The organism is Curtobacterium sp. L3-7, from assembly GCF_048756585.1.
Classification (GTDB): Bacteria; Actinomycetota; Actinomycetes; order Actinomycetales; family Microbacteriaceae; genus Curtobacterium.
Genome location: NZ_CP151474.1, coordinates 3,396,092 through 3,855,906, shown reverse-complemented (window position 1 = coordinate 3,855,906; position 459,815 = coordinate 3,396,092). Strand labels below are relative to the sequence as shown.

The 459,815-nt window shown below is 71.0% G+C and carries 416 protein-coding genes and 3 tRNA genes (2 of these 419 running past the window's edge); 219 read left to right on the top strand and 200 right to left on the bottom strand.

The genetic code is table 11. The features are described 5' to 3' along the window. The 4 genes in view from uca to AAEP80_RS18410 are tightly spaced (at most 45 nt apart) and all read right to left on the bottom strand, a layout consistent with a single transcriptional unit that may run on beyond the window. A protein-coding gene (uca, locus tag AAEP80_RS18425) for an urea carboxylase (RefSeq protein ID WP_420365464.1) crosses the window boundary here: on the bottom strand, positions 1-3,101 show its 5' portion. 568 nt of this gene lie to the left of the window's left edge; only the first 3,101 of its 3,669 coding nucleotides appear in the window; it begins with the start codon at positions 3,099-3,101; its stop codon lies beyond the left edge, outside the window. Next, on the bottom strand, positions 3,098-3,790 hold the full coding sequence (locus AAEP80_RS18420; protein WP_420365463.1) for an urea amidolyase associated protein UAAP2: 693 nt from the start codon (positions 3,788-3,790) through the stop codon (positions 3,098-3,100). Before AAEP80_RS18420 ends, uca begins: the two co-directional genes overlap by 4 nt. After that, positions 3,790-4,629 (bottom strand): urea amidolyase associated protein UAAP1, encoded by an 840-nt coding sequence (locus tag AAEP80_RS18415; protein WP_420365462.1) that lies wholly within the window; start codon positions 4,627-4,629, stop codon positions 3,790-3,792. The genes AAEP80_RS18420 and AAEP80_RS18415 overlap by 1 nt, the downstream gene beginning before the upstream one ends. A 45-nt stretch (positions 4,630-4,674) precedes the next feature. Then, a complete protein-coding gene (locus AAEP80_RS18410; protein WP_420365461.1) occupies positions 4,675-6,261 on the bottom strand; it encodes an amino acid permease in 1,587 nt (528 codons plus the stop codon). Between the two features lie 223 nt (positions 6,262-6,484). On the opposite strand from AAEP80_RS18410, the gene AAEP80_RS18405 reads away from it, so the two are divergent. After that, positions 6,485-7,504, top strand: a complete 1,020-nt coding sequence (locus AAEP80_RS18405; RefSeq protein ID WP_420365460.1) for a hypothetical protein — start codon at positions 6,485-6,487, stop codon at positions 7,502-7,504. Positions 7,505-7,533: 29 nt separating this feature from the next. Next, positions 7,534-8,988: an aldehyde dehydrogenase family protein gene (locus tag AAEP80_RS18400; RefSeq protein WP_420365459.1), complete on the top strand. Its 1,455-nt coding sequence runs from the start codon at positions 7,534-7,536 to the stop codon at positions 8,986-8,988. Here AAEP80_RS18400 and AAEP80_RS18395 read toward each other — a convergent pair. After that, complete coding sequence (locus AAEP80_RS18395) at positions 8,975-10,180, bottom strand: MFS transporter (protein WP_420365458.1); 1,206 nt, start codon at positions 10,178-10,180, stop codon at positions 8,975-8,977. The two genes, AAEP80_RS18400 and AAEP80_RS18395, sit on opposite strands and share 14 nt — an antisense overlap. After that, the gene (locus tag AAEP80_RS18390) at positions 10,177-10,683 is read right to left on the bottom strand and encodes a RidA family protein (protein WP_420365457.1); all 507 of its coding nucleotides are present in this window, start codon (positions 10,681-10,683) and stop codon (positions 10,177-10,179) included. The genes AAEP80_RS18395 and AAEP80_RS18390 overlap by 4 nt, the downstream gene beginning before the upstream one ends. A gap of 99 nt (positions 10,684-10,782) precedes the next feature. Here AAEP80_RS18390 and AAEP80_RS18385 point away from each other — a divergent pair, with 99 nt between their 5' ends. From AAEP80_RS18385 to AAEP80_RS18365, 5 genes are all read left to right on the top strand, one after another. Further along, entirely contained in the window at positions 10,783-12,024 is a 1,242-nt protein-coding gene (locus AAEP80_RS18385) for an aminotransferase class V-fold PLP-dependent enzyme (protein WP_420365456.1), read from the top strand. Next, positions 12,021-13,115, top strand: a complete 1,095-nt coding sequence (locus tag AAEP80_RS18380) for an FAD-dependent oxidoreductase (RefSeq protein WP_420365455.1) — start codon at positions 12,021-12,023, stop codon at positions 13,113-13,115. The genes AAEP80_RS18385 and AAEP80_RS18380 overlap by 4 nt, the downstream gene beginning before the upstream one ends. Beyond that, positions 13,112-14,653, top strand: coding sequence for a gamma-glutamyltransferase (locus AAEP80_RS18375; protein ID WP_420365454.1), 1,542 nt, complete (start codon positions 13,112-13,114; stop codon positions 14,651-14,653). Before AAEP80_RS18380 ends, AAEP80_RS18375 begins: the two co-directional genes overlap by 4 nt. Before the next feature lie 90 nt (positions 14,654-14,743). Beyond that, positions 14,744-16,738, top strand: a complete 1,995-nt coding sequence (locus AAEP80_RS18370; protein WP_420365453.1) for a primary-amine oxidase — start codon at positions 14,744-14,746, stop codon at positions 16,736-16,738. Next, positions 16,738-18,174 (top strand): amidase, encoded by a 1,437-nt coding sequence (locus AAEP80_RS18365; RefSeq protein ID WP_420365452.1) that lies wholly within the window; start codon positions 16,738-16,740, stop codon positions 18,172-18,174. Before AAEP80_RS18370 ends, AAEP80_RS18365 begins: the two co-directional genes overlap by 1 nt. Positions 18,175-18,204: 30 nt before the next feature. Here AAEP80_RS18365 and AAEP80_RS18360 read toward each other — a convergent pair whose 3' ends face one another. Next, positions 18,205-18,936 (bottom strand): GntR family transcriptional regulator, encoded by a 732-nt coding sequence (locus tag AAEP80_RS18360; RefSeq protein ID WP_420365451.1) that lies wholly within the window; start codon positions 18,934-18,936, stop codon positions 18,205-18,207. A gap of 157 nt (positions 18,937-19,093) precedes the next feature. On the opposite strand from AAEP80_RS18360, the gene AAEP80_RS18355 reads away from it, so the two are divergent. The 10 genes from AAEP80_RS18355 (at position 19,094) to AAEP80_RS18310 (ending at position 29,682) form a co-directional block, all read left to right on the top strand. Next, complete coding sequence (locus tag AAEP80_RS18355) at positions 19,094-19,618, top strand: hypothetical protein (protein WP_420365450.1); 525 nt, start codon at positions 19,094-19,096, stop codon at positions 19,616-19,618. A 102-nt stretch (positions 19,619-19,720) separates the two neighbouring features. After that, entirely contained in the window at positions 19,721-20,482 is a 762-nt protein-coding gene (locus tag AAEP80_RS18350; protein ID WP_420365449.1) for an amidohydrolase family protein, read from the top strand. Further along, the gene (locus tag AAEP80_RS18345) at positions 20,479-20,967 is read left to right on the top strand and encodes a hypothetical protein (RefSeq protein WP_420365448.1); all 489 of its coding nucleotides are present in this window, start codon (positions 20,479-20,481) and stop codon (positions 20,965-20,967) included. The genes AAEP80_RS18350 and AAEP80_RS18345 overlap by 4 nt, the downstream gene beginning before the upstream one ends. A gap of 110 nt (positions 20,968-21,077) precedes the next feature. Further along, a complete protein-coding gene (locus AAEP80_RS18340) occupies positions 21,078-21,683 on the top strand; it encodes a cysteine hydrolase family protein (protein WP_413601048.1) in 606 nt (201 codons plus the stop codon). Beyond that, positions 21,676-23,046, top strand: coding sequence for an amidohydrolase (locus tag AAEP80_RS18335; protein ID WP_420365447.1), 1,371 nt, complete (start codon positions 21,676-21,678; stop codon positions 23,044-23,046). The genes AAEP80_RS18340 and AAEP80_RS18335 overlap by 8 nt, the downstream gene beginning before the upstream one ends. Before the next feature lie 111 nt (positions 23,047-23,157). Beyond that, positions 23,158-24,735, top strand: coding sequence for an ABC transporter substrate-binding protein (locus tag AAEP80_RS18330; RefSeq protein WP_420365446.1), 1,578 nt, complete (start codon positions 23,158-23,160; stop codon positions 24,733-24,735). A gap of 68 nt (positions 24,736-24,803) precedes the next feature. Further along, positions 24,804-25,847: an ABC transporter permease gene (locus tag AAEP80_RS18325; protein WP_420365445.1), complete on the top strand. Its 1,044-nt coding sequence runs from the start codon at positions 24,804-24,806 to the stop codon at positions 25,845-25,847. After that, positions 25,840-27,567 carry a dipeptide/oligopeptide/nickel ABC transporter permease/ATP-binding protein gene (locus AAEP80_RS18320; RefSeq protein ID WP_420365444.1) on the top strand — a complete coding sequence of 576 codons (1,728 nt, stop codon included), beginning with the start codon at positions 25,840-25,842 and terminating at the stop codon, positions 27,565-27,567. Before AAEP80_RS18325 ends, AAEP80_RS18320 begins: the two co-directional genes overlap by 8 nt. Further along, positions 27,564-28,382 carry an ABC transporter ATP-binding protein gene (locus AAEP80_RS18315; RefSeq protein ID WP_420365443.1) on the top strand — a complete coding sequence of 273 codons (819 nt, stop codon included), beginning with the start codon at positions 27,564-27,566 and terminating at the stop codon, positions 28,380-28,382. Before AAEP80_RS18320 ends, AAEP80_RS18315 begins: the two co-directional genes overlap by 4 nt. Before the next feature lie 22 nt (positions 28,383-28,404). Beyond that, complete coding sequence (locus tag AAEP80_RS18310) at positions 28,405-29,682, top strand: amidohydrolase family protein (protein WP_420365442.1); 1,278 nt, start codon at positions 28,405-28,407, stop codon at positions 29,680-29,682. A gap of 23 nt (positions 29,683-29,705) precedes the next feature. Here the strand turns inward: AAEP80_RS18310 and AAEP80_RS18305 are convergent, their stop codons facing one another. Further along, the gene (locus tag AAEP80_RS18305) at positions 29,706-30,401 is read right to left on the bottom strand and encodes an alpha/beta fold hydrolase (protein WP_413601055.1); all 696 of its coding nucleotides are present in this window, start codon (positions 30,399-30,401) and stop codon (positions 29,706-29,708) included. Beyond that, positions 30,398-31,048: a cyclase family protein gene (locus AAEP80_RS18300; RefSeq protein WP_420365441.1), complete on the bottom strand. Its 651-nt coding sequence runs from the start codon at positions 31,046-31,048 to the stop codon at positions 30,398-30,400. Before AAEP80_RS18300 ends, AAEP80_RS18305 begins: the two co-directional genes overlap by 4 nt. Positions 31,049-31,124: 76 nt before the next feature. On the opposite strand from AAEP80_RS18300, the gene AAEP80_RS18295 reads away from it, so the two are divergent. Next, complete coding sequence (locus AAEP80_RS18295; RefSeq protein WP_420365440.1) at positions 31,125-31,946, top strand: N-acyl homoserine lactonase family protein; 822 nt, start codon at positions 31,125-31,127, stop codon at positions 31,944-31,946. Between the two features lie 46 nt (positions 31,947-31,992). Here the strand turns inward: AAEP80_RS18295 and AAEP80_RS18290 are convergent, their stop codons facing one another. Both AAEP80_RS18290 and AAEP80_RS18285 read right to left on the bottom strand, forming a co-directional pair. Then, complete coding sequence (locus AAEP80_RS18290; RefSeq protein ID WP_420365439.1) at positions 31,993-33,042, bottom strand: methionine synthase; 1,050 nt, start codon at positions 33,040-33,042, stop codon at positions 31,993-31,995. A 21-nt stretch (positions 33,043-33,063) separates the two neighbouring features. After that, positions 33,064-34,044 carry a putative oxygenase MesX gene (locus tag AAEP80_RS18285; RefSeq protein WP_420365438.1) on the bottom strand — a complete coding sequence of 327 codons (981 nt, stop codon included), beginning with the start codon at positions 34,042-34,044 and terminating at the stop codon, positions 33,064-33,066. A 119-nt stretch (positions 34,045-34,163) separates the two neighbouring features. Between AAEP80_RS18285 and AAEP80_RS18280 the strand changes: the two genes are divergently transcribed. Both AAEP80_RS18280 and AAEP80_RS18275 read left to right on the top strand, forming a co-directional pair. Continuing rightward, positions 34,164-35,105 carry a LysR family transcriptional regulator gene (locus AAEP80_RS18280; protein ID WP_420365437.1) on the top strand — a complete coding sequence of 314 codons (942 nt, stop codon included), beginning with the start codon at positions 34,164-34,166 and terminating at the stop codon, positions 35,103-35,105. 26 nt (positions 35,106-35,131) lie between these two features. Continuing rightward, a complete protein-coding gene (locus tag AAEP80_RS18275; RefSeq protein ID WP_420365436.1) occupies positions 35,132-35,566 on the top strand; it encodes a hypothetical protein in 435 nt (144 codons plus the stop codon). 71 nt (positions 35,567-35,637) lie between these two features. On the opposite strand, the gene AAEP80_RS18270 is transcribed toward AAEP80_RS18275, so the two are convergent. Then, positions 35,638-35,892, bottom strand: coding sequence for a hypothetical protein (locus AAEP80_RS18270; RefSeq protein WP_420365435.1), 255 nt, complete (start codon positions 35,890-35,892; stop codon positions 35,638-35,640). A gap of 143 nt (positions 35,893-36,035) precedes the next feature. Between AAEP80_RS18270 and AAEP80_RS18265 the strand changes: the two genes are divergently transcribed. After that, on the top strand, positions 36,036-37,928 hold the full coding sequence (locus tag AAEP80_RS18265; protein ID WP_420365434.1) for an ABC transporter ATP-binding protein: 1,893 nt from the start codon (positions 36,036-36,038) through the stop codon (positions 37,926-37,928). 62 nt (positions 37,929-37,990) lie between these two features. Here the strand turns inward: AAEP80_RS18265 and AAEP80_RS18260 are convergent, their stop codons facing one another. The 3 genes from AAEP80_RS18260 to AAEP80_RS18250 all read right to left on the bottom strand — a co-directional run bounded on the left by AAEP80_RS18260 (position 37,991) and on the right by AAEP80_RS18250 (position 42,221). Beyond that, positions 37,991-40,051, bottom strand: a complete 2,061-nt coding sequence (locus AAEP80_RS18260; protein ID WP_420365433.1) for an ArnT family glycosyltransferase — start codon at positions 40,049-40,051, stop codon at positions 37,991-37,993. Between the two features lie 131 nt (positions 40,052-40,182). Next, positions 40,183-41,649 (bottom strand): SDR family NAD(P)-dependent oxidoreductase, encoded by a 1,467-nt coding sequence (locus tag AAEP80_RS18255; RefSeq protein ID WP_420365432.1) that lies wholly within the window; start codon positions 41,647-41,649, stop codon positions 40,183-40,185. 8 nt (positions 41,650-41,657) lie between these two features. Further along, on the bottom strand, positions 41,658-42,221 hold the full coding sequence (locus AAEP80_RS18250; RefSeq protein ID WP_420365431.1) for a TetR/AcrR family transcriptional regulator: 564 nt from the start codon (positions 42,219-42,221) through the stop codon (positions 41,658-41,660). A 64-nt stretch (positions 42,222-42,285) separates the two neighbouring features. On the opposite strand from AAEP80_RS18250, the gene AAEP80_RS18245 reads away from it, so the two are divergent. Further along, positions 42,286-43,023 (top strand): SDR family oxidoreductase, encoded by a 738-nt coding sequence (locus AAEP80_RS18245; RefSeq protein WP_420365430.1) that lies wholly within the window; start codon positions 42,286-42,288, stop codon positions 43,021-43,023. Between the two features lie 12 nt (positions 43,024-43,035). On the opposite strand, the gene AAEP80_RS18240 is transcribed toward AAEP80_RS18245, so the two are convergent. Genes AAEP80_RS18240 through AAEP80_RS18230 form a run of 3 tightly spaced genes read right to left on the bottom strand, consistent with a single transcriptional unit; the run spans position 43,036 to position 46,261 of the window. Then, the gene (locus tag AAEP80_RS18240; RefSeq protein ID WP_420365429.1) at positions 43,036-44,103 is read right to left on the bottom strand and encodes a threonine aldolase family protein; all 1,068 of its coding nucleotides are present in this window, start codon (positions 44,101-44,103) and stop codon (positions 43,036-43,038) included. Further along, positions 44,100-44,786: an SDR family NAD(P)-dependent oxidoreductase gene (locus tag AAEP80_RS18235; protein WP_420366892.1), complete on the bottom strand. Its 687-nt coding sequence runs from the start codon at positions 44,784-44,786 to the stop codon at positions 44,100-44,102. The genes AAEP80_RS18240 and AAEP80_RS18235 overlap by 4 nt, the downstream gene beginning before the upstream one ends. An 11-nt stretch (positions 44,787-44,797) precedes the next feature. Continuing rightward, complete coding sequence (locus AAEP80_RS18230) at positions 44,798-46,261, bottom strand: DUF6421 family protein (protein ID WP_420365428.1); 1,464 nt, start codon at positions 46,259-46,261, stop codon at positions 44,798-44,800. A gap of 185 nt (positions 46,262-46,446) precedes the next feature. On the opposite strand from AAEP80_RS18230, the gene AAEP80_RS18225 reads away from it, so the two are divergent. After that, positions 46,447-47,187, top strand: a complete 741-nt coding sequence (locus AAEP80_RS18225) for an HAD family hydrolase (RefSeq protein WP_420365427.1) — start codon at positions 46,447-46,449, stop codon at positions 47,185-47,187. On the opposite strand, the gene AAEP80_RS18220 is transcribed toward AAEP80_RS18225, so the two are convergent. Together AAEP80_RS18220 and AAEP80_RS18215 are read right to left on the bottom strand one after the other, a co-directional pair. Further along, entirely contained in the window at positions 47,092-47,505 is a 414-nt protein-coding gene (locus tag AAEP80_RS18220; protein WP_420365426.1) for a hypothetical protein, read from the bottom strand. The genes AAEP80_RS18225 and AAEP80_RS18220 overlap by 96 nt on opposite strands. A 28-nt stretch (positions 47,506-47,533) precedes the next feature. Next, positions 47,534-48,511: an SDR family NAD(P)-dependent oxidoreductase gene (locus AAEP80_RS18215; RefSeq protein WP_420365425.1), complete on the bottom strand. Its 978-nt coding sequence runs from the start codon at positions 48,509-48,511 to the stop codon at positions 47,534-47,536. Positions 48,512-48,643: 132 nt separating this feature from the next. Between AAEP80_RS18215 and AAEP80_RS18210 the strand changes: the two genes are divergently transcribed. Both AAEP80_RS18210 and AAEP80_RS18205 read left to right on the top strand, forming a co-directional pair. Then, positions 48,644-49,240 carry a TetR/AcrR family transcriptional regulator gene (locus AAEP80_RS18210; protein ID WP_420365424.1) on the top strand — a complete coding sequence of 199 codons (597 nt, stop codon included), beginning with the start codon at positions 48,644-48,646 and terminating at the stop codon, positions 49,238-49,240. An 87-nt stretch (positions 49,241-49,327) separates the two neighbouring features. Further along, entirely contained in the window at positions 49,328-50,890 is a 1,563-nt protein-coding gene (locus AAEP80_RS18205; RefSeq protein WP_420365423.1) for an MFS transporter, read from the top strand. 16 nt (positions 50,891-50,906) lie between these two features. On the opposite strand, the gene AAEP80_RS18200 is transcribed toward AAEP80_RS18205, so the two are convergent. Beyond that, complete coding sequence (locus tag AAEP80_RS18200) at positions 50,907-52,967, bottom strand: glycosyltransferase family 39 protein (protein WP_420365422.1); 2,061 nt, start codon at positions 52,965-52,967, stop codon at positions 50,907-50,909. A gap of 176 nt (positions 52,968-53,143) precedes the next feature. On the opposite strand from AAEP80_RS18200, the gene AAEP80_RS18195 reads away from it, so the two are divergent. Further along, positions 53,144-53,533 carry a hypothetical protein gene (locus tag AAEP80_RS18195; protein WP_420365421.1) on the top strand — a complete coding sequence of 130 codons (390 nt, stop codon included), beginning with the start codon at positions 53,144-53,146 and terminating at the stop codon, positions 53,531-53,533. A gap of 9 nt (positions 53,534-53,542) precedes the next feature. Here the strand turns inward: AAEP80_RS18195 and AAEP80_RS18190 are convergent, their stop codons facing one another. The 9 genes from AAEP80_RS18190 to AAEP80_RS18150 all read right to left on the bottom strand — a co-directional run bounded on the left by AAEP80_RS18190 (position 53,543) and on the right by AAEP80_RS18150 (position 66,490). Next, positions 53,543-54,391 carry a DUF3761 domain-containing protein gene (locus AAEP80_RS18190; protein ID WP_420365420.1) on the bottom strand — a complete coding sequence of 283 codons (849 nt, stop codon included), beginning with the start codon at positions 54,389-54,391 and terminating at the stop codon, positions 53,543-53,545. A gap of 83 nt (positions 54,392-54,474) precedes the next feature. Continuing rightward, positions 54,475-56,052 (bottom strand): phospholipase D family protein, encoded by a 1,578-nt coding sequence (locus AAEP80_RS18185; protein WP_420365419.1) that lies wholly within the window; start codon positions 56,050-56,052, stop codon positions 54,475-54,477. A gap of 169 nt (positions 56,053-56,221) precedes the next feature. Beyond that, a complete protein-coding gene (locus AAEP80_RS18180; RefSeq protein WP_281265669.1) occupies positions 56,222-57,514 on the bottom strand; it encodes a hypothetical protein in 1,293 nt (430 codons plus the stop codon). 3 nt (positions 57,515-57,517) lie between these two features. Continuing rightward, a complete protein-coding gene (locus AAEP80_RS18175; protein WP_420365418.1) occupies positions 57,518-58,174 on the bottom strand; it encodes a hypothetical protein in 657 nt (218 codons plus the stop codon). Beyond that, positions 58,171-60,312, bottom strand: coding sequence for a hydantoinase/oxoprolinase family protein (locus tag AAEP80_RS18170; RefSeq protein WP_420365417.1), 2,142 nt, complete (start codon positions 60,310-60,312; stop codon positions 58,171-58,173). Before AAEP80_RS18170 ends, AAEP80_RS18175 begins: the two co-directional genes overlap by 4 nt. Before the next feature lie 31 nt (positions 60,313-60,343). Beyond that, the gene (locus AAEP80_RS18165) at positions 60,344-62,017 is read right to left on the bottom strand and encodes an FAD-dependent oxidoreductase (RefSeq protein WP_420365416.1); all 1,674 of its coding nucleotides are present in this window, start codon (positions 62,015-62,017) and stop codon (positions 60,344-60,346) included. A gap of 107 nt (positions 62,018-62,124) precedes the next feature. Next, entirely contained in the window at positions 62,125-63,177 is a 1,053-nt protein-coding gene (locus AAEP80_RS18160) for a LacI family DNA-binding transcriptional regulator (RefSeq protein WP_420365415.1), read from the bottom strand. A 117-nt stretch (positions 63,178-63,294) separates the two neighbouring features. After that, positions 63,295-65,772 (bottom strand): polysaccharide lyase 8 family protein, encoded by a 2,478-nt coding sequence (locus tag AAEP80_RS18155; RefSeq protein ID WP_420365414.1) that lies wholly within the window; start codon positions 65,770-65,772, stop codon positions 63,295-63,297. Positions 65,773-65,911: 139 nt separating this feature from the next. Then, the gene (locus AAEP80_RS18150; protein WP_413601091.1) at positions 65,912-66,490 is read right to left on the bottom strand and encodes a TetR/AcrR family transcriptional regulator; all 579 of its coding nucleotides are present in this window, start codon (positions 66,488-66,490) and stop codon (positions 65,912-65,914) included. Positions 66,491-66,627: 137 nt separating this feature from the next. On the opposite strand from AAEP80_RS18150, the gene AAEP80_RS18145 reads away from it, so the two are divergent. Further along, a complete protein-coding gene (locus tag AAEP80_RS18145; protein WP_420365413.1) occupies positions 66,628-67,287 on the top strand; it encodes an SDR family oxidoreductase in 660 nt (219 codons plus the stop codon). Here the strand turns inward: AAEP80_RS18145 and AAEP80_RS18140 are convergent. Then, on the bottom strand, positions 67,259-67,927 hold the full coding sequence (locus tag AAEP80_RS18140) for a GntR family transcriptional regulator (protein WP_420365412.1): 669 nt from the start codon (positions 67,925-67,927) through the stop codon (positions 67,259-67,261). The two genes, AAEP80_RS18145 and AAEP80_RS18140, sit on opposite strands and share 29 nt — an antisense overlap. Before the next feature lie 108 nt (positions 67,928-68,035). Here AAEP80_RS18140 and AAEP80_RS18135 point away from each other — a divergent pair, with 108 nt between their 5' ends. Genes AAEP80_RS18135 through AAEP80_RS18125 form a run of 3 tightly spaced genes read left to right on the top strand, consistent with a single transcriptional unit; the run spans position 68,036 to position 70,849 of the window. Continuing rightward, positions 68,036-68,749 carry a DUF969 domain-containing protein gene (locus AAEP80_RS18135; protein WP_281265660.1) on the top strand — a complete coding sequence of 238 codons (714 nt, stop codon included), beginning with the start codon at positions 68,036-68,038 and terminating at the stop codon, positions 68,747-68,749. Next, positions 68,746-69,834, top strand: coding sequence for a DUF979 domain-containing protein (locus AAEP80_RS18130; protein WP_420365411.1), 1,089 nt, complete (start codon positions 68,746-68,748; stop codon positions 69,832-69,834). The genes AAEP80_RS18135 and AAEP80_RS18130 overlap by 4 nt, the downstream gene beginning before the upstream one ends. Beyond that, the gene (locus tag AAEP80_RS18125) at positions 69,821-70,849 is read left to right on the top strand and encodes a DUF2891 family protein (protein WP_420365410.1); all 1,029 of its coding nucleotides are present in this window, start codon (positions 69,821-69,823) and stop codon (positions 70,847-70,849) included. Before AAEP80_RS18130 ends, AAEP80_RS18125 begins: the two co-directional genes overlap by 14 nt. Before the next feature lie 29 nt (positions 70,850-70,878). Here the strand turns inward: AAEP80_RS18125 and AAEP80_RS18120 are convergent, their stop codons facing one another. The 5 genes from AAEP80_RS18120 to AAEP80_RS18100 form a co-directional block, all read right to left on the bottom strand. Further along, the gene (locus AAEP80_RS18120) at positions 70,879-71,502 is read right to left on the bottom strand and encodes an LppP/LprE family lipoprotein (protein WP_420365409.1); all 624 of its coding nucleotides are present in this window, start codon (positions 71,500-71,502) and stop codon (positions 70,879-70,881) included. A gap of 66 nt (positions 71,503-71,568) precedes the next feature. Further along, entirely contained in the window at positions 71,569-72,258 is a 690-nt protein-coding gene (locus AAEP80_RS18115; protein WP_420365408.1) for a response regulator, read from the bottom strand. Further along, positions 72,255-73,523: a sensor histidine kinase gene (locus tag AAEP80_RS18110; RefSeq protein ID WP_420365407.1), complete on the bottom strand. Its 1,269-nt coding sequence runs from the start codon at positions 73,521-73,523 to the stop codon at positions 72,255-72,257. Before AAEP80_RS18110 ends, AAEP80_RS18115 begins: the two co-directional genes overlap by 4 nt. A gap of 5 nt (positions 73,524-73,528) precedes the next feature. Beyond that, positions 73,529-74,686: an amidoligase family protein gene (locus tag AAEP80_RS18105; protein WP_420365406.1), complete on the bottom strand. Its 1,158-nt coding sequence runs from the start codon at positions 74,684-74,686 to the stop codon at positions 73,529-73,531. A gap of 2 nt (positions 74,687-74,688) precedes the next feature. Beyond that, a complete protein-coding gene (locus AAEP80_RS18100; protein WP_402729839.1) occupies positions 74,689-75,375 on the bottom strand; it encodes a hypothetical protein in 687 nt (228 codons plus the stop codon). A 198-nt stretch (positions 75,376-75,573) separates the two neighbouring features. On the opposite strand from AAEP80_RS18100, the gene AAEP80_RS18095 reads away from it, so the two are divergent. Continuing rightward, complete coding sequence (locus AAEP80_RS18095) at positions 75,574-76,872, top strand: LCP family protein (protein WP_420365405.1); 1,299 nt, start codon at positions 75,574-75,576, stop codon at positions 76,870-76,872. A gap of 23 nt (positions 76,873-76,895) precedes the next feature. Next, positions 76,896-77,468, top strand: a complete 573-nt coding sequence (locus tag AAEP80_RS18090; RefSeq protein WP_420365404.1) for a TetR family transcriptional regulator — start codon at positions 76,896-76,898, stop codon at positions 77,466-77,468. Here the strand turns inward: AAEP80_RS18090 and AAEP80_RS18085 are convergent. Genes AAEP80_RS18085 through AAEP80_RS18075 form a run of 3 tightly spaced genes read right to left on the bottom strand, consistent with a single transcriptional unit; the run spans position 77,458 to position 79,741 of the window. After that, entirely contained in the window at positions 77,458-78,342 is an 885-nt protein-coding gene (locus tag AAEP80_RS18085; RefSeq protein WP_420365403.1) for a biotin-dependent carboxyltransferase family protein, read from the bottom strand. The two genes, AAEP80_RS18090 and AAEP80_RS18085, sit on opposite strands and share 11 nt — an antisense overlap. Further along, positions 78,339-78,977 (bottom strand): 5-oxoprolinase subunit B family protein, encoded by a 639-nt coding sequence (locus AAEP80_RS18080; protein ID WP_420365402.1) that lies wholly within the window; start codon positions 78,975-78,977, stop codon positions 78,339-78,341. Before AAEP80_RS18080 ends, AAEP80_RS18085 begins: the two co-directional genes overlap by 4 nt. Beyond that, positions 78,974-79,741 (bottom strand): LamB/YcsF family protein, encoded by a 768-nt coding sequence (locus AAEP80_RS18075; protein WP_420365401.1) that lies wholly within the window; start codon positions 79,739-79,741, stop codon positions 78,974-78,976. Before AAEP80_RS18075 ends, AAEP80_RS18080 begins: the two co-directional genes overlap by 4 nt. A 149-nt stretch (positions 79,742-79,890) precedes the next feature. On the opposite strand from AAEP80_RS18075, the gene AAEP80_RS18070 reads away from it, so the two are divergent. The 3 genes from AAEP80_RS18070 to AAEP80_RS18060 are packed head-to-tail and all read left to right on the top strand — an operon-like array spanning position 79,891 to position 82,383. Continuing rightward, positions 79,891-81,603 (top strand): MDR family MFS transporter, encoded by a 1,713-nt coding sequence (locus AAEP80_RS18070; RefSeq protein WP_420365400.1) that lies wholly within the window; start codon positions 79,891-79,893, stop codon positions 81,601-81,603. 1 nt (position 81,604) lies between these two features. Further along, positions 81,605-82,063: a MarR family winged helix-turn-helix transcriptional regulator gene (locus AAEP80_RS18065; protein WP_281265646.1), complete on the top strand. Its 459-nt coding sequence runs from the start codon at positions 81,605-81,607 to the stop codon at positions 82,061-82,063. Positions 82,064-82,083: 20 nt separating this feature from the next. After that, a complete protein-coding gene (locus tag AAEP80_RS18060) occupies positions 82,084-82,383 on the top strand; it encodes a hypothetical protein (RefSeq protein ID WP_413601107.1) in 300 nt (99 codons plus the stop codon). A gap of 49 nt (positions 82,384-82,432) precedes the next feature. Here AAEP80_RS18060 and AAEP80_RS18055 read toward each other — a convergent pair whose 3' ends face one another. Next, on the bottom strand, positions 82,433-82,882 hold the full coding sequence (locus AAEP80_RS18055) for a MarR family winged helix-turn-helix transcriptional regulator (RefSeq protein ID WP_420365399.1): 450 nt from the start codon (positions 82,880-82,882) through the stop codon (positions 82,433-82,435). Between the two features lie 36 nt (positions 82,883-82,918). Here AAEP80_RS18055 and AAEP80_RS18050 point away from each other — a divergent pair, with 36 nt between their 5' ends. Then, positions 82,919-83,554: an MBL fold metallo-hydrolase gene (locus AAEP80_RS18050; protein ID WP_420365398.1), complete on the top strand. Its 636-nt coding sequence runs from the start codon at positions 82,919-82,921 to the stop codon at positions 83,552-83,554. 120 nt (positions 83,555-83,674) lie between these two features. Here AAEP80_RS18050 and AAEP80_RS18045 read toward each other — a convergent pair whose 3' ends face one another. Continuing rightward, positions 83,675-84,259 (bottom strand): TetR/AcrR family transcriptional regulator, encoded by a 585-nt coding sequence (locus tag AAEP80_RS18045; protein WP_420365397.1) that lies wholly within the window; start codon positions 84,257-84,259, stop codon positions 83,675-83,677. 178 nt (positions 84,260-84,437) lie between these two features. On the opposite strand from AAEP80_RS18045, the gene AAEP80_RS18040 reads away from it, so the two are divergent. The 3 genes from AAEP80_RS18040 to AAEP80_RS18030 are packed head-to-tail and all read left to right on the top strand — an operon-like array spanning position 84,438 to position 87,799. After that, positions 84,438-85,805 (top strand): MFS transporter, encoded by a 1,368-nt coding sequence (locus tag AAEP80_RS18040; RefSeq protein ID WP_420365396.1) that lies wholly within the window; start codon positions 84,438-84,440, stop codon positions 85,803-85,805. A 30-nt stretch (positions 85,806-85,835) separates the two neighbouring features. Continuing rightward, on the top strand, positions 85,836-86,651 hold the full coding sequence (locus AAEP80_RS18035; RefSeq protein ID WP_420365395.1) for a sugar phosphate isomerase/epimerase family protein: 816 nt from the start codon (positions 85,836-85,838) through the stop codon (positions 86,649-86,651). Further along, positions 86,648-87,799, top strand: a complete 1,152-nt coding sequence (locus tag AAEP80_RS18030; protein ID WP_420365394.1) for a Gfo/Idh/MocA family protein — start codon at positions 86,648-86,650, stop codon at positions 87,797-87,799. The genes AAEP80_RS18035 and AAEP80_RS18030 overlap by 4 nt, the downstream gene beginning before the upstream one ends. Positions 87,800-87,804: 5 nt before the next feature. Here the strand turns inward: AAEP80_RS18030 and hutI are convergent, their stop codons facing one another. Genes hutI through hutU form a run of 4 tightly spaced genes read right to left on the bottom strand, consistent with a single transcriptional unit; the run spans position 87,805 to position 93,345 of the window. After that, positions 87,805-89,022 carry an imidazolonepropionase gene (hutI, locus tag AAEP80_RS18025; RefSeq protein ID WP_420365393.1) on the bottom strand — a complete coding sequence of 406 codons (1,218 nt, stop codon included), beginning with the start codon at positions 89,020-89,022 and terminating at the stop codon, positions 87,805-87,807. Next, positions 89,019-90,446 carry a formimidoylglutamate deiminase gene (locus AAEP80_RS18020; RefSeq protein WP_420365392.1) on the bottom strand — a complete coding sequence of 476 codons (1,428 nt, stop codon included), beginning with the start codon at positions 90,444-90,446 and terminating at the stop codon, positions 89,019-89,021. The genes hutI and AAEP80_RS18020 overlap by 4 nt, the downstream gene beginning before the upstream one ends. Then, positions 90,443-91,657 (bottom strand): allantoate amidohydrolase, encoded by a 1,215-nt coding sequence (locus tag AAEP80_RS18015; protein WP_420365391.1) that lies wholly within the window; start codon positions 91,655-91,657, stop codon positions 90,443-90,445. Before AAEP80_RS18015 ends, AAEP80_RS18020 begins: the two co-directional genes overlap by 4 nt. Before the next feature lie 2 nt (positions 91,658-91,659). Further along, a complete protein-coding gene (gene hutU / locus AAEP80_RS18010) occupies positions 91,660-93,345 on the bottom strand; it encodes a urocanate hydratase (protein WP_420365390.1) in 1,686 nt (561 codons plus the stop codon). Positions 93,346-93,517: 172 nt separating this feature from the next. Between hutU and AAEP80_RS18005 the strand changes: the two genes are divergently transcribed. From AAEP80_RS18005 to AAEP80_RS17960, 10 genes are all read left to right on the top strand, one after another. After that, positions 93,518-94,291: an IclR family transcriptional regulator gene (locus AAEP80_RS18005; protein WP_420365389.1), complete on the top strand. Its 774-nt coding sequence runs from the start codon at positions 93,518-93,520 to the stop codon at positions 94,289-94,291. A 70-nt stretch (positions 94,292-94,361) separates the two neighbouring features. After that, positions 94,362-95,024: an IclR family transcriptional regulator gene (locus AAEP80_RS18000; RefSeq protein WP_420365388.1), complete on the top strand. Its 663-nt coding sequence runs from the start codon at positions 94,362-94,364 to the stop codon at positions 95,022-95,024. A 33-nt stretch (positions 95,025-95,057) separates the two neighbouring features. Further along, complete coding sequence (locus AAEP80_RS17995; protein WP_420365387.1) at positions 95,058-96,593, top strand: HAL/PAL/TAL family ammonia-lyase; 1,536 nt, start codon at positions 95,058-95,060, stop codon at positions 96,591-96,593. Next, on the top strand, positions 96,590-97,933 hold the full coding sequence (locus AAEP80_RS17990) for an MFS transporter (RefSeq protein ID WP_420365386.1): 1,344 nt from the start codon (positions 96,590-96,592) through the stop codon (positions 97,931-97,933). The genes AAEP80_RS17995 and AAEP80_RS17990 overlap by 4 nt, the downstream gene beginning before the upstream one ends. Then, positions 97,930-98,448 carry a HutD family protein gene (locus AAEP80_RS17985; protein ID WP_420365385.1) on the top strand — a complete coding sequence of 173 codons (519 nt, stop codon included), beginning with the start codon at positions 97,930-97,932 and terminating at the stop codon, positions 98,446-98,448. The genes AAEP80_RS17990 and AAEP80_RS17985 overlap by 4 nt, the downstream gene beginning before the upstream one ends. Positions 98,449-98,541: 93 nt before the next feature. Continuing rightward, the gene (locus AAEP80_RS17980; protein ID WP_420365384.1) at positions 98,542-98,877 is read left to right on the top strand and encodes a hypothetical protein; all 336 of its coding nucleotides are present in this window, start codon (positions 98,542-98,544) and stop codon (positions 98,875-98,877) included. 263 nt (positions 98,878-99,140) lie between these two features. Continuing rightward, positions 99,141-99,479 carry a PadR family transcriptional regulator gene (locus AAEP80_RS17975; protein ID WP_413601121.1) on the top strand — a complete coding sequence of 113 codons (339 nt, stop codon included), beginning with the start codon at positions 99,141-99,143 and terminating at the stop codon, positions 99,477-99,479. A gap of 1 nt (position 99,480) precedes the next feature. Then, on the top strand, positions 99,481-99,837 hold the full coding sequence (locus AAEP80_RS17970; RefSeq protein WP_420365383.1) for a DUF1048 domain-containing protein: 357 nt from the start codon (positions 99,481-99,483) through the stop codon (positions 99,835-99,837). After that, positions 99,834-100,619, top strand: coding sequence for an ABC transporter ATP-binding protein (locus AAEP80_RS17965; RefSeq protein WP_420365382.1), 786 nt, complete (start codon positions 99,834-99,836; stop codon positions 100,617-100,619). The genes AAEP80_RS17970 and AAEP80_RS17965 overlap by 4 nt, the downstream gene beginning before the upstream one ends. Continuing rightward, positions 100,616-101,377: an ABC transporter permease gene (locus tag AAEP80_RS17960; RefSeq protein ID WP_420365381.1), complete on the top strand. Its 762-nt coding sequence runs from the start codon at positions 100,616-100,618 to the stop codon at positions 101,375-101,377. Before AAEP80_RS17965 ends, AAEP80_RS17960 begins: the two co-directional genes overlap by 4 nt. Positions 101,378-101,602: 225 nt before the next feature. Here the strand turns inward: AAEP80_RS17960 and AAEP80_RS17955 are convergent, their stop codons facing one another. From AAEP80_RS17955 to AAEP80_RS17945, 3 genes are all read right to left on the bottom strand, one after another. Beyond that, positions 101,603-102,343 carry a hypothetical protein gene (locus AAEP80_RS17955; protein ID WP_420365380.1) on the bottom strand — a complete coding sequence of 247 codons (741 nt, stop codon included), beginning with the start codon at positions 102,341-102,343 and terminating at the stop codon, positions 101,603-101,605. Next, on the bottom strand, positions 102,333-102,872 hold the full coding sequence (locus tag AAEP80_RS17950) for an RNA polymerase sigma factor (protein WP_420365379.1): 540 nt from the start codon (positions 102,870-102,872) through the stop codon (positions 102,333-102,335). The genes AAEP80_RS17955 and AAEP80_RS17950 overlap by 11 nt, the downstream gene beginning before the upstream one ends. An 87-nt stretch (positions 102,873-102,959) precedes the next feature. Beyond that, positions 102,960-103,442 carry an ATP-dependent zinc protease gene (locus AAEP80_RS17945; RefSeq protein WP_420365378.1) on the bottom strand — a complete coding sequence of 161 codons (483 nt, stop codon included), beginning with the start codon at positions 103,440-103,442 and terminating at the stop codon, positions 102,960-102,962. A gap of 95 nt (positions 103,443-103,537) precedes the next feature. Here AAEP80_RS17945 and rimK point away from each other — a divergent pair, with 95 nt between their 5' ends. Then, a complete protein-coding gene (gene rimK, locus AAEP80_RS17940; protein ID WP_281265616.1) occupies positions 103,538-104,728 on the top strand; it encodes a 30S ribosomal protein S6--L-glutamate ligase in 1,191 nt (396 codons plus the stop codon). Positions 104,729-104,781: 53 nt separating this feature from the next. Here the strand turns inward: rimK and AAEP80_RS17935 are convergent, their stop codons facing one another. Continuing rightward, on the bottom strand, positions 104,782-105,594 hold the full coding sequence (locus AAEP80_RS17935) for a hypothetical protein (protein ID WP_420365377.1): 813 nt from the start codon (positions 105,592-105,594) through the stop codon (positions 104,782-104,784). Beyond that, complete coding sequence (locus AAEP80_RS17930) at positions 105,584-106,123, bottom strand: RNA polymerase sigma factor (RefSeq protein WP_413601129.1); 540 nt, start codon at positions 106,121-106,123, stop codon at positions 105,584-105,586. Before AAEP80_RS17930 ends, AAEP80_RS17935 begins: the two co-directional genes overlap by 11 nt. A 103-nt stretch (positions 106,124-106,226) precedes the next feature. Between AAEP80_RS17930 and AAEP80_RS17925 the strand changes: the two genes are divergently transcribed. Together AAEP80_RS17925 and pgi are read left to right on the top strand one after the other, a co-directional pair. Next, on the top strand, positions 106,227-107,219 hold the full coding sequence (locus AAEP80_RS17925; protein ID WP_420365376.1) for a nitronate monooxygenase: 993 nt from the start codon (positions 106,227-106,229) through the stop codon (positions 107,217-107,219). Positions 107,220-107,378: 159 nt separating this feature from the next. Next, positions 107,379-109,097, top strand: coding sequence for a glucose-6-phosphate isomerase (gene pgi, locus AAEP80_RS17920; RefSeq protein ID WP_420365375.1), 1,719 nt, complete (start codon positions 107,379-107,381; stop codon positions 109,095-109,097). A gap of 273 nt (positions 109,098-109,370) precedes the next feature. Here the strand turns inward: pgi and AAEP80_RS17915 are convergent, their stop codons facing one another. Next, positions 109,371-110,288 (bottom strand): LysM peptidoglycan-binding domain-containing protein, encoded by a 918-nt coding sequence (locus tag AAEP80_RS17915; RefSeq protein WP_420365374.1) that lies wholly within the window; start codon positions 110,286-110,288, stop codon positions 109,371-109,373. A 160-nt stretch (positions 110,289-110,448) separates the two neighbouring features. On the opposite strand from AAEP80_RS17915, the gene AAEP80_RS17910 reads away from it, so the two are divergent. The 4 genes from AAEP80_RS17910 to AAEP80_RS17895 are packed head-to-tail and all read left to right on the top strand — an operon-like array spanning position 110,449 to position 116,230. Next, positions 110,449-111,522, top strand: coding sequence for a 3-oxoacyl-ACP synthase III (locus AAEP80_RS17910; RefSeq protein WP_413603074.1), 1,074 nt, complete (start codon positions 110,449-110,451; stop codon positions 111,520-111,522). Then, positions 111,519-114,290 (top strand): alpha/beta fold hydrolase, encoded by a 2,772-nt coding sequence (locus AAEP80_RS17905; protein WP_420365373.1) that lies wholly within the window; start codon positions 111,519-111,521, stop codon positions 114,288-114,290. The genes AAEP80_RS17910 and AAEP80_RS17905 overlap by 4 nt, the downstream gene beginning before the upstream one ends. After that, positions 114,287-115,267, top strand: coding sequence for an NAD-dependent epimerase/dehydratase family protein (locus tag AAEP80_RS17900; RefSeq protein ID WP_420365372.1), 981 nt, complete (start codon positions 114,287-114,289; stop codon positions 115,265-115,267). Before AAEP80_RS17905 ends, AAEP80_RS17900 begins: the two co-directional genes overlap by 4 nt. A gap of 57 nt (positions 115,268-115,324) precedes the next feature. After that, positions 115,325-116,230 carry an NmrA family NAD(P)-binding protein gene (locus tag AAEP80_RS17895; protein ID WP_420365371.1) on the top strand — a complete coding sequence of 302 codons (906 nt, stop codon included), beginning with the start codon at positions 115,325-115,327 and terminating at the stop codon, positions 116,228-116,230. On the opposite strand, the gene AAEP80_RS17890 is transcribed toward AAEP80_RS17895, so the two are convergent. Beyond that, positions 116,216-116,350 carry a hypothetical protein gene (locus AAEP80_RS17890; protein ID WP_402729806.1) on the bottom strand — a complete coding sequence of 45 codons (135 nt, stop codon included), beginning with the start codon at positions 116,348-116,350 and terminating at the stop codon, positions 116,216-116,218. The two genes, AAEP80_RS17895 and AAEP80_RS17890, sit on opposite strands and share 15 nt — an antisense overlap. 106 nt (positions 116,351-116,456) lie before the next feature. Between AAEP80_RS17890 and AAEP80_RS17885 the strand changes: the two genes are divergently transcribed. The 4 genes from AAEP80_RS17885 to AAEP80_RS17870 all read left to right on the top strand — a co-directional run bounded on the left by AAEP80_RS17885 (position 116,457) and on the right by AAEP80_RS17870 (position 120,963). Beyond that, complete coding sequence (locus tag AAEP80_RS17885; RefSeq protein ID WP_402729805.1) at positions 116,457-116,954, top strand: hypothetical protein; 498 nt, start codon at positions 116,457-116,459, stop codon at positions 116,952-116,954. 121 nt (positions 116,955-117,075) lie between these two features. Continuing rightward, entirely contained in the window at positions 117,076-118,530 is a 1,455-nt protein-coding gene (locus AAEP80_RS17880) for a sugar porter family MFS transporter (protein ID WP_420365370.1), read from the top strand. Between the two features lie 99 nt (positions 118,531-118,629). After that, entirely contained in the window at positions 118,630-119,094 is a 465-nt protein-coding gene (locus tag AAEP80_RS17875; protein ID WP_420365369.1) for a MarR family winged helix-turn-helix transcriptional regulator, read from the top strand. An 84-nt stretch (positions 119,095-119,178) separates the two neighbouring features. Further along, positions 119,179-120,963 (top strand): chloride channel protein, encoded by a 1,785-nt coding sequence (locus AAEP80_RS17870; protein ID WP_420365368.1) that lies wholly within the window; start codon positions 119,179-119,181, stop codon positions 120,961-120,963. Between the two features lie 139 nt (positions 120,964-121,102). Here AAEP80_RS17870 and AAEP80_RS17865 read toward each other — a convergent pair whose 3' ends face one another. The 4 genes from AAEP80_RS17865 to AAEP80_RS17850 all read right to left on the bottom strand — a co-directional run bounded on the left by AAEP80_RS17865 (position 121,103) and on the right by AAEP80_RS17850 (position 123,827). Beyond that, a complete protein-coding gene (locus AAEP80_RS17865; RefSeq protein ID WP_420366891.1) occupies positions 121,103-122,077 on the bottom strand; it encodes a zinc-binding dehydrogenase in 975 nt (324 codons plus the stop codon). A gap of 18 nt (positions 122,078-122,095) precedes the next feature. Continuing rightward, positions 122,096-122,518: an organic hydroperoxide resistance protein gene (locus AAEP80_RS17860; protein WP_065962896.1), complete on the bottom strand. Its 423-nt coding sequence runs from the start codon at positions 122,516-122,518 to the stop codon at positions 122,096-122,098. A gap of 22 nt (positions 122,519-122,540) precedes the next feature. After that, positions 122,541-122,999: a MarR family winged helix-turn-helix transcriptional regulator gene (locus tag AAEP80_RS17855; RefSeq protein WP_420365367.1), complete on the bottom strand. Its 459-nt coding sequence runs from the start codon at positions 122,997-122,999 to the stop codon at positions 122,541-122,543. Between the two features lie 75 nt (positions 123,000-123,074). After that, positions 123,075-123,827 (bottom strand): alpha/beta fold hydrolase, encoded by a 753-nt coding sequence (locus AAEP80_RS17850; RefSeq protein ID WP_420365366.1) that lies wholly within the window; start codon positions 123,825-123,827, stop codon positions 123,075-123,077. Between the two features lie 30 nt (positions 123,828-123,857). Here AAEP80_RS17850 and mvk point away from each other — a divergent pair, with 30 nt between their 5' ends. From mvk to AAEP80_RS17820, 6 genes are read left to right on the top strand one after another with little or no spacing between them, the layout of a single operon-like run. Next, a complete protein-coding gene (mvk, locus tag AAEP80_RS17845; protein WP_420366890.1) occupies positions 123,858-124,871 on the top strand; it encodes a mevalonate kinase in 1,014 nt (337 codons plus the stop codon). Then, positions 124,868-125,869, top strand: a complete 1,002-nt coding sequence (gene mvaD, locus AAEP80_RS17840) for a diphosphomevalonate decarboxylase (protein ID WP_281265599.1) — start codon at positions 124,868-124,870, stop codon at positions 125,867-125,869. Before mvk ends, mvaD begins: the two co-directional genes overlap by 4 nt. Then, positions 125,866-126,960 (top strand): phosphomevalonate kinase, encoded by a 1,095-nt coding sequence (locus AAEP80_RS17835; RefSeq protein WP_413601142.1) that lies wholly within the window; start codon positions 125,866-125,868, stop codon positions 126,958-126,960. Before mvaD ends, AAEP80_RS17835 begins: the two co-directional genes overlap by 4 nt. A 10-nt stretch (positions 126,961-126,970) precedes the next feature. Continuing rightward, positions 126,971-128,041 (top strand): hydroxymethylglutaryl-CoA reductase, encoded by a 1,071-nt coding sequence (locus tag AAEP80_RS17830; RefSeq protein WP_420365365.1) that lies wholly within the window; start codon positions 126,971-126,973, stop codon positions 128,039-128,041. Beyond that, entirely contained in the window at positions 128,038-129,192 is a 1,155-nt protein-coding gene (locus tag AAEP80_RS17825; protein WP_420365364.1) for a hydroxymethylglutaryl-CoA synthase, read from the top strand. Before AAEP80_RS17830 ends, AAEP80_RS17825 begins: the two co-directional genes overlap by 4 nt. A 35-nt stretch (positions 129,193-129,227) precedes the next feature. Then, complete coding sequence (locus AAEP80_RS17820; protein WP_281265595.1) at positions 129,228-129,584, top strand: ATP-dependent DNA ligase; 357 nt, start codon at positions 129,228-129,230, stop codon at positions 129,582-129,584. Between the two features lie 208 nt (positions 129,585-129,792). Here AAEP80_RS17820 and AAEP80_RS17815 read toward each other — a convergent pair whose 3' ends face one another. From AAEP80_RS17815 to AAEP80_RS17780, 8 genes are all read right to left on the bottom strand, one after another. Beyond that, positions 129,793-131,553, bottom strand: a complete 1,761-nt coding sequence (locus AAEP80_RS17815; RefSeq protein ID WP_420365363.1) for a sulfite reductase subunit alpha — start codon at positions 131,551-131,553, stop codon at positions 129,793-129,795. Then, positions 131,550-137,099 carry a glutamate synthase-related protein gene (locus tag AAEP80_RS17810; RefSeq protein WP_420365362.1) on the bottom strand — a complete coding sequence of 1,850 codons (5,550 nt, stop codon included), beginning with the start codon at positions 137,097-137,099 and terminating at the stop codon, positions 131,550-131,552. The genes AAEP80_RS17815 and AAEP80_RS17810 overlap by 4 nt, the downstream gene beginning before the upstream one ends. A 171-nt stretch (positions 137,100-137,270) precedes the next feature. Further along, positions 137,271-138,554 carry a glycosyltransferase gene (locus tag AAEP80_RS17805; RefSeq protein ID WP_420365361.1) on the bottom strand — a complete coding sequence of 428 codons (1,284 nt, stop codon included), beginning with the start codon at positions 138,552-138,554 and terminating at the stop codon, positions 137,271-137,273. A gap of 92 nt (positions 138,555-138,646) precedes the next feature. After that, positions 138,647-140,125 carry a sensor histidine kinase gene (locus AAEP80_RS17800; RefSeq protein WP_420365360.1) on the bottom strand — a complete coding sequence of 493 codons (1,479 nt, stop codon included), beginning with the start codon at positions 140,123-140,125 and terminating at the stop codon, positions 138,647-138,649. After that, a complete protein-coding gene (locus AAEP80_RS17795) occupies positions 140,122-140,832 on the bottom strand; it encodes a response regulator transcription factor (protein ID WP_420365359.1) in 711 nt (236 codons plus the stop codon). The genes AAEP80_RS17800 and AAEP80_RS17795 overlap by 4 nt, the downstream gene beginning before the upstream one ends. A 10-nt stretch (positions 140,833-140,842) precedes the next feature. Continuing rightward, positions 140,843-142,987 (bottom strand): glycosyltransferase family 39 protein, encoded by a 2,145-nt coding sequence (locus tag AAEP80_RS17790; RefSeq protein WP_420365358.1) that lies wholly within the window; start codon positions 142,985-142,987, stop codon positions 140,843-140,845. Positions 142,988-143,054: 67 nt separating this feature from the next. Next, positions 143,055-143,867: a fructosamine kinase family protein gene (locus AAEP80_RS17785; RefSeq protein ID WP_420365357.1), complete on the bottom strand. Its 813-nt coding sequence runs from the start codon at positions 143,865-143,867 to the stop codon at positions 143,055-143,057. 34 nt (positions 143,868-143,901) lie between these two features. Then, positions 143,902-144,750, bottom strand: a complete 849-nt coding sequence (locus AAEP80_RS17780) for a LysR family transcriptional regulator (protein WP_420365356.1) — start codon at positions 144,748-144,750, stop codon at positions 143,902-143,904. 70 nt (positions 144,751-144,820) lie between these two features. Here AAEP80_RS17780 and AAEP80_RS17775 point away from each other — a divergent pair, with 70 nt between their 5' ends. Genes AAEP80_RS17775 through AAEP80_RS17765 form a run of 3 tightly spaced genes read left to right on the top strand, consistent with a single transcriptional unit; the run spans position 144,821 to position 147,274 of the window. Further along, the gene (locus tag AAEP80_RS17775; protein ID WP_420365355.1) at positions 144,821-145,729 is read left to right on the top strand and encodes a DMT family transporter; all 909 of its coding nucleotides are present in this window, start codon (positions 144,821-144,823) and stop codon (positions 145,727-145,729) included. Positions 145,730-145,738: 9 nt separating this feature from the next. Further along, positions 145,739-146,410: an NUDIX hydrolase gene (locus AAEP80_RS17770; RefSeq protein WP_420365354.1), complete on the top strand. Its 672-nt coding sequence runs from the start codon at positions 145,739-145,741 to the stop codon at positions 146,408-146,410. 9 nt (positions 146,411-146,419) lie between these two features. Then, positions 146,420-147,274 (top strand): UbiA family prenyltransferase, encoded by an 855-nt coding sequence (locus tag AAEP80_RS17765; RefSeq protein ID WP_420365353.1) that lies wholly within the window; start codon positions 146,420-146,422, stop codon positions 147,272-147,274. A 5-nt stretch (positions 147,275-147,279) separates the two neighbouring features. Here the strand turns inward: AAEP80_RS17765 and AAEP80_RS17760 are convergent, their stop codons facing one another. The 3 genes from AAEP80_RS17760 to AAEP80_RS17750 all read right to left on the bottom strand — a co-directional run bounded on the left by AAEP80_RS17760 (position 147,280) and on the right by AAEP80_RS17750 (position 150,351). Continuing rightward, a complete protein-coding gene (locus AAEP80_RS17760) occupies positions 147,280-148,485 on the bottom strand; it encodes an FAD-dependent oxidoreductase (protein WP_420365352.1) in 1,206 nt (401 codons plus the stop codon). A 35-nt stretch (positions 148,486-148,520) separates the two neighbouring features. Beyond that, complete coding sequence (locus AAEP80_RS17755; protein WP_420365351.1) at positions 148,521-149,708, bottom strand: acyltransferase family protein; 1,188 nt, start codon at positions 149,706-149,708, stop codon at positions 148,521-148,523. Positions 149,709-149,775: 67 nt separating this feature from the next. Beyond that, complete coding sequence (locus AAEP80_RS17750; protein ID WP_420365350.1) at positions 149,776-150,351, bottom strand: TetR/AcrR family transcriptional regulator; 576 nt, start codon at positions 150,349-150,351, stop codon at positions 149,776-149,778. 90 nt (positions 150,352-150,441) lie between these two features. Here AAEP80_RS17750 and AAEP80_RS17745 point away from each other — a divergent pair, with 90 nt between their 5' ends. Further along, on the top strand, positions 150,442-151,347 hold the full coding sequence (locus AAEP80_RS17745) for an SDR family oxidoreductase (protein WP_420365349.1): 906 nt from the start codon (positions 150,442-150,444) through the stop codon (positions 151,345-151,347). 177 nt (positions 151,348-151,524) lie between these two features. On the opposite strand, the gene AAEP80_RS17740 is transcribed toward AAEP80_RS17745, so the two are convergent. From AAEP80_RS17740 to AAEP80_RS17730, 3 genes are all read right to left on the bottom strand, one after another. Further along, positions 151,525-152,823, bottom strand: coding sequence for an NAD(P)/FAD-dependent oxidoreductase (locus AAEP80_RS17740; RefSeq protein ID WP_420365348.1), 1,299 nt, complete (start codon positions 152,821-152,823; stop codon positions 151,525-151,527). Positions 152,824-152,918: 95 nt separating this feature from the next. Then, entirely contained in the window at positions 152,919-153,467 is a 549-nt protein-coding gene (locus AAEP80_RS17735; RefSeq protein ID WP_281265577.1) for a dihydrofolate reductase family protein, read from the bottom strand. A 16-nt stretch (positions 153,468-153,483) separates the two neighbouring features. Further along, entirely contained in the window at positions 153,484-153,888 is a 405-nt protein-coding gene (locus AAEP80_RS17730) for a hypothetical protein (protein ID WP_420365347.1), read from the bottom strand. Positions 153,889-153,975: 87 nt separating this feature from the next. Between AAEP80_RS17730 and AAEP80_RS17725 the strand changes: the two genes are divergently transcribed. Then, a complete protein-coding gene (locus tag AAEP80_RS17725; RefSeq protein WP_420365346.1) occupies positions 153,976-154,707 on the top strand; it encodes an esterase/lipase family protein in 732 nt (243 codons plus the stop codon). A gap of 28 nt (positions 154,708-154,735) precedes the next feature. Here AAEP80_RS17725 and AAEP80_RS17720 read toward each other — a convergent pair whose 3' ends face one another. Genes AAEP80_RS17720 through AAEP80_RS17710 form a run of 3 tightly spaced genes read right to left on the bottom strand, consistent with a single transcriptional unit; the run spans position 154,736 to position 156,909 of the window. Then, positions 154,736-155,122, bottom strand: a complete 387-nt coding sequence (locus AAEP80_RS17720) for a VOC family protein (RefSeq protein ID WP_281265574.1) — start codon at positions 155,120-155,122, stop codon at positions 154,736-154,738. Then, complete coding sequence (locus tag AAEP80_RS17715; RefSeq protein ID WP_420365345.1) at positions 155,119-156,141, bottom strand: LacI family DNA-binding transcriptional regulator; 1,023 nt, start codon at positions 156,139-156,141, stop codon at positions 155,119-155,121. The genes AAEP80_RS17720 and AAEP80_RS17715 overlap by 4 nt, the downstream gene beginning before the upstream one ends. A gap of 36 nt (positions 156,142-156,177) precedes the next feature. Next, positions 156,178-156,909, bottom strand: a complete 732-nt coding sequence (locus AAEP80_RS17710; protein ID WP_420365344.1) for a class I SAM-dependent methyltransferase — start codon at positions 156,907-156,909, stop codon at positions 156,178-156,180. Between the two features lie 135 nt (positions 156,910-157,044). Between AAEP80_RS17710 and AAEP80_RS17705 the strand changes: the two genes are divergently transcribed. From AAEP80_RS17705 to AAEP80_RS17695, 3 genes are all read left to right on the top strand, one after another. After that, positions 157,045-158,043, top strand: a complete 999-nt coding sequence (locus tag AAEP80_RS17705; protein WP_420365343.1) for an ABC transporter permease — start codon at positions 157,045-157,047, stop codon at positions 158,041-158,043. Positions 158,044-158,117: 74 nt separating this feature from the next. Further along, complete coding sequence (locus AAEP80_RS17700) at positions 158,118-158,960, top strand: carbohydrate ABC transporter permease (RefSeq protein WP_402729961.1); 843 nt, start codon at positions 158,118-158,120, stop codon at positions 158,958-158,960. 5 nt (positions 158,961-158,965) lie between these two features. Further along, positions 158,966-160,591, top strand: a complete 1,626-nt coding sequence (locus AAEP80_RS17695; protein WP_420365342.1) for a hypothetical protein — start codon at positions 158,966-158,968, stop codon at positions 160,589-160,591. A gap of 99 nt (positions 160,592-160,690) precedes the next feature. Here the strand turns inward: AAEP80_RS17695 and AAEP80_RS17690 are convergent, their stop codons facing one another. After that, entirely contained in the window at positions 160,691-161,359 is a 669-nt protein-coding gene (locus tag AAEP80_RS17690; protein ID WP_420365341.1) for a CatA-like O-acetyltransferase, read from the bottom strand. A 35-nt stretch (positions 161,360-161,394) separates the two neighbouring features. Between AAEP80_RS17690 and AAEP80_RS17685 the strand changes: the two genes are divergently transcribed. Together AAEP80_RS17685 and AAEP80_RS17680 are read left to right on the top strand one after the other, a co-directional pair. Further along, complete coding sequence (locus tag AAEP80_RS17685; RefSeq protein ID WP_420365340.1) at positions 161,395-161,940, top strand: YbaK/EbsC family protein; 546 nt, start codon at positions 161,395-161,397, stop codon at positions 161,938-161,940. Positions 161,941-161,942: 2 nt separating this feature from the next. Beyond that, positions 161,943-162,452, top strand: a complete 510-nt coding sequence (locus tag AAEP80_RS17680) for an AAA family ATPase (protein WP_420365339.1) — start codon at positions 161,943-161,945, stop codon at positions 162,450-162,452. On the opposite strand, the gene AAEP80_RS17675 is transcribed toward AAEP80_RS17680, so the two are convergent. The 10 genes from AAEP80_RS17675 to AAEP80_RS17630 all read right to left on the bottom strand — a co-directional run bounded on the left by AAEP80_RS17675 (position 162,421) and on the right by AAEP80_RS17630 (position 175,169). Continuing rightward, positions 162,421-163,017, bottom strand: coding sequence for an HAD family hydrolase (locus tag AAEP80_RS17675; RefSeq protein ID WP_420365338.1), 597 nt, complete (start codon positions 163,015-163,017; stop codon positions 162,421-162,423). The two genes, AAEP80_RS17680 and AAEP80_RS17675, sit on opposite strands and share 32 nt — an antisense overlap. Before the next feature lie 10 nt (positions 163,018-163,027). Continuing rightward, the gene (locus tag AAEP80_RS17670; protein ID WP_420365337.1) at positions 163,028-163,879 is read right to left on the bottom strand and encodes a phosphotransferase; all 852 of its coding nucleotides are present in this window, start codon (positions 163,877-163,879) and stop codon (positions 163,028-163,030) included. Then, on the bottom strand, positions 163,880-164,230 hold the full coding sequence (locus tag AAEP80_RS17665) for a VOC family protein (protein ID WP_420365336.1): 351 nt from the start codon (positions 164,228-164,230) through the stop codon (positions 163,880-163,882). A 14-nt stretch (positions 164,231-164,244) separates the two neighbouring features. Continuing rightward, positions 164,245-164,997, bottom strand: coding sequence for a type II CAAX prenyl endopeptidase Rce1 family protein (locus AAEP80_RS17660; protein WP_420365335.1), 753 nt, complete (start codon positions 164,995-164,997; stop codon positions 164,245-164,247). Between the two features lie 33 nt (positions 164,998-165,030). Beyond that, the gene (hrpA, locus tag AAEP80_RS17655) at positions 165,031-168,879 is read right to left on the bottom strand and encodes an ATP-dependent RNA helicase HrpA (protein ID WP_420365334.1); all 3,849 of its coding nucleotides are present in this window, start codon (positions 168,877-168,879) and stop codon (positions 165,031-165,033) included. A 25-nt stretch (positions 168,880-168,904) separates the two neighbouring features. Beyond that, positions 168,905-170,761, bottom strand: a complete 1,857-nt coding sequence (locus AAEP80_RS17650; RefSeq protein WP_420365333.1) for a thioredoxin domain-containing protein — start codon at positions 170,759-170,761, stop codon at positions 168,905-168,907. 79 nt (positions 170,762-170,840) lie between these two features. Beyond that, the gene (locus AAEP80_RS17645) at positions 170,841-171,371 is read right to left on the bottom strand and encodes an AAA family ATPase (protein ID WP_413601176.1); all 531 of its coding nucleotides are present in this window, start codon (positions 171,369-171,371) and stop codon (positions 170,841-170,843) included. 3 nt (positions 171,372-171,374) lie between these two features. After that, positions 171,375-172,439, bottom strand: a complete 1,065-nt coding sequence (locus AAEP80_RS17640; protein ID WP_420365332.1) for an NAD-dependent epimerase/dehydratase family protein — start codon at positions 172,437-172,439, stop codon at positions 171,375-171,377. 63 nt (positions 172,440-172,502) lie between these two features. Continuing rightward, on the bottom strand, positions 172,503-173,363 hold the full coding sequence (locus AAEP80_RS17635) for a sulfurtransferase (protein ID WP_420365331.1): 861 nt from the start codon (positions 173,361-173,363) through the stop codon (positions 172,503-172,505). Positions 173,364-173,630: 267 nt separating this feature from the next. Then, the gene (locus AAEP80_RS17630; protein ID WP_420365330.1) at positions 173,631-175,169 is read right to left on the bottom strand and encodes an MFS transporter; all 1,539 of its coding nucleotides are present in this window, start codon (positions 175,167-175,169) and stop codon (positions 173,631-173,633) included. A 166-nt stretch (positions 175,170-175,335) separates the two neighbouring features. Here AAEP80_RS17630 and AAEP80_RS17625 point away from each other — a divergent pair, with 166 nt between their 5' ends. Then, positions 175,336-175,998, top strand: coding sequence for a TetR/AcrR family transcriptional regulator (locus AAEP80_RS17625; RefSeq protein WP_420365329.1), 663 nt, complete (start codon positions 175,336-175,338; stop codon positions 175,996-175,998). A 206-nt stretch (positions 175,999-176,204) separates the two neighbouring features. On the opposite strand, the gene AAEP80_RS17620 is transcribed toward AAEP80_RS17625, so the two are convergent. After that, positions 176,205-177,836, bottom strand: a complete 1,632-nt coding sequence (locus AAEP80_RS17620; protein WP_420365328.1) for a dolichyl-phosphate-mannose--protein mannosyltransferase — start codon at positions 177,834-177,836, stop codon at positions 176,205-176,207. Between the two features lie 54 nt (positions 177,837-177,890). Between AAEP80_RS17620 and rsmI the strand changes: the two genes are divergently transcribed. From rsmI to rsmA, 4 genes are all read left to right on the top strand, one after another. Then, positions 177,891-178,712 carry a 16S rRNA (cytidine(1402)-2'-O)-methyltransferase gene (rsmI, locus tag AAEP80_RS17615; RefSeq protein ID WP_420365327.1) on the top strand — a complete coding sequence of 274 codons (822 nt, stop codon included), beginning with the start codon at positions 177,891-177,893 and terminating at the stop codon, positions 178,710-178,712. Between the two features lie 120 nt (positions 178,713-178,832). Beyond that, complete coding sequence (metG, locus tag AAEP80_RS17610; RefSeq protein ID WP_420365326.1) at positions 178,833-180,410, top strand: methionine--tRNA ligase; 1,578 nt, start codon at positions 178,833-178,835, stop codon at positions 180,408-180,410. Further along, on the top strand, positions 180,407-181,321 hold the full coding sequence (locus AAEP80_RS17605; protein ID WP_420365325.1) for a TatD family hydrolase: 915 nt from the start codon (positions 180,407-180,409) through the stop codon (positions 181,319-181,321). Before metG ends, AAEP80_RS17605 begins: the two co-directional genes overlap by 4 nt. After that, complete coding sequence (gene rsmA, locus AAEP80_RS17600) at positions 181,318-182,169, top strand: 16S rRNA (adenine(1518)-N(6)/adenine(1519)-N(6))-dimethyltransferase RsmA (RefSeq protein WP_420365324.1); 852 nt, start codon at positions 181,318-181,320, stop codon at positions 182,167-182,169. The genes AAEP80_RS17605 and rsmA overlap by 4 nt, the downstream gene beginning before the upstream one ends. A 25-nt stretch (positions 182,170-182,194) precedes the next feature. Here the strand turns inward: rsmA and AAEP80_RS17595 are convergent, their stop codons facing one another. Together AAEP80_RS17595 and AAEP80_RS17590 are read right to left on the bottom strand one after the other, a co-directional pair. Further along, positions 182,195-182,665: a YbaK/EbsC family protein gene (locus tag AAEP80_RS17595; RefSeq protein WP_420365323.1), complete on the bottom strand. Its 471-nt coding sequence runs from the start codon at positions 182,663-182,665 to the stop codon at positions 182,195-182,197. Further along, complete coding sequence (locus AAEP80_RS17590) at positions 182,662-183,189, bottom strand: hypothetical protein (RefSeq protein WP_420365322.1); 528 nt, start codon at positions 183,187-183,189, stop codon at positions 182,662-182,664. The genes AAEP80_RS17595 and AAEP80_RS17590 overlap by 4 nt, the downstream gene beginning before the upstream one ends. Before the next feature lie 120 nt (positions 183,190-183,309). Between AAEP80_RS17590 and AAEP80_RS17585 the strand changes: the two genes are divergently transcribed. Then, on the top strand, positions 183,310-183,507 hold the full coding sequence (locus AAEP80_RS17585; protein WP_420365321.1) for a hypothetical protein: 198 nt from the start codon (positions 183,310-183,312) through the stop codon (positions 183,505-183,507). Between the two features lie 82 nt (positions 183,508-183,589). After that, a complete protein-coding gene (locus AAEP80_RS17580) occupies positions 183,590-184,111 on the top strand; it encodes a hypothetical protein (RefSeq protein ID WP_420365320.1) in 522 nt (173 codons plus the stop codon). Positions 184,112-184,211: 100 nt separating this feature from the next. On the opposite strand, the gene AAEP80_RS17575 is transcribed toward AAEP80_RS17580, so the two are convergent. Then, positions 184,212-184,955 (bottom strand): SDR family oxidoreductase, encoded by a 744-nt coding sequence (locus AAEP80_RS17575; RefSeq protein ID WP_420366889.1) that lies wholly within the window; start codon positions 184,953-184,955, stop codon positions 184,212-184,214. Positions 184,956-185,058: 103 nt separating this feature from the next. Between AAEP80_RS17575 and AAEP80_RS17570 the strand changes: the two genes are divergently transcribed. Continuing rightward, positions 185,059-185,901: a helix-turn-helix transcriptional regulator gene (locus tag AAEP80_RS17570; protein WP_420365319.1), complete on the top strand. Its 843-nt coding sequence runs from the start codon at positions 185,059-185,061 to the stop codon at positions 185,899-185,901. A 96-nt stretch (positions 185,902-185,997) separates the two neighbouring features. Here AAEP80_RS17570 and AAEP80_RS17565 read toward each other — a convergent pair whose 3' ends face one another. Continuing rightward, positions 185,998-186,144 carry a hypothetical protein gene (locus AAEP80_RS17565; RefSeq protein WP_420365318.1) on the bottom strand — a complete coding sequence of 49 codons (147 nt, stop codon included), beginning with the start codon at positions 186,142-186,144 and terminating at the stop codon, positions 185,998-186,000. A gap of 189 nt (positions 186,145-186,333) precedes the next feature. Here AAEP80_RS17565 and AAEP80_RS17560 point away from each other — a divergent pair, with 189 nt between their 5' ends. From AAEP80_RS17560 to AAEP80_RS17545, 4 genes are all read left to right on the top strand, one after another. Beyond that, a complete protein-coding gene (locus AAEP80_RS17560) occupies positions 186,334-187,344 on the top strand; it encodes an ATP-grasp domain-containing protein (RefSeq protein WP_420365317.1) in 1,011 nt (336 codons plus the stop codon). Positions 187,345-187,433: 89 nt separating this feature from the next. Next, positions 187,434-188,468: an LLM class flavin-dependent oxidoreductase gene (locus AAEP80_RS17555; protein ID WP_420365316.1), complete on the top strand. Its 1,035-nt coding sequence runs from the start codon at positions 187,434-187,436 to the stop codon at positions 188,466-188,468. After that, the gene (locus tag AAEP80_RS17550) at positions 188,468-189,772 is read left to right on the top strand and encodes an O-acetylhomoserine aminocarboxypropyltransferase/cysteine synthase family protein (protein ID WP_420365315.1); all 1,305 of its coding nucleotides are present in this window, start codon (positions 188,468-188,470) and stop codon (positions 189,770-189,772) included. The genes AAEP80_RS17555 and AAEP80_RS17550 overlap by 1 nt, the downstream gene beginning before the upstream one ends. 9 nt (positions 189,773-189,781) lie before the next feature. Continuing rightward, positions 189,782-190,714, top strand: a complete 933-nt coding sequence (locus AAEP80_RS17545) for a 4-(cytidine 5'-diphospho)-2-C-methyl-D-erythritol kinase (protein ID WP_281265541.1) — start codon at positions 189,782-189,784, stop codon at positions 190,712-190,714. 45 nt (positions 190,715-190,759) lie between these two features. Here AAEP80_RS17545 and AAEP80_RS17540 read toward each other — a convergent pair whose 3' ends face one another. Further along, positions 190,760-191,275: a GNAT family N-acetyltransferase gene (locus AAEP80_RS17540; RefSeq protein WP_413601197.1), complete on the bottom strand. Its 516-nt coding sequence runs from the start codon at positions 191,273-191,275 to the stop codon at positions 190,760-190,762. Positions 191,276-191,315: 40 nt separating this feature from the next. Further along, positions 191,316-192,977: a glycosyltransferase family 39 protein gene (locus tag AAEP80_RS17535; protein ID WP_420365314.1), complete on the bottom strand. Its 1,662-nt coding sequence runs from the start codon at positions 192,975-192,977 to the stop codon at positions 191,316-191,318. 129 nt (positions 192,978-193,106) lie between these two features. Here AAEP80_RS17535 and AAEP80_RS17530 point away from each other — a divergent pair, with 129 nt between their 5' ends. The 6 genes from AAEP80_RS17530 to AAEP80_RS17505 all read left to right on the top strand — a co-directional run bounded on the left by AAEP80_RS17530 (position 193,107) and on the right by AAEP80_RS17505 (position 198,342). Further along, positions 193,107-193,514, top strand: a complete 408-nt coding sequence (locus AAEP80_RS17530) for a TOBE domain-containing protein (protein WP_420365313.1) — start codon at positions 193,107-193,109, stop codon at positions 193,512-193,514. Then, positions 193,501-194,538: a ThiF family adenylyltransferase gene (locus AAEP80_RS17525; protein WP_420365312.1), complete on the top strand. Its 1,038-nt coding sequence runs from the start codon at positions 193,501-193,503 to the stop codon at positions 194,536-194,538. Before AAEP80_RS17530 ends, AAEP80_RS17525 begins: the two co-directional genes overlap by 14 nt. A gap of 62 nt (positions 194,539-194,600) precedes the next feature. Next, positions 194,601-195,413: a molybdate ABC transporter substrate-binding protein gene (gene modA, locus AAEP80_RS17520; RefSeq protein WP_420365311.1), complete on the top strand. Its 813-nt coding sequence runs from the start codon at positions 194,601-194,603 to the stop codon at positions 195,411-195,413. Continuing rightward, positions 195,410-196,210, top strand: a complete 801-nt coding sequence (locus tag AAEP80_RS17515) for an ABC transporter permease (RefSeq protein WP_281265535.1) — start codon at positions 195,410-195,412, stop codon at positions 196,208-196,210. The genes modA and AAEP80_RS17515 overlap by 4 nt, the downstream gene beginning before the upstream one ends. Then, positions 196,207-197,232 carry an ABC transporter ATP-binding protein gene (locus AAEP80_RS17510; RefSeq protein WP_420365310.1) on the top strand — a complete coding sequence of 342 codons (1,026 nt, stop codon included), beginning with the start codon at positions 196,207-196,209 and terminating at the stop codon, positions 197,230-197,232. Before AAEP80_RS17515 ends, AAEP80_RS17510 begins: the two co-directional genes overlap by 4 nt. Before the next feature lie 12 nt (positions 197,233-197,244). Beyond that, positions 197,245-198,342, top strand: a complete 1,098-nt coding sequence (locus AAEP80_RS17505) for a calcium:proton antiporter (protein ID WP_281265533.1) — start codon at positions 197,245-197,247, stop codon at positions 198,340-198,342. 51 nt (positions 198,343-198,393) lie between these two features. Here the strand turns inward: AAEP80_RS17505 and AAEP80_RS17500 are convergent, their stop codons facing one another. Genes AAEP80_RS17500 through AAEP80_RS17490 form a run of 3 tightly spaced genes read right to left on the bottom strand, consistent with a single transcriptional unit; the run spans position 198,394 to position 201,156 of the window. Further along, entirely contained in the window at positions 198,394-198,633 is a 240-nt protein-coding gene (locus AAEP80_RS17500; protein ID WP_281265532.1) for a MoaD/ThiS family protein, read from the bottom strand. Position 198,634: 1 nt separating this feature from the next. Further along, positions 198,635-199,714 (bottom strand): GTP 3',8-cyclase MoaA, encoded by a 1,080-nt coding sequence (moaA, locus tag AAEP80_RS17495; protein WP_420365309.1) that lies wholly within the window; start codon positions 199,712-199,714, stop codon positions 198,635-198,637. Next, positions 199,711-201,156 carry a glycosyltransferase 87 family protein gene (locus AAEP80_RS17490; protein ID WP_420365308.1) on the bottom strand — a complete coding sequence of 482 codons (1,446 nt, stop codon included), beginning with the start codon at positions 201,154-201,156 and terminating at the stop codon, positions 199,711-199,713. Before AAEP80_RS17490 ends, moaA begins: the two co-directional genes overlap by 4 nt. 57 nt (positions 201,157-201,213) lie before the next feature. On the opposite strand from AAEP80_RS17490, the gene AAEP80_RS17485 reads away from it, so the two are divergent. Genes AAEP80_RS17485 through pheA form a run of 4 tightly spaced genes read left to right on the top strand, consistent with a single transcriptional unit; the run spans position 201,214 to position 204,470 of the window. Then, entirely contained in the window at positions 201,214-202,467 is a 1,254-nt protein-coding gene (locus AAEP80_RS17485; RefSeq protein ID WP_420365307.1) for a molybdopterin-dependent oxidoreductase, read from the top strand. Beyond that, the gene (locus tag AAEP80_RS17480) at positions 202,464-202,916 is read left to right on the top strand and encodes a hypothetical protein (protein WP_281265528.1); all 453 of its coding nucleotides are present in this window, start codon (positions 202,464-202,466) and stop codon (positions 202,914-202,916) included. Before AAEP80_RS17485 ends, AAEP80_RS17480 begins: the two co-directional genes overlap by 4 nt. A gap of 9 nt (positions 202,917-202,925) precedes the next feature. Continuing rightward, the gene (locus AAEP80_RS17475) at positions 202,926-203,471 is read left to right on the top strand and encodes a MarR family winged helix-turn-helix transcriptional regulator (protein ID WP_420365306.1); all 546 of its coding nucleotides are present in this window, start codon (positions 202,926-202,928) and stop codon (positions 203,469-203,471) included. Positions 203,472-203,513: 42 nt separating this feature from the next. Next, positions 203,514-204,470, top strand: a complete 957-nt coding sequence (gene pheA, locus AAEP80_RS17470) for a prephenate dehydratase (protein WP_281265526.1) — start codon at positions 203,514-203,516, stop codon at positions 204,468-204,470. Here pheA and AAEP80_RS17465 read toward each other — a convergent pair. Further along, positions 204,467-205,540 (bottom strand): diacylglycerol/lipid kinase family protein, encoded by a 1,074-nt coding sequence (locus tag AAEP80_RS17465; RefSeq protein WP_420365305.1) that lies wholly within the window; start codon positions 205,538-205,540, stop codon positions 204,467-204,469. The two genes, pheA and AAEP80_RS17465, sit on opposite strands and share 4 nt — an antisense overlap. 200 nt (positions 205,541-205,740) lie before the next feature. Here AAEP80_RS17465 and serS point away from each other — a divergent pair, with 200 nt between their 5' ends. From serS to AAEP80_RS17415, 10 genes are all read left to right on the top strand, one after another. Continuing rightward, positions 205,741-207,009 carry a serine--tRNA ligase gene (gene serS, locus AAEP80_RS17460; protein ID WP_420365304.1) on the top strand — a complete coding sequence of 423 codons (1,269 nt, stop codon included), beginning with the start codon at positions 205,741-205,743 and terminating at the stop codon, positions 207,007-207,009. Beyond that, entirely contained in the window at positions 207,006-207,848 is an 843-nt protein-coding gene (locus tag AAEP80_RS17455; RefSeq protein WP_420365303.1) for an HAD family hydrolase, read from the top strand. Before serS ends, AAEP80_RS17455 begins: the two co-directional genes overlap by 4 nt. A 239-nt stretch (positions 207,849-208,087) precedes the next feature. Next, the gene (locus AAEP80_RS17450; protein WP_420365302.1) at positions 208,088-208,846 is read left to right on the top strand and encodes a DUF5819 family protein; all 759 of its coding nucleotides are present in this window, start codon (positions 208,088-208,090) and stop codon (positions 208,844-208,846) included. 2 nt (positions 208,847-208,848) lie between these two features. After that, the gene (locus AAEP80_RS17445; RefSeq protein ID WP_420365301.1) at positions 208,849-210,198 is read left to right on the top strand and encodes an HTTM domain-containing protein; all 1,350 of its coding nucleotides are present in this window, start codon (positions 208,849-208,851) and stop codon (positions 210,196-210,198) included. Positions 210,199-210,200: 2 nt separating this feature from the next. Continuing rightward, positions 210,201-211,607, top strand: a complete 1,407-nt coding sequence (locus tag AAEP80_RS17440) for a phytoene desaturase family protein (RefSeq protein WP_420365300.1) — start codon at positions 210,201-210,203, stop codon at positions 211,605-211,607. Between the two features lie 154 nt (positions 211,608-211,761). Beyond that, a complete protein-coding gene (locus tag AAEP80_RS17435; protein ID WP_420365299.1) occupies positions 211,762-217,440 on the top strand; it encodes a beta strand repeat-containing protein in 5,679 nt (1,892 codons plus the stop codon). Between the two features lie 291 nt (positions 217,441-217,731). Then, the gene (locus tag AAEP80_RS17430) at positions 217,732-222,180 is read left to right on the top strand and encodes a DUF7507 domain-containing protein (RefSeq protein ID WP_420365298.1); all 4,449 of its coding nucleotides are present in this window, start codon (positions 217,732-217,734) and stop codon (positions 222,178-222,180) included. Positions 222,181-222,317: 137 nt separating this feature from the next. Next, positions 222,318-222,402, top strand: a tRNA-Ser gene (locus AAEP80_RS17425). Positions 222,403-222,463: 61 nt separating this feature from the next. Then, entirely contained in the window at positions 222,464-223,114 is a 651-nt protein-coding gene (locus AAEP80_RS17420; RefSeq protein ID WP_420365297.1) for an SDR family oxidoreductase, read from the top strand. A 38-nt stretch (positions 223,115-223,152) separates the two neighbouring features. Next, complete coding sequence (locus AAEP80_RS17415) at positions 223,153-223,773, top strand: TetR family transcriptional regulator (RefSeq protein ID WP_420365296.1); 621 nt, start codon at positions 223,153-223,155, stop codon at positions 223,771-223,773. A 4-nt stretch (positions 223,774-223,777) separates the two neighbouring features. Here AAEP80_RS17415 and AAEP80_RS17410 read toward each other — a convergent pair whose 3' ends face one another. Both AAEP80_RS17410 and AAEP80_RS17405 read right to left on the bottom strand, forming a co-directional pair. Next, entirely contained in the window at positions 223,778-224,206 is a 429-nt protein-coding gene (locus tag AAEP80_RS17410) for a BLUF domain-containing protein (RefSeq protein ID WP_281265512.1), read from the bottom strand. A 17-nt stretch (positions 224,207-224,223) separates the two neighbouring features. After that, positions 224,224-224,655 carry a bleomycin resistance protein gene (locus AAEP80_RS17405; protein ID WP_402730063.1) on the bottom strand — a complete coding sequence of 144 codons (432 nt, stop codon included), beginning with the start codon at positions 224,653-224,655 and terminating at the stop codon, positions 224,224-224,226. 23 nt (positions 224,656-224,678) lie between these two features. Here AAEP80_RS17405 and AAEP80_RS17400 point away from each other — a divergent pair, with 23 nt between their 5' ends. The 3 genes from AAEP80_RS17400 to AAEP80_RS17390 are packed head-to-tail and all read left to right on the top strand — an operon-like array spanning position 224,679 to position 226,720. Next, entirely contained in the window at positions 224,679-225,395 is a 717-nt protein-coding gene (locus AAEP80_RS17400) for a histidine phosphatase family protein (RefSeq protein WP_402730064.1), read from the top strand. Positions 225,396-225,428: 33 nt separating this feature from the next. After that, positions 225,429-225,956 carry a DUF3090 domain-containing protein gene (locus AAEP80_RS17395; RefSeq protein WP_402730065.1) on the top strand — a complete coding sequence of 176 codons (528 nt, stop codon included), beginning with the start codon at positions 225,429-225,431 and terminating at the stop codon, positions 225,954-225,956. Continuing rightward, positions 225,953-226,720, top strand: coding sequence for an SCO1664 family protein (locus AAEP80_RS17390; protein ID WP_420365295.1), 768 nt, complete (start codon positions 225,953-225,955; stop codon positions 226,718-226,720). Before AAEP80_RS17395 ends, AAEP80_RS17390 begins: the two co-directional genes overlap by 4 nt. Positions 226,721-226,850: 130 nt before the next feature. Here the strand turns inward: AAEP80_RS17390 and AAEP80_RS17385 are convergent, their stop codons facing one another. Beyond that, entirely contained in the window at positions 226,851-228,884 is a 2,034-nt protein-coding gene (locus tag AAEP80_RS17385) for a vWA domain-containing protein (RefSeq protein ID WP_420365294.1), read from the bottom strand. Between the two features lie 5 nt (positions 228,885-228,889). Then, the gene (locus AAEP80_RS17380; RefSeq protein ID WP_420365293.1) at positions 228,890-230,278 is read right to left on the bottom strand and encodes a sigma 54-interacting transcriptional regulator; all 1,389 of its coding nucleotides are present in this window, start codon (positions 230,276-230,278) and stop codon (positions 228,890-228,892) included. Between the two features lie 226 nt (positions 230,279-230,504). Between AAEP80_RS17380 and AAEP80_RS17375 the strand changes: the two genes are divergently transcribed. From AAEP80_RS17375 to AAEP80_RS17355, 5 genes are all read left to right on the top strand, one after another. After that, positions 230,505-231,968: an MFS transporter gene (locus AAEP80_RS17375; RefSeq protein ID WP_420365292.1), complete on the top strand. Its 1,464-nt coding sequence runs from the start codon at positions 230,505-230,507 to the stop codon at positions 231,966-231,968. A gap of 212 nt (positions 231,969-232,180) precedes the next feature. After that, positions 232,181-232,870 (top strand): GntR family transcriptional regulator, encoded by a 690-nt coding sequence (locus AAEP80_RS17370; protein WP_413601225.1) that lies wholly within the window; start codon positions 232,181-232,183, stop codon positions 232,868-232,870. 193 nt (positions 232,871-233,063) lie between these two features. Further along, entirely contained in the window at positions 233,064-234,323 is a 1,260-nt protein-coding gene (locus tag AAEP80_RS17365; RefSeq protein WP_420365291.1) for an LCP family protein, read from the top strand. A gap of 187 nt (positions 234,324-234,510) precedes the next feature. Continuing rightward, positions 234,511-235,830 carry an LCP family protein gene (locus AAEP80_RS17360; protein WP_420365290.1) on the top strand — a complete coding sequence of 440 codons (1,320 nt, stop codon included), beginning with the start codon at positions 234,511-234,513 and terminating at the stop codon, positions 235,828-235,830. 441 nt (positions 235,831-236,271) lie between these two features. Then, positions 236,272-236,361 (top strand) — tRNA-Ser (locus AAEP80_RS17355). Positions 236,362-236,415: 54 nt separating this feature from the next. Here AAEP80_RS17355 and AAEP80_RS17350 read toward each other — a convergent pair. After that, positions 236,416-236,631 carry a hypothetical protein gene (locus tag AAEP80_RS17350; RefSeq protein ID WP_413601228.1) on the bottom strand — a complete coding sequence of 72 codons (216 nt, stop codon included), beginning with the start codon at positions 236,629-236,631 and terminating at the stop codon, positions 236,416-236,418. A 236-nt stretch (positions 236,632-236,867) separates the two neighbouring features. Then, positions 236,868-238,058 (bottom strand): MFS transporter, encoded by a 1,191-nt coding sequence (locus AAEP80_RS17345; protein WP_420365289.1) that lies wholly within the window; start codon positions 238,056-238,058, stop codon positions 236,868-236,870. A gap of 133 nt (positions 238,059-238,191) precedes the next feature. Here AAEP80_RS17345 and AAEP80_RS17340 point away from each other — a divergent pair, with 133 nt between their 5' ends. Continuing rightward, a complete protein-coding gene (locus AAEP80_RS17340; RefSeq protein WP_420365288.1) occupies positions 238,192-238,641 on the top strand; it encodes a MarR family winged helix-turn-helix transcriptional regulator in 450 nt (149 codons plus the stop codon). A 17-nt stretch (positions 238,642-238,658) separates the two neighbouring features. Continuing rightward, positions 238,659-239,639 (top strand): glycosyl hydrolase family 18 protein, encoded by a 981-nt coding sequence (locus AAEP80_RS17335; RefSeq protein WP_420365287.1) that lies wholly within the window; start codon positions 238,659-238,661, stop codon positions 239,637-239,639. A gap of 103 nt (positions 239,640-239,742) precedes the next feature. Here AAEP80_RS17335 and AAEP80_RS17330 read toward each other — a convergent pair whose 3' ends face one another. Continuing rightward, positions 239,743-240,744 (bottom strand): LacI family DNA-binding transcriptional regulator, encoded by a 1,002-nt coding sequence (locus AAEP80_RS17330; RefSeq protein ID WP_420365286.1) that lies wholly within the window; start codon positions 240,742-240,744, stop codon positions 239,743-239,745. A 127-nt stretch (positions 240,745-240,871) separates the two neighbouring features. Between AAEP80_RS17330 and AAEP80_RS17325 the strand changes: the two genes are divergently transcribed. The 5 genes from AAEP80_RS17325 (at position 240,872) to AAEP80_RS17305 (ending at position 247,902) form a co-directional block, all read left to right on the top strand. After that, complete coding sequence (locus tag AAEP80_RS17325; protein ID WP_420365285.1) at positions 240,872-242,077, top strand: Gfo/Idh/MocA family protein; 1,206 nt, start codon at positions 240,872-240,874, stop codon at positions 242,075-242,077. Beyond that, positions 242,074-243,081 carry a sugar phosphate isomerase/epimerase family protein gene (locus AAEP80_RS17320; protein ID WP_420365284.1) on the top strand — a complete coding sequence of 336 codons (1,008 nt, stop codon included), beginning with the start codon at positions 242,074-242,076 and terminating at the stop codon, positions 243,079-243,081. Before AAEP80_RS17325 ends, AAEP80_RS17320 begins: the two co-directional genes overlap by 4 nt. Before the next feature lie 125 nt (positions 243,082-243,206). Then, on the top strand, positions 243,207-244,238 hold the full coding sequence (locus AAEP80_RS17315) for an AAA family ATPase (RefSeq protein ID WP_420365283.1): 1,032 nt from the start codon (positions 243,207-243,209) through the stop codon (positions 244,236-244,238). Beyond that, entirely contained in the window at positions 244,238-245,560 is a 1,323-nt protein-coding gene (locus AAEP80_RS17310) for a DUF58 domain-containing protein (RefSeq protein ID WP_420365282.1), read from the top strand. The genes AAEP80_RS17315 and AAEP80_RS17310 overlap by 1 nt, the downstream gene beginning before the upstream one ends. After that, entirely contained in the window at positions 245,557-247,902 is a 2,346-nt protein-coding gene (locus AAEP80_RS17305; RefSeq protein WP_420365281.1) for a transglutaminaseTgpA domain-containing protein, read from the top strand. Before AAEP80_RS17310 ends, AAEP80_RS17305 begins: the two co-directional genes overlap by 4 nt. 124 nt (positions 247,903-248,026) lie before the next feature. Here AAEP80_RS17305 and AAEP80_RS17300 read toward each other — a convergent pair whose 3' ends face one another. Together AAEP80_RS17300 and AAEP80_RS17295 are read right to left on the bottom strand one after the other, a co-directional pair. Then, positions 248,027-248,644, bottom strand: a complete 618-nt coding sequence (locus AAEP80_RS17300) for a TetR/AcrR family transcriptional regulator (protein WP_402730083.1) — start codon at positions 248,642-248,644, stop codon at positions 248,027-248,029. A 263-nt stretch (positions 248,645-248,907) separates the two neighbouring features. Then, the gene (locus AAEP80_RS17295) at positions 248,908-249,675 is read right to left on the bottom strand and encodes a trimeric intracellular cation channel family protein (protein WP_281265492.1); all 768 of its coding nucleotides are present in this window, start codon (positions 249,673-249,675) and stop codon (positions 248,908-248,910) included. A gap of 69 nt (positions 249,676-249,744) precedes the next feature. Here AAEP80_RS17295 and efeU point away from each other — a divergent pair, with 69 nt between their 5' ends. From efeU to AAEP80_RS17280, 3 genes are read left to right on the top strand one after another with little or no spacing between them, the layout of a single operon-like run. Next, on the top strand, positions 249,745-251,346 hold the full coding sequence (gene efeU / locus AAEP80_RS17290) for an iron uptake transporter permease EfeU (RefSeq protein WP_420365280.1): 1,602 nt from the start codon (positions 249,745-249,747) through the stop codon (positions 251,344-251,346). Next, positions 251,333-252,559, top strand: a complete 1,227-nt coding sequence (gene efeO / locus AAEP80_RS17285; protein ID WP_420365279.1) for an iron uptake system protein EfeO — start codon at positions 251,333-251,335, stop codon at positions 252,557-252,559. Before efeU ends, efeO begins: the two co-directional genes overlap by 14 nt. Beyond that, positions 252,556-253,857: a Dyp-type peroxidase gene (locus AAEP80_RS17280; protein WP_420365278.1), complete on the top strand. Its 1,302-nt coding sequence runs from the start codon at positions 252,556-252,558 to the stop codon at positions 253,855-253,857. Before efeO ends, AAEP80_RS17280 begins: the two co-directional genes overlap by 4 nt. 249 nt (positions 253,858-254,106) lie before the next feature. Here AAEP80_RS17280 and AAEP80_RS17275 read toward each other — a convergent pair whose 3' ends face one another. The 3 genes from AAEP80_RS17275 to AAEP80_RS17265 all read right to left on the bottom strand — a co-directional run bounded on the left by AAEP80_RS17275 (position 254,107) and on the right by AAEP80_RS17265 (position 258,644). Next, entirely contained in the window at positions 254,107-256,437 is a 2,331-nt protein-coding gene (locus tag AAEP80_RS17275) for a bifunctional metallophosphatase/5'-nucleotidase (protein ID WP_420365277.1), read from the bottom strand. Positions 256,438-256,563: 126 nt separating this feature from the next. Beyond that, positions 256,564-257,490 (bottom strand): sugar phosphate isomerase/epimerase family protein, encoded by a 927-nt coding sequence (locus tag AAEP80_RS17270; RefSeq protein ID WP_420365276.1) that lies wholly within the window; start codon positions 257,488-257,490, stop codon positions 256,564-256,566. Further along, the gene (locus AAEP80_RS17265) at positions 257,487-258,644 is read right to left on the bottom strand and encodes a Gfo/Idh/MocA family protein (RefSeq protein ID WP_420365275.1); all 1,158 of its coding nucleotides are present in this window, start codon (positions 258,642-258,644) and stop codon (positions 257,487-257,489) included. The genes AAEP80_RS17270 and AAEP80_RS17265 overlap by 4 nt, the downstream gene beginning before the upstream one ends. Positions 258,645-258,723: 79 nt before the next feature. Here AAEP80_RS17265 and AAEP80_RS17260 point away from each other — a divergent pair, with 79 nt between their 5' ends. The 3 genes from AAEP80_RS17260 to AAEP80_RS17250 all read left to right on the top strand — a co-directional run bounded on the left by AAEP80_RS17260 (position 258,724) and on the right by AAEP80_RS17250 (position 261,106). Then, positions 258,724-260,142: a glucose-6-phosphate dehydrogenase gene (locus tag AAEP80_RS17260; protein ID WP_420365274.1), complete on the top strand. Its 1,419-nt coding sequence runs from the start codon at positions 258,724-258,726 to the stop codon at positions 260,140-260,142. Positions 260,143-260,153: 11 nt separating this feature from the next. After that, a complete protein-coding gene (locus AAEP80_RS17255; RefSeq protein WP_402730091.1) occupies positions 260,154-260,939 on the top strand; it encodes a dienelactone hydrolase family protein in 786 nt (261 codons plus the stop codon). A gap of 94 nt (positions 260,940-261,033) precedes the next feature. Beyond that, positions 261,034-261,106 (top strand) — tRNA-Arg (locus tag AAEP80_RS17250). Positions 261,107-261,201: 95 nt separating this feature from the next. On the opposite strand, the gene AAEP80_RS17245 is transcribed toward AAEP80_RS17250, so the two are convergent. From AAEP80_RS17245 to AAEP80_RS17230, 4 genes are read right to left on the bottom strand one after another with little or no spacing between them, the layout of a single operon-like run. Next, positions 261,202-262,599: an amidohydrolase family protein gene (locus AAEP80_RS17245; protein WP_413601245.1), complete on the bottom strand. Its 1,398-nt coding sequence runs from the start codon at positions 262,597-262,599 to the stop codon at positions 261,202-261,204. 23 nt (positions 262,600-262,622) lie between these two features. Next, a complete protein-coding gene (locus tag AAEP80_RS17240; protein WP_420365273.1) occupies positions 262,623-263,633 on the bottom strand; it encodes an XdhC family protein in 1,011 nt (336 codons plus the stop codon). Next, positions 263,633-266,419 carry a molybdopterin-dependent oxidoreductase gene (locus tag AAEP80_RS17235; RefSeq protein ID WP_420365272.1) on the bottom strand — a complete coding sequence of 929 codons (2,787 nt, stop codon included), beginning with the start codon at positions 266,417-266,419 and terminating at the stop codon, positions 263,633-263,635. Before AAEP80_RS17235 ends, AAEP80_RS17240 begins: the two co-directional genes overlap by 1 nt. Next, the gene (locus AAEP80_RS17230; RefSeq protein ID WP_420365271.1) at positions 266,416-267,231 is read right to left on the bottom strand and encodes an FAD binding domain-containing protein; all 816 of its coding nucleotides are present in this window, start codon (positions 267,229-267,231) and stop codon (positions 266,416-266,418) included. Before AAEP80_RS17230 ends, AAEP80_RS17235 begins: the two co-directional genes overlap by 4 nt. Before the next feature lie 232 nt (positions 267,232-267,463). Between AAEP80_RS17230 and AAEP80_RS17225 the strand changes: the two genes are divergently transcribed. Then, on the top strand, positions 267,464-268,039 hold the full coding sequence (locus AAEP80_RS17225; protein ID WP_420365270.1) for a nucleotidyltransferase family protein: 576 nt from the start codon (positions 267,464-267,466) through the stop codon (positions 268,037-268,039). 60 nt (positions 268,040-268,099) lie between these two features. Here AAEP80_RS17225 and AAEP80_RS17220 read toward each other — a convergent pair whose 3' ends face one another. The 5 genes from AAEP80_RS17220 to AAEP80_RS17200 form a co-directional block, all read right to left on the bottom strand. Next, entirely contained in the window at positions 268,100-269,197 is a 1,098-nt protein-coding gene (locus AAEP80_RS17220; protein ID WP_420365269.1) for an alkene reductase, read from the bottom strand. Positions 269,198-269,295: 98 nt separating this feature from the next. Next, the gene (locus AAEP80_RS17215; RefSeq protein WP_402730100.1) at positions 269,296-269,508 is read right to left on the bottom strand and encodes a hypothetical protein; all 213 of its coding nucleotides are present in this window, start codon (positions 269,506-269,508) and stop codon (positions 269,296-269,298) included. A gap of 50 nt (positions 269,509-269,558) precedes the next feature. Next, positions 269,559-270,002, bottom strand: coding sequence for a MarR family winged helix-turn-helix transcriptional regulator (locus AAEP80_RS17210; protein WP_420365268.1), 444 nt, complete (start codon positions 270,000-270,002; stop codon positions 269,559-269,561). Positions 270,003-270,225: 223 nt separating this feature from the next. After that, positions 270,226-272,862, bottom strand: coding sequence for an MMPL family transporter (locus AAEP80_RS17205; protein ID WP_420365267.1), 2,637 nt, complete (start codon positions 272,860-272,862; stop codon positions 270,226-270,228). Positions 272,863-272,936: 74 nt separating this feature from the next. Continuing rightward, complete coding sequence (locus AAEP80_RS17200) at positions 272,937-273,575, bottom strand: TetR/AcrR family transcriptional regulator (protein ID WP_281265412.1); 639 nt, start codon at positions 273,573-273,575, stop codon at positions 272,937-272,939. Between the two features lie 146 nt (positions 273,576-273,721). Between AAEP80_RS17200 and AAEP80_RS17195 the strand changes: the two genes are divergently transcribed. The 5 genes from AAEP80_RS17195 (at position 273,722) to AAEP80_RS17175 (ending at position 279,056) form a co-directional block, all read left to right on the top strand. Then, positions 273,722-275,203, top strand: a complete 1,482-nt coding sequence (locus AAEP80_RS17195) for a mannitol dehydrogenase family protein (protein ID WP_420365266.1) — start codon at positions 273,722-273,724, stop codon at positions 275,201-275,203. 163 nt (positions 275,204-275,366) lie between these two features. Further along, positions 275,367-276,278: an ABC transporter ATP-binding protein gene (locus tag AAEP80_RS17190; RefSeq protein ID WP_420365265.1), complete on the top strand. Its 912-nt coding sequence runs from the start codon at positions 275,367-275,369 to the stop codon at positions 276,276-276,278. Continuing rightward, on the top strand, positions 276,275-277,138 hold the full coding sequence (locus AAEP80_RS17185) for an ABC transporter permease subunit (RefSeq protein ID WP_420365264.1): 864 nt from the start codon (positions 276,275-276,277) through the stop codon (positions 277,136-277,138). The genes AAEP80_RS17190 and AAEP80_RS17185 overlap by 4 nt, the downstream gene beginning before the upstream one ends. Next, a complete protein-coding gene (locus AAEP80_RS17180) occupies positions 277,135-278,400 on the top strand; it encodes a histidine kinase (RefSeq protein ID WP_420365263.1) in 1,266 nt (421 codons plus the stop codon). Before AAEP80_RS17185 ends, AAEP80_RS17180 begins: the two co-directional genes overlap by 4 nt. Next, entirely contained in the window at positions 278,397-279,056 is a 660-nt protein-coding gene (locus AAEP80_RS17175) for a response regulator (RefSeq protein ID WP_420365262.1), read from the top strand. Before AAEP80_RS17180 ends, AAEP80_RS17175 begins: the two co-directional genes overlap by 4 nt. A 93-nt stretch (positions 279,057-279,149) precedes the next feature. On the opposite strand, the gene AAEP80_RS17170 is transcribed toward AAEP80_RS17175, so the two are convergent. After that, the gene (locus AAEP80_RS17170; RefSeq protein ID WP_413601254.1) at positions 279,150-279,731 is read right to left on the bottom strand and encodes a hypothetical protein; all 582 of its coding nucleotides are present in this window, start codon (positions 279,729-279,731) and stop codon (positions 279,150-279,152) included. Positions 279,732-279,770: 39 nt separating this feature from the next. On the opposite strand from AAEP80_RS17170, the gene AAEP80_RS17165 reads away from it, so the two are divergent. Then, on the top strand, positions 279,771-280,475 hold the full coding sequence (locus AAEP80_RS17165; RefSeq protein ID WP_420365261.1) for a helix-turn-helix transcriptional regulator: 705 nt from the start codon (positions 279,771-279,773) through the stop codon (positions 280,473-280,475). A gap of 90 nt (positions 280,476-280,565) precedes the next feature. After that, positions 280,566-281,438, top strand: a complete 873-nt coding sequence (locus AAEP80_RS17160) for a hypothetical protein (protein ID WP_420365260.1) — start codon at positions 280,566-280,568, stop codon at positions 281,436-281,438. Positions 281,439-281,634: 196 nt separating this feature from the next. Here AAEP80_RS17160 and AAEP80_RS17155 read toward each other — a convergent pair whose 3' ends face one another. Then, a complete protein-coding gene (locus tag AAEP80_RS17155; RefSeq protein WP_420365259.1) occupies positions 281,635-281,856 on the bottom strand; it encodes a hypothetical protein in 222 nt (73 codons plus the stop codon). Between the two features lie 22 nt (positions 281,857-281,878). Here AAEP80_RS17155 and AAEP80_RS17150 point away from each other — a divergent pair, with 22 nt between their 5' ends. Then, positions 281,879-282,253, top strand: coding sequence for a VOC family protein (locus tag AAEP80_RS17150; RefSeq protein ID WP_420365258.1), 375 nt, complete (start codon positions 281,879-281,881; stop codon positions 282,251-282,253). Positions 282,254-282,282: 29 nt separating this feature from the next. On the opposite strand, the gene AAEP80_RS17145 is transcribed toward AAEP80_RS17150, so the two are convergent. Both AAEP80_RS17145 and AAEP80_RS17140 read right to left on the bottom strand, forming a co-directional pair. Further along, positions 282,283-283,185 (bottom strand): serine hydrolase, encoded by a 903-nt coding sequence (locus tag AAEP80_RS17145; RefSeq protein ID WP_420365257.1) that lies wholly within the window; start codon positions 283,183-283,185, stop codon positions 282,283-282,285. After that, a complete protein-coding gene (locus AAEP80_RS17140) occupies positions 283,175-284,062 on the bottom strand; it encodes a LysR family transcriptional regulator (RefSeq protein ID WP_420365256.1) in 888 nt (295 codons plus the stop codon). The genes AAEP80_RS17145 and AAEP80_RS17140 overlap by 11 nt, the downstream gene beginning before the upstream one ends. Positions 284,063-284,149: 87 nt before the next feature. On the opposite strand from AAEP80_RS17140, the gene bla reads away from it, so the two are divergent. Further along, complete coding sequence (gene bla / locus AAEP80_RS17135) at positions 284,150-285,049, top strand: class A beta-lactamase (protein WP_420365255.1); 900 nt, start codon at positions 284,150-284,152, stop codon at positions 285,047-285,049. Between the two features lie 31 nt (positions 285,050-285,080). Here the strand turns inward: bla and AAEP80_RS17130 are convergent, their stop codons facing one another. From AAEP80_RS17130 to AAEP80_RS17120, 3 genes are all read right to left on the bottom strand, one after another. Next, positions 285,081-286,061 carry an alpha/beta hydrolase gene (locus AAEP80_RS17130; protein ID WP_413601259.1) on the bottom strand — a complete coding sequence of 327 codons (981 nt, stop codon included), beginning with the start codon at positions 286,059-286,061 and terminating at the stop codon, positions 285,081-285,083. Positions 286,062-286,120: 59 nt separating this feature from the next. Then, positions 286,121-286,924 (bottom strand): DNA-formamidopyrimidine glycosylase family protein, encoded by an 804-nt coding sequence (locus AAEP80_RS17125; protein WP_420365254.1) that lies wholly within the window; start codon positions 286,922-286,924, stop codon positions 286,121-286,123. A gap of 99 nt (positions 286,925-287,023) precedes the next feature. Next, positions 287,024-287,197 carry a CsbD family protein gene (locus AAEP80_RS17120; RefSeq protein WP_281265403.1) on the bottom strand — a complete coding sequence of 58 codons (174 nt, stop codon included), beginning with the start codon at positions 287,195-287,197 and terminating at the stop codon, positions 287,024-287,026. 146 nt (positions 287,198-287,343) lie between these two features. Here AAEP80_RS17120 and AAEP80_RS17115 point away from each other — a divergent pair, with 146 nt between their 5' ends. Then, positions 287,344-287,607 (top strand): hypothetical protein, encoded by a 264-nt coding sequence (locus AAEP80_RS17115; protein ID WP_413601261.1) that lies wholly within the window; start codon positions 287,344-287,346, stop codon positions 287,605-287,607. Positions 287,608-287,686: 79 nt separating this feature from the next. Here the strand turns inward: AAEP80_RS17115 and AAEP80_RS17110 are convergent, their stop codons facing one another. From AAEP80_RS17110 to AAEP80_RS17095, 4 genes are read right to left on the bottom strand one after another with little or no spacing between them, the layout of a single operon-like run. Continuing rightward, positions 287,687-288,691, bottom strand: a complete 1,005-nt coding sequence (locus AAEP80_RS17110; protein ID WP_420365253.1) for an ABC transporter substrate-binding protein — start codon at positions 288,689-288,691, stop codon at positions 287,687-287,689. Positions 288,692-288,702: 11 nt separating this feature from the next. After that, a complete protein-coding gene (locus AAEP80_RS17105) occupies positions 288,703-289,581 on the bottom strand; it encodes an ABC transporter ATP-binding protein (RefSeq protein ID WP_420365252.1) in 879 nt (292 codons plus the stop codon). Continuing rightward, on the bottom strand, positions 289,578-290,699 hold the full coding sequence (locus AAEP80_RS17100) for a FecCD family ABC transporter permease (RefSeq protein ID WP_420365251.1): 1,122 nt from the start codon (positions 290,697-290,699) through the stop codon (positions 289,578-289,580). The genes AAEP80_RS17105 and AAEP80_RS17100 overlap by 4 nt, the downstream gene beginning before the upstream one ends. Next, the gene (locus AAEP80_RS17095; protein ID WP_420365250.1) at positions 290,696-291,775 is read right to left on the bottom strand and encodes a FecCD family ABC transporter permease; all 1,080 of its coding nucleotides are present in this window, start codon (positions 291,773-291,775) and stop codon (positions 290,696-290,698) included. Before AAEP80_RS17095 ends, AAEP80_RS17100 begins: the two co-directional genes overlap by 4 nt. 28 nt (positions 291,776-291,803) lie before the next feature. Here AAEP80_RS17095 and AAEP80_RS17090 point away from each other — a divergent pair, with 28 nt between their 5' ends. Together AAEP80_RS17090 and AAEP80_RS17085 are read left to right on the top strand one after the other, a co-directional pair. Further along, a complete protein-coding gene (locus tag AAEP80_RS17090) occupies positions 291,804-292,640 on the top strand; it encodes a siderophore-interacting protein (RefSeq protein WP_413601266.1) in 837 nt (278 codons plus the stop codon). A 28-nt stretch (positions 292,641-292,668) separates the two neighbouring features. Then, complete coding sequence (locus AAEP80_RS17085; RefSeq protein ID WP_420365249.1) at positions 292,669-293,418, top strand: hypothetical protein; 750 nt, start codon at positions 292,669-292,671, stop codon at positions 293,416-293,418. Positions 293,419-293,540: 122 nt separating this feature from the next. On the opposite strand, the gene AAEP80_RS17080 is transcribed toward AAEP80_RS17085, so the two are convergent. From AAEP80_RS17080 to AAEP80_RS17070, 3 genes are read right to left on the bottom strand one after another with little or no spacing between them, the layout of a single operon-like run. Next, positions 293,541-294,455: a carbohydrate ABC transporter permease gene (locus AAEP80_RS17080; protein WP_281265395.1), complete on the bottom strand. Its 915-nt coding sequence runs from the start codon at positions 294,453-294,455 to the stop codon at positions 293,541-293,543. 1 nt (position 294,456) lies between these two features. After that, positions 294,457-295,422, bottom strand: coding sequence for a carbohydrate ABC transporter permease (locus AAEP80_RS17075; protein ID WP_281265394.1), 966 nt, complete (start codon positions 295,420-295,422; stop codon positions 294,457-294,459). A gap of 36 nt (positions 295,423-295,458) precedes the next feature. Then, positions 295,459-296,826 (bottom strand): extracellular solute-binding protein, encoded by a 1,368-nt coding sequence (locus AAEP80_RS17070; RefSeq protein WP_281265393.1) that lies wholly within the window; start codon positions 296,824-296,826, stop codon positions 295,459-295,461. A 199-nt stretch (positions 296,827-297,025) separates the two neighbouring features. On the opposite strand from AAEP80_RS17070, the gene AAEP80_RS17065 reads away from it, so the two are divergent. After that, positions 297,026-298,528: an alpha-N-arabinofuranosidase gene (locus AAEP80_RS17065; RefSeq protein WP_420365248.1), complete on the top strand. Its 1,503-nt coding sequence runs from the start codon at positions 297,026-297,028 to the stop codon at positions 298,526-298,528. Positions 298,529-298,755: 227 nt separating this feature from the next. Further along, positions 298,756-299,283: a hypothetical protein gene (locus AAEP80_RS17060; RefSeq protein ID WP_402730120.1), complete on the top strand. Its 528-nt coding sequence runs from the start codon at positions 298,756-298,758 to the stop codon at positions 299,281-299,283. A gap of 15 nt (positions 299,284-299,298) precedes the next feature. Here AAEP80_RS17060 and AAEP80_RS17055 read toward each other — a convergent pair whose 3' ends face one another. Further along, the gene (locus AAEP80_RS17055) at positions 299,299-300,285 is read right to left on the bottom strand and encodes a LacI family DNA-binding transcriptional regulator (RefSeq protein ID WP_413603077.1); all 987 of its coding nucleotides are present in this window, start codon (positions 300,283-300,285) and stop codon (positions 299,299-299,301) included. 183 nt (positions 300,286-300,468) lie between these two features. On the opposite strand from AAEP80_RS17055, the gene AAEP80_RS17050 reads away from it, so the two are divergent. From AAEP80_RS17050 to AAEP80_RS17035, 4 genes are all read left to right on the top strand, one after another. Then, positions 300,469-301,404 (top strand): carbohydrate ABC transporter permease, encoded by a 936-nt coding sequence (locus AAEP80_RS17050; protein WP_420365247.1) that lies wholly within the window; start codon positions 300,469-300,471, stop codon positions 301,402-301,404. Continuing rightward, complete coding sequence (locus tag AAEP80_RS17045; protein WP_420365246.1) at positions 301,401-302,378, top strand: carbohydrate ABC transporter permease; 978 nt, start codon at positions 301,401-301,403, stop codon at positions 302,376-302,378. Before AAEP80_RS17050 ends, AAEP80_RS17045 begins: the two co-directional genes overlap by 4 nt. Positions 302,379-302,433: 55 nt before the next feature. Further along, a complete protein-coding gene (locus tag AAEP80_RS17040) occupies positions 302,434-303,768 on the top strand; it encodes an ABC transporter substrate-binding protein (RefSeq protein WP_413601273.1) in 1,335 nt (444 codons plus the stop codon). A 71-nt stretch (positions 303,769-303,839) separates the two neighbouring features. Beyond that, positions 303,840-305,651: a glycoside hydrolase family 35 protein gene (locus tag AAEP80_RS17035; RefSeq protein WP_420365245.1), complete on the top strand. Its 1,812-nt coding sequence runs from the start codon at positions 303,840-303,842 to the stop codon at positions 305,649-305,651. Between the two features lie 50 nt (positions 305,652-305,701). On the opposite strand, the gene AAEP80_RS17030 is transcribed toward AAEP80_RS17035, so the two are convergent. Both AAEP80_RS17030 and AAEP80_RS17025 read right to left on the bottom strand, forming a co-directional pair. Then, positions 305,702-306,154: a hypothetical protein gene (locus tag AAEP80_RS17030; protein ID WP_281265386.1), complete on the bottom strand. Its 453-nt coding sequence runs from the start codon at positions 306,152-306,154 to the stop codon at positions 305,702-305,704. Then, on the bottom strand, positions 306,151-306,450 hold the full coding sequence (locus tag AAEP80_RS17025; RefSeq protein WP_420365244.1) for a biopolymer transporter Tol: 300 nt from the start codon (positions 306,448-306,450) through the stop codon (positions 306,151-306,153). The genes AAEP80_RS17030 and AAEP80_RS17025 overlap by 4 nt, the downstream gene beginning before the upstream one ends. Before the next feature lie 44 nt (positions 306,451-306,494). Between AAEP80_RS17025 and AAEP80_RS17020 the strand changes: the two genes are divergently transcribed. Continuing rightward, the gene (locus AAEP80_RS17020; RefSeq protein WP_420365243.1) at positions 306,495-307,568 is read left to right on the top strand and encodes a spore photoproduct lyase family protein; all 1,074 of its coding nucleotides are present in this window, start codon (positions 306,495-306,497) and stop codon (positions 307,566-307,568) included. A 25-nt stretch (positions 307,569-307,593) separates the two neighbouring features. On the opposite strand, the gene AAEP80_RS17015 is transcribed toward AAEP80_RS17020, so the two are convergent. Further along, complete coding sequence (locus tag AAEP80_RS17015; RefSeq protein ID WP_420365242.1) at positions 307,594-308,691, bottom strand: SDR family oxidoreductase; 1,098 nt, start codon at positions 308,689-308,691, stop codon at positions 307,594-307,596. Positions 308,692-308,728: 37 nt separating this feature from the next. Beyond that, positions 308,729-309,127: a DUF3253 domain-containing protein gene (locus tag AAEP80_RS17010; RefSeq protein WP_281265382.1), complete on the bottom strand. Its 399-nt coding sequence runs from the start codon at positions 309,125-309,127 to the stop codon at positions 308,729-308,731. A 67-nt stretch (positions 309,128-309,194) separates the two neighbouring features. On the opposite strand from AAEP80_RS17010, the gene AAEP80_RS17005 reads away from it, so the two are divergent. After that, positions 309,195-310,532, top strand: coding sequence for an alpha-amylase family glycosyl hydrolase (locus AAEP80_RS17005; RefSeq protein ID WP_420365241.1), 1,338 nt, complete (start codon positions 309,195-309,197; stop codon positions 310,530-310,532). A 92-nt stretch (positions 310,533-310,624) separates the two neighbouring features. Here AAEP80_RS17005 and mmsB read toward each other — a convergent pair whose 3' ends face one another. The 3 genes from mmsB to chvE all read right to left on the bottom strand — a co-directional run bounded on the left by mmsB (position 310,625) and on the right by chvE (position 314,576). Beyond that, positions 310,625-311,806 (bottom strand): multiple monosaccharide ABC transporter permease, encoded by a 1,182-nt coding sequence (gene mmsB / locus AAEP80_RS17000; RefSeq protein ID WP_402729358.1) that lies wholly within the window; start codon positions 311,804-311,806, stop codon positions 310,625-310,627. Then, entirely contained in the window at positions 311,793-313,322 is a 1,530-nt protein-coding gene (gene mmsA / locus AAEP80_RS16995; RefSeq protein WP_420366888.1) for a multiple monosaccharide ABC transporter ATP-binding protein, read from the bottom strand. Before mmsA ends, mmsB begins: the two co-directional genes overlap by 14 nt. Before the next feature lie 123 nt (positions 313,323-313,445). Beyond that, entirely contained in the window at positions 313,446-314,576 is a 1,131-nt protein-coding gene (chvE, locus tag AAEP80_RS16990) for a multiple monosaccharide ABC transporter substrate-binding protein (RefSeq protein ID WP_413601280.1), read from the bottom strand. Positions 314,577-314,757: 181 nt separating this feature from the next. Here chvE and AAEP80_RS16985 point away from each other — a divergent pair, with 181 nt between their 5' ends. Continuing rightward, positions 314,758-315,801, top strand: a complete 1,044-nt coding sequence (locus tag AAEP80_RS16985) for a substrate-binding domain-containing protein (protein WP_420365240.1) — start codon at positions 314,758-314,760, stop codon at positions 315,799-315,801. A gap of 31 nt (positions 315,802-315,832) precedes the next feature. Here AAEP80_RS16985 and AAEP80_RS16980 read toward each other — a convergent pair whose 3' ends face one another. The 4 genes from AAEP80_RS16980 to AAEP80_RS16965 form a co-directional block, all read right to left on the bottom strand. Continuing rightward, complete coding sequence (locus AAEP80_RS16980; RefSeq protein ID WP_402729360.1) at positions 315,833-316,783, bottom strand: carbohydrate ABC transporter permease; 951 nt, start codon at positions 316,781-316,783, stop codon at positions 315,833-315,835. A 4-nt stretch (positions 316,784-316,787) separates the two neighbouring features. Beyond that, positions 316,788-317,729 carry a carbohydrate ABC transporter permease gene (locus AAEP80_RS16975; RefSeq protein ID WP_413601282.1) on the bottom strand — a complete coding sequence of 314 codons (942 nt, stop codon included), beginning with the start codon at positions 317,727-317,729 and terminating at the stop codon, positions 316,788-316,790. Between the two features lie 62 nt (positions 317,730-317,791). Further along, entirely contained in the window at positions 317,792-319,099 is a 1,308-nt protein-coding gene (locus AAEP80_RS16970; RefSeq protein ID WP_420365239.1) for an ABC transporter substrate-binding protein, read from the bottom strand. 4 nt (positions 319,100-319,103) lie between these two features. After that, a complete protein-coding gene (locus AAEP80_RS16965) occupies positions 319,104-321,128 on the bottom strand; it encodes a glycoside hydrolase family 127 protein (RefSeq protein ID WP_420365238.1) in 2,025 nt (674 codons plus the stop codon). Positions 321,129-321,275: 147 nt separating this feature from the next. On the opposite strand from AAEP80_RS16965, the gene AAEP80_RS16960 reads away from it, so the two are divergent. The 5 genes from AAEP80_RS16960 (at position 321,276) to AAEP80_RS16940 (ending at position 328,029) form a co-directional block, all read left to right on the top strand. Next, on the top strand, positions 321,276-322,265 hold the full coding sequence (locus AAEP80_RS16960; protein WP_420365237.1) for a LacI family DNA-binding transcriptional regulator: 990 nt from the start codon (positions 321,276-321,278) through the stop codon (positions 322,263-322,265). Between the two features lie 586 nt (positions 322,266-322,851). Continuing rightward, a complete protein-coding gene (locus tag AAEP80_RS16955) occupies positions 322,852-324,525 on the top strand; it encodes a xylulokinase (protein ID WP_420365236.1) in 1,674 nt (557 codons plus the stop codon). Then, a complete protein-coding gene (locus tag AAEP80_RS16950) occupies positions 324,522-325,238 on the top strand; it encodes an L-ribulose-5-phosphate 4-epimerase (RefSeq protein ID WP_281265370.1) in 717 nt (238 codons plus the stop codon). The genes AAEP80_RS16955 and AAEP80_RS16950 overlap by 4 nt, the downstream gene beginning before the upstream one ends. Beyond that, positions 325,235-326,752 carry an L-arabinose isomerase gene (gene araA, locus AAEP80_RS16945; protein ID WP_420365235.1) on the top strand — a complete coding sequence of 506 codons (1,518 nt, stop codon included), beginning with the start codon at positions 325,235-325,237 and terminating at the stop codon, positions 326,750-326,752. The genes AAEP80_RS16950 and araA overlap by 4 nt, the downstream gene beginning before the upstream one ends. A gap of 17 nt (positions 326,753-326,769) precedes the next feature. Beyond that, positions 326,770-328,029, top strand: coding sequence for a D-arabinono-1,4-lactone oxidase (locus AAEP80_RS16940; protein WP_420365234.1), 1,260 nt, complete (start codon positions 326,770-326,772; stop codon positions 328,027-328,029). 63 nt (positions 328,030-328,092) lie between these two features. On the opposite strand, the gene AAEP80_RS16935 is transcribed toward AAEP80_RS16940, so the two are convergent. Continuing rightward, positions 328,093-329,025, bottom strand: a complete 933-nt coding sequence (locus AAEP80_RS16935; protein ID WP_420365233.1) for a LysR family transcriptional regulator — start codon at positions 329,023-329,025, stop codon at positions 328,093-328,095. Between the two features lie 150 nt (positions 329,026-329,175). On the opposite strand from AAEP80_RS16935, the gene AAEP80_RS16930 reads away from it, so the two are divergent. The 8 genes from AAEP80_RS16930 (at position 329,176) to AAEP80_RS16895 (ending at position 336,491) form a co-directional block, all read left to right on the top strand. Next, the gene (locus AAEP80_RS16930) at positions 329,176-330,006 is read left to right on the top strand and encodes an ABC transporter substrate-binding protein (protein ID WP_420365232.1); all 831 of its coding nucleotides are present in this window, start codon (positions 329,176-329,178) and stop codon (positions 330,004-330,006) included. A gap of 9 nt (positions 330,007-330,015) precedes the next feature. Further along, positions 330,016-330,816, top strand: coding sequence for an amino acid ABC transporter permease (locus AAEP80_RS16925; RefSeq protein WP_420365231.1), 801 nt, complete (start codon positions 330,016-330,018; stop codon positions 330,814-330,816). Then, positions 330,813-331,616, top strand: a complete 804-nt coding sequence (locus AAEP80_RS16920; protein ID WP_420365230.1) for an amino acid ABC transporter ATP-binding protein — start codon at positions 330,813-330,815, stop codon at positions 331,614-331,616. Before AAEP80_RS16925 ends, AAEP80_RS16920 begins: the two co-directional genes overlap by 4 nt. Further along, on the top strand, positions 331,616-332,761 hold the full coding sequence (solA, locus tag AAEP80_RS16915) for an N-methyl-L-tryptophan oxidase (protein ID WP_420365229.1): 1,146 nt from the start codon (positions 331,616-331,618) through the stop codon (positions 332,759-332,761). Before AAEP80_RS16920 ends, solA (AAEP80_RS16915) begins: the two co-directional genes overlap by 1 nt. Continuing rightward, positions 332,758-333,942: an N-methyl-L-tryptophan oxidase gene (solA, locus tag AAEP80_RS16910; RefSeq protein ID WP_420365228.1), complete on the top strand. Its 1,185-nt coding sequence runs from the start codon at positions 332,758-332,760 to the stop codon at positions 333,940-333,942. Before solA (AAEP80_RS16915) ends, solA (AAEP80_RS16910) begins: the two co-directional genes overlap by 4 nt. Positions 333,943-333,968: 26 nt before the next feature. Then, complete coding sequence (solA, locus tag AAEP80_RS16905) at positions 333,969-335,177, top strand: N-methyl-L-tryptophan oxidase (RefSeq protein WP_420365227.1); 1,209 nt, start codon at positions 333,969-333,971, stop codon at positions 335,175-335,177. Then, on the top strand, positions 335,174-335,869 hold the full coding sequence (locus tag AAEP80_RS16900) for an SDR family oxidoreductase (protein WP_420365226.1): 696 nt from the start codon (positions 335,174-335,176) through the stop codon (positions 335,867-335,869). Before solA (AAEP80_RS16905) ends, AAEP80_RS16900 begins: the two co-directional genes overlap by 4 nt. A 145-nt stretch (positions 335,870-336,014) precedes the next feature. After that, positions 336,015-336,491 (top strand): DUF2510 domain-containing protein, encoded by a 477-nt coding sequence (locus tag AAEP80_RS16895; protein ID WP_413601296.1) that lies wholly within the window; start codon positions 336,015-336,017, stop codon positions 336,489-336,491. Positions 336,492-336,512: 21 nt separating this feature from the next. On the opposite strand, the gene AAEP80_RS16890 is transcribed toward AAEP80_RS16895, so the two are convergent. Continuing rightward, positions 336,513-337,469 (bottom strand): helix-turn-helix domain-containing protein, encoded by a 957-nt coding sequence (locus AAEP80_RS16890; protein WP_420365225.1) that lies wholly within the window; start codon positions 337,467-337,469, stop codon positions 336,513-336,515. Positions 337,470-337,524: 55 nt separating this feature from the next. On the opposite strand from AAEP80_RS16890, the gene AAEP80_RS16885 reads away from it, so the two are divergent. The 6 genes from AAEP80_RS16885 to AAEP80_RS16860 all read left to right on the top strand — a co-directional run bounded on the left by AAEP80_RS16885 (position 337,525) and on the right by AAEP80_RS16860 (position 346,330). Continuing rightward, positions 337,525-338,805, top strand: a complete 1,281-nt coding sequence (locus AAEP80_RS16885) for an MFS transporter (protein WP_420365224.1) — start codon at positions 337,525-337,527, stop codon at positions 338,803-338,805. A 593-nt stretch (positions 338,806-339,398) separates the two neighbouring features. Beyond that, positions 339,399-341,066 carry an ABC transporter substrate-binding protein gene (locus tag AAEP80_RS16880; RefSeq protein WP_420365223.1) on the top strand — a complete coding sequence of 556 codons (1,668 nt, stop codon included), beginning with the start codon at positions 339,399-339,401 and terminating at the stop codon, positions 341,064-341,066. Further along, entirely contained in the window at positions 341,063-342,724 is a 1,662-nt protein-coding gene (locus AAEP80_RS16875; protein ID WP_420365222.1) for a dipeptide ABC transporter ATP-binding protein, read from the top strand. The genes AAEP80_RS16880 and AAEP80_RS16875 overlap by 4 nt, the downstream gene beginning before the upstream one ends. Continuing rightward, entirely contained in the window at positions 342,721-343,659 is a 939-nt protein-coding gene (locus tag AAEP80_RS16870; RefSeq protein WP_420365221.1) for an ABC transporter permease, read from the top strand. The genes AAEP80_RS16875 and AAEP80_RS16870 overlap by 4 nt, the downstream gene beginning before the upstream one ends. Then, positions 343,656-344,654 (top strand): ABC transporter permease, encoded by a 999-nt coding sequence (locus tag AAEP80_RS16865; RefSeq protein WP_413601302.1) that lies wholly within the window; start codon positions 343,656-343,658, stop codon positions 344,652-344,654. Before AAEP80_RS16870 ends, AAEP80_RS16865 begins: the two co-directional genes overlap by 4 nt. 143 nt (positions 344,655-344,797) lie before the next feature. Beyond that, the gene (locus tag AAEP80_RS16860; protein WP_420365220.1) at positions 344,798-346,330 is read left to right on the top strand and encodes a C40 family peptidase; all 1,533 of its coding nucleotides are present in this window, start codon (positions 344,798-344,800) and stop codon (positions 346,328-346,330) included. Positions 346,331-346,463: 133 nt separating this feature from the next. Here AAEP80_RS16860 and AAEP80_RS16855 read toward each other — a convergent pair whose 3' ends face one another. The 6 genes from AAEP80_RS16855 to AAEP80_RS16830 all read right to left on the bottom strand — a co-directional run bounded on the left by AAEP80_RS16855 (position 346,464) and on the right by AAEP80_RS16830 (position 351,046). Then, entirely contained in the window at positions 346,464-347,780 is a 1,317-nt protein-coding gene (locus tag AAEP80_RS16855) for a GNAT family N-acetyltransferase (protein WP_420365219.1), read from the bottom strand. Between the two features lie 36 nt (positions 347,781-347,816). Next, positions 347,817-348,344 (bottom strand): hypothetical protein, encoded by a 528-nt coding sequence (locus AAEP80_RS16850; protein WP_420365218.1) that lies wholly within the window; start codon positions 348,342-348,344, stop codon positions 347,817-347,819. An 11-nt stretch (positions 348,345-348,355) separates the two neighbouring features. Then, entirely contained in the window at positions 348,356-348,928 is a 573-nt protein-coding gene (locus AAEP80_RS16845; RefSeq protein WP_402729382.1) for a signal peptidase I, read from the bottom strand. A 5-nt stretch (positions 348,929-348,933) separates the two neighbouring features. Further along, positions 348,934-349,827, bottom strand: coding sequence for a hypothetical protein (locus tag AAEP80_RS16840; RefSeq protein ID WP_420365217.1), 894 nt, complete (start codon positions 349,825-349,827; stop codon positions 348,934-348,936). Beyond that, entirely contained in the window at positions 349,824-350,423 is a 600-nt protein-coding gene (locus AAEP80_RS16835) for a TasA family protein (protein ID WP_420365216.1), read from the bottom strand. Before AAEP80_RS16835 ends, AAEP80_RS16840 begins: the two co-directional genes overlap by 4 nt. 68 nt (positions 350,424-350,491) lie before the next feature. Further along, positions 350,492-351,046, bottom strand: a complete 555-nt coding sequence (locus AAEP80_RS16830; protein ID WP_281265346.1) for an alternate-type signal peptide domain-containing protein — start codon at positions 351,044-351,046, stop codon at positions 350,492-350,494. A 373-nt stretch (positions 351,047-351,419) separates the two neighbouring features. Here AAEP80_RS16830 and pnuC point away from each other — a divergent pair, with 373 nt between their 5' ends. The 3 genes from pnuC to AAEP80_RS16815 all read left to right on the top strand — a co-directional run bounded on the left by pnuC (position 351,420) and on the right by AAEP80_RS16815 (position 353,531). Next, a complete protein-coding gene (gene pnuC, locus AAEP80_RS16825; RefSeq protein WP_420365215.1) occupies positions 351,420-352,085 on the top strand; it encodes a nicotinamide riboside transporter PnuC in 666 nt (221 codons plus the stop codon). Positions 352,086-352,118: 33 nt separating this feature from the next. Beyond that, a complete protein-coding gene (locus tag AAEP80_RS16820; RefSeq protein ID WP_420365214.1) occupies positions 352,119-352,808 on the top strand; it encodes a hypothetical protein in 690 nt (229 codons plus the stop codon). 75 nt (positions 352,809-352,883) lie between these two features. Further along, positions 352,884-353,531 carry a TetR/AcrR family transcriptional regulator gene (locus tag AAEP80_RS16815; protein WP_420365213.1) on the top strand — a complete coding sequence of 216 codons (648 nt, stop codon included), beginning with the start codon at positions 352,884-352,886 and terminating at the stop codon, positions 353,529-353,531. A gap of 78 nt (positions 353,532-353,609) precedes the next feature. Here the strand turns inward: AAEP80_RS16815 and AAEP80_RS16810 are convergent, their stop codons facing one another. Genes AAEP80_RS16810 through AAEP80_RS16795 form a run of 4 tightly spaced genes read right to left on the bottom strand, consistent with a single transcriptional unit; the run spans position 353,610 to position 358,517 of the window. Next, a complete protein-coding gene (locus tag AAEP80_RS16810) occupies positions 353,610-355,268 on the bottom strand; it encodes a glycoside hydrolase family 13 protein (RefSeq protein ID WP_420365212.1) in 1,659 nt (552 codons plus the stop codon). A gap of 35 nt (positions 355,269-355,303) precedes the next feature. Beyond that, positions 355,304-356,164, bottom strand: a complete 861-nt coding sequence (locus AAEP80_RS16805) for a carbohydrate ABC transporter permease (protein ID WP_402729711.1) — start codon at positions 356,162-356,164, stop codon at positions 355,304-355,306. Between the two features lie 44 nt (positions 356,165-356,208). After that, complete coding sequence (locus tag AAEP80_RS16800) at positions 356,209-357,192, bottom strand: carbohydrate ABC transporter permease (RefSeq protein WP_281265341.1); 984 nt, start codon at positions 357,190-357,192, stop codon at positions 356,209-356,211. A gap of 29 nt (positions 357,193-357,221) precedes the next feature. Next, positions 357,222-358,517 carry an extracellular solute-binding protein gene (locus AAEP80_RS16795; protein ID WP_420365211.1) on the bottom strand — a complete coding sequence of 432 codons (1,296 nt, stop codon included), beginning with the start codon at positions 358,515-358,517 and terminating at the stop codon, positions 357,222-357,224. A 137-nt stretch (positions 358,518-358,654) separates the two neighbouring features. On the opposite strand from AAEP80_RS16795, the gene AAEP80_RS16790 reads away from it, so the two are divergent. Further along, on the top strand, positions 358,655-359,866 hold the full coding sequence (locus AAEP80_RS16790; RefSeq protein WP_420366887.1) for an ROK family protein: 1,212 nt from the start codon (positions 358,655-358,657) through the stop codon (positions 359,864-359,866). Here AAEP80_RS16790 and AAEP80_RS16785 read toward each other — a convergent pair. From AAEP80_RS16785 to AAEP80_RS16775, 3 genes are read right to left on the bottom strand one after another with little or no spacing between them, the layout of a single operon-like run. Continuing rightward, positions 359,853-360,284, bottom strand: coding sequence for a hypothetical protein (locus AAEP80_RS16785; protein WP_420365210.1), 432 nt, complete (start codon positions 360,282-360,284; stop codon positions 359,853-359,855). The two genes, AAEP80_RS16790 and AAEP80_RS16785, sit on opposite strands and share 14 nt — an antisense overlap. A 52-nt stretch (positions 360,285-360,336) precedes the next feature. After that, positions 360,337-361,551 carry an ABC transporter permease gene (locus tag AAEP80_RS16780; RefSeq protein WP_420365209.1) on the bottom strand — a complete coding sequence of 405 codons (1,215 nt, stop codon included), beginning with the start codon at positions 361,549-361,551 and terminating at the stop codon, positions 360,337-360,339. Further along, complete coding sequence (locus AAEP80_RS16775; protein WP_402729393.1) at positions 361,548-362,483, bottom strand: ABC transporter ATP-binding protein; 936 nt, start codon at positions 362,481-362,483, stop codon at positions 361,548-361,550. The genes AAEP80_RS16780 and AAEP80_RS16775 overlap by 4 nt, the downstream gene beginning before the upstream one ends. A 106-nt stretch (positions 362,484-362,589) precedes the next feature. On the opposite strand from AAEP80_RS16775, the gene AAEP80_RS16770 reads away from it, so the two are divergent. After that, positions 362,590-363,168, top strand: a complete 579-nt coding sequence (locus AAEP80_RS16770) for a hypothetical protein (RefSeq protein ID WP_420365208.1) — start codon at positions 362,590-362,592, stop codon at positions 363,166-363,168. On the opposite strand, the gene AAEP80_RS16765 is transcribed toward AAEP80_RS16770, so the two are convergent. The 10 genes from AAEP80_RS16765 to AAEP80_RS16720 form a co-directional block, all read right to left on the bottom strand. Further along, the gene (locus tag AAEP80_RS16765; protein ID WP_420366886.1) at positions 363,165-364,400 is read right to left on the bottom strand and encodes an alpha-hydroxy acid oxidase; all 1,236 of its coding nucleotides are present in this window, start codon (positions 364,398-364,400) and stop codon (positions 363,165-363,167) included. The two genes, AAEP80_RS16770 and AAEP80_RS16765, sit on opposite strands and share 4 nt — an antisense overlap. Before the next feature lie 86 nt (positions 364,401-364,486). After that, positions 364,487-365,962, bottom strand: coding sequence for a rhamnulokinase (locus tag AAEP80_RS16760; protein ID WP_420365207.1), 1,476 nt, complete (start codon positions 365,960-365,962; stop codon positions 364,487-364,489). Positions 365,963-365,978: 16 nt separating this feature from the next. Continuing rightward, positions 365,979-368,063 carry a bifunctional aldolase/short-chain dehydrogenase gene (locus tag AAEP80_RS16755; protein WP_420365206.1) on the bottom strand — a complete coding sequence of 695 codons (2,085 nt, stop codon included), beginning with the start codon at positions 368,061-368,063 and terminating at the stop codon, positions 365,979-365,981. A 4-nt stretch (positions 368,064-368,067) separates the two neighbouring features. Further along, positions 368,068-369,237, bottom strand: a complete 1,170-nt coding sequence (rhaI, locus tag AAEP80_RS16750) for an L-rhamnose isomerase (RefSeq protein ID WP_420365205.1) — start codon at positions 369,235-369,237, stop codon at positions 368,068-368,070. Positions 369,238-369,418: 181 nt separating this feature from the next. After that, positions 369,419-371,728: a family 78 glycoside hydrolase catalytic domain gene (locus AAEP80_RS16745; RefSeq protein ID WP_420365204.1), complete on the bottom strand. Its 2,310-nt coding sequence runs from the start codon at positions 371,726-371,728 to the stop codon at positions 369,419-369,421. 111 nt (positions 371,729-371,839) lie between these two features. Next, positions 371,840-372,703 carry a carbohydrate ABC transporter permease gene (locus AAEP80_RS16740; RefSeq protein ID WP_413601321.1) on the bottom strand — a complete coding sequence of 288 codons (864 nt, stop codon included), beginning with the start codon at positions 372,701-372,703 and terminating at the stop codon, positions 371,840-371,842. Then, complete coding sequence (locus tag AAEP80_RS16735; RefSeq protein WP_413603080.1) at positions 372,700-373,554, bottom strand: carbohydrate ABC transporter permease; 855 nt, start codon at positions 373,552-373,554, stop codon at positions 372,700-372,702. Before AAEP80_RS16735 ends, AAEP80_RS16740 begins: the two co-directional genes overlap by 4 nt. Positions 373,555-373,633: 79 nt before the next feature. Beyond that, positions 373,634-374,959: an ABC transporter substrate-binding protein gene (locus AAEP80_RS16730; protein WP_402729399.1), complete on the bottom strand. Its 1,326-nt coding sequence runs from the start codon at positions 374,957-374,959 to the stop codon at positions 373,634-373,636. A 339-nt stretch (positions 374,960-375,298) separates the two neighbouring features. Next, positions 375,299-376,390 carry a LacI family DNA-binding transcriptional regulator gene (locus AAEP80_RS16725; RefSeq protein ID WP_420365203.1) on the bottom strand — a complete coding sequence of 364 codons (1,092 nt, stop codon included), beginning with the start codon at positions 376,388-376,390 and terminating at the stop codon, positions 375,299-375,301. Between the two features lie 25 nt (positions 376,391-376,415). Beyond that, positions 376,416-377,426 carry a LacI family DNA-binding transcriptional regulator gene (locus AAEP80_RS16720; protein WP_420365202.1) on the bottom strand — a complete coding sequence of 337 codons (1,011 nt, stop codon included), beginning with the start codon at positions 377,424-377,426 and terminating at the stop codon, positions 376,416-376,418. A gap of 315 nt (positions 377,427-377,741) precedes the next feature. Here AAEP80_RS16720 and AAEP80_RS16715 point away from each other — a divergent pair, with 315 nt between their 5' ends. Together AAEP80_RS16715 and AAEP80_RS16710 are read left to right on the top strand one after the other, a co-directional pair. Further along, a complete protein-coding gene (locus tag AAEP80_RS16715; protein ID WP_420365201.1) occupies positions 377,742-379,115 on the top strand; it encodes an MFS transporter in 1,374 nt (457 codons plus the stop codon). Beyond that, entirely contained in the window at positions 379,112-379,525 is a 414-nt protein-coding gene (locus AAEP80_RS16710) for an L-rhamnose mutarotase (protein ID WP_420365200.1), read from the top strand. Before AAEP80_RS16715 ends, AAEP80_RS16710 begins: the two co-directional genes overlap by 4 nt. A 6-nt stretch (positions 379,526-379,531) precedes the next feature. Here the strand turns inward: AAEP80_RS16710 and AAEP80_RS16705 are convergent, their stop codons facing one another. Further along, entirely contained in the window at positions 379,532-380,020 is a 489-nt protein-coding gene (locus tag AAEP80_RS16705; protein WP_420365199.1) for a hypothetical protein, read from the bottom strand. Between the two features lie 117 nt (positions 380,021-380,137). On the opposite strand from AAEP80_RS16705, the gene AAEP80_RS16700 reads away from it, so the two are divergent. Next, positions 380,138-380,569, top strand: a complete 432-nt coding sequence (locus AAEP80_RS16700) for a hypothetical protein (protein ID WP_420365198.1) — start codon at positions 380,138-380,140, stop codon at positions 380,567-380,569. A gap of 186 nt (positions 380,570-380,755) precedes the next feature. Here AAEP80_RS16700 and AAEP80_RS16695 read toward each other — a convergent pair whose 3' ends face one another. From AAEP80_RS16695 to AAEP80_RS16665, 7 genes are all read right to left on the bottom strand, one after another. Further along, on the bottom strand, positions 380,756-383,422 hold the full coding sequence (locus AAEP80_RS16695; RefSeq protein ID WP_420365197.1) for a family 78 glycoside hydrolase catalytic domain: 2,667 nt from the start codon (positions 383,420-383,422) through the stop codon (positions 380,756-380,758). A gap of 14 nt (positions 383,423-383,436) precedes the next feature. After that, a complete protein-coding gene (locus AAEP80_RS16690) occupies positions 383,437-384,366 on the bottom strand; it encodes a carbohydrate ABC transporter permease (RefSeq protein WP_420365196.1) in 930 nt (309 codons plus the stop codon). After that, complete coding sequence (locus tag AAEP80_RS16685) at positions 384,363-385,334, bottom strand: carbohydrate ABC transporter permease (RefSeq protein WP_281265322.1); 972 nt, start codon at positions 385,332-385,334, stop codon at positions 384,363-384,365. The genes AAEP80_RS16690 and AAEP80_RS16685 overlap by 4 nt, the downstream gene beginning before the upstream one ends. Beyond that, positions 385,331-386,746: an extracellular solute-binding protein gene (locus AAEP80_RS16680; RefSeq protein ID WP_420365195.1), complete on the bottom strand. Its 1,416-nt coding sequence runs from the start codon at positions 386,744-386,746 to the stop codon at positions 385,331-385,333. The genes AAEP80_RS16685 and AAEP80_RS16680 overlap by 4 nt, the downstream gene beginning before the upstream one ends. Before the next feature lie 115 nt (positions 386,747-386,861). Then, positions 386,862-388,121 (bottom strand): cytochrome P450, encoded by a 1,260-nt coding sequence (locus tag AAEP80_RS16675; protein WP_420365194.1) that lies wholly within the window; start codon positions 388,119-388,121, stop codon positions 386,862-386,864. A 15-nt stretch (positions 388,122-388,136) separates the two neighbouring features. Beyond that, entirely contained in the window at positions 388,137-389,276 is a 1,140-nt protein-coding gene (locus AAEP80_RS16670) for an NAD(P)/FAD-dependent oxidoreductase (RefSeq protein WP_420365193.1), read from the bottom strand. Further along, on the bottom strand, positions 389,273-389,464 hold the full coding sequence (locus AAEP80_RS16665) for a ferredoxin (protein ID WP_281265318.1): 192 nt from the start codon (positions 389,462-389,464) through the stop codon (positions 389,273-389,275). The genes AAEP80_RS16670 and AAEP80_RS16665 overlap by 4 nt, the downstream gene beginning before the upstream one ends. Before the next feature lie 135 nt (positions 389,465-389,599). On the opposite strand from AAEP80_RS16665, the gene AAEP80_RS16660 reads away from it, so the two are divergent. The 5 genes from AAEP80_RS16660 to AAEP80_RS16640 all read left to right on the top strand — a co-directional run bounded on the left by AAEP80_RS16660 (position 389,600) and on the right by AAEP80_RS16640 (position 395,715). After that, positions 389,600-390,445 carry a helix-turn-helix transcriptional regulator gene (locus tag AAEP80_RS16660; RefSeq protein ID WP_420365192.1) on the top strand — a complete coding sequence of 282 codons (846 nt, stop codon included), beginning with the start codon at positions 389,600-389,602 and terminating at the stop codon, positions 390,443-390,445. A gap of 76 nt (positions 390,446-390,521) precedes the next feature. Continuing rightward, on the top strand, positions 390,522-393,032 hold the full coding sequence (locus tag AAEP80_RS16655; RefSeq protein WP_420365191.1) for a family 78 glycoside hydrolase catalytic domain: 2,511 nt from the start codon (positions 390,522-390,524) through the stop codon (positions 393,030-393,032). Positions 393,033-393,115: 83 nt separating this feature from the next. Further along, entirely contained in the window at positions 393,116-393,520 is a 405-nt protein-coding gene (locus tag AAEP80_RS16650) for a hypothetical protein (RefSeq protein ID WP_420365190.1), read from the top strand. A 30-nt stretch (positions 393,521-393,550) separates the two neighbouring features. Further along, positions 393,551-394,468, top strand: coding sequence for a metallophosphoesterase (locus AAEP80_RS16645; protein WP_420365189.1), 918 nt, complete (start codon positions 393,551-393,553; stop codon positions 394,466-394,468). Positions 394,469-394,695: 227 nt separating this feature from the next. Beyond that, complete coding sequence (locus AAEP80_RS16640) at positions 394,696-395,715, top strand: NADP-dependent oxidoreductase (RefSeq protein ID WP_420365188.1); 1,020 nt, start codon at positions 394,696-394,698, stop codon at positions 395,713-395,715. Here the strand turns inward: AAEP80_RS16640 and AAEP80_RS16635 are convergent, their stop codons facing one another. The 3 genes from AAEP80_RS16635 to AAEP80_RS16625 are packed head-to-tail and all read right to left on the bottom strand — an operon-like array spanning position 395,716 to position 398,610. After that, positions 395,716-396,570: an ABC transporter permease gene (locus tag AAEP80_RS16635; protein WP_420365187.1), complete on the bottom strand. Its 855-nt coding sequence runs from the start codon at positions 396,568-396,570 to the stop codon at positions 395,716-395,718. After that, positions 396,557-397,543: an ABC transporter ATP-binding protein gene (locus AAEP80_RS16630; RefSeq protein WP_420365186.1), complete on the bottom strand. Its 987-nt coding sequence runs from the start codon at positions 397,541-397,543 to the stop codon at positions 396,557-396,559. Before AAEP80_RS16630 ends, AAEP80_RS16635 begins: the two co-directional genes overlap by 14 nt. Then, complete coding sequence (locus tag AAEP80_RS16625; protein WP_420365185.1) at positions 397,540-398,610, bottom strand: LolA family protein; 1,071 nt, start codon at positions 398,608-398,610, stop codon at positions 397,540-397,542. The genes AAEP80_RS16630 and AAEP80_RS16625 overlap by 4 nt, the downstream gene beginning before the upstream one ends. 148 nt (positions 398,611-398,758) lie before the next feature. Between AAEP80_RS16625 and AAEP80_RS16620 the strand changes: the two genes are divergently transcribed. Then, positions 398,759-400,228, top strand: coding sequence for an FGGY-family carbohydrate kinase (locus tag AAEP80_RS16620; RefSeq protein ID WP_420365184.1), 1,470 nt, complete (start codon positions 398,759-398,761; stop codon positions 400,226-400,228). A 98-nt stretch (positions 400,229-400,326) separates the two neighbouring features. Here AAEP80_RS16620 and AAEP80_RS16615 read toward each other — a convergent pair whose 3' ends face one another. The 4 genes from AAEP80_RS16615 to AAEP80_RS16600 all read right to left on the bottom strand — a co-directional run bounded on the left by AAEP80_RS16615 (position 400,327) and on the right by AAEP80_RS16600 (position 405,132). After that, positions 400,327-400,809 carry a ribose-5-phosphate isomerase gene (locus AAEP80_RS16615; protein ID WP_420365183.1) on the bottom strand — a complete coding sequence of 161 codons (483 nt, stop codon included), beginning with the start codon at positions 400,807-400,809 and terminating at the stop codon, positions 400,327-400,329. Next, positions 400,806-402,548 (bottom strand): dihydroxyacetone kinase family protein, encoded by a 1,743-nt coding sequence (locus AAEP80_RS16610; RefSeq protein ID WP_420365182.1) that lies wholly within the window; start codon positions 402,546-402,548, stop codon positions 400,806-400,808. Before AAEP80_RS16610 ends, AAEP80_RS16615 begins: the two co-directional genes overlap by 4 nt. A 71-nt stretch (positions 402,549-402,619) precedes the next feature. Further along, complete coding sequence (locus tag AAEP80_RS16605) at positions 402,620-403,969, bottom strand: MFS transporter (protein ID WP_281265306.1); 1,350 nt, start codon at positions 403,967-403,969, stop codon at positions 402,620-402,622. Between the two features lie 29 nt (positions 403,970-403,998). Next, positions 403,999-405,132: a zinc-binding dehydrogenase gene (locus AAEP80_RS16600; RefSeq protein ID WP_413601342.1), complete on the bottom strand. Its 1,134-nt coding sequence runs from the start codon at positions 405,130-405,132 to the stop codon at positions 403,999-404,001. Positions 405,133-405,261: 129 nt separating this feature from the next. Here AAEP80_RS16600 and AAEP80_RS16595 point away from each other — a divergent pair, with 129 nt between their 5' ends. Beyond that, positions 405,262-406,059 (top strand): GolD/DthD family dehydrogenase, encoded by a 798-nt coding sequence (locus AAEP80_RS16595; protein WP_420365181.1) that lies wholly within the window; start codon positions 405,262-405,264, stop codon positions 406,057-406,059. 83 nt (positions 406,060-406,142) lie between these two features. Continuing rightward, positions 406,143-407,105 (top strand): sugar-binding transcriptional regulator, encoded by a 963-nt coding sequence (locus tag AAEP80_RS16590; protein WP_402729426.1) that lies wholly within the window; start codon positions 406,143-406,145, stop codon positions 407,103-407,105. 150 nt (positions 407,106-407,255) lie between these two features. Here AAEP80_RS16590 and AAEP80_RS16585 read toward each other — a convergent pair whose 3' ends face one another. Beyond that, positions 407,256-407,783 (bottom strand): DinB family protein, encoded by a 528-nt coding sequence (locus AAEP80_RS16585; RefSeq protein WP_420365180.1) that lies wholly within the window; start codon positions 407,781-407,783, stop codon positions 407,256-407,258. Between the two features lie 211 nt (positions 407,784-407,994). Here AAEP80_RS16585 and AAEP80_RS16580 point away from each other — a divergent pair, with 211 nt between their 5' ends. Then, complete coding sequence (locus AAEP80_RS16580) at positions 407,995-409,500, top strand: MFS transporter (protein WP_420365179.1); 1,506 nt, start codon at positions 407,995-407,997, stop codon at positions 409,498-409,500. 378 nt (positions 409,501-409,878) lie between these two features. On the opposite strand, the gene AAEP80_RS16575 is transcribed toward AAEP80_RS16580, so the two are convergent. Next, positions 409,879-410,928, bottom strand: coding sequence for a GTP-binding protein (locus AAEP80_RS16575; protein ID WP_420365178.1), 1,050 nt, complete (start codon positions 410,926-410,928; stop codon positions 409,879-409,881). A 44-nt stretch (positions 410,929-410,972) separates the two neighbouring features. Between AAEP80_RS16575 and ykgO the strand changes: the two genes are divergently transcribed. Together ykgO and AAEP80_RS16565 are read left to right on the top strand one after the other, a co-directional pair. Beyond that, positions 410,973-411,095, top strand: a complete 123-nt coding sequence (ykgO, locus tag AAEP80_RS16570; RefSeq protein WP_420366885.1) for a type B 50S ribosomal protein L36 — start codon at positions 410,973-410,975, stop codon at positions 411,093-411,095. 26 nt (positions 411,096-411,121) lie between these two features. Then, positions 411,122-411,778: a histidine phosphatase family protein gene (locus AAEP80_RS16565; RefSeq protein ID WP_420365177.1), complete on the top strand. Its 657-nt coding sequence runs from the start codon at positions 411,122-411,124 to the stop codon at positions 411,776-411,778. Between the two features lie 141 nt (positions 411,779-411,919). Here AAEP80_RS16565 and AAEP80_RS16560 read toward each other — a convergent pair whose 3' ends face one another. Beyond that, positions 411,920-413,662, bottom strand: a complete 1,743-nt coding sequence (locus tag AAEP80_RS16560) for an FAD-dependent oxidoreductase (protein ID WP_420365176.1) — start codon at positions 413,660-413,662, stop codon at positions 411,920-411,922. Positions 413,663-413,844: 182 nt separating this feature from the next. Here AAEP80_RS16560 and AAEP80_RS16555 point away from each other — a divergent pair, with 182 nt between their 5' ends. The 4 genes from AAEP80_RS16555 (at position 413,845) to ald (ending at position 418,447) form a co-directional block, all read left to right on the top strand. Next, positions 413,845-414,807, top strand: a complete 963-nt coding sequence (locus tag AAEP80_RS16555; RefSeq protein ID WP_413601350.1) for a sugar-binding transcriptional regulator — start codon at positions 413,845-413,847, stop codon at positions 414,805-414,807. 40 nt (positions 414,808-414,847) lie between these two features. After that, on the top strand, positions 414,848-415,801 hold the full coding sequence (locus AAEP80_RS16550; protein ID WP_420365175.1) for a helix-turn-helix domain-containing protein: 954 nt from the start codon (positions 414,848-414,850) through the stop codon (positions 415,799-415,801). Between the two features lie 34 nt (positions 415,802-415,835). Further along, on the top strand, positions 415,836-417,224 hold the full coding sequence (locus tag AAEP80_RS16545; protein ID WP_420365174.1) for an FAD-binding oxidoreductase: 1,389 nt from the start codon (positions 415,836-415,838) through the stop codon (positions 417,222-417,224). A gap of 122 nt (positions 417,225-417,346) precedes the next feature. Continuing rightward, positions 417,347-418,447 carry an alanine dehydrogenase gene (gene ald / locus AAEP80_RS16540; RefSeq protein ID WP_281265294.1) on the top strand — a complete coding sequence of 367 codons (1,101 nt, stop codon included), beginning with the start codon at positions 417,347-417,349 and terminating at the stop codon, positions 418,445-418,447. A 161-nt stretch (positions 418,448-418,608) separates the two neighbouring features. Here the strand turns inward: ald and AAEP80_RS16535 are convergent, their stop codons facing one another. Continuing rightward, on the bottom strand, positions 418,609-419,403 hold the full coding sequence (locus AAEP80_RS16535) for a TspO/MBR family protein (protein WP_420365173.1): 795 nt from the start codon (positions 419,401-419,403) through the stop codon (positions 418,609-418,611). A 106-nt stretch (positions 419,404-419,509) separates the two neighbouring features. On the opposite strand from AAEP80_RS16535, the gene AAEP80_RS16530 reads away from it, so the two are divergent. The 5 genes from AAEP80_RS16530 (at position 419,510) to AAEP80_RS16510 (ending at position 426,259) form a co-directional block, all read left to right on the top strand. Then, positions 419,510-420,493: a magnesium and cobalt transport protein CorA gene (locus tag AAEP80_RS16530; RefSeq protein ID WP_413601355.1), complete on the top strand. Its 984-nt coding sequence runs from the start codon at positions 419,510-419,512 to the stop codon at positions 420,491-420,493. 53 nt (positions 420,494-420,546) lie between these two features. Then, positions 420,547-422,760 (top strand): alpha-galactosidase, encoded by a 2,214-nt coding sequence (locus tag AAEP80_RS16525; RefSeq protein WP_420365172.1) that lies wholly within the window; start codon positions 420,547-420,549, stop codon positions 422,758-422,760. A gap of 161 nt (positions 422,761-422,921) precedes the next feature. Continuing rightward, positions 422,922-423,893, top strand: a complete 972-nt coding sequence (locus tag AAEP80_RS16520) for a carbohydrate ABC transporter permease (RefSeq protein ID WP_420365171.1) — start codon at positions 422,922-422,924, stop codon at positions 423,891-423,893. 23 nt (positions 423,894-423,916) lie between these two features. Then, complete coding sequence (locus AAEP80_RS16515) at positions 423,917-424,870, top strand: carbohydrate ABC transporter permease (RefSeq protein ID WP_281265289.1); 954 nt, start codon at positions 423,917-423,919, stop codon at positions 424,868-424,870. A gap of 9 nt (positions 424,871-424,879) precedes the next feature. After that, the gene (locus tag AAEP80_RS16510; RefSeq protein WP_420365170.1) at positions 424,880-426,259 is read left to right on the top strand and encodes an ABC transporter substrate-binding protein; all 1,380 of its coding nucleotides are present in this window, start codon (positions 424,880-424,882) and stop codon (positions 426,257-426,259) included. 94 nt (positions 426,260-426,353) lie between these two features. Here the strand turns inward: AAEP80_RS16510 and AAEP80_RS16505 are convergent, their stop codons facing one another. Beyond that, positions 426,354-427,520: an ROK family protein gene (locus tag AAEP80_RS16505; RefSeq protein ID WP_420365169.1), complete on the bottom strand. Its 1,167-nt coding sequence runs from the start codon at positions 427,518-427,520 to the stop codon at positions 426,354-426,356. A gap of 151 nt (positions 427,521-427,671) precedes the next feature. Here AAEP80_RS16505 and AAEP80_RS16500 point away from each other — a divergent pair, with 151 nt between their 5' ends. After that, the gene (locus AAEP80_RS16500) at positions 427,672-428,079 is read left to right on the top strand and encodes a zf-TFIIB domain-containing protein (protein ID WP_420365168.1); all 408 of its coding nucleotides are present in this window, start codon (positions 427,672-427,674) and stop codon (positions 428,077-428,079) included. A gap of 3 nt (positions 428,080-428,082) precedes the next feature. Here the strand turns inward: AAEP80_RS16500 and AAEP80_RS16495 are convergent, their stop codons facing one another. Continuing rightward, positions 428,083-428,493, bottom strand: a complete 411-nt coding sequence (locus AAEP80_RS16495; RefSeq protein ID WP_420365167.1) for an ASCH domain-containing protein — start codon at positions 428,491-428,493, stop codon at positions 428,083-428,085. A 55-nt stretch (positions 428,494-428,548) separates the two neighbouring features. On the opposite strand from AAEP80_RS16495, the gene AAEP80_RS16490 reads away from it, so the two are divergent. The 4 genes from AAEP80_RS16490 to sufU all read left to right on the top strand — a co-directional run bounded on the left by AAEP80_RS16490 (position 428,549) and on the right by sufU (position 432,164). Beyond that, positions 428,549-429,832: a chloride channel protein gene (locus tag AAEP80_RS16490; protein ID WP_420365166.1), complete on the top strand. Its 1,284-nt coding sequence runs from the start codon at positions 428,549-428,551 to the stop codon at positions 429,830-429,832. Positions 429,833-430,074: 242 nt separating this feature from the next. Continuing rightward, positions 430,075-430,287, top strand: coding sequence for an antitoxin (locus tag AAEP80_RS16485; RefSeq protein WP_413601362.1), 213 nt, complete (start codon positions 430,075-430,077; stop codon positions 430,285-430,287). Positions 430,288-430,383: 96 nt separating this feature from the next. Continuing rightward, on the top strand, positions 430,384-431,718 hold the full coding sequence (locus tag AAEP80_RS16480) for an aminotransferase class V-fold PLP-dependent enzyme (RefSeq protein ID WP_420365165.1): 1,335 nt from the start codon (positions 430,384-430,386) through the stop codon (positions 431,716-431,718). Beyond that, positions 431,715-432,164, top strand: a complete 450-nt coding sequence (sufU, locus tag AAEP80_RS16475) for a Fe-S cluster assembly sulfur transfer protein SufU (RefSeq protein WP_420365164.1) — start codon at positions 431,715-431,717, stop codon at positions 432,162-432,164. Before AAEP80_RS16480 ends, sufU begins: the two co-directional genes overlap by 4 nt. 70 nt (positions 432,165-432,234) lie before the next feature. Here the strand turns inward: sufU and AAEP80_RS16470 are convergent, their stop codons facing one another. Continuing rightward, the gene (locus AAEP80_RS16470) at positions 432,235-433,164 is read right to left on the bottom strand and encodes an NADP-dependent oxidoreductase (protein ID WP_420366884.1); all 930 of its coding nucleotides are present in this window, start codon (positions 433,162-433,164) and stop codon (positions 432,235-432,237) included. 88 nt (positions 433,165-433,252) lie between these two features. On the opposite strand from AAEP80_RS16470, the gene AAEP80_RS16465 reads away from it, so the two are divergent. From AAEP80_RS16465 to AAEP80_RS16455, 3 genes are all read left to right on the top strand, one after another. Next, complete coding sequence (locus AAEP80_RS16465) at positions 433,253-433,747, top strand: MarR family winged helix-turn-helix transcriptional regulator (RefSeq protein ID WP_420365163.1); 495 nt, start codon at positions 433,253-433,255, stop codon at positions 433,745-433,747. 150 nt (positions 433,748-433,897) lie between these two features. Beyond that, entirely contained in the window at positions 433,898-435,664 is a 1,767-nt protein-coding gene (locus AAEP80_RS16460) for a hypothetical protein (protein ID WP_420365162.1), read from the top strand. A 14-nt stretch (positions 435,665-435,678) separates the two neighbouring features. Next, the gene (locus AAEP80_RS16455; RefSeq protein ID WP_420365161.1) at positions 435,679-436,512 is read left to right on the top strand and encodes a glycoside hydrolase family 16 protein; all 834 of its coding nucleotides are present in this window, start codon (positions 435,679-435,681) and stop codon (positions 436,510-436,512) included. A gap of 51 nt (positions 436,513-436,563) precedes the next feature. Here AAEP80_RS16455 and AAEP80_RS16450 read toward each other — a convergent pair whose 3' ends face one another. From AAEP80_RS16450 to AAEP80_RS16430, 5 genes are all read right to left on the bottom strand, one after another. Continuing rightward, a complete protein-coding gene (locus tag AAEP80_RS16450; RefSeq protein ID WP_420365160.1) occupies positions 436,564-437,034 on the bottom strand; it encodes a BLUF domain-containing protein in 471 nt (156 codons plus the stop codon). Between the two features lie 93 nt (positions 437,035-437,127). Then, the gene (gene glgX, locus AAEP80_RS16445; RefSeq protein WP_420365159.1) at positions 437,128-439,146 is read right to left on the bottom strand and encodes a glycogen debranching protein GlgX; all 2,019 of its coding nucleotides are present in this window, start codon (positions 439,144-439,146) and stop codon (positions 437,128-437,130) included. A 137-nt stretch (positions 439,147-439,283) separates the two neighbouring features. Next, on the bottom strand, positions 439,284-439,670 hold the full coding sequence (locus AAEP80_RS16440) for a DUF6578 domain-containing protein (RefSeq protein WP_420365158.1): 387 nt from the start codon (positions 439,668-439,670) through the stop codon (positions 439,284-439,286). Further along, positions 439,657-439,956, bottom strand: a complete 300-nt coding sequence (locus AAEP80_RS16435) for a hypothetical protein (RefSeq protein WP_420365157.1) — start codon at positions 439,954-439,956, stop codon at positions 439,657-439,659. The genes AAEP80_RS16440 and AAEP80_RS16435 overlap by 14 nt, the downstream gene beginning before the upstream one ends. A 9-nt stretch (positions 439,957-439,965) precedes the next feature. After that, the gene (locus AAEP80_RS16430; RefSeq protein WP_420365156.1) at positions 439,966-440,379 is read right to left on the bottom strand and encodes a MarR family winged helix-turn-helix transcriptional regulator; all 414 of its coding nucleotides are present in this window, start codon (positions 440,377-440,379) and stop codon (positions 439,966-439,968) included. A 53-nt stretch (positions 440,380-440,432) separates the two neighbouring features. On the opposite strand from AAEP80_RS16430, the gene AAEP80_RS16425 reads away from it, so the two are divergent. From AAEP80_RS16425 to AAEP80_RS16410, 4 genes are all read left to right on the top strand, one after another. Next, positions 440,433-441,176: an alpha/beta fold hydrolase gene (locus AAEP80_RS16425; protein WP_420365155.1), complete on the top strand. Its 744-nt coding sequence runs from the start codon at positions 440,433-440,435 to the stop codon at positions 441,174-441,176. A 41-nt stretch (positions 441,177-441,217) separates the two neighbouring features. Then, the gene (locus AAEP80_RS16420; protein ID WP_420365154.1) at positions 441,218-442,036 is read left to right on the top strand and encodes an alpha/beta hydrolase; all 819 of its coding nucleotides are present in this window, start codon (positions 441,218-441,220) and stop codon (positions 442,034-442,036) included. Positions 442,037-442,105: 69 nt separating this feature from the next. Then, positions 442,106-443,512, top strand: coding sequence for an LLM class flavin-dependent oxidoreductase (locus AAEP80_RS16415; protein WP_420365153.1), 1,407 nt, complete (start codon positions 442,106-442,108; stop codon positions 443,510-443,512). 4 nt (positions 443,513-443,516) lie between these two features. Beyond that, the gene (locus AAEP80_RS16410) at positions 443,517-444,041 is read left to right on the top strand and encodes a GNAT family N-acetyltransferase (protein ID WP_420365152.1); all 525 of its coding nucleotides are present in this window, start codon (positions 443,517-443,519) and stop codon (positions 444,039-444,041) included. 138 nt (positions 444,042-444,179) lie between these two features. On the opposite strand, the gene AAEP80_RS16405 is transcribed toward AAEP80_RS16410, so the two are convergent. The 5 genes from AAEP80_RS16405 to AAEP80_RS16385 all read right to left on the bottom strand — a co-directional run bounded on the left by AAEP80_RS16405 (position 444,180) and on the right by AAEP80_RS16385 (position 448,668). Continuing rightward, the gene (locus AAEP80_RS16405; protein ID WP_420365151.1) at positions 444,180-444,764 is read right to left on the bottom strand and encodes a VOC family protein; all 585 of its coding nucleotides are present in this window, start codon (positions 444,762-444,764) and stop codon (positions 444,180-444,182) included. 185 nt (positions 444,765-444,949) lie between these two features. Further along, entirely contained in the window at positions 444,950-445,633 is a 684-nt protein-coding gene (locus AAEP80_RS16400; protein WP_420366883.1) for a response regulator, read from the bottom strand. Between the two features lie 5 nt (positions 445,634-445,638). Then, positions 445,639-446,895: a histidine kinase gene (locus AAEP80_RS16395; protein ID WP_420365150.1), complete on the bottom strand. Its 1,257-nt coding sequence runs from the start codon at positions 446,893-446,895 to the stop codon at positions 445,639-445,641. Next, complete coding sequence (locus AAEP80_RS16390) at positions 446,882-447,820, bottom strand: type II CAAX prenyl endopeptidase Rce1 family protein (RefSeq protein WP_413601377.1); 939 nt, start codon at positions 447,818-447,820, stop codon at positions 446,882-446,884. Before AAEP80_RS16390 ends, AAEP80_RS16395 begins: the two co-directional genes overlap by 14 nt. A 92-nt stretch (positions 447,821-447,912) precedes the next feature. Further along, positions 447,913-448,668, bottom strand: a complete 756-nt coding sequence (locus AAEP80_RS16385; RefSeq protein WP_420365149.1) for an SGNH/GDSL hydrolase family protein — start codon at positions 448,666-448,668, stop codon at positions 447,913-447,915. 174 nt (positions 448,669-448,842) lie between these two features. Here AAEP80_RS16385 and AAEP80_RS16380 point away from each other — a divergent pair, with 174 nt between their 5' ends. The 8 genes from AAEP80_RS16380 to AAEP80_RS16345 all read left to right on the top strand — a co-directional run bounded on the left by AAEP80_RS16380 (position 448,843) and on the right by AAEP80_RS16345 (position 458,410). Continuing rightward, positions 448,843-450,402, top strand: a complete 1,560-nt coding sequence (locus tag AAEP80_RS16380; RefSeq protein ID WP_281265262.1) for an NCS1 family nucleobase:cation symporter-1 — start codon at positions 448,843-448,845, stop codon at positions 450,400-450,402. A gap of 67 nt (positions 450,403-450,469) precedes the next feature. Beyond that, complete coding sequence (locus tag AAEP80_RS16375) at positions 450,470-451,204, top strand: aspartate/glutamate racemase family protein (protein ID WP_420365148.1); 735 nt, start codon at positions 450,470-450,472, stop codon at positions 451,202-451,204. Then, positions 451,201-452,517 carry an allantoinase AllB gene (allB, locus tag AAEP80_RS16370; protein WP_420365147.1) on the top strand — a complete coding sequence of 439 codons (1,317 nt, stop codon included), beginning with the start codon at positions 451,201-451,203 and terminating at the stop codon, positions 452,515-452,517. The genes AAEP80_RS16375 and allB overlap by 4 nt, the downstream gene beginning before the upstream one ends. Further along, on the top strand, positions 452,510-453,556 hold the full coding sequence (locus AAEP80_RS16365) for an acetamidase/formamidase family protein (protein WP_420365146.1): 1,047 nt from the start codon (positions 452,510-452,512) through the stop codon (positions 453,554-453,556). Before allB ends, AAEP80_RS16365 begins: the two co-directional genes overlap by 8 nt. After that, the gene (locus tag AAEP80_RS16360; protein WP_420365145.1) at positions 453,553-455,064 is read left to right on the top strand and encodes an AtzH-like domain-containing protein; all 1,512 of its coding nucleotides are present in this window, start codon (positions 453,553-453,555) and stop codon (positions 455,062-455,064) included. Before AAEP80_RS16365 ends, AAEP80_RS16360 begins: the two co-directional genes overlap by 4 nt. A 66-nt stretch (positions 455,065-455,130) precedes the next feature. Next, entirely contained in the window at positions 455,131-456,351 is a 1,221-nt protein-coding gene (locus AAEP80_RS16355) for a pyridoxal-phosphate-dependent aminotransferase family protein (protein WP_281265257.1), read from the top strand. Continuing rightward, entirely contained in the window at positions 456,348-457,580 is a 1,233-nt protein-coding gene (locus tag AAEP80_RS16350) for an allantoate amidohydrolase (RefSeq protein ID WP_420365144.1), read from the top strand. The genes AAEP80_RS16355 and AAEP80_RS16350 overlap by 4 nt, the downstream gene beginning before the upstream one ends. After that, positions 457,577-458,410 (top strand): MurR/RpiR family transcriptional regulator, encoded by an 834-nt coding sequence (locus AAEP80_RS16345; protein ID WP_281265255.1) that lies wholly within the window; start codon positions 457,577-457,579, stop codon positions 458,408-458,410. Before AAEP80_RS16350 ends, AAEP80_RS16345 begins: the two co-directional genes overlap by 4 nt. 127 nt (positions 458,411-458,537) lie before the next feature. On the opposite strand, the gene AAEP80_RS16340 is transcribed toward AAEP80_RS16345, so the two are convergent. Then, positions 458,538-459,011: an SRPBCC family protein gene (locus tag AAEP80_RS16340; RefSeq protein ID WP_420365143.1), complete on the bottom strand. Its 474-nt coding sequence runs from the start codon at positions 459,009-459,011 to the stop codon at positions 458,538-458,540. 32 nt (positions 459,012-459,043) lie between these two features. On the opposite strand from AAEP80_RS16340, the gene AAEP80_RS16335 reads away from it, so the two are divergent. Then, a protein-coding gene (locus AAEP80_RS16335) for a YeiH family protein (RefSeq protein WP_420365142.1) crosses the window boundary here: on the top strand, positions 459,044-459,815 show its 5' portion. It continues 284 nt past the right edge of the window; the window shows 772 of its 1,056 coding nt (coding positions 1-772); it begins with the start codon at positions 459,044-459,046; its stop codon lies beyond the right edge, outside the window.

Below are 459,815 nucleotides of genomic sequence, written 5' to 3'. Positions count from 1 at the left end.
ACGGTGCGGCCGACGAACTGGTAGCCGCCCGGTCCTTCCATGCCGTAGATGCAGAGGTAGGCGCCGCCGATGCCGACCGAGTTCTCGGCCGTCCAGGTACGAGCCGGGTTGTACTTCGTCGTGACGAGGCGGTGCCGCGGGTCGAGTGGTGTGGCGACCGGTGCGCCGAGGTACACGTCGCCCAGGCCGAGCACGAGGTAGCTCGCATCGAACACGGTGCGGAAGACGTCGTCCACGCTGTCGAGGCCGTTGACCCGACGGATGAACTCGATGTTCCACGGCGTCCACGGGGCGTCGTCCCGGACACCGGCCATGTACCGCTCGATCGCGAGCCGGGTGGCCGGGTCGTCCCAGGACAGCGGCAGCTTGACGGTGCGCGACGGCACGACGAGCTGGTCGGTCGGCGGGATCTCGTCCTCGAGCTCGCGGAGGAGTCCGGCCATCGTGCTCGCCTTCAGCACCGAGGCGTCGGTGTGCACCTGCAGCGAGCGGATGCCGGGGGTGACGTCGAGGATCCCCGCCGGCGCCTCCTCCTGCAGCTTCGTCATGAGGGCGTGGACACGCATCCGCAGCGCGATGTCGAGGGTCATGTCGCCGTACTCGACGAGCACGTTGTCGTCGCCGTCACGCCGGTACGCGACGCCCGGTCGGGCGGGTGTCGCGTCCAGGCGCGCGATCACCCCGTCGTCGCCGTCACCTCCGGTGCGCGGCACCGACCTGGAGGCTCGGTTCGCCTCGAGCGCGGCGGCGTCGGCTTCGCGGACGGGGACGAACCGGACCGTGTCGCCCGGCCGGAGCTGGCCGAGCTTCCACAGGTCGCCGCTGGCGACCACCGCCGGACAGACGAAGCCGCCGAGCGAGGGCCCGTCCGGGCCGAGGATGATCGGGGTGTCGCCCGTGAAGTCGATCGCGCCGACCGCGTACGGGGTGTCGTGGATGTTCGAGGGGTGCAGGCCCGCCTCGCCGCCGTCGGTCCGCGCCCAGCCAGGCCGGGGCCCGATGAGCCGGATCCCGGTGCGGGCGGAGTTGTGGTGCACGGCGTAGTCGGTGGCGTAGAAGACGTCGAGGTCGGCGCGGGTGAAGAAGTCCGGCGCCGCGTGCGGCCCCTCGGTGACGGCGATCTCCCACGTGTCGGTGAGTGCGGTGCGTCGTTCGGCGGGAGTCGGGCCGCTGACCAGCCCGAGCCTCGTGCCGGCGGGGAAGGCGGGGTGCGGCGCGTCCGAGTCCGGTGACCCCGGTCGCAGGACGTCGCCGGCGAGCAGCGCCCGACCGGCGTGGCCGCCGAAGCCGCCGAGCGTGAACGTCGCGGCCGAGCCGAGGTACGTCGGGACGTCGAAGCCGCCGCGGACCGCCAGGTAGCTGCGGAGCCCGGGCCCCGTGGCCGTGCCGACCGTGAGGGTCTGCCCTGCGCCGACCTCGACCGGCTCCCAGAGCGACAGCGGCTCGCCGTCGAGGGCGGCTGGCACCGGAGCGCCGGTGAGGGCGATCACACCGGCGGTCGAGAAGCGCAGGGTCGGGCCGGTCGCCGTGATCTCCAGGGCTGGAGCGCCGTCCGGGTTGCCCACGGCACGGTTCGCCTCCGCGAACGACGCGGCGTCGAAGGGTCCGCTCGGTGGGACACCGACCTGCCAGTACCCGACCCGACCCGGGAGGTCCTGGATCGTCGTCATGGTGCCGGCCACCACGACGTCGATGCGCGGATCCGGATCGTCGGTCGCGTCGAGCGTCGAGGTGGAGTGCGTGGCGGTCCGCAGCTCGAGGTCGTCGGTCAGGGAGCGCAGGAGCCCGGCGTTCGTGACGATGCCGTCGACGCGGGTGTCGGCGAGGGCGTCCCGGAGGAGGTCGAGGGCGTCGTCCCTGGTCTCCCCGGTGGCGATCACCTTGGCGAGCATCGGGTCGTAGAACGCGGACACCTCGGAGCCCGTCTCGACCCAGCCGTCGACGCGGACGCCGGCGCGCTCGGGGAACATCGCCTGGGTGACGAGGCCGCTCGAGGGGAGTGATCCCTTCGCCGGGTCCTCGGCGTAGAGCCGGGCCTCGACGGCGTGCCCGATCGGGGTCCAGCTGCGCGTGAAGACATCGGGTTCGATGCCGGTGGCGCCGTCGCGGGCCAGGCGGAGCATGAGCTCGACGAGGTCGACGCCGAAGACCTCCTCGGTCACCGGGTGCTCGACCTGCAGCCGGGTGTTCACCTCGAGGAAGGACGCTTCTTCGCGGACCGGGTCGTAGACGAACTCGACGGTGCCGGCGCTGCGGTATCCGACGCTCTCGGCGAGCCGACGGGCGGACGTGTGCAGGGCCTCCCGGACGTGTCGGGGGAGTGCCGGGGCCGGGGCCTCCTCGATCACCTTCTGGTTGCGGCGCTGGAGCGAGCAGTCGCGGTCGCCGATCACGGCGACGCGGCCCTCGCCGTCGCCGAAGAGCTGGACCTCGACGTGGCGCGCCGGTCGGACGAGCCGCTCGAGGAAGATGCCGGCGGACCCGAACGCGGCGGAGGCGGTGCGCTCGACGCTCGCGTACGCCTGTCGGACCTCGTCGAGCGTCGCGCATGCCTGCATGCCGATGCCGCCGCCGCCCCCTGTGGCCTTGAGCATGACGGGCAGGCCGATGCGCTCGGCCTGGGCGACCGCTTCGTCGACGTCCGCGAGGAGGCCGGTCCCCGCGAGCATCGGCACCCCGGCCGCTGCGGCGAGCTCGCGGGCGGTGTGCTTCGCGCCGAACTGCACGATCTGGTCGGCCGTCGGGCCGACGAACCGGATGCCGGCGTCCTCGCACGCGCGGGCGAACGCGGTGTTCTCGGACAGGAAGCCGTACCCGGGGTGCACGAGACCGGCGCCGGTGTCCGTCGCGGCGCGCACCACGGCGTCGATGTCCAGGTACGAGTCGCGTGCGGGCGCCGGACCGAGGCGGACGGCGACGTCGGCCTCGCGGACGTGCGGTGCTGCACGGTCGGCGTCCGAGAAGACGGCGACGGTGCGCATGCCGAGTGCCTTCGCGGAGCGGATCACGCGACGGGCGATCTCACCACGGTTGGCGACGAGCACGGTGTTCGGATCACGTTCCACGGTGTCGCTCCCGGTGGGGTCGAGCGCGGCGGTCACGGCTGGACCACGATCATGCGGAGCGGGGTGCAGGAGAAGTCGTTGCACGGGTTGTTCATCTGCGGGCAGTTCGACACGATCACCAGGACGTCCCGCTCGGCGCGGACGGCGACCCGCTTGCCCGGGGCGCTCATGCCGTTGACGATGCCGAGTGCGCCGTCGGCCTCGACCGGCACGTTCATGAACCAGTTGAGGTTCGACACGATGTCCCGGACGCCGAGTCCGTGCCGCCCGGCCTCGGCGAGGAAGTTCTCGCGGCAGCCGTGCTGGTACTGGGTGTGGTGACCGTAGCGGAGCGTGTTCGACTCCTTCGAGCACGCGCCGCCGATGGTGTCCTGGCGGTCGATCTCGTTCGCGACGACGGTCATCAACGGACGGCCCTCGTTCGACATGAGCACGGTGCCGGTCCGGACGTAGGCGTTGCCCTGGGCCGCCAGCGTGTCGGGCACGCTGTAGCGCTCTTCGGGGTCGTGCGCGTCGTAGACCAGGCAGTCGGCGCTCTGGTTGCCGCCGACGTCGACGATGGTGAGCACCTCGCCCGCCCGCACCACGGCGGACCACGGCGCGAGCGGGGCGACCCGGTCGTCGCGGACCACGACCCCTGGTACGAGCGACTCGCCCCAGTCGAGCGGGACGTCGGGTGCGTGGACGGCCCCGACGGGGACCGTGGACGTGAGCGTGTCGGTCATCAGCAGCCTCGTGCTTCCGCGTGGTCGATCGAGTTCAGGTAGGCGCGGGTGAGTTCCGGCGACGCGCTGAAGCGGTCGTCGTCGGCCGTGGTCGGGGCGCCGCGCCAGGCGTGCACACGCAGGGGACCGACCGCGTACTCGGGGCTGGGGTCGATCGGGTGGGCGACGTTCGCGACGAGGACGAGCAGCGGCAGCTCGGCGACCAACGTGACGTGGTGCCCGGGGCCGGCCGACCCGGTGAACTCCATTGCGCCGTCCGGGTCGATGTGCACGCCCTGGAAGAACGAGACGCTCGGCGGCAGGTCCCGCTTCGTGAGCCCGTGCTTCGCCGCGGCCTTCGCGAAGAGCGATCGTCCGCTCGGCGTCGGTCCCTCTGGTGCAGCGCCGCCGTACTTGCGCTCGTTCCACGCGTCGGTGGATGTGCCGCAGAACGCGTCGTGGTGGCCGGACGTGTCCTCGACCACCGTCGCGAGTGCCCGGCCGTCGCCGCTGAGCAGGGGCGAACCCTGGCCGAGGTACGCCTGCCACGGGATCTTCTGGGTGTCGGCGACGTTCAACCGCTCCCACGGTTCGAGGGCGTTGAACACCAGCAGGTGGGCGCAGGCCGCACCGGTCGGGTCGTCGAACCGGATCCGGGACCCCCGGGTGAGCACCTTGTGGGTGTACCCGCCCGGGGCGACCGTCTCGGCCCAGACCAGGTCGGCCGGATCAACACCCTCTGGGGCGAACGGGGACGACGACGCGGGGAGGTACGGCATCCAGTCGGACGTGGCGCCGCCCTGGGCGCGGGCGTCCGAGCGCGAGGCGGTCACGCTGTCGGTCTGGTGCAGGTCACGCACGGTGGTTCCTTCCGGTGGTCCTGGCGGTCGAGGAGGACGACGGGGTCATGCCTCGACGGGGGTGGGGGCGGTGTGTGGGACCTCGGCGAGGGTGATCGGACCGTGCGCGCGGTGCCGCCACGACGACCATGCCCAGCCGACGAGCAGCACGGCGCCGATGAACAGCAGCGCGCTGTACTGCAGCCACCAGGAGTGGCCGGTCAGGTCGTAGATCTCCGGACGGGGCCAGATGAGGTTCACGGCCATGCCGATCTGGAACGCGACGGCCAGGGCGTTGAGCGGGATCCCCCAGCGGCCGAGGGTGAAGAGCGGCCTGCCGTCCTCGTCGACGCCCGTCGTCAGCCCCGTCCGGCGACGGCGGACGCGCTCGACGAGCAGAGGGCCGGTGACGCCGAGGTACGCCAGGTAGAGCATCGCGATGCACAGGCTGGAGAGCGCCGTGAAGATGGCCGACTGACCGATGTTCACGGCGAGGGCCAGGCCGGCGCCGACCCCCACGACGACCGAGGCGGCGATCGGGGTGCCGGTGCGGGGTGAGACGCGGGCGAGGGTGCGGTGGAAGGGCAGTGCCTTCTCGCGGGCCATCGAGTAGACCATCCGCGCCCCGGCGGTCTGCACCGCGAGCGTGCAGGCGAACACCGCGACCGCGACGGTGCAGAGCAGCAGGCGTCCTGGGACCTCGCCGAGCGCGGACGTGATCACCCACGCCAGGCCCTCGGTCGCGAGCCTGCCGTCGGTCAGGCTCGGGGCGGCGACGAGGGCGCCGATGATGAGCAGCCCGCCGCCGAGGCCGGAGACGGTGAGCGCGCGGACGATCGTCTTCGGGGTGGTCCGCCGCGGGTTGTGCGTCTCCTCGGCGAGCTCACCCGCGGAGTCGAATCCGACCATCACGTACGCGGCCATCAGGGACGACGCCAGGAACGCCCAGACGTACGGCTCGGTGCTCGTCGACCCCGTGGTCGAGAACACCACCGCGGCCGAACGGTGCGGCAGCAGGAACAGGGCGGCGATCAGGACGACGACGCCGACGATCTCGACGAGGACGCCGAAGCTGGTCACGCGGGCCATGAACCGGACGCTCACGATGTTGACCACCGTCGTCACGGCGAGCATCACCAGTCCGAGGACCACCGCGTTCGCGGCGCCCGTCGGTGAGGCGACGGAGGGATCTGCACCGGGCCCGCCGACGAGCTGGAAGCCGGCCCAGATCGTCGGCAGGACCGCCTGGACGGCGATCGCCGCGACCGCGACGGTGAGGATCTGCCCGATGATCATCGTCCAGCCGGTGAACCAGCCGAACCGGGGCCCGGCGAGCCGGCTCGACCACTGGAAGATCGCACCGGAGATCGGCCAGCGCGCGGCGAGCTGCGCGAAGTTCAGCGCCACGAGGAGCTGGCCCCCGAAGACCAGCGGCCACGCCCAGAAGAACGCCGCGCCGCCGAGTCCGAAGCCGAGACCGAAGAGCTGGAACACGGTGGTGAGGATGGAGACGAAGGAGAAGCCGGCAGCGAACGACGAGAAGGACCCGACCCCGCGGTGGAGTTCCTGCTCGTAGCCGAGACGGGCGAGCCCCTGGGCGTCGACCTCGGATGTGGCGCGGGGTGCGTGGAGCGGTGCTTCGGGAGAGCGCATGGCTGCAGACCTTTCGCGGAGTACCTGTCGGGTGACAGGTAGTGCGACCAGTGTCGTGCGGGGCTGTGTCGCCGTCGTTGCCCGCCTGTTTCGTGCTCGTGTCGGGAGGTGTCCGCGTGTAAACGTTCGGGGTCGGCATCACTGATCGGTGACACCGTCGGACAAGAAGGATCCAAACCGATGTAGATTGGATCCGTCAAGTCCACCGCGACGAAAGGTCTCCGTGATCCAGACCGTCCTCGGCGCCGTCGCCGCGTCCGGGATCGGCACCGTCTCGATGCACGAGCACCTCCTCACCGACGCGAGCGCCCTCCAGCGCCCTGGAGTCGAGGCCCTCGAGCCGAGCCTGGCCGTGACCGCCGACCTCGCCTCGGCCCTGCGCTGGAGCCAGCTCGCCCTCGCCGACAACCTCCGGCTCGACGACCTCGACCTGCTCGCCGACGAACTCCGCATCGCCGGAGCCGCTGGCCTCGGGCTCGCGGTCGACCTGAGTTCGCTCGGCTTCGGTCCGGACCACCCCAGGCTCCCCGAGCTCGCCAGGTCCGCCGGTGTGGGCATCGTCGCCGGCTACGGTGCCTACCTGCCGCGGCTGCTGCCCAGCTGGTACCTCGAGCTGGACACGGACGGTCGACAACGACTCTTCGAACGGGCACTGACCGAAGCGGTACCCGGTGCGGCCTACCGCGCGGGCATCCTCGGACTGATGGGCACGACCACCGCGTTCGGCACGCCCGACGGAGTCGAGGAGCGGACGAGCCTGACGGCAGCGGCCCGGGCGGCGGTGACCACCGGCGCGTCCGTGGTGGTCCGGCTCGCCGCCGACGCTCGGAACGGCCTCGAGGTACTGGAGCACGTCGTCGCCGAGGGCGTCGACCCGACGCGCGTGGTGTTCTCCACCGTCGACGAGTTCCTCGACCTGCCCTACCTGCGCGACCTCGGGCAGGCCGGAGCCGTCCTCGAACTCTGCTTCGGCAACGAGGGCTCGCACGTCGGCCGGATCCGGAACGCGAGCGACCCGCAGCGCCTCGACGCCTTCCTCGCCCTGCGCGAGAGCGCGCCGGACACCCGATGGGTGTTCGGTCACGCGACGTGGACCAAGGGACAACTCCGCCGCCACGGTGGGCACGGCCTCGACCACCTGACCGCCCGCGTCGTGCCGGGGCTCCGCGCCCTCGGCGTCCCCGACGACGTCCTCACCCGCATCACGGTCGACGAGCCCGCACGCCTGCTCGACCGCCCATGACCCCGCACCGCCCACACGGAGGATCCGCCTTGAGAGACACGCTCGCACCCCTCGCCCCGCTCGAGCCGTTCCTGGTCGACGGCAGCTGGACCGCCCCCGACGGTGCCGAACTCCTCGACGTGTTCGACCCGGCGACCGAGGTCCTGCTCACCCGTGTGCCGCAGGCCGGTCCTGCCGAGATCGACGCGGCCGTCGCCGCCGCTCGCCGAGCGCACGAGGACCGCAGGTGGAGTGGGATGAGCCCGCACGACCGCAGCCGGATCCTGGGCCGCGTCGCCGACCTCATCGAGGAGCGGCTCGAGGAGCTCGCGGTGCTCGAGACGCGCGACAACGGCAAGCCGATCGAGCGCTCCCGTGCCGACACCGCGACCTCGGCTCGGGTCTTCCGCTACTACGCCGGTGCCCCGTCCCGCCTGACCGGCACCGTGGTGCCGGTCGACGGCGGCCAGCACCACGTCTACACCACGCTCGAGCCGGTCGGCGTCGCGGCGCTCATCCTGCCCTGGAACTTCCCGATCATGACCGGCGCGTTCAAGCTCGCGCCGGCGCTCGCCGCCGGCTGCACGGTCGTCGTGAAGCCCGCCGAGCAGACGCCGCTCACGATGCTCCGCATCGCGGCGATCTGCGAGGAGGCCGGTGTCCCTGCCGGCGTCGTCAACGTGCTGACGGGTGACGGCCGGGTCGGCGCTGCGCTCACCGCGCATCCCGGGGTCGACAAGGTGTCGTTCACCGGCAGCACCGAGGTCGGTCGGAAGGTGATGACCGCCGCGAGTGCCGACTTCAAGCGCCTGACGCTCGAGCTCGGTGGCAAGAGCCCGAACATCGTCTTCGAGGACGCCGACCTCGACGCGGTCGTGGTCACCGCGATGCGTGCGTCGTTCGGCCACTCGGGTCAGATGTGCACCGCCGGCAGTCGCCTGCTCGTCCAGCGGTCGGTCCTCGACGAGGTCACCGAGCGCCTCGTCGCCGCGGTCCGGAAGGTACCGGTCGGCGACGGTCTCGACGGGGGGATCACCGTCGGACCGCTCGTGTCCGAGGAGCAGCGGCAGCAGGTCCTCGGGTACATCGAGCAGGGGAAGGCCGAGGGTGCCACGGTCGCGGTCGGCGGCGGCGTCCCGGAGCGCCCCGGGTACTACGTCGAGCCCACGCTCTTCACCGGTGTCTCGAACACGATGACCATCGCGCGCGAGGAGATCTTCGGACCCGTCGTCGGGGTCATCCCGTTCGACGACGAGGACGAGGCGATCGCCATCGCGAACGACCAGACCTACGGCCTCGCGGCCGGTGTCTGGACGAAGGACCTCGCGCGGGCGCACCGGATGGGACAGCGACTGCACGCGGGGACGGTGTGGGTGAACACCTACAACCTGTTCGACCCGGCGCTGTCGTTCGGTGGCGTCGGCGAGTCCGGTCTCGGCCGGGACCTCGGCGAGGAGGCGCTCCGGGCGTTCTGCGAGTCGAAGAGCGTCGTCATCGCCCTCTGAGATCGCGGGCGGCTCGGCGGTCGCCGTCGTGCCGCCCCAGCGCCGGCACCGCCGCGAGCTGCAGCGCCGCGAGTGCGACGAGCGCCCATCCGGACCCGATCGCCGAGACGAGCACGCCGCCGAGCAGTGACCCGACGGCGTAGCCCGCGCTCGTGACCGCGGAGAAGACGCCGACGCCCGTGGCCCTGGTGTGCTCGTCGAGCGTCGTCGTGGCGAGGACGGTCAGCGTCGGGAACAGCGGCGAGTACCCGACGCCGACGAGCACGGCACCCGCTGCGGCGGTCGGGAAATCGTGCGCGACAGCGAGCACGACGAGGCCGGTGGCGAGGACGATCATCGCGACGCGGGCGGTCCGGACGGGCCCCACTCGGTCGGGCAGGCCGCCGAGGAGCAGACGCACGCCGACGACGCTCGCGGCGAAGACCGTGAAGACGTTCGCGGCGCCGGTCAGTCCCTGCGCGCCGACGCCCTGTCCGACGAGGTGCTGGATGAGGAACGCGATCATGAACCCCTCGGCGGCCCACGCGGCCAACCCGGCTGGTCCCGGGCGCACCACTGCGCGGAGCGCGACGGCGAGACCGGCGCCGACCGGGCGCGGTGACCTTCGGCGTGCGGGTACGGAGCCGCCGCGTGCGACGAGCGCCACGACGAGACCCGCCAACTGGATGCCGACGGCGACGATCCAGACCGTACGGTGTCCGGCCGTCTGGTAGAGGTTCTCGCCGAGCACGGGGCCGAGGGCCAGTCCGACCCACACCGCGAGGCCGAACAGCCCGAGGGCACGCCCACGCTGGGCCACCGGGATCTCTGCGACGACCCAGGCGGTGAGGGCGGTCGCGGTGGCGGCGTTGCCGGCACCGAACACGACGCGGCTGACGGCGAGCCCGGGGATGCTGAGCGCCGCGAGGGCGACGGCGAGGCCGGCGGCGGCGAGCAGCCCGGCGACGACCAGCACGCGCCGCGGGCCGACCCGGTCGCTCAGGACCCCGGCCACCGGCATCGCGCCGATCGCGACGAAGCCGGCGAGCGAGACGAGCAGGCCACCGACCGCTGGGTCCGTCCCGAGCTGGTCGGCGGCGATCCGCGGCACGACCGGGGCGCTCGCGCCGTTCACGACGTACCCGGCCGTCGAGGCCAGGACGAGCAGCCAGAACGCGGTGCCGCGGGTCCCCGCCTCGGCGAGCGACCTCACGCGGTGGTGCTGCCCGGACGGCACTCCAGGCTCAGCCACAGCTCGAAGCACGCGCTCCGGGACAGGGCGGTGGCGCCGATGGACGCGCGGCCCATCCTGCCGACGTCCGGACCGAAGACCTCGAAGAGCAGGTCGCTCGCCGCGTTCGACACCTGGTTGAGCTGTTCGAATCCGGGCGGGCAGAGCACGAAGCACAGCCCACGGGAGAGCGCGGCGACCTCGTCGAGCGACCCGAGTGCGTACCGGATCATCCCGAGGGCGTTCACCGCCGTGTACCGCGCGGCCTCCTGCGCTTGTCCGAGGGTGATGTCGACGCCGACGGCACCGGGGTGCAGCATCGTGCCGTCCCGCGACTCGGGCGTCATGCCGCTGAGCTCCAGCAGGTCGCCGGTCCGGTGGAACGCGCGGAGCGAACTGCCGTACCGCCCGCCGTACGGCGGGTTCGCGTAGTCCGGGATGGCGAGACCGAGTTCCTGTGCGCGCGCTTCAGCAGAGTGCTCCATACCGCCACAGTATCCGGCGGTGGTGGTAATGGATACAACCTGTTTATGATGGGATACATTCAGCGTCCGGGGGTGACGCCAAGAGGGAGGACCCGCCACATGACGATCGGTCTGCAGGACGGCACGCGCGCCGACCCGGCAACGAGGGTGATCGACGTGGCCGCCGAGCGGTCACGCACCGCCGGCACCGCGGGTCGCCACTACTTCAACGCGGCAGGTGCCGGCCTGGTCAGCGACGGCGTCCTGGAGGCAGTGGTCGCCCACCTGCGTCGCGAACAGCGGGTGGGCGGCTACGAAGCGGCGAACGAGGCCGCCGACGACGTCGCCGCGGTGTACACGTCGGCCGCGGCGTTGCTCGGAGCGCGAGCGGACGAGATCGCGCTCTTCGACAGCGCGACGAGCGGACTCCGCGGCGTCTTCGACGCGCTCCGGCTCGGGGCCGGCGACACCGTCATCGCACCACGGTCGAGCTACGTGAGCCAAGCGCTCCGGCTGCTCGCCATGCAACGGCACGACGACGTCCGACTCGTGGTCGTCCCGAACGACGCCAGCGGTGCGATGGACCTCGAGGTGCTCGAACGCGCCGTCGCCGGGGCGTCCGGCCGGGTCGTGGTGAGTGCCGTGCACGTGCCCACGTCCTCCGGTCTCGTCGAGCCCATCGCCGAGGTGTCCGCCATCGCCCGCCGTCACGGTGCCTGGACGGTCGTCGACGCCACGCAGTCTGTCGGGCAGATCGACATCGACGTCACGGCCGTCGACTGCGACGCCCTCGTCACCACCGGCCGCAAGTTCCTGCGCGGGCCGCGGGGGACCGGACTGGCCTACCTGCGCCGCGGAACGCTCGAGGGGCTCGGCGCATGGGCCCCCGATGTCCGCGGCGCGGTCTGGACCGGCGAAGATGAGTGGACGATGGACGGCACCGCGCGACAGCTCGAGACCTGGGAGTGCTCCGTCGCGTCGCGGCTCGGGCTGGGTGTGGCGCTCCGGGAAGCGCTCGACAGGGGCCCCGCGGCCACCGAGGCCCATCTCGTCGCGCTCGGCTCCCGGATCCGGGCGGCGCTCGCCGAGATCGACGGCGTCACCGTCGCGGACCCGCCGGCGTCCCCGTCCGCGATCGTCACCTTCACGGTGGACGGCCTCGTGGGCAAGGAGGTGTCCACCAGGCTCCGGACGCGGCGCATCGACTCGATCGCGGTCCCGGCGAGCCACGCCCAGTGGGACCTCGGCACGCGCGGGCTGCCGAGCGTCGTGCGGGTCTCCCCGCACGTCTACAACGACGACGAGGACGTCAGGGTGCTGCTCGACGGCGTGGCCGAGGTCGCCACGGAGGCCCGTTCGTGACCCCGGTGCGCGACGTCGTCGTCCTCGGACTCGGCATCCACGGGTCCGCCACCACGTACGAGCTCGCGCGCCGCGGCCTCGACGTCGTCGCCGTCGACCGGTTCGCGCCCGGGCACGCGCGCGGCTCCTCGCACGGCGCGACCCGCATGGTCCGCCGCGCCTACCCGAGCCCGGTGTGGAACACCCTCGTGGACCGCGCGTACCGCGGCTGGGACCGCTGGGCGGCCGCAGCCGGCGCACCCTTCCTGCACACGACGGGCGGACTGTACGCCCACCGGGGCGAGCCGACGCTGCAGGGTGGGTCGAGCCTCCCGGTCGACCGTGCCGACTGGTCGACGCTGGCGCCCTCGCTGCGCCCGCCCGAGGCGTACGGCGCCGTCCACGACCCGGGCGCCGGCGTGCTCGAAGCCGCACGGGCCCTCGCCTTCGCGCAGTCGGCCGCGTCGGCGGCCGGCGCCGAGCTCCGCCACGGTGAGACCGTGCAGGACTGGCGTGTCGACGACGGCGTCGTGACGGTCCGGACCGACGCGGGAGAGCTCCGCGCCCGCCGTCTCGTGCTCGCGGGCGGTGCCTGGGCGTCACGGCTGATCCCCGCCGCCGCCGGGTTCTTCGAGGTCTGGCGCATCCTGACCCTCACCGTGCCGACCGGACAGGTGCTCGCGCAGCCACCTGCCCTCGGCTGCTTCTCCGTCGACCTGCCGGAGGGCCTCGTCTTCGGCCTGCCCGAGGCCGCCGGATCCGGCGCGAAGATCGGCATCGACGCCGGCCCCGTCTGGGACCCGGAGGTCCCGGTCGCCCCGCCGACCCGTGACGAGATCGCACACCTCGCCGACTTGTTCCAGCGCTTCGTCCCAGGGATCACGACCGACGGTGGCGACGCCGTCGCCTGCCTGTACACGATGACGCCGGACAAGCGCTTCGTCGTCGGTGCGCTCCCGGACCACCCCGAGGTGCTCGTCGCGGCCGCGTGCTCGGGGCACGGCTTCAAGTTCGGCCCGGCCGTCGGCGAGGCGCTCGCCGACCTCGTCCAGGGCGTCGCACGCCCCGACCTCGAGTTCCTCAGCCCGGCCCGGATGGTGACCACAGCATGACCGACCCCGCCACAACGTCCGCTCGACGGATCGCCGTCGCCGCGCCGCACCCCGCCGCGCTCGACGCGGCTGCCGAGGCCGTCGCAGCCGGCGGTGACGCCGTCGACGCAGCCCTCGCGGCAGCGGCGGCACTGACCGTCGTCTACCCGCACCAGTGCAGCATCGGCGGCGACCTCGTCGCACTCGTCCGGCGTCCGGGGCAACCCGTCACCGCCGTCGTCTCGGCGGGCGCGGCACCCGCCGGGATCGACGTCGCGGCGCTGGCGCGCGAGGAGCGCATGCCGCGGCAGGGTGCGCAGACCGTGACGGTGCCCGGTGTGGTGGCCGGTTGGCGTGCCATCGACGCGCTCGGCGGCCGGCTCGGGCTCGCCGCACCGTTGACCCACGCCGCGCGACTCGCGTCGGACGGCGTCCCCGTGTCCGCCGGGCTCGCCAGGACCATCGACGTCCGGAGCGCAGAGCTGCACGCCGACCCCGGGATGGTGGGGGTGTTCGGCGACGGCGACGGCGGACTGCTGGGCGAGGGCGACCCGCTCGTGCAACCCGCACTCGCAGCGACCCTGACCGAGCTCGCCGAGGACCCCGGCGCGATGTACTCCGGCCGGATCCCCGCATCGATCGCCGCGCGCCTCCGGGAACTCGGCGGCGCCCACACCGCGGACGACTTCACCGCGCACCGTGCCGAGACCGTCGCCCCGCAGGAGTCCACGGTCGGCGGGGTGCGGTGGTGGGTCGCCCCGCCGCCGACGCAGGGCGTCGTGCTGCTCGGCATCCTGCCCGAGGCACTCGCTGCCGACGCGCCGGACCGCACCGCGGAGCTCGTCGACGCGGTGCACCGCGCCGCGCTCGTCCGGCAGGCCGAGCTCGGCGACCCGCGCGGGGGTGCCGTCGATGTCGGCGCGATGCTGGCCCCCCGCGGTCCCGGTCGTGTGGGAGCGCTGCCCCGGGCCGGACGGGCGCTCGGCGACACCGTGGCCGTCACCGCCGCGGACGACGACGGCACGGTCGTCACGCTGATCCAGAGCGTCTACCAGCTGTTCGGCTCCGGGATCCTGGACCCGGGCACGGGGATCGTGCTGCACAACCGCGGGTCGGCGTTCAGCACGGACCCCGCGCACCCTGGTCACATCGGCCCGGGACTCCGGCCGCCGCACACGCTGCTGCCCGTCATCGCCGAGACCGACGACCTCGTGCTCGGTCTCGGTTGCCAGGGCGGGAGCGCCCAGCCGTGGATCCTGGCGCAGGTCGCCCGTGACCTCATCGGCCCGGACGCCGACCCCGCCGAGGTGCTCGGTCGACCGCGCTTCGTCGTCGGTGCCCGCGACCTCGGGCACGAGGCGATGACGCTCGTCGCCGAACCGGGGTCCGACGACGCCGTGGCCGCGGCGAGCCTGCTCGGACTGCCCGTGGCCCGGACCGACGGGCCCGTCGACGAAGCCGGGCACGTCCAGACCGTGCGCCTGCACGCCGACGGTCGGCTCGACGCCGCGAGTGACCCCCGCGCCGATGGTCGCGCCGTCGTCCTCGACGCCCCCTGACCGTCACCCGCCCCCGATCTCCCACGCCCCCTGACCGTCACCCGCCCCCGATCTCCCACGCCCCACGCCTCACCCGTCAGAAGGAACGCCATGAGCAGCACCGTCCACGTCCTCGACCCGCTGACCTCCGCCGAGATCGCCTCCTTCGTCCAGGCCGTCCGCGACTCCGGCCGGATCGGCGCCCGTCCGCGGTTCTGGGGGATCGCCCTCGACGAGGAGAAGGCGCGCGGCTCGGTGGCCGGCGGTGCGCGTCCGGTCCGGCTCGTCGTGATGGACCCGGACGCGCACGCCGCGTGGGAGGTCAGGGGGTGGACCGCCGGCCCGGACTCGCCCGCCATCGTGGAGCTGTGGACGGACGTCGACCACCGTCGCCCCGGCGTCTCGAGCGACGAGGCGCGGCTCATCGCGCAGGCCGCCCGGAACTCCCCGCTCATCGTCGAGGCGCTCGCGAAGCGCGGCATCACGGACACCTCGCTCGTCTGGGTCGACCCGGAGTCGATCACGGGCTTCGTCCCGGAGGACCTCGCCGACCGCCGGCTCAGCTGGGGCACCGTCTGGTACCGCGAGTTCCCCGAGGACAACGGCTACGCCCGGCCGGTCGCCGGGCTCGTGCCGATCCTCGACCTGGACACGCTCGAGGTCGTCCGCATCGAGGACCACGGTGTCGTCCCGATGGCGAGTGAGACCGGCGTCTACACGTCGGGCACGTGGGGCCCCGACCGCGAGGTCTCCGCGCTCGACATCGTGCAGCCGGGCGGCCCCGGCTTCGCCATCGAGGGCCACGAGGTCCGCTGGCAGAACTGGACCTTCCGCGTCGGGTTCTCGCATCGCGAGGGTCTCGTCCTGCACGACCTGACCTACCGCGACGGCGAGGCCGAGCGCTCGGTACTGCGTCGCGCCGCCGTGAACGAGATGTACGTGCCGTACCTCGACAGCGACCCGACGGCGTACCGCAAGAACTTCTTCGACTGGGGCGAGTACGGCGCAGGTCCCCTCACCGCGAGCCTCGAGCTCGGGTGCGACTGCCTCGGCGAGATCCGCTACTTCGACGTCGACTTCCTGGACGGCCACGGTGAACCGCAGACCATCGTGAACGGGATCTGCCTGCACGAGGAGGACGACTCGATCCTCTGGAAGCACGTCAACACCCGGACCGGCAGCGCCGAGGTCCGCCGCAGTCGGCGGCTCGTCATCTCGAGCTTCGCGACCGTGGCGAACTACGACTACGGCTTCTACTGGTCGCTGTACCAGGACGGCTCGATCGAGCTCGAGGTCAAGCTCACCGGCATCATGTCCGTGTCCGGGATCGCCGACGGGGAGCAGCCGCGGTCCGGCCGGATGGTCGCCCCGAACGTGCAGGCCCCGACCCACCAGCACTACTTCGCCGTGCGGCTGGACACCGCCGTGGACGGCCCGCTGAACCGGCTCGTCGAGGTGCACGCCGAGCCGGAGCCGGACGAGGCACTGAACCCCTACGGCAACGCCTGCATCGCCGTCGAGACGCCCATCGCGTCCGAGTCCTCCGCCGCCCGCACCACAGACCCCGCACGTGCCCTGCACTGGCGGATCGAGAGCGAGTCGGCGCAGAACCGCTTCGGCGAGGCGACCGCGTACCGCCTGGCGATCAAGGACACCGCGCAGCTGCACGCCCGGCCGGGCAGCATCGTCGAGCGGAAGGCGCCGTTCGTCGCCAAGCACCTGTGGGCGAGCGCGTTCGACGCCGAGGAACGCTTCATCGCCGGTGAGTACCCCAACCAGGGCGAACTCGGGGACGACGGCGTGCACGTCTGGCAGCGGGCGGACCGCTCGTTGGAGGACGAGCGTCTGGTGCTCTGGCCGGTCCTCGGTGTGCACCACTTCCCGCGCCCGGAGCAGTGGCCGATCATGCCGGTCGACCGGATCGGGTTCCGGCTCGAACCGGACGGCTTCTTCGACCGGAACCCCTCGCTCGACGTCCCGCCGTCCGCGACCGACCACTGCGCCCCGGGCGCAGGCCACGGCCACGGCCACGGCCACGACACCCACGCCGCGCACGACGGGCACGTCCCCGCCGAGCAGCAGCACGACCACGAGGGTGGCCGCTGATGACGCACCGCGACGACGCCCCCGACCACCTCGCCGACTGGTCCGCCGTCCGCCTGGCCGACGCCGTCGCGGCCAGGGAGGTGTCGGCGGTGGAGGTGATGCGCGCCCACCTGGACCGGATCGAGGAACGCAACCCGCGCCTCCAGGCCGTCGTCTCCCAGCAGCCGGACTCGGTCTCGCTCGCCGCGGCCGAGGCAGCCGACCGCCGCACCGCCGAAGCCCGCGCCGCCGGCGAGCCGCTCCCGCCGCTGCACGGCCTGCCCACTGCGGTGAAGGACCTGATGGACGTCGCCGGGTTCCCGACCACGAACGGGTCGGCCGCGTTCGCGGGCGCGCGCCCCGCACAGCACGACAGCGTGCTCGCGACCCTGCTCCGTGACGCCGGTGCGATCATCGTCGGCAAGACGAACACCCCGGAGATGGGGCAGGGCGTCCTGACGTTCAACCCCGTCTTCGGCACGACGGTCAACCCGTGGGATCCGTCGCGGCACGCGGGCGGGTCGAGCGGTGGCGCCGGCGCTGCGCTCGCCGCGCGCATGCTGCCGATCGCCGACGGCTCGGACAGTGGCGGGAGCCTGCGCTACCCGGCCGCGTTCTGCAACGTCGTCGGCGTCCGTCCGAGCCCCGGCCGGGTACCGAGCGGCCGGACCGGCAACGCGTGGACGCCGCACGGTGTGACCGGGCCGATGGCCCGCGACTCCGCCGACGCGGCGCGCTTCCTCCAGGCACTCGCGGTCGAGAAGACCGTCTGGCCGATGTCCGCGATGCCCGTGCACCCCGTTCGGCCCGTCCAGGTCGACGGCCTGCGGATCGCGTGGAGCGACGATGCCGGCGGCCTGCCCATCGATCCCGCCGTGCGGGCCGTGCACCGCGCGTTCGCCGAACAGCTCGCCGGGCTCGGTGCCGTCGTCGAGGCGGACGAGCCCGACTTCACGGGCGCGGACGAAGCGTGGGAGACCATCGAGACGTTCGAGTTCTTCCTCGGCGGTCGGCACGCGGTCGACGCCGGTGCGCATGGATTCCGGCCCGACTACGTCCGGAACGTCGAACAGGGTCGGGCGATGACGGCGACCCAGCTCGCGGACGCGTACGAGCGACGGACACGCATGTACCGGGACACTGCGGCGGTCCTCGACCGGCACGACGTCCTGGTGCTGCCGGCCACGCCGGTCGCTGCGCCGCCGGCCGACGTCGAGTGGGTCGACGAGGTCGACGGGCACCGGTTCGAGCGGTACTTCACCTGGCAGATGCTCGCCAACCGGCTGACGCTCGCGGCGCACCCGGTGGTGGTCACGTCGGCGGGCTTCACGGCCGAGGGATTGCCCGTGGGCGTGCAGGTGGTCGGCCGGTACGGGCGCGAGGAGCAGCTGCTCGCGGTCACGCGCGCCATCGAGGAGGCGACCGGCTGGATCCGGCGGGTGCCGACCTTCCGGTAGACCGGAGGCTGCGTCAGCCCGGAGGCTGCGTCAGCCCGTGAAGACCGTGGAGGAGCGGCGCTCGTACCAGTGCGCCAGGTGCTCACCCGCGCGCAGGACGTGCTCGCGCATGAGGCCGGCGGCGCGGTCGTGGTCCCCGGCGACGAACGCCTCGACGATCTCCTCGTGCTCCCGGAAGTTCTCCTCGCGGTGGCGGGAGTTCTCACGGAGCACGAGTCCGGAGACGTTGCGAGGGAACGCGTCGTTGATCTCGACGAGCATGCGCGTCAGCCGGGTGTTCCCCGACGCGCCGTAGATCAGCCCGTGGAACTGGTCGTTGTCGACGCCTTCGCGCTGCTTCGGCTGCTCGCCCGCGGCCGCGCCCGCGGTCGCGCCTTCGGTCGCGCCTTCGGCGGCGGCGAGCGATCGCTCGTACATCGCCTGGTTCACCGAGCGGAGCTGGCCGATGGTGGCGTCGTCGAGCCGGTCGACGGCGCGACGGGCCGCGAGCGACTCGAGCTCGGCGCGGACCTCGTAGGCCTCGCGGACCTCCCACGGCACGGGGACGCGGACGACGGCACCACGATTCGGGACGACCTCGATGAGCCCGCCGGTCTGCAGCTGCCGGAGCGCCTCGCGCACCGGAGTCCGGCTGATGCCGAACTGGGCGGCGAGATCAGCCTGTCGGAGCGGTGCGCCGATCGGGATCTCGCCGGACATGATCTTGGCGCGGATGCGAGCAGCGAGGTCGTCGACGAGTGCGTTGCCGTCGGTTGTTGTCACGTCGTGGTCTCCCTCGGTGCGTCGTCGCGGCGGGCGCCGCTGGCGGCGGGCGCCGCTGGCGGCGGGCGCCGCTCGCGGTCTGCGCCGCTGCGGGTCCAATCCTGCCAGGTGGTGTACCCCATTGCCGTATCCGACTCGCCCATGATTGGATCCAATCATGCTCGCCCTGCTCACCATCACCATCGGGGCGGCCGTGGTCGCGCTCGTGCTCGGTGTCGTCGGGATGCGCCGGGTGGGACGGTTCACCCTCGTGGCCGAGGTCGCCATGCTCGTGGCGATGGTCGACGTCCACGTGCCGGGGCTCGGCGTGGTGCCTGCCCCCTTCTGGGCGCTCGCGCTCGGGGGATGCGCCCTCGGCACCGCGCTGGTCGACCGCCTGCGCCGTGCGTCCAGGCCGGACGCGGACCACCTGCACGCGCTCGGCATGCTGCTCGGAGCGGGGTTCGTCCTGCTCGACGGCACGGCGTCGCACGGGGTGGTTGCGTCCGGCGCAACGCACGTCCACGGCGTCGTCGCCCACGGTGCCGTGGTGCTGCTGCCGCTGGCGGTCGCCGTCGTGGTGCACGCCGGGATCGTCGCGCACGGACTGCTCGGCCGTCGACTGCCGTGCGTCGAGGCTGCTCGCCGCGCGGCGTCGCTCGCGAGCCTCCTCACGATGGGGGCGATGGTCGTGGTGCACTGAGCGCCTCTCGACCGATCGCTCGCAAATTGGATCCAATTCTGGCAGTATCGGATGTCATGTGGGCGATCACGGCCCACCGCCGCCGACGAGGAGACGCCCACGATGATCATCGACGCCTACAACACCACGCAGGACCGCCGCGGTCGCAGCGACTACCTCAGCGGTGTGCGACCCGGCGAGGAGCCCCCGGCGTACACACCCTTCGACGCGACGCGCATCATCGACCGCATGGACGCGGCCGGCGTCGACCGGGCCATGGTCTGCTCGCTCGCCCAGGGCATCGAGAACGACTTCCTGATGGACCTCGTGGCCGCGCACCCCGACCGCCTGTTCGGCTTCGGTCAGGTCATGCCGCAGTGGGAGAACGCCACGGACGAGATCCGCCGCTTCGCGGAGGGCGGGCTGGTCGGCCTGAAGCTGCACCCGAGCCTGCACGGCTACCACGTCGCCGACCACGGCCTGCTCGACCCGCTCTTCGAGGTCTGCGCCGAGCTCGGCCTCCCCGTGCTGATCAACGCCCTCGACGACGCGTTCTGTGCACCGTTCGCCATCGAGGAGATCGCCAAGGGGCACCCGACCGTGCCGACGATCATCGCCCACATGGGGGCGGTGTGGAACGTGCCGGAGGCGATCATCGTCGCGGAGCGGAACCCGCACGTGTACCTCGAGACCTCGGCCACCCTGATGTCCGACGTGAAGCGGGCCTACGCCAGGCTCGGCGCGGAGAAGATCCTGCTCGGCTCGGAGTGGCCGGGCAGTGACTTCGACCTCGAGCGCATGAAGATCGCCAAGGCCATCCCGGACGAGGCCGACCGGGCCCTCGTCGAGGGCGGGAACATGGCGCGCATCATGGGCTGGTCGTGACCGACGGCTCCGCGTCGTCCGTGTCGTCCGTGTCGGACCGGCCGGTGCTGCACGGGCCGCCGACCGGGATGGACGACGGCGACCGCGAGCTCCTCGAGGCCGCGACGACCGTGCTGTCCGACCGGTACCGCGTCGGCGTGCACGAGGTCGCGGCGGCGCTCCGGTTGGCCGACGGGAGCGTCGTGACCGGCCTGCACGTCGAGGCGTCCGCCGGCCGGGCGTCGGTCTGCGCCGAGTCCGCAGCCCTCAGCGCGGCGATCATCGTCGGCCAGCCCGTCGTGTCGGTCGTCGGTGTGCTCCGGCGACCCGCTGGGAGCCTGCACCTGATCGAGCCGTGCGGCGTGTGCGCGGAACTCCTCGCCGACCATGCGCCCGATGCCCGCGTGTGGGTGGCGGTCGAGGACGGCTTCGGGCCGGTCGCCGTCGCCGACCTGCTGCCGTTCCGCCGTCGCCGTTCGGCCCGCTCGGCGACACCCGAGGTTTAACACTCCTGAAACGCCCCTGACCCGTGCGGTGTCCGAGCGCATCGGAGGATGACGACGACGGCGAGCACCGGTCCCCACCCGAGCGCCACCCGTCACGGAAGGAACCACCCATGCTCGCCGTCTCCGGCAACCCCGTCCTCGTCGTCGTGGACATCCAGGGAGGCGCCGCCTCGACGATGCCGACACCAGGCATCCCGGTCATGAGCGGCCGCGCCGAGCGCGCCCCACGCGTGCGCGAACTCATCGAACACTGCCGCACCGTCGGCGTCCCGGTCGTGTTCATCCAGGAGGTGCACAAGCCGGACCTCGTGGACATCGGCCGCGAGCTCGACGGCGCCGAGGGTCCGCACTGCATCGAGGGGGACGAGCAGACCGACCTCGCCTCCTGGCTGGATCCCCGCCCCGAGGAGTTCGTGATCCGCAAGCGCCGGTACTCGGCGTTCTTCGGCACCGAACTCGAGATCGTCCTGAAGGCCTACCGTGCAGGCACGCTCCTGCTGGTCGGCGGCCTCACCGACGTGTGCATCCACTACACCGCGGCCGACGCCCACCAGCACGACTACGCGGTCCGGGTCCTGACCGACTGCGTCGCGGGGTCGAGCGAGCGGGCGCACGATGCCACCCTCGAGGCGATCCGGTACCTGCAGCGCGACGCCCTCGTGACCGCGGCCGACGTGCACACCTGGCTCGACGAACGGGAGCCCGTCGGTGTCTGACACCGCGGCGGCCCGGATCGTGGTGGGGACCGTCCGGACGATGGACCCCGAACGTCCCACGGCCGAGGCGATGCTCGTCGTGGCCGGCCGGATCGCGGCGGTCGGCTCCGTCGCCGAGGTACGTTCCGCCGCACCGGTCGACGTGGTCGAGGACCATGTCGACGGGACCGTCCTCCCGGGCTTCACGGACGCCCACTCCCATGCACAGCGCGCCGGCCTGAAGGCCATCCAGCTCATCGATGCCGGCGCGGACGCGGAGGCCTTCTCCGCCGCCATGCTCGCCGACGGGGACGCTGATCCCGATGCCCCCGACTGGCTCGGCGAGACGCCCCCGACCATCGACGACCGGCTCGCAGCGATCGTCAGGGTCCAGCCGCTCCTGCACGCGATGGGCTTCACCGGCGTCGTGGACCCGGCCGTCACGCTCCCGGAGCTCGAGGGGTACCGCGAGGCGCACCGCCGTGGACTCCTGACGATGCGGGTGGTCGCGATGCCCTACCCGGAGCTGGGCAGCCCTGACGTCCCCGACGTCGACGCGGCCCTCGCGCTGCTCGCCACCATCGACGGCGTGACCGGCGACGGTGACGATCGGCTGCGGCTCGGACCGATCAAGGTCTACTACGACGGTGAGGGCATGAAGGGGCAGGCGTTGCTGGAGACGCCCTGGTCCGGCGACGACCACGGCGTCCAACGCATCTCGGCCGACGACTTCGCATCGCTCGCCGAGGGGTGCGTCGCGTCCGGATGGGGACTCGGCGTGCACGCGGTCGGCAGTCGCGCGGTCGCCGAGGTGCTCGACGGCCTCGAGAGGGCCGAGCAGCGCACCGGTCGCCCGGTCGGACCCCTCCGGTGCCAGCTCATCCACGCCTACCTCGAGCCGAGTCCGGAGAGCACGGCTCGCGCCGCCCGTCTCGGTGTCGTCGCGTCGCTGCAGCCCTCCATCGCGTGGAAGAACGCGGCGGGGCTGCGTCGACGGCTCGGCGACCGGGTGGACACGGTGAACCCGGTGCGGTCCTGGCTCGACGCGGGTGCGGTCGTGGCGATGGGGTCCGACGCGCCGTACTTCCCGTTCGACCCACGGGAAGTCGTCCCGATGGCGTCGGCTCGACGCATGCGGGGCTCCGACGAGCCGGTCGGACCAGAGCAGGCGATCTCGGTCCTGGAGGCGGTCGCGGCGTACACCCGTGGATCCGCTCATGCCGCCTTCGCCGAGGACCGGCGAGGGACCCTTCGGCCAGGTGCGCTCGCCGACTGGGTGCTGCTCGACGTCGATCCGGCCTCGTGCTCGCCCGAGGCCTTCGCCGAGGCCCGTGTCCTCCGGACGGAGGTCGGTGGCGAGACCGTTCATCGCGCGCAGATGTAATCCACACGAAACATAGTTGGATGCGTATTGTCCTAGATTGGATCCAAGTTGGACCCGACCCCTGGGACTGACCCCCTGGCATCACCCCGAATCCCATTGGAGGACAGCACCATGGTGAGGAAGCGCATCCTCGTCGGCGTCGCAGTGGCGACCGCCGTCGGCCTCTCCCTGAGCGCGTGCACCGCGTCCGGCAACGCCGGCACCGGCGGCTCGTCGACCACCGACACGATCAACGCCGAGCTCTGGTACGCACCGGCGACCTTCGACCCCGCGAAGGCCTCTGCCAGCTCGGACGTCACCGTCGCGCGGCTCGGCTTCGACACCCTGCTCCGCCAGGGCGAAGGAGACGACGGTGGGTACATCGGCGGTCTCGCGACCAAGTGGGACGCCGAGTCGGCGTCGAAGTACGAGTTCACCATCCGCAAGGGCGCGACCTGCTCCGACGGCACGGCGATCACGCCGTCCGTCGTCGCGAAGTCCTTCGAGTACCTCGTGGGTCTCGACGACTCCGGCGCCCAGACGTGGAAGAACCAGGCGTTCGGCTCGGGCGAACCGACCTTCACGCCCGACGATTCAGCAGGCACCCTCTCGATCTCGCTGAGCGCGCCGTACTCGCAGCTGCTCGGCGGCATGACGCGCCCCGGCACCGGCATCATCTGCCCGGCCGGCCTCGCCGACCCGAAGGGGCTCGCCGCCGGCACCGTGAAGGGCGCCTGGTCGGGCCCGTACACGCTCGCGAAGTCGTCGGCGGGCAAGAGCGTGCAGTACTCGCTCCGCAGCGACTACGACGCGTGGCCGGCATGGAAGGACGTCTCGGGCAAGCCCGCCAAGACGATCAACATGACGGTCCAGGCCGACTCGAACACGAGCGCCAACCTGCTGCAGTCCGGCGGTGTCGACGTCGCGCGCTTCTACGACTCGAACGCCGAACGGTTCGAGAAGGGCGACTACTCGACGGTCAAGTTCGCCAGCTCCGCCTACAACCTCGTCTTCAACGAGGCCGAGGGCTCCGGATCGGTGTTCGCGGACAACCAGCCACTGCGCGCGGCCGTCGCCCAGGCGATCGACACCAAGGGCTTCAACGACGCCGGGCTCGACGGTCTCGGCGTCAAGCAGACGACCGTGAACGCCGCGAGCTACCGCTGCGCCGTGGACGGCTCGTCCCTCGTGCAGTCGTACGACCCGAAGGCCGCCGCCAAGGAGCTGAAGGGCAAGACCATCCGTCTCCTCATGATGTCGAACTGGGACCCGGCTGCCGACTTCCTCGCGGAGTCGCTGCGGAACGCCGGTGCGACCGTGACGGTGTCCGCCCCCGACCCGGCCGACTGGACGAAGCAGATGCGGACCGAACCCAAGACGTGGGACGTCGCGATCGCAGCCGAGGACGCGCAGGTCGGCCTGATCAACCTGTCGATCGCCCGGTACCTCGGCGCGACCTACCCCGACGGTGGCACGAACGTCTCGTCGAGCGACAACCCCGATGGCGTGAAGGCGTACCAGGCAGCCATGGCGACCACCGATGCCGACCAGCAGTGCACCGACTTCGAGACCGCCCAGAAGTCGATCCTCGAGCGCGTCGACATGACCCCGCTCATCACGGACACGCACCGCTACGTCGCCCGGAAGGGCTTCGCGACGCACGTCTTCTCGGGCTACTGGGACCCGTCGGCGATGCGGATCGTCGGCTGACCCACTGACCGCACGCTTCACCAGCACCACCCATCACAGCCCGGACCGGAGCACCTGGAGGACCCACGATGAGCACCACCACCGTCGACCATCCCCCCGTGCCCGGTCCGGGCGACCCCGTTGCAGCGGCTCCCCGAGCGGCCGGCCTCGGGAGCGCCTGGCGGCGGTTCCTGCTCCGTCGCGCCGTCGGCCTCGTCGTCAACCTCGCGCTGCTCGTCCTCGTGACCTTCCTGATCGTGCAGCTCATCCCCGGCGACCCGGCCACGGCCATCGCCGGTGACACCGCGACGCTCGCGCAGGTCGAGCTCGTCCGGCACCAGCTCGGCCTCGACCAGCCGATCCCGGTCCAGCTCTGGCACTACGTCGCCGGTGTGGTGCATGGCGACTTCGGCGACTCGTACAAGTACCGGATCCCGGCGATGGACGTCGTGATGACGGCGGTGCCCTACACGCTCACCATCACGATCTCGGCCGTCCTGCTCCTCCTGGTGCTCGGACTGGCGCTCGGGATGACGGTCGGGGTGCTGACCCGCGGTGACCGCCACCGCTGGCTCGACGTGTCGTTCACGGCCGTGACGGGGCTCATCTCCTCGATCCCGGTCTACGTCCTCGCCACCGGGTTCGTGGTCGTGTTCGCGGTCCTGCTCCACGTCCTGCCGCCGGCGTACTCACCGGCCTACGACTTCGGGGCGGCCGCCGTCCTGCCGATCGCCTCGCTGACCATCGGCGGCACCTGTTCCGTCGCGCGCATCGTGCGGCGCGAGACCGCGGTCATCCTCGAGCAGGACTACATGCGGACCGCGCGCGGCTGGCGACTGCCCGCACTGTCGATCTACGCGAAGCACATGCTGCCGAACCTGCTCACCACCGCGCTGACGCTCTCCGGCATCATCCTGACCGCGCTGCTCGGCTCCGCACTCATCACCGAGGCGGTGTTCGCCTGGCCCGGCCTCGGCGGCGTGATCGTCCAGGCGATCGCCGTCGACAAGGACTACCCGGTGATCCGTGCGGCGGTCTTCGTGATCGGTCTGATCTCCCTCGTGATCACACTCGTGATCGACATCATCCTGGGTCTCATCGACCCGCGCACCCTCGGAGGGAAGCGTGGCTGACACCATCACCACCGTCCGTGCCGCGACCGTCGACCAGCCGGCACGACCCAGGGCGTTCAACTGGAACGCCGGTCTCGTCGTCGGTCTCGTCATGTTCGGACTGATCCTGCTCATCGCGGTCGTCGCACCCTTCGTGTTCGGGTCCCAGGCGAGGGGCATCGGCGGCACGGCCGGCCTCGGCTCGACCGCGGAGCACCCCCTCGGCACCGACACCCTCGGTCGCGACATGCTCGCCCGCACCCTCGTGGCCACTCGCGCGACGGTCGTCATGGCGCTCGCAGCCACGGCGCTCTCCGCGATCGTCGGCATCGCGCTCGGCATCGGCGTCTGGCTCGCGCCGACGCGGCTCCGCGAGTTCGGGCTCCGCGCGATCGAGTTCGCCGTCAGCTACCCGACGATGCTGGTCGCCATCATCGTCGCCGCGATCCTCGGTCAGGGGATGGTGCAGGTGGTGGTCGCGATCGCCGTCGCCAACATCGCCGGGTTCGCCCGGCTCACGGCGAACCTCGCGGCGAAGATCTCCGTCAGCGAGTACGTCACGACCGCTCGTCTGATGGGCGTGCCTGCGCACCGGGTGGCGGCCCGCCACGTGCTCCCGAACATGGCTGAGCCCACCCTGATCCTGATCGCCGGCGCGTTCTCCGGATCGCTCGTGGAGATCTCCGGGCTGTCCTTCATCGGCCTCGGTGCACAGACCCCCGCGTTCGACTGGGGCACCCTGCTCAACGACGGTCTCGATCGCATCGCGGTGAACCCGGTCGTCATCGTCGGCCCGGCGGTCGCCCTGACCTTCGCGTCACTCGCCGCCCTGCTCGTCGGGGACGGCCTCGCCGCAGCGGCGAACCCGCGTTCGAACACGACGCGTGCCCGGACCACGCGTGCTCCTGAGGCGTCCACACTCGCGGTGGAGGACGACGCCGTGCTCGTCGCCGACGGCATCACCGTGCTGCACGGCGCGAGCGGTCGTCCGCTCGTGGACGACGTGTCGTTCACGATCCGACGCGGCGAGGTGCTCGGGATCGTCGGCGAGTCCGGTTCCGGCAAGTCGCTCACCGCGTCCGTCGTCGCCAAGCTCCTCAGCGAGGGGCTCGAGGCGTCGGCGCGCCGGCTCGAACTGGGCGGGGTCGACCTGCTCGGCCGCGTGCCCGACCGCGTGCTCGCCTCGCGGATCGGCCTGGTCTACCAGGACCCGGGCACCGCCCTGAACCCGGCGATGGTGCTCGGCATCCAGCTCTCCGACGTGCTGCGGATGCGGTTGCGCCACAGCCGGCGCGATGCCATGCGCCTGCTGTCCCAGGGGTTCCGAGCCGTCAAGCTCACCGACCCCGACGGGCGACTCCGGCAGTACCCCCACCAGCTCTCCGGCGGGATGAAGCAGCGCGCGATGATCGCCTCGGCGATGAGCACGAAGCCGGACCTGCTCATCGCCGACGAGCCGACCACCGCGCTCGACGTGACCGTCCAGCGCGAGGTCCTCACCGTGCTGAAGCGCATGAACGAGGAGTCCGGGACCGCCGTGCTCTTCATCTCGCACGACCTCGGGGTCGTCCGCGCGCTGTGCGACCGGGTCCTCGTGATGCGGAACGGCAGCATCGTCGAGCGCATCGACGACGTCGCCGGCCTGTCGCCGGAGACGGTCGACCACCCCTACACGAAGCAGCTGCTCGCGGCCACGCCGGTCGTGACGGTCCCCTCGGAGCAGACGGAGGCGCACGCGTGACCGACACCACCACCACGACGACCCGCCGACCGGCCGCGACCGATGCCGACCTGATGATCGACGTCCGCGGCCTCGACGTCGCGTTCGGGTCGACGACCGTCCTGCACGGCGTCGACCTGCGCCTCGACCGCGGCCGCACCGTCGGCATCGTCGGCGAGTCCGGCTCCGGCAAGTCCACGCTCGCCAAGGTCCTCGTGGGCACGGTGAAGCCCGCCGCCGGGAGTGTGACGGTCGACGGCGTCGACCTCGGCTCGGCGCACCGATCCGCCCTGCACGCCGCCAGGCGCCGCATCCAGATGGTCCCGCAGGACCCCTACTCGTCGCTCTCCCCGCGGCGCACCGTGGCGCAGACCCTGGCCGAGGCGATCGACCCGATCCGTCCGCGCGTGGCGACCCACGAGGAGCGCATCGGCGGCTGGCTCGAGCGCGTCGGGCTCTCGCCGGACATGATGCACCGCTACCCCCACGAGTTCTCCGGCGGCCAACGGCAGCGCATCGCGATCGCCCGCGGGCTGATCATCGATCCGCACCTCGTGATCGCCGACGAGATCACCTCAGCACTCGACGTCTCGGTGCAGGCGCAGATCCTCGACCTGCTCGCCGACATCAAGGAGTCCCTCGGGTTGACGATGGTGTTCATCTCGCACAACCTCGCCGTCGTGCAGCGCGTGAGTGACGAGGTCGTGGTGCTGTACCAGGGCGAGGTCGTCGAGTCCGGGCCCGTGGAGCAGATCTACGCCGACCCGCAGCACTGGTACACGCGCCGGCTGCTCGACGCCGACCCCGGCTCCGCCCGCTTCAGCCTGACCGGCTGACCGATCACGGAAGGTCGCGACAGTGGCGGCACGACTCCCGACGACCCCGCACGCCCTCGGTGCGCTCCGACTGGTCGGCGCGACCCTCGTCGACGGCACCGGTGCGCCGCCGCGCGCCGACACCGAGGTCGAGCTTCGGGACGGCGTCATCACCTACGCCGGTCCGCGACGCGCTCCGGTCCCGGGCGTCCCGGTCGCGGACCTCACCGGCACCTGGCTGCTCCCCGGCTTCATCGATGCGCACGTGCACCTCAGCATGGTGCCGACCGCCCCGGAGGAGCAGCGTGCGCGGTTCCCCGAGGAGGACGTGCTCGAGGTCGCCGTGATGCTGCGTTCCACGCTGCACGCCGGCGTCACCACCGCACGGGACCTCGACGGCCTCACCCCCGGGTACCGGAACGCCGTCGCCCGCGGCACGGTGCTCGGCCCGCGACTCCACCTCGCCATCGCGATGCTCTCGCCCACCGGCGGGCACGCCGACCCCGTCCGGCCGAACGGCTCGCTGCCGGCATGGGCGGTGCGGTCCGGGATGCCCGAACCCGGCGTCGTCGACACCGACGAGGACGTCGTCCGCACCGTTCGCACCCTGCTCCGCACGGGCGCCGACGCGATCAAGGTCTCGACGTCCGGCGGGGTCGGGTCGCCGACGGACGACCCGGACGACGTCGGGATCACCGAGGAACAGGTCCGCCTGGTCGTCCGCCTCGTGGGCGAACGCGGTGGGCGGCCCGTCACCGCGCACGCCCTGACCGACGCCGCCGCACGAGCCGCCGTGCTCGGTGGCGCGTCGAGCATCGAGCACGGGTACGACCTCAGCGACGAGACCATCGCGCTCATGGTCGAGCGCGGGACCGCGCTGGTCCCCACCCTCAGCACGCTGCTCCGCGAGCTCGACCCGGCCACCGCCTCCGAGGCGCGCCTGCGCCAGCGCGCCGCCCTGCACGAGCGCGGGCTCGACAGCGTCCGCCGCGCCGTCGCCGCCGGGGTCCCCGTCGCACTCGGCACCGACGCCGGCGTCCACCCGCACGGCCGCAACCTGGCGGAGCTCGCACGGCTGGTGCAGGTCGGTCTGACGCCGCTCGCCGCCGTCACGGCCGGCACCCTGCAAGGGGCGCGGCTCCTCGGACTGGAGGACCGGCTCGGCTCCGTCGAGCCCGGCAAGGTGGGCGATCTGGTCGTCTCCCGCGTCGACCCGCTCATCGACGTCCGCGCGCTCGCCGACGCTGCCAGCGTGCGCGCGGTCCTGCAGTCCGGACGCGTGGTCAAGGACCTCGACGGTCTGGTGACCACGGCCTCCTGACCGTGGCCACCGCCGGATCGTGCTCAGGCGACCGCGGCGATCGCGCGTTCGATGACTGCGACGACCCGCTCGGGCGCCGCGTGGGCCACCGCGTGGCTGGTGTCGACCTCCTCGGCGTCCGCGCCCATGCGCGCGACGAACTCGCGCTGGATCGCCGGCAGCAGGTGGCGGTCACTCGACGCGACCAGGTACCAGCTCGGCCGCGTCGCCCACGCGGGCTCGCCCGTCGGCTGCTGGAACGCGGCGTCCGCGGTCACGCGACGCTCGTAGCGTGCTGCGCGCAGGACGTCGTCGGGGACGTCCCACGCGAGCGCCGCCCGGGACTCCTCGTCGTCGCGGGTGACCCACTCGCCGTCCGGGCCGCGGTCCGTGTACCGCGAGACGAGGGCGGGTTCGCTGCGTTCGACGATCGCGGAGACGGACTCGCCGGCGTCCGGTGCGAACGCCGCGACGTAGACCAGACCGACCACGCGCTCGTGCGTACCGGCGTTCGTGATCACGGCGCCGCCGTACGAGTGCCCGACGAGCAGGACCGGACCGTCGACCGCGTCGACGAGTGCGCGCACCGATGCCTCGTCGTCCCGCAGTGACGTCAGGGCGTTGTCGGCGAGCGTGTAGGCGATGCCGCGAGCACGCAGGAGCGGCGTGACGGAGGACCACGCCGACGGTGACCCACCGGCACCGTGGACCAGGACGACGTGCACCCTCGAGGTGCTCACGCGCCGACCGCCGCGACGAGGGGGAGCAGGACGGTCGGGGCCGGCGCGGCCTCGCGTCCGGCGAACGGCACCGGCTGGCAGACCATGAGGTAGTCGCCCGGCTCGACATCGGACAGGTCCGCGTTCTCGAGGATCACGATGCCCGCCCCGCAGAGCGCGACGTGTGTCGGCCAGGCCTCGGTGCGGGCCGGGGCCTCCATCGTCATGTAGTCGATGCCGGCGAACCGCACCCCGTGCTCGACGAGCCACGCGGCGCCGCTCGGCCCGAGGCCGACCCACGTGTCGGAGCGCACGTTCCGCGTCAGCGCGTCGGTCGAGTTGCGGGTGCGGAAGAGCACACGTTCGGCCCCGACCGCTCCGGCGTCGGCCAGGTCCTCGCCCGTGATCTCCTCGGCGACGTGGCGGAGGTCCAGGACCCGGGCCGGTCCGACGACGCTGTCCAACGCGATCTCGTCGACCGTCGTCGCCCCGGGGACGAAGTGCGACGGGGCGTCGACGTGGGTGCCGGTGTGGGCACCGATCAGCCACCGCGAGACGTCCGACGGGAACCCGTCGGCGATCTGCTCCACCATCTCGTAGGTCGGACGGCGACCCCAGTGCAGCATCTCGGTGTGGATCGGGATGTTGATGTCGATCGCGTCGGTCATGAGGTCCCTCCGGGAACTGCGGCACAATGGATTCGGTTCTGTATAGATTGTATCCAATCTGAGTCGAGGAGCAAGCATGGTCCGAACGGTCCGCGACCTGGGTGTGGATGAGCTCGCGCTCGCGGGGCGACCGCGTCGGCTCGTTCCGCTCGTACTCGGATGGGAGCCCATCCCGGAGTCGGTCTCGCTCCGCGGCGGAGACCCGGCCCGGTTCCTCCTCGAACCGGTGACCGCCGCCGCGGTCGTGTTCGACGAGGGTTGGGTGCTCGTCGACGGCGGCTTCGACCTCGACCGCGTCCGGGACCCGGATCAGCGGGCGGCCCACTACGACCATGCGAACTACACGGCCGTCGTGCCGCCGGGTGATGCCCTCGCGGAGGGGATCGCCATCGCGGGCCTGGCGTGGCGGGCGCTGGCGGCGTGCGTGCTCTCCCACGTGCACCTCGACCACACCGGTGGCCTCCGCCTCGTGCCGCCAGGCACGCCCGTCGTGCTGCAGCGTCGCGAGTGGGAGTGGCTCCGGAGCGGGATCGGACGCCGGGAGACCGTCGTGGCCGACGACGTCCTCGGCGCCGACGTCGAGGTGCTGCTGGTCGACGGGGACACCGACCTCGCGCCCGGGCTCGGCGTGCTCGACACCCGTGGGCACACGCCCGGTCATCAGTCGGTGCGGGTCGACATGCCGGGCCGCGCGGTGGTGCTCGCGTGCGACGCCGCCGACCTCGAACGGAACCTCACCGAGCGGACGCCGTGTGGATGGGTCGGGATCAGGGGCGACGAGCCCGACGCCCAGCGGTCCGTCGACCGGCTGGCCGACCTGGCCGGACTGCCGGGCGTCGAGGTGTGGCCGGGACACGACCCCGCGTGGGGGCCGTGGATGCGACCTCTGGACGATTGACGGCTCGCCTCCGTTCGGAGGCGAGCCGTCGTGCAGTTCGCAGTGGTCAGTGCGCCACAGGTGCGGCGACGGTCGCGAGCTCGGCCCGGACGATGTCCGCTCCAGCAGAGAGCGCGCCCAGCTTGTCCAGCGCTGCCCCTCGCGCGAGCGGCGCCATCCCGCAGTTGGAGCTCGGGATGAGCTTGTCGGCGTCGACGAAGTCGAGTGCGCGACGGAGTACCTCCGCGACCTCCTCCGGCGTCTCGACGGTCTCGGTCGCGACGTCGATCGCGCCGAGCATGACCTTCTTCCCGCGGATGAGCTCGACGAGGTCGAGCGGGACGTGGGAGTGGATGCACTCGAGCGACACGATGTCGATCGAGGACTGTTGCAGCAGCGGGAAGGACTGCTCGTACTGGCGCCACTCCGCGCCGAGCGTCTCCTTCCACTTGTTGTTCGCCTCGATGCCGTACCCGTAACAGATGTGCACGGCGGTCTCGGCACGGAGGCCCTCGGCTGCGCGCTCGAGCGCGGCGACACCCCAGTCCTGCACCGCGTCGTGGAAGACGGTGAACGCGGGCTCGTCGAACTGGATGATGTCGACGCCGGCCGCTTCGAGCTCCCGGGCCTCCTGGTTGAGGATCGTGGCGAACTCCCACGCCAGCTTCTCGCGGCTCTTGTAGTGCTGGTCGGAGAGCGTGTCGATCATGGTCATCGGGCCGGGGAGGGCCCACTTGATCGGGCGGTCGGTCTGGGCGCGCAGGAACTTCGCGTCCTCGACGAAGACCGGCTTCCGGCGGCTGACGGCACCGACGACGGTCGGGACGGCGGCGTCGTACCGGTCGCGGATGCGGACGGTCTCCTTGCGGTCGAGGTCGACGCCGTCGAGGTGCTCGATGAACGTCGTGACGAAGTGCTGGCGGGTCTGCTCGCCGTCGCTGACGATGTCGATGCCGGCGCGCTCCTGCTCGTGGACGGCGGCCCGGAGTGCGTCCTGCTTGCCCTCGGTCAGCGCTGCCCCTTCGAGCTGCCAGGGGGACCAGAGCTTCTCGGGCTCGGCGAGCCAGGACGGCTTCGGCAGGCTGCCGACGATGGCGGTGGGCAGAAGGGTGCTCATGCTCGTGGAGTTCCTCACGGTTCAGTGGGTCAGGGCGGCGGGGTTCGTTGCCCACCGCTCGAGGAGTGTTCGGTGCGGCTTCACGAGGTGCTCCTCGGTGTAGCGGCCCTGCGTGACGCCGAGGCGGCTGCGTTCCTCGCGGTCGTAGGCGACTCCGGTCGAGGAGAAGTCCGTGTGCTCGAGGGTCGGACGGTAGGTGCTCGGCGCGGGCGTGTTCGCGTTGTAGATCTCCGGCCGGTAGATCTTCTGGAACGTCTCCATGGTGCTGATCGTGCCGATGAGCTGCAGGTCCGTGTAGTCGCCCAGCAGGTCACCACGCGTGTAGAACGCGAGCGGAGCCTTCCCGCCGGCGGGCATGAAGTAGCGCACCTGCATCCCCATGCGGCCGAAGTAGTCGTCGGTGAGCGACGAGTGCTCGTGCAGGTACTCGGCACCGAGGACCGGGTGCACGGTGCCCGACTGCTGGTAGGTCTGGCTCGTCGAGACGCTGATGCAGACGACGGGCTCGGCGTCGAAGTGGTCCTGGAACGCAGGAGACTCCAGGAAGCGCTGGAAGAGCTGGCCGTGCAGGTACCCGAAGTGCTCGGGGATGCCGGCGCTCTTGTCGAGGGTGGGCAGCAGCACGGAGAAGTCGTAGTCGCGGAGGTACGAGGAGAAGTTGTTGCCGAGGATCCCCTGGTGGCGCTCGCCGGTGTGCTGGTCCACGATCGTGACGTCGAGCATCTCGAGCAGGGGGAACTGCTCGTCCGAACCCCCGTCGACGAAGTGTGCGGCGACCGAGACGATGTCGAGCTCGACCCGGTACCGGTCGCTCGAGGGGTCGCCCGCAGCGAGGTCGTTGCAGCGGCGATCGATCATGGCGATCGCGCGGCGGAGGTTCTGCTGGCGCTGCTCCCCGCGCGCGAGGTTGGCGAAGTTCGTGGTCAGGCGCGAACTGTCGGCGGGGGAGTAGTCCTCGTCGAAGCGGGTCCTGGTGATGCTGAAGGTGAGGTCGTTCGCCATGGTCGGCAGTCCGTACGTCGAGCGCCCGGAGGCGCTGGGGAAGGGGTACCTCGATGATGTCGCGATTAGGAGGCCATCGGGTAATCCCCAAACGCTATGCGCTGGTATAGCCTCCGCCTATGGCTCGTGTCTCGAACGACATCACCCTGCAGCAGCTCCGCTACTTCATCGAGGTCGCGACGGAGGGCTCGATCAGCGCGGCGGCCGACCTGCTCTACGTCGCGCAGCCGACCCTGTCGGCCGCCATGAAGGACCTGGAGGCTCGGATCGGCCGGGCGCTCTTCGTGCGTTCGGCGCGTGGTGTCGTCCTCACCGTCGACGGCGTCGAGTTCCTGGGGTACGCCCGCCAGGTGGTCGAGCAGGTCTCCCTGCTCGAGCAGCGCTACGTCGGCGGGCAGCCGTCGCGTCGGCTGCTCGGGGTCTCCGCCCAGCACTACTCGTTCGCGGTGGAGGCGTTCGTCCGGATGGTGGAGGGTGCCGCCGCGGACGAGTACGAGTTCTCGCTCCGGGAGACGCGCACGTGGGACATCATCGAGGACGTCCGCACGCTGCGGAGCGAGGTGGGCATCCTCTACCGCAACGACTTCAACCGGCAGGTCCTCGGGAAGCTGCTCCGGGACGCCGGAGTCGTGTTCACGCCGCTGTTCGTCGCGGAGCCGCACATCTTCGTGTCCCGGCGGAACCCGATCGCGTCCCAGGCGCGTGCGACGCTCGCCGACCTCGCCGACCTCCCTCGGCTGACGTTCGACCAGGGTGCGAACAACTCCTTCTACCTGGCGGAGGAGATCCTGTCGACGATGTCCAGCAAGCGGGAGATCCGGGTGTCCGACCGGGCGACGATCTTCAACCTGATGATCGGCCTCGGCGGGTACACGATCTCGACCGGGCTCATCAGTGACGACCTCGACCCCGAGATCGTCGCCATCCCGCTCGACGTCGACGAACGCATCGAGATCGGCTGGATCGCGCACGCGTCGGTTCCGCTCACGGTGCAGGCGCAGACGTACCTGGACGAGTTGCGGGCGGTGGTGACCGATTACGGGGTGGAGCCGCTCGGGTGAGCGCTACCGCGATGTAGGTTCCGAGCATGGAACCAGCTCCGGACGACCGCACGGAACGCGCGGACGGGGCCCGTTGGTGGGTCCCGTGGCTCGTGGGCTTCGTCGCGAGCATGGCGGCACTCATCGCCCTCAGCGAGGTGTTCCCCGTCGCCATGGCAGTGCTCGCCGGCTACGGATCGAGCGTCGGCGCCGCGTGGAGGGGCCGCGGGCAAACGGCCGGTCGGGCGACCCGCGGGCACTGGGTCGCGGCCGGATGCTCCGTCGCCCTGTTCGTGGGAATCGGGCTGCTCCTCGGGGCTGCCGGGCTGTCCTTCAGTGACGACCAACGGGGGAACGCGGCCGCCGGTGCCGTGGTCGGCGGGGTCCTGCTCGCCGTCAGCGGTGGTGCGCTGCTCGCGATGATCCTTGCCGTCCGACGACGACGGCCCCGGCGCGGCGCCTTGAACCGACGGCGGTCTTGACGCGGCGTGGACTCGAGTGTCTGTCTCGCCTCAACGCGGACACCACGACCGCGTCGCCGGTTCTTCTTCGCTCAGTTACCGACCCGCCATCGGGACGCTGCTCGTTGGGTCGCTTCAGCTGCTGAGGAGCTCGTCCGAGACGGTCCAGAGCCGCCCCGGTCTTCCGGATGGACGAAGTCGGCGGGGTCAAGGCCGATGAACCGCTGGAACCGCTTCTCTGGCGGGTAGTCGAGCGCCTTCATGATCGCGCCGTGGATCGCGTCCGAGAGAGCGGCACGGTGTGCGTCGAGGGACGCGCGGAGGGCGAAGACGACGACTTGTGCCACGACGGAATGCTATCGAGCGCGCGGAACGCCGGGCCCCGTCCGCTGCGGGGCCCGGTCGCAGGATTGTCGCTGGCCGCCCGTATCCTTGCCACTCGGGCGCCGAGCCGACTCCCCTCGGTCCGGAGCCCACGGAAGGAACAGCCATGAGCATGGAAGGCGCGGCCTGGAGCTCGCTGTACAAGATCTCGACCGCCAGGGACGGCAAGCACGGCATCTCCCGTGAGTCCGTCCCGCGGATCATGACGTTCGCCGTGCCGTACCGGGCCAAGTTGGTGGTCTTCATCCTGCTGTCCGTCGTCGGGGCGTTCCTGGCAGTCGCGACGCCGGTGCTCGCAGGCCAGGTCGTCGACGTCATCGCTGCCAAAGGGGCGGTCGGCACGATCATCTGGCTCGCCGTCGTCATCGCCCTGGTCGCCGTCGCCGACGCCGCCGCGTCGCTCGTGACCCGCTGGTACTCGGCACGGATCGGCGAGGGTGTGATCCTCGACCTCCGCACCGCCGTCTTCAACCACGTGCAGAAGATGCCGATCGCCTTCTTCACCCGGACACGGACGGGTGCGCTCGTCAGCCGTCTCAACAACGACGTGATCGGCGCGCAGCAGGCCTTCAGCGGCACGCTGTCCGGCGTGGTCACGAACATCGTGGCGCTGATCCTCACCCTCGCCGTCATGCTCAGCACGTCGTGGCTCGTGACCGTGCTCGCGGTGGTCATGCTCCCGATCTTCCTCATCCCAGCACGCCGGATGGGCAGCCGGCTCGCTGCGCTCCGCCGCGAGGCCGCTGATCACAACGCAGCGATGAGCACGCAGATGACCGAGCGGTTCTCGGCGCCAGGCGCCACGCTCGTCAAGCTGTTCGGTCGCCCCGACGAAGAGGCCGAGGAGTTCCGGGTGCGCGCCGCCCGCGTCCGCGACATCGGTGTCCGGAGCGCCCTGCTGCAGTTCGTCTTCGTCACCGCGCTCACGCTCGTCTCCGCGCTCGCGCTCGCGCTCGTCTACGGGGTCGGCGGTTCCCTTGCACTCGGTGGGCAGCTGAACACCGGTGACGTGGTGACGCTCGCCCTGCTGCTCACCCGGCTCTACGCCCCGCTGACCAGCCTGGCGAACGCGCGGGTGGAGATCATGAGCGCTGTGGTCAGCTTCGAGCGGGTCTTCGAAGTGCTGGACCTCGAACCGCTCATCCAGGAGAAGCCCGACGCGGGCACCGTCCCGGACGGCCCGGTGTCGGTGGAGTTCGACGACGTCCGCTTCGCGTACCCGTCGGCGGACAAGGTGTCGCTCGCCTCACTCGAAGAGGTGTCGACGCTCGACACCCGCGGTGGCGAAGAGGTCCTGCACGGTGTCTCCTTCCGCATCGAGCCAGGGCAGACCGTCGCGCTCGTCGGGACCTCCGGCGCCGGCAAGTCCACGATCGCGCAGCTCCTGTCGCGGCTGTACGACGTCGACAGCGGCGCGGTACGGCTGGCCGGGAAGGACGTCCGCGACGTCACCTTCGCGTCGATGCGGCACTCCCTCGGCATGGTGACGCAGGACGGCCACCTGTTCCACGAGACCATCCGCTCCAACCTGCGCCTCGCCCGCCCGGAGGCATCCGACGACGAGGTCTGGGACGCCGTCCGCCGTGCTCGGCTCGAGCCGCTCATCCGGTCCCTGCCCGATCAGCTGGACACGATGGTGGGGGAGCGCGGCTACCGGCTGTCCGGTGGTGAACGCCAGCGGATGACCATCGCGCGGCTGCTGCTCGCGCAGCCGCGTGTCGTCATCCTCGACGAGGCGACGGCGGCGCTCGACTCGACGTCCGAGGCCGCGGTGCAGGCAGCACTGAGCGAGGCGCTGGAGGGACGGACCGCGATGGTCATCGCACACCGTCTGTCGACCATCCGCAGCGCTGACTTGATCCTCGTGGTCGAGGACGGGTCGATCGTGGAGCGCGGCACGCACGAGGAACTGTTGGCTGCCGGCGGCCGGTACGAGGAACTGCACCGCACGCAGTTCGCGGTGCAGAAGAACCTGGCTGTCGAGGAGAACCTGCGCTGACGACCCCGGACAGGAGGCGCGGTGCGGGCTGCCACCGTGCCTCCTGTCCGGCCGTTGCCGGGTCAAGCACCGCTGGTCAGGTCGTACATCGTGACGCCACCGACGGTCTGCGCGTCGAAGTTCGCGGCGACCCACGCCGCGATCTTCGTGGCGGCATCGCTCCCGCTACTGCCGCTCGTGTTCGTGGAGCTGCCGATGAACCAGTGCACTCTCCCTTCAGCGACCAAGGTCGTGAACTCCGACAGCGTCGGCGACGGATCGGTGCCGTTGTAGCCGCCGATCGCCATGACCGGGTCGCCCGTCGCGAGCTGGTAGGTGGCGGCGCTGTTCGAGCCGACGGTCGCTGCCGCCCAGGTGTAGTCGTCGGCGTCGGCGGAGAGCGCCGCCACGACCTTCTCCGACACCTCCGTCGAACCACCGAGCAGGTTCGTGCCACCACCGGCACCCCCAGCGGTGCCATCACCCTGGAGCTGGCCGGGAGCCTGACCGCCGGGTGCCTGACCACCGGGTGCCTGACCACCGGGTGCCTGCTGCTGCCCGGGTTGCCCGCCGCCGGCACCCCCGGGCCTACCAATGCCGCCGCCTGGACCCGCCGACGTCACGCTCGGGCCGGCGGAGGGAAGTGCGCCGGTATGCCCCACCGTGGTGGTCTGTACCGAGAACGCCGTCGGCCCGAGCAGTGCCGCGACGAGCACCACCGCGATCGTGGCCGACGCCACACGCCGGCCTCGCGGGGGCACCAGAACCAGCACCGCCCCGACCACCGTCGCGGCCAACACCACCCAGCGGATCCACGGCTGCCACGACGACGCCTGGGTCAGCAGCGCGAAGGACCAGGCCCCGGAGACGGCCACGATCACGGACGTCGCGATCCGCCAGGCGAGCACCGCCCGGCGCTGCCACAAGAGTCCTGCACCGATGCCCACCAGGCCGGCGATGTAGGGGGCGAGAGCGACGGTGTAGTACGGGTGGAAGATCCCGCCCATGAAGCTGAAGACCGCTCCGGTGACGAGCAGCGAACTGCCGAGCACCAGCACGGTCGCCTGGCGTGGGTCGCTGCGGCGCCGGGCGCCGACGGCGACGAGCGACACGACGAGCAACAGCAGCGCGGTCGGTAGGAGCCACGTGACCTGGGTGCCGAACTCCGAGCCGAACAGCCGCGTCAGGCCGGTCGAGCCCCAGGAGCCCGCGCCGGTGGTCCCTCCGGGGACGACGCTGCCGGTCTCGTCGCCGGTGACCCGACCGAGGCCGTTGTAGCCGAAGGTCAGCTCCAGGAAGCTGTTCGTCTGTGACCCGCCGATGTACGGGCGGGCCGACGCCGGGACGAGCTCGACGATCGCGACCCACCATCCGGCGGACACGACGATCGCGGCGGCAGCGGCCGCCAGGTGGCCGAGCCGGCGGAGCACCGGACGGGGCGACGCGACGAGGTAGACGCCGACCAGGGGTGGCAGCACGAGGAACGCCTGCAGCTGCTTCGTCAGGAAGCCGAGTCCGACGAGCACGCCGGCCCACACGACCCAGCGCATCCGCCCGGACTCGATGCCGCGCAGGGTCAGGGCGATCGCTCCGACCGTGAGCAGGACGAGCAGCGCGTCCGGGTTGTCGTAGCGGAACATCAGTGTCGCGACCGGTGTGGTGGCGAGCACCGCGCCGGCGACGAGTGCCGCACCGGCCGAGAACCGGCGACGCACGATCCGGTACAGGATGGCCACCGACGCGACCCCCATCAGCGCCTGGGGAAGCAGGATCGCCCACGAGTTCAGCCCGAACAGTCGGACCGAGATCCCGATCACCCAGAGGAAGGCGGGCGGCTTGTCCACGGTGATGGCGTTCGCGGCGTCGGACGATCCGTAGAAGAACGCCTCCCAGCTCTGGCTTCCGGCCTGCACCGCCGCGGAGTAGAAGGCGTTCGCCCAGCCGTTCACGTCGAGGTTCACGACGTAGAGCACACCCGTCGCCAGCAGCAGGCCGAGCAACGCCGGACGCTCCCACCGGGCGGCATCACCCCGGCCGCGGACCAGTCGTCGCAGTCGATCGCTGACCGTGGGTCGGGCAGCGCTGGCTGCGGCCCTCGCCGACGGTGGGGGCGGCGCGGTGACGTCGGGTGCGTGGGTGGTCATGACGACGATCGTCAGCGACCGTCATCGGCCGCCCATGAGCCACGGCTGCGGTCTTGGTAAGTCGTGTGCAGTCGAGCGGCGTCGACGTCACGACCGAGGGCAGGCGGCCGTGCGCGCCGTGTGCCAGCGCCTCACCAAGAGCTGGGTGCGTAGTCCTTCAAGAAGACGCCGAACACGTCGTCGCCCGCCTCGCCGCGGACGATCGGGTCGTAGACACGGGCAGCCCCGTCGACCAGGTCGAGCGGAGCATGGAAGCCCTCTTCCGCCAGACGGACCTTCGTGGGGTGCGGCCGCTCGTCGGTGATCCACCCGGTGTCGACGCTCGTCATCAGGATGCCGTCGGTCTCGAACATCTCCTGGGCACTCGTGCGCGTCAGCATGTTGACCGCGGCCTTCGCCATGTTCGTGTGCGGGTGCCCTGGCCCCTTGTAGGCGCGGCCGAACACGCCTTCCATGGCGCTGACGTTCACCACGTAGGTGCGCTTCGACTCGCTCGCCGCCATGGACGGGCGGAGCTTCGAGATCAGGATGAACGGCGCGGTGGTGTTGGCCAGCTGCACCTCGAGCATCTCCAGCGGGTCGACCTCGTCGACGTGCTGCGTCCACGAGTTCACGTCGTGCAGGTCCGGGACGAGACCACCGGCGTCGATCGCGGTCCCCATCGCGAGCCGTTCGAGCGAGCTCGAGCCAGGGGCCATGGCCTGCTCGGTGAGTTCATCGGCGCGGGCAGCAGCGGCCGCGAGGATCGGGTGCGCCGTGACGGAGCGGGCGAGTGCCTGCGGGTGCTGGTCGTTCGTGTGCCCGAACGTCACGAGCTCGGGCAGCGGCCCGTCGGGGAGTGGCGCGAGTTCGGCGTCGACGAGGGGCTGGTACGCACCGGTCGACCGGCGCACGGTCTGCGTGGCGTTGTTGATCAGGATGTCGAGGGGCCCAGCGGCGGCGACGTCCTCGGCGAGGCCGATCACCTGGGCGGGGTCGCGCAGGTCGATGCCGACGACCTTGAGGCGCGAGATCCACTCGGCGGAGTCGGGGAGGCTCGAGAACCGGCGCACCGCATCGCGGGGGAATCGCGTCGTGATGGTGGTGTGGGCCCCGTCGCGGAGGAGTCGGAGTGCGATGTACATGCCGATCTTCGCGCGTCCGCCCGTGAGCAGTGCCCGCTTGCCCGTCAGGTCGGTCCGGGCGTCGCGTTTGGCGTGGCTCATCGCGGCGCACGAGGGGCAGAGCTGGTGGTAGAACGCGTCGACCACCGTGTAGTGCTGCTTGCACATGTAGCACGGGCGGGACTTCAGGAGGGTGCCGGCGGTCGAGGCACTGGTCGAGGCGCCGATCGGGATGCCGCGGGTCTCGTCGTCGATGCGGTCGGCGGCGCCGGTCGCGGTCGCGGCGATCACCAAGCGGTCGGCCTCCGCGATGACCGCGCGCTTCTCGAGCCGGTGGGCCCGCTTCACGGCCTTGAACATCTTTGCCGTGGCCTGACGAACCCGCACGAAGTCGGGGTGCCGCTCGTCGATCGACGGTAGCTGCTCGAGGACCCGGAGGGTGGCGTGGAGGTCCTCGGGGAGGATGCCGCTGGGCTCGGGATGCTCGGAGATCACACGGGATTCTACGTTGCGGTGCGGCCGGCGCGCAGTCCGTCCACGACGAGGTCGAGCAGGTGCGGTGCCCGGTCGGCGGCCGACGGCCCGAGCTGCCAGAGGAACGCGACGAGCGCGAGCAGGTCGGGTGGTGACACGTCCGGACGGAGGACGTCGGCGCGCACTCCGGCGTCGAGCAGCGTGGCGATCGCGTCGACGATCTCGTCGTACTGCTCGTCGTGCAGCTGCTGACGGGTGGCCGCGTCCAGGACGTCGGCCAGTGCGTGCTTCTGGTACCCGAAGGCGGCGAGCTCGTCGAGCCAGGACCGGAGTGCCGTCCGCTGGTCGGGCGATCCTGCCGAGGCGCGTGCGGACGCGACCAGTCCCTGGAAGTCCTCGCGGTAGACCTCGGCGAGCAGGGCCTCCCGGCTGGGGAAATGGCGGTAGATGGTTCCCTGACCGACGCCGGCGAGTCGCGCCACGGACTGCATGGTCGTCGCTGGTTCGACGCGCAGCGCCTCCCGCGCGACGTCGACGAGTCGCGCGCGGTTGCGTTCCGCATCGGCGCGGCGGACCGATTGCGAAGCGGACATGTGTCCGGTAGCCTCCCTCGATGAAGCGGACGAGCGTCCGCTTTACTCTAGCGAAAGGAAGACCATGGAGGGGATCCAGGGCAAGGTCGTCGCCGTCACCGGAGCGTCGAGCGGCATCGGCGAGGCGACAGCGCTCCGCCTCGCCGCATCTGGCGCGAAGGTCGTGCTCGGCGCCCGCCGGGTCGACCGGCTCGCGTCCGTCGTCGAACGGATCACCGCTGCCGGCGGCGAAGCCGTCGCGGTCGAGACCGACGTCCGCAGCCGGGAGGCGCTGCACGCGTTGGTCGCGTCGGCTCGGTCCCGATTCGGTCGCCTCGACGTGCTCCACCAGAACGCCGGCAGCATGGCGGTCTCCCCGTTCGACGCCCTCGACGTCGACGGCTGGCAGCAGATGGTCGACGTCAACCTGGTCGGGGTCCTCAACGGGATCGCCGCAGCGCTGCCGGTGTTCCGCGAGCAGGGGTTCGGGCACTTCGTGCACACGGCCTCGACATCGGCGCACCGCATCGTGCCGGCGCAGGGTGTGTACGCGGCGACCAAGACCGCGGTGCGGGTCCTCAGTGAAGCGCTGCGACAAGAGGCCGGCCCCGGCCTCCGGGTCACGGTCGTCTCGCCCGGCTTCACCGCCACCGAGGGCGTCACGAAGACGGACGACCCCGAGCAGCGCGCCGCGCTCGAGGCCCGGATGGCCGCGATCGCCATGCCCGCCGATGCGGTGGCGGCTGCCGTCGCCTACGCGATCGCCCAGCCGGCGGGTGTCGACGTCGGCGAGGTGATCATCCGACCCACGGCGCAGGACTGATCGGCGACGCTGTCAGCCGAGCTCCCGCGTGAGGGCCGCCACGAAGGCGTCGATGTCCTGCTCCGAGGTGTCGAACGAGCACATCCACCGCACCTCGTTCCGGCTGGCGTCCCAGTCGTAGAACCGGAAGTGCTCGCGGAGCCGATCGGCCACGCCTGCCGGCAGCGTCGCGAACACCCCGTTCGACTGCGTCTCCTGGCTGAACCCGACGCCCTGGATGCTGCCGTCGGCGATCCCGGCCTCGAGTGCGCCACGGAGCCGCTGCGCCATGGCGTTCGCGTGCGAGGCCGAGCGGAGGTAGAGGTCGTCGGTGAGGAGCGCGATGAGCTGCGCCGACACGAACCGCATCTTCGACGAGAGCTGCATGTTCATCTTGCGGAGGTACTGCAGCCCCTCGGACGCGGCGGGGTTCAGCACGACGATCGCCTCGCCGTAGAGCATCCCGTTCTTGGTGCCGCCGAAGCTCAGCACGTCGACGCCGGCGTCGGTGGTGAAGTCGCGGAGGGGGAGCCCGAGGGTCGCGGCGGCGTTGGAGATGCGGGCGCCGTCCATGTGCAGCGTCATGCCGAGCGGGTGGACGTGGTCTGCGATCGCCCGGATCTCCTCGACGGTGTACGCGGTGCCGAGTTCGGTGGTCTGGGTGATCGACACGACGAGCGGCTGGGCACGGTGTTCGTCGCCCCAGCCCCATGCCTCGCGGTCGATCAGCTCGGGCGTGAGCTTGCCGTCCGGGGCGTCGACGGTGAGGAGCTTCATGCCGCCGACCCGTTCCGGCGCGCCTGCCTCGTCGGTGTGGATGTGGGCGGTCGACGTGCACACGACGGCGCCCCACCGCGGCAGCATCGACTGCAGTCCGACGACGTTCGCACCGGTGCCGTTGAACACCGGGAACGCCTCTGCCTGCGCCCCGAAGTGCTGCCGGATCACGTCGTTGAGCCGCGCCGTGTAGACGTCCTCGCCGTAGGCGATCTGGTGGCCCTGGTTGGCCGCGGCGATCGCGTCGAGGATCTCGGGGTGGACGCCGGCGTAGTTGTCGGAGGCGAAGCCCCGCAGGTCCAGGTCGTGGAGTTGGAGGGTCACTGGTTCATCCTAGGGAGCGGGGCGGCAGGAGGCTGGGCCGACGGGGAGATGGGGAGTCGAGCGCCGTTCACGTCGGCGGGCGCGGCAGACCAGAGCCGGACGACCTCGTCGCCGAGCCGTTCCTCGAGTCCGTCGAGCGCACGGACGACGAAGATCGCGGCTGCGGCCTGCGGCGCGCGCTTCCGGAAGCCCTGGGCCACGGCACGCACCCAGGCGTCGGCCGCGGCCTTGGCGGCGGCGTAGTTCGCGCCGCCGGCGGTGGGGGAGTCGACCGCGGTGGACGACACGATCGCGAGCCGACCGGCCGGCGACGCGACGAGGTCGTCGTCGAACACCCTGGTCGTGTTCCGCAGGGTCCGGAAGCCCCGGTCGAAGAAGTCCCAGTCCTCGTCGGACTGGCCCGCGAGGCCACCGCTACCGCGCCAGCCGCCGACGAGGTGGACCAGGCCGTCGACCGGACCGACGGAGTCGTGGATCGCGGCGGCCAACGAGATGACCGCACCGTGGTCCGAGAGGTCGCACGTGTGGGTGGTGACGCCCGGGACGGACGTGCGCAGTGCCTCCAGTGCGTCGGATCGGGTGCCGACGGCGACGACGCCCGCACCGGCGGAGGTGAGTGCGCGCGCGACGGCCGCGCCGCTGGCGCTGGTCGCTCCTGCGATCAGCACCACGCGGCCGGCCATGGGCCCAGCGCTCACGCGGCGTCCGCGACGTCGGCGGGTGCGACGGACGAAGCGCCGGTGATGCCGGCCGTCGACGCGATGACCGCGGCCATCTTCTTGTTGAGCGCCTCGTAGAACATGGACAGCGGGAACTCGTCGTCGAGCACCGCGTCGGTGTAGCCCTTCGGCGGTCCGGCGAGCGTCTCGGCGGGCAGCCCCTGCGCCCAGCGGGAGGCCGGGTGCGGCGTGAGCGTCCGGGTCAGCATCTCGTAGGCGGCGAGCCAGTGCGCCGACTTCGGCCGATCGATGGAGCGCCAGTACAGCTCGTTGATCTGGTCGCTGAGCGCGATGATGACGTCCGGCACCTCGTCCCAGTCGATCGTGAGCTGCGTGTCCGTCCAGTGCAGGACGTCGTGCTGGTGCATCCACGCGAAGAGCAGCTGGCCGCCGAGTCCGTCGTAGTTCCGGACGCGGCTGCCGGTGATCGCGAACCGGAAGATGCGGTCGAAGACCACGGCGTACTGCACGAGCCGCGCATGGTCGCGGATTGCGAGTTCTGCGCTGCTGAGTTCTGGGCGCGCGGAGAGTTCCCGATCCAGCCGCACCGATTCACGGAATGCGGTCAGATCGCACCGGAGTTCTTCGAGCGAGTAGAGGAAGAACGGCATCCGCTGCTTGATCATGAACGGGTCGAACGGCAGATCGCCGCGCATGTGGGAACGGTCGTGGATGATGTCCCACATCACGAAGACGCGCTCCGTGAGTTCTTGGTCGTCGAGCATCGCGGCTGCTTCGGCGGGCAGCTCGAGTTTGGTGATGTCCGCTGCGGCGCGGACGACCCGCCGGTAGCGCGCGGCTTCGCGGTCCTGGAAGATCGCGCCCCACGTGAACGCCGGGATCTCCCGCATCGCCACGGTCTCCGGGAACAGCACCGCGGAGTTCGTGTCGTAGCCGGGGGTGAAGTCGACGAAGCGGAGTGCGACGAAGAGTGCGTTGTCGTAGTCGCCGGCTTCCAGCTCCGCGATGAACTCGGGCCAGATGACCTCGACCAGGACGGCTTCGACGAGCCGCGAGGAACTGCCGTTCTGCGTCACCATCGGGAACACGACGAGGTGGCCGAGTCCGTCCACCCGGTGCTGTTGCGGCTGGAACGCGTTCAGGGAGTCCAGGAAGTCCGGGACGCCGAATCCCTCCTGTTCCCACCGCGAGAAGTCGCGCTGCAATGCAGCGAGGTACGCCGCATCGTGCGGAAAGTGCGGTGCCAGTTCGGCGACGGCCGGGAGGATCGTGGCCAGGTACCCGGACGCGGTCCGGTGATCCGACGGGTCGGGTATCGAGCCGTCCTGCGTCTGCAGGGATCGGAACGACACGACGGCGTCCTTGAGGCGGTGCCACGCGGGAAGTGCTGCGACCTCGCGCACGTCCAGGCGGTCCTCGACGACCTCGGGCTCACCGACGATGGCGTCCTGCGTGAACCTCTGGACGAATTGCGACATGTCGAACCTCCCGTCATCGGGTCGGCCGCTGCGGTGCGGCGTGGAACGTGCTTTTTCTGAGCCTAGGGAAAAGCGGCGGACGGAAAGTTGCCCATCTCCGGCGGATTCGTGCGCATTCCGCGGCGTCGCGCGCGGTATCGCGGCTCCCGCGCAACGTTCTGCCATCGGGGTCCTACTCTGTGGGGGTGGGGACGCTGCGAGCGGTCGGGTTCGACCTGGACGGGACGCTCTTCGACCACCGCGGTTCGGCACGTGCCGGCGCGTCTGCATTCCTCGGAGGGCTCGGGCTGGACGTCACCGAGGCGGTACTCGACGCGTGGTGCGCTGCCGAGGACGAGCAGTTCGAGCGGTGGCGTTCGGGGGAGATCAGCTTCCAGGAGCAGCGTCGGGAGCGTCTCCGGAGCGTGCTGCCACCGCTCGGCATCGACGTTCCGGACGATGACGTCGGGCTGGACGCGCTGTTCGAGGACTACGTGCGCGCGTACCGGGCCTCCTGGCGGGCGTTCCCTGATGCACTGCCGCTGCTGCACCGACTGCGGTCCCGCGGGTTCCGGCTCGGCGTCCTGACCAACGGGACGGAGGAGCAGCAGCGCGACAAGCTGGCACGCACCGGCTTGGACGGCGCGTTCGACGTCGTCTGCACCTCGGAGCGCATCGGGTTCCAGAAGCCGGACGAGCGGGCGTTCCTGACGCTGGCCGGCGAGTTGGGGGTGGCCCCTGCCGACTGCCTCTTCGTCGGGGACGACCCCGCGCACGACATCGCCGGCGCGCGTGCTGCCGGGATGTGGGCGGTGCTGGTCGACCCTGCTGCGGGTCTGCGCGACGTCGTCCTAGAAGAGGTGGCCCGCACTCGCGGTGTGCGTCACGACCTCGGCCGCGAGGAACGTGACGACCACGCCGGCGAGTGTGCCCAGCCCGACGAGTGACGTCGCTCGTCCGCGGACCCGGCGGGCGACGGCCCAGCAGGTCCCGAGGACGAGGACGAGCACGGTCACGGTCGGGTGCCAGACGAGCACGGCGCTGCCCGCGCGGTAGTCACACCCCGGGGACGGCATCGCGCAGGCGTCGAAGGCCATCTGGCTGATGACCACGGCGAACCACGCTGCCGGCGCGGCGAGGTAGCTCACCGCGAGGGCAGCGATCGTCACGGTGAGGTCGACCGCGCCCGGCTTCCGCTGTGCTCGTGCGGGACGGAGCGCCAGGTCATCGCCGGGGTCGTCAAACGCGCTCAGTCGTTCCCCCATCCGCCCACGATAGGGCCTCACGAGCCAGTCAGGCGAGGAGCTGCTCCGTGAGCGTCCACAGCCGCCGGGCGTCGTCGGGGTCGAGCATCGCCGAGTTGGCGTCCGCTGGGATGCTGTCGGCGGTGAGTGGTCGGACCTCGTCGTCGATCACGGCGACGTCGCCGTCCTTCAGGTAGACCCCGCCGATGCCGTCGAGCAACGGGCTCGCGGCGCCGAGCACGAGCGTCGCCGCGCCCTGCTCGATCGTCTTCTTGCCGTTCGACGGGTCGACGATCGTCGCGCCGTGCTCGTCGACGAGCCCCTGCTGGCGGTAGGACGCGATGCGGCTCGGGTCGTGCGGGCCCGGTCCGATGATCACGCCGGGGTGCGCGGCGAGGGCCCTGATGCCCTGGCCGGCGTACCGCCGGTCGAGTTCGACCGTGAAGAGCACGTTCGCCCGCTTCGCCTGCCCGTAGGCGGCGCCTGCGTCGTACCCGCTGGCGAACGCCAGGTCGTCCCAGCGGATCTGCCCGTTCCGAGCCGCGCCGGACGTGACGGTGAGGACCCGCGCACCACGAGCCTCCAGGAGGGCGGGGAGGAGTGCCCGCGTGAGCTGGAAGTGCCCCAGGTGCGCCGTCGAGAACGAGCGCTCGTTCCCGCGCGCGTCGAGCTGGCGGTCCGGGGTGAAGAGTGTCGAGGCGTTGTTCACCAGCGCGTGGAGCGGGCGGCCGGAGGCCGACCACCGTGTGGCGAAGGCGTCGATCGACGCCGGGTCGGTGAGGTCGAGCTGTTCCACTCTGACGCCGGGGATGTCGGCGACCGCTGCGGAAGCGCGATCGGTGTCCCGTGCGGCGACGGTCACGGACGCTCCCGCCGCGGCGAGTGCGCGGCTGGTCTCGTGACCGAGTCGGCCGTGGCCGCCCGTGACGACGACGTTGCGGCCGGCGAGGTCGATGCCCGCGAGGACCTCGTCCGCGGTGGTCGCGGCCGTGAAGCCGGTGCCGATGGGGTGCTGATCGGTGATCATGACGGTCCTTCCCGGAGGCTGTGGTCGCCGAAACGGAGCGACGTTCCGGAACAATACGGAACGTTGATCCGGATTGCAAGCGGAAACGGAGCGATGTTCCGTTCTCCGGCGCGGGCATGCGATGATCGAGTGGTGAGCACGACGCCGACCGGGGATGACGCGCCTCGGCGTCGGCGCGATGTCGAGCGGAACGAGCGGGCGATCCTGGACGCCGCTGGCGGGGTGTTCGCTGCATCAGGCGTCGGCGCTCCCGTGCGCGAGGTCGCTGCGGCGGCCGGCGTCGGCGTGGGGACGCTCTACCGGCACTTCCCGACCCGTTCCGACCTGGTCGTCGCGGTCTACCGGCACCAGATCGTCGCCTGCGCCGAAGCCGGGCCGGCGCTGCTCGCGTCAGAGCCGACGCCGTTCGTGGCGGTCCTCCGCTGGGTGCACCAGTTCGTCGACTTCCTCGGGACGAAGCACGGGCTGGCGCGGGTGTGGGAGGGCGACACCGACGGGTTCACCGCGCTGCACTCGCTGTTCATCGACGAGCTCGTACCGGTGCTCGGCCGGCTGCTCGACGCCGCTCGGGACTCGGGGGAGGTGGTCGCGTCGATCGCGCCGTACCAGCTGCTCCGTGCCGTGGGCGATCTCGTCGCGTGGAGCCCGCGGGACCCGGACTACGACGTCCGGACGAGCGTGACGCTCCTGGTGACGGGGTTGCGGCAGCCGCAGCCCGAGGCCCCGTAGCGCAACTGCATCGCGTGGCGATCGGGGTACGCGTCATCCCGTTCGGCTGACGACGGGTGGGGCGGACGGGCCTACCGTGGGGTCGTCATGGCAGCCGAACACCGCAAACCCGTCGAGCCCGATGCGGCTCCCAGCGTCGAACACCACGGCGCGCACCACGTAGCGACCTCCGATGCGCCGTCGAGCGGGTCGCCCGATCCGCGCGCCACGCCGGCGGACTCCGGCGACCAGCCGGACCCGAACCGCTGGAAGGCGCTCGTCATCTGCCTCCTCGGCGGCGGCATCGTCCTGCTCGACGTGTCGATCGTCAACGTCGCGCTGCAGTCCATCTCGACCGGTCTCCCGGGAGCGACCCCAGAGGCCGTCCAGTGGATCCTGTCCGGGTACGCGCTGTCGTTCGGCCTGTTGCTCGTCCCCGGTGGGCGTCTCGGGGACGCGACCGGACGCCGTCGCATGTTCGTCATCGGCGTCGGGCTGTTCACGCTCGCGAGCGCCCTCTGCGGCTTCGCCCCGAACGGCATCGTCCTGGTGATCGCACGCCTGGTGCAGGGTCTCGCGGGCGGCCTCCTCACGCCACAGGTCACCGCCCTCATCCAGCAGCTGTTCCGCGGCAAGGAGCGCGGCACCGCGTTCGGGCTGTTCGGTGCGACCGTGGGCATCGCCACCGCGATCGGCCCGCTCGTCGGTGGCCTGCTCATCACCGCGTTCGGCACCGAGAACGGCTGGCGGTTCGTCTTCTTCGTGAACCTGCCGTTCGGGCTCGTCACGATCCTGCTGGCGATGCGGTACCTCCCCGCGGCCAGTGCGCACGAGCGTGGGAAGAAGCACGACTTCGACCCGGTCGGCATCGCACTGCTCGGTGCCGCGGTGGTCGCCCTGCTGCTGCCGTTCGTGCAGTCGCAGGAGTGGAAGGGCAACGCGAAGTGGTGGCTCGTGGTGGTCGCCGTCGTGCTCGCCGTGCTGTTCGTCCTCTGGGAGCGGCACTACGGCCGGACGAAGGAACCGGTGGTCGACCTCGCGCTCTTCCGGCGCCGGTCGTTCTCGCTCGGTGTGGGGCTCGCGACGCTCTACTTCGCCGGGTTCACCCCGCTGTTCTTCGTCCTCACGCTCGCACTGCAGTCGGGACTGCAATACTCGGCGCTGCTGGCGGGGCTGTCATCGGTGCCGTTCGCGATCGGCTCCGGCATCGCGTCGACGATCGGCGGACGGATCGTGCACCGGTTCGGCCGTCAGCTCATCGTGATCGGGACGATCCTCGTGCTCATCGGCCTCGGTGCGGTGATCTGGGTCGTCGCGAACCACTACCGGTCGGACCTCGGCTGGTGGCTGGTCCTGCCGCTGCTGATCGCGGGCATCGGCTCCGGGCTCACGATCTCCCCGAACCAGACCCTGACGCTGTCCGAGGTCCCGGTCGAGCAGGGCGGCTCCGCCGGCGGGCTCATCCAGGTCGGCGCCCGGGTGGGGTCGGCGATCGGCATCGCGGCGGTCGGCAGCGTGTTCTACTCGGCGCTCGCGAGCTCGCGCGGTGACTACGCGAACGGGCTGCCGCTCGGACTCGGCGTGGCGCTCGGGTTCGTCGGCGCGGCGCTCCTCGCCGGCATCGTCGACGTCGTGATCGGGAGGGTGCGGGGCACGGAGGCGACGGTCTGAGCCGGACGGCCGCGGCTCAGGAGCACTGTTCCAACGCGAACGACGCGTCCGCCTGCGACAGCCACGGTGACCCGGACGACGAGGCGAACGTCGACCCCCAGCGTTGGACGACCCGACATCCGAGTGCCGCGGTCGCCTGACGCACCGGGTCGGTGGACGCCGTCCCGTTCGCGACGACGAAGAGCCGCTCCTTCCCCGAGTGGATCATCGACTCGATCTGCGCCGTCGTGAACACCGGGACCCGGCCGGAGAACCCGCCGTCGGTCAGCACTTCGTCGCCGGTGTCCCCGATGACGTCGGCGGCGATCCGCCACGAGTCCGTCAGGAACAGCGGGGCACCGTCCTTCCCGCCACCGTGCCGTTCGGCGTCCGCGACGAGCGCGGCTTCCGAGGCGTCGAGACGGGTGTGGCCACCGATGACGTCGGGCGCCGAGATCCGGAAGGCCGTCGAGGTGTCGCCGGTCCTGTCGCGCGACGGTGACCTGCCGAACGCGAACGCACGGGTGGGGAGGTGCCCGGCACCCGCGAAGGCGCCGGTGGCGATCCCCACCGAGGCGTCGCCGCCGCTGCCGTCTCGTGCCGCGTCGAGCGCCTGCAGGGAGAAGCACGCGGGGCCGAGCACCACTGCAGCGACCAGCAGTCCTGCAGCCGTCCGGCGTCCTCGACCCGGATCGACCCGGAACGTCGATCGACGGCGCGCGAGCAGCGCGACCAGGGCCGCGACGGTCACACCGACCGCGATGGTCGAGAGCACCGCCGGTTCGGCGGAGGACCGTGCGAGCCAGATCCACCACCCGCCCTGCACGACGAGCAGTCCCGTCGGGACGAGTCGGAGCCGGCGGTCGGGAGCGTCGACCAGTGCGGCTGCGCCCCACCACCCGAGCGCGCCGAGGGCCGCGAGCTGGACGCCGATGCCGGCGACGTACGCGGTGTGCGGGAGCCGCAGGACGGACAGGACCGCGACCGCCGTCGCCAGCCAGACGACCAGGGTGAGGAAGACGGCGGAGGCGGGGCGAGCCTCCCGGCCGGACCGGCCCGGCCACCAACGGACCGCGCCGATCCCGATGCCGGTGAGCGCAGCGGGCCAGGTCCACCCGACCTGCGACGCGTAGCGCGGCGAGAAGAGCTGGAGGACGGAGTGGCCGCCGCGACCCGCTCCGCCGGCCGAGTGGAAGAGGTCGGCGACGTGTGTGCCGGCGTGTCCGACGGCTGCGCCGATCGCGCCGACCGCTCCCGGCCACAGGCCGGGCAGGAACCGGTCGACGCCGTTGTAGCCGAGGACCATCGCGAAGACGCTGTCGTCGGTGGACCCGTCGATGTAGGGGTGGTCGGACGAGGGGAGCAGGGAGACGACCACGGACCAGCCGAGGCTCGCCACCAGCGTCGCGCCGACGAGCGCCGCCGAGTGCGCGACGGCCCGACGCCACCGGCCCCCACCACCGCTGCTCGCTGCGACGACCGTTCCGACGACGAGCGCCGGCAGGATCAGCCAGGCCTGCAGCATCTTCGCCTGGAACCCGACCCCGACGAAGGCGCCGGCGACGAGCAGCGGCCACCACGCACCGGTGAGCGCGGCCCGCTGCCACCAGACGAGCGCGACGGCGAGGGCCATGGTGAGGAGCCCGTCCTCCATCGGGTGCCCGAACATCGACACGAAGATCGGCGTTCCGGCGGCGAGGGCCGCGGCGACGAGCCCGGCTCGGGCACCGAGCCACCGCAGCGCCACCACGGCGACCGCGACGGTCGTGACGGCACCCTCGATGACCTGCGGCAGCGCGAGCGAGGCGGTGGACATGCCGAACAGGTGGACGCTGATCGCCTGGGGTGCGGCGAAGCCGGCGAGCTTGTCGAGCGTCACGGTCGCGCCGGGATCGAACGACCCGGACAGGAACGCCGGCAGGGACTCGGACATCGAGCGGGCCGCCGCGGCGTAGAACTCGGAGTCGCCGCCACGGGCGAGGTTCCAACTGGTCAGCACCGCTCCGAGCAGCACGATCCCGGCGAGGGTGGCCTGCTGTCCGCGGGACTGGTGGAGCCAGCGAGCGGGGCGGCGCTCGACACGGTCGTTCGTGGTCATGTCGGGAATGTCCCGCTGCCGTCGATGAGGAAGCCGTGGAGCGCGGGGGCGCGGGCCTCCGGTTCGCTCAGGAGCGGGTCCAGGAACGTCGGCGCGACGTGTACGGCTGGTTGCGCTCCTGGTGTCGCCCGTTCGGCTGTGGGAGGCTCGGATCGACGAGTCGGGAGGGGACCGTGGTGGACGAGGCACTGGTGTACGACCTCTGCAGCCGAGCGAGGCTCCTGCAGGTCCGCTTCGGCGGGTCCGACGCGGGACTCCGCGGGCTGACGGACTTCATCGCTGCCGTCGGAGAGACCGGTGACCGGTACTCCCACGAGCAGCTGCTCCAGCTCGTGCAGGCAGCGCCACGACCCATCGGGTTCCGGTACGGCTTCCGTCGGCTGGAGCGCATCGCGACGATCAGGACCACGGCACCCGACGACCTCTCCGGTGAGGAACGCACCGAGTACGAGGCTGCGCAGGACGCCATGCGCCGGGCCGTCGGCCGCGACTCCGGCGAACCGACGACCGGGGTCGTCGGCGTCGTCCGGAACGTCGTCGAGCAGTTCGCTCTCCGCTGGTTCTGATTCCCGAGGTCAGAGCCAGGCCGCGACGCCCCCGTGTGACGAGCAGGTTCCTCGCCGGGACTGGCTGAAGCTGTACGTTCCGTCGCCGCATTTCGCGGTCGCGCCGCTCGGGGCGGTCGTCGACACCTCCGGTCGGCAGACCGTGTTGCCCGCGGTGTTGACGTACGTGCCGTTCGTGCAGGTCGGCGCCGCGGGTGGTGGCGGCGCGACGTAGGTCCCGACGGTCGTGACCTGCGTGACCGGCTGCGTCGTGGTGACGTCGCTCGCGAGCGTCCGCCCCGTCTCGACGCCGTCGGTGAAGGACACCGTCCACGTCTTGGTCTCGACGCCGTCCACGCCGGCTGTCGTGACCGACGACGTTCCGCTCGCAAGGGTCGCGCTCTCGACCGTGCTCGTCGTGAACGGGATCGGCAGTGTCTCGGTGACGGTCTTCGTGGTGAGTACCGGCGTTGGCGTGGGCGTCGGCGTCGGCGTCGCAGTCCGGTGCGGTGTCGCGGTCGTATGTGCCGCTGCGGGTGCTGATGCGAACGAGATCGGTCGGGTTTGCGTCGTCACCTCGGGGTGCGTTGCACCGTACGCCGACGTCGAGCCGATCAGGACTGCGAACGCGACCGCTGCACCGATCCCGGCGGCGGCGCGCTTCCGGGGGAGGCGGAGCCACGTCGTCCGGCGGAAGAGCGCGCCGTAGACCGCGGTGAGCAGGACCACGATCGACGCCATGAGCACCATCGTCCAGACGCCGCCGGAGGCGAGTCCGATGAGCGCCACGAGCGCGGTTCCGATGATGCCCACCCAGGTCGAAACGGGCAGGCGGTGGCCCTTGCGGGACTGTGGGCGCTCGGACTGGGGGCGGGGCATGCGACTCCTTGGAACTTGAGAACCGCACAAGTCTGGCGAAGCTCGCGCTCGAGGCACAGCCCCCACTTCGAGTGGAGCGGCTGTCAGAAGCGGGTCGAGCCGCGGAGCCGACGCGGACGCCCGTCCGGGTCGACCGCGAGCCGCGCCGCCGGCCGCGCCCACAGACGTTGCAGCGCCGACACCGGCTCGGGCTCGTGCCGACGGATCCGGCCAGGAGGTCGTTCGCCGGGACGGCCGTCCTCCTGCCAGTGGTCGAGCGCGCGGGCTCGGGCTCGCCACAGCGCCAGGAGTTCGGCACCGGAGCCGACGAGGCGCGGGTCGTCCGGTGTCGTCGCGAGGTGTTCGGCCCAGAGCTGCAGCCGGAGGTCCCGGGCGAGGGAGCCGTCGCCAGTCGAGGCGTCAACGACGGCACAGGTGAGTTCGCTGTCGGACGTCCACGACCGGCGGTTGAAGTTGTCCGAACCGATCGTGAACCACTGGTCGTCGACGACGCAGATCTTCGCGTGGATGTAGATCGGTCGGCCGTCCTCGTGCTCGAGGTCGAACACGCCGACCCGGTCCGGTGCGCTCCGGCGGAGGGAGCGCAACGCCTCGATCTGCCCGAGCCGGCTGGGCGGGCCACCGAGCGGGCCGTCGGAGTTCGGGTACCGCGGCACGAGGATGATCACCCGGAGGTCCCGGTTCCGCTCGAGGGCCTCGGCGATCCCCGACGCGACCTCGCGGGACCAGAGGTACTGGTCCTCGATGTACAGCAGGGACTCCGCCTTCGAGAACGCCTTCGCGTAGGCGCGGGCGATGCTGCGCTCACCCTCCGGCGCGAAGGGGAAGGGCGGGCGCTTCACCCCGTAGGTGCGCAGCAGCTGTACGGCGTGGTCACCGGCACGGGGTGGCGGGGGCGTGCGCTCGGGCAGCGGCTCCGGCCGACGGGGCATGTGCGTGAGGCGCTGCAGCAGCATCCGGTACGGCAGGCTGCGGTCGAGCGGGTGCGGGTCGTCCCACCGCTCCGCGAACACCGCGAGCACGTCGGCGACGACCGGCCCGCGGAGCTCCATCGAGGCGTCGTGCCACGCCGGGCGCTCGCCGTACCGGCCGTCGATCGACACGGGCTGCGGGTCGCCCTGGTGTGCGGCGTCGTCGCGGCGGCTGTGGCAGAGGTCGATCCCGCCGACGAACGCCACGTCCCGCGAGGGGTCGCCCCGGTGCTGGATCACGAAGAACTTCTGGTGGTGCGACCCGAAGACGCGGACACGCTGGTCGAGGAGGACCTCGCCGCCTGCGTCGTTGATCTTCCGGCCGAGCAGCTCGTTCGAGCGCGCGCTGATCGATGCCGAGACGCGTTCGCCGTGGGAGCGCCAGATCAGGCCGCGGACCTCGATGCCGTCCCGTGCGCGTTCGGCGAGCAGGTCGCCGATGGTCGGGCCGTCCGGCAGGAGCCGCTCGTCCGCGTCGCCGCGCCAGTCCGTGAACCACACCCGGTCTCCCGGTTGCAGCGCGCACAGCTCCGCGTGGATGCGCTCGAAGTACGGGGCGCCGTGGACGAGCGGTCGCACCGCGTTGCCCTCGGACCACGGTGCGGCGTCGTCCCCGCCGGCGTGCACGTCGGTGGCGAGGTTGCCGCGTTCGTCGCGAGCGAGGAACCAGTGACGTGGGTCGGTGGGCACACCCGAACACTACGGGCGGCGGCACGTCGTCGGTACATCGAGTGCGCAGACGTGGGGGAGTGCTCGCGTCGCACGTCCCCATTTCTGCGCACTCGATCTCCTCGCGCGGGGCCAGCCGAGGCCGGGGCCGGGGCCGGGGCCGGGGCCGCCCGCCGCCCGCGGGCCGCCGTCAGAGGTACTTGACCGCCGACAGGATGATGCCGGCGATGGCGACGACCCACACGTACGGCAGCACACGGAGCATCACTGCCTGCGGTGAGACGCCCGCGTACTGCGACGCCCACACCGTCTGGGTGCTCGTCGGGTCCGCGACACCGAACACCTGGTTGTACGAGGTCATCAGCCCGAGGACGGCCATCGGCGAGTAGAAGCCGATGGCGGTCATCGCGCCGGCGATCCCGGCACCGAGGCCGAAGATGTTGAGCGGGCCGCGGTACAGGCACAGCGGGACGAGCACCGAGAACACGATCACGTACAGCCAGATGTTCGTCGGCGCGACGGCCTCGACGATCGGACGCAGGGCGGCGACCGACCCCGGCAGGCCCACGGCGGCGAGGAGCATGCCGATCGCGATGAACAGCGTGATCGGCGGAGCGGCGACCTTGAACCCGTCGTAGAGCGACCGCAGCATCGTGGTGCCCCAGAGCGCCGGTCGGGTCGTCGTGACGACGGCGAACAGCACGCCCGCGAGGAGCGACGGGATGATCGGCACCTGCAGCACGAGCGCCAGGACGATCGGTACGAGCGGGGTCAGCAGCGCGAACCACGGCGCATCACCGAGTCGTCGACGCCGGCTCGTGACGACGCGGGTTCCGTCGGCCGGGGCCGCGAGGGACCAGGCGTGCACGGTGCCGCGTCGCCGGGTCTCGACGATGACGTAGGCGACGGCGGCTGCGGCGGCGAACGGGAACAGCAGGATCATGAACGAGCGCACCTGCGGGATGGGGAGGTGCAGCGCGGTCGAGAAGAACTGCCAGACCGGCAGCTCGAACGGCACCCCGGCACCGATGCCCATCAGGATGGTGCCGGCAGCGGTGACCTTCGGGACACCCACGGCGATCATGGCGGGGATGCCGATCACGCCGGCGAGCAGGGCAGCGGGAGCCGAGCCGGTCACCGCGCCGCACAGTGCCGAGATGACCAGCACACCGAGCGCGATCACGACGGGACGGTCACCGCCGAACTCGACGGTCTTGCGGACCAGGGTCGAGGCGATCGCGGTGTCCCGCATCAGCGAGCCGAGCCACGAGCCCAGCAGGATGGCCACCATCGTGGACGCGAGCGTGATCGCCCCGTTCTGGACCACGGTGGTCAGCACACTGTTCTCGGCGCCGACGAACGAGGCACCACCCGCGAGCGCGATCGCCACCGCGAGCAGCACGAGGGCGAACGCCGTGGGGAGTTTGCCGGTGAGGATCAGGGCGACCCCGATCGCCATGATGACGATGATTGCGATGCCCATTGGTCAGTTCTCCTTCGGGTTCGAAGCGGAGCGCGCATCGTTGCGCGTCCGGATCGCGGCCGTCGCCGCTCGGGTGAGGAGGAGCGGGGACCGGGTGAGTCCGAGGCTCCTGGCGGCGAACGCGTGTGCGGCCACCTCGTCGGTGCCGGCGATGTAGGCGAGCCGGTGGAAGCGTCCGAGGCGGAAGACCTGGTGGTCGAGCGCCGCACGGAGGCCACGGGAGCGGTCGGCCGTGACGAGGTGGTGCGCGCGCTCGTGCTCGACGGCCGCTGCACGCACCGAGCCGACCGGGAACAGGTGTCGCCACCCGAGCTCGTCGACGAGCCGCTCGCAGAACGCGATCGTGTCGGTGAACAGGTCGATCCGGTGGTGCCTGGAGTCGTACTGCGCGAGCAGCGCGGCGTCGAGCCCGCCGTCGTGCTCGACGATCGCCGGCGTCGAGCCGGCCGTCGAGCCGGCCGGCGGACCGGACGGTGTCGAACCAGCCGTCGAACCGGCCAGCTCCGCGCCGAACGCCGTCGCCCTGGCCGCGTGCCGCAGCAGTTCCTCGTCGCTGCGGAGCTCGTTCGTCGGCACGCCACGGAGCAGCTGCGCGCCGAGCTCGGCGTCGTCCAGGTCCTCGAGCGCGCGCATCGCCGCCGCCTCGGCCACGACGGTCACGACCGGACCTCGAGCACGGCCACGAGCGACTCCGCCCGGTCGTGCCCCTCGACCTCGGTGCGCGCGAGCGACACGAGCTGCGACTCGTCGAGCACCCCGGACAGGTCGGCGATCCGTGGCCCGACGAGCAGCTGGAGCGCCGGCGCACGGGATCCACCGTCACCGTAGGAGGTGTGCTCGGTGATGAGCCGGGGGATCGCCTCGGCACCGGCACCCGCCGTGGTCTGGTCCACCAGCGCGTCACCCGACGCGAAGCGGATGACGCCGTCGCGGTCGAGCACGCGCACCGGGTGCTTCGGCTTCCGGAGGAACCGGCGCTCCTCCGGCGACCCGAACACGACGTGGCTGTCGGTCGCCGCGAGGACGGTCAGCGCTCGTGCATCGACGCCCAGGCTCCCAGCGGCGACCGCGCGGAGGTCGTCCTCGGTGAGCCGTGCCGTGCGGTCCTGCGTGCGGAGCTCGGTGGCGCCCGTCGCGACGGCACGGACGGTGTTCGACTGCGGGTCGACCGTGACGTCGACGGAGACCTCGGCCGGGGCGGCTCCCTGCTTGATGACGGCCTGCTCGGCCTCGCGACGGACCGCGAGGATCTGCTCGTCGGTCGCACCGGGGATCACCCGCTCGACCTGCTCGCGGATGAGGGCGAGCGCGACGCCGATTGGGCTGATCACCTCGCTGTGGTCGGCGATCCGCCACGGCTTGCCCGCTCGTTCCCCGGTGTGCGGCGTGACCGAGGCAGCCCCACCGCCACCGCCGACGAGCTGCACCGTCTCCTCGGGGATCCGGTAGTCCTCGACCATGCGCTCGACGACGGCACGGACCGGTGCGACACCGGCATCGAGGACGGCACGTGCGGCACCGTCGACGTCGGTGCCGAGCGCGCTCGCGAGCGGTGCGAGGGCGGCGCGAGCGACCGCCTGGTCGGCGTGCGCGTAGTCGGTGTCCGGCACCAGACCGAGGGCGTTCGCGGCGCACGTCATCGTGATCGCGAAGCGGCCACCGGCCGCGTCGACCACGGCGTGGTCGGCCGGGTCGCCGTCGACCGGCGCGACCGTGGACAGCGTGGCGCCGTCGAGGTCGGCGAGCGTCGCGAAGCACGCGTAGGGGAGTCCCGCGATGTGCGCGCTGCGTGGGCCGACGTGCGTGACCTGCGCCGAGCCTCCTGTCCGGATCCGGACCATGGACCCGCCACCGACGCCGACGGTGCGGACGTCGAGCGCCGACAGGTAGGTGGAGCTGCCGCCGAACTCGGTGTACTGCACCGCGACCTTGCCGCGGCGGATGACCGAGATGTCGGTCGAGGTCCCGCCGGTCTCCAGGAAGACGCCGTCGGAGAGCTTCTCCTGCATGAGTGCCCCGGCGACGCCGGCGGCCGGGCCGGACAGCACCGTGAGCAGCGGCCGCCGCCGCATCTCGTCGAGCGACATCACGCCGCCGTCGCACCGCATCACCATCAGCGGGGCGGTGATCCCCGCCGCGTCGATGCTCGATTGCACCAGGTCGGCGGTCGCGAACATCCGCGGCAGGATGACCGCGTTGAGCACCGCCGTCCGCGTCCGCTTGCTCAGGCCGTAGAGCGAGCTGATGTCGTGCGTCGCGGTGACGAGGAAGCCGCGGGCGCGCGCTCGTGCGGTGATGTGTTCCTCGCCGATGGGGTCGTCGACGGAGAACGGCTCGGTGACGACGATCGAGCGGATCCCGGCCTGCTCGAAGCGGTCGAGGACACCGTCGACGTGCCGGTCGTCGTCGGCGCGCGGGACGTGCTCGTACGCGACGGGGAGCTTCTTGCCGTCCGCGATCTCGATCTTCGCGAGCCGTCGGAGCCGCTTCGCGAAGAAGCCGGCAGGACCGGTCCCGACGCCGATGAGGCCGACCGGGTCGACGTCGCCCTCGAGCAGGGCGTTCGTCGCCTGGGTGGTGCCGTGCGCCAGGAACACGACGTCCTCGGCGGAACGGCCGATCCGTTCGAGCAGCTGGTGGAGCGCCTCGACGATGCCGTGTGCGACGCCGTCGGGGTGGTCGTGGCTGGTCGGGACCTTGGCCTGCCCGATGAGCTGCAGGGTGGGGGCGTCGATGGCGACCGCGTCGGTGAACGTGCCACCGACGTCGATGCCGATGCGCAGTGCGTTGGGTTTCACGTCGTTGTGACCTTTCGGGTGAGGTGGAGCGTCAGTAGCCCTGGACCGCTGGCCAGCGCCGCTCGACGCCGTCGCGGTCGAGACCGGCGGCGAAGGCGGCGAAGCGGTCGTCGTCGGCCTGGACGGACTGGGGGGTGGAGCCGGTCGCGATGCAGTGGGCCGCGAGTGCGCCGGCGACCTCGCCGACGTTCCACTCGACGGGGTGCAGCCGGTAGCAGCCGTTGGTGATGTGGGTGGTGCCGATGTCCTTGCCGGCAGGCAGCAGGTTCGTCACACGCTGCGGGACGAGCGCGCCGAGCGGGATCTCGAACGGGACGCTCGCGATGTCGACGTAGTTGTCGCCACCGGTGGACGGGTGCAGGTCGAGCCGGTAGCTGCCGACGCCGACCGAGTCGCGGTAGCGCGTCCGGCCGGTCACGCCGACGACCTCGGCGGAGACGTCTTGCTCGACGATCGTGGTCACCGCACGGATCCGGCGGGACTCGCGGATGTAGGCGGCCTTGGCGAGACCGTCCTCGCTGCCGGTGACGTCGCCGCGCAGTCGGAGACCGGGGAAGCCTGCTCCGCCATCGGGCCGGGGTGCCTCGGTCTGCAACCAGTACAGGACCGAGAGCGAGAGCTGCCGTGCTTCGTACAGCGCCTGCCTGGTGGTCTCCGCGTCGGCTCCGGCGTCCCCGGAGGTCCCGATCACGGGCTTCAGCCAGTAGTCGTTGAGCGGCCAGTTGACGAGGCAGATGTCGGACTCGAACGCCCCGTCCGCGAACAGCTTCCGCGCGACGATCCGCCGGAAGCCCCACAGCTCCTTGTCGCCGGCGTCGGCACTCTGGTCGGCGCTGACGGCGAGGGGGTCGGTGTCGGGGTTCGGCTCGAAGGTGCGCGGGTGTGCCTCGAGCGTGCGCGGGTCCGGTGCGAGGAACCCGATGAGCGGCGCCGGCCAGAAGTCCGGCTGGTACGAGCGCCAGAAGTCGTACATCTCGGGGCGCTCGATGGTGTGGTCCTCGCCCTCGTGGTGCGACACGGCGAAGCAGAACGTGATGCCCTGCTGGTTCGCGGGGTCGGCGACCTCCGGTGCGTGCGGCTCGCCGTGCTCGTCGCGCGACTCGGCGCCGACGACGTGCTCGACGCCGGCGAGCGGCAGGACGTCGCCGGTCTCGGTCGCGTCGAGGACGAACGCGCCACGGAGCTCGGTCCGGCGGCCGTCGGTCCGTTCGACGGTGACGCTCGTGACCCGGGCCCCGTCGGTCGTCGCGGCGACGGGTCGGTGCTCGAGCAGGACCGTCAGGAGTCCGGCGGTGCGGTACGGCTGGAGCATCTCCTCGATCACCGCGAGTGCGACGCGCGGTTCGTGGCAGAGCTTGCTCACGCGGCCGGCACCGGGGTTCAGGTCGGTGAGCGCGGCTGCCTCGGCGCGGAGCGGGTACGCCCGGCGGTAGTGGTCGCGGATGCCGTCGCGCAGGGCGCGGTAGCTCCGGGTGACGCCGAACTGCTCGACCCACGGGTGCTCGTCCGGCGGCACGGCCTGGCTGGTCAGCTGTCCGCCGAGCCAGTCCGTCTCCTCGGTGAGGACGGCGCGTCGACCCGCCCGGCAGACGGCGAGTGCGGCAGCGACGCCGCCGAGGCCGCCGCCGATGACGACGACGTCGGTCGTGACGGCGTCCGTGGTGGCACCGACGGTCGGGGCCGGTGTTGGGGTGGTTCCGGGCATGGTGGAGCGACTCCTGACGGATCGGGGCGGTTCGGGGAGTGAGCGGGGTCGGACGGGATCGGGTGCGCGCGGGCGGCCGCGTCGGCGTGCGGTCGGGCGCGTTCGGCTCAGCGCGGCGGCGGGCCGAGTGTGGTGCCGGCGACGAGTGTGCAGGCGAGGAGCTCCTGCACCGGATCCGGGGCATCGCCGCGTTGGACGGCGGCGATGCGCTCGGTGAGCGCGGCGACGGCGCGGGCACCGAGTTCGGTCCGTGGCGCGCTGAGCCGCGTGACGTCCGTCCCGCGGTCGCGGTGACGGGTGTGCTCACCGAGCACGACGACCGACACCCTGGCAGGGACGTCGTCGGCGAGCAGTTCGAGCAGCTCCTCGCCGTCATCCGGGTCCTCGACGAGGACGACGGTCGGACGGGAGGCTCGGATCGCCTCCCACGCGTCGGCCACCGTCCGGTGATCGGTCACGGCGGTCTCCACAAGTGCGTCCGCCGTGTCGAGCCCGGCTCCGGAGAGGGCGTCGACGATGCCGGCACGCCGGTCGCGGGACGACTCGGCGCCGAGTGGCAGGCGCAGCAGGCCGAACCGGGCGTGCCCGAGGTCGAGCGCACGCCGGACGAGCGCCTGCGTCGCGGCCGCGTAGTCGACACCGATGTAGGGCACCCGGCCACCGGCGGCGTCGCGACGGCCGATGGCCACGAACGGGTAGTCCGTGTCCAGCAGCCGTTCGAGCTCGTCGGCGTCCATCTCGCGGCCGAGCAGGATGCAGCCGTCCGCGAGCCGCAGGCGGTTCGACTCGTGGAACAGCCGCCGCCTGCCGTTCACGACGGGGGTGCTCGTGAACACGAGCAGGTCGGCCCTGACGTGTTCGGCGGCGCTCTCGATGCCGGTGAGCAACGGCGTGTAGAAGTCCGACGAGCGGTTCGGGAACGCCGGCTCGTACGTGAAGACGCCGATGAGGTCGTTCGTCGCGCCGACGAGGCTCCGTGCGACCGGGTTCGCGACGTAGGTGGTCTCGCGGATGACGTCGAGCACGCGGTCCCGGGTCGCCGCCGGGATCCGACGGGTCTCGTCCGCCTTGCCGTTCAGCACGAGCGACACGGTGGACTGACTCACGCCGGCGATGTCGGCGATCATGCGCTGTGTGACGCGTGCGTGGGGTGCTGGCATGGGGTCTGCTCCGGGGCTGTCGACCTCGTCGATGAGGTAATACGGATGACCGTACGCGATATCACCCGTTCATACGTATGAGCAGCGAAATATCTTGAAAATGATCTCCCCGCCGGTTCAGGAGGTCCGGAACCGGGCCACGAACGACCTCCCCGCTGCGCCGCCGACCGGGATCGCGATCTGCAGCCGCGGGCTCGTCGAGACCACGCGGACCTCGGTGTCGCCCGGATCCGCCGGGTCGCGCTCGAGCACGGCGCTGTCGAGTGTGACGACGACCTCGCCGGTGACGCGCTGGGTCGGGTCACTGACGGCGACGGACAGCTGGTCGCCCTGTCGGCTGAGCACCACGGACGCCCGCTGGTCGACCTGGATGCCGGCGGCCTTCGGTGGCGTGGCGGCCTTCCAGAAGTTCGCCATCGTGACGTGGTCGGTGCTCGTGGCCGCGCCGGTCTTCCTGGTGACGGCCTGCACGTCGTCGGTGTTCGCGGCGATGGTCACGTCGGCCATCGTGGCTGCGGCCCCGGCGACCTGCGCCTGGGTCGCGCCGGGGAGCTGGATGTACGCGTACTGGGCGTCCGTCGGGTCGGTGCCGTGGTCGATCCAGAACCCGATGAACCGCCGCGAGTACGTCGTGCCGTCCTCGTACGTGCCACGGTCGTCCATGTCCGTCCACTTGCCGGTGCGGTCCTCACGCACGACCTGCACCGTGGTGCCGTCCTGCGGGAAGAGGTACCCGCAGGTGCTCGGGATGTACGCCCACTTCGGTGTGAACGCGGTCGGGGCGCTCCGGACGGTGTCGAAGGTCGCGCCGTCGATGATCGGCGCGGTGCGCCCGGACGGTCCGACGTTGCGCTGTTCGACGATCGTCTGGACGACGTTGCCGTCGCTGCTCGTGATCCCCGCGCCGAGGCAGACGACCGCGTCGCCGATGCAGAACCACGACTTCCGCGCACGGAGCGGCTGCGTCTTGAACGACAGGCCCATGCCGATCGCCGCGTCGCCGTCGAGCACCGCGCCGCCGGCCCAGGTGTTCGCGACGGTGGAGCGGACGCCGACGCCGACGGTCGGGGTCTTCTGGACGACCGTCGTCCCGGGGATGCGGGTCTTGTCCGCGGTGGGCCACCACTCGTTCGCCCAGTGCCCGAGCTGGTTCGGCAGGTACAGGTAGACCGCGCCCTCGCCCTGGTACCAGCCCATCCGGTTCTCGCCGTTCGCGCACTCGTACGGCTTGATCGCGGTGGTCTCCATCGCGAACCCCATCGCGAACCCCGGTCGGCGGTGCACCGCTCGTGCCATCGAGGTCGCGACGACGGTCCTGGTCGACTCGTCGCCGACCGGCACAGCCGTGTCGGCCATCAGCGCGCGCCCGAGGACCACCGACGTGAGCAGGACCTGCTGGATCGGTACGGGGTCGTACGTGAAGAACCCCGGCTGGCGTTCCCCCGGCGTGCTCCCGGCGAACGTGTACGAGTCGTAGGCCGTGAGCCACCCCTTGACCTGGGACCGGAGCTGCTGTGCTCCCGTCGTGGGGAACACGGCGGCGAGCTGGAGCAGGACGCCGAGAACGAGCCTGCCCTGCCGGCGGTCGGTCTCGTAGAACCGGGAGATCCCGCGACCGTGGTTCATGTCCATGAAGCCGCCGCCGTAGACCCACGGGGCGAAGTTGTCCTGCGTCCAGTCGAACACCTCGGCGACCTGTGCGGTCGAGAACGTCCACGGGGTGCCGAGCGACGCGACCATCATCGAACTGAGGACCTGCAGCAGGGACAGGCCGTACCCCGCGGTGTACGCGTACGTCACGTGCTGGACGAAGCCGCCGTCCGTGTACATCCCGTCGCCCGACGTCGCGTACGGGAAGATCGTCTCGAGGTCCTGTCGTGCACCGTCGATGACCGCCTGGTCGCCGCTGATCGCGCCGCGCAGCATCGTCACCGCGCAGGCCCAGTTGCGGTTCGCGCCGGTCGAGGTCGCGCCGCCGGTGACCTTCGGGTCGGGTTCGTAGTGCTCGATCGCGGCCATCGCCGTGCTGATCTGCGCGGCGGACAGGTCGTCGTACATGAGCACGACGAAGTCGTTCAGCGCCAGTGGGGTCCCGATCTGCCAGTCCCACCAGTTGTCGTAGTACGACGTCGCGTCGTACTTGTGTGCGAGGAACCAGTCGAGCGCCGAGACGAGGTCGGCGCGCAGGGCGGTGTTGCCGGAAAGGCTCGAGCCGGGGGAGCGCAGCGCCAGTGCCAGCTGCCGCAGTCGGTTGGCGGTGCTCGTCACGGTCGACGAGGTGGTGGGGCTCGCCAGATCGGCCCAGAGCGTCGTGCGGTTCGCCGAGGTGTCGAGCGGCGTCGCGCCGTGCCAGAACACGTTCGCTGCCGTGGCGGTGTCCTGCACGTAGGCGACGAGGACGGGGTCGGATGCGTCGTAGTCCGCGATCAGCGTGCCCAGCCACTGCGACCGGTACCGCGCGAAGTCCGTGGGAGCTGCGGCCGCTGCTCGCCAGGGGCCCACGACGGTGTCGGCGGTCGCGAGTGCGGCGACGGCAGAGGCACCGACGATCAGGGACCGGCGGGAGAGACCGAACGAGGTGGATCGTGCAGGCATTGCGTCCTCCGGGGATCGTTCCGTGGCGGGCGGCGTTGCCCGTCACGGACCCGATGATCGACGCCTCGATGTGCTCCGGTCAAGGTGCTCATACCTATTACTCCTGCTCATCAAGATGACCGCGTCGTCGGCGCGGCGATCAGTGCGTCCGGTGTCCTCGTGCCGCACGTCGCGGGAGCCCGGCGACGTACGCTCGGAGGATCGACCCCTCGTCCACGGGGGCCACGGCGGCCGTGCGGTACAGCAGGAGTGCGTCGACGAGCCCGACGAGATCGATGGCGCACCGCTCCGGTGCGACGACGTCGATCCGCTCCAGCAGGGTTCGCGCCGTGTCGATGAGCGCTGCCCGGACCGGGTCGGCCCCGGTGAGGGGTGCGCGGAGTTCCTCGTCGTCCCGGAGTTCGAGGAGCAACGCCAGCCGGACGGACTGTGCGACATGACGGGCAGTGAGGTGCTCGAGGAACCCCACCGCGATCGAGACCACCGCGTCCTCGTCGACCTGCTCGGGGATCTGCAGGGCGACGACGTCCTCGGCGAGTTGCGACGTGATCCGGGCGACCACGAGCGCGGTGAGTTCGCGTCGTGTCGACGCGTAGTAGGACGTCGATCCCGACGGCACGCCGGCTTCTGCGTCCACCGCCCGGTGGGTGAGTGCCCTGGTTCCCCCTCGTGCCGTCAGCCGCACCCCGGCGTCGGCGAGGTCCTCGCGTCGTCCCATCACTTCCCTCCCCGTCTCTACCATCGTAGTGTTCTCTACATGTGTAGAGAACGGACGGCGTCATGCGTGCGGTAGTGGTCGGAGGAGGCGTCTCCGGGAAGGCGATCGCTGATGCGGTGGCGGCCCGGGGGTGCACGGTGACGCAGCTGTCCCGGTCGACGGGGTTCGACGTCGTGCGCGACGACGTCGACGCTGCCCTGGGGGATGCGGAGGTGGTCGTCGAGGCCACCGGGCTGTTCACGACGAGCCGGAGGCGTGCGACGGACTTCTTCACCCGGTCGACGCGAGCCATCGGTGCCGCGACCGCCCGACGCGGCGCGCGGCACGTGCTGCTCTCGATCGTCAACTGCACGCGACCCGAGGTGCAGGGGTACGGGTACTTCGCGGGCAAGACGGCGCAGGAGCAGGCGGCAGCCGCGGTCAGCCCCCTGCTCACCGTGCTCCGGTCGACGCAGTGGTTCGAGTTCGCGCGGCAGAACACCGAGCGGATGCGGTTCGGGCCGTTCGTGCTCGTCCCGGGCATGACGATCGCTCCCGTCTCCCTCGACGCGGTCGCCGGGGTGATCGCGGACGTCGTGGTCGGCGCGCGGACGGCCCCGGTCGTGGAGGTCGCGGGTCCCGAGACCACGACGCTGTGGGAGATGACGCGAGCCATGCGCCTTCCCGGGCTCGTGCCGGTACCACTCCGGATCCCCGGACGGACCGGTCGGGCGTTCCGTGCGGGCGCCCTGGTGCCGGAGCGTCACATCGAGGTGGTCGGCCCCCGGTTCAGCGAGTGGCTCCCGTCCGCACGGTGACGTCCGTACCCGCGGCCGTCCGGAGCGTCCGCTCCGCGTCGTCGAGGTAGTCGGTCAGCAGCGCTGCCGCAGCCGAGGCGTCCCCGGCACGGAGCGCCGCGACGATCGCGGCGTTGCGTTCCACGAACCCGGCGTGGAACGACGCGGGGTCGTCGGTCGTCAGGAACGCGAGCCGCATCTCTGCGAGCAACGAGTCCATCAGCGCGTGGACCCGGGTGCTCGGCACGGCCCGGACGAGCGCCGAGTGGAACGCGATGTCCGCGGTGCCGACGGCGCGCCAGTCTCCGGTTGATGCTGCTGCGTGCGCGGCGTCGACGGCGTCAGCGGCCGATACCAGCGCGGGGGAGTCCGGCAGGATCGCGCGGACCGCCGCGTCCTCGAGCACCCGTCGGGCGGCGTAGAGGTCGGAGACGTCGTCCGCGGAGAGTCGGCGGACGAACACCCCGCGGTTGAACACGTGCTCCACGAGACGATCCCTCGCGAGGAGCCGGAACGCCTCGCGCAGGGTGTTCCGCGAGACCCCGAGCTGCTCGCTCAGCCGTTCCTCGGACAGCTGCGCGCCGGGGGAGAACTCCCCGGCGGCGATGGCGGAACGGAGCCGGCCGGCGACGGACTCGGCGCTGCCGACGGTTCGGGTCATGCCGACGATCCTGGCACGATCCCTCCACAGGTCAGGCGTGTGACCGTGGTGTTACAGATCTCGACAGGGTCTTGCGATTGTTGAACAATTCCGTCCAGACTGTCCCGCATGTTCGTCCTCATCGGCGTCGCCGTCGTCATCGTCGGGTTCGCGTTGCGTGTCAACGCGCTGCTCGTCGTGACCGTCGCGGGCATCGTCACCGCGGCCATCGGCGGGATCGGTCCCGTCGGCATCCTCGACGCGTTCGGCAACGGGTTCGCCTCCAGCCGGTCCGTCACCACCTTCGCGTTGGTCCTGCCGGTGATCGGCCTGATCGAGCGCTACGGCCTGCAGGACCAGGCCAAGCGCCTCATCGCGAAGCTCGACAAGCTCACGACCGGCCGGATCCTGGCGGGCTACCTGGCGGTCCGGCAGATCACCGCGGCCGTCGGCCTGACGAGCATCGGCGGTCCGGCACAGACCGTCCGTCCGCTCGTGCACCCGATGGCAGAAGGCGCGGCGACGAAGAAGTACGGCCGGATCGACGAGCGGATGCGCGAGAAGATCAAGGGCTACTCGGCGTCCTCGGACACCGTCGGGGTGTTCTTCGGCGAGGACGTCTTCGTCGCGGTCGGTTCCATCCTGCTCATCACGACCTTCGTCGACGCGACGTACGGGCTGTCGCTCGAGCCGATCGACCTGGCGCTGTGGGCGATCCCGACGGGCATCGCCGCGCTCCTGGTGCACGGCACACGGCTGCTGCTGTTCGACCGGAAGCTCGACCGGATGGCCGCGGACATGCGGAACTCGGACACCTCGGCGAGCATCGGAGCGACCGCGTGATCACCAGCGAATGGCTCTACTGGCTCATCGGGGCCTTCTTCATCGCCGTCGCGGTCCTGATCGTGACGGACACCACGCACGCCAAGCGTCTCGGCAACGCCGGCTTCTGGGGCGTCCTCGGCCTGTCGTTCTTCTACGGCACGTTCGTCACGGCGAAGACGGCGCCGGCGTGGGTGCTGGGGATCGCGGTCCTCGTGATGGTCGCGCTCGCCGGCCTCGGCTTCACCGGCACCACGGCGCGAGGCGGCCGGCCGAGCCGCACCCGGGTCGCGACCGTTCCCGGAGCGGGTGCGGGGGCGGAGACGGGACCCGCGGAACCCACCGGCGTGACCGTTCGCCCGAGCAGCGCGACGGGCGTGCTCGCCACCACCAGCTCGGCGGAACGCGCGACCCTCGCCGCGCGGTACGGCAACCGGCTCTTCGTGCCGGCGCTGGTCGTGCCGGTCGTGGCGGTGCTCGTCGCGACGCTCGGCCCCCTCGTGTCGATCGGGGGAAAGCCGCTCCTCGCCGAGGGCAGCGCGACCCTGACCGGACTCGGCATCGGGTCGGTGCTGGCGGTCGTCGTCGCGGTGTTCATCCTGCGACCGCCGAAGGTCGCGACGCCGTTGCGCGAGGGCGGCCGCCTGCTGCAGGCCATCGGCTGGGCAGCGCTCCTGCCGCAGATGCTCTCCACGCTCGGCATCGTCTTCACCCAGGCCGGGGTCGGCGACGCCGTCGGGACGATCATCAAGACGATCCTGCCCGGCGGCTCGCTGATCGCCGCGGTGGTGGTCTACTGCCTCGGCATGGCGCTGTTCACGATCATCATGGGCAACGCGTTCGCCGCGTTCCCGATCATGACCGCCGCCATCGGTTGGCCGGTGCTCGTGCAGGGCTTCGACGGCAACCCGGCCGCGATCTTCGCGATCGGCATGCTCGCCGGCTTCTGCGGCACCCTCGTCACCCCGATGGCCGCGAACTTCAACCTCGTCCCCGCTGCCCTGCTCGAGATGCGGGACAAGTACGGGCCGATCAAGGCACAGATCCCGACCGCCGCCATCCTGCTCATCGTCAACATGGGAGTCATGTACCTTGTCGCATTCTGATCTGGTCCGCGCCGCCTGGGCCGACCGCTTCGCGGCCGTCGCCGTGGAGAACACCACCCGTGAGTACCCCTACGCGGCGCACCACACGACGTCCGGTCCGGACGACCGGGCACTGCCCGTCGAGCTGCACCCCGCCTTCGCCACGTCGTACGACTGGCACTCGTCCGTGCACATGCACTGGCTCGCCGCGCGCCTGGTCGCGTTCGGCCTGCCGGCCGGACTGGAGGCACGGCTCACCTCCGTCCTGCAGGCCCACCTCGGCGCGGATCACCTCGCGACGGAAGCGGCGTACCTCCGCGGGACGCCACACTACGAGCGCCCGTACGGATGGGCCTGGCTGATGCGGCTCGCCGCAGAGATCGGCGCATCAGAGGTCCCAGCGATCCGGTCCCTCGCGCCCGGGTTCGTCCCGCTGGTCGACGTCGTCGAGGAGCTCGTCACGAACTGGGTCGACGGTGCTGCCCACCCGGTGCGCCACGGCGTGCACGCGAACTCCGCGTTCGGGCTGCTGCTCGTGCTGGAGGCGGCACGGTCCCTCGGGCGCGACGAACTCGCGGCGACGTGCGAGCGCGCTGCGCGGGAGTGGTTCGGCGACGACGCCGGGTGGCCGTTCGCCTGGGAGCGCAGCGGGCACGACTTCCTGTCCGCGGGAATGGCCGAGGCGGACCTCATGCGTGCGGTGCTGCCGGCGGCGGAGTTCGCGCCGTGGGCCCGTGCGTTCCTGTCCGAGGTGCAGCCGGGCGACGCGATCCTCACCCCGACGACCGTCCGCGACGAGAACGACCCGCAGCAGGTGCACCTGTTCGGGCTCGACCTGTCGCGTGCCGGATCGGCCCGTCGCATCGCAGACACGTTGGGTGACGGCGAGCCGCTCGCTGCGGTGCTCGACGACGCGGCGGATCGGCTCCTCGCGTCGGGGTTGGCCGCAAGCGTCGGCGAGGAGTACTACTCCACCCACTGGCTCGCGAGCTTCGCCTGGGACGCCATGGAAGCGCGGGAGCACGCGGCCCGCTGACGACCCGGGCGGCGTGCGTCCCGACGGGGTCACGACGACGCCGGAGGAACCGCACCCGCCATCTCGACCTTGCCGGCTGCGGTGTCCCACGTGAAGGTGGCGTCCGCGGTGCCCGACGGGTTCGCGTTCGCGTCCGTCTGCTTCGCATACCGGTAGGTGACCGCGATCGAGGTCTCGGACTTCCGGGTGACCGTCGGCTCGAACGGGTACTGCACCTTGGTGGCGGTGCCGAGGTACTTGCCGTCGTGGAACAGCAGGATGGCGTTCGGGGAGCTCGGCGTCCCGTCGGCCACCGAGACGACGGACCACGCGAGCGCGGCGCACGGGTCGTACCCGGAGGTGTCCGCGTGCGATGCGTCCCACGTCGCGTCCGGCAGGTTCGGGACCGGGCGGGGCAGGGTCGCGACCGCCTGCTGCACGGCCGTCGCAGCGGACTCTGTCCCGCACGACCCCTGTGCCGTTCCCGTTGCCGACGGCGACGGCGACGGGGACGTCGGGGGAGTCGCGTGCTGCGTGGCGGTCGTGGTCGTGGCGTCGGCGGTCGACGTGGCGGTCGGGGACGCTGTCGGGGTGCCGGTGCCCGAGCAGGCGGAGAGTGCCGCCAGGGTTGCGGTGGCGGCGAGGAGACTGAGACCGATCCGGATGGTGCGCATGTGTCCACGGTGCGCGTCCCGGCGGCCTCGCGTTCCTCCCTTCGTCGGAATCACCGCGGTTCGCGGTCAGCCCGATGGTGGAACCGGCTCGCCGGTGCTCGGATCCGTGAAGCCCGTCGCGAATGCGAACACCACCGCCTGCACGCGGGTCTTCGTGCCCGTCTTCGCGAAGACGCTCGAGATGTGGCTCTTCACGGTCGCGGTGCTGAGGAACATCTCGCTGGCGATCTCCCCGTTGCTCAGGCCGCGGGCGACGGCGCTGAGGACGTCACGTTCGCGGTCACTGAGCGACGCCAGAGCGGCTTGCTGGACCGCGTCGGCCCGCCGAGCCGGAGCGGGGGCGATCGACTGAGCGATCAGCGCACGCGTCATCGCCGGGTCGATGAGGGAGTCCCCGCGGGCGGCGGCGCGGACGGCGGCGCCGATGAGGTCCGGTCCGGAGTCCTTCAGCAGGAACCCGGACGCTCCGGCTGCGATGCCGTCGAACAGGTACTGGTCGTCGTCGAAGGTCGTGATGAGGACGACCGCGCAGGCCTGTGCGCCGAGGATCTGCCGTGTCGCACCGATGCCGTCGAGGCCGGGCATCCTGATGTCCATCACGATGACGTCCGGTTCGGTCGCGCGAGCCGTCCGCACCGCGCTCTCGCCGTCGTGCGCCTGGCCGACGACGTCGATGTCGTCCTCGGCGTCGAGCATCGTCGCGAGGCCTGCCCGTGCGATCGCCTGGTCGTCCACGACGAGTACCCGCAGCGTCATCTGGTCGTCTCCTTCTTCGAGGGGGTGAGCATGGGGATCGTGGCGGACACCGACCACCCGGAACCGTCCTCGGTCGGGCCGGCGACCAAGGTGCCGCCGAAGGTGCCGACGCGTTCCCGCATCGATGGGATCCCCGAGCCACCGCGGGGCACGGTCGGGAACCGCTCCTGCTTCGGACCCGGGTCGGTCACGTCGATGGTCCACGACCACTGCTGCTCCTGCACCGTGATGCAGATGGTCCGCGCGGACGAGTGCAGCATCACGTTGGTCAGACTCTCCTGGACGATGCCGAGGACGGCGGTGCGTTCGCGTTCGGGGACCTCTCCGCGGACGGTCACGGTGCTGTCCACGTCGTACCCGATGGCGCGGATGCGCTCGGCGAGGGCGAGGAGCTCGTCGGCGAGGCTGCCGAGGACCGGTGCCGTCTCCGGGGGCACCCGCAGGACCCGGACGACCGAGCGGATGCGGGCGAGGACGTCCTGACCCCCCTCGGCGACGACCCGCATGGCGTCGACGAGCTGCCCGGGGTCGCGGTCGGCGATCCGCAGGGAGGACTGGGCGTGGATGACGAGTGCCGCGACGTGGTGCGCCACCTCGTCGTGCACCTCCCGGGCGACGCGGGTGCGTTCGCGTTCGGCGGCGTGCGCGATCGTGGCGGCCTGCAGCCGAGTCAGCTCGCGGTTCTGCTCGGCGAGCTGCGCGGTGACCCGCCGCTGCCGTCGGAGCATCACGGCGACCAGCACCACGAGTGCGCAGCCGATCAGTTCGCCCAGCAGCACCGACCGGTCCGTCCCGGAGTCGATGAGGGCGGCTTCGGACCACGGACGGCGTTCTGCGACCAGCTGCACGACGTCCTTCCAGGGGACGATCGTCAGGACCGACAGCGTGCCGAACGTGGCAGCGGGCGCAAACACCGGGCCACCGTTCGAGATCATCAGGAACGTGACGAGCGCGAGCGGGACGAGCGCCTCCGGCGGGCGGACGTACAACCCGTACATCTCCTCGGGCAGCGGAGCGAGGCAGACGTACGCCGTGAACGCCGTGAGGTTCGTCAACGTCTCCAACGGCCACCGCACACAGGTCGCGGCGGCGACGGCGGCGGCGACCCCGAAGAACACGTACCCGGGGAGCCCCTGCGGGTACCAGGCCAGGTGCAGCGCCACGGCGAGTCCGACGAAGTACGCAGCGGCGCCCGCCGCGATGACGACCAACCGTCGCCGCGAGGGCCCTCGGAGCCAGGCCATCGGTTCGCGTCGCCGTTGCACGGGTCTCACGCTAGTGCCGGGTGCGAGCGTCCCCGCAGTCGGGAGCGCGCGTCGGCGAGGAGGTGGTGCAGCGCCTCGTCGGACGGGACGCCGGAGGGTGGCTCCGGGATCGGGGTCGGATCGAGGCACCGTTCGAGGAGGGACGCCACGACGGCCGCTCGTCGCGTGATGTCCGCCCCGTCCAGCATGCCGGGCAGGATCCGGATCTCGATGGTGTCACGGGGCGGGGTGTCGGTCAGGAGCGCGGTGAGGTTCACGTCGAGGTACTTCGTGAGGCCGAGCTCCCGGACCGCTTCCTGCAGACGCGGCCACTCCGCGCCGGACCGCGACTCGGTGTCGACCACCGTCGTGAGGGCTTCGGGGAGCGCGCCGGTCCGGACACAGTGCGGGTTCGTCCCGAGGACGGCGTGCAGCCCGCTGCGGTACGCGGTGAACAACCGGACGACGTTCGCGAACGCCGGGGAGTTCCGGAACGGACCGGCATCGAGGTGCAGGTGCACGGCTGCTTCGACCGGCACCCGGAAGCCGAGCGCCCGCGCCGGTCCGAGCAGCGCTTCGAGCGCCTCGGTGTGCCCGGAACGGATCGGCGGCGTCACGATCTCGCACGGTCGTTCGCGCCCCGGTGCGAGGGCGGCCGCCATGGCGATGCTCGCCCCGGTGTGGTCGCGGACCCGTCGAACGGCGCCGATCGTCTCGACCTCGACGCCGAACACGTTCGCGATGCCGTCCAACGCGTGCCGGAACGAGGTCTGCTCGCCGGTGGTGTCCCCGGCGAGCCGGAGGAGTCGGAGGTCGTCGGACAGGATCCGGAAGGCGTCGGGGTCCGGGTCCGGTCGGCAGAGCCGACACCCTCGGTGTTCGGGGCCCCCGCACCGCGCGGCGAGCTGGTCGCGTCGGATGTCCTCGACGATGGTGATGTCGTCGACCAGGGTGGCCAGCTCGTTGCCCGCGGCGTCGTCGATCCGGTACCCGGGGGTCAGGTGCCAGAACTGGCCCATTCCCGGCACGAGCGACGGCTCCGAGTCGACGTGGAGCACCCGGTGGACGCTGCCGCCGTGCTCGAGGGCGATCCGCTCGGCCAACGCGCGGCGACTGCTGCCGGCGGGGGCGAGCAGCTCGACCTCGAAACCGACCCGCGCGGTGAGGGGCTCCGTGGTCGGCACGATCAGAGCGGCAGCGTGGCGCCGGCGAGGAGCGCCTTCCCCGCCGTGACCTCGGCGCTGTAGGTCGAAGGACTCTGCCAGAGGGCGGCGAGTCGGGCGCCGTCGCCGTCGTCGTACCCGCTCGCGGTGAACGCCCGCGCGTACTCGGCATCGGTGTACGTCGTCGGCGGTGCCGGCATGGGTCGGTGGGCGATCACCCCAGCTCCGAGTTTCGTCTTCACGGTGTCGACGTCGGGCACGCCCCAGGCGACGGCGAGCCCCAGAGCCTGCTGGAAGTCCCCGTACCCGAGGAAGAAGGCGTTGCGCTGCTGCTCCTGCGTGAACGGGTAGCTGGCGGCGTCCCCGGCGGCGAACGGCAGCGCGGTCCCGGCTCGCAGATCGGCGCCCGCTCGACCCTTCGCCGTCGTGACGTCGGTGTTCCACGCCGCGGCCAGTGCGACCGCGTCGTCCGCGTACGGCGATGCCTGGAACCGCGCGATGTCCGCATCGCCGTACTGCACCTTCGGCACGGGCGTCGGCTGGGCGGTCGGAGTCGAGCCGTGCGCCGAGGTGCGTTCCGGTGCGGCGAGGGCGCCGACGGAACCGAGACCGACGAGCGATCCGGCCACGGCGCAGGCGACCGCCACGGTGGCGGCAGAGCGACGGAACGCGGCTCCGGTGGTCCGGGGGTCGGTCTCGCGGTTCGACATGCAACGCTCCTCGTCCGCTCGACGGCTCGTCCGCCAGCGACACGTCGACACTACGAGCGCCGTCGCGGGCCGGCAACGCGGACGGACCGATTCAGACCATCGGTGCCCGATCGTCGACCAAAGGATGATCCGGCGTCCGCGGGCACTGGTCGAGACTGACGACATGCACGATGAGGGGTTCGCAACGGGGACGGTCCGGTGACGCGCGGTGGGGTACCCGCTGCGCGACACGGTCGGCAGCGTCGACACGGCACGCTCGGTCCGGCGGTCAAGGCCGTCGCCGCGGTCGCCGCGATCGGGTTGGTGAGCGTCGGTTCCGTCGCCGCGATCGCGTCGTGGCAGGTGGTGCGTGATGCGAAGCCGACGGTCTCGCTCGCGATGCCGGGCAGTCACTCGAGCGCCGCACCGCAGCTGACGGCCGCGACCGGCGAGGTGAACATGCTGCTCGTCGCGACGGACACCCGCGAGGGGCAGGGTGCCGGCTTCGACGACGCGGCGAACCTCCGTGCGAGCTCCGGCGTCGGGCACAACGACTCGAACCTGCTGGTGCACATCTCCGCGGACCACACCAACATGGCGGTCGTCAGCTTCCCGCGCGACCTCGTCGTCCCGATCCCCGCGTGCGAGAACGACCAGGGCACGGTCGTGCCCGCGGTGCCGGCAGCGATGCTCAACACCGCGCTCGGCCGAGGGGGCGAGCAACACGGGCTCGCCTGTGTCGCGAAGACGATCGACCAACTCACCGGACTCCAGATCGGCTACGCCGGCATGATCACCTTCGACGGCGTCGTGGCGATGGCGGACGCCGTCGGTGGGGTCGAGGTGTGTCTCGCGACCCCGATCCACGACACCGACGTCACCCCGGCGCTCGACCTGCAGGCGGGCGACCGGAAGCTGTCCGGAGCGGAGGCGGCCGCGTTCCTCCGGTCTCGGTACGGCGTCGGGGACTCCAGCGACCTCGCCCGGATCAGCAACCAGCAGACCTTCATGGCGGCGCTCGCGCGGCAGACGGTGTCCGCCCGCACGCTCACCGACCCGGGGAAGGTGCTGCGGCTGGCCACGACGGCGTCGAAGCACATGACCCTCTCGGACACGCTCGCGGACCCGACCACCCTCGCTCGGCTGGCGCTCGCGGTGAACTCCGTCGGGCTGGCGAACATGACCTTCGTCCAGTACCCGGTCGTCGACGACCCGACGGACCCCGCGCGGGTCCTGGTCGCCGAGGGTCCGGCGAGCGCCCTGAACGCCGTGCTGCAGCAGGACCAGCCGGTGGTGCTCGGAGCGGAGAGCCTCGGTCGCTCCGCAGTCCGCGACCCGTCGGCCCCGCCGTCAGGAGCACCAGACGGGTCGGCCGCACCGGGGGGAGCAACCGCACCGGGGGGATCGGCACAAGGGGGATCGGCACAAGGGGGATCGGCTCCGCCCACGTCGTCGCCGCTCCCGGCCGACGTCTCCGGCCAGAGCGCGGCCACCGTCACCTGTGCGGCGAAGCGCTGACGCGAGTCGGTAGCGTGGTGGCCATGGCCGCCTTCACGCCCCCGCCCGCCGACGCCGTCCGGGCACGACTCCTGCTCGCCGGGCGCGACGAGTTCGCGGCCGTCGGGCTCGCGGCGTCCCGGATCGAGCGCATCTCGGCGGCGTCGTCGAGCAACAAGGCGCAGATCTTCCACTACTTCGGGAGCAAGGAGGGGTTGTTCGACGCGGTCGTCGCGCAGTCCGTCGCGGAGACGCTCCAGGACGTGCCGCTCGACACGGACGACCTCCCGGAGTACGCCGGGCGACTGCACGAAAGCTACGCCCGTCGCCCCTGGGCACTGCGGCTGGCGACCTGGTACCGCCTGGAACGCCAGGACGCCAGTCCCGTCGAGGACGTCGTCGTCGCCAACGAGGCCGTCGTGTCGGCGATCGAGCACGCGCAGCGCGCCGGCGTCGTCCCGCGGAGCTACCGGCCGGCCGTCCTCCTCGCGCTCGTCCTCACCACGGCGGCGATGTGGAGCACGACACCGGCAGGGTTCGAGCCACTCGTCCGAGCGGTCACCCCGGCACGGCGGCGGCAGATCGTCGTCGACGCCGTCGCCGCGCTCATCCGCTGACGCGGAAGCGGACCGTGTCGCCCGGTCGGAGCTGTGCCGCACGGTCGACGGACCCCGGCGTGAGGACCGCGACGACCGGGTAGCCGCCGGTCAGCGGGTGGTCGGCGAGGAACAGCACGGGGAAGCCCGCCGGTGGGACCTGCAGCGAGCCGGTCTCGACGCCTTCGCTCGGGAGCTCGTGCGTGACCGCCCGGACCAACGGTTCGGCGGCGGTCGTCCGGACCCCCACACGGTCGCTGTCCTGCGTGACGTGGTGGTCCTGGCCGGTCAGCGTCGTCCGCCACCCGGGCGTGAACCAGTCGTCGCGCGGACCCGGCACGACGTCGAGCACGACGGACTCCCACGGCCACGGCCCGAGCGGCGGGGCGACGGCGTCGACGACGGGCCACGCGTCCGCGGCGTTCCCGATGTCGAGCACGTCGCCGGCAACCAGGGGCGCCGGACCGAGCTGCGCGAGCGAATCCCACGACCGGCTCCCGAGGACCGGTGCGACCGCGAACCCGCCACGGACCGCGACGTACGTGCGCAGCCCGGTGTCCGGCACGCCGATGTCGAGCGTGTCGCCGGGGTCGAGCGTGACGATCTCGTACGCGGCCGCGCCGCGGACCGAGCCGTCCGCCCGCGTGACGTGGACAGGGGGAGCCGCTCCGGTGACGGCGGCGACCACGTGCGAATCGGCGCGGAGCGTGACGGAGCCGAGCAGGGCCTCCAGGACGGCCGCGTCCGGACGGTTGCCGACCACGCGGTTGGCCAGCGCAGCAGACCCGCGATCGGCGGCGCCGGCAGCGCCGAGGCCCATGTCGCTGAGACCGGGACGGCCGAGGTCCTGGGTCGTGACGCCGAAGCCGACGCGCAGGACGGTGAGCGTGCTCACGAGTCGGCCCGCACGAAGCGGATCCGGGTGCCCGCGGGGGCGAGCGCCGGTGGGTCGCGGTCGACCGACCACATCGGGACGTCGGTGCGGCCGATGAGCTGCCAGCCCCCGGGCGAGACCCGCGGGTAGACCGCGCTGAACTCGCCCGCGAGGGCGACGGCCCCGCTCGGGACGGCGGTGCGCGCGGTGTCGCGACGCGGGAGGTCCAACGCGGGCGACGTGCCGGTGAGGTAGCTGAAACCCGGGGCGAAGCCGCAGAACGCGCTCGTCCAGACCTGATCCGTGTGCCACGCGACGAGCTCGTCGCGCGTCATGCCCGTGATGGCGCCGACCGCGTCGAGATCGTCGCCGTCGTAGGTGACGGGGATGACGAGCGGGTCGGTGTCGCCGGCCCGCTCCGCGTCCGCGGGCTCGACGCGCGCGAGGTCGGCGCGGAGCCGTCCGGCATCCGTCCTGGCCGGGTCGAACCGGACGAGGAGCGTGCGGGCGCCGGACACGACCTCGGTCACGCCGGGCAGCACCGCGGCGGTGATCCCCGCGCGGAACGCCACGACCTCGGCCAGGGACCCGAACGTGACGAGCAGGGCGGTGCCACCCGCTGGTCGGACGTCCGGTGTGACGGCGTCGGGCGTCACGGCGCCGGGGTGAACGGCGCGATCGTGATGCCCTGCTCGGTGAGCAGCGCACGGATCGCGCGGGCCATCGCGACGGCGTCCGGTGAGTCACCGTGGACGCAGACCGAGTCGGCGCGCACCGGGATGTCCGAGCCGTCGACGGCGGTGGCGACGCCCTCGGTGACCATCCGGAGCACGCGGGCCGCCACGACGTCCGGGTCGTGCAGCACCGCGCCCGCCGTGCTCCTCGACACCAGCGACCCGTCCGGTTCGTACGCGCGGTCCGCGAAGGACTCGGTGACCGCGCGCAGGCCGTGGCGTTCGGCGGCACGGAGGAGTTCGGACCCCGGCAGCGCGAGCACGGCCAGGGACGGGTCGACGTCGGTGACTGCCCTGGTCACCGCGTCGGCCTGCACCGGGTCTGCGCACGCGGTGTTGTACAGCGCGCCGTGCGGCTTCACGTAGGTCACGGTCGTGCCGGCGACCCGCGCGGTGGCCGCCATCGCGCCGAGCTGGTGGACGACGTCGGCGTGCAGTTCGTCCGGCGTGACCTGGACCGGACGACGACCGAAGCCCACGAGGTCGCGGTAGGCCACGTGCGCCCCGACCGCGACCCCGCGCGATGCCGCGGCGCGGGCCGTGGCGAGCATGATCGTCGGGTCGCCGGCATGGAAGCCGCAGGCGACGTTCGCGCTCGAGACGACGTCGAGCATCGCGGTGTCGTCACCCATCGTCCAGGCGCCGTAGCCCTCGCCGAGGTCGCTGTTCAGGTCGATCGTCGTCACGCGTACCCCTGTCGTCGCCGAAGTTGTTCAACAATCTAGCGGCCAACCACGTCGACCGCACTCGTTGACATCGGTCAACGATGTGTGATGATTGACGTCTGTCAACTTTTCGGATGCAGCGTGGCATCCCGTTCCACCGAGGGAGCCCGATGTCACACACCCCACCAGCAGCCGTGCACGACCAGGAGTCTGCAGCACCCGCGATGTCGCACCGTCAGGTGCTCGAGGCGCTGTCCGGTCTGCTGCTCGGCATGTTCGTCGCGATCCTCGCGTCGACGGTCGTCAGCACGTCGCTCCCGCGCATCATCGGTGACCTCGGCGGTGGGGAGAGTGCCTACACGTGGGTCGTGACCTCGACGCTGCTCGCGACGACCGTGTCCACCCCGGTCTGGGGCAAGCTCGCCGACCTCTTCAACCGCAAGCTCCTCATCCAGCTGTCGCTCGTGATCTTCGTGCTCGGCTCGGCGCTGGCCGGCTTCTCGGAGAACCCCGGCACGCTCATCACCTTCCGAGTGGTGCAGGGCCTCGGGGCCGGTGGACTCACCGCCCTCAGCCAGATCATCCTGGCGGACATCATCAGTCCCCGTGAGCGCGGGCGCTACGGCGGCTACTTCGGCGCCGTCATGGCGGTCGGCACCGTCGGTGGCCCGCTGTTCGGCGGCCTGCTGACGGACAGCCTCGGATGGCGCTGGAACTTCTTCGTCGGCGTCCCGTTCGCGATCGCCGCGATCATCCTGCTCCAGCTCACCCTGAAGCTGCGTGCCCTGCCGAAGCGCAAGGTCTCGATCGACTACCTCGGCATCGCGTTCATCGCGGGCGGCGTCTCGCTGCTGCTGATCTGGGTCACGCTCGCCGGCAAGAACTTCGACTGGGTGTCGCCCACGTCCTTCGTCATGGTGATCGGCGCGGTCGTCCTGCTCGTCGCCACGGTGTTCGTCGAGCTCCGCGCCAAGGAGCCGGTCATCCCGATGACCCTCTTCCGGAACCGCACCTTCACGATGGCCGTGATCGGCTCGATCGCCGTCGGCATCGCCATGTTCGGCGCGACGGTCTACCTGGCGCAGTACATGCAGCTGGCCCGCGGAGCGACCCCGACGCAGTCCGGCCTGCTGACCATCCCGATGATCGGCGGTCTGCTCATCGCCTCGACCGTCGGCGGCATGCTCGTCACGAAGACGGGCAAGTGGAAGCCGATCATGACGATCGGGTCGATCGCACTCGTGGTCGGTCTCGCACTGATGGGCACGATCCAGTACGACACCCCGTACGTCGTCGTCGCGGTCTACATGTTCGTCATGGGCGCCGGTGTCGGGTCGGTCATGCAGAACCTCGTCCTCGTCGTGCAGAACACCACTGAGCCGAAGAACATCGGTGCGGCGTCCGCCGGTGTCGCGTTCTTCCGGTCCCTCGGTGGTGCGCTCGGCGTCTCCGTCCTCGGGACCGTCCTCGGCACCCGGGTCTCGGACCTGATCGGTGACAAGCAGGCGGAGCTCGGCAAGGCGATCGCGGCACTCGGCGAGAAGGGCGCGGCCGTCGCCAAGGAGCTCGCCTCCGGCAGCATCCCGGCCGTCAGCCAGCTGCCGCACGGCGTCCGCGAGATCATCGAGTCCGCCTACGGCCAGGCGGTCGCGAACATCTTCCTCATCGCCGCGCCGATCGCGATCCTCCTCGTCCTGGCGATCGTCTTCATGCCGAACAAGCCGCTCACCACGAAGACCGTCGCCGAGCGCTCCACCGACCAGGGGCCGCTCGCGGGATCCGCCGAGGACTTCGCCGGTGTCGGGACCGTCACGGGTTCGAACCCGGTGATCGAGACCAGCGGTTCGCAGGGCGGTGGCAGGGCGCATGGTCGACACTCGTGAGGTGACCAAGCCCACGGAATCGGCCGGGCCCGGGGTCCCCGACGGGATCGCGACCCGCATCGACACGCTCGAACGGCAGTTCGCCGCGCTGTACAACGCGTACCGCCAGCAGATGCGACAGCGCTCAGACGACATCGATCCGGCCCTGCAGCCGTCTGGGTACCGGACACTGGTGGAGCTCGTCGTCGGTGGTCCGACGGGTGCGCGCGACCTCGCCGAGGCCCTCGGGTTCGACAAGAGCGTGCTCAGCCGGCAGCTCCACCAGCTCGAGGAGCTCGGGCTCGTGTCCCGGTCGACCGATCCGACGGATCGGCGGGCGATCATCGTCGCGGCCACCGCGGACGCGATCGAGCGGATGGAACGCACGCGGAGCACGGCTCGGGACGAGTTCCGGGGCGCGCTCTCGCGGTGGTCCGAGCACGACCTCGACGAGCTCGCACGGTTGCTCCGGCAGCTCTGATCGTCCCGTAGTCTTCGGCGGTGGATGCAGTGCTGCCCTCGGGGACGACCAGGCGTCGCGTCGAGCTCCGGATCGTGAAGCCCGCGGTCGCGTGGTTCGCCCGGCCGACCGTGACGATCGACGGCGTCGGACACCCGGCGCAGTGGGGGACGGGCACGTGGGCGGTCCCCGACGAGGGCACGACGGTCCTCGGTGTCTACCTGTTCAACCGGGCGTGGCGGTTCGGTGCTGCGTCGATGACCGTCACCGCGTCCGTCGGCGTCCTCGAGTACCGCGGCGGGCTGCTCCCGGTCGGGCCCGGCCGTCTCCGCAGCGTCTGAGGGGTCGTCGACCAGTCGCGGTGCCGGGCCACCGCCGCAGCGCCCCGGGTCACTGCCCGTCGGCGTGCAGCGCCGCCGTCAGCTTGTCGAGCGCGGCGGCGGCCTGCGCGAGGACCGCTCGCTCGGACGGTGTCAGCGAACGTTCGGCGGCCGCGAGGATCCGCGTCGACCGGCGGATGCGCGAGGACGCGATCACCTCCCGCCCCGTGTCGGTCAGCGCGACGAGCACGCCCCTGGCATCGGCCGGGTCCGGGGTCCGCGCCACGAGTCCCTGCTCCTCGAGGTCCGCCACCGTCACCCGCATCGTCTGGTGGCGCACCCGTCGCAGCCGTGCGAGCGCCGCGATGCTGTACGCGCCGTCCCGGGCGAGGAACCCGAGTACCTCGATCTGCCCCTCCGGCGTGGTCTCCGTCCGGCGGATCGCGCGCACGCTCTCGCCGATCGCCCGTCGGAGTTCGTTCGCGTCGTCGAGCGTGAACGTCTGCTCATCGATGCCCATGCGAAAACTGTACAGGCAGCCTGTACAGTTACGGACATGGAACTCACGAAGTACACCCACGCCACCGTCGTGCTCACCAAGGGCGAGCACACCCTCGTGATCGATCCGGGCGCCTACACGCCGAACTCCGCGGAACTCGTCGCGCACACCACCGCGGTGCTCGTCACCCACGACCACCCCGACCACTTCGACGCCGCGATCCTGGGTGCGGCGCTCGACGCCCAGCCCGACCTCCGCGTCTGGGCTCCGGCGAACGTCGCTGCCGAGCTCGGCGACCGGGACGGCCGCGTGACGACGGTCACCGCAGGCGACGCGTTCGAGGCCGCCGGCTTCGCCGTGCAGGTCGTCGGTGGTGACCACGCCGTCATCCACGCGGACATCCCGCTCATGCGCAACGTCGGCTACGTCGTCGACGGCAACGTGTACCACCCGGGCGACGCGTACTTCGTGCCCGAGGAATCGGTCCAGACGCTCCTCGTCCCGACCTCCGGTCCGTGGGCGAAGCTCGGCGAGCTGGTCGACTTCGTGCGCGCCGTGCACCCCGCCCGTGCCGTGCAGATCCACGACCTCATGCTCAGCGACGCCGGCAAGGGCTCCTTCGCGCAGTTCACGGGGCAGCTGACGGGTGTCGAGCTGGTCACCGTCCCGGACGGCGAGACCATCACGGTCTGACGCGGGTGCGCGCAGACAGGAGGCTCGGTGCCAGCTGGCACCGAGCCTCCTGTCCGTCTGTCCTGACGACGCCGACGAGCGTCGCGAGGAGAGCAGGACCGAGACGGCGGCGGGGGTTCGTCAGAGCACGCGCTCCAGCAGCCGCAGTGTCCCTGCGATGTCGACGCTGCGGTCCAGCAGCCACTGGACCTGGAGGCCGTCGAACGCGGCGATGATGAGCGACGCGACCTGGTCGAGATCGGCATCGGAGTGTCGACCGGACGCCTGCAGCTCGTCGCGCAGCTGCGCGGCGAGGTCCGCGCGGGCGATCTCGAACCGCTCCGCGAAGAAGGCGCGGGAGGTCTCGTTGCCCGGTTCCACCGACGTCGCGAGGAGCGTCGTGTACATCGTCACGAGCCCGGGCACGCTGACGTTGTGGTCCGCCGCGCCGGCCATCCGGTTCAGGACGCCGTCGACACCGTCGAGCCGACGGGTCGACTCGGCGTCGCGCTCCCGCAGGACCTCGAGGAGCAGTGCCTCACGCGAGTCGAAGTAGTGCCGCAGTGCCGCGTGGGAGACGCCGATCGCCTCGCCGATCGCCCGCAACGAGGTGCCGTCGATGCCCTTCGACGCCACGACGTCGAGCGTCCGGTCGAGGATCTCCTTCCGACGCTGCACGCCCTTGGCGTAGGGGCCTCGCGTGCCGGATCCGTCGCTGGAGCTCACCGTCGAAGGCTACCGCGGACGGCCGCGCCGTCTCGGTGACACCTGTTGCTCGGAGCAACTGCTATGGAATCGTCGCGCAATACTTCCGCGCGGATGTTTTCGGTGCTACTGTCCCTCAAAACCTAGCGCGGCTAGGAATCCAGGAGGGCATCTGCCCCTGATGGCTCGAGGAGGAGTCATGTCGACACCGACGTCGAAGGAAGAACCGCAGTCCGGCCTCGCCGGGACCGCAACCCCGCCGGTCACCGCCGCCGCAGGCGCGACGAGCACGGATCCGGCAGCGGCATCCCGTGCGTTCTCGGTCGAGGGCCTCACGCAGTCCGTCAGCACCGTGCGTGTCGGGCGGAAGTACATGTGGGCGCTCAGCCTCGCGCAGTTCGGGCTCTTCGCCGCACTGCTCACCCCGGTGTTCGTCGGGATGACCATCAAGGCGACCGAGCTGAACCCCGCGAGCCCCGAGACGATCGTCGGCTCCGTGCTGCCGTTCGGTGCCCTCGGTGCACTCTTCGCGAACCCGCTCGTCGGCGCGTTCTCGGACCGCACCCGCACCCGATGGGGTCGTCGGCGCCCGTGGATGGTCGGCGGCATCGTGGTCTTCGTCGTCGCGCTCGCCTGGATCGCCTTCGCGCCGAACGTGCCCCAGCTGACGGTGGCCTGGGTCCTGGCGCAGGTGTCCGCGAACGCCGTGCTGGCTGCGCTGACCGCGAGCTTCGCCGACAACGTGCCCGAGTTCCAGCGCGGCAAGGCGTCGAGTGTCATCGCCCTCGCGCAGAACCTCGCGATCCTCGCCGGCCTGTACCTCGCCGTCTACCTGGTGGGCAACCTCCCGCTGCTCTTCATCGCACCGGGCGTCCTGGCGATCGCCCTGATCCTCGTCTACTCGTTCGTCGCCCGTGACGACCTGCCGACGAGCACGATCAAGCCGTTCAGCTGGATCAACCTGATCTCGTCGTTCTGGACCAACCCGATCAAGCACCCCGACTTCGGGCTCGCCTGGTGGGGCCGCTTCCTGATCACCTTCGGCACGTTCATGTTCACGACCTACCGGCTGCTGTACATGGAGGACCGCGTCGGGCTCCCGCAGGCCGAGGCGGTCGGGGTCGTCGCGTTCGGTGTGCTCCTCTACACGGTGGCACTGCTCGTCAGCGCATCGGTCTCCGGCTGGGTGTCCGACCGCGTCCGCCGCCGCAAGGTGTTCGTGTGGAGCTCCACCGCGCTCACCGCGGTCGGTCTCGTCATCCTCGCGCACGTCGACAGCGTCGGCGGGTTCTACTTCGCCGAGATCGTGATGGGCTTCGCCTACGGCATCTACGCCGCCATCGACACCGCACTGGTCGTCGACGTGCTGCCGGACCCGGAGCGCCCCGGCAAGGACCTCGGCGTCATCAACATCGCCAACGCGCTGCCGCAGTCGCTCGCCCCGGCGGTCGGCCTGTTCCTCCTCGGCATCGGCGGCGGACAGAACTACACGCTCATGCTCTGGGGCGCCGGTGTCGCCGTGCTCCTCGGTGCGCTCGTCATCCTCCCGATCAAGTCGGTCCGCTAGCCGGTCCTGGCGCCAACGAAAGGACTCCCCATGGCACCCGCCATCTCGCTGCAGCTCTACACGGTGAACGCCGCGCTGGAGCCGGACCTCGACGCCGGGGTCGCACGGCTCGCCGCGATCGGCTTCGACACCGTCGAGGCATTCGCCTTCGTCGGTCGTTCCACGGAGCTGAAGTCGGCGTTCGACGCCCACGGCATCACCGCCACGACCGGCCACGCGTTCCTCGTCCAGCAGGAGATCCCCCTGCCGGACGGCACGACGATGACCGCACCGTCGCACGCCGACACGTTCGCCGCGGCGAAGGAGCTCGGCCTCCAGATCGTCATCGACCCGTTCGTCGGACCCGACGAGTGGACCACCCGCGAGGGCGTCGAGCGCGTCGCAGCGCGTCTCAACGCCGCAGCGGACGAGGCGGCCGAGCACGGCCTGCGCGTCGGCTACCACAACCACGACCACGAGCTCCGGCCGCACATCGACGGCAAGCCCGCACTGCAGGTGCTCGCCGAACTCCTCGACCCCCGCGTCGTGCTCGAGCTCGACCTGTACTGGGCGTCGGCCGCCGGCGTCGACGTCGTCGCCTTCGTCCAGGAGCTCGGTGACCGCATCGTCGCCGTGCACGTCAAGGACGGCCCGATGCGTTCCGGCATCTCCACCGCCGAGATCCCGCAGGACCAGACCCCGGCCGGACAGGGCGACGTGCCGATCGCCGAGGTCCTCGCCGCGGCACCAGCCCTCGAGTACGCCGTGATCGAGTTCGACCACTCGGAGCTGGACGTCTTCGACGCAGTCGAGCAGTCCTACCGGTGGCTCGCCGCGACGCTGGACAAGGAAGCGGTGTCGGCATGACGCGCACGGGCAGGGTCGGCATCGGGTTCATCGGTGCCGGCATGATCAGCGAGCAGTACCTGACGAACCTCACGACGTTCCCGGACGTCGAGGTCGTCCGGCTCGGCGACATCGACACCGAGCGCGCCGCAGCGTCGGCAGCGAAGTGGGGCGTCCCCGCGTGGGGCACCGGTGACGAGGTCCTCGCCGACCCCGACGTCGAGATCGTCATCAACCTGACACTCCCCGCCACCCACGTCGAGGTCTCGACCGCGGCGCTCCGCGCGGGCAAGCACGTCTGGAGCGAGAAGCCGATCGGGGTCGACCGGGCATCAGCCGCGGGCCTCGTCGCCCTGGCGGACGAACTCGGGCTGCAGCTCGGCATCGCGCCGGACACCGTGCTCGGCCCCGGATGGCAGACCGCCAAGCGCGCGATCGAGTCCGGCGCGATCGGCACCCCGCTGACCGCCGTGACGAGCATGCAGTGGCAGGGACCCGACGTGTTCCACCCGAACGCGTCGTTCCTCTACGCCAAGGGTGCAGGCCCGCTGTTCGACATCGGTCCGTACTACTTCACGGCGCTCGTGCACCTGCTCGGCCCGGTGGCGTCCGTCGTCGCGACCGGTTCGAAGTCCCGGGAGACCAGGGACCTGGTGGTCGGGCCGAACGCCGGGCAGTCCTTCCCGGTCGAGGTCCCGACGCACGTGTCCGTGCTGACGGCCTTCGAGCAGGGCGGTCAGGCGCAGTCGCTGCTGTCCTTCGACACCCCGCTGTTCAGGCACGGCGTGTTCGAGGTGAACGGCACCGAGGGCACGATCGTGCTGCCGGATCCGAACACGTTCGGCGGTGGGCACCCGATCCGCATCGCGCGGCCGCTGACGAAGGACGCGACGTTCCCGTTCGAGCAGTCCTTCGAGACGCTCCTCGACGAGGAGCCGACGGTCGGTCGAGGTCTCGGCGTCCTCGACATGGCGCGGGCGATCCGCGGTGGTGGCTCGCACATCGCCACCGGCGAGGTCGGGTACCACGTGCTCGACACGATGGTGGCTGTGGAGGAGTCGATCGCCGCGCGGTCCTTCGTCGAGGTCGAGTCGACGGTGGAGCCGATCGCCTCGCTCCCCGAGGACTTCGACCCGTTCGCCGCGACGCTCGCGACCGTCGCGGTCTGACCGGACTACCGGGGCCCGCCCACGGCGGTGACCCCGGTGGTCCGTCGGCCGCGTCGCCAGACGGCGGCCGTCAGCGGCGTGCCGATCCGGTACGGGATGTGCGCGGCCGTCGGCGCGTCGATCACCTGGAGGTCGGCCGGCCCGCCGACGTGGATGCGGCCGACGGCGTCCGTGCCGGTGTCGAGGCCGAGCGCGGCCGCACCGCCGAGGGTCGCCGCACCGAGCGCCTCCTCGAGCGTGAGCCGCTGCTGGAGCACCGCGGTGGCGACCTGGAACTGCATCGACGACGTGAAGGACGTGCCCGGGTTGCAGTTCGACGCGAGCGCGATCCGGGCTCCGGCGTCGACCAGTGTTCGGGCCGGCGCGAACGGCGCCCTGGTCGACAGGTCGCACGCCGGCAGCAGCGTGGCGATCGTGTCGGACCCCGCGAGCGCGGCGACGTCGGCGGCCGACAGGTGGTTGCAGTGGTCGACGCTCGCTGCGCCGAGCTCGACGGCCAGTGCGACGCCGCCGGTCTCGCCGAGCTGGTTGCCGTGCACCCGGAGCCCGAGCCCCGCTGCGCGGCCGGCGAGGAGCACGGCGCGCGACTCGTCGGGGGAGAACGCCCCCGATTCGCAGAAGACGTCGATGAACCCGACGTGGGGGCGGACGGCGTCGAGCATCGGGCCGGTGACGAGGTCGAGGTACGTCCGTCGATCGACTCCCGTCGGCACCACGTGCGCGCCGAGGAAGGTCACGACGTCCGCGACCTGCGCGGCGATCCTGGCGAGCCGGAGTTCGGTGTCGACGTCCAGGCCGTAGCCCGTCTTCGCCTCGATCGTCGTCGTGCCCTGTGCGACGGCCTCGTCGACGAGGGCCGCGGCCCTCCGGCTGAGCTCCTGGTCCGTCGCGTCCCGGGTCGCCGCGACCGTGGTCATGATCCCGCCCGCTTCGTAGGGGCGCCCGGCCATCCGGTCCACGAACTCGGTCGCGCGGTCACCGGCGAAGACGAGGTGCGTGTGCGAGTCGACCCAGCCGGGCAGGCAGGCGCGGCCACCGACGCTCGTGCGGTGGTCGGCGGCGGGCGCGTCGGCGGCCGGGCCGATCCACGCGACGCGGCCGTCCTCGACGACGACGGCCTGGTCGTGACGGACGACGGACGCGGCGGCCGCGTCGGAGCCGTCGGCGTCCGCGGGGTCCATCGTGCGGAGTTCGCCGATGTCCGTGATGAGTTCGCTCGTCATGCGCGCGGTCCGTTCGTCGAGGCGGATTCGGTCGGTCCGGCAGCGCCGATCACGTGGATCACGTCGATCGCATCGTGGAGCAGCGCGGCGGGGGAGCGGCCGTCGACGAGCACGCCGCGGTCGGCGACGACCCGGCCAGCGACGACCACCCGGAGCACGTCGGACGCCGTCGCCGTGAGGAGGAGCTGCTCCGGCCGGGCGCCGATGGTGCGGACGGTCGCGGAGTCGATCTCGACGAGGTCGCACACGGCGCCGACGCCGATGCCCCCGGTGACGCCCAGGGCTCGGTAGCCGGCGGTGGACCGTGCGGCATCGAGCTCCCGCGGGGAGAAGACCCCGCGCTGTCGGGCGTGGAGGCGTTCGCCCGCCTCGAGTCCGCGGACCTCGAGGAACGGGTCGACGACGGCGTTCTGGTCGGACCCGAGCGCGATGGTCGCACCGGCGTCGGCGAGTCGCCCGGCCGGACCGATGCCGTCGCCGAGGTCCGCCTCGGTCGTGGGGCAGATCACCGCGGAGACCCCGGCGTTCCCCAGCTGGACGATCTCGTCGTCGGTCAGGTGCGTGGCGTGCACGACGCTCAGCCGAGGACCGAGCGCCCCGGCGTCGGCGAGCACCCGCGTCGGCCGGACGCCGTACGCGGCGAGGCTCTGCTCGTTCTCGGCGGGCTGCTCGGACAGGTGCACGTGGAGCGGGACGTCGTCGGCGAGCCCGCTCGCGATCACCGCGACGTCGGAGGGCGCGACCGCACGGACGGAGTGCACCGCGGCGCCGACCGTCACGAGCGGGTCGTCGCCGAGCGCGGCTCGGAGGGCGTGCCAGCGCTCGAGCCATGCCGCTGCCGACCCGTCGCCGAACCGGCGTTGCTCCGCCGCGAGGGGCTGCCCCGGCGCTCCGGTGAGGTAGCAGGTGTCGAGCAGGGTCAGGCGGATGCCGACCTCGCGCGCGGCGTCGGCGATGGCGAGGCCGACGGCGTTCGGGTCGTCGTACCGGGACCCGTCCGGGCGGTGGTGCACGTAGTGGAACTCCCCGACGGCGGTCCAGCCGGCGGCGAGCATCTCCCCGAAGACGCCGACCGCGAGCTGGCGGTACGTGTCCGGGTCGAGGGCTGCGGCGGCTCGGTACATCGCGGTGCGCCACTGCCAGAAGTCGCCGCCGTCCGCGTGGGTCCGCCCACGGAGCACCCGGTGGAACGCGTGCGAGTGGGCGTTGCCCGATCCGGCGAGGACGGTGCCGAGCCGCAGGTCCCCGGCGCGCGGCGAGACGCCGACCGTCACGGCGGTGATCCGACCGGCTCCGTCGAGGTCGAGGCGAACGTCGGACCGTGCGACGCCGTCGACGACCGCGGTCGCGCAGTGCACCGCGGTCGCGCAGTGCACCGCGGTCGCGCAGTGCACCGCGGTCGCACCGGCAGCGCCGCCGGTCACGTCGACGCCCGCATCACGGTCGTGAGCGCCTCGACCCCGGCGGCGCAGTCGTCGGCGTCCGACCACTCTTCCGGCGCGTGCGAGACGCCGGTGGGGTTCCGGACGAAGAGCATCGCGGACGGGACGTTCGTGGAGAGGACCCCGGCGTCGTGCCCCGCGCCCGTCGGCAGCACGGGCACGTCGCCCTCGAGCACGCGGTCGATCGCCGCCCGCGGTCCCTCCGGGAAGTCGACACGGCTCGACCAGGACTCCTCGGTCACCTCGAGCGCGCAGCCGTTCGCGGCGGCGGCGTCCTCGGCCGCGGCGACGATCGCCCCGACGACGTTGCGGGTCACGGCGTCCTCGCCGGCCCGGGCGTCGAGCCAGAACTCCGCGGTCGACGCGATCACGTTCGTCCCGCCGGGGACCGCTCGGAGCCGTCCGACCGTCGCCCGGGCGTCCGCTGCCGAACGAGCGATCCCGGGCACGGCGGCGATGGCTGCAGCGGCCGCGACGACCGGGTCGCGCCGGTCGGTCATGCGTGTCGCGCCGGCGTGGTTGCCCTGCCCGGAGAACCGGAAGCGCCAGCGGCCGTGCCCGAGGATGCTCGACGCGAGCGCGACGGGCGACCCGAGGTCGACGAGTCCGCGCCCCTGCTCGACGTGCAGTTCGACGAACGTGCCGATGCCGGCCAGGCGATCCGGATCCGGGCCGACGGCGGACGGGTCGATGCCGGCGGAGGTGAGCACTGCCTCCAGGCTGGTGCCGCCCGCGTCGGTCAACGCGAGCGCTCGTTCCGGGCTGATGGCGCCGCTCAGCAGGCGCGACCCGAGGCAGGCGACGCCGAAGCGCGAGCCCTCCTCCTCGGCGAAGACGGCGATCGCCGTCGGTCGCGACGGGCGGTGCCCCTCCTGCTGCAGACGTGCGACGGCGTCGAGTGCCGAGACGACGCCGAGCGGGCCGTCGAAGGCGCCGCCGCCGGGGACCGAGTCGAGGTGGGATCCCGTGACGAACGCATCGGGCCCCGGTGCGCCCCACCATGCCCAGGTGTTGCCGTTCCGGTCGCGCTCGACGTCGAGACCGAGGCGCTCCGCACGCTCGACGAACCAGTCGCGGAGGTCGCGCTCGGCGTCGTCCAGCAGGTGCCTGGAGTACCCGCCGCGGACGGTGTCCCGCCCGACCTCGGCGATCTCGGCCAGCCCCGGGAGGACCGTCGCGCCCGAGTCGGTCATGCTCAGACCTCCCACATGGGGACGCGGAGGCCACGTTCGCGGGCGACCTCCTCGGCACGCTCGTAGCCCGCGTCCACGTGGCGCATGACACCGGTGCCCGGGTCGTTCACGAGCACGCGGGCGATCTTCTCGGCGGCGAGGTCCGTGCCGTCGGCGACGACGACCTGGCCGGCGTGGATGGAGCGGCCGATACCGACGCCGCCGCCGTGGTGGATGGACACCCAGGTCGCGCCGGACGCGGTGTTGAGCAGGGCGTTCAGGAGCGGCCAGTCGGCGATCGCGTCCGAGCCGTCCTGCATGGACTCGGTCTCGCGGTACGGGGACGCGACCGACCCGGAGTCCAGGTGGTCGCGGCCGATCACGATCGGCGCGGAGATCGTGCCGTCCGCGACGAGCTCGTTGAACCGCAGGCCGGCGAGGTGGCGCTCCTGGTACCCGAGCCAGCAGATGCGCGCCGGGAGCCCCTCGAACTGCACCTTCTCGGACGCCGAGGTGATCCAGCGGCGGAGCTTCTCGTCCTCGGGGAAGAGCTCGAGGATCGCCCGGTCCGTCGCCGCGATGTCGGCGGGGTCGCCGGACAGGGCGGCCCAGCGGAACGGGCCCTTGCCCTCGGCGAAGAGCGGGCGGATGTACGCGGGCACGAAGCCGGGGAACGCGAACGCCCGGTCGTAGCCGGCGAGCTCGGCCTCGCGGCGGATGGAGTTGCCGTAGTCGAACACCTCGGCGCCCGCGTCCATGAACCCGACCATCGCCTCGACCTGCTTGGCCATGGACCGGCGCGAGTCGTCGATGAACGTGTCGCGCTCCTGCTCGGCGCGGTCGTGCCACGTCTGGACGTCGTAGCCCTCCGGCAGGTAGCTCAGCGGGTCGTGCGCGCTGGTCTGGTCGGTGACGACGTCGATCGCGACGCCGCGCCGGAGGAGCTCGGGGAACACCGTGGCCGCGTTGCCGACGAGCCCGACCGAGAGCGCCCGTCGCTCCGCCTTCGCGCGGGTGACCCGCTCGATCGCGTCGTCGATGTCGTCCGTCATCTCGTCGAGGTACCGGTGCTCGACACGGCGCTGCAGACGGCTCGCGTCCACGTCGACGACCAGGGCGACACCGCCGTTGAGCGTCACCGCGAGCGGCTGCGCGCCGCCCATGCCCCCGCAGCCGCCGGTGAGCGTGATCGTGCCGGCGAGGGTACCCCCGAACCGCTTGTCGGCGACGGCGGCGAAGGTCTCGTAGGTGCCCTGCAGGATGCCCTGCGTGCCGATGTAGATCCACGACCCGGCGGTCATCTGCCCGTACATCGTCAGGCCCTCCGCCTCGAGCTTGCGGAACTCGGGCCACGTCGCCCAGTCGCCGACGAGGTTCGAGTTCGCGATGAGCACCCGCGGCGCCCACTCGTGCGTGCGGAAGATCCCGACGGGCTTGCCGGACTGCACCAGGAGCGTCTCGTCCGACTCCAGGTCGCGGAGTGCGTGCACGATCGCGTCGAACGCCTCCCAGCTGCGGGCGGCGCGGCCGGTGCCGCCGTAGACGACGAGGTCGTCCGGGCGCTCGGCGACCTCCGGGTCGAGGTTGTTCATCAGCATCCGCAGCGGCGCCTCGGTCTGCCAGCTCTTCGCGCTGATCTCCGTGCCGCGCGCCGCTCGGACGGGGCGTGCGCCCACCGTGCTCGGGGTGGACTGTCCGGTGCGGGTCATGGTGCTCCTTCTCGGGCCGTGCGTCGTCGCGTCGTGGCTGGGGGCCGCGGCCGGGGCGTGTGGTGGCCGGGCTGCCACGTCCATCCGACACGAACGCCGCGGTCCGCAGGGTGCTCCACGGCAGGTAGTGTCCGGGATACCGGACACGAAACACGGCGGCGACAGGAGGACCGTGCCCAAGGCCCCTGCAGCGGACTCGACGCTGCGCATCCTGACCGTGCTGGGCTCCCAGCGTGGTCCGATGGCGGCGGCCGCCATCGCGACGCGGCTCGGACTCCCGCGCTCCACCGTCTACCAACTCCTGTCCACGCTGGTCGACCACGGGTTCGTGATCCACCTCCCCGAGAGCCGGCGGTACGCGCTCGGGCTCGCGTCGTTCGAGCTCGGGTCCGGGTTCACGCGCCAGCAGCCGCTGTCGTTGCTCGGCGCACCGCTGCTCGCGACCCTGGTGGACCGGACCGGGGAGAGTGCGCACCTGGCGGTCATGCACGGCGCTGAGGTCGTGTACGTCGTCGAGGAGCGTGCGCGGCACCGGCCGACGCTCGTCACCGAGGTCGGGGTCCGGCTGCCGGCGCACCTCACCGCGAGCGGTAAGGCGATGCTCGCCGCGCTGCCGCCGGCGCAGCTCCGTGCGCTGTACCCGTCCGACTCGGCGTTCGTGTCGCGGACCGGCACCGGGCCGTCCGACGGTCGCGCGCTCCGGGCCGAGCTGGCCGTGATCCGGGAGGCAGGGGTCGCCACCGAGGTCGGCGCCGTCACGCAGGGACTCGCCTCCGTCGGCGTCGCGGTGCTCGACGGGAGCGGGTGGCCGGTGGCGAGCGTGGCGTGCACGTACCGGTCCGATGACGACGGCGCGGCCCCGGATGGTCTTGTGCAGGAGGTCACGCGCGTCGCGGGGGAGCTGTCACGGCGGATCGGCGGCGCCGACGCTCCGCCGCAGAAGTGAGCGATCCGATTTAATCCGCTCGAAACGACAACTGCTACCCAGTGGCAGCGCGTTTGCATAGGGTGACAGCATGGAGCAAGAACCCACCGGCGGGCCCGGCATGCGGACGATCGACCGAGCGCTCCGGCTGCTCGGGCTGGTGTGCGACGCCGACGGACTCACCCTCACCGAGGTCGCACGGCGCGCCGACCTGTCCGCGAGCACGGCGCTCCGACTGCTCCGTTCGCTCGAGTCGCACGAGTTCGTCCGCCGCGACGAGGACGGGCTGTTCACCGCAGGCCCCCACCTGGTGCAGCTCGGCGCCGCAGCACTCTCGAACACGGCCCTGGTCGTCCAGGCCCGCGATGCGATGCGACGCGTCGCGGACGGCACGACCGAGTCCTGCTACCTCAGCGTCTTCGGGACGGGGAACACCGCGGTGCACCTCGCGATCGCGGAGGGCACGCAGTCCATCCGCCACGTCGGCTGGGTCGGACGCGCCATCCCCGTGGAGGACACGGCGGTCGGCAGGGTCCTGCTCGGTGACGTCGGGCCCGACGGGTACGTCGTGGTCGTCGAGGGCGCCGAGAAGGACGTCACCGCGGTCTCCGTGCCGATCTCCGCCGGCAGCCGCGTCGTCGCCGCGATGTCCTGCCTGGTCCCGAGCTACCGACTGACCACCACCGACGACGTCGCCCGGATCGGCGGCTGGCTCGTCCGTGAAGCGGCGTCGGTGTACGAACCCCCCCGCTGAACCCCTCCGTCCAGCAGGAAGGAACGACGTCCGATGCAGCCCACCGACGTGCACCTCGACGACGCGCAACTGTCGATCGAGCAGGTCGTCGCCGTCGCCAGGCACGGCGCCGCGGTCTCGTTCTCGGCCGCGTACGAAGCCCGGGTCCACGCCGCGGCGGCACTCGTGACGAAGTTCGTCGCCGACCGGCGCGTGGTCTACGGCGTCACGACCGGGTTCGGCGACAACTACACCGAGACGATCTCCCCCGAGGACACCCGGCGGCTCCAGGAGAACATCATCGTGTCCCACGCCGTGTCCGTCGGCGCGCCGATCCCCGACGAACAGGTCAGGGCGATCCTCGTCACGATGCTCGGACACCTCGGTCGCGGGTACTCCGGCACACGCCTGCAGACCCTCGAACTCGTCCGCGAGCTGCTGAACCGCGGCGTCACGCCGGTCGTGCCCGGTTCCGGTTCCCTCGGCTACCTCGCGCTCGAGGCGCACATCGCCCTCGTCCTGATCGGTCGCGGGCGCGCCCGGGTCGCCGGCGTGGTGCTCCCGGGGGCGGACGCGCTGCACGCCGCGGGGCTGTCGCCCATCCGGCTCGAGGCCAAGGAGGGGCTGACGCTCCTCAACGGCATCATGAGCGTCACCGGCATCGCCGCCCTGGCCGTGCACGACGCCACGAGCGCACTGCGGCACGCTGACGTGATCGGCGCGCTGTCGTTCGAGGCGCTCCGCGGCACGACCAGGGCCCTCGACCCGCGCCTGCACGCGCTCCGCCGCGCCCCCGAGCAGCAGCGGTCGGCCAGCACCATCGCGCGGCTGCTCGACGGCAGTGCCCTCGCCGAGCGGCACCGGGACCACCGCGTGCAGGATCCGTACCTGATCCGCGCGATGCCCCAGCTGCACGGGTCCGTCGCACGAGCCTTCGGCGATGCCGCGACGATCGTCGACGAGGCCCTCGGATCCCTCGGCGACAACCCGGTGCTGTTCGGCGACGGCAGTGGTGACGGTGACGCGGTGATGGGCGGGAACTTCGACGCGACGTCGATCGGCCTCGCGATGGACTCGCTCAAGGCCGCGGCGGCGGTCCTCGCCCACCACAGCGAACGTCGGGTCGACCGCATGGTGAACAGCACGGTCAGCGAACTGCCACCGTTCCTGGCCAGGACCCCCGGGCTCGACAACGGCCTGATGATCCCGCAGTACACCGCCGCCGCCCTCGTGATGGAGATCCGCGGCGAGGCATCCCCGGCGACGATCGACTCGATCCCCACCTCGGCCGGGCAGGAGGACCCGATCAGCAACGCGTACCTCGCCACCCAGCAGGCGACCCGTACCGTGGAGCGGCTCCGGTACGTGCTCGCGATCGAGTTGCTCACCGCCGCACAGGCCACCGACCTGCTCGACTCGATCGACGCGAGCTCCCCGGCGCTCGCCGCCGTCCGGACCCGCGTCCGCCGTGACGTCCCCTTCGCCGGACACGACCGTGCCTTCGGCGAGGACATCGAGACCCTCTACACCCTGGTCTGCTCGGACGAGCTCCTCGAGATCACGGGAACACCGACCATCGGAGCACCATGACATCGTCCTCGACCGGCACCCCCGCGGTGCACCAGGACCGTCCCGAGAAGCTCAGCCGCTTCCACCTCCGCATCACCGCGCTCACCTTCGGTGCGAACTTCTCGGACGGCTACGCCCTCGGCAGCATCGGGATCGCACTGACCCTCATCGGCTCCGGCATGCACGTCGACGCCCTGTGGTCGGGCCTCATCGCGAGCTCGGTGCTCATCGGCATCTTCGTCGGCAGCATCACGTGCGGGTGGCTCGGCGACCTGTTCGGCCGTCGGCTCATCTACATGCTCGACTTCGTGCTCATCGTCGTCGCGTCGGCAGCGCAGTTCTTCGTGCACGAACCCGTGTCGCTGTTCGTGCTTCGCCTGCTCATCGGCTTCGGCGTCGGCGCGGACTACGCGCTCGGGCCGACCCTCGTCGCCGAGTTCGTGCCGGCTCGCTTCCGCGGCGGCCTCCTCGCCTCGCTCACGGTCGCGTGGACGGTCGGGTACACGGCGGCCTACTTCATCGGTACCTGGATCAGCACGATCCCGTCCGACCTCGGCTGGCGCTTCCTGCTCGCGAGCGGCGCGATCCCGGCCATCGTCGTGCTGATCCTGCGGGTCGGCACGCCGGAGTCGCCGCGGTGGTTGATCACGAAGGGCCGCATCGAGGAAGCCCGCGCGATCGTCGCGGAGTACCTGCCGGGACAGCTCGACGTCGACACGGTGGCGGCGACGCACTCGACCGCACGTCCCGGTCGCTACCGGGACCTCTTCACCGGTCGGAACCTGCGGCGGACCGTCTTCGGCACGGTGTTCTACAACGCGCAGGTGATCCCGTACTTCGCGATCTACACGTTCCTGCCCGTCATCCTGCTGAGCCTCGGGATGGACGCCGACGGGTTCTCGTCGGGCCTGCTGCTCAACGTGTTCCTGCTGCTCGGTGGGATCGCGGGACTCTGGGCGGTCGCCAAGATCGGCCGCCGTCCGCTCGTCATCTGGACGTTCGGCATCATGGCCGTCGCGCTCGCCGCCGTCGCACTCGGCAGTCACGCACCCGTCTGGGTGGTGCTGCCGCCGTTCCTGATCTTCACGTTCGTGATGTCGGGCAGCTCGAACCTCGACCAGGTGTACCCGCCGGAGCTCTTCCCGACGAACGTCCGCGCCGCCGGCGTCGGCCTCCTCAACGGGGTGAGCCGCATCGGATCGGCGATCGGCACGTTCCTGTTGCCCATCACGCTCGCCGGGTGGGGGATCAGCGCGACGCTGCTCGCCCTGGCCGCCGTGCTCGTCGTCGGCATGGTCGTGTCCATCCTCCTCGCGCCGGAGACCGCGCACGTGTCGCTCGACGACGAGGGGGTCGCGTGAGGCTCGTCCGGTTCGACGAGACGCCGCCCACCCGGTGGGCGAACGGGCTCGGGGAGACCGTGGAGCTCTGGCGAACGCCGTCGGCGGGGGACTTCGACGTGCGGCTCAGCATCGCGACGGTGGGCTCGTCGGCGCCGTTCTCCCCGCTCCCAGGCGTGGACCGCGTGCTCCTGGCGCTCGGCGTGCACGGGATCGAGCTCGACGTGGACGAGGTGCGCGCGGTGCTCGGGCAGTACGACGGCATCGCCTTCGCGGGGGAGTCGGCGGTCGCCGCAGTCGGGGTGTCCGAGTCCTCCCACGATCTCAACCTCATGGTCCGCCGCGGGGTGGGCAGACCCGACCTGCGCGTCGAGCGCGTCGCCGGGTCGTCCGTGCCGGGCGCCGACGCGCTCGCCGTGGTCCTGCTCGACGGCGACGTCCGGTGCGACGGGCGACCGCTCGCGTTCGGGGACACGTGCATCGGTCCGGGAACGCTGACGGGCTCCGGCCGGGTCGCGGTGGCCCGGACGTCCTGAGCAGGCGCTACCGCTTGTCGGTGCGTGGACGTATCCTGGGCACAGGAAGCAACGGCGGTTCCCATCCCTGCACGCCGACCCGAAGCCCCTTCTGTGACCGAACACATCATCGAGTACGTCGCCCGCGACCGAACGGGCATCACCGCCGTCGTCACCACGACGAGCGTCATCGACGTGGACACGGTGATCCGCAACATCCGCTCCGGGCACTCCGGGTACGTCGTCCGCGCGGGCGAGTGGCACCGGGCACGGGTCCGCAGCCTGTCGATGATCGGCGGCTCGTACCTCTTCGCCAACTGGGACGGCTCCAAGCGCAACAACCTGCACGACGTCGCCTTCCAGGCACCGCAGCGCGTCGCCCGTCCGGCGAAGCCGTCCGGTGGCCTCCGCGCGGTCGTGCGGTCCCTCTTCCGCCGCACCGCGCGCTGATCGCGACCTCCTGACGGACAGGAGGCACGGTGCCAGCTGGCACCGGGCCTCCCGTCCATGCGCGCCCGGGTCGCTGACCGGGATCGCGCCCCGCTGCGGACATCGCGCCTGCATGCGACGGGGCGCGATGTCCGCACGGGGGCGCGACCTGGGACGGCAGCCCAGGACCGGTCGGGAAACAATCAGTACTCGGTGTTGCTATGTACTGGTAGTCAGTGATACTTTCTACCGGTAGTCATCATCACTGAGTAGCAGGAGGGGTCATGGGCAAGCCGGACACCGAGATGCTCAAGGGCGTCCTCGAGGGCATCGTCCTCGCCGTCGTCGCATCCACACCGTCGCACGGAGCCGACATCACCGCGTGGTTGCGGGACCAGGGCTTCAGCGACATCGCCGAGGGCACCGTCTACGCGCTCCTCGTCCGCGTCGAACAGCGCGGCCTGGTCGACGTCGAGAAGGTGCCGTCGGAGAAGGGCCCGCCGCGGAAGGTGTACTCCATCACCGACCAGGGACGGGACCGTCTCACCGAGTTCTGGAGGACCTGGAGCTTCCTCGCAGAACGACTCGAACAGCTCCGCACACAGACCACGCAGGGGAACTGACATGTCCATCATCACCAAGCTCATCGGCGACAAGCGCGAGTGGCGCGAGTACAAGGCCCGCGTCAAGGCACTCCCGGCCGGCTACGGCACCGCGGTCGAGGGCATCGAGCGCTACCTCATGCACACCGGCCCGAGCGACGCAGAGCGCCTCATGCGGATGCTCGACGACCTCGCGGACCTCTTCGAGCGCGCGGCCGCGGACCGTACCCCCGTCGCGAGCGTCGTCGGGGACGACCCGATCGAGTTCGCCGAGGAGTTCAAGCGCAACTACGGCCTCGGTTCATGGCTCAGCAAGGAGCAGCGGCGGCTGCAGGACGCCATCGCCCAGGCGACCGAGGAACAGGCGGCGGAGTCGTGACCGCCCGGGACACCGCCGTCGCGGCGATCGCCGTCCGGGGCCTCGAGAAGTCCTTCGGCAGCCTCCACGTCCTCCGTGGCGTCGACCTCGAGGTGCAGCGGGGCAGCATCACCGCCCTGCTCGGGTCGAACGGCGCAGGCAAGACGACGGTGGTGCGGATCCTCGCCACGTTGGCCAAGCCGGACGGCGGCACCGCGAGCGTGCAGGGGCACGACGTCGTGACCCGTGCGTCGGACGTCCGCCAGGCGATCAGCCTCACGGGGCAGTTCACCGCGGTGGACGGCGTCCTGTCCGGCCGCGAGAACCTCGTCCTGATGGCGCGGCTCCGGCACCTCGCCGATCCCGGCGAGGTCGCGGACCGCCTGCTCGCCCGGTTCGACCTCGTCGATGCCGGACCACGGCGTGCGGGCACGTACTCCGGCGGGATGCGGCGTCGACTCGACATCGCGATGAGCCTGATCGGGGAACCCGCGGTCGTGTTCCTCGACGAGCCGACCACCGGCCTCGACCCCCAGGCCCGCATCGAGGTCTGGGCGGCGGTCCGTGAGCTCGCCGCCGGCGGCACGACGGTGCTCCTCACGACGCAGTACCTCGACGAGGCCGAACAGCTCGCCGACCACATCGCGGTCCTGCACGAGGGCCGGATCATCGCCGACGGCACCCTCGCCGACCTGCGGCGACTGCTGCCGCCGGCGCGTGTGGAGTACGTCGAGAAGCAGCCCACCCTCGAGGAGGTCTTCCTGGCGATCACGACCGGGACGAATACCAGGAGCGCAGCATGAGCACCCATGTCATCGCCGACACCACAGCACTGACCGGCCGGTCGCTGCGGCACGTGCTCAGGAGCCCGGACACGATCATCACGACCGCGGTGATGCCGATCGCGTTCCTGCTGTTGTTCACGTACGTGTTCGGCGGCGCGATCGACGCCGGCACGAGGTCCTACGTCGACTACCTGCTGCCGGGGATCCTCCTGATCACGGTGGCATCGGGCATCGCGTACACGTCCTACCGCCTGTTCCTCGACATGCAGAAGGGCATCGTCGAGCGGTTCCAGTCGATGCCGATCGCCCGGTCGAGTGCGCTGTGGGGGCACGTCCTGACGTCGATGGTCGCGAACACGGTCTCGCTCGTCGTGGTCGTCGGCGTCGCGTTCGCCATGGGCTTCCGCACCGGTGCGGGTGTCGGAGCATGGCTCGCGATCGCTGGGATCCTGTTGCTCTTCACGCTCGCGCTGACCTGGGTCGCGGTGATCGCCGGCCTGTCCGCCAAGACGGTCGACGGCGCGAGCGCCTTCAGCTACCCGCTGGTCTTCCTGCCGTTCATCAGCTCGGCGTTCGTCCCGACGGACACCATGCCGGGGCCGGTCCGATGGTTCGCCGAGCACCAGCCCGTGACGTCGATCGTCGACACGATCCGCGCCCTCTTCGCGGAGCAGTCGGTCGGATCCGACATCTGGGTGGCGCTCGCCTGGCTCGTCGGGATCCTCGTGGTCGCGACGGTCGTCGCGACCCTGCAGTACCGACGCAAGGTCGGCTGAGCGCCGGCACCCACCGGACCGGAGGCTCGGTGCCAGCTGGCACCGAGCCTCCCGTCCGTCAGCCCCACCGGAGGGCGGCGCGGTCGGCGCGCGCTGCCGGTCGGCGAGTCGGGCAGTCTCGTACGCGGCATCCGATCGCGCCGCGTCCCATCCGCGTGCCCGATGCTCGAACGCTCCCGCGTGCACTGGCCGCCCCCCACGACCGGTCAGTGCACGCGAGGCGGGTCATCCCCAGACCTGTTCCTGCACGGCCTGCAGGAGGCCGTTCGTCGCCACGTTCGTCTGGTTGATCTCGACCCAGGTGGTGCCCTTGATGAAGAAGGTCGTCGTGGTGTCGACGGGATAGGGGACCGCCTGCTGCGTCCGCTGGCAGAACCTGCCGCCGTCATGCGTGGAGCAGACCCAGCCGTCCTGCTCGAGCAGGGTGGTGTCGGCGTGGACGTTCTCGGCGGTCGACTTGCCGACCTTGATGTCCAGACCGGTGACGTCGGCCCTGGGGTCCTTCCAGATGCACCACAGGTCCGGCGCGGGGAATCCCGTGTCGTCCCCCCACTCGCTGCCGGCCGGATCCTGGAGGGGGATCGTCCCGAAGAACCGGTCGTAGTCGTCCGCCGGGACGAGCGCGCGGCAGTCCGACGGGATCACGCCGTCGGCCTGCGCCGGTGTGGGTGTGGTGGTGGGTTCGTTGACGACGGGTGCGGAGGACTTCGTCGGGGTCTGGGTCGGTTCGGTGACGGTCGGGCTGGGTGCTGGTGCTGCGGTGAAGGGTTGGGGGACCATGCCGAGTGCGACGGCGCCACTGCCGACGCCGATGCCGAGGACGGCGATGATGCCGATCACGATGCCGGCGCGGTGTCCGCGGCGTCCGGGTGCTGGTCGGTCGAGTTCGGCGCGGGCGAGCACGTTGTGCTTCATCGTGACGAGCATCTGCTGGAGGTCGTCTCCCTGGGGAGGTTCAGTGTTCATCGTGCGTCACCGCCTTCCTGAGTCGTGCGCGTGAGCGTGAGACGCGTTGGGTGACCGCGCCGACGCTCAGGCCGAGCATCGTGGCGGCTTCGGAGTAGGTGTGCCCCTGGAGGAGGCAGAGTTCGCAGATCTTCCGGTCGACTTCGGGGAGCGCGGCGATCTCGTCGCGGACCCAGCGGAGGCGTTCGCGGGCGTCGTCGGCGTCGGCGGGTGCTGCGAGTTCCGGCGGGAGTTCGTCGCCGGCGTTCTTCGCGATGCGGCGGGCCTGGTTCTTGGCGTGGTTGCGGCAGACGACGAGCAGCCAGGGCAGGAGTGTGCCGGTGGGCAGGTCGATCGATGCGGCTTTCTGCCAGAGCGTGAGCATCGTGTCCTGGACGAGTTCTTCGACGTCCTGCTTGCTTCCCGCCAGGGCCCATGCGTAGCGGGTCAGTGTCGGTGCGAAGCGGTCGAACGCCTCGGCCAGTGCGGCGGTGTCGCCGAGTGCCATGCGCCGCGCGAGTGCGGCGTCGGCGTCGGTGGGTTGGTCCACGGTGCCCCCTCTCACCCCAGAAGTGTCGAGCAATCCGCGAACCTGACGCGTCGTGACCGATCCGTGACCATCCGGGTCGGGAACGCGTCAGATCCGTCCGCGGTTGCGTCGGCGGATCTCCTTGGGAGCCCGGCCCGCGAGGAACGACCGAGCGGGATCGACGACGAACCCCTGTCGTAGTGCCTCCCTGCCGATGAGCATCCGGAAGCCCATCTGGTCGCGGTTGCTCAACGTGACCTCGGCGTCCACGGAGCGACCGGCGAGCTCGATCGCCATGCGCACGACGATGCGCTCCTGCGTGTGTCCGGAGGAACTGCGGATCACGCGGCGGTCGTGGACGTCGCACTCGACGGTCTGCGGGTCGGCGTCGGAGTCCTGCCACGGGTGCACCGAGAAGCGGACCCGATCGCCCGGGAGCTCTTCGAGGTCGAACGCGTGCAGGGCCGAGGTCCGCGCGCCGGTGTCGAGCTTGACCTTGATCCACGGGATGTCGAGGTCCGGCAGTGCCGCCCACTCACGCCACCCGGAGACGATCGGCCCGCGACGGGCGGGCTTCGGGTCGTCGGCCATGTCCCCATCCTGGCAGGACGGCGCGCGGAGCGTGTGCTCCGTCTGACAGCATGGAGCGTCGCCGTCGCCACCCCAGAACCCGCGGAGCCTCCTCGATGAAACTCGCCATCCTCTCGCGCGCCCCGCAGGCGTACTCGACGCAGCGGCTCCGGGCGGCAGCGCTCGACCGAGGGCACGAGGTGAAGGTCCTCAACACCCTGCGCTTCGCGATCGACCTGACCGGGGACGCCCCGGACCTGCAGTACCGCGGCAAGCTGCTCTCGGACTACGACGCGATCCTGCCCCGCATCGGGAACTCGATCACCTACTACGGCACCGCGGTCGTCCGGCAGTTCGAGCAGATGGACGTGTACACGCCGAACACCGCGAACGGCATCACGAACTCCCGCGACAAGCTCCGCGCGAACCAGATCCTGTCCCGCCACGACATCGGTATGCCGGCCACCACGTTCGTCGCCGGTCGGGCCGACGTCCGCGGGGCGATCGAGCGCGTCGGTGGAGCGCCCGTCGTGATCAAGCTCCTCGAGGGCACGCAGGGCATCGGCGTCATCCTGGCGCCGGAGGCGAAGGTCGCCGAGTCGATCGTCGAGACGCTGCACTCCACGAAGCAGAACGTCCTCATCCAGAGCTTCATCTCGGAGAGCCGCGGCAAGGACATCCGCGCGCTCGTCGTCGGCGACCGGGTCGTGGCCGCGATGCGCCGGAGTGCGAGCGGCGACGAGTTCCGGTCGAACGTGCACCGTGGGGGCACCGTCGAGCAGGTCACGCTGACCCCGGAGTACGAAGAGGCGGCGGTCCGCTCGGCGCAGATCATGGGACTCCGCGTCGCCGGCGTCGACATGCTCGAGGGCAACGACGGGCCCCTCGTGATGGAGGTCAACTCGTCTCCGGGGCTCGAGGGCATCGAGCGGGCGACCGGGCTGGACATCGCCGGCGCGATCATCGACTTCATCGCCAACCAGGTCGCCTTCCCCGAGATCGACGTCCGGCAGCGGCTGTCGGTGTCGACCGGCTACGGCGTTGCCGAACTCCTCGTGCACACCAATGCCGACCTGGTGGGCAAGACCATCAAGGACTCCGGGCTCTGGGACCGCGACATCACGGTCCTCACCCTGCACCGTGGGTCGAACGTCATCCCGAACCCGCGCAGCGGCGTCGCACTCGAGCCGGGCGACCGGTTGCTCTGCTTCGGCAAGCTCGAGGAGATGCGGTCGATGATCCCCGAGCGCCGGAAGCGTCGCGCCAAGCTCCGGAAGCTCCCGAAGGAGCCCCTGCCCGAGCAGTGACCCTGAGCCGGGCGGGAAGCGCCCCCCCATGAACGCTTCCCGCCCGGATCAGGTCAGATGTCGCACTTCGCGGTCGGACGATTCCAGTTCGCGCTGACCCACACCGAGTTGACGTGGTCGCCGTCGTTGCCGATCTGGAACCGGAGGGTCCCATCGGCGACGTCGGTCTCCCACATCGACCAGGGCCCCGTCAGGTCCGACGACTGCACGAGGTCCGGATACGCGGCACGAAGGTCCTCGAACGTCGACCCCACTCCGATCCCCGCTGCGGTGGTCGGACCGGGTACCAGAGAGTCCGGCGTGGTGTCTCCCGGCGGCTGGACCTCGACACCGACCACCCGACCGTCTTCTGAAGCGACGTGGATCGTGGCGCTGCCGTCCCTCGCCCAGGTCCCCGGCAGCGTGCAGCTGCTCTCGGGCGAGGGGAGCAATCGGTACGCCGACTTCAGGTCGTCGCTCTCCGCATCGTCGTCGCCGCCGACGGCGACCGGCCCCACTTCGTTGCCGCTGATCGTCCAGGTGGATGGATCGTCGAGCGCGAAGGGCTTGCGGGTCGGTGTCGGTGTGGGTGTGGTGGTGGGTTCGTTGACGACGGGTGCGGAGGACTTCGTCGGGGTCTGGGTCGGTTCGGTGACGGTCGGGCTGGGTGCTGGTGCTGCGGTGAAGGGTTGGGGGACCATGCCGAGTGCGACGGCGCCACTGCCGACGCCGATGCCGAGGACGGCGATGATGCCGATCACGATGCCGGCGCGGTGTCCGCGGCGTCCGGGTGCTGGTCGGTCGAGTTCGGCGCGGGCGAGCACGTTGTGCTTCATCGTGACGAGCATCTGCTGGAGGTCGTCTCCCTGGGGAGGTTCAGTGTTCATCGTGCGTCACCGCCTTCCTGAGTCGTGCGCGTGAGCGTGAGACGCGTTGGGTGACCGCGCCGACGCTCAGGCCGAGCATCGTGGCGGCTTCGGAGTAGGTGTGCCCCTGGAGGAGGCAGAGTTCGCAGATCTTCCGGTCGATCTCGGGGAGCGCGGCGATCTCGTCGCGGACCCAGCGGAGGCGTTCGCGGGCGTCGTCGGCGTCGGCGGGTGCTGCGAGTTCCGGCGGGAGTTCGTCGCCGGCGTTCTTCGCGATGCGGCGGGCCTGGTTCTTGGCGTGGTTGCGGCAGACGACGAGCAGCCAGGGCAGGAGTGTGCCGGTGGGCAGGTCGATCGATGCGGCTTTCTGCCAGAGCGTGAGCATCGTGTCCTGGACGAGTTCTTCGACGTCCTGTTTGCTTCCCGCCAGGGCCCATGCGTAGCGGGTCAGTGTCGGTGCGAAGCGGTCGAACGCGTCGGCCAGTGCGGCGGTGTCGCCGAGTGCCATGCGCCGCGCGAGTGCGGCGTCGGCGTCGGTGGGTTGGTCCACGGTGCCCCCTCTCACCCCAGAAGTGTCGAGCAATCCGCGAACCTGACAGCGGCCGCACGACTCCGGCGTGTCGTTCGTGTCACCGCCGGTGCAGGATCGAGGGGTGACCGACCTCCCCGCCCCGCTCCGCACCCCCGTGCACGTCGCCCCGATGGCGGGCGGTCCGACGACCCCGGCGCTGGTGGTCGCCGCCGCCCGTGCCGGTCACTTCGCGCAGCTCGCCGCCGGGTACCGCACCGTCGACGACCTCGCCGCGCAGATCGCCGAGGTCCGGGACGCCACCGAGCACTTCGGCGTGAACCTCTTCGCGCCGAACCCGGTGCGGATCACCGACGCGGCGTACGACCGGTACCGCGATGCCCTCGGGGTCGAGGGCCTGTCGGACAAGCGCGAGGACGACGACGCCTGGGCGGACAAGGTGGCGCTGCTCCTCGACGATCCGGTGCCGGTCGTGTCGTTCACGTTCGGGCTGCCGGACGCCGACCTGGTGTGGGAGTTCCGGAAGCGCGAGACCATCACGATGCAGTCCGTGACGAACCGGGCCGAGGCACTCGCCGCTGCGGAACGGGGTGTCGACGTCCTGGTCGTGCAGGGCGAGGCAGCCGGCGGACACTCCGCCGTGCTCGACCCGGCCGCCGAGCCGCTGTGGGAACCGCTGCCGGAGCTGGTCCGTGCCGTCCGTCGAGCGGTCGACCCGCCCGTCATCGCTGCGGGCGGCATCGGGGGAGCGGCCGACGTCGAGGCCGTACGACTCGCCGGGGCAGGTGCGGCGATGGTCGGCACCCTCGTGCTCCGCGCCGACGAGGCAGGCACGAACCGGACGCACCGCGAGGCCCTCGCCGACCCGGTCTTCGACCGGACCGCGCTGACCAGGGCGTTCACCGGACGTCCGGCACGGGCACTCGTGAACCGCTTCGTCCGCGAGCACGAGGACGCGCCGCTCGGGTACCCGGCACTGCACCACCTCACGAAGCCGATCCGGACGGCGGCGGCCGCCGCGGGCGATCCGCATGCGCTCCACCTGTGGGCGGGTCGGTCCTGGCGGGCGGCGGCCGACCGGCCGGTCGCGGACATCCTGGAGGCCCTGCTCACGTGAGCCGCGCCGGTCACCCGACCCGGGCCTCCCGTCGTTCTCCACAGGCCTGACCGCGCGGTGCACGCGCCGTCCCGGAGCGCACTACGCTCGGATGCGGCCCGCGTCGCAGCGTTGCGGAGGTCTGCGGACCGTTCCAGTTCATGCGCTCAGGAGGAATCCGTGACCGAATCCGCACCCGTCGACCCCACGACGACCGAAGGCTGGAAGACGCTCGCCGGCATCGCCGACGGCTTCTCGCCGGATCTGCGAGGGTGGTTCGACAGCGACCCGGGCCGGGCCGAGCAGTACACGTTCCAGGCGGGCGACCTCACCGTCGACCTGTCCAAGGGTCTGATGACCGAGGAGATCCTCGCGGCGCTCCTCCAGGTCGCCGAGGCCACCGGGGTCGCCGAGCGCTACCAGGCGATGATCTCCGGCGAGCACGTCAACCCGACCGAGGACCGTGCCGTGCTGCACACCGCGCTCCGTCGTCCGAAGGGTGGCGACCTCACCCCGGCCGCGCCGTTCGTCGTGGACGGCCAGGACGTCGACGCCGACGTGCACGCCACGCTCGACAAGGTCTACGCCTTCGCGGAGCAGGTCCGCTCCGGCGCCTGGAAGGGCGTCACCGGCAAGCGCATCGAGACCGTCGTGAACATCGGCATCGGCGGGTCGGACCTCGGCCCCGTCATGGTCTATGAGGCGCTCAAGCCCTACGTGCAGGCCGGCATCGAGGCACGCTTCGTCTCGAACATCGACCCGGCCGACATCTACGAGAAGACCGCTGACCTCGACCCCGAGACCACGCTCTTCATCGTCGCGTCGAAGACCTTCGGCACCCTCGAGACCCTGACGAACGCCCGCCTGGCGCGGCAGTGGCTCTGGGAGAAGCTCGGCCTCACCGACGCCGGCGACGACGCGAAGAACGACGCCGTCGCCAAGCACTTCGTGGCCGTGTCGACCGCGCTCGACAAGGTCGCAGCGTTCGGCATCGACCCCGAGAACGCGTTCGGTTTCTGGGACTGGGTGGGCGGCCGCTACTCGGTCGACTCGGCCATCGGCACGAGCGTGATCATCGCGATCGGCAAGGAGAACTGGCAGGACTTCCTCGCCGGCTTCCACACCATCGACGAGCACATGCGCACCACCCCGCTCGCGCAGAACGTGCCGGTCCTGATGGGCCTGCTCAACGTCTGGTACTCGAACTTCCTCGGTGCCCAGAGCCACGCGGTCCTGCCCTACACGCAGTACCTGCACCGCTTCGCCGCGTACCTGCAGCAGCTCACCATGGAGTCGAACGGCAAGCGCGTCCGCTGGGACGGCTCGCCCGTCACGACCGACACCGGCGAGGTCTTCTGGGGCGAGCCCGGCACGAACGGCCAGCACGCGTTCTACCAGCTCATCCACCAGGGCACCCGCCTGATCCCCGCCGACTTCATCGCGGTGGCGAACCCGGCCCGTCCGCTCAAGGACGAGACCGGCGACGGCAAGGCCGTGGAGCCCGGTCAGGACGTCCACAACCTGTTCCTCGCGAACTTCTTCGCGCAGACCAAGGCGCTGGCGTTCGGCAAGACCGCGGACGAGGTCCGGGCAGAGGGCACCACCGACGAAGCGATCGTCGCGGCGCGCACGTTCACGGGCAACAAGCCGTCGACGTCGATCCTCGCGCCGGCGCTCACGCCGAGCGTCGTCGGGCAGCTCATCGCGCTGTACGAGCACATCGTCTTCACCGAGGGCACCATCTGGGGCATCGACTCGTTCGACCAGTGGGGCGTCGAGCTCGGCAAGCAGCTCGCACTGCAGATCGCTCCCGCGGTCGACGGTGACGCCGACGCGCTGGCGTCGCAGGACTCCTCGACGAAGGCCCTCATCGCGAAGTACCTCGAGCTGCGCAAGTAGCACCCAGGCGGAGACACCCCGTCGCCCTCGGGCGGCGGGGTGTCGTCGTGTCCGGGGTGTCGTCGTGTCCGGGTGTCGTCGTGTCCGGGGTGTCGTCGTGTCGTCGTGTCCGGGGTCCGACGCGCCGCGAACGGTCACGACACCCCGTGTGCCTCACGTCGAGTGGTCGCATTCCGTCGAGGGCGCGGCGCGTGACCGACGGGATGCGACCGCTCGACGATCGTGAGCGGGGTGTCGCGACCAGTCGCCGGGCGGCGGGCGTCAGCGTCAGCGTCAGCGTCGGAGCGGGTCGAGGTTGAGGGTCGTGCCCTCGTAGAGGTACTGCTGCTGGCCGTACACCTGCATGCCGTCGTTGAGCCAGATGAGCGCCTCGACGGTGATCCCGAACCGGGCGGCGACGTCCCCGATCAGGTCGCCCGGCGCGATCACGTAGGACGCCGGTGCGCCGGACGCCGTCGTCGCGGACACCGTCCCGCTCGCGTTCGCCGTCGCGCCGCCGTCCGCCGGGTGCACGTTCGTCGTCCTGGCGGGCACCGACCACGCGACCTTCGTCACCGCGAGCACCTTGTCCGGGCCGATCTCGACCGGCAGCGCCGGATCCGCGGTCGCCGACGAGTACGTCACCAGGGAACCGAGCCACGACGGGTCGGAGCCAGCGTCGTCGATCGGCACCGAGACAGCGGCCGACGGCGTGGTCGTGGCACCGCCGAGCTGGTCGTCGCCGATGCCGTGGTAGGTCAGCCCGTCGCCGACGGCGGGAGGGTCCTCGAGGAACGTCGCACTCACCGGGACCGGGAGCGTGGACGTGAACCCGGAGTACTGCACGACGAAGTGGCCATCGGCACCCGCGACCACCCGGTAGTGGAAGTGGACGCTGCCCTTCGGTGAGGCGACGTCGCCCTCGGTGACGACCGTGCCCGCCTGGATGGTCGAGATCGTCGGCGCGGGTGCTGACGCCTGCGACGGTTCCGGCGTCGGCGGGCGTGGCGACGACGACTCGCGCAGCAGGTCCGCGGCCGAGCCGCCCGCATCGGCCGACGTCGACGGGGTCGGCGTCGGTGACGCGGAGATCGATCGGGTGGGGGCAGGCAGATCCCCACCGCCACCCCGTAGCAGTGAGCACCCGCCGAGGCTCGCGGCGACGACGACGACCACACCGATCACGGCGATCGCGTTCTTCCTGGCGTGCACGGTTCCCCCTCGCCGAGGGATCGTATCCGACGGATCGTCGCGGCACAGGTCCGTCTCCAAAGCCTGTGTCGAACGACCCACGTGGACGGCGTCCCCCACCGCTCAGCGCATCCGGATCGCGCATCCAGCCCAGATGCGGAAGTATGTATCGGTGACGATCATGACGGAACGGCCGGTGGACCAGGCGACGAGCAGTGAACCGGAGCGGCCCGGCAATGCCACGGCCAAGCACGACAACGTCGCTCTGCTGTCCGTCGCGACCACTGTTGCTGAGCGTGTGACCACCTCGGCGGACATCGAGGAGCGTCTCCGCGGGGTGCTCCGGCGCCTCCGCCTGCCGATGGGTCTGCTCGAGCGGGTCGCCGGGGTCAAGGAGCGTCGCAACTGGGGCGACGGCCAGACCTTCCAGGACGCCGCGATCGACGCCGGACGTCGTGCGATGGCCGAGGCCGGCATCCGCCCGGAGGACGTCGGACTCCTCATCAACACCTCGGTGACCCGGCCGCACCTCGAGCCGAGCGTCGCCGTGCGCCTGCACCACGGACTCGGGCTGCCCTCGTCGGCGATCAACTTCGACATCGCGAACGCCTGCCTGGGCTTCGTCAACGCGATGAGCGTGGCCGCAGGCATGATCGACTCCGGCCAGATCAAGTACGCGCTCGTCGTCGACGGCGAGGACGCCGACCAGGTGCAGCTCAACACGATCGCCCGCCTGAACCAGGGTGGCCGGAACCGCAAGGACTTCATGAGCGAGTTCGCCAGCCTGACGCTCGGCTCCGGTGCCGCCGCCGCCGTGCTCGGCCCGGCGGACATGCACCCGGGCGGACACCGGATCGTCGGTGGCGTCACCCGCGCGGCGACGCAGTGGTACGACCTCTGCGTCGGCAGCGTCGACGGCATGTTCACCGACGCGAAGATGCTGCTCAAGGGCGGCATGGAGCTCGTCGTGGCCGCCTGGAACGAGGCGCGCTCGCACTTCGACTGGGCCGACATGGACCGCTACGTCCTGCACCAGGTCTCCGACGTGCACACCAACGCCTTCGTCGAGGCGATCGGCGTCCCGCGCGACAAGGTCCCCACCACCTACGAGCGCTTCGGCAACGTCGGCCCGGCGTCGATCCCGATCACCCTGGCCGACGAGGCCGCGAACGGGCGGATCCGCCCCGGTGACCGCGTCTTCCTCGGCGGTGTCGGCTCCGGCATCAACACGGCGATGATGGAACTCCGCTGGTGACATCCGGGCTGCCCCGCGTGGCCGCGAGCACCGCTCCGGCCACGCAGCCGCCCTCCCTGCCCGGACTCGACCCCGCGTGGTCCCGTCTGGTGACCGTCCCCGCGTGGTCGGATGGACGCTCGGGAGGCTCGGATCGCGCCGCGCGCACCTGGCACCTCCTCGACTCGGCCGGGTCCCTGGCCGCGCTCGGCGTGGAACCGGTCGGCACGCTGCTGTGCGTGCACGGCAACCCGACGTGGTCGTACCTGTGGCGGTCGGTGCTCCGCACCTCGCTCGAGGCCGCCGCGGCCGGCGGACCCGCGTGGCGCGTGATCGCCGTCGACCAGCTCGACATGGGCTTCTCGGAGCGCACCGGGCTCGAGCGGGGGCTGCCCCAGCGCGTCGCCGACCTCAGCGCCCTGACCGATGAACTCGGCCTCACCGGACCCGTGGTGACCCTCGGGCACGACTGGGGCGGTGTGGTGTCGCTCGGCTGGGCGGTCGACCACCCCGACCTCGTGGTCGGCGTGACGACGTGCAACACCGCCGTGCACCAGCCGGACGACGCCCCGATCCCCGCTCCGCTGCGTCTGGCGCTCCGACCGGGTCTCCTCGGTCGTGCGACCGTGGTGACGCCGGCGTTCCTCGAGACGACCCTCGCGATCGCGCACCCGAAGCTCGAGCGCCCCGTCGCCGACGCCTTCCGTGCGCCGTACCGGGGTGCTGCGCGTCGCGGTGGCATCGGCGGCTTCGTGGCGGACATCCCCGTTGACGCCGGGCACCCGAGCGCGAGGGAGCTCGACCGGATCTCGTCGGGCGTCGCTGCGCTCGACGTCCCCGCACTGCTCATGTGGGGGCCTCGCGACCCCGTGTTCCTGGAGCGCTACCTCGACGACCTCGCGGAGCGACTCCCGCACGCGGACGTGCACCGGTTCGAAGGTGCAGGGCACCTGCTGCCGGAGGACGCGGACGTCGCCGGGACGGTCTTCGACTGGCTGGGTGACCGCCTGCCGGACGGTCGCGTGCCCGCCGAGGGCGAGCCAAGCCTCTCCCCACCGGCACGGCCGGACCGCCGCTGGCGCGTCGCTCCGGAACCGGCGGCGTGGGCCCAGACCGACGCACCCGAGGCGGCCGCGAGCCGCCCGCTCTGGGCCGCACTCGACGAGCTGCGCGACTCGGACGAGCCGGCGCTCGTCGAGATGGCGGCACCCGGCGGGACCCGGACGATCAGCTGGCGGCTCCTCGCCCGCCGGGTCGACGAGGTCGCCGCGGGGCTCCTCGACGTCGGCGTCCGCCCTGGTGACCGCGTCTCGTTGCTCGTCACCCCCGGAGCCGACCTCACGGCGGCGCTCTACGCCTGTGTCCGCGTCGGCGCGACGGTCGTCGTCGCCGATGCCGGACTCGGGCTCCGTGGCCTCACCCGTGCCGTGAAGGGCGCACGGCCGGACTGGATCATCGGTGCGCTGCCCGGCCTCGCCGCGGCGCGTGCGCTCGGCTGGCCGGGACGGCGGATCGCGACCGTGGCGCTTCCGGCTCTGGCACGTGCTGCGCTGCGAGTCGAGCACACGCTGGCGTCGGTCGCACGTCGCGGAGCGCGTCGTCTCGCGGCGGGCACGGCGCTGCCGGACGCACCGCCGTCCGACGCACCGGCGGCCGTGCTCTTCACCTCGGGGTCGACCGGTCCGGCGAAGGGCGTCGTGTACACGCACGGACAGCTCGGCGCCGTCCGGGACGTCCTGTCGGCGCAGTACGACGTCGGGATCGGCACCGGCCTCGTCGCTGGGTTCGCGCCGTTCGCGCTCCTCGGTCCGGCGCTCGGTGCGCGGTCCGTCGCGCCCGACATGGACGTCACCGCGCCCAGGACCCTCACGGCGAAGGCGGTGGCGGACTCCGTCGCCGCGGCCGACGCGACCGTGGTGTTCCTGTCGCCGGCGGCCATCGCGAACGTCGTGGCGACAGCGTCCGCGTTGACCGATGCCGATCGTGCCGCGCTCGGCCGCGTCCGCCTGTTCCTGTCGGCGGGCGCTCCCGTCTCGGCCGCGCTGCTGACGGCCGCGACCGAGCTGATGCCGAACGCGAGTGCGCACACCCCCTACGGCATGACCGAGGGGCTGCTCATGACGGACGTGGACCTCGACGGCATCCGTGGGGCCGCTGCGACGTCCTCGGGCGCGGGTGGGGTGTGCGTCGGACGACCGGCCGCCGGCGTCTCCGTCCGCGTCGCACCCCTGTCGCCGTCCGGAGCGCCGACGGGCGAGCTCACGGACGAGCCCGACGTCACGGGGGAGATCGTCGTCGTCGCCCCGCACGTCCGCGACCACTACGACCGGCTCTGGCGGACGAACCGTGCCGCGCGGCTGGGCATCACCGATCCCCGCGGGCACCGCACCGGTGACGTCGGCCACCTGGACGCCTCCGGGCAGCTCTGGGTCGAGGGACGGCTCCAGCACGTGATCACGACGCCGGCCGAGGTGCTCACACCGGTCGGTCCCGAGCAGCGCATCGAGGGCGTGACCGGCGTGGGGCGTGCGGGTGTCGCCGGTGTCGGCCCTGCGGGGACGCAGCAGGTCGTCGCCGTCGTGGAGGCGGTCCCGCCGGTGCGACGTCCCGGGCTGGCCCCGTCCGCGCTGGCCGCGTCGATCCGTGCCGCTGCGGGGGTGCCGATCGCCGCGGTGCTCGTCGTGCCCGTGCTGCCGACGGACATCCGGCACAACTCGAAGGTCGACCGCACACGACTCGCGCGCTGGGCGGCATCGGTCCTCGCTGGCGGACGGATGGTGCGCCCGTGACGGTCCTGGTCACCGGCGCGAGCGGGTTCCTCGGCCGAGCGGTCGCCGCCGCCGTGCGGGACGCCGGGCACGAGGTGCGCACGTTCCAGCGCCGTCCGTCCGGTGTGGCCGGTGTCGACGGCGGGGCCGCGGTCTCCGACGTGCTCGGGACGATGACGGACCCGGCTGCGGTCGCCCGTGCCGTCGAGGGCGTCGACGCGGTCGTGCACCTCGCCGCCAAGGTCTCGCTCGCCGGCGACCCCGCCGACTTCACCCGGGTGAACGTCGAGGGCACGCAGACGCTCATCGACGCCGCACGCGCGGCCGGCGTCTCACGGTTCGTGTTCGTGTCGTCGCCGTCGGTGGCACACACCGGGTCCTCGATCGCCGGCGCCGGCGCGTCCCCTGCTTCGCCGGACGGTGCGCGGGGGGACTACGCCAGGACCAAGGCGGCCGCCGAACTCCTGGCGCTCGCCGCGGACGCACCCGGGTTCGCCGTCGTCGCCGTCCGCCCGCACCTGGTGTGGGGACCCGGCGACACGCAGCTCGTCGGCCGCATCGTCGACCGGGCCCGTCGCGGCCGGCTGCCGTTGCTCGACTCCGGCGCTGCACTCATCGACTCCTGCTACGTCGACAACGCGGCGTCGGCGATGGTCGCGGCGCTGACCCACGCTGCCGACGAGGACGTCCACGGGAACGCGTACGTGGTCACCAACGGCGAACCACGGCCCGTCGCGGACCTGCTCGACGGGATCTGCCGGGCATCAGGTGTGCCGACGCCGAGGTGGCACGTCCCAGCGCGTGTGGCCCGTGCGGCCGGGTCCCTCGTCGAAGCGGTCTGGCGGGTCCGGCCGGGGGTGGACGAGCCGCCGATGACGCGGTTCCTGGCCGAACAGCTGTCGACGTCGCACTGGTTCGACCAGCGACGCACCCGGCACGACCTGCAGTGGGAGCCCGCGGTGTCGATCGACGAGGGGCTGCGGCGCCTGGCGGGCTGAGCGCCCGTCGTCCCCCGCCTGAGCCCGCGTGGGCACCGCGTCCGTACTGTCGGGAACATGACCACCACCGTCCTCGTCGCCGGCGCGACCGGAGACCTCGGCGGGCGCATCGTCCGCGAGCTCCTCGCCCGTGACACCAGCGTCCGCGTCCTCACCCGACCCGGCAGCACGACCGCCGCCGAGCGCTTCGGCGGGGACGACCGCGTCGAGGTCGTCGTGGCGGCGTACACCGACGGCACTGCGCTCCGAGCGGCACTGACCGGCGTCGAGGTCGTCGTCTCCGCCGTCAGCGGCACCCGCTCCGTGATCGTCGACGCGCAGCGGGCACTGCTCGCCGCCGCAGTCGACGCCGGTGTCGAGCGCTTCGTCCCGTCGGACTACTCGGCCGACTACCGACGGACCACGCCGGGCACGAACCGGAACTTCGAGCTCCGGCGGGAGTTCGCCGCGGACCTCGACGCCGCGCGGATCCGGGGCACGTCGGTGCTCAACGGCGCGTTCACGGACATGCTCACCGGACAGGCGCCGATGATCCTGTTCGACCGGCAGCGGGTGCTGTTCTGGTCGTCCGCGGACCAGGTGCTCGACTTCACCACGAAGGACGACACCGCACGGGTGACGGCGGAGGTCGCCCTCGACCCGTCGGCCCCACGGGTCGTCGAGGTCGCCGGGGACCGGGTGACCGCGCGTGAGATCGCGGACACGATGTCGCGGCTCACGGGCACCGTTTTCCGGCTGCAGTGGGCCGGGACCGCTGGGACGCTCTCCGCGATGGCGCGGGTCGGGCGCCGGGTGTCGCGGGACACGGGCGAGCCGTTCCCCGCGTGGCAGGGGATGCAGTACTTCGTGACGATGTTCAGCGGGGAGGGTGAGCTGCGCCACGTCGACAACGCCCCGTTCGGTGACGCGTGGACGAGCGTGCGGGACGTCCTCGCCGAGCACGTCGGCTCAGCGCCGGAGTGACCTGCTCCGCTCTTCGTCGTTCGTGACCCCCACCCCGAGCACGACGAGGTCGGTGATGTCGATCGGCGCTGTCGGTGGCAGGTGCAGGTCGGCCGGGTCGATGCGGTGGTGCGAGTTCATGGTCCCCTTCTTCCACGACGGCGTGTCCGGCAATACAACAGCACCTGGCCGCTGGAATGCAAGCGCCCCGTTCCGTGGTGTCACAGGCGGGGGGTACCGTCGTCGCATGGACAGGTCGGAGATCCTCGCAGCAGCCGCGGCCGCGCACGCCGCACGAATCGCAGCGGCCGGCGGTGACGACACCGACGCCCGGGCGCGTGCCGCGGGTGTCGCGGGCGCGCAGCACGACCGCGCGACCGATCGAGACCGCGAACGGGCTCGCGCGGCGGAGTCGGACCGCGCGGCCGACCGGACCGAAGGGGCGCTGTCCGACTGGCACCGGATGGGCACCCGTCGCGGGGTCACCCCGGACGAGCAGGTGCGTTCCGCCTGGTCGATCGCCGGTGTCCCGGATCCCGGTGCCGGTCGTGCCCTGGCCAACGTCCTGCTGTCGACGGCTGGTCACGCGGGTCGCGTCGCCGATGCCGCACGTCGCAACCAGGCGCTCTCGGGGGCGGCCCGTGCCGCGGCACGTCGCACGGTCCGCAGGTACACGGACCACGGCGCGGACATGTCGTCGCTCGGCGACGTGCTCGGAGAGCAGGGCCGAGGGGACCGATCGTGACCAGGGCTTTCGATGGACCGATCCAATCGACCTGACATGAGAATGTGTGGTTGACAGGACAAAGTACTCGGCTACGATCGACCCCAGCAAGGGCGCACGATCACTGACGAAGGAGTCCCCGATGGTCGACATCAAACCGACAGCCACGAGCACGCTTCCACCGCTCGGCACCGGCCCGTACCGCAAGCGTCTCGGTGTGCTGGCACTCGTCGCCACCTTCGGCGGCCTGCTCTTCGGGTACGACACCGGCGTGATCAACGGTGCCCTGCTCCCGATGAAGCAGGAGCTCGGCCTGACGAACCTCACCGAGGGTGTCGTCACCAGCTCCCTGTTGTTCGGCGCCGCGATCGGCGCGATGCTCGGCGGTCGGATCGCCGACGGATGGGGACGCCGCAAGACGATCATCCTGCTCGCGGTGACCTTCTTCGTCGGCACGCTGACGTGCGTCTTCGCCCCGGCCTTCGGCGTGATGGTGGTCGGCCGTGTGCTCCTCGGGCTGGCGGTCGGTGGTGCCTCGACGGTGGTGCCGGTGTTCCTCGCCGAACTCGCCCCGTACGAGATCCGTGGGTCCCTGTCCGGTCGGAACGAGCTCATGATCGTGATCGGTCAGCTCGCGGCCTTCGTCGTGAACGCGATCATCGGCACCCTCTGGGGTGAAGGGAACGGCGTCTGGCGCGTCATGCTCGCCGTGTGTGCGCTCCCCGCGATCGCGTTGTTCATCGGCATGCTCCGCGTCCCGGAGTCGCCGCGGTGGTTGGCGTCGAAGGGCCGGAACGACGAGGCGCTCGATGTGCTCGGACAGATCCGCTCGAAGGAGCGCGCGGTCGCCGAGCTCGACGACATCAAGCGGACGAACGACCTCGAAGCGAAGATCCAGCGCGTCAGCGGCTGGCGCACCCTGCTCGGCAACAAGTGGCTGATCCGCATCGTGCTCATCGGCGCCGGCATCGGTGTCGCGCAGCAGCTCACCGGCATCAACTCGATCATGTACTACGGCCAGACCGTGCTCATCGAGTCCGGCTTCCAGCAGTCGGCGGCGCTCATCGCCAACATCGCGCCCGGGGTCATCGCGGTGATCGGCGGCGTGATCGCGATCGCGAACATGGAGCGGATCAACCGCCGGACGACGCTCATCCTCGGGTACTCGCTGACGACCGTGTGCCACTTCCTCATCGGCATCGCGTCGATCACCCTCCCCGCCGGCAACCCGGCCCGTCCCTGGGTGATCCTGTTCCTCGTCGTCGCCTTCGTCGGCTCGATGCAGACCTTCCTCAACATCGCCACGTGGGTGATCCTGTCCGAGATCTTCCCGACGCAGATCCGTGCGCTCGGGATGGGCATCGCGGTGTTCTGCCTCTGGATCGCGAACGCGTTCCTCGGGCTGTACTTCCCGTCGATCGTCGCTGCGACCGGCATCACCGGGACGTTCTTCGGGTTCGCCATCGTCGGTGTGCTGGCGCTGTTCTTCATCTGGAAGTTCGTGCCGGAGAGCCGCGGCCGCACCCTCGAGGAGGTCGAGGAAGGCGTCACGACCGGCAACATCTTCACGGTCCCGGACAAGAAGGCCCGCCGCTGACCCGTGCCACCGGAGCCGACCACGCCACCGGGCGTGGTCGGCTCCGCGCGTTCGTGGCGCAAGCGACCTCCACTGCAGGCGGCCTGCGAAGATGGGGTCATGGCTGACACCGCGCCCAGGGGTACCGACGAGCTCCTCGCCGCGTCACGGGGGCTGCTCGGCGTGGTGGCCCGGTCCCTGGCGCCGGCGCTCGAGGACGTCACCGTCCCGCAGTTCCGACTGATCGTCCTCGTGTCGACACTCGGTCCGACCCGCGCCGGTGATCTTGCCGAACGATTGGCGGTCGGTCCGTCGACGTTGACCAGGAACGTCGACCGTCTGGTCGCGGGCGGCTGGGTCGAACGTCGATCGAGCGAGGAGAACCGACGAGAGGTCCTCGTCGTCGCGACCGACCGGGGCAGGGAGCTGGTCGACGAGGTGAGCGAGCGGCGTCGTCAGGAGCTCGCGGCGATCCTGGCGCGGATCCCAGAGGGCGACCGTAACGCGGTCGTCGCGGGCATGGGCGCGCTCCGACGGGCGATGGGGGAGCCACTGCCGGAGGAGATCTCGGCGTTCGGCGGCTGACGAGGCGTCCCGGAACCGCGGAGCGGATCCAGATTCATTGCATGAGTACAATCATTGTGTCCATGCAACTCACTCTGGAGGACCGTGTCCACACACGCCGTCACCCGCCCACACCTCCACCGCGCCGGAACGCGCTTCGGCGGTGCCGCCGTCCGGCTCGCGATTCCCGCCCTCGTCGTCGGAGCCGGGGCCGGCGTGGCTGCCGTCGTCTTCCGATGGCTCATCGAGCACGCCACGTGGGTCTTCAGCGGCCACGCCGACTACTCCGCCACGCACGGGAACCCCGCGAACCAGTGGGTGCCGTGGCTCGGGGCCGGCTTCGTCGTCCTCGCGCCGGCCGTCGGCGGTCTGCTCTACGGGCCGCTGATCCAGCGCTTCGCCCGTGAGGCGCGCGGCCACGGCGTCCCTGAGGTGATGTTCGCCGTCGCCAGGAACGGTGGCAGGATCCGCGGGAGCGTCGCGGTCGTGAAGGCCGTCGCGAGCGCGATCTGCATCGGGGCCGGCGGCTCGGTGGGTCGTGAGGGGCCGATCATCCAGATCGGTTCGGCGCTCGGTTCCACGATCGGCCGCTGGATGCGGATGCCAGAGGTCCGGCTGCGGACGCTCGTGGCGTGCGGGGCGGCCGGGGGGATCTCGGCGACGTTCAACGCCCCCGTCGCCGGGGTCTTCTTCGCCCTCGAGCTCCTGCTCCGCGACTTCACGCCGACCTCGTTCGGCGCCGTCGCCATCGCGAGCGTCACGGCAGCGCTCATCGGCCGTGCGGCGTTCGGCGACACCGCGTTCCTGCACCTGCCCGCGATCGGGTCCATCACCCCGCCCGAGTACTTGCTCTTCGCGCTGCTCGGGCTCCTCGCGGGCGCGATCGGCATCGGCTTCGCGCGGGTGCTGTACCTCGTCGAGGACCTCTGCGACGTGCTCTGGCGGGCCACGAAGGGGCCAGAGTGGCTCCGGCCGGTCGCTGGCGGTCTGCTGCTCGGGCTCCTGCTCCTCGTCCTGCCGCAGATGTACGGCGTCGGCTACCCGGTGCTCGAGCGGGGCGTCGGCGGCGAGTACGCGATCGGGTTCCTGGCGGTGCTCGTGATCGGGAAGGTGTTGGCGACGTCACTGACCCTCGGCATCGGCGGGTCGGGAGGCGTGTTCGCGCCGTCGCTCTTCGTCGGCGCGATGACGGGGGCCGCCTTCGGCGAAGTGGTCGCGATGGTCGATCCGTCCATGCGCGGGCAGGTGGCGGCCTTCGCCGTGGTCGGCATGGCTGCGGTCTTCGCCGGGTCGACCCGTGCGCCGATCACCGCCGGCATCATGCTGTTCGAGCTGACCGGTGACTACGCGCTGATCCTGCCCGTGTTCGTCGCGATCGTGATCGCCACCGCCGTGTCGCGGGCGCTCTCGCGCGACACGATCTACACGCTCAAGCTCAGTCGACGCGGGGTGGACCTGACGGACTCGGCGGTGGAGCCTCCTCGGCGTTCGGGGACGACGGCCGGGTCGTCGGCGCGGCCGCTCGGCGACGTGCTGACGACCGAGGCGACCGCCGCGCAGGCGCTCGAGGTGCTGGAGGGTTCCGGCGGCAACCCGGTCGTGGTCGTCGGTGTCGACGGGCAGTTCGCCGGGGTGGTCTCAGCGAGCTCCGTCGGGGACGCCGTGCTGGGGGACGTCGGCTTCGCCTCGCGCTCGGTCGTCGACGTGGTCGCCGACGTCCGCGCGGTCCCCGCGGACTCCGCGCTCGAGGCCGTCGTCACCGATGTCGTCGACGCCACCGAGACGGTCGGGCTGCCGGTGGTCGACGGATCCGGGCGGCCGGTCGGCTGGCTCGGAGCGTCGGACGCGCTGCGCGCCCTGGTGCCCGACAGTCGGACGAATCGCGCGTAGGAAGACGAAACGCGACCAGACGACGGACGGGAGGCACGGTGCCAGCTGGCACCCCTCCCTCGCAGGCTCGGTCGGCGCGCCCCGCGCAACGCTTCGCGTTGCCGCCAAGCGGGGCGCGCCCGCCCGTCCTGTGCTCGCGTTACGGGCGCAACAGGACCTTGCCGACGCGGCCGGCGGTGTCCGAGGCGCGGACCGCGTCCTGGACGTCCTCGAACGCGAAGGTCTCCGCGACGGGGAGCGTCAACGAGCCGTCGAGCACCCGCGTGATGAGCTCGCCGAAGAGCTGCTGCTTCGTCTCGGCGGGCATCGTGCGTGAGACCACGCTGCCCCAGAAGCCCTTGACGGTGAGCTGGCCGAAGATGACCTTGCCCGACGGGATCTCGAGCGTCGGCGACGCCATCGCGCCGAAGACGACGAGCGTGGCGTCCTCGCCGAGGACGGACGCGATGTCACCGGCGGCCTTGCCGCCGACCGACTCGACGCCCGCGACGATCGGAGCGCCACCGGTGATCGCGGTGACCTGGTCCTTCCAGTCCTCCGCGTCCGTGGCGACGATGCGCTCGATGCCCTGTGCACGGAGCTCCTCGACACCGGCGGCGCGACGCACCAGACCGATGACGTTGATCCCGCGCGCCTTGCCGAGCTGCGCGACCATGCGGCCGACGGCACCGTTCGCGGCGTTCTGGATGAGCCAGTCACCCTCGTGCAGGTCGAGGGAGTGCAGCAGGCTGATCGCGCTGAACGGCATCGAGACGAGCTGTGCCGCGGCTTCGTCCGTCATCGCGTCGGGCACCGGGACGAGCCCGGCGGCCTTGGCGGTGTAGTACTCCGCCCAGACGCCGAACGCGCCGCCGGCGACGCGCTGGCCGACCTGCAGGTTCGTCACGCCGTCGCCGAGGGCCTCCACGACGCCGAGGGCTTCGGTGCCGGATGCAGCGGGCAGCTCCGGCTTGAAGCCGTAGGTACCGCGGACGGTCCAGAGGTCGTGGTTGTGGATCGGGGAGAGGACCGTGCGGACGAGGACCTCGCCGGCGCCGGGCGTGGGGACCGGACGCTCCTCGACGTGGAGGACCTCGGCGGGTTCGGCGAAGGTGTCGTGGACGACGGCGCGCATGGTGGTGTCGGTCATGGACTAGTCCTCCGAGACCGTGATCGTGACGTCGATGTTGCCGCGCGTCGCGTTCGAGTACGGGCACACCTGGTGTGCGGCGTCGGCGAGGGCCTGGGCCTGGTCGTGGTCCATGCCGGGGATGACGACCTCGAGCATGACGGCGAGCTGGTAGCCGCCCTGGCCGTTCGGGCCGATCTGCACGCGACCGCCGACGGACGAGTCGGTGATCTTCACCTTCTGCGCGCGGGCGACACCCTGCAGTGCGGAGTGGAAGCACGCGCTGTAGCCGGCGGCGAACAGCTGCTCGGGGTTCGCGCCGTTGCCGGAGCCGCCCATCTCCTTCGGGATGGCGAGGTCGAAGTCGACCGTGCCGTCGCTGGTGGTCACGTGGCCGTTGCGGCCTTCGCCGGTGGCGAGGGCCTCTGCGGTGTAGAGGACGTCCATGTGGTTCCTTTCCTTCGTGAGGTCAGTGGTCCGCGGGAGCGGTCGCCGTAGGGCTGGCGACCGCGTGCATCGTCTCGGTGAGGCGCTGCAGGGTGCGGATGAGGTCGGTGGCGGCGTCGGCGTCGGTGAGTCCCATGCCGGCGGCGATGCGCCCGGGGACGTCGGCGAGCTCGGCGCGGATCGACCGGCCGCGTTCGCCGGTGGTCACGGTCACGACGCGCTCGTCGCTGCTGTGGCGCTCACGACGCACCAGGTCGGACTGCTCCATGCGACGGAGCAGCGGCGACAGTGTGCCGGAGTCGAGCTGCAGGTGGTCGCCGAGGGTCGAGACGGTCTGGTCGCCCTCCACCCAGAGGGTCACGAGGACGAGGTACTGCGGATACGTCAGGCCCCACGGCTCGAGCATCGTGCGGTACGCCTGGGTCGTCGCCCGGGTCGCCGCGTAGAGCGAGAAGCACACCATCTCGTCGGTCACCGGCATACCCCAAGCATTGCACGCAACCGAGTTGTGCACAACCTTTCCGATGTGACGGCGCAACGCGGCGCTCCGTCGCGGTCACCCTCGGGCGCGGACGACCGTCTCCTCGATCAGCGTGGCGCACGTCGCGGCCTGGTCTTCGACCAGCATGTGGCCGGTGTCGGGCACGATCACGAGCCGGGAGCCCGGGATCGCCTCGTGGATCGCCCGTGTGTGCTCCGGCCGGACGACGTCGTCCTCCCCGGCGGCGACGAGCACCGGGGCCGTGATCCGTGCGACGTCCTCGGCGGTCATGCGGGGCTCGGTCAACCACAGCTCGACGGTCTTCGCGGCGATGACCGGGAAGTACGAGCGGTCCTGCGGGGCGATCGCCGCCCAGTCGTCCCCGATCGCCTCGTCGAGCTCCTCGGCCGTGACCGAACCCGGCTGGTACCCGGACGGATCGAGGTTGCCGGAGAACGCTGAGACCGACGCGACCAGGTCCGGTCGGGCGATCGCGAGCAGCAGTGCCGTGTTCGCGCCGTCGCTGTGCCCGACCACGTGGACGGGGCCTCCGATGCGGTCGTCGATAAGGGTCGCCGCTTCGGACACCATCGAGGCGAAGCCGAGCGGCTCGTCGGTGTCCGGCGTCCGTCCGTGCCCCCGTCGGTCGTACGTCCAGACCGCGAACGACGGGTCGAGGCGAGCGAGGATCGGGTCGAACACCCGACCGTCCGAGACGCCGCCGTGCAGGAAGACGAGCTTCGGTGCGGACGGCCCCGAACCGGCTCGCGTGCGGAACCACACGGGGACACCGTCGATGTCGTGCGTGCCGGTCTCGAAGTCGTCCACCGGATCAGCGTAGGGCCGTCGCTGAGCGGAATGACACGAACGACGATTAGGCTGGCCACACCAACGATGACCAGCAACCACCCAGCCACAGCACGAACAACGACGCCTCGAGTCGGATCGTCGTCGTCCCACGGCAAGACGATCTTGATCGGCGAGCACGCCGTGGTCTACGGCGCACCCGCGCTCGTGCTGCCGGCGAACGACGTGCTGGTCACGGCGACCGTGACGCCGATCCCGCGCGGCACCGGACACCACCTCGAGTCAGCGGTGCACACCGGCCCCCTGGACCTCGCTCCGGCCGCCGTCATGCCGACCGTGACGGCCGTGACCGCCACGCTGCGACACCTCGGCGAGACCGGACAGCAGTTCCACGTCCGGGTGGACAGCGACGTCCCGACGGCCCGGGGCATGGGGTCGAGCGCCGCGGTCGCCGCCGCCGTGACCGCAGCGGTCGCCGATGCCCTCGGCGTCGTCCTCGACCAGGAGACGCACCACGAACTCATCCAGGAGTGCGAGCGCGTCGCCCACGGCCGACCGTCCGGGCTCGACGCGCGAGGTGTCGTCGCGGACGTCCCGGTCTGGTTCGAGGGCGGCCGCATCGAGCCGGTCGAGGTGACCGGTGAGTTCGTCTTCGTGATCGCCGACACGGGTGTGCCCGGCCACACGCGCGAGGCCGTGACGTCGGTCCGCGAGCGGCACGACCGCGACCCCGGAGCGGTGGACGCGGTCATCGAGCAGATCGGCGAGCTGTCGCGACGGGCCCGGGGGACACTCGGGGATGGCGACGCACAGGCACTCGGTGCCACGATGGACGCCGCGCACGAACTGCTCACCACCCTCGACGTGTCGAGTGATGACCTCGACCGGCTCGTCGGCGCCGCGCGCAGCGCGGACGCCCTCGGCGCGAAGCTCACCGGCGGTGGGCGGGGCGGTTGCGTCCTCGCACTCGCCGCGGACGGCGAGCACGCGGACCGCATCGCGGTCGCGCTCCGCGGCAGCGGCGCCGCCGCCACCTGGACCACTCGGATCGGAGACCGCGCTTGAGCACTGCCACCGCCGTCGCGCACCCCAATATCGCACTCGTGAAGTACTGGGGCAAGGCGGACGCCGACCTCGCGCTGCCCGCGACGGGCAGCGTCTCGATGGGCCTCGACGTCTTCCCGACGACCACCACGGTCACGCTGGTGGACGGGAAGGAGGCTCGTGATGCGTTCGTCCTGAACGGTCACGTCGCCGACGACGGGGCGTTGACGCGCGTCCAGCGCTTCCTCGAGATCGTCCGGCAGCTGGCGGGCAGCGATGCTCGCGCGCTCGTCGAGTCGACGAACGAGGTCCCGACCGGTGCCGGCCTGGCGTCGAGCGCGTCCGGCTTCGCCGCGCTCGCGACCGCAGCCGCCGCCGCGTACGGCCTCGACCTGTCCGAGCGTGACCTGTCCCGCCTCGCGCGCCGTGGATCGGGATCGGCGACGCGCTCGATCCCCGGAGGCGTGTCGGTCTGGCACGCCGGCGACGACCAGGGGTCGTACGCGGAGACGATCCCGGCGCCGCCGATGGCGATGGTCGTCGTGACGATCGACGCCGGGCCGAAGGAGATCGGTTCGCGCGAGGCGATGCGCCGGACGATCGCGACGTCGCCGTTCTACCCGGCATGGGTGACGTCGACGACGGAGACGGTCGGTGACATGCTCGACGCCTGCGCCGCCGGGGACTTCACCCGGGTCGGCGAGCTCACCGAGAGCAACGCGCTCCGGATGCACGCGACGATCGAGGGCTCGTTCCCCCCGATCCGCTACCTGAACGCCCGCAGCGTCGCCGTGTTCGACGCCGTCGCCGAGCTCCGCGCCGCCGGCACCGAGGCGTACGCCACGGCCGACGCCGGGCCGAACGTCGTCGTGCTCACGAAGCCGGAGGACCGCGGTGCCGTCGCCGGTGCGCTCGCGGGCTTCGGGGACGTCATCGAGTCCGGCACCGGACCAGCCGCTCACGTCGTCCGCTCCGAAGGAACGGGGAGCCACCCCGACCAGAAGGAGTCCGCCGAGTGATCGAGTTCCGTGCCCACGGCAAGCTGTTCGTCGCGGGGGAGTACGCCGTCGTCGAGCCGGGGCAGCCCTCCGTCATCATCGCCCTCGACCGCGCCATCACGGCCCGTGTCGCCGAGGGACACGGTGCCGGCAGCGTGCACTCGGAGGAGTACGGGCACCTGCCGCTGACGTGGACCCGCGCCGAGGACGGCATCGCGCTGGACCGGGAACACCACCCGTACGACTACGTGATGGCGACGATCGACCTCGTCGAGAAGCTCCGCGGGGAGCTCGGCATCGAACCGCGCTTCCACGACCTCCGCATCTCCAGTCAGCTCGACGACGCCAGCGGCCGGAAGTTCGGGCTCGGCTCGTCCGCAGCCGTGACCGTCGCCACCATCGGCGCACTCGACCGCTTCTACGGCCTGGGGCTCTCGCAGCGCCAGCGCTTCCAGGTCGCCATGCTCGCGACCATCCGGGTGAACCCCCGCGCGTCCGGCGGGGACCTGGCCGCCAGCACGTTCGGCGGGTGGCTCCGCTACAGCGCCCCCGACCGCGAACGTCTGGCATCGCAGCTCGACGTGCGCACCGTGTCGGAGATCCTGCACGACGCGGAAGCCTGGGACGGCTTCGACGTCCAGCGCCTGCCTGCTCCCGAGAACCTGCGCCTGCTCGTCGGCTGGACCGGTTCGCCGGCGTCCACCACGAAGCTCGTGGGCGTGGTGCGGCGACACCGGAACGGCGGGTACCAGGCGTTCCTCGACGACAGCCGGGCCTGCGTGGACGACCTGACCACGGGCCTCCAGACCGGCGACGCCGCGCGCACACTGGACGCCCTGCGGCGCGCCCGCGGCCTGATGCAGCGCCTCGGCGACTCCGTCGGGTCCAGCATCGAGACCGAGCGCCTGACCACCCTGTGCGACGTCGTCGAGCGTGCCGGCGGGGCGGCGAAGCCGTCAGGAGCCGGCGGCGGCGACTGCGGCATCGCCCTCGTCCCCACGACGAGCGACACCGCGGAGCGCGACACCGCCGGGATCCTCCGCGAGTGGGAGGCGCACGACATCCGGCACCTCACCGTCGCCGTGCAACCCCCGGAAGGCCCGATCGAATGAGCACCGTCGAATGAGCGACAAGACCATCACGCAGACCCCGATCCCCACACGCTGGGTCGGTCCGCTCCGGGTGAGCGGCAACGCCGTCGAGGGCGAGCACGAGGTGCCCCTCGCGACGTACGAGTCGCCGCTGTGGCCGTCCGTCGGCCGCGGGGCCCGGATCTCGCGCATGGTCGAGGGCGGCATCGTCTCGACCGTCGTCGACGAGCGCATGACCCGCTCCGTCGTCGTGCGTGCCACGAGCGCCGCCGCCGCACACATCGCGGCCGGACAGATCCTCGCGCGGCAGCCGGAACTCGAGGCGGTCGTCACCGGGCAGAGCCGCTTCGCGAAGCTCATCGAGGTGCACCCGGAGATCGTCGGGGACCTGCTCTTCCTGCGCTTCGCGTTCACCACGGGTGACGCCTCCGGCCACAACATGGTCACGCAGGCCGCCGACACGCTGCTGCCGACGATCCTCGGCTGGCACCCCGAGCTGTCCTACGTGTCGATCTCCGGCAACTTCTGCTCCGACAAGAAGGCGACGGCGGTGAACGGCATCCGTGGCCGCGGGCGGAACACGATCGCCGAGATCGTCCTGCCAGGCATGGTCGTCGAGCGGTTCCTGAAGTCCTCGACCGAGCGGATCGTCGAGCTGAACACGGCGAAGAACCTGGTCGGCTCCACGATCGCCGGTGCACTGCGCTCCGCCAACGCCCACTACGCGAACATGCTCCTCGGGTTCTACCTGGCGACGGGACAGGACGCCGCGAACATCGTCGAGGGCTCCCAGGGCATCACGTTCGCCGAGGCCCGCGGCGACGACCTGTACTTCTCGTGCTCGCTGCCGCACCTCATCGTCGGGACGGTCGGCAACGGCAAGGGCAACGACCTGCCCGTGGTCGAGGACGCCCTGGTGCGCCTCGGCTGCCGCGAGGACCGCGAACCCGGCGCGAACGCCCGACGGCTCGCCGGCCTCTGCGCCGCGACCGTCCTCTGCGGCGAGCTCTCCCTGCTCGCCGCACAGACCAACCCCGGTGAGCTCATGGCGGCCCACGTCGCCATGGAGCGGGGTACTGCTCGGAGAGAAGAGACGGCATGACCGGCATCGGCATCCACGACATCGCGGTCGCGACCGGGCACCACGTGCTCGAACTCGACGACCTGGCCGTGCAGCTCGGCGTGGACCCGGCGAAGTACCACGTCGGTATCGGCCAGGACGCCTTCAGCGTGCCCGCTCCGGACGAGGACATCGTCACGATGGGGGCGGCCGCTGCGAAGCAGGTCGTCGACCGGCACGGTTCGGAGGGCATCCGCACGGTGCTCTTCGCCACGGAGTCCGGCATCGACCAGTCGAAGGCCGCCGGCGTGTTCGTGCACGGACTGCTCGGGCTCCCGACGAACGCCCGCGTGGTCGAGCTGAAGCAGGCCTGCTACGGCGGGACCGCCGCGCTGCAGCTCGCACTCGGCATCGTCGCGCGGGACCCCCGCGAGCGCGTCCTCGTGATCGCCGCGGACGTCGCCCGCTACGACGTCGACACCGCCGCCGAGCCCACGCAGGGCGCAGGCGCGGTCGCGATCCTCGTCGCCGCCGACCCCGACCTGATCGAGATCGAGCCGCTGTCCGGGGTGTTCACCGCCGACGTCGACGACTTCTGGCGTCCGAACGACCGCTCGACCGCCCTGGTCGACGGCCGCCTGTCGGTCAGTGCCTACGTGGACGCCTTCATCGGCGCCTGGGACGACCTGGCGGCACGCGGCGGCCCGGCGTTCGACGACATCGACCGGTTCGTGCACCACCAGCCGTTCACGAAGATGGCGCTCAAGGCACACCGGAAGCTCACGCAGCACGTCGGCGCGGATTTCGACGAGTCCGAGCTGGTGACGGGCTTCACGTACAACAGGCAGGTCGGCAACACGTACACGGCCTCGCTCTGGATCGCGCTCGCCGCCCTCCTCGACCTCGACGACGACCTCGCCGGCAAGCGGATCGGCATGTTCAGCTACGGCTCCGGCAGTGTCGGCGAGATGCTGACCGGCATCGTCCGCCCCGAGTACCGGCAGCACCGCCGTGACGGCTCCGTGCGTGCGGCGCTGGACGCGCGCGTCCCGCTGTCGGTCGCGGAGTACCGGGCCCTGCACGCGACGGGCGCCGCGACGAGCGACGACGTCGAGCGTCCGCGCGTGACCACCGCCCCGTTCCGGTTCGCCGGCGTGCTCGGCGGCGCGCGGCACTACGAGGCGCGCAGCTGACCGCCACCCGTCCGGCCCGCGGTGTAGACAGACCCATGGGCCAACTGATCTACGCGGGCGAGACGCTCGACCTGCACGTCGACGACCGTGCCCTCACGCACCTGCAGGTCGTCATCGTGAACATGCTCCGGCGTGACCACCGCTTCGTGTTCTCGTGGAAGGACGACGCACTGCACGGCGACGGCCGGTCGAGCATCTGGCTCCACCCGAACGCCAGCCTCCACTTCAAGTTCGCCGGCAGCCGGGCGCCGTCCATCAACCGGTCGTGGCTCGAGGAGCTGTACACCTCGGCGTCCTCCGGGTCCGGGCTGGTGCTCACCCCGGAGCCGCCGGACACCGCGTCGGGCGACGACTCGCCGTGGTCGCGTGCCGTGGTCCCCGGGGACGCTTAGCATTCCGATCGGTACGAGTCAACGGGTACCACCCACAGGTGAACCCCAGTACGGTGCAGGAACCGCTCGATGTTCCCGTCGTCGTCGGCTCAGGGCGCCGTGACGACGGGGGAGACCCGGATCAGGGGGCTCCCCGCAGGCGCCGGGCGGTCGGGGTCGCCGTCCCGCCCGAGGATTCGGGTTCCGAAGGCCGGGACGGCGGCCCCGCTCAGTACACGTCGCGGACGTACCGCTTCGCGCGACGCAGGTCGGCGAGGTACTCGGCGGCGTCGTCGTCGCCCTTGCCGCGTTCGGTCGCGATGACCTGCAGCAGGGCCGTCTCGACGTCCTTCGCCATCCGTGACGCGTCGCCGCACACGGTGAACGTCGCACCGTCCTCGAGCCACGCGTAGAGCTCCCTGGACTGCTCGTGCATCCGGGTCTGCACGTAGACCTTCTCTGCCTGGTCGCGCGAGAACGCCAGGTCCATGCGGGTGAGGACGCCCTGCTCCTGCAGCGCCGTGAGCTCGTCCCGGTACACGAAGTCGGTGTCGCGGTGCTGGTCGCCGAAGAACAGCCAGTTGCGCCCGGTGGCACCGCTGGCGGCCCGCTCGTGGAGGAACCCGCGGAACGGCGCGATGCCGGTCCCTGGGCCGACCATGATGAGCGGTGCGGCGTCGTCGGCGGGAACGCTGAACGCGGCGTTCGGCTGCAGGTACACACCGACCTCGTCGCCGACCGCCACCCGGTCGGCCAGGTGCGTGGACGCGACGCCGGAGTGCCGTCGGTTCACGTCGCCGTACCGGACGGAGGCGATCGTCAGGTGGATCCGGCCCGGGTGCGCGAGCGGGCTCGACGAGATCGAGTACTGGCGGGCCTGGAGCGGCCGGAGGAACGGCAGGAGCTCGTCCAACCCGGGTGCAGCAGGGCCGGCGTCACGGAGCAGGTCGAGCACGTCACGGCCCCAGAGCCAGCGGTCCAGCTCGTGCTTGTCGCCGTGCGCGACGACCGCCGCGAGCTCGCTGGCCGGGGCACGCTGCACGAGGTCAGCGACGAGGTCCTTCGACGGCGTCCGGATCTCCCGGTCGTCGCGGAGCACGTCGACGACGGCCCGACCGTCGAACCGCTCGTCGCCGGTGGCGCCGAGGTGGTCCAGCAGCTCCGACACGAGGGCGTCGTCGTTGCGCGGCACGACGGCGAGCGCGTCTCCTGCGGCGTACGTGATGCCGCTGTCGCCGAGGTCGAACTCGTAGTGGCGGATCTCCTTCGCGCTGCGCGGGTCGGAGAGCAGCCGGTTCTCCACCAGGCGAGCACGGTACGGGTTGCGCTTGTTCCACTGGGAACCCGGCCTGGAGGCTCGGCTCGCGCCCGCCCCGCCGGCTGCGGTCGCGCCCGGTGCCCCGTCCGCGCCGGTCTGGGCCTGGATGCGGTCGAGGACGCCGGCGGTCCAGAGGGCCGCGGGGTCCTCGAAGTCCACGTCGCAGTCGACGCGGTCGTGGATCCTGGTGGCACCGAGCTGCTCGAACCTGGTGTCGAGGAGCTTGCCGGCCTGGCAGAACTCGTCGTACCCGCTGTCGCCGAGCCCGAGGACCGCGAACTGCAGTCCCTCCAGCCGCGGGGTGGCGTCGGACTGGATCGCGTCCCAGAACAGGCCGGCGTTGTCGGGCATCTCGCCCTCGCCGTACGTCGAGGTGACGACGAGCACGTGCGACATCCCGGCGAGCTGCTCGGTGGAGACGTCGTCGAGCGCCGTGGTCCGGCCACCGAGTCCGCGGGCACGCGCACCGGCGACGAGCTGGTCGGCCAGGAACTCGGCGTTGCCGGTCTGGGTGCCGAACAGCACGTCGACCGTGGTGGTCGGCGCCGGTGCCTGGGACTTCTTGCCTGCGGCGGCGATCCCCGCGATGAACCCGGCGAGCCAGGACTCCTGGGCAGCGGAGAACGGGGCGTCGACCGGGATCAGCGAGCCGGTCGGGGGCAGCAGCGTCACGCGGTCACCGCCTCGGCAGGGGCCTCGGGAGCGCGGCGGGCGATGTCCTCGAGCGCCGCGGTGGCGAGCAGCTCGTCGAAGCGTGCCGCGCGGACGCGTCCGTCGTTCTTGGCGTTCTGGTGCATGATCCAGCCGGTCGTTCCCGGTGCGTCCATGCTGCGGTTGTTCCGCTGCGTGAGCGCACGCTTGTAGTCGTCGAGTCGCTTGATCGCGATGAGGGTGGCGAGCTCGTCGTCCGCGAACTTCTCGAGCGTGCCGCGCAGGTACTTCACGACGCGCTGCTTCACGAAGAAGTCCTCGGTCAGGACGAGGTTCTTGACGGCCTCGGCGACGCGGGGGTCGTTCGGGTCCGTCGCGCCGGGGACCCGTTCGAGCGCGATGTCCTGCGCGGCGCCGAGCACCGTGTACGACGACAGCAGCGAGAACATGTCGTCGCCCTGGTCGCCGAGCGCCGGGGCACGGCCGTCGAGCACGGTGCGGCGGTCGCGGTAGTCGACCTTGAACGCGCGGAGCTTGTCCGTCGCGGTCGACGTGGCGAGCTCGTCGAGCAGTTCGTTCCTCGTCGCGGCCGCCAGGATCGCCTCGGCGTCCTGCGTGAGCAGGAGCGCACGGGGCATGCCGACGAACACGTGCGTGCGGGTCGTGTCCCAGTCGGCCAGCAGCCGGCTCGCGAGCTCGGAGCCGGTCGCCTCGAGGTGCCACGCGAGGAGCAGTCGTGCCGCGTCCTCGTGGAACGCGCCGCGCTCGGTGTCGGTGACGGGGAAGACCAGGAGCGAGTCGGTGCTGGCGCGCTCGGTGACCTGGCCGGACGGGTCGTACTGGTAGAGGAAGCCGCCGGACATGCCGTTCCCGAGCCCCTTGCCGAAGCCGCCGAGGTTGAACACCGCGCCGCCCGTCATGTACTCGCAGCCGAAGTCGCCGAGGCCCTCGACCACCGCGGTCGCGCCGGAGTTCCGGACGGCGAACCGGTCGCCGGCCTCGCCCTCGACGAACGTGCGCCCGCCGGTGGCGCCGAACAGCGCGAAGTTGCCGATGAGGACGTTCCCACCGCGTTCGGCGCTGCCGCCGCCCGGCGCGCGCACGACGATGCGGCCGCCGCTCTGGCTCTTGCCGACACCGTCGTTCGCCGTGCCGGTGTGCTCCAGCAGGACGCCGTCGTTGTTGAAGACGCCGTAGGACTGCCCGGCGGCGCCGCTCGTGCGGATCGTCACGGCACCGTCGACCAGGCGACGGCGACCGCGGTCGTCCGTGGTGACGGCGGGGACGTCCTCGAACGACGCGTCGCGGAGCTCGTGGTTGAGGATCCGCTCGACGTCGATGCCGAACTGGCCGCCGACCGACTTGTCGGCGTTGCCGAGGAGCACGCCGTCGATGGTGACGGAGTGCTCGTGGTGGGTCAGGAGCGCCGTGCGGACCCGTTCGATGAGCGCGTCGTCGGTGCGGAAGTCCTTCTCCAGGTACTCGGGGTCGGTGACGACCTTCTCGGGCACCTGCGCGAGCAGGTTCCGCACGTCCAGCCGTCCCACGCTCGCCGGGTGGTCGAGGAGCTGCAGCAGATCCGTACGACCGCGGGCCTCGCGCAGGGAGCGCAAGCCGAGGCGGGCGAGGATCTGCCGGACGTCGTGCGCGATGTTCAGCAGGTACTGCGCGAGCGCGCGGGGGTCCCCCTCGAACGCCTCGGCGTTCGTGGTGAGACCGGCAGGGCACTTCACGTTGCAGTTCTTCGCCATCACGCAGCCGAGCATCATCAGCGCGGTGGTGCCGAACTCGAAGCTGTCGCCGCCGAGGAGCGCGCTCGTGACGACGTCGCTGCCGGTCTGGTGCGCGCCGGAGCAGCGGAGCGTGACCTTCTGCCGGAGGCCGTTCGCGACGAGTGCCTGGTGGACCTCGGCCACGCCGATCTCCGCGGAGCGGCCCGCGTACTTCAGGCTCGTGACGGCAGCGGCCCCCGTGCCGCCGGTGTTCCCGGCGACGTTGATGACGTCGGCGCCGGCCTTCGCGACACCCACGGCGATGGTGCCGATGCCCTCGGAGGACACCAGCTTCACGATCACCCGGACACGGGCGGCCTTGCAGTCGTGGATGAGCTGCGCGAGGTCCTCGATCGAGTACGTGTCGTGGTGCGGCGGCGGCGAGATGAGCTCGACGCCGGGGGTGCCACCACGGGCAGCGGCGATGTCGACCGTGACCTTCGGCGCCGGCAGCTGGCCGCCTTCGCCGGGCTTGGCACCCTGGCCGATCTTGATCTCGAGCTCCTCGAGCATGGGGTCGGCGAGGTAGCCCGCCCAGATGCCGAAGCGACCGGAGGCGAACTGCTTGATGCGGGAGCCGCGGATGGTGCCGTAGCGGGAGTGGTGCTCGCCGCCCTCACCGCTGTTCGACATGCCGCCGACCATGTTCGTGCCGTGCGCGACCGCCTCGTGCGCGGTGGCGACGAGCGCCCCATGGCTCATCGCACCCGACGCCAGCGTCCTGGTGATCTCGTGCGCCGGCTGGACGTCGTCGAGCTCGACGCTCTCCGGCGCGCTCTCCAGGAGTCCGAGGAGGTCGACCGCGAACCCGGTGGCGCGGAGCGTCACCTGGGTGTCGTCGACGTCGTCGACGTCGACCTGGCCGGGGAAGAGCAGGGCGAGGCCCGCTGCGAGAGCCGTGTGGCGATCTGCACCCGACGGTCCGGCGGACGTGAGCCGCAGACGGAACCGATCCGGGCCTCCCGGCGCGGCGTCGCCGACCCGTGAGCCGAGCAGACCGCGCACCGTGACGCTGCTGTTGCCGGTCAGCGAGAAGCGGCCGAGTTCGCGGGCGAAGTCCTCTGCCGTGTCGATGCCGGTCACGTCGGCGGGGAGCGCGAGCACGTCGCGGAGCGCGCTCGGGCGGCGGGAACGCTCCTCGTGCGTGGTCTGCAGGAACGTCCGGTAGCCAGGAGTCGTGCGGAAGGCGTCGATCTCGGCGTCGCTCAGCCGGTCGTAGCCGGTGTTCCGGTACGCGGCGTCTGAGATGCCGAACGCGTCGTCGAGCTGCCCGAGCGTCAGGAGCCGGAGCGCTTCCGAGTCGCCGGAGCGCTCGAAGGACGGGCGCTCCTCGGTCATACCGCCGAAGCCGCGCACGCTCGCGACGCCGAACGAGTGCCCGGCACCGTCGGAACGTTCCTTGAAGAGCCCGAGGAGCGGGACCTGGGCGTCGCCCTGCACGCTCCGCGCGCGCTCGTGCCAGTCCGTCGCCGCCTGGGCGATGCGGGCGAACCCGACACCACCGACCGGGGCGTCCATGTGCGGGAAGACCCGGGCGAACAGGTCGTCGCGGGTGTCGAGGTAGTTCGGTTCGAAGAACTCGCCACCGATGTAGCTCTCGGCGGTGCAGAGTCCCACTCGGCCCATCGTCTTCGCGAGGGCCTTCTCGGCTGCCTTCCTGAACTGCTTCAGCGCCTGGTCGGTGGCGGTGAGCTCGCCGGCCGGTGCCGGGGCTGCCGGGTACTTCTCCTCGGCACGGAGCCGCGCGGACAGGCTGTACACCGCTGCTGCGCCGAAGCCCAGCACCGTCGCCACGTGGTGGGACGAGGGGAGCTGACCGCTCTCCGCGACGACCGAGACGCGCAGGCGCAGGCCCGTCTCGATGAGGCGCTGGTTCACCGCCGCGACGGCGAGGATCACGGGGAGCGCGGCGGAGGTGCTCGAGACACTGCGGTCGGTCAGCACCGCGATCCCGCCCCGCTGCTCGGCGAACGCCACGACCGCGTCGGCGAGCCGCTCGGTCGCGGTGCGCACCGCGTCGGCGTTGGCCTGCTCGTCACCGAGGACGGGGACGTAGAGCATGTCGAAGCGCTCGAGCGGCACGATGTCCTGGTCGCGGAGCCGCACCATGTCGAGGTGCCCGAGGATCGGGGACTGCACGACGAGCTGCCGGGTCTGCGCGCCCGTGCCGTCCGGCTTGGCTCCGAGGGCGACGCGCATGCTCATGCCGTCGGCCTCGCGGATGGAGTCCAGCGGCGGGTTCGTCACCTGGGCGAAGCGCTGCGAGAAGTACTTCGCCATGCCGCCCTCGGTGTCGCTGAGGGCGTTGATGGCGTTGCCGTAGCCCATCGCCGAGATCCGTTCCGAGCCGTTCTGCAGCATCGGGTCGAGCATGAACCGGAAGCTCTCCTGGTTCAGCGAGTACGCCACGTAGCGGCCCTGCAGCGACAGGTCGCCGTCGTAGCCGAGGGTGTTCGTGGTGCGGTCGTAGTCCGGCGCGGGCAGGTCGTCCAGGTTCACCCGGGCGTCGTCGAGCAGCGTGCCGTAGTCGCGGCGGGCGGCGAGCATCTCGAGGACCTCGCCGGTGCGCATCTGCGTGCCGGTGCGGTGGTCGACGACGAGCATGCCGCCGGCCTCGATGCGGCCACGGTGCACGACCTCGTCGTCCGGGAACGTGACCTGACCGGCCTCGGACGACACCATCAGGTACTCGGCCGTCTCGACCGTGCGCAGCGGGCGGAGTCCCAGGCGGTCGAGTCGGGCACCGACGACGTCGCCGTCGCTGAAGATCACGGCGGCGGGCCCGTCGTTCTTCTCCTCGTACAGCGAGAAGTACTCGAGCATCGCCCGGACGTCGTCCGTCAGCGTGCGGTCGTTCTCCCACGCCGGCGGCATGAGCGACACCACGGCCTCGACGATCTCCAGGCCGTCGTCGAACACGCGGCTCTGCAGGGTCTGGTCGAGGCGGCTCGAGTCGGACTGTCCTGGTGGACGGACGATGCTGCGCGTGCGTGCTCGGGCGAGCGCCTCGTCGGAGAGGCGGTTCTTCCGGTCGGTGTTGAGCTCGCCGTTGTGTGCCATCAGGCGGAACGGCTGCGCCATCGTCGGGTGCGGCTCGGTGTTCGTCGAGAAGCGGGTGTGGAAGTACAGCGTCCGGACGGAGTGCCGGGGGTCACTGAGGTCGGTGAAGTACCCGATGACCTCGCCGGAGTTCAGGCGGCCCTTGAGCACCTGCGTGCGGGCGCTCAGGGACAGCGGCGACAGGGCGGCGTGCTCGAGGTGCTGCTCGGCCGCCTCGCCGTAGGAGATCGCCTCGATCGCGAGCAGGGCGCGGTTGGCGGCGGCGTCGACGGCGTCGCGGGACCAGTCCTCCGGAGCACGGAAGACCCACTGCACGATGGGCAGCTGGTACTGCTCGGCCTCAGGACGGGCGACGGAGTGGTCCACCGGGACGTCGCGGACGAGGAGGAGCTCGAAGCCCTGCTGCTCGATCTGCTCGGTGACCGTGCGGCCCGCGCGGTCGCGCTCGTCGGGACGGCTCGGCACGAAGCAGTTCGCGACGCCGAAGTGGCCTGCGCGGAGCTCCTCGCCGGTGAGCGCGCTGAAGAACTCCACGGACAGGTCGATGCTGACGCCGGCGCCGTCGCCGACCCCCTCGGAGGACTTGCCGCCGCGGTGCGGGATCGCACAGAGCGCTTCGTCGCCCTTCACGATGACGTCGTGGCTCGGGGTGCCGTCGAGACGGGTGATGAAGCCGACGCCGCAATCGGAGTTCTCGCGGGCAGGGTCGTACAGACCGAAGGGGGAGGGGTTCACGTGCGGGTCCTGAGGAGCGAGTGCCGGCAGCGGACGGACGGAGGCTGCAACGGTGGAGCGCTCGCCGCGGGCGGACCGGTGGTGTCGGTCGGGCCCTGTGGGGTCGTGGTGCGGTGAGGCGATGCTAAGCGTTGGTATACCGACAGCGCAACACCGCTGCTCCGGTAGTGCTCAGCGCGTCGTCGGGGCGGTGCGCGTCGTGGCGTCCGTCACGGGCAGCGCCTCGGTCGTGGCCTCGGCGGCGGGGGTGGTGCCGGCGCGGATGACCTCCGGACGACGACGCGTGCGGAACACCCACGCCTTGAAGAGCACGAAGCGGACCAGGGTCGCGAGCAGGTTCGCCCCCGTCAGCACCGCGATCTCCGCGCCGTGCGACGACCCGGGCGCCGTCGCGTGCAGCACGACGAGGGACCCCGACGTGATCGCCCACGCGATGCCGAACACGACGAGCCCCTGCACGTGGTGGCGTCCGGCGCCGGACCGACCGCGCACGCCGAACGTGAACCGTCGGTTCAGCGCGGTGTTCCCGATCGCGGTGACGAGGAGCGCGAGGAAGTCGGCGGTCTGTGCGCCGATCGCCGGGCGGAACAGCGCGTACAGCACCGCGAAGGCGATCGTCGACACGACACCGATCGCACCGAACCGGAGCACCTGTCCCACGATGCCCACGTGCGGCGTCGTGAACGGCTGGCGGCCGATCGCCTCGTAGACCGGCGCGACGGGGATCCGCCCGGTCGCCAGGCCGCGCGACACCCGCCACATGCCCTTGAGGTCCTCGGTCGCGGTCGACGCGATGTCCACGGACGAGTTCACGTCGTCGACCCAGTCGACCGGGACCTCGTGCACGCGCAGGCCAGCGTGTTCGGCGATCACGAGCAGCTCCGTGTCGAAGAACCACGCGTCGTCCTCGCAGAGGGGCAGGACGTGCTCCGCCGCCTGCCGGGTGATCGCCTTGAAGCCGCACTGGGCGTCGGAGAACGAGACGCCCATCGTGGTCCGGAGCAGCAGGTTGTAGGAGCGCGAGATGAACTCGCGCTTGCTGCCCCGCACCACCCGCGACGAACCGGCCAGCCGGGTGCCGATCGCCAGGTCCGAGTGGCCGGAGAGCAGCGGTGCCACGAGCGGCTCGAGCGCTGCGAGGTCGGTGGAGAGGTCCTCGTCGACGTACACGAGCACCCGGGCGTCGGACGCGCCCCACACGGCCTTGAGCGCCCGACCGCGGCCCTTCTCGGGCAGGTGCACCGCGTGGACCCCGTCGAGCATCGCGGCGAGGTCGTCGGCGATGCGGGCGGTGTCGTCGGTCGAGGCGTTGTCCGCGATCGTGATCCGCCACGTGTGGGCCAGCGACGTCCGGCAGAACGTGTGCAGGCGCCGGACGTGGGCCGCGAGCGTGTCCTGCTCGTTGTAGCAGGGGACGACGATGTCGATGTCGAGGGTGGGGTTCGTCTCCGTCATACCGCTGATGCTCGGCAGTGCCCCTACGGGAACCGGAGCACGGCCCTGTGTCGACGGTAAGAACCCGTGTCGGTCCGAGGGGGCGAGGCGCCTCAGGGCCGCAGCGAGACCGTGAACGCCGTCCGCCCCGGCTCCGACACCACCCGCACCGTGCCGCCGTGCGCGTCCACGACCCCGCGCACGATGGCCAGCCCGAGCCCGCTCGTCCCGTGCTCCCGGGAGCGAGAGGCCTCACCACGGGTGAACCGGTCGAACAGCGTCGACAGCACCTCGGCCGGGATCGGCGGCCCGTCGTTCGCCACGACGAACCGTACCTCGCCGGGCTCCGTCCCGGCCACGCGCTGCAACGAGACCACGACCGCGGTCCCCGCTGGTGTGTGCGTCCGCGCGTTCGCCAGCAGGTTCGTCACCACCCGGCGCAGCTGACCCTCGTCCCCGGACACGACGATCGGCTCGTCGTCGACCTGCAGCGTCCACCGGTGTGACGGAGCGGTTGCGCGGGCGTCCATCGTCGCCTCGACGACCAGCGACGTGAGGTCGACGGGGTCGGCGGCACGGACGACCGTCCCGGAGGACGCCGCGTCGAGCCGGGCGAGCAGCAGCAGCTCGTCGACCAGCGACCCCATGCGGACGGCTTCGCGTCCGATCCGGTCGACGTTCTGGTGGAGCGCGTCCACGTCCGACGACGAGGAGGACAGTTCGGCGTACGCCCGCACGGTCGCGATCGGGGTGCGGAGCTCGTGCGACGCGTCGGCGATGAAGGTGCGCATGCCGGCTTCGGCATCGCGTCGCACGGTGAGCGCGCGGGCCACGTGCCCGAGGAGACGGTTGAGTGCCGAACCAACAGCGCCGACCTCGCGGTTCTGCGCGAGGTCCACGTCGGCGACCCGCACGGGGATGTCGGTGTCGCCCCGCTCCAGGTCGAGCCCGGTGACGCTCGATGCGACCTCGGCCACGCGTTCGAGCGGACGCAGGGAGCGGCGGACGAGCATCGCGCCGGCCCACACGGCGACGAGGAGCCCGACGAGTGTGACGCTGCCGATCACGATGACGAGCCGGACCACGGACGCACGCAGGTCGTCGAGGGGCAGCGCGGTGACGTAGACGTCGCCGGACGACCCGATCGCCTGCGCGCGGTAGGTGCCGAGTGACCCGAGCGACACGGTCACCTGGGCGCCGTCGGCGTCGACGGATGACAGCGTGGACTCCTGCGCCGACGTCAGTCCGTGCTGCTGGCCGCTGCTGTCGGTGTACCCGGCGAGCACGGAGGAGCCGTCGCGGTAGATCGCCACGACCGTCCCTGCGGCCTGTCCGGGAGCGCCGATGAACGCGTTCCCCGGGTCCGGGCGGTCACCGGAGTCCGCACCGGGAGGCGGCGACGGGGACCCACCGGGCCCGAGCGTCCGGTTCGCCGCCGTGGACAGCTCCGCGTCGAGCCGCCCCACGAGGTACCCGCGGTAGGCGACGACGGTCACGACGCCGACGACGAGGTTCGTCGCCACGAGCAGCAACGCCACGGCACCCACGAGCCGCCACCGCAGCGACGGCACCCGCCGAGCGCGAGCGCTCACGGCCGCAACACGTACCCGGCGCCGCGTACGGTCTGCACGAGCGGCGAGCGCCCGACGTCGAGCTTCTTCCGCAGGTACGACACGTACATGTCCACGAGGTTCGACGACGACCCGAAGTCCATGCCCCACACGTTCGTCAGGATGTGCTCCCGCGACAGCACCCGGTTCGCGTTCCGCGCGAGGTACCGCAGCAGTTCGAACTCGGTCGGGGTCAGCTCGATCGGGGAGCCGGACCGGGTCACGGTCCTGGCGTCCTCGTCGAGCACCATGTCGCCCACGACGATGCCGGACGGAGCGGATGCCACCCGCGCCGAGGTCCGTGCCAGGATCCGCGCTCGGACGAGGAGCTCCGCCACCCCGAACGGCTTCGTGAGGTAGTCGTCGCCGCCCCGGGTGAGCCCGGCGAGCCGGTCCTCGGACGAGTCCCTGGCGGTGAGGAACAGCACGCGGACGTCGTCGCGGGCGTCCCGGAGCCTGTCGAGCACCTGGAACCCGTCGATGTCCGGCAGCATCACGTCGAGCACGATCACGTCCGGCTGGAAGTCCCGCGCGGCGAAGAGCACGTCGCGGCCGCGGTGCACGGCGTGCACGGACCAGCCGTCCGCCTCGAACGCGAGGCGGACGGCATCGGCGAGCGCGTGCTCGTCGTCCACGACGAGGGCACGGACGGGGCTCCCGTCGGTGCGCTGCAGCAGTCGGTCGGCCATCGGGCCGAGCCTACTTCCCGCTCGTCAGGTCGTAGACGGTCTGTCCGCCGACGGTGGTGGACTCGTAGTTCGCCGCGACCCACTCCTGGATGGCGCTGGCCGTGGACGATCCGCCGCCCATGCCGCCGCCGTTCCCGGACGCGATGTAGTACGCGATCTTCCCGTCGGCGACGGACGCCTTGAACTCGGCGAGCGTCGGTGTCGGGTCGCTGGACCAGCCGCCGATCGCCATCACCGCGGTGTCGGTGTCGAGCTCCAGCTGCGCGGCGGACTGCGACCCGTTCACGGCGGCGGCCCACTTCGTGTCCGTCGCTTCGAGCAGCTTCCGCAGTGCCGACGACGTCGATGCGCCCTCGCCTCCGCCACCGGTCGCGCCGCCGGTCGCGTCACCGGACGGGAGGCTCGTCCCCGATCCCGCATCGCCCGTCCCGTCTCCGGAACCCTCCTGGGTCCCGCCCGGCGCGGTCCCGGCGTCCCCGCCCGGCATCTCGCCGGAGGAACCGCTCGGCGGTTCCGGCATCTCGCCGGACGTGCCGCCGGGGGGCGTCCCACCTGGTCCACCCGTGCCTCCCGGGATGCCCCCGCCGCCCATCCCGCCGCTGGACGATCCCGACGGACCGACGCTCGGGATCGAGCCGGAGTGCGCCACCGTGGTGGTGGCCAGCGCGTAGGCGGTCGTGCCGGTGAGTCCGAAGAGCGTCCCGGCGAGGACGCCGACGGCGACCAGCTTGCGCAGCGATGGGACGCTGCCGACGACGATCGCGACGGCCGACAGCAGGCCGCCGGCGAGCACCACCCAGCGGAGCCACGGCAACCACGTCGGGTTCTCGTTCAGCAGGCACCAGCCCCAGAACGCCGTGATGCCGACCATGCCCGCGAGGCCCAGGCGTCCGGTCATCCGGTTCCTGGCGTTCCAGAGCAGCGCGCCGCCGGTGCCGACGAGGCCCGCGATCGCCGGGGTGAGCGCGACCGTGTAGTACGGGTGGATCGTGCCGGACATGTACGAGAACACGAGCCCGGTGACGATGAGCCATCCGCCCCAGAGCACGAGACCGGCACGGACGGGGTCGCCGATCGTCCGGCGTCCGACCACGACCAGGCCGAGCACGAGGGCGATGAGCGCGGCGGGGAGCAGCCAGGAGATCTCGAGGCCCATCTCCGACGAGAACAGCCGGTCCAGGCCGGTCGACCCACCGAACGACGAGCCTGCGGTACCGCCGGTCATCCCGCCGCCACCACCGCCGTTGCCCGAGCCGCCGAAGATGCGGCCGAGCCCGTTGTAGCCGAAGACCAGGTCCAGGACGGTGTTGTTCGTGGAGCCGCCGATGTAGGGGCGGGAGTCGGCGGGCCACAGCCACACCGCGACGACCCACCAGCCGGCGGCGACGACCAGGGACCCGGCCGCGATGAGGAGGCCGACGATGCGCTTCGGCCACGTGGTCCGTGCGGCGATCAGGTACACGAGCCCGAACGCCGGAAGGACGAGGAGCCCCTGCAGCATCTTCGTCAGGAACGCGAAGCCGAGGGCGACACCGGCGAGCGCGATCCACCTCCAGCTGCCCGTCGGGAGCGCTCGGACGGTGCAGTACGCGCCGGCGGTCATGAGCAGCACGAGGAGTGCGTCCGGGTTGTCGAAGCGGAACATCAGCGCAGCGGCCGGTGTGGCCGCGACGACGAACCCGGCGAGCAGCGCGCCGACGTTCGCGGTCGTCGACCCCAGACGGGTCAGGGTCCGCCGGACCGTGCCCCACACCAGCGCGACGGACCCGACGGCCATCAGGGCCTGGGGGAGCAGGAGGCTGAAGGACGAGAAGCCGAAGAGCCTCGCGGACAGGACCATCACCCAGAGCGACGCCGGCGGCTTGTCCACGGTGATGAAGTTCGACGAGTCGAGGGAGCCGAAGAAGAACGCCTCCCACGACTTCGTGCCGGCCTGCACGGCTGCGGCGTAGAACGAGTTCGCGTACCCGGATTCGCTGAGGTTCCAGAGGTACACGACGGCGGTCACGACGAGGAGCGCCCAGAAGGCCGGCCGGAGCCAGCGGGCATCCTCGCGCTCGCCGAGGAAGAGGCGGGCGACGGCTCTCCGACGTGTCTGCGCACCCGAGTGCGCACGGTCGCGTCGATCGGTCACGGGGATCGGGTACGTGGTCATGTCCATGAGCATCCGGGGCGTTCCCCGAACACCCCCATGCGTGACCTGTGCGCCGGGTAAGGACCCGTCAGGCGTACCGGGCCGCGGCCCGGAGCGTGGCGGACCTGTACGACCCGCCGAACAGGAACACGTGCAGGAGCAGCGGGGCGAGCTGGTGGAGCTCGACGCGCTCCTGCCACCCAGGGGCCAGCTGCGACTCGGCGTCGTACCCCGCCAGGACCGTCTCGAGCCGCGGCAGTCCGAACAGCCCGAGGAGCGCGAGGTCCGTCTCCGCGTGCCCGCCGTGCGGGTTCGCGTCGATGAGCACGGCCCCCGTCGGCTCGGAGTCGTCCGTCGGCCAGAGCACGTTCCCCGCCCAGAGGTCGCCGTGCAGCCGCGCGGGCCGCTCACCGACGAGCGCCGGCTGGGGCGATGAGAACTGCCCGTCCTGGACGCGTTGCGCGACCCGCTCGAGCAGCGCAGCCTCGCCCGCGTCGAATCCGCCCCGGTCGACGATCCGCCGGACGAAGTCGCGGATGCGGTACTCCGCGAAGAACTCGCCCCACGTGGCCGGGGCATCGGCGGCGGCGACGAACGGCGTGCCGGACCGACCCATCCGCAGCGGTCCACCGGACGGGAACCCGGGTGACGGCGCTCCCCAGTGCGGTGCACCGGACGCGTGCGTGTGCGCGAGCGAGCGGCCGAAGCGTTCCGCCTGCGCCGTCGTCGGGGAGCCGTCGGAGATCAGCTCCAGGTCGAGCACCGTCGGGCTCGGCCGGTCGAGGACCCGGGCGATGCGGGTACCGCCGGACTCCTCTGCCGCGGCGAGCCACTCGAGCCCCGCGGCTTCTGCTGCTGCCTCGTTCGGATCGGTGAAGGTCTTCACGTGCATCTCAGCCATCGATCCATCTTCCCAGCGTCGGCCGCAGGAAGATTCAGACCGCGTCGACGAGGGCCCTCGCCAGCGGGTGCCACGGCCGGGACGACGGACCGCTCAGCACCAGCGTCCGCTCGAGCCTCGGCGTCGTCGGCACCATCACGAGGTCGTCCGGCAGCATCACCCTCCCGAGCGTCGGGACGACGGACACGCCCTCGCCGCGCTGGATCATGCCGAACATCGTGCTCATCTCCCGCACCCGGTGGGCGTAGCGGAACGGCTGCCCGGCGATCTCGTGCATCCGCTGGATCTGGTGCTCGCACCCGCCGCCGCCGGCGACCAGGCCGTCCTCGTGCAGGTCGTCGAGCGTCAGGGCCGCTGCGTCGGCGAGGGGGTGGTCACGTCGGATCACGGCGGCCATCTCGTCGCGCGCGACGACGACCGCGCCGTCGGGCACGGACGCCGGGTCGACGAGCACGGCGGCGTCGACGGTGCCCGCCTCGAGCCACTCCGGCATCTCGTCGTCGTCGCCCTCGTAGACCTGGACGTCGACGTCCGGCAGGGTCACCGCCCACAGGTCGCGGAGCCGCGGCAGCAGGCCCTGGCAGACGGTGGGGACGGCCGCGAGGCGCACGGTGCCGCGCGCCGTACCGGGCCGGACCACTGCCTCCAGTGCGTCGACGGAGGCGAGCACGCTGCGGGCGTGACCGATCAGTCGTTCCCCGAGCGGTGTGGGTGCGGCCGCGCCGCCGCGACGGAGAACCTGACCGCCGACCTCGCGCTCCAGACCGGCAACGGCGTGCGAGACGGCGGACTGGCCGATCCCGAGCGTCGCGGCGGCGAGGGTGAACGATCCGCGGTCGACCGTGGCGACGAGCGCGCGGAGCTGGGCGAGGGTGATGTTCATGTGCTTCCTTCATGCCTGCATGAACCCGATGCGTTTGCTTCATGTCGGCGGCTGGCTCGACACTAGCGGCATGAACGGCATCCTGTTCGTGCTCGTCGCACTCACCTGGGGATCGAGCTTCCTCTTCATGAAGATCGGGCTCGAAGGGCTCTCGCCGCAGCAGGTCGCGCTCGGACGGGTGCTCCTCGGTGCCGTGACGCTCGTCGTGATCCTCCTCGCCACTCGTCGTCGCTGGCCGCGGTCGCCCCGGCTCTGGGGCCACCTGCTCGTGGTCGCGGTGTTCCTCAACGCGATCCCGTCGTCCCTGGTGGCGTGGGCGGAGCAGACGGTGCCGAGCGGGCTCGCGAGCATCTACAACGCGACGACGCCGATCATGGTGCTGCTCGCGATGCCGTTGCTGCTGCCGTCCGAACGGCTCCGTGGCAAGCAGCTCGTCGGGGTGCTGCTCGGGATCGTCGGTGTGCTCGTGCTCGTCGGGCCGTGGGACCTCATCGGCGACCCGGCGGTCCTTGCGACGGTGCCGGCCCAGATCGCCCTGCTCGGGATGACCGCCTGCTACGGCTTCGGGCTGTCCTACATGCGCCGGTTCGTCGCGGGCAGCGGCCACGACGCGATCACCCTCACGACCGTGCAGCTCACGCTGGGTGCGGGGCTGATGCTGCTGGTCGCGCCGTTCACGGCGCTCTCGCCGGTGCAGCTGGACTGGAGGATCGTGGCCGCGATGGTCGCACTGGGGTGCGTCGGCACGGGGCTGGCCTACATGTGGAACACCGGGCTCGTGCAGGCATGGGGCGCCGCCAGGGCGTCCACGGTCACGTACCTGACGCCCGTGGTCGGGGTGATGCTCGGCGTCCTCGTGCTGGGGGAGCGGATCCGGTGGAACGAGCCCGTCGGTGGCGTCGTCATCCTGCTCGGCATCGCCCTGGCGTCCGGGGTCGTGCGGTGGCGACGGCCGGTCCGGACACCGCAGCACGCATAGGCTGCAGGGGTGAGCGCGCGGACCGAACTCGCAGGGGTCGCACGGCAGGACGTCGCCGCGGCGCCCGCGGACGGCAGTACCGCGTTCCGACGTGCAGCGGTGCTCATCCTCTTCGGCGTCCTCGACCGGGTGCCGAGCACCAGCACCGCGCGGGACGCCGCCGTGTCTCGAGACCTCGACGTGCTGCTGCTCGCCAGGGCCACGACGCTCCGTGCGCATCCGGGGCAGGTGGCGTTCCCCGGTGGACGCGTCGACCCCGGTGACCGTGACGCCGTGGCCGCTGCCCTCCGCGAAGCCCAGGAGGAGACGGGGCTCGACCCGTCCGGCGTCGAGGTCCTCGGTACCCTGCCCGCGCAGCCGCTGGACTTCTCGCGGCACCTGGTCACCCCGGTCATCGGGTGGTGGCGGGACCCGTCTCCGGTCCGGGTCGTCGACGTCGCGGAGTCCGCAGCGGTGTTCCGGGTCCCGGTCGCGGACCTGCTCGACCCGGCACACCGCGGTGTCACGGTGATCCGCCGCGACGGGCGCGAGTGGCGTGGGCCGGCCTTCAGCGTCGACACCGATTCGGGGACCCACGTGGTGTGGGGGTTCACCGCGATGCTGCTCGACGCGCTGTTCGACCGGCTCGGGTGGACGGAACCGTGGGACAGGGAACGGGTCGTCGCACTCCCGCCCACCTAGGCTGACCGCATGACCTCCACGGCGCGGTTGCTCCTGGCCTCGTCGCACCCCGGCCCGACGCTCACCGTCACGGTGCTCGCGGCGGTCATCGCGAGTGCCGTGGGCCACCCGGCGTGGCTCGTCGTCCTCGTCGCCGCGGCCGTGGTCGCCGGGCAGCTGTCGATCGGCCTGGCCAACGACTGGATCGACGCCGACCGGGACCGCAGTGTCGGGCGGTCGGACAAACCCGTCGCGCAGGGTCTGGTGGCCGTGTCGACCGTCCGGACCGCGGCGTTCGTCACCGCCGGGGTCGCCGTGGTGCTCTCGCTGTTCCTCGGCCCTGTCGCAGCGGTCGCGCACCTCGTGCTCGTCGGAGCTGGATGGGCCTACGACGCCGGCCTGAAGCGGTCGGTCTGGTCGGTCGCGCCGTTCGTCGTCGCGTTCGGGCTGCTCCCCGTCGTGGCGGTCGCGGCCGGTCCCGCCGCGCAGCTCCCGGCACCGTGGGCGATCGCCACCGGGGCGGTGTTCGGCATCGCGATCCACTGCACGAACGTGTTGCCCGACCTGGTGGACGACGCGGCGACGGGGGTCAGGGGCTTCCCGCACCGGCTCGGGCTGCACGCCGCCGGGGCGCTCGCCTTCGCATCGCTGGTCGTGGCCGCCGGGCTGGTGTTCGTCGGGCAGCTCGGTGGGGACGATCCCGTGCGCGGTGTCGGGGTCGTGCTCGCGCTCATCGGCACGGTGGCCGTGGTCGTCCTCGCCGTGGTCGGGATCCGGCTCGTCCTCACCAGCCCACCGACCCGGACGCTCTTCCGGCTGGTGATCGTCTCCTCACTGGTGCTCGTCGTGGAGCTCGGGTTCGCGGGCGCGCGACTGGTCGCCTGACGCGGTCAGGACCACCGCATCGCGTAGACGCGGGCGAGCAGGTGCGCTGACGGGAGGCCGAGGGCCGTCCGCAGCATAACTTCACGTGCCAGCGCCGTCGGCCCCGTCGCCGGTCGTCCGAGCGCCATGTTCGCCTCGGCCTGGCGGGCGGCACGCCGAGCGACCGCCTGGCGGCGGGCGGCGTACTCCGGCCAGGGTCCGGCCGCGCCGGTGCGGACCGCCTCCGTCAGCAGGGGAGCGAGTGCGGCGGCGTCGAGCCACCCGAGGTTCATGCCCTGGCCGCCGATGGGGCTGATCTCGTGCGCGGCGTCCCCGATCAGGAGCGCACGTCCCACACCGATCCGCTCTGCCTCGGTGCGCCGCACCCGGAAGCCGGCGAGCATCGAACAGGTGTCGGCGTCCACGGCGGCGTCCGTCCGCTCCCGGACGGCACGGACGAGCGTCGCGGCGCTGACCGCGTCGGTGCTGATCTCCTCGGTGCTGATCTCCTCGGTGCTGACCTGCTCGGTGGTGCTCGCGCCGCGACCGGTGAGCACGACGTACCGGCGACGCGCCCCGGGCAGCGGGAAGGACTCGACGACGCCGTCCGGTCCGACGTCGACCAGGGCGGAGCTCCTCGCCGTGTCCGGTTCCGGATCGGCGAAGTCGCCCATGACGTACTGCTCGGGGTACTCGCGACCGGTCGTCCCGATCCCGAGGAGCCTGCGGACCGTGCTCCTGGCGCCGTCCGCCCCGACGACGAACGCGGCACGGAGCCCGATCGGCCCGTCCTCCCCGGTGCCGATCGCGTCGACGTGGTCTGCGTGCCGTGTCATTGCCGTCAGCCGGGTGCCGGTGCGGAGCGCGTCGGGAGCCACGGCGGCGAGCCTCGCGCGGAGGATCGCCTCGGTGCGGTGCTGGTCGAGGGTGGCGACGTACGGGTGCGTGGCCGAGGCGAGTGCGAACGACAGGGTGCCGAGGGTCCGCCCGCGACTCCTGGCGACGCCGGTCCGGACCAGGCAGGCCTCGTCGAGCACCGGCCGCGCGGCGCCGATCGTGCCGAGCGCGTCGAGCGACGGCGGGTGGATGCCGATCGCCCGCGAGCCCGACGGTGCCGAGGACCGCGCCTCCCACACCTGCACGTCGACGCCCGCGTGCGCCAGGAGTGCGCCGAGGAACAGTCCGACGGGCCCACCGCCGGCCACCAGGACTCCGGTTCGCGGGGCGGTCACGGGCCGAGCCTACGGAGCGGTGCGTGTCCGGGGGTTCAGCCGCCCGTCTGCGCAGCGGCACGCTCCGCTGCCAACAGGCGCCGAGCCTCCCGGAAGCGGCGGCGGAGCCGCTCGACCGGCACCTCGACGGCGTAGGCCGCACCGACGGCGACCAGGATCGCCCCGGCCATCAGCCACATCCAGTCGAAGGCTCCGAAGGCGCTCGCCGCGACGGTCCCGAGCAGGGCGATCACGAGCGGGTGCCAGAGGTACGCGGAGTACGAGACGCGCCGACCGAACCAGGCCACCGGGGTCCACGACAGCGCGGTCGACAGGGGGCTCCTGACCGACACGAGGCCGCCGATGAGCACGGCGGACACGACGCCCGTCCCCGGCAGGAGCAGGCCGAACGTCCACGCGTGCTGCGTCCAGTCGTCATCCATCCAGTACTGCACGCCGACGAGCAGGGCGATCCCGACCCAGGTGCCGAGATGTCCGGCGAGACCGCCTGCCCACGCTCGGACCCGCTCGTCGTCGAGCAGGATCGCCAAGAGGCACCCGGTCGCCAGGGGCACGAGTCCGAGCACGGGGGAGAAGTACACGTCCGGCGTCGAGCCGCCGCTCGGCGTCCGATAGCTCAGCCACGATGCCGTCGCGCCACCGGCGATCGCGACGCCGAGCCCGGTCAGCAGCAGGCGACGGCGTGCACGGAGTGCGAACAGCGCGACCAGCACCACCGGCCACACCAGGTAGAACTGCTCCTCCATCGACAGGCTCCAGGTGTGCGCGAAGACGCCCTGCGTCGTGTTCCAGAACGCCCGGAAGAGGTTGCCCGTGTACGTCAGGGCGATCACGGCGGCCTCACCGGCGGAGAACGACGCGCCCTTGTAGTCGCCGACCCACGACCAGAGTGCGAGGCCCGCGGCGACGAGCACCAGGAGGGCCGGGTAGAGCCGCAGCATCCGCTTCAGCCAGAACGCGCCGAGCCGGACGCGCCCGGTGCGCCGGTGCTCGCCGAGGAGCAGCGTCGTGATGAGGAAGCCGGAGAGCACGAAGAAGACGGTGACGCCGATGAAGCCGCCCTCGAAGCCGGGGACGTGCAGGTGGTAGAGCATCACGGCCAGGATCGCGACCGTGCGGAGGCCGTCGAGTGCGGTGGCACGGTGTGCGAGGGGGCCGTGGGTGTCCGCTCGGGTCCGGGCGGGCGCGGCCACGGGCGTCCGCTCGAGCGTGGTGGTCGACACATCGCCTCCTCGACAGGATCGGGTTCGCTGACCCGTGCCAGGATGCCCCGCTCGGCCAAGAACGACCTCAGAGCGCGGTGGCGGTCACCATGCTCGTCAGGGCGTCGAGTCGTTCCCGGGCGATGTCGGCGAACGGACGGACCTCCTCCTCGGCGATCCACTGCTGGAACGACAGGTGGAACACCGTCACCCCGGTCTCCGCAGCGAGCGTCGCCGCCGGTTCGCCGATCCCGCGGTCGCGCAGGACCTCGCCGAGCCGGACCTTGAGTGTTGCCAGCTTGGCGAGCTCGCGTTCGCCCAGTGACGGTTCGGAGTCGATGATCGTCTGCCGGATCCGCGAGAACGGACGGCGCTCCTCGGGGAAGAAGTGCCCGGCCGAGTCGAGGGACCGGGCGATCAGGGCGAACGGCGGCGCATCGGCGGGGGCGTCGGCGATCGGGTCGATGAACATCGCGAGGAAGTCGTCCTGCCCGGCGAAGATCACCTCGCGCTTGTCCGCGAAGTGCCGGAAGAACGTGCGCTCGGTGACGTCGGCGGCCGCGGCGATCTCCGCGACCGTCGTCCGGTCGTACCCCTGTCCCTGGAACAGCCGCAGTGCCGTCGCCTGCAGCCGTTCACGCGTTCCGGGTTGCCATCGAGCCATGGGTGCGAGTCTACTGATGACAGCGCATGACATCGAGGTGTACGGTTTCTGATGTCAGTCAATGACATCACTGTTCTGGAAGGGCACACCATGCGCGTATTCGTCACCGGAGCCTCCGGTTGGATCGGCTCCGCCACCGTCGACGAGCTCGTCGCCGCCGGCCACCAGGTCGTCGGCCTCGCCCGGTCCGACGCCTCCGTCGCCCGCGTCGAGGCGGCGGGCGCCACCGCACTCCGCGGCGACCTCGACGACCTCGACGCCATCCGCCGCGGCGCCTCCGAGTCAGACGGCGTCGTCCACCTCGCCAACAAGCACGACTGGGCGAACCCGGTCGCGACGAACGCGGCCGAGCGCGCCGTCGTCGAGACCATCGGCACGGCGCTCGCCGGCAGCGACCGGCCGTTCATCGTGGCGTCGGGCATCGCGGGGCTCGCCTCCGACCGTCCGGCGACCGAGGCGGACCCGAACCCGTTCGTCGGCCCGGACTCGATGCGCGGCGGGAGCGAGAACCGCGGCTTCGACTTCGTCGACCAGGGGGTCCGTACCATCGCCGCGCGCTTCGCGCCCACCGTGCACGGCATCGGCGACCACGGGTTCATCGCGGCGATCGTCGCAGCCGCCGAGCAGCAGGGCGTCTCGGGCTACATCGGCGACGGGACGAACAACTGGTCGGCCGTGCACCGCTCCGACGCGGCCCGGCTCGTGCGCCTCGGGCTCGAGAGCGCCCCGGCCGGCACCCGACTGCACGCCGTCGCGGAGCCCGTCGTCTCCACGCGCTCGATCGCCGAGGCCATCGGCGAGGGACTCGGGCTGCCGGTGACCTCGATCGACCCGGCGGACGCGGAGTCGCACTTCGGGTTCATCGGACGGTTCTTCGGGCTCGAGATGTCCGCGACGTCGACCGAGACGCAGGAGCGCTTCGGCTGGACCCCGACGGGCCCGACCCTCGCCGAGGACATCGCCGCGGGCGCGTACTTCGACGTGCGGGTCTCGTAGCGGGGCGGTCCGTCTGCCGACCCGGAACGACAGCCTCGTCGTCGTACGACAGCGATCCTGTCGCTCCTTGCACGCGCGGGCATCCGCACGCCGGTAGGAACGACGAAGTCGCTGTCGTACGACAGCGACTTCGTCGTTCCGAGTCGGAGCCCGCCGGACGCCCGCCCCGCGCCCGCGCTACTCGGCCTTCTGCATCTGCCAGGGCTCGGGTTCGCGGTCGCCGTTCGGGCGCACCGGGCGGACGTCGCCGACGATGGGGATCGCCCGCTTGCGCATGAACCACAGGTAGCGGACGAAGAAGTGCGACAGCGTCGAGAGACGGTTCCCGTTCCCGAGCAGCGACGCGATGTGCACGACGACCCACGCGGCCCAGGCCACCGGCCCGACCATCGTGATCCCGCCGCGGAGCTGGGCGACGGCGGCGTTCGTGCCGATCGTCGCCATGGTGCCCTTGTCGAAGTACTTGAAGTGCTCGGTCGGCTTGCCCTCGAGCGAGCGGACGATCTGCCGCGCGATGTGCTTCCCGCCCTGCAGCGCCGGCTGGGCGAGCTGCGCGAGGGCGTCGTCCTGCGCGGCGATGTCACCCGCCGCCCAGATCCCGTCGACGCCCTGCACGCTGAGGTCGTCGTCCACCTTGATCCGACCGCCGTGCGTCTGCGGCATGTTCCAGTTGGACACTTCCTTGTGGGCGGCGACCCCGGTGGCCCAGATGACCTGCGACGCGGGGATGAACTCGCCCTCGGCGGTCTTCACCCCGTCGGGCAGGACCTCGGCCACGCCGGTGTTCAGGCGGAGGATGACCCCGCGCTTCCGGAGCACCTTCGCTGCGTACCGACGGAGCCGCGGCGCGAACGGCTTCAGCAGCTCACCGCTCCGGTGCACGAGGGTGATCGTGATGTTGCCCGGGAGGATCTCCGGGTAGGCGCCCTCGAGCGCCTGGTCGCGGAGCTCGGCGAGGGCACCGGCCATCTCGACGCCGGTCGCGCCGCCACCGACGATGACGATCTTGATCTCGTCGGGGCCCTGGTTCGCCGCCGCTTCCTCGAGCCGGGTGAAGAGCTCGTCGCGGATGCGGAGCGCCTGCGAGCGTGAGTACATCGAGTACGCGTACTCGTACGCACCCGGGGTCCCGAAGTAGCTGGTGTTCACGCCGTTGGCCAGGATGAGCTGGTCGTAGTGCAGGTGCTCGCCGTCGGACATCTCGGCGACCTTGCCGACCGGGTCGATGCCGGTGAGGAGCCCGTGCCGGAACTCGGCGTTGTCCTGCTTCGCGCGGAGGCTCCGCAGGAAGTACGTCACGTCCCCGGCGTTGAGCCCGCCAGTCGCCACCTGGTACATGAGCGGCTGGAACATGTTGTAGACGTGTCGGTCGACGAGTGTCACCCGGACCGGTGCGTCCGCGAGCTCGCGCATGGCGGCGACGCCGGCGAATCCACCGCCGACGATGACGACGTGCGGGCGGGTGTCCTGCGGCATGTGTGCTCCGGGGGTGATGCGGTCAACGGCACCGTCAACGGTACGCCGGTTCTCACCTCTCCCGGTTCACGGTCGGGAGGCTCGGATCGCCGCCGTCAGACCGCCAGCGGCGCGTAGGTGCTCACCACGTTGCCCTTGCTCGTCACGGTGCTGTCGACCAGACGCAGGCGCGTGGCCGGGTCGGTCGGCTCGAAGAGCTTCCGCCCGCGTCCGGCGATCGCCGGGTGCACCATGAGCTGCAGCTCGTCGAGGAGCCCCGCGAACAACAGGCTCCTGACGAGCGTGACGCTGCCGCACACCGCGATGTGGTCGCCGTCACGCTGCTTGAGGTCCCGCACGAACTCGTGCACGTCGCCCTGGATGCGCGTCGAGTTCTGCCACGCCAGGTCGTCGCCGAGCGTGGTCGACGCGACGTACTTCTCGATCGGGTTGATCCACTGCCCGAAGGGGTCCTCCGGGTGGGCCGGCCACCACTCTGACCACTCCGCGTAGCTGTTGCGACCGAGCAGGACCGTGTCGGTGCGGGCCATGAACGACCCCATCCCGGCGCCGAGCTCGTCGTCGAAGCTGTCGTACTGGAACTCGTACGGGTCCTGCACGACGCCGTCGACCGACGTGAACAGCCCTGCCGTGACCTTCCGCATGGTCGGAGCGTAGTCCTCAGCTGCCCTGCCCGGGGAACTGGTTCGTCCCGCCGTCGGTCCCACCGGGGAACCCGTTCGAGCCCTGCCCGGGGACCTGCGTGGTCGACGACCGCGACTGGTGTTCGCCGATCGCGTGGCCGATCGCGAAACCAGCACCGCCGCCGACCAGGAGTGCCGCCACACCGATCACGATCGCGAGCACCGGCCAGAACCACGGCGGCCGTGGCGTGCCGGAGCGCTGTCCACCCGGTGCAGCAGCGCCGTACCAGGCGGTCGGGCCGACGGGACCCGGTCCCTGCCCGTACCAGCCGTTCGGTTCCGCGCGGTACGGCTGCTGGGGGTCGACCGTCGAGGTCGGCGCCGGTGCCGCGCTCCAGTCTGCGGCCCGTTCGGCCGGTGCGTTCTCGTGCTGCTCGTCCATGTCGGCATTCCACGCCCGTCGGCTATCAGTGTCCGATGATCGCGCTGCCGTGCGCCTGCGAATCGAGCGGTGCGTACTGTCGGTCGGGTGACGGACGAGGTGAGTGCCCGCGGAGGTGAGCCGCCGCTGACGGACCGACCCGTGCCTCCCGGCCCTGGGCTGGCGCAGCGCGCGGGGTGGGCCGTCCTCGACTGGATCTACGCGGCCAGGTGGCAGATCAGCAGCCTCGGGCCGACCACGGCGGACGACTACCGCGACGGCGACCAGAGCGCCGTCGTCGTGATCCCCGGTGTGTACGAGACGTGGCACTTCATGCGCCCGCTCATGGACGCCCTGCACGACCGGGGACACCCCGTGCACGTCGTCGCGGTGCTGCGGCACAACGTGCGGCCGGTGCCGGTCTCGGCAGCGGACGTGATGGCGTACCTCGTCGAGCACGACCTCCGGGACGTCGTGATCGTCGCCCACAGCAAGGGCGGCCTGATCGGCAAGTACGCGATGACCGAGCTCGACGGCGACGGACGCATCGACCGCATGGTCGCGGTGTCGACGCCGTTCGCGGGGTCGGTGCTGGCTGACCTCGCGCCGGTGCCGCACCTCCGGGTGTTCCGGGCGACGGACCCCGTCCTCGCTGGTCTGGCGCAGCAGCTCGAGACGAACTCCCGGATCACATCGGTCTACGGGGTGTTCGACACGCTCATCCCGGGTGGCAGCGAACTGACGGGAGCCCGCAACGTCCGAGTGCCCGTCGGTGGGCACTTCCGGATCCTCGGCGACCCGAGCACCCGCGACGTGGTCCTCGACGCCGTCGCGGACTGACTCCGCTGCGCGTCCGGTCGGGCGTGCGTCACGCGCCCGGCAGGAACAGGCAGAACGGGTGACCGTCCGGGTCGAGCATCACCCGGACGTCGTCCTGCGGCTGGTACTCCGCCTGGGTCGCGCCGAGTGTCTCGGCACGTTCGACCGCCGCGGGCAGGTCCTCCACCTGGAAGTCGAGGTGCAGCTGCATCCCGGGAGCGTCCTTCGTGCCCGGCCAGGTCGGCGGGACCCACTCGGGTTCGAACTGCACGGACAGCCCAGGGCCGTCCTCGGGGCGGATGCGTGCCCAGGTGGGGTCGTCCTCGTACACGGTCCAGCCCGTCAACGCCCCGTAGAACCGGGCGAGCACGAGCGGCTCGGGGGACTGCAGGACGGTTGCGGCGAGGGTCGGCATCGACGCGTCGGCGGAGGTCATGGCGCGGAGCGTACGCTCTGGCGCTCGACGATGCGGTGCGGGATCACCACCGTGGCTGGTGGGGCGTCGCGGTCGGCGATGCGTGCGGTGAGCAGGTCGAGCGCGGCGTCGGCGAAGGCCCTGCGGTCGAAGGACACCGTCGTGAGTGCCGGGATCGCGTAGGCGGCGCCGTCGATGTCGTCGAACCCGATCACGCTGACCTGGTCCGGCACGCGGATGCCCCGCGCGGCCAGGACGTGCAGCACGCCGAACGCGATCGAGTCCGTGAACGCGAAGACCGCGTCGGGCAGCGGGTGCTCGTCGAGCCACGCGGCGAACGCGGTGGCAGCGTCGGAGGTCGACCACGACGACAGCGGGACCCGCAGTGACGGGTCCGGCGTGACCCCGGCGGCCGTCAGGGCGGCTTCGTACCCGCTCACGCGCAGTTCGCTCGTCGCGGTGATCCTGGTGTGGTCGGCCGTGGGCTCTGGGGCGCCGACCGCGGCGATCCGCCGGTGCCCGCGGTCGAGCAGGTACTGCGTGACCTCGGTCGCGGCCGCGACGCTGTCCACGTGCACCTGGTCGACGTGTTCCGGCTCGACCTCGCCGATGACGACGGTCGGCGGGAGCCCGGCGGTCGACGCGAGGACACTGGCGCTCAGCGTCACGGGGTTCAGGATCAGGCCGTCGACGAGGTGCGCCCTGGCGCGGGACACGAGTTCGCGCTCACGCTCGGGGTCGTTCGCGGTCTGGTCGAGCTGCACGACCCAGTCGCGGTCGCGTGCGAGTTCGACGAACCACCGAGCGAGCTCGGCGGAGTACGCGCTGCTCATCTCGGGCAGCGTCAACGCGATCGCGCCCGAGCGTCCGTTGCGCAGGCCCCTGGCGGAGAGGTTCGGCACGTAGTCGAGCTGCGCGAGGGCCTGCTCCACCCGCTCCCGGGTCTCCGGGCGGACGACGACGCCGCCGTTGATGACGTTGGAGACGGTCTTCGGCGAGACCCCGGCGAGGGCCGCGACGTCCCGCACGGTCGCACGCATGGTGCAACCGTAGCGCCAGACGACGGCGATCCCGGTTCAGGGACGGACGTACCGGTGCACGTGGGTGACGTACGGGACCGCGATCGTGGCCCGTCCGGCTGTCGCCGGGTCGGTGTCGAGCAGGCCGGCCACGTCCCGGAGCAGGCCGTCACGCTCGGCCGCGGGGAGCACGATCACGTAGCTCCGCGAGGCCACCATGTCGAGGAAGTCCGACCGGGACTGCTCGTGCACCCAGGTGAACGCCCGGTACTCGCCGTCGTGGAACGGCGCTCCGACGGTCGGTCGGTCGTACTCCGTCACGCGGGTCTCCGGGCGCCTGACGATTTCTCCGAGCCGCTCCGACCAGGGTTCCGACTCGTCCCGCACGTTCCAGATCAGCCCGAGGACCCCGCCGGGGCGCAGCACGCGGGTCACCTCGGCCGCGCCGGCGACGGGGTCCACCCAGTGCCACGACTGCGCGAACGTCACGAGGTCGGCGCCGCCGTCCGGGAGCGGGATCGCCTCACCCGTGCCCTCGAGCACCTCGAGGCCTGGGACCACGGCCGACAGGCGTTCCCGCATCGCCGCGTCGGGTTCCACCGCGGTGACCGAGGCCGCGCGGGGCAGCAGCGTCGCGGTGAACTTCCCGGTGCCGGCTCCCACGTCGACTGCTCGTGCGACCCGATCCGGGGCGAGCCACTCGGCGACCGACCCCGGGTACCCGGGCCGACCGCGCTCGTAGGCGTCGGCGGCGGCTCCGAACGAGTGCGCGTGCTGCTCGAAGGTCATGCCGCCAGCCTGCCACTCCCGTGCGGGTGAGCGATCACTGGACCGTTACAACGATGGAAACGTTTGGCAACGAGTTGCCGCAACGTTGCCGCGACCGACAGGGTCACCTCAGGAATCCAATGGAGGAGGCCAGGAGTGACGAAGCTCGACGACCGCGTGCAACCCGCGGCAGGGACCAGACGGACGGCGCCGCCCCCGGCACCCGTCCGGCGGCGACGGAACACGTGGGAGCGCATCAAGCGGGACAAGGTGCTGCTCCTGATGGGGCTGCCGGGCGTCGCGCTGCTGCTCGGCTTCCACTACCTGCCCCTGCTCGGCAACCTCATCGCGTTCCAGGAGTACCTGCCGTTCGTCCCGCTCGGACGCAGCCCATGGGTCGGGTTCGAGAACTTCGCGGTGATCGTCAACGGCGACCCGGAGTTCCTCGGCGCGCTGCGGAACACGCTCGTCATCACCCTCGTGCAGGTCGTCTTCGTGTTCCCGGCGCCGATCGTCCTGGCGCTGATGCTGAACTCGTTGCTGTCGGAGCGCATCAAGAAGATCGTGCAGTCGGTCCTCTACCTGCCCCACTTCCTGTCCTGGGTGATCGTCGTCGCGGTGTTCCAGCAGATCCTCGGCGGGTCCGGCCTCGTGAACAACGCCATCCGGGCAGCCGGCGGCGACGCGATCGACTTCCTCGGCAACCCGCACGGGTTCATCGCCCTGCTGACCAGCCAGGTGATCTGGAAGGACACCGGCTGGGCCACGATCCTGTTCCTCGCGGTGCTCTCGCAGATCGACTCGAGCCTGTACGAGGCCGCGAAGATGGACGGCGCGAGTCGCATGCGGCAGCTCTGGCACGTCACCCTGCCCGGCATGCGGGGGATCATCATCCTGCTGCTCATCCTGCGGCTCGGTGACTCGCTCACCGTCGGGTTCGAGCAGATCCTCCTCCAGCAGGCCGCCGTGGGACGGTCCGCGAGCGAGGTCCTCGACACCTACGTCTACAACAACGGCGTGCTCGGCGGGCAGTGGGGCGTCGCCGCAGCCGTCGGACTCGTCAAGGGCGTCGTCGGCGTGCTGCTCGTGCTCGGCGCCAACAAGCTCGCCCATGTCTTCGGTGAGTCGGGCGTCTACCAGAAGGAGTCCCGATGAGCGCCACGCGCAGCGTCACCGTCCCGCGGAACACCAACCGGAAGCGACTCGACGCCCCGCCGCTGCCCGGCCGCATGCTGACCGGCTTCGTGCTGTTCGTCATCTGCCTCGTCGTGCTGCTGCCGTTCCTCGGCATCGTGTCGACGTCCGTCGCCCCGACCAGCCAGGTGAACGACGCCGGCGGGTTCGTGATGTGGCCGAAGGGGCTCGACTTCGGCGCGTACGAGAGCATCTTCGCCGGCGGCGTCGTCACACGGGCGCTGCTCGTCAGCGTCGGGATCACCGTGGTCGGGACGGTGATCAGCCTGTTCGTGAGTGCGATGCTCGCGTACGCGCTCAGCCGACCGGGTTCCTACGGATCCGGGTTCATCCTGAGCCTGGTGCTCGTCAGCCTGCTGTTCGCACCCGGGCTCATCCCGAACTACCTCGTCGTGAAGCAGTTCGGCCTGCTCGACTCGTACTGGGCACTCATCCTGCCGACGGCCCTCAGCGCGTTCAACGTCATCGTGATGCGGTCGTTCTTCATGAACATCCCGAAGGAGCTCATCGAGAGCGCCAGGATCGACGGCGCCGGGGACTTCGGGGTCTTCCTGCGCATCGTGCTCCCGCTGTCGAAGGCCGTCCTCGCGGTGATCGGACTGTTCTACGCGGTCGGCTACTGGAACGCCTTCTTCAACGCGCTGCTCTACATCAACGACACCGCGAAGTGGCCCCTGCAGCTCGTCCTCCGCACCTACGTGATCAACAACGCACAGCTCGGCGGCGCCGACCTCGGCACGAGCTCCGACGCACTGCCCCCGCAGGCGTCCATCCAGATGGCGATCCTCGTCGTGTCGATCGTCCCCATCCTCATCGTCTACCCGTTCCTGCAGCGGCACTTCGCCAAGGGTGTCCTGACCGGCGCGGTGAAGGGCTGACCAGCGTGACGAACAACGGAATCACCCGCCGCGCACTGTTCGCAGGCGGGCTCGGGATCGCGGCCACTGGTCTCCTGGCCAGCTGCTCCACCGTGACCCGCTCCACCGACGTCAAGGCGATCAACAAGGCGGTCGCACTGCCGGATTACGTCCCGTGGACGGACGGACCGGAACCCGTCCTGCCGAAGACGAGCGCGCTCATGCCGAGCGCGTTCCGACGGATCCCGGACAGGCTCGTCCCGACCACCCACAAGCCGGGCGACGGCTCGACCGTGCACGGCAGCGTCCCGACGAACTCGCCCGTCCCGCCGACCAAGGGCAGCAACCCGTACTGGCAGGGCCTCGACGAGCGGATGGGGATCGACCTCGACCTGACGATCACCCCGAACGCGGACTTCGGCAACAAGTTCGCCACGCAGGTCGCCGGCGACACGCTCGGCGACGTGTTCACGGTGTTCGGGTCGTTCCCGTACCTGCCGCAGTTCCTCGAGGCGAAGGCCCAGAACCTCACCGAACACCTCTCCGGCAGCGGTGTGCGGGACTTCCCGTACCTGGCGAACCTCCCGACGGCGTCCTGGCGCGGGACCGTGTTCTCCGGCGGCATCTACGCCGTGCCGGTGCCCCGCGGTCCGCTCACGTCGCAGGTGCTCTACCGGCGGCAGGACCTGTTCGAGGGGCTCGGCGTCGACCCGTCGTTCAGCAGTCTCGACGAGTTCGTCCAGCTCTGCCGTGAGGTGTCGGATCCGCACGCGAACCGCTGGGCTCTCGCCTCGGTGCCGACGAGCATCCTCGCGCCGATGCTCGACCTGCCGAACCAGTGGGAGCACAGCGGCGGCAGGCTCACCCACATGTACGAGCTCGATGCGTACCAGGACCTCCTCGACGTGTCGCGCCGGCTCATCGCCGAGGACCTCGTGCACCCGGACAGCATCACGGCCTACAACGGCAAGGTCTGGCTCGTGCAGGGCTCCGCGCTGATGCTGTCGGACACGTACAGCGCCATCCCCGGCATCGTCCAGCAGGCGACCCCCGGCAGCGGCTTCGACCTGACGACGGCGCCGTTTGTCGGGCCGTCCGGTGCGAAGGCCAAGCCGTGGCTCGGCGATCCGAACAACGCGATCACGGCGCTCGCCGCAGCGCCGGACGACCGCGTCCGCACCCTGCTCGAGGTCCTCAACTGGTGCGCGTCACCGTTCGGGACCGAGGCCTGGATGTACCGCAAGTTCGGCATCGAGGGACGGGACTACGAGATGCAGGACGGGTCGCCGACGCTCACGAAGACGGGCAACAGCGAGACGGCGTTCGGCGAGTTCCCGCTGCAGTACTTCACCGAGTGCCCGCTGCCGCTCTTCTACTCGGGCCGCCCCGGCATGACGGACACCGTCTACGAGTCCTTGGCGTCGTGGCTCGACGACGGGCTGCCGAACCCGACCTACGGGCTCTACTCGCCGACGAACTCCACGAAGGGGCCAGCGGTCGGCACGTACGCCACCAACGCGATCAACGACATCCTGCTCGGCCGCGCGCCGGTCTCGTCCTGGAAGGGCGTCGTCCGCGACTGGCGCCGCCGCGGCGGCGACGCGATGCGCGCGGAGTACGAGGAAGCCCTGCAGGCGCGCGCCGGGTCCTGATCCGGACCGGCCACCGGACGGGAGGCTCGGTGCGAGCTGGCACCGAGCCTCCCGTCCGCCTTGGGTCGCGTCTCGGATCCGGCACCTTCCGGGCCGACGTCAGTCCGCGAGCCAGGACGGTTCGGCGAGCAGACGCTCGACGTCGGTGATCAGGCGGGTCGTGTGGAAGCCGTCGGCGGCCGCGTGGTGGATCTGCACCGCGAGCGGCATCAGGGTGCGGCCGTCACGCTCGTGGTACCTGCCGATCGTGAAGATCGGGAGCAGGTGGTCCCAGCCGTCCCGGACCTGGATCGTGAAGCCGGAGAACGACCGCCACGGCAGGCTCGAGACGTCGAAGAGGTTCGCCGGGCGGGGCTTCTGCGGGAACATCGTCGTCGCCGTCCGGTACGTCGCCAGTGCATCGACCGCGGCGTCGTGGAACGTCCCGAAGTCGTCGTCGTACGGCACCCACACCGCACTGAACGTCTCACGCTCGGGGTTGAACACCGTGAAGACCGGGTGCACGACGTCCCAGATCGCAGGGGAGCGGTCGGGTTGCAGCGTCATCCGGAACTCCCGGTGCCGGTTCACCGCGGTCGCGAGCGCCCAGATCTGCGCCGGGTAGGTCTTCCGGCCGGTGTCGCCGAGTGCTCGCACGAAGTCGGTGACGTCCACGTCGACGGTCATCGCGTAGGTGCACGGCACGGTGTCGCGGTAGTGCTCGAAGTGCTCCCGTCGCGGCCAGGTGTCGAGGTCGATCGGCGTCGGTGCCGGGGTCATCGCGTCCATGGCACCACTCTGGCCCAGATCCCTAGGCTGGCGGTGTGCCGATCCTGCAGCGTCTCCCCGTCCTCCAAGCCGTCGACCTGCTCGCCGTGCCCGTGGCGCAGGCGATCGCAGCGCTCCCGGCCGACCTCGTGAGCGGGATCGAAGCCGCCGCGATCGATCCGGAGCTGGCCGACACCGCGGCGTTCTCCGAGGCGTACGGGTTCCCACTGGCCGGCGGAGCGAACTGCATCGTCGTGACCGGCAAGCGCGGGAGCGACGTCACCTTCGCCGCGTGCATCGTGCTCGCGTCGACCCGGCTCGACGTCAACCGCACCGTCAAGCAGCTGCTCGGCGCTCGGAAGGCCAGCTTCGCGCCGATGGACGAGGCGGTTGCGCGCACCGGGATGGAGTACGGCGGGATCACACCGATCGGGCTGCCCGCGGAGTGGCCCGTGTACGTGGACTCACGCGTGTCGGAGGTCCCGGATGCGGTCATCGGTGCCGGGGTCCGCGGTGCGAAGGTGTTCCTCCCCGGCTCCGTGCTCGCCGCGCTGCCGCACGTCGAGGTGGTCGAGGGGCTCGCGAACCCCGTCGAGGCCTGATCGTGGCGGCGACCATCGCACTGCTGAGCGGAGCACCGGGCAGCGGCAAGAGCACGCTCGCCCGAGCGCTCGCCGCAGAACTCGGGTGGCCGCGCGTGCACCGGGACGAGCTCTACGCGGGACTGATGGCCGGCGGGGTGATGTCGCGCGACGAGGTCGTCCCACACGGGATCCGGCTGTTCTGGACGGCGACGGCCGGGTACGCGGCGGCCGGGTGCAGCGTCATCGCCGATGCGACGCTCTACCGCGACCAGTCCGAGTCGGACGTGCGCGAGTTCCTGGCGCCCGTCGGGGTCGTGCGCAACGTGCACTGTCGGTCGGACGTGGCGTACGAGCGGTTCGTCGCACGCGGTCACGACGAGGCGCTGAACGCCCGGGTTGCCGGCAACTTGCCGCTGGTGGCCGAACCGCTGGACCTCGGGGTGCCGGTGCTCGAGGTCGACACGACCGATGGGTACGACCCGGTGCTCGCGGAGGTCATCACCTGGGTGACAGGACCCCCTGCGCGCTGAGCGCCGTCCGGAGACCGTCGACCCCGGTGAAGTGGTGCGTCACCATGCCGAGCTCGGCGGCACCCGTGAGCTTGCGCTCCGAGTCGTCGGTGAAGAAGACCTCGGATCCGTCGAGGCCGACGGCGTCGAGCACGTGCCGGAAGGCCCGGACGTCGGGTTTCACGAACCCGATGTCGGCGGAGTTGAACACCGCGTCGACGTGGTCGAGCAGCTCGAACGAGGCGACCTCGTCCGGTACGGTGTCCGTCCCGTTCGTCAGGACCGCGACGCCGTGGCCAGCGCTGCGGAGCTCGTCGAGGAGGTCCAGCACGTCCGGGTCGGCGCGGAACGGCTGCCGTCCCCACGCATCGGCCGCGGCTGCGTCGTCGATGTGGTCGCCGATCGCGGCGATCCAGTCGGCGCGGCGGATCCGTCCGGTCGTCACGTCGTCGATGAGCGGCGGCGAGAACGCGAACGCCTCGATCGACCCGGCCGCCAATCCGTGGCGGCGCTCGATCGTGGCGACGTGGTCCGGGTCGAAGTGACGGATCACCCCGTCGAGGTCGAGCAGCACCGTCCGGATCACGCGCTCGAGCCTACGAGGAGCGATCGAACAGGTCGAGCGTGCGGGCGCACGCGTCGTCGAACTGCTCGATCGTCCGGTGCTCGGCCCACCACGCGAGGTTGTTGACGCTCACGGCGACGAGGCAGGTGGTGAAGACGCCGTTCCCCGCGATCGCCCGAGCTTCGCCGGCGAGCACGGCTTCGGCCTCGGTCGAGTCCCACGTCGCGAGGGCGCACTGGCGGAGCAGGTCGGCGAGGTCGCGGACACGGGTGCCACGTCCGACCGTCTCGGTGTCGACGAACCGGATCCGCCCGGTCGGGTCCAGGAGCAGGTTGGACGCGCTCAGGTCCCCGTGCACGACGTCATCGCTGGGCAACGTCTCCGATCCGCGGGTACGGATCAGCTGGTCACCACGATCGACGACTGCTCTGCCAGCGCTCGACCGGTCGGCGACCGCAGAACGCCAGGGATGGCTGCGAGTGACGGCGAGCAGCTGCGCGGAGTCGTCGAACGCCGCATCGGGCCCGATCCCGCGCTGCGTCCGATTCGCTCGGACGACCGCCTCAGCCGCCGAGCGGTCGATGGTCGTGAGCGGCTCTCCGTCGACGAACTCCTGGACGACGTACGCGGTCCCGTTCGGCAGCCGCCCGGTCCGGAGCCAGGCTGCGGCGGGCCATCCACGAGACACCGCATCCCGCATCACCGGTTCGGCCGCGAGGAGCCGTGCGGACTTCCAGGGCACCGACTGCAGCGTGACGACGAGTGGCAGACCGTCCGCGTCCTCCACGAGGAGCGCGCCGCCCTGCTCACCGCCCTGGAGCGGGCGGACGAGCCGGAGTCGGATGCCGGCGGCGGTCCCGACGGCCTCGATGGCGTCGCGCACTCAGTCGTTCGGGACGATCAGGCAGAACGGGTGGCCGGCGGGGTCGAGGTACACCCGGAAGCCGTCGGACCCCTCGCCCGTGGCGGTCGCGCCGATCGCCAGGACCGCTGCTTCGCCGGCATCCATGTCCTCGACCTTCACGTCGAGGTGGATCTGCTGCGGGACGACCTGGCCGGGCCACTCCGGCGCGCGGTAGTCGTCGACGTGCTGGAAGGCGAGGAGCGGGCGGCTGCCCTCGATCGGCAGGACCACCTCGGCCCAGTCGTCGCCGAACTGCACGATCTCGCCGCCGAGGACCTCGGCCCAGAACCGCGCGAGCGCGCGGGTGTCCGGGCAGTCGAGCACGACCACGTCGAGCGAGCCGATTACAGGAGTGCTCCCGTCGTGACGATGGTGAAGGTGAAGATGACCCAGTCGTTGAGGATGTGTGCACCGGTGCTCACCGCGATGTTCTTCGTCCGGATGTACGCCAGCGTCAGTACGAGGCGAGCGACACCGATCACGAGGAGCGCCTGTGCGACGTTCCACCCGTACGTCGGCAGGTGCGCGGCCCCGAACCAGATCGCGGTCGCGAGCCACGCGACGAGGATCGCCTGCTTGCGCGTCAGCCCGAGCCGGTGGCAGAGCGCCATGACGGCGAGGAAGGGTAAGATCGTGAACAGCTCCTCGCCGAACAGCTGGATCGCGGTTCCGACGTAGAACGAGATCAGCTCGGCGGCCCCGTGGATGCCGTTCGCCGCGGTGTTCGCCGTCGCGCCGAACACCGTCTTCACGATGACTCCGACGATGAACGTGACGATGATGTTCGCGATCGCGAACAGGACCATCGTCAGGAAGTCCCGGCCGGTCGTCCGCTGGAAGATCCGCGACCAGCGACCTCGGGTGAAGGCGATGAACACGGCGAGGGGGATCGCGGTGAACAGGAAGCGGGGCACGAGGGACTGCACGTTGTCGTGCGCCGGGTACCAGCTCAGGACGTTGATCGCGACGACACACGCGAGGACGATCACCACCCACTGCCACGCGCGCAGGGCGAGCGGATTGCCGTCCCAGAACGGGAAGTCCCGCCCGTCCGCTCGCTCGATCGCCCTGCCGTACCGGTCTGCGCGTTCCGCCATGGAGTCCCCTTGCCTCAGGGGAGAACCTACCGGTCAGGCGGAGGCGGCGGACAGTGCCTTCGTGATGCGCTGCAGCGAGACCGTCTCGGCGGTCCCGAGCTCCTGCGCGAAGAGGCTGAGACGGAACTCCTCGAGCATCCACCTGGCGTGCACGAGTTCCGGGTGCGCACCGACGGCTGGCGGGAACGTCCCCCCGGCGTCTTCGTACCGGCCGGTCGCAGCCGAGACCTCACGCATCCAGGTCGCATCCCTGCCCGGGTTCTGCAGGAGTTTCGTCACGCGGGCCTCCACGCCCTGCAGGTACGCGCGGATCCGGCGGAGGCGGTCGAGCCCGGCCACGGACACGAATCCGGGGAACACCAGGCGCTCCAGCTGCTGGCGCATGTCGTTCAGCGCCGGCAGCAGGGACATGTTCGTCGCCTGCTTGAGGGCTCGCTCCGCGGACCGCTGGGCGGCGAGCACCGTGGCGACCTCGGACACGGCGGTGAACATCGTGTCGACGACGGATGCGGACACGGCATTCCGGACGGCCTCGAACTCGGCCTTCGTGAAGAGCAGCCCGTCCGGGTGCGCTCGCCGGATGCCGGCGTCCACCACGGCCGCGAGCACGTCGTCGAAGAGCGCGTTCGTCGACGGGTACGGGCTGGCGGCGAGCGCGAGCTTCTCCTGCGAGGTGAGGTGCGACTGGATGTACGACACCGGTGACGGCACCGCGAGCATCACGAGCCGTCGAACGCCAGCCGGCATCTGCACGGCGCGGTCGGACTGGTTCGCGAGCAGCTGCACGCCGACGGTCGCCTTCGGACCGGAGCCCTCTTCGACGAGCGCCGGGTACGCGCGGATCACGCCGCCCGCCTGCTTCGTGTCCAGGATCTCCGGCAGGTCCGTGTCGGGCCAGGCCACGAGCCCCGAACGCTCCACCTGACGGCCGGAGGACGCCTCGGCGACCCGCGCCGAGCCTCCTGGGCGACCCTGACGCTGCGTCGCGGCGGCGACGCTCTGTTGCGTCCTGTCCTTCAGCTTCGTCTGCAGCGCGGAGAGGTCCTTGCCGGCCTCGACGCGACGGCCGCGTTCGTCGACGACCGCGTAGGTCGGCAACAGATGTGCGGGGACGCGGGACATGTCGAAGTCGCGCTCGGAGACCTGCACGTAGGTCATGCGCTGGATCGTCTTCGCGAGGGTCGCGCGGAAGCTCTCCGTCGGGGTCGTGGGTGCGTCGTCGGGGAGTTCCTCGACGATCTTCTCCGCCCAGTCGGCCGCGGGGACGACGTTCTTCCGGATCTGCTTCGGCAGGGCCTTGATGAGCGCGGTCACGAGTTCCTTGCGGAGACCGCGGACCTGCCAGTCGAAGCCCTCCTCGCGCATACGGGGGAGCAGCGCCAGCGGGACCTGGACGCTGACGCCGTCGTCCGCGGCACCGGGCTCGAACCGGTACTTGACCGCGAGGCGCTGGTCGCCTGACCGCCACTGCGTCGGGTACTCCTGCTCGTCCTGTGCTGCTTCGGCGGCGTCTTCGTCGAGGAGGTCTTCCCTCCGCATCGTCAGCAGCTCGGGCTCGTCCCGGCGGATCCGTCGCCACCAGCCCTCGAAGTCGCGCGTCGTGGCGACCTCTGCGGGGATCCTGGCGTCGTAGAACTCGTAGACGGTCTCGTCGTCGAGCAGGATGTCGCGTCGGCGGGTGCGTTCCTCGAGCTGTTCGAGTTCCTTGCGGAGCTTCCGGTTCGCACGGTCGAACGCCTGTTGCGATTCCCACTCGCCCTCGACCAGGGCGTGCCGGATGAAGAGCTCCCGCGAGTGCACGGGGTCGATCCGGGCGTACTGCACGCGGCGGCGCTGCACGATCGGGACACCGAACAGCGTCACGCGCTCGTAGGCGACGACGGCCCCCTGCTTCTTCTCCCAGTGCGGCTCGCCGTAGGTGCGCTTGAGGAGGTCGCCGGCGAGCTGCTCCGTCCACGCCGGGTCGATCCGGGCGGCGGTGCGGGCGAACAGGCGGCTCGTCTCGACGAGTTCGGCGGCCATCACCGCGTCCGGCTGCTTCTTCGCCAGGACGCTGCCAGGGAAGAGCACGAACCGGGTGTTCCGCGATCCGAGGTAGTCGCGCTTCTCGCGGTCGCGCAGGCCGATCTGGCTGAGGAGTCCGGCGAGCAGCGATCGGTGCACGGCGTCGGGGTCGTCCTTGCGCTCCTTCCCGACGTGGATCCCGACCTGCTTCGCCGCCCGAGACAGCTGGCGGTACAGGTCCTGCCACTCACGGATGCGGAGGTAGTTCAGGAACTCGGCCTTGCACAGCCGTCGGAACGCACTCGACGACAGCTCGTCCTGCTTGTCCTCGATGTAGTTCCACAGGCCGAGCAGGGTCAGGAAGTCGCTCGTCGGGTCAGCGAAGCGCGCGTGCAGCTGATCGGCGTGCGCGCGCTTCTCGAGGGGGCGCTCCCGGGGGTCCTGGATGCTCAGCGCGGAGACGACCGCGATGACCTCTCGCCCGACGCCCTGCCGACCGGCCTCGAGCACCATCCGTCCGAGCCGCGGGTCGATCGGCAGACGGGTCAGTTGCCGGCCTGACTTCGTGATCGCGCCGTCCTTGTCGACGGCACGGAGTTCGCGGAGCAGGTCCAGGCCGTCCTTCACGCCACGGGAGTCCGGCGGCTGCAGGAACGGGAAGGACTCGATGTCGCCGAACCCGAGCGAGATCATCTGCAGGATGACGGCGGCGAGGTTCGTGCGGAGGATCTCGGGGTCGGTGAACTCGGGACGCCGCTCGAAGTCGTCCTCGGAGTACAGCCGGATGGCGATACCGGCGCTCGTGCGTCCAGCGCGGCCGGACCGCTGGTTCGCGCTGGCCTGCGAGATCGCCTCGATCGGGAGCCGCTGGACCTTCGCGCGGGGCGAGTACCGGGAGATGCGGGCGGTCCCGGTGTCGATGACGTACTTGATGCCGGGCACGGTCAGCGAGGTCTCGGCGACGTTCGTCGCGAGCACGACTCGCCGTCGGACACCCGGGGTCGCGCTGCGCTGGAACACCCGGTGCTGGTCGGCCGCTGACAACCGGCCGTAGAGCGGGAGGACCTCGGTGCCCGGGTAGTGCTTGCCCTCGATCGCGTCCTGGGCGTCGCGGATCTCGTTCTCGCCGGACAGGAACACGAGGACGTCGCCCGGGTCTTCGCGCGCGAGTTCGTCGAGCGCGTCGGTGATGCCGGTGAGTGCGTCGCGGTCGTCGGCTCCGTTGCCGGCGTCGGCGGTGCGCGAATCGGTGTCGTCGTCCCCGTCGTCGTCCGGGTCTTCCGCGACGAGTGCGCGGTAGCGGATCTCCACCGGGTAGGTGCGGCCGGACACCTCGATGATCGGGGCGTCGCCGAAGTGCTTCGAGAAGGACTCCGGGTCGATCGTCGCGCTCGTGATGATGAGCTTGAGGTCGGGCCGGCGGGGGAGCAGTCGCTTGAGGTACCCGAGGAGGAAGTCGATCGTCAGGGAGCGCTCGTGTGCCTCGTCGATGATGATCGTGTCGTAGCGCTTCAGGTCGCGGTCGAAGTGGATCTCGTTCAGCAGGATCCCGTCGGTCATGAGCTTGACCCGGGTGTTCGCGCTGACCTTGTCGGTGAAGCGGACCTGGTACCCGACGAGGTCGCCGAGCTCGCCACCGAGTTCTTCGGAGACGCGCTCCGCGATGGTGCGCGCGGCGATGCGTCGGGGCTGGGTGTGCCCGATGTTCTCGCGCCCGAGCTCGAGGCAGATCTTCGGCAGCTGCGTTGTCTTGCCGGACCCCGTCGCTCCGGCGACGATCACGACCTGGTTGTCGCGGATGGCGGCGGCGATGTCGTCCCGCCGCTGCGAGACCGGCAGCTCGGGCGGGTAGGTGATGACGGGCGGCGTGGGAGACATGAGCATTCCAGGATACCGCCCGAGCTCACGCAGACGTGAGCTGGGCGGCGAGTTCGTCCGCGTCGCGGGCTGGCAGGGCGCACACACGGTCGTGGCAGACGTACGCGGCGGGGTCGAGCGCGTCGCGTGACTCGAGGAGTGCGAAGCCCGCTGTGGCCCACGCGCGCGCCTGTTCCGGTGTCACGAGGACCGTCACCGTGCCCGGACGCCGCTCGGTCACCGCGGCGCGCCGCATCGCGACGGCTGACCCGACCGCCCCCGGCGACTCCGTCGACGTCACGACGACGACTTCCCGCGAGGGCCGCTGCAGCGCCAGCGCGACGCCGAGCGCGTCCGCGTGCCCGAGCGGTCGACCGACACCGGTGCGCGCGCGGTCCGCGATGAGGGACGCAGCAGCGGTCCGGTAGTCCTCGACGCCGGTCAGGGCCGCGAGGGTCAGCGCCGCGTTCGCCAGCGCCACGGTGCCCGATCGCATCGCCGTCTGCGGCTGCTCCCCGGTCGCGGTGCCGGAAGCGGCCAGCACCGGGTCGACGGCCAGCGTCCCCGAGAGCCCGTCGTCGACGAGGGTCCTCGCCGTCTCCGCGTAGGCGACCTCGCCGGTGACCACCGCCAGTTCCAGGAGGCCTTCGGCGAAGAGCCCGATGTCCTCGATCGTGGGCGGTGCGGACGAGGAACCCCGCGGGGTGCTGGAACGCACCGCGACGTGTCCGTCCCGCAGGTGCCCGGCGATCAGGGCGTCGGCGGCGGATCGCGCGAGGGCGATCATCTCGTCGTCCCCGTGCCGCGCGCCGGCGATCGCGAGACCGCGGATCGCGAGCCCGTTCCACCCGGTCAGCACCTGGTCGTCCAGGGGTGGTGGAGCGAGCGCGACCCGGTCCGCGAGCGGGCGGCGGTACCACTCGCCTTCGACGCGGCGCCCGTCGATCGTGGACTCGCTGTCCTGTGCCGCGACGAACGCGCCGTCCGGCCGGCGGAGGGTGTCGCGCAGGAAGTCCGCGATGCCCCGTGCCTGGTCCCGAGGTGTGATCGCCAGCAGCCCCGCGTTGTCGTAGAGCATGCGCTCGTAGTGCGGCACGCCCCAGTCTCGCTGGGTCGCGTACCGGAACACTCCACCGTCGGCATCGGTCAGCTCGGAGGACGCGATCACCCGGAGCGAGCGTTCGAGCAGGGGATGCGCGGCTGCGACGCCGTCCGCCCCGGCATCGGCGAGGAACTCCAAGAGTGGTGCCGAGGGGAACTTCGGTGCGCCGCCGAAACCACCGTAGACGGTGTCCTCTGCTTGCAGCAGGGTGTCGACGACGCCGTGGACCGCGTCGACGGACGGGAGGCCCTGGTCGGCTCCGGCGCCGTCGGCACCTTCCGGAGTCGCCGCGTCCATGGCGCCCTGGCGGATGGCCCCGGCGAGTGCGGTCGCGTTGGCGTCCACCTCAGCACGACGGTCGTGCCAGGCATCGACGACCGCGGCGAGCACCTGCCGGAACGACGGGTGACCCCCGACGGGGGTCGGCGGGGAGTACGTGCCCGCGAAGAAGACGTGGGCGTCGGGGGTCATGAAGGCGGTCAACGGCCATCCGAGTTGTTCGGTGAACGCCGCGGCGGCCGCCATGGTGCTCGCGTCGACGTCCGGCCGTTCTTCACGGTCGACCTTCACGGCGACGAAGTCCCGCCGCAACAGCTCGGCGATCTCCGGATCGGCGAAGCTCTCACGTGCCATGACGTGGCACCAGTGGCAGGTCGCGTAGCCGATCGACACCAGGACCGGGACATCGCGCTCGCGCGCTTCCTCGAATGCCGCCGGACCCCACTCCCGCCAGTCCACCGGGTTGTCGGCGTGCAGTCGGAGGTAGGGGCTGACGGCGGTGCCGAGCCGGTTGTCGTTCATGTGTCCAGCGTGCACGGTCGGCGCTGAACGGGACGGGCGGCGGAACGATCTGTGGATGGATCGTCCGTCTCTACAGGGCTCAGGCGGGAAGCCACCCGGTCAAGGACGCGAGCCGACGTGCCACGTCGGCCGGGGCCATGGCGTCCGTGTCGATCCGGGTGACCCGATCTGCGGAAGCCGAGTCGAGCCTCCCGGCGGTCCGTGTCGAGTGCGCGAGCTGCGCCACCGGGAGCTCGCCGCCCGCCCGCCGCTGCAACCGGGACGCCGTCGTCTCGTCCCCGGCCCGGAGCAGCACGGCGACCACGACCGGGTCGTCGCCCATCGCGGCGGCCAGGCGGTCTGCTTCGAGGACGGACACGGTGTTCGTGTACACGAGACGGTGGTGCCCGAGCGCGCGGTAGTTCGCCCACATCGCCGCGAGGTTGCGTTCCGTGAGCCGCGCCTCCGGGTGCTCGACGTGCGGAGCGGGGTGGGCGAGGTCGAGCACGTCGCCCTCGATCACAGCGTGCCGGACGTCCGCGTCCGTGAGCAGGTCGTGCAGTGCCTCGGCCGCTGTCGACTTGCCGACACCGGACCGGCCGCCGATGAAGAGCACCTCGGAGCGCGGCACCGATCAGCCGCCGATCGAGAGGAGGACGAGTGCGGCGTCCTCCGGGCCGTAGTCGAACATCCGGTCCCAGAACGGGTCGGACGCCCATGGGACGTCACCGTCCGCAGGGGTGCGGTGCGCCGTCTCGACGAGCCAGTCGAGTTCCGGGAGGACAGCCGCGGCGAAGCGGGGCGGCTCCCATCCGAGCGACCTGGCCGCGGTGGTGTCGAGGACGAACGGCGACGGGGACGACCACGGGGTCACCCCGACGAACGCCGGCGCGTCGGCGTCGAGCAGGACCTCGTCGAACCGGTGGTCGAGGTGGCCGGCGATCGTCCGGACGATCTCGAGCGCCGACGGGGCCGTCGCATCGGCGACGTTGAGGATCCGGCGGTCGGGGGCGTCGGCGACGAGCCGGACCAGCGAACCGATGCCACTGGCCGCCGTGGTGTGGTCGACCCCGCGCCCGCCGTCGGCGAGGAGGACACGCTCGCGGCCGTCGAGGACCCGGCGCACGACGAACCACTCGCGGGGACGGCCGACTCCGACCCCGTAGACCTTCGACGGGCGGAGCACCGTGACGGGAGCGCCGTGGTCGAGCAGCAGCTGTTCGGCTGCGACCTTCGCCGCGGCGTACCCGTCGCGACTCGTCGGGTCGGCGTCCGCCGCGGTCACCGTCGGCTGGAGCTCGGTGACCGGACCGCCGAACACGGGCTTGTCGAGCGAGTTGGCGTGCCGTCCCTGCTCGTCGACGTAGACCGCCTTCGACGAGACGAACACGGTCGAGCCGACGTCGCCCAGGAACGGCAGGAGCTGTGCTGCGTCGTCACGGGTCGCGCCGACGGTGTCCACGAGCAGGTCCGCACCGGGGCGCAGGAGGTCGCGGAGCACGGTCGAGTCGCGGCGGTCGCCGGGGACGAACGTCGCGCCGTCCCTCGTGAGCGTGTCCGCGATCGCACCTCCTCGGCGTGCGACGACGTCGACCTGCCAGTCGTCACCGCCGCGGCCGGAGGTGTCGAGGAGCTCGCGCGCGACGGCGGAGCCGATCCCGCCCGTTCCGCCGAGGATGACTGCACGTCTGGAGCTCATGACGGCAACGCTAGTGCCGCACGGGTGCGTGTGTGGTCGGGTCTCAGGACGCGAGTTCGGGTCTCAGGACGCGAGTTCGGGTTCGCGGCGCCACCAGTCGGCGAGGGAGCCGTCGTACACCTGCACCCGGTCGTGTCCGAGCACGGTGAGCGCGAGGGCGTCGACGCACGCGGCGCTGCCGACACCGCAGTAGGTCACGATCTCGTCCGCGTCGAACACCGGGGCGAACGCGTCCGCCAGCGCAGCCGGCCGCCGCAGCGTGTTCGAGTCCTGGTCGACGATGCGCCGCAGTGCGATCGGGGTGGTGCCGGGGACGACCGGGGCGTGCCCGTCACCGAGGACGGTCTCGTCCGCGGCCAGGACCAGCGCGGCCGGCTGCGTGCCGTCCACCGCGCGTTCGACCCGGTCGCGGTCGGCCCAGAGCGGCCGTTCCTCGCCCGCGAGGAATGCGTGCTGCGTGTCGCTGTCGTCCGCGCGGGTGGTCAGCGCGCCGACCCGGACCGGGCGTCCTTCGTCCCGCCACTTCACGAACCCGCCGTCGAGCACGGCGACGTCGTCGAACCCGAACGACCGGAAGATCCACCAGAGTCGTGCTGACCATTCGCCGACACTGTCGTCGTAGACCACGACGGTCGACGTGTTCGTGATGCCGAGTGCCCGGGCCGCCTGCTCGAACCGCTCGGCACCGGGACGCGTGAACGGGAGGTCGGAGTCGGGCGCCGAGAAGTCGTGGAGGAGGTCGGCGTAGCGGGCACCGGGCACGTGTCCGTGCTGTTCGTAGGCGTCGCCGGCGGCGTGCCAGGTCGTCCCGAGGCCGACACCGGACGTGTGCACGGAGGCGTCGAGGACGACGAGCTCATCGGCACCGAGGTGGTCGGCGAGCCACTGCGTGGACACGAGTGGCGAGGTCAGGACGGGGGCCATGGCGCACACGATAATGCCGACCCCTGACGTCTGACAGGAAAATCGCAACAGTGCGCAATCGGGGCCGATGCGGGTGGTGTGTCGCCGAAGGAACGTCGCTTCGATGGGCTCCGAACGACAAATTCGACGTCGTACGACAGCGACTTCGTCGTTCGGAGTCGACCACCCCGCGCCCGCCCCGCCCGCCCCGCTCCTGCACGACGCCCGGAACACGGAAGGCCCGCCCGACCGGAGTCGAGCGGGCCTTCCGCGTGTGTCGTCTTCGCGTCAGTGCGCGGCGGCCGGGATGCTGCCCGTCGCGTTGGCGCTGAGGTGCTCGAGCTTGGCCAGTCGCACGGACTGCCGGTTGATGAGCAGCCCACTGGCGATCGCGACGACGACCAGTACGCCGGCCGAGATCGCGAAGGCGACGTGGTAGCCGTCGAGCGTGGCCTGCGCCTGCTGGAGCTTCGTCGGCGCCGCGGACAGCCCCGAGAGGCTGTTCTTGACGACGTCCGCGAAGATCGTCGACAGGAGCGCGGTACCGATCGACCCGCCGATCTGCTGCATGGTGTTCACCGTCGCCGACGCGACACCGGCATCCGCACGGGCGACCCCGGTCGTCGCGGTGTTCATCGCGGACGAGAAGATCGTGCCCATGCCGAGACCGATGACGATGAGCGCCGGCAGGACCGTGCCCGCGTAGGAGCTGTCGAGGTCGGTGCGCAGCAGCAGGAGCAGACCGGCTGCGGCGACGAGCGCGCCGGCGAAGATCAGGACCTTCGGGCCGATGCGGGGCAGGAGTCGGCCACCGATCTGCGTGGCGGAGATCATGATCGACAGCGGCATCGGCAGGAACGCCAGGCCGGTCTGCAGCGCGGAGAACCCGAGGGTCTGCTCGAGGTAGTAGGTCAGGAACAGGAAGATCCCGAACATGCCGATCGCGACGAGGCCGATGGCGATGAACGAGCCACCGCGGTCACGGTCGAGCACGACGCGCAGGGGGAGCAGCGGGTGCGCCACGCGGGTCTCGATGAACACGAAGGCGGCGATGAGCACGACACCGACCGCGAGCATGACGATCGTCAGCGGGTCGTCCCAGCCGTTGGTCTCGGCGTTGGAGAAGCCGTAGACGACCCCGACCAGGCCGAGCGTGATCGTGAGGACCCCGGCGACGTCGATGCGCGGACGCTCGACCTTCGGCGGCTTCGCCATGAAGACCAGCGCACCGATCACGCCGAGGACGGCGAAGACGACGTTGACGTAGAGGCACCAGCGCCACGACGCGTACTCGGTGAGCACGCCGCCGAGGAGGAGGCCGATCGCAGCACCCGAGCCGGCGATCGACCCGAAGATGCCGAACGCACGACCGCGCTCCTTCGGGTCGCGGAAGGTCGTGGTCAGCATGCCCAGCGCGGACGGGGCGAGCAGCGCGCCGAACGCCCCCTGCAGTGCGCGGGCCGCGACGAGCAGGCCGAACGAGTCCGCCAGGCCGCCGAGCACCGAGGCGACGGCGAAGCCGACGAGCCCGATGATGAAGGTGTTCTTGCGGCCGAAGAGGTCACCGAGGCGACCACCGAGCAGCAGCAGGGATCCGAACGCCAGCGAGTACGCCGTGACGATCCACTGGCGCTGGTCGGTGCCGAATCCGAGGTCCTGCTGCGCCGAGGGCAGCGCGATGTTCACGATGGTGGCGTCGAGCACCACCATGAGCTGAGCGAGGGCGATCACCGCGAGGGCGATCCAGCGGTGGTCCTTGCGGGGTGCGGAGCCCGCGGTCGTGGGTGCCGAGCCGGTGGGCGCGGGCGCAGTTTGTTCTGCCGTCACGGCAGGCCTCCTTGAGAAGGATGGAACGGTGTCGAAGCACGCGCCGTCGAGCACTTCAGGTCGGGGAGGAGAAAGCGGATGCGATGCATCCGGTTCGCACCAGTGTAAGCCCAAACGGACGCGTTGCATCCGCTTATTCCCAGAAAGTTCAACTACGTTTGCGAGCGTGACCACGATCGACCAGCACGCGGAGCTCGAGCGGCCCCTCCGCGCCGACGCCGCCCGCAACCGCGAGTTGATCCTGCAGACCGCGCGCAAGTGCTTCGCGGAGCGCGGGCTCTCGGTCACCCTGAACGACATCGCGCACGAAGCCGGGGTCGGCGTCGGGACGGTCTACCGCCGGTTCGCCGACAAGGACTCGCTGATCGAAGCGCTGCTCGCGACCAAGTTCGACGCGATGAACGCCGCCGCCGAGCGTGCTGCCGAGGAGATCGACCCGCGCGAGTCGCTCCGGCTGTACCTGATGGGCGTGTTCGAGTTCCGCGCCAGGGACCGCGCACTCGCCGATGCGATCGTCCGGGCGGGCAAGGGACGCCCCTCGATCGTGCAGGAGCGCGACCGCCTCGAGAGCCAGGTGTCCGAGATCATCCGTCGCGCGCACGACGCCGGCGTGGTGCGGGTCGGGTTCGACTACCGCGATCTCCCGATGCTCACGACCATGGTGGGTGCGGTCGCGGACGCCACCCGCGCGCACGACCCGAACGCGTGGCGCCGCTACGCCGAGGTCCTGATCGAGGGCGTGCTGCCGCAGCACGTCGACGACCACCGGATGCTCGGCGAGCCGCTCGACCGCGAGTCGATCGAGCGCGCGCTGCACGCCCAGTCCTGACCCACCGCGCAGGGGGCAGGCCCGTGGCGGGTCACGACACCCCGCTCAGTTCCGCCGAGCGGTCACAACGCGTCGGCTGAGTTCTTCCGAGCCGACAGATCGTGACCCGTCGACCCGCACTGCGCGGCGAGTCGTGACCGGTCGGCGATGCGCGACACCCGCGCCGCCGCAGCGCACGCAGCGCGACGCGCACGCAGCGCGCAGCGCTACAACCAGCTCGGCAGCCAGTAGTGCGACCGCACGAAGTCCCACGGCACCTGCATGGCGGTCCACATCGGGTACCAGTACGCACTCGCGAGCAGCACCACGACGAGGTACACACCGACCCACACGATCGCCTTCGTCCGACGGGGCCGTGGATCGTCGCGGGAGCCCAGCACGAGCCCGATCGCCGCGGCCAACGCCATCACCATGAAGGGCTCGAACGCGATCGTGTAGAACTGGAAGACCGTCCGGTTCACGTACAGCAGCCAGGGCAGGTACCCCGCTGCGACGCCCATCACGACGAAGCCGTACTCCCACCGGCGACGCAGGAAGAACAGCACGAGCAGCGCCACGACCGCGACGACCGATGCGTACCAGATGAACGGGTTCGCGACGCCCGTGATCGCAGCACCGCACCGCACCGCCGCGCAGCCGTCCTGCCCGGCGTTCGTGCCGACGTAGTACATCGACGTCGGGCGCTGCATGAGCATCCAGAGCAGCGGGTTCGCCTGGTACGAGTGCGGCGTGTGCAGGCCGATGTTGAAGCCGTAGATCTCGGACTGGTAGTGCCACCAGTTCTGCACGCTGTCCGGCACCCACGACAGGATTCCGCTCCAGCGCTGCCCGCCGGAGGCGATCCAGTTCCGGTCCCATCCGTCCTTCGACACGAACCACCCGGTCCAGGACGCCAGGTAGGTGGCGGCGGCGATCGGCACCGTGAGCAGGAACGTCACCGGTGCCTGCTGCAGGAACGCGCTCGACGACCAGAACTCGATGCCGGCGCGCTTCCGCAGCATCATGTCGGTCAGCACCGAGTACACGGCGAAGAACGCCAGGAAGTACATCCCGGACCACTTCGTGCTCGTCGCGAGCCCGAGCGCCAGTCCCATCGCGAGCAGCCACGGCCGCCACCACAACACCGGGCCCCAGAGGGTGTCCCGTCCGGCAGCGACCCGGCGCGCGACCCACGCGTCGAGCCGACGCTCGGTCCAGCGGCGGTCGAGCAGCAGCGCGCCGAACCCGAGCACGACGAAGAACGTGACGATCCCGTCGAGCAGCGTGACGCGGGACATCACGATCGCCTGGCCGTCGACCGCCAGGAACCCGCCGGCGAGCGTGCCGATGAGGGTCGAGCGGAACAGCGACCGGGCGATCACGGCGACGAGGAACACCGTCGCGATACCGAGCACCGCGACCGCGAACCGCCAGCCGAACGAGTTGTCCGGCCCGAACAGCAGCATCCCGAGGCCGATGAGGTACTTGCCGAGCGGCGGGTGCGCGATGAACTCCGCGGCACTGGTGAACAGGTTCGTCTGGCCGTCCGCGAACCGTTCGTCGGTCGTCGGGAGCGAGTCGTCCGTGGGGTTCGCCGGCCAGGTGCCCTCGTACCCGAGGTGGACGATCGACCATCCGTCCTTGACGTAGTAGGTCTCGTCGAACACCAGTGAGTGCGGTCGTCCCAGGTCGACGAGCCGCAACAGTGCCGCGAGCACGGTGACCGCGATCGGCCCCGCCCAGCGCCAGGTGGCGACCCGCCAACCGACCGACATGACGCGCACCCACCAGTCGTCGAGGCGCGACCCACGGGGCACTTCGGGCGCAGAGGGGAGTGCGTCGGCCAGGTCCGTGGTCACCCGCAGCATCCTACGGATGCGGCGCAGTGATCCGCTGCGTCCACAATGGGGCGTGTGATCGTCCTCGCAGCAACTCCCATCGGCAACCTCGGCGACGCGTCGCGCCGACTCGTCGAGACACTCTCCAACGCGACGGTCGTGGCTGCGGAGGACACCCGCACCGCGATCCACCTGATGCGAGCGCTCGGGATCGAGAACCGCCCGCGGCTCATCGCCCTGCACGAGCACAACGAACGGGCGAAGGCCGCGGAGGTCGTCGAGCTCGCCCAAGACGAGGACGTCGTCGTGCTGACCGACGCTGGCATGCCCGCGATCAGCGACCCCGGCTTCCCGCTCGTCGAGGCCGCAGCGGCCGCCGGGGTCACCGTGACGGCGCTCCCGGGGCCGTCAGCGGTGCTGATGGCGCTCGCCGTGTCCGGGTTGCCGACGGACCGGTTCACGTTCGAGGGGTTCCCGACCCGGAAGCCGGGGGAGCGTCGACGCACGTTCGAGGCGCTCGCCGGCGAGCAGCGGACGATGGTGTTCTTCGAGTCGCCGCACCGGCTGGCGGACACGCTGACCGACATGGCGGCGGGGTTCGGGGACGCGCGCCGAGCGGTGGTCTGCCGAGAACTCACGAAGCTGTACGAAGAGGTCCGCCGGGGATCACTCGTCGAGCTCGCCGCGTGGGCCGCCGACGGGGTCAAGGGCGAGATCTGCATCGTCGTCGCGGGGGCGTCCGGATCGGTGGACGAGGTCTCGCTCGACGAGGGCGTCCGGCTGGTGCTCGAGCGCGTGGCCGCCGGTACCCGCATGAAGGAGGCGTCGGCCGCCGTCGCGGACGCGACGGGGCTGTCGAAACGGGACCTGTACGAGGGCGCGCTGGCGGCGCGGTGACCCCGCTGATCGGCGGACGGGAGGCTCGTGGCGGCCCCGTCACGAGCCTCCAGTCCGGGTTTTCCACAGACCGTCGGTGGGCGCGTCATGCGGTCGCCGCGCGCCCGTAGGATGGTCCGCATGTCCGACGGCTCCTCGTTCAGCATCACCACGCCGATCTTCTACGTGAACGACGTGCCCCACATCGGGCACGCCTACACCGAGGTCGCCGCGGACTTCATGGCGCGCTGGCACCGTCAGCGTGGCGACGACACCTGGCTGCTCACCGGCACGGACGAGCACGGGCAGAAGATCCTGCGCACCGCCTCGGCGAACGACGTCTCCCCGAAGGAGTGGGCGGACCGGCTCGTCACCGACGCGTGGAAGCCGCTGCTCGACACCGTCGACGTCCGGAACGACGACTTCATCCGCACCACCGACGAACGGCACGAGCGCGGCGTGACCGCGTTCCTGCAGAAGCTCTACGACGACGGCTACATCTACGCCGGCGAGTTCGAGGGGTTCTACTGCGTGGGCTGCGAGGAGTACAAGCAGCCGAGTGACCTCGTCCCCGGCACCGGCGCGTACGAAGGCCAGCAGGTCTGCGCGATCCACTCGATCCCGGTCGAGGTCCTGTCCGAGCGCAACTACTTCTTCCGGATGTCCGACTTCGAGCAGCGCCTGCTCGACCTCTACGAGTCGAACCCGGAGTTCATCCAGCCGGAGAGCGTCCGCAACGAGATCGTCTCCTTCGTCAAGCAGGGCCTGCGCGACCTGTCGATCTCGCGGTCGAGCTTCGACTGGGGCATCACGATCCCGTGGGACCACGACCACGTGCTCTACGTGTGGTTCGACGCGCTCCTCAACTACGTCACCGCACTCGGCTACGGCAGCGACGACGACGAAGCGTTCCAGCGCCTCTGGCCGAGTGTGCACATCGTCGGCAAGGACATCGCCCGGTTCCACGCGGTGATCTGGCCCGCCATGCTCATGGCCGCGGGGCTGCCGGTCCCGAAGCGCGTGTTCGGGCACGGCTGGCTGCTCGTCGGCGGCGAGAAGATGTCCAAGTCGAAGCTCACCGGTATCGCGCCGTCGGAGATCACCGACACGTTCGGGTCGGACGCCTTCCGGTACTACTTCCTCCGCGCGATCACCTTCGGGCAGGACGGCAACTTCAGCTGGGAAGACATCTCGGCGCGGTACCAGGCCGAACTCGCGAACGGCTTCGGCAACCTGGCGTCCCGCATCCTCGCGATGCTCGACAAGTACTTCGACGGTGCCGTGCCGACTCGTGGCGAACTGTCCACGTCCGACCGGGCGATCGACGACCTCGCAGTGGACGTCACGACGCGCGCCGACGCCGCGATCGCCGCCTTCGCGCCACACGACGCCATCACGACCACGTGGGAGCTCGTCGACGCGCTGAACGGGTACATCACCGAGCAGCAGCCGTGGGCTCTCGCGAAGGACGACGCCCAGCGCGAGCGCCTCGGGACCGTGCTCGCGACGGCGCTGCGCGGCCTCGGCACCGTGGCGGTGCTCGCATCGCCGGCCATGCCGAAGGCGACCGAGAAGCTCTGGGCCTCGATCGGTGCCGGCGGCTCCATCGCTGAGCAGCGTGTGGACCGTGCGTGGGAGTGGCAGGGTGCGACCCGGATCACGTCGCTGGAGTCCGGCCTGTTCCCGCGTGTCGAACAGGCAGAACAGGGCGCAGCGTGACCGACGCCCATCTCCGCTCCCGGTCCGGCGACGGTGGCGGGTCCAAGCGTGACCTGACGTACCCGCCGCTGCCGGAGGCGCTCGTCGTGCCGGTGTACGACAACCACACCCACATGGAGATCGCCGACGGTGGCGACGACGGCGCGCTCGACTACCGGGAGCACCTCGACCGTGCGTCGAGCGTCGGCGTGCGTGGTGTCGTGCAGGTCGGCACCGACCTCGCGACCTCGGAGTGGTCCGCTGAGATCGCCGCGCGGGAGCCCCGGGTCCTCGCCGCCGTGGCCCTGCACCCGAACGAGGCGCCCGTCCTCGACGCCGCCGGGCTGCTCGACGAGCACCTGGCGGGCATCGAGCGGCTCGCGGCGCTGCCCCGTGTCCGCGCGATCGGTGAGACCGGGCTCGACTTCTTCCGCACCGGTGACGACGGCCGCGATGCCCAGATCCGGTCCTTCGAGGAACACATCCGGATCGCCAAGGACCACGACCTCGCGCTGACGATCCACGACCGCGACGCGCACGACGCCGTCGTCGAGGTGCTCGACCGTGTCGGTGCCCCGGAGAAGACCGTGTTCCACTGCTTCTCCGGCGGGCCGGACCTCGCCAGGCTCTGTGCCGAACGGGGCTGGTACATGTCGTTCGCGGGCACGGTCACGTTCAAGAACGCCCAGTCGCTCCGGGACGCCCTGCACGTGGCGCCGCGGCACCTCATCATGATCGAGACGGATGCGCCGTACCTCACGCCGACGCCGTTCCGTGGTCGTCCGAACGCGCCGTACCTCATCCCGTTGACGCTCCGGTCGATGGCCGAGACGCTCGGCACCGATCCGTCGATGCTCGCGGCGCAGATCGCCTCGAACACCGAGCTCGTCTACGGCGCGTGGGACGCCGAACCCGTGACGGTGTCCGAGTGAGCGCGCTGCTCGGCCCCGCTGAGATCCGCGACCTCGCCGCGCAACTCGACGTCACCCCCACCAAGAAACTCGGCCAGAACTTCGTGCACGACGCGAACACCGTGCGGCGCATCGTCGCATCCGGTGGCGTGACGGCTGAGTCCCGCGTGCTCGAGGTCGGACCGGGCCTCGGTTCCCTGACCCTCGGGCTCACCGAGACCGGCGCTCCCGTCACCGCCGTCGAGATCGACGCACGGCTCGCAGCGCAACTCCCGGCGACGGTGTCCGCGATGCAACCGGCCGCGCAGCTGACCGTGGTGCACCAGGACGCCCTCAAGGTCTCCGCGGACGACCTCCCGGTCGCGCCGACGCACCTCGTCGCGAACCTGCCGTACAACGTGTCCGTGCCGGTGCTCCTCCACCTGCTCGCGACCTTCCCGTCGATCGAACGCTCGCTCGTCATGGTGCAGGCCGAGGTCGGGTACCGTCTGGCCGCCGACCCGGGCAGCAAGGTCTACGGGTCGCCGAGCGTCAAGGCCGCCTGGTACGGCGACTGGCGGATCGCCGGGCAGGTGAGCCGTCAGGTGTTCTGGCCGGTGCCGAACGTCGACAGTGTCCTCGTCGGGTTCGTACGGAAGGACCCGCCGGGCGACGAACTCCTGCGCTCCCGCGTGTTCGCGCTCGTCGACGCTGCCTTCCAGCAGCGTCGGAAGATGCTCCGCCAGGCCCTGTCCGGGATCCTCGGCGGCAGTGCGCACGCGTCGGAGGTACTCGAGGCATCGGGCATCGCGCCGACCGCCCGCGGCGAGGAACTCGACGTCGATGACTTCGTACGCCTCGGCCGGACGGTGCTCGCCGCCGCGAGCTGAGGGATTCCGGCTGTGTGGCTGCCGGCTAGTCCGCGGCGACCTGCACGGTCTCCCCGTCGGTCAGCGCGACCAGCTGGTCGAACGTCAACGGCATGACGGAGTTCGCGGTCCCCGCAGCCGACCACACCGGGTCGTAGTCGGCCAGCGCGGTGTCGACGACCGTGCGGATCGGTGCCGGGTGACCAACAGGGGAGACCCCTCCGATCGGTTGGCCCGTGACCTCGCGCACCTGCTTCGCGGTCGCCATCGTGAGCTCCTCGACACCGAGGCTGCTGGCGAGCAGCCCCGTGTCGACGCGGTGGCGCCCTGACGTCATCACCAGGAGCGGCTCGCCGTCCGCCAGGAACAGCAGGCTGCTGGCGATCGCCCCCGGCTCGGTGCCGAGCGCCGCCGCTGCCTGCGCCGCCGTGTGCGTGGAGTCGGGGAGTTCGCGTGCCGTCGTGTCCACGCCGGCCTCGGCGACGATCCGCTGGATCTCCTGCATGCGTGCGTTCATCGGTGCTCCGTCCGTGTCTCGGTGCTGGTGATCGTGGCGCCGTGCCCGGCGAGTGCGGCGATGAGTCGTTCGGGGTCGCCGCACCGGAAGGACAGGTCGCGCTTGCCCGTGATCGACAGCCGGACGCCCGGCCCGTTGTCCATCAGGACCACCGTGCCACGACCCGTGCCGAAGCGGACGCCCCACCCGCCGACGTCCATCCCCCGCAGTTCGATCGGGGTCGCCGAAGTGAGCGTCTGCGGGTCGATGGTGCGCCGGTACCAGAACGGGGTCAGTCGGACCGAGAGTCGGTCGTCCAGCTCGACCGTGAGTCGCGTCAGCGCAAGGACGACGCCGAGCCCTGCGATCACGACGAGCGCGACGCTGCTGATCACGAGGTCCGACATGGATGGTTCCTTGCCGGGGGACGGCGGCACGAGGGCGATCGTCGTGGCGATCGCGACGCTGCCGAGCGCCGTCGCGATCCCGAGCACCCGGAAGAGCGTCGACGTGCTGCTGGTCTCGGTGTACCCCTCGTTCCCCATGCACCCATCCTGCCGGACCCGAAAGCGGCGGTCTATTTGCATGTTGTATTTCGATTCCTTGCGGAGGCTGATCCGACGCTCCTACCGTGCAACATCCGACGAAAGGAGCACCCCATGACCATGATCAGCACCGACCAGCATCGCTACCATTCGGACGACGTCCCGATCCGTCTCCTGACGGCCGCGGAGATCGACGCAGGCCGCAACCACCCGGTCGGAACGCCCGAGGACCGTGCGAGAGAGGTCGCAGAGATCCTCAGCCGCTCCACGTTCACGGATTCCAAGCGGCTGGATCGACGTCCTGCCTGGTACCTCTGACGTGCATGCGCTTCCCGGTGGGGCATCCTGCGATCTCGGGGTCGAGGCGATGGAGGACTGTCAACAGCTCCCGGCTGGGGTCGTGCTCGAGACGGGGTTCGTCGTGAGCGCGCTCGAGGGGTCGGATCCTCATCACCGAGCGTGCTCGGCCTTCCTCGAGCGGATCGTCCGCGCGCGCACCGCGCTCTTCTACAACGACCTCTTCGAGCTCGAGCTCCACGAGAGGGCGTTCGAACTCGGCACTCGGGAGGTCCGACGTCGGACCGGACCGCCGTCCGGTGCGGTGCGATACACGAATCCCGAGGTCCGTTCGCTCGCCGGGGACCTGCTGGATCGGTGGCACGCGGTCGTGGTTCGCGCAGACGCCGTGCACGTCGAACTGCCCAACATGCTGGAGGATGTTCGGTACTTCATGGAACGAGCCGGCCTGTCCGCGGCGCACGCCGTGCAGGCCGGCATGGTGGTCGCATCCGGGGCGGACGGCATCGCGACTGTGGAGGACCGGTTCGGCGCGGTCGACGAGACATTGGTCCGCATGTACACGCCGCAACGACTCGTCAGGAGGAGTCGCTCGCGTCGCCCGACTGCTCGGGTGACCATGTGATCGTGCGTCCCGTCGCTCAGGATGACGCCTGAGCGACGGGACCATGCGGCTGACGTCCCAGAGCGACCGCAGTCGTCGTTCGGGCGATGTGGCCGGCCGCTCAGTGCCTGCTCGACGCCAGCGCGGTGATCAGCTGCTGCTGGTTCCCGTCGCGCTCTGCCCACCGGAGCGGCAGGACGTTCTCGACGAGGATCTCGGGCGATGCGCCGGCCGACACGAGCGAGACGACCTCGGTCAGGAACGCGTCGAGCGGCATCCCGCCGAAGTCCACGCCCTCGCCCATCAGGTCGGTCGCGACGGCCGGCGGCGCGAGTTCGAGTACCGACACCGGGGAGCCGATGAGCTGCTGTCGGAGCGACAGTGTGTACGAGTGCACCGCGGCCTTCGTCGCGCTGTAGGTCGGCGTCGCGGCCAGCGGGGTGAACGCGAGGCCGGACGACACCGTGATGATCGTCGACGCCGGCTGCGCGAGCAGGTGCGGCAGGAACGCGTCGATCAGCCGGATGGTGCCGAGCAGGTTCGTCTCGATCGTGGCGACGGCGTCGTCCTGGTGCGATGCCGAGCGGAGGTCCTCGGCGCGCATGATGCCGGACATGGTGATGATCGTGTCAAGCGACGGGTACGAGGCGGTCACGGTGGCCGCCGCAGCGGTGATCGACGCCGGGTCGGTGACGTCGAGCTCGACGGTGCCGAAGCCGTGCTCGGCGGCGAGCGCGTCGAGGAGGGCGCGGCGACGTCCGCCGATGACGACGGTGCTGCCGGCCTGCTGCAGGCGGAGGGCGAGACCGAGGCCGATGCCCGAGGTCGCGCCGGGGATGAAGACGGTGGCGTTCGTGATGTTCATGCCGTCCACGATCGGGCCACCGGCGAACCCCGACCAGAGTCCGGTCATCGGGGGACCGCCGATCCCTGGCAACCGTCGCCCGGCGGGCAGCAGACTGGACACCATGGACCGCCCAGCGCTCGCCGACTTCCTCCGCCGTCGCCGCGAACTCCTGCGCCCGGAGGACGTCGGCCTCGGCACCGGTGCCAGGCGCCGGACGCCGGGGCTCCGTCGCGAGGAGGTCGCCGCACTCGCCGGGATGTCCGCCGATTACTACACGCGCCTCGAGCAGCAGCGCGGTCCGCAGCCCTCCGAGCAGATGGTGCAGGCGATCGCCAGGGCCCTGCGCTGCAGCCTCGACGAGCGCGACCACCTGTTCCGTCTGGCCGGGCACAACGCTCCCGCGCGGGTGCACCGCTCCGACCACGTCGACCCGGCGATCCTCCGCGTGCTCGACCGGCTGGATGACACCCCGGCGATCGTGGTCAGCGACCTCGGCGAGACCCTGGTCGAGAACCGGCTGGCCGTCGCACTCCTCGGCAGTGGCGTCGGACTGACGGGCAACGAGCGGTACCAGCCGTGGCGCTGGTTCATGACCGAATCCGAACGCGCCAAGTACGCGCCGGAGCAACACGAGCGACTGGCGCGGTCACAGGTCGCTGCACTCCGGGCGGCGGTCGGAGCAGCCGGACCGAGCGACTCGCGGGCGGTCGAGCTCATCGCGGACCTCGAGGCGAACAGCGAGGCGTTCCGGTCGATCTGGTCGCTGCACGAGGTCGCCAGCAGGTGGGAGGACCACAAGACCTTCGTGCACCAGGAGCTCGGCCGGATCACCGTCGACTGCCAGGTGCTGCACACCACGAGCCAGACCCAGGCGCTGCTGCTCTTCACGGCACCAGCCGGCAGCGAGGACGCGCAGAAGCTCGAGCTCCTCGGCGTGGTCGGCCAGCAGGTGTTCAGCCGCTAGCCGTGGCCGATCAGAACGGCTAGTATGTCCCATGCAGGACGCTTCGAGCCTCCCGCACCCAGCCAACGCCCCGCCCACGAGCGGGGCGTTGTGTCGTCAGGGCGGCCAGATGTACTCCTTGCACGTGATGGAACGGATCCGGCCCACGATGTCAGCCATCGCCTTCTTCGATCGCGGATCGGTCTCCGTGATGGTGTGCGATCGGTTCAGGAAGTACGTTGCGACGTCGGCGGCCTGCAGCATCCGGCTCTCGTGCGACGGGGGCGCGTGACCTCGGTACCGTGCCCGGTGCGCTTCGAGGTCGATGCCGCGGAAGACGATCGCGGCCGACGAGCGTGCGACGACCTTGGCGACGAGTCACCGAGCCGTACGGCGAGCAACACCGCGTCACACACCTGGCAACCCCTCCGACGCCGTGCCTAGGGTGGGGTCGTGAGCACTCCGCGCGTGTACGTCATCCACGAGAACCCCGAGTGGTTCCCGCCGCTCGCCGCTGCCTTCGAGGCCGAGGGCGTGCCGGTCCAGGAGATCCTCCTCACCGAGGGGCAGGTCGACCTGGCCTCCGAGCCGGAACCGGGCGTGTACTGGTCCCGGATGTCGGCCAGCTCCCACACCCGCGGCCACGAGCACGCGAAGGAGTACACCCGCGCACTCCTCGGGCACCTGGAGCGCGCCGGCCGGCAGGTCGTCGGCGGCAGTCACGTGCTCGAGCTCGAGGTGTCGAAGGTCGCACAGCACGGGCTGCTCCAGCGGGCCGGGTTCGACGTGCCCCGCACGACCGCGGTGTTCGGCACGGCACCGCTGAAGGACGCCGCCCGCACCTTCACGGACGGCCAGGACGTCCCCTTCATCACGAAGCACAACCAGGGCGGCAAGGGCCTCGGCGTCCGTCGCTTCGATTCGCTCGCGGAGTTCGACGCCTACGTCGACAGCCCCGAGTTCGAGGAGCCCGTCGACGGCATCACGCTCCTGCAGGAGTACCTGACGGCCCGCGAGCCGTTCATCACGCGCGTCGAGTTCGTCGGCGGCGAGTTCGTCTACGCCGTCCGGGTCGACACGAGCGCCGGCAGCTTCGAGCTCTGCCCCGCGGACGCGTGCGCCGTCCCGTCTGGAGAGAACAGCCCCCAGGTCATCGCCGGCGCGGTCTGCGAGGTCCCCGGTACCGGTCAGCAGAGCGCGTTCTCCGTCCGCACCGAGGTCACAGCGCAGCACCCGCTCGTCCAGCAGCTCCGGACGTTCCTCGCCGACCAGCGAATCCAGATCGCGGGCGTCGAGTTCATGGAGACGACGGACGGCCGCACGGTCGTCTACGACATCAACACGAACACGAACTACAACCCCGCCGTCGAGGAGACCGCGCCGGCCTCCGGCCCGCGCTCCATCGCCCGCTACCTCGGCGGCCTGCTGGACGCGGAGTACGCGACCGCACCGGCGCGCGCCTGACCTGACCACCCACCGGACGGGAGGCTCGGCTCGCCACCGGCACCGAGCCTCCCGTCCGTCTCCGCTCACCACCTGAGGAACCCACCACCGTGCGATTCGGATACTGGACCCCGCTCTTCGGCGGCTGGCTGCGCAACGTCGACGACGAGCACATGCCGGTCACCTTCGACTACGTGAAGCGGTTGGCGCAGCGCGCCGAGCGCATCGGCTTCGACCTGACGCTCGTGCCGGAGCTGAACCTCAACGACATCAAGGGCGTCGCGGCACCCTCACTCGAGGCATGGGCGCTCGCCGCGGCCATCGCGGCGACGACCGAGCGCCTGGAGATCATGGCGGCGATGCGGCCCGGGTACCACCTGCCGGCCGTCACAGCGAAGCAGGCGGCGACGATCGACGACATCTCCGGCGGGCGCTTCACCTTCAACGTGGTGAGCGCGTGGTGGGCAGAGGAGGCGCGCCAGTACGGCGGCATCTTCTCGGAGCACGACGACCGCTACAAGCGCACGGCGGAGTTCGTCGAGATCATGAAGGGCCTGTGGCGCGAGACCCCGTACTCGTTCCACGGGGAGTACTACGACATCGAGAACGCCCACCTGGAACCGAAGCCGCGCATCACGCCGCGCATCTACGCGGGCGGCGAGAGCGAGGCGGGCAAGGCGAGCATCACGCACTACGCGGACGCCTACGTGACGCACGGTGGCACCGTCGAGGAGCTCCGGACGAAGATCGCGGAGATGCGTCGTCGTCGCGAGGACGCCGGGCTGCCGCCCTTCGAGGCGTTCGGCATGGCCGCGTACGCGATCGTCCGGGAGACCGAGGAGGAGGCGCAGGCCGAGCTGGCGCGGATCACCGACGTGCAGCACGGCAAGGCCTACGAGTCCTACCAGGACTTCATCTCGAAGTCGCAGCTCGAGCACGTGCCGTCGCTCGAGGACTACTCGGTGTCGAACCGTGGTCTGCGGCCGCAGTTCGTCGGGACCCCTGCGCAGGTGGCGGCACGCATCCGCGAGTACGAGGACGCCGGCGTCGACACGCTGCTGCTGCAGTTCTCGCCGCAGCTCGAGGAGATGGAGCGCTTCGGCGAGCAGGTCATCCCACTGGTCCGCGCGTCGGTTCCTGCCTGATGGGGACGACGGAGGAGGACTGGGCGTTCGAGACCCGGCAGATCCGCGCCGGCTTCAAGGCCGATCCCGGGTTCGGCGGGAACGTGCCGCCGATCGCGCAGAGCGCCGCGTTCGTGTACCCGTCGTCGGAGGAGGCAGCGGGGCGCTTCATGCTCGACGTCCCCGGCCACACCTACTCGCGCGTCAACAACCCGTCGGCGGCAGCGCTCGAACGACGGATCGCGGACCTCGAAGGCGGTGTCGGTGCGGTGGCGACCGCCTCGGGTCAGGCGGCGACCACTCTGGCGATCCTCGGGGTCGCCCGTGCCGGCGCGCACGTGGTCTCGAGTGCGTCGCTGTACGGCGCCACGTACACGCTGTTCGCCTCGACGCTCCGTGACCTCGGCATCGAGTTCACCTTCGTGCAGGACCCGACGGACCTCGACGAGTGGGCGGCGGCCGTCCGTCCGGAGACCCGCGCGTTCTTCGGCGAGTCGATCCCGAACCCGCGCGGCGACGTCCTCGACTTCGCGGGCGTGGCCGGTGTCGCGCACGACGCCGGTGTCCCGCTCATCGTCGACAACACGATCGCCACGCCCTACCTCGTCCGGCCGTTCGAGCACGGCGCGGACATCGTCGTCCACTCGGCGACGAAGTACCTCGCCGGACACGGCAGTGCGATCGCCGGGCTGCTGGTCGACGGCGGCACGTTCGACTGGGCGGCGCACGCCGAGAAGTACCCGCAGCTGACGACGCTCGACTCCGGCTTCGCGGGGACCAACTTCGCCGAGCGGTTCGGGAACCGTGCGTTCATCATGCGCACCAGGACGAAGGTCGCCGCCGACCTCGGTCCCGCGATCGCCCCGTTCAGCGCGTTCCTCGTGCTGCAGGGCATCCAGACCCTGTCGCTCCGGATGGACCGGCACGTGTCGAACGCGGCGACGGTGGCGACGTGGCTGGACGCACACGACCAGGTGGACCGCGTGCACTACGCCGGGCTGCCCGACTCGCCGTGGCACCACCTGCAGCAGCGCTACGTCCCGGCAGGGCCGTCGGCGGTGATGGCGTTCGACCTCGCCGGCGGAGTCGAGGCCGGTCGGCGCTTCGTCGGTGCCCTCGAGCTGTTCGACCACGTGTCGAACATCGGCGACGTCCGGTCGCTCGTCGTGCACCCCGCGTCGACGACCCACGTGCAGATGACGACCGAGCAGCGGGCGGCAGCGGGGGTCGGCGACGGGCTGATCCGGCTGTCGATCGGCCTGGAGCACCCGGACGACATCCTGGCCGACCTGGAGCGGGGTTTCAGCGCAGCGCGCGCGGGATAGGTTGGTCGTATGACCTCGCTGGCCGCACCGACCCGCGTGCGGACGCGCGCTCCCGGCAAGATCAACGTCTTCCTGTCGGTCGGCGCCCTGCAGGACGACGGCTACCACGACGTGGCGACGGCCTACCAGGCGGTGTCGCTGTTCGAGGATGTCGTCGCCGAACCCGCCGATGACTTCTCGGTGCGGTTCACCGGACCCATCGACACGTCGGCGGTGCCCGTGGACGACACGAACCTCGCGATCCGTGCTGCCCGGCTCGTGGCCGAGTCGGCGGGGTACCAGGGCGGCGTCCGGCTGACGATCGACAAGCAGGTCCCGGTCGCGGGCGGCATGGGTGGCGGGTCGGCGGACGCTGCCGCGACGCTCCTCGCCGTCGACACGCTCTGGGGCACCGCGCTCGGGCGTGACGAACTCCTGCGCCTCGCCGCCGAGCTGGGGGCCGACGTGCCGTTCGCCTTCGTGGGCGGGACCGCAGTGGGGACCGGCCGCGGCGACGAGCTCAGCCCGGCGCTGGCGAAGGGCGAGTTCCACTGGGTCCTCGGGCTGAGCGACGACGGGCTCTCCACGCCGGCCGTGTACCGTGCGCTCGACGAGCACCGCGAGCGCTACCGGGCCGACATCGCGCCGGCCCCGTCGAACCCCGTGGTCGAGGCGAACGTGCTGCAGGCGCTGCGCGCGGGGGACCCCGACCTGCTCGCGGACTGTCTGCACAACGACCTGCAGGCACCGGCGATGCGACTGCAGCCCGCGCTCGCGAAGACCCTGGAGCTCGGGGAGAAGTCGGGAGCGCTCGCCGGGATCGTCTCCGGCAGCGGGCCGACCGTGGCGTTCCTCGTCGCGGACACCGACACCGCGCTCGAGGTCCAGGTCGCCCTGAGCGCCATCGGCATGATCGCGGTCCGCGCCACCGGCCCGGTGCACGGCGCACGCGTCGTGCACTGAGCCGCGGACCGGGACTGACGGTCCGGCGGTCAGTCGGTCAGTCGGTCAGTCGGACAGGCGCTGGAACAGGACGTGGTCCTGCCACTCGCCGGCGATCCTGAGGTAGCGCGGCGCGTAGCCGTACCGCTCGAAGCCGTTCTTCTCGAGGACCCGCTGCGACCGTGCGTTGTGCGGCAGCGTCCCCGCCTCGACCCGGTGCAGCCCGAGCTGGTCGAAGGCACGGCGGACCGCGAGCCCCACGGCCGCGGTGGCGGCCCCGTGTCCGGCGGATGCCTCGGCGACCCAGTACCCGAGCGTCCCCGACATGAACGCGCCGAGGACGATCGAGTTGATGTTCAGGCGCCCCACGACGACGCCGTCGGTGGTGATCACCAGCGGCAGCATCTGGCCCCGCTCGCGGCGTCGGACGCACGCGAGGATCTCGGCGCGCTGCCCGTCGGCGGTGAAGAACGTGTCCGGGCGCACCGGGTCCCACGGGGCGAGGTACGCGCGGTTCTCGACGAGGAGCTCGGCGAGCCGGTCGGCGTCGGCCAGTTCGATCGGTCGGACGTCGTGGCGCATCCCGGCAGCATCCCACACCGGGCAGCCGGCCGGGTTCGTGTCAGGAGGCGCGGACGTACTCGGTCATGATCACGTTGCCGGTCTTCCAGTGCTCGCGGGCGGCGAACCCGTGCTCGGCGAGGACGGACGCCGCCTCGGGCTCGGTGTTCCGCGACGTACCGCCGACGAACCACACGGTGTCGATGTCGTCGAGCCGCGCCGGGATCGTCGTGGCGAGGTCCCCGTTCTGGTTCCACAGGACGCCGGACTCCGCGCCGTTCTTCCGGACGCCGAGGTCGGTCATGCCGGTGAACGCCCACGGGTACGACACCCGGATGATGTCGGCCGTGGTCCCCGGGTGGCCGTAGACGCTCCCGAAGACCACGCCCTCGTCCGCGTCGGGTCGAGCGTCCCGGGTCGCGGCGATGATCGACGCGGCCTTCGCCCACGTCGAGTCCTGCTTGGACGTCGGTGTCTTGACGTCGTACGCGGTCGGGATCGACAGGACGAGGAGTGCTGCGACCGCCCCTGCGAGCCACACCCGCGGGCGGATCGCGGTCAGCGCCAGGGCGATCAGGACGGCGACGAACGGCAGGCTCAGGCTCGCGTACTTCGGGGAGTACAGGTGCTCACCGAGCGCGGTCGCGCCTACCAGAACGATGGTCGGGACGAGCGCCAGGGGGAGTGCGACCCGCACGGTCTGTGCACGGAACAGGTCACGGACGGCAGGAGATGTCCGGCGTGCCCGCACCAGCGCGGTGACGACGCCGACGGCCATCAGCGCCCAGGCGACCGTCGCGTAGACGTTGTCGCCACCGAACCACGCGGTGGCGAAGACCTGGGCGGCGGTCCGCGAGGTGATGCCGGCGATCCAGGCGACCTGCTTCGACTGCGACGCGACCTCGATCACCAAGGGCGACACCACGACGGCCGCGGCCACCCCGGCGATCACCCAGCGGACGAGTGCGCGCCGTGTGACCAGCGGTGCGGCCACCGTGCCACCGCGGTCCGAGAGCGCGGATCGACGGACGGCGGACCTGCGGGCCACGAGGGTCCAGAGCAGGACGACCGCGTGCGCGACGACCGCGAGCGCGAGGTAGACGTTGAGCGTCACGGCGACGACGGCGAGCGCGCCGTACGCGATCCACCACTGGACGGGGTGCCGTCCGTTCGCCCGGGTCCGTCGCACCGCCGTGAGCCCGACGAGTGTCAGACAGACCGAGAGCGCGGTGACGGTCGCGTAGGGTCGGCCTTCGCTGCCGGCCCACTGCACGCGGGGGAGTGCGATGAACACCAGGCCCGCGACGATCCCGAGTCGTCTGCCACCGAGCCGGCGGCCGAGGGCGACGACGAGTCCGGCGGCGACGCCGATGGCGAGGGCGCTCGGGAAGCGGAGGGTGAACGGCGTGTACCCGACGAGCCAGAACCACACGTGCATGAGCGCGTAGTAGAGCCCGTGCACGGCGTCCACGGAGTGCAGTTCGGCCCAGAGCTGCGGCCAGGAGCGCTGGGCACTGGTGACGGTCGCGGCTTCGTCGTACCAGAGCGACGGCACCCAGGCGAAGGCCGCCGAGACCAGCGCACCGATCGCACCGACGGACAGCTCCGGCGTCCGGACGACCGACAGGCCGAGCGCTCCGGCGGCGCCGCGCAGCCGCGAACGGACCACGGGTGCGTCGATCGGACGGGGCACCCGGATGCTGCCGGTGCGGGGGGAACTCACGCGCTCGACGGTAGCGACGGCCCCTGGGCGGGCCCCTGGGGAATCGGCGTGCCTGGCTGTGAATGTCACATTCGGATTCGGAGCCCTCACAGGAACCGACGGGTCGTGGGGACGGGTTAGGGTCTGGGCATGAGCCGCTTGCGCATCAAGGACGCCGCCCGTTACCTCGGCGTGAGCGACGACACGGTCCGGCGGCTCGTCGACAACGGGACCTTCTCGCGACTCGCCGACGACGCCGGTCGCGCGGTGGTCGACGGGCGCGAGCTCGCCACCTACGCCAAGGCCCACGGGGCGTCGCTGCCCGATCCGGCTGCACCGGTGCGGAGCTCGGCGCGCAACCGTTTCGTCGGCATCGTGACGGACCTCGTCGTCGACACCGTCATGGCCCAGGTCGAGTTGCAGTGCGGTCCGCACCGGGTCGTCTCGCTGATGAGCGCAGAGGCCGTCCGCGACCTGGGGCTCGAGATCGGGTCGGTCGCCGTCGCATCGGTGAAGGCGACGATGGTCACCGTGGAGACACCGGATGCCGACGACTGACCAGCACGAGCACCTGACCCCTGGCCGCCGTCGCCTCGGGTCCCGTACCGCAGCGCTCGACGCCGGCGGTGATCCCGTCCTCGAACGCCTGGCGTCCGCCCGTGTGCTCGTCGTCGGTGCCGGTGGACTCGGCGCCCCGGTCGTGGCGTACCTGGCCGGGAGCGGCATCGCCCGGTTGACGATCGTCGATCCCGACGTCGTCGACGCGTCGAACCTCGCCAGGCAGACGCTCTTCGGCACCGCGGACATCGGGGTGCCGAAAGCCGAGGTCGCAGCGGCCCGTGTCCGCGCCGTCGACCCCGAGTGCCTGGTCGACGCCGTCGTCGGGTCCTTCCACGCGGACCTCGTCGCCGGGCACGACGTCGTGGTCGACGCCGCGGACTCGGTCGTCGTCACGCGTGCGGTCTCGGACGCGTGCGCACGGCACGGCGTCCCGTTCGTGTGGGGAACGGCGCTCGGCTACGACGGCCAGGTCTCCGTGTTCGACGACCGCGTGGTGGACTTCCACGACCTGCATCCAGAGGTGCGACCGGACGAGGGCTCGTGCGCACTCGACGGGGTCCTGCCGGCGCTCTGCGGTGCGGTGGGCTCGGTGATGGCAGCACAGGTGACCGCGCTCGTCGCCGGGCTCGGGGAACCGCTGCTCGGTCGGGTGCTGAGCGTCGACGCCCGGCGGTGGCGATGGACCGAGAGTCCGCTCCGGCGAGGCCCTGGGTCGCGACGACCGGACGCTCCCGAGGCCGCATCCGGGAACCGCATCTCGCCGTCGGCCCTCGCTGCACGCGTCGCGGACGCCGCCGATCCCGTGGTGGTCGTCGACGTCCGAACCCCGGCCGAGCGCGCCGGTGGCATCATCGCCGGGGCGGTCCCGCCGGAGGACCTGCCGGACGACGGCGGCCCGGTGGTCGTCGTGTGCGCCCGGGGCCCGCGAGCGGTCGCCTGGGCAGCGACCGCCGATCGGCCGACGACGATCCTCGACGGAGGCATGCAAGCGTGGGTCCGCGAGGGACTCCCCACTGTGTGAACGCATCTGCGGATAGGCTGGCTCGGTCGATCCGCGGATGCGGTCAAAAGATGGGAAATCGAATGCGTACCAAGACCATCGCCGCCGCCGTCACGGCCGCTGTCGTCGCCGTCGTCCTGGCCGGGTGCAGCACGGGCAGCGCCGGCACCGACACAGCCACCGGCACCGCGAAGGACAGCAGCAGTGCGAGCGCTGTCCCGACCGGCACGATCACGGTGTTCGCTGCCGCTTCGCTGCAGAAGACGTTCACCGAGCTGGGGTCGGACTACGAGGACGCGCACCCCGGCACGACGGTGAAGTTCTCGTTCGCCGGCTCGAGCGACCTCGTCACGCAGATCCAGAACGGTGCGCCGGCCGACGTGTTCGCGAGCGCCGACGAGGCGAACATGACGAAGCTCACCAAGGCCGGCCTGATCAGCGGCAGCACCCCGGCGTTCGCCACCAACGTGCTGGAGATCGCCGTCGCCCCGGGGAACCCGAAGAAGATCACGAACCTCGACGACCTCACCGCCTCCGGTCTGCAGGTCGTCACGTGCGCGGCCCCGGTGCCGTGCGGCGCGGCGACCGAGCAGGTCGAGCAGGCTGCCGGCGTCACCCTGCACCCGGTCAGCGAGGAACAGTCCGTCACGGACGTCCTCGGCAAGGTCGAGTCGGGACAGGCCGACGCCGGGCTCGTCTACGTCACGGACGTCAAGGGCGCGGGCGACAAGGTGGACGGGGTGTCGTTCGACGAGTCGAAGAGCGCCGTGAACACGTACCCGATCGGCGTCGTGCGGGGTTCGTCGAACGTCGCGCTCGCGAAGTCGTTCAGCGCGTACGTCCGCTCGGCCGAGGGCGAGAAGGTGCTCACGACGGCGGGCTTCGGCGCACCGTGACGAGCAGGTCGGGCACGGCGGCACCGTGGTGGTTGCCGGTCCCGGCCGTGCTCGGGGGGCTGTTCGTCGTCGTCCCGGTGCTCGCGATGGTCGGCCGGGTGGACTGGACGTCCTTCGTCGCGCTCGTCACCGCACCGTCGTCCCTCACCGCACTGGGGTTGAGCCTCGGCACGGCCGCGGCCGCGACCGGCATCGCGTTCGTCCTCGGGCTCCCGCTCGCCGTCGTCTTCTCCCGCGTCCGCTCCCGCTGGGTCGGTGTCGCGCGCGCCGTCGTGCTCCTGCCCCTCGTCCTGCCACCCGTCGTCGGCGGACTCGCCCTCCTCGCAGCGTTCGGCCGGATCGGGCCCGTCGGTGGCTTCCTCGCCGACCACGGCGTCCGCATCGCGTTCACCACGGCGGCGGTCGTGATGGCGCAGACGTTCGTCGCGATGCCGTTCCTCGTGTCGGCGATCGAGGGCTCGCTCCGGATCGGCGGCGACCGGCTGGAGCGCATCGCGTCCACGCTCGGTGCCGGTCCGACGCGGGTGCTGTTCACCGTGACGATCCCGCGTGCCCTGCCCGGCATCGCGTCCGGCCTGGTGCTCTGCTTCGCCAGGGCCCTCGGTGAGTTCGGTGCGACGCTGACCTTCGCCGGCAGCCTGGAGGGCGTCACCCGCACCCTGCCGCTGGAGATCTACCTGCAGCGGGAGGTCGACCCGGACACGGCCGTCGCGCTGGCACTCGTGCTCGTCGTGGTCGCGGTCGTCGTGATCGGGCTGACCTCGATCCGTACCGGAGCCCGGGCGGCCTGGTCGTGAGCGGGCTCCGCGCGCACGTGGTCCTGCGGGACCGCGACGTCGATGTGGTCGTCGAGGTGGGACCGGAGGAGTGCGTCGCGGTCATCGGGCCGAACGGCGCCGGCAAGTCGTCGATCGTCGAGGCCGTCGCCGGCCTGCTCGCACTCGATGCCGGGTCGATCGACATCGACGGCAGGGCGCTCGACGGCGGCCGTCGACCCGTGCCACCGCACCGACGGCGGGTCGGACTGGTCGCGCAGCGCTCCGACCTGTTCCCGAACCTGTCGGTGGCGGGCAACGTCGGCTACGGTCCGCGGTCCACCGGAAGGCGCGGACGGGAGGCACGGGTCGCCTCCGACAGGGCCCTGGCACTCGTCGACGCGGTCGGGTTGGCCGACCGCGACCCCGCGACCCTGTCCGGCGGGCAGGCGCAGCGCGTCGCGATCGCCCGAGCACTCGCCGCCGACCCCGCCGTGCTCCTGCTCGACGAGCCCACCTCCGCGCTCGACGTCGAGGCGCGGGGCAGCGTGCGTGCGGCCCTGGCGACCGCGATCGCCGGGCGCCCGAGCCTGCTCGTCACGCACGACCCGATCGAGGTCGTCACGCTCGCGACCCGGGTGCTCGTCGTCGACCGTGGTCGGGTCGTCGAGTCCGGCACGACCGCCGAGGTCCTCGGGCGTCCGACGAGCGACTTCGGTGCCGCGTTCTCCGGACTGGTGCTGCTCGCCGGGACCGCCACCGCTGGTGGGATCGCGCTCGACGGCGGCGGCGAGCTGACGGGACGGACGCGGGTCGAGCCTCCAGGCCGCCGGTGTCTGGTGGCCTACCACCCGACGGCCGCGGTCGTCGGCCCTGACGGCACCGGGCTGCTGCGGACCGTCACGGCGCTCGAGCCGCGGGACGGACTCGTGCGCATCCATGCGCAGGAGCTGGTCGCGGACGTGACCGCGTCGGCCGCCAGCAGGCTCGGGCTCGCGGTCGGTGACGACGTCCGGATCGCGGTGCCGGTCGGCGAAGTGGACGTGTACGAACCGCGACGGTGACAGGATTGCCCGGTGACGAGGATCCTCCGGGCGTGGCCCATCGCAGTGCCCGTGATCGCCGCGATCGTGCTCGTGGTCTCCTTCGGCCGGCACGACCTCGGGACGGCGGTCGTCGTCCTCGTCGCGGTCGTCCTCGCCGGCACGGTGCTCGCGGCCGTGCACCACGCGGAGGTCGTGGCGCACCGCGTCGGCGAACCGTTCGGGTCGCTCGTGCTCGCCGTCGCCGTGACGATCATCGAGGTCGCCCTCATCATCGCGCTCTCCAGCTCTGGCGGAGCCAAGGCCGAGACACTGGCACGGGACACGGTCTTCTCCGCGGTGATGATCACGATGAACGGGCTCGTCGGGCTCGCGATCCTGATCGGCACCCTGCGGCACAACACCGTGCGGTTCAACCAGGAGGGCGCCTCCGCCGCGACCATGACCGTCGCCGCGCTCGCGGTGCTGACGCTGGTGCTGCCGACGTTCACCACCGGCACCTCCGACTCGTCGTTCACCGCGGTCCAACTCGTGTTCGTGGCGGTGGCGTCCCTCGCGCTCTACGGGTTGTTCGTCGTCACCCAGACCGTGGCGCACCGCGACTTCTTTCTGCCGGTGAACCGGTCGGGCGGGGTCCTCGAGGAATCCGAGGACACCCACGCCGACCGTCCAGCCGGACGCGCGACGCTGATCTCGCTCGGGCTGCTGCTCCTGGCGCTCGTGACCGTGGTCGGCCTGGCGAAGGTGGAGTCGCCCGCGATCGAGGCCGGTGTCGCCGCGGTCGGGTTCCCGCCGTCGTTCGTCGGTGTCGTGATCGCGCTGCTCATCCTGCTGCCGGAGGGCATCGCGGCGTCGAAGGCCGCTGCACGCAACCGGATCCAGACGAGCCTGAACCTCGCGATGGGATCGGCGATGGCGTCGATCGGGTTGACGATCCCGGCGATCGCGATCGCCTCGTTCTTCACCGACGGGGTGCTGCTGCTCGGCCTCGGGTCGGCGCAGATCGTGCTGCTCGCGCTGACCATCGTCGCCGCGGTGCTCACGGTGCTGCCCGGACGAGCGACGCGGCTGCAGGGCGGGGTCCACCTGGTGATCTTCGCCGCGTTCATCGTCCTGTCGGTCAGCCCGTAGCGCGCTGCCCTGCCCAGCGGGTCAGCCGTCGGCGGGTCAGCCGTCGGCGGGTCAGCCGCCGGCGAAGGGCGGCATCACGTCGACCAGTGCGACACCGGTGAGCGGGGTCGACCGGTCGCGGGTGCTCACGCCGTCGACCAGGTACGAGCACCGCTCCTGCAGGGCCGTCCAGCGCTCGGGGTCGTCGGCCCGCACGGCGCGCAGGGCGTCGTCGAGCGTGTGGGCGTCCGTCGTGGTCTCGTCGAGGCCGACGGCAGCGCGCGCCGCGGCGAAGAACCGGATCGTCGTCACCTCAGCCGCCGATCGCGCTCATGCCACGGGACGGGTGCACCATGCCGTCGGCGTCGTCCCCGTGGTCCCGCGGCTTCGCCCACATCGCACGCCGCCACAGGTCGAGCACGTCGGCGTCCGACGCGCCAGCGCGCATCGGGCCGAGGAGGTCTGACTCGTCGTCGGAGAACAGGCAGCTGCGGACGTGGCCCTCGGCGGTCAGGCGGGTGCGGGTGCAGTCGGCGCAGAACGACTCGGTGACGCTCGCGATGACGCCGACGGTGCCGAGTTCGTCGCCCGTGGACCGTGCGACGACGCGGAACCGTTCGGCGGGGGCACCGTCCCGCGGGGCGTCGTGCGGCGTCAGCACGAAGCGGTCGCCGAGCAGCGCACGGGTCTCGGCAGCGGTGACCATGTCGTCGCCGTCCCAGGCGTGTCCGGGGTCGAGCGGCATCTGCTCGATGAAGCGGAGCTCGTGGCCGCGGTCCAGGCACCAGGCGAGCAGGTCGGGTGCGAGGTGGTCGTTCACCCCGCGGAGCAGGACGGCGTTGATCTTCACGCCGAGTCCGGCGTCGTCCGCGGCGGCGATCCCGTCGAGGACACGGTCGAGGAACGGCCGACGGGTGACCTCCGCGAACACGTCGGGGTCGACGGTGTCCAGCGAGACGTTGATCCGGTCGAGTCCGGCGGCCCGCAGATCGGCGGCGCGTGCGGCGAGCCCGATCGCGTTGGTCGTCAGCGAGACCTCCACCCCGAGCGCAGCGGTCCGGGCGATGACGTCCGCCAGGTCACGGCGGAGCAGCGGTTCGCCGCCCGTGAAGCGGACCTTGCGGATGCCGAGGTGCGCTGCGCCCAGACGGACGAGCCGTTCGATCTCCGCGGCGGTCATGAGCGATTCGTTCGGGATGACCGGGAGCCCCTGCTCCGGCATGCAGTACGTGCAGCGGAGGTTGCACCGCTCGGTGAGGGACACACGGAGGTCGACCGCCCGTCGGCCGAACCGGTCGAGCAGGCCGTCGTCGTCCGGCCGGTCGGGGAGCCGCGCGGACGGCTGCCGGACGCGACGGAGCAGTCCCGTCGACGGGAGCATGCGAGCCGTCATGGCAGCGATGATACGGCGGGTCGCCGGTCGCGCACCGGGAGCAGGCGCCGGTCGCGCCCAGGGATGAGCCGGTCGCGCCAGCGGATCCAGTCCGACCGGTCCGTCCGGATGAGCGTCACCACCACGATGACCAGGATCGCTGCGCCGAGCCACCAGCGGTACGCGTCCACCGACGGCCACACACCACGCAGGGCGATCGCGAGCGCGATGGACATCCACTCCCACCGGCCCGAGAGCACCACGAACGGGACCAGGAGCAGCGCGTACCAGGGGTAGCGCGGCGTCACCGCGAGGAAGGTCACGCCGATCATCAGGACCTCGCCTGACCACGGTCGGCTCGGGTCCGAGAGCCGCCACGCGAGCACCGCCGCGACGAGGGCGACGAGCGCGACGATCACCGTGCCGAGGTCGCCCTTCGCGACGAGCGACACGAGGGCGAAGCGGGAGCCGTCCTCGTACCCTTCCTCGGTCAGGTAGCCGGGCAGGTACCCGAGCACCTTCGCTCCGGTCGACGCGACGTAGGGGACGTAGAGCAACCCGAACACGGCGATGCCGACGGGCACCGCCCACCAGTTCCGCCACCGGCCGAGCAGCGCCGGGTAGACGATCGCCGGGATGAGCTTCGTGCACGTCGCGGCGCCGAGCATGACCCCGCCCCAGATCGGCCGGCCGAACGCGACCAGCACGGCGCCGGCGGTCGCGAGGGCCGCGCCGACGACGTCGACGTGGGAGTTCGTGACGGCCTCGGACGCCACGAGCGGGCACCACGCCCAGAGCGCCGCCCACCAGGCCGGACGGCCGATGCGGCGCAGGACGACGAGGAGTCCGACGGTGACGCCGAGCGAGACGAGCAGCCCGGCGAGCTGGAACGGCCAGTACTGCACGGTGGCCGGCACGGCGAAGCGCACGAGCGCGAACCACAGCTCGGCCATCGGCGGGTAGATCGTCGGCACGTCGGGGCGATTGATCGCCGTGCAGTGGCCGGCTGCACCGTCCCCGAGCCCGCGGTACCGCGGCTGGAGCGGCTCGCACGTGCCGTTCACCTTGTCCGGGAACAACCACTCCGGACGGAGGCCGTACAGCGCGGTCGACTGCGGCGTGTGCGCGTACGGCGAGACCCCGGCGTGCTGGACGATGCCGTCCCAGGCGTAGCGAGCAGAGTCGGTGCTGGTGTTCGGCTGACCGACCATGGCGGCGAGCCCCACGACCACGGCGCCGCCGAGGACGATGATGGTGACCAGACGAGCCGGGACGAACCGGAGCCCGACGACCGCGACGACGAACACCGCCCAAGCGATCAGGGTCCACGCAACGAATGGTTGTCGATGACCGGACCGGAGGAACCCCAGATGCGTGACCCCGAAGGCGATGACGCCCGCCAGGGCCAGCACACCGAGGACGGCGAGCACGGTCGGGAGCAGGGTGCCGGGACGCAGACGCATGGTCCGTCGAGGCTACCGACGTTCATCCGGCAGGGCCTCCACGATGCCCGGTCCGCGATGGCCTCCCCGAACCGGAACGCCCGATCGGCGGTCGTCATCGGACGGCTGCTCGGCATCGCGTTCCTGATCTGCTTCGGGACCGGCGTCTACAGCCACCTGCTGCAGGACCCGCTGCCCGGGATGCGCTTCCCGACCAGGCCCGTGCAGCTCTACCAGTTCACGCAGGGGCTCCACATCACGGCGGGGATCGCGATCATCCCGCTGCTCCTCGCGAAGCTCAACACCGTGATGCCCGCGTTGGCCCAGGACCCGCCGGTGCGGAACGTCCTGCACTTCCTCGAGCGTGCGTCGATCGCGGTGTTCGTCGCGGCGTCGATCGTGCAGGTCGCGACCGGGCTCGTGAACACGTTCCAGTGGTACCCGTGGCCGTTCCCGTTCCGGCAGGTGCACTACGCGCTGGCGTACGTCATCATCGGGTCGCTCGTGATCCACATCGGCGCGAAGCTCCGGGTGATCAGCCGCTACTGGCGGAAGCGGGACTCCTACGACGCGGACGGCCGCTTCGTGCACGACGACACCGTCGGCAGCGAGCTGCCGGCGTACGACGCCACCGCGGCGTACCCGCGGGGGATCACCGGCCGCGTGATGCGGTGGGCCGACGGGGCGGAGCCGAACCGAGCCTCCCATCCGGAACCGACCGCCGGTCGACGTGAGCGGATCGCACGTCGCGGCTTCTTCACGGGCATCGCGGCCGCGACCGCCGGCGTCGTGGTGCTCACCGCCGGCCAGTCCTCGAAGCTCGCCGAGCCGTTCAACGTCTTCGCGCCCCGCAAGCGGCACATCGGTCCCAACGGGCTCCCGGTGAACCGGACCGCGCGGGCAGCTGGCGTCCTGGCGACCGCGACCGCAGCGGACTGGTCGCTCACGGTGGCCGGTCCCGCGGTGACGAGGATGTTCTCCCGCGCCGAGCTCGTCGCGCTCGGGACCACCGAGGCGGCGTTGCCGATCTCGTGCGTCGAGGGATGGAGTCAAATGGCGACCTGGAAGGGAGTCCGGATGCGTGACCTGCTCCGAGCGGTGCAGGCCGACCCGTCCTCGCACGTGCGGGTGACCAGCCTGGAGCGCCACGGCGGCTACCGGATCATGGACATGGGGCCGGAGTACGCGTCCGACCCGACGACCCTCGTGGCGCTCGAGCTGAACGGTGCGACGCTCGATCTCGACCACGGATTCCCCGCGCGGATCATCGCGCCCGGGCGGCCCGGCGTGCTGCAGACGAAGTGGATCGCGAAGATCGAGGTGCTCTCGTGAAGGCCGCGCGGATCGTGCTCGTCGTCGTCGGGGTCCTCGTGATCGCGTTCGGCGCGTACGTCATGGTCACCACCGTCCGTCCGAACCGCATCGGGGGCCTCGCGACCTGGCTCCTCGGCGCGGTGATCCTGCACGACGCGATCCTGTCGCCGTTCGTGGTCCTCGTCGGTCTCGGACTCCGCCGGGCCGGCCGTGCGCTCCGTCTGTGGGTCCTCGTGGTGGTGCAGGCGGCCGTCGTGCTCGGGAGCGTGCTGGCGCTGGTCGTCCTGCCGGAGATCGCCGCGAAGCACCACGGTGCGAAGAACCCCACGGTGGTGCCGTTCGACTACACCACGCGGTTGCTCGTCGTCGAGGGTGCGCTGCTCCTCGTGGTCGTCGCCGTGCTGGTCGTGGGGTGGCTGACAGCGCGACGGAACTCCAGGGTGGTTGAAACGACAACCATTTCGTAGGATGGGAGCATGACCGACGAGACCCCCTGGCTGACGCGCGAGCAGCTGCGTGCCTGGATGAAGCTCGTCGCGGTGATGGAACTCCTGCCGGCAGCGCTCGACCAGCAGCTCCAGCGGGACGCCGACCTGACCCACTTCGACTACATGGTCATCGCCATGCTGTCCGAGACCGAGGAGCGCACCCTCCGGATGTCCGCCCTCGCATCGGCGACGAACGCGTCGCTCCCGCGGCTGTCGCACGTGGTGTCCCGGCTCGAGAAGCGCGGGCTGGTGGCGCGCTGTCCGTCCGCCGACGACCGCCGCGCGACCGACGTGCGGCTCACGGACGCCGGGTACGCGACGATCGTGGAGGCAGCGCCCGACCACGTCCGCACCGCCCGTCGCTTCGTGATCGACGCGCTGACCGACGAGCAGGTCGCCCAGCTCGACGGCATCGCGAGGTCGCTGCTCACCACGCTCGACCCCGACGGGCGCTTCGCGGCGCTGACCTACCCCCGGGACGACGACGACGCGGCCATCTGCGAGGCGCGGCTGACCGGTACTGCGGCCGACTGACGCGGCCGTGGCGGCGCGGACGGGTGCAATAGGCTCGGCGACATGAGCCAGCCCGACGCAGCGTCCGACACGTACAGCTACCTCGGACCCGCCGGCACCTTCACCGAGGCGGCGCTCAAGCTCGTCGACGCGGCTGCCGGCAAGCCATGGCGGAGCGTCAACAACGTCGGAGAAGCGCTCGACGACGTGATGTCCGGCCGCTCCGTCGGTGCCGTCATCGCGATCGAGAACAGCGTCGACGGCGGCGTCAGCGCCACGCAGGACGCCCTCGCCCGGATCCCCGGCGTGCGGATCGTGGGGGAGTACCTCGTCCCCGTCGACTTCGTGCTCGTCGCCCGGCACGGCACCGCGCTCGCCGACGTCCGCACCGTGAACGCGCACCCCGTCGCCTACGCCCAGACCCATCGCTGGCTCGAGACCAACGTCCCCGGGCACGGCCACATCCCGGCCTCGTCGAACGTCGCCGCCGCCGTCGCCCTGCTCGACGAACACCCCACGGCCGACGCAGCCGTCGCCCCGCCGGGGATCACCGACCACCACGACCTCGCCGTGCTGGCGAGCTCGATCGGCGACAACGCCAGCGCCGTCACCCGCTTCGTGCTCGTCTCGAAGACGCTGAGCATCCCGGAGCGCACCGGATCGGACAAGACGAGCGTCATCGTCGAACTGCCCGCAGACCACCCCGGTGCGCTCGTCGACATGCTCGAGCAGTTCGCCACGAGGGGCATCAACATGGGGTTGCTGTCCTCGCGGCCGATCGGGGACGAGCTCGGCCGCTACCGGTTCGTCATCGACCTCGACGGGCACGTCGAGGACGAGCGAGTCGCCGATGCCCTGCTCGGCCTGCGTCGGTTCAGCCCGCGCGTGACGTTCCTCGGGTCCTACCCGCGTGCGGATCGGCTGGAGTCCGAGGTGCCACTGCGCTACTCCGACGAGGCGTTCGTCGAGGCACGGGACTGGCTCCGCGCGATCGTCTCCGGCGAGCCCGACCCGCGCTAGGAGCGCTTGCGCGCGGCGCGGCCGGTCGGCTCCGCGGGCTCCGGCACGCGGACACGGAGCGACCCCGGGTCGATCCGCGCCCGGAACGCCGAGATCTCGCCGACGGGGTCGCCGTCGATCTCGAACTCGTCCGGCTTCTCGAGCCGCAGCACGAACTCCTCACCGCGCAGGTAGCGCAGCGGCCGTTCCTGCTTGGCGCGGGTGATGATCCGACGCCCGACGAACGTGTTGCCGAGCGTCGAGCGGCGGAACCACCGGAGGATCGCGTTCTCCCAGAAGATCCGCGCACCGATCCGCACCCAGCCGAAGAACCCCCGGGGACGCATGACCACGATGTCGAAGACCCCGTCGTCGATCTCGGCCTCCGGCAGGAGCATCGCGTTCGCCTGGAGCATCCCGCAGTTGCCGACGATGACCGAGTGCCCGCGGACGGACTTCGTCGTGGACTCGTCGAGCCGGTACCGGAAGTCGAACCCGTCGATGTCGCGCACGGACCGGAACAGCGAGTCGACGTAGGCGAGCCACCCGACGCGCTTCTTGAGCCCGGGGCGGGTGTTCGCGAGCATCCGGGCATCGAGCCCGAGCCCCGCCATCACCAGGAAGCCGTACTGCTCGCGGTTACCGTCCGGACGCTCGAGTCCGAGGATCCCGAAGTCGATCGGCCGGTCGGTCCCGTGGAAGATCGCGTGGGTGCTGGCGTCCAGGTCGTCGAGGGGCAGCTTCATGTTGCGGGCGAGCAGGTTGCCCGTGCCGCTCGGCAGCAGCGCGAGGGAAGCATCCGAGCCGTGCACGACCTCGCCCACCGCACGCACGGTCCCGTCCCCGCCGGCAGCGGCGATCACGTCGGCGCCGGCATCGAGGGCTTCACGGGCCATCCCTCCGCCCGGGTCCTCCTCCGTGGTCTCGAACCAGAGGGTGGTGTTCCAGCCGGCTTCCTGTTCGTACTTGGCCACCGTCTCCTTGAGGGTCGGCAGGTGCACCTTGACCGGGTTGTAGACCACGGCCGCAGTGCGGTGCTCGGTGGCGAGGGCGTCCGACTGCGCGGGCGCGGTCTCCGAGGGCGATGACATGGCTCAACGGTACCGGCGGGGCCTGCGTGTCGCGCCACGCGCTCTGGTCGCGACCACAACCGGACGGGAGGCTCGTGGCCGTGTCCGCCACGATCCTCCCGTCCATCCCGGTCTGGCTAGGATGAACGCCGGAATCGACGCTGCATTGACCCCCGGCTGCGCACACCGGAGTCGCAATCGTGTCTGGCTAGGATGAACCGGTGATTGACCCACAGCTGCTGCGCGACGATCCCGATGTCATCAAGGCCTCACAGGCTGCGCGCGGCGCCTCCGTCGACGTCGTCGACAAGGCGGTCGCCGCGGACGCCGCCAGGCGGAGCGCGATCTCTTCGTTCGAGGCCCTGCGTGCCGAGCAGAACGCCTTCGGCAAGACCGTCGCGAAGGCGCCCAAAGACGAGAAGGCCGCGCTCGTGCAGCAGGCCCAGGCGCTCGCCGCCGGCGTGAAGGAAGCACAGGCCGCCGTCACCGCCGCCGAGGAGACGTTCAACCGCGTCGTCCGGTCGATCCCGAACGTCGTGCTGCCCGGCGTGCCCGCCGGTGGCGAGGACGACTTCGTCACGATCAAGACCGTCGGCACCAAGCCCTCGTTCGACTTCGCACCGCGCGACCACGCCGACCTCGGCGAGCTCCTCGACATCATTGACATCCCCCGCGGCGTCAAGGTGTCCGGCTCGCGCTTCTACTTCCTCAAGGGCCTCGGCGCCCGCCTCGAGATCGCGCTGATGTCACTCGGGCTCGACCGAGCGATCCAGCACGGCTTCACGCCCCTCATCACGCCGACGCTTGTGCGTCCCGAGACCATGGCCGGCACCGGGTTCCTCGGCGAGCACGCGGCCGAGGTGTACCGGCTCGAGGCCGACGACCTGTACCTGACCGGCACCAGCGAGGTCGCCCTCGCGGGGTACCACGCGGACGAGATCCTCGCGTTCGACGCCGAGGACCCGGCCCTCCGCTACGCCGGCTGGTCGACCTGCTACCGGCGCGAGGCCGGCTCGGCGGGCAAGGACAACCGCGGCATCCTCCGCGTGCACCAGTTCAACAAGCTCGAGATGTTCTCCTACGTCCACCCGGACCAGGCGGACGCCGAGCACGCAAAGCTCATGGCGTACCAGGAATCGATGCTGCAGGACCTCGGGCTGCACTACCGCGTGATCGAGACCGCAGCCGGTGACCTCGGCACGTCGGCCGCGCGGAAGTACGACCTCGAGGCGTGGGTCCCGACGCAGGGCACCTTCCGCGAGCTCACCTCGACCTCGAACTGCACCACGTTCCAGGCCCGTCGCCTCGACATCCGCTACCGCACCGACTCGGGCAAGACCGCGCCGGTCGCCACGCTCAACGGCACGCTCGCCACCACCCGCTGGCTCGTCGCGATCCTCGAGACGCACCAGCAGGCCGACGGCTCGGTCGTGGTTCCCGAGGTCCTCCGGCCGTTCCTCGGCGGCGTCGAGGTGATCGAACCCCGATGAACGACGCCCACGGCACGGCCGCGACCCGCGTGAAGCGCTGGCTCGTCGCCCTCGACATCGACGGCACCGTGATGCGCGAGGACGGTGTCGTGACGTCCACCACCGTCGAGGCGATCAAGTCCGCCGCCGCTGCCGGGCACGAGGTCATGCTCTCCACCGGTCGCAGCGAGGGCATGACCGTTCCCGTGCTGCAGACGCTCGGCATCGAACCGGAGTACCTCGTGTGCGCGAACGGCGCGGTGACCCTTCGTCGCTCGGACGCCCCGCACGCGATCAACGGCTACGTGCGGGTGCACGTCGAGACCTTCGACCCGACCGACGTCCTGCAGACGATCCGCGGTGCGCTGTCGAACGCGGCGTACGGGGTGGAGTCCCCCGACGGGCGCTACCTGCTCTCCGGTGAGTTCCCCGACGACGCCATGACGAAGCACGGGTCCCACGTCGACTTCTCGCAGCTGCTCGGCGTGCAGGCCACCCGTGTCGTGGTCATCTCGCCGGAGCACGGGCTCGAGGAGTTCCTGGCGATCGTCGACCGGATGGGGCTGCACAAGGTCTCGTACAACGTCGGGTGGACGGCGTGGCTCGACATCGCACCAGAAGGCGTGACGAAGGCGACGGCGATGGAGCGCGTGCGTGAGTGGTTCGACATCCCGCGCTCACGGGTCTTCGCCGCGGGGGACGGACGCAACGACATCGACATGCTGCGGTGGGCATCCACCTCTGGCCGCGGCGTCGCCATGGGACAGGCCCCGGAGGACGTGGTCGACGCTGCGAGCGAGATCACCGGCGGCGTGACGGACGACGGGCTCGCCGCGGCCCTGGACACCCTGCCCCGCTGACAGCCCCGCTCGTCGCCTGAGCGACCACGAACAACGCCGAAGGGCACCGCATCTGCGGTGCCCTTCGGCGTTGCTGCGTCACCACGCCGCATCTCGGATGATATGTGAATGTTGCATGTTCACCTTCGTATTGATATATTTCAATACGAGAGTCTTCGGGCCGTGTCACGGCGCCACCTCTCGAACCCCGAATCGATCAGAGAGGTCCCATGTCGTCCCCGTCGCCCAAATCCCAACTCATGCGCCGTCGCCCGGTCGTGCGTGTCGTGCTCGTCGTCGTGTCGCTCATCGCGGCGTGGCACATCTTCGCCCAGCTGCTCTGGATCGCCCCGTACTCGGCGTCCATGCGCTCGATCGTCCCGGGCAACTTCCTGACCAGCTGGCAGATCCCGTTCTTCGGGCAGAGCTGGTCCGTCTTCGCTCCTGATCCCATCAACGGCAACTACCACTTCTACGTCCGGGCGGTCGAGACCGTCGACGGCAAGCAGCAGAACAGCGAATGGATCGACGCCACCGAGGCTGAGCTCAAGCTCTCCCGCCACAACCTGCTTCCCCCGCGTGCCGCTGGCCTCGCCAACGAACAGGCCAGCAAGTACCGCGACGCCTACAACAAGCTCAACGAGAAGCAGCAGGAAGTCGTCCAGGCGAACTACTACACCGGTGCCGACTGGAAGACCCGGTTCGAGACCGCCCTGTACCGGGCATCAGGCAACGACGCGACGGCCAGGACGAACGCCGGATCGTTCATCACCCAGCACGCCTACACGAGCGCGTACGCCACCCAGGTCGCCAAGACCATGTGGGGCGAGGACGTCACGACCATCCGCTTCGCCATCTCCCGCCAGAACGCGGTGCCCTTCGACCAGCGGAACAACCCTGACGCGAAGGAAGAACCGGAGCAGTGGTCCCCGACAGGCTGGCGCGGCGCCTTCCTGATGCCCGGGCAGTCCCACGAGGACTTCGCCGACACCTTCAAGAAGCTCGCAGAGGAGAAGTGACCATGGGCAACATCATCACCACCGAGGCCACCCGCCTCGGCCGCATGCTCAAGGACCTCGCGTGCGCGGGTCGCGCCGGAGCCGCGACGCTCGCCAGCCGAGGCGCCACCTTCTCCGAGGACTGGCTCCTCGGCAAGAAGCGGGCCCTGTACGGCCTCGCCGTCTTCCGCATCCTGATCGGCGTGATGGGGATGGGCATCCTCGCCGCGAACTGGTCGACCCGCCTCTACGCGTACGGCGCCGGCTCCGCGTGGACCGGTCAGCACCTCTACCCGGGCAGCGACTTCGAGAAGATCTGGCTGTTCAAGTGGTTCAACTTCGTCGGCCCCGACAACGTCGGCTTCACGCTGAGCTACATCGGCCTGTTCGTCATCGCCTTCCTGGTGGCGATCGGGTGGCGCACGAAGTTCGTCCTGCCGGTGTACCTGATCTTCTACGTGTCGTTCATCGAGATGAACGACCTGCTGAGCGACCAGAGCGACAACCTCCTGCGCATGGTCATGATCTACATGCTCTTCGCGGACACCTCGGCCCGACTCTCGCTCGACGCTCGCCGCCACGCGAAGTCGCACGACGCCCTGCGCCGTTTCGACCGCCGCAGCCGCATGGTCCGCCCCTACAGTGCGATGTTCCACAACCTGGCGATCGTCGTCACCACCATGCACGTCGGCTTCGTCTACATGTCCGGCGCGCTCTACAAGGCACAGGGCGGAACCTGGGGCGCTGGCACCGCGGTCTACGGCCCGCTCATGGTCGACCGGTTCTCCACCTGGCCGGAGATCGCCAAGCTCGTCACCACCTGGGGCCCCATGGTCGCCGCGTTCTCGTGGGGCACGATCATCCTGCAGATGATGTTCCTGCCGATGCTGCTCAACCGCATCACCCGCATCATCGTCCTGATCGGCATCATGTCGTTCCACGTCGGCATCGGCGTCCTGATGGGCCTGCCGTTCTTCTCCATGGCGATGATCGCCGTCGACGCGATCTTCGTCCGCGACCACACCTGGCGCGCCATGGGCCGCGGCCTCAAGCGAGCTTGGGTGAACGCGGCGCGGCGCTCGCCCGGGGTCACCCTGGCGGAGCGGCGCACGACGGCGGCCACCGTCGCAGCCACCCCGGTGGACGACGCGTGGTCCGGTGCGGCTCCCGTCTCGCCGGTGGTCGCCACTGACGACCTGGAGGCCGGGGTCGCCCCCGTCGCGACCGCGACGGACATCGACGTGGTCACCACGGCTCCGGAGCCGGCCACCCTGTGGACGCGACGCCCTGCCGAGAGCGCGAGCCGTGCCTCCAGTCCGGACGACGCGGAAGCGGACGCGACCGACCGTCGCGACGACTCCGTGGTGGTCTGAGCGTGCGGGCCGTCGTCGTCGGCAGCGGGCCCAACGGGCTCGCCGGCGCGATCCGGCTGGCGCAGGCCGGCGCGAGCGTCACCGTGCTCGAGTCGCACTGGCGGGTCGGGGGAGCGGTCGGTTCCGCGGAACTGACCGCCCCCGGTCTGGTCCACGACCTCGGAGCGTCGTTCATGCCGCTCGCCGCCGCATCGCCGTTCCTCCGTTCCCTCGAGCTCGAGCGGTACGGCGTGCACTGGGACGAGGCGCCCGCCGCGCTCGCCCACCCGCTCGACGACGGCAGCGCCGGCCTGCTGTACCGCGACATCGCGGCGACGGCCGAGGGCATGGGCGTCGACGGGTCCACCTGGCGCAACCTCTTCGAGCCCTTCGCCGAGCGGTTCGACGACCTGACCGCCGATGCCCTGCAGCCCCTGGCGCGCATGCCGCGGCACGCGGCACTGATGGCGCGGTTCGGGGCACTGGCCGCGCAGCCTGCGCTGCGGCTCGCCGGCTCCTTCCGTGAGGAACGGCACCGCGCGCTGTTCGCCGGCATCGCCGCGCACGCGTTCGGACGGCTCGACACGACGTTCTCCTCCGCCATCGGTGTGATGCTCGCATCCGCCGGGCACGCGGTCGGCTGGCCGGTCGTCCGGAGTGGTGCGCAGGTGCTGGCCGACGCCCTGGTCGCGGAGCTCGAGTCGCTCGGCGGGCACGTCGAGACCGGCCGCACCGTCACGGACATCCGCGAGCTCGGGGACGCCGAGGTCGTGCTCCTCGACGTGGCACCGAGCGCCGCCGTCGAGATCCTGCACCACCGGATCCCCGAGCGCTCCCGCCGGGCGTTCACCGAGTACGCGCACGGTCCCGCCGCCTACAAGGTGGACTTCGCGATCGACGGCGACATCCCGTGGACCGCAGCCGAGTGCCAGGAAGCCGGCGTCGTGCACCTCGGCGGCACCGCGGACGAGGTCGCTGCTGCAGAGGCCCAGGTCGTCGGTGGCAAGTCCTCGCGGGCGCCGTTCACCCTGGTCGGCCAGCAGTGGAAGGCCGATCCGACGCGGTCCGCGGGCGGACTCAACCCCGTCTGGGCGTACGCCCACGTGCCGTACGGGTCCACCGTCGCCGCGGAGAACCGGATCACCAGCCAGATCGAGCGGTTCGCGCCCGGCTTCCGGGAGCGCATCGTGTCCACCCGCGTCACCAGTGCGATGGGGTTGGCGGCGGCGAACTCGAACTTCGTCGGGGGTGACATCAACACCGGCGCGAACACCTTCCGGCAGCTGATCGCCCGGCCGACGTTCGGCCCGAACCCCTACCGGACGGGCGTGCCCGGCGTGTACCTCTGCTCCGCTGCCACCCCGCCGGGGCCTGGGGTGCACGGCATGAGCGGTGTCAACGCGGCGAACCGGGCACTCAACGCCGCATGAACGACTTCCGGCCCGGGTGCCATCGCCCGGGCCGGGCTCGACCGGAGCATCCCCCATGTGCGCCGGCCGGGGACCCCTGCACGTGATGAGCGTGTGCAGGGATCAACCAGGAGCTGCCGGCAACGGTGCTCCACTACAGAAAGAAACCAATCACATGAGCAAGCACAAGCGCTCTTCCACACGCAAGATCGTCGCAGCGTCGACGATCGGTGCGCTCGCGGCATCCGGTGCCGCGTTCGGCGTCGTGACCTCTGCCAGCGCCGACGCGGATGTCGAGGTTCGTTCGACTCAAGCGGCTCCGGCGGCGAGCACCACTCTTTCTGGCCCCCTGGTCCTGAGAGCCGGCAGTGGGTCGTCTCAGCCCTTCTACCGAATCACGGGTGCGCTTGGCGCGGGAGGCAGCCATCTGGCGGGGGGAATGGCGGGCTTCGATTCTGTGGAGGCCGCGTACAAGGCAGATCTCCCCACCTTCACGATTCCCAGCCCCGGCAACACTGGTGTCATCAAGGACAATGCATCTGGCCTGTGCATCAACGTCTACAACCAGCCGAACCGTCCAGTAAACGGCTTCAACCTGATCTCCAGCAGGATGGGTAGTTGTGGCGTGCGTGAGAACGGATTCGACAACAAGTTCGCGAACGTCAACGGCGCAATTCGTATCGAGAAGCAGCAAGCGGCATACACCTCTGGTGCCGTTGGCCAGGCGTGGATGGTGGTTGGCGGGACGCCTGCTAGGTACTGGGGTGCAAGGCCCGAACCGGCTCCCATCGAGGAGGCTCCCCGGACGAATGCGAATGCTGCGGCGTCGGCTGCGGCTTCGGCGCGTGCTGATGGGAACAACAATCCGGCGGCGGTTGCTGCTGCGCAGGCGGCTGCGAATGATGATGCGACGTCGGTTGCTGATGCTGCGTCGGACATTACCGGGAAGTCGGCGGCGAAGGCTGCGGGTAATCAGGTGACGACTGCGGCGGCGGATGCGGCGCAGAATGTGTCGTCGGATCCTGCTGCTGCTGGTTCGGTGGCCGCGAAGGGTGCGGCTCTGGCGGACAACAGTTCGAAGTCGAATGGTGCTGGGTCGGTTGCGGCGAATGCGTCGCCGAACTCGGCGTCGAAGGGTGCTGCCATCGGCAACTCTTCGAAGGATGCTTCGGTGGAGGCGAACGGGAACCGGAACGCCGCTGCTTCGGCGTCGGCGTCGGCGGATGCCGATGGGAACAATAACCCGGCGGCGGTCGCTGCGGCGCAGGCGGCTGCGAACGCTGATGGGACGTCTGCGGCGTCGGCTGCTGCGGACATTTCGGCGAGGGCTGCTGCGCAGATCGCGGGTAACCAGTTGACGACGGCGTCGTCGAACGTGACGCAGAACGCGGACACGGATCCGGGGAGCTCGTCGAAGGCTGCGGCGCGGGCGGCGGCGAAGGCCGACAACTCGACGAAGGCGAACGGTGCCGGGTCGATCGTTGGGACGGCGAACCCGGCGGCTGCGTCGCAGGGTGCGTCGATCGCGTCGTCGTCCTCGGATGCTTCGTCCGAGGCTGCTGGTGATGTCGACGGTAGCGAAGACGGCACTCCGGAGGGTACGAACGAGGGCACGCCGGAGGGTACGAACGAGGGCACGCCGGAGGGTACGAACGAGGGCACGCCGGAGGGTAACGAAGACGGCACGCCGGATTCGAACGTTGACGGCACGCCTGATGGCACCCCGGAAGGCAACGTCGATGGCACGCCGGACAGCAACGTCGATGGCACCCCGGAGGGTAACGAAGACGGCACGCCGGATTCGAACGTTGACGGCACGCCTGATGGCACCCCGGAGGGTAACGAAGACGGCACGCCGGATTCGAACGTTGACGGCACGCCTGATGGCACCCCGGAGGGTACGGACGACGGCACGCCGGACAGCAATGTCGATGGCACGCCGGATTCGAACGTTGACGGCACGCCTGATGGCACCCCGGAGGGTACGGACGACGGCACGCCGGACAGCGATGTCGATGGCACGCCGGACTCGAACGTTGATGGCACGCCGGATTCGAACGTTGACGGGACGCCTGATGGCACCCCGGAAGGTACGGACGACGGCACGCCGGACAGCAATGTCGATGGCACGCCGGACTCGAACGTTGACGGCACGCCTGATGGCACCCCGGAAGGCAACGAAGACGGCACCCCGGAGGGTACGGACGACGGCACGCCGGACAGCAATGTCGATGGCACGCCGGACAGCAATGTCGATGGCACGCCGGACTCGAACGTTGACGGGACGCCTGATGGCACCCCGGAAGGTACGGACGACGGCACGCCGGACAGCAATGTCGATGGCACGCCGGACTCGAACGTTGACGGCACGCCTGATGGCACCCCGGAAGGCAACGAAGACGGCACCCCGGAGGGTACGGACGACGGCACGCCGGACAGCAATGTCGATGGCACGCCGGACAGCAATGTCGATGGCACGCCGGACTCGAACGTTGACGGGACGCCGGATGGCAACCCTGAGGGCTCGAACGAGGGCACCCCGGAGGGCACTGACGAGGGCACGCCGGAGGGGACCGTTGACGGGACTCCGGATGGCAACCCTGAGGGCTCGAACGAGGGCACCCCGGAGGGCAACGTCGATGGCACGCCGGACTCGAACGTTGACGGGACGCCGGATGGCAACCCTGAGGGCTCGAACGAGGGCACCCCGGAGGGCACTGACGAGGGCACGCCGGAGGGGACCGTTGACGGGACTCCGGATGGCAACCCTGAGGGCTCGAACGAGGGCACCCCGGAGGGCAACGTCGATGGCACGCCGGACAGCAATGTCGATGGCACGCCGGACTCGAACGTTGACGGGACGCCGGATGGCAACCCTGAGGGCTCGAACGAGGGCACCCCGGAGGGCACTGACGAGGGCACGCCGGAGGGGACCGTTGACGGGACTCCGGATGGCAACCCTGAGGGCTCGAACGAGGGCACCCCGGAGGGCAACGTCGATGGCACGCCGGACAGCAATGTCGATGGCACGCCGGACTCGAACGTTGACGGGACGCCGGATGGCAACCCTGAGGGCTCGAACGAGGGCACCCCGGAGGGCACTGACGAGGGCACGCCGGAGGGGACCGTTGACGGGACTCCGGATGGCAACCCTGAGGGCTCGAACGAGGGCACCCCGGAGGGCAACGTCGATGGCACGCCGGACAGCAATGTCGATGGCACGCCGGACTCGAACGTTGACGGGACGCCGGATGGCAACCCTGAGGGCTCGAACGAGGGCACCCCGGAGGGCACTGACGAGGGCACGCCGGAGGGGACCGTTGACGGGACTCCGGATGGCAACCCTGAGGGCTCGAACGAGGGCACCCCGGAGGGCAACGTCGATGGCACGCCGGACAGCAATGTCGATGGCACGCCGGACAGCAATGTCGATGGCACGCCGGACTCGAACGTTGACGGGACGCCGGATGGCACCCCGGAGGGCAACGTCGATGGCACCCCGGAGGGCAACGTGGACGGCACGCCGGACAGCAATGTCGATGGCACGCCGGACAGCAACGTGGACGGCACGCCGGAGGGCAATGTCGATGGCACGCCGGAGGGGACCGTTGACGGGACCCCTGAGGGTGGTGTTGACGGTGATCCGGGTGCGAATGTGAACGCGGGTGCGTCGGTGTCGGCGTCGGCTGATGCTGATGGGGACAACAACCCGGCTGCGAAGGCGGCGTCGGAGGCGGCTGCGAACAATGACGGCACGTCGGCGGCGTCGGCTGCTGCGGACATCTCGGCGAAGGCTGCTGCGCAGGTGGCTGGGAACCAGAAGACGACGGCGTCGGCGAATGCGTCCAAGGACGCCAAGACGAAGACGAATGCGTCGTCGAAGGTTGCGGCGAAGGCTGCTGCTGAGGCGGACAACTCCTCCAACACCAATGGTGGGGCCTCGGTCGAGGCATCGTCCAAGACGCAGGCGTCGTCGAAGTCCGCAGCGATCGCGGATGCGTCCAAGGACGCGTCCCAGGACGCTGCTGGTGACGTGACCGGTGATCCGGGTGCGAATGTGAACGCGGGTGCGTCGGTGTCGGCGTCGGCGGATGCTGATGGGGACAACAACCCGGCTGCGAAGGCGGCGTCGGAGGCGGCTGCGAACAACGACGGTACGTCGGCGGCGTCGGCTGCTGCGGACATCTCGGCGAAGGCGGCCGCGCAGGTGGCTGGGAACCAGAAGACGACTGCGTCGGCGGATGCGTCCAAGGACGCGGACTCGACTCCGAATGCGTCGTCGAAGGTCGCGGCGAAGGCTGCTGCTGAGGCGGACAACTCCTCCAACACCAATGGTGGGGCGTCGGTCGAGGCGTCGTCCAAGACGCAGGCGTCGTCGAAGTCTGCTGCGATCGCGGACGCGTCCAAGGACGCATCCCAGGACGCTGCTGGTGACGTGACCGGTGATCCGGGTGCGAACGTGAGTGCTGGTGCGTCGGTGTCGGCGTCGGCGGATGCTGATGGGGACAACAACCCGGCTGCGAAGGCGGCGTCGGAGGCGGCTGCGAACAACGACGGTACGTCGGCGGCGTCGGCTGCTGCGGACATCTCGGCGAAGGCTGCTGCGCAGATCGCTGGTAACCAGAAGACGACGGCGTCGGCGGATGCGTCCAAGGACGCGGACTCGACTCCGAATGCGTCGTCGAAGGTCGCGGCGAAGGCTGCTGCTGAGGCGGACAACTCCTCCAACACCAATGGTGGGGCGTCGGTTGCGGCGTCGTCCAAGACGCAGGCGTCCTCGAAGTCTGCTGCGATCGCGGACGCGTCCAAGGACGCATCCCAGGACGCTGCTGGTGACGTGACCGGTGATCCGGGTGCGAACGTGAGTGCTGGTGCGTCGGTGTCGGCGTCGGCTGATGCTGATGGGGACAACAACCCGGCTGCGAAGGCGGCGTCGGAGGCGGCTGCGAACAATGACGGCACGTCGGCGGCGTCGGCTGCTGCGGACATCTCGGCGAAGGCTGCTGCGCAGGTGGCTGGGAACCAGAAGACGACGGCGTCGGCGAATGCGTCCAAGGACGCCAAGTCGAAGGCGAATGCGTCGTCGAAGGTTGCGGCGAAGGCTGCTGCTGAGGCGGACAACTCCTCCAACACCAATGGTGGGGCCTCGGTCGAGGCATCGTCCAAGACGCAGGCGTCGTCGAAGTCCGCTGCGATCGCGGATGCGTCCAAGGACGCGTCCCAGGATGCTGGCGCGAACGTCAACGTGAACGGCACGCCGAACTCGTCGGCGTCGTCGAACCCCGGGGCGAACGGTTCGCCGAACTCCAGCGCGAACCCGAACACGAACGCGTCGGCGTCGGCGGGTGCGTCGGTCGATGCGGACGGGAACAACAACCCGGCTGCGAAGGCGGCTGCGGTGGCGGCTGCGAACAACGACGCCACCTCGCAGGCGTCGGCTGCGACGGATGTGACGGCGAAGGCTGCTGCGAAGACCGCGGGCAACATGGTCACGACCGCCTCGGCGAACGCGACCCAGAACGTGGCTGCGGACAAGAACGCGTCGGCGAGTGTCGCGGCGAAGGCGGCGGCGAACGCGGACAACTCGTCCTCGACCCGTGCGCAGGCGTCGGCTGCGAAGAACGGCAACGCGAGTGCGGCTGCGTCCTCGGCGGCGACGGCGGATTCGTCCTCGAACGCGTCGGGCGCGGCTGCTGGTAACGCGGACGGGCAGAAGGGCGAGCTCGCGTTCACGGGCTCGGACGTCCTCCCGGTCGTGGCACCGCTCGCGGGCCTGCTGGTCCTGCTCGGCGGCGCGGTGCTCTTCATCGCCAAGCGCCGCAAGGCCACCGACAAGGCCACCGATAAGGCCTGACCCCAGGTGGGGAGTCCGCGCACTGCGGGCTCCCCACTGCCATGCCCTGGTGGGGACCACTGATCACCGCAGCGGTTCCCACCAGCGCACCCCCAGCCTCCCGGCTCGCACATGCGATACTTGAAATATATAAATATCAACGATATTCTGTGACGGCACCTCGATGCTCCCGAGCAACCGCTCGCGTGCGAGCTGACGGATGCGGTGCCCACTGGCTGACGGCTGGTCGGCATCTTCCCGATCTGCCGATCCACCCTTCCCACCTCTGCATCGAACTCCGAAAGTGACGACATGAAACACAAGGCACCCCCTGGCGCGCGGCGCAAGGGAATCCTCCTCGCGAGCGGCGCGCTCGGCCTGACGACCGCGCTGCTCGGCACGGTCGCGGTGTCGGCTGCGCCGCAGCCGACTGCCGATTCCGGACGGGAGGCTCGACCCGCCTCCGCAGCGTCGGCCGACGTCACGGCACGCGACCCTGAGCTGCTCCTCGTCGAGGACTTCGAGAACGGGAACTGGACCGCCGCCAAGCTCGTCAGCGAGTACGTCGGTGCCGCCGGTGAGACCTACACGGGTGACCCGGTGTGGATCAACGGTGCACGATGCAACGGCATCGTGACGAGTCAGTCGAGCGCCTCACTGGCTGCGTGCGACTCCGCGGGCAACACCGGCCTGAAGTTGATCGCGAACGCCCTCGGACAGATCACCGGCACGAACCCAGCGACCAACCACATCGTCAGCGCCTACACGCAGGGTGGGGACCCCGGCGCGAACAAGATCCAGCTCGAGTCGGTGAAGCCGTTCGAATTGCCACAGACCGGGCGTTTCGTGTCGTTCGGCGTCAGCGGCGCCGCGGTCAACTGCAGCGCGAACCACCCGCTCCTCGACTTCTCACTCGTCGACGGCGACCAAGAGCACAAGATCGCGGACACCCCGATCGACCCCTGCACCGACCGCGGTTCCCAGGAGTACGTGGTGTCCGGGACGACGGTCAAGGGCGGCGAGTTCGTCTCGAAGGGCGGGCTGCTCTTCGACGGCGACACCGTGCGCTGGATCATGCGCAACCAGCAGGCGTCCGGCGCCGGGAACGACGGCGCGGTGGACCGCGTGTCGATCGTCGACTCGACGCCGACGATGACGCAGTCGCTGTCGGGGACTCCGATCGTGGGGGACACCGCGCGGTTGACGTACCGCGTGATCAACACGACCGAGCACGGGCAGAAGCCTGGTTGGTCGTTCGCCGCTGACCTGCCCGACGGGCTCTCCGTCGCGCAGACGCCGAACACGTCCACGACGTGTGCGTCGCCCGACGTGACCGCAGCCGCGGGCGCGACGTCCGTGACCGTGGACGGCGACCTGGCCGAGGGCGCCGCGGACTGCACGATCTCGGTGGACGTCACGACCACGACGCCCGGGACGTACTCGGTCGACACCGACCTGGTGACGTCGCACAAGGGGCTCGACCTCGCCGGGACGGACTCGGTGGAGTTCGCTCCGGAGCGCAACGCACTCACCGTGACCGGCACCCCGGTCATCACCGGTGGTAACGGCGACGCGGTGGCGGACCTCGGCGAGCAGATCGCGTTCCGCTACGACGTGCGGAACGACGGCAACGTCGCGGTCCACGACCTGACGCTCGGCGAGTCGGCCGACTCGTGCGCTGCGACCGACATCGCGGCCGGCGCCACGGTGTCGTGCACCACGCCCGCCCGTGACGTCACCCAGGACGACGTCGATGCCGGCAGCATCGACGACTCGGTGACGATCTCCTCGCTCTCCCGGCTGGGCGTTCCCGTTCCGGGCTCCGGTTCCGCCACGGTGAGCACCAGCGAGCAGAACGCCGGCGCGGGGCTCTCCCTCGCACCGGTCGTGAAGACCACCGGCGACCCAGGCGCCGGCGACACGGTCACGTTGAGTGTCCGCGCCTCGAACACCGGGAACGTCACGCTCCGCGACACGAGCATCGTCATCGACGGTGATCGCGGGATGACCGTCACGTGCCCTGCGACCATCGCACCGGGGAAGTCGATCGACTGTGACATCGAGGGTTCCTACACCGTGACGCAGGCGGACGTGGACCACGGATCGGTCGAGTTCGCGGCCACCGCGACGAGCACCGCTCCGAAGGGTGTCGAGGTCGAGGCGAAGGCCACGACCACGCAAGCGACCGTTGCACAGACCCCCGAGGTGTCCGCGACCTTCTCCGGCGCGATCGCCGGCAAGGCCCCGAAGGCCGGGGACAAGGTCTCCTTCACCGGGTCCGTCCGGAACAGCGGCAACGTGACGCTGCACGGTGTGACCGCTGCCGTCCCGGGCTTCGACGGCCTCACCGTCGCCGTCGCCGACGACGAGCTCGCCCCTGGCGCGTCGACTGCGGTGTCGGTGTCGGACTACACCCTGACCCAGGCGGACGTCGACGCGGGCGCACTGCGCGTCCCGATGCACGTCGCCGCGATCGGTCCGAAGGACCAGCAGGTCGAGGACGACGCACGGGCCGATCTCGAGATCGAGCAGCGCAGTGCCCTCACGTCGCGGTTCGGAGCGTCCCTCGACGTCGACAGCACGCCGAAGGCCGGTGACACCGTCTCCCTCACGGGCACGCTGACGAACAGCGGTACCGTGACCCTGTCCGACATCGCGGCGTCGATGCTCGGCCGCGACGACATCGCCGTCGAGGTGCCGTCCGGTGCGCTCGCACCGGGAGCGGTTGTGCCGGTGACGATCGCCGCCTACCCGCTGACGCAGGACGACATCGACGAGGGTTCCGTCGCGTTCACCATGCGTGGTGAGTCGCACGGGCCGAAGGGTCAGATCGCCAACAGCGAGGCCGGCGCGAGCCTGGATCTCGAGCAGGCTGCCGGTGCGGGGCTCGCCCTGGCGCCGGTCGTGAAGACCACGTCGGACCCGGGCGTCGGCGACAAGGTCTCGCTCGGTGTGATCGCTTCCAACACGGGCAACGTCACGATCCGCGACACGACGATCGTCATCGACGGTGAGCGTGGCATGACCGTCACCTGCCCCGCGAACATCGCGCCCGGCAAGTCCGTCGAGTGCGCGGTCGAGGGCTCCTACAAGGTGACGCAGGCCGACGTGGACCGTGGTTCGATCACGTTCGACGCGACTGCAACGAGCACGGCGCCCAAGGGTGTCGAGGTGACGGCGTCTGCCAAGGCGACGCAGGCGACGATCGCGCAGGCTCCGGCCGTATCGACGAAGTTCAGCAGCGAGCTGGACGGCAAGAAGGCCCCCAAGGCCGGCGACACCGTGTCCTTCACCGGCTCGATCCGGAACAGCGGCAACGTCACCCTGCACGATGTGACCGCCGCCGTCCCCGGCTTCGACGGGCTTCGGGTCTCCGTTGCTGAGGAGCGTCTTGCTCCCGGTGCCTCCACCGCTGTGTCGGTGTCGGACTACACGCTGACGCAGGCGGACATCGACGCGGGCACGCTGAGCGTTCCGATGCAGGTCGCCGCCGTTGGTCCGAAGGACCAGCAGGTCCGTGACGACGCCGAGACCGTGCTCGAGTTCGAGCAGCAGGCGACGATGAGCGCGCGCTTCGGCGCCGTGCTCGACGCGAAGGGCGCTCCGAACGCGGGCGACACCGTCACGCTCACGGGGACGCTGGCGAACACCGGCACCGTGACCCTCGCCGACGTGCAGGTTTCCCTGCCCGGCCACGAGGACCTGACGGTCGAGGCGCCGGAGACGGTCGCTCCGGGCGCCACGGCGAAGCTCGCGATTGCGGGCTACACGCTGTCCCAGGGGGACGTCGACGCCGGCACGGTGCGCTTCTCGCTCGCCGCTGCCGCGACGGGGCCGAAGGGGCAGACGCCCTCGGCGGACGAGTCCGCTGACGTCGCGCTGCTGCAGGAACCGCAGCTGCAGTCCGTGCTCTCGGCGCACCTCGCCGAGACCGAGCACGGTTCTGCTCCGCGGGTCGGGGACGAGGTGCTGCTGTCCGCGACCGTCTCGAACGCGGGTAACGTGACGCTCGAGGGCCTGGAGTCCGTGGTGTCGGACGGCGACCCCGAGCAGGTCGGCGAGGGCACCCTGGCCCCTGGGACCGACGTCGTCACCGAGCTGGCGCCGTACGCCCTGACCCAGCAGGACATCGACCGCGGGAGGGTCGGGTTCGACCTGACCACCGCGGGCACGTCGCCCACGGGTGACTCGGTGTCCTCCGGTGACCACCGCGACGTCTCGCTGGAGTCCTCTGCCAGCATCGACATCAGCGGCGAGTACACCGCGTCGAGCTCGGCGGACGTGCTCCGTCCCGGCGACGTCGTCACCGGCTCGTTCCGGTTCGCGAACACCGGCAACCGGACTCTCGACCGCGCCGAAGTGGAGCAGCAGGTCGGATCGTCGATCTCCTGCGAGATCGAGGCACTCCAGCCCGGGCAGGTGGAGTCCTGCGAGACCAGCTACACCGTCTCGGAGGCCGACGTCGCGGCCGGTTCGCTGACGTTCACCGCGAAGGCGAAGGGTCAGTACACGGTCGCCGAAGAGGTGGACACCACCACTCGGGCTCGCGCGGCAGCTCCGCAGAAGACGGTGTGGGTGTTCTCGAAGGAGATCACGAAGAAGTTCACCGTCGAGGCGGCTCCGCAGGAGCTGGCGTTCACCGGCACGAACATCGTCATGATCGGTGTCCCGGCAGCGATCGTCGTGCTGCTACTCGGCCTCGTCCTGCTCCTCGCCGCGCAGCGCGCGCGCCGGCGCCAGGACGACCGTCCGCAGGCCTGACCTGACAGGCCCGGCCTGACGTCGACACGACGACCCCCGATCGCTCCGATCGGGGGTCGTCGTGTTCCAGGTCCCGGCCTGGAGGCTCGGCTAGACTCCTCGGGACGCGGTCACGTCTCGCCACGTGGCCGCGTCGTGGAGGGTTGTCCGAGTGGCCGATGGAGCCTGTCTTGAAAACAGGTGGGCAGCGATGTCTCGTGGGTTCGAATCCCACACCCTCCGCTCGATCCACGTCCGTGTCGCGGTCACCCGGCGCTGAGGCGGTCCGCGTAGCGTCGTTGCAATGAGCGACATCATCATCTTCGGCGGCCACGGCAAGGTCGCGCTCCCCGCGACGCGCATCCTCAGCGAGCGCGGCCACCACGTCACGTCCGTCATCCGGAACCCCGACCAGGCCGACGAGATCCGTTCCCACGGCGGCGACCCGAAGGTGGCCGACATCCAGGAGCTGACGCTGTCGGGCTTCGAGGACCTGGTCCGCGGGCAGGACGCCGTGGTGTGGTCCGCCGGTGCCGGCGGGGGATCGGTCGACCGGACCTGGGCGATCGACCGCGATGCGGCAGTGCTGTCCGTGCAGGCTGCCAAGCGCGCGGGTGTCGAACGCTACGTGATGGTCTCGTGGGCAGGTTCCGTGCTCGACCACGGGGTGCCGCAGGACAACGACTTCTTCGCGTACGCGCAGTCCAAGATGATCGCCGACGCGGTGGTCCGTGACTCCGGACTCGAGTGGACGATCGTCGCGCCGAGCACGCTCACCGACGACGAGCCGACCGGTCGCATCGACTGGGACGGCGAGTCGTCGAAGGTGTCGCGTGGCGACGTCGCGCAGGTCGTCGCGGACGTCCTCGACAACGGTGGGACGGCCGGCAGCACCTACCGCTTCAACAGCGGCGCGACCGCCATCGCGGAGTTCCTGCACGCCGACCAGGCCTGACGGCCGGGAGCGCTCCCGCCGGTCGGTACGGTGGACCGGTGGGAGATGCGGCAGGCCAGGGGCGACGTGCGCTGATCGTCGAAGCCGCCGCCGGTGAGTTCGATCGCGACGGGTACGAGACGGCCAGCATCGCCGGGATCGCTCGTGCGGCCGGAGTCGGTCAGGGCACGCTCCACCACCACTTCCCGACGAAGCTGTCGATCGCCCGCGCGGTCATCGACGAGCAGAACGCCCGGACCTTCGCGGCGATGGACTTCACCGACGTGTCGCCGGTCGGATCACTCGTCCGGGCGTCCCGAGCGATCGCCGACCTGCTCATGCACGACCTGGTCGTCCGCGCGGGGATCCGGCTGTCGCTGGAGCACGGTGTACTGGCCGGTGCGACCTCGAGCTTCTACGAGCAATGGATCGCCGGCGTCGTCGACGTCTTCCGCCTCGGGGTCGCGAGCGGTGAGGTCGGGCAGGAGCTCTCGCCGGAACAGCTCGGCGCGACCGTGGTGCCGTACTTCACCGGCGTGCAGCTCGTCGCGAACGTCCGCTCCGGTCGGCAGGACCTGCTCCCTGCGGTGGCGACGATGTGGCAGGTGCTCGTCCTCGCGTCAGTGGAGCGGGCGCACCGGGAGCGGCTGCTGGCCCTCGTCGACGAGTCGTTCGCCTGACCGCTCAGACGTCGTGCAGCTCGCGATCTCGGAACCACTTCAGGAGCCACGCCGCGCTCGTCCGGTCGAACGACCGCGGGAAGTCCGTCGTCCCGCTCAGGAACGGGCTGAACCCCGCTTCCGCAGCCAGGTCGTCGTCGTCGAGTCCGCGGTAGGCCATCGACCACCCGTCGAACCGACGGCTCTCGATGTCCTCCCGGATCAGCGAGGTCACCTCGTGGTGCCGCGGGTCCTTCGCGATGACCGAGAACCGGTCGTCGACGCTCCACGCCGGGCCTTCGAGCAACTGCATGAAGCGGCCACCCTTCGCGACGAGCAGCCCGGAGACGCCGAGCGCCTCGTTGTGGAGCCGAGCCTCCCGGAGCAGCGCAGTCATCGCCGCGTCGTCGAACTCCTCGACGGCGCGACTCATGTAGACGATCGAGACGAGCACCCGACCATCATCTCGGGTCAGACGGGGCGTCGCCCGACGGACGACTGAAACCGGATGAGGTACCCGTCCGGATCGGTGACCAGGAACTGCCGGACGCCGGCTTCCTCGGCCCCGTCGACCCGGTACCACTTGATCTCCGGCTCCATGAAGAGGGCGAAGCCCGCCGCCCGCAACTCCGAGGCGATCACGTCGCTGTCAGGGACCGTGATCTGGAAGTTGATCCCGCGGCCGAAGGGCTGTTCCAGTGGCCCGGTCACCCAGTTCCGCCCCACCCCGGCCTGCTCGAGCATCAGGTGCGCCGAACCGAGCACGATGTACGCGAAGCGTTCGTCCGGCCGGTCGTACGACACGGTGAAGCCGCAGCTGCCGACCCAGAACGCAAGGCTCGCATCGAGGTCGGAGACGAGCAGTTCGGGAACCAGTGCGGGTGCGAGGTCGGGGACGGACACGGGTCCAGCCTAGGATCGAGCCCATGGCGACCGTCCTCCTCGTCCGGCACGGACGCACCACCGCGAACGCGACCGGCCTCCTCGCCGGCCGCACCGCCGGCATCGCACTCGACAGCGTCGGCAAGCGCCAGGCGGCGACGACCGCCGAGCGCATCGCCGCCGTCCCCCTCGCAGCGGTGGTGTCCAGCCCGCTGGAGCGCTGCCGGCAGACGGCGCGGGCGATCACGGCGTTCCAGGACGGCGACCCCGAGCAGCGCATCGAACGCGGCATCACCGAGTGCGACTACGGCGAGTGGCAGAACCGGAAGCTCGCCGACCTCGCGAAGGAGCCACTCTGGCGCACGGTGCAGGCGAACCCGAGCGCCGTGGTGTTCCCCGGCGGCGAGTCGATGCAGACCATGCAGTCCCGGGCGGTGTCCGCGATCCGCCGGCTCGACGGGGAGATCGAGGCGGCGCACGGCCCGAACGCGGTCTGGGTCGCGGTGAGCCACGGCGACATCATCAAGTCGATCCTGGCGGATGCGTTGGGCATGCACCTCGACCTGTTCCAGCGGATCACGGTCGGCCCAGCGTCGGTGTCGGTGGTGCGGTACGGCGAGCACCGACCGGAGGTCGCGGCGACGAACACCGAGTCGGGCGACCTGTCGTGGCTCGCGAAAGCGCAGGCGCCAACCGGCGACGCCGCAGTCGGCGGCGGTGCGGGCAACGCAACAGACCAGACGGGTACTGACAGACCCTGAACGGACGCAGCCGGTCGCTCCTACAATGCGGGTATGCCCCCCATCGTCCACGGCTTCGACTGGCCGGATCGTCTCGTCGTCGGCACCATCGGGCGCCCCGGTGAGCGGACCTTCTACCTGCAGGCGCGCGACGGCCGCCGGGTGGTGAGCGTCGCGCTCGAGAAGGAGCAGTCCGCGGTCCTCGCGGAGAAGCTCGACGAACTCCTCGACGAGGTCGCCACGGTGGAGGAGAACCGCTTCAGCGTCCCGCCGTCGGTGCCGCGTGAGCTGTACGACGTCGACCCGCTCGACCAGCCGGTGGAGCCCGAGTTCCGTGCGGGTGCCCTCAGCCTGGGGTTCGACCCGGCGACGGCCCAGGTGGTCATCGAGGCGTACCCGATCGAGGACGAGCTGGAGATCCTGTCCGAGGAGTCCGACGAGGACGGTGAGATCGAGGCGGTCGTGGAGATGCCCGAGCCGAGCGAGCTGCTCCAGGTGAAGATCCCGGTCGGCACCGCGCGCGCGTTCGTGGAGCGCACGCGCGAGGTCGTGGCCGCCGGACGGCCGCCCGGCGACGCATGAGCGAAGCCGAACCCAGCGGCTTGCAGCTCACCGCACGAATCCGCGAGGCATCGAACGCCACCTTCCTGGCGGACCTCGACGGCGAGCAGGTCGTGTACAAGCCGATCGCCGGCGAGAAGCCGCTGTGGGACTTCCCCGACGGCACCCTCGCTGGCCGCGAGTACTCGGCGTTCCTGGTGTCCGAGGCGTTCGGCTGGCGCGTCGTCCCGCCGACGTGGCTCGGTGAGGGTCCGCTCGGCCGCGGGATGATCCAGCGCTGGCAGGAGATCGACCCGGACCAGGACGCGGTGGACGTCATCCCCACGGACGAGGCCGAGCAGCCCGACCAGCCGATGCTGACCGTGCTCGAGGCGATCGATGAGCACGACAACCCGGTCACGCTCGTGCACGAGGACTCCGCGGCGCTCCGTCGGATGGCCGTCTTCGACGTCGTGGTGAACAACGCGGACCGCAAGGGTGGCCACGTGCTCGCGATGCCGGACGGGCACCGGCACGGCGTCGACCACGGCCTGACCTTCCACGTCGAGCACAAGCTCCGGACGGTGCTGTGGGGCTGGATCGACGAGCCGCTCAAGGATGACGAGCTCGCGGGGATCGACCGCGTGGTGTCGGCGCTGCACGGCGATCTGGGCGCGCAGCTCGAGGAGCACCTGACGGTCGACGAGATCGACAACCTCGAGGCGCGGTGCGCCGCCCTGGCGGCCGTCGGCCGCTTCCCGCCACCGGCCGGGTACGGTCCGGCGGTTCCCTGGCCGTTGTTCTAGACGCACCACGAGACGGACTGGGCCCACGCCGCCGGTTCCGGACCGACGCGCCAGCGGCGGGCCGGCCGTGCCGGTGGGGGGAGGCTCGGTACCAGCTGCCACTGAGCCTCCCGTCCGGTGGATGGTTCCGTCAGCCGAACCGGCCGAACCCGCCCCAGTCGTCGTCGCGGAAGAGCGCGCCGCCGCGCCGCGAGCCGAGGTACGAGCCGACCACCGCGACACCCAGGTCGTCGTTCTCCGGCGCCGTGACCGTCCCGTCGACCCGCCGGGCCATGCCGTCGATGAACCGGGCGAGCCCCGGGTCGTCGCCGAGGCGGAAGAACGTCGTCTGCGCACCGAGCCGGTGTGCGTTCTCGAGTTCACGCACGCTCAGCGCGATCGTCATCGGGTCGGGCGGGTAGCTGAAGTACACCTGCCCGTTCGGCTCCAGGTGCGACGTGGGCTCGCCGTCGGTGACGATGAGCAGCACGGGCTGCGCGGTCGGGTGCTTCCGGAAGTGCCGGTTCGCCAGCAGGAGGGCGTGGTGCAGGTTCGTGCCCTTGTCCCACATCGCGTCGAGGCCGACGAGCTGTTCGACGTCCATCACCTCGGCCTCGCGACCGAAGGCGATCAGCTGCAGGTCGTCCCCGCGGAACCGTGTGGAGATCAGCGTGTGCAGGGCGAGGGCGGTGCGCTTCATCGGGACCCAGCGGTCCTCCATCGCCATCGAGAACGACGTGTCGACGAGGAGCGCCACGCAGGCCTGGGTGCGGGCCTCGGTCTCCTGCACCTCGACGTCGTCGATGGTGAGGCGGACGCCGGCCCCGGTGCGTCCCGTCGCGGCCGTGCGGGTGACGGCGTTCGTGATCGTCCGCGGGATGTCCCACGGCTCGGTGTCCCCGAACGCCCACTGCCGGCTCGCTCCGGACGGTTCGCCAGAGGCTCCCGACCGCCGCAGGTCCCGTGCGCCCTGCCGGCCGGACATCTTCTGCGCGACGTCCTTCAGCAGGCTCTTGCCGAGCTGCCGCATGGCCTTCGGGGTGAGTTTGTACTGGCCGTCGGCACCGCGGCGCATGGTGCCGGAGTTCCGCAGGGCCTTCTCGAGCTGCTGGAGCGTGCGCGCGTCGACGGCGGCCTCGGAGCCGAGTTGGCGTGCCAGGGACTCCAGGTCGAGGTCGTCGAGGTCGGATCCGGGGCTCGACTGCGCCAGTTGTTCAGCCAGGGAGTCCAGGTCGGCGATGTCCTGGAACACGCCGGTGCCGTCGCCGAGCCCGAGACCCTGCTCGCCCTCCATCCGCTCGGAGCCGCCCCAGTCCTCGCCCGGGCGGAGCGCACGCAGGTTCCCGTCGAGTTGGGACAATGCGCCCATCAGGTCGGGGGAACCGAACGCCTGCTGCGCGAGAGCGTCGAGCTCGTCGCGCTGCTCCTGCGTCATCGAGTTCCGCATCCGCTGGGCTGCGGCGGAGCGGGCGGCGAGGTCGTCGAGCAGCTCGTCGACGTTCTGCGGGTTCGACGGGAAGTACTCGCCGTGCTTCGCCATGAACTCGTCGAACTGCTCCTGCGAGTCGGTGCCGGCGCGGTGGTCCTCGAGCAGCTGGTTGAGGTCCTGCATCATCGCCTGGACGTCGGCGCGGTCCTCGTCGCTGGCGTTCTCGAGCGCCTGCTTCATGCCCGCGAAGCGCTGGTCGAGCATCTCGCGGCCGAGCAGGTCCTTGATCTCCTCGTACTTCTGGCGTGCCGCGGGGCTCTTCCAGTCGTAGCTGCCGAGCTCGCTCACTGCGGCCGCCGGCGAGGGCGGCAGGCTGTCGAGCTGCATCTCGGCGAGGGCGCGGTCGCCGTCGTCCATCTCGGTGTCGCGCGCCAGCTGCCCGCGCTCGGCGAGCAGGGCCTCGTCGAGCAGCTGCTTGACCTGCTGCAGCGTGCCGTCGAGGTTGTTCTTCGCGGTGAGTTCGCGGCGCTTCTCGGCGACCCGGCGAGCGAGGTCGTCGAGGCCGCGCTGGTCCCGCCCGCCGCGACGCAGGAACTCCCGCATCGCACGCTCGGGGGAGTACCCCGCCATGACTTCCTGGCCGATGGCGTCGAGTGCCTCGGAGAGGTCCGCCGGCGGGGCGAGCGGGTCGGGGCCGCCCTCGTACCGGCCGTACCGGGTGTCACGGGTCAGCCGGCGGTTCTGCCGACTAGCCATGCTGTTCACATCCCATACGCTGCTTCGCCCCCGCCCGACTCCTTGCTGATCTTCCGCGCGAGGAAGAGCCCCTCGAGCGCGAGCTCGATCGCGCCGGCGCGCTCGCCGTCGTTCGTGGCACCGAGTCGCTCGCAGATCTGGTCGTACAGGTCGGACTCGCCGAGGGACGGCAGCCCCTCGAGGAAAGCCCGGGCGGCGACCTGCTCGCCGGTGGTCACCATCGTGCCGCCGTCGAGCGCCTCCACGAGCTGTCCGAGGTCGAGGCCGCGGAGCCGGGAGCGCACCGTCTCGGCGGTGGCGGTCCGGAGCAGGTGCTCGAGGACCTCGTCGGCACGGTCCTCTTCCCCGGACTCGAACTCGATCTTGCCGCCGAGGACGTCGACCGCGGTCTCCAGGTCGATCGGCCGTGCTACGGCTTCGGTCTCGCCCTGTCGCGCGGCGCGGTGGACGGCAGCGGCGGAGACGGTCTCGGCTCCGGCGATCGAGAACCGTGCGCTGACACCGCTGCGCTGGTCGACGGCGCTGGACTCGCGCAGTGCCCGAGTGAAGCGGGCGAGGATCTCGACCAGTGCGTCCGGCACGTCGGCGGTGAGGTGCGCCTCTTGCCGGATGACGGCGATCTCGTCGTCGAGCTCGATCGGGTAGTGCGTACGGATCTCGGCGCCGAAGCGGTCCTTCAGTGGCGTGATGATGCGGCCGCGGTTCGTGTAGTCCTCGGGGTTCGCGCTCGCGACGACGAGGACGTCGAGCGGGAGCCGCAGCACGTAGCCGCGGATCTGCACGTCGCGCTCCTCCATCACGTTGAGCATCGCGACCTGGATGCGCTCGGCGAGGTCGGGCAGCTCGTTGATCGCGACGATGCCGCGGTGCGCCCGGGGGATCAAGCCGAAGTGGATGGTCTCGGGGTCACCGAGGCTGCGGCCCTCGGCGACCTTCATCGGGTCGACGTCGCCGATCAGGTCGGCCACGGAGGTGTCGGGCGTCGCGAGCTTCTCGACGTAGCGGCCGTCGCGGTGCCACCAGTCGATGGGCATCGCGTCGCCGAGGTCTTCTGCGCGCCGTCTGCTGGCGGCGGTGATCGGTTCGAAGGGGTGCTCGCCGAGCTCGGAGCCGGCGATCACCGGGGTCCACTCGTCGAGCAGGCCCTGCAGGGTGCGCAGCAGTCGGGTCTTGCCCTGGCCGCGTTCGCCGAGCAGGACGACGTCGTGGCCGGCGATGAGGGCTCGTTCGAGCTGCGGGATGACGGTGGTCTCGAAGCCGTGGAGGCCGGGCCACGGATCGGTGCCCTCACGGAGGGCGCTCAGCAGGTTGTCGCGGATCTCGGCGCGGACCGTCTTCTGGACGTGACCAGAGGTGCGGAGCTCGCCGACCGTTCGGATGTCGGGTCGGGTCACCTCGTCGAGGGTACGCCTGCTCCAGGGGCATCGGACTGGAGGCTCGGTGCCAGCTGGCCACGAGCCTCCCGTCCGGCGGTCCGCTTGTGAGTATTCATAGCGATTGCAATGATTGTCCTTCCGGCGTCGGAGCCGGATTCGAATAGGGGGATCCGGCTCCGCGCCCGGATCGCCGTTCGTTCCGGGGCCGAACAACCGCCGCGTTCTCGGCGTACGGTTCCCCTTCGTGAGCAGCGCGAACCCCTCCGGAACGATCACGAGCCTGGTACCGGCCAGGATGGACAGACTCCCGTGGACACGGTTCCACTGGAGTGTCGTGGTGGGCCTCGGGGTCTCCTGGGTCCTCGACGGCCTCGAGATCCAGATCGTCTCGAACGCCGGGTTCCAGGCGGACTTGAACCTCTCCACGCAGCAGGTGACCTCGCTCGGCACGATCTACCTGGTCGGCCAGGTGGTCGGAGCGCTGGTGTTCGGGCGGATGTCCGACCGACTCGGCCGGCGGAAGCTCTTCATCCTGACGCTCGCGATCTACCTCATCGGCTCCGGTATCGCCGGCTTCGCGCAGGACTTCTGGTTCCTCGCGGCCTTCCGGTTCGTGGCGGGACTCGGGATCGGCGGCGAGTACGCCGCGATCAACTCCGCGATCGACGAGCTCATCCCGTCGAAGTACCGCGGCCACGTCGACATCGCCATCAACGGCACCTACTGGGGCGGTGCGGCCCTCGGCGCCTTCGCGAACATCTACCTGCTCGACCCGTCGCTCTTCGCAGAGAACATCGGTTGGCGCATCGGGTTCTTCCTCGGCCCGGTGCTCGGTATCGCGATCATCTTCCTACGGCGACACATCCCGGAGAGTCCGCGGTGGTTGATGACCCACGGGCGGGAAGAGGAGGCGGACGCCACGCTGACGCGGATCGAGGAGTCGGTCGAGCGCAGCACGGGACAGAAGCTGCCGGAGGTCGACCGTTCCAAGGCGATGTCGGTCACGCCGATGGACCGCGTCCGGTTCACGACGATCGTGAAGGTGCTCTTCCGGCAGTACCCGACACGCACGCTGGTCGGTGCGACGATGATGATCACGCAGGCGTTCCTCTACAACGCGATCTTCTTCACCTACGCGCTGGTGCTCACGAACTTCTTCGGCCTGAAGACGTCGCAGACGGCGGTCTACTTCTTCCCCTTCGCGATCGGCAACCTGCTCGGACCGCTGATCCTCGGGCGGCTGTTCGACACGTGGGGCCGTCGGCAGATGATCTTCAGCACCTACTTGGTCTCCGGACTCGTGCTCGCGGTGTCGGCGTTCCTCTTCCGCGCCGACGCGATCTCGGCGACCGTGCAGGTGATCTTCTGGTGCATCTCGTTCTTCTTCGCCTCGGCCGGGGCGTCGAGTGCGTACCTCACCGTGAGCGAGATCTTCCCGCTCGAACTGCGGTCGCAGGCGATCTCGTACTTCTTCGCGCTCGCGCAGATCTTCGGTGCGATCGCGCCGGCGATCTACGGCGCGTTCATCGGGGACGGGTCGTCGCGTGAGCCGCTGTTCTGGGGGTACCTGCTCGGCGCCGGGGTGATGATCGCCGGCGGGGTGGTCGCGCTCATCTTCGGCGTGGACGCCGCGCGGAAGGGGCTCGAGGACGTGACTCAGCCGCTGTCGGTGATCGCAGCGGAGGAAGAGGAGAAGTCCCGCAAGTGATACACGGAATCCGGAATGTTTAGCGCCTGATCCGCACCCCTGCCATCGTCATCCCAGCGACCCCAGCCCGGGGTCTCGGAGACATGGGAGTGCTGTGATGCAAGACGAGGTGATCGGGAGCCGTGCCCTCCACAGCCTGGTGGTCGGTGGGTCGCTCCACCGATCGGGGCCGCTGATCGCTGGTGGTGTCGTCCGTGCGTGAAGGTCGTCGCATGGGGTACGACGAACATCCGGTTGCGCGTGTGCAGAGCGGTTCACTCGATCCGCTCGGCGTCCCGCGCAGCCTGCTCCGCGATGCCGTGTTCCTGCGGCTGATGGACCGGATCCTGCGTGGTGAGTACCGGCGTGGGCAGCGTCTGCGGCTCGACAACCTGGCCGACGACATGCACGTCTCCCGGACGCCGGTGCGCGAAGCGCTCGTCCCGCTCGAAGCGCTGCGGCTGGTGTCCGTCCAGCGGTACGTGGGTGTCGTCATCGCGCAGTGGTCGCTCGACCAGATGAAGGAACGGATCCGCGTCACGTGCACGATGCTCGCCGAGCCGCCGTCGGTGGCCGATGCCACGACCGAGCGGTTCGACCCGTTCTGGATCCGCGACTGCATGACCGAGGCGGGATCGTTCGTCGAGCTCGCCGCGTGGTTGCTCCGCCGTGCCGGGTCGTCGGTCAGTGCGGACTGGGTGGCGGCGCAGCGCCCGGTGCTCGACATGTTCTACACGGACGACGTCGCCCTGGCGAACGGCATCGACGCCGTGGTGGACCGACGACATCGGCAGGGGCTCGTCGATGCCGCCCGGGTCGCTGCGGGGCGGGAAGACCTCGAGGAGTGCACTCGTCTCGTCTGCGAGCTCGGGGGGTGTCTCATCACGCTGCCCGATCGGTTCCGCGCAGCGGTTCCCGCATGATCGGTCTCGCTGCTGTCGGGCTCGGTGTCGGCGTGCGTCGTGCTCGGTGTGGTCGGACTCCGGGGGTGCGGCACGCCGTGACCCCCGAACGAGGCACGCCGAGCCGATCCGCCTCCGCGGCGGGGTGACCCGGCTCGGGTATCGTCCCCCGGCGAGCGGCCTGGACCCGAGGCTGCTCGGAGGGAGTCCGCCCGTGACCGATCCCGATGGTCCCGACGCCGCTCGCGTGCGGTTCGACGACGTGCTCGACGCGCGTCGGCGCCCCAGCGTGCTGTCCGGCCCCGGGTACCGCGTGAGCGGTGCCCGACACGGGCGCCGTCCACGTGACCTCGGTGTCGCACGGCTGCTCTCCGGTGTCGGCATCGCTGTCGCCGTCGCACTGGTGAGCGCGACCTCGCTCTCGGCGTACGCCGCGTACGACGTCGGCCACGGGTTCCTGCAGCGCGCGGTCGACGTCGGCGGTGACGGTGGGTCGACCGACGGGGCCTTCAACGTGCTGGCGATCGGCGCCGACAACGACCCGGCGCAGGGGACGGCGTACGGCGAACGCGGTGCGACGCTCAACGACTCGAACGTCCTGCTCCACGTCTCGGCCGACCACACTCAGGCGGTCGCCGTGAGCTTCCCCCGTGACCTCGTCGTCGACCAGCCCGCGTGCGGCGGATCCCCGGCCGTCGAGGACACCCCGATCAACCAGGCGTACGGCCGGGGTGGGATGCAGTGCGTCGTGCAGACGGTCGAGCAGGTCACCGGCATGGAGATCCCGTACGCGGCCCAGGTGAGCTTCGCCGGCGTGATCCGGATGTCCGACGCCGTCGGCGGGGTCCCGGTGTGCGTGACGGACGCGGTCGACGATCCCTACACGGGGTTGCAGCTCTCGGCGGGGGAGCACACGGTGTCGGGCAAGACGGCACTCGCGTTCCTGCGCGACCGGCACGGCGTCGGTGACGGGAGCGACCTCGCACGGATCTCGAGCCTGCAGCAGTTCCTGTCGTCCCTGATGCGCAAGGTGAAGAGCGAGGGCACGCTCGGGGACCCGTCGAAGCTCTACGGCCTCGCGAAGACCGCGTCGAAGAACATCACCCTGTCCACCTCGCTCGCGAAGCCCTCGACGATGGTCGACATGGCCGGAGCGTTCGAGGGGATCGGGCTCGACCGGATCACCTTCGTGCAGTACCCCGGCAGCGTCGACGACCCGTCGTTCCCCGGCAAGGTCGTCCCCGAGCAGGCCACGGCCGACCGCCTGATGCGAGCCGTCCGCGCTGACCGGCCGTTCCGGCTGGACGCCGGTTCCACGGGGCGCGGTGCGACGGACCGCGACGCATCCGCGAGTGCTGCTGCTCCCGCCGTCGACCAGTCGTCGGCGAAGGAATCGTCGGCGCCCCAGGACATGCCGGGTGTCACCGGGCAGACGGCGAAGCAGAAGACCTGCGCGGTCGCGGCCGGCGGCTGACCCACGAAGACGGGCTTCACCGAGGATTCGCGCTGGTTGCACACTGAAACGTCAGGCGGTCCTGTGGCAGCCTTGACCGGTTGCCGTCCCCGCGCCCCCGACCAGACTCGGTCCGGCGCCGTGCGGGGACACCGTGGCGTCGATCAGGACGGCGCCGCCATCGTGTCCGCCGACGACAGGAGTGCCCGTGAACGACGTTCGTGATCGATCCCACCGACTCAACCGAGCCAGCGGGATCGCCCGTCACGGACGTCTGCGTCGCCGTTCCCCGTTCGGCACGGTCGCCAAGGTCCTCTCCGGGGTGGTCGCGGTCGCCCTCATCAGTTCCGCGTCGGTCGCGGCCATCGCGGCGAAGCAGGTCACCGACGACTTCGGCGAGGGCGTGCAGATCCAGGGGCAGCCCGTTGCCGAGGCGAAGAGCGGCGGCGACGCGCTCAGCGCCTACAAGGGTGGCTTCAACATGCTGGTGGTCGGCACCGACAACGACCCGGAGCAGGGAACCCAGTACGGCGAGCGGGACGCGACCCTCAACGACGTCAACATCCTGCTGCACGTCTCCGCGGACCACACGAACGCGACGGCGGTGAGCATCCCGCGTGACCTCATCACGCCGATCCCGGCGTGCGAGAAGCCAGACGGCTCCGGTTCGACGCCGGCGATGGCCGCGCAGCCGATCAACAGCGCGTGGGGTGAAGGGGGCCTGAACTGCGTCGTGCAGACGGTGCAGGGCCTGACCGGGCTCGACGTGCAGTACTCCGCAGCGGTGTCCTTCAACGGCGTCATCGAGATGTCCAACGCCATCGGCGGCGTGCCGGTGTGTGTGGCGTCGCCGATCCACGACCGCTACACCGGGCTCGACCTGCCGGCCGGGACCACCACCCTGCAGGGCTCCCAGGCGCTCGAGTTCCTCCGCACGCGGCACGGTGTCGGCGACGGCTCCGACCTCGGTCGCATCAGCTCGCAGCAGGTGTTCCTGTCGTCGCTCCTGCGGACGGTGAAGTCGAACCAGACCCTGACCTCGCCCGCGACGCTGTACAAGCTCGCGCGGGCGGCGGCGTCCAACATGCAGCTCTCGCAGAGTCTCAACGACGCCGGGACGATGGTGCAGATGGGGCGGGCGCTGCAGGACCTGCCCCTCGACCAGGTGAACTTCGTGCAGTACCCGGGGACGACCGGTGGCACGGGCGTCTACGCGGGGAAGGTGCAGCCGACGAAGTACCTCGCCGACCAGCTGTTCGAGAAGATCAAGGCCGATCAGTCGTTCTCGCTCGGTGCCGGCAGCACGGGCATCGGGTCCGAGGCGGACCCGAGCGCCGCCGCGACCCCCTCGACCCCTGCGGCGGACCCGTCGGCTCTCACAGCCGATCCTACGACGCCCGCGACCGACGCCGGTTCGGATTCCGCTTCGCCCGCGACCCCGTCCGCTCCCGCGACGTCCGACACGATCGACGGGTTGCAGGGCCAGTCCGCCGATCAGCAGACCTGCTCGAAGGCTTTCGGGTCCTAACCGGCCTGCCTGCGCCCCCGAGTCTCGCGCTCTCCGCCCCGAGTCTCGTGTTGGCCGACAGCTCTCGCGCGGCCGAGCCCGAGAACTGTCGCTCAGCGCGAGACTCGGGCCGCGGCGACCGGCGCCCGCGCACGAAAAAGCGGGGACGTGACCGTGGTCACGCCCCCGCGGAGTCGCTCCTCGGCGGACGCCGATCATCGGGCGAGCCGGGCCCAGGCCAGGGAGCGACGCTGGGTGCTGTGTCGCGACAACGGGGACGAGCCCCGGAACGTGATCGCCGCGTCCCGATGAGACTAGTGACCGGGGTACACGGAGACAACCCCCGGGTGTCCCCACTTCGGGGGACCATGAGCGGACACCCCGACGCGCCCGCCGGGAAACACCGGGTCGAGACCGCCCCGGTCCTCCTGTATGGTGGTGCGTGCGTCCGCAAGGGCGCATGGAGACGTCGCATAGTCCGGCCGAGTGCACCACCCTGCTAAGGTGGAGTCCCCTTTGAGGGGACCGAGGGTTCAAATCCCTCCGTCTCCGCACACGGACAGAAGCCCCGCCGATCGGCGGGGCTTCTTCGCTGTCCGGGTGGGTTCAGGCCGCGTCGGTGGAGTCGAGCCAGCGCATCCAGCCCTCGAGCTGCGCCTTCGCGCTGTCGAGTGTGCTGTGCTGCCCGTGGACCTCGCCGCCGGAGGACCGGACCGCGTACCCGTCGTGCCAGGAGATGACACCCATGAGCGTCGACCCGGAGCACCCCTCCCAGTGGCCAGCGTGCGTCTCGGTCCAGAGCATGCCTTCTCGCGCAGTCATCGACACGGCCCGCCCCCGCGCGTCGTCGGGGACGCGCTGTCGAGGAGGGCGGTTCTTGTGAGCGGTGGATGCATGACGGCTTCCGGTCGGCTGTGGATCGATCCGGCGGCCGGGGGCTGGGTCACCTGCCGGTGACGGTAGTCGCGTCGGCTGGGCGTTGGTCCCGTGACCGGCAGACGGACTGGAGGCTCGGTGCGGGCGTGCACCGAGCCTCCAGTCCGTCACCTGGTCGCGGTTCAGCCGACGGTGCTGATGCTCCCGGTCCGCACGGGGCGTGCGGCGCCGCCGCGGCGCGCTGCGCCGGCGGGCACCGCCACGAGCGCGAGCCCGGCCAGGGTGATGGCGGCGCCTGCCCAGATGGGCGAGGTGTAGCCGAGGCCGGCGGCGATCGTCAATCCGCCGATCCAGGCGCCGAACGCGTTGCCGAGGTTGAACGCGGCGATGTTCGCGCCGCTCGCCAGGGTCGGGGCGTGGTCCGCGTAGTGCATCACGCGGGTCTGCAGCGCCGGCACGGTGGCGAAACCGAACGCACCCATGAGCACGAGGGCAACGACGGTGAGCACGGGGTTCGTGGCGACGACGGCGAAGAGCGCGAGGACGACCGTCAGGCTCGCGAGCACGACGAGGAGCGTCCGGTCGATCGACTTCGCGGCGAGGCGGCCGCCGGCCCAGTTGCCGACGAACAGGCCCAGACCGAAGACGACGAGCAGCCACGGGACCGCGGCCGACGCGAAGCCCGAGACGGCGGTGAGCGTGTACGCGATGTAGGTGAAGGCGCCGAACATGCCGCCGTACCCGAGCACGGTGACGCCGAGCGACAGCCACACCTGGCCGGAGCGGAACGCGCCGAGTTCGCGGACGAGTGACGGCGCCGCGTCCTGTTTCGTGGCGGGCACGAGCAGGGCGACTCCGACGAGGGCGACGACGCCGATCGCGGCGATCGCCCAGAAGGTGGCGCGCCAGCCCATCGCCTGACCGAGGAACGTGCCGAAGGGGACGCCGAGCACGTTCGACGCGGTGAGCCCGGTGAACATGAGTGCGACGGCGGAGGCCCGCTTCTCGCGCGCGACCATGTTCGACGCGACGACGGAGCCGATGCCGAAGAACGCGCCGTGGCAGAGCGCGGCGACGACACGGCCGGTCATCATCACGCCGTACGTCGGTGCGAGTGCCGACAGGGTGTTGCCGATGACGAACAGCACGAGGAGTCCGATGAGCACGGGCTTCCGGGGGAGCCTGGTGGTGGCGGCGGTCAGGCCGAGCGCGCCGACGATGACCGCGAGCGCGTAGCCCGTGACGAGCCAGCCGGCCGTGGTCTCGGTGACGCCGAAGTCCGCCGCGACCTCCGGCAGCAGTCCGGTGATGACGAACTCGGTCAGTCCGATGCCGAAGCCGCCGAGCGCGAGTGCGATGAGTCCAGCAGGCATGCGTGGTCCTCTCCTGTTGTCCGCCGCGGGCATGCCGCGTACGCTGGTAGTTGCGAGCGCGGGATAAATAGTTGCACACGCTAGGTGTGTGCGCAAGCAACTATCTGCGCGTGCAACGACTTGGGAGGTCCTCATGAGCATCGACGACACGGCGATCGCGGTCCGCGCACACGGTTGGCGCACCCTCGGCGCGCTGCACAGCCTGATCGAGTCGCACCTCGAGCAGGCACTGCGCGAGGTCGACCTGTCCGTCGTGGAGTTCACGGTGCTCGATGCGCTCCGGCGACAGGACGGCTTCCACATGCGGATGCAGCAGCTCGCGCGCGCCGCGGCGCTCAGCCCGAGTGCGACGACGCGGCTCGTGAACCGGCTCGAGGAACGTGCCCTGCTGACCCGGGTGCTCTGCGCGGACGACCGTCGAGGGCTCTACACGGAGTTGACGCATGCCGGCTCCGCGCTCTTCGATCGTGCGGCACCGATCCACGCCGCCGCGCTCGAGGCAGCGCTGACCGAGGCGCACGGCGTGCCGGAACTCGACGAGCTCGCGACGGCGGTCGAACGCCTGGAGTACGAGCGCGTCTGACCCGCTACCGTGACCGGGTGGTTCGTCGTGCGGGTGTCGTGGTGGCCGTCCTCGTGTCGGGGCTGGTGCTCGCCGGGTGCGCATCCGGTTCGGGGCTCGAGGTCGAGGCGTACGTCGAACCCGGCGGGACCGCGGTGGACCGTGTCACCGACGCCGTCCCGCTCGCGACGACGATCGGGGTCGACGGTGTCACGGTCGCGGACGACGGCTCGCGCCTGAACGAGGCTCCCGCCGGACTGGCCGGACTGGCGTCGGCCGCGGGTGGTTCGGCCGAGCTCCTCGTGAGCAACTACTCGTCGACGATCGGTGACTTCTCGCCGCAGGCCGGCACGGCGCTGCTGTCCTCCGCGGAGAACCGCGGTCGTGTCGCCCGCCAGGTGGCCCGCGCCGCCGACGACGCCGGGATGCAGGGCGTGCAGATCGACCTCGAGTCGCTGCGGGCCCGGGACCGAGCGGGGCTCGTCGCGTTCGCCGCCGCGGTCCGGGACGCCGTGCACGATCAGCTCGGCGACGACGCGCGGGTCTCGATGGCGGTGATGGCATCGACGTCGGCGGCCGGGTTCCGGGCGACCGGGTACGACCTGCGCGGACTCTCGGAGCACGTGGACCGGTTCGTGCTCATGACGTACGACCAGCACGGTCCGTGGAGCGGGCCCGGCACGGTGGGGGCGCTGCCCTGGGCGACCCGGGTGGTGCACGCTGCCGAGGCGCAGGGGCTCCGCGCGGACCGCATCGACCTCGGGATCGCGTCGTACGGGTACGCATGGGGTCCCGGTGCGGGTGACGCGCCGCTGGGGCCGGGAGCTGCACGGCGTCTGGCGGGGGACGCGGCAGTCTGGTCGGACCGCGACGGGGAGTGGTCGGCGGAGCTCGACGACGGACGCGAGCTGCACTGGTCGGATGCCCGCTCGTACCGCGCGCGGACGGCGCTCGCGCGGGAGCTCGGGCTGCACGGTGTCGCGATGTGGTCCCTGAACTCGATGTCCTTGCCGCGCTGACGGGGTGGCCGGTGCCGGTGGGCGTCGGTGGGATCGAGTGCGCGGAAACGGGGACGTCCGGCGGGCGAGGATCCCCGTTTCTGCGCACTCGATCGCTGGGGCGCTACGCCCGCGGGGGAGCGGTGGTGCTGCGGACGACCAGGGTGGGCGTCACGAGGTCACGCGTCGGTGCCGGGCGCGACGAGTCCCCGATGAGGGTGATCAGCCGGGCGGCCGCGAGCCGTCCGACCTCGTCGTTGTGCGGGTCGACCGTCGTGAGCTGCAGCAGGGGCGACGCCGCGAGCGGGGTCTCGTCGTGGCCGATGACCGACAGGTCCTCCGGCACGCGCAGCCCGGCCTGTCGCGCAGCGGCGATCGCTCCCATCGCCATCACGTCGTTCGCCGCGAACAGTGCGGTCAGGGACGGGTGCACGGCCAGAGCTGCCCGCGCGGCGTCGAACCCGGTCTGCTCGGACGTCGGCCCCTCCCCGAGGACCAGGGGCTCGACGCCGGACGACGTCATCCGGGCGACGGTCGACACGCGCCGCGCTGCTGCCGAACCACCGGCGCCGGTCAGGTGCGCGATGTGCCGGTGCCCGAGCCCGACGAGGTGGTCGACGGCGATGCGTGCGCCGGCGGCCTCGTCCGACGCCACCACGTCCAGCCCGGGCGGGACGGACGCGCGCTCGCCGGCGACGACCACGGGGGTGTCGTCGGGGACGAGGAGGTCGACCGAGCTCTCGGCCCCGAGGATGACGCCGTCGACCCGGAGCGACACGAGGTCGTCGAACGGGGAGCTGCCGAGGTGCGCGTTCGCCACGGCGTCGGCGAGCGTCAGACGCAACCCGTGTGGTGCGAGCGTCGACCGGATGCCGTCGAGCATCGGCACGTACCAGGGGTTGCGGAAGTCGTCGACGACGACGCCGATCGTGCGGGTCCTGGTGCCGGCGAGGATCGCGGCGGCACGGTTCGGCCGGTACCCGAGCGACGCGGCGGCGGCGAGGACGGCCGCGCGACGGCTGTCGGAGACGCCGGGGTCGTCGCGCATCACCATCGAGACCAGCGACTTCGAGACGCCCGCGAGTGCTGCGACGTCGATGATCGTCGGCGGACGGCGGTTCGACACGGTCGCTCCTTGACAGGACATGGGGAGGTGGGTCTACAGTCTACCGACCCCTTCTGGAACGTTCCAGAACCGAACGGACCGGTCCCCGACGGACCAGGACCGGAAGAACCAGCTCGAAGGAGAGCACATGCGCGAGAGCATCGGCGTCGCCGTCATCGGCGCGGGCATGGCGGGCAAGGCCCACATGGCCGCGTGGCGGAACGCCCCGTCCCTGTTCGCTCCGACGCTGCCGCCCGTGCGGCTCGTCTCGATCGGGGACGTGTACGAGCCCCTCGCCGCCGAGGCCGCGCAGCGCTTCGGGTTCGAGCGGCACGACACCGACTGGCGGGCGATCGCGGCCGCCGACGACATCGACGTGGTGAGCGTCGTCGTCGCGAACCGCCTGCACCGCGAGATCGTCGAGGGGCTTCTCGCCGCCGGCAAGCACGTGCTGTGCGAGAAGCCGTTGGCCGACTCGCTCGAGGACGCCCGCGCGATGGCCGACGCCGCCCGTGCCGCCGAGGCACAGGGCACGATCGCCCGCGTCGGCTTCACCTACCGACGCGCACCGGGCATCGCGGCGATCCGCGAGCTGATCGAGGACGGCACCCTCGGGAAGGTCCTGCACCTCTCCGGCCGCTACTGGACCGACTACGGATCCTCGCCGGACGTCCCGTTCTCGTGGCGCTACGCCGGCGCTCCCGGAACGGGCGCGCTCGCCGACGTCGGCTCGCACCTGACGTACATCGCGGAGTTCCTCGCCGGAGACGTCCGGAGCGTCACCGGCGGGCTCTTCACCACGACGATCACCGAACGACCCGTCGCCGCCGGACACGCACTCCGGGGTGCGGCAGTCGAACTGACCGGCGAGACGCAGGCCGTCGAGAACGACGACTACGCCACCTTCAGCGCTCGTTTCGGCGACGGTGCCGCGGTCGGCTCGCTCGAGGTGTCCCGCGTCGCGACGGCCCATCCGAACGGTCTGGTGATCGAGGTCTTCTGCGAGGGCGGCGCCGCGCGCTGGGACCAGGAGCGGCCGTCGGAGATCGGCCTCGCCCTGCAGTCCGACGGCTCCCGCCTCGGTGGGTACCGCCAGGTCGTCCTCGGGCCGGACCACCCCTACGTGGCCGGCGGTATGGCGATGGACGCACCCGGCGTCGGCTGGGGCCAGAACCAGATGTTCGAGTACCAGGCGCGCGCGTTCCTCGACGAGGTCGCCGGCGTCGCCGATCCGCTTCCGCGCAACGCCACGTTCGACGACGGCGTGCACAACATGGAGGTCCTCGACGCGGTGGTCCGGTCCGCGCAGGCGGACGGGGCCGCAGTGACGACGAAGCAGGAGCAGCACGCATGAGGCTCGGTCTGTACAACGCGATCTTCCACGACCGCTCCCTCGCGGACGCCCTGCGCGCCATCGCGGAGAACGGTCTCACCGGCATCGAACTGAACACCGGCGGGTTCCTGCCCCCGGTGCACGTGCCGGACATCGACGCCATCCTGGACGACGACCAGGCACGGGACGCCTTCCTCGCCCGGTTCGACGGCACCGGGGTGTCCATCGCCGGCCTGAACTGCAACGGGAACCCGTTGCACCCCGACCGCACGATCGGGGACGCCCACGCCGAGGACATCCGGCGCAGCATCCGGCTCGCCGCCCGCCTCGGCCAGGACCGCGTCGTCACGATGTCGGGCCTGCCGGCGGGGGAGCCCGGTGGCGTCCGCCCGAACTGGATCGTGAACGCCTGGAACTCCGCCGCACTCGACGTCCTCGAGTACCAGTGGAGCGTCGCCGTCCCGTTCTGGCAGGAGATCGACGCCCTCGCCCGCGAGCACGGCGTCAAGGTCGCGCTCGAGTTGCACCCGCAGAACGTCGTCTTCAACCCGGCGACGATCCGCGAGCTCGTCGAGCGGGGCGGGTTGACGAACGTCGGCGTCGAGCTCGATGCGTCGCACCTCTTCTGGCAGCAGATGGACCCGGTGGCGGTCGTCCGCGACCTCGGTCCGCTCGTCTTCCACGCCGCGGCGAAGGACGTCAGGATCAACCCGCACGCGGCGATCAACGGCGTCCTCGACAACTCGTTCCGCCGACTGTCCCCGGACGAGCCCCGCACGAACCTCGGTGGCGACGAGTGGGCGAACGAATGGCCGAAGCCCTCCGCCTGGGACTTCGTCGCGCTCGGCAAGGGCCACGACGAGGCGTACTGGTCCGCGTTCCTCGAGGCACTCCACGAGGTGGACCCCGAGATGTGGGTGAACATCGAGCACGAGGACACCGAGCTCGGGCGCGAAGCAGGCGTCGCCGTGGCGGCGCGCGTGCTGCGTGCGGCGGACGAAGCGCTGGCGGCGCGCGTCGGCTGAGCGGGGCACCAGACTGGAGGCTCGACCAGCGTCTGCCGACCGGCGGACGCTGGTCGAGCCTCCAGTGTGTCCCCGGACGCGGTCGGTGACACATCCTCCGGTCGCTGTCACCGGGCCGATGTAGCATGCGCGGACCACTGTCCCCACCCCCTGAGGAGACCTGCGTGCCGGACGCCCCCGACCTCGCCATCCCCGTCGACCAGGTCCGTGACGCGGGTGCGGCGATCATGTCCGCCGTCGCCACGGTGGTCGACGGCAAGACCGACGCGATCCGCACGGCGCTGACGGTCATGCTCGCAGAGGGACACCTGCTGGTGGAGGACGTCCCAGGGGTCGGCAAGACCGTGCTCGCGAAGGCGCTCGGCGCATCGGTGGGCGGGTCGGTGAACCGCATCCAGTTCACCTCGGACATGCTGCCGTCGGACGTCACCGGCGTGAACATCTTCGACCAGTCCTCCGGCACGTTCCGGTTCTCGCCCGGCCCCGTGTTCGCGAACGTCGTCATCGGTGACGAGATCAACCGGACCAGCCCGAAGACCCAGTCCGCGCTGCTCGAGGCGATGGCCGAGTCCCAGGTCACGGTCGACGGCGTCACCCGCGTGCTGGAGTCGCCGTTCATGATCGTCGCGACGCAGAACCCCGTGGACATGGAGGGGACGTACCCGCTGCCAGAGGCGCAGCGCGACCGGTTCATGGCGCGCATCGCGATGGGGTACCCCAGCGTCGAGGCCGAACGTCGGATGCTCACCAACCGCGGCGGACGCGACCCGCTGACGTCGCTCCGTCCGATCGTGGACGTCGGCACCCTCCGCGCGATGGTCGCGTCGGTGCGCCAAGTGCACGTCGCTCCCGACGTCGAGGCCTACGTCATCGCCATCGTCCGTGCCACCAGGACCCACCCCGACCTGGTGCTCGGCGCCAGCCCGCGCGCCACCCTGCACCTCGCGCAGGCCGCACGCGCCCACGCCGCCCTGCAGGGCCGCTCGTTCGTCACCCCGGACGACGTCGCGGAGCTCGCGCCGATCGTCCTCGCGCACCGGCTCGTCCCGGTCGCCCGCGGGCTCGGTGGCACGGCCGAGGACACCGCGCGCGAGATCGTCGTGCGCGTCGTCTCGGAGACCGCGGTGCCGTTCACCGCGGCGCCAGTCCGGTCCTGATGTCCCAGCCGCCCGGCACCTCGACGCTGCTCCGCCGTGCAGGGGCGGCGCGGTCGGTCCTGGACCGGTGGGCGAAGCGTGCGGCGGCGATGGCCCGTCGGACCCCGTTCCCCCGGCCGACCGCCCGCGGCTGGTCGGTCATCGCGGTCGGGATCGGCCTGATCGGCGGCGGACTCGTCGCGACCACGAGCGTCGCCGTGTCCGCCGGGCTCCTGCTCCTGGTGCTCGTCGTGCTCGGGATCGCGATGGCCTTCGTCGTCGCGGCGCCGCTGCGGGGATCCCGTGCGGCCCCACGCGCGATGGTGCAGGTCGGCGAGGTGTACCGCGAGCGGATCACCCTGCGCGGGACGACGATGCCGATCGGGCCGCGCTCCACCCTGCTCGTGCGCGAACAGCTCGAGGACGCGTTCGCGAGCGTGTCCGACGCCGAGGCCCTCGTCGAGATCGGGCCGTCGGTGCCACCAGCGGTGTTCGACGTCGAGGCGCTCGCGATGCACCGAGGCCGGACGGTCGTCGGGCCGGTGACCATCCGTGTCGAGGACCCGTTCGGCCTGCTGCGCATCGACCGTCCCGTGGTCGCCCCGGAGGAAGTGGTGGTGGTCCCGGCTTCGACGGCCCTCTCCGCCATGGACACGGGAGCACTCGCGGGCGCGGTGTCCGCCGACGAAGGACGTGTCGGTCAGGGCGGTTCGGCGGACGACAGCGAACTCCGCCCGTACCGTCCAGGCGACCCGATCCGCCGCGTGCACTGGGCGCAGAGTGCCCGTCGTGGCGAACTCCACGTCCGCCAGACCACCCAGGCGCAGCCGCCGGAAGCGGTGATCGCCCTGGACGTCCGCCGCGAGTCGTACCAGCAGCTCGGGCGGGACGACCTGGCGGAGCTCGCCGACCTCGGTGGCGACGCCGCGTTCGAGCACGCGGTCGTCGTCGCTGCGAGCGTCGCGCGGGCCCTCGCCGCACGGACCTCGCGCGTGGTGCTCGTCACCGACGACATCGGCGGTGACACCCGGCACACCGGAGACGCCGGCGGGCTGACCGACGTGCTCGTCGGGTTGGCGGACGTCCGTGTCCGCGGCGACGCCCGTCGGGTGACGGACGTGCTGCCCGACGTCCGTGGTCGCGACGTGCACGGCATGACCGCCGTCGTCACCGGACACTGCACCGCCGAGCAGGCCGCCGAACTCGTGTCGTCGACGAGCGGTTCCAGCCGCGGGATCCTGGCGACGATCGTGCCGCCGGACCCGGTGGTGCGGGGGATCCTCGACCGCGGCGGGTGGCGGACGCTCGTCGTGCCGGTCGCCGGCGCAGGAGCACTGCGGTGACCGCGCAGGACACCCGCCCCGCCAGCAGGGGCCGGGCCGACGTCCGCGAGATCCTCGACCGCGAGGACGACCGCGCCGCACCGTCGCCGTGGGTGATCGCCCTCGCGCCCGTCCCCGTCCTGCTCGCCGCGCTGGCCTTCCGCCCGCTCGTGCAGGGCATCGCCTGGTGGACGTCCGCCCTCGCCATCGTCGTGGTCCTCGTCGGCGTCGTGCTGGCCGTCCGCCGTCGGTCGCCCGGCGTCCGCTTCGTCGCCCTGGTCGCGACGCTCATCGCGTGTTCGTGCGCCGCAGCACTCGTCAACGACATCCAACCGCTCGGGTGGATCGACGGGAACGGAGCCCTCGGGCAGACGATCGCGGCGATCCGGCTCAACCCGGCACCGCTCCCGCAGACCGATCCGATCCGGCTCGTCGTCACGGTCGCGATCGCCTGGGTCGCGGCTGCGTCGCTGTTCCTCGCGACGGTCGCACCCGCAGCGGCGCTCGCCGCGGCTCCGGCACTCGTGATCCTCATCGTGCCGGGCGTCGTCACCGGGACACCCGCGAGCACCGGGCTCGTCGTCGTCACCGGACTGGCGTTCCTCGCGCTGCTGTGGCTCTCGGTCCGTCCGGTGCAGCGGGCGTTCCCGGCGACGCTGATCGGCGCCGTCGCGCTCGTGGTCGCCGTGGGGCTGCCGACGATCATCCCGCTCAACGCCAGCTGGCTGTCCGGTGTCACCGGGGCGATCCAGGCGCCGATCCAACCGGGGCGACCGGGCACGCTGCTCAACCTCGGGCAGGACCTCCGTCGGCCCAGCGAGCTCGAGGTGTTCCGGTACCGCTCGTCCGACGGGCAGCCGGAGTACCTCAAGCTCGCCGACCTCGACGAGTTCGGGACGGGGGACTGGGTCCCGACCGTCACCGACGTCAGCGACGCCCAGACCGCCGACCAGCAGCAGTGGGCCGTCGGGATCAACCCCCGGTTGGCGAGCCGCGGCGACGTCACCGTCCGCATCACCGGTCTGTCGAGCAACTACCTCCCCGTGCCGTCCGGGGCGGTCTCCATCCAGTCGCAGTCCACGAACCTCGAGCTCGACCAGTGGCGGTGGATGGGCGACTCGAACACCGTGCGCTCCACGGGTCCGGCGACCCGACGCGGGGCGACGTACGAGGTCTACGGCGCCTCGACCTTCGCGAACGCCTACCTCGACGCCATCGACGCCGCCGGACGGCTCGACCGGTTCGACGGGCGTGGCTACCCGACGCCGTCCAGTGCACAACTGCGGACCGACCTCGCCCTGCCGAAGGACCTGCCCAAGAGCATCTCGACCACGGCCGCCCGTGTCGCCGGCAGTGCCGAGACGGACTACGAGAAGGCCAGGACCCTCGAGGAGTGGTTCCGCAGCGACCTCTTCACCTACTCCGAGACCGCCCCCGTCGAGCAGGGCTACGACGGCGACAGCATGGACGTCGTCGCGAAGTTCCTGCAGGTACGGGAGGGGTACTGCGTGCACTTCTCCTCCGCTATGGCCGTGATGGCCCGCACGCTCGGCATCCCGTCGCGGATCGCGGTCGGGTACCGGGCGGGCGGGACGCAGGAGGACGGCGAGTACACGGTCTCGAACCGGCAGCTGCACTCGTGGCCGGAGCTGTACATCAAGGGCGCCGGCTGGGTCGCCTTCGAACCGACCCCGGACTCCGACTCGGCGGCGACGTCGTCCACGGAGCCGACGACGACGCCGAGCGCGGCCGACCCCGCCACGCCGCTGCCGGAACCGAACGCGTCGAACGAGCCGTCCACGTCCGCGAGCCCGACGCCGAGCGCCTCGGCCGCCCCCGGGGCCGCGGGGTCGACCGGCGGCTCGGGCAACGGGCCGTGGGGCCTCGCGGTCGGCATCCTGATCGCGTTGGCGGTGCTGGTCGCACCGGCGACCGTGCGGGCGGTCCGCCGTCGATCCCGGCTCGCCGCGGTGGCCGACGGCCGGTCGCCAGCGGTCTCGGCCTGGCGTGAGCTCCTCGACGACGTCGCCGACCACGGGTACGCGCCCGGCCTCGCACCGCCCGGTGACGCCGCGGCGGTGGCACGGACCGCGCGCGCCGTGCTCGGGCGACTCCGGTCGTCGGTGCCGTCGTCGGTGCTGCCGTTCCTGGAGTCGGCGGTCGACGCGGTCGACCAGGAGCGCTACGCGCCGGCGGGTTCGGTCGACGGGGCAGCGCTCGTCGCGACCGTCCGGGAGGCACGGGTCGCCCTGGACGCGTCCGTCCGGCTCCCGCAGCGGCTCCGGTCGCGCCTGCTGCCGCCCAGCCTGACGCCGTCGTCCGCCTGGTCGCACGACGGCCCGCGCCGCCGGCGTCCCGCGTAGCGCCGCCGGCGTCCCGCGGGGTCTTCGGCGAGCCGAGACTCGGGCTGAGCGACACGTCTTGCGGGATCCGCCGCGAGGAGTGTCGCTGAACGCGAGACTCGGGGGCGACGGCGCGAGACTCGGGTCAGCGCGGGCGGATGACGGCCTCGACGAGGGTGGCGACGACCTCGCCGGGGTTCACGCCGTCGAGCGCGGGGGAGTCGAACACGATGCCGACGTTCGCGCCGATGAGCGCGGTCGAGAAGACGTCGAGCGGCATCCCCGGGTCGATCTCCGGGTGCGCGCCGAACCACAGCAGCACGAGTCGGTGCACGCCGTCCTGGAGCACCCGGCGCTGCCGGACGAACTCGGGCATGAGCTCCGGGCGGCGGATCGCGAAGCCGCGGAACTCGGACAGCAGGGCGAACTGCGCGCTCTGGTCGTGGCGGCCGAACGCTGCCCGGACGATGTCACCGATGTCGGCGGCGGCGATGTCCTCGCGCACGAGTTCGTCGAGCGAGCCGAGCACCAGGTTCGTCGCGCGCTGCATCACCTGCGCGACGAGGTCCTCCTTCGAGGAGAAGTTCGAGTAGACCGCACCCTTGCTGAACCCGGCGCGGGCGGCGACGTCGTCGAGTCGCGCTTCGTGCACGCCCTGTTCGGCGAAGACCTCGGCACCGGCGGTGAGCAGGCGCTCGCGCACCTCGGCTCTCGGGGTCCTGGCCGAGGTCTGGCGGTCGTCGGGAGAAGCAGCGTCGCTCATCTGTTCCTGGTTCAGACGGAGCCCGGTGGCACCGGGCAGACGTGGAGGTCGTACCCGTCCATTCTGCTGATCGCGCGTGGGCCGGGGGACCTGGCGCGCCGTGCATCCGATCACGCGCGACCACGGGTGGTTCCGGCGCGTTCGGGTCGCGTCGGTCCCCATCCGTGCGCTGCACGTGCCCGGCCGTCCGACCGGGGTGTGTGTGCCGGGTCCGATACCCGGCGGGATCGATGCTACGCCCGAGGGGCCGGACGCGGAACCGCTCAGTCCGCGTCGTCGTCCTCGGTGTGCACGCTCCCAGGGCCCCGGCGGCGTCCCGGCCGACGGAGCAGACGGATCGCATCCGGACGGATCCCCTTGCCCCGACGCAGCAGGGACGCCAGCGTCGACTGCGGCTGCCAGTCGCGACCGTTCGGCAGCCCCCAGCCCCACCGCACGGCGCCCCACCGGAGCACGAGGGAGAGCACCACGGCGGCGACGATCCCGATGGTCGGGGAGCCGAGTGCCGAGGCGACGACCATCACCGCCGAGGCGGCGACCGCCACGGAGGCGTAGAGGGCGTTGCCGCCGAACACCGCGGGCACGCGCCGGAGCAGCAGGTCCCGGCCGACACCGCCGCCGACCGCGGTGATCGTGCCCATGATGATCGCCGCGGGCCACTCGAGTCCGGCGTCGAAGGTCCGTTGCACGCCGACCACCGCCCAGAACCCGATCACGGCGGCGTCGAGGAACGTGAACAGTCGGTCCCAGCCACGCTCGGAGAACGACACGAAGAAGGCGACGAGCGCACCGGCGACCGCGATCGGCACGTACAGCGGGTCGGTGAGCGCGACCGGTGGGCCGTTCTGCAGCAGCACGTCGCGCAACATGCCGCCACCGAGCCCCGAGACGAACCCGACGACCAGGAACCCGAACAGGTCGAGCCCCATCGTCCGGGCGACCGCTCCGCCGAGGAGCGCGGACGCGAAGACCCCGGCGAGGTCGAGCACGTTCGTCACGGCGGCGAGGCCGTCGGCGGAGAGCAGGTTCATGAGAACCATCAAACCCCACGCCGAAGTGGTAGCCGGGAGGGGTGAGGTAAGGCTAACCTTGCCTTCGCCATGCTCGCCACCCTCGTCATCGGTCTCCGTGAAGGCCTCGAAGCCACGCTCATCGTCGGCATCATCGCTGCCTTCCTGCGCCGCAACCGTGTCCCGCTCGCGCCGATGTGGCTCGGGGTCGGGGTCGCCGTGCTGCTCAGCGTGGCCGTCGGCTTCGGCCTGCAGATCGTCGAGCAGGCCCTCCCGCAGGCCCAGCAGGAGGGCATGGAAGCGGTCATCGGCATCGTCGCGGTCGTCTTCGTCACCGGGATGATCGTCTGGATGCGCACCCACGCGCGGACCCTGACGACGGAGCTCGAGGCGAGCGCGACACAGGCGATGGGCCGCGGGACCGCGTGGGCGCTCGCAGGCATGGCCTTCCTCGCCGTCCTCAAGGAGGGCTTCGAGACGGCGGTGTTCCTCCTCGCGACCTTCCAGGCGTCGTCGGACACCGGGCTCGCCGCACTCGGCGCCCTGATCGGCATCGCGGCCGCGGTCCTCATCGGCTACGGCATCTACACCGGCGGCGTCCGGCTGAACCTGTCGAAGTTCTTCACCGGCACCGGCGTCTTCCTGGTGTTCGTCGCCGGCGGGCTCGTCCTCACGGTGCTCCGACGCGCGCACGAGGCCGGCTGGATCGTCATCGGCCAGCAACGCACCGTCGACCTGAGCTGGCTCGCGCCGAACGGCTCCGTGCAGGGCGCCCTCGTCACCGGCGTCCTCGGGATCCCGCCGGACCCCCGCGTGACCGAGGTCCTCGGGTGGGTCCTCTACGTGGTCCCGGTCCTCGCGATCTCGCTCTGGCCACGTGCCTGGCGGCCGGCGGCGGCACGGGTCCCCGTGGTCCGCACCGGCATCGCCAGCACCCTGGCCGTCGCTGCGATCGCACTCGCGATCGCCGTGCCGTCCGGCGGCGTGCACGTCCCGTCGACCGTCGCGACGACCGGCGACCAGACCTCGGTGTCCGCAGAGGTGCACGGTGCGTCGGCGGTGCTGCGGACCACGGGCAACGGCAGCCAGACCCGCGTGGACTTCCCGGCGTCGACCCACCGCACGGTCATCCGAGCGGGGCTGACCGCCGACCGCTGGCGGTCGACCACCACGGGCGGTGGGACCCCGACCAGCGACGACGAACCGACGACCCTCACGCTGGACGACCTCGTCGGGATCTTCGGCCGGGTGCCCGTCGGCATCTCGCCGTCGACGAACCCCGGCCCGTTCCGGGCGGAGTGGGCCGTCTCCGAGACGACCACGCTCTGGACCGTCGCAGGCGGCGTCCTGGACGCGACCAGCTCGGAACGTTCGGTGCTCACCCTGAGCGGTGGGGGCCTCCCGTCCGCTCGCACCACCACGATCGACCGCAGCGCCTTCGCGGTCCCCGACTCCCGCGTCCAGCGGACCGCCACGACCGTGGCGGCCGCACAGACGCGGGCCGCTGAGCTCGCGCTCTGGAAGGCATGGCTGCCGATCGCCCTCGGCATCGCAGCTGCCGCACAGTTCGCCCTCGCACTCCGTGACCGCCGTCGTCAGACGGCGCTCGCCGACCACACCCCCGAAACCGTCCCCGCACGCGGCCCGCCCGCCGGGGACCCTGCAAGGAGTCCCGACTATGCCGTTCGGTAAGCACACCGTCCGACCCCTCACCACCCTCGGCGCGCTCGGTGTCGTCACCGCGCTCGCCCTCACCGGGTGTGCGGCCACGTCGTCGTCCGCGACGGACGACTCCACGGACTCCGGGAAGGTCTCCCGCGTCTCCATCACGCTGACGAACGACGGCTCGGACAAGTGCGCCGTGTCGACCACGAAGGTCCCGGCCGGGCCCGTGACGTTCACCGTGAAGAACGAGTCGTCGACCGCCATCACCGAGGTCGAGCTCCTGCAGGACCAGCGGATCTTCGGCGAGAAGGAGAACCTCGCACCAGGGCTCGACGCCGTGCGGTTCACCGCGACGCTCGGCGGCGGGAAGTACCAGGTGTACTGCCCCGGTGCGGACAAGGAACTCACCGACTTCACGGTCACCGGCAAGGTCGCCTCCACCGCGAACAGCAGCGCCGCGTCGCTCCTGAAGTCCGGCGCGACGGGGTACTCGAAGTACGTCGACGCCCAGGTGAGCGACATGGTCACCGCGGTCAAGCAGCTGCAGACGGACATCGACGCGGGGAACCTCGAGGCCGCGAAGAAGGACTACGCCGACGCCCGCCCGTACTACGAGCACGTCGAGAGCGACGTCGACGGTTTCGTGAAGAAGGGCTTCAAGGCGACCGACAACGCCGGCAACCTGGACTACCTGATCGACATGCGGGCGTCGAACCTCGACGACGCCGTCGGCTGGAGCGGCTTCCACGCGGTCGAGCGCGACCTCTTCGAGACGGGTGCCATCGGCGACGGGACGAAGCAGTACGCGGCAGACCTGACCACCAACGTGACGCTGCTCGCGAAGCTCGTCCCGACGCTCGACTACAAGCCCGAGGACCTGGCGAACGGTGCGGCCGGGCTGCTCGAGGAGGTCCAGTCGAACAAGATCACCGGCGAGGAAGAGGCGTACAGCCACATCGACCTCGTCGACCTCGCTGCGAACGTCGAGGGTGCCCGTCAGGCCTTCGCGTACCTGAAGCCGGGCCTGACCAAGCTCGACCCGACGCTGACGAAGCAGATCGCCACGCAGTTCGACAAGACGAACAGCATGATGGACGGCTTCCGCAACGCCGACGACCTCGGCGGGTTCGACAGCTGGGACGACGCCGCCAAGTCCGCGCACGCCAACGAGATCTCGCAGCGCGTCCAGGCACTGCAGGACCCGCTGTCGCGGCTGGCCGAGAAGGTCGCCACGGCGTGACGGACGGTCCTGCCCCGCTCTCCCGCCGCGGGCTGTTCGGCGCCGGCGTGGCCGCCGGTGCCGGGCTGGCCGCTGCCGGAGCCGGCGTCGGCGCGGCAGCCGGGATCGCCGGCGCGACCATCGCCACCGGCGTCAACCCGTTCGCCGCCGCGACCAACGGCGACGAGTCCATCGACCTGTCCCTGAGCCACCCCTTCTACGCGACAGCCGCCCGGCAGCCGCAGGGCGGGATCCGCACCACACCCCAGCGCTACTGCGTCTTCATGACGTTCGACATGTCGTCGTCGGTCGCGACGGACCTGCAGGTGCTGCTCGCCCGGTGGTCCGCGTCGATCGCGCAGCTGCAGGCGGGCAAGACCGTCGGCTCCGTCGAACCCGCCCACGGCGACGGCGTCGGTGCGGACACGGGTGAGGCGCTCGACCTCGGCCCGGCGTCCCTGACGGTCACCGTCGGGCTCGGGCCGGGGATCTTCGACGAGCGCTTCGGGCTCGCGTCACGACGCCCGGACGCGCTCCGGCAGATCCCGACCCTGCCGAGCGACCGGCTGCAGGAGGGCCTGAGCGGCGGGGACCTGTCGCTGCAGGCGTGCGCCGACGATCCCCAGGTGGCGTACCACGCGATCCGCGACCTGGCCAGGATGGCCCGCGGCACCGCGACGGTGCGCTGGACCGTCCTCGGCTTCGGTCGGGCGTCCGCTGGGCCGTCGCAGACCACGCCGCGGAACCTGATGGGGTTCAAGGACGGCACCAGGAACGTCACCACCGACGAGGAGTACGACCGGTTCGTCTGGGTCGACCCAGACGGCGAGGCCGACGGGTGGATGGCCGGTGGCACCTACCAGGTCATCCGGAAGATCCAGATGAACATCGAGATCTGGGACGCGGACGTCGTCAGCGATCAACAGCGGGTGTTCGGCCGCACCAAGGTCGAGGGCGCGCCCCTGTCCGGCGGCACGGAGCACACGACGCCCGACTTCCACGCGCGCACGGCATCGGGCGACCGCAAGATCGACGAGAGATCGCACGTGGCGCTCGCGGCGCACGAGAACAACGACGGCGTGAAGATCCTCCGACGCCCGTACAACTACACGGACGGACTGAACCAGTACGGCCAGCTCGACGCCGGCCTGCTGTTCGCGGCGTACGTGAACGACCCGGAGCACTTCACCCGGATCCAGCGCCGACTCGGCGCGGTCGACCGGCTCAACGAGTACATCGCCCACATCGGTTCCGCGGTGTTCGCCATCCCGCCGGCCCCGAAGAAGGGCTCGTACATCGGCGAGCAGCTGTTCCGCTAGCGGCACCGAGTGGTGAGTGGGTGCCCTCCGTCGTTTCCCTGGAGACGGAGGACACCCGCGCCACGGGGTCTCGCCGGGCGGAACCACCGTCCGGGATGAGAGGCGACCCAGCGCGGCGCGTCGCTGTGCGACAAGGCAGAGAGTACCGCGCCGTTCTGCGGATGCACAGTGATCTGCTGATCGAGGACACGGAAAACGGGCCGTCTCACCTGGATGAGACGACCCGTTCGGCGCACTGGAGGCTCGGTGTCAGTCCGCCTGCACGCTCGCCTGCGCCTGTGCGCGCTTCCGGCGGGCGATCACCATCGCCGTGAGGCCCGCCAGGAGCAGCAGGCCGGCGGTGACCGCCGGGGCCGCCAGTTCGGCACCCGTGTAGGCGAGGGCTCCTGTTCCGCTGCCCGATGCGGTCGGGTTGCCGGCCACGTCGGTACCGGTACCCGTCCCACCCGCGCCGGTGCCGTCACCCGTGCCGCCGCCGGCTCCAGGCGTGCCCGGGTCCGTCGGGTCGGTCGGGTCGGTGGCGACCGGGACCGGGACGGTCGCGGCGAGGGTGATCTGCTGGCCGTTCGGCAGCGTCACGACGAGTGGCTCCTCGGTCGTGGCGGCGGGGGTGACCGCTGCCGCGAGCGTGACGGCACCAGGAGCTCGTGCCGCCGCCGGTGTGGCTGCCGCTCCGCCGGGGACCGGGAAGGTCAGCGTCGCGCGACCCTGTTCGTCCGTGGTGTCGATGATCGTCGTGTCGATGTCGGCGCTCGCGAGCTCCTGCCCACCGGCGCTGACCGAGACGGTGCCGCCCTGGTCCGCCGCGTTGCTGAACGTCAGGGAGGTCAGACCGACCGTGACCTCGTCGCCGGCCCGGAAGCCGCCGTCGGGGGTCGGGGTGACCGTGACGCCCACGGCACCCTGGTCGTCGTTCACGACGACGTCGGGGGTGGCCGTGAAGTAGTCCACCTGGGCCTGCAGGTCGACGGTGCCGCTGTCGGCCTTCGCCGATGCCTCGTTGAACGCGCCGAAGTTGTCGCCACCCGATGCGAGGAACGAGTTCACCGTCACCTTGTACGTCGTGCCGGCCTCGATCGGTGTGCCGTCGAGCTGCATCTCGGTGATCTTCGAACCGACCGCTGCCGTCGGGTCGTAGGTGTACGAGAAGCCCTTCGACGTGCCGAGCTTCAGGAACGGACGGCTGGACCCGGTGGGCTGCCACTGCTGTTCGAGCGCGCGACGGATCTGGTCGCCGGTCAGGTCGAGGACGACCAGGGTGTTCGCGAACGGCTGGACGCCGGCGGCCTCCTGGTAGGTGACCTCACCGTCCTGCTCGCCGTTCCCCGAGGCCTTGTACGTCATGTCGGTACGGAGGCCGCCCGGGTTCATGAAGGCGATCTGGGAGCCGTTGCGCTCGGTCTGCTTGCGCTGGACCTCGGCGATGAAGTTGCCGAGCGTGGATTCGCCACCGCGGTTCTCCGAGCCGTCGGTCTGCTTGGCGCGGAGCATGTCCTGGTCGATCGTGCCGAGGACCACCTTGCCCTTCACGTCGGCGACGGCCTTCGCGTCGCTGACGAGCTTCGTGATCTCCGGGTCCGCGGGGTAGGCGCCCGTCGTCAGGGAGATGTTCTCCGCGGTGGCGGCCGTCACCTTCTTGGTCGCGGGGTCGATCGTGAGCTTCGCGTGCCCGAGGTACCCGCCGTAGGAGCCCGTCTGGATCACCGGACGCGCGGTGGTGCCGTCGGTCGGGACGATCGCGTGGTTGTAGAGCTGGTGCGTGTGGCCGGAGAAGATCACGGACACCTTCGCGGTGACGTCCTTCGCGATGTGGCCGAAGTCGTTGTCACCCGTCGCGCTCGCGAGGGTCGCGTCGGCCGCGCCCTCGTGCACGAGCAGGACGAGGGCATCGGCCTCGCCGTTCGACTCGTCGCCGTCGGTGAGCTGGTCGGCGTATTTGTTGACCGAGTCCACGATGTCGGCCATCTCGAGACCCTCGATGCCGGCGGGGGAGACGAGCTCGGGGATCAGCTCCGTGGTCGCCCCGATGAACCCGACGCGGACGCCGCCGATCTCCTCGATCTCGTACGGGTCGAACGCGGGCGTGCCGTCCGACTTCTTCACCAGGTTCGCCGAGACGTGGTCGTACTTCGCGTTCCGGGCGTCGTCGGGGCCGATGATCCGGTCGCGGAGGTCGTCCTGCCCCTTGTCCAGCTCGTGGTTGCCGATCGCGCTGACGCTCAGGCCGATCGCGTTGAGGGCGTCGATGGTGGGCTGGTCGTCCTGCACGAACGAGGTGAAGGTCGAGGCGCCGACGTTGTCGCCGGCGCTGACGAAGGCCGACGCCGGGTTCGCGGTGCGCAGCTGCTCGACGGCGCCGGCGAGGACCGCGGCGCCGGCGATGCCGCTGCCGGATTCGATGCGACCGTGGAAGTCGTTGACGTCGTAGATGTCGATCGACGACGCGACCTCGTCGGCGGCGACCGCTGCGGACGGGACGGAGAGGGCGACGAGGACACCGGCGGTCGCGAGGGCAGCGCCGGTGAGGACGCCCCGCCTCCGCCGAGTGCTCGGGGTTCCGGGAAGGTGGGAAGTGTTCATCGGCGATGAACCTATGAGGACGTACAGCGGGCGCGCCAGCCCTCGGCGCAACTCGTCACATGAAGTTCACACAGGCAACACCTGTGGTGTGGTCGGTGCTCCTCGGCGGTCAGTGCTCTTCGGCGATCAGTGCTCCTCGGCGATCAGGGGGCGGAGCGTGCGGTGTGCGATCCTGAGGCCCTCCAGCACCCGGTCGTCGGTGCCGCCCCACAGCGGGTCCTCGTGCTCGACGCTCAGCGTGCCGTCGAACCCCGCCTCGTAGAGCCGGTCCACGACGTGCGGCCAGTCCACGACACCACGGCCCGGGACCCGGAAGCGCCACCAGCCCATGTCCCATGGGTCGTCCCCCTTGTCGACCTTGCCGAAGAAGCCGTACTCGTTCCGCTTCGCGGGGAAGAGCTCGACGTCCTTCGCCTGCGCGTGCACGATGTGCTCGGCGAACGGCAGGATCGTCTCGACCGGGTCGATGCCGATCCAGGTCAGGTGCGACGGGTCCCAGTTCAGGCCGAAGCCGAGCCCCGTGACCCACCCCCAGAGCTCGGGGGAGTACGCGATGTTCCCAGGGGAGCCGTCGGGGTGCCAGCCCTCCATGACGCAGTTCTCGATGATCAGGCGCACCCCGCGTTCGCCGGCGTGGTCGACGAGTTCGGGCAGCACCCGGTCGCCGAGTCGCATGTTCTCGCGGACGGACAGCGTGTTGTCCCGACCGATGAACGTGCCGACGTACGGCACCCCGAGCATCGCCGCGGCGTCGACGGCGTGGAACAGGTGCGCGCGGATCTCGGCGCGACGGACTGGGTCGTGGTGGAGGTTGTTCTCGTAGTAGGCGAACGCGCTGATCTCCAGCCCGGTGCGGTCGAGCAGCTCCCGGGTCTGCGCTGCGTCGGACTCCGTGAAGGTCGCGACCGGCAGGTGCGCTGCCTCGAAGTCCCGGCCGCCCGTGCCCGGCCAGACGCCGACCTCCAGCCGCTCGTAGCCCTGCTCCGCGGCGAACTCCGCGATGCGGTCGAGCGACCAACCGGGCAGGCACGCGGTGAGCATCCCGAGCTTCATGCGATCTCCTTCCACGCGTCGTCACCGGCGCTGGCGACGACCGCGTCGATGATGCGGGCGGACCGTGCCCCGTCGGCGAAGGTCGGCAGGCCGTCGGGGGCGTCGCCGGTGCGCACCGCGGTGTACGTGTCCGCGACGAAGGCCGAGAAGGCGTCGAGGTAGCCCTGCGGGTGCCCGGACGGCACGATCGCCAGGCGTCGCTGGTCCGGCGACCCCTGGGCCGGGTCCCTGACCAGGATCTGCGCCCCGGTCTCGTTGCCGAACCACGCCGACTCCGGCTGCTCCTGGTCGAACGCCGCGCTGCCGCGGGTCCCGTCGACCTCGAACCACAGCCGGTTCTTGCGTCCAGCTGCGACCTGCGAGATCACCACGTTGCCGATGCGACCGGAGCCGGTCCGGAACGTCGCGACGGCGGTGTCCTCGGTGGTGACCTCGGCGCGCGTCGACGCGTCGGCGAGGGGATCCGGGTCCGGGGAACCCGAGAAGGACGGACCCGACGCGGCCGGTCGGGTCGGGTAGACGATGTCGGTCACGGCGTTCACCGACCCGAAGCGCTCGCCGGTGACGAACTCGACCAGGTCGCACCAGTGCGAGCCGATGTCCGCGAACGCCCGCGACAGTCCACCGGCGCCCGCGTCGACGCGCCACGACGATGAGTCCTCGTCGAGCATCCAGTCCTGCAGGTAGTGGCCGTGGACGGCGAGCACGCGGCCGAGGTCCCCGTCGGCGATCTTCGCCCTGATCTCGCGCACCATCGGGTGGAAGCGGTAGACGAACGGGATCGTCGCCACGACGCCGGCCTCGGCTGCCGCGCGTTCGAGTTCCACCGCCTGCTCACTCGACACCGCGAGCGGCTTCTCGCACACCACGTTGATGCCGGCCCGGATCACCGCGAGCGCCTGGGGGTGGTGTTGGTCGTTCGGGGTGCACACGTGGACGACGTCCGGCCGGTCCGCGATCACCTCGTCGAGGGAGCCGTACCCCTTCGGCAGGTCCAGCTGCGCGGCCACCTGCGCGGAGCGCTCCGCGTTCCTGCCCAGGACCCCGAGCACGTCCGCTCCGGCCGCCCTGGCGGCACGGACGTGCACCGCCGCGATCATCCCGGTGCCGACGACGACCACTCGCAGTCGTCGTCCGGTGTCCTCGTTCGTCATGGTGCTCCTTCGCGCCGTTCCCTCCACCGTATTCGAGCGAGCCGACCATGCGCCGGAACCGATGGGTACGTTCTGAGGCATGGCGAGCCTCCAGACCACACTGCTCATCCTCGGAGCGAGCGGCGACCTGTCCAAACGACTGCTGCTGCCGGGTCTCGCGACCCTGCTCGAGGTCAAGACGGACTGGGACATCCAGCTGGTCGGTGCCGGCGTTGAGGACATCTCGGACGCCGACTGGAAGCAGCTCGTGCACGAGTCGTTCGAGAACGCGCAGGCATCGAAGGACGAGGACGAGGGCGCCGAGGGCACGGCGAAGCTCCCCGAGCGGCTGCAGTCCGTCGTCGACGCGTCGAGCTACCGCAAGGCCGACGTCACGGACGCCGACGACCTGAAGGCACTGCTCGCGGCATGCCAGCACGACCCGGCCGTGTACTTCGCGCTGCCGCCCGCCGTCACCGAGAAGAGCTGCGAGGTGCTCAAGGGACTCGACCTGCCGGAGGGGACCCGGCTCGCGCTCGAGAAGCCGTTCGGTACCGACGCCGCCAGCGCCGAGCACCTCAACGACGTCCTGCACTCGTTCCTGCCCGAGGAACGCATCCACCGCGTCGACCACTTCCTCGGCAGGTCCACGGTCCTCAACCTCCTCGGCCTGCGGTTCGCGAACCGCATCGTCGAACCGCTGCTGTCGAGCGTCCACGTCGACCGGGTCGACATCGTCTACGACGAGACCCTCGGGCTCGAGGGACGCGCTCGGTACTACGACAAGGCAGGCGCGCTGGTCGACATGATCCAGAGCCACCTGCTCCAGGTGATGGCCGTGGTGGCGATGGAAGCACCGGCGTCCATCGACGCCGACGACCTGCGCACCCAGAAGGAACTCGTGCTCCGTGCCGTCCGGCCGTGGGGCGGTGACCCGCTCACCGCCGGGAAGCGCGGGCGGTACACCGCGGGGACGATCGGGGAGCGGTCCCTGCCCTCCTACGTCGACGAGGACGGGGTGGACCCGCAGATCGGCACCGAGACCCTCGCGCAGATCACCCTCGAGATCGCGAACTGGCGCTGGGCGGGCGTGCCGTTCACGCTCCGCTCGGGCAAGGCGCTCGGAGCGCAGCGCCGGGAGATCGTCATCACGTTCAAGGACTCCCCGCACGTGCCCGACGGGCTCACCGGCGTGCAGCGCCCCGACCGGCTCCGCATCTGGATCGCCCCCGACCAGATGCAGCTCGAGCTCAACGTCAACGGACCGGGCGACCCCTACACGATCGACCACACCGCACTCGAGGTCAGCTTCAACCCCGGACGCCTGAGCGCCTACGGGGAGGTCCTCGCCGGTGTCCTCGAAGGCGATGCCGCCCTGTCTGTCCGCGGCGACAGCGCCGTGCAGGGCTGGAAGGTCGTCGAGCCGTTCCTCACCGCGTGGCAGGCCGGCAAGGTCCCGCTCGACGACTACCCCGCAGGCTCCGAGGGACCCGAGGGCTGGGACAACATCCAGGCGTAGCGTCCGGAGACGTGACCACGATCGACGACGTCCTGCAGACCGTTCCCGAACCAGCCGGATCCGACATCACCGTCGAACCCGTGCACTACGAACACGAGGGCACGGCGCTCGCCGGCGTCCTGGCGAAGGACGCCGCGGTGTCCGGCCCGCGCCCCGCGGTCCTCGTCGTCCACGACTGGCACGGCGTCAACGAGCACGTCGAGGCACGCGTGACGATGCTCGCGCGTCTCGGCTACGTCGCGTTCGGTGCCGACGTCTACGGCGCGGACGTCCGACCGGGTGACGACACCGCCGGGCAGGTGGCGTCGTCGTACTACCAGGACCTGCCGCTCATGCGTGCCCGGGTGCAGGCCGGACTCGACCGGCTCCGCGAGGACCCCGACGTCGACCACTCCCGCATCGTCGTGATGGGCTACTGCTTCGGCGGGTCTGCCGCACTCGAGCTCGCCCGCACCGGCGCCGACCTCGCCGGCGCCGTGTCCTTCCACGGCAACCTGCTGACGCACGAGCCCTCCGACGCCGGAGCGATCCGCGCCCCGCTCCTGGTGCTGACCGGCGCGGCCGACCCGGTGGTCCCCGACGCCAAGGTCGCCGCGTGGCAGGACGAGATGCGTGCGGCACCAGGTGTCGACTGGCAGGTCGTCACGTACGCGGGTGCGATGCACGCGTTCGCGGTGCCCGGGACGGACGCGCCCGACCACGGGGCGCAGTACCAAGCGCTGGCCGATCGACGGTCGTGGCAGGCCCTCGAGGTCTTCCTCGCAGAGGTGTTCGGCGAGGAGCTCGCCGGCCTCTGACCGGCGACACGCCGAACACCGGCCCGTGGTCTGCTCGATTGGCGCTCCGGCCTGCACCTGTTGTAGAGTCTTCCACGGCCGCTTCGGCAGCCACGCGCTCGTAGCTCAATGGATAGAGCATCTGACTACGGATCAGAAGGTTGGGGGTTCGAGTCCCTTCGAGCGCACGGTACCCCCGGTGACGGGTACGACACCGAACAACAGCAGGCCCCGGCGGATCCCGCCGGGGCCTGCTGCGTTGTCGGGCGAGGCCGCCCGGCGGCTACGGCCGCTCCGTGTCGTCCAACGCCCCGCCGTTCAGCACCGACAGGCGCTCGAGTCCGGCTTCGGCGACGAGCTGCCGAGCGAGCGGGCGGGCCCGTGCGACGGCCTCGTGCACGTCGACGCGGGTCACCTCACCGTGCTCGAGGCTCAGCGACCCGTCCACCCACACGTCCTCGATCTCCCGACTGCCCGCCACGAAGACCACGGCCTGGTAGGGGTCGTGGACGTTCGCGAGCGTCGGGCTCTCCCCGTCGAACACGACGACGTCCGCACGCTTCCCTGGTTCGAGCGACCCGATGGAGTCCTCCATCCGGAGCGCAGCGGCACCGCCGATGGTGGCCATCTCGAACGCCTCGCGCGCACTCATCGCGGTGGCCTGCAGGTCACGGATGCGGGCGAGGAGTGCAGCGGTCTTCATCGCCTGCAGGAAGTCCTGCGAGTCGTTCGAGGCCGGGCCGTCGACCCCGATGCCGACGGGCACGCCGAGCGCGCGGAGTTCCGCGACGGGTGCGATGCCGCTGGCGAGGATGCCGTTCGCGACGGGGTTGTGCGCGACGCCGACCCCGTTCGCGGCGTAGCGCTCGCGGTCGTCGCGGTCCATCCACACGCTGTGTGCGGCGATCACGGGCACCTGGAACATCCCGGTGGCCTCGGCGTGCCCGACGACGGTGCGGCCGGTGCGCTGGCGGGCGGCGGTGACCTCCTCGCGGACCTCGTGGACGTGGACGTGGATGCCGTGGCCGCCCGCGACGGCGTACTCGATGTGCGACTCCCACGCCGCGTCGGTGTACCGCCCGATGGAGGACATGCCGACCCGGAAGGTGCTGTAGCGACTGGCGTCGGCGGTCTCGCGGAGCGCGTCGAACTCCTCCAGGATCGGGCCGGGTCCGAAGCCGCGGTCGACGTCGCCCGACCCGAACGAGACGACGCCGCGGAGCCCGAGTTCCTCGAGCGCCCGGACGACACCGAGGGTGGCCGGTTCGCCGGGGATCGGGTCCGAGCAGAACATGTCGTTCGCGGTGGTGACGCCGCTGCGCAGCATCTGGATGCCCTGGAGCATCGTGCCGGCGTACGCCTTGTCGCGCGTCATCACGGGGTTGACGTGCGAGATGAGCTCCTGTAGCCACTCCCACAGCGTGTACTGCGAGCCGATCCCGGTGATGAGCCCCTCGCTGAAGTGCCCGTGCGTGTTCACGAAGCCGGGCGTCACGATGTCGTTCGAGCCGCCGCGGACCGTCGCAGAGGGGTGCGCCGCGCTCAGTTCTGCAAAGGTCCCGACCGCGGCGATGCGGTCGCCGTCGAGCAGGACCGCACCGTCGCGGATCGCGGCCGGGGTGTCGCTGTGGTCGGGGGCGGCGGTGAGGACCCATCCGCCGCGGATCAGGATCTGGGACATGCTCCGACGGTATTGAGCGCGTGTCACGAGGGTGTTTCCGCACGGTCACCAACAGCCGCGCGGGCAGGCCCCCGGAACGCCGGGGCGTGGATCGGCCCCGCGCCGTCGACGAGTGGCCGACCGGATGCACCGGTGCGCACCGCGATCACCTCGGCCATGATCGAGATCGCCATCTCGGCAGGGGTCGTGGCGCCGATGTCGAGTCCGATGGGGGAGCGCAGTCGGTCGAGGTCCGGGGTCCCGAGCTCGTGGAGCGCGGACAGCCGGCGGGCGTGCGTCGCGCGGGAGCCCATCGCGCCGACGTACCCGGCCCCGCGTCGGAGTGCGAGGTCGATCACGGCGGCGTCGAACCGGTCGTCGTGCGAGAGCAGCACCACGGCGGTCCGCTCGTCGATCGGCAGGTCGGCCAGCACCCGCGGCGGCCAGCCGACGATGCGCTCCCGGGCGGCGGGGAACCGTTCGTCGGTCAGGAACACCGGACGCGGGTCGACCACGGTGACGGCGTGGCCGAGCATCGCCGCCGTGTTGGTGACGGCGACCGCGAACTCGACGGCACCGACGACGATGCACCGCGCGCGCACGTCGGCGTGCTCGGTGAAGACGCGTCCGTCGCAGCGGTCGGCGACAGCGAGCGTGTCGGGCTCGAGCGACAGTCCCATGGACACGGGGTCCCCGGCAGCAGCCGCGCGGAGTGCTCGGACGACGACCCGGTCCGACGGATCGATGCGGTGCACGAGCACCTCGACCCGTCCGCCGCACCGCAGCCCCGGGGCCCAGACCGCGTCGGCGGGGTCCTCGAACCCGAACCGTTCGAGCACCGGCTCCCCGGTCGACATGACCTCCTCGGCGGTCAGGAACAGCGACCCCTCGATGCACCCGCCGGAGATCGTCCCGACGACCTGTCCGTCGGGGAGCAGCGCCATCGAGGTGCCCGCCCCGCTGGGCGCACTGCCCGTGACGTCGACGGCGGTCGCGACGACGACGGGGTCGCCGCCGTCGAGCACGGCCAGGAGGCGCGGTGCGAGTTCGAACATCACGCACCTCCGTCGGTGGGCCGTCCGGCGCCCGTGGCGAGCGCCCAGATCCGGTCGCGGGTCATGGGCAGCCGGTACGGGCGGACGCCGATGGCATCCCGCACGGCGTTCGCGATCGCCGGCGCCACGGGGTTGTACGGCGCCTCGCTCATCGACTTCGCCCCGAGTGGTCCGAGCGGGTCGTGGGTCGCGGCGAAGCGCACCTCCGTCCGCGGCACGTCGGAGATCTTCGGGACGCGGTACGCGCGGAAGCTGTCTGTCGTCACCCGGCCGGTGTCGTCGAGGACCACTTCTTCGTAGAGCGTGGACCCGATCGCCTGCGCCGAACCGCCCTCGACCTGGCCGCGGAGCTGCTCGGGGTTCAGCACGGTGCCCGCGTCGACGGCCTGCACGCTCTGCAGCACCCGGACCTCGCCGGTGGGCCGGTGCACCGCGACCCGGGCGCCGTGCACCGTGAAGGCCAGCGACCGCGGGGTCCCGTCGTGCGTGCCGTGCGCGACGAGCGGACCGTGCGCCAGCAGTTCGTCGACCGTGACACGTTCGTCGCCGACCCGGACCCCGTCGGGCTCGATCGCCACGGCAGGACCGAGCACCCCGCTGGCGGTCCTGGGCGTCCGCGCGGCGACGAGCTCGAGCGCCCGCGCGGTCATGTCCTCCCGGAGCGCCTGCGCGGCCGCGTACAGGGCTCGGCCGGCGACGACGACGCCCGCCGATCCGAACGCCCCGGTGTCGTAGCGCGCTGCGTCGGTGTCGGACTGGTGGACGTCGACCCGGTCCGGGGTGGTCCCGAGCGCGGTGGCGACGAGCTGCGTGTGCACGGTCGTCGTCCCGTTGCCGAACTCGGCCGTCCCGACGCCGATCCGGTAGCGACCACCCGCGGTGAGTTCGACGGAGGTGTGGGCGTGGTGGCCACGTGGCGGCATCGTCGCGATGGCGGCGAGCGCGATGCCCGTGCCGGTCGCCCAGTCCGGGGAGTCGTCGAGCGGTGGCCCGTCCATCGCGGGTGCCTCGGTGACGGGTCCGCCGGCGAGTGCGTCCTCGACGAGGTCCAGGCACTGGTCGAGCCCGTAGCTGCCCTCCCACCGCAGGTCGGACTCCTCGTGCGGGTCGGTCACGACGAGCGGGTCGCCCGGCACGATCACGTTGCGCCGACGGAGCTCGATCGGGTCGATGCCGAGCTCGTGCGCCAGGTCGTCCATCGCCGACTCGATCGCGAACACGACCTGCCCGAGCCCGTAGCCGCGGAACGCCCCAGACGGCAGGTTGTTCGTGTACACCGACTCGGCGTCGACGCGCTTCACCGGGCAGCGGTAGACCGCGACGGACTCGCTCACGGAGTGGAACATCACGCCGACGCCGTGGTTGCCGTACGCGCCCGTGTCCATCGTCTGGTCGACGTGCATCGCCGTCAGCGTGCCGTCCGCCGTCGCGCCGAGCCGGACCCGGACGCGCATCGGGTGCCGGGTCGGGGCGATCGTGAACTCGTCGCGCCGGCTGAACTCGTACTGCACGCTGCGACCGGTGCGGAGCACCGCGAGGGTGACGAGGTCCTCGGTGAGCATCTCCTGCTTGCCGCCGAACCCGCCGCCGACACGCTTCGCGACCACGCGGACACGGTCCGGGTCCAGACCGAAGACCCGCGCCACTTCGTCCCGGACCAGGAACGGGACCTGCGTGGCGGTCCGCAGCACGAGCCTCCCGTCCGCGTCGACGGAACCGCGCGTCGCGTGCGTCTCGAGCGCGGCGTGCGAGACGCGACCCGTCGTCCACGTGCCGTCGACGGTCGCGGCGGAGTCCGCGAGCGCGCGCTCGACGTCCCCGGTCTCGCCGTGCAGCGCGGCGACGACGTTGCGGGCGGGTTCTGCGATGCGGTGCTCGACCGTCGTCTTGTCTGCGTGCAGGAGCGGCGCACCAGGAGCGCGCGCGGCGTCGGGGTCGTGCACGCTCGGCAGGACCTCGTACTCGACGCGGACGAGCGCGCACGCCTGCTCGGCGATCCGGACGCTGTCCGCGACGACGGCTGCGACGCGCTGGCCACGGAAGCGCAGCACCTCGTCGAACACCAGCGTGTCGTCGGGGTCGTCGAGGCGGGACTCGTGCCGGCCGGTGGAGAACAGCACGCCGGGGTCGTCGTGATGGGTGAGCACCGTGTGGACGCCGTCGAGCGCCTCGGCCTCGGTGGTGTCGATCGACACGATGCGGGCGTGCGGGTGCGGGCTGCCGAGGACGGCGAGGTGGAGCAGCGCCTCGGTCTTCCTGACGTCGAGCGTGTACTCCTCGTTCCCGGTGACGATGCGCATCGCTGCAGGGGCGGCGACGGACTGCCCGACCGCTGCTCCGGCGCCGGCGCACACCGTGTTGCGGACGCCGTCCAGGGCGTCGGAGATCGCGCGGTACCCGGTGCACCGGCAGAGGTTCCCCTTGAGCTTCCGGTGGCGGTCGTCGAGGTCGTCGGCGTCGAGCGTCGATGCGGTCACGACGTAGCCCGCGGTGCAGAACCCGCACTGGAACGCCGCGGCGTCGGCGAACGCGCGCTGCACCGGGTGCGGCTGCTCCGGCGTGCCGAGTCCGGCGGCCGTGGTGACGGTGCGCCCCTCGAGGCGGTGCGCAGGGGTGATGCACGAGTGCACCGGGGTCCCGTCGACGAGCACCGAGCACGCGCCGCAGTCGCCGGAGTCGCAGCCCTTCTTCACCGAGGTGACCCCGTGCTCGCGGAGGAGCGTCCGCAGCACCTGCCCCGGTTCGGGCGTGACGTCGAGCCGGGTGCCGTCGACCTCGAACCTCACGACGCACCTCCCGCGCTCGCCGCGTCGTCCAGGAGCTCGTGTGCGAACCGGGTGCTGACCGCTCGACGCCAGTCGGGGGAGCCGTGCGGGTCGTCGTACCAGTCGTCGTGCGCGGCCATCGCGGCGTCGAGTTCGGCCGCGGACGGGACCGTCGTGGAACGGAACACGAGCGGACGGGGCGTGGCGGCGGTGACGACGAGCACGAACCCGCTCGCGTCCCACCGGGCGGTCACGAGCGCCCCTGACCTGCCGTGCGGGCTGAGGGCGACCCGGCGGTACCCGGTCGTGGCACGGAGCGCAGCGGTCGGTACCTCGAACGCCCGGATCACCTCGCCGGGTCCGAGGTCCAGCGTCCTGACCCCTCGCACCAGCTCCGCGACCGGCAGTCGCCGCGAGCCACCGGACGGCGTCCAGACCACGGCGATCGCGTCGAGGGTGCAGAGCAGCGCGGTCATCGCCCCGGCGGGGAGCCCGACGGCGACGTTCCCGCCGACCGTCGCGGCGTTCCAGACCTTGAACGAGGCCAGGAGGGCGTTCGCGCACTGGTCGACGAGCGGCCAGGCGCGCCAGTCGTCGTCTGGTGCGAACCGCAGGAGCGATGCGATCGTGCACGTCGCCGCGATCGTGAGCGTTCCGGGGGACCGCTCGACGTCGGGCCAGCCGAGCGTCGTGAGGTCGACGAGGCCGGTCAGCCCCGGTTGCTCCTCGGAGAAGAGCCAGGTGCCGCCGGCGAGCGGCCGCTCACCTGGTTCGAGTGCGAGTTCGTCGCGGTGCGACGGCGTCCGCACGGTGCGGACGGTGACGAGGTCCATGGACGGGTCCGATCTGGGCGTGGAGGAACAGGGCGTCTGCGCTGATCGGCTGTCGGCCGTGCGCGATCATGCCCCGGTTCCAGGCCATCGCTGATCTCCTCGATCGGTGGTGTCGTGGGCGCCACACTAGGAAACGAGTGTTTCGGCCCCGTTTCCGGCGCGGAACGTCTCGTGACGACGGGTTCGCCTCGTGACGACGGGGTCGCCTCGTGATGGCTGGCATGCTCGGGGTATGCAGACCCGGACCGTCGGACTCGTCCTCGCCGCCGGCGCTGGCACGCGCATGGGCCGGCCGAAGGCGCTCGTCCGTGACGACGCCGGCCGACCGTGGCTGGAACTGGCCGTCGGGGCACTGCTCGACGGCGGCTGTGACGGCGTCGTCGTCGTCCTCGGTGCCGCCGCCGACGAGGCCCACGCGCTCGTCCCCGCACGGACAGCGGTCAGCGTGACCGTCGCAGAGCGGTGGCGGGACGGGCTCGGTGCCTCCCTCGACGCCGGCCTCACCGCGCTCGAGGTGGACCAGGCGGTCGATGCCGCCCTGGTCACCCTGGTCGACCTGCCCGGGCTCCCGGCCGATGCGGTCCGCCGGGTACTGGGGCCGAGACCCCGCGTGGACACGCTCCGCCAGGCCGTCCACGACGGCCGTCCGGGGCACCCCGTCCTCCTCGGTCGCGCGCACTGGCCCGCTGTCCGCGCCGAACTCGACGGGGATCGGGGCGCCGGCGCGTACCTGCGCCGGAACGGCGCAGATCGTGTCGAGTGCGCCGACCTGTGGGACGGCTCTGACCAGGACCGACCGGCGCCGTGACGGACGGGAGGCCCGTGGCGATCCCGCCACGGGCCTCCCGTCGGTCCTGCTGCCCGGTTGCTACGCGGTGGCCGTCGCGCGCGACTCGGCGAGCGTCGGGTAGTCGGTGTAGCCCTCGGCGCCCTGGCCGTAGAACAGCTCGGGGCGGGGATCGTTGAGCTCGGCGTCGTGCTCCCAGCGGTGCGCGAGGTCCGGGTTCGCGATCGCGGCGCGTCCGGCTGCGACGGCGTCCGCGTGGTCGCCGTCGACCAGGGCGATCGCCTCGTCGCGGGTGGTCAGCGCGCTGAAGCCCGAGTTCACGATGAACGGGGCGCCCGCCGTGCGACGGATGTGCTGCACGAGCTCGCCGGTCGGCTCGGCGTGCAGGACGTCGACGAACGCCAGGCCGAGCGGTGCGAGACCCTCGGCGAGGGCGGTGTAGGTCGCCAGCACGTCCGCCGGGTCGTTCTCGATGACGCCCTGGATGCCGTGCTCCGGCGACAGGCGGATGCCGGTGCGGTCCGCGCCGATCGCCTCCGCGATCGCGGTGGTGACCTCGATCGCGAAGCGGGCACGGTTCTCCGGGGAGCCGCCGTACTGGTCGGTGCGGGTGTTCGACGTGCTCGACATGAACTCGTGCACGAGGTACCCGTTCGCTCCGTGCACCTCGACGCCGTCGAGGCCGGCGGCGATCGCGTTGCGGGCGGCCTGCACGAAGCCCTGCACGGCGTCCTGCACCTCGGCGGTGGTCAGCTCGTGCGGGACCGGCATGTCGGCCTTCGAGCCGTCGGCCAGGTGGGTCTGTCCCGGTGCTGCGACGGCGGACGGTCCGACGATGCGGGGCGTGCCGGCGATCGACGGGTGCGAGACCCGGCCGCCGTGCATGAGCTGCATGACGATGGTGCCGCCGGCCGCGTGCACGGCGTCGGACACGCGACGCCATCCGGCGATCTGCTCGTCGGTCTCGATGCCGGGCTGGCCGGGGTACGAGCGGCCTTCCTGGACGGGCCAGGTGCCCTCGGTGACGATGAGACCGAGGCTCGCACGCTGCGCGTAGTGCTCGACGAGCAGGTCGTTCGGGACGCCGTGCTGGCCGGCGCGCGTGCGGGTCAGCGGGGCCATGACGATGCGGTTCGACAGGGGGAGTGCGCCGAAGGTGGCGGGTTCGAAGAGCTTCACGACGAGGTGGAACGTCGTGTTGCTCGGTGCAATTCCGGCACGGGGTCGATTCCCAGTTCCAGGGCGACGCAGTCCCGTCTGGCCCGGTCTTGGTGGGCTCAGTCGCGTGGGCAGACCAGCGTGGAGGACCGGACCTGCCCCTCCGGCCGGATCACCTGGTGTCGCGAGAGCGCCGCGCCGCACATCGGGCACGGGCGGTCGATGCTGCGGTCGTCGACGCCTTCCGGGTGCCCTGCACCGATCTGCGACGGACCCATCTTGCGGATGAGCGTGCTGTTCCAGCGTTCGTACCAGCTGCCGAAGCGTCCCACGATGGTCCTTTCATTCGTGCACTCATCATTATGGCACGAACGAATGCGGATCACACGGTGTCGACGAGTTCAAGGAGTTCCGTCAGCTCGTCCTTGAGTCGTTCGAGTCGGTCGAGCGGCCACCCGAGCCGGTCCGCGACGGCGATCGGCACCGAGCGGGCGCGCTCGCGGAGTGCTCGTCCGGCGGTCGTCAGGGAGACCTCGAGCTGTCGTTCGTCGCTGCTGCTCCTGGTGCGCTTGACGTACCCGGAGGCCTCGAGCCGCTTGAGCAGCGGGCTGAGCGTCGCGGACTCGAGGCGGAGTTCGCCGGCGATCTCGCGCACCGAGCGGGGGTCGTGCTCCCACAGGGCGAGCATCACGAGGTACTGGGGGTGCGTGAGGCCCATCGGTTCGAGCAGGTCGCGGTACAGCCCGATGACGCTGCGGCTCGTGGCCGCGAGCGCGAAGCAGAGCTGTCGGTCGAGGGCGAGGGGGTCGATCTCGGTCTGCGCCATGCGCCCAGCGTACCGTTCGTGTACGAACGATCGCGCGCATCGGGTGCTCGTGCGGGTGGTTGCGCGTGCAAGGGGCGACAGGACCGCTGTCGTACGACAGCGACGGTGTCGTTCCGAGTCGGCAGCGCGGGCGGGCGCGGCGGGCAGCGCGGGGTGGGCGCACGGACAGGAGGCCCGGTGCCGGTCCGACGGACCGGCACCGGGCCTCCAGGCTGGTGCGTCGCTACGCGCGGTGCGCCGGCGGGTGACCGGACTCGTGCGCGTTCGCGTCGGGCTCGACGGGGAGCGCGTGCGAACCGGTGTGGGTGTCGTCGTGCCCGGCGACCGGGTGGGAGCGCTCGAGCTTCGCGCCCTCCACGTCGACGTCCGGCACGATGCGGTCGAGCCACTTCGGGAACCACCACGCGCTCTGGCCGAGCAGGTGCATCGCCGCCGGGATGAGCAGCATGCGGACGACGAACGCGTCGACCAGCACACCGAACGCCAGGCCGAAGCCGATGGGCTTGATCGTGGAGGAGTCCGAGAAGATGAACCCCGCGAACACCGAGATCATGATGATCGCCGCCGCCGTGACCACCGCCCGACCGGCATGCAGACCACGCTGGACGGCGACCTTCGCCGATGCGCCGTGGGCGTACGCCTCCCGCATGCCGGACACCAGGAACAGCTGGTAGTCCATCGCGAGCCCGAACAGGATGCCGATTTCGATGATGGGCAGGAAGCTCAGGATCGGTGCGGGGTCGTGCACCCCGAACACGCTGCCGAGCCAGCCGAACTGGTAGATGGCGGTCAGGCCACCGAAGGACGCCAGGACCGACAGGATGAAGCCCGCCGTCGCCGTGATCGGGACCAGGAAGGACCGGAACACGATGATCAGGATGATGAGCGACAGGCCGACGACCACCACGAGGTAGAGCGGCAGGACGTTCGCGAGCTTCTCGGACACGTCGATGTTGGCCGATGCGTTGCCCGCGACGCCGAGCGATGCCTTGCCGTCGTCGACGGTCACGTTCTGCGCGCGGAGGTCCTTGACGAGGTTCTCCGTGGAGACGCTGTCCGGGCCGCCGTTCGGCTTCACCTGGAAGGCGATGATCGAGCGGTCCTTCGACGCGCCGATCGGCAGGACGGCGTCGACGTCGTCGTTCTTCGCGATGGCCTCGCCGATGGTGACCTCGGTCGCCGTGACGTCGTCCTCGTCGATGGCCTTCGGCAGGGTCGCGACGACGAGGAGCGGTCCGTTCTGACCGGCGCCGAACTCCTTGTCGAGGGTCTTGTAGGCCTTGTACTGGCTGGATTCGACGGCCTCGGACGAGCCGCTCGGCAGGCCGAGGCGCATCTGCGCCGCAGGCAGCGCGATGGTCCCGAGCACGGCGACCCCCGCCACCAGGGTGATGATCGCGCGCCAGGTCGACATCGGCTTGTTCGGGACCCGCGTCGAGCCCGTGTTGCCGATGCGTGCGCGTTCCTTCTTCCGCAGGATCCGCATGCCGATGAGCGAGAGCAGTGCCGGTGTGAACGACGTCGCGATGCAGATCGCGAAGAAGACCGCGACCGCGCCGACCGTGCCCATCAGGCCGAGGAACGGGATGCCGGTGATGTTCAGCGCGAGCAGGGCGACGATGACGGTCGCGCCCGCGAACACCACGGCGTTCCCGGAGGTGCCGTTGGCGAGCCCGATGGACTCGTGCACCTGCATGCCCTGCTTCAGCTGGGTCCGGTGTCGGTTCAGGATGAACAGCGAGTAGTCGATGCCGACCGCCAGGCCCAGCATCACCCCCAGCACCGGCGTCACCGAGATGAACTCGACGAGGCTCGAGAAGGACAGTGCGGCGAGCGATGCCACGCCGACGCCGAGCAGCGCGCTGACGAGCGGGACCGCGGCGCCGATGACCGTGCGGAGCATGAAGAACAGCACGAGCGCGGCGATGATGACACCGGCGATCTCACCCGGGCCGAGGATGGACGGCACGCCCTGGGCGATGTCGTTCGACACGTAGACGTTCACGCCGCTGATGCCGGCGGAGTCGGCCTTGTCGGAGATGGCCGTCTTCGTGGTCTGCGGGACCTCGTACGTGGACTTCGTGAACTGGACGGTGCCGATCGCGGCGCTGCCGTCCTTCGAGACGAAGCGGATGTCCTTCGACAGGTCGAGGAGCTTCGTGCCCTGCTGCAGCTCCTGCTCGCTGTCGTCGAGCTTCTGCGTGTTCGCGTCGATCGTCTTCTGTGCGTCGGCGATCTGCTGCTCACCGGCGGTGATCTGCTGCTGCTGGGCGTCGATCTGCGCCTGTGCCTGCGCGAGCTGGGCCTCGGCGGCGGCTGCCGCGGCGCCACCGGCCGCCGCTGCCTGCTGCTTCTGCGTGTCGAGCTGCGCCTGGGCGGCGGCGATCTTCGTCTTGCCGTCCTCGATTTGCTGCTTCTGCGCGTCGAGCTGCTGCTGCCCGTCGGTGATCTTCGTGCGGCCGTCGTCGATCTGCTGCTGCCCGTCGACGAGCTTCTGGCGCTGGTCGTCGAGCTGCTGCTGGGTGTCGAATCCGCTGGTCGCGCCCTTGACGCCCTTCAGGTCCTCGAGGTCCTTCATGAAGTCCGCGATGTCGGTCTTCTGCGCGTCGGTGAACGCGTCGCCGCTCTTTGTCTCGAAGACCAGCGTGCCGTTGCCGCCGTTCGCGCTCGGGAACTTGTCCGCGAGTTCGTCCTGCACCTGGGACGTCTTGGTGCCGGGGATGGTGATCGACGACGAGATGGACCCGGCGAACAGTGCGTACGTGCCGCCCGCGATCCCCATGATCACGATCCAGGAGACGATCACGAGCCAATGCCGCCGAGCGGAGAATCGTCCGAGGCGGTAGAGCAGACCGGCCATGCGGTGCCCCGTTCCTTTCGTTGTGGTGGTGCTGGTTGGGCGGGGCACGCCGGTGGACCCCTGGAGGTGCAGTCTCAGTGCGCGGGCATGTACCCGCTGCGGACGCTGTGCACGAGCCTGCCGAGCAGGGCATCCCAGTCGTCGAGCGCTTCTTGGTCGAGGCGCGGGCCGGTCGTCCGCAGCCAGTGTTCGGCGATCACGACGATCCCGCTCATCAGGGACTCGACGAGCAGCCACGCGTCGAGCTCGTCGGCGCCGGGGTAGCGGCGGGCGACCTCGATCCGGAGGCGCTCGGTGACCCTGGTGAACGCCGTCTGGATGAGCACGGCGGCCTTCTGGTTCTCCTTCTCGGGATCGCCGAGGATCCGGTACATGCTCGCGATCGCCGGTGCGATGTCCGCCCCGCGTGCGGCTGACTCGAGCTCGTCGAACATCGATGCCCGGCTGCCGTCGCCGACCGGGGTGTTCGCGACGTCGCTCAGGAACCGGTCGATGATCACCGAGAGTTCCTGCTCGCAGACCGCCAACAGGACCTCGTCGAGGGACCCGAAGTGGTTGAAGACCGTGCGGCGGGCGATGTCCGCACGGGTGGCGAGGTCGTCGACGCTGAAGTCGCGATCGCCACGTTCCTCGACGAGGTCGCGAGCGGCCTGGAGGATCGCCGCGCGGTGCTTCGCCTTGAGGGCGGCACGACGGTCGATCGAGAGGGTCACATCGAAGACACTAAGTGCATCGATGCACTGAGTGCACCAATGTGGAGTGGATCTTCAGACACGTACCCCATGCGGAACAGGTGTTCTGCACACGTGTGCTCGTGGTTGACTGGCGGTTGCCCCGACCGCCGTACGAAGGAGTACCGATGTCCGTCCGCCTGTCCCCGGAGACCCTCGACGAGATCGCGGCGAGCGGGATCGCCGTCCCCACCTACGACCGTGCCGGGATCACCGCCGGCATCGTCCACTTCGGCGTCGGGGGCTTCCACCGCGCGCACCAGGCGATGGTGATCGACCGGCTGCTGCAGCAGGGGGAGGCCCGCGAGTACGGCATCTGCGGCGTCGGGGTCCTCGAGCAGGACCGCAGGATGGCCACCGCGATGGCCGACCAGGGCGGCCTGTACACGCTGGTCCTCAAGCACCCGGACGGCTCGCTCGAGACCCGCGTGATCGGCAGCATCGTCGACTACATGCTCGCCGTGGACGACCCGGACGCCGTCGTCGAGAAGATGGCGAACCCGGAGACGAAGATCGTCAGCCTCACCATCACCGAGGGTGGCTACAACTTCGACCACGTCACGGGGGAGTTCGTCGCCGACGAACCGGGCGTCGTCGCCGACCTCCGCGGGGACCAGCCGCCGCACACCGTCTTCGGCCTCGTCGTCGAGGCGCTCCGCCGCAGGCGCGATCGTGGCGAGCAGCCGTTCACCGTCATGTCGTGCGACAACATCCTGGGCAACGGGCACGTCGCCCGGGACATGTTCACCGCCTACGCCCGCCTGCAGGACCCGGCGTTCGCGGACTGGATGGACGAGCACGTGTCGTTCCCGAACTCGATGGTCGACCGGATCACGCCCGTGACGACCGACGACGACCGGGCGATGGTGCGCGACGACCTGGGGATCGAGGACGCCTGGCCCGTCGTCGCCGAGCCGTTCTTCCAGTGGGTGCTCGAGGACGACCACCCGGCTGGTCGCCCGCCGTACCAGGACGCCGACGTGCAGATCGTCGAGGACGTCGAGCCGTACGAACTCATGAAGCTCCGGCTCCTCAACGCGTCGCACCAGGGCCTCTGCTACTTCGGCTACCTCTCCGGGTACCGCTACGCGCACGAGGCGACGCAGGACCCCGCCATCGCGACGTTCCTGCGCCGCTACATGGACGAGGAAGCGACCCCGACGCTGCACCCCGTGCCCGGCATCGACCTCGAGGACTACAAGTCGACGCTGATCGAACGCTTCCAGAACCCCGAGGTGCGGGACACCCTCGCGCGCCTCTGCGCCGAGTCGAGCGACCGCATCCCGAAGTGGCTGCTGCCCGTCGTCCGCGACAACCTCGCGTCCGGCGGTCCGGTCACGCTGTCCGCCGGCATCGTCGCGTCGTGGGCGAGGTACGACGAGGGAACCGACGAGTCCGGCGAGCCGATCCAGATCGTCGACCGGCTCGCCGAGTCCCTCAACCGGATCGCCATCACGCAGCGGGACGACCGGCTCGCCTTCATCGCGAACCGGCAGGTCTTCGGCGACCTCGTCGACGACGAGCGCTTCGTCGCGGCCTACCGCGACGCCCTCGACGGACTCATCGCCGACGGCGCGCACGCCACGGTGGAGCGCTTGTCGCGTTCCTGACGCGGGTCGCGCCCTGCGCGTGACCGGAAGACGGACGGGAGGCTCGTGGCGGACTCCGCCACGAGCCTCCCGTCCGTGTCGTACCGGGGTACCACGCCGCGCGCGGTGAGATCGGCGGCGACGACGATGTGGGGCGGTGGCTTCCGTTCGTAGCGTTGCCCGCATGATCGAGATCCAGAACCTGACCAAGCGCTACGGCGAGAAGGTCGCCGTCGACGACGTGTCGTTCACCGTGCGCCCCGGTGTCGTGACCGGCTTCCTCGGCCCGAACGGTGCCGGCAAGTCCACGACCATGCGTGCCGTGATGGGCCTGGACAGCCCCACGTCCGGCAGTGCCGTGGTCGACGGACGCCCGTACCGGGAGCTCCGCGACCCACTGCGCCGCGTCGGCGCCCTGCTCGAGGCGAAGGCGGTGCACCGGGGCCGGAGCGCCCACGACCACCTGCTCGCCCTCGCTGCGACGCACCGCATTCCCAAGGCACGGGTCGACGAGGTCATCGGCATGACCGGTCTCGAGCAGGTCGCGAAGAAGCGTGTCGGCGGGTTCTCGCTCGGCATGGGCCAGCGACTCGGCATCGCCGCGGCGCTCCTCGGCGACCCGCAGACGCTCATCCTCGACGAACCCGTCAACGGGCTCGACCCAGAGGGCGTCGTGTGGGTCAGACAGCTCGCCAGGAGCCTCGCCGCCGAGGGGCGCGCGGTGTTCATCTCCAGCCACCTCATGAGCGAGATGGCGCTGACCGCCGACCGGATCGTGGTGATGGGCCGCGGGCGCGTCCTCGCGGACACCGACCTCGCCGACCTGGTCGCCGCGTCCACCGAGCGGTCCGTGTCGGTCCGGACGCCGGAGCCTGACCGGCTCATGGCGGCCATCGCCGGCCCCGACGTCGTGATCACGTACGACGATGACGGCTCGCTGCACGTCCGTGGGCTCGGAGCCGAGCAGATCGGCGAGGCAGCGGCGCGGACCGGTGTCGTCCTGCACCGACTCGCGTCGACCGAGGCGAGTCTCGAACAGGCCTACCTCGAGCTCACGCACGACGAGGTCGAGTACCGATCGGAGGTGGCCCGATGAGCGCCACGATGACAGCAGGGGCCACCAGGACCCTGCACCAGCACGACGCGGCACGGCTGCACTTCAGTGGTGTCCTGCGCTCGGAGTGGATCAAGATGCGGTCGCTCCGATCGACGATCTGGAGCCTCGTGGTCCTCGTCGTCCTGCCCGTCGGCATCGGCGTCCTGCTGGCGTCGCTGGCGAACGACGACGGCCGGAGCTTCACGGGTGACGCCGCCAGGAACGCCCTCGTGCAGTACAGCACGGTCGGCACGACGATCTCGGTCCTCGTCGTCGCGGTGATCGGCGCCCTCGTGGTCACGGGCGAGTACGGCACCGGCATGATCCGGTCGACGTTCGCCGCGGTTCCCCGCCGGTGGGAGGCGCTCGCCGCGAAGGGCATCGTCCTCGCCGTCACGATCTTCGTCGCGAGCGCGATCAGCGTCTGGGCGACGGCCTTCGTGACGGTTCCGATCGCGAACGCGAACCACGTCGAGGCGTCCCTCGACGGCAGCGTCGCGATGCCGCTGCTCGGTGCGTCGGTGTACGTGACGCTCATCGGTCTGCTCGCCTTCGCGGTCGGCGTCATCGTGCGCTCCACCGCGGGGGCGATCGCCAGCGTGCTCGGGCTCATGCTCGTCGCACCCGTCATCGTGCAGCTCGTGCAGGGGTTCACGAACGCGAAGTGGCTCGGCACGCTGAACAACCTCCTCCCGCAGAACGCCGGGCAGCCCCTGATGCAGTTCGGGACGAAGGACACCTCTGGCTGGCACGACGGGGTCCTAGCCTTGGGAGGGTGGAGCGGCTTCGCGGTGCTGACGGCCTGGGTGGTCGTCGCGATGGTGACGGCACTCGTCCTCGCGCAGAAGCGGGACGCGTGAGGCGACCCCGATCCGTCCCCGGTGCCGCCACTCACGGCGACACCGGGGACCTCACGCTGCCCGTCGCCCCCGGACCGCTCCGCCGGCTGTGGGCGGAGCACCCGCGGGTGGCCGACGTGTCGCTCATGGTCTTCTGGGGAGCGCCGGAGGTCGTGTTCGCGATCGCCGGGCTCTGGCGTGCGAACTCGTCGGTCACGGACACGGTCGTCGTCATCTGCCTCGTCCTCGTCGCCGTCGCCGGCATCCCCTTCCGCCGAACCCGTCCGCAGATCACCGTCGTCGCAGCTCTGGCATCGGTGGTCGCGATGGCGTGGACCGAGGCGGGCTACTCGCCGATGTTGTTCGCCGCCTTCGCCGCGTGCGTGTGGTGGTCGCGCGCGGCCGGGTGGTGGAGCATCGCCGTCGCGTCGGTGCTCGGCGCCGCGGCCACCGCCGTCCGGGTGTGGTTCGTGGCCCCCGGCTCCGGAGGGCTCGCCGAGGTGTTCGCACCAGCGCTGCCGGCGTTCCTGGTGATCGCCGTGCTCATCGGCACCACGGTCGGGGATCGCCGTCGCTACACCGCGGCGCTCATCGACCGCGCGCACCAACTCGCACGCGAGCGGGACCAGCAGGCGCAGCTCGCCGCCGCGGCCGAACGTGCCCGGATCGCCCGCGAGATGCACGACATCGTGTCGCACTCGGTCACCGTGATGGTCCGGCTCGCTGAGGGCGCTGCCGCGAGCATCCCCGCATCGGAGCCGTCGGCAGCGGCGATGCGCGGGGTCGCCGAGGTCGGCCGGAGCGCCATGACCGACATGCGCCGCATGCTCGGCGTCCTGACCGACGCGGACCAGGACTCGGCAGCAGGGCCGGACGAACGGGCGCCCCAGCCGGTGCTCCGTGACCTCCCCGAACTCGTCGACGGGTTCCGTGCGCTCGGCACCCCGGTCACGCTCGAGGTCGCCGGGGCATCACCGGCCGACGAGACGCTGCAGCTCACCGTCTACCGGATCGTCCAGGAGGGCCTGACGAACGCCGTCCGCTACGCACCCGACGCCCGTACGGTGTCGGCGGGCGTGGTGAGCACCGCCCACGAGGTCCTGGTCACCGTGACCGACGACGGGCGCACGGAACGACCGTCCACGCCGATCGGGTCCGGCCGTGGACTCGTCGGCGTCCGGGAGCGGGCCCACGCGCTCGGCGGCACCGTCGACGCCGGGCCGCGCCCCGACGGCGGGTGGGAGGTCCGGGCGTCGATCCCGATCCGGATGGGCGAGCCGTGATCCGCGTCGCGATCGTCGACGATCAGCAGCTGATCCGCACCGGGTTCCGCCTGCTCCTCGATGCCCAACCCGACATCGAGGTGGTCGGGGAGGCCGAGGACGGCGCCGCCGGGGTGCAGCTCGCACGCGCACACCGCCCGGACGTTGTGCTCATGGACGTCAGGATGCCCCGGGTGGACGGCGTGACGGCGACGGCGGCGATCGTCGAGCAGGTCCCGGAGTCGCGCGTGCTCGTCCTCACGACCTTCGACCTGGACGAGTACGCCTTCGGAGGACTGCGGGCCGGTGCGAGCGGATTCCTGCTCAAGGACATCAGCTCGGCGCAGCTCCTCGACGCCATCCGTGCCGTCGCGTCGGGCGAGGCGGTCGTGTCACCGCGTGTGACGCAGCGGATGCTCGAACTGTTCGGCACCCGGCTGCCGGACCCCGACCAGCACACGGGTGACGCGGCGGCGGCGTTGACGCCCCGGGAACGAGACGTGCTGCTCGCCATGGCCGGCGGGCTGTCGAATCCTGAGATCGCCGCGACGCTGCACACGAGCGAGTCGACCGTGAAGACGCACGTGGGGCGGGTGCTCGCGAAGTTGGAGCTGCGGGACAGGGTGCACGCCGTGATCTTCGCGTACGAGCACGGGCTGGTGCGCGACGGTCGCTGACGCGACCGTGACGGGGAGCTGGTCGGGTGACGGTCGCGGCGGCGGACGGGAGGCTCGTGGCGGCGTCGTCACGAGCCTCCCGTCCGGCACGGATCACGTAACGAGTGCGCGGACCCTGGCCGCCAGGGTCCGCTGCGCCGGGTCGGCGCGGACCGCAGCATCGACGACTGCGTCGACCCGCTCCACCAACGATCCGGTCGGGGGAGCGGCGCCGAGTCGCGCCGCTCCTCGTGCCAGGAGCCCGTCGACGTCGCCGCGTCCACGGCCGACCGCCTTGACCGCGGCAACCGCGTTCATGAGTGCGCTCTCGGCCGGCGACCACGGACGGGCCCACGACGGGGCCGTGTCGCCGAACACGCCGCCCACCTCGAGGTCGACGCGCTCGAAGAGCGACCAGTCGGTGAACCGGACGAAGACGAGTCGCCGGCCTCGTTCCTCGTCCGGATCGAGGCGCAGTGACTCCACCGTGCCGATCGTGCCGAGCGCCGACGGGAGGGACTCGAGCGCCTGGTCGCCGATCGTGCCGACGCCCCACCGGAGGTCGATGTCACTGAACTCGTCCTCGGTGCCCGCTGCCCGCGATCCACGGAGTGTCACGACGCTCCCCGGGGCCGCGTGGGCCAGCGCGGTCGTGAGGGCGCGGATCCGGTCGTCGGCGCTGACGGAGAGACCCATGCCGCGAGGCTAGCCGCCGCACTGCCGTATGGTCCTGGTGTGAACCGGACGGACCGCCTGTACGCGTTGGTCGAGGAGCTCCGTGCCGCTGCGCCGGCCCGTCGGAGTGCGACACGGCTGGCAGAGCGGTTCGGCGTCAGCACGCGGACGGTCGAGCGGGACCTCCGCGCACTGCAGGAGTCGGGCGTCCCGATCTGGGCGGACGCCGGGCGGACCGGCGGTTACACGATCGACGCTCGCGCGACGCTCCCGCCGCTCGGACTCACGGTGGACGAGGCACTCGCCGTGTCGATCGGGCTCGGCGCGCTCGCTGGGAGTCCGTTCCGGGACGCCGCGGCGTCTGCTGCACGCAAGGTGACGGCGGTCCTGACGGAGGACGACGCGGCGCGGACGGCGCGGCTCGCGAGCAGGGTGCACCTGTTGGAATCGGGTGACCGTGCTGCGCCGCCGACGGGGCTCGCGCGCGCACTCACCGACGGGCGGGTGCTGCGGATGACCTACCGGGACGCACACGGGGCCGCGTCCGAACGCCTCGTCGAGCCCCTCGGGTACATCGGCAAGGGCGAGGACTGGTACCTCGTCGCGTGGTGCCGCCTGCGCGATGGCGTCCGGGTGTTCCGCGGCGATCGGGTGCTGCACGTCGAGGAGACCGGGGAGCGCTCGCCGGCCCGGACGATCGCGGTCGAGGATCTCGACATCCCGCACGGGGTGCTCCGGCCGGTGCTCGGTCGTCCGGGTTCCTGAAGCGCCGGTTCTTGAAACACCGACAAGACGGTGTCGCCGCGGTGGAGGATGCTCGGGACGTCGGTCACCGCGGCCGACGGAGAGGCCACCATGTCTGGCGAATTTGCGGGCACGGATGGTGACCATGGAGCCGGATGGAAGGTGCCGTCACAGGTGCTCGCCGACGGGCAAATGTATGCATGGAACGTTCAGGTCGCGGCTCCGACTCAACCTGGCTTGGGGGCGGGATATAGCGCTTCCAGCGCTCCCGCCGTTGTTCGATCATCTGATGCGCTCTTGCCCGATTCCTTGCCCGCGCCTGACGAAAGCGCGGTAGAGGGCACGGAAGCGACTAGTTCCGGCAGTGGCAGCGCCAAGCGGGCGACGGCACTGGAGGTACGTGCCTCTTTCATTGGTAGCGATAAGCCGCATTACTCGGGTGGGGATATGTCCGTGCACAGGTGGTGGACAAATGTGGGCTGCAAGTATTCAGCGAAGGCCGCCGTCACAGCAGTCTTGCAGCGAAAGACCAATGGATGCTGGTCCAAAATCGGCAAAGGGGAGACGCTCAAGAACCCGGCCTCTGGTGGCGGCCCGGGGAAGCGTGCAGCGGCATGCTGCACCTGCAGTGGCAGTACTAAATGGGATTGGCGACCCTACGTCACGGTTGACGTATATACGGTCAAAGAAACAGTCCCTGGAGCACATGGGCAGACGGTGACGCAGGCAGGCAAAAGTAGTATGGTCAGAGATATGGATACCGAGATCATCGACGTAGCCGGCGAGCGGTTTGAGATAAAACGCGACGCCAGTGGGCGGCTAGATATTACGTGGGTATCGGGGCCAAATGAGAATTACGGGTTTTCTATGACGGAAGTCGGAAACTCGAGCGGCCATCCGATCGGCAATCGTTCTACCGTCGAATCCGAAATTCGTTCCTTCCTCGCGGACATCGATCCTGCTACTGGCTTCTTGTTCGACTGAGTAACTTATTCGGTTCCTGTCGACTTCCGTCCGTCGCATGCCCGCATGCCCGCATGCCTGCATGACGGACGGGGGCTTCGGCTTCGCATCAACCGAGCCCCGCTGCGGGATCGGCTATTGAGACGGGCCGCCGCCGGCCGGGTGACTACTCAAAACGGCTTCGACGATCGAGCACACCAGGCCAACCGCAAGTTCGTCACGGACGCGGGGTGGAGGCGGTGCTCTTCGTGACGGCGAGGTAGCCGTAGGTGGTGTCGAAGGCAGCCTTGGTGCTGCGATCGCCGGTGCCTTCCACGGCGAACTCGACATCCCGCACGGGGTGCTCCGACCGGTGCTGCGGCAGGCGTATTGAACCGCACTCCTGAAACACCGACATGACGGTGTCGCCACGGTGGAGCATGCTCGGGACGTCGGTCACCGCGGCCGACGGAGAGGCCACCATGCAGTTCGCATCCATCCGCATCATCACCGACGACCTCGACCGCATGACCGCGTTCTACGAGCGCGTCACGGGGACGACCGCGAGCCGCCCGGCTCCGGTGTTCGCGGAGGTCGTCACCGGCGGCCTGGTCCTCGCGTTGGCGTCCCCGGCGACCGTCGCGATGCTGGCGAGCGACGCGCCGATCGCGCAGTCGAACGGCAGCGTGGTCGTCGAGTTCCTGGTGGACGACGTCGACGCCGCGTTCGACGCGCTGCAGGCAGACCTCGACGACGTGGTGCTGCCGCCGACGACGATGCCGTGGGGCAACCGGTCGACGCTGTTCCGGGACCCCGACGGCAACCTCGTGAACCTGTTCTCCCGCCCGGCCGCCTGAGCCTCTGACAGCCTGAGCGGCGTCGGCCCTCACCGCGGGTCGCGGAGCCGGTCGTGCAGCTCGCGGGCTGCCGCGCCCAGGGCTGCTTCCGCAGCCGGCTGGGTGCCCGCGGCCACCTCGGACGCACTCAGCGCCGCGACGGCGAACCGGGAGCCGTCGGCGTGCTCGACCACGCCGATCTCGTGCCGGAGGTTCAGGAGCGTCCCCGTCTTGGACGCCCAGGTCGAGGCGTCCGACGCGAAGTCGGGGGCGATTCGGTGCCGGATGACGTTGCCGTGCAGGTGCTCGCGGAGCCGGTGCGCGACGGCGGGTCGGACGCCCCGTTCGTTCCAGATCGCGGCGAGCAGGTCGACCCACGCACGTGCCGTACCGGTGTTGGTCCGCGCGACGTCGAGCTGCCGGACGGGGTGCCCGTGCGCCGGTGTCGACCCGCGGATCGCGAGCGTGTGGGCGAGGTGTGCCTCGTCGGGCGCGAACCGTTCGAGCGGTGTGTCGGACAGGTCGCGGAACGGGTGGCGGACGGCGATGCCGGTGAGGTGCAGCGCGGTGAGGTCCGCCGTCACGTCGGCGGGCGGGACGAGCTCGAGCAGGGCGTCCGCCGCGCCGTTGTCGCTGATCGTCAGCGCGAGGGACACGAGGTCGTCGACGGCGATCACGGCCGCGTGCCGGAACCGTCCGGTGCCCGGGGTCCCCTCGGTCGGGTTCCCGGCGGGCACGGTCACCGCCTGCGCGCCGTCGAGCCTGCCGTCCTCGACGCGGTCCAGCACGGCGAGGGCGATCGGCAGCTTCGTCAGCGAGGCGGCGGGGAGGGGCACGTCCGCGTCGAGCGCGATCTCGTGACCGGTGTCGAGGTCGCGGACGAGGATCGACGCGCGGAGCCCCGCCGCCCGGAGCTCGTCACGGACCCCGGCGAGGAACCGTTCATCCGACATCGGGCACCCCCAGCGCGACGGCCAGTTCGTCGGCGACCGCCCGCTGCACCGCGTCGGCGTCGAGCTCGCTCTCCGCGAGGACGGCGTACCCGCGTGCGAGCTCCGTGCCGACGAACGGTCGCCAGTGCAACCCGTACGCCACGGACTCCGCCTCCGAGCACAGCAGCAGGTCCCCGTCGGCGAGGACCGCGGCGAGCGAGGACGTCGTCGTCGCGTCCGTCGGCAGCTGGGACGGCAGGAGTCCAGCGGCTTCCGCCGCCCGGTCGAGGACGTCGCGGACGTGGGGCACGTCGTCCTCCGGTCCGATGCGGAGGCGACTGCCGTGGTCGTCGTCGTGCTGACGGATCGTGCGACGGGTGCGCAGCCCCTCCAGCCGGAGCGGGCGGTCGTTGTGGCGTCGGCCGGCTGCGCCGAGCGGGACCCGCCACCGTGCGCCGGCGGCCGGGACGGCGACGATCGACACCCGCACCGTCCGCGCAGCCGCGAGCTCGGCCCGGCGTGCCGGCGGTTCCCGACGCAGGTCGAGCCGCACGCCGGCTCCGCGCGCCGTGGCTTCGGCGACCGCGAGGTCCCTGGTCGTGCAGGTCTCCGGTACGGCGATCGACACCGGTCGGAGCCGGGCGCGGTCGGCGTCGAGCTCGAGTTCGTCCGCGAGTCGGACGAGCCGGCGGGCGGACGGCACGAGGTCCTTGCCGAACGGGGTCAGCACCGCGCTCCTGGAGCTCCGTTCGAGCAGGGGGCCGCCGAGGTGTCGTTCGAGGGCGTCGATGCGGCGGCTCGCGACCGACTGCGCGATGTCGAGCGCCGCGGCCGCGCGGGTGACGCCACCGCGTTCCTCCACCTCGACGAGCACGCGGCAGGCGGCGACGAGGTCCATGCCGTGCACCCTAATCCATGCCGATGTGGCATGGAACGGCGCCGTTCGGTCTTCGACAGCATGGGATCGAGGCACGATGCTGGGGACATGCGGACCAGGAACAGCACGGCTGTCGGAGCGATCGTCCTCGCAGCGGCCATCGCACTCACCGGGTGCAGTACGTCACCGGCGCCCGCCGCCTCCGCGTCCGCGTCGGTCTCCACACACTCCACCGACCGCGCGTTCGCGGTGCTCGAGCACCAGCACGACGCCCGACTCGGCGTCACCGCGATCGACACGGCGTCCGGGCACCGGGTGTCGTACCGGTCGGACGAACGCTTCCCGTTCGCGTCGACCAACAAGACGTTCATCGTCGCGGCGGTGCTCGCCCACGACTCGGACGCCGACCTCGACACGCTCGTGCACTACGACCGCAGCGACCTGCTCGAGTACGCGCCGATCACCAGCCGGTTCGTGGACACCGGCATGACCGTCCGCGAGCTGATCGACGCCGCGATGCGGTTCAGCGACAACACCGCGGCGAACCTGCTCGTCGAACGCGTCGGCGGCCCGGACGCCGTCGAGCGGTACCTCCGCGGCATCGGCGACCGCACCACGAACGTCGACCGCGTCGAGCCGGACCTGAACGAGGCAACCCCAGGCGACGACCGCGACACCACGACCCCTGCGCAGTTCGCGTCCGACCTGCGGCGGGTCCTGCTGGGGAAGACGCTCGACACCACCGACCGGACCCTCCTCCGCGACACGATGCTCGACAACACCACCGGGGCTGGCACGGTCCGCGCCGGGGTCGACCCCGCGTGGCCGGTCGCCGACAAGACCGGCACGGGGGAGTACGGCGTCCGGAACGACATCGCGGTGGTCTACCCGACCGGCCGTGCACCGATCGTCGTCGTGGTGATGACGGCAACGGACCGGTCGGACGCGAAGGCCGACGACCCACTGGTCGCTGCGGCGACGAAGCAGGCGGTCGCCGCTCTGCGGTGACGAGCGACCGGCGCGAACGGTGTGCCGACACTCACCCGAGCGTCGCGGCCCACCGCCCGATCGTGTCGTAGGCGCGCTCGCGGACCGGCTCCGTGGACAGCACGACGTCGTGCAACGCTCCCCGGAGCCGCCGCACGGTCACCTCCTCGCCGAGGGAGAGCGCCCGCCGTGCCACGACGTCGACGTTCAGTGCGACGTCCGCGTGCGCCATGCCGTCGTCCCACCGTGGCTGCAGCATGCTCTTGTCGCTGAGCATCACGAGGGCGGGGACCTCGAGGCCGAGGCCGCGCTCGACGGTGGCCTGCCCCTCGAAGACGGCGTCGAGCCAGCCCGGGTGCAGCGCGAACCCCCGCTCCGGCCGCCACCGCTGGTCGTACGTCCAGTTCCCCTCGCCGGACGCCGAGACGGTCCGCGTGTAGAACCCGGGGTCGACGGCGGGCAGCGGCGCGAGTGGGTTCCGCCGGGCGCCGAGCTTGACGAGCGGTGCGATGAACGCCCGCACGGCGGAGTCGGCCTGGAACTCGAGCCACGGGCTGTTGAGGATCAACCCGGACACGAGCTCCGCGTGCCGTGCCGCCCACAGCGACAGCGTGAGCCCGCCCGTCGAGTGGCCCATCGGCACCAGTCGGCGCTCGCCGCGGTGCTCCGACGCGATCGCGTCGAGGGCGGCGCCGATGTCCTCGTCGTACGTGGCGAGGTCCCCGATGTGGCCCGGTGTCTGGTGCGGACGCAGACTCCTGCCGTACTTCCGCAGGTCCAGTGCGTGGAACCGGGCGCCGAGCCGCTCGATGCGTTCGGCGAGTTCGGTCTGGAAGAAGTAGTCCGACCAGCCGTGGACGTAGAGCACGTCGACCCCGTGCAGCGGCCCGCGGGCGTGGAGCAGGTCGGCGGGTGATCGTCGCCGACGGACGAGGGTCGCGACGACCGGTCCCTCGAGGTCCTCGCCGAGCGGGAGCTCGAGCCGTTCGTACGGCGCGCCGAGGACGTCCTCGGTCCACCCGCCCTGCGTCATCCCTCGTTCCTACCGGTCCCCGGCACGGAGCGCACGGTGTCGGTCGGTCGACGGGCAGGTCAGCAGGCGGGGAGCGGCTGGCAGCGCGGACACCACCATGCCCGCCGCGGTGGAGAACCGGCGACGTCGACGTGGTCAGCGGCCTGCACGGCGGTCGCGCACCGGAGACACGGCCGTCCGGCACGACCGACGACCCAGTGCCGTTGCCCCTTCCCGCGGCGGCCCGTCGTCGTCTGGTAGGCGTCGGGCGTGGTCGCGGAGTGCCACAGCATCCGCCGCGCGAGGGCGAGGAGCGGCTCACCGTCGGCCGCCGAGACGGGGGTGGCCGGATGCAGCCCGCGGAGGAAGCACAGCTCGTTCACCCAGAGGTTGCCGAGCCCCGCGACGACCCGCTGGTCGAGGAGTGCTTCCCGGATCGTCGGCGCCGTCGAGGCGCGCAACCGGTCTGCGGCCGCGTGCACGTCGAACCCGTCGTGCAGGAGGTCGGGGCCGAGGTGCCCGAGGACGAGGGGTTCGTCCGCGGTGCGGAGGTGCTCGACCACCGGCAGGTCGAGCCCCCAGACCGTGCGCCCGTCGTCGAGGCCCATCCGGACCCGAGCACCCCGTGCGGCGCTGGCCGGGAGTCGTCGGCCGGCGCCGGTGATCGTCCACGAACCCTGCATGCGCATGTGCGTGTGCAGGGTCGAGCCGTCGTCGAACCGCGTCAGGAGGTGCTTGCCGTGCGTGGCGTGCCCCACGACCCGTCGCCCGTCGAGGCGCAGCCCGGCCGCGCGGCCGCCGCGGATCTCGCCCTGGTGGACGACGGCCCCGTCGACCTGCCGCAACCGGACCGCGAGGCGGAACACGGAGTCACCCTCGGGCATGGCAGCACGCTACCCGTGACCCCCGACGCCGTCGACGGACGAAGGCGGCCGCACCGACGGGGTCGGTGCGGCCGCCTTCCGCGGATCGAGTCCGGACGATCAGTGTCCGGTGTCGTCCTTGGCCTTCTCCGTCTGCAGGCGGTCCTCGGCCTTGCCCTGGTCGAACTGGCCCTGCTGGGTGAGCTCGGCGTCGTCGGTGTGCTTGCCGACGGCTTCCTCGGCCTTGCCGACGACCTTCTGCGTGACGTCCTTCGCCTTGTCTCCGAGTGACATGGTTCGATCCCTTCCTCGCGTGCTGGAGTTCTTCGGTGGAGCCGACGGTATGCCGACGTGCTCGGTGCGCTCTCGGGGTCCGGGGGACGGCGAGCGGGACACAGCGATCGGGGCACAGCGCAGCCGCACCACGTACGCTCACGGGCATGGCTGACTTCACCGAGGCGCAGGCCGCCGTCGTCCGCATCGAACGAGCAGAGCCGGGTCGCTGGGACCTCTCCGTCATCAGCGACAGCGGGGTGACGATGGGGCACGGCGTGTACCTGTTCGAGCCGGACCGCGATGACGCCCAGGACGAGATCGCCGGTGCGGCCGAGTTCGTCCGCGACTACGGGTTCCGCTTCGAGGCGGACGCCGTCGTCGCCGACGGCCCCGATGCGTTCTGGGCCCCGCTGCTCCCGCTGGACTGACGGCTCGCGATCGCGCCGAGACGGACGGGAGGCACGGTGCCAGCTGGCACCGTGCCTCCCGTCCGCGCGCGCTCGCGTTCTAGGACAGCTTCTTGCTGTCCGACAGCCACCCGGCCAGGTCCGTCATGTAGTCGGCCTGCGAGGCGTAGTCGAGCGCCGGGAAGGTCCAGCTGTGCACCTGACCGGCCACGAGCGCCTTGTTGTCCGCGAACGTCGGCTGCTTCTCGAGGTCCGCGACCTGGTAGCCCTGCTGCGAGAGCAGGATCACGTCGCCGGTGATCTGGCCCGCGTTCTCCCAGCTGTAGATGCCCCAGTAGAAGCCCTTCGGCTTCGGGTTCACCAGGTCGACGCCGAAGTCGGTGTACATCTGCAGCGTCGGCTCGTCGGCCGGGCGGGTGACGTACGCGCCGTCGCCGTCGGCGTACATCGACACGACCGTGAGGTCGCTCTCCTTCGCCGCGGTCTCGAGCTTCGTCTTCGCGGTGTCGAACCGCTTCTCGGCGGCGTCGACCTTCGACTGCTCGGCCCCGAGGGATTCGGCGAGGCCCGTGATGTCCTTGATGACGTCGAGGCCCTTGCCGCCCCACTTCACCTGCGCGACCGGCGCGATGGCCTGGATCTGCTTCTGCTGTGCCGTGTCCTTGAAGCCGTAGCCGGGCTCCGAGGAGTCGAGCGTGCCCTGCTCGTCCTTCGGGTAGACCGACGTGACGACGAGGTCGGGCTTGAGCGCGGCGAGCTTCTCGAGGTCGATGTCGCCGTACGCCGTGCCGAGCTGCGTGATGCCGTCGGTGTCGAGCCCGTCGAACCGCTTGTCCTGCGTCATCGGGATCTGGCCGAAAGTGCCGACCGGGTGCAGGCCGTACTCGACGAACGAGATCGCGATGTCGTTCAGCACGACGACGCGCTTCGGCGTGTGGTCGACCTTCACGGTGGTGCCGGTGGCGTCCTTGTACGACCACGCACCCCCGTCGGCCGCGGAGCTGGAGCCGGAGCCCGCGGAGTCGGAGGCGCCCGTGGACGAGCAGCCGGCGAGGAGCAGGGCCGACGCGGCCACTGCGCTGAGGAGAACGGTACGGAGCTTCACGTTAGGAGAGGCTAACCTAAGTTCGCGTTGGCCGCGAGTCCTGAGACGTCGTGCTCGTCCGCCTCGGGCACGACCATCGGCGCGCCGGTCACCGGATCGGGGACGACCCGCGCGTGCAGCCCGAACGCCGACTGCAGGACCTCGGGGGTGAGCACGTCGACCGGGGAGCCGTCCGCGACCACGCCGCCGTCGTGCAGGACGACCAGCCGGTCCGAGTACCTGGCTGCGAGCGACAGGTCGTGCAGGACCATCACGACCGTCGATCCCTGGTCGCGGTTGATCCGCCGGACCAGGCGCAGGACGTCGAGCTGGTGCGCGAGGTCGAGGTACGTCGTCGGTTCGTCGAGCAGCAGGGTGTCGGCGCGCTGGGCGAGCACGAGCGCGATCCAGGCCCGCTGCCGCTGCCCGCCGGACAGGCTCGCGACGTCGCGGTGCGCCACCTCGGTCAAGCCGGTCGCGGCGATCGCCTCCTCGGCGACACCGGCGTCCTCTGCGGTCCACGGGCGTGCCCAGGACTGGTGCGGGTTCCGGCCGCGCATCACGAGGTCGAGCACGCTCGTGCCGGCCGGGGCGGCGGGGGACTGCGGCAGGATCGCGAGCTTCCGGGCGACGGCGCGGTTCGGCTCCTTGCGGATCGGGACGCCGTCGAGGTGGACCTCGCCCGCGATCGGCTTGAGGACCCGCCCGAACGCCTTCAGGAGCGTCGACTTGCCGCAGCCGTTCGCGCCGAGGAACGTCGTCACGGTGCCGCGCTCGATGCGCAGGTCGAGGTCGCTGAGGACGGCGCGGCGGTCGTAGCCGACGGACAGGCCGCGCGCCTCCAGGACGGGCGGTGTCGCGACGGCGCTGGCGTGCGGTGCAGTCGTCGTGGTGTCGTGCAGTGTCGTCATCGGGACATCTCCTTGCGGTGACGGATGAGGAGCCAGATCAGGTACGGAGCGCCGATCACGGTCGTGACGATGCCGACCGGCACCTGCCAGGGGAACGCCGAGCGGGCGAGCAGGTCGGCGGCGAGGACGAGCACCGCGCCGAGCGCCGCGGAGAGCAGCAGCGGCGGACGGTTCGTGCCGGCGAGGCGCAGGGCGATCTGCGGCACGACGAACGCGACGAAGCCGACCGGGCCCGCGGCGGCGACGGCGGCGGCGGTGAGGACGACCGCGAGCGCGATCACGAGCAGGCGGTGTCGCTGGATCGCGAGTCCGACGCCGACGGCGACCTCGTCCCCGAGCTGCCCGATGCCGAGGGAGGCGCTCGTGGCCAGCGCGATCGGGACCGCCACCGCGGCGACGATCAGCAGCGGCCAGACGCTCGCCCACGAGGTGCTCGACAGGCTCCCCACGAGCCACTGCGACGCCGCAGCCGCCTGGGTGATCTGCGCGCGGACGAGCAGGTAGCTCGTGACCGCGTCGAGTGTGGCGCTCACCCCGATGCCGACCAGGACGAGCCGGTAGCTCTGCACGCCGCCGCGCCACCCGAGCCCGTACACGACGGCCGCCGCGATGAGCGCGCCGATCGTGGCGGCGACGGGGATGCCGCTGCCGAGGACCACGGCACCGACGGCGTAGGTGCCACCGCCGATGACGACCGCGGCCACGGCACCGACGCTCGCCCCGGAGGTCACGCCGATGATGTCCGGCGTGCCGAGCGGGTTGCGCGTGAACGTCTGGGTGAGCGCACCGGCGACCGCGAGGGTCAGCCCGACGAGCGCGCCGGTGAGGACCCGGGGAAGCCGGAGCGTCTGGACGATGAAGGCATCAGGACCGGTGCCCAGCCCGAGCAGCGACCGGACGACCGTGCCCGGTGCGATCCACGTCGAGCCGATCGCGACGCCGAGGACCACGAGCAGCAGCGCGGCGGCGACGGCGGCGATCGTCAGCCAGAACACCCGGGGGCGCCAGGCGAGCCCGACGGGCCCGATGCTGATGCCCTGGCGCGTGGCGCGCACCGTGTCGGCGGTGTCGGCCGCTCGAGTGGTGTCGACGGCGCGCGCGGTGTTGACGGCGCTCACAGCGACACCAGCGATCGGCGGCGGGCGACCGCGACGAAGACCGGACCGCCGATGACGGCGAGGACGATCCCCACCTCGACCTCGGCGAAGCCCCCGACGAGCCGGCCGATGACGTCGGCGAGCAGCACGAGCGCCGCCCCGAGCAGTGCGGATGCGGGGAGCGCCCAGCGGTGCCCGGTGCCGACGAGCGCCCGCGCGACGTGCGGCACCGTGAGGCCGACGAACCCGATCGGCCCGGCGGCGGCGGTGGCCCCTGCGGCGAGCAGCGTGATCCCGCCGAGTCCGACGAGCCGGGCGACGAGCACGTTCTCGCCGAGCCCCTTCGCGAGGTCCGCTCCGAGCCCGAGCGCGTCGAGCGACCGGACGTTCAGGACGGCGAGCACCAGCCCGGCGACGAGGAACGGCCACACGGCCTGGAGCACGTCGATCTGGCGGCCGGAGAGCGAGCCGACGACCCACAGTCGGTAGGCGTCGAGGGAGTCGCGGTCGGTGAGGACCAGGAACGAGGTCAGTGCGCCGAGCAGTGCCGAGACCGCGGCGCCGGCCAGGGCTAGCGGCACGGGACTGGCGGTCCCGCTACCCGCGATCGTCACCGAGAACACGACGACGCTCGCCACGACGGCGCCTGCGAGCGCGAACCACACGGTGACGCCGGTGTTCGTGATCCCGAAGACGTAGACACCGATCACGACGGCGAGACCGGCGCCGGCGGAGACCCCGAACAGGCCGGGGTCGGCGAGCGGGTTCCTGGTGTGCCCCTGCATCAGCAGTCCGGCGATCCCGAGCGCCGCACCGACCGCGGCGCCGATCGCGGTGCGCGGGATCCTCGACCCCCAGACGATGGCGTCGTCGGTGCTCGACCCCGTGTGCATCAGCCCGGCGAGGACACGGTCGACACCGATCCGGTTGCTGCCGAGCAGCATGCTGGCGACGACGACGAGCGCGAGCGCGACGACCATGCCGAGGACGATCGTGGTCCGCCGCCTGGTCGTCGTCCGGTGGACACCGGCGGCACCGACGCCGGGGTCGCGCGGGCCGCGGACCGGGGCGGCGAGAGCGGGGGTGGGGGCTGGCACGCGGACCATCTTAGGTTAGCCTTGCCTCATGGCGAAGAACCCGCGGCTCCTGCCCGTGAACCCCCGGCTCTTCCGTGCCCGGGTCGTCCGGACCGAGCGCGTGACGCCGTCGATGCACCGCGTCACGGTCACCGGTGACGACCTGCACGAGTTCGGGTACCTCGGGTTCGACCACTGGTTCCGCCTGTTCATGCAGCACCCCCACCAGGACGCGTTCCGCCTGCCGGAGCTCGACGGCACGAAGTGGTGGCCGACCTTCCTCGCCATCCCCGAGGAGACCCGCCCGCACTGCGCGAACTACACCGTCGCCGCCTTCCGCCCGGCGACCGCGGTCACCCAGGCCGAGCTGGACATCGACTTCGTCGTGCACACGAGCGGGGACGGGTCGCTCGAGGGCCGTGCGGCGATCTGGGCGTGTTCTGCCCGTCCCGGTCAGGAACTGGCCATGCTCGACCAGGGCTGCATCTTCGACTGCCCGGACGACGCGAGCGAGGTCCTCGTCGTCGCCGAGGAGACGGGCTTGCCCGGCGTGGTCGGCATCGCGGCGTCGCTGCCGCGGGACGCGGTCGGTCGGATCATCCAAGAGGTCCCGGTCGCGGCGGACGTCCGCCCGCTCGACGCACCGGCGGGGGTCACCGTCACGTGGCTCGTCCGCGACGACGTCCACGCGGTCCCCGGAGCCGCGGCGCTCGAGGAACTCCGGCGTCACACGCCCACCGACGAGCACGCCTACGCGTTCGTCGTGGGGGAGTCCACCCTCGCGACCGAGGGTCGTCGCCACCTGCACCGCTCGGGGCTGCCGAAGTCCCGCATCACGTTCTCCGGGTTCTGGAAGCGCGAGGCGAAGGAGCCGGTCCCGGCCTGACCCGGCCGGATCGTGCCAGGCTGTGCGCATGGGGACGGTGCGGGGAACAGTGGTGGTCGGTGTGTTCGTGGCAGCGGTCCTGCTCGTGAGCGGGTGCGCGCAGGCATCAGGCCAGCCCGACGTGGCCCCGGCGACGCGGACGCCGTCGCCGGCCAAGACCCTGACGCCCACTCCGACCCCCACCCCGACGGCGACGACGCCGGCGATCGCGCAGGCCCTCCCGGACACCGTCGACGCCGGGACGGTCTCCGGCGGCGTATCCGCGACCGCATCGGGGACCGGGTCGTCGAACGTGGCCTTCCACGCCGACGGTGACTTCGCCGTGGTGGTCGAGCTCGACTGCTCGTCCTGCACGGGCACCGCGACCGTCACCGCCCCTGGTCGGATGTCGCCGTTCGGACGCGCGACCGCGCCGCTGCGGGGATCGTTCCTGACCGGCGTCCTGCAGAGCGACTCCCCGGACCAGACGATCATCGTCGAGGCCGACGGCCCGTGGACGGTGACCCTGCGCAGCTGGAACGACCTGCCGTACGTGTCCGGGTCGCAGTCGGGGTCCGGACCCGCGGTGCTCTTCTTCTCCGACGACGTCTCGCACGTGACGGTGGACTACCGGCCGAGCGGACCGGACGACTCGTTCTCCGGCCGGGTGTTCACGACGTCCGCCAACCCGCAGCTGTTCGGGAACACCGGGGCGTTCACCGAGTCATTCGACGTCGACCTGCCCGGCGTGATGGCCATCCAGACCAACGGGACCTGGACGGTCACCCCCACCCCCTGAGGGTCTGACCCTTCCCACAACGCTCGTCATGGAAGGTCGAATCGCGCGTAGGGGGCCGGAAAAAACGACCACCTACGCGCGATTCGACCGCCGACGCGCGTTTCCGCCCGCCCTGGGTCGCGTCAGCCCTTGAGGCCGGAACCCGTCACGCCCTCCACGATCTGCCGCTGGAAGATCAGGTAGAGGATGATCAGCGGCAACGCCGCCAGGATGGCGCCGGCCTGGATGTCGGCGTAGCGCTGGCCGAAGCTGCCCTGGACCGTCGCCAGACCGACCGGGACGGTCATGAGGTCCGGGTTGGACAGGACGAACAGCGGCAGGAGCAGGTTGTTCCAGACCCCGACGAACGTCAGGATCGTCACCGCCGCGATCACCGGTCGCGACAGCGGCAGGATGACCGACCAGTAGACCTTCCAGATGTTCGCGCCGTCGATGCGGGCGGCCTCTTCGAGTTCACGCGGGATGCCGTCGAAGAACTGCTTGAAGATGAACACCGCGATCACGGCCGGCACCTGCGGGAAGATCACCGACCAGTAGGTGTTCAGCAGGTTGACGGCGTTGAGCTCCTGGAAGATCGGGATGATCAGCACCTGGGTGGGGATCATGATCCCGAGGATGATGAGCAGGAACGCGAGGTTCCGGCCGCGGAACACCAGCCGGGACAGGGCGAACGCAGCCATCGACGCGAACAGCACCGTGAGGAGCGCCGTGACGACGCTCGTGATGCCGCTCGCGAGGTACCAGTTCCAGATGTCGCCGGCTTGGAAGAGTGCCGCGTAGGAGTGCAGCGTCGGGTTCCAGTTCGACAGGATCGAGTTCGCGCCGAGTGCTGCGACGCCGTTGTCCGACAACGAGGTCTTCAGCGCGAACAGGCTCGGGATCAGCCAGATGATCGCGAACACCGTCAGGATGATCGCGGCCGTGATGTTGAACCCCTTGCCGCTGACACCGATCTTCGCGGCGTTCGCGGGTGCGGCGGCCGAGACACCGGAACGGAGCTTCGGCCGGCTGGTGGTGATGCTCTCGGTGGCGGTCATGTCAGGCCCCGATCTCTCGCTTGGCGGCAGCGCGTTCGACGATCTGCCGGATGACCGCGATCGCGACGATCACGATGAACAGGAGCACCGACGCGGCCGATGCCGCGCCGAGTCGGTTGTCGGTGAAGCCGACGCCGGTGATGAGCTGCAGCGAGACCTGGGTCGAGATGCCGGGCCCGCCGTTCGTCATCAGGTACACCTGGTCGAAGATCTTCAGGCTCGCGATGATCTGCAGCAGGATGACGAGCGTCGTCGTCCGGCCGAGGAGCGGCAGCGTGATCGACTTGATCTGCTGCCAGCTGGACGCACCGTCGACGGCGGCGGCCTCGTACAGCTCGCGGGGGATCTCCTGCAGCCCCGCCAGGTACAGCACGAAGTTGAACCCGAGGGTCCACCAGACCGTGGCGATCGCGACGCCGATCATGGCGGTGTTCGGGCTCGCCAGCACACCGGCACCAGGGGTCATCCCGAGCAGGGACTGGACGCTCGCCCACAGGCCGGTGCTCGGCGTGAAGATGAACACCCAGATGAGCGAGATGGTCGCCGACGGCAGGATGAAGGGCAGGAAGAACGCCAGTCGGAAGAACCACTGACCGCGGTTCATCCGGTTGGTCAGCACGGCGAAGACGAACGCCAGGATGACGAGCGGCGGCGTCGTGTAGAGCGTGAACTGCAGGGTGTGCCAGAGCGACGACCAGAAGTCGGCGCGCCCGAGCATCTCCGCGTAGTTCGCGAACCCGGCGAAGCTGCCGAGGCCCGTGCGGACGGTCGAGGTGTTGAAGAAGCTCGTGACGATCATCCAGATCGTCGGACCGAGCAGGAAGGCCAGGTAGAACAGGCCGAACGGGGCGAGGAAGAGCCAGCCGCTGCGGCCCTGGCCGCGGGTGAGGCTGGTGCGGTAGGTGCGGACTCGACGGGGAGCGGTGGCCGCTCCCGTGGGACGGGTGAGGACTGGTGCTGCAGTCACGTCATCGTGCCTTTCGCGGGGTGTTCACGTCGCCGCTCACAGCGGGCTCGGGGTGTTGAGGTAGGTCGACAGTTGCGACTTGATCGCGCTCATGGCGGCGGCGGGGGAGCTCGAGCCCTGCTGGACGAGTGCGAGCTGTGCGCCGACGGTGTTCTCGAACGTGGAACCGGATCCGCCGTACCAGGCGGCGTCGTCGAACACGGCGGTCTCGGCAGCGGATGCGTAGTTCGACTGCGGCGTGAGCTCCTTGTACGCGGAGCTGTCGTAGGTCGGCAGGTACGCGGGGACGTGGCCGCCCTGCGCCCACGTCATGCTCTGCTCGAGCATCTGCTTGATGAACAGCATCGCCGCCTTCTTCTGCTCCGGTGTGCGGTCCTTCCGCGGCAGGATGAAGGTGTGCGAGTCGGCCTGGGTGGCCGGCTTGTCGAAGAGCTGCGGGATCGGCGCCATGCCGAACTTCAGGCCCTTGATCGACTGCGCCGTGCTGATCTCCCACTCTCCCTGCATGAAGAAGCCGGCCTTGCCGGTGAACATCAGGGTCTGGGCGGTGGCGTAGTCGAGGCCCTTGTTCAGCCAGCCGTTCTTCACCCACTTCTGGGTCATCTCGGTGACCTTCGTGTACGCGTCCTCGTTGACGGTCAGCTTCGCGCCGCCGTCGCTGATGAACGGCGTCGCGCCCTCGATCTGGTTGTACATCGTCCAGAAGAAGCGCCACGGGGTCGCGATCTCGCTGACGTTCGCGACGTTGAGTGCGGTGCCGCCCGTCACCTTCGCGACCGCGGCGAGGGCACTCTCGAACGCCTCCAGCCCGGTGAGGTCCTTGAGCTTGCCGTCACCGTCGAGCAGGCCGGCCTTCTGGCACACGTCAACGTTGTAGAAGAGCACGAAGGGGTGGGTGTCGAGCGGCACGCAGATGTTCTTGCCGTCGGTCTTCTGCGCTGTCCATGCCTTCTGGTTGAAGTCGCTCGCAGCGAGGCCGACGCCGGCGAGGTCGTCGGACGTGATCGGGTCGAGCAGGTCGCCGTCCCAGAGCGGCTTCGCACGCGTCAGGTGGGAGATCGCGACGTCCGGCGGCTTGTTCCCGACGGTGGCGAGCGTGACCTTCGAGTAGTACGGGTTGCCCCACGCGAACGTCGTCGCCTGGAGCGAGCTGGATCCGCCGTGCTGCTTGGCGTACCCGCGTTCCATCTCCTGCATGCGGGCGCCGTCACCGCCACCGAAGAGGTTCCAGAACACGAGGGTCTCGGGGTTGAGCGCGCTGCCGGCGAGGCCTGCGGCGATCGGGCTGGAGCACGCGGCGAGGGGGAGCACGGTGGCCGCTGCGGCACCGGCTGCGAGGAGGCTCCGCCGGGTGAAGGCGCCGCCTCGCAACTGTGGGACGGGTGGGACGGGTCGGTTCGGCATGGCATCACTCCATCGGGATGGGCCGGGCTGAGAACACCAGGGCAGGTGCTCCGTGAGCGCTCACATTAGCCCGCGACTCGATGATGCGCCAGCCCTTTCGCACTGCCGTGGATACCGGTAGCGTTACGGATGGGTGAGCGCTCACTTTCGAGTCGGGCCGCCACTGCACGCCTGATGCCCAGCAGATCGAAGGAGATCCATGCCCCGCACACACCTCGTCCTCGACTCCGCGTTCACGGTGGGGCCCGTGCGCCGCCGGCTCTTCGGTGGCTTCGTCGAGCACCTCGGACGCCACGTCTACGACGGCATCCACGAACCCGCGCACGAGAGCGCCGACGAGCACGGCTTCCGCAAGGACGTCATCGAGCTCGTCAAGGAGCTCGGCGTCACCACGATCCGCTACCCCGGCGGCAACTTCGTCTCCGGCTACAAGTGGGAGGACGGCGTCGGCCCGGTCGACGAGCGCCCCCGTCGCCTCGACCTCGCCTGGCACTCCACCGAGACGAACGAGGTCGGCCTCCACGAGTTCCAGCAGTGGCTCGACTCCGTCGGGTCGGAGATGATGCTCGCCGTCAACCTCGGCACCCGCGGCACCGAGGCGGCCATCGAGCTGCTCGAGTACGCGAACATCCCCGGCGGGACCGCCCGTTCCGAGGAGCGCAAGCGCAACGGCCGCGAGGAACCGTTCGGCGTCACGATGTGGTGCCTCGGCAACGAGATGGACGGGCCATGGCAGCTCGGCCACAAGAACGCCGACGACTACGGCAAGCTCGCAGCGATGACGGCGAAGGGCATGCGCCAGATCCAGCCGGACCTCGAGCTCGTCATCTGCGGGTCGTCCGGTGCGTCGATGCCGACGTTCGGGGAGTGGGAGCGCACCGTCCTCGAGCACGCCTACGACGACGTCGACTACATCTCCGCGCACGCGTACTACGAAGAGGGCGACGACCTCGCCACCTTCCTGGCGTCCGGCGTGAACATGGACCGCTTCATCGACACGGTCACGACCGCAGCCGACCACGTGCAGGCGCACAAGAAGTCCGACAAGCGCATCGACATCTCGTTCGACGAGTGGAACGTCTGGTCCATCTCGAAGTGGAACGAGATGCAGAAGGAGTTCACCCTCGACGAGTGGCCGGTCGCACCGCGCCTGCTCGAGGACGTCTACACGGTGGCGGACGCCGTCGTGGTCGGTGGCCTGCTCATCTCGCTGCTGCGCCACGCGGACCGTGTCGCATCGGCGTCGATCGCCCAGCTCGTCAACGTGATCGGCCCGATCATGACCGAGCCCGGTGGCGAGGCGTGGCGACAGACCACCTTCTTCCCGTTCTCGCTCACGTCGAGGCTCGCCCACGGCACCTCGCTGCAGGTCATCGCGTCGGGCGACACCGTCGACGGCGGCACGTACGGGCAGGTCCCGGTGGTCGACTCCGCGGCGACGATCGAGGACGGCAAGGCGGCGGTGTTCCTCGTCAACCGTCACCCCTCGGAGAGCACGACGGTCACGATCGACCTGTCCGGGCTCGACGTCACGGGTGACGTCCACGCTGAGGGCGTCTGGGACGACGACCTGCACGCGGTCAACGACCTGGCGAACACGTCGCGGGTCGGACTCCGGACGAACGAGACGGCTCGCCGCGAGGGTGACACCGTCACGATCGAGCTCCCCCCGGTGAGCTGGACGGCGCTCTCGATCGGGTAGCGCGCGCTGGCGTGCGCTTCCGCGCGTCGGAAGTCGAAACGCGCGTAGGAGGTCGGTTCTTCCGGCCCCCTACGCGCGTTTCCGCTTTCCCGGTCGCGCGTGATGGGCCAGGTCGCGCGTGATGGGCCAGGTCGCGCGTGATGGGCAGGAACGCGCGCGCCGCCGGACGGGAGGCTCGGTGCCGGACTGCCACGAGCCTCCCGTCCGGAGCGGGTACCGTCCATGGCATGCGCGGCGTCGGACTGATCGATGAAGCCGGCCGGATGCGGCTGGTCGGCTCCGGCGTGGCCGGAGCGGCGTTCGCCGTCGTGCTCGTGATGCTCCTGGTGTCGCCGTGGGCCGGTGCGACGACGGGGGTGCTCGTCGCCGTCGCGATCCCCGTCGGTGCCGCCGGTGCAGCGATCGGGGCCTTCCTGACCGTGCGCTCGTGGCGGCTCGGAGGCGGGTACGAGCGCGTCGTCGCGGTGCAGCGGTGGGTGGCAGAGGGCGAGGTGCCCGCCGGTGTTCCCGCCTCGGTGTGGATCCCGCTCGTCCAGGCCGAGGCCGACAAGCAGGTCGCGGGCTGGGGGAAGATCGTGCTCGCGGTGTGCTGGGGAGCGATGACGTGGTCGATGCGTGACCAGCAACCGCCGGTGCTGACGGCGATCCTGCTCGCGCTGTGGGCGGGGCTCGCGACGTGGAGCGCGGTGTGGGTGATCCCGCGGGCGCGTGCCGCGCGGGACGTGCTTCGGCGGGGCGTCGCGACGCTCGAGTGACCGGCCGTCCGTCGATCAGCTCGGCGGGGCCGCCGTGCTCGCGCGCTCGACCAGGCGTACGGGGACGAGATCGGTGCCCGCGTCCGCGGTGTCGCCGGAGATCTGGGCGAGCAGGGTGCTCACCGCGAGCCGGCCGACCTCGTCGAAGGACTGGTGCACCGTGGTGAGTGGCGGCCAGAACGAGTCGGACTCCGGCGAGTCGTCGAAGCCGACCACGCTGAGCGACTCCGGGACCGCGCGACCCTGTTCGTGGCACGCGCGCAGGATGCCGAGCGCGGTCTGGTCGTTCGCCGCGAACACGGCGGTGATCTCCGGGCGACGGGCGATCTCGAGCCCGGCGCGGTAGCCGGACGCCGTGCCCCAGTCGCCCTCGAACACCGGGGGGACCGTGCGCCCCGCTGCTTCGAGGGTGCCCCGCCATGCGGCGAGGCGTCGTGCGGCGGAGTACGACGAGGCCGGGCCGGCGACGTGCCAGACCGTGTCGTGCCCGAGGTCGAGGAGGTGCTGCGTCGCCAGGCGGGCACCATCGGCCTGGTCGGTGTCGATCGCGGGGTGGTTCGTGGTGCCGGTGGAGTCGACGACCACGACGGGTACACCGTCGGGCAGCGCGACCTCCGCGGTGTCGATGACGTGCGACTCGATGATGATCACGACCCCGTCGACCGCCTGCTCGTGGAGTCGAGAGAACGCCGAGCGCACGCCTTCTTCCGTCCGCGACGCCATCGGCAGCAGCGTGATCGTGAAGTCGGCGGCACCGGCGGCGTCGGCGATCGCTTCGAGGGTGCGCATGTTGCCGAAGGACGCGAGCGTGAACATGATCACGCCGATCGTCCGGAAGCGCCCGGAGCGCAGGGCCCGAGCGGCTCGGTTCGGCCGGTAGCCGAGATCGGTCATCGCACGCTGGACGCGGTCGCGGGTCTCGGGGCTGACGTTGTCGAAGCCGCGGGCGACGCGGGAGACGGTCTGCATCGAGACGCCTGCCGCATCGGCGACCGCGGCCATCGAGGGCGCCCGACGCACGCTCGGGTCGATGTCCGTGGTCACGCCGTTCCCCTCGTCCAGACGACGCGGATCGCGACCGTCAGACCCGAACGCTAGCGCATGTTGACGTTGCCATGCTATCGTCGCGTCGGTCGATGTTGACGTCAACATCACGTACCCGAACGCAGCAGACGAAGGAGTCACATGAGCACGCTCGCAGCGCGCCCGGCAGCGGCGACCGCGCCGGCATCGCCACCGCGACGTCGACCGAAGGCCCGCGGCCGTTACACGGGCTGGCTGTTCGTCGGCCCGTTCGTCGCCGTCCTGGTCCTCATGCTCATCGTCCCGATCGGGTACGCGCTCTGGCTCAGCCTGTTCCGCGACCAGCTCGTCGGCGGCAACCAGTTCGTCTGGTTCGCCAACTACGTCCAGCTCTTCCAGGACTCGCAGTTCTGGACCGGCTTCGGACGCGTCGGGATCTTCCTCGTGATCCAGGTGCCGATCATGCTCGGACTCGCCCTCGTCGCGGCGCTCGCCCTCGACAGCGCCCGGCTCTGGGGCACGTCCTTCTTCCGCATCGCGGTGTTCCTGCCGTACGCGGTGCCCGGGGTCGTCGCAGCACTCATCTGGGGTTTCATCTACGGCAACCAGTTCGGCCTGACCGGAGCGGCGAACCACGCACTCGGCATCGACCTGCTGCAGCCGTTCAGCCCGACCTGGGTCCTCACGTCGATCGGGAACGTCGTCACGTGGGAGTTCCTCGGCTACAACATGCTGATCTTCTACGCGGCCCTCCGCACCGTCCCCGGCGAGCTCTACGAGGCAGCCGAGCTCGACGGTGCCGGGCCCTTGCGAACCGTGTTCTCGATCAAGCTGCCCGCGCTCCGCGGCCCGATGGTCATCGCCACGATCTTCTCGATCATCGGCAGCTTCCAGCTCTTCAACGAGCCGAACCTGCTGAAGACCCTCGCCCCGAACGTCATCGGCTCGTCCTTCACGCCGAACATGTACGCCTACTCGCTGTCCTTCAGCGGCCAGCAGTTCAACTACTCCGCCACCGTCGCGATCGTGATGGGCGTGATCACCGCGGTGATCGCCTACGTCGTCCAGGTCCGCGGTACCCGACAGGAGAACCGATGAGCACCCTGCAGCACCCCGCCACCGGTCCCGCCCAGCCGGCCACGGTGACCGAGGCGACCACGACGCTCCGCGACGGACGCGCCGGCGCTGGACGAGCCTCCAGGAAGACGAAGCAGCCCGTCGACGGACGCAAGCCGAAGCGATCGGGGCTCCTGACCGCGGTCATGATCGTCTTCGTCGTCTACTCGTTCGCGCCGCTGTTCTACCTGCTCGTGAACAGCACGAAGACGCAGTCGTCGCTGCTGTCGACCTTCGGACTCTGGTTCGGCGGCGACTTCAACCTCTGGCAGAACATCGTCGACACGCTGACGTACAACGACGGCATCTTCCTGCAGTGGTTCGGCAACACGCTCCTCTACGTCGTCGTCGGGGCCGGTGGTGCGACCCTCCTCGCGACGGTCGCGGGCTACGGCATGGCGAAGTTCCAGTTCCCCGGCCGTCGCGCGGTCTTCGCCGTCGTCCTCGGCGCGATCGCAGTGCCGGGTACCGCGCTGGCCGTCCCGACGTTCCTGCTGTTCTCGCAGGTCGGGCTCACGAACACCCCGTGGGCGATCATCCTGCCGTCGCTGATCAGCCCGTTCGGCATGTACCTGATCTGGACCTACGCGGTCGACGCGATCCCGGCCGAGCTCCTCGAAGCCGCCCGCATGGACGGCGCCGGGGAGTTCCGGATCTTCTTCACGATCGCGCTCCGACTCCTCGCACCAGGTGTCGTCACCGTCCTGCTGTTCGCGGTCGTGGCGACCTGGAACAACTACTTCCTGCCGCTCATCATGCTGAGCGACCCGAAGTGGTACCCGCTCACCGTCGGGCTGAACCAGTGGAACGCGCAGGCCACCGGCTCCGGTGCGCAGCCGATCTACAACCTCGTCGTCACCGGATCGCTCCTCACGATCATCCCGATCGTGGTCGCGTTCCTCTTCCTCCAGCGCTTCTGGCAGTCCGGCCTGGCGGCCGGGTCCGTCAAGGCCTGAGCAGCACCCACCACAGCAGCACCACCCCCACCACGAAGAAGTGAAAGGCATCCGCATGCACAAGCGCATCCGGCGCGGGCTGAGCGCCCTCGCCATCGGCGTCACCGCCGCCATCGCCCTGGCGGCCTGCGCCTCCGGCGGTTCCTCCGCCGGCGGGTCGTCGTCGGACATCGACTCGGCGCTCGCGAAGGGCGGGACGCTGACCTACTGGTCGTGGACCCCGTCCGCGAAGGCCCAGGTCGCCGCCTTCGAGAAGCAGTACCCCAAGGTGACGGTCAAGCTCGTGAACGCCGGCACCGGTGCCGACCAGTACACGAAGCTGCAGAACACGATCAAGGCAGGCTCCGGTGCCCCCGACGTCGCGCAGGTCGAGTACTACGCCATCCCGCAGTTCTCGCTGTCGGACTCGCTCCTCGACCTGTCGGGCTACGGCTTCGGTGACCTGAAGAGCAAGTTCGCGGCCAGCACGTGGAGCTCGGTCACCAGCGGCGACAAGGTCTACGGCCTCCCGCAGGACTCCGGGCCCATGGCGTTGTTCTACAACAAGAAGGTGTTCGACGAGCACGGCATCGCCGTGCCGAAGACCTGGGACGAGTACGTCGCCGCGGCCGAGAAGCTGCACGCCGCCGACCCGAACGCCTACATCACCGCGGACTCCGGCGACGCCGGCTTCACCACGAGCATGATCGCCCAGGCCGGTGGCACGCCGTTCACCACGAAGGGCGACAAGGTCACGATCGACCTCGCCGACGCCGGGACGAAGAAGTGGACGAGCACCTGGAACGAGCTCGTCGAGAAGGGCTTGCTGTCGAAGACGGTCGGCTGGACCGACGACTGGTACAAGCAGCTCGGCAACGGGCAGATCGCCACGCTCATCACGGGCGCGTGGATGCCGGGCAACCTCGAGGCGAGCGTCGCCGACGCGTCCGGTGACTGGCGTGTGGCTCCGATGCCGACGTACGACGGCTCGAAGGCCGTCACGGCGAACAACGGTGGCAGCGCCGAGGTCGTCATGAAGCAGTCGAAGAACCCGGCCCTCGCAGCAGGGTTCCTGAAGTGGCTGAACTCGTCCAAGGAGTCCACGAAGGTCTTCATGGAGTCCGGTGGCTTCCCGTCGACCACCGCCGACCTGGAGTCGTCGTCGTTCCTCAACGAGGAGCCGTCCTACTTCGGCGGGCAGAAGATCAACGAGGTCCTGGTGGACGCGTCGAAGTCGTCCGACAACGACTTCACCTACCTGCCGTACCAGGTGTACGCGAACAGCGTCTACGCGGACACCGTCGGTCAGTCGTACGAGAAGGGCACGTCCCTCGAGTCCGGGCTGCAGGCCTGGCAGGATGCGCTCGTGAAGTACGGCAAGCAGCAGGGCTTCACGGTCTCGACCAAGTAGCGCCAGCAACCCCCACCCGGGGCCGCGCGGACAGCCGTCCGCGCGGCCCCGCTCTCTGAAGGAGTCACACCATGCGCTTCGCCATCGGCGACACCGACTTCCTGCTCGACGGCGAGCCGCACCGGGTCCTCTCCGGCGCGATCCACTACTTCCGCGTGCACCCCGACCTGTGGGCGGACCGGATCCACAAGGCCAGGCTGATGGGCCTCAACACCATCGAGACCTACGTCGCCTGGAACGCGCACGCACCGTCACCCGACGTCTTCGACCTGACCGGCGGACTCGACCTCGGCCGGTTCCTCGACCTCGTCGCCGCCGAGGGCATGCACGCCATCGTCCGCCCGGGCCCGTACATCTGCGCCGAGTGGACCAACGGCGGCCTGCCGTACTGGCTGTTCACCGACGGCACCGTCGGCGTCCGCCGTGACGAGCCGCAGTTCCTCACGGCGGTGCAGGACTACCTCGACGCCCTCGCTCCGGTGCTCGTGCCCCGCCAGATCGACCACGGCGGGCCGATCGTGCTCGTGCAGGTCGAGAACGAGTACGGCGCCTACGGGTCCGATCCCGTCTACCTGACGAAGCTCGAGCAGATGCACCGCGACATCGGGCTCACCGTCCCGTTCACGAGCGTCGACCAGCCGATGGGCACCATGCTCGAGGACGGGTCGCTGCCGTCGCTGCACAAGACCGGCTCGTTCGGATCCCGCTCGGCGTCGCGCCTGGAACGGCTCCGGCAGGCCCAGCCGACCGGGCCGCTGATGTGCTCCGAGTTCTGGGACGGCTGGTTCGACAGCTGGGGTGAGCACCACCACACGACCTCCGCCGCCGCGAGCGCCGAGGACCTCGACGTGCTCCTCGCCGCTGGCGGCTCGGTGAACATCTACATGTTCCACGGCGGCACGAACTTCGGCTTCACGAACGGCGCGAACGACAAGGGCGTGTACCGGCCGATCGCGACGTCCTACGACTACGACGCGCCGCTCGACGAGGCCGGGCGACCGACGTCGAAGTTCCACGCCTTCCGCGCGGTCATCGAGCGTTACGCGCCCGTCCCGGAGCTGCCGGAGTGGATGCAGCCGGGGGGATCCGGCCTGGAGGCTCGGCGCACCCCCGCCACGGACGTCGCCGTCCGACTCGATCGGTCCACCGCCATGGGGACGCTGCTGCCGCACCTCGCGTCGTGGACCACGCACGACACCCCTCCCACGTTCGACGCACTCGGTGCCGCCTCGGGTTTCGTGCTGTACCGGACCGAGGTCGACCTGCCAGCCGGCGGTGTGCTCACCGTCGGGGAGGAGGTGCGCGACCGCGTCATCGTGCGCATCGCCGGTCGTCCGGTCGGTGTCCTGGAACGCGAGCACCACGACCGCGCCATCGCGCTGCCGCCCGGTACCGGGACGCTCGAGCTGCTCGTCGAGGACCAGGGCCGCGTCGACTACGGGCCGCGCATCGGCGAGCCGAAGGGCCTGATCGGGGGCGTGCGCATCGACGGTGCCCTCCTGGAACGCTGGACGGCGTCGCCGCTCGCGCTCGACCCGCTCCCGGACGCCGCGCTCGAGGCGCTGCGCGCGATCCGGCCGACGGACGAGGGGGCGCCCGACGGCGACCTGCTCGCTGGGCCGGTGTTCGCGCACGCGACGTTCGACCTCGCCGAGGCGGGGGACCGGTACCTGTCGCTCCCCGGGTTCCGGAAGGGCGTGGCGTGGGTGAACGGGTTCTGCCTCGGCCGGTACTGGTCCCGCGGCCCGCAGCACACGCTCGCCGTACCAGGGCCCGTGCTGCGTGCCGGTCGGAACGAGGTCGTCGTGTTCGAGTTGCACGCGGCCGCGTCGCGCTCGGTCTGCCTGCGCGTCGAGCCGGATCTCGGCCACACCGAGGCCTGAGTTCCCGCCCGGACCGGGCGAGCGCAGGTTCGGACTGCGCGTGCGCCCGGTCAGACCGCGCGAGCACCCGCCCAGTCGCGGACGTGCAGCAGGGCCTCGCGCCGCCAGCGCCAGTACCGTGCGAACACCGTGCCGTCGTCCCGGTAGGCAGCGGTGAGCAGCCAGAGCTGTCGACGGTGTCCGGCCCCGGCGGCGTCGTGCCACTCGACGAAGGCGTCGTCGAGCACGGTGGTGATGCCGGCTCGGGGCGCGCGCCACGAGACGAGGAAGCCGACGTAGCGGAGTTCGTCCTCGGACAGGTGGATCGCGACGCGGGGCAGGCGGATCGTGACCCAGGCGCCGGCCACCACGAACACGGCGCCCAGGACGAACACGAACACCCGGGCCGAGGCTCCGGGCACGAACGCGACGGCGGCCACGGCGATCCCGGTGCCGATGACCACCGGCCCGAACACGATCAGGTTGAGGACACGGTCGAGCCGCGGCGGGCGGATCGTCGTCACGGCTGCATACGGTCGAGTTCGGCGAGTGCCCGTTCGGCGTCCGCGATCCGGTCGGCCTCCTGGCGCTCCCACCATTCCGGCCCGCGTTCACCGAGGCCGTGCTTGGCGATGCCGTTCCGGTGCCGAGCGGCTGCGAGCGCGTCGTCGTCTCCGGACCGCTTCGCCTGCTTGACGGCGTTCCGCCCACGACCCAGGTGCGAGCGGAGCGCCGCCGCGACGTCCTCGGGGAGCGCCGGGTCCGTCCGGCGCCAGCGTCGGCCGTCGATGACGAAGAAGTGCTCGTCGGGTTCGCTCATGCCCCGAGTCTGCACCGTCGGGGGTCTCCGGTAGACAGGGTGCGATGACCGCTCCCCGTGCACGCCCGCTGCTCGACGTCCGACGGATCTACGCCGAGCCCGCTGCCCTCGAACTGCCCCGCGGCGCCGAGGTCGTCGGCCGCTGGCCCGATGCCGAGATCGTCCCGGTGGCCTCGCACTGGAACATCCCCGAGGTGCACGGCGACGAACGCAACGTGCAGCGCTGGGTGCGCATCAAGACCGAGGCGCTCGTGCTCGGCGTGAAGAAGTCGCTCGTCACCCGTCCGAACGGGCGCTCCGCGGACTTCATCGCCCCGTCCACGGCGAACGGCTGCGCGATGGCGTGCTCGTACTGCTACGTCCCGCGGCGCAAGGGGTACAGCAACCCGGTCACCGTCTTCGCGAACATCGAGCAGATCACGAAGCACGTCGCGCGGCACGTCCACAAGCAGGGGCCGAAGACCGAGCCGAACCAGTGCGACGCCGATGCGTGGGTCTACGACATCGGTGAGAACAGCGACTGTTCCGTCGACGCCCTGATCGGCGACAACGTGCGGGACCTCTGCGACCTGTTCCGGATGACGCCGACGGCGAAGGCGTCCTTCGCGACGAAGTACGTGAACCGCGAGCTGCTCGACTGGGACCCGATGGGGCGCACCCGGATCCGGTTCTCGCTCATGCCGCACGACACCGCGAAGCTCGTCGACATCCGCACGTCGCCGGTGTCCGAACGGATCCGCGCGGTCGACGACTTCGTCGACGCCGGGTACGAGGTCCACCTCAACTTCTCGCCGGTCATCGTCACCCCGACGTGGGAGCAGGACTGGGCGGCACTCCTGCGCGAGGTCGACGACGTCCTGTCCCCGCGGGCCAAGGCGCAGCTCGCGGCCGAGGTGATCTTCCTGACCCACAACGAGCAGCTCCACGAAGTCAACCTCGGGTGGCACCCGAAGGGCGAGGAACTCCTGTGGCGCCCGGACCTGCAGGAGTCCAAGGTGTCGCAGAACGGTGCCGTGAACGTCCGCTACCGGTCCGGCACGAAGGTGCAGCTCGTCGAGCGCTTCCGGGAACTCGTCGCCGAGCACCTGCCGTCGTGCCGGATCCGGTACGCGTTCTGACGCGGGTCGGCGCTCCGCGGGCTGGTCAGGGGATCAGTCGCTCGGCGCGGTAGCGGGCGAAGAGGTCCGCGAACGCCCGCTCGGTGCGGCGGTAGGCGGTGAACCCGGCCTCGCGGCTCTTGCCCATGTCGGTGACGACCTCCATCGCGCGGCCGAGGTCGGCGTCGGTGTGCCACCACGAGGCGAGTCGCGAGATGTCGGGTTCCACGAGGCCGTGCCGCTCGGCGATGCCCGCCCACGACGACTCGTACGGCGCCATCTGCTGTTCGAGCGGTCGCGGCGCGTCCTCGTAGCCGACGACCCGCGCCGGGTCCACCCCGAGGTGTTCCGCGAGCCGCGGCCACATCCACCGCCACCGGAAGACGTCGCCGTTGACGATGTTGAACGCCTCGTCGGCACCCGCGGGATCCGTCGACGCCCAGACCATCTGCTCGGCGAGGACACCAGCGTCGGTCATGTCGGTGAGGCCGTTCCACTGCGCCTCGCTGCCGGGGAACACGAAGTCGAGGTCGAGCTCCTTCGCGATGGTCGCCTGGACCGCCAGCGTGAGCCCCATGTTCATCGCGTTGCCGACCGCGTGGCCGATGACGGTGTGCGAACGGTGCACGGACCAGGTGAAGCCCTGCCGCTCGGCCGCTGCGAAGAGTTCGTCCTCTTGCGCGTAGTAGAAGTTCGGGGTGTCGAGGCGCGGCTCCTCCTCGTGGAAGGGCGTGTCGGGCATCGCACCAGCGGCGTAGGCCTCGAACGGGCCGAGGTAGTGCTTCAGCCCGGTGACCAGGGCGACGTGTTCGAGCGGGGCGTGGTCGAGCGCGGCGAGCAGGTCACGGACCATGCCACCGTTGACCGCGATGTTCTCCGCCTCGGTCGCCTGCCGTTGCCACGCGGTGAAGAACACGTGCGTCGGACGTTCGTCGGCGAGCGCAGCACGCAGGGCATCCGCGTCACGGAGGTCGGCGGCGACACCGCGGATCCCGTCACGAGTGCCGGCTCGCCGCGAGAGCGCGGCGACGTCCCACCCTTCGCGGGTGAGCTGCGCGACGAGGGCGGAGCCGGTGATGCCGCTCGCCCCCACGACGAGTGCGCGGCGGTGGTCGGTGGACGGTGTGGTCTCGACGGAAGTCATCGTCGTCGCCAACAGCTGTCGGGTTGCCGGTGTTCCCTCATCGCGGACGACGGATCCGGATCGGCCCCTTCGCCGTCGACGGATCCACGACGTTCCCGCCCTGGGTGATCTCGACCTCGCCCCTCGCCACCATGCGACGAGCCGCCCGACGTGCCGGCTCCATCAGGTCGCGCCAGTCGTCCGGGTCGAGGGAGCGGGCCACCTCCGACGGGCAGATGCTCGACGTCCGGGCCCGGGCGGCGAGCAGCTCGTCGATGCGTTGCTCGAGTGCGCGGTCGGTGGCGTCGACGCCGTGCTTCCGGCAGGCAGCCGAGCACCACTTCGCCTCGGGCGCCGCGGACGAGGGCATCCGACGGCCGCATGCGGCGCAGGTCTTCTCCGCCTGTGCCGACTCCACCCGATCGGCGTCCGCCGCGGTCCTGATCGCTCGTCCCATGCCAGCCATCCTCGTCCCCGTGTCCAGTCCGGTACACAGCACAGGTCCGGCTGGCACGATCGTGGCGGTGAGCACCGACACCGTCCCGTCCCTCCCGCCCGAGCCGGACTGGGTCGCGCACGTCATGTGGTGGCACGTCTACCCGCTCGGCTTCGTGGGAGCGGACGTCCGCCCGGAGACGCCCGTGGCCGACCGCCCCGTGGACCACCGGCTCGACCGGATCACGGCCTGGCTCGACCACGTGGTCGGTCTCGGGCTGAACGGACTGCTGCTCGGCCCGGTGTTCCAGAGCTCGACGCACGGCTACGACACCGTGGACCACTTCCGGATCGACCCGAGACTCGGCGACGACGACTTCGACCGGCTGGTGTCCGCTGCGCACGAGCGCGGGATCCGGGTCCTGCTCGACGGGGTGTTCAACCACGTGGGACGGGACCACCCCGCCTTCCGGGCGATCGAGGCGGACGGTCCCGCTGCGGAGTCGGCATCGCTGTTCGGGATCGACTGGACCGGGTGGAACCCCGGCGACCCGGTGCCGGTGGGGCTCTTCGAGGGGCACGACATCCTCGTCGCACTCGACCACGGCAGCCGCGAGACCGAGGACCTCGTCGTCGAGGTGATGGCGCACTGGCTCGGCCGCGGGGTCGACGGGTGGCGGCTCGACGCGGCGTACGCGGTGCCGCCGGAGTTCTGGGCGCGGGTCCTGCCGCGCGTGCGGGAGCGCTTCCCGGAGGCGTGGTTCAGCGGTGAGGTGATCCACGGCGACGCGGCGGCGATCGTCCGCGCGTCGACGATGGACTCCACCACGCAGTACGAGCTCTGGCAGGGCATCTGGCACGGCATCGCCGACCGGAACTGCCACGAGCTGGCGCACGCACTCGAACGACACGTCGCGCTCCTCGAGACCTTCGTCCCGACCACCTTCGTCGGCAACCACGACGTCACGCGCATCGCGAGCGCCGTGGGGGACCGGTTCGTCGGGCACGCCGCTGCGGTCCTGTTCACGGTGGCGGGCACGCCGATCGTCTGGGCGGGCGACGAGTACGGGTGGACCGGGGTGAAGGAGGAACGGGTCGGCGGCGACGATGCCGTCCGCCCGGCGTTCCCCGACGCCCCGCCGGCACCGGACGCGACGACGCACACGTACGAGGCCCTCGTCGCCCTCCGGCGTCGGAACCCCTGGCTGCACCGGGCGCACACCGACGTCGTGCACCTGACGAACACCGCTCTCGTGCTCCGCACGGCGACGGCGGACGCCGTCGTGGTGACCGCCCTGAACCTGTCGGACGACCCCGTCGAGCTGCCCGTGGCCGACGCGACGCAGGTGGAGGCGGGCGGTGGTGCCGTGGCGGACGGGACCGTGCGCCTCCCGTCCGCCGGCTGGGCCGTCCTGACCCGCGCCTGAACGCAACGAGACTCGGGCTGGGCGACGGTTCTCGCGCTCCGGAACGCGTGATGTGTCGCTCAGCCCGAGTCTCGGGTCGGCGCTCGGCGCCGCTACTTGCGCGCGGACGCGGCCCGGCGCTTGTTGAACACGTCGAACGCGACGGCGGCGAGCAGCACCAGGCCCTTGATGAGCGACTGGAACTCCGTCCCGACGCCGAGGATCGACATGCCGTTGTTCAGGATCCCGATGATGAGACCACCGACGATGGCGCCGGGCACGGTGCCGATACCGCCCGTGACCGCCGCGCCACCGATGAACACCGCGGCGATGGCGTCGAGCTCGAAGCCGTTGCCGGCGCTCGGCGACGCCAGGTTGAGCTGCCCCGTGAACACCACGCCCGCGAGCGCCGAGATCACGCCCATGTTGACGAACAGCAGGAAGGTCACGCGCTTCGTCTTCACACCGGACAGCTGCGCGGCGAGGGCGTTGCCGCCGATCGCGTAGATGTGCCGGCCGAACACCGCGCTCCGCATCACGAGCGAGTACACGACGACGAGCACACCGAGGATGACGAGCACGATCGGGGTGCCGTTGTAGCTCGCGAGGAGCAGCGCGACGTACATGACGAGCGCGACCGTGAACACGAGCTTCGTCAGGAACCAGGCGAACGGCTCGTCCTCGAGCTGGTACTTGCGACGCGTCGCCCGACCGCGGAACGCCGTGAGGACGAGGACCGCGGCGGCGACGATGCCGAGGATCATCGTCAGCGGTTCGTAGCCGGAGCTGCCGAACGCCGGCAGGAAGCCGGAGCCGAGTGAGCGGAAGCCCTCGGGGAACGGCGAGATCTGCTGGTTCTGCAGGGCGATCTGCGCGGCACCGCGGAACGCGAGCATGCCGGCGAGCGTGACGATGAACGCCGGGATCCCGAAGTACGCGATCCAGAACCCCTGCCACGCGCCGACGAGGGCGCCGATGACCAGGCAGAGGACGACCGCGACGGGCCACGGCACGTGCCACTGCGTGATCATGACGCCGGCCATCGCCCCGGTGAAGGCGACGACGGACCCGACGGACAGGTCGATGTGGCCGGCGATGATGACCATCACCATGCCGATCGCGAGGATCAGGATGTAGCTGTTCTGGACGATCAGGTTCGAGACGTTGATCGGGGCGAGGGTGATCCCGCCCGTCGTCACCTGGAAGAAGATGACGATGACGATCAGCGCGATGAACAGGCCGATCTGTCGGAGCTGCCCGGTGAGGTAGCCGGCGGCGGACTTAAGCGCGTTCATTGACAGGGGTCTCCCGTTCCTGGGTCATGTACTGCATGAGGACCTCCGGCGTCGCCTCCGCGCGGGGGACGTCGGCCGTGATGGTGCCCTCGGAGAGCGTGTAGATGCGGTCGCAGATGCCGAGCAGTTCCGGGAGCTCGGAGGAGATCACGATGATCCCCTTGCCCTGGTCCGCGAGCGCGTTGATGATCGTGTAGATCTCGTACTTCGCGCCGACGTCGATGCCTCGGGTCGGCTCGTCGAGGATGAGCACGTCGGGGTCGGCGTACATCCACTTCGACAGGACGACCTTCTGCTGGTTCCCGCCGGAGAGCTTGCCCGTGACGACGTTGACGTTCGGCGCCTTGATGTTCAGGTTCTTCAGGAACTGCCGGGCGACCGTGGTCTCCTGCGAGCCGTTCACGAAGCCCCACTCGGCGAGCTTGCCGAGCGCGGAGCCGGAGATGTTCCGCTTGATGTCGTCGAGCAGGTTCAGGCCGTAGCGTTTCCGGTCCTCGGTTGCGTAGGCGATGCCGTGGTCGATCGCCTGCGACACCGTGTGGGTCTTGATCGGTTCGCCGCGCTTGTACACGGTGCCGCTGATCCCGGTGCCGTACGAGTGGCCGAAGACGCTCATCGCGAGCTCGGTCCGCCCGGCACCCATGAGTCCGGCGATGCCGACGATCTCGCCCTCGCGGACGTTGAGGCTCGCCTGGTGGATGATCTCGCGGGACGCGTCGAGCGGGTGGTGGACGGTCCAGTCCTCGATCCGCAGGAGCTCCTCGCCGACGTGCGACTCGTGCTCCGGGTAGCGGTTCGACAGGTCGCGACCGACCATGCCGCGGATGATCCGGTCCTCGGAGACCTCGCCTCCGTGCATGTCGAGCGTCTCGATCGTCTGGCCGTCGCGGATGATCGTGACCTTGTCCGCGATCGCCTTGATCTCGTTGAGCTTGTGGCTGATGATGATCGCCGTCATGCCCTCGGCCTGCAGTGACCGGATGAGGTCGAGCAGGTGCGCCGAGTCGTCGTCGTTGAGCGCCGCGGTCGGCTCGTCGAGGATGAGCAGCTTCACGCGCTTCGAGAGCGCCTTCGCGATCTCGACGAGCTGCTGCTTGCCGACGCCGATGTCGACGATCTTCGTGACCGGGTTGTCCTTCAGCCCGACGCGCTCCAGGAGCGCGGCGGCCTCGAGGTTCGTCTTGTTCCAGTCGATGAAACCGCCTGACGACCGCTCGTTGCCGAGGAAGATGTTCTCCGCGATCGACAGGAACGGGCTGAGCGCGAGTTCCTGGTGGATGATCACGACGCCCGATGCCTCGGAGTCGTTGATGCTCGAGAACGACACGGGGGACCCGTCGAGCAGGATGTCGCCCTCGAACGTGCCTGCGGGGTAGACCCCGGACAGGACCTTCATGAGCGTGGACTTGCCGGCGCCGTTCTCGCCGCAGATCGCGTGGACCTGGCCGCGCTCGACCTCGATCGAGACCCCCTGCAGGGCCTTGACGCCGGGGAACGTCTTGGTGATGTCACGCATCTCGAGGATGGTGTCCGTCACGTCGACCGCCTTCCGTAGTGCGCGCGGTGCGCGCGAGTGGAGACGGACAGGAGGCTCGGCGCGGTCTGGCACCGAGCCTCCTGTCCGTCAGATGGTCGCTACCTACTTGAGGTCGGCTTCGGAGTAGTACCCCGAGTCGACGAGGACCTTCTGGTAGTTCTCCTTGGTCACCACGGTCGGCTGGAAGAGGAAGGTCGGGACGACCTTCACCTTGTTGTCGTACGTCGTCGTGTCGTTGACCTTCGGCTTCTTGCCGGAGAGCAGGTCCTCGGCCATCGACGCCGACTTCTCGGCGAGCTGGCGGGTGTCCTTGTAGATCGTCGAGTACTGCTGACCGGCGATGATCGACTTCACCGACGCCTGTTCGGCGTCCTGCCCGGTGATGGTCGGGAGCGGACGGTCGGACGTGCCGTAGCCGGCGCCCTGGAGCGCCGAGATGATGCCGATCGACATGCCGTCGTACGGGGAGAGCACGCCGTTCAGCGTGGTGCCGCCCGAGTACGACTTCGCGATGAGGTTCTGCATGCGGGCCTTGGCGGTCGCCGGGTCCCACTGCAGCGTGGCGGCCTGCGTGAAGCCGTCCTGGCCGGAGCCGATCTTCAGCGTGCCGTCGTCGAGGTACGGCTTGAGGGTCTTCATCGCGCCGTTGAAGAAGAACGTGGCGTTGTTGTCGTCGGGCGAACCGGCGAAGACCTCGATGTTGAACGGACCCTTCTCGCCGGTCTTCTTGCCGTCGGCGTCGAGGACACCGAGGCCGGTCAGCAGCGAGTTCGCCTGGTCGACACCGACCTTCTCGTTGTCGAACGACACGTAGTAGTCGACGTTCTTGTTGCCGGTGAGCAGGCGGTCGTACGAGATCACCTTGATGCCGGCCTTCGCGGCGGCGTCGAGCTGGTCGGAGAGCGACCCGCCGTCGATGGACGCGACGATGAGGACCTTCGCGCCCTTCGTGATCATGTTGCTGACCTGCTGGACCTGCTGCGGGATCTTGTTGTCCGCGTACTCCAGGTCGACCTTGTAGCCGGCCTTCTCCAGGTCGGCCTTGACGGCGTTCCCGTCCTTGATCCAGCGCTCGGAGACCTTGGTCGGCATGGCGACGCCGACGAGGGCGCCCTTGTTGTCGCTGCTGCTGCCCCCGTTGTCGGTGGAGGCGCGTCCGCCGGCCGAGCAACCGGCCAGGGCGATGGCGATGCCGAGGGCTGCGACGCCCGCGACGATCCTGCGCTTCATCATCGAAGTACCTCTTGTTCCTCTCGCGTCGTCATCGACGCGCTCGGTGTGCCACACGGCTGCACTGCCGGTGTCTGCTCTGAGTGAGCGCTCACATACTGGGCGTTGTGTACCGCCCTGTCAACTCTTCGTGACCGATTCGCGATGTGGTCGTGATCGCCGCACTGCGCGGTACGGTGTCCGGGTGACGACCACCACGGCCGCGAGCGGCAAGGGGCGCAAGGCCCCGACGATCTTCGACGTCGCCGAGCGCGCAGGGGTCTCACACCAGACCGTCTCCCGGGTGATCAACGGTGATCCGACCGTCCGTGACGGCTTCCGGTCCCGTGTGACCACGGCCATCGCCGAGCTCGGGTACCGCCCGCGTGCTGCGGCTCGCGCGCTCGCCGGCGGGCGCAGCAAGGCCCTCGGACTGGTGACGGCGGGCGACGCGCTCTACGGACCGTCGAGCACCGCGATCGGCTTCGAGCGCGCGGCCCGGCACGCCGGCTACCACGTGCTGCTCTCCACCCTGCCGGAGGACCCACGGCCGTCCGACCTGTCGGGGGCGCTCGCGACGCTCCTGGCGCAGGACGTCGCCGCGATCGTGCTCGTCGCCGCCGACAACCGGGTGCTCGACGCCCTCGCGTCGCTGGCCGTCCCGGTCCCCGTGCCGGTCGTCGTCTCGAACGCCGTCCAGCGTGACGCGCCGACGGTCGGCCCCATGACCGCTGCCGTCGCCGCGGTCGCGATCGACCAGGTCGCCGGTGCCTCGATGGCGATGCAGCACCTGTTCGACCGGGGACACCGACGGATCGTGCACATCACGGGACCGACCGTCTCGCAAGAAGCCCAGGTGCGCCGCGCGACCTACGTGCGCCTGATGGAGTCGGCCGGTCTCGACCCGGTCGTCCTCGACGGCGACTGGACCCCGGCGAGCGGGTTCGCGGCCGCGCGGTCCCTCGACACGACGGCCGTCGACGCGGTGTTCTGCGGGAACGACCAGATGGCGCTCGGCGTCCTGCACGCGTTCGCCGACGACGGGCTCCGGGTGCCGGACGACATCGCCGTCGTGGGCTTCGACGACATCCCGGAGGCGGCACACTTCACGCCGCCGCTGACCACCGTGCGGCAGGACTTCCGGGCGATGGGGGAGCAGGTGCTGGCGACCGTCAGGTCCCTGGTGGAGGGCGAGCCGCTCGACGAGATCCTGCTCCAGCCGTCGCTGGTGGTGCGCAGGAGCGCCTGAGCCGTGCGGCTCCGCCCGGCCCGCCAGGGATCTAGCCCTTGAGCGCTCCTGACGACAGGCCGGCGACGTAGAACCGCTGCAGGCCGACGTAGAGCGCGATGCACGGGATCATCGCCACGACCGACCCCGCCACGAGGTTGCCGTACGACACCTGCCCGTAGGCACCCGTCTGCAGGTTGAGCAGTGCGACGGGCAGCGTGTACAGCGAGTCCTTGGTGAGGAACGTCAGCGCACCGAGGAACTCCGTCCACGACGCCAGGAACGCGTACAGCGCCGCGGTCGCCGCCCCGGGGAGGAGCAGCGGACGGAGCACCGACACGACGACCCGGAAGCGGGACGCCCCGTCGACGAACGCGGAGTCCTCGAGGTCCGGCGGGATCGACTCGAACGCGTTGCGCATCACGAAGACCCCGAACGGCAGGTTCACCGTCGTGTAGAACAGCACCAGCCCGAGCAGCGAGTTGGTCAGCCCCATCGCGTTCATCTCGAGGTACAGCGGCGTCAGGATGGCCTGGAACGGCACCATCATCGTCAGGAGCACCAGGCCGAACACCAGGCCGGACCCGCGGAACCGGAAGCGTGCGAACCCGTAGCCGGCCATCGTCGCGAGCACGGCGGTCAGGACGGCCGTGCACACCGACACGATCACCGAGTTCAGCAGGCCGGTCAGCAGGTGGGACGACGACCCGAACACGGCCGCGAAGTTCTCCCAGCCGAGCCGGAAGAACGTGGCGGGGTCTGGGGCCGAGGTGATCACGGCCTCGGACTGGAACGCCCGGAGGATCGACCAGATGAGCGGGACACCGAACACCAGTGCGGAGCCGATGCCCGCGATGGCGTAGAGCGTCCGCTTCACCGCGGTGTCACGGGGGTGCTGCACGCTGCCCTGGTGGTGTCGACGGCGTCCGCCGGGGGTCGTGGTCAGCGTGCGGGTCGACAGGTCGGGACCGGGAGCGGCCGCACGGGTGGTCGTGGTGCTCATGGCGTCAGTCCTTCTCTCGGAGTGCCCAGAACTGGAACAGCGTGACGGCCGCGATGACGACCACCAGTGCGATCGACTCCGCGGTCGCGGCGCCGAGCTGCAGGTTCACGAACCCGCGGTTGTAGATGGCGTTGACGATGGTCGTGGTCTCGGTGCCGGGGCCGCCCTGCGTCAGGATGTAGAACTGGTTGAACGCGAGCAGGGACCCGATGACCGAGATGATCACGCTCAGCGCGACCGTCGGCCGGATCATCGGGAACGTGATCATCCGTTCGGTCTGCCACCACGACGCACCCTCGAGCTGCGCCGACTCGTAGACCTCGTCCGGGACGCCCTGCATGGCCGACATCAGCAGCACCATCGTCAGGCCGGAGACCGCCCAGACGACGAGCACGCAGATGAGCACCGTCGCGAGCGGGCCGTTCACCAGCCAGGCGGTCGTGCCGTCGGTGATGTGCAGCCAGCGCAGGACCATGTTGACGGCGCCGGAGGTCGGCTGCGCCTCGAGCACGAGCATGAAGCTCAGGGTCGTCAGCCCGACCACGTACGGCAGGAAGAACACGGTCCGCAGCACCGTCGAGCCACGACGCCGTGCGCGGACGAGCACCGCGAGGAAGTACCCGAGCACCAGGATCGGCACGGTGACGATCGCCGTGTACAGCAGCGTGTAGCCGATCGCGTGCACGAACGTCGGGTCCTGGAACAGCGTCGCGTAGTTCTGCAGGCCGATGAACCGGTACGGGCCGATCAGCGGCCAGTTCGTGAACGAGATGTAGAGCGCGAAGAGCAGTGGCGCCAGCACGAACACGGCGACGAACGCGATCGCCGGCGTGACGAGCAGCGCGCCCGTGCGTGGCGGGTGGGTGAGCGAGTTCCGGGACGGGGCACGGCCCCGGCCGATCGGGCGGCGTCCGACGGACGAACGCCGAGCGGAGATGGTCGACATGGCATGCACCTCACTGTGCAGAGCGGAGCAGGACGGAGCGGAGCGGGACGGAGAAGGGGCGGTCAGGCCTGGACCTGGTCGAGGATGCGCTGGTAGTCGGACTGCGCGGTCCGCATCGCAGCCGAGACGCCGGCGCCGAACACGGCCTCGCGGAACATCGCGAAGTACGGCGACGACGGCTGGTTGACGAGCAGGTTGTAGGCGAGGGTCTGCGGTGCGTAGCCCTTGTCGATGGCGTCGAGCGGACCGTACGCCAGCGGGAACTGCTTCCGGTACGCGGGCGTCGCGGCGTCCGCCCTGGTGGGGAAGTACCCGCCGTTCGGCAGCAGCTGCTGCTGCTCGAGCGAGTTCGCGTACTGCATGAACGCCCAGCCGCCCGACGGGTTCGCGGCGCCGTTCGGGATGCACATGTTGTCGCCGCCGTCGAAGAACGACCGCCGGCCGTCGGCGCTCGGGATGAGCACCGTCTGCATCTTCGCGCGCATCGCCTTCGTCGCCGCTGGCACGGCCGCACCGTACGAGGTCGGCATGATCCCGACCTTGCCCGCCCGGAAGTCAGCGCCCCACGTGGTCCCCGCGTCGGAGTACGTCGCGCGGCTGAGCACGCCGTCCTTCCAGAGCTGCCGGTAGAACTCGAGCATCTGCTCGAGGGCGGTGTTGCCCGTGATGTTCGCCTGCTGCTTCCCGACCTCGCCGGACATCATGTCGACGCCGGTGGCCCAGACGTGCGGCTGCGTGACGAACCCGATGATCCCGGCGGCGTTGCCGGAGATCGTCCACCCGTAGACGTCGTCGCCGAGCTTCCGGAGGCGCTTCGCCGCGTCGAGCAGGGTGGCGAGGTCCTTCGTGGACTCCTCCACGTCGAGCCCGGCGCGGTCGAACAGCCCGGTGTTCACGAACAGCTGCGAGTTGTCCGCCAGGTACGGCAGTCCGTAGAGCCGGTCGCGGTACTCCAGCAGACGGAGGTGCCCGGTCGAGAGCTCGTCGTAGTAGTCGAGCCCCTTGACGACGTCGGTCAGGTCGGCGAACGCCTCGCGGAAGATGAACAGCTGCGAGTTGATGTCGTCGAGGTCGACGACGTCCGGCGGCTCGCCGCCGCGGATGGCGGTCGCGAGCTTCGTCACGTACTGGCCGTCCGGCACCGGGGTCAGTTCGACCTGCAGGTCCGGGTGGCTCTTGTTGAAGCCGGCGACCGCACTGGTCAGGCCGGCCTGGGTCGCGGCGCGACACCAGACGTGGACGGTGCCCGTCGCCTTCTGGCCGAAGCCGGCGACCTGGGCGTCGACCTTCGGCAGGGTGCCGGAGCACCCAGCCAGGGCGAGTGCGGCCCCGCCGGCGAGGCCGCCGACGAGGAACCCTCTGCGGTCCACGACGTCACCGGGCGTTCAGCGGGAGCCACACCCGCATCGGGACGGCGCCGCGGTTGGCCCAGGCGTAGTACGGGATGGCGACGGCCGTCACGGCCGTCACGGACGTGTCGGATGCGTCGGATGCGTCGGACGGGAGGCCGGGGTCGGCCCCGCCGCCGGCCGTCGCGTCGTCGACGCTGGTCGCGGTGCGGGCCGCATCCGGGCCTCCCGACCGGGTCGCGGTGTCGAGACGGCGGTAGGGCCAGGCTGCCTGCGCGTGCTCCGCCGGCGCGTGCGCCGGGATGCGCAGCGTGACGATCCCGTCGAGGAGGTCGTCGCGCCGGTCCTCGGTGATCGCGGCGTCGGCGTCGATCGTCAGGTCGTCGACGGTGAAGCCGTCCTGGTCGGGCTGCTCGACCGCGTAGACGAGCGGGCCCCGCTCGATGGCGACCTGTCCGCGTGCCGCGTCGATGCGCGCGTCGGCGACGAAGCGGTGCGGGGTCATGTCGAAGGCGATCTCGACGGTGTCGCCCGCGTGCCACGCGCGCTCGATCGTGTGCAGGGTCCCGGGCTCCGGGTGCTGCGTCTCGCCGTCGACGGCGACCGTCGTCGTGTCGGACCACGCCGGGATCCGCAGACCGAGGGCGAGCGGGCCGTCCTCGGTCACGGTGACGCGGACGGCTCCGTCGTGCGGGTACCCGGTCTCGATCGTGACCGGGCCGAGGTCGGCGGTCGCGTACTGGTGCACCTGCAGGCCGCCCTCGGTCGCCGTCGCCAGGTACCCGTCGAGGCTCGCGAACGTCCGCATGATGTTCGGCGGGCAGCACGCGCAGTCGAACCAGCCACGGCGGCCGTGCGCGGGGGAGCGGTTCTCGTCCGCGTGCGCGTGGTCCCGGTGCTGGAGTGGGTTGACGTAGAAGTACTCGGTGCCCGCGAGGCTCACACCGGGCAGGAACGCGTTGTACAGCAGGCGCTCGACGGCGTCCGCGTACTCGGGCTTGCCGGTCGCGAGGAGCAGCCGCCATGCCCACTGGATCCCGCCGATCGCCGCGCAGGTCTCGGCGTAGCCGCGGTCGGTGGGGAGCTCGTACGGGTCGCCGAACGCCTCCCAGTCCCACCGGGCACCGAGGCCGCCCGTGATGAACGCCTTCGTCGCCATCATGTCCGCGAACTGGCGTTCGCTCGCGGCGAGGAGCTCGGCGTCGCCGGTCTCGATCGCGACGTCCACGGCGCCGGCGGCCAGGTACACGGCGCGGACGGCGTGCCCCTCCACCGTGGTGGCCGTCCGGCTCGGGACCCGGTCGGAGAAGTACGTCGGCTCGCCGCCTGCTCGCTCGATGATGCCGTGCCCGCGGGCGTCGACGAACCAGTGCGCCAGGTCCAGGTATGCGCGGGTGCCGGTCTCGCGGTACAGCTCGACGAGCCCCATCTCGACGACGGGGTGGCCGTCGATGTCGCGTGCCTGACCGTCCCCGTCGCCGAACGTCCGCACGAGGTGGTCGGCGTTCTTCGTCGCGACGTCGAGCAGCGCGGTGTCGCCCGTCGCGCGCGACTGCGCGACCGCTGCCTGCATGAGGTGCCCGGCGCAGTACATCTCGTGGCTCCACTTGAGGTCCGTGTAGCGGGCGCCGTCGAAGCGGACCTGCTGGACGGAGTCGATGTAGCCGTCGTCCGCCTGGGCCGCTGCGACGAGCGCGGTGACCTCCTGCTGCAGGGCTCTGAGGTCCTCGGCGGGGGCTCGACCGAGCTCCCACGCCACCGCCTCGAGCCACTTGTAGACGTCCGAGTCCATGAAGATCGGGCCGACGACGTCGCCGGACTCCGTCCCCGCGGCGATGCGGAGGTTCCGGAAGTTCCCGGCTGCCTCGAGCTGGCGGTACCCGTCGCGGATGGCGTCGGCGCCGTTCCGCTCCTGCCGGAGCGCCCAGAAGCCCCCGGTGATCCGGGCGTCGCCGGACGGCAGCGGGCGGAAGGCGAGGTGCGCGTCGGCGGTCGGGAGGACCGGGGTCGCGGTGCGTGCGCGGTGCTCGGTCGCGAGCGTTGTGGTCATGTCGTCTCCTGGTGGTCATCGTCGACATCGTGCGGAAAACGGTTTCTGGAGCGTGACGCTACGACAGGTCCCGGCGGTGCGCAAGACCGACTTGCTGAGATGATCGTATGATCGTGATCTCGCTGCCGATCCGGAAAGGGGATTGCCGTGACACTGGAACGTCCTGCGCGGATCACCGATGTCGCGGCGCTCGCCGGGGTGTCGATCGGCACCGCGTCGAAGGCCCTCAACGGGACCGGGCAGCTGCGCGACTCCACCCGAGAACGGGTGAAGGAAGCCGCCGACAAGCTCGGGTTCGTCGGGGACGCCCGGGCGCGGGCGCTCTCCTCGGGGCGGACCTACACCGTCGGGATGATCACCACGGACTCGTTCGGCCGGTTCTCGATCCCGGTGCTCCTCGGTGCCGAGGACGTCCTCTCCGCCGGGCAGATGGCCGTGCTGCTCTGTGACACCCGTGACGACCACGTCCGGGAGTCGCACTACCTCCGCTCGCTCGTCGCGCGGGGCGTCGACGGCATCATCGTGACCGGGCGCTCGGCCGACGCGCGGCCCCCGATCGACGTGTCGATCCCCGTCGTCTACGCGTTCACCCCGTCGACCGACCCGGCTGACGTGTCCGTGACGGTCGACGACGCGCACGGTGCCGGACTCGTCGCGTCCCACCTCGTGACGATCGGCCGCCGGCGGGTCGCGATCGTCACCGGTCCGGCGCGACACCACTCGGCGTCGAGTCGTGTCTCCGGGGCGTCGGAAGTGCTCGGCTCCCGGCTCGTGGTGCCGCCGATGTACGGCGAGTGGTCCGAGCGCTGGGGACGCCAGGCCGCCGACGTCCTGCTCCGCGGGGACGACGACGTCGACGCGATCGTGTGCGGCAGCGACCAGATCGCGCGGGGCGTGTGCGATCGGCTGCGCGAGGCCGGGCGGTCCGTGCCCGACCACGTCGCCGTCACCGGGTTCGACGACTGGGACGTGATGGCGCTCGCGAGTCGTCCGCCGCTGACGACGGTGGACCTGCGCCTCGAGGAGCTCGGTCGGGTCGCCGGGCGGTCACTGCTCGACCTGATCGACGGCGCCGCGCCGGAGTCCGCCGTCGTGATCCCGTCCCTCGTCCTCCGCGAGAGCACCCTCGGCGCCTGACGCGCGCGCGCCGCGCCTGCCGCGCCCGCGCCCGTCGGCACCCGCCCGCGCGCCCGCGCCGCGCCCGCGCGCCCGCGCCGCGCCCGCGCGCCCGCGCCGCGCCCGCGCGCCCGCGCCGCGCCCGCGCGCCCGCGCCGCGCCCGCGCGCCCGCGCGCCCGCGCGCCCGCGCCGCGCCCGCGCCCCGCCCCGCCCGCCGCGCCTGATGCGCCCGCCGCGCCCGGCCCCGGCCTCCCGTCTCGTTGGCGACCGGCCACGACACCCCGCTCAGTTCTGCCGAATGGTCGCAACACGTCGGATGGATCACCGCCGAGCGACAGATCTCCGCCAGTCGGCGTGCCACGGGCGGGGTGTTGTGACCAGTCGGGCGGCAGGCGGGCGAGGGGGCGGCAGGGGGCGAGGGGGCGGAGGGGGGCAAGGGCGGCAGTGGGGCAGGGGCGGCAGGGGGGTAGGGGGCGGCAGGGGCGTGCCGGGGCGTCGGGGAAGGGCGGCGAGAGCGCGCACGGCATGACGGGATTGCGAGAGTGAGCGCTCACGTGCCAGGATGTGAGCGCTCACGAACGGACGACGAGGTCTCGGGAGGGAACCATGAGCGACGACCGCAGACACCAGGTCCAGGACGGGCGCACCACGCTCGGGATCGAGTTCGGATCGACCCGCATCAAGGCGTGCCTGATCGACGAGGACCTCGTCCCCATCGCCAGCGGCGACCACGAGTGGGAGAACGCCTTCGTCGACGGCCGCTGGACCTACTCCCTCGACGACGTCGAGACCGGACTCCGCGCCGCCTACGCCGCCCTGGTCTCCGACGTCGAGGAACGGTTCGGCGTCCGGCCCACCACCTTCCGTGCCCTCGGGGTGTCCGCGATGATGCACGGCTACCTGGCGTTCGACGCGTCCGGGGAGCTCCTCGTGCCGTTCCGCACGTGGCGCAACACCTCGACCGGCCCGGCGGCCGCCGCGCTCAGCGAAGCACTGTCGTTCACCATCCCGCTCCGCTGGTCGGTCGCGCACCTGTACCAGGCGGTCCTCGACGAGGAGCCCCACGTCGCCGAGGTCGCCGGCATCACCACCCTCTCCGGGTACGTCCACCGCCGGCTGACCGGACGGAACGTGCTCGGCGTCGGTGACGCGTCCGGAATGTTCCCGATAGACACTGCCCCCATCGACCCGGCGACCAGGGACTACGACGCCGCCATGCTCCGCACCGCTGACGGACTCATCGGCCGGGACGTCCGGGCGCTCCTCCCCGAGGTCCTCGTCGCCGGGCAGGACGCCGGCAGGCTCACCCCCGAGGGCGCCGCGTGGCTCGACCCGACCGGCACGCTCGAGCCCGGCGTCCCGCTCTGCCCGCCGGAGGGCGACGCCGGCACCGGCATGGTCGCGACGAACGCCGTCGCACCCCGGACCGGCAACGTCAGCGTCGGCACGAGCATCTTCTCGATGGTCGTCCTCGAGCACGCGATGACGACCCCGCACGAGGAGATCGACGTCGTCACGACCCCCGCGGGTGACGCCGTCGCGATGGTGCACTGCAACAACGGTGCGAGCGAGATCGCCGCGTGGGCCAGGGTGTTCGGCCGGTTCGCCGAGGCCGCGGGCAGCCCGCTCGACATCGACCACGTCTACGCGACGCTGCTCGCCGAGGCCGAGGGGGCGGACCCGGACGCCGGCGGGCTGCTGTCCTACAACTACCTGGCGGGTGAACCCGTCACACACGTCGAGGACGGTCGTCCGCTCCTGGTCCGTGGTGCCGGCAGTGCGTTCACGCTCGGCAACCTCGTCCGCGCCGAGGTGCAGGGCGCCTTCGCCACCCTCGCGATCGGCATGGACGTGCTCGCGGGCGAGGACGTCCGCGTCGACCGGATGACCGCACACGGCGGCCTCTTCCGGACCCCTGGCGCCCCACAGCGACTGCTCGCCGCCGCACTCCGCGTGCCGATCGCGCTCGAGGAGACCGCTGGCGAGGGCGGCGCGTGGGGGATCGCGGTCCTCGCGGCGTACCTGGAGCACGCCTCGGACGCCGACCTGACCGAGTACCTGCAGGAGCGGGTCTTCGCCGGGGACGCCGTGCACGTGGCGGACCCCGACGAGCGGGACGTCGATGGCTTCCGTGCCTACCTCGGGCGTTTCCGGTCCGGGCTGCTCCTGCAGGCCGCGGCCGTCGCAGCCACCACCCGCGACGACGACGCGACCACAGACGAACTCGAGACGACGGCCGGAACCGAGCCGAGCCTCCAGGCAGAGGAAGTGACCCGATGACGGAAGCAAGCGTCCACGACAGCGCCGTCCAGGAGGCCGTGGCCGCGACGCGTGCGCGCGTCGCCTCCCTGCACGGCGAGTTGGTCCGATACGGACTCGTGATCTGGACCGGCGGCAACGTCTCCGAACGCGTGCCGGGCACCGACCTCTTCGTGATCAAGCCGAGCGGGGTGTCGAGCGACGACCTGACGCCCGAGAACCAGGTCGTCTGCACCCTCGACGGCGTGCCGGCGGACGGCTGGGGCAACGCGCACGGGCCGAGCTCGGACACCGCGGCCCACGCGTTCGTGTACCGGAACATGCCGGAGGTCGGCGGCGTCGTGCACACCCACTCCACCTACGCGACCGCATGGGCGGCGAGGGCAGAACCCATCCCCTGCGTCATCACCGCGATGGCGGACGAGTTCGGCGGACCGATCCCGGTCGGCCCGTTCGCGATCATCGGCGACGACTCCATCGGACGCGGCATCGTCGACACGCTCAGCGGTCACCGGAGCCGTGCGGTCCTCATGCAGAACCACGGCGTGTTCACGATCGGCCGCGACGCGAAGGACGCCGTCAAGGCAGCCGTCATGTGCGAGGACGTCGCCCGGACCGTGCACATCGCGAAGCAGGGCGGCGAGGTCGTGCCGATCGCCCCGGACGACATCGATCGACTCTTCGACCGATACCAGAACGTCTACGGACAGAACCCAGAAGGAGCACTGCGATGACGCACATCGACCCCACCGAGACCCTGGCGGGCTACGAGGTCTGGTTCCTCACCGGTTCGCAGGGCCTGTACGGCGAGGAGACCCTCCGCCAGGTCGAGGAGCAGAGCCGCGCCGTGCACGCCGAACTGACACCGCACGTGCCGGTGACGCTCGTCTGGAAGCCGGTCCTCAAGGACGCCGACGGCATCCGCCGCGCCCTGATCGAGGCCAGCGCGGATGACCGGGTGATCGGCGTCACCGCCTGGATGCACACCTTCAGCCCCGCGAAGATGTGGATCGGTGGCCTCAACGCGCTGACGAAGCCCCTGCTCCACCTGCACACCCAGGCGAACGTCGCGCTGCCGTGGGCGGACATCGACTTCGACTTCATGAACCTCAACCAGGCGGCGCACGGCGACCGCGAGTTCGGCTACGCCCTGGCGCGGATGGGTGTCCGGCACGCGACCGCGATCGGCCACGTGTCCGACGAGCGCGTGCAGCAGCGCGTGTCCGACTGGTCCCGTGCCGCCGCCGGCGCAGCCGCGATCCGCACGCTGAAGCTCACCCGCTTCGGGGACAACATGCGCTACGTCGCCGTCACCGAGGGCGACAAGACCGAGGCGGAGATCGAGCTCGGCGTGCAGGTCAACACCTGGGCGGTGAACGAGCTGGCCGCAGCCGTGGAGGCCGTCAGCGAGCAGGACGTCGACGCGCTCGTCGCCGTGTACGACGAGCACTACGACGTGGTCGACGAGCTCCGCGACGGTGGCGCGCGCCGCGCCGCGCTGCGGGACGGCGCCGCGATCGAGCTCGGCCTGCGGACGATGCTCGAGCGGAACGACAGCGCCGCGTTCACCACGAACTTCGAGGACCTCGGCACCCTCAAGCAGCTCCCCGGTCTCGCCGTGCAGCGCCTGATGGCCGACGGCTACGGCTTCGGTGCCGAGGGGGACTGGAAGACGGCCGTGCTGGTCCGCGCGATGAACGTCGCGGGTGCGGGGCTGCCGGGCGGCGCCTCCCTGATGGAGGACTACACGTACGACCTCACCCCCGGCGCGGAGAAGATCCTCGGTGCGCACATGCTCGAGGTCTCGCCGACGCTCACGTCGTCGCGTCCGACGCTCGAGATCCACCCGCTCGGCATCGGCGGCAAGGACGACCCGGTGCGTCTGGTCTTCACGGCCGACTCCGGCGAGGCCGTGGTGGTCGCGCTGTCGGACACCCGCGACGGGTTCCGCCTCACCGCGAACGTCGTCGACGTGGTCCCGCCGACCGAGGCGCTGCCGAAGCTCCCCGTCGGCCGTGCCGTCTGGGAGCCCCGTCCCTCGTTCCCCGTCGCCGCCGAGGCCTGGCTCACCGCCGGCGCCGCCCACCACACCGTCATGACGACGGCCGTGGGGCTGCAGGTCGTCGAGGACCTCGCCACGATCCTCGGCACCGAGTTCCTGGTCATCGACGAGCAGACGACCTCCCGCGGGTTCCGCGACGAGGTGCGCGGGCAGCAGACCTGGCACCGTCTCGACCGCGGGTTTTGATGGCTACCATGGGCGACGTGATCGCGACGGAGCGCACCAACTGGGCCGGTAACGTGACCTACCGTGCGGCGTCGTTGGCGCGACCGTCGTCCGTGTCCGAGGTCCGTGCGCTCGTCGCGTCGACGCCGCGCCTGACGGCGCTCGGCTCGACGCACTCCTTCAACGAGATCGCGGACACCGACGCCGTCCAGGTCACGCTCGCCGGCCTGCCGCCGGTGCTGGAGATCGACACCGCCCGACGCGTGGTCCTGGTCGCAGCCGGCATGACGCACGCGCAGGTCGCATCCGGCCTGGAGGCTCGTGGCTGGGCACTCGCGAACCTCGCGTCCCTGCCGCACATCTCCACTGCAGGGGCCGTCGCCACCGGCACGCACGGCTCCGGTGTGCGGAACCCCTCGCTGGCGCAGGCGGTGGTCGGGCTGGACGTGGTCCGTGCGTCCGGCGACGTGGTCCACGTGGCAGGAGACGGGCCAGACGCCGAGCTCGACGCGCACCGGGTCGCGCTCGGGGCACTCGGGATCGTGACCGCCGTCGAGCTCGCGATCGAGCCCACGTTCCAGGTGGCCACGACGGTGCACCTCGACCTGCCGTGGGACGCCGTCGAGTCGCAGTTCGACGCGGTGATGTCGGACGCCTACTCGGTGTCGATGTTCACGTCGTTCGACGATCGTGGCGCGCGACAGGTCTGGACGAAGCACCGTATCGACGAGCCGGCACCGACGATCGACCTCGTCGCACTCGGTGCCAGGCCCGCGACCGGGCCCGTCCACCCCGGGGAGAACGACCCGGCCGGCGTCACCGAGCAGGGCGGCGTCCCCGGCCCGTGGTCCGAGCGGCTGCCGCACTTCCGGTCGTCGTTCACCCCGTCCACCGGGGCCGAGATCCAGGCGGAGTACCTGCTGCCCGCCGCGTCGGCGCTCCCCGCGCTCCGGGCCCTGCGTCCGCTCGCGGCCCTGTTCGCGCCGATCCTGATCGCGGCCGAGGTCAGGACGATCGCACCCGACACCGCGTGGCTCGCACCGTCGTCCGAGCGGCAGTCGGTCGGCGTGCACTTCACGTTCCGCCGAGACGTCGAGGCCGTCGCCGCCGCGGTCGAGCGGATCGAGGACGTCCTCGCCCCGTTCGACCCGCGCCCGCACTGGGGGAAGGTCTCGGCCGCCTCGCCGGAGCGCCTGCACGAGGCGTACCCCCACCTGGCGCGGTTCGCCGCGCTCGCCCGCGAACTCGACCCGGCGGGCCGGTTCCGCAACCCGTTCCTGGAGCGCGTGCTGGCCTGACGGACCCGAGCCGGGCCTCCCGTCCGGTCCCGCGCGGGGCGGACGACGGCAGCAGCGGGCGGACTACGGCAGCAGGGGCGGGCGGTTGCCTCGCGCGATCTCGCGCGCCGCGAGTGTCCGCATCTCGTCGTGCACCAGTTCCAGGAGCCGGTCGGCCGCGACGAGTCCGTCGTGCTGCCGACGGAGCACTGAGAGTGGCGTGGTGGCGTGCTCGTCCGTCACCGGGACGTAGCTGACCCCGTCGAACGCGTGCAGTGTCGACACGTACGGCATGAGCGACACCCCGAGGCCACACGCGATCGAGGAGAGCATCGCGACGTCGTCGAGCGAGTACGTCCGGATCTGCGGTGAGAACCCGGCCCGCACGCAGGCGCTGACGATGGCGTCGTAGCCCGGGATCCCCTCGTCGCGGTGGAACAGCACGAACGGGTCGTCCCGGAGTTCCACGAGGTCGATGCGATCGCGGGTGGCGAGCGGGTGCGTCGAGGGCACGGCGGCGACGAGCGGCTCGTGCGCGACGAACGAGAAGTCGACACCCTCCGGTGCCTCGGAGAGTCGTCCGAACGCGAAGTCCACGCGGTGCTCGAGGACCGCACGGGTCACGTGGGTGTCGAACACGCTCATCAGCGAGACGCGGACGTCGGGCAGGGCTGCGCGGAGTCGCGGCACGACGCGGGGGACCAGTCCGGCGAACGTCGACGAGATCGAGGAGACCTTGAGCGGCACGGTGGCCGTCGGTTCGTCCACGACCGAGGCCTCGACCTGTTCGGCGTGGTCGAGGAGTGCCTTCGCCTGGGCGGCGAGGACGCGTCCCTGTGGGGTGAGCTCCGGCGCGCGCCGCTGCCCGCGCTCGAACAGCGACACCCCGAGTTCCCGCTCGAACCGCGAGACGGACTGGCTGAGCGCTGACTGGCTCATGCCGAGCCGGGCGGCGGCGTCCTTGAAGGAGAGGTCCTCGGCGACCGCCGTGAACGCTCGGAGATCGCGCAGTTCCATGTCCTGATCGTCGCACGGTAGTTCGAAGGACTTGCGATACGACGCCGTAAAGGTCGTGTTACTAAATTATTTCCGAACGTTTTTCGACCGCTTGCGTCGCTTACGGTGATTTTGCCCGCACCACCCACCCTCCCCAGCACAGGAGTCACCATGCGACGCACCCACTCCAAGGCCGCCGCGGTCGCCGTCATCGCGGCCCTCGCCGTCGGGCTCACGGCCTGCTCCACGACCTCCTCCGCCTCGACGTCCACCTCGTCGAAGGACTACGGCACCCTGACCGCCGGCACGCTGAAGATCGGCACGCTGAGCGACGCCAAGCCCTACGCCTACACCGAGAACGGGAAGCTCACGGGCTTCGAGGTCGACATGGCCACCGCGATCGCGAAGCACTTGGACCTCAAGCCGGTGTTCGTGCAGCAGGAGTTCTCGACGCTGCTGCCGGCCGTCGCCGCGGGGTCGCTCGACGTCGCCGCCGCGAGCACGTCGGTCACCCCAGAGCGCAAGAAGTCGGTCGACTTCTCGAACACCTACTTCATCGGGTACATCTCGATCATCACGCCCTCGGGGTCGACGATCACCAAGAAGGCGTCATCGCTCAAGGGCAAGCGCCTCGGGCTGATGCAGGGAACGCTCGAGGACCAGTACGCGCAGGACCACTTCCCCGGCGTCCAGATCGTCCGGTACCCGGACAACAACGCCGCGAAGGCCGCGATGCAGGCCGGCAGCATCGACGCCGTGTTCCTGGACTACCCGATCGGGCAGGACTTCGTCGACAAGGACGACAGCATCCAGATGCCGATCAACATCGAGCTCCCCGAGTACCCCGTGGCGATGAGCATGCACAAGGACAAGCCCGCGCTGAAGAAGGGCATCAACAAGGCTATCAAGGAGATCATCGCCTCGGGCGAGTGGTTGGAGATCGAGAAGAAGTACTACCCGGACGCTCCGGTGCCGGACCAGTTCCAGCCGACCGACAAGTAGGCCGCGACCATGGACCAGCTCCAGACGCTCCTGCAGTCGTTCTTCAACGTCCCGGACATGCTCGTCGTCCTGCCCGACATCCTCGGGTACGGCCTCTGGAACACCCTGCTGCTGGCCGCCGCTGCGACCGTCGTCGGCATCGTCATCGGCCTGGGCCTCGCGGCGCTCGCCGTGTCCCGCAGCCGGACCCTCCGGGTGCTGTCTGGCATCTACACGGACGTGTTCCGCGGCCTGCCGGCGATCCTCACGATCCTGGTGCTCGGGCAGGGGCTCGCGCCGCTGTTCAACCCGATCACCAAGGGCAACCCGTACCCGCTCGGCATCCTCGCCCTCGGCCTGATCGCCGGCGCCTACATCGGGGAGATCTTCCGGTCCGGCATCCAGTCGATCGACAAGGGGCAGCTCGAAGCGGCCAGGGCGCTCGGCATGGGCTATGGCCCCGCCATGCGGCTGATCGTCATCCCGCAGGGCATCAGGCGGGTGCTGCCGGCGCTCGTGAACCAGTTCATCGCGATCGTCAAGGACTCGTCGCTGGTGTACTTCCTCGGCCTGGTGACCTCGCAGCGTGAACTCTTCCGGGTCGGTCAGGACGCCGCCGTGACGTACGCGAACCTCTCGCCACTCGTCACCGCCGGGATCTTCTACCTGCTCATCACGGTGCCGCTCACCCACCTGGTGAACGTCATCGACCGCCGGCTCCGCACCGGCCGCGCCGCGGTCGACGCCGGTGACGCCGGCGGCCCCGGCCAGTCGACGGCCGCACCAGCAACCGCCCCCGCAGGGGCCGTCTCGATCGGACAGGACGGATGACCATGACCACGCCCACCGACGGCACCACCACGCCGGGCGTCGACACCGGGGTGACCGACCTCGTCGGCGACATCCGCGGCGCCGGACTCGAACTCCGGGGGATCACGAAGCGGTTCGGCGCCAACGAGGTGCTGCACGGCGTCGACCTCGCCGTCCGACCAGGACACACCGTCTGCATCATCGGGCCGTCGGGCTCCGGCAAGTCGACGCTGCTGCGCTGTGTCAACCGGCTCGAGGAACCCACCGCCGGCACGATCCTGCTCGACGGCGACGACATGACGACGGGGGACCCGGATCGTCTCCGGAGCCGTGTCGGCATGGTGTTCCAGCACTTCAACCTGTTCCCGCACAAGACCGTCCTCGACAACATCGTGCTGCCGCTCCGGAAGGTGCGCGGACTCGGCGTCGAGGAAGCCAGGGACCGGGCGGTGCGCTCGCTGGCGGACGTGGGACTCGCCCACAAGCGGGACTTCCGCCCGGCGAGCCTGTCCGGCGGGCAGCAGCAGCGCGTCGCGATCGCCAGGGCGCTGGCGATGCGACCCGAGGTGATGCTCTTCGACGAGGCCACGAGCGCCCTCGACCCCGAGCTCGTCAAGGAGGTCCTCGACCTGATGACGGGCCTCGCGAGGGCCGGCATGACGATGCTCGTCGTCACGCACGAGATGGGGTTCGCGCGCCGGGCTGCCGACCACGTCGTCTTCATGGACCAGGGGCGGATCGTCGAACAGGGCGAGGCCGCGACGATGTTCGAACACCCCGAGTCCGAGCGGCTCGCCGGGTTCCTGTCGAAGGTCCTCTGATGCCGGGCGGACCCCGCGTCGCCGTCGTCGGGACGGGCACCATGGGCGCGATGACGCTCTGGCAGCTCGCCAGGCGCGGGGTCGACGCCGTCGGCTTCGACCGCTGGGCACCAGGGCACGCCTTCGGCGCGGCCGGCGGCGAGACCCGGCTCTTCCGCAGCGCCTACGCCGAGGGGCCGGAGTACGTCCCGCTCCTCGCCGAGTCACTCCTCGAGTGGCGCGCGCTCGAAGCGGAGACCGGTCTCGACCTGCTCACCCTCACGCGCGGCCTGATGATCGGCCGGCCCGGGTCCGCATTCATGCGGGGCGTCGTCGCCTCCGTCACCGAGAACGTCCTGCCGCACGAGGTGCTGACCGCCCTGGAGGCTCGTGGCCGGTTCCCCGAGACCGTCATGGACGACGACGAGATCGCCGTCCTCGACGAGCGGTCCGGCGTGATCCGAGCGGAGGTGTCCGTCTCCGCCGCGGCGCGCGCCGCGACCGACCGCGGGGCCGCGGTCAGCGTCGGGGACGCGGTCGTGGCCGTGGAACCGGGCCTCACCGAGGTGACCGTCGTGACGGAGGGCGGGGCGCGCCTCCCGTTCGACCGTGTGGTGGTGGCCGCCGGCGCCTGGTCGAACCGGATCCGCGGCATCGAGCTGCCGCGGCTCGACGTCCAGTCGATCGCCGTGCACTGGTACCCGGTCCGCCACCCCGACCGGTTCGCGGCCGAGCGGTTCCCGTTCGTGTGCCGTGACGCCGGCGTCGACTTCTGCATCTGGCCGACCACCGACGGGGCGACCGTCAAGGTCGGGCTCGCGGCGGGGCTCGACCACCTCGGGAACGCCGACGACCTCGACCAACGCATGCCGGACGAGCTGGTCCCCGTCGTCGACGAGTACGTCCGTCGCTACGTGCCCGACGCCGTCCCCGCAGCGGTCCGGCATGCCGTGCAGGTCGACGCGTGGACCGCCGACCACGACTTCATCGTGGACACCGCCGGTGACGACCGCATCGTCGTGCTGGCCGGGTTCTCCGGGCACGGCTTCAAGATGTCGCCGGTGATCGGCCGCGCCGCCGCCGACCTCGCGCTCACCGGGGAGACCGCGCTGCCGGTCGGCCGGTTCCGCGCAGACCGCTTCGCACGGAACCCGACGCTCCGATGAGCCGGTTCGATGCGGAGGTCGGCGTCGTCGGCGTCGGCACCATGGGGGCGCAGACGATGTGGCAACTGGCCAGGCGCGGCGTCTCCGCGATCGGGTTCGAGCAGTTCGCGCCCGGACACGACCGGTCCGGTGCCGGTGGCGAGTCCCGGCTGTTCCGGACCGCGTACCTCGAGGGCAGTCACTACGTGCCGCTCCTGCGCCGGTCCCGCGCCGAGTGGGAGCGACTCGGTGCCGACACCGGCGTGCGACTGCTGCACATGACCGGCGGGCTGATGATCGGGACGGACGGCTCCACGTTCCTGGAGTCGGTCGGCCGCTCGATCGCCGAGCACGGCATCGACCACGAGTTCCTCGACACGGACGCCCTCCGGAGCCGGTACCCGCAGCACGCGGTCCGTGCCGGGGACGTCGCGTACCTCGACCACGAGTCGGGGTACCTGCGTCCGGAGGTCGCCGTCGCGCTCGCCGCGTCCGAGGCCGAGCGACTCGGCGGCGTCGTCCACCGACGGGCCCGCGTGACGGAGATCCGGATGACCGACGCCGCGGTCGAGGTGCACACCGACGAACGGGTGTTCCGCTTCCCGCGTCTCGTCGTCTCGGCCGGCGTCTGGACGTCGCAGCTCCTGCCGGGGATCACGCCGCTGCACGAGGTCATCCGCATCGTGATGACCTGGTTCCCGACGGCGACGCCCGAGCGGTTCACCGAGGACGTGTTCCCGATCTTCGTCCGCCAGTCCGACGGCTTCGACATCTCCGGCTGGCCGTCCATCGACGGTGCCACCGTGAAGATCGGCCTGAACAACGGGTGGGACCGGGTCGCGGATCCCGACCTCCTCGACCGCACACCCCCCGATGCGCTGTTCGACGAGGTCCGGGACGCGGTCCGCGCCCTCGTCCCCGGCGTCGTCCCCGAGGTGGTCCGTGCCGGCGTGTACATGGACGGCTACACCGCGGACCACGACGCGTTCGTCGGACCGCTCGGGTGGGACGACCGCGTGACCGTCCTCGGCGGGTTCTCCGGGCACGGCTTCAAGCTCGCCCCCGCGATGGGCATCGTCGCCGCCGACCTCGCGACGGCGGGGGCCACCGACCTGCCCGCCGCCTTCCTCGACCCCTCCCGCTTCTCCGTCAACGTCACCGCGGCCGATCGCCTGCGGTTCGGCCGCCGCGTCAGTCGCTGATCCAGCACCCCCTCGAAAGGAACCCCATGGAGACCATCACCACCGACGTCGTCGTCGTCGGACTCGGCGCGTTCGGATCAGCGGCACTGTGGCGTCTCGCCGCACGTGGCGTGGACGTCGTCGGCGTCGACCGGTACGGACTCGGACACCACATGGGCTCCTCGCACGGCGCCACCCGGCTGTTCCGCATCGCCTGCCAGGAGCACCCCGGCCTGACCCCGATCGCGCAGAAGTCCCTCGAGCTCTGGACCGCCCTCGGCGAGACCACCGGCGAGACCTACGTTCGCCAGACCGGCTGTCTGTCGACCGGCTCGCCGTCGTCCCGTCCGGTGTCCGGCGTCACGGCCGCCGCGGCACGCGCCGACCTCGACGTCACGCACCTCGACCACGACGAACTGCTCCGCGACTTCCCGCAGTACGGCGGCACTGCCGAGGACACCGTCGGCGTGCTCGACCCCGGTGCTGGCATCTGCTACCCGGAGAAGAACGTCCGTGCGCAGGGCGAAGCGGCGATCGCGCTCGGTGCCCGGGTGTTCACCGACACCCGCGTCACCGCGGTCGAACTCGTCGACGGCGGGGTGCGGGTCACGACCCCGACCGTCGTGATCGAGGCGGCGCAAGCGGTGGTCGCGGCCGGGGCGTGGAACGGCAAGCTCGTCCCCGGTCTGCCCCTCCGCCCACGTCGCACCCCGCTGTACTGGTTCAAGCCGAAGGACGACGCGTCGGTGTCGTTCTCGCTCGACGCGTTCCCGGCCTTCATCCACGAGCTGCCCGACGGTCGACACCTGTGGGGGCACGGCTCGGACGAGGACTACCTGGTGAAGATCGGGATGGAGGACTCCGGCGCGAACTTCGCCGACACCGACGCCGACACCGTCGACCGGTACATCCACCCCCGCGACGACATCGAGCAGCTGTCGTCGTGGGTCGCCGACGCGTTCCCGGAGCTCGACCCGGTGCCGGTCAAGGCCATCCCGTGCATGGTGACGAACTCGCCGGACGGACAGTTCCTGGTCGGACGGCCGAACGGGGACCAGCGCCTCGTCATCGCGGGCGGCGACCACGGGCACGGCTTCAAGCACGCCGCCGGGGTGGGGGAGCTCCTCGCCCAGATCACCGTGGGGGAGACCCCCTACACGGTGATCGACTTCCTCGACCCGGACCGGTTCGCGAACGGGGCACCGGTCGACGCCGGCACCGTCCACGCCGGCTCCGTCGCCGCGGTCGGAGCGTGACGCGTCCGGTCGCGCTCGTCACGGGTGCGTCGCGGGGCATCGGCCTCGCGATCGCTCGCGACCTGGCGCGCACCCACACCGTCATCGTCGGCGCCCGGTCGGCCGGAGCGCTCGCCGCTCTCGTCGACGAGCTGCCGGACGTCGTCCCGTTCGTCTGCGACGTGGGCGACGCGGACTCGGTGGCCGCCGCGGTCTCCACGCTCGGGGTCGACCGGCTCGACGTCCTCGTGCACTCGGCGGGCATCGCCGACGAACGACGGTTCGACACCTTCACGCGCGACGACTGGCGCCGGTCGTTCGAGGTCAACGTGTTCGGCGTCGCTGACCTGACCGCGCGGCTGCTCCCGGCGCTCCGCGCGGCGCACGGCACCGTCGTGTTCCTCAACTCCGGGTCGGGGATGTTCTCCTACCCGGACGGCGCCGTGTACTCGGGGACGAAGTTCGCGCTCCGCACGATGGCCGACTGCCTCCGGGAGGAGGAACGGTCGCACGGCGTGCGGGTCGTGTCCGTGCACCCCGGCTTCGTCGACACCGAGATGGCGCGGACGATCCGGCGCGAGTCGGGGCGGGAGGGACCCGACGAGTCGTACGTGCAGCCGTCGACGATCGCCGCCGGGGTGCGGGTCGCGGTCGACGCTCCGCACGAGGCGCAGTTCGAGACCATCTCGATCCGTCCGACGCTGCGCGCCTGAGTGGGTACCCGCGAGAGGCGACCGCGCGGACGGGAGGCGAGCCGTGCCTCCCGTCCGGTGGCCGCACTCAGCGTGACCAGCACTGGGGTCTGTGCGCCCACCTGCTGCGGCCGTACGCTGCCGAGCAGGCAACGAGGGGAGCACAGTGACGCTGCCGATCGCCGGGTGGTACCCGGACCCGCAGGACCCGAGTCGGACCAGGTGGTGGGACGGCGCCAGGTGGGGGCAGCTCGCCCCAGCGCCGCAGCTCGCGACGGCCGCTGCGCCCGTCTACGAGGCCCCGCCACGCCCACCCGCACCGTCCGAGTACCGGCAGCAGGCCGCCTGGAACGACGAACCCGTGCTGCGGGGTCGGAAGGCCCGGATCGCGAAGGACCGGGCGACGCGGGCGGCGAACCCCTTCGGGTACGCCGGCCTCGTCCTGGCGCTGATCGCGTTCCTCTTCAACGTGTTCGCGATCCCCGGCATCCTCGGCATCGTCTTCGGCGCGATCGGTCTCGCGCGCGCCGGACAGCTCACGGGATCGCGCATCACGGGCTTCGGCGTCTCGCTGGCAGCGATCATCCTCGGACTCGCCGCCTCCGGAGCGTTCCTGGCTCGGGCGGCGCAACTGCTCGGCTGAGCCGGCCACGGCCGGGCGGGGCTACGTCACCCGGGTGAGTGCCTGACCGAGGTCGCTCCGGTAGTACAGGACGGCGCGACCGTAGCGCGTCCGGTTGAGCAGGCCGCTGCGCTCGAGCACGCGGAGGTGCTGGTTGACGGCGGAGGTCGAGACACCGAACCGCATGGCGAGATCGGTCGACGAGGCCGGTTCGCCGAGCGCCTGCAGGAGCCCGGCGCGCGTCGAGCCGAGCAGATCGCGGACGGCGCTCTGGTCGGGGTGCGAGGTGGTGGACCACATCGCACCCTGCCCGCGCGCCGGGTACATGATCGTCGGGGGCAGGTCGTCATCGATCGGGGTGGACGCCCGGACGACGAAGATCGACGGAACCAGGGTGACGCCCTCGCCGTGCACCGGGCGGTCGCGGGCGATCGGGCTCGAGAGCCGCACGTCGAGGTTCCGGCCGTCGAAGCGCACCGAGTCGGAGAGCCCGCGGAGGACGGCGCCGACACCCTCGTGCGCCGCGATGCGTCCGCGGTGCGTGATGTCGGACTGCATCACCGCGCGCATGCGGAGCCAGTACGGCGCGAAGCAGAGCCGCCAGGCGTCGGACAGGGCGTGCTGGAGGCGTGCGACGACGGCGTCGTGCCGGCCGGTGAACACCGTCGGGACCGTCCCGTGCACCCGCTCCAGGTCGTCGTGCATGCGCTTCCGGCTGAGCCGACCGAGCGCGACGAGCTCGTCGTCGAACGACGTCAGGGGCGACTCCGGGCGCGGGTTCACGAAGTCGGCCACCCACCGCCGCTCGTCGACGAGGCCGAGCAGGACCTCGTCGTCGAGGAGCGGTCGGACGGCGGCGATGCCGTCGAGCCACGGCCGCTGCAGCGGGTAGCGCTCGGGTGCCCGGAACGCGCGCAACCCGAGTCCGACCTCGGACAGCGGGGAGATCCCGAATCGGATCGTCGACACGTCGCTCGCCTCGAGCTGGTACCGGATCATGAAGCCCCACGCTACATCGATTTGTTCGGCTGTCCGGATCGGCCAGAAAGGATCCGTGAGCACCAGCACGGCAGTCCCCGAGGTCCCGATCCGCACCCTCGTCCGGCAGGACGCGACCCTCCGACGCCTGCTCACCGTGACCCTCGTCGACACCGTCGGCCGCGGGGCGTTCTTCACCCTGACCTCGCTCTACCTCACCACGATCGTCGGGATCCCCGCGGTCGCGGTCGGCCTGGGGCTCACCGTCGCGGGTGCGGTCGGGGTCCTCAGCTCGCTCGGGTTCGGACACCTCGCGGACCGGTGGAGCGCGCGACGGATGCTCGTCTGGCTGCACCTGGTCCAGGGGCTCGCGCTCATCGGGTACGTCCTCGTGCACGACCTGGCGTCCCTCGTCGTCACGGCCTCGATCGTCACGCTGGCCCAGCAGGGTGGCTCGTCCGTGCGCTCAGCCGCGATCGGTCGCGCCTTCCCCGGCGGCGAGCGCGTCCGCGTCCGCGCGACCATGCGCACCGTCACGAACATCGGCATCGCTGCGGGGACGGCCCTCGCGGCGATCCCGCTCGCGGTCGGCACCGGTGCCGCGTACCGGGTGACGATGGTCGCGGCCGGTGTGCTGTTCGTGGCGTCGGCCTTCATGCTGCTCGGGTTGTCGCGAGCCCGGGTCGACGTGCCGGCGGCCGAGCGGACCGAGACCGGGTCGATCGTGCAACCGGTCCGCGACGGGCGCTCGCCGTACCGTGACGTCCGGTTCCTCGGCGTGACCGCGCTGACCGGGGTGTTCGGCATCCAGTTCGGCCTGTTCGAGGTCGCCGTGCCGCTCTGGGTCGTCGGGCACACCGTCGCGCCCGACGTGCTGGTCTCGCCGCTGCTGCTCGTGAACACCGCGGTCGTCATCGCCCTGCAGGTCCGCATGAGCCGGGGGACGGGCACGATCGCGGGCGCCGGTCGGTCGATGGTGCACGCCGGATGGCTGATGGCGGTGGCGTGCGGACTGTGGGCGGCAGCCGGGTGGGTCACCGGTGATGACTGGCTGCCAGCGGCGATCGCCGGCGCGGTGCTCGTCGTCGCGGCGCTCGTGCACTCGCTGGCGGAGATCACCTCGAGTGCGGCGGGGTGGAGCCTGAGTTTCGAGATGGCGCCCGCGGATCGGGTCGGCGCGTACCAGGGTGTGTACGGAACCGGGTACGCGGTGGGTGCGATGGTCGCTCCGGCCGTGGTGACCCTGACTGCCATCGACCTCGGTACCGTCGGGTGGGCGGTGCTCGCGGCGATGTTCCTGGCCTCGGCACTCGGGACCGCCGCGATCGCCCGGCGTGCCGTCCGCGCATCGGCCTGATCGGCGAGGAGCGGCCGCGCCGCTGGCTGCGGCGCGGCCACCCGTGTCACTGGCCCCTGCGGGAGACGTCGTACAGGAACCTGGCGAGGGTCACGAGCAAGCTCGCGATCCCCAACCACGGGACCTGACGTCTGGGCCGGCGCTCGTCGTCGGTCGACATCGAGTACCTCCTGGTGTCGTCGCCGGCGGACACGAGGAGCAATGGGCCAGGGGTGCGGAGCCGACCGGGGTCGGCTACACTGGAGCCCGAGCGTTTGACTCGGGGATCCTGGTGTCCCCTGGCCCTCCACTCGGAGAGCGAATCGAAGCCCGGGCCTGTTGCTGCAGTCCCGGGCTTCACGCATTCGCCCTGGGCCAGCGATCCGGCGGTGTCACGGGCCCACGGAGCAGCCTACCGAAACTGGAGTATCAGTTCGGCTGTGCCGGATCGGGAATGCCCTGCCGTAACAGACGACTTGGATTGTTTCGTCGTGCGTCATGCCGACGTACCGGGTGCCCCCGCCCGGTGTCAGGATGGACGCCGCCGCCGGGGCCCTACGGCTCGGCGGCACCGCAGCACCGCAGCACCAACCCCCACGAGGAGCACCACCGTCATGAGACGCCCGAAGCGCCTGACCATCACCGCGGCCGTGGCCGCAGCCGCAGCCCTGGTCCTCACCGGCTGCTCGGGCGGGGGCGCCTCGGACGACGCGTCGGCCGGCACCAGCAAGGGCGGCACGCTCAACATCCTCACGACGGCGACCGCGGTGCACCTCGACCCCGCGACGAGCCAGAACCTCAACATCACCACGCTCGGCCTGGTGCTCCGTCGCCTGACGGCGTGGGACGTCCAGCCCGGCAAGACCGCCAAGGTGGTCCCGGACCTCGCGACGAACACCGGCGACTCGAGCGACGGCGGCAAGACCTGGACGTACCACCTCAAGAAGGGGCTGGAGTTCCAGGACGGGACGCCGATCACCACGAAGGACATCAAGTGGGGCATCGAGCGTTCCTTCGCGCCGACGCTCACCGGAGGTCTGAGCTACCACAAGTCGCTCCTGGTCGGCGGCTCCGACTACTCGGGTCCGTTCGACGGCAAGAGCCTCGACAGCATCGAGACGCCCGACGACTCCACGATCGTGTTCAAGCTGAACGCGGCCTACGGCGACTGGCCGTGGCTCGTGTCGATGCCGGCGTTCGCCCCGGTCCCCGAGGGTGACGGCACCGACACCGGCGCGTACGACGCCAAGCCGGTCGCCAGCGGCCCGTACCAGGTCGAGTCGAACCAGCAGGGCTCGCAGATCACGCTGGTCCGGAACAAGTCCTGGAGCGCGAAGACCGACGACGTCCGCACCGCGGGTCCGTCGAAGGTCGTGTTCAAGGAGAGCCAGGACCCGTCGACGGTCACCCAGACACTCATCGCCGACAACGGCGACGCGAAGGACTCCTTCGGTGCGACCTACCTCGGTGCGGCCGAGCTGAACCAGGTCCGGTCGAACCCTGCTGCACAGGACCGTCTGGCGACGTCGAAGGCCGGCCCGATCAACTACATGGCGATCAACACGCAGAAGGACTCCCTCAAGGACCTCCAGGTGCGCAAGGCGCTGCAGTACGCGGTGGACAAGAAGTCGTACCGGATCGCGGCGGGTGGCGCGCTCGCCGGTACCTACGCGTCGACCCTCATCACGCCTGGTATCGCCGGGCGGCAGGACTACGACCTGTACAAGCCGGGTCCGACGGGTGACGTCGCCAAGGCGAAGAAGCTCCTCGCCGACGCCGGTGTCACGGACCTGAAGCTCACGCTCGTGACGCAGAACGACTCGTCGAACCTCGCCGAGGCGCAGGCGCTACAGGCTGGCCTCAAGCGGGCAGGCATCACCGTGACGCTCAAGCCGCTCGACATCGACTCGTTCTACACGGCGACGACCGACGGCAGCGACTTCGACCTCGCGCTGTTCAGCTGGCAGCCCGACTTCCCGAGCGCGAACGCCAACATCCAGCCGCTCTACGCATCGTCGGAGATCGGCGACGGCGGCTACAACGTCTCGAAGTACAGCAACCCCGAGGTCGACGCCCTCATCGAGAAGGCCACGGGCACGATCGACCAGAAGGCGGCGCAGAAGCTCTGGGCCGAGGCGGACCGGAAGATCATGGCCGACGCCCCGATCGTCCCGCTGACCTATGCGAAGCAGTCGTTCCTCGCCGGATCGAACGTGCAGAACTTCCAGATCGCGGACTTCCCGGCGTACCCGAACTACCTCAAGGTCTCGCTCGGCAAGTGACCGATCCGATCCTGCAGGTCGAGGGGCTCCACGTCGCGTTCGGCGACGCGGAGCCCGTCGTCCGTGACGTCTCCTTCGACCTGACACCCGGTCGGGTGCTCGCCCTCGTGGGCGAGTCCGGTTCGGGCAAGTCCGTCAGCGCCATGAGCGTGCTCGGCCTCCTGCCGCCGCAGGCACGGGTGTCCGGCAGCATCCGCTTCCGCGGTGCCGAGCTCGTCGGCGCATCCGTCGACGAGCTCCGCGCCGTTCGCGGCGCCGGCATCGGCGTGGTGTTCCAGGAGCCGATGAACTCCTTCACCCCGGTCCTGTCGATCGGCACGCAGATCGCCGAAGCGGTCAGGGCGCACCCACGTGGGCTCGACCGCGCCGCGGTCTCGGGACGCATCGACGAGCTGCTCCGGTCCGCCGGGCTCGCCGACCCGGAGCGGATCCGGAGGGCGTACCCGCACGAGCTCTCCGGTGGGCAGCTGCAGCGCGCGATGATCGCGATGGCGCTCGCGGGTGACCCGGTGGCACTCATCGCGGACGAACCGACGACGGCGCTCGACGTCACGGTGCAGGCGGGCATCCTCGACCTGCTCCGGACGCTCTGCCGCGAGCGCGAGCTGGCCGTGCTGCTGATCACGCACGACATGGGCGTGGTCGCGGACGTCGCCGACGAGGTCCTCGTGATGCGACGCGGCGAGCCCGTCGAGCACGGCGCGGTGGACGCGCTGTTCCGCGCGCCGCAGGCCGCGTACACGCGCGCCCTGTTGGCAGCGGTCCCCAGCCTGGAGGGTCGTCCCGCGTCCGCCCCGACGCCTGCGGACGGGACCGACGGGGCGGAGGCGAGCCGAGCCTCCCGTCCGGTGGTCGCGCGGATGCGCGACGTCGCGGTCCGTTACGACCGCCGGGGTGCGCCGACGGTCTCCGGGATCGACCTCGAACTGCGCGCGGGCGGGACGCTGGGCCTCGTCGGGGAGTCCGGTTCCGGCAAGTCGACCATCGGGCGAGCCCTCGCCGGGCTCGTGCCCGTCGTCTCCGGCGCCGTCGAGGTGGACGGCAGCGACCTCCGCACGGCACGTGGCCGCCGGCTGCGCGAGATCCGGAGCCGTGTCGGGATCGTGTTCCAGGACCCGGCATCGTCGCTCAACCCGCGGCAGACCATCGGGTGGAGCATCGCCGAGCCGCTGCTCGTGCACGGCGTCTCCGCGGCGGACCGGACGAGTCGGGTCCATGACCTCCTCGTCGCGGTGCAGCTCGACCCGTCGTGGGCGGAGCGCTTCCCGCACGAACTCTCCGGGGGCCAGCGGCAGCGTGTCGCCGTCGCCCGAGCACTCGCGCTGCGTCCGGCGCTCGTGATCGCCGACGAGCCGACCTCGGCGCTCGACGTGACCGTGCAGGCCGCCGTGCTCGAGCTGCTCTGGTCGCTGCAGGACGAGTTCGGCTTCGGGATGCTGCTCGTCAGTCACGACCTCGCGGTGGTGCGGCAGCTCGCGGACGAGGTCGTCGTACTCCACGACGGCCGCATCGTCGAACGCGGCGACACGTCGACCGTGCTGGACGACCCACAGGAGGAGTACACCCGCATGCTGCTCGCCGCCGCGCCCGTGGCCGACCCCGCACGTCAGGCCGCCCGGCGCGAGGCGTGGCGTGCGCTGACCGGAGGTGTCGCATGACCGCGAACGTCGTCGACCGGCCAGTCGCCACGTCCGGCGCCCGTTCGACCGGGTTCCGTGCGGTGGTCCGTCGTGTCCGCCGGGACCGCTGGGCCGTCGCATCGGCGATCGTCATCGTGGTGTTCCTCGTCGTCGCCGTGTTCGCTCCGGTGATCGCCGCGATCAGCGGGCAGGACCCGTACTCCTACAACATCATTGCGCTCAACTCGTTCGGTGCGCCCCGCGGGGCGCTCGGCGGTGTGAGCGGCACGCACTGGTTCGGCGTCGAGCCGTTGACCGGGCGGGACCTGTTCGCGATCGTGACGTACGGTGCGCGGACCTCGCTCGGGATCGGGCTCGCAGCGACGGCCATGTCGCTGGTCATCGGGGTGCTGGTCGGTGTCACGACCGGGTTCTTCGGCGGCTGGTACGACCGGGTGCTCTCCCGCGTGGTCGACGTCATGTTCGGGTTCCCGTCCCTGGTCTTCATGATCGCCCTCACCGCGATCGTGCCGACCTCGTTCCCGAAACCCGTGCTCGTCGTGCTCGTCATCGGGTTCTTCGGCTGGCCGTCCGTCGCGCGTGTGATCCGCGGGCAGACGATGTCGCTCCGCACCCGCAACTACGTCGTCGCGTCCACCGCGCTCGGAGCCGGCCGCTGGCACGTGATCCGGACGCAGCTCCTGCCGAACCTCGCCGCGACGATCACCGTCTACGCGACGATCTCGATCCCCTCGATGATCGGTGCGGAGGCAGCGCTGTCCTTCCTCGCCGTCGGGGTCACCCCGCCGACGCCGTCGTGGGGGCGCAGCATCGGTGACGCGATCGGGTGGGTGCAGACCGACCCGATGTACCTCGTGTTCCCCGGTGCCGCACTGTTCCTCATCACCCTGGCGTTCAACGTCCTCGGCGACGCGCTCCGTGACGCCCTCGACCCGCGGGGAGGCACGAGATGACCACCTTCCGCTTCGTCCTCGTCCGGGTGCTCGGCGCCGTCGTGGTGCTGCTCGTCGTCGCCGCGGTGACCTACGCGCTGTTCATGCTGCTGCCGACGAACCCGGCACGCGCGATCTGCGACAAGCCCTGCACGCCCGACCGTCTGCGCGAGGTGCAGGCGTTCCTCGGGACCGACAAGCCGTGGATCGCACAGTTCCTGGCGTACCTCGGCGGCATCTTCACCGGGCGCACGTTCGGCACCGGCGCCTCGGTGATCCACTGTGCGGCACCCTGCTTCGGGTACTCGTTCCAGCTCCACGACAGCGTGACGTCGCTCATCGTGACCCGCCTGCCCGTCACCGCGTCGATCGCCGTCGGTGCCGCGGTGCTGTGGCTCGTCGCGGGCGTCGCCGGGGGAGCGGTCTCGGCGCTCCGCCGCGGGTCCGCCCTGGACCGCACGGTCATGGGGATCGCGGTTGCGGGGGTGTCCGCACCGTCGTACCTGGTCGGCCTGCTGGCGATCCTGTTGTTCGGGTTCGTCCTCGGGGTCCTGCCAACGAGTGGCTACGTGGCGTTCACCGACGATCCGGTGGGGTGGTTCACGCACCTGGTACTGCCGTGGTGCGTGCTCGCGTTCATCAGCGCGGCGATCTACGCCAGGCTGACGCGGGGCGAGATGCTCGAGTCGATGTCGCAGGACTTCGTCCGGACGGCCCGCGCGAAGGGCATCCGCGAACGTCAGGTCGTCGTGCGGCACGGACTCCGGACCGCGATCCTGCCCGTGGTGACACTGTTCGGTCTCGACCTCGGCTCGCTGCTCGGCGGTGCGGTCATCACCGAGAAGGTCTTCTCGATGCAGGGGCTCGGTGCGCTGCTCATCGACGCGGTGCACACGCTCGACCTGCAGGTGGTCGTCGGGTTCACGCTGTTCTCGGCGTTCCTGGTGGTGACGGCGAACGTCATCGTCGACGTGGTCTACGCGTTCGTGGACCCGCGGGTGCGGCGCCGGGCGTAGTCACGGGCGGCGCCGTTCGCGCCGTCCTCGCTGAGACTCCGCACACGTTCGCACGGCCGCGCCGCACCAGCATCGGGATCGTCGTCGGAGTCCGCCGAACGGAGGACTTGTCGCTCGCTTCGAGGCGGGTGAACAGTTCGAACGTGAACATCACACAGGGGGGCCGCGACACCACGTCGCGGCCGGTCCGTACCCGGACCAGGAACACGTTCATCACGGTCGCGGTCGCCGCGATCGCCGTGGTCGCCACGATCGGGACCGCAGCTCCCGCGCTCGCCGGGCAGCCAGGGCTCAACACCGGCGGAGGGCCGTCCGCACAGGCGAACAGCGCCATCGCCTACGCCGAGAGCATGTGGAGCACGAGCAACGGCGGGAAGAACCCGAACACGTACTACGCGCTCGGCGGCAACGGGCCGGACGCGTGGGACTGCTCAGGACTCGTCTGGAAGGCGTACCTGCAGGCCGGCATCGACCTGTCGGGCGGCGCGTCGCGGCCCGTCGTCGGTGACGAGTACAACGCGCTGAAGAGCCACATGGTGTCGCGGTCGAACGCGCAGCCCGGGGACATCCTGTTCTGGACGAGCAACGGCTCGACGAGCGGGAACTTCCTCCACGACGGGATCTACCTCGGTGGCGGGTACATGGTGGCAGCGGCCGCACCCGGTGAAGGGGTGAAGGAACAGACGCTCTGGTCGGAGCCCGGTGAGGAACTCCTCGACGTCGTCGGGCGCCCGACCGGTTCGTTGACCGGCGTGGGGTCAGGCGGCGGGACGGTGACGAACTCGTCCTACGTGACCGCGGCCCAGGTCAACACGGGCAAGCTGTGGAGCATCACGGCGAAGAAGGCCGCGACCGCCTACGACGTCGGCGTCGCAGCCGGCACGAGCCCGGCGATCGCGGCGCTGCCCGGTGGCAAGTACGTCAGCGCGTTCCAGGCCCAGGGCGGCAGCCTGTGGACGATCACCTCGGACGGCGCAGCGACCTCGTTCCCCGTCGGGATGAAGGCCGGGACGAGCCCGTCGATCATCTCGACCGCTGGTGGCGGGTACGTCGTCGCGGTCCAGACGAACACGGGCAAGCTCTGGACGATCACGAACACCAAGGCAGCGACCGCGTTCGACATCGGCATGAAGGCCGGGACGAGCCCGTCCATCGCCGCGGTCGGGAGCGGCTACGTGGTGGCGGTGCAGACCAACACGGGCGACCTGTGGAGCGTGACGAACACGAACGCGGCGACGTCGTTCGGCGTCGGCATGATGGCGGGCACCAGCCCGGCGATCACGGCGACCAGCAACGGCGGCTACGTCATCGCTGCACAGACCAACACCGGTGATCTGTGGAGCGTGACGAACACCAAGGCGGCGACGTCGTTCGGCGTCGGCATGAAGACGGGCACGAGCCCGGCGATCCTGCCGATCTCCAGCGGTGGCTACGTCATCGCGGTGCAGACGAACACCGGGAAGCTCTGGACGATCACGAACGGGAAGGCGGCGACCGCGTTCGACATCGGCATGGAGGCGGGCACCAGCCCGTCGATCGCCGCGGTCGGCAGTGGGTACGTCGTGGCCGTCGAGACGAATACGGATGCCCTGTGGACGGTCACCAACGACAACGCCGCGACGGCGTTCCCCGTGGGCATGAAGGCGGGGACGAGCCCGGCCATCCTCGCCCAGTGAGGTTGCTCGGCTGACGCGGGGGCCTGTCGCACGACAGGTCCTCGCACAACCGAAAGCAGTCCGCACCACGTGTTCGCGTGGTGCGGACTGCTTTCGGTTGTGTGGGAGCGAAACGCGCCGCGGCGCGCCCGCGTCAGAAGTACGTGATGCCGTGGGGTGTGCGCGGCGGCAGGAGCATCGCACGGAGGAGCACCGGCACGGCCGGGTCCGACGCGCGCAGGAGCCCGGCGGCGGCGAGCGTCACCGGGTTCACCGACCCGATGAGCAGCGCCCCGAGGTCGGCCACGTCGAGCGCGACGTCGACGTCGGACCCAGCGGCGGCGGAGAGCCGCGTCACGGTCCCGACCCCACTGGACACGTCGAGCCGGTACGTCCCGGCCGCGAACCCGAGCGAGTCGGTGACCGCGAGCGTGACCGAGCCGTCGGCAGCGTACGGCCGGGATGTCAGGGACGCGGCGACGTCGAGGACACGCAGCCAGACGTGGTCTTCCTCGTGGTCGACGTCGTACGCCCGGTTGTCGCCGAGCGCGGCGACGATCGGGTCGTCGAGGCGCGACCGGTTGTACTTCACGACGTCGTTGAGGTCGATCGAGAGCAGGAACTCCCAGAGCGACAGGTAGGCCTCGTCGGTCGCGTACACCAGGTCGACGATCTCGACCGCGGTGTCCTTGCCGGACTCCTTCACGCGCCAGGTGACGTACCCGTCGACGTCGTCGGAACCGTCCGCCCGGTGCACGGCAGCCCTGACGTCCTTCGCCTTCTCGCCGTCCCCGGTCAGCTCGCCGAAGACGACCGGCCAGGTCCCCGTGTTGCGCACCATCGAGCCGGGCGTCCGGGCGTCGAAGCGCGCGAAGACGTCCTGACCGACACCGTCCGCGAGCCACGAGAGCGGCACGACGGACACGGTCCCCGTGGTCGGCACGAGGAAGGGGAGCGCCCGGTTGCGTCGGACGCTGACGGCGCGCTCACGGATTGCGCAGCCGAAGCCGAAACGCCTGTAGATCGTCCCCTCAGAGGCGGTGAGCGACGCCATCGCGTAGCCCCCCTCGACCCCGCGGCGGAGGGCGTGGGTCATCATCGCGCGGAGGATGCCCCGTCGGCGCTCGGTGGGCCGCACGGTCACCGCGGAGATCGCCTGCGTGTCGACGGAGCTGCCGTCGCCCCACGAGAGTGCCTTCCGGAACCAGGTGAAGGTGCCGGCCGGCCAGGTCTCGTCCACGGACCCGGGGAAGGGCTCCCGGACGTAGACGCCGAGGAACGTCTCCTGGTCGGCGATGAAGTGGGACGCCATGCGCGCGGCGGTCTCCGGCGACGGGTCCGCCTCGTGGAAGCCCATCCCCACGGACCGCATCCAGTCCGCGGTGCGCTCGTCGGGCGCGCCGGAGTCGTCGGTGGCAGGGGTGAACTCCCGCAGGTCGAAGCGGGCGTCGAATTCGTCGTTGATCGGCACGAGCCGACCCTATCGGTGCCCGGTGACCGCCAGGGGTCAGTCCGTCGCGCCCGCTGGCGGATCGACGAGCAGCCCGACCCGGTCGGCGAGGTACTCGGCGAGTGGCACGGCCGTGTCGGCTGCCGGCGACCAGCGGACGAGGGGCTCGTCGTCCTGCACGAACAACGCGCCGTCGGCACCGATCAGGTGCTCGTCGAGCGGGATCGGCTCCGCGCCGTGGTTGACGGTGTCGCCCGCGCGGAAGTGCCCGCGCGCGGCCGCAGCCCGGTACGCCCGACGGACCTCGGCCGACACCGACTGGAACTGGGACCGGCCGGGCTCGGTGACCCGGGTGATCGTCCCCGTCGCCCACACCCGACCACCGGTCTCGAGCGACGACCCGATGAGCAGCGCCCCCACCCGCCAGACCCGTCCGAGCGGACGCATCGTCGGTTCTCGGCGGATCCCGAGCACCGCCTTCGGCTCGACGTACTCGCCGAGCGCCTCGTCCGGCACGTCCGCGTCGCGGAGGCGTCGTGCGGCCTCGTCGAGCAGTTCGCGTGCGCGCATCACTCCGTCCGTCACGTCACCCGAGCCTAGACGTGGCGCCCACGACCTCCGCGCGATCGACGTCGGCGGCGGACCGATGACGTCACCCCGATGGTGATCATGGCCGCGCTGTAGGCCAGCAGGATGCCGGCGACGACGGGGATCAGCCAGCCACGGGACCCGTTGACCAGCTGGTTGACGTACCCGACCTCGGGGATGCTGTACCAGACGACACCGCGGACCTGGGCGGCCGTCACCGGCGAGGGGTCCGGCTCGGCGTTGTTGTCGCCCTTGAGCACGAACGTGCGGGCGCCGTCGGAGGACGACTCGACGGCGACCACGCGGTGGCTGATCACGGCCGGCTGCCCGGAGACGATCTGGTACGTGACGACGTCGCCGATCCGGATGTCCTCGAGCGGGGTGGGCTTCACGACGAGGAGCGTCCCGGGCGGCAGCGTCGGTTCCATCGACTGGGTCAGGACCGTGAGCGGGGTCGAGCCCGTCGCCTTCGGGATGACGATGAGGACGACGGCGAGTCCCGCCACGATGACGAGCATCCCGGTGCTGAGGCCGAGCGCGACGGCGTGCAGGACCGCTCGCCATCCGGTGCGCTCCCGCATCCTGTTCAGGCGCCGCATCGGATCGCCGGCCCGTCGTTCTGGGTGAACAGCGTCACGGAGCCGCTCCCGGCGACGGTGCTCGTCGGCTTCCCCGCGCTGTCGAGCACCTTGACGTCGACGGTCTGCGTGCCGCTCGTGGCGACGCTCGCCGGGACGTCCGACGGCGCGATCGTGATGAACCCCGAGTAGTCCTGCGCCTTCTGTCCGACCTGGGTGTCCTTCACGAAGGCGGCGTAGAAGGTGTCCGTCGGACGCGACGACGCCGGCCACCGGACGTCGACGTAGTTCCCGCTGTGGTCCGTGCAGGTGAGGGCGGGGGAGGCCGTCGACGCCGCGGACGTGTTCATGTAGAAGCCGCCCTGGACCGAGGTGGACGTCCACGTCCCCGCGACGACCGTCAGCGCGATGTTCACGTTCGTCGTGGTCGATGCGGGAGCGGACGAGGTCGGTGTGCTCCGGACGCACCACACGGCTGCGGCGCCGGCAGCGAGGTCCGAGGTCATGCTCGGCAGGGACGCCCACGTGCCGCTCACCGATCCCGTGCCCACCGCCGTGGACGCGGTGCACGCCGTCGTCGACGCGACCGGCCACGCGACGACGGAGATCGCCTGCGCCAGCGCGGTCGAGCTCCCGGCGACGACGGACACCGTCGTGGCGGTCGTCCCGGCGATCGATCCCGAGTTCGTGAGCGTGACCGGCTTGGTCACAGAGGTCACCGTCGACGAGAACGTCGTGGTCATGTCGCTCGTGCCGCTGATCGACGCGGACATCTTGCCGATCGTCGTGCTCGACGACGTGGTCCCGCTGGTGGTCCAGAGTGCCCAGGCGGCGGTCGAGCCACCGACGACGAACACGACGGCGAGCAGCGCTGCGAGCACCACGCGGAACCGGCGGCTCACGGCGCCACCTGCGTTCCCGTGACGGTGAGCGTGAAGTCCGTCACCGCTCCGGCGACGGACTGCGGTGCGTCGGAGCCGAGGCCGACCTGGACGCACGCGATGCCGGTCGCTCCGACGGGGAGGGTGTAGTAGCCGCTCCCGGTGTCGAAGGTGGCGATCGGGCCGCTCGCGCCGGACAGGCCGGCGCGGCAGTCGGCTGCGGTGTTCACCGAGGCCAGCCGGAGCGTCTGCGCGCCGAGGACCGTGGCGTCGGACGCGCTCGCGTACGAGACCTTGGTGGCGGTCGTCGCGACGCGGATCGAGAGCGGCACCGATCCGGTGTTCTTCACGGTGAGCGTCCCGGTCGTGCTGCGACCGGGCGCGAGCACCGATGTGTTCATCGGGCTGAGCGCACCGACCGTGACGGTGGCGGTGCCGGACTTGACGCTCGATGCGTTCGTGCTCGCCGAGGCGTTCCAGAGGGCGTAGGTGCCGCCGGTGCCGAGCAGCGTCGTCACCACGGCGACCGCCAGGACGAGGGCGGCGAGCCATGCCCAGGCGTGGAAGCGCAGGCGAGCGCGCGGGGCACGGTGGCGCCCCGTCGGTGCGTTCCTCATGCGCGTCTCCCCGCTGGTCGTGGAGGGAGCGGCGTGGTCGGCGGATCAGGGGCCGACCACGCCGCAGATCAGGAGCCGATCGCGGTCTGCGTCAGCGTGAAGGCGAGTGCACCGACGTTCACGGTGCCGTTCTGGCCCGTCGTCGCCGAGGACGGCAGCTCGATCGTGAAGACGACCTTGACGGGGGAGGTGGTGCTCGACGGCGACACCACGAAGGTGTTCGCGTTCGAGGTCGACTGCACGACCGACGCGCTCGTCGAGGTCACGGCGAGCGTCTTCGTGGTCGCGGCGACCAGGGCCGAGTCGCCCGTGATGCTCTGGCTCGCGTAGGTCAGGTTGGCCTTGAGGTCCTGACCGGTCGCGCCGATGTTCAGCGTCTGCGTGAACTGGTACTTGTTGCCGGGCACCATGAGGACGTTCGCCGGGTTGATGGTCGTCGAGCGACCGTTGGTGATGTCGGTCCAGACGCCGTCGTTCGCCGCGCTGAGCGTGAGCGTGCCCGAGCTGACAGCGCTGGCGGCGGTGGAGGCACTGGCGTTCCAGAGGGCGAAGGTGCCCGCTCCGCCGAGGAGGAGCGCGACGCCGGCGGCGCCGGCGATGGCACCGGTGACGATCTTGTGCATGAGGAGTCCGTTTCTGCGCACACAGGGGCGCGGAAGGCCACCGGCACGCGGGTTCGGGTTGGCGCGCCGGCAGGACGGTGTCATCGGCCCCGGGGATCGGGGGCCGCGGCTGACCTGTGCCGAGAGCGGATCGCCGGGCTCCGGGGTCGTGAGCGACTGCTGACGACCCGGGCGGGCAGGATTCGTTCCGGTATCGAAACTACCCGTCCCCCAAAGTGCGGACAAGAGGAATCATGCGTCTGAATGCACCCAATCCGGGGGCCATTCTTGTCCCCGAGACAGCGGACACTGTTTGTACCCCGATCACGGACGACAAGCACAGGAATGCGCACGGCCCCAATACGGTTGCACGGACCGGAAACGAGGAGGGCCCATGGGCATCGTGCGCTGGCTGTTCGACGCGCAGATCGTCATCGGCGACCAGACCGTGCTCTGGCGCGAGGTGATCGGCAACGTCTTCGGGCTGCTCAGCGCCCTCGGCGGCATGCGCCGCAAGGTGTGGGCGTGGCCCGTCGGCATCGTCGGCAACGTCCTGCTCTTCACGGTCTTCATGGGTGCGCTCTTCGACACCCCGAACCCGGTCAACCTGCTCGGCCAGGCCGGACGCCAGGTGATGTTCATCATCGTCAGCGTCTACGGCTGGTACCGCTGGACCCATCGCCCCGCCGAGTCGACGACCGTCATCGACCCGAAGTGGGCGTCGTGGCGGACCCGTGGACTGCTCGTCGTCGGCATGGTCGGCGGGACGCTCGTGCTCACCCCGGTCTTCCGCGCGCTGGGGTCGTACGAGCCGGTGTGGAGCGACGCCTGGATCTTCGTCGGATCCCTGCTCGCGACCTACGGCATGGCGAAGGGCTGGGTCGAGTTCTGGCTCATCTGGGTCGCCGTGGACCTGGTCGGCGTCCCGCTGCTGTTCTCCGCCGGGTACTACGCGTCCGGGCTGATGTACGTCTTCTACGGCGTCTTCACCCTGACCGGCTTCTTCGTCTGGACGCGGCAGCGCACGAAGCCACCCGCGGCTCCCGTCACCGTCGGCTGAGCGCCACCGGGGACCGGACGGCATGCTGGGAGCATGAGCGACGGCGCGTTCCTGACCGGCCTGCGGGTGTTCCGTGCCAGGCGGCACGAGTTCCTCGAGCCGAGGCGCACCCGACGTCGGACGATCGTCTGTGGTTCCGTCGCCGTCATCGTCGGTGCGGCGTCGATCGTGTCGGACGGGCTGACCGGATGGCTCGGGACGCCCCTTCTGCAGACGATCGTCTCGGCGGTCGCCTTCGCGGTGGCGATCGGGTGCTTCGCCGCGCTGTTCTTCCGGACCGCACGGAAGCTCCAGCCCCAGCGGTGGCAGCCGTACCCCGGCGGATGGCGACGGCACGAGCGCATCGGGCAGCAGTTCGCGGCCCGACCGCCGGAGCTCCTCCCCGAGGACCGCGACGAGGTCCTCGCCCGGGCGACCGATACGATCGAGCCCGCGATCGCGAGCGCGGATCGGTTGCGCTGGATCCCGTTCGGGTGGCTCGCGACATGGATCGGCGCGCTCGCCAGCGGGCTGGCGTCCACGGAGAGTCTCGTCGTCCTGCTCATGCCACCGGTGTTCCTGTTCCTGCAGGGTGGGAGCGTCGTCGCGACGGTCGTGTGGCTCGGGCGGGCGGAGCTGACCCGGCGGCGGGTCGAGGCGACCCCGCCCTGGACGCCACCGGCGGGACCAGCGGCGCGCAACCCCGACCCTCGCGGGTCGAAGCTCGGGTTGCCAGGCGACTGAGCGCACGGCCCCCGGTCTGGGACGGCCCCCGGTCTGGGACACGACAGGTCCTCGTCGATGCGATGGGATGTCCGGGTGGAGACACTGACTGACGACACGATCGTCGACGAACAGACGATCGCGGAGCGCCTCATCCGGGCGGCCATCCGCGCCTACCGCCTGCACCCGTTCACCGAGGTCGACGCGGCGGTCGTCGCGGACATCGCCGGTGTGCCGCTCGACGCCGTCGCCCGGGCGTTCCCGACGTGGGACGCCCTGCTGCTGGTCACCTACGACGCGTGGACCGACCTCCGCGGATCGACCAGACGCCAGAAGCCGGCGACGACGATCGACTACGTCAGGATGACCCTCGCCGAGGACGTCGCCGACCCGGGTCTCGTCCGGGTCCTCGCCGGCGTGATCAACATCGCGGGCGCTGACACCACCTTCGCGGAGCTGTTCCGGAAGCGGTACGCCGAGTACGTCGGTGCGCTGACGGCGGGGTTCCAGCGTGACTTCGACGCGGGCAGCGAGGACGCGGTGGTCTCCGCCGAGCACGCGGCCACGCAGCTGCTCGCCCTGTACCAGGGACTCCAGATCCAGCTCCTCGTGCGACCGGGCCTCGACGCACTCGCCGAGTACGACCACGCGGTCCGCGCGCTCCGCGCGGGCTGGCGGCACCGTCACGTCCCGGAGTGGGACCTCGACGGTGTCCCGACGTCACCCGTCCTGCCTGCCGGCTGACGTCCTGGACGCACCCCGTGACGGACGGGAAGCACGGTGCCTGCCCGCACCGTGCCTCCTGTCTGTCGCCTGCTCGCGCTAGGCGCGCAACCAGGCGGTCCCCACGCCCGTCAGGGCGCCGTCTGCCACCGGCGCCGAGGCGAGCAGCAGCGCACCCGCGGGGAGTTCGTACGGCTCGTCTCCGAACACCGTGACGTTGGTCCAGCCGTTCGGCCGGCGGAACGCGAGCACGTCGTCGCGACCGGTGTCGAGCCACTCGAGGCGCTCCTCGGACTGCAGCTGTCCACGGAGGCCGAGCGCCTTCCGGTAGAGGTTCAGCGTGGAGTCGGGGTCGTCGTCCTCCGCCTCGACCGAGAACCCGCCGAACCACGCCGGCTGCGGCAGGTGCGAGCCACCTGAGCCGAAGCCGAACGACGACCCGTCCCTGGTCCACGGGATCGGGACGCGGCACCCGTCACGGCCGACGTCGACGCCCGGGTTCCGGAAGAACGCCGGGTCCTGACGGTCGGCGGCGGGGATGTCGCCGACCTCCTGCAGGCCGAGCTCCTCGCCCTGGTACATGTACGCCGATCCCGGCAGCGCGAGCTCCAGCAGCGTCGCCGCCTGCGCGCGCCGGAGCCCGAGCTCCTGGTCGAGTGCGTCCGGCGAGCCGCCGGCGAGCAGCCACGCGCCGCCCTGCTTCTCGGTCGCACCGTTCCGCGGCGGCAGTGCGTAGCGGGTGGCGTGCCGGACGACGTCGTGGTTCGAGAACACCCACGTGGTCGATGAGCCGGACTGCTCGGCGAGACCGAGGTTGAACTCGATGATCGACCGGAACGACGGCGCGTCGAAGTCGGCTTCGAGCAGGTCGAAGTTGAACGCCTGCCCCAGCCCGTCGGCGCTCGCGTAGCGGGCACGACGGTCGGCGGCGACCCACGCCTCGGCGACCGCGGTGCGTGCCGGGGTGTACTCGTCGAAGACCTTTCGCCACTCCGCGTAGATCTCGTGGACGTCGTCACGGTCCCAGAGCGGGTGCGTGCCGTCCTTCGGCATGGCGGAGAGTTCGGCCCAGGTCGGCAGGACCTCGCCGAGGTCCTTCGAGAGCCCGTGTGCCACGTCGATGCGGAAGCCGTCGACCCCGCGGTCGGACCAGAAGCGCAGGGTGTGCAGGAAGTCGTCCCGGACCTCCCGGTTCGCCCAGTTCAGGTCGGGCTGCTCCTTCGCGAAGCTGTGCAGGTACCACTGGCCGTCGCCCGCTGCGGTCCAGGCCGGGCCGCCGAAGATCGAGACCCAGTCGGCCGGTGGGTTCTCGGCGGCGGGACCGGTGCCGTCGCGGAACACGTAGCGGTCGCGGGCCGGGCTGCCGGCGGGCGCGGCGAGGGCCTCGCGGAACCACTCGTGCCGGTCGCTCGTGTGGTTCGGGACGATGTCGACGATCACCCGGATCCCGGCGCCGTGCAGGGCGGCCACCATCGCATCGAAGTCCTCGAGCGTGCCGAGCTTCGGGTCGACGTCGCGGTAGTCGTCCACGTCGTAGCCGCCGTCGGCGAGTGCCGACGGGTAGAAGGGGCTGAGCCAGACGGCCTCGACGCCGAGCGACGCCAGGTAGGGCACGCGCTCGGTGATGCCGGCGAGGTCGCCGATCCCGTCGCCGTTCGCGTCCGCGAAGGACCGCGGGTAGATCTGGTAGACGCTCGCCTGGCGCCACCAGGTCTCGTCGGTGGCCGTCGGGTCCTGTGCGGTCAGCACATCGGTCATGAGGGGTGGTGTCCTTTCGGTGGTGCTCGTGTCGGTCACTTGATGGCGCCCTGCGTCACACCGGACATCACCCATCGCTGGGTGAGGACGTACACGATGATGGACGGCGCCATCGCCATGAGGTACGAGGCGAACGAGACGTTGTAGTTGTTGCTGAACTGGCTCTGGAAGATCTGCTGCAGCACCGGGAGGGTCTGCAGCGCCGGATCGGCCGTGATGAGCGCCGGCATCATGTAGTCGTTCCAGGACGCCAGGAACGCGAAGATGCCGACGGTCGCGCTCATCGGTGCCAGGAGCGGGAACAGCAGCCGCCAGAACACCTGGCCCACGCTCGCGCCGTCGATGCGGGCGCTCTCCTCGAGCTCACCGGGGATCGAGCGGAGGAACGCGGTGAAGAGCAGCACGCTGAAGGACAGCTGGAACATGATGTGCAGGATCGCGACGCCGATCGGGTTGTCGAGACCGACCATGCCGGTGAGCTTGACCTGCGACAGCGCCAGGACCGGGAACGGCAGGAACATCGCGGCCAGCAGGTAGAAGAACGACCAGCGGAACAGCCGGTGCTGCCAGTTGTGCGAGATCGCGTAGGCGGCGAACGACGCAAGGAGGATCGTCCCGGTGACGGAGATCGCGGCGACGAGCACAGAGACGCCGAACGCCCGCGGGAAGTCGGTCAGCTCCCAGGCCCGGACGAACCCGTCCATGCTGAACGGTGCCGGCAGCGAGAACGCGTTGCCGTCGAGCGCCTGGCTCGTGGTCTTGAACGCCATCACGACCGTGACGTACAGCGGGACGAAGACCGTCAGCGAGCAGATCGCCAGGATGATCGTCAGCGGCCAGTTCCAGCCGCTCTTCGATCGACGGCCGCGGGCGGCGTCCGCGTCGATCGACCGCATGCTGCCGGTGCGGGTGGTGGACGGCTGGAGCGGTGCAGGGAGCGTCATGAGAAGAGGGCCTTCCCGCGGCTGAGCCGCAGCTGGACGAGCGCGAGGATGACGGTGATGACGAAGAAGATCGTCGCGTTCGCCATCTGGTAGGAGTAGTCGCCGCTGTTGAACCCGTTGAAGATCGACATCGCGACACTCGTGGTCGCGGTCCCCGGGCCTCCGGCGGTGAGACCGACGATCACGTCGTAGGCGTTGAGGAAGTTCTTGAAGCCGAGGATCAGGTTGATGACGATGTAGCCAGCGGTGAGCGGCATCGTGATCGAGACGAGCTGCCGCCACGACGACGCGCCGTCGATGGCCGCGGCCTCGTACACCTCGCCGGGGATCGCGAGGACCCCCGCGATGTAGATGAGCAGCGTGCCGGGGATCGCCTGCCACGTCGTGACCACGACGATCGCGATCCAGGCGAGGTCGGGGTTCGCGAGGATGCTCGTCTCGAGCGGCGCGATCCCGAGCGTCGTCGCGAGCTCGGGCAGGCTGTTCGAGAAGAGGAACGAGAACACGTACGCGATGACGATGCCCGAGATGACCATCGGCAGCACGAACACCGCGCGGAGGGCGACCTTGGCACGGATGCGGCTCGTCAGGGCGATCGCCAGCAGGAGCGCCAGCGCGTTCACGACGAGCACGGTGACCAGCGAGAAGCCCATCGTGAACAGGTAGGCGTGCAGGATCGCCGGGTCGGAGAAGATCGCGAGGTAGTTCGTCAGGCCGGTGAACCCGAACTCCCCGAATCCGACCGAGTCGGTGAAGCTCAGGACGATGCCCATCACGGCTGGGACCGTGATCGCCAGTGTGAAGACGACGAGCGTGGGCAGGAGGAAGGCGAGGAAGACCGGCTGGATGCGGTGCACCCGGGACCGTGCGGTTCGTGGTGCTCGGCCGCTCGCGGTGGGGGAGCCGCCCCGGTCGGGATCGGGGCTGTCGGTGGGGCTGTTCCGGCGGCTGCCGCCGGAGGACGTCGTGGCGATTGCCATGGTGATCGTCTCCTCGGTCCGAGACCGGGTCAGGCCTTCCGGCGCGCCACGCGCGCCCAGTCGGCATCGAGTGTGCGGAGCTGCGGAGCCGGGTCGCCACCGAGGGCGATGGACTGCGCGTAGTTGGCCACGGGGATCTCGGCCGGCACGAGCTGCGACGGGCCGAGGTAGAAGGCCGCGTCGTCGTAGTACTGCTGCATGCCCTTGAGTGTCGGGTTGGCGACCGGGGGCGAGTCCTTGCGGGTGCCGAACCCGTTGTTGTCCGCGTTGTACTTGTCCGCGACGTCGGGGGACATCAGGAAGCGGAGGAACTCGCGCGCTGCTTCCTGCTTCTTCGACGCCTTCGGGATCCAGAGCGCCAGGTCGACGTTGACCCGGACCTTCAGGTCGGCAGGGTCGTCGGTCGCGGGCATCGGGAACGTGCCGAGGTCCATGTCCGGGTTCGTCTTCGCGATCTCGATGAGCGCCCACGGACCCTGCAGGTACATCGCCGACTCGCCCTTCGCGAACGCGAGGTTGCCGTCGCCGTACGCACGGCTCGCGGCGTTCTTGTTCGACCACTTCGCGAGCTGCGCCATCCGGTCCATCGGCGGTGCGAAGTCCTTCGAGAACGACACGGGGGACGACGGCGTGAGCGACGTGCCCTCCTTCTCGAGCGCCGAGAAGGTCTTCCCGACGTCGAGCATGCCGCCGATCGAGTAGTCGAACATCCCCTGGGCGAGCGTCCACGTGTCCTTGTAGGTGTTGTAGAACGGCGTGACGTCGGCGGCGAGGAGCTTCTCGCAGACCGCCTCCAGCTCGGACCAGGTGGTCGGGATCTCGATGCCCTGCTGGGCGAAGATCTCCTTGTTGTAGATCACCGACGCGGCGGTGACCGAGTACGGCAGCGCGTTCCGCTCGCCCGGGTAGGACGCCGTCTGTTCCATGAGTGTCCAGAGGTCCGGGTTGATGGCCTTGGCCTCGTCCATGTCGGACAGGTCGGTCAAGGCGCCGTGCTCGACGAACGACACCATCGCGTAGTTGTAGTTCAGGCAGCCGAGGTCCGGCGGCGAGCTCCGCACGAAGTCGGCCGGCAGCGACGACGTCGAGTCACGGATGACCCGGATCTTCGACTGGCTGTCGTGGAACTTCGCGATGACGTCGTCGAAGTAGCCGATGACCTCGGGCTTCGAGACGTAGAACGTGATCGTCTCCCGACCGGAACCCGACGAGGCGGGAGCGCACCCGGCGAGGGCCAGGCTCGCGCCGACTGCGCCGGTGCCGAGGAGGAAGGACCGACGACTGAGCGCCGATCGGCTCAGCGGTGAAGCGGTTCGTGCGTGCACGTGAACTCCGTCCGACGGGTCTCGGCGCCCTTGCCGTCCCGTCCCCCCGACTGCTCCGATGCGGTCGGTGCACATAATCTAGCGAGAATATTTAGGAAAGCAAGGAACTCGTGACGCGGTATCTTCAGCCAGTGACCATGCTCCCCGACCTGCTGCGACGCTCGAGCCTCGAGACGGTGCTCGACGTGGCGTTCGCCGAGCAGGCGTTCACCGCGAGCACGGTGATGGCACGGACCGGGCACACGCGGTCGACCGTGCTGACGGCGTGCGACGAGCTCGTCCGGCTCGGGTGGATCGCGGAGCTCGACGACGCCAGGGCCGCGGGGGAGTACCGGATGGGTCGCCCGGCGAAGCGCTACGAACTACGGAGGACCGCCGGCGTGGTCGTCGGGGCCGACGTCGGGCAGTCACGCGTCGAGGCGGTCGTCGCTGACCTTCGGGGAGCCGTCCTCGCCCACGCGGAGGAGCCCGTCCGACCCGACTTCGACGACGCCGACCGTGATGCGCGTGATCGTCGCGCCGCGGTCCTCCGGTGCGTCACGCGCGCACTCGCCGACGCCGGGCACGCCGCCTCGGACGTGCTCGTCACGACGATCGGCGTCGCGGCGCCGGTCGACGCGCACGGGCGGTCCCCGAACGAGGACGACGGGTTCTGGCACCGCATGAACCCCGGCTTCGAGGACGTCCTCGCCGGTCACGGGGCGATCGTCGTCGAGAACGACGCGAACCTCGCCGCGATCGCGGAGCGTGCCAGGGGTGCTGGTGACTCGTTCGCCGCACTGCTGTCCGGGGAGCGCTTCGGCACCGGCCTCATCGTCGACGGGGTCCTGCTGCGCGGCGCACACGGCGGTGCCGGCGAGATGCGCGTCCTCGCCCTGGTCGAGGGCGTCGGGACACCGGAGGGCATCGGCGCTGCGTGCCGGACGCTCGCGGCCGAGGCACTCGCCGTCGGGCGGATCGCGCCGGGTTCGGTGCTCGCCGAGATCGCGGCACGGCGTGCGCTCGACGCCCAGGCGGTGTTCGCGGCTGCTCGGGACGGGGACGAGGTCGCCCTGCAGATCGTCGACCAGCTCGGTGAACGGCTGGCGAAGGCGACCGTCGTGCTCGCGAGCCTGCTCGACATCGAGCGCGTGTACGTCGCCGGGGCGATCGCGCAGCCGGCGGCCGCGGTCATCGCGCGCGCGAACGCCGTCCTCGGCAGCGGTGCGTTCCGTCCGGTGCCGGAGGTCGTCGCGTCCGCGCTCGGGCCCGACGTCGTCCTCATCGGGGCCGCGCAGCGTGGGCTCGACCTCGTCCGGGCGAACCCGCTGGCGTTGTCCCTGACGGGGCGGTCGGTCAGCGCGTCCTGACCTCGGCGGACGTCGGCCACCCCGGGAAGATCCGTTCCCCAGCCCGACGGGCGAGCAGGGTGACGGCGAGCAACGGCAGGCTCAGCGCCGCCAGCGAGCTCGCCCACAAGACGAACGCACCGTGGAACACGAGTGGGGTCACGGCCATGACGGCGATCCACGTGAGCGCCGCCCAGCCGCGAGCGGGGTGTCCGATCGCCCACCGCGTGTCCCGCGAGCTCAGGGCGATCGCCACGATCATGAGCGAGCTGATCGGCCCGGGGGACTCGGAGAGCGCGATGTCGTCGACAGTCGACCGCAGGATGCCGAACCCGATCACGAGCACCGCGAACGACACCGTGACCGTCCGGGCGACGGCGAGTGCGACCAGGGTGCCCGCGCCGACGTCCTGCCGTTCGCGGGTGCTCGTGTCGATCACGACCGCACGATAGCGCTCGGCGGACGGTGTGGGAATCGCGAGTGCCGTGAGATCACCGGGCCCGCCGCCAGGAGAGGATCTGCCGGACCGTCACCTTCGACCCGTACTGCGCGACCGAGTGCCGGAACAGGTACTGCGCGAACCACAGCAGCAGCCCCGCGACGACGAACACCTCGACGATGCAGACCACCGACTCGAGCGGCGACAGCGACCCGACGGCGTTCCGGACCATCGCGGTGATCGGGGTGAACGTCGGGAAGTACGTGAAGACCGCGACGACGGGCGACGAGGGGCTCGTCATCACGAAGAACGCCGCGTAGATCGGGATGATCAGCGAGAAGATCGCCGCGGACTGCAGCGCCGAGGCGTCCTTGATCGTCGGGACGGCGGCACCGACGGCGACGAACAGCGCCGACGCGAGCAGCACCCCGCCGACGAGCAGCAGGGCGCCGACCACCATCCGCCACGGATCGACGACCACGTGCCCGACCCGGCTCGCGACCAGCGGGATGACGACGACGAGCGACAGCAGCCCCGGCACCAGGAACACCCCGATCTGCACGAGGCCGACGAGCAGCATCGCGATGACCTTGCCACGGATGAGGTCCCCAGCCGTCACCGTCGTCAGGATCATCTCGGAGATCCGGTTCTCCTTCTCCTCGACGACCACGGTGACCATGCGCGCGGCGAGCAGCAGCACGAGCCCGAAGAACGCCGCCAGGTAGACCATCGGCGGCAGGATCGACAGCCACCCCGGCGCGACCTTCCCGTCGGCGTAGGCCGTGACGTCCGCTGCGGGCGGCGACCGCAGGATGTGCACCGCCTCCGCGTCGTCCACGTTCGCCGCGACGCTCTGTTCGAGCACCCGCTCGGCGAGCGACGAGTACCCGCCGTTCTCGAAGAGCCCCTTGTCCTTGGCGGTGACCTCGATCGGGTCCTCGGACGGGGACTCCGGGAACACGACGAGCGCGTCGAGCCGTCCGGCGACGACGTCGGCACGGTCGGCAGCCTCGTCCGTGGACGGCGTCCCACCCCAGCGCGCCGCCACGGACTCGGAGACGAGCCCGGAGCGGTCGACGTAGTGGAACGGCGTCCTCTCGGCGGACGAGCTCGACACGACCGAGTTCGTCCCCGCCGCCTGCCCGACCCCGACGAGCAGGGACACCACCACGATGACGAAGGGCAGCGCGAGGGTGCCGATCCAGAACGCGGGCTTCTTCACCGCGCGGACGAACTCGAACCGGATGACGGTTCCCAGACGGCTCATCGCGTTCCCCCTGCAGCGCGTTCGTCCGCGCCGGCGTCGTGGCCGTACACCTGCACGAAGATCTCGTCGAGCGGGATCCTCCGCATCTCGAAGCCCGTGACGTGCACGCCGGCTCCGACGAGCGACGACAGGATGTCCGACCCGTCCGTGGCTGCCGAGGACGACGGCACCAGGTACGCGACGTGGCCCTCGTGCCGTGCGAGCTTGTAGAGCGGCGACGTCGGCACCGCTCCGTCGAGCGACACCTTCGCGACGGCGCCCCCGAAGGCGTCCTGCACCTCGGGGATCGTGCCGTACGCGGCCGCGGTGCCGTCCTTCAGGAGCAGGATCCGGTCGCAGAGCCGTTCGACCTCGTCCATGTGGTGCGTGACCAGGATCACGGTGGCGCCGTCGGCCTTCCGCTCGTCGACCAGGTCGAGCAGGAGCCTGCGGTTCACCGGGTCGAGGCCCTTGGTCGGCTCGTCGAGGATGAGCAGCCGCGGACGGTCCATGATCGTGATCCCGAGCTGGACCTTCTGCTGCTGGCCGCCGGAGAGCTTGTCGATCCGGAGCTTCGCCTTGTCCGCGAGCCCGACCCGCGCCAGGTACTCCATCGACCACGCGGTGGACGCCGAGCGTGCCATGCCACGGAGTGCCGCGAAGTACGTCATCACGTCGATGACGGACTCCTTCCGGTACAGCCCACGCTCCTCGGGCAGGTACCCGATGCCGCCGGTCGCCGGCCGGTACTGCCGTCCGTCGATCGTCAGGGTGCCCGCGGACGGCGACGTGATGCCGAGCAGTGCCCTGATCGTCGTCGTCTTGCCGGAACCGTTGCTGCCGAGGAGCCCGAAGGTCTCCCCGGGTGCGACGTCGAACGACAACCCGTCCACGACGGTACGGTCCCCGAAGCGCATGACGAAGTCCTGCACGCTGATGCTCGCCCCGGCCATGCAGCCCCCTTCTCGTGCCGCCGACCCTACCGGGAGGCGATGTGCCCCGACCTCACAGCAGCACGCTGCCCGGTGCGGGCATCTTGGACTGGATCGAGGGAGACCCATGGAACGCTTCCGGAAGTCGTCGCTGCCGGTGCTGCTGCCCGTCCTGTTCGTCCTGCTCGCGGTGCTGTGGTTCGGCATCCAGTTCGTCACGCGGCCCGCGCGCCAAGACGTCGGTGCCTTCGTGATCGGGTCCGTCGTGTACGCGGGCCTCATGACCGCCTTCTTCGGGATCGGCATCGCGCGGACGCGACGTCGTGCCGGCGGAGCGGACGAGGTGAGCCGGATCCGTCGTGCCGTCAAGACCGGCGTGGTGCCCCCCGGCGTCGACCCGGCGACCTGGACACCCGAGCTGGAGCGGGCCCGACGTCAGTACCGCCGCAACCGGTGGTTCGGGCCAGTGGTCTTCGTGCTCGCCACCGCGCTCGGAGTCTGGCTCGCTGTGACGGACGGGCCGGTCTGGTGGGTGTTCGTCGCCCTGTTCGTGGGGTTCCTGGCCGTGAGCCTCGTCGACACCCAACGGAGCCTGCGCCGGCTCACGCCGATGCTCGAGGACCTCCGGCAGCGGCCACAGCGGGCGGCGGACGGCCCGGCGCCGACGCCCGGCGCGACGTGGACGCTGCCGGACGCCCCCAGCTAGGGGCGAGCGACCGGCGCCAGGCGCGCGAGCTGCGTGACGTGACCTGGTTCGAGCTCGTCGAGCGACGTGACCCCGAGCAACCGCATGGTGCGCTCGATCTGCTCGGACAGGATCTGGATCATCCGGTCGACCCCGGCCTCGCCCCCGGCCATCAGCCCGTAGAGGTACGCCCGACCGACCATCGTGAACTTCGCCCCGAGCGCGGCGGCCGCGACGATGTCCGCGCCGGACATGATGCCCGTGTCGAGGTGCACCTCGGTGTCGTTCCCGACCTCCTTGACCACCGAGGGCAGCAAGTGGAACGGGATCGGGGCACGGTCGAGCTGGCGTCCGCCGTGGTTCGACAGGGTGATCCCGTCGACGCCCATGGACGCCAGGCGCTTCGCGTCCGCCAGGGACTGCACGCCCTTGACGACGACCTTGCCCTTCCACTGGTCGCGGATCCACGCCAGGTCCTCGTAGGTGACGGTCGGGTCGAACATGTGGTCGAGGAGCTCCCCGACGGTGCCGGACCAGCGGTCGAGGGACGCGAACGCCAGGGGCTCGGTCGTGAGGAAGTCGAACCACCACCACGGCCGCGGGATCGCGTTGACCACCGTGCGAGCGCTCAGCTGCGGCGGGATCGAGAACCCGTTGCGCTTGTCCCGGAGCCGCGCACCCGCGACGGGGACGTCCACGGTGACGAGCAGCGTGTCGAACCCGGCCTTCTCGGCGCGGGACACCAGCGCCATCGACTTCTCGCGGTCCTTCCACATGTACAGCTGGAACCAGTTGCGCCCGTGGGGGTTGGCGTCGCGGACGTCCTCGATCGCGGTGGTGCCCATCGTGGACAGCGAGAACGGGATCCCGGCGCGTCCGGCGGCCCTGGCCCCCGCGCGCTCGCCCTCGGTCTGCATCATCCGGGTGAACCCCGTCGGTGCGATGCCGAACGGGTACGACACCGGGGCGCCGAGCACCTCGCGCGCCGTCGACACGGTGGAGACATCCCGGAGGATTGACGGCGTGAACTCGATGTCCTCGAACGCCTGCCGTGCCCGCGCCAGCGAGATCTCGGCCTCGGCGGCACCCTCCGTGTAGTCGAACGCGGCACGAGGGGTCCGGCGGGCGGCGATGTCCCGGAGGTCCCAGATCGTCAGCGCCTGCTCCAGCCGACGCCGCCGGGCGTTGAGGTCGGGCTTCTTGAACTGCATCAGGGGCGCCAGGTCGTGCACGGTCGGCAGCTGCCGCCGCATCCTGGTCCGCGCCGACGACGCGGCTCCCGCGGTCGGTGCCGGTGCGCCCGTCGCCGGGTCGACACGTCGCTGGTCATCGGTCGAGGTCATACAGACATCCTACGTCTCGGGGTGGATGGGGTGGTGGTTCGTTCCGTCGTCGGGGTGTACCGGACGGGTTCGACCGTGCGCGCGACCACGGTTCGCAGTGCCTCGAGGGACGCGCCGTCGAGGCCGGCAAGCCCGGCAGCCCGGGCCTGCACCAGGATGTTGCCGAGTGCGGTCGCCTCGACCGGACCCGCCAGGACCGGTAGTCCGGTCCGATCGGCCGTCAGCTGGCACAGCAGTCGGTTCTGGGACCCGCCCCCGACGATGTGGACCTGTCGGATGTCCTTGCCGGTGATCGTGGCGATCGTCGCCAGCGTCGCGGCGTAGGCAGCGGCCAACGACTCCAGGATCGACCGGACGAACTCCGCCCGCGTCGCGGGTGCCGAGCGTCCGTGCTCGGCGCACCAGGAGGCGATGCGGGCGGGCATGTCGCCAGGCGGCGTGAACGACTCGTCCGCGACGTCGAAGAGGGGAACCGGGGCGGTGACGGCCGCTGCGGAGGCGAGCAGGGCCTCCAGGTCGATCCGGTCGCCACCACGTTCCCAGGTCCGGACGCTCTCGGAGAGCAACCACAGTCCTGACACGTTCTTGAGGAACCGGACCCGGCCGTCCACACCACCCTCGTTGGTGCAGTTCGCGTCGCGGGCCGCGTCCGACAGGACGGGGGCCTCGAGCTCGACGCCGACGAGCGACCACGTGCCGCTCGAGATGTAGGCGAAGTCGCCGGTCGTCGCGGGGACCGCGACCACGGCCGAGGCCGTGTCGTGCGACCCGACCAGCGTGATCGGTGCGCTGCCGCCGACCAGGTCGGCGACGGCCGGCAGCAGGGGACCGAGTCGGTCTCCCGGGTCGCGGAGCGTTGGCAGCAGTCCGGACGGGAGGCCCGCGGCAGCCCGCAGCGCCGGGTCCCACCCACGGGTGGTCGCGTTGAGTGCCCCGGTCGTCGAGGCGTTGGTCCGCTCGGCCGCCTCGACGCCGGTGAGCCAGTAGCCGAGCAGGTCCGGGACGAGCAGGGCGCGATCGGCGAGGTGCAGCGTCGGGTCCGCCGCCCACTGGAACAGCGTGTTGAAGGGGAGGTGCTGCAGCCCGTTCCTGCTGTACAGCTCGGCGGCGTCGAGCCGTGCGTGCACCTGGGCGACGCCGTGCTCGTGCCGGTCGTCCCGGTAGTGGGACGGCAGGCCGAGCAGGCGCCCGTCGCGGAGGAGCCCGTAGTCGACCGCCCAGGAGTCGATCCCGATGCTGGCGAGGTCGGGATGCCGCCCGAACGCGTCCCGGAGTCCGTCCGTCACGTTCCGGTACAGCTCGACGACGTCCCAGTGCAGGGCCTCGCGATCGTGCTCGTGGAGCGCGACCGGGCCGTTCGGGAACCGGGAGACGTGCTCCATCCGCACGCCGTCGGTGTCGACGTGCCCGACGACGACCCGGCCACTCGTGGCGCCGAGGTCGACCGCGGCGACGCTGCCGCTGGTGTGCATGCTGCTGCCTCTCGTCTCAGCGCAGGAACGCCGCGGCGACGCCGGCGTCGACCGGCACGTGCAGTCCGGTGGTGTGCGAGAAGTCGTCCGTGCAGATGGCGTAGACGGCGTTCGCCACGTTCTCCGGCACGACCTCGCGCTTCAGGATCGTGCGCTGGGCATAGAACTTCCCGAGGTCTTGCTCGTCGATGCCGTACGTCTTCGCGCGGTTCGCACCCCAGCCGGACGCGAAGATGCCCGAGCCGCGGACGACGCCGTCCGGGTTGATGCCGTTCACCCGGACGCCGTGTTCGCCGAGCTCGGCCGCCAGCAGCCGCACCTGGTGGGCCTGGTCGGCCTTCGTGGCGGAGTAGGCGATGTTGTTCGGGCCGGCGAACACCGAGTTCTTGCTCGAGATGTACACGATGTCGCCGCCGAGGCCCTGCTCGATGAGGACCTTCGCCGCGGCCTTCGACACCAGGAACGAGCCCTTCGCCATGACGTCGTGCTGGAGGTCCCAGTCCTGCTCGGTGGTCTCGAGCAGCGACTTGCTCAGGCTCAGCCCGGCGTTGTTGACGACGAGGTCGAGGCCGCCGAAGTGCAGGAGGGTCTCCTGGACGGCGCGCGCGATGTCCTCGGCGGAGGTCACGTTCGCCGCGACGCCGATCGCCCGGTCGGTGTCCCCGATCTCGGCGGCGGCCTCCTGCGCCTTCGTCTCGTCGAGGTCGGCGATGACGACCGCGGCGCCCTCCGATGCCAGTCGCTTCGCGATCGCCTTGCCGATGCCGGACGCGGCCCCGGTGACGAGGGCGATGCGGGTCGCGAGCTTCTTCGGGGCGGGCATCCGCTGGAGCTTGGCTTCTTCGAGGGCCCAGTACTCGATGCGGAACTTCTCGGCCTCGTCGATCGGGGCGTAGGTGGAGAGTGCTTCGGCGCCGCGCATGACGTTGATCGCGTTGACGTAGAACTCGCCGGCGACGCGGGCGGTCTGGGCGTCCTTGCCGTACGAGAACATGCCGACGCCGGGCACGAGCACGATGAGCGGGTCGGCGCCGCGGATCGCGGGGGACTCGGGCGTCGCGTGCCGGTCGTAGTACGCCTGGTAGTCCTCGCGGTAGGACGCGTGCAGCTCGTGCAGGCGTGCGATCTGCTCCTCGACGGTGGCCGTCGCGGGCAGGTCGAGGACGAGCGGCTGCACCTTGGTGCGGAGGAAGTGGTCCGGGCAGCTGGTGCCGAGCGCCGCGAGTTCCGGCGCCTTCTCGCTCGCGAGGAAGTCGAGCACCACGTCGCTGTCGGTGACGTGCCCCACGACCGGCTTGTCGTGCCCCGCGATCCCACGGATCGTCGGGACGAGGGCGGCGGCGCGGGCTCGTCGTTCGTCGGAGGCGAGCGCCTCGAAGCCCGGGCGGACGGGGCCGAACGGGTCGGGCTTGCCGTTCGCAGCGATGTACTGCTCGGCCGTGTCGATGATCCAGCGGGAGTTCGCCTCGGCCTCGTCGCTGGTGGCCCCCCACGCGGTGATGCCGTGCCCGCCGAGGATCGTGCCGATCGCCTCGGGGTGGTCCCGCTTGATCGCGGCGATGTCGAGGCCGAGCTGGAACCCGGGTCGGCGCCACGGCACCCACACGACCTTCCCGCCGAAGACCCGCTCCGTCAGGGCCGGGCCGTCCGCCGCCGTCGCGAGGGCGATGCCGGCGTCCGGGTGCAGGTGGTCCACGTGCGGGGCGTCGACGAGTGCGTGCATGGCCGTGTCGATACTCGGAGCTGCTCCGCCCTTGCCGTGCAGGCAGTAGTCGAACGCGGCGACCATCTCGTCCTCGCGGTCGACGCCCGGGTAGACCTGCGCCAACGCCCGGACTCGGTCGACCCGCAGTACTGCGAGCCCGGCCGGTGTCAGGGTGCCGAGGTCGCCCCCGGATCCCTTCACCCAGAGCAGTTCCACCGGTTCGCCGGTCACCGGATCGGTCGCGGCGCCCTTCGCCGAGGTGTTGCCCCCGGCGTAGTTCGTGATCCGCGGGTCCGAGCCGAGCGCGTTGGAACGTGCGATGAGGTCGGCGACCACCTGTCCAGCGGTCGTCTGCGTTGCGGGGTCCACCCGGGCCTCCAGGTCGTTGATCGTCATCTGTCTACGCGCCCCAGCCGGCCTGGACGCCGCCGACGCGGTCCTCGGCGATCGAGCGCTGGTACCCGGAGTCCAGGTACGCGCGCATCGGGTCGGCCGGGAGGCCGCGCGATTCGCGCCAGGCGGCGAGGTCCTTCCTGACGTCGGTCTGGTACGCGTCCATGAAGATCTCGTTCGCGCCCAGGACGTCGTGCGCTTCCTGCGCCGCCGTCAGCGCCACGCGGTCCAGGAGCAGCGCGCGGGCCGTCATCTCCTGCACGTTCAGCACCGAGCGGATCTGCCCGGGGATCTTGTCCTCGATGTTGTGGCACTGGTCGAGCATGAACGCCACGTCGGGGTTGTCGTAGCCGCCGCCGCGGATGACCTCGACCAGGATGCGGAACAGCTGGAACGGGTCGGCTGCGCCCACGATGAGGTCGTCGTCGGCGTAGAAGCGCGAGTTGAAGTCGAAGCTCCCCAGTTTGCCGAGGCGCAGCAGCTGCATGACGATGAACTCGATGTTCGTGCCGGGTGCGTGGTGGCCGGTGTCGAGGCAGACCATCGCCTTGTCGCCGAGGGCGCTCGTCTGCACGTAGCTGGTGCCCCAGTCGGGGACGTCCGTGTGGTAGAACGACGGCTCGAAGAACTTGTACTCCAGGACCAGGCGCTGGTCGTTCCCGAGCCGGTCGTAGATCGTCGTCAGGCTGTCGTGGAGGCGGTCCTGGCGGGAGCGCATGTCCTCCTGCCCCGGGTAGTTCGAGCCCTCGGCGAGCCAGATCTTCAGGTCGCGGCTGCCGGTGGCGTCCATGACGTCGATGCAGCGCAGGTGGTGGTCGATCGCCTTCTGCCGGATCGTCTCGTCGACGTGGGTCAGTGCACCGAACTTGTAGTCGTCGTCCTGGAACGTGTTCGAGTTCACGGTGCCCAGGCGGACGCCGTGCTCCTCGGCGTGGCGGCGGAGGTCGGCGAAGTCGTCGACGAGGTCCCACGGGATGTGGAGTGCCACCGTGGGGGCCAGCCCCGTGTACTTGTTGACCTGGGCCGCGTCGGCGATCTTCTCGTACGGGTCTCGGGGCGTTCCTGGCGTGCTGAACACCTTGAAACGCGTGCCGGAGTTGCCGAACGCCCAGGACGGGAGCTCGATCGCCTGCCGTGCCAGTTGGTCGCCGATCGAACTGAAGCTTGCTGATGTCATCGTGTCACTTCCTCGTGGTCGATTGAATCGTTTCATAGGCTAGTCCGCGGCGACGCGTCGCGCAACCGGTGTTCCCGGCTCACTGCCGCACAGCCGGTGCGGATCGCTCCCGCACAACCGAAAGCAGTTCGCGCCGCGCGATCCCGTGGTGCGCTTTGCTTTCGGTTGTGCGGCGGCGCGGCTATGCCGCGGGCACCGCGGCCGGCGCGCGCAGCTCGTGCGTGCCGGCAGCGACGCGCTGCTCCGGGAGGCCCGGCAGGCGCACCACCGCGCTGACCCCGTCCGGCACGGTCGCCCGGACGAGCAGCTCCCCGTCGACGAGCTCCCACCGCACGGCGACGTGCCCGTGCACGGTGTCGAGCGAGGTGGACGCCCAGGTCAGGCCTCCGCCGGGCTGCGGTGCGATGAGCACGGACTCGTACCCGGGCGTCAGCGGCGCGAGACCACCCACGACCCGGTGCATCCAGTCCGCCACGGCACCGAGCGCGTAGTGGTTGAACGAGGTCATCTCGCCCGGGTTGATGGTGCCGTCCGGCAGCATCGAGTCCCAGCGCTCCCACACCGTGGTCGCCCCCATCGTCACCGGGTACAGCCACGACGGGCACTCCGTCTGCAGCAGCAGCCGGTACGCGTCGTCGAGGTGCCCCGTCTGCGTGAGCGCGTCCGTGATGAAGGGCGTGCCGGCGAAGCCCGTCGAGATCCGGTAGCCGGACTCGGCAGCGAGCTCGGCGAGCCGGTCGCCGGCCTTCGCGGTGTCCTCGTCGGACAGGATCCCGAACACGATGGCGAGCGCGTAGACGGTGGCGCAGTCGCTGCGGATCCGTCCGTCCGTCACGTAGTGCTCCCGGAACGCGGCCTGGAGGCTCGTGGCCAGTTCCTCGGCTTCGCTCGCCTCCGCCTCGTGGCCGGTCAAGCGCGCCGCCTCGGCGACGAGCGTCGCCGACCGGTAGGCGCACGCCGTGGCGACGACGCCCGGGTCGGCCTTCGCCTTCGCGGCGTCCTCCGGCGGGGCATCCGGGTCGAGCCAGTCGCCGAACTGGAACACCGTGTCCCAGAGGCCCTGGGGCGACAGGTGGTCGCGGATCCGACGGAGGTGCGCGACCATCGACGGCAGTTGTTCCTCGAGCACCGCGGTGTCGCCGTAGGCCTGGTAGAGCGTCCACGGCACCCAGACCCCGGCGTCCGACCAGATCGCGGTGGCGTCGGGCTTCCCGAAGTCCTCGGCGGGGGAGTACTTCAGCACGTCGGGCACCACGAACGGGATCACCCCGTCGGCGTGCTGCTGCTCGAGCCACACGTCGCGGAGCCAGTCGCCGAGGAACGCCCTGGTGTCGAACAGGTACGAGGCCGTCGGGGCGAACGCCGCGATGTCGCCCGTCCACCCGAGTCGCTCGTCGCGCTGCGGGCAGTCCGTCGGGACGCTGAGGAAGTTGCCCTGCATGCCCCGGACCACGTTGTCGTGGAAGGTGTTGAGCAGCTCGTGGCTCGACTCGAACGTGCCCGTGCGGGTCAGGTCGCTGCCGACCTGCACCGCGGTGAGCGCCGTCCGGAGTTCGTCCAGCGTGCCGGGCCACCCCTCGACGGCCGCGTACCGGAAGCCGTGGAAGGTGAAGCGCGGCTCGAACGTGTCCGCGCCGTCGCCGCTCAGGGTGAAGTGGTCCGTCGCCTTCGCGGTCCGGAGCGGACGGGTGCCGAGCTCGTCGTGCTCGAGCACCTCGGCGTGCCGGATCGTCAGGACCGTGCCGGCCGGGCCGGAGGCGACGACGCGGAGCCAGCCGACCAGGTTCACGCCGAAGTCGACCAGCGTCGCGCCCGACGGGCTCGTCCAGACGTCGACCGGGGCGATCTCGGCGAGCGGCCGGACCGGCGGGACGGTGTCGGTGACGAGCTCGCGGTCGCCGAGGTCGACGGTGTGGACGCCGACCGACCGACCGGGGTGTCCGTCGGTACTCGGGATCGTCGGCGTCCCCGGCTGCAGGAACGACCCGTCGCGGAGCCGGGCGTCGATGTCCTCGCCGTCGTAGAGCTGGTCGGCGGTGATCGCACTGGACAACGCCTGCCAGTCGGTGTCGGTGGCGACGGTCTGGACGTGGCCGTCCTCGAACTCGATGCGGAGCTCGGCGAACCCGGCACGTTCGTCCGTGTACCAGCCGCCGCCGCCGCCCCACGCCAGGCGTCCGGCCGCCCAGCCGTTGCCGATGACCAGGGCGAGCACGGCGGCGTCCCCGGGAGCGGTCGAGCTCAGGTGCGACAGGACGTCGTGCGACGCGACGCGGATGCGCCACTCGTAGCTCGTCCAGCCCGGTTCGAGCAGGTGGTCCGAGACTCGAGAGCCTGCGAGCCACGCCTCGACCACGCCGAGGGCGCTGACGTCGAGGGTGGCCCGGCGGACGGCACCGTGGCCGTCGTCGATGGTGAACTCCCGGCGCAGGATCGGCGCGCTGCCGAGGTCGGTGTCGCTCGCGATGAACGATGCGGTCCAGGTGGTCATGGTGTCCTTCCGGCGGCCGTCGTCGTCGACGGCCGCGTCGTTGGTCGGTGGGACTGCCGGACGGAGGCCGACCTGCCGGTGGCGGGTCGGGCCTCCAGTCCGGGTCGGGCGTCAGCCCTTGACGGCGCCGCTGGTCATGCCGGCGACGATCTGACGGTTGAAGAAGATGTAGAGGATGAGCGGGGGGATCGTGATGAGCAGGACGTCCGTGAACAGCAGGTTGAGCTGGCTGACGGACTGGCTCTGGAACGCGTACAGCGTCTGCTGCACGGTGGCGTTCTCCGAGCCGGGGAGGAAGTACAGCGGGTTCGCGAAGTCGTTGAACACGGCGACCGACTGGACGAGCACGACGGTGATGATGACGGGCTTCAGCAGCGGCAGGACGACCCCGAAGAACAGGCGGATCGGCCCGGCACCGTCGAGCACGGCGGCTTCGTCCAGCTCCTTGGGGATCGTCGCGACGAACGCCCGGAACAGCAGGATGCAGAACGACAGGCCGAAGGTGGCCTCGATGAGGATCATCCCGCCCATGGTCTTGAACAGGTTGAGGCCCTGCAGCACCCAGATCGTCGGGACGATCGCCGGCGGGACGATCAGGCCGGCGAGGACGAAGAAGTTGATGACCCCGTTCCACCGGCCGGGTCGACGCTGCAGGACGTAGCCGACCATGGCGGAGAACACGACCATGATGACCACGCTGCCCACCGTCAGCACGGCGCTGTTGACGAACGCCCGGACGATGCCGGACTCGCCGGTCTGGAACACCGCCTGCAGGTTCTGCCACAGCTGCCACTGGGTGGGCAGGGTGAAGCCGAGCTGGTTCGCCTCGGCCGGTGACTTCGCCGCCTGGAGCAGGACGAAGACGAACGGCACGAGGAAGACCACGAACGACACCACGATGGCGACGATGCCGATGATCCACTTGCGGATGGTGCCCGGGTGGCGGCGGCGCGGGGTCGTGCTGATGGCGGTCACAGTTCCGGCTCCTTCCGGTTGATGAGCCAGGAGACCGGGACCATGATCGCCGTGACGACGACGAACAACACGACGTTGCCGGCCGTCGACAGGCCGTAGAAGCCCGCCTGGTACTGCTTGTAGATCACACTCGCGATGACGTCGCTGGTGAACCCCGGTCCACCGCCGGTCATCGCCCAGATCAGGTCGAACGACCGCAGGCCGCCGATGAGCGACAGGATGATGACCGTGCCCATCGCGGGGCGGGACAGCGGCAGCGTGATGTTCCGGAAGATCGTCCAGGCGCTCGCGCCGTCGACGCGGGCGGCCTCGAAGTACTCCTGCGGGATCGCCACGATGCCGGCGATGAAGATGAGCGTCGCGATGCCCACGCCCTTCCAGATGTCCACCGCCGCCACGCTCCAGAGTGCGAGGGCCGGGTCGGTCAGCCACCCCGGTGTCGGGAGGCCGAGTCCTCCCAACACGGAGTTGATGATCCCGTGGAAGGGATCCAGCAACGCCTTGAACGTGATGCCGATGCCGATCGTCGACACGAGCACCGGGAAGAACACGACCGCCCGGAGGTACCCGCGCCCGAGCACGGGGGACGTGAGGAGCAGGGCGAGGGCGAGTCCGAGGACCACCTTCGCCGCGCTCGTCACGAACCCGTACTCGAACGTGTGGATGAAGCCCGAGACGAGCTGCGGGTCCTGGAAGAACCGGACGAAGTTGTCGAAACCGATGAAGGTCTGGTCGAACAGCGTCCAGCGGGTGAGCGAGAAGTAGAACCCGGCGAAGGTGGGAACCGCGAAGAACACGACGTAGAGCGCGATCGCGGGGATGAAGAACCACGCGGGGTAGAACGAACGCATCCGCTTGCGGGCAGGACCCGGCCCGGCCTTCGTGGTCTGCGGCGGGGCGACCGCCGTCGTGAGCGTCGCGGTCACCGACTCACCAGCCCTTCAGGCCGAGCTGCTGGGCCTGCTGCACGACGTCCTGGTCGTACTGCTTGGCGCCGACCGCTGCGGTGGAGATCCCGGAGCCGACCTGCACGCAGATCTTCTCGAGGTTCGGGCCCTTGATGGGGGAGAGGAACTCGAGCGCCGGCGTCGCCTTGCCGTCGTCGATGTACTTCTGCAGGTCGCCGAGCATCGTCGGCACGGAGTCCGGGAGCTTGCACGTCGAGATGACGTACGGGCCGCCGGGTGTCCCGGTGTCGTTCTGCACCTTGCAGCCGTCGGACGAGTTGGCGAACGCGATGAACTTCTTCGCCGCCGCGAGCTTGTCGCCCGTGGTCGTCTTCGGGATGTAGAGGCCGTTCGGCTCCCAGATCGTCAGGTTCGTGTCGTCCGCGTTCTGTGCCGGCAGGGCGAAGGCACCGATGTCGTTCACCGCGTCCGGGCTGTCCTGCTGCAGGGTCGAGATCGCGTTCGTGAGCATCGGGTACTGCGCTCCGGTGCCGTCGGCGAGCATCTTCAGGCCGTTCGCCTGCGTCGCCGACGCGAAGTCCTCGTTCAGGAGGCCCTTGTCCTTGACCTCGGCGAGGTGCTCGAAGCCGGCGAACGCCGGGTCCTTCGCGTAGGACTCCTTGTGCGCGGTGTACTTCGTCGCCCAGTCGGCCTGCTGCGCCGTGATGTTGGCGAAGTCGCCGAGTACGAAGAGCTGGCTGGTCCAGGTGTCGCCGTAGGTCTGGATGATCGGCGCGACCTTGCCGGCGTCCTTGATCTTCTCGCTGTTGCTGATGAACTCGTCCCAGGTGGTGGGGACCTTCAGGCCGAGGTCGGCGTAGACCTTCTTGTTGTACATGACGCCGCCGCCGAAGCTCGTGCCGAAGGGTGCGCCGTACATGCCCTTGTCGGTGCTGACGACCTTCGTGAACTGCTTGTCGACGTCCTTCGCCCAGCTCTGGTCGGACAGGTCGACGAGCGTGTTGTCCGGGTTGAGCGCCTGCATGAGCGACCCGGAGTTGTAGTTGAAGACGTCGTCCATCTCACCGGTGGACAACCGCGTCTTGACCAGGTTGTCGCCGTCGGTGCCCTGCGGCTTCGTGTCGACCTTCACCGTGATGTCGGGGTTGGCCTTCTCGAACGCCGCGACGAGTGCCTTCGTCGTGACGGCGGTCGCCGTGGAGTTGTCGACCAGGTAGCTGATCTGGACCTTGCCGCCGCCGCTGCCCGTGTCGGCGGAGCCGCCGGACGAACAGGCGGCGAGGCCGCCGATGAGGACCGTGGCGCCGCCGATGGCGAGCAGCCGGGTGGTCAGGGAACGTGCTGACATCCTTACCTCCTCGTAAGGCCCGGGTTGGGGAGACCCGGGTGAAACGGACCCGGACACCGCGTCGTCGTGGTGGCCGGTCGTGCTGTTTAGAACGTTTCAATCGGAATGGAACCATGCGGATTGAAGCGTGTCAATCACCGATTCTGATTCGTTACGCGCTGGCGCGCTCCAAGTTCCGTCGGGTGCGGTTCGGTGGTGCGCACGTGCCGTGCCTGCGATGCGCCTGCGTTTCGTCGAGGCGCCGCCAGGTCGTCGAAGCGCGCCGGATTCCGGCGGTGTCTCGGGCTTCTGGGGGTGCTTCGGCGCGTTGGGACCGCCGGGGCGAGGCCGTGCGCCGGGTCAGGCCTCGGTGCGGCGGGGATCCTCGGGAGTGCCACGTCGCGCGGCGGCCGCACCCTCGCGGCCGAGCGTGCTCTCACGCGGCACGAGTTCGGTGTCGAGCACGACCGTCCGGTGCACGTGCTCGTCCGGCGGGTCCAGCAGCTCCGCGAGCAGCAGGTCGACCGCCCGCGCACCCATCTCAGCGCCGTGCATCGTCACCGAGGTCAGGGGGACGGCTCCGCCCCACGCAACAGAGTTGTGGTCGCAGCCCGAGACGGGGATGTCCTCCGGTACGCGGATCCCGGCGGCGCGCAGCTCGGTGACGACGGCCATCGCGAGCAGGTCCGTCACGCCGAGGACCCCGTCTGGTCGCTCGGACGCGGGCATGCCGGCGATGCGGACCCCGGCGTCGGTGCCCCCTGGCGGGTCGATGTCGCCGGCGTCCACGTCGACGAGGCGCACCCCTGGGTGTTCGGCGATCGCGCGGAGCACGCCGGCACGACGGCGGTGCACGGGCTGGAGTTCCTGTCGTGCACTCACGAAGCCGATGCGTCGGCACCCCCGTTCGATGAGGTGCGTCGTCGCGATGTACCCGGCCCGCTCGTTGTCCACCACGACCGAGCAGGCGTCGACCTCGGCCGGCTCGTAGTTCACGTAGACGACCGGGTGACCGTGCCGGCGGGTGAGCTCGACCTGGTCACGGGACTCCTCCATCGTCGCGAGGAGGATGCCGGAGACCCGGGTGCTCTCGAGGAAGGCCAGGTGGTCGGCCTGCGCGCGCGGGTCGTTCTCGCTGCTGGCGATGAGCAGGGCGAACTCCCGTTCCCGGGCGGCGACCTGGGCGCCGTTGAGCATGTCGCTGAACAGGGAGTTCTGCAGCGACGACACGACGAGCCCGATCGACCGGCTCCTGCCGGATGCGAGTGCACGGGCGTTCCGGTTCGGCGTGTACCCGAGGTCTGCGATGGCGGCGTGGACCCTGGCCGCTGTCGCCTCTCGGACGCGCTCTGGGTGGTTCAGGACGTTCGACACCGTCGCGAGCGACACACCCGCCCGCGCGGCGACGTGGTGCACGCTCGGCGGCCCGTCGCGTCGAGGGGGCTGCACCATCCCTCGATCGTAGACCGGCGATGCGTCACCGATCGCGGACGGTGGACTGGCGGACGACCAGCTCCGGGGTGAACTCGACCCGTTCGAGCTCGACGTCCTGTCCGTGCTCGACCTGGTGCACGAGGAGCTCGATCGCCTGCCGCCCGAGGTCCTGCGCCGGCTGCCGGACGCTCGTGAGCGGCACGACGGCGGCCTCGGCGAACGCGATGTCGTCGTAGCCCACGATCGCGATCTCGTCGGGGACGGACACCGAGCCGCGCATGATGAACGCCTGCTCGAGCCCGACGGCGATGAGGTCGTTCGCCGCGAACACCGCGTCCGGCCGCTCCGACGCCGGGCGACGCTGGATCTCCTCGCCGATGCGCCGGCCCTCGAGCACGGACAGCGACGACGTCTGCAGAACCTCGAGCGAGGCGCCGGCGGCCGTGGCGGCACCGAGAGCTCCCGCGTGTCGATCAGCGACCTGCCGGATGCCGAACGGGCCGCCGACGAAGGCGATGCGCCGTCGGCCGATGTCCACGAGGTGCTCGACGGCGATCCGGCCGCCTGCCACGTCGTCGACGGACACGGAGGCGAAGTGCTCGTCGTCCGCGCGACGGTCCACGAGCACGACGGCGGTGCCTTGGTCGCGGAGTCTGACCAGCCGCTCGAGGTCGTCGCCGGCGGGGGAGATGAGCAGGCCGGCGACGCGGCGCTCCTCGAACAGGTCGATGTAGGTGCGCTCGCGCTCGGTCGACTCGTCCGAGTTGCCGATGAGGACCGCAAGACCCTTCGACATCGCGGCGTCCTCCGCACCGCGGGCGACGTCGGTGAAGAACGGGTTGCCGCCGTCCAGCACGACGAGCCCGACGGTGGAGCTGCGACCCGCGCGGAGTTGGCGTGCCGAGTCGTTCCGCACGAACCCGAGCTCGGCGATGGCGTTCTGCACGCGCTCGACCGTCGAGGGGGCCACCTTCTCGGGTCGGTTCAACACGTTGGAGACCGTGCCGAGCGACACGCCCGCGAGAGCCGCGACCTCCCGAACGCTCACCGTCATGCGGTCATCCTGGCATCCCGATCGTCGTTCGCGGTCGTGTGGGGCGTGGTGTCGCGGTCGCGCGCCGCGTGAAAGCGCCCAGAACGCCCGCGATGGGAAGCGGGTTCGCGCGTTGGAGGTCGGAAATCCCGGCCTCCTACGCGCGATTCGACCTCCTACGCGCGAAACGACATGCAACGCGCGAAACGACACCCGACGCGGAACGACACCCTACGCGCGGAACGGCCCCACTTGCAGGACCCCGATCACCGGGCGTATCTTCTTCGCTGCACCGTTGAAACGATTCACCGACGAACACGCACGAACGGAGGACCAATGGCGGTCCGTATCGGAGCCAGCAACACGACCGGCTGGAAGGCCACCATCTCGGTGGCCATGTCGAACTACATCGAGTCGGGCTCGATCATCGCGATCGCGACGAGCCTGGCGTTCTGGCAGGCCCAGTTCCACATCGGCGACCTCGGCGTCGGCCTGCTCGCGAGCCTCTCCTCGAACGCGTTCGGCGCTGCCATCGGCGCCGCGATCGGTGGCCCCCTGTGCGACCGCTACGGCCGGAAGTTCATCTACACGTACGACCTGCTGCTGTACATGCTCGGGGTCGTCCTCGCGGTGTTCGCCGGCAACTACGGCATGCTCCTCACGGGCTTCATCCTGTGCGGCATCGCGGTCGGTGCCGGTGTCCCCGCCAGCTGGACCTACATCGCCGAACAGGCACCGGCTGGCAGGCGTGCCGCACACGTCGGCACCGCGCAGCTCGCGTGGTCGATCGGCCCGATGGTCGGCTTCGCGCTGGCGATCGCCGCTGCCCCGCTCGGACTCCTCGGCAGCCGGCTCATCTTCGCGCACCTGTTCGTCGTCGCCGCGGTGGTGTGGTGGCTCCGCCGTGGGCTGCCGGAGTCGAACATCTGGAAGGACGAGCGCGCAGCAACCGGCACGGTGAGCTTCTTCCACGGCGTCGGCCAGCTGTTCTCGAAGAAGATCAACCTCGTCGCGATGCTGTTCCTGTTCGGCGTCTACGCGATGTGGAACACCGTCGCAGGACAGGCCGGCATCTTCCAACCGCGCATCTACGCCGCGACCGGGGTGACGAGCGTCATCGAGCAGGACGCCCTGCAGGTCCTCGTGTGGTTCTGCACCGTGCTCACGACGTACTTCGTGTTCATGCGGTACGGGGACCGGATCAGCAGACGGGTGCTCTTCGCGATCGGTGCCGCGCTGGCGATCGTCGTCTGGGCCGTCCTCATCTACGGCCCGGCGAACACCGGCACACTGCTCTTCTTCGCGATCGGCTGGGGCATCTCGTCCGGCATCGGCGCGCAGGCGTTCTACGGCCTCTGGACGAGCGAGCTCTTCGCCACCAGGTACCGTGCAAGCGCGCAGGGCGTGCTGTTCCTCGCCGCCCGGGTCACGGTCGGACTCCTCAGCATGTGGTTCCCCGTGCTCCTCACCGACATCGGCCTCCGCCCCCTCGGCGGGCTCATCATCGGGCTCCTCGCCGTCTCGTTCCTGGTGGGCACGATCTGGGCACCGGAGACCCGTGGGAAGTCCCTCGAGGAAATCGAGGCCGAGCGGTACGGCACGGTGACGAGCGTCACCGGCACCGTCCGAACGATCGACGAGCATGAGGAACGAGCGCGAGCGGCGCGCGAACCGGCGCGCCGCTCGCGAGGCGAGCGGACACCCAGGTGAGCGGGCCCACCGGACCGGCACCGGGCCTCCCGTCCGCCCAGCCGCACCGGACTGGAGGCTCGGATCGCGTCACGCGCGTCTGCTTCCGACTGCAGGTGGCTGCGGAGCACATGGACGCGTACCGCGAGCGGCACGCCGCGGTCTGGCCGGCGATGCTCCGGGCCATCGCGGGGGCCGGTCGACGGAACTACTCCCTGTTCCTCGACGACGACGGGCTGCTGATCGGCTACTACGAGACCGAGTCCGTCGCCGGTGCGGACGCGGCCCTCGCGGCCAGCGAGGTCGCGTCCGCGTGGGAGGCCCACATGCAGGACCTCTTCGACGGGACCACCGGTCGGGCAGACCAGACGGCGCGGATCCTGCCGGAGGTGTTCAACCTCGAGGACCAGCTCGCCGCGGCGGGGGAGTAGGTGCGGTCAGGAACTGCGCAGGGTGTCGTCCGAGTCGGACGACACCGGCTCCTTCGACGTCCAGCCGTACCAACGGCCGTCGATCTCGGCCGTGATCCGTCCGTCGCCGCACGTGATCAGGTCGCTCGTGGGCAGGGACCTCGGCAGGAAGTCGGCCGTCATCGCCGGGCCGCCGTGGCTGCCGTCGACGGGCTCGCACGCCGCCGTGTCGACTCCGGTCGCGGAGTCGAAGGCGATGACGTACCCGGGGTTGCTCGTGTCCAGGCGCACGTCGATGTCCTTCGCGTCATCCGGCACCCACTTCGGCATGAACCAGGCCGTGTCCTCCGAGTTCGCCGACGACGGGGCATCGCGGTAGGTGTCGTAGTGGCGGTGCTGCTGCGGGAGCGACTGCTCGATCATGCTGCAGCCGGTCAGGGTGGCGACGACGAGACCCATGCCGACGACGGCGAAGACGGAGGTGACGGCGGATCGTTCGGAGCGTGACGTGTTCATGGATCCATCGTCGTTCCGCGCGGTCGGCGGGACGATCCGGCGGTCCTCCGGATCCGGGGTGGGGGTAACCCCCGGACCTGGACCGGGTGTGGTGCCGGGGCGGGTACGGTGCCCGGCATGGCCGACGTGACCCACGCCTCCGACCTCGGCATCGACCTGTCGGACGGCAAACCCCAGCAGCTGTACCGGTGGTTCCTCGCGAGCATGCTGTTCGGCAGGCCGATCCGGCAGGAGCAGGCGGCCGAGACGTACCGCGTGCTGATCGACCACGGGTTCACGAGCCCCGGGAAGTTCGCCGGGGCCGGACGGGAGCAGCTCCGCAAGGTCCTCGACGAGGGCGGCTACGGACGGTTCGACTACCAGATGACGGACGCGCTGCACGAGACGATGCACACGCTCGACGCCGACGAGGGCTCGGTGTCGCACCTCGTGAAGAGCGCGTCGTCTCGGCAGGAGCTGCGTGACCGGCTCGGAGCGCTGCACGGGGTCGGCCCGAAGACGATCGAGATCTTCCTGCGCGACGTCCCCGACGCGGTCCTGCCCGACTGAGGCGCGTCGCGGCGATCGCACGCCCGACTGATACGCGAGAGCGACACGTGCGCGGCGCATCACGCGGACCGCACCGCGAAAGCGACAGTTTCCCGCGCGGATCTCGCGGTGAACTGTCGCTTTCGCGGGCGCTCTCGTGGGCGCTCTCGTGGGACGTGTCCGATGGACCGGCACCGCCGCGCCGGGTCACGCGTCGAACGGCACCGCCGACTCCCACGTGCCGTGCGAGAGCTCGACGGGCTCCGCGCCGGGGAGGTCGAGCACCGCCGTCGCACCGACCGGCACCGTGACGGTGACCGACAGCGTGCCGTCGGACACCGACCAGTCGATCGCGGCCTGGCCCCGTGGGGTGTCGAGCGTCGCCCCGGCACTCGTCAGCCCGCCGCCGGGCCTCGGCGCGAACCGGATCGCTGCATACCCGGGGGCAGCGGGGGCGATGCCGGCGACGACCCGGTGCATGAAGTCGGCGACGGACCCGAGTGCGTAGTGGTTGAACGACGTCATCCCGCCCGAGTTCACCCGGCCATCAGGCAGCAGCGAGTCCCAGCGCTCCCAGATCGTCGTCGCGCCCTGCGTGAGCGGGTAGAGCCACGACGGGCACTCGTCCTGCAGGAGCATCGCGTACGCGTCGTCGAGGTGCCCGGCGAGGAGCAGCGCGTCGCAGACCACCGGCGTCCCGGCGAACCCGGTCCCGATGCGGTGCCCGTTCTCCCGCACGAGTTCCGACAGCCGTGCCCCGACCGGGCCGTCCGCGTCGACAAGCCCGAACACGATCGCGATCGCCGACGACGCCTGCGAGTCGTCGATGACGGTGCCGGACGGCGTCAGGAACCGTGCCTGCCACGACGCCTTGATCCGCGCCGCGGTCTCCGCGTACGACCGAGCGTCATCGGTGCGTCCGAGCTCGGCCGCCCACGCCGCCAGCACCGATGTCGACCGGTACGAGTACGCCGTCGCCAGGCAGTACTTGTCGGCCTTGGCTGCCGCAGCGTCCTCCGGCGGCGCGAGCGGGTCGAGCCAGTCGCCGAACTCGAAGCCGTCGACCCGGACGAGGTCCTCGTCCCCGGAAGCGAGGACCCCGTCGACCCACGCCTTCGCCGATGCCCACTGGTCCTCGAGGAGCCCGCGGTCGCCGAACGCCTGGAACAACCCCCACGGCGTGAGGGTGGCCGCGTCGCCCCAGACCGCCGCGTGGTGCCCGGCCGGGTCGGAGTCGGGGAGCGTCGGCACGAAGAACGGCACGCCGCCGTCCGGACGCTGCTCGAGCGCCAGGTCCCTGAGCCACGAGCGGAGCACCCCGGCGCAGTCGTAGAGGAACGCAGCCGTCGGCGTGAACACCTGCAGGTCGCCGGTCCACCCGAGTCGCTCGTCACGCTGCGGGCAGTCGGTCGGGACGTCGACGAAGTTGCCGCGCATCGACCAGACGACGTTCTCGTGCAGCTGCTCGAGTCGCGGGTCCGAGCAGCGGAACCAGCCGGTGCGCCGCATGTCGGTGTGCACCACCTGCGCGACGACGTCCCCGGGCTCGAAGGAGGACACGGGCCAGCCCTCGACCTCGGCGTAGCGGAACCCGTGCACCGTGAAGCGCGGCTCCCACGACCCCTCGCCGTCGTCTCCCGGCCCCGAGTAGAACACGTCGGTGGCCTTCGCGGTGCGCAGTGGGCGGGTCGCGAGTTCGTCGTCCTGCATCACCTCGGCGTGCCGCAGCGTGACGCCGAACGGCCCGACGGGGTGGTTGCGGATCTTCAGCCGACCGGGGACGTTCTGGCCGAAGTCGAGCTGGATCGCCCCGGCGTCCCAGCGGCGCGACCACACCGGTTCGATCTCCTCGACCACGCGCACCACGGGGCCGTCGAAGGGGACGAGTGCCGCGGCGGGAGCGTCGAGCACCTCGACCGCGTCCCATGCGGCGTCGTCGAACCCGACGGTCTGCCAACCGTCGGGTTCGACCCTGCCGTCCCACTTCTCTCCGTCGTAGAGTCCGGAGAGCAGGATCCCGCCGCGCGCGGCGCGCCAGGAGTCATCGGTGCCGAAGGTCTCCGTGGAGCCGTCGGCGTACTCGACCTCGAGCTGGGCGATGAGCGCCAGCCGGTCGCCGTACACGTTGCGGACGCGGTCGTCCCAGGTGATCCTGCCGCGGTACCAGCCGTCGGCGAGACGAGCGCCGAGTGCGACCGTCCGCGGACCGCCGGCCAGGTGCTCGGTCGCGTCGTGCACCAGGTAGCGGACCCGGTGTCCGAACGAGGTCCATCCAGGTGCGAGCTCCGCGTCGCCGACGCGGACGCCATCGACGGTGACCTCGTGGAGGCCGAGGCTCGCCACCGCGAGCCGGGCGCGGACGACGTCGCCGCGCAGTGTGACCTCGCGCCGCAGGATCGGCGGTGCCTGGTCGACGCGGGTGTTCTCCCGCCACGGCGCGGCGACGAACGAGGCGGTCCAGTCGGTGTCGGACAGGAGGCCCGCCTCGACCTCCAGGGGCTCGCTCCAGTCCGTCACGGAGCCGTCGACGGCCGTGGTCCGCACCCGCCACACGGCGCGCTCGCGAGAGGCCAGCGGGGCGAACGGCCACGGGACGAGGACCCCGGACGCGTCCACCTCGGCGACGGCGCCGGCGTCGGTGCCGGCCGAGCGGTCGACGAGTTCGACCTCGGCGAGCCCTGGTTCCCAGCCGGGTCCGGCCTCGGGGAGGTGCCACGAGAGCCGTGGCTCGGCCGTGCCGATCCCGAGCGGTTCGCGGAGGTGTTCGACGCGGAGCCCGGTCGGGGCGAGCGGTCCCGTGGGAGCCGAGCCGAGCCTCCCGTCAGTCTCGGAACCAGCCACGCGGCGGGCGGATGCGGTCGTCGAGTCGGTCATGGTGGTCCTTTCGGTCAGTCCTTGATCCCGGACATCGTGATCCCTTGAATGAACGTCTTCTGGGCGAAGAAGAACAGGACCACGATGGGGATGAGGATGATGGTCGAGACGGCCATCAGCGGGCCGGTGGCGGTGTCGCCCTGCGCTCCCTGGAAGAACGTCAGGCCGAGCGACAGCGTGTACTGGCTCGACTTCGTGAGGTACAGCAGCGGCCCGAGCAGGTCGCTCCACGAGGCGAGGAACTGGAAGAGCATCACCGCGGCGAGTGCCGGCTTGCAGAGCGGCAGGATCACCTGGACGAAGATGCGGAGCTCCCCGGCGCCGTCGATCCTCGCGGCGTCGGTGAGGGCATCCGGGATGCCGAGGAAGAACTGTCGCATCAGGAAGATGAAGAACGGGATGCCGAAGAACGTCGGGACGATGAGCGGCAGGTACGTGCCCGTCCAGCCGACGTCGCGGTAGGCCACGAACAGCGGGACCATCGTCACGTAGAACGGCACCATCATCGTCGCGATGAGGATCGTGAAGATCCCGTTCCGCCACGGCCACCGGATGCGGGAGACGCCGTAGCCGACCATCGCGCTCGACAGCGCGGCGCCGATCATCGACGGCACGCAGATCACGAGGGTGTTCCAGAAGTACTGCAGCAGCGGGAACGCCTGGAGGCCGTACGTGTAGTTGCCCGTCGTGATGGTGTCCGGGAACCACTTCACCGGGAACGCGCCGATGTCCGCCTGGGTCTTGAACGACCCGGTGACCATCCAGATCAGCGGCATCAGGAACACGACGCTGAGGACGATGAGGACGGCGTGCTTCGCGATGGCCTCGGCGATGCGGGGCCACGTGAGCTTGCGGTGCTTCGGGACGGCGCGGGTCGGGTTGACCGACCCGCGCGGTTCGCCGGCGACGGCAGCGGCCGCCGTGGGGTTCTCGATCGCGGTCATCGTGCTTCGCCTCCGTAGTACACGCGGCGGCCCATGATGCGGTACGCCAGGATCGAGACGATGGCGATGATCACGAAGAGCACCCATCCGACCGCGCTCGAGTAGCCGAGTTGGTAGTGGTAGAACGCCGACTGGTACAGGTACACGCCGGACACGAGCGTGGAGCCCGCCGGGTCGCCGTAGCCGCCGGTCATCACGAACGCCTGGGTGAAGTACTGGAACCCGGCGATCAGTCCGGTGATCGTCGCGAACAGCAGCTGCGGGCTGATGAACGGCACGGTCACGTTCCGGAACTTCTGCCAGGCGCCGGCACCGTCGAGGGACGCCTGTTCGAGGAGGTCCTGCGGGACGCCCTGCAGCCCCGCGAGGAGGATCACCATGAGGTTCCCGACGCCCCACAGGCCGAACAGGATGAGCGCCGGCTTCGACCACGCGGGGTCGGAGAGCCAGCCGGGGCCCTGGATGCCGAAGATGCTCAGGACGTTGTTGATCACGCCGTACTGCGGGTTGAGGACGTACGCCCAGATGACCGCGCTGGCGACGATCGGGACGATGGACGGGATGAAGAAGATCACCCGGTAGATGCCGAGGCCCTTCACCCGGAGGTTGAGCAGCAGCGCGAGGCCGAGGGCGACCGCGATGCCGAGGGGCACCGAGATCACCGTGAGGAACAGGGTGTTCCCGAGGGACAACCACCACTGGTCGTCGGCGAAGAGCTGCGTGTAGTTCTGCCACCCGATCCACTGCTTCGTGCCGCCGAGCAGGTTCGCGTTCGTGAAGCTGTTGACGGCGCTCGTGATGATCGGACCGCCGGTGAAGACGACGAGGCCGATGATCGCCGGTGCGGTGAAGAACAGCCCCCACCCGAAGGTGGCGCGCTGCCGCTTCGTCCGGGGGATCCAGTGCGTGAGCCATGACGTCCCGCGGGGCTTCGGACCCCGTGTCGTGATGCTCCGTGTGACGCTCACGAGTTCTCCTTCCGGAATTCGTCGAACGCGGCGTTGACCGAGGCCTTGACCTTGGCCAGGGCGCGCTCCGGGGTGATCTGGCCGTAGATGGCCGAGCTCACCTGGACGTCGAGCGCGGTCGCGTAGGTGCTGGCGACGGGGATCGTCGGGCGGATGTTCTTCGCGGTGAGGAGGCCCTCGCGGTAGACGGCGATGTTCGGGTCCTTCTGGAACTCCGCCAGGACGGGGGAGTCGGACCAGCCGGGGAGCAGGGTGCCGTACGTGAAGTTCGACTGCGTGCCCGCGTCCGAGACGGTCGCGAACTGCAGGAAGTCCCACGCGGAGTCGTGCTCCTTGGAGTCCTTCGGGATGAAGAGGTCGTAGCCGCCGAGCCAGGTCGCGCTCCCAGGGGAGCCGAGCCCCTCCGCGTAGGGGAAGAGCGTCGCGCCGAGTTCGACCTTCGCCTTGTCCCCGCTCCGGTAGACGTTCTGCGCGTCCGTCGTCGTCATCGGCGCCATGCCGACGTTGCCGCTCGCGATCGTTGGCAGGGTCTGCGACGGGCTGGTGACGGACAGGTGGCTCGCGCCGCCGACCTTCTTCGCGTAGTCGACCATCCACTGGAGCGCCTGGACGATGTTCGGGTCGTCGGGGGTGGCCTCCATGTTGTCGTCGCTCATGAACTTCCCGCCGAAGGCGAAGCCGAACGTGAACATCGAGTTGCTGAAGCCGTAGTAGTCCCACGGCACGGTCCCGATCCGGGTGACCTGGTTGCCGCGCTTCTGCAGGATCTTGTCCGAGAACGTCTCGAGCTCGTCGATGGTCTTCGGCGGGGTCTCGGGGTCGAGGCCGGCTGACGCGAAGACCTTCTTGTTCCAGAACATCGGGAAGTTCACGTCGACGAGCACCGGCATCGCGTAGATGTCGTCCGTGGCCGTCATCTGCTTCCACACCGCCGGTGCGAAGTTGGCCGCACCGAGGCCGGCGGCCGCGATCCGGGCACCGAGTGGCTCGACGACGCCGTAGCCCGCGAACTGCGGGTACTCCTCGGGGGTGCAGAACGCCAGGTCCGGCGGGGTGCCCGCGGCGATGGCGGTCTGCAGACGGATCTGCGTGTTGCCGGACAGTGGCGCGTAGGTGACCCGGACGCCGGTGTGCGACTGCGACTTCTCGTAGAGGTCGGCGAGCTCGACCCAGGCGTTGCCGAGCGTGCCGCCCCAGATGTTGTACATCTCGACGACGTGCGCGCGGCCCGGTGCCGGGTCCTTGCTGAGCCTGAGGCCCCGCTGGTCGTTCGCGACGGCGCCGCCGGAGATCACGGTGCAGCCGGCGAGGCCGATCGTCGCGGTGCCTGCCGCGATGGCTGCGAGGAACGCCCGTCTCGACACGTCGCGTGCCGCGGGCCTGGTGGGCGGGTGTGGTGGTCGGCTCGTCATCGAGTACCTCCGGTCGTCGTCGTTGAAGATCGGGAACCACGAGTACTGAATCGTTTCAGAATCGGTGGTTGGCGATGAATGTACGCCATTCGTCGTCGTGAGCGCCAGGGTTACATCAGAATGATGGAGAAATTGAAGCGCGATCGGTTTTCACGAGCACGGTGCCCGCCTCGTACGTCGCCACGGGGTTCGCGAACGGCATCGGCCGGAGCTGTTCGGCGTCGACGAGCTGCAGGTCGGGGGCGCCGGTGATCAGCTGCGTGATCGCCTCCCGGATCTCGGCGCGCGCGAGTTGCTGGCCGATGCAGCCGTGTGGTCCGTACCCGAACCCGAGGTGCCCGAAGGCGTCCCGCTCGACGTCGAAGCGCTCGGGGGCCTCGAAGTGCCGTGGGTCCCGGTTCGCCCCGACCGGTGACACGGAGACGGTCTGCCCGGCGGCGACGGTCACCCCCTCGATCTCGACGTCCTCGGTCGCGGTGCGCGGGAACAGCGTGAGGAACATCGCACCGGTCCGCATGAACTCCTCGATCGCCGGCCCCACCCGCTCCGGGTCGGCTCGGAGCCGTGCGAGCTGTTCCGGGTTCGTCAGCAGTGCCACCGTCGCGGTGGCGATGAGGTACGCCACGGAGTCGTGCCCGGCGCTCATCAGCTGGAAGACGAGCCCCTCGACCTCGACGCGCGAGAAGTCCGAGGCGAGCAGGTCGGTGATGACGTCCTCGCCCGGCTCCGCCGCGCGGGCGTCGACCACGGAGCGGATGTAGTCGAACTTGGTCTGCGTGCTCGAACCCCGGACGAAGTGCTCGACGAACTCGGGCACGCGGTCCTCGTGCACGCCGATCACGCTGCAGTGGGTCTCGGCGGCGATCGGCTGCGCGTACTCGGAGAAGAGGTCGACCGGTCCGTCGTGGGCGAGCAGCCGGTGCAGGTGCCTCGCGACGCGATCGTGTACCTCGGGGCCGCGCTGGCGCACCTGCTTGACCGAGAACCGCCCGGTGACGCCGCGGCGCATGCGCTGGTGCACGGCGCCGTCGAGTGCGAGCAGGTTCGCGGCGTCGATCGACCGCCGGGCGTCGTCGTCGAGCGGATCCGGGGTCCGTGGGGCCGGGACGGCGGCCCCGGTGGTGGCGGCCCCGTCGACTGCGTCGTGATGGTGCGCTGGTCCGCGCGGCATCCGGTGCGGCACCTGACTGAACCGCGGGTCGGCCAGGATCGCCCGGGCGGCGTCGTAGCGGGTGACGATGAGCCCGACGTGCCCGTCGTCGTACGCGAGCGGCACGGCTGGTGCCTGGTCGCGCCACTCGGCGAAGTCGGGCGACGGGGCGAGCGGTGTGCTGTCGCCGGGGAGGGTGACGGTGTGGAAGGGGCATCCGGACATGGAGGTCTCCGAGAGTCAGGCGTGGACCGGGACGGTTCGGGCGAGTTCGGCGCGGGCTCGGCGGAAGGCACGGGGTGCGCCCCAGCCGACGACGCCGGTGGTGGCCGCCCCGTCGTGTTGGACGAGCACGTCGCTGTCCTCCGGCCACGGGTCCAGCGGGCGTGCGGGGTCGAACGTGCCGACGGCCTGGATGCGGATGCCGTGCACCTCCGACCAGAAGAACGGGATCGGCGCGGGGAGCGGTTCCGCCCCGGTGATCGTCGCGGCGACCGACAGTGCTTGCTCGATGGCGTTCGTCTGGTGCTCGACGCGCGTCGACCGGCCGGTCGCGGGGTCCGTCCAGCGTGCGACGTCGCCGATCGCGTACACGTCGGGTGCGGCCCTGCCGTGGTCGTCGCAGCACACCCCGTCCCGCACGGTGAGCCCCGATGCGGCGAGCCACGATGTCCTGGGGCGTCCGCCGGTGGCCGCCACGACGAGATCCGCTCGGAGGACGGAGCCGTCGCCGAGGACCAGGCCGTCGGTCGTGACCCCCAGCGCGCCGGCATCGGGGCGCAGGTCGACCCCGTTGTCGCGGTGCAGCTCGGCGAGCCGTTCGGACAGCAGCGTGCCGACGGTGCCGAACGACAGCCGGCCGCTCCGACCGACGAGCGCGACCTCGTGGCCATGGTGTCGGGCTGCGGACGCGATCTCGGACCCGAGCACGCCCGTCCCCGTGACGACGACACGCTCGGCGCGCGCCCATGCGGACCGCAGCGCGACGGCGTCGTCGAGGGTCCGCAGGACGAACGCGTGCTCGATCCCCGGCAGCTCGGGCCGGACCGGCTCGACACCGGTCGCGATGACGAGGGCGTCGTAGTGCAGTCGGGCTCCGTCGACGGTCACGACGTGCGCCTCCGGATCGAGTGCGGTCGCTGTGGCGCCGGAGCGGAGCGTGACGTCGAGACCGTCGAGTTCCGCGACCGTCCGGAGCACGGAGCGCGAGGGGTGCCACGAGCCGTCGAGGACCTGCTTCGAGAGTGGCGGACGGGCGTACGGGGCATGCGGTTCGGCGCCGACGAGGGTGATCGGCCCGTCGTGTCCCGCCGCTCGGAGTGCCTCGGCGCAGGTCACCCCGGCGACACCGGCACCGACCACGACGACGTGCACCCTCACTCCTCGATCGTGATGGCACGCGCCGGGCAGAGCGCAGCCGCCCGACGTGCTGCCGGCTCGTCCGCGGCGTCCGGCACGTCGACGAGGAGCTCGACGATGCCGTCGTCGTCCTGGTCGAAGAGCTCGCCGGCGACGAGGGCGCACTGCCCCGCTCCGACGCATGCACTGGTGTCGGCGATGATGCGCATCGTGTCTCCTGTCGTCGTCCGGTCCACATCGACCGGTGCACCCGACGCTAGGGCTCGCCGGGTGGTGCGCGGCATGGGCGCGATCCGCAGAACATGGACATCTCGGTCAGGGGTACCGCCCAATACGCTCGACGTATGGACACAACGACCGAGGGTCCCGTGGTGGTCGCCGCAAACTGGTACCGCTTCCGCGCCGGTGAGCGGATCCGGCACGAGCGCGTGATGAGCGTCTGCTTCCTCTGGGTGCTCGCCGGGACGGGTGCGGTGCGCTCGTGCGGCGACCGGTTCACGCTGACGTCGGGATCCGTGCTGCGGCTGCCGTGGGGCCACGACGTCGAGTACCTCGCCGACGACCGAGCGCCGTTCCGCCTGGGGACCGTGCACGTCGTCCCACGGCACGACCGGTCGACCCCGGTGCTGCCGGCGGTCGCGCACCAACCGGGTGACCCGCTCCACGACGCCGGCGATCGTCGCGGCGACCCCGGCCGACCGCGGCAGTCCGCGGCGACCACGTCCACGGCACGACGGATCGCGTCGCTCGGCGGGTACACGGTCGAGCGGTTCGGTGACGGTCCCTTCGACGAGGGGGTGTCACGTGCACTCGGCGCGCTCTTCGTCGCCGAGGACGGGCTCGACGCAGCCGGGGGCACGGCGGTGCCGGCAGCGCTCGAGCTGATGACCGCCCACGTCCGTCGGAACCTCGACCGGCCGCTCCCCGTCGCCGAGATCGCGGCGGCCGGCGGGTGCAGCGTGTCCACCGCCGGTCGGCTGTTCGCCGCGCACTTCGGGACGTCCGCGAGCGCCTGGGTCCGCTCGGTGCGGATGCGGGAGGCGGCCGAGATGCTGCGGTCGAGCGGACTCCGGGTCGGCGAGGTCGCCCGTGCCGTCGGGTTCGAGGACCAGCTCTACTTCTCGCGGGTGTTCCGTGCCACGTTCGGCACACCGCCCAGCCGGTACGGGCTCGAACAGATCCGTCCGTGACGCTTGACAACGCGGTCGCCTTCCGTGAATCGTTTCAGGCGCTGAGCGCACCGCGGCGCCGGCGGATGGAGGAGCGATGGAGCCCCTGGCGACCGAGGTCGACGGACGTGTCCGGTTCACCTGGCCCGTCACGACCCCGCAGACGGCGTTCCGTCTCGTGGTCCGGGACGGCGACGCGGTCGTCTGGGACTCCGGCCGCATCCGGAGCGTCCAACCGTGGGTCACGTCGCCGACCGGTCTCCGGTTCGCACCGTGGCGGGAACACGATTGGGAGGCTCGGATCGAGTCGGGCGCGACGGTCACCACCGAGCACGGCCGGTTCACCCCCACACCCGTCGACGACGGCGCGTGGCGTGGTGCCGCGTGGGTCACGGCGCCCGGCGTCGAGGACGCCGGGCCGGCGCCCCGCGAGCGATGCCACGACGGGGCACTCGCCGCCCCGGTGCTCGAGGCCCGGGTGCACGCGGCTGCCCCGGTCCGCCGAGCGCTCCTGGCGGTGGCCGCCGGCGGGCACGTCGACGTCCGGATCGACGGACGCCTGGCGTCCGACGAGGTCCTCTCACCCACCACGACGCACTGGGACCGCCGCGTGCAGGTCGTCGTGCACGACGTCACCGCCGAGCTCGCCGACGGGGCGGAACACCTGCTCGGCCTCGAACTGGGCCGCGGGTTCTACGGGATGACCAACGCGAACGTCTGGGCGTGGGAGCGCGCACCGTGGCACGCGGAGCCGCGTGTCCGCGCGGTCCTGCGGCTGGAACGCGAGGACGGGGCGGTGGACGTGATCCGCACCGGGCCGGACTGGACCGCCCGGCGCGGGACGATCCTCCTGGACGACCTGTACGGCGGTGAGGTGCACGACCTGCGCCGACGCCCCGGCCGACCGCTCGCCGCAGCCGCGTTCCCCGCCGTCGTCGTGACGGGTCCAACCGGCGCGCTCGAGGCACGAGCCGAGCAACCGATCCGGGTCGTCGAGGAGCTCCAGCCGACCGACGTGACCCAGGCGGCTCCGGGGGAGTGGGTCGTCACGTTCCCCCGGGTCGTCGCCGGCTGGGTGCAGCTGCGGCTGCCCGCCGGAGCCGCTGGCGCAACGGTGCGGATCCGGTACGGCGAGCGGCTGCGTCCGGACGGCCTGCCGAACGCCGATGACGAGAAGCACTACTTCGCCGACGGCTTCCAGACCGACGAGGTGACGCTCGATGAGGACGCGGCCTCGTGGGAGCCGCGGTTCTCCTACAAGGGGTTCCGGTACGTGCAGCTGTCCGGATGGCCGGAGCCGCTCGGGCCGACCGTCGCGGACGTCACCGCCCGGGTGGTCCGCACCGACGCCGAGGTCACGAGCACCTTCTCCGTCGACGACGACCTGCTGCAGTGGATCCACGACGCGACCCTGCGGACGATGGAGAACAACCTGCACGGGTACCCGACCGACACCCCCAAGTACGAGAAGAACGGCTGGACGGGCGACGCTGCGGTCGGCGCGGACATGTTCCTGACGAACCTCGACGCCGCCGACGTGCTCACGAAGTGGGTCGGTGACCTCGCGGAGACGACCTCGCCCGGGCATCCGCCGGCGCTCATCGCCCCGAACGCCGGGGTGTTCGGCGTGGACGAGCGGGCTCCGGTGTGGCACTCGGCGCTGGTGACCGTGCCGTGGGACGTGTACCGGCACACCGGCGACGTCTCGGTGCTCGAGCGCCACGTCGAGGCGATGGAGGCCTACGCGCGTCTCGAGGTCGACCGGTCGCCGGACGGCATCGCGGACACGATCCTCGGTGACTGGGTCGCCCCGGGCACGGACCCCGGTGGCGGCAACCCACCGGAGGACTCCCGGGTGCCGGCGACGGCGTTCCTTGTCCGGATCCTCGACACCGTCGCGCGGGTGGACGAGGTGCTCGGGCGGGACGCGTCGTGGGCGCGTGCTGCTGCCGCGCGTGTGCGGGACGCGTTCGTTGCCCGGTTCCTGGTCGACGGTGCCGTCCGGGGTCCGGGCGACGAGGGCTTCCGGCAGTCGCACCAGGTGCTGGCGCTGGCGTTCGACCTGGTGCCCTCGTCCGCTCGCCCGGCGGTCGCGGCGGCACTGGCCGCTGATGTCCGCGCGCGTGGCGACCATCTCGACACCGGGGCGATCGGCACGAAGTGGCTGCTGCCCGTGCTCACCGACGCCGGGTACGCGTCCTTGGCGCTCGCCGTGGCGCGACAGACGACGGTGCCGTCGTGGGGTGCGTGGCGGGAAGCAGGAGCGACGTCGACGTTCGAGCACTGGGACCTGGCGGCGCGGTCGCACGGGCACTACTTCCTCGGGACGGTCGACGACTGGCTGACCGGGTACGTCGGCGGGATCCGGCCGCTCGAGCCGGGGTGGCGTCGGTTCCTCGTCGCGCCGGCGGTGTGCGGGCCGGTGGGGTCGGCGTCGTGCTCGGTGCGGACGCCGTACGGCGGGGCTGCTGTCCGGTGGACGGTGGCCGGTGGATCCGTGTCGTTGTCGGTCACGGTGCCCCCGGGGACGGAGGCCGAGGTCCGGCTGCCGGACGGCCGGGCCGAGGCGCTCGGGGTGGGGACGCACGCACTGACGAGCACACTCTGAGCGTGCGCGTCCCGTGCAGGCGTTGACAGTCACCGACTCCGGCGTGCAACATGTGGAACATCACTGATCCGAGGAGGACGACGATGTTCACGAAGACCCTGACCGCCGGTGCCGTACTGACCGTGCTCGCGGGTGCGCTGCTCACCGCGGCTCCGGCGCACGCGGATCCGGACGAACCGGGCTGCACGGTGCTCGACGCCACAGCCGACCACGTGCACGGCCTCGTCGTGTTCGACCTGACGTGTTCCGAGCCGCGCGACGTCGTCGTTGATGCGACGGCATGGCACGGGTCCGCGGACGACCACGAGCGCGTCGACGGACAGACCGTGTCGAAGCACGTGGGAGCAGGAGAGCGGTGGAGCTCGGCGCTCTCGTTCGCGACCGACACCACGCCGTCGACCGACATGATCAGCGCACAGGTGCTCTCGTGGGTCGACCAGGGGGACACCCAGGAGCGCCCGGCGATCCTCGCCACCGTCGCCGGGTGATCCGCCGGCGGCGCGAATAGGGTCGGTTGCATGCAGACACCCGCTCCCGGCACGCTCCGCGTCCTGCACCTGTCCGACACCCACCTCACCGGGGACGGAGCGCTGCACCAGGGCACCGTCGACACGACGGCCGCGCTCGACGCCCTGCTCGAACGGCTCGACGTCGTCGAAGGCGTCGGCCTCGTGGTCGTCTCCGGAGACGTCTCCGAGGACGGGACCCCCGAGTCCTACGCGGCCCTGCTCGAACGCGCGGGCGGCTGGGCGGAGCGTCACGGTGCCGCGCTCGTCACGGTGCCCGGCAACCACGACCAGCGCGGGGGGTTCCGGCAGGTCCTCGCCAACGGGCACGTCCTCGGCGAGGGCGGCCGCCCGCTCATGCACACGATGGAGTACCACCCGCCGACGGTCCCGGTGTTCGGGCAGTCGCTCGTGGCCGGCCGGCGGATCGTCACGGTGGACACGAGCGTCCCCGGTGCCGGGTACGGCGAGGTCAGCGAGGAGTCACGCACCCGACTCCGGTCGGCGCTCGCCGAGGAGTCCGGCGCCCCGCACGGCTCGGTCGTCGTGCTGCACCATCCGCCGCTCCCGGCCCCGACCGCGCTGCACGAGGCACTCCGGCTGCAGAACCCCGAGGCGCTCGCGGACGTCATCCGCGGCACCGACGTGCGCGTCGTGCTCGCCGGGCACTACCACCACCACTTCGCGGGGAGCGTCGGCGGCGTGCCGGTGCTCGTCGCGCCGGGTGTCGCGAACGACACCGACGTCATCGGGGCGTACGGCGAGGAGTCGGCGTACGTCGGCACCGGTGCGCTCGTCGTGGACATCGCCGAGGACGGGTCGCTGTGGTCGACGCCCGTGCGTGTGCCCGTCGCCGGGGCCGACCAGGTCGCGGTGCACCACGACGCCGACGCGGTCGCGCGCATCGTGGCCGCCGCCGGCAAGCGCTGACGCGCGGGGCGCCGCCGCGCGCCGCGCACCGCGCGTGCGCGAGTCTCGGCCTGGGCGACCGAACTCGGCCGGGACGTCGCGAGAAGTGTCGCCCAGCCCGAGTCTCGGATGCCGCACCCGCCGCACCGGCGGGACGGGCGTGCACCGAGCCTCCAGTACCCCGGACGTTCGGGAACCTCCGCGTCAGCCGGAGTATGCCGGTGCGACAACGTCCGAAGGAGCGCGTCATGCGAACCGGCAGTGCAGTGCAGTACGACCGCTACGGCGGCTTCGACGTGGTCGAGCTCGTCGACCAGGAACGGCCGGAGCCGGGCCCCGGCGACGTGGTGGTCGAGGTCTCGGTCGCGGGCCTGAACCACATCGAGCGGTTCCTCCGTGAGGGCCGCCTGAAGGAGTTCATCGACCTCGAGTTCCCGGCACACCAGGGCGTCGACTTCGCCGGCGTGGTCCGATCCCGCGGTGCCGAGGTCCGCGACCTGCACGTCGGTGACGAGGTGATGGGCCACGCGCCGCACGGCGGAGCGCACGCGACCTGGGTCACCGTGCCCCGCGGCGCGGTGGTCAAGAAGCCCGCGACGATGACGTTCGAGGTGGCCGGGAGCCTCTACCTCGCCGGCTGCACGGCGCTGTCCGTCGTGCGGGGCCTGCGGCTCGGGCCCGACGACACCGTCGTGATCAGTGCGGCTGCCGGTGGCGTCGGTCACATCGAGTGCCAGCTCGCGCGCGACGCCGGTGCGACCGTCATCGGGCTCGGCAGCCCGCGCAACCACGACGCCCTGCGGCAGATCGGCGTGCTCCCGGTGGCCTACGGCGACGGTGAGGAAGGTCGCATCACCGAGATCGCCGAGGGGCGGCCGATCACCGCCTTCATCGACAACCTCGACGGAGGGGACAACGCCGGGCTCGCGGAGCGACTCGGTGTCGCGGAGAACCGGTTCGTGTCCAGCGAGGACCGGCGAGACCTCGAGATCCGGTTCCTCCGTGCACCGGGCGACGACTCCGAGGCGGCCGAGATGCTCACGACGCTCGGCGACTTGGTCGAACGACACAAGGTGCAGTTCATCATCTCCGGGTACTACCCGTTCGAGTACATCGTCGACGCGTACGAGGACCTCGCCGAGATGCACTCCCGCGGCAAGGTCGTCGTCGGCATGCAGCCCGTGGAGACCGGGTCGCGGCTGCACTGGTACAAGTCCGAGAAGTCCCGCGACCTGCGGGACCCCGTCCCGCGGTCGGAGGCCAGCTGATCAGCTGAGGACGTCCTTCGTGGCGAACCGGCCGTACGCCAGCGTGCCGAACACCGCGACGTAGCCGAGCTGCAGCAGGGCGTTGCTGCCGAACGAGTCGAAGGCGATCGGGTCGCGCAGCAGGTCGCCGAACCCGAGCCACTGGTGTGAGAACAGGTACGGGTGCAGCCAGTCGAGCTGCGGGAGCTGGTCGAGGACCTGGGAGACGCCGGCGAGGACGACGGTCGAGGCCATCGCACCGACCGGGACGTTCGTCAGCGTGGACGCGAAGAGCCCGATCGCGGACAGCCCGAGCATCGACAACGTCACGTAGAGCGCGAGCAGCAGCGCCCGACCCGCGTACGACCATCCGTCGACCTGTGTGCCGGACAGCAGCGTCACCGGTCCGATCGGGAACAGCACGGCACCGATCGCCGCGCCGACGATGACGATCAGCAGCGTCGCCGCGAGGCAGAACGCGACCGCTCCGGCGTACTTCACGAGGATGAACCGCAGGCGTCCGGTGGGGGCGACGAGCAGGTACCGGATCGTGCCGTGGCTCGCCTCGCCCGCGACGGTGTCGCCGGCGACGACGCCCACGGTCAGCGGCAGGAACAGCGGGATCGACACCGTGAGCGCTGTGAACGACACGAACAGGCCGTTGTTCGTGATGTCACCGAGGAACGCCGGACCGCCGGAGTCGTCGCCGGTCGTCAGTCGCACGGCGACGGCGATGAGGATCGGGACCAGCGCCAGTGCGCCGAGCATCGCCCAGGTGCGGCGGCGCCGGAACACGAGTGCCAGTTCGGAGCCGAGCAACGCGAACGGACGAGACGTCGGGGCAGGTGCGGTCGCGACGGTCTCAGGCTGCGACATCGAAGCCCTCCCCGGTGAGCGCGACGAAGAGGTCCTCGAGCGTGCCGCCACCGACCGCGAGGCCGCGGATCCGGACATCGGCACGGACGAGTTCGGTCGCGATCGTCTCCGGCAGGACCTCGTGCGGCAGGTCGGCGACGAGGACGTCTGCTCCGCCCTCGTGCCGCGGGGTGAGCCCGAGCCGGGTGAGGACCGACCCCGCCTGACCCAGGTCGGGCGTGCGGACGGTCACCGTGCGGGCGCCGGCGGAGCGGAGCTCGTCGAGGGTGCCCTGCGCGACGAGCTTGCCGGTGCGCATCACCCCGGCGTGCGTGCAGACCTGCTCGATCTCGGCCAGCAGGTGGCTCGACACGAACACCGTCGTGCCGTCGTCCGCCAGGGATCGGATGAGGTTCCGGACCTCTCGCGTGCCCTGCGGGTCGAGGCCGTTCGTCGGTTCGTCGAGCACCAGGAGTTCACGGGGCGAGAGCAGCGCGTTCGCCAACCCGAGCCGCTGCTTCATGCCGAGCGAGTACGCGTGCGCCTTCTTGTCCGCGGCGTGCGACAACCCGACGCGGTCGAGTGCGCCGGCGACGCGGGCCTTGCGGGTGCGCGGGTCGGACGTCGGGTCGGCGGCGTCGAAGCGGCTGAGGTTCGCCCGGCCGGACAGGTACGGGTAGAACGCCGGTCCCTCGACAAGCGCGCCGACGCGCGGTAGCACCGTGTGCAACGCCCGGGGCATCGGCTCGCCGAGGACCTCGATGCTCCCCGCGGTCGCGGACGACAGCCCGAGGAGCATCCGGATGGTGGTCGTCTTGCCGGATCCGTTCGGCCCGAGGAACCCGAACACGGATCCACGGGGGACGGCGAGGTCGATGCCGTCGACCGCACGCTGCTTGCGGAAGACCTTCTGGAGGCCCGTGGTGCGGATCGCGAGGTCCGCTGCGGTCGTCTGGTCGACCGGGTCCACCGCCGTGGGCTCGGTCGTGCTCACTTCGCGGCGGCGACCAGGGAGGACACCGGCACGGCGCCCGCGAGGACGCGGCCGTCATCCGTGAGGTAGACCGACACGAGCGAGGTCTGGATCGCCCGGCCACCGTCGACCGCCTTGGTCAGCTGGTCGAGGAGTGCGGTCGTGTCAGCGCCGGCGGACGACGTGTCCGCAGTGCCCGCCGGGAGTTCGGCGATGGTGTCCCAGCCCGAACCCGAGAAGGTCGGTGCGTCCGCGCGGTCGAACGCGTGCTCGCCCGTGCCCGCGTGGTCCGCCGGCACGTCGGAGAGGTCCTTCGTGGTGACCTTCGCGTTCGACGGCGGGGTGAAGTCGAAGAGCCGGGCCGCCGGGGCGCCGTACTGCAGGCTCGTGAAGCGCACCTGGAACGCCGGGTCGGACTGTCCCTTCGCCTGCACCGTCGCGCGGAGCGGCAGGCCGGTCTGCTTGTCCACGGCGAGCTGCACGCTGCCGACGAGGGTGTCGGACGACTTCGGGGAGAGGACGAGCTGCCAGGCGTCGTGTCCGGCCACCGTCGTCGAGGTCGGCTTCGCGACCTTCGTGCTCGGGCTGATCGCGTCGACGGCCTGCTTCGCGATGTCGGAGGGCGTCGTCGTGCCGTCCTCGAACGACTTCCGCGCGTCGGACGGCAGGGTCACGTGCGTGGCTTCGCGCTGCTTCGAGTCCCAGGTCCACACGTCGCTGCCGTTGCGGATCAGGTCCTGCTCGGCGAGCTGCTCGGTGACCTGCACGCGCTGCTTCGTCGCACCGTCGGCGTACACGCGGGCGGTGTGCGATGACGTCAGCATGCTGATCGCGTCGGAGGCGTTGCCTTCGAGGGACGATCCGCCGGAGCCGGTGGGGAGCTCGGGGAGTCCGAGGTCGCTCGTCTGCGAGAGCTTGCCGGAGTACTGCGCGTCTGCGGACTTCGCGACGCTGGCGATCACCTCGGCGGCGGTCGGGTTCGATCCGGCGAGCGGGGTGCTCGCGGCGTTCGCGAGGGCGGGAGCGGCGATGGCGCCGGCGACGACCACCGGAGCGATGACGGCTGGCAGCCAGGCGGACTTCTTCATCGGTGGTTCCCTCTCCTCGGATGGCGCGTTCGAGTCGTCAGCACACTAGGTCCGGCAACCGACAGTCCGCTGTGCACCTGGCGCTCCGCGGATCGTTCGTAGACTCGGAGCTGACCGGGCGACGGTCGATGGCGGCGAAGGAGGCGGCATGCGGGCGGTGCTCGGTCTGGACATCGGGACGTCGAGCACGAAGGCACTGCTCGTGCGGGTCGACGGCACCGTGATCGCCGAGGTCGGCCGCCACCACGACGTCGACCGACCCGAGCAGGGACTCGTCGAGATGGACCCAGCCGTCTGGTGGGACGAGTTCCGCGACCTGACCCGGGAGCTCCTCACGCTGGCACCCGACGCAGTCGTCGAGTCCGTCGGGGTCAGCGGTATCGGCCCGTGCGTGCTCCTCACCGACGACGCCGGCGACCCGCTCCGCCCGGCGATCCTCTACGGCGTCGACACCCGGACGTCCGGGATGCTCGACGACCTGACGGCGGAGCTCGGCGGCGAGGACGTCGTCCGTGCACGCTGCGGATCGGCCCTCAGTACCCAGGCGGCCGGCGCGAAGCTCGCCTGGGTCGCGCGGAACGAACCCGAGGTGTGGGCGAGGTCCGCGCGCTTCACGATGCCCTCGTCCCGGATGGTCGAACTGCTCACGGGGGAGTACGTCCTCGACCACCACTCGGCGAGCCAGACGACCCCGCTCTACGACGTCCACACGAACGAGTGGATCCCCGAGTGGTGCGCACGGATCGCACCCGACCTGCCCATGCCCCGACTGCTCTGGTCCGGTGACGCCGCCGGGACGGTGACCGACGAGGCGGCCGCGGCCACGGGCCTCCCGGCCGGGATCCCCGTGACCGCGGGGACCATCGACGCATGGGCCGAGGGCGTGAGCGTCGGTGAGTCCGTCCCCGGTCGGATGTTCCTGCAGTACGGCACCACGATGTTCATGATCGTCCCGACCGACGCGCCCACGTCGGTGCCGGGGATGTGGACGACGGTCGGGACGCATCCCGGCCAGCCGTCGGTGTCCGGGGGGATGGCGACCTCGGGTGCGATCACGGAGTGGCTCCGCAAGCTCGTGGACGGCGACTGGCCGTCCATGCTGGGCGAGGCCGACGCTGCCGGGATCGGGGCGAACGGGTTGCTCATGCTGCCGTACTTCGCGGGGGAGCGGACGCCGATCGCGGACCCGGACGCGCGGGGTGTGATCGCGGGACTGACCGTGCGGCACACCCGTGGCGACCTGTACCGGGCGACGCTCGAGGCGACGGCGTACGCGGTGCGGCACAACGTCGAGGTGCTGCGGGACGCTGGGGTGCCGGTGCGCGAGCTGGTCGGGGCGGGCGGGGGACTGCTCGGGCGGCTCTGGCCGACGATCGTCAGTGACGTGACGGGTCTGCCGCAGACGATCCCGTCGGTGACCGTGGGGGCGTCCTACGGGTCCGCGTTCCTGGCGGCGGCGCTCGTGGCGGACGTCGACATCCGGCGGTGGAACCCGCCGGTGACGGTCATCGAGCCCGACCCCGACGCGCACGCGGCGTACGGGCCCGGCTACCGGGACTACCGCGAGCTCTACGAGGCGACGAAGTCGGTCGTGCACCGCCTGGCCGCGCGCGGCTGAGGCGGCCCGCACAATGATCGCGCCCCGTTGCGAACACCGCGCCCGCGTGTGACGGGGCGCGATGTCCGCGACGGGGCGCGATCGGCTCGATCGGGCGGTTACGCGGTCGCGTCGACGCCGGCGGGGGCGCTGCCGTCGTACTCGCAGATCGCGGCGACCTTCGACGCGCTGGCGGAAGCGGGGTCGAACTCGTAGCCCAACCACTCACGAGCGAGGCGCCGTGCGAGCTCCACGCCGATGACCCGCTGCCCCATGCAGAGGACCTGGGCGTCGTTTGACAGGACCGAACGCTCGACGCTGAACGAGTCGTGCGCGGTGACGGCCCGGATCCCGGGGACCTTGTTCGCGCTGATCGCGACGCCGAGCCCGGTGCCGCAGATCAGGATGGCGCGGTCGGCCTCACCGTTCGCCACCATCCGGGCAGCGTCCACGGCGACGTGCGGGTAGGCGGTGTGCCCGTCCGCGTCCACTCCGACGTCGGTGACGTCCGAGACCCGGTCGTCGGCCAGCAGGTCCTGCTTGATGATCTCCTTGTAGTCGAATCCGGCGTCGTCCGAGCCGATCACGAGACGGTACGTCATGCGTTCGTTCCTTCCTTGTCTGCACTACGCGTAGCGAGGACCTCGCCGACACGCGTCAGGATCATCCCCATCGAGGTGGCACCCGCGTCGGGTGTCCCCAGGCTCTTCTCCGCCAGCGGTCGGGCACGCCCGACCTTCGGCGTGAGGTCGGCGGTCGCCGCGGCTTCCGACACCGCGACCTGGGCGGCAGCCTTCCACGCCTCGGTGAGCGAGTCCCCGGCATCGACCGAGGACCGCAGCGCATCCACGAACGGCAGCAATGCGTCGAGGAGCGTCTTGTCCCCTCGCGACGCCCCGCCGAGGTGCACGATCGAGTCCGCGAAGGCCTGCGCGGCGGCCACGACGTCCGACGCCTCGTACGCGTCCCGGTCGTCGCCGAGCGAGCGGCCGAAGGCCTCGAGCGCCGCACCCCACAGGACCCCGGAGGTGCCGCCTGCGAACTCGGCCCACGCGTCACCGGCGCGTCCGAGGACGAAGGCGACCCCTGCCTCCTGTCCGACCCGGTCGACCGCCTTGCGGGCGGCACCGATCCCCTTGACCATGCCGCGACCGTGGTCGCCGTCACCGGCGACCGCGTCGATCCGGCCGAGTTCCTCCTCGTGCTCACGGAGGAGCGCGTCGATCGCCTCGACCGCGCTGCGCACCGTCTGCGCCGCCTGCCTGGAGGCATCGGTCGCCTCCGGCACGACGGTCGCCGCCTCCTCGGCGTCGGCCACCGCCTCGGCCGGCACGAGCGCGCTGACCGGCGCCGCCACCTTGCGGTACGCGGGTGTGTAGGCATCGGCGCGCCACAGCGCTTCGAGCTCGTCGTCGAGCCACTGCAGCGTGAGGGAGCAGCCGCCCATGTCGAGGCTCGTCACGAGTTCGCCGACCTCGGGTTCGACGACCTCGATGCCGGCGTCCCGGAGCAGCGGGAGCACCCGGCCCCAGAGCAGGAACAGTTCTTCGTACTTCGTGTCGCCGAGGCCGTTCAGGATGGGCGCGACGCGCGTGCCGGCTCCGGCGGGGCGGTCGTCGAGCAGCCGCGACACCAGCAGGGACGCGAGCTCGGTCGCGCGGAGGAGTGGGACGTCCTCGATGCCGGGTTCGCCGTGGATACCGAGTCCGAGGCCGAGGTGACCGTCCGGCACGGTGAACAGCGGCTCGGTCGCGCCCGGCATGGTGCAGCCGGAGAACGCGACGCCGATCGTGCGGGTCGCCGCATTGGACGCGTTCCCGATGCGCTCGACCTCGTCGAGGGTGGCGCCGGAGGCGGCGGCCGCGCCCATCGCCTTGAACACCGAGAAGTCCCCGGCGATCCCGCGGCGCTTCGACTCCTCGTCCGCGCTCGCGATGTCGTCGGTGACGATCACGATCCGCGTGTCGATGCCCTCGGCGTTCAACCGCTCGGCGGCGAGCCCGAAGTTCATCGTGTCGCCGGCGTAGTTGCCGAACGACAGCACGACGCCCTTGCCCTGGTCGGCGGCCTTGGCGACCGCGTAGACCTGGGCGGTCGACGGCGAGGTGAAGATGTTGCCGACGACGGCGCCGGTGGCGAAGCCGGGGCCGACGACGCCGCAGAACGCGGGGTAGTGACCGGATCCGCCGCCGACGACGACCGCGACCTGCGGATCCGCCCCCTCGGTCGGCAGGGCGACGACGCCGCCGTGGACACCGCGCACCCGGTCGGCGTACAGCGCGAGCCAGCCGGCGAGCTGGTCCTCCGCGAACTCGTCCGGGTCGTCGTGGATCGTGGTCATGTGGTGCTGTCCTTCGTGTGGAGGTGGATGGTGCACCGGGCGACGACGGGACGGCCGCCGTCGCCCGGAACTCAGTGTGCGCTCGTGGCCTGGGACGACGTTCGACCGTGCGCGCCCGTCTCGCCCTGCGGGACCTTCAGGAAGTGGATCATCACGAACGCGCAGGCGTAGAGGCCGACGAACGTCCACGTGACGGCCTGGCCGCCACCGCCGAGGGCGAGGACCGCGGCCACGACACCGGTGCCGAGGAACGCCGCGCCGCCGGCAGCCGTGGTGTACATCGCCATCGCTGCGCCCTTGTGCTCCGGGGCGAGCGCCGGCATGATCGCGCCCATCGGGACGAAGCCGGCGAGCAGGCAGCCGAACACGCACCCGGCGATCACGGAGAGCACGTAGCCCCAGGTCGAGCCGGCGGGGACGAGCTGCGGGACGTACCACCAGGCGACGAGGCCGATCGCGGAGCCCATGATGCCGAACCACTTGACGGTGCGCTGCCAGCCGATCTTGTCGCCGACCCAGCCGAACAGGGCGTTCACGAGGATGTTCGTCGCGTAGACGCACACCGTCATGAGCAACCACCGGCTCTGTCCCCAGCCGCGCTCGTTCGCGATGACGGCGGGCAGGACGACGAACATGCCGAACTCGGGCGCGGTGTTGATGAGGCGGACGAGGAAGCCCATCAGGATCTTCGGGCGGGTGGCGGTCAGCCGGATGCCGCTCGTCAGCACGCGCCAGGCGCTCTCGCCCTCCGGTGCGATCCGCGAGAACCCGTTCGGCAGCCGGACGCCGAACAGCAGGATCAGGAACCCGATCACGACCAGGCCGATCGAGGCGACCATCGCGCCGGTCTCGCCGACCGTGCCGCCGCCGAAGACCGGGATGGCGCCGATCGCGAAGAGCGACCCGAGCGTGGGCAGGCCGCCGGTGAAGGCGACGTAGAACCAGCCGACGGCCGAGCCGTTGCGCTCCACCGGCGTGGTGATGTTCACCCACACCAGGAAGGCGAAGGCGAAGAGCGGGTACCCGAAGCCGCGGATCGCGTAGGTGACGGCGGCGAAGGGCACGCTGCCGAGGCCGAGCGCGATGAGGAACAGGACCTCGAACACCACCCAGACCGCGAACCCGATGATCATCACCTTGCGCGGCCCGATCAGGTCGGCGAGGGCGCCGGAGATGTAGCTGCCGACCAGCGCGGCGAGGCTGTAGAACGTCACGATGGTCGCGACGGTGGCCTCGGGGGAACCGAGGACCGCGACCATGTGCGGCGTGATGAAGTTCGACTCGACGCCGTTCCCTGTCATGAAGACCAGGACGGCGAGGAAGCCGAGGGCGAGCGGGCGCGGGATGCCCATCTTGTCGAGGCGGCCCTCGACCCGGGGTGCGGTGGGCGCGCCGGTGGCGCGCTGTGTCGTCGTTGACATCTGGGTTGACTCCTGTGGTCGCGTGGGGCTCAGGCCTGCAGGGACGGGATGATCGACACCTTGACGCTGGCGCCGGCGGAGTCGCCGACCAGGTCGAGGGCCTCCTGGAAGCGCTCGAGCGGGAACTGGTGCGTGCAGATCTCCGACATCGGCAGCGTCTCGGTCTCGAGCAGCTTGATCGCCGCCGGCCAGGTGTGCGGGCCGAGGTGGGCACCGCGGATGTCGAGCTCCTTGTCGTCGGAGATGATCGACCAGTCGACGGAGACGTTGTCCTTGAAGACCGAGTACTCGACGAACGTGCCGAGCTTGCGGAGCAGGTTGAGTCCCTGCGGCACCGCGGACGGGTGGCCGGTCGCCTCGATGTAGACGTCGGCGCCGTAGCCGTCGGTGAGTTCCTTGACGCGGGCGACGGCGTCCTCGTTCGCGATGTTGATCGTCAGGTCGGCGCCGACCTTGCGGGCGAGCTCCAGCTTGGCGTCGACGACGTCGAGCGCGATGATGCGCAGCGGGTTCTTCTGACGGGCACCGGCGATGGCGGACAGGCCGATCGGGCCGGCGCCGGCGATCACGACGGTGTCGCCGAACTTGATGTCGCCGCGCTCGACGGCGTGGAAGGCGCACGAGAGGGGCTCGGCGAAGGCGGCGACCTGGCCGGGCAGGGCGTGCGACACCGGGTGCGTCAGTGCCTTGGCCGGGACGAGGACGTACTCGGCCATCGCGCCGTCGTAGCCCTTGAAGCCGAACATGTCGTGCACGTTGCACATCCAGTACGCGCCCTCGAGGCAGTACTTGCACTCCCAGCACGGCACGATCTGCTCGCAGGCGATGCGGTCGCCGATCGTGACCTTGCGCTTGGCAAGCGTCTCGTCGTCGCCGGCGACGATCGTGCCGACGAACTCGTGCCCCGGGATGCGGTCCTTCTCGGCCCACGCCGGGCGGTTCTCGTCGCCCCAGAACTTCGCGGCGCCGTGGTAGCACTTCAGGTCGCTCGCGCAGATGCCGACGGCGTCCGTGCGGAGCAGGAGCTCTCCGGGGCCGGGTGTCGGCACGGGGCGGGTCTCGAGGCGGTAGTCGCCAGGGCCGTGGACGACGACGGCACGCATCGTCGTCGGGATGGTCGTGTCGGCCGTGGTGCTGGCCGTGGTCTGCGTCGTCGTCGACATCAGCTGCTCCTTCGTTGGGTCGCTTCGGCGTCGACTGTACACCCCTCGGAACGTTTGTCCAGAACACAATTTCTGATAGGTTCGGCACAGCGGCACCGCAGCCGCACCGTGATCGCAAGGGAGCGCACCATGACCACCGACTTCGCCACGGCACTCCGCCCCGGTCCGGACACCGTCGACCTGACGAACGACTTCACCGGTCGCACCGCGATCGTCACTGGTGGTGCATCGGGGATCGGCAACGCCATCGCCAGGGCGCTCGCCGAACGAGGCGCCCGCGTCGCGATCGTCGACGTCCGGTCCGACGGTGCATCGGATGCCGCCGCTGCACTGACCGGAGACCACCACGCCGGATTCGGGTGCGACGTCACCGACGAGACCTCCGTCGCACGCACGATCGCCGACGTCGTCGACGGCTTCGGGCGCATCGACGTCCTCGTGAACTGCGCCGGCATCGTCGCGCTCGCCCCGGCCGAGGACCTCGAGCCGGGCGCGTGGGCGAAGACCATCGACGTCAACCTCACCGGCACCTACCGCGTCGCCCAGGCTGCTGGGCGTCACATGCTCGCCGCCGGGTACGGCCGCATCGTGAACATCGCCTCGCAGGCGGCACACGTCGGCATCGACGGGCACGCCGCGTACTGCGCGTCGAAGGCCGGCGTCATCGGCATGACCCGAGTCCTCGCCCTCGAGTGGGGCGGACGCGGTGTCACCGTGAACACCGTGTCGCCGACCGTCGTGCTGACGGACCTCGGCAAGGCAGCCTGGGCGAACGAGAACGGCATCAGGCACCAGGACGAGATCCCGACCGGACGCTTCGCGACCCCGGACGAGATCGCCGCGGCCGTGGTGTTCCTCGCCGGGGAGTCGAGCGCGATGGTGAACGGTGCCGACCTCCGCGTGGACGGCGGGTTCACGATCCGGTGACCCGCGCCGGGACTACGATCACGGTGTCCATCCGCGACGCCCGACACGTGGTCGGCGTCCACCCCGAGGGAAGGTCCCGCTCCATGTCCGCCGAGTCATCTCCCACGGACGCCGGGCGCAGCCGATTCCCGCTCGACACGGTGTACCAGGCCGCGCGGATGTACTACCTCGAGGACGCCACGCAGGTCGAGATCGCCTCGCGCCTCGGCGTCTCCCGGCCGACGGTCTCCCGACTGGTCGCCGAGGCCAGGCGGGCGGGACTCGTCCGCATCGAGGTCGTCGACCCGTTCCAGGACGAGACCGTCGCGCTCGCCGAGCGGCTCCAGGTGGTCCTCGGGCTCCGCGCCGTGCACCTCGCCGCGGTGACGCACACGGCGACGCTCGGTGCCGACCTCGCCGCCCCGCTCGCGGCAGCCGTCGACGGGATGGCGCTCGTCCCTGGTGACGCCGTCCTGATGTCGTCCGGCCGCACGGTCTACGACGTCGCCCACGCCGGCATGCCACCGCTCGCCGGTGTGCAGCTCGTCCCGACGGTGGGTGGTCAGGCGGACCCGATGCCGTGGTTCCAGACGAACGAGATCACCCGGACCGCGGCCGAGCGCTCCGGTGCGATCCCGGCGTTCCTGTTCGCGCAGGCGCTGCCGTCCGAGGCGATGCGCGCCTCCCTCGACGAGGACCCGGCGTTCCAGCACGTCATCGGGCTGTGGAGCCGGGCGAAGGGCGCGATCCTCGGCATCGGCGCACCGACCCCGACACGCGACGCACTCGCGCGGGGCGTCCCGGTCGAGGACCAGGCCTTCGACCGAGCGGCCGGTGACGTCTGCCTGAACTTCTACGCGCCGGACGGGTCGGCGATCGAGTTCCCCGGCAGCGACCGGATGGTGCGGACGTCGCGCGAGGTGCTCGCCGCGGTCCCGCACGCCGTGGGCATGGCGGTCGGGGAGTCGAAGGTGCCGAGCATCATCGGCGCCGTCCGCGGCGGCCTGGTCAACGAGCTGGTGACGGACGCCGCGACGGCGCGCGCCCTGCTCGACGCGTTGGCCTGATCTACCCACCGGACGGGAGGCTCGTGGCGGCCCCGCCACGAGCCTCCCGTCCGCCCTGGACGCGCGTTCGCACCCATCGCACCCGCCCTGGACGGCGGAAACGCGCGTCGGTGGGCGGAAAAACCGACCTCCGACGTGCGATTCGACCTCCTACGCGCGGTTGCGCCGCACGTCCCAGAGGTGGTGCACCGGGTCGTGCGCGTAGTACGTCGCGAGGCTCGCGACCGTGAACGCACTGCCGTCGGATCGCAGCCCCGTGCGGGAGAGCTGGTCGTCCCGGACCTCGTCGAACGCCCGCGCCGCACGGTGTGCGGCCTCGCCGAGCTCCCGCGCCACGACCGTCGGGTCCTGCTCGCCGTAGCGATCGACCTCGGCGGTGGCGTCCTGGTCCCAGTTCGGGAAGGTCGGGGCGTCCTCGGCGAGCATGAGCTCCAGCCGTTCGGTCATCTTCCGGTGCACGTCGCGGACGTGGGCGCCGTACTCGAGTGGCGACCAGGTGTGGTCGTCCGGGCGGTCACGGGCGCCGTCGCGCGCGAGTTCCGCTGGCCAGCCGGTGGTGTTCGCCTCGATGATCCCCGGCACGTCGCGGATCGTCACCGTGCTGCCGTCGTAGCCGCACTCCGGGCACGCGGCCTCGATGACCCAGGTCCAGTTCTTCGTGTCCGGTTCGATCGCCATGACGCGATGTTATGACCTCGTTACGCGGGTCTGTGGTTCCCCATGGACACGCGGAAGCGCGGTGACCCCCGTCCGGGTGACACGCCGCTGCCTGTGAATCACCGGCCAATGACATTTCGGTTGCTCGGTAACGTTCGACGCCGTTCACGACCGGTTGCCCGAACCGGTCGAGCCCGGCGAACCGGCCGGGCGATGACCCGAGGAGCAGTGCATGGGTTCCGACCCCAGTAGTACCCCCACCCGACCGCGTCGACGGCTCCGCCAGAGCGACGTCACGGTGGTCGACAAGAGCATGATGCGCAAGGCCGTCGGCGGCATGGTCGTCGGCAACACGATGGAGTGGTACGACGTCGGCGTCTACGGCTACCTCGCCGTCACGATGGGGCGGGTCTTCCTGCCGACCGCCGAACCAGCGGTCCAGATCCTGTTCAGTCTCGGTGTCTTCGCCGCGACGTACATCGCCCGGCCGCTCGGGGGGATCGTCTTCGGGCGCCTCGGCGACAAGATCGGACGGCAGAAGGTCCTCGCGACCACGCTGATCATGATGGCGGCGTCGACGTTCCTCATCGGAGCGCTGCCGGACTTCGCGCTGATCGGTGCCGCCGCGCCCGTGCTGCTCGTCGTGCTCAAGCTGCTGCAGGGCTTCTCGACCGGCGGTGAGTACGCCGGTGCCACGACCTTCATCACCGAGTACGCGCCCGATCGTCGTCGCGGGTTCTTCGCGAGCTTCCTCGACTTCGGGAGCTACATGGGCTTCGCGCTCGGTGCGGCGGTCGTGTCCGTGCTCCAGGTCTCGCTGGGTGAGGAGACCATGACCGCGTGGGGGTGGCGTCTGCCGTTCCTCCTCGCCGGCGTGATCGGCACCGTCGCGATCTACTTCCGCCTGCGCATCGAGGAGTCGCCGGTGTTCCAGGCGACCCAGGCCGCGCAGGCCGCTGCGACCGACGCGATCGCGGAGGCCCAGGGCCGCCCGCGCAACGTCGTCGTGATGGTCAAGGAGCACTGGCGTCCGATCGTCATCGCCGTGATGCTCGTCGCGGCGTCGAACACCGTCGGCTACGCGCTGACCTCGTACATGCCGACCTACCTCACCGACTCGCTCGGGTACTCCGCACTCGACGGCACGCTGCTCACGATCCCGGTGCTCGTGCTCCTCGCCGTGATGCTGCCGATGACCGGCAAGCTGTCCGACAACCTCGGCCGTCGCATCGTGATGTGGATCGGTGCGGCGACGACCGTCGTGCTCGTCATCCCGGCGTTCATGCTCATCGGACACGGTGCGCAGTGGTCGACGCTGCTCGGTCTCGGGCTGCTCGCGCTGATGACCGCGCTGTGGGTGTCGAACCAGGCCGCGTCGCTGCCGGCGCTCTTCCCGACGAACACGCGCTACGGCGGCATGGGCTTCGCGTACAACATCGCGATCGCCGTGTTCGGTGGGACGACGCCGCTCATCGTGCAGGCGCTCCTGACGTGGACCGGCGACGAGCTGGCACCGGCGTACTTCCTCATGGCGATGAGCGTCATCGGCGCGGTCGGGGTGTTCTGCATGAAGGAGTCCTCGCGGCGCCCGCTGCCCGGGTCGATGCCGGCGGTGGAGTCCGACGACGAGGCCCGCGAGCTCGTGCTCACCCAGGACACGAACCCGAACCTCGACCTCGGCGACCTGCCGTTCGCGGCCGAGGACGCCGCCCGCGAGGCGCGCGTCGGCGCGCGCTGAGGGCGCGCCGCGCGCGTCGGCTTGGCTGATCGCGCCCCGGCGTGGACATCGCGCCCCGTGGTGACGGGACGCGATGTCCGAAGCGGGGCGCGATCCCAGCGCGACCACCGACGGGAGGCGCGGTGCGAGTCCGACTCGCACCGCGCCTCCCGTCGGTGCGCGCGTCGTTCGTGGCGGGCCCGTGCTCCCCGACTCGGAACGACAGAACCGCTGTCGTGCGACGACGGTACTGTCGCCGCTTGCGTGCGCGGACTGTTGCGGGCGCTGGGGAGCGACAGAACCGCTGTCGTACGACGGCGCCCTTGTCGTTCCGAGTCGGTGTTGGCCGACGGGGGCTGCACGGCGCACGCACGGCGCCGGCGCACGCGCGGCGCCCCGTCAGTCGCGCCCGTGCTCGTGGTCGAGCGCCGGCCACGCGGGGAACGGATCCGCCCACGTGCGCCAGAGGTCCGGCCCCGCGAGCAGCTCGTCCGGCGTGAGCAGCGCCCCGTCGAGTGCGCGCTCGATGCCCGGGACGTCGAGCCGCTCCCCGACGAACCAGATCGCCTGCCCGATCGGGGCGTCCTCGTCCCACGACGGGTTCGCGGTGGGGTCGAGCGCGAGCATCGCCCCGAAGCTCGCCCACGACCCGACGTGATCGGGACGAGATGCCAGGCGGAAGAACCCCCGGGAACGCAGCACCCGGCCGTTCACCCCGGCGGCGAGGTCGTCCTCGATCACGGTCGCCAGCCGCCCGGGGTGGAACGGCAGCGGCTCCCGGTAGCGCAGCGTGACGAGGTCGTCCCGCGTGCCCCGACCGAGGTCCGCCCCGCTCGACAGCGCCCGCATCCACCCGGCTCCCGTCGCGAGGAGCCGCGCAGCACCCCCGTTCGACGCCGGCAGGTCAGCGGCGGAGTGCACCCGGTCGAGTGCCACGATCACGGCGTGCGGTGCCATCCGGTGCAGCAGCGCCACCAGTGCACGACGTCGACGCCCGGTCAGTCCCGCGAACCGGTCCAGGGCGATCACGGTCGAGTACTCCACGAGTGCGGCGACGCGGTCGGCCGCCACGAACGCGTCGTCCACGTCGGACCAGAGCAGGTGTGCGACGTCGTCGGCGCGCAGCACGGCCACGGCGTGCCGGAGGACCCGGTCGTCGCCGTGCTCGCTCCTGGCCGCGTTCGCGAGGAGCATCCCCACCGCGCGGGTGTCCGCTCCAGGGGCGAGGGTCACGACGAGGTCGTGATCGGCATCAGGGCCGCACATCCGGTCGAGCTGGTCGGTCCTCGCGGCGATCGCCCGTGCCGCCGCGAAGGCACTCCCGGTGACGTGCATCCGGTGCCCCCGCTGCCTGCCCGGTGCACCGGACGGGGTCGTCAGTCGGGCGGCGACGCGGTCGGCGTCGACCTCGTGGAGGGCGGACACGAGCGTGATGACGGCTGGTCGCATGTCAGCTAATGTACATGAAAACCGTTATCAACAAGGAGGTCACCGTGAAGGTCCGTAACTCGCTCAAGGCGCTCAAGAGGATCCCCGGCTCGCAGGTCGTCCGACGTCGCGGCCGGGTCTACGTCATCAACAAGCAGAACCCGCGGTGGAACACGCGACAGGGCTGATCGTCCGGGTTCCGTAGGGTGGCAGCATGCGATTGCTGCTCATCCGACACGGCCAGACCCCCGCGAACGTGAACGGCGTCCTCGACGCCGAGGTCCCCGGGCCCGGGCTGACGGAGCTCGGGCAGCAGCAGGCCGCTGCGCTGCCGGAGGCCCTGGCGGACCGTGGCATCGAGAAGCTCTTCGTGTCGAGCATGATCCGGACCCACGCCACCGCCGCACCCCTGGCCGCGTCGCTCGGCATCGACCCCGTGGCGCTCCCCGGTCTCCGCGAGATCGAAGCCGGCGACCTGCAGGGTGCTCGGGACGAGACCTCCGTGCAGCGCTACCTCGCCGCCTGCTACGCGTGGGCGTCGGGGGAGCGCGAGGCCCGGATGCCGGGAGCCGAGACCGGCGAGGACTTCTTCGACCGCTACGACGACGCGATCCGGCAGATCGAGGACACCGGCGTCGCCGTCGCCGCGGCGTTCAGCCACGGTGCGGCGATCCGGATCTGGTCGGCCGTGACGGCACAGAACACGCCGAACGATCTCGGTGCGAGCCGACACCTGGAGAACACCGGGGTCGTCGAGCTCGAGGGATCCACCGCCGACGGCTGGCGCCTGGTCGACTGGGCGGGCGAGCCGATGGGCGGCGACGACCTCATCGACCGGACCGCGCAGGACCCGACCGGCGAGCGGTTCTAGGTCGCGCCCACAGAACCGACCTCGCAGGCTCGGTCGGCGCTGGCGCCGCGCGCCGCTGGCGCGTCGCAACACGCGGAGCGCGCGCAGACAGGAGGCTCGGTGCCAGCTGGCACCGAGCCTCCCGTCCGTCTGTCGGCGCGTCTACGCGCGCGCCGGCGCCGCGGTCAGCGGCACGATCACACCGTGCGACTCGCGCAGCACGTCGAGGGTGCGCTGGACCTCGTCCGCACGCTCCTCCGTCGTCCAGCCGAGCACCCCGGCGAGCACGTCGGCGAGCTCGTCGAGCAGGTCGATCGTGACGCCACCGACGAACGCGAGGTTCGTGCGGCGGAGCACCACGTCGACCAGGTGCACGGCGTGCTCGTGCTCGGCGAAGTACGCGACCTCTGCCCGGGTGAGGGCCGGGTCGGACTCGAGCGGCTCGACCGGCCCGTCGGTGAGGACGTCGACGACCTCGGCCGCGCGGGTGCCGTAGCGCTCGAGCAGTCCGTCGACCAGCCCGGCGTCGAGCCCGTCGCGGTGCGACTTGATCCACAGCGCACGCTGGGCGTCGGTGGTCGGGAACTCCTTGCCGCCGCCGATCGCCATGCCGGTCGTGTCGACCTTGCGGGCGACGCCGAGCTTCGTGGTGGCCTCGGTCGACAGGTGCGCGGCGAGGGCGCGGAAGGTCGTCCACTTGCCGCCGACGAGCGACAGCACGGTGCTCTTCGGGAGTCCGGCGATCGGGGTGTCCACGATCCGGTAGTCACGGGAGACGAAGCCGGGGGCGGTGTCCTCGTGGCGGGGGAGCGGGCGGATGCCGGAGTAGCTGTAGACGATGTGGTCGCGCGTGACCTCGATCTGCGGGAACACGTGCTTGACGAGCCCGAAGAAGTAGTCGATCTCCTCGTCCGTCGTCGTGACCGGCTTCGAGGGGTCGGCGTCGATGTCCGTCGTGCCGATGAGCACCCGGCCCTTGAGCGGGTAGATCAGCACGATGCGGCCGTCGTCGTTCTCGAAGAACAGTTCACGACCCTTCGTGGCCTCGAGCAGCTCGTCGTTGTGCACGACGATGTGCGAGCCCTTCGTGCCGCCCATGAACTTGGTCTCGCCACCGAAGGCGCCGTTGGTCAGGTCGGTCCAGGGGCCGGACGCGTTGATCACGACGTCGGCCGTGAACACGAACTCCTCGCCGGTCTCGCGGTCGCGGAGCAGGACGCCGCCGTCGCGGGTGCCGGCTGCCTCGACGTAGTTGGTCGCGCGGGCGGTCGCGGCGGAGCCGGTCCCGCTGCCTGCGGCCAGGCCGTCCTTGAGCACGTCGAGCGCCAGACGCTCCGGCTCGTGCACGGAGGCGTCGTAGTAGGTCCCGGTGTACTTCAGGTCCTTGTTGAGGGCCGGCATGTCCTCGAGCGCCGCCTTCTTGGTGCGGAAGACGTGCTTCGGGACCGAGCCGCCGTCGCGCGAGAAGGAGTCGTAGATCGTCATGCCGATCTTGATGAGCATCGCGCCGCGCTCCTTGGTGGAGCGCTGCTTGTGCGTCAGCATGCGCAGCGGGGCGTTCATGATGCCGGAGAACGTCGAGAAGATCGGCATCGTCGTCTGCAGCGGCTTGACGTAGTGCGGGGCGATGCGGATCAGGCCGTTGCGCTCCTGCACGCTCTCGCGCACCAGGCGGAACTCGCCGTTCTCGAGGTAGCGGATGCCACCGTGGATCATGTGGCTCGACGCCGCTGAGGCGCCGGAGGCGTAGTCGCCGCGCTCGACGAGCGCGACGTCGACGCCCTGCAGGGCGAGGTCGCGGAAGGTGGCGATGCCGTTGATGCCGCCACCGACGATGAGGACCTGTGCGTTCGGGCGCTCGGTGAGCGATGTCACCGTGCGTCGGGGCTGCGTCGTCTTCGACATGTGCGTACGCGTCGCTTTCTGGGGTCGGTTCGCTGGGTTCGAGATCGATCGTGCGCCTTCGTGAACGGTCGGGCAACTTGCGTGCACGAACGTGCAGAACACCTGTGGTCCGGCCCGGAACGGGGGACGGGAGGCTCGACCGGGCTTGCAGACGCCGTGCACGTCCGTGCATGGTTGGCTCCATGAGCGATGCCGCCCAACCGATGCGCACCCAGCAGGCGCTGCGCGCCGCACACCTGTACTACCTGCAGGACCTGACGATGGACGCCATCGCCGACGAACTCGGCACGTCCCGCTCGTCGGTGTCCCGGTTGCTGAAGCACGCCAGGGACACCGGGCTCGTCGACATCCAGATCCGGTCGCCGCTCGACCAGGCCGCCGCGCTGAGCCGGAACATCCGTGCACGGTTCGGGGTGCACGCGCACGTGGTCCCGGTGCCCGACCACACGAGCGACGTCGACCGGCTCGAGCGGGTGGCGCTGTCCGCGGCGAGGATCCTGACGCAGTACATCGAGTCGAACATGGTGATCGGGCTGTCGTGGGGTTCGACGGTGAGCGCCGTCAGCCGGTACCTCGTGCCGAAGACCACGCACGGCTCCACCGTCGTGCAGGTGAACGGCGCGGCGAACACCCGCACCACCGGCATCGTCTACGCGTCCGAGATCCTCCGGCGCTTCGGTGAGGCCTACGGTGCGCTCGTGCAGCAGTTCCCCGTCCCGGCGTTCTTCGACGACCCGGCGACGAAGGAGGCCCTGTTCCGCGAGCGTTCGATCCGGCGCGTGCTCGACCTGCACGAGCGGATGGACGTCGTCGTGTTCGGTGTCGGTGCGCCGCAGGCCCCGGTTCCCTCGCACGTGTACTCCGGCGGCTACCTCGACCCGGCCGACCGCGAGGAACTGACGAAGGCGAAGGTCGTCGGGGACGTCTCGACCGTGTTCTACCGCGCGGACGGGTCGTGGCGGGACATCGGCGTGAACGCCCGCGCCGGCGGCCCGGACCTCGACACCATCAAGCGGGCTCCCCGGCGCATCTGCGTGGTGGCGGGGCGCGGCAAGGCGGCGTCGCTCAAGGGCGCGCTCGCGGCGGGGCTCATCACGGACCTGATCCTCGACGAGAGCATCGGGCAGGCCATCCTGCAGCCCTGACGATCCACGAGTGTCGGTGGTCGTGCGTATCCTCGCCGCCATGGATGATCGTCAGGGTTCTCGGTGGTTCCGGCGGCTCGCCGGCACCGACGTCGATGATGCGATCGCGTTCTTCTCGGTCGACTACGACCTCCGCACGCCGACGGTCCGTCGCACGTCGCCGAAGACCAAGTGGGACTTCGCCGGCGTGGGGGACGATCGGATGTCCCTGCGGACGGCACGCTTCGGCGTCGACCTGCGGAGCGAGAGCTTCGTCGCGGACGAGTTCATCGTCGCGTGGGTCCGCGGTGGCACGAGCACGATGACGGCCGGCGGCGAGAGCCTCGACCTCGAACCAGGGGTCCCCGTGGTCCTGCCCGTGGAGACCGCGTACGAAGTCCACCAGCGGGACATCGCACTCAGCATGGTGCACCTCGACCGGGCCTTCGTGACCGGACTGACCGGCGACCCCGCGTTCGCGTTCGAGCCGCTCCGCGCGCCGACCGCAGAGGGCATGCGGCTGTGGCGGTCGATCGTGCAACAGCACTCGTCCACCTGGCTCGACATGGAGCAGGATCTCGACGAGGTCGCCCGGCGGGACATCGCCGAGGCGTTCTCGGTCGCCGCGCTGCGGGCGTTCCCCCAGCGCGCGAGCTGGCGGGCGACGGTCGCCGGCAACGGTCCGGAGCACGAGCGACTCCGCCGTGCGCTCGAGTACGTCCACGCGCACGCCCACGAGCCCATCGGCACCTCGGAGATCGCCGACGCGGCCGGGCTCAGCCCGCGTGGGCTGCAGCAGTCGCTGCGTCGCCACCTCGACCAGACCCCGGGGGAGCTCCTCCGGGAAGTCCGACTCGAAGGCGCGCACAACGACCTGCGTCGCGCCGACCGCGACGAGCTCTCGGTCGCCGAGATCGCCAGGTCGTGGGGCTTCGGCCACCTCGGCCGGTTCTCCGCCGCGTACCGGGCTCGTTTCGGGGAACTCCCGAGCGAGTCGCTCCGCAGTCGCGGCTGACGGCGTCGCGGCTCGACTCGGTAGCGTTGCCCGCATGGACACCGTCGTCGCCAGACTCCGTTCCGCCCTCGACGACCCGGACGGGCTGATCGTGCGGGACGACGCCGACGCACTGGACGCCACGAGGACCGACAAGTCCGGCTGGGTCGCGACCGGACGCCCGGCAGCACTCGTCGAGGCGCGCACCGTCGCCCACGTGCAAGCGACGCTCCGCACGTGCAACGAGCTCGGGGTGGGTGTCGTCCCCCGAGGCGCAGGAACCGGGCTCGCCGGTGGGGCGAACGGCACGGACGGGTCGGTGGTACTGAGTGTCGCGCTGATGGACCGCATCGTCGAGGTCTCGGCCGACGACGAGCTCGCCGTGGTCGAGCCGGGCGTGCTGAACGGTGCCCTGAACGCCGCGGTGCTGCCGCTCGGACTCCGGTTCGCTCCGGACCCGGCCAGTGCGGCGATCTCGAGCATCGGCGGGAACATCGCCACGAACGCCGGGGGCCTCCGATGCGTGAAGTACGGGGTGACGCGCGAAGCCGTCCTCGGGCTCGACGTCGTGCTCGCGGACGGGCGCCTGGTCTCCACCGGCCACCGCACCGTGAAGGGCGTCACCGGCCTCGACCTCACCGCGCTCATGGTCGGCTCCGAGGGCACCCTCGGGGTGATCGTCGGGGCGACCGTCCGGCTCGTCCCGGTGCCGTCGGGGGAGCCCGCGACGCTCGGCGCGGTCTTCCCGGACGTCCGAGCAGCGGCAGCAGCAGCAGCCGACGTCGTGCACGGGCCGGAACGGCCGTCGACCGTCGAACTGCTCGATGCCGCAGCGCTCGCCGGGATCGCGGCCTACCTGGGACCGGACGTGATCGCCGAGTCCGTGGGAGCGGTTCCCGCCGGCGGGGCGTTCCTGCTCGTCGAGTTCGACGGCGTGGGCGGGACGGAAGCGGCGCGCGGAGCCGAGCCGGTCCTCCAGGCCGCCGGCGGAACCGTCCGCCGGGCGGTCGACGGCGACGAACGCGAGCGCCTGCTGACCATCCGCCGGTCGTTCCACCCGGCCATGGAGGCGCGCGGCCAGGTGCTCATCGAGGACGTCGCGGTCCCGCGCAGCCGACTCGCGGACATGTTCGACCGGGTGGCGGCGATCGGCCACGAGCACGGCGTCGCGATCCCGACCGTCGCCCACGCCGGGGACGGCAACCTGCACCCGAACTTCGTGTTCGACGGCGACGAGGTCCCGCAGCACGTCTGGGACGCGGCAGACGCGCTGTTCCGAGCGGCGATCGAGCTCGGCGGCACGTTGACCGGTGAACACGGGGTCGGCGTCCTGAAGCGACGGTGGATCGGGGACGAGCTCGGCGACGACCTGGTGACGCTGCAGCGGGGGATCCGGCGGGTGTTCGATCCGAACGGGATCCTGAACCCGGGCAAGGTGCTCTGAAGCCGAATTCCGTGACACGGATTCGGTGCTGACTGTCCGGATGTTCGGCTGTAACACGACGGACACGCGCGAGTGGCTGGATGGTGGGCGACCGAGCCACGTCGCCCACGAAGGAGTCCGCCATGCTGATCGGCGTCCCCACCGAGATCAAGAACAACGAGTTCCGTGTCGCCGCCACCCCGGCCGGCGTCGCCGAACTCACGATGCACGGGCACGAGGTCCTCGTGCAGGCCGGAGCCGGAACCGGGTCGTCGTTCCCGGACGACGAGTACGCCGCCGCCGGTGCGACGATCGTCCCCACCGCCGACGACGTGTGGGCGCGGGCCGAGCTGGTGCTGAAGGTCAAGGAGCCCGTCGCGTCCGAGTACCCGTCGATCCGACCCGGGCAGGTGCTCTTCACCTACCTGCACCTCGCCGCTGACCGGCCGCTCACCGATGCCCTCGTGGCTTCCGGTGCGACGGCCATCGCGTACGAGACCGTGCAGCTGCCCGACCGGTCGCTGCCGCTGCTGTCCCCGATGTCGGAGATCGCCGGACGTCTGTCCGCCCAGGTCGGCGCGAACCACCTGATGGCGGCGAACGGCGGCCGTGGGCTGCTCCTCGGTGGCGTCCCCGGCACACCGAAGGGCCGCGTCGTGGTGATCGGCGGCGGCGTCGCCGGTGAGCACGCGGCGACGATCGCCCTCGGGATGGGTGCGGACGTCACCGTGTTCGACATCAGCCTGCCGCGACTCCGTGCGCTCGACGCGCGGTTCGACGGACGCATCACGACGCTCCGCTCGTCGACCCACGCGATCGCGACGGCGCTGCAGGACGCGGACCTCGTCATCGGGTCGGTGCTCATCCCCGGGGCCTCGGCGCCGAAGCTCGTGACCGACGCCATGGTCGCCGACATGCGCCCGGGATCGGTGCTCGTGGACATCGCGATCGACCAGGGCGGCTGCTTCGAGGGCTCGCACCCGACGACGCACGACGACCCGACGTTCCGCGTGCACGACGCGGTCTACTACTGCGTGGCGAACATGCCGGGTGCCGTCCCGCGCACGTCGACGATCGCGCTCACGAACGCGACGCTGCCCTACGCCCTGGCGATCGCGAACCAGGGCTGGGAAGCGGCGCTCGAGTCCGACGCCGCCCTGGCGAAGGGCCTCAACGTGCACGCCGGCCGCGTCACGAACGAGGCCGTGGCCGCTGCCCACGGCCTGGTCGCGTCCGCGGCCTGACGCGGCTGCGGGGCGCCGCGCGTCCGGCGTCGGGTGCCCTCTGCCCCTTCCGCGAAAGCGACAGTTCCCCGCCGAACTCCGGCGGGGAACTGTCGCTTTCGCGGTAGGGAGCGGGCGGCCTGGCGGCACGATGTCGCCAGCAGCACGACGGAGGGCACGGGCTACGCGGCGCGCGCGGACCGGGCGGCGGACCAGCCCGCGCGGGTCCGCACGGCGAGGGTGACCACCACGGCGACGACGACGGCGAGGAGCGCAGCGACCGCCGTGGGCACCGACACCAGCGGGCCGTCGAGTCGTGCGACCGCGACCCACGCCAGGCCCCACCCCAGCGAGACCGTCGGAGCGAGGCGCCCGCTGCCGCTCACGGCCAGCAGGACCCCGACCGCCCCGGCGACGAGTGCCACGACGACCCCCCAGACGTCCTGCGACAGCCCGAAGCCCCGGAAGCCGGCGGCCGTCAGCACCGCTGCCGTGTTCGCCGCCGTCGCGACGCACACCCAGCCGAGGTAGAGCCCGAACGTGCCGTCGGTGACGATCGCCTCCACCGTGCCGGACGGCCGCGTGCGTCGCAGGATCACGAACGTCCACGCGAGCACCGCGAGCAGGGCGACGATGATCGGCTCGCTCAGCCAGAGCAGCCCGAACTGCACGGACAGGATCCAGGCGGCGTTGAGCAGCAGGGACAGCGTCGCGGGCACGGCGATGCGGTCGTGCCGGGCCTCGTCGCCACGGCGGGGCAGGAACTGCCAGACGGCGAAGGCGATGAGCCCCACGTAGATGACGCTCCAGATGCCGAACGCGGGCCCGGCCGGCGCGATGGTCGTCGACGAGGCCGACAACGCCCCGCCCGCGGCGTCCTGGATCGGCGTGCCACCTGCAGCGCCCGACCCGATGAACGAGCCGACCACGGCGACGACGGCGCTCGCCGCGATCACGATCTTCCGGAACCACCGCATGACTCATCCCTTCGTCAGCATGCTGATGATCTGCACGGTAGGCGGTCGCCACGCCACGGTGCGCAGGCGCCGTTCAGCGGATGGGGGACGTGCGTAGGTTGGGCACGTGACCGTCGAGCTCAACACCGCCTACATCGACCGCATCGCACCGATCGCGAGTCCGACGCTCGACGACTCCTTCCGCATGATGGAGGACCAGGACGCCAGCGCCTGCATCGTCCTGTACCAACCCGACGCCGAGGAGCTCGGGGACGTCGCGGTGGCGCTCGGTCTGCACGAGCTCGCGGTGGAGGACTCCGCCGAGGGGCACCAGCGGCCGAAGCTCGAGCGGTACGGCTCGACCCTCTTCGCGGTGCTGAAGCCAGCGCTGTACAACGACCAGCTGGAGGAGGTCGAGTTCGGCGAGGTGCACGCGTTCGTCGGCGAGCAGTTCTTCCTGGCCGTCGTGAAGGCCGATCCGCGTGGCCGGAACGTCGTGCCGCGGGCGCTGCAGCGGATGAGCGGCAAGCCCGGACTCGTGACGGCGGGACCGCAGGCACAGCTCTGGGCGCTGATGGACTCGATCGTGGACGACTACATCCCGGTGATCGACGGGCTCGAGGAGGACATCAACCAGATCGAGGACCAGCTCTTCGCCGGTGTCCCCGGGGTCTCCCGACGCATCTACGAGCTCTTCGGCGAGGTGGTCGACTTCCAGCGGGCAGCGCGTCCGCTGGTCCACATGATCGAGAACATCCACCGCGGCGCCGAGAAGTACCACCTGCCGGTCGAGATGCAGCGACGCTTCCGCGACGTCCTCGACCACGCCATCCGGACCATCGAGCGCATCGACACCTTCCGGCAGCTCCTGCAGAACGCGCTGACGGTCGACGCGACCCTGGCGGCGCAGAAGCAGAACGACGACACGAAGAAGATCTCCGGCTGGGCGGCCATCCTCTTCGCGCCGACCCTCATCGCGGCCATCTACGGCATGAACTTCACCCACATGCCCGAGCTCTCGTGGACGTGGGGGTACCCGCTGTCGATCATCGCGATGGTGGCCTTCGCCGCGATCCTCTTCGTCGTCTTCAAGGTGAAGCGCTGGTTCTGACGAGTCCCTCTGACATACTTGCAGGACAAAAGTAACGCAGACCTGGAGCTTCGATGACGCACTCCCTCGTCCACCTGTCCACCGCCGGGGTCTCCCTCGTGCTCGACTGCACCGAGGGGCGCCTGCCGTCGGTGGTGCACTGGGGTGCGGCCCTCGGGGAACAGTCCACCGCTGACCTCCAGGCACTCGTGCTGGCCGGGCGGGAGCCGGTCGTGTCGAACGCCGTCGACGAGCCGATCCGACTGGCGATCCTGCCGGAACCGCACGCCGGGTGGTCGGGCAAGCCCGGCATCAGCGGTCACCGGGACGGCCACGACTGGTCGCCGAAGTTCACGACGACGAGCATCGACGTGATCGGCGAAGCCCACGAGACCGCGCCGAGCGCGGCGCACGGGAGCGCACCCAGCACGGACGACGAGCCCGCGCGCATCGACGCCGGCCCGGCCCTGGTCGTCGTCGAGGCCGCTGACGGGCACGCCGGCCTCGCCGTCCGCCTCGAGATCGAGCTCCTCGCAACCGGACTGATCCGCACCCGCGCAGCAGTCACGAACACCGGCGACGCGACCGACGACGAACGCCCGTACACCGTGGACGACGTCACGGTCGCCCTGCCGATCCCGACCAGGGCCCGCGAGATCCTGGACTTCGCCGGCCGCTGGGGCAAGGAGCGCACCCCGCAGCGCAGCGAACTCGTCGTCGGCATCCACGAGCGCGAGGGGCGCAAGGGCCGTACCGGCGCCGACGCCGCGACGGTCCTGAGCGTCGGCGTCCCCGGGTTCGGCTTCGCCCGCGGCGAGGTCTGGGGCGTCCACACCGCGTGGAGCGGCAACCACCGCCACCACGCCGAGCGCCTGTTCAACGGCAAGCAGGTCATCGGCGGCGGCGAGCTGCTGCTGCCGGGCGAGGTCCGCCTCGGCACAGGCGAGACGTACCAGGGCCCGTGGGTCTACGGCGCCTACGCGGACGGCCTCGACGCCCAGGCCCGCCGGTTCCACGACCACCTGCGGAGCCGCCCGCAGCACCCGACGAGCCCCCGCCCGATGACGATCAACGTGTGGGAGGCGGTCTACTTCGACCACGATCTCGCGCGTCTCAAGGACCTCGCGGACCGCTCCGCCCGGCTCGGCGTCGAGCGCTTCGTCCTCGACGACGGCTGGTTCCGGCACCGCCGCAACGACTTCGCGGGACTCGGGGACTGGTTCGTCGACGACGACGTGTGGCCCGACGGTCTGACCCCGCTCGTCGACCACGTGCGGGCCGCCGGCATGCAGTTCGGCCTGTGGTTCGAGCCCGAGATGATCAACGAGGACAGCGACCTCGCCCGTGCACACCCGGAGTGGATCATGCAGGCCGACGGTCGCCTGCCGATCCGGTCCCGGCACCAGCAGGTCCTGAACCTCGCGATCCCCGAGGCGTACGAGTACGTGCTCGACCGGATGACGGCGATCATCGACGAGTACCGGGTCGACTACGTCAAGTGGGACCACAACCGCGACCTGGTGGAGGCGGGGTACCGTGACGGCGGCGCGGCGGTGCACGAGCAGACCCTCGCCGCGTACCGGCTGATGGCCGCGCTCAAGGACCGGTTCCCCGGGTTCGAGATCGAGTCGTGCTCGTCCGGCGGGGCCCGCGTGGACCTGGGGGTCATCGAGCGCACCGACCGCGTCTGGGTCTCGGACTGCATCGACCCGCTCGAGCGCCAGCAGATGAACCGCTGGACGATGCAGCTCCTGCCGCCGGAGCTGCTCGGCTCGCACATCGCCAGTGGCGTGAACCACACGACGGGGCGCTGGCACGACCTGTCGTTCCGCGCGGGGACGGCGCTCTTCGGGCACCTCGGCATCGAGTGGGACCTGTCGAAGGCGACCGAGGCCGAGGAACGCGACCTCGCCGAGTGGATCGCCCTCTACAAGGACACCCGCGCGCTCCTGCACGGCGGCGACCTGGTGCGCGTCGACCAGGTCGACGACTCCCTGAACGTCTACGGCACGGTCGCACCCGACCGGAAGCAGGCGATGTTCTTCCTGGCGTCGCTCACGGCACCCGAGGTCAGCCTCCGAGGACGCATCACCTTCCGCGACCTCGACCCGGACACCCGCTACCGCGTCGACCCGGTGCTCATCGGCAGCGGCGCCGACGGCGTCCGCGCACCCGTCTGGTGGGAGGGGGAGCGCGTCTTCACCGGACGGGTCCTCGAGACGGTGGGGCTGGAAGCCCCGTCCACCTCCGCGGAGCGGGTCGTCCCGTTCCGGCTCACCGCGCTCTGATCGCGCGTTCCTGACGGACGGGAGGCTCGTGGTGACGTCACCACGGGCCTCCTGTCCGTCATGTGTGCACAAAGCCCTTGACAACCGCTTTCTTTTGCAGCGACACTAAACCCGATCCGGGACTGCCACCCGGACGGAACCGCGTTGACGAAGGAGTCACGATGGCCACCGAAACACCCCTGACGGCGCCAGCCGTCCGGCGGGGCCGGCCCGCCCGAGCCGCGGAGGCGGCCGGATCCAGGACCGCAGCACCGCGCCGACGTCGCCCCAGGAACGACCTCTGGCTCGCCCTCGTCTTCATCGCCCCCGCGGCGATCGGGTTCGCCGTGTTCCTGCTCTGGCCGACCATCCGCGGGATCTACCTGAGCTTCACCTCGTACAACCTGCTCACCCCGCCGGTGTTCACCGGCCTGCAGAACTACGAGCGGCTCGTGCAGGACTCGATCTTCTGGCACTCGATGGCCGTCACGGTCGAGTACGTGCTGCTGAACATCGGGTTCCAGACGGTCCTGGCGCTCTTCATCGCCGTGATGATGCACCGCCTGACCAAGTCCACGTTCGTCCGCGGGATCGTGCTCGCGCCCTACCTGGTGTCGAACGTCGTCGCAGCGCTCATCTGGCTCTGGATCCTCGACACGCAGCTCGGCATCGGCAACGAGGTCCTGTCCGCACTCGGCGTCGGCCGTATCCCGTTCCTGCAGAGCGACTTCTGGGGCATCCCGACGATCGCGTTCATCAACGTCTGGCGGAACGTCGGCTACACGGCGCTCCTGATCTTCGCGGGCCTCCAGGCGCTGCCTGAGCAGGTCTACGAGGCCGGCCGCATCGACGGGGCGAGCGAGTGGAAGATTTTCTGGCGCATCACCGTGCCGCTCCTCCGGCCGATCCTGTCGCTCGTGCTCATCATCACGATCATCGGGTCGTTCCAGGTGTTCGACACCGTCGCGGTGACGACCCAGGGCGGCCCGGCGAACGCCACGAACGTCGTGCAGAACTACATCTACAACCTGGCGTTCGGCCGGTTCCAGTTCGGGTACGCGTCCGCCGTCTCGGTGGCCCTCCTCGTCGTCCTCAGCATCATCACCTTCATCCAGTACCGACTCTCGCGCTCCGGCGAGAGCGACCTGGACTGACCCGGATCAGGAGAGCGTCGACGATGACCAGCACCCTGCCACCGGTGGTCGAGCCCACGACCACCCGCGCCGTCACCACGCGAGGCGCGAAGCCCCAGCGACCGAAGCCGTCCGTCGGCCGCGTGTTCGCCTGGATCGCGATGATCGCCGTGATCGTCGTGACCCTGTTCCCCTTCTACTGGATCCTCCGGACGGCGTTGTCGTCGAACGGTGCGATCTCCGCCGACCCCACCTCGCTGCTGCCGACCGGGTTCAGCCTCGGCGGGTTCGAGCGGGTGTTCGGCCTGCAGTCCACGAAGGAGGCGCTCGCACAGGGCGGCTCCGGTGCGGCGATCAACTTCTGGCAGTACCTGCTCAACTCGGTGATCACCGCGACGATGATCACCGTGGGCCAGGTGTTCTTCTCCGCCGGCGCCGCCTACGCCTTCGCCCGGCTGCGCTGGCCGGGACGCGACAAGGTGTTCGCGGTGTTCCTCGCCGGGCTCATGGTCCCGACGATCTTCACGCTGCTGCCGAACTTCGCCCTGATCAAGTCGCTCGGCCTCGTCGACACCCTGCTCGGGATCTCGCTGCCGTCGATGCTGATGACCCCGTTCGCGGTGTTCTTCCTGCGCCAGTTCTTCCTCGGCATCTCCCGCGAGGTCGAGGAGGCGGCGCTCATCGACGGCGCCGGAAAGGTCCGGGTGTTCTTCCGGCTCATCCTGCCGATGGCCGCCGCACCGATCGCGACGCTCGCCGTCCTGACGTACATCACCGCGTGGAACGACTACTTCTGGCCGCTCATGGTGTCGTACACCGACAGCTCGCGGGTGCTCACGGTGGCGCTCGGCGTCTTCAAGTCCCAGTCGCCGCAGTCCGGCACCGACTGGGCAGGACTCATGGCCGCGACCCTCGTCGCGGCGCTCCCGATGATCGTGCTGTTCGGCCTCTTCGCCAAGCGCATCGTCAACTCCATCGGCTTCTCCGGCATCAAGTAGGTCCAGCTCATGACGAACCCCATCACCCGCCGCGCGCTCTTCGCCGGCGGAGCATCAGCCCTCGCCCTCGGTGCGCTCGCCGCGTGCTCGTCGCCCGGCCGCTCGTCGGGCCGAGCGACCGGCGGCGCCACCGGCACCGTGTCCTACTGGCTGTGGGACTCGAACCAGCTGCCCGCCTACCAGGCCGTCGCGAAGGCCTTCGAACAGCAGAACCCCGGCATCACGATCAAGATCACCCAGCTCGGTTGGAACGACTACTGGACGAAGCTCACCGCCGGGTTCATCGCCGGGACCGCGCCGGACGTGTTCACCGACCACCTGACGAAGTTCCCGCAGTACTCCGACCTCGACGTGCTCTACGAGCTCGACGAACTCGAGGCCACCGCCTCCATCGAGGACGCCGACTACCAGTCCGGCCTCGCCCAGCTCTGGAAGGGGCAGGACGGTCACCGCTACGGGTCCCCGAAGGACTGGGACACCATCGCGATGTTCTACGACAAGAAGGCGATGACGAAGGCCGGGGTCACCCCCGAGCAGCTGGCGTCGCTCGAGTGGAACCCCGACGACGGCGGCTCCTTCGAGAAGATGGTCGCCCACCTGACCGTCGACGGGAAGGGCAGGCGCGGCGACGAGTCCGGCTTCGACAAGAACGACGTCGCGGTCTACGGCATCAGCGCGAACGGCAGCGGCGGCGACGGGTTCGGGCAGACGCAGTGGTCGCCGTTCACCGGGTCGACCGACTGGTTCTACACGAACAAGAACCCGTGGGGGAACCGGTTCCGGTACGACGACGCCGGCTTCCAGAAGACGATGTCCTGGTACTACGGCCTCGCCGAGAAGGGCTACATGCCGAAGTACGGCGTCTTCTCCACGACCACCGGTCCGGACGTGCAGCTGGGCGCGAAGAAGGTCGCGCTGTCGTTCAACGGCTCGTGGATGATCGGCACCTACGCCAACCTGCCGGGGCTCGACATCGGCATCGCGCCGACGCCGGTCGGACCGGTCGGGCACCGCGCGTCGATGTTCAACGGACTCGGCGACTCGATCACGAAGCAGGCGAAGAACCCGGAGGCAGCGGCGAAGTGGGTCGCGTTCCTCGGTGGTTCCACGGCGCAGCAGATCGTCGGTCGTGCCGGCATCGTGTTCCCGGCCCGCCCGGAGGGCACCGACGCCGCCGTCGCCGCGTTCGAGAAGCGCGGGCTCGACGTGTCGGCGTTCACCCGGCAGGTGGAGGACAAGACCACCTTCCTGTTCCCCGTCACGCGGAACCCGGCAGACGTGCAGGCGCTCGTGCAGCCGGCGTTCGACGACATCTACGCGAACGGCAAGCCGGTCAGCACGCTGACCGCGGTGAACGACCAGGTGAACACGCTCCTGCAGCTCACCTGACGCGCCCATCGCGTTCCGTACCGGACGGGAGGCTCGGTGCCAGCTGGCACCGGGCCTCCCGTCTGAGCGCCCCGCGGCGGCGGCGCCGTCCGGGTCAGGCGCCCAGGGCGTGCATCTGGATGGCCACCGCGGCTGCTCCGCGGGCCCACTCGTTGAACCGGAACGGCTGCGCGATCACCGTCGGGGTCGGCGTGGACCAGTGCCGAGCGGCCTCGACCGAGCGGTCGAGCGCTGTCCGGCCGACCTCGGCGACCCCGACGAGTTCGCCGGAGAGCAGGACGACCTCGGGATCGACGACGTTCACGACGTCCGCGACGAGGAGCCCGAGGGCCTCGGCAGCCGTGTCGACGACGGCGCGCGCAGCGTGGTCGCCGCCCCGAGCCGCGTCGAGGAGTTCGGCCGCGGACACCGGACGGCCGAGTGCCTCGGTGCCCGCGAGCGAGATCGCCCGCGCGCTGAGCACGGCGCGGGCGCACCCGCGGTGGCCGAACTCACATCGGAGGTCGGACGTGCTCACCGCACCGCCGAGCCGCTGGTGCCCGATGCTGCCGGCGGTCGAGTGCGCGCCGGAGAGCACCGTGCCGGCGACGACCAGGCCGAGCCCGATGCCGGCGCCGATCGTCAGGAGCGCGAAGGAGCGGTGGTCGCGGCCCTCGCCGAACCAGTGCTCGGCGTGCGTGAGTGCCCGCACGTCGTTCTCGACCGAGCACGGCAGCCCGGTCGCCGCGCCGAGCAGCGAGGCGAGCGGGACGTCCTCCCAGCCGAGGAACGGCGCGCGACGGACCTCGCGCCGGTCGATCGTCGCGCCGCCGAGCGCGACACAGACCCCGCGGACGCGGTCGTCCGCGGCCGTGATCGCGGCGACGACCTCCGCGATCCGGGCGACCACGGCGGGTACGTCCGTGTCCGTCAGTGGCTCCTCGCGCTCCGTCAGCACCCGGCCGCGGTGGTCGGTGGAGACGGCGAACAGGCTGTCCCCGGTGAGCTTCACGCCGACGAAGTGGTGTGCGTCCGCGTCGATGTCGAGCGGGATCGACGGGCGACCGGTCGTGGTCTGCTGCACCCCGTCACGTTCGACGAGGATCCCGGCCTCGAGCAGCGGCCTCGTGATGCGCGACAGGCTCGGGCCGGACAGGCCGAGGCGTTCGGCGAGCTCGGTGCGCGGGCGGGGGCCGGCCCGGAGCACCTCGAGGACGACGGACTGCGCACTGCCGACGAGCGGCTCCCAGCCGTGCTCCGCTGTGCCTCGGGTCTCGGTCACGTCGTCAGCCTAGGGCGCGGGCGACGGGTGTCGGACGGCGGACACTCCGGTGATCCACAGGGGTCCTCCAGGGGCTTGGCACTGATGGCACACACGGGGCCGACAGGATCGGGCGCAGTGCGCATCGTGCGCCGATCGGAAGGACCTCCTCATGCAGTGCCCCAACGACCAGGCCACCCTCGTGATGTCGGAGCGGTCCGGCATCGAGATCGACTACTGCCCGGAGTGCCGCGGCGTGTGGCTCGACCGCGGCGAGCTCGACAAGATCATCGACCGGGCCGCGCCTGGTTCGTCGGCAGCTCCTGGTCCGCAGGCGGTCCCCGGTGTGCCCGCTGCCCCCGCCTACGGTTCCGTCCCCGGGTACGCGCCCGGGATGGCGGTGCCGCGGAACGGGTACGCGTCGCCGGGTTCGCCCGGGTCGCCCGGGTCGTGGGACAAGGGCCGCCGAGGTGGCTACGGCCAGTACGGGCAGCCCAGGTACGGGCAGCAGCCGGGATACGGGCAGCAGCAGTACGGCAAGAAGCGCCGCGGGAACTGGCTCAGCGAGCTCTTCGACTGAGCGTCAGGGCTCGTAGCGGAGCCAGATCAGCACGATCGGCTCGTCGTCGGGGACGACCACGCCCTCGGTCCGCAGCCAGAAGCGGCGGTGCTGTGTCCGCCAGTCCTCGATGTCGGTGAAGCCCTCGCCCTCGGCGTCCGCGAACGCCCACGGCACCTCGGTGAACGGCACGATCTCGACCGCCGTGATGACGACCGTCCCCATCGGGCGATCGTCGTCGTCGAGCAGGACCAAGCGCTCGCCGACGTGTTCGAGCTCCTCGCCCTCGTCGTCGTACTCGGAGAGCCGTCCGGCAGTGGCCGTCTTGGTGCCGTCGGCGACCAGCGATGTCAACCGCTGGCGGAGCGGCCCAGGGTCGCCGAGCTCGAGGCCGCGGAGTTCGCCGAGGCCGGGGACGTCGATGCGGGGGAACACCAGGTCACCGTAGCGTGGCCGAGGGCAGGTCCGGGTGGCCGATAGGGTTTCCGACATGTCGCACACCGCCCACACGACACCCGCGTGGGTGATGAAACTCGTCGTCGTCACCGGGCTCGTCGGCGTCGCGGGCGGGATCGCCGGCATCGCGGTCTGGCTCGCCCTGCAGCTCATCCAGTTCGTCGCGTTCGGGTACCCGTTCGGCGGCCACCTCGAGGCCGCGGACGCTCCGTCGGGCCTGAACCGCTTCCTGGCGCTCGTCGCCGCGGGTGTGCTGACGGGCGTCGCCTGGTGGGCGATCCGCCGCTGGGGTCGACCCGTCGTGTCCGTCCCCGCCGCCGTCGGTGGCAAGCGGATGCCGTCCCTCGCCACGGTCGGCAACGCCGGCATCCAGATCCTCGCGGTCGGACTGGGTGCCTCCATCGGCAAGGAGGTCGCACCGCGGGAGATCGGCGCGTGGCTGTCCCAGCTCATCACCGCCAGGGCCGGCTTGACGAGGCGGGAGACCAAGATCCTCGTCGCCTGCGGCGCCGCGGCCGGTCTCGCCGCCGTCTACGACGTCCCGCTCGGCGGTGCGCTCTTCGCGGTGGAGGTCCTGCTCGGCGAGCTGACGTTCGCCACCGCGCTGCCGGCGTTCGCGACGAGTGCCATCGCGGCCTTCGTCGCCCGGCTCGCCATCCCGGACGAGGTGCTCTACCACGTGCCCACGACGCACCTCACGCCGTCGCTGCTCGTGTGGGCCGTGATCGTCGGACCGGTGCTCGGCTTCGCCGGTGTCGGGTTCGTGAAGCTCACGAACCGACTGCAGGGCCTCGCTCCGAAGGGCTGGCACCTCCTCGTGATGCTGCCGCTCGTCTTCGCCATGGTCGGTCTCATCGCCATCCCGTTCCCCGAGATCCTCGGCAACGGCCGCGCGCTCGGGCTCGACGCGATGAACACGTCGATGAACAGCGCCACGATGCTCGGGATGGCCCCGATCGTCGGCCTCCTCGTCCTCGGCATCATCCGCACGATCACCACCTCGGCGACGATCGGTGCCGGTGCCGTCGGCGGCACGCTGACCCCGTCCATCGCGATCGGCTCCGCGTTCGGTGGCTTTCTCGGCGGCGCGTGGATGCTGATGTGGCCGGCGGACGGCCCGAACCTGGTGTCGTTCGCGTTCATCGGTGCGGCCGCGTTCCTCGCGACGACCATGCGGGCGCCGTTCACCGCACTCGTGCTCGTCGTCGAGTTCACCCAGCAGGGGACCGACATCCTCATCCCCTCGTTGCTCGCCGTGTCGGGTTCGGTCGCCGTCGGCTACGTGCTCGCCCGCCGCCGCAGCGCCCAGATGACCTGACCGGTACGTCCGCGCCCGCTTGTCTCCGCCCGCTTGTCTCCGCCGGCTTGTCTCCGCCGGCTTGTCTCCGCGAAAGCGACAGGCTGCTGCCGAGTCCCGCCGGGAAACTGTCGCTTTGCCGGAAGAGACCGCATGCCGGCGCTGCAGACTGTCGCTCTGCCGGACGGCTCCCGCAGCATCGGCATACCATCGGCGGCAACACGCGGGGCGCACGGCTCCGCGCCGAACGTCAGGAGCAGACGATGGCCGGGTTCGACGACATCACGAAGAAGGCGCAGGACTTCCTCAAGGACAACAAGGTCCAGGACGCCCTGAAGAGCGAGCAGGCCGAAGGGATCAGCGACAAGATCCTCGACGGTGTCGCCGACGCCGTGAAGAAGGCCACCGGCGGCAAGTACGACGACAAGATCGACGGCGCGCGCGACACCGCCGACAAGCACGTCGGCAACGAGTAGCGCGAACCACGGTCGGACGGCCCTGCGGCGAACGGCCCTGGGCCGTCCGGCTGGACTCCTGGCGGAACAACGAGGACGATGGAGCGGTTGTCCCCGATGACAGCAGGAGGATCAAGCGCAGTGACGATCGTGGCACCGAACCAGCCGCTCACCGACGACCAGGTCGAGCGGATCAAGGCCGACTTCCCGATCCTGCAGCAGCAGGTGAACGGGAGGCCACTGGCGTACCTCGACTCCGGGGCCACCGCGGAACGGCCACGACAGGTGCTCGACGCCGAGCGGCGGTTCCTCGAACACGACAACGCCGCCGTGCACCGCGGGGCGCACACCCTCGCCGCGCTGAGCACCGATGCGTACGAGGACGCCCGCGCGACGGTCGCCGGGTTCGTGGGCGCCGCGAGCCCGAGTGAGATCGTCTGGACGTCGAACGCCACCGACGCGCTCAACCTCGTCGCGTACGGCATCGCGAACGCCAGCCGCGGACGCGGGGGAGCGGACGCCGAGCGCTTCCGGATCGGTCCCGGCGACGAGATCCTCGTGACCGAGGCCGAGCACCACGCGAACCTCGTCCCGTGGCAGGAGACCGCCCTCGCGACCGGAGCGACCCTGCGCTGGGTGCCCGTCGACGACCAGGGGTGCTGGACCGCTGCCGACGCGCTCGCGCTGATCACCGAGCACACGAAGGTCGTCGCGTTCGCGCACGTGTCGAACGTCACCGGCATGATCGCCCCCGTCGCCGAGGTCGTCGAGGCGGCACACGCCCACGGCGCGCTCGTCGTCCTGGACGCCTGCCAGTCCGCGCCGCACCGTCCCCTCGACGTGCAGGCGCTCGACGTCGACTTCGCGGCCTTCTCCGGCCACAAGATGCTCGGCCCGAACGGCATCGGCGTGCTCTGGGGACGCGGTGAGCTGCTCGACGCGCTCCCGCCGTTCCGCACCGGTGGCTCGATGATCACCACGGTGACGATGGAACACACCGACTTCATGCCGGCCCCCGAGCGGTTCGAGGCCGGGACCCAGCCCGTGTCGCAGGCCGTCGCACTCGCCGAGGCCGTCCGCTACCTGCAGGCGATCGGCATGGAGCAGGTCCGCGCGCACGAGGAGCACCTCGCCCAGCGCATGCTCGACGGCCTCGCCGCCGTCCCCGGGATCTCGGTCGTCGGCCCCGCTGCCGGTGTGCCGCGCTCCGGGCTCGTGTCGTTCGACGTCGACGGGGTGCACGCGCACGACGTCGCGCAGTACCTCGACGCGCAGGGCATCGCCGTCCGTTCGGGGCACCACTGCGCGCAGCCCCTGCACCGTCGACTCGGGCTCACCGCGACGAGCCGCGCGAGCACCTACGTCTACACGACCGACGAGGACGTGGACCGCTTCGTCCAGGCCGTCAGCGAGATCCGTGGGTACTTCGGAGCAGCGGGGGTGGACGCGTGAACACCCTCGACTCCCTGTACCAGCAGGTCATCCTCGACCACGCGAAGGCCCGGCACGGCGATGGCGAACTGCCGGACGCCGACGCGTCGCACTTCGAGCGGAACCCGACGTGCGGCGACGAGATCACCGTCAGCGTGCGGCTCGAACCGGGGTCCGACCGGATCGCCGGACTCGGATGGCAGGGCGACGGCTGCTCGATCTCGATGGCCTCGGCTTCGGTGCTCACGGACATGGCCGTCGGCCGGACCGTCCCGGAGTTCCTCGCGCTCACCGAGGAGTTCCGGACGATGATGCGCTCCCGTGGCGCCGGCAAGCCCGACGAGGACGTCCTCGAGGACCTGATCGCCTTCCACGGTGTCTCGAAGTTCGTCATGCGCGTGAAGTGCGGCATGCTCGCCTGGGTTGCGGCGGAAGCCGCCGCGCGCGAGGCGACCGCGGCCCGGTAGTCCACCAGAGATCGGACTGGAGGCTCGTGGCGGGGCCGCCACGAGCCTCCAGTCCGCATCATCGGTCGCGTCACGACAGGACGATCACCTTGCCGGCGATCCGGCCGGCCGCGCCCTCGGCGTGGAGCGCCGGCAGCTCGGCGAGCGCGATGCGCCGTGTGACCTCGACGGTCAGCGCACCCTGGTCGACGAGGGTCACCAGTTCGGCCAGCCGCTCCCGGTTCGGTTGGACGAAGACGGTCGCGGCGCGCACGCCACGGGACTCGTCACCCGGCGTGGCGATGAACGCGGTCGTGCTCACGACGATGCCACCGTCGTGGACCGCTGCGACGTCAGCCGCGAACTGCTCCGGATCGAGGGGCGCGAGGTTCAGCAGGACGTCCACCTGCCCGTCGAGTGCGCCGAGGACGTCGGCCTCGGTGTGGTTGACGACCTGATCGGCTCCGGCTGCCCGGACGTCGTCGGCGCTGCGCGGGCTCGCGGTCGCGATGACGTGGACGCCGGCGCGCTTCGCGAGCTGGATCGCGTACTTGCCGACGACGCCGCCGGCGCCGACGATCAGCAGTCGCTGCCCGGCGGTGAGCTGGCCGTCGTCGAAGAGCGCCTGCCACGCGGTGAGTGCCACGGACGGCAGCGCGGCTGCGTCGGCCAGGGGGATGCTCGTCGGTGCTGGCACCCATGACTCCGCCGGAGCGACGACGTACTCCGCTGCTCCGCCGTCGGCCTCCATCGGGAGGAACCCGATGACCGCGTCGCCGACGGCCAGTCCGGTCACTCCGTCACCGAGTGCGTCGACGGTCCCGGAGACGTCGTACCCGGGGATGTGCGGGAGCTGGATCGGGATGGGGAGGAACCCGGCCCGCATGCCGTTGTCGGCTGCGTTGTACGCGGATGCCGCGACCCGCACGCGCACCTGCCCGGCGGCGGGGGTGGGCTGCTCGACCTCGCCGTACCGGAGGACCTCGGGCCCGCCGACCTCGGAGAACTGGACTGCCTGCATGATCGTGCCTTTCGTCATGTGCTTCGAATTCGAAGTTGTTCGTAACGTAGCACTGCTTCGAATTCGAATCAACAGGTAGGATCGGACCATGACGGAATCGCCTGCCGCCCTCACGCCGACGCAACTCAGCGCCTACCTCGCCTTCACCGAGGTCGGAGCGCTGCTGCGCCCCGCGGTGGAGCGGCAGCTGAAGGACGTCGGGCAGCTCAGCTACGTGCAGTTCCAGCTCCTCGCACGGCTCGGCGACGCGCCGGACGGGCACCTGCGCATGACGGACCTGGCGGACGGCGTCGTCTACAGCCGGAGCGGGTTGACGTACCAGGCGCAGTTGCTCGAGCAGCGCGGGCTCGTCACCCGCGGACCGTCCCCGGATGACGAGCGCAGCACCGTCGTGACGCTCACGGCGGCCGGCCGCGATGTCCTCGCAGCGGTCTTCCCGGGGCACATCGCCACGGTGCACGGGCTGCTCTTCGCACACCTCACGGATGATGACGCCGCCGAGCTCGGCAGGATCCTCGGACGGGTCAGCGAGGAGCTCCGGGCGGCGCCGCCGCGGTCGGCGGTTCGACGCCGGGGGCGTTGACGCTCGGCTCGTCCCCCCCCCCCCCCCTCGTCCGGGGGACATGGCTGGTCCTCGATTCGTCCGACTGTCTGAGCGGACGAACAGGTCTAGCTTCTGTTGCGTGCGGCAACGTCGCCGCACATCGACGAATCGAGCATCATGCAACGACGGATGAAGCAGCTCGTCGCGATCGCCCTGAGCGCCGGTGTCGTGGGGGCACTGGCTCCGGCGATCTCGGCTCAGGCGGTCACCACGAGCGACACCCCCGACTTCGGGAGCAGCGTCAAGGTCTACGACCCCTCGGTGCCGGCATCGACCATCCAGGCCGACGTCGACGCCGCCTTCAACGCCCAGCTCCGCAACCCGAGCGCGCAGTTCGGATCGCAGCGGTACGCGTTCCTCTTCAAGCCCGGCAGCTACGGGCGTGTCTGGGCGAACCTCGGGTTCTACACCTCGGTCGCCGGGCTCGGGAAGAACCCCGACGACGTCACCATCAACGGCGCGGTCAACGTCGACTCCGGGTGGAACGCCGGCGACGAGAAGAACGCGACGCAGAACTTCTGGCGATCGGTCGAGAACGTGAAGATCGCACCGGAGGGCGGCACCGACCGGTGGGCGGTGTCGCAGGCCGCGCCGATGCGTCGCGTCCACATCGCGGGCAACCTGACGATGGGGCCGTCGAACCAGGACGGCGGACAGGGGTACTCCTCCGGCGGGTACATCGCCGACTCGAAGGTCGACGGCACCGTCACGAGCGGGTCGCAGCAGCAGTGGTACACCCGGAACTCCACGATCGGGTCGTGGCAGGGCGGCAACTGGAACATGACGTTCTCGGGCGTGAACGGCGCCCCGGCGAACGACTTCTCGAAGAGCTACACGACCCTCGCGACGACGCCGACCACGCGCGAGAAGCCCTACCTGTACGTGGACTCCTCGAACAAGTACCACGTGTTCGTGCCGTCGCTCCGGCAGAACTCCTCGGGTGTGACCTGGCCGAACACCGCGGGCACCGACATCCCGATGCGGAACTTCTACGTCGCGCACCCCGGTGACTCCGCGGCGACGATCAACAGCGCGCTGTCCCAGGGGCTCAACCTGTTCTTCACGCCGGGCACCTACCAGCTCGACGCGCCGATCAGTGTGACGCGGGCGGACACCGTCGTGACGGGCATCGGGTTCCCGACGCTCGTGCCGACGAAGGGCAACGCCGTCCTGACCTCGACGGACGTCGCGGGAGTGAACGTCTCGAACCTCGTCGTCGACGCCGGCACGCAGAACAGTGCCCAGCTCGTCCGGCTGGGCACCTCCGGCTCGCACGTCGACCACGCCGGCGATCCGCAGAGCATCCAGGACGTGTTCTTCCGCGTCGGGTCGAGCATCCAGGGGAAGGCCTCGACCACGCTGCAGGTGAACGCCGACGACACCCTCGTCGACCACATCTGGGCGTGGCGGGCCGACCACGGCGGCGCGGCGACCGGTTGGACGGTGAACACCGGCGCGACGGGCGTCGAGGTCAACGGCGACGACGTCCTCGCCACCGGGCTCTTCGTCGAGCACTACCAGCAGTACGAAGTCCAGTGGAACGGCAACAACGGGAAGACCATCTTCTTCCAGAACGAGATGCCGTACGACGTGCCGGACAACGCGTCGTGGCAGAGCCCGACCGGAGCCGGGTACGCCGCGTACAAGGTGGCGTCGACCGTCACGAATCACGAGATCTGGGGCGGCGGCGTCTACTGCTTCTTCAACACGAACCCGGCCGTGCACGCCGATCGTGCGTTCGAGGTCCCGCAGACGTCCGGCGTCCGTGCGCACGGACTGGTGACGGTCTCCCTCGGCGACACCGGCACCATCTCGAGCGTCATCAACGGCGTCGGGGGAGCGGTCCCGACATCGGCGGGCAACACGGCGCCCAACCGACTGGCGTCGTACAACTGAGGAGGTCCGAGGACATGACACGCAACAGGAAGCGCCGGACGGTCGCACTCGTGCTCGCAGGGACGGCCGCGGTCGCGCTCGGCGTCACACCCGCCGTCACCGCGAGCGGCCCGGCGAGCGCCGCGAACGGTGACGTCATCTGGTCGCAGGACTTCGACGGCGCTGCCGGGAGCGCACCGGACCGTTCGGTCTGGACGAACGAGACGGGAGGCGGTGGCTGGGGCAACAACGAGCTCGAGAACTACACGGACTCACGCGACAACTCGGCGCTCGACGGCCAGGGCAACCTCGTCATCACGGCGAAGCGCGAGGCCGACGGGTCCTACACGAGCGCGCGGTTGTCCACGCAGGGGAAGTACACACCCCGGTACGGCCGGATCGAGGCGTGCATCCAGATCCCGCGCGGGCAGGGCATCTGGCCGGCGTTCTGGATGCTCGGCTCGGACCTGCCCCAGGTCGGGTGGCCGAACTCCGGCGAGATCGACGTCATGGAGAACGTCGGCTACGAACCGGCGACCGTGCACGGCACGATCCACGGGCCCGGGTACTCCGGCGGGCAGGGGATCACGTCGAGCTACCAGCACCCGCAGGGGTGGTCGTTCGCGGACACCTTCCACACGTTCGCGGTCGACTGGAAGCCTGGATCGATCACCTGGTCCGTCGACGGAATCGACTACAAGACGGTGACGACGGCGGACACCGGCAGCAACCCGTGGGTGTTCGACAAGCCGTTCTTCATCGTGCTGAACCTGGCGGTCGGCGGGAACTGGCCGGGGTACCCCGACGGGTCCACGCAGTTCCCGCAGCAGATGAAGGTCGACTTCGTCCGCGTGATCGACAACTCCTGAGCAGTGGTCCGGCGGCGATGAGCGGTCGCCGCCGGACCCGCTCCGGCTGCGTCAGGCGGCGTGGCGGCCCAGGGTGATCCGCTCCTCCGGCAGATCGTGCAGGTCCCGCCCGCGGAACCACCGGAGCAGCCAGTCGGCGGGGGAGCCGGCCAGGTCGGCCGGCAGCGGTGAGCGGTCCGCGAGGAAGGTGCTGAACCCCGGTTCGTCCCGGACGTCGGAGTCGGACGGTGCGGCGAACGCCATGGCCCAGCCGTCGAAGCGGCGCGCGGTGACGGTTTCACGCGAGAGGGTCTTGACCTCGCGGTGCCGGGGGTCACGCTCGATCGCACGGAAGCGGTCCTCGACACTCCACGCCGGGCCCTCGAGGACCTGCAGGAACCGACCACCCTTCGCGAGCAGCAGACCGGAGACGCCGAGTGCATCGTTCCGCAGGCGTGCTTCCCGGAGCATCGCGACCAGGTCGGCATCGGTCATCTCGTCGGCGGCGACGGACATGTACACGAGTGAGGTCAGTGCAGTCATCACCACGAGTCTGTGTCCGGGAGCGCGCCGGTGCAACAATCGGCCGGATCGCGCGTTCGAGTGCGGACCCGGTGCCCCGACGCGGTGCGCCCGTCAGGTCAACGCCGTGAAGGACGCGTCCCGGACCAGGACGGACCCGGCCCCGTCGTCGACCTGCTGGTCGGGGTCGCTCGAGAGGCCGAGGGACCACGTCCCGCCACCGGGCTTCTCCGGCAGCGTGAACTCGACGGTCGTCTCCGAGGCGTTCAACAGCACCGCCACCGCGTCCGCCCCGTGCTCGAGCACGAGCATGACGGCCCGGTTGCCGGGGTCAGCCCAGTCGGCGTCCTCGAAGCCGGCGTTGTCCGCACGCAGGACCGAGACGGTCGAATCGGAATCGCCGGGTGCCGTGCGGTACCACTCGGGGCGCAGCGCGGCGTGCTGCTTGCGGAACGCGATCGCCGAGCGGGTGAAGGCCAGCAGGTCCCGGTCCGCCGCGGTCCAGTCGAACCACGAGATCTCGTCGTCGTGGCAGTACGCGTTGTTGTTGCCGCCCTGCGACCGGGCGATCTCGTCGCCGCCCAGGATCATCGGGACCCCGGCCGACAGCAGGAGCGTGCCGAGGAAGTTCCGGCGCTGCCGGTCGCGGTAGTCGTTCACCGCGCCGTCGTCGGTCGGCCCCTCGATGCCGCCGTTGAACGAGGTGTTGTTGCTCTCGCCGTCCTCGTTGTCCTCGCCGTTGGCCTCGTTGTGCTTCTCGGCGTACATCGTCAGGTCGGCGAGGGTGAAGCCGTCGTGCGCGGTCACGAAGTCGACCGAGCACACCGGTGCCCGCCGCGAGCCCTCGTACACGTCCGGGCTGCCCAGGAAGCGCTGGACCGCGTCACCGAGGACGCCCTCGTCGCCGCGCCAGAACGCGCGCATGTCGTCGCGGTACTTGCCGTTCCACTCCGACCACTCGGCCGGGAACCCGCCGACCTGGTACCCGGCGGTGTCCCACGGCTCGGCGATCATCTTCACCCCGCGGAGCACCGGGTCCTGGTGGATGATGTCGAGGAACGCGGAGCGGCGGCTCGCCTCGTTGTCCTGGCGGGTCAGCGTCGTCGCGAGGTCGAAGCGGAAGCCGTCGACGTGCATCTCCTCGACCCAGTAGCGGAGCGAGTCCGCGATCAGTCCGAGCGCGGCGGGGTGTGCGACGTTGAGCGAGTTGCCGGTGCCGGTGGTGTCGAAGTAGCTCGAGCCGTCGTCCTCGACCAGGCGGTAGTACGACGGGTTGTCGATGCCCTTGAACGACAGCGTCGGGCCCATGTGGTTGCCCTCGGCGGTGTGGTTGTAGACGACGTCCATGATGACCTCGAGACCCGCGGCGTGCATGGCCTTGACCATCTGCTTGAACTCCGCGACCTGCTGTCCGGCCGTACCCGAGGACGCGTACTCGTCGTGCGGCGCGAAAAAGCCGATCGAGTTGTAGCCCCAGTAGTTGCGCAGCCCCTTGTCGGCGAGCGTCGAGTCCTGCACGAACTGCTGCGTCGGCAGGAGCTCGACGGCCGTCACGCCCAGGTCGACCAGGTGCTTGATCGCCGCCGGGTGCGCCATGCCGGCGTAGGTGCCGCGGATGTCCTCGGGGACGTCGGGGTGCTGCTGCGTGAACCCCTTCACGTGCACCTCGTACACCACGGTGTCGGACAGGTGCGTGTCGGGACGGGTGTCGTCGCCCCAGTCGAACGTGCGGTCGGCGACCACGGACTTCGGCATCGCGCTCGCCGAGTCGGTCTCGTCGATCTGGTCCGGGTGCTCCATGTCGTGCCCGAACAGCGCCTGACCCCACTCGTAGGAGCCGTCGATCGCCGTGGCGTACGGGTCGAGCAGGAGCTTGGCGGGGTTGTGCCGCAGACCGTTCGCCGGGTCCCAGGGGCCGTGCACGCGGAAGCCGTAGCGGGTGCCGACGGTCACGTCCGGCACGATGTCGTGGAAGGTGTACCCGGTGCGGTGGGTGAGCTCGGTGCGGTGCTCGGTCCCGTCGTCGTCGAAGTGGCAGAACTCGACACGGTCTGCGGTGGTCGAGAACAGGGCGACGTTGGCGCCGCCGTCGACGAGCGTGACGCCGAGCGGTGAGCGCGAGGAACTGGTCATGGTGCAAGTTGTACCGGTACCCCGCTGAGCCCTGCGCGGATCCACGTACCCCGAGCCGGTCACCCGGATCGATCCGTCAGACACCGGACGGGAGGCTCGTGGCGGACACGGCCACGAGCCTCCCGTCCGGTGGCGGGTCAGGCGATGCGCACCACGAAGCCCACGGCGCTCCCCGCTCCGACCGGCCGATGGCGGAGTGACGACACCGAACGCGAGCGCGCCGACCCCGGGACGGCGACCAAGCCCGGATCCGTGGGCGCGTCGGACTGGACGAATTCGGCCGTGATCCGTTCGATGCGCTCGACCGTTCCGCTGATCCGGACCCACGACGGGTCATCGGGGGCTCGCGTGGCGTCCGCGTAGGTGTCGAGGGCGAGCGGGATCCGACGTCCGTCGGCGAAGAGCTCGGTGACCCATTCCTCGTCCATCGGGATCGTGTCCCACGCCACTCGCTCGCCGATGGTGAGGTCGAGGTGGTCCTCCTCGACCTGCCACCCGACCAGCCAGACGTCAGTCTGCGGCATCGCCCGACCGACGGCTCAGGAGGAGCGAGCGGAGGAACGCGACCACCGATGCGACGAGGGAGAGGCCGGCGACGACCACGGCGACCCGCGCGATCGAGCGTGCAGCGATCGCCGTGTCCCACTGGCTCTTCGTGGCGACGTAGGAGAAGTCTCCCTGGTGGAGCCACGGGAACGCGGGGGCCATCGGCCACGCGATGTGATCCGCGACGACGGCGACCAGCACCGCGACGCCGGCCGCGAGGAGGAGCACGAGTGCCGGGGCCTGGGGTCGGAGGCGCGCGAGCATGGGGAGACGCTACCGTTCCTGCTCGGTGAGTCGGCGGAGCAGTCGGAGGAGCGTCGTCCGCTCGTCGGTGTCGAGCGGTGCGAACAGCTCGTCGAGGACCCCTGCGGCACGATCCCGTCCGCCCTCGAGCGCTGCCCGACCTGTGTCGGTGAGCGAGTGCTCGATCCGGCGGCCACGGCCGGCGGTTCGGGCGATCAGCCCGCGTTCCACCATCCGCGCCGCGAGGGTGCCGAACGCCTGGTCGCTCTGGAACGTCTCCGTGGCGAGGTCGTGTCCCGATGCTCCCGGCAGCCGGTCGATCGCGCGCAGGGCGTCCCACTGCACGAGGCTCACGCCGACGTCCCGCAGTGCGGCGTCCATGGTGCGGTGGTTGCGGTACTGCGCCCGTTTGACCGCCTGCCCGAGCGCTTCCAGATCCGTCATCACGGTGTTACTGTATCAACATCCGTAGATAAACATGTTGAGATAGGCATCTGATGACCACTGGACAAACCGAAACCATCGCGCTCGTGCTCCACGGCGGCGGTGGTCCGCAGACAGTCGTCCCGATCGTCGACCACCTCGCCGCGACCATGCAGGTCCTCGCGCCGACCCACCCCGGCTGGAACGGCACCGTGCTCCCGGACGACGTGACCTCCGTCGCCGACCTGGCCGGCGTGTACCTGGAGCAACTGGTCATCAGCGGCGCCCGCGGGGTCGTGGTGGTCGGCTCGTCGATCGGCGGGTGGCTCGCGCTCGAGATGGCGATCGCGGCGGCGGGCAGCGAACGGTACGCGGGAGTGATCGGCGCCGTGGTGGACATCGACGGCGTCGGAGCCGTCGTCGACGGTGAGCCGATCGCGGACTTCTTCGCGCTGGACGCCCGCGGGCTCGCCGAGGCGGCGTGGCACGACCCGGAGCGGGGGTACGTCGACCCCGCCGGTCTGACAGCGGAGCAGCGAGCCGTGCAGCAGTCGAACGGACGCACGATGGCTGTCCTCGCGGGCCGCGGGATGGGCGACCCGACCCTCCTTGACCGCGCTGCGACGATCACCGTGCCGACGCTCGTCGTCTTCGGCGAGAGCGACCGCATCGTGACGCCGTCGTACGGTCGCGCCGTCGCCCGCGTGATCCCCGGTGCGGAGTTCGCGGAGGTCCACGCAGCCGGCCACCTCCCGCACCTCGAAGCCCCGGATCCGACCTGGGCGGCCGTCGACCCCTTCGTGGAACGGGTGCGCTGACCCGCTCGCTCCGACGACCGCTGTTCTGCCAAGGTGATCGCATGGCAGACCCCGTCGGCACGGACCCGGGTCCGGACCGGCACGCGGTTCCGATCCGCTGGTACCGAGCTGTGCCGGGCGTCGGGACGCCAGGCGGGCCGACGCTGCTCTGGCTGCACGGGGGCGGGTTCTTCCGGGGCGGCCTCGACCAACCCGAGGCACACGACGTCGCGCGGTCCCTGGCCGCGCAGGGCGTGACCGTCGCCACCGTCGACTACCGTCTGGCGCCGGTGCCGGGTACCGGGTGGGCGACGTCGCGGCCGCGCTACCCGGCGCCTCTCGACGACGTGCTCGCTGCGTACCACGAGGTGCACGCCGCATCACCCGGCGGCGTGGTCCTCGGCGGAGCGAGCGCCGGTGCGTGCCTCGCGGCGGCTGCGACACTCCGCGCGACGGACGAGGGCGTGCCTCCGGTGGGAGCCGTCTTCGCGTACGGCTTCTTCCACGCCACCCACCCCAGGAGCCGAGACACCCGCCTGCGGTCTCGTCGGCACCGCCGGATCACCCACGCGCCGTGGGCGCTGGACGTGATGAACCGCAACTACGCGGGGTCGAGGGGTGCGCTCGCCGATCGTCTCGCGTTCCCCGGCGGGCACGAGGTCGGAGCGTTCCCACGGACGCTCGTCGTCAACGCCGAGCACGACAACATGCGGGCGTCCGGTGACCTGTTCGCGGCGGAGCTCGCTGCCGCGGGGATCGACGTCGAGCACCACGTCCTCGCCGGGACGCGCCACGCGTTCCTGAACCGCCCGGGGCTCGAGGCCTTCGGCACGACGATCGCGTTGACCGCCGCCTGGTGTCAGCGGGGAACCGTCAGGTGAACCGGATCACCACGTCATCGTTCGTCACCTTGCGTGACGGTCAGACCTCCGGTCCGTAACGTCGCGATCGTGACGGACTCGACGAACCCGACCAGGCAGATCCGCTTCAACGCGTTCGACATGAACTGCGTCGCGCACCAGTCCTCCGGGCTGTGGCGCCACCCGCGCGACCGCTCCCGGAACTACCGCGACCTGTCGTACTGGACCGACCTCGCCAAGACGCTGGAGGGTGGCGCCTTCGACGGCATCTTCATCGCCGACGTCCTCGGCACGTACGACGTGTACGGCGACTCGAACGAGGCAGCGCTCCGGACGGGGTCGCAGGTCCCGGTGAACGACCCGATCCTCCTCGTCTCCGCCATGGCGTCGGTGACCGAGCACCTCGGGTTCGGGATCACCGCGGGGACCGCCTACGAGCACCCGTACCCCTTCGCCCGCCGCGTCTCGACGCTCGACCACCTCACGAAGGGCCGCGTCGGCTGGAACGTCGTCACCGGGTACCTGCCGAGTGCCGCGCGGAACATGGGGCAGACCGACCAGCTCAGCCACGACGACCGGTACGACGTCGCCGACGAGTACCTCGAGGTCCTCTACAAGCTGTGGGAGGGGTCGTGGGAAGAGGACGCGGTCGTCGAGGACCGCGCGACCGGGGTCTTCACCGACCCGGCGAAGGTGCACCCGATCGAGCACCACGGCAAGCACTTCGACGTCCCGGGCATCCACCTGTCGGAGCCGTCGGTGCAGCGCACGCCGGTGATCTACCAGGCCGGGGCATCACCCCGCGGGATCGCGTTCGCCGCCGAGAACGCCGAGGCGATCTTCGTCGGTGCACCGACCATCCCGCAGCTCGCCGCGACGGTGACGAAGATCCGCGACGCACTCGAAGCAGCCGGCCGCGACCGGTACGCCGCGAAGATCTACACGCTGCTGACGATCATCACCGACGTCACCGACGAGCTGGCGCAGGCGAAGTACGAGGACTACCTGTCCTACGCATCGGAGCTCGGTGCGCTGGTGCTCAACTCGGGCTGGATGGGCGTCGACCTGTCGCAGTGGGACCTCGACGAGCCGCTCGGCGACGTCGAGTCGAACGCCATCCAGTCGGCGGCTGCGAACATCTCCGCCGCGACCGGGTCCGACGGGTCGAAGTGGACGATCCGCGACCTCGCGCGGCACACGGCGATCGGCGGGCTCGGCCCGGTCGCGGTCGGCGGGGGAGCGACGATCGCGACGCAGCTGCAGGAGATCCAGGAGCAGACGGACGTCGACGGCTTCAACCTCGCCTACGCGGTCACACCGGGCACCTGGGAGGACGTCATCGAGTTCGTCGTCCCGGAACTCCGCGCGCGCGGCGCCTACCCGGAGGGCTACGAGGCCGGGTCGCTCCGGCACAAGTTGCACGGGCGCGGTGACCGTCTGCCGGAGGAGCACCGCGGTGCCGGCTACCGGATCGGAAGCGACGCGGTCGTAGGCTGACCGGGTGATCGAGTCCTCCGCCCTCGTCCGCGAAGCGAGGTCCGCGGAGATCGACGACTGCGTCGAGCTCTGGGTCGCGGCGGTCGCCCACCGTGACGGACGAACCGCGCCCGCCACGGTCGACCTCGACCCCGTCCTGGTCGCGGTCCGTGCCCGCGCCGAGGAGAAGTTCCGCGCGCCACGGGTCGCGTGCCTGGTGGTCCCCGGCGACGACGGGCGACCGGACGGCTTCGCCCTGCTCACCGCGCCCGGCACCGGCCGTCCGACGGACCCCGCCGACGCGGTGTACCTCTCGCTCCTCGCGGTGCGCCCCGGCGTGCAGGCCCGCGGCGTCGGACGAGCGCTCCTCACCGCCACCGTGCGAGCGGCTGCGGCGGCCGGGCACTCCCGGGTCGCCCTGCACGTGCTCGCCGACAACGACCGTGCGGTGCGGCTGTACGAGGCCGGCGGCTTCCGCCCGACCGGGACGGAGTTCCCGCACGCCGTGACCGGCATCGTCACCCGCACCTACGTCACCGAGCGGCACTGACGGAGCCATCCCGCGCACGTTCCTTCCCATGGCGAGCCGAATGGGAAGCGGAATCACGCGTTGGTGGCGGGAAGATCCGACCTCCTACGCGCGATCCGACCCCCGACGCGCGATTCCGCCTCCCACACACACCCGGGGTCAAGCCCGCCACTTCGGGCGCGGCGCGTGCTCCTCGTACGGCTGCGTCGTCGGGTAGGTGATCAGCTCCAGCGTCGACCCCCACGGCGTCCCGACGTACACGAACCGGTTCCCGTGACCGCTCTCGACCCCGCCGAGGTCCCGCGGCGCGGAGTAGCGGTGCCCGCCGGCCGTCTCCAGGCGCACCAGCGCGTGGTCGAGGTCGTCGACGTAGAACGCGACGTGCTGCCAGCCGAGGTCGCTGGCGCGGGCCGCCGGTCGCTGATCGGGCCCGTGGTACTCGAAGAGCTCCAGCCCCGGCCCGTTCGGCAACGCGAGCATCCGGAGCGCCCCCTGCGCCATCGTGTGCGGGATCCCGAGCCGCTGCTGGACGTCGGCGCCGACTCGGACGGGTTCGGCCCGCAGGAACCGGTCGTAGAGGACGGTCGCGTCGAGTCCGCACACGAAGAAGCCCGTGGCCTCGTCGATGTCGGGCACGGTCAGGCCGACGTGGTCGATCCCGCGGACGGACGGGATGACGGTGGCGTGGTCGGCACGTCGGCTGGCGGACGTGCGGGTGCGTGCGCGTGGTGCGGTGGTCGTCATCTGGCCGTCTCCCTTGCCATCGGCGGAACCTGCAAGCACCCAGCGGAGCCGCCACGGCCCGTCGCGACAAGCCGCAGTGAGCAGGGTTGCGGGTTCCCGCGTGGATCCTGCGGACGGGAGGCGCGGTGCGGGCCGGCACCGCGCCTCCCGTCCGGCGGTCGGCGCCACGCGCCGGGGGCGACGCGTCAGGCGTCGCGCTGATCGGGTTCCGGGACCGCGACGATCCGGTTCTGGTAGGCCCAGACGACGGCCTGCAGCCGCGACTGGACACCGAGCTTCGGGAGCATCCGCGCCAGGTGCGACTTCACGGTGGACACCTCGACGACCAGTGCCGTGGCGATGTCCTCGTTCGACATCCCCTGAGCGAGCAGCAGCAGGACGTCCCGCTCCCGAGCGGTGAGGACCTCGTCCGCGCGGTCGCCCGTGACGGGCTGCAGCCGGCGACGGGAGACGAACTCCCGGAGGACGCGGCGGGTCAGCGCCTGGTCGAGCGTCCCGTTCCCGGCCGCCACCTGCCGCACGGCGCCGACGATGACGTCCGGTTCGGCGTCCTTGAGCAGGAAGCCGCTCGCACCGGCCTCGAGCGCGCCGAACACGTAGTCGTCCAGGTCGAACGTGGTGAGCACGAGCACCGGGATGACGGGGTCTGCGCCGGGGCCGCAGAGTTCCCGCGCCACCGTGATGCCGTCGTGGACGGGCATCCGGATGTCCAGGCACGCCACGTCCGGTGCGGTGGTCCTGGCGAGTTCGAGTGCTTCGGCGCCGTCGGAGGCGACCGCGACGACCTCGATGTCGGGTTCGGCGTCGAGGAGCGCGGAGACACCGGCGCGCACGAGGGGCTGGTCGTCGGCGACGAGGACGCGGATCACCTCGCTCACCTGGTCTCCCGATCGAGTCCCAGCACGACGAGCCAGCCGCCGTCGTCGGACGGGCCGACCTGCAGGCGTGCACCGACGAGCTCCGCCCGTTCCCGCATGCCGCGCAGGCCGTTCCCGCCGGCGGCCGAGCTGTCCGGGACGCGGGCCGTCGCCGGGCCGTTCTCGATGCGGATCGTGAGGTGGTCGGCTGTCCGGTCGTCGATCCGGACGGTGCAGGGCGCGCCCGGGGCGTGCATGGCCGCGTTCGCGAGGGCCTCCTGCACCGTGCGGTACGCGGCGAGCTGCGCCAGAGGACCGACGCCGTCACCGAGGGGCCGACGGTCGGAGCCGGCGCGGACGTCGAGCTCGACGGTGCGGCGGTGCCGGGACCGTTCGACCAGGTCGACGATCCCGGGGACCGTCTCGACGAGCCGTTCGGCCGGGGCGTCCTCGCGGAGGAGCCCGACGAGCCGCCGCAGGTCGTCGAGCACCGCGGTACTCTGCGCCCGCACCTGCCTGACGCCCTCGTGGGCGCGCTCCGGGTCGCTGTCGATCTGCCGGTCGATCGCAGCGGACATGAGCGCGATGCCGGAGAGGTGGTGGGCGGCGATGTCGTGGAGTTCCCGTGCCATCGCCGCGCGCTCCCGGGCGATGGCCGCGTCGACCTGCGCGTCCTGCTGCCGGTCGACCGCGGTGGCCTCCGCGGTGCGGGCCGCACGGACGTCCCGGCGGGAGCGGACCACCAGCACGACGAGCATCGGCAGCCCGATCGCGCCGACTGCCTGCAGGACGCCCATGGCGATCCCGGTGGCCAGTCCGGTCGCCACGCTCGCCCGTCCGGCGCCGAGCACCGAGAACGCGAAGACCGTCTGCGTGACGACGATCGGTACGACGGTGGCGACGAGCGTCGGCCAGAGCCGGGCGAGCGGGACCCGGAGCCCTGCGAGGACCACGGCGACGACGATGGGCAGCATCGCGAGACCGGACAGGGTGCTCGGTGCGATCAGGACGAGGACGGCGGGCAGGACCGCGGTGACCAGCAGCGTGGTGCGTGGTGCGCGACGGGCGCGGAGCACGACGGCGGACTGCACGAGCATCCCGACCGCGAGCACGATCCACGGCCAGCTGAGGACGTCCGGGTAGCGGTACCCGGTGCCGTCCGGATCGGCACGGTCGAGGGGTGGGAGCCCGAACTGCAGTCCGATCGCGAGGGCTGCCGTGCCCACCGCGATCAGGACGTCCGTCCGCCGTGCGCGGGCCTCAGCGGGTGCCATCGTTCGATCCTACGAGGGCGGCGTCGCGCGCGGGGGCTTCGGTCGGCTCGGCGTCCGGGCGTCGTCGCGGGAGGCCGAGCCGGCCGCGGGTGGTGACGAGGATCGCGACGGCGGCGATCGTGGACAGGATCGTCAGGCCGGCCATCATCGTCCCGGCGGTCATGCCCGGGTACATGTCGGCCCACAGTGTGCTGATCGTGTTGTTCACGCCGACGTGCAGGAGCAGTGCGAGCGGCAGGCTCTCGCCCGTCCGGTTGAACACCCAGATCATCACGACGTTGAAGGTGATCGTGAAGGCCGCGAAGACGAGCGGCTCCGTCCAGTGCGCGTTCGGCCAGCCGCCCCAGTCGCTGAGGTACAGCGGCATGTGCCAGAGCGCCCACACCGGCCCGAGGACCGCTGCGGCTCCCAGCGGACCCACCTTCGACTGCAGCCGGGGGAGCGCGAAGTCGCGCCAGCCCGGTTCCTCGGAGAGTCCGGTCGTGAACAGCTGGATGACGAGGCCCGGCACCAGCATCGCCACGGCCGTCCACGAGGGCGCCTGGACCTGGCCGCCGGAGAACAGCAGGCCGGACGCGACGATCACGGCAGGGACACCGACGAGCGCCAGGGCGTACCAGGGCCACGCGACCCGCCACCGCCAGAGCCGCCCGACCCAGCGGCGGAGTCCGGCGCGGCCGTCGGCGAGCGCCGTGACCAGGAAGGCGCTGCCGAGCGGGCCGAGCAGTGCGCCCGGGAGCACCCCGGTGAACTGGGCGGTGCCGAGGAACTCCGGGAAGTGGAGGTCCCAGACGCCGAGCCCGTGCGGGGACAGGATGTACGGGATCCACGCGAGCCAGCTGAGGGCGAGCGCGAGGGTGAAGAACGTGCGGATCGGGTACCGGGCGACGACGCCGCGGATGCCCTGGACTTGGGTGTTCGTCATGCCCTCGACGCTAGGAATCGCGGGAGCGCCGGACGACCCGCAGAGGGAGGGTCCTGCCGGACTTGCATCGAAGGGTGCAAGCGGGTGGGCCCCTAGCGCACCGGCGTCCAGTCCGGGAACGTCGCGGATCGCCCGTCGCCCGACGACCGCCGGGTCACGCGCCGCTGCACCCAGGGCAGGACGTGCTCGCGGTAGTAGCGGAGTTCCTCGGCGAGGCGTTTCGGTCCGGTCCGCGCCGGTGCGGGCTCGGTCGGTGCCGGGCCGTCCTCGATCGCGTGCAGGGCGAGTTCGGCGACGCGCTGGTGTCCGGACGGGTTCATGTGCAGCCGGTCGGCGGACCAGAACTCGGCACGCTTCAGGTGCGGGTCACGGGAGACGTCGACGAAGGGCAGGCCGTGACGGTCGGCGAGGTCGGCGACGGCATCGGCCCACGCGTCGCCGCGGAAGTTGATGAGGTGCCCGAGGGGGAGCCCGGCGCTCGGGTCCGCCGGGCTCAGGAGCGCGAGACGGATGCCCCGGTCGCGGACCTTCGCCGCGGCGCGCTCGAGGGGGTCGATGAGCGTCCGGACGTCGAACCGCGGGCGCAGCAGGTCGTTGCCGCCGGCGCAGAACGTGATGAGCGTCGGCGCCGGGTCGAGCGCGAGTGCGACGTCGAGCTGCCCGTCGAGGACCCCGGCGAGCAGCCGTCCGCGCACGGCGAGGTTGGCGTAGGAGACGTCCGCGTCGAGCTCCCGGGCCATGCCGCTCGCGAGTCGGCCGGTCCAGCCCGGGAACGGGACGGCACCGTCGTCGCCGATCCCCTCGGAGAAGCTGTCGCCGATGGCGACGTACCGGATCGCGTCATGCATGTCGCCATCTTCCTGCACACTCCTGTGCAGGTTCCTGGCGCTGGAACGGGCGTTTCAGGACCGGTGTCGCGTCACACGGTCGTTACACGGGGGAAACGGTGGGGACGAACGCGGTCCGTAGCTTTCTGCACAAGCAAGCACCGCCCCCGCTTCCCACTCCCATCGGAGGACGCCATGGCAACAGAGACCGCGGCACCCGTCGCAGCGCCCCACGCCCCCGTCACGTCGGATGCCCTCGCCGGCGCCGGCGTCATCAAGCCCGGGTACGACCCCGCCCTCACCAACGAGGACCTCGCTCCGCTCCGCAAGCAGTCGTGGACGAGCTACAACATCTTCGCGTTCTGGATGTCCGACGTGCACTCGGTCGGCGGGTACGTCACCGCCGGCTCGCTCTTCGCACTCGGCATCGCCAGCTGGCAGGTGCTCATCGCCCTCGTCGTCGGCATCCTCGTGGTGCAGGTCTTCGCGAACCTGGTGGCGAAGCCGTCCCAGCGCACCGGTGTCCCGTACCCGGTGATCAACCGCGCGGTGTTCGGCGTCCTCGGGGCGAACGTCCCCGCCATCATCCGCGGCCTCATCGCGATGGCCTGGTACGGCGTGCAGACGTTCCTGGCCGCGCAGTCGCTCAACATCATCTTCCTCAAGTTCATCCCCGCGTCGGCCGGCCTGCTGGAGCACTCGTTCCTCGGCCTCTCGGCGCTCGGGTGGATCTCGTACGCGATCCTCTGGGTGGCGCAGGCGGCCCTGTTCTCGATGGGCATGGAGGCGATCAAGAAGTTCATCGACTGGGCCGGCCCGGCGGTGTACGTGGTGATGATCGCGCTGGCGATCTACCTGGTGAGCCGTGCGGGCATCGGGAACATCTCGCTGAACCTCTCAGCAGGGGAGCCGCTGTCGTTCGGCGCGAGCATCCCGGTGATGCTGTCGGCGATCGCGATCGTGGTGAGCTACTTCTCCGGCCCGATGCTGAACTTCGGCGACTTCTCCCGGTACGGCAAGTCGTTCCAGGCGGTCAAGCGCGGCAACATGTGGGGGCTGCCCGTCAACTTCCTGTTCTTCTCGATCCTCACCGTGCTGTGCGCCAGCGCGACCGTCCCGGTGTTCGGCAAGCTCATCACCGACCCGATCGAGACCGTCCAGGCGATCGACGCCCCGTTCGCGATCCTGCTCGGCGGCCTCACGTTCGTCACGGCGACGGTCGGCATCAACATCGTCGCGAACTTCATCAGCCCCGCGTTCGACTTCTCGAACGTCGCCCCGCGGAAGATCAGCTGGCGGATGGGCGGCATGATCGCCGCCGTCGGCTCCGTGCTCCTCACCCCGTGGAACTGGTACGGCAACGACCAGGCGATCCTCTACACGCTCGGCGTGCTGGGCGCCCTGATCGGCCCGTTGTTCGGCATCCTCATCGCCGGGTACTACCTGGTGTCGAAGCAGCGCGTGGCCGTCGACGACATGTACACGAAGGACACCGCTGCACGGTACTGGTACCGCGGGGGCTTCAACCCGAACGCCATCTGGACGCTCGTCGGCACCGGCGTGGTCTCGGTCGCCAGCGCGGTGCTGCCGCCGGCCCTCGGCGTCCTGCCGTGGCTGAGCAACTACAGCTGGTTCATCGGCTGCGGCCTGGGTCTCGTGGTCTTCTGGGCACTCGAGCGTGCTCGGCCGAGCATGCCGGTCCTGGACGCCGACGACCCCACGGTCGACGACGGCGCCGCCATCGGCCGAGCCTGAACCGCGGCACCACAGCACCACAGAACCACCGCTCCACCCGCTCCACTGCTCCACCGGAAGGACCTCGATGCGCATCCGCGTCGTCAACCCGAACACCACCACCTCGATGACCCGGACGGTCGGCGCTGCCGCGTCGGCCGTCGCGGGCCCCGGGACCATCGTCGAGGCGGTGAACCCGACGATGGGGCCCGCCTCGATCGAGAGCCACTACGAGGAGGCGCTCGCGGTCCCCGGCCTCCTCGAGCAGATCGCGATCGGGGAGTCGGACGGGGTGGACGCGTACGTCGTCGCCTGCTTCGGTGACCCGGGGCTCGACGCGGCACGGGAACTCGCCACGGGCCCGGTGGTCGGGATCGCCGAGGCCGGCTTCCACGCCGCCGCGATGCTCGGTCGTCGGTTCGGGGTCGTGACGACGCTCGGGCGGACGGTCGGTCGGGCGCACGAGCTGGCGGACCGCTACGGGTTCGCCCCGCTCGTCACCGAGATCCGTGCGTGCGAGGTCCCGGTGCTCGAGCTCGACGACCCCGCGTCCGGTGCCCGTGCGCTCGTCGTCGAGGAGTGCCGGGCGGTGATCGCCGGCGGTGCCGACGCGGTCGTGCTCGGCTGTGCCGGGATGGCGGACTTCTGTTCCGAGGTCTCGCGGGCGATCGGCGCCCCGGTGGTCGACGGGGTCACCGCGGCGACGGTGCTCGCCGAGTCGCTCGTGCGGCTCGGCCTGTCGACGGGCAAGCACGGCGAGTACGCGTCGCCGCCCCGCAAGGCCTTCACCGGCCTGCTGCAGGACTTCGGAGCCGTCGCGTGACCGGCACCGTGTTCCGGGCGCAGCACGCGTGGATCGACGGCGCGTTCCGAACCGCGACGGTCGTCGTCGAGGACGGCCGGATCGCGGACGTCCTGCCCGGTGACGCCGCAACACCCGCCGACGCGGACGTGCAGGTCGTCCCGGACGGGCACGTGCTGCTCCCCGGGCTCGTCGACACGCACGTGCACGTCAACGAGCCGGGGCGCACCGAGTGGGAGGGCTTCGCGTCCGCAACCCGTGCGGCAGCGCTCGGCGGGGTGACGACGATCATCGACATGCCGCTCAACTCGATCCCCGCGACGACCACGGTCGAGGCACTCGCCACGAAGCGTGCGAGCGCCGAGGGGCGGGTCGCCGTCGACGTCGGGTTCTGGGGCGGTGCCGTGCCCGACAGTCTCGGGAGCCTCGACGCGATGCACCAGCAGGGCGTCTTCGGGTTCAAGTGCTTCACGGCGCCGTCCGGCGTCGACGAGTTCCCGCACCTCGAACCGGCACTGCTCCGTGCCGCGATCGAGGAGGTCGCAGGCATCGACGCGCTCCTCATCGTGCACGCCGAGGACCCCGCACACCTCGTCCCGCACGAGGCGCTCGGCGGGCACTACGAGGACTTCCTCGCGACCCGTCCGGCCGCCGCCGAGGAGTCCGCGATCGCCCAGGTGATCGACGGCGCTCGGGCGACCGGGGCGCGGGTGCACGTCCTGCACCTGTCCGACGCCGGCGCGTTGCCGATGATCCGCGCCGCGAAGGACGACGGCGTGCGGATCACGGTCGAGACCTGCCCGCACTACCTGGCCTTCGAGGCGTCGACCATCCCCGACGGCGCGACCGAGTTCAAGTGCTGCCCGCCGATCCGCGACGACGCCAACCGCGACGCGCTCTGGCAGGGCCTCGTCGACGGCACGATCGACATGGTGGTGTCCGACCACTCGCCGTCCACCGCCGACCTCAAGACCGACGACTGGGGCCTCGCCTGGGGCGGGATCGCCGGCCTGCAGGTCGGGTTCCGCGCCGTCTGGACCGAGGCACTGCGCCGCGGTCTGTCGCTCGAGACGATCCTGCCGTGGTTCACGACGGGGCCGGCTGCGCTCGCCGGCTTCGCCGACCGCGGCCGCATCGCGCCGGGCGCGCTCGCCCACCTCGCCGTGTTCGACCCGTCCGCCACCGAGGTGATCGAGGTGGCCGGCCTGGCACACCGGAACCCGGTCTCCGCGTTCGCCGGCCTGGAGGCTCGGGGCCGGGTGACCGAGACCTGGTTGCGCGGCCAGCGGGTCACCGCCACGTCCGTGGCCGGGCAGCTGGTGACCCGTGGCTGAGGCGCGACTCGGGTCGACACCGGAGGACGTCCTGTGGGGGCGGCTGCCGTCGCGCACGGACGTGCCGGCGCTGACCGTCGCGCCCGGGTCCGTGGTGACGGTCGACACCGTCTCGCACGAGGGCATCCTGCCCGACCAGGGGCAGGACCCGCTCGCGTACTTCGGTCGGCACGGGGTGGACGCCGGTGACGTGCTCGCGGACGCCGTGGACATCGCCAGGACCCTGACGCGCGACCCCGCCGACGGCCCGCACGTGGTCTCCCGACCGATCGCGGTGGCCGGCGCGGAACCGGGCGACGTCGTCTCGGTGACGATCCTCGAGGCGACGCCGCGGGTGCCGTACGGGGTCATCTCGAACCGGCACGGCCGAGGGGCCCTGCCGGGGGAGCTGCCCCGCGCGGAGGAGTCCGTGTCCGTGTTCGCGGACGTCGTCCGGCGCGACGGCGTCGACCACGGCCGGTTGCCCGCCGTCGAGGGTGGTCCCCGGACCATCACGTTCCCGCTCCACCCGTTCCCGGGCATCGTCGGGGTCACGCCGGACTCGGACGAGCGCGCACACTCGGTGCCACCGGGACCGCACGGCGGGAACGTCGACATCGCGCTGCTCACCGCCGGGTCGACGCTGCACCTGCCGGTGTTCGTGCCGGGAGCGGGCGTGTACGTCGGCGACCCGCACTTCGCACAGGGTGACGGCGAGGTCGCACTCACCGCGATGGAGGCGTCGCTCCGGCTGGTCCTCCGGCTCGATCTCGTGCAGCGGAGGATGGCGCTCGACCGGTTCGGCGAACTCGTCGGCCCGATCGCCGAGACGACCGAGTACCTCGTGCCGACCGGCATGGACGAGGACCTCGACGAGGCCGTCCGTCGCTGCGTCCGCGCGGCGATCGCCCTGCTCCGGGCACGCTGGGGCGTCGACGAGCACATCGCGTACGCGTACCTCAGTGCCGCGACCGACTTCCGGATCTCGCAGGTCGTGGACCTGGTGTGCGGTGCGCACGCCACCATCCGGAAGGCCGACTTCGCGGAGGTCGGCGCGTGATCGTGCACGGCACGTGGCCCGACGGCCTCGAGCGGGCCTTCACCGCGTACGAGGACGCACTGATGCGGGACGACACCGCCGTGCTCGACGACCTCTTCGAAGCGGGCGACGGGACGCTCCGCGGGGACGACTCGGGACTGCTGCGCGGACACGACGCCATCAGCGCCTTCCGGTCCGGTCGTGGCGGTGTGGCACGCAGGACGATCGCCGCCGTGGACGTCCAGCGGCTCGCCCCTGACACCGTCCTGGTCGTCGGGGAGTCGCACTTCGCCGGTGGTGGCCGCGGACTGCAGACCCAGCTGTGGTGTCGCACCGACGGTGCCTGGCGGATCCGGACAGCGCACGTGACCGGTCGGCCGAAGGCCTTCGACCGGTCGGTCTGGCGCGTCGTCGGCGACCCGCTCGTGCACGGTGCGGATGCCGGGCCGCTCGTCGGGGTGCGCGTCGCCGTGAAGGACCTCTTCGCCGTGCAGGGGCACGTCATCGGCGCCGGCAACCCGACGTGGGAACGTTCGGCCCGGTCGGAGGGCGTGTCCGCGTCCGCGGTGCAGACGCTGCTCGACGCCGGCGCGATCGTCACCGGGATCGCCAGGACGGACGAGTTCGCCTACGCCCTCGCCGGCCGCAACCCGCACTTCGGGTCGCCGCCGAACGGGGCAGACCCGACGCGGATCGGCGGCGGATCGACGTCGGGCTCCACGTCGGCCGTCGCGCTCGGCACCGCGGACCTCGGGCTCGGCACCGACACGGCGGGCAGTCTCCGCGTGCCGTCGTCGTACCAGGGGCTCTGGGGACTCCGGACGACGCACGACCGTGTCCCGCGAGACGGTCTCCTGCCGCTCGCGGAGTCCTTCGACACGGTCGGGTGGGTCGCCCGTTCGGCATCGGTGCTGGCGGCCGCCGCCGGGGTGTCCGTGCCGGGTGCCTGCGTCGGGGTGGACGACGGCGAGCTCCTCGTCAGCGACGCACTGCTGGGCGCCGCCGAGCCCGCGACGGCCGCCGCGTTCACGGCCTGGCTCGACCGGACCGGCCGTCCCGTCCGCCGGATCGAGCTGCCACCGCTCGACGACCTCGCCGAGACCCTCCGCGTGGTCCAGGCGGCGGAGGCGTGGCGGAACGACGGGCCCTGGATCGAGGCGCACCCGGACGCCCTCGGCGAGGACGTCGCGGCACGGTTCGCCGCTGCGGCGGCGATCACGGCGGAGGCCGAAGCGCTCGCTCGTGGGCGGCTCGAGGAGCTGCGCACCTGCGTCCGTGACGTGATCGGCGGAGGCGTGCTGTGCCTCCCGACCGTCCCGGGACCGGCCCCGTTGCGGACCGCGACCGGTGACGCCGTGCTGCGGACCCGGGTGGCGACCCTGCGGATGACCGCCGTGGCCGGGATCGGTGGCCTGCCCGCAGTCAGCGCGCCGTTCCTGACCGTCGACGGTGCACCCGTCGGCGTCTGCCTCGTCGGACCAGCAGGGTCCGGCCGGGCGATCGTCGCACTCGCCGAGACCCTGCTCTGAGACCCCGCCCTGAAACACTGCCGTAACGATCGTTCCGATATGCTCGTGAACGGAACGGAGGTACCGATGCTGCCAGTGAACCCGCCCGCTCGACTCCTCATGGGGCCGGGGCCGATCAACGCCGACCCGCGGGTGCTGCGTGCCCTGTCCACCCCGCTCGTCGGGCAGTACGACCCGTGGATGACGTCCGCGATGAACGACACACAGGCGCTGTACCGGCAGGTGTTCGGCACCGTCAACGACGCGACCGTGCTGGTCGACGGCACCTCGCGCGCCGGCATCGAAGCCGCGCTCGTGTCCCTGCTCGCGCCGGGGGACCGCGTGCTCGTGCCGGTGTTCGGTCGCTTCGGACACCTGCTCGCGGAGATCGCCGGGCGCGCTGGGGCGGACGTCCACACGATCGAGACCGAGTGGGGCCAGGTGTTCCCGACCTCGGTGATCGAGGACGCGATCGTGCGCACGAAGCCGAAGGTCCTCGCGATCGTGCAGGGTGACACCTCGACGACGATGAACCAGCCGCTCGACGAGCTCGGGGCGATCTGCGACCGGCACGGCGTGCTGTTCTACACCGACGCCACCGCGACCATCGGCGGCAACCCGCTCGAGGTCGACGCGTGGGGCATCGACGCCGTCAGCGCCGGGCTGCAGAAGTGCCTCGGCGGGCCATCCGGCAGCGCACCGCTCACCCTGTCGCCGCGCGCCGTGTCGGTCCTCGACGGTCGTCGCAGCGTCGAAGCCGGCATCCGCGAACCCGGCGACGAGGTCTCCGACGAGCCGATCCGTTCGAACTACCTCGACCTCGCGATGATCCTCGACTACTGGGGCCCCCGGCGCCTGAACCACCACACCGAAGCCGCGTCGATGCTCTACGCCGCGAACGAGTGCGCGCGCATCCTGCTCGAAGAAGGACGCGACGCCGTCGTCGCGCGGCACGAGCTGGCCGGACGCGCGATGCTCGCCGGGGTGGAAGCCCTCGGGCTCGAGGTGTTCGGCGACGTCGCGCACAAGATGCACAACGTCGTCGCGGTCTCGATCCCGTCCGAGGTCGAGGGCGACGCCGTGCGGGCGTCGCTGCTCGAGGACCACGGCATCGAGATCGGCACGTCGTTCGGGCCCCTGCACGGCAAGGTCTGGCGCATCGGGACGATGGGCTACAACGCCCGCAAGGACGCCGTCGTGACGACGCTCTCGGCACTCGAGCAGTCGCTCCGTCGCGGCGGGTTCTCCGTACCGCAGGGCGGCGGCGTGGACGCGGCCCTCGACACCTACGCGGGAGCACGACCGTGACCGTCGACGCCGCGACGATCGTCGCGTGGTGCGACGAACTCGCCGCCGTCACCGCGACGCCGGGCCAGATCACCCGCGTCTACCTGTCGCCGGAGCACGCCAGGGTGAACACGATCGTCGCGCGCTGGATGCAGGACGCCGGGATGACCACGTGGCAGGACGACGCCGGCAACCTGCACGGCAGCGTCCCCGGCGCCACGGACGACGCCCCCGTGCTGCTCGTCGGCTCGCACCTCGACACCGTGGTGGACGCCGGCCGGTACGACGGCATCGTCGGGGTGCTGATGGGCATCGCGGCCGTCGCCCGCATCCGCACCGAGCACGGGGCGCTGCCGTTCGGCATCCAGGTGATCGCGTTCTCCGACGAAGAGGGAACGCGCTTCGGCAAGGCGCTGCTCGGGTCCTCTGCGGTCGCCGGGGTCTGGGACGACGCCTGGTGGGAGCTGACCGACGCCGAGGGGGTCTCCCTCCGGCAGGCGTTCACCGACTTCGGGCTCGACCCATCGCGCGTCGGCGACGCCGCGGTGGACCCGTCGCGGCTCGTCGGGTACCTCGAAGCGCACATCGAGCAGGGGCCGTACCTCGAACAGGCCGACCAGGCACTCGGGGTCGTCACGAGCATCGCCAGTGCCCGCCGCTTCACGGTCGAGGCCGTCGGGGAGGCCCGGCACGCAGGCGGCACCCCCTACGAGCGCCGACACGACGCGCTCCTGGCCGCCGCCGAGGCCGCACTCGCCGTCGAGCGGATCTGCCGGGCGTCGCAGCACGTCGGAACGGTCGGCACGATGACGGTCGAACCGGGTGCCGTGAACGTCGTCCCCGGCCTCGCACACTTCTCGGTGGACCTGCGGGGCGAGTTCGACGAGGGACGCGACCGGGTGTGGGACGAGATCACGAAGGCGTTCGCGCTGATCGGTGAGCGGCGCGGTGTCAGCGTCGAGCCGACCGAGGTGCACAGGGCCCCTGCCGTGTTCTGCGCGCCGCGCCTGATGGACGCCGTCCGGGCCGGGATCGTCGCCACGGGTTCGCCCGCGCCGATGGAGCTGTTCTCCCGCGCGGGGCACGACGCCATGTCACTCGGGCTCGTCACCGACGTCGCGATGCTGTTCCTCCGGAACCCCGACGGCATCAGCCACCACCCGGACGAGTTCGTCTCCGAGGCCGACATCGCCCTCGGGCTCGACGCCCTCGTCACCGCGATCACGACCCTCGCAGCGGAGCCCTCGTGACCGCCGCCCAGCCCGACGTCCGCGGGCGCATCGACGCCGTGTGGGAGCAGCTCTCACCCGCCGAGCGCCGTGTCGCCGCGATGGTCCGCCACGACCCGGAGCTCCTGCTCGTCGGGACCTCGGCGCAGCTCGCCGCCGAGTCCGGCACCTCGAAGGCGACGGTCTCGCGGCTCGTCCGGTCCCTCGGGTTCCAGGACGCCGCCGAGGTCCGGCAGGAACTCATGTCGGCACGGGGCAGCGGGTTGCCCTGGGCCGCGGAGGACGCCGCGCACGTGGACCAGCGTGCCGTCGAGTCCCGGAACCTCGACGCCGCGTTCGCCTCGCTCGCCCGCGCCGAACGCCCCCGTCTCGCTCGGCGCATCATGCGGGCGCGCCGGGTCCTCGTGTTCGGGGAGCGCGGCGCGCACCCGATCGCGCTGCAGCTCCGTGCGCAGCTCGCACAGGTCCGTCCGGACGTCCGGGTCGGTCCGGCACCAGGGCAGCGCCTCGGGGAAGAGGTGGCCGACCTCGATCGCCGGGACCTCGTCATCGTGGTCACCGTCCGGCGGCACGCGGCGGGCATCGACCGACTCGTGCGGCACTGCGTGGCATCGGGCGCCGACGTCGTCGTGATCGGGGACCCGACGGCCGCCGTCATCGCCGCCCCCGCTGCGACGACGATCCTCTGCCCGGTGGACTCGCCGTCCGCGTTCGACTCGCTCGCGGCGCTGTTCGCCGTGGTCGCCGCGATCGCGAACGACGTCTACGAGGCCTCCGGTCCCGCCGGCCGTGCACACGTCGATGCCGTCGCAGCGGCGTACGACACGCTCGGGGAGCTCGCCGGCTCCTGACACGGGCGCTCGGGCCCAGGGGCCGAAACGACCCATCACGTCCGCAATGGGAAGCCGAACCGCGCGGAGGGGGCCGGAACGTTCGACCTCCTCCGCGCGATTCGACCTCCTCCGCGCATTCGACCTTCTACGTGCGATTCGACCCCGCAGGCCCGCGGAGCTCGGCGGCGAGCGACGCGTTGCGGGCGCGGATCAGGGCGGGCAGGTACCGCGCGAGGGCGACGCGCTCGGCGAGGAGGCCCAGCGGGCCGAGCGGTGCCCGGAACTCGATCTCGTCGACCATCCGCGTGCCGTGACCCGACGGCTCGAACCGGTGCTCGTGCCGGAACCGGGCGAACGGACCGCGGACCTGTTCGTCGACGAACCGGTGCGGTGCCTCCAGTGCGGTGATCCGGCTGGTGAGCCGCCAGACGATGCCGAAGTGCCACGCACGGAACGTGACGGTCTCGCCCAGCGCGATCCGGCCGCTCGTCGTGCCGGCCACGGCACGCTCCCCGGTGCCGGCCAGGGACCGCTCGTGTGCCCCGATGTCGAGCGACAGCGCGAACGCTCGAGCGGGTGGCGCGTCGAGCTCGGTCACGATGCGGAACGACACGGTCATGCCCCGATCCTCCCGCAGTGCAGGATGGTCACGTGGCATCGACGATGGAAACCGCCAGGAGGCTCGCCCCCGGTCTCGCGCTCGCCACCGGCATCGCCGTGGTCGCCACGGTCATCGGCCGGTTCCTGCCCGTCGTCGGGGCGCCGGTCAGCGGCGTGGTGCTCGGTGCAGTCATCGGCATGGTGCGTCGTCCGGCCGACTCGCTGAAGCCCGGGATCACGACGGCGTCGAAGTTCGTGCTGCAGCTGGCGGTGGTGCTCCTCGGTGCGCAGCTGTCGCTCGCCGAGGTCGCCCGCGTGGGGGTGGAGTCGCTGCCGGTGATGCTCGGCACGCTCGTCGTCTGCCTGCTCGCGGCGTGGGGTGTCGGGCGGCTGCTCGGCGTCGTCGGCAACCTGCGGACGCTGATCGGCGTCGGGACGGGCATCTGCGGCGCCTCGGCGATCGCCGCCGTGACGCCCGTGATCGGTGCGGTGTCGGTCGAGGTCGCGTACGCCGTCTCCACGATCTTCCTGTTCAACGTCGCCGCCGTGATCATCTTCCCGATCGTCGGGCACGCCCTCGGCATGAGCCAGCACGCGTTCGGGCTCTTCGCCGGCACGGCCGTGAACGACACATCGTCGGTCGTGGCGGCCGCGAGCACCTACGGCACCCAGGCGGCGAACTTCGCGGTCGTCGTGAAGCTCGTCCGGACGCTGATGATCATCCCGATCGTGCTCGGGTTGGCGTGGTTGGTCGGGCGGCGTGAGCAGGCGGCAGCGCGACTCGCGGCTGCGGACGACGGCGTGCCGGCGGCCGATCGGCCCC

Bases quoted from the DNA above. Each gene is read 5' to 3' on its own strand.
- AAEP80_RS18420 (WP_420365463.1), bottom strand. From the start codon at position 3,790: ATGACCGACACGCTCACGTCCACGGTCCCCGTCGGGGCCGTCCACGCA.
- AAEP80_RS18410 (WP_420365461.1), bottom strand. From the start codon at position 6,261: ATGCGCTCTCCCGAAGCACCGCTCCACGCACCCCGCGCCACATCCGAG.
- AAEP80_RS18390 (WP_420365457.1), bottom strand. From the start codon at position 10,683: ATGGAGCACTCTGCTGAAGCGCGCGCACAGGAACTCGGTCTCGCCATC.
- AAEP80_RS18385 (WP_420365456.1), top strand. From the start codon at position 10,783: ATGACGATCGGTCTGCAGGACGGCACGCGCGCCGACCCGGCAACGAGG.
- AAEP80_RS18375 (WP_420365454.1), top strand. From the start codon at position 13,112: ATGACCGACCCCGCCACAACGTCCGCTCGACGGATCGCCGTCGCCGCG.
- AAEP80_RS18370 (WP_420365453.1), top strand. From the start codon at position 14,744: ATGAGCAGCACCGTCCACGTCCTCGACCCGCTGACCTCCGCCGAGATC.
- AAEP80_RS18365 (WP_420365452.1), top strand. From the start codon at position 16,738: ATGACGCACCGCGACGACGCCCCCGACCACCTCGCCGACTGGTCCGCC.
- AAEP80_RS18355 (WP_420365450.1), top strand. From the start codon at position 19,094: ATGCTCGCCCTGCTCACCATCACCATCGGGGCGGCCGTGGTCGCGCTC.
- AAEP80_RS18350 (WP_420365449.1), top strand. From the start codon at position 19,721: ATGATCATCGACGCCTACAACACCACGCAGGACCGCCGCGGTCGCAGC.
- AAEP80_RS18340 (WP_413601048.1), top strand. From the start codon at position 21,078: ATGCTCGCCGTCTCCGGCAACCCCGTCCTCGTCGTCGTGGACATCCAG.
- AAEP80_RS18330 (WP_420365446.1), top strand. From the start codon at position 23,158: ATGGTGAGGAAGCGCATCCTCGTCGGCGTCGCAGTGGCGACCGCCGTC.
- AAEP80_RS18325 (WP_420365445.1), top strand. From the start codon at position 24,804: ATGAGCACCACCACCGTCGACCATCCCCCCGTGCCCGGTCCGGGCGAC.
- AAEP80_RS18300 (WP_420365441.1), bottom strand. From the start codon at position 31,048: ATGACCGACGCGATCGACATCAACATCCCGATCCACACCGAGATGCTG.
- AAEP80_RS18295 (WP_420365440.1), top strand. From the start codon at position 31,125: ATGGTCCGAACGGTCCGCGACCTGGGTGTGGATGAGCTCGCGCTCGCG.
- AAEP80_RS18290 (WP_420365439.1), bottom strand. From the start codon at position 33,042: ATGAGCACCCTTCTGCCCACCGCCATCGTCGGCAGCCTGCCGAAGCCG.
- AAEP80_RS18285 (WP_420365438.1), bottom strand. From the start codon at position 34,044: ATGGCGAACGACCTCACCTTCAGCATCACCAGGACCCGCTTCGACGAG.
- AAEP80_RS18280 (WP_420365437.1), top strand. From the start codon at position 34,164: ATGGCTCGTGTCTCGAACGACATCACCCTGCAGCAGCTCCGCTACTTC.
- AAEP80_RS18275 (WP_420365436.1), top strand. From the start codon at position 35,132: ATGGAACCAGCTCCGGACGACCGCACGGAACGCGCGGACGGGGCCCGT.
- AAEP80_RS18265 (WP_420365434.1), top strand. From the start codon at position 36,036: ATGAGCATGGAAGGCGCGGCCTGGAGCTCGCTGTACAAGATCTCGACC.
- AAEP80_RS18260 (WP_420365433.1), bottom strand. From the start codon at position 40,051: ATGACCACCCACGCACCCGACGTCACCGCGCCGCCCCCACCGTCGGCG.
- AAEP80_RS18250 (WP_420365431.1), bottom strand. From the start codon at position 42,221: ATGTCCGCTTCGCAATCGGTCCGCCGCGCCGATGCGGAACGCAACCGC.
- AAEP80_RS18245 (WP_420365430.1), top strand. From the start codon at position 42,286: ATGGAGGGGATCCAGGGCAAGGTCGTCGCCGTCACCGGAGCGTCGAGC.
- AAEP80_RS18235 (WP_420366892.1), bottom strand. From the start codon at position 44,786: ATGGCCGGCCGCGTGGTGCTGATCGCAGGAGCGACCAGCGCCAGCGGC.
- AAEP80_RS18230 (WP_420365428.1), bottom strand. From the start codon at position 46,261: ATGTCGCAATTCGTCCAGAGGTTCACGCAGGACGCCATCGTCGGTGAG.
- AAEP80_RS18220 (WP_420365426.1), bottom strand. From the start codon at position 47,505: ATGGGGGAACGACTGAGCGCGTTTGACGACCCCGGCGATGACCTGGCG.
- AAEP80_RS18215 (WP_420365425.1), bottom strand. From the start codon at position 48,511: ATGATCACCGATCAGCACCCCATCGGCACCGGCTTCACGGCCGCGACC.
- AAEP80_RS18205 (WP_420365423.1), top strand. From the start codon at position 49,328: ATGGCAGCCGAACACCGCAAACCCGTCGAGCCCGATGCGGCTCCCAGC.
- AAEP80_RS18200 (WP_420365422.1), bottom strand. From the start codon at position 52,967: ATGACCACGAACGACCGTGTCGAGCGCCGCCCCGCTCGCTGGCTCCAC.
- AAEP80_RS18190 (WP_420365420.1), bottom strand. From the start codon at position 54,391: ATGCCCCGCCCCCAGTCCGAGCGCCCACAGTCCCGCAAGGGCCACCGC.
- AAEP80_RS18180 (WP_281265669.1), bottom strand. From the start codon at position 57,514: ATGGGCATCGCAATCATCGTCATCATGGCGATCGGGGTCGCCCTGATC.
- AAEP80_RS18165 (WP_420365416.1), bottom strand. From the start codon at position 62,017: ATGCCCGGAACCACCCCAACACCGGCCCCGACCGTCGGTGCCACCACG.
- AAEP80_RS18160 (WP_420365415.1), bottom strand. From the start codon at position 63,177: ATGCCAGCACCCCACGCACGCGTCACACAGCGCATGATCGCCGACATC.
- AAEP80_RS18155 (WP_420365414.1), bottom strand. From the start codon at position 65,772: ATGCCTGCACGATCCACCTCGTTCGGTCTCTCCCGCCGGTCCCTGATC.
- AAEP80_RS18150 (WP_413601091.1), bottom strand. From the start codon at position 66,490: ATGGGACGACGCGAGGACCTCGCCGACGCCGGGGTGCGGCTGACGGCA.
- AAEP80_RS18140 (WP_420365412.1), bottom strand. From the start codon at position 67,927: ATGACCCGAACCGTCGGCAGCGCCGAGTCCGTCGCCGGCCGGCTCCGT.
- AAEP80_RS18135 (WP_281265660.1), top strand. From the start codon at position 68,036: ATGTTCGTCCTCATCGGCGTCGCCGTCGTCATCGTCGGGTTCGCGTTG.
- AAEP80_RS18120 (WP_420365409.1), bottom strand. From the start codon at position 71,502: ATGCGCACCATCCGGATCGGTCTCAGTCTCCTCGCCGCCACCGCAACC.
- AAEP80_RS18115 (WP_420365408.1), bottom strand. From the start codon at position 72,258: ATGACGCTGCGGGTACTCGTCGTGGACGACCAGGCGATCGCACGGGCA.
- AAEP80_RS18100 (WP_402729839.1), bottom strand. From the start codon at position 75,375: ATGTCGAACCGCGAGACCGACCCCCGGACCACCGGAGCCGCGTTCCGT.
- AAEP80_RS18090 (WP_420365404.1), top strand. From the start codon at position 76,896: ATGGCCGCCTTCACGCCCCCGCCCGCCGACGCCGTCCGGGCACGACTC.
- AAEP80_RS18070 (WP_420365400.1), top strand. From the start codon at position 79,891: ATGTCACACACCCCACCAGCAGCCGTGCACGACCAGGAGTCTGCAGCA.
- AAEP80_RS18055 (WP_420365399.1), bottom strand. From the start codon at position 82,882: ATGGGCATCGATGAGCAGACGTTCACGCTCGACGACGCGAACGAACTC.
- AAEP80_RS18050 (WP_420365398.1), top strand. From the start codon at position 82,919: ATGGAACTCACGAAGTACACCCACGCCACCGTCGTGCTCACCAAGGGC.
- AAEP80_RS18040 (WP_420365396.1), top strand. From the start codon at position 84,438: ATGTCGACACCGACGTCGAAGGAAGAACCGCAGTCCGGCCTCGCCGGG.
- AAEP80_RS18035 (WP_420365395.1), top strand. From the start codon at position 85,836: ATGGCACCCGCCATCTCGCTGCAGCTCTACACGGTGAACGCCGCGCTG.
- AAEP80_RS18030 (WP_420365394.1), top strand. From the start codon at position 86,648: ATGACGCGCACGGGCAGGGTCGGCATCGGGTTCATCGGTGCCGGCATG.
- hutI (WP_420365393.1), bottom strand. From the start codon at position 89,022: ATGACGAGCGAACTCATCACGGACATCGGCGAACTCCGCACGATGGAC.
- AAEP80_RS18015 (WP_420365391.1), bottom strand. From the start codon at position 91,657: ATGACCGACTCGGGCGCGACGGTCCTCCCGGGGCTGGCCGAGATCGCC.
- hutU (WP_420365390.1), bottom strand. From the start codon at position 93,345: ATGACCCGCACCGGACAGTCCACCCCGAGCACGGTGGGCGCACGCCCC.
- AAEP80_RS18000 (WP_420365388.1), top strand. From the start codon at position 94,362: ATGGAGCAAGAACCCACCGGCGGGCCCGGCATGCGGACGATCGACCGA.
- AAEP80_RS17995 (WP_420365387.1), top strand. From the start codon at position 95,058: ATGCAGCCCACCGACGTGCACCTCGACGACGCGCAACTGTCGATCGAG.
- AAEP80_RS17990 (WP_420365386.1), top strand. From the start codon at position 96,590: ATGACATCGTCCTCGACCGGCACCCCCGCGGTGCACCAGGACCGTCCC.
- AAEP80_RS17975 (WP_413601121.1), top strand. From the start codon at position 99,141: ATGGGCAAGCCGGACACCGAGATGCTCAAGGGCGTCCTCGAGGGCATC.
- AAEP80_RS17970 (WP_420365383.1), top strand. From the start codon at position 99,481: ATGTCCATCATCACCAAGCTCATCGGCGACAAGCGCGAGTGGCGCGAG.
- AAEP80_RS17960 (WP_420365381.1), top strand. From the start codon at position 100,616: ATGAGCACCCATGTCATCGCCGACACCACAGCACTGACCGGCCGGTCG.
- AAEP80_RS17955 (WP_420365380.1), bottom strand. From the start codon at position 102,343: ATGAACACTGAACCTCCCCAGGGAGACGACCTCCAGCAGATGCTCGTC.
- AAEP80_RS17945 (WP_420365378.1), bottom strand. From the start codon at position 103,442: ATGGCCGACGACCCGAAGCCCGCCCGTCGCGGGCCGATCGTCTCCGGG.
- rimK (WP_281265616.1), top strand. From the start codon at position 103,538: ATGAAACTCGCCATCCTCTCGCGCGCCCCGCAGGCGTACTCGACGCAG.
- AAEP80_RS17935 (WP_420365377.1), bottom strand. From the start codon at position 105,594: ATGAACACTGAACCTCCCCAGGGAGACGACCTCCAGCAGATGCTCGTC.
- AAEP80_RS17910 (WP_413603074.1), top strand. From the start codon at position 110,449: ATGACGGAACGGCCGGTGGACCAGGCGACGAGCAGTGAACCGGAGCGG.
- AAEP80_RS17895 (WP_420365371.1), top strand. From the start codon at position 115,325: ATGACCACCACCGTCCTCGTCGCCGGCGCGACCGGAGACCTCGGCGGG.
- AAEP80_RS17890 (WP_402729806.1), bottom strand. From the start codon at position 116,350: ATGAACTCGCACCACCGCATCGACCCGGCCGACCTGCACCTGCCACCG.
- AAEP80_RS17885 (WP_402729805.1), top strand. From the start codon at position 116,457: ATGGACAGGTCGGAGATCCTCGCAGCAGCCGCGGCCGCGCACGCCGCA.
- AAEP80_RS17880 (WP_420365370.1), top strand. From the start codon at position 117,076: ATGGTCGACATCAAACCGACAGCCACGAGCACGCTTCCACCGCTCGGC.
- AAEP80_RS17875 (WP_420365369.1), top strand. From the start codon at position 118,630: ATGGCTGACACCGCGCCCAGGGGTACCGACGAGCTCCTCGCCGCGTCA.
- AAEP80_RS17865 (WP_420366891.1), bottom strand. From the start codon at position 122,077: ATGCGCGCCGTCGTCCACGACACCTTCGCCGAACCCGCCGAGGTCCTC.
- AAEP80_RS17860 (WP_065962896.1), bottom strand. From the start codon at position 122,518: ATGGACGTCCTCTACACCGCAGAGGCCCTCGCCACCGGCGAAGGCCGC.
- AAEP80_RS17855 (WP_420365367.1), bottom strand. From the start codon at position 122,999: ATGCCGGTGACCGACGAGATGGTGTGCTTCTCGCTCTACGCGGCGACC.
- mvk (WP_420366890.1), top strand. From the start codon at position 123,858: ATGACACGAACGACGATTAGGCTGGCCACACCAACGATGACCAGCAAC.
- AAEP80_RS17830 (WP_420365365.1), top strand. From the start codon at position 126,971: ATGAGCGACAAGACCATCACGCAGACCCCGATCCCCACACGCTGGGTC.
- AAEP80_RS17825 (WP_420365364.1), top strand. From the start codon at position 128,038: ATGACCGGCATCGGCATCCACGACATCGCGGTCGCGACCGGGCACCAC.
- AAEP80_RS17820 (WP_281265595.1), top strand. From the start codon at position 129,228: ATGGGCCAACTGATCTACGCGGGCGAGACGCTCGACCTGCACGTCGAC.
- AAEP80_RS17805 (WP_420365361.1), bottom strand. From the start codon at position 138,554: ATGACGGAGACGAACCCCACCCTCGACATCGACATCGTCGTCCCCTGC.
- AAEP80_RS17795 (WP_420365359.1), bottom strand. From the start codon at position 140,832: ATGGCCGACCGACTGCTGCAGCGCACCGACGGGAGCCCCGTCCGTGCC.
- AAEP80_RS17790 (WP_420365358.1), bottom strand. From the start codon at position 142,987: ATGACCACGTACCCGATCCCCGTGACCGATCGACGCGACCGTGCGCAC.
- AAEP80_RS17785 (WP_420365357.1), bottom strand. From the start codon at position 143,867: ATGGCTGAGATGCACGTGAAGACCTTCACCGATCCGAACGAGGCAGCA.
- AAEP80_RS17780 (WP_420365356.1), bottom strand. From the start codon at position 144,750: ATGAACATCACCCTCGCCCAGCTCCGCGCGCTCGTCGCCACGGTCGAC.
- AAEP80_RS17775 (WP_420365355.1), top strand. From the start codon at position 144,821: ATGAACGGCATCCTGTTCGTGCTCGTCGCACTCACCTGGGGATCGAGC.
- AAEP80_RS17765 (WP_420365353.1), top strand. From the start codon at position 146,420: ATGACCTCCACGGCGCGGTTGCTCCTGGCCTCGTCGCACCCCGGCCCG.
- AAEP80_RS17750 (WP_420365350.1), bottom strand. From the start codon at position 150,351: ATGGCTCGATGGCAACCCGGAACGCGTGAACGGCTGCAGGCGACGGCA.
- AAEP80_RS17745 (WP_420365349.1), top strand. From the start codon at position 150,442: ATGCGCGTATTCGTCACCGGAGCCTCCGGTTGGATCGGCTCCGCCACC.
- AAEP80_RS17740 (WP_420365348.1), bottom strand. From the start codon at position 152,823: ATGCCGCAGGACACCCGCCCGCACGTCGTCATCGTCGGCGGTGGATTC.
- AAEP80_RS17735 (WP_281265577.1), bottom strand. From the start codon at position 153,467: ATGCGGAAGGTCACGGCAGGGCTGTTCACGTCGGTCGACGGCGTCGTG.
- AAEP80_RS17730 (WP_420365347.1), bottom strand. From the start codon at position 153,888: ATGGACGAGCAGCACGAGAACGCACCGGCCGAACGGGCCGCAGACTGG.
- AAEP80_RS17720 (WP_281265574.1), bottom strand. From the start codon at position 155,122: ATGACCTCCGCCGACGCGTCGATGCCGACCCTCGCCGCAACCGTCCTG.
- AAEP80_RS17715 (WP_420365345.1), bottom strand. From the start codon at position 156,141: ATGCGTGCGACCGTGCGGGACGTCGCGGCCCTCGCCGGGGTCTCGCCG.
- AAEP80_RS17710 (WP_420365344.1), bottom strand. From the start codon at position 156,909: ATGACCTTCGAGCAGCACGCGCACTCGTTCGGAGCCGCCGCCGACGCC.
- AAEP80_RS17700 (WP_402729961.1), top strand. From the start codon at position 158,118: ATGCTGACCGGCTTCGTGCTGTTCGTCATCTGCCTCGTCGTGCTGCTG.
- AAEP80_RS17690 (WP_420365341.1), bottom strand. From the start codon at position 161,359: ATGGACGCGATGACCCCGGCACCGACGCCGATCGACCTCGACACCTGG.
- AAEP80_RS17660 (WP_420365335.1), bottom strand. From the start codon at position 164,997: ATGGCGGAACGCGCAGACCGGTACGGCAGGGCGATCGAGCGAGCGGAC.
- hrpA (WP_420365334.1), bottom strand. From the start codon at position 168,879: ATGTCTCCCACGCCGCCCGTCATCACCTACCCGCCCGAGCTGCCGGTC.
- AAEP80_RS17650 (WP_420365333.1), bottom strand. From the start codon at position 170,761: ATGAACGACAACCGGCTCGGCACCGCCGTCAGCCCCTACCTCCGACTG.
- AAEP80_RS17640 (WP_420365332.1), bottom strand. From the start codon at position 172,439: ATGAGCTCCAGACGTGCAGTCATCCTCGGCGGAACGGGCGGGATCGGC.
- AAEP80_RS17635 (WP_420365331.1), bottom strand. From the start codon at position 173,363: ATGGCCCCCGTCCTGACCTCGCCACTCGTGTCCACGCAGTGGCTCGCC.
- metG (WP_420365326.1), top strand. From the start codon at position 178,833: ATGTCCGACGGCTCCTCGTTCAGCATCACCACGCCGATCTTCTACGTG.
- AAEP80_RS17595 (WP_420365323.1), bottom strand. From the start codon at position 182,665: ATGAACGCACGCATGCAGGAGATCCAGCGGATCGTCGCCGAGGCCGGC.
- AAEP80_RS17590 (WP_420365322.1), bottom strand. From the start codon at position 183,189: ATGGGGAACGAGGGGTACACCGAGACCAGCAGCACGTCGACGCTCTTC.
- AAEP80_RS17585 (WP_420365321.1), top strand. From the start codon at position 183,310: ATGATCAGCACCGACCAGCATCGCTACCATTCGGACGACGTCCCGATC.
- AAEP80_RS17575 (WP_420366889.1), bottom strand. From the start codon at position 184,955: ATGAACATCACGAACGCCACCGTCTTCATCCCCGGCGCGACCTCGGGC.
- AAEP80_RS17570 (WP_420365319.1), top strand. From the start codon at position 185,059: ATGGACCGCCCAGCGCTCGCCGACTTCCTCCGCCGTCGCCGCGAACTC.
- AAEP80_RS17565 (WP_420365318.1), bottom strand. From the start codon at position 186,144: ATGCTGCAGGCCGCCGACGTCGCAACGTACTTCCTGAACCGATCGCAC.
- AAEP80_RS17550 (WP_420365315.1), top strand. From the start codon at position 188,468: ATGGGGACGACGGAGGAGGACTGGGCGTTCGAGACCCGGCAGATCCGC.
- AAEP80_RS17545 (WP_281265541.1), top strand. From the start codon at position 189,782: ATGACCTCGCTGGCCGCACCGACCCGCGTGCGGACGCGCGCTCCCGGC.
- AAEP80_RS17540 (WP_413601197.1), bottom strand. From the start codon at position 191,275: ATGCGCCACGACGTCCGACCGATCGAACTGGCCGACGCCGACCGGCTC.
- AAEP80_RS17530 (WP_420365313.1), top strand. From the start codon at position 193,107: ATGAGCCGCTTGCGCATCAAGGACGCCGCCCGTTACCTCGGCGTGAGC.
- AAEP80_RS17525 (WP_420365312.1), top strand. From the start codon at position 193,501: ATGCCGACGACTGACCAGCACGAGCACCTGACCCCTGGCCGCCGTCGC.
- modA (WP_420365311.1), top strand. From the start codon at position 194,601: ATGCGTACCAAGACCATCGCCGCCGCCGTCACGGCCGCTGTCGTCGCC.
- moaA (WP_420365309.1), bottom strand. From the start codon at position 199,714: ATGACGGCTCGCATGCTCCCGTCGACGGGACTGCTCCGTCGCGTCCGG.
- AAEP80_RS17490 (WP_420365308.1), bottom strand. From the start codon at position 201,156: ATGCGTCTGCGTCCCGGCACCCTGCTCCCGACCGTGCTCGCCGTCCTC.
- AAEP80_RS17485 (WP_420365307.1), top strand. From the start codon at position 201,214: ATGGCCTCCCCGAACCGGAACGCCCGATCGGCGGTCGTCATCGGACGG.
- AAEP80_RS17475 (WP_420365306.1), top strand. From the start codon at position 202,926: ATGACCGACGAGACCCCCTGGCTGACGCGCGAGCAGCTGCGTGCCTGG.
- pheA (WP_281265526.1), top strand. From the start codon at position 203,514: ATGAGCCAGCCCGACGCAGCGTCCGACACGTACAGCTACCTCGGACCC.
- AAEP80_RS17465 (WP_420365305.1), bottom strand. From the start codon at position 205,540: ATGTCATCGCCCTCGGAGACCGCGCCCGCGCAGTCGGACGCCCTCGCC.
- AAEP80_RS17455 (WP_420365303.1), top strand. From the start codon at position 207,006: ATGAACGACGCCCACGGCACGGCCGCGACCCGCGTGAAGCGCTGGCTC.
- AAEP80_RS17450 (WP_420365302.1), top strand. From the start codon at position 208,088: ATGCGCCGTCGCCCGGTCGTGCGTGTCGTGCTCGTCGTCGTGTCGCTC.
- AAEP80_RS17445 (WP_420365301.1), top strand. From the start codon at position 208,849: ATGGGCAACATCATCACCACCGAGGCCACCCGCCTCGGCCGCATGCTC.
- AAEP80_RS17435 (WP_420365299.1), top strand. From the start codon at position 211,762: ATGAGCAAGCACAAGCGCTCTTCCACACGCAAGATCGTCGCAGCGTCG.
- AAEP80_RS17430 (WP_420365298.1), top strand. From the start codon at position 217,732: ATGAAACACAAGGCACCCCCTGGCGCGCGGCGCAAGGGAATCCTCCTC.
- AAEP80_RS17420 (WP_420365297.1), top strand. From the start codon at position 222,464: ATGAGCGACATCATCATCTTCGGCGGCCACGGCAAGGTCGCGCTCCCC.
- AAEP80_RS17400 (WP_402730064.1), top strand. From the start codon at position 224,679: ATGGCGACCGTCCTCCTCGTCCGGCACGGACGCACCACCGCGAACGCG.
- AAEP80_RS17395 (WP_402730065.1), top strand. From the start codon at position 225,429: ATGCCCCCCATCGTCCACGGCTTCGACTGGCCGGATCGTCTCGTCGTC.
- AAEP80_RS17390 (WP_420365295.1), top strand. From the start codon at position 225,953: ATGAGCGAAGCCGAACCCAGCGGCTTGCAGCTCACCGCACGAATCCGC.
- AAEP80_RS17385 (WP_420365294.1), bottom strand. From the start codon at position 228,884: ATGGCTAGTCGGCAGAACCGCCGGCTGACCCGTGACACCCGGTACGGC.
- AAEP80_RS17370 (WP_413601225.1), top strand. From the start codon at position 232,181: ATGGGGTACGACGAACATCCGGTTGCGCGTGTGCAGAGCGGTTCACTC.
- AAEP80_RS17350 (WP_413601228.1), bottom strand. From the start codon at position 236,631: ATGACTGCGCGAGAAGGCATGCTCTGGACCGAGACGCACGCTGGCCAC.
- AAEP80_RS17345 (WP_420365289.1), bottom strand. From the start codon at position 238,058: ATGCCTGCTGGACTCATCGCACTCGCGCTCGGCGGCTTCGGCATCGGA.
- AAEP80_RS17340 (WP_420365288.1), top strand. From the start codon at position 238,192: ATGAGCATCGACGACACGGCGATCGCGGTCCGCGCACACGGTTGGCGC.
- AAEP80_RS17325 (WP_420365285.1), top strand. From the start codon at position 240,872: ATGCGCGAGAGCATCGGCGTCGCCGTCATCGGCGCGGGCATGGCGGGC.
- AAEP80_RS17320 (WP_420365284.1), top strand. From the start codon at position 242,074: ATGAGGCTCGGTCTGTACAACGCGATCTTCCACGACCGCTCCCTCGCG.
- AAEP80_RS17315 (WP_420365283.1), top strand. From the start codon at position 243,207: ATGCGCGGACCACTGTCCCCACCCCCTGAGGAGACCTGCGTGCCGGAC.
- AAEP80_RS17310 (WP_420365282.1), top strand. From the start codon at position 244,238: ATGTCCCAGCCGCCCGGCACCTCGACGCTGCTCCGCCGTGCAGGGGCG.
- AAEP80_RS17300 (WP_402730083.1), bottom strand. From the start codon at position 248,644: ATGAGCGACGCTGCTTCTCCCGACGACCGCCAGACCTCGGCCAGGACC.
- AAEP80_RS17295 (WP_281265492.1), bottom strand. From the start codon at position 249,675: ATGAACCTGCTCTCCGCCGACGGCCTCGCCGCCGTGACGAACGTGCTC.
- efeU (WP_420365280.1), top strand. From the start codon at position 249,745: ATGCTCGCCACCCTCGTCATCGGTCTCCGTGAAGGCCTCGAAGCCACG.
- efeO (WP_420365279.1), top strand. From the start codon at position 251,333: ATGCCGTTCGGTAAGCACACCGTCCGACCCCTCACCACCCTCGGCGCG.
- AAEP80_RS17275 (WP_420365277.1), bottom strand. From the start codon at position 256,437: ATGAACACTTCCCACCTTCCCGGAACCCCGAGCACTCGGCGGAGGCGG.
- AAEP80_RS17270 (WP_420365276.1), bottom strand. From the start codon at position 257,490: ATGAAGCTCGGGATGCTCACCGCGTGCCTGCCCGGTTGGTCGCTCGAC.
- AAEP80_RS17265 (WP_420365275.1), bottom strand. From the start codon at position 258,644: ATGACGAACGAGGACACCGGACGACGACTGCGAGTGGTCGTCGTCGGC.
- AAEP80_RS17260 (WP_420365274.1), top strand. From the start codon at position 258,724: ATGGCGAGCCTCCAGACCACACTGCTCATCCTCGGAGCGAGCGGCGAC.
- AAEP80_RS17245 (WP_413601245.1), bottom strand. From the start codon at position 262,599: ATGTCCCAGATCCTGATCCGCGGCGGATGGGTCCTCACCGCCGCCCCC.
- AAEP80_RS17240 (WP_420365273.1), bottom strand. From the start codon at position 263,633: ATGTTCGAACTCGCACCGCGCCTCCTGGCCGTGCTCGACGGCGGCGAC.
- AAEP80_RS17230 (WP_420365271.1), bottom strand. From the start codon at position 267,231: ATGGACCTCGTCACCGTCCGCACCGTGCGGACGCCGTCGCACCGCGAC.
- AAEP80_RS17225 (WP_420365270.1), top strand. From the start codon at position 267,464: ATGCAGACCCGGACCGTCGGACTCGTCCTCGCCGCCGGCGCTGGCACG.
- AAEP80_RS17210 (WP_420365268.1), bottom strand. From the start codon at position 270,002: ATGGCGCAGACCGAGATCGACCCCCTCGCCCTCGACCGACAGCTCTGC.
- AAEP80_RS17205 (WP_420365267.1), bottom strand. From the start codon at position 272,862: ATGGCCGGTCTGCTCTACCGCCTCGGACGATTCTCCGCTCGGCGGCAT.
- AAEP80_RS17195 (WP_420365266.1), top strand. From the start codon at position 273,722: ATGTCCGTCCGCCTGTCCCCGGAGACCCTCGACGAGATCGCGGCGAGC.
- AAEP80_RS17190 (WP_420365265.1), top strand. From the start codon at position 275,367: ATGATCGAGATCCAGAACCTGACCAAGCGCTACGGCGAGAAGGTCGCC.
- AAEP80_RS17185 (WP_420365264.1), top strand. From the start codon at position 276,275: ATGAGCGCCACGATGACAGCAGGGGCCACCAGGACCCTGCACCAGCAC.
- AAEP80_RS17170 (WP_413601254.1), bottom strand. From the start codon at position 279,731: ATGGGTCTCTCCGTCAGCGCCGACGACCGGATCCGCGCCCTCACGACC.
- AAEP80_RS17160 (WP_420365260.1), top strand. From the start codon at position 280,566: ATGTCTGGCGAATTTGCGGGCACGGATGGTGACCATGGAGCCGGATGG.
- AAEP80_RS17150 (WP_420365258.1), top strand. From the start codon at position 281,879: ATGCAGTTCGCATCCATCCGCATCATCACCGACGACCTCGACCGCATG.
- AAEP80_RS17145 (WP_420365257.1), bottom strand. From the start codon at position 283,185: ATGTCGGATGAACGGTTCCTCGCCGGGGTCCGTGACGAGCTCCGGGCG.
- AAEP80_RS17140 (WP_420365256.1), bottom strand. From the start codon at position 284,062: ATGGACCTCGTCGCCGCCTGCCGCGTGCTCGTCGAGGTGGAGGAACGC.
- bla (WP_420365255.1), top strand. From the start codon at position 284,150: ATGCGGACCAGGAACAGCACGGCTGTCGGAGCGATCGTCCTCGCAGCG.
- AAEP80_RS17130 (WP_413601259.1), bottom strand. From the start codon at position 286,061: ATGACGCAGGGCGGGTGGACCGAGGACGTCCTCGGCGCGCCGTACGAA.
- AAEP80_RS17125 (WP_420365254.1), bottom strand. From the start codon at position 286,924: ATGCCCGAGGGTGACTCCGTGTTCCGCCTCGCGGTCCGGTTGCGGCAG.
- AAEP80_RS17120 (WP_281265403.1), bottom strand. From the start codon at position 287,197: ATGTCACTCGGAGACAAGGCGAAGGACGTCACGCAGAAGGTCGTCGGC.
- AAEP80_RS17115 (WP_413601261.1), top strand. From the start codon at position 287,344: ATGGCTGACTTCACCGAGGCGCAGGCCGCCGTCGTCCGCATCGAACGA.
- AAEP80_RS17105 (WP_420365252.1), bottom strand. From the start codon at position 289,581: ATGACGACACTGCACGACACCACGACGACTGCACCGCACGCCAGCGCC.
- AAEP80_RS17090 (WP_413601266.1), top strand. From the start codon at position 291,804: ATGGCGAAGAACCCGCGGCTCCTGCCCGTGAACCCCCGGCTCTTCCGT.
- AAEP80_RS17085 (WP_420365249.1), top strand. From the start codon at position 292,669: ATGGGGACGGTGCGGGGAACAGTGGTGGTCGGTGTGTTCGTGGCAGCG.
- AAEP80_RS17080 (WP_281265395.1), bottom strand. From the start codon at position 294,455: ATGACCGCCACCGAGAGCATCACCACCAGCCGGCCGAAGCTCCGTTCC.
- AAEP80_RS17070 (WP_281265393.1), bottom strand. From the start codon at position 296,826: ATGCCGAACCGACCCGTCCCACCCGTCCCACAGTTGCGAGGCGGCGCC.
- AAEP80_RS17065 (WP_420365248.1), top strand. From the start codon at position 297,026: ATGCCCCGCACACACCTCGTCCTCGACTCCGCGTTCACGGTGGGGCCC.
- AAEP80_RS17060 (WP_402730120.1), top strand. From the start codon at position 298,756: ATGCGCGGCGTCGGACTGATCGATGAAGCCGGCCGGATGCGGCTGGTC.
- AAEP80_RS17055 (WP_413603077.1), bottom strand. From the start codon at position 300,285: ATGGCCGCGGTCGCCGATGCGGCAGGCGTCTCGATGCAGACCGTCTCC.
- AAEP80_RS17050 (WP_420365247.1), top strand. From the start codon at position 300,469: ATGAGCACGCTCGCAGCGCGCCCGGCAGCGGCGACCGCGCCGGCATCG.
- AAEP80_RS17045 (WP_420365246.1), top strand. From the start codon at position 301,401: ATGAGCACCCTGCAGCACCCCGCCACCGGTCCCGCCCAGCCGGCCACG.
- AAEP80_RS17040 (WP_413601273.1), top strand. From the start codon at position 302,434: ATGCACAAGCGCATCCGGCGCGGGCTGAGCGCCCTCGCCATCGGCGTC.
- AAEP80_RS17035 (WP_420365245.1), top strand. From the start codon at position 303,840: ATGCGCTTCGCCATCGGCGACACCGACTTCCTGCTCGACGGCGAGCCG.
- AAEP80_RS17025 (WP_420365244.1), bottom strand. From the start codon at position 306,450: ATGAGCGAACCCGACGAGCACTTCTTCGTCATCGACGGCCGACGCTGG.
- AAEP80_RS17020 (WP_420365243.1), top strand. From the start codon at position 306,495: ATGACCGCTCCCCGTGCACGCCCGCTGCTCGACGTCCGACGGATCTAC.
- AAEP80_RS17015 (WP_420365242.1), bottom strand. From the start codon at position 308,691: ATGACTTCCGTCGAGACCACACCGTCCACCGACCACCGCCGCGCACTC.
- AAEP80_RS17010 (WP_281265382.1), bottom strand. From the start codon at position 309,127: ATGGGACGAGCGATCAGGACCGCGGCGGACGCCGATCGGGTGGAGTCG.
- mmsB (WP_402729358.1), bottom strand. From the start codon at position 311,806: ATGAACGCGCTTAAGTCCGCCGCCGGCTACCTCACCGGGCAGCTCCGA.
- mmsA (WP_420366888.1), bottom strand. From the start codon at position 313,322: ATGCGTGACATCACCAAGACGTTCCCCGGCGTCAAGGCCCTGCAGGGG.
- chvE (WP_413601280.1), bottom strand. From the start codon at position 314,576: ATGATGAAGCGCAGGATCGTCGCGGGCGTCGCAGCCCTCGGCATCGCC.
- AAEP80_RS16980 (WP_402729360.1), bottom strand. From the start codon at position 316,783: ATGAGCACCACGACCACCCGTGCGGCCGCTCCCGGTCCCGACCTGTCG.
- AAEP80_RS16975 (WP_413601282.1), bottom strand. From the start codon at position 317,729: ATGTCGACCATCTCCGCTCGGCGTTCGTCCGTCGGACGCCGCCCGATC.
- AAEP80_RS16965 (WP_420365238.1), bottom strand. From the start codon at position 321,128: ATGACCACAACGCTCGCGACCGAGCACCGCGCACGCACCGCGACCCCG.
- AAEP80_RS16955 (WP_420365236.1), top strand. From the start codon at position 322,852: ATGAGCGACGACCGCAGACACCAGGTCCAGGACGGGCGCACCACGCTC.
- AAEP80_RS16950 (WP_281265370.1), top strand. From the start codon at position 324,522: ATGACGGAAGCAAGCGTCCACGACAGCGCCGTCCAGGAGGCCGTGGCC.
- araA (WP_420365235.1), top strand. From the start codon at position 325,235: ATGACGCACATCGACCCCACCGAGACCCTGGCGGGCTACGAGGTCTGG.
- AAEP80_RS16935 (WP_420365233.1), bottom strand. From the start codon at position 329,025: ATGGAACTGCGCGATCTCCGAGCGTTCACGGCGGTCGCCGAGGACCTC.
- AAEP80_RS16930 (WP_420365232.1), top strand. From the start codon at position 329,176: ATGCGACGCACCCACTCCAAGGCCGCCGCGGTCGCCGTCATCGCGGCC.
- AAEP80_RS16925 (WP_420365231.1), top strand. From the start codon at position 330,016: ATGGACCAGCTCCAGACGCTCCTGCAGTCGTTCTTCAACGTCCCGGAC.
- AAEP80_RS16920 (WP_420365230.1), top strand. From the start codon at position 330,813: ATGACCATGACCACGCCCACCGACGGCACCACCACGCCGGGCGTCGAC.
- solA (WP_420365229.1), top strand. From the start codon at position 331,616: ATGCCGGGCGGACCCCGCGTCGCCGTCGTCGGGACGGGCACCATGGGC.
- solA (WP_420365228.1), top strand. From the start codon at position 332,758: ATGAGCCGGTTCGATGCGGAGGTCGGCGTCGTCGGCGTCGGCACCATG.
- solA (WP_420365227.1), top strand. From the start codon at position 333,969: ATGGAGACCATCACCACCGACGTCGTCGTCGTCGGACTCGGCGCGTTC.
- AAEP80_RS16890 (WP_420365225.1), bottom strand. From the start codon at position 337,469: ATGATCCGGTACCAGCTCGAGGCGAGCGACGTGTCGACGATCCGATTC.
- AAEP80_RS16880 (WP_420365223.1), top strand. From the start codon at position 339,399: ATGAGACGCCCGAAGCGCCTGACCATCACCGCGGCCGTGGCCGCAGCC.
- AAEP80_RS16870 (WP_420365221.1), top strand. From the start codon at position 342,721: ATGACCGCGAACGTCGTCGACCGGCCAGTCGCCACGTCCGGCGCCCGT.
- AAEP80_RS16865 (WP_413601302.1), top strand. From the start codon at position 343,656: ATGACCACCTTCCGCTTCGTCCTCGTCCGGGTGCTCGGCGCCGTCGTG.
- AAEP80_RS16845 (WP_402729382.1), bottom strand. From the start codon at position 348,928: ATGCGGGAGCGCACCGGATGGCGAGCGGTCCTGCACGCCGTCGCGCTC.
- AAEP80_RS16835 (WP_420365216.1), bottom strand. From the start codon at position 350,423: ATGAGGAACGCACCGACGGGGCGCCACCGTGCCCCGCGCGCTCGCCTG.
- AAEP80_RS16830 (WP_281265346.1), bottom strand. From the start codon at position 351,046: ATGCACAAGATCGTCACCGGTGCCATCGCCGGCGCCGCCGGCGTCGCG.
- pnuC (WP_420365215.1), top strand. From the start codon at position 351,420: ATGGGCATCGTGCGCTGGCTGTTCGACGCGCAGATCGTCATCGGCGAC.
- AAEP80_RS16820 (WP_420365214.1), top strand. From the start codon at position 352,119: ATGAGCGACGGCGCGTTCCTGACCGGCCTGCGGGTGTTCCGTGCCAGG.
- AAEP80_RS16810 (WP_420365212.1), bottom strand. From the start codon at position 355,268: ATGACCGATGTGCTGACCGCACAGGACCCGACGGCCACCGACGAGACC.
- AAEP80_RS16805 (WP_402729711.1), bottom strand. From the start codon at position 356,164: ATGCGGTCGATCGACGCGGACGCCGCCCGCGGCCGTCGATCGAAGAGC.
- AAEP80_RS16800 (WP_281265341.1), bottom strand. From the start codon at position 357,192: ATGGCAATCGCCACGACGTCCTCCGGCGGCAGCCGCCGGAACAGCCCC.
- AAEP80_RS16790 (WP_420366887.1), top strand. From the start codon at position 358,655: ATGCTCCCCGACCTGCTGCGACGCTCGAGCCTCGAGACGGTGCTCGAC.
- AAEP80_RS16780 (WP_420365209.1), bottom strand. From the start codon at position 361,551: ATGAGCCGTCTGGGAACCGTCATCCGGTTCGAGTTCGTCCGCGCGGTG.
- AAEP80_RS16775 (WP_402729393.1), bottom strand. From the start codon at position 362,483: ATGGCCGGGGCGAGCATCAGCGTGCAGGACTTCGTCATGCGCTTCGGG.
- AAEP80_RS16770 (WP_420365208.1), top strand. From the start codon at position 362,590: ATGGAACGCTTCCGGAAGTCGTCGCTGCCGGTGCTGCTGCCCGTCCTG.
- AAEP80_RS16765 (WP_420366886.1), bottom strand. From the start codon at position 364,400: ATGCGGCGGCAGCTGCCGACCGTGCACGACCTGGCGCCCCTGATGCAG.
- AAEP80_RS16760 (WP_420365207.1), bottom strand. From the start codon at position 365,962: ATGCACACCAGCGGCAGCGTCGCCGCGGTCGACCTCGGCGCCACGAGT.
- AAEP80_RS16755 (WP_420365206.1), bottom strand. From the start codon at position 368,063: ATGACGATCAACGACCTGGAGGCCCGGGTGGACCCCGCAACGCAGACG.
- rhaI (WP_420365205.1), bottom strand. From the start codon at position 369,237: ATGACATCAGCAAGCTTCAGTTCGATCGGCGACCAACTGGCACGGCAG.
- AAEP80_RS16745 (WP_420365204.1), bottom strand. From the start codon at position 371,728: ATGACCACCTGGACCGCATCGTTCATCGCGAGCGACACCGACCTCGGC.
- AAEP80_RS16735 (WP_413603080.1), bottom strand. From the start codon at position 373,554: ATGCGTTCGTTCTACCCCGCGTGGTTCTTCATCCCCGCGATCGCGCTC.
- AAEP80_RS16730 (WP_402729399.1), bottom strand. From the start codon at position 374,959: ATGTCAGCACGTTCCCTGACCACCCGGCTGCTCGCCATCGGCGGCGCC.
- AAEP80_RS16725 (WP_420365203.1), bottom strand. From the start codon at position 376,390: ATGGTGCAGCCCCCTCGACGCGACGGGCCGCCGAGCGTGCACCACGTC.
- AAEP80_RS16720 (WP_420365202.1), bottom strand. From the start codon at position 377,426: ATGACGGTGAGCGTTCGGGAGGTCGCGGCTCTCGCGGGCGTGTCGCTC.
- AAEP80_RS16715 (WP_420365201.1), top strand. From the start codon at position 377,742: ATGGCGGTCCGTATCGGAGCCAGCAACACGACCGGCTGGAAGGCCACC.
- AAEP80_RS16705 (WP_420365199.1), bottom strand. From the start codon at position 380,020: ATGAACACGTCACGCTCCGAACGATCCGCCGTCACCTCCGTCTTCGCC.
- AAEP80_RS16700 (WP_420365198.1), top strand. From the start codon at position 380,138: ATGGCCGACGTGACCCACGCCTCCGACCTCGGCATCGACCTGTCGGAC.
- AAEP80_RS16695 (WP_420365197.1), bottom strand. From the start codon at position 383,422: ATGACCGACTCGACGACCGCATCCGCCCGCCGCGTGGCTGGTTCCGAG.
- AAEP80_RS16690 (WP_420365196.1), bottom strand. From the start codon at position 384,366: ATGACCGCGATCGAGAACCCCACGGCGGCCGCTGCCGTCGCCGGCGAA.
- AAEP80_RS16680 (WP_420365195.1), bottom strand. From the start codon at position 386,746: ATGACGAGCCGACCACCACACCCGCCCACCAGGCCCGCGGCACGCGAC.
- AAEP80_RS16675 (WP_420365194.1), bottom strand. From the start codon at position 388,121: ATGTCCGGATGCCCCTTCCACACCGTCACCCTCCCCGGCGACAGCACA.
- AAEP80_RS16665 (WP_281265318.1), bottom strand. From the start codon at position 389,464: ATGCGCATCATCGCCGACACCAGTGCATGCGTCGGAGCGGGGCAGTGC.
- AAEP80_RS16660 (WP_420365192.1), top strand. From the start codon at position 389,600: ATGGACACAACGACCGAGGGTCCCGTGGTGGTCGCCGCAAACTGGTAC.
- AAEP80_RS16655 (WP_420365191.1), top strand. From the start codon at position 390,522: ATGGAGCCCCTGGCGACCGAGGTCGACGGACGTGTCCGGTTCACCTGG.
- AAEP80_RS16650 (WP_420365190.1), top strand. From the start codon at position 393,116: ATGTTCACGAAGACCCTGACCGCCGGTGCCGTACTGACCGTGCTCGCG.
- AAEP80_RS16645 (WP_420365189.1), top strand. From the start codon at position 393,551: ATGCAGACACCCGCTCCCGGCACGCTCCGCGTCCTGCACCTGTCCGAC.
- AAEP80_RS16640 (WP_420365188.1), top strand. From the start codon at position 394,696: ATGCGAACCGGCAGTGCAGTGCAGTACGACCGCTACGGCGGCTTCGAC.
- AAEP80_RS16635 (WP_420365187.1), bottom strand. From the start codon at position 396,570: ATGTCGCAGCCTGAGACCGTCGCGACCGCACCTGCCCCGACGTCTCGT.
- AAEP80_RS16625 (WP_420365185.1), bottom strand. From the start codon at position 398,610: ATGAAGAAGTCCGCCTGGCTGCCAGCCGTCATCGCTCCGGTGGTCGTC.
- AAEP80_RS16620 (WP_420365184.1), top strand. From the start codon at position 398,759: ATGCGGGCGGTGCTCGGTCTGGACATCGGGACGTCGAGCACGAAGGCA.
- AAEP80_RS16615 (WP_420365183.1), bottom strand. From the start codon at position 400,809: ATGACGTACCGTCTCGTGATCGGCTCGGACGACGCCGGATTCGACTAC.
- AAEP80_RS16610 (WP_420365182.1), bottom strand. From the start codon at position 402,548: ATGACCACGATCCACGACGACCCGGACGAGTTCGCGGAGGACCAGCTC.
- AAEP80_RS16605 (WP_281265306.1), bottom strand. From the start codon at position 403,969: ATGTCAACGACGACACAGCGCGCCACCGGCGCGCCCACCGCACCCCGG.
- AAEP80_RS16600 (WP_413601342.1), bottom strand. From the start codon at position 405,132: ATGTCGACGACGACGCAGACCACGGCCAGCACCACGGCCGACACGACC.
- AAEP80_RS16595 (WP_420365181.1), top strand. From the start codon at position 405,262: ATGACCACCGACTTCGCCACGGCACTCCGCCCCGGTCCGGACACCGTC.
- AAEP80_RS16590 (WP_402729426.1), top strand. From the start codon at position 406,143: ATGTCCGCCGAGTCATCTCCCACGGACGCCGGGCGCAGCCGATTCCCG.
- AAEP80_RS16585 (WP_420365180.1), bottom strand. From the start codon at position 407,783: ATGGCGATCGAACCGGACACGAAGAACTGGACCTGGGTCATCGAGGCC.
- AAEP80_RS16580 (WP_420365179.1), top strand. From the start codon at position 407,995: ATGGGTTCCGACCCCAGTAGTACCCCCACCCGACCGCGTCGACGGCTC.
- AAEP80_RS16575 (WP_420365178.1), bottom strand. From the start codon at position 410,928: ATGCGACCAGCCGTCATCACGCTCGTGTCCGCCCTCCACGAGGTCGAC.
- AAEP80_RS16565 (WP_420365177.1), top strand. From the start codon at position 411,122: ATGCGATTGCTGCTCATCCGACACGGCCAGACCCCCGCGAACGTGAAC.
- AAEP80_RS16560 (WP_420365176.1), bottom strand. From the start codon at position 413,662: ATGTCGAAGACGACGCAGCCCCGACGCACGGTGACATCGCTCACCGAG.
- AAEP80_RS16555 (WP_413601350.1), top strand. From the start codon at position 413,845: ATGAGCGATGCCGCCCAACCGATGCGCACCCAGCAGGCGCTGCGCGCC.
- AAEP80_RS16550 (WP_420365175.1), top strand. From the start codon at position 414,848: ATGGATGATCGTCAGGGTTCTCGGTGGTTCCGGCGGCTCGCCGGCACC.
- AAEP80_RS16545 (WP_420365174.1), top strand. From the start codon at position 415,836: ATGGACACCGTCGTCGCCAGACTCCGTTCCGCCCTCGACGACCCGGAC.
- ald (WP_281265294.1), top strand. From the start codon at position 417,347: ATGCTGATCGGCGTCCCCACCGAGATCAAGAACAACGAGTTCCGTGTC.
- AAEP80_RS16535 (WP_420365173.1), bottom strand. From the start codon at position 419,403: ATGCGGTGGTTCCGGAAGATCGTGATCGCGGCGAGCGCCGTCGTCGCC.
- AAEP80_RS16525 (WP_420365172.1), top strand. From the start codon at position 420,547: ATGACGCACTCCCTCGTCCACCTGTCCACCGCCGGGGTCTCCCTCGTG.
- AAEP80_RS16520 (WP_420365171.1), top strand. From the start codon at position 422,922: ATGGCCACCGAAACACCCCTGACGGCGCCAGCCGTCCGGCGGGGCCGG.
- AAEP80_RS16515 (WP_281265289.1), top strand. From the start codon at position 423,917: ATGACCAGCACCCTGCCACCGGTGGTCGAGCCCACGACCACCCGCGCC.
- AAEP80_RS16510 (WP_420365170.1), top strand. From the start codon at position 424,880: ATGACGAACCCCATCACCCGCCGCGCGCTCTTCGCCGGCGGAGCATCA.
- AAEP80_RS16500 (WP_420365168.1), top strand. From the start codon at position 427,672: ATGCAGTGCCCCAACGACCAGGCCACCCTCGTGATGTCGGAGCGGTCC.
- AAEP80_RS16490 (WP_420365166.1), top strand. From the start codon at position 428,549: ATGTCGCACACCGCCCACACGACACCCGCGTGGGTGATGAAACTCGTC.
- AAEP80_RS16485 (WP_413601362.1), top strand. From the start codon at position 430,075: ATGGCCGGGTTCGACGACATCACGAAGAAGGCGCAGGACTTCCTCAAG.
- AAEP80_RS16480 (WP_420365165.1), top strand. From the start codon at position 430,384: ATGACAGCAGGAGGATCAAGCGCAGTGACGATCGTGGCACCGAACCAG.
- AAEP80_RS16470 (WP_420366884.1), bottom strand. From the start codon at position 433,164: ATGCAGGCAGTCCAGTTCTCCGAGGTCGGCGGGCCCGAGGTCCTCCGG.
- AAEP80_RS16465 (WP_420365163.1), top strand. From the start codon at position 433,253: ATGACGGAATCGCCTGCCGCCCTCACGCCGACGCAACTCAGCGCCTAC.
- AAEP80_RS16460 (WP_420365162.1), top strand. From the start codon at position 433,898: ATGAAGCAGCTCGTCGCGATCGCCCTGAGCGCCGGTGTCGTGGGGGCA.
- AAEP80_RS16455 (WP_420365161.1), top strand. From the start codon at position 435,679: ATGACACGCAACAGGAAGCGCCGGACGGTCGCACTCGTGCTCGCAGGG.
- AAEP80_RS16450 (WP_420365160.1), bottom strand. From the start codon at position 437,034: ATGACTGCACTGACCTCACTCGTGTACATGTCCGTCGCCGCCGACGAG.
- glgX (WP_420365159.1), bottom strand. From the start codon at position 439,146: ATGACCAGTTCCTCGCGCTCACCGCTCGGCGTCACGCTCGTCGACGGC.
- AAEP80_RS16440 (WP_420365158.1), bottom strand. From the start codon at position 439,670: ATGCCGCAGACTGACGTCTGGCTGGTCGGGTGGCAGGTCGAGGAGGAC.
- AAEP80_RS16435 (WP_420365157.1), bottom strand. From the start codon at position 439,956: ATGCTCGCGCGCCTCCGACCCCAGGCCCCGGCACTCGTGCTCCTCCTC.
- AAEP80_RS16430 (WP_420365156.1), bottom strand. From the start codon at position 440,379: ATGACGGATCTGGAAGCGCTCGGGCAGGCGGTCAAACGGGCGCAGTAC.
- AAEP80_RS16425 (WP_420365155.1), top strand. From the start codon at position 440,433: ATGACCACTGGACAAACCGAAACCATCGCGCTCGTGCTCCACGGCGGC.
- AAEP80_RS16420 (WP_420365154.1), top strand. From the start codon at position 441,218: ATGGCAGACCCCGTCGGCACGGACCCGGGTCCGGACCGGCACGCGGTT.
- AAEP80_RS16405 (WP_420365151.1), bottom strand. From the start codon at position 444,764: ATGACGACCACCGCACCACGCGCACGCACCCGCACGTCCGCCAGCCGA.
- AAEP80_RS16395 (WP_420365150.1), bottom strand. From the start codon at position 446,895: ATGGCACCCGCTGAGGCCCGCGCACGGCGGACGGACGTCCTGATCGCG.
- AAEP80_RS16390 (WP_413601377.1), bottom strand. From the start codon at position 447,820: ATGACGAACACCCAAGTCCAGGGCATCCGCGGCGTCGTCGCCCGGTAC.
- AAEP80_RS16385 (WP_420365149.1), bottom strand. From the start codon at position 448,668: ATGCATGACGCGATCCGGTACGTCGCCATCGGCGACAGCTTCTCCGAG.
- AAEP80_RS16380 (WP_281265262.1), top strand. From the start codon at position 448,843: ATGGCAACAGAGACCGCGGCACCCGTCGCAGCGCCCCACGCCCCCGTC.
- AAEP80_RS16375 (WP_420365148.1), top strand. From the start codon at position 450,470: ATGCGCATCCGCGTCGTCAACCCGAACACCACCACCTCGATGACCCGG.
- AAEP80_RS16355 (WP_281265257.1), top strand. From the start codon at position 455,131: ATGCTGCCAGTGAACCCGCCCGCTCGACTCCTCATGGGGCCGGGGCCG.
- AAEP80_RS16340 (WP_420365143.1), bottom strand. From the start codon at position 459,011: ATGACCGTGTCGTTCCGCATCGTGACCGAGCTCGACGCGCCACCCGCT.